This window comes from Rhodococcus sp. MSC1_016 (assembly GCF_023667485.2).
Lineage (GTDB): Bacteria > Actinomycetota > Actinomycetes > Mycobacteriales > Mycobacteriaceae > Rhodococcus_F > Rhodococcus_F oxybenzonivorans.
Window position 1 is genome coordinate 633,658 of record NZ_JAMOZI020000002.1, and the last position, 386,487, is coordinate 1,020,144.

A 386,487-nucleotide genomic window follows, 5' to 3' on the forward strand; every position below is an offset into this window, starting at 1 on the left:
TCAGCCTCCGTCTGTCTCGTCACGGCACCGCTTGTGCGGCCATCATGGCAGGTACCTTGCTGCTAACGATGAGCGCGCTCGCTCCGACATACGCCGCAAGTCAGCTCGTTAAGATTCCCCTGGACGTTGAGGCGGACACGGTCTCCACCGGTACTGCGCAACTGCTCGATGCGGCCGCTCTGACGAAGGGCAAGCTGGAGATCGATCCCACAGTACCGATCACTGTCAACCAACGGGTCACTGTCCAAGATCCGTCCGATTCAAATACCGTGACTCTGCAGTCTGCCGTGCAGATGACGCGGGATGACCGGAACGGACCACGCTCAGTGATCAATGCAAGCGTCGACCGAACTACCGTCGATAGGCGAACCGGTTACGCTGTTTCGGAGCCCTCTGGATCCATCCAGTCTTCGCTCGATAAGCCGGCGGAGCCAGTTGCTCACGAGGGACTCCAGTTTAAGTTCCCCTTCGACACAAAGAAGCTCTCCTACCCCTACTTTGATACGACCCTGCGCTCAAGTCGCGCCATCGACTTTGTGAAAGAGACCGAGATTAAGGGCCTCCCGGTCTACCAGTTTCACCAAAGGATCGAGCCGACCTCGATCGGGGGTGCTATCACACTTCCGGCTGTGAACTGGGGGAGAACCGGAACGGACTCGGTGTCCCTGAAGCGCTTCTACGGCGTCACTCGGGATCTCTGGGTCGAACCGGTTTCCGGTGCAATCGTTCAGGTACGACAGCATTACAACCAGTACTTTGGATCCGACATCGACGATCCGGACCCAGTCACCATCATTGATGTCACAACGATGCTCGACGAGCAAACCGTCGATGAACAGGTGGAACGAGCCGTCGCATACAAGCGCCTAATTCAATGGGGCACCGTCTATGGTCCCGGGATTGGTGCAGCAGCTGGGTTCTTGTTAGTCGCCGGCGGTGTCTACCTCGGTGCTATGTCATCCCAAAGAACGCCAGCTAAACAAAAACCATTGGAAGAGGTTACGGTCACTGAAGAGCCTGTCGGCGTGCGCGATCGGGTGAGCAGCGCCAATACGTGAGCTCTCGAAATCCAGGACGGCTGGCAGGTCCGCCGCCAGACTCGGTTCGGCCCCTCGAGGCATTGCGATGCGCCACGGACCAAGTAAGTCGATGCTGTAATCACGCTGGACACAACAGTCCACTCGGGTGACGAAACGATCATCGGCTGTCTCCACAAGCGAAGGACGCCAGTCCCGCGGTCCTGTGAGGATTTCGCTATGTGCCCGCCCTGCGCTGTGGTCGCGATCGTGGATGGGCCCCGATCAACCTCGAGCGCCGCTGTCTCGCAGCTAGTTCAACTCGTAGAAAGCCGCACGTGCGTAGGGCAGTGCTTCGGCGTATGCGCTGCGGACCTTGTCTTCGGTGCCGAGATAGGACATGTTGTCGTCGTAGGCTTCGCGGTCTTCGAAGTACGTACGGCCGCCGAAGTGGTCGGACAGCTGGATCGCCACGGCGTAGTCGACCGGGTTGCCGTTCTTTGCGGCGTCCCCCTGGCTTTCCGCACCTGCATAGAAGGTCTGGATTGCGTCCGTGACGGCTCCGGTGTCGAGGGCAGGTCGGTTGTCCCACTTCTGGCTCCATCCGAAGAGGTTCCGTCCTCCGGAGCCGGAGTGGTGGACCCGCCAAAACCCTTCAGCTCGTGAGGCGACGAGAGCCGCAATGATGGCGTTGTCAGGCGCCTTCCGCTCGTTGCCAAGAGCGATGATGCGGGTGACGGTTTCCTTCTGCTGTCCGTCGGCGGTGTCGTCGACGAAGGGATCGACGACCGGGTTAGTGGCGTCGATCGTGGGTGCCGGTTGTGATCCGGTGTCGTCGTTGGAGTTGCTGCCGCACCCCGCGATGACCGCGGTGGCGAGCACCATGGCCGTCAAAGCTGTAGTGACGCGGTACTTCAAGGTTCCCCCTCGCTCGTTCGGTTGCGTTCAGTAGGTGAGGCTATCGATCAACCATCGGCCGTCTGCTTCGGTAAGGGTGAGCCAAACTGTAATCTCGGGCTCGACGGGGTGGGGAGTGTCTCCGATGACCGCGGTTTGGGTTATTGTGGCCACCCTGTGAGCGGTAGTGTCGGTGTCGGGTGGGCAGCCGGAGCAACCGATGGCGACGTCGGCGATGACCCGGGCGTCGTCGTTGATCCATTGCTGCCATTGCAGGCTGGGTCCGCGCTCGTACGGGACATGGGAGGTAAGGCGCGCAGCCAGGGCCGGTGTGAACCATCGTGTCGCGCGGCGGAATCCGCTGGTGGGGCTCTCGTCGGTGGCAGGGGCCCAGGTGAAGGTGACGGTCATCGCCCGGCGGGCGACTTCCTCCGGCGATGTCGGTTCCGGTCGCTGAAATGCGCTGGTGCCCGTTTCCGGTGCAGGCGCAGGTGCCGGTGCGGTCGTGGTGCTTTGCGGTGTCGCGTTACCTGAGGGGTTGCCGTTGTCCTGGCAGGAGTAGAGCACTACCGCGACTGCGGCGATAATCACTATGAGCACGATCGAGGTTTTGCGTATGGTTCCTCTCCTCCTGGGTCACATACGGCGGGCGCGCATGTCTGCCATTACGGGTGCTTGTTTGACGACGTCACCGGTGGTGGGTGCGTGAACCATCTGCCCGTTGCCGGCGTAGATACCGACGTGGCCCGGACCGCTTGCCTCCCAGGATCCGAAAACGAGGTCCCCGGGCTTGGCCTGGGAGATCGGGATTTCAATGCCCACCTTCCATTGTTCCTCGGAGGTACGGGGAAGGATGGTCTTGCCCCCGGTGGCCCGGGCATAGGCGTACTGGGTCAGGCCAGAGCAGTCGAACCCGCCATCGGACGGACCACCCGCGCCGCCGCCGCCCCACACATACGGGGTGCCGAAGTACTGGCCGGCGGCCTCGACGACATTGCTGCCGCCGGCGGTGGGGGAGGGGACGAACTCGCCGCGGCCGCCAGGTTGCTCGAACTGGGGAATGTAGGAGAGGACTTTCTGCACGTATGGGCGGGTTTCGCTGGAATAGTCACCACCGGAGGGCATCCCACCGGCTCGCTTGATGGCACCCTCGCCGGCGTTGTAGCTGGCGATGTAGAGCGACAGCGGATCGCCCTTCACGGAGCCGTCGGCGATCCAGCTGTCGATCGATCGCGCGATCTCGCAGAAGTAGCGGCCCTGAGCCATGACCGCATCGCCGACGTCCGCTTGAGACACTCTGCCGTTGCCGTCGTCGTCGCGGCCGTACACGGCCCAGGTGCCATCCATGAACTGGGTGTAGCCTTTCGCTCCTGCGGGGCTGGTGACGGCGCGGAACCCGCTCTCGGCTTTGGTGTCCGCAGCGAGCAGTGCCGGGCTGATCTGGGGGCACAGCGATCCGCCCTTGCGGAACCATTCTTCGAATGCGGGTGGGACACTGCCGGGTTTGAGGTCGCCGCCGCCCGCGGTGCCGAAGCCTCTGCCGCAGTCGAGAGGAGTGGATGCGGCCATGAGAGCGATGGTCGATCCTGGTGAGCTCGAGTCCTGTCCGGATGGTGCAGGCGCGCCGCCGAGCTTGGTCATAGGGTCGATTGCGGTGCCGTCCTGCAGGCGGCCGCCTTCCCAGTATTCGAAGTGCAGGTGTGGCCCGGTCGATCCGCCGGCGTTACCGATGTCGGCGATGTGGTCTCCGGCCTTGACGCTCTGCCCGGGTTCGACGTGGATCCCGTTGGCGTACATGTGCCCGTAGACCGTGGAGACCGGCCGGCCGTCGACCACGGAGTCGATGATGACCCAGTTCTCGAAACCGACACCGGTACCTTCACCGCTCGAACCGGCGGCGACGACGAGGCCGTCGAGGGCGGCGTAGATCGGGATACCGACCGGGCCGGCGAAGTCAACACCGTTGTGCATCGCCCCCCATCGGGGTCCGAAACCGGAGGTGAACGTGGTGGTCCCCGGTGCGGTAGGTTGCTGGATCGGCCCGGACGGGATCAGCGCGGCCACCGGCGAATCATCGGGTGTGCTGTCTGCGCGCGTGCCCCCGGAATCGGAGTGGGCGGGCCGGCAAGGTTTGGGCAGATCGATGATCGCCCCGCCGGTGCAGGCGCTGGCCATCCCGATGGTGAATAACGCGGCGAGCGCAGCCGCGGTCAGACGCCGAGCGGTCATGCGATCGGGCCTGGCAGAGGTGTGTCGAGTTCGGGGATTGGGATGGCGCCGGGGACCGGCACGGGGGCGGGGATGGTGGCCCGCTGTGCGGGCGGAGCAGGCTCCGAGGGCAATAGGGGCTCGGGGGTGCGCTCCGGGCTCAGTGCGGTGGCGGGTGACGGCGTGGTGGTGGGCGTTGTGGTACGCGGGGTGGTGGGAGCCGCGTCCACGTCGTGGAGGTCGAGCGTTGCGAGGGGCGTGTCGACTTGCCAGCCGCCGTCGGTGTCGGTGACCGCGACGGTCAGGGTCCCGGCACTGGTGTCGATCTCCACGGTCGTTCCGGTAGTGCCGGTGCCTGACAGGGTGCGTGTCGGCCCGAGAATCGACACCTGAGCGGTGGGCCGGGCCGCGGCGAGGGTGTCATTGACGCGCTCGGGGCGGGCGACACGGCTGAGCGCGATCGCCCACTGAGTTGGTGATGCGGTGGTGTCGACGAACTCGTGTGCGTAATACATCGCCGCTGTTGCGGGACTACGACCGATCGAGCTGGCCGGCATCGACGCGACTTCAGCCTCGGTGACCTCCTTGTCTGCGGCGGTCTTGATGGCCACCGACGTGGTGTGGGTGTTCGCCGCGTTCGCGAGTGGCTCGGCCGTGTCGCCGGCTGTCCCGGTGACTGTGGTGACCATCAGGCGGGCTAGGTAGAGGATCGCGACCATAATCGCGATCCCGCTGGCGAGCCGGCCGGGACTGCGCAGAACCCAGCTACGAATCGCGGTGGTAATCGGGTTGACGGTTCTCACCAGCTCACTCCCAGCTCCCGATTCGGCCGGTCAAGCACTCCCGTCGACTGCTCCGCCGCGCTGTCCTCACGCAAACGAGCGCCGGGCAGATCGCTGCTCGCGGGCCCCGCCACCGCCGTGGCCGAGGCCGGTGCGGTCCGGGTGATCGACACCCACGGACGCTTATCCTTCTCAGTCGCTTCCGTTTCCTCACTCGGCCGGTAGATGGTGGTCGGTGCGATGACCGCGTCGGGTCCGCCGTCCCACCGGGTCGTGTCCTGATGGGTAACGAAGATCTCGCTGTCATCGGTGTCGAGGGCCTCGAAACCGTCGGTGAAACCCGTTGCGGGGGTGTGTTCGCGCAGGTCTGCGAGCCTGGTGTTTCCGTTTCCGCCGGCTGGGTCGGCGGTGAGGTCGATACCGGGGAGCCGGGTGCCGGGCCTGTCCTGGGACGATTTGCGCAGATCTACCATCGCTCGACGGTCACCGCTGCGTAGGCCGGCCAGCTGTGCTTGGCGGGCGCGGTCGCGGTAGTCGTCGGTGCGTGCGGCCGACAGTGCGCGTCCTTCTTGCCGGACGATCGGGGGCTTGTTGCCGCCGATCATGTCGGACCACTGCCGACCGGTCCCGTCGGCGGCGCGGCTGGTGCCAGCGCGGGCGAGTTCGAGGCTCTTCTCGGCCAGTCCCATGGCGGGGTTAGTGACCATCGAGCTGGCGGTGAGCAGTTTCTGCTTCCAGGAGCCGTGCCTGTGTCGGTCCATCGCACCGCCGATCATGCCGCGATGCGACTGGGTAATGGTCTGTGAGAGCCGTTTGAACGGGCGCAACAACATCCAGAAGACGATGGTGAGGATGACCAAAAACCACAGCCGCCAGGTTCCGTCGACCGCATCATTGCGGTACAGCTTGATCAAGATCAGCAGGTAGACCGACATCAGCACCGCAGCGGCTACCGCCCACAGGTAGATCCCACCGAGGATGCGTCCGACACGGATCAGAATCGATCCGGAGACGATGGCGAGCGGAACCCAGACGGGGGCGGTGATGATCGCCAGCCGGATCGCTAGCAGCGCCGAGAGTTTCAGCACCGAGGAACCGATCCACAAGAAGGAGGGCATCGAGGTCTTGACCATCGACAGGAACCCGGTCGAGACACGGCTGCTGTCTTTGCCTTGAAAGGTGTAGAACGAGAGCCCCTTGCTCTCCAACGGCTCGACGACCTCCCGCCGGAACTTCTCGGCCTTGGCCTCGTCGATCTCCTTCTGTGCCGCGCTGTCGGCCTTAATCCGTTCCTGCTCGTCGTAGGTGTAGGCGATCGACTCCCGCAGCCTCGGCCACAGATCATCGAGCGTCCGGCCGGATGCGTTTGACCCGAAGTATCCTCGCTGCACGTCCGGGATGATGATCCGGTCGGTGATCACCAACCGCGGGTCATCGGTCATGCCCGCAGAGTTAAAAATCTCGCCCTGAGTCTTCGTGATCAGCGCGCTGAACGTCTCGTCGGAGATCTGGATCGCCTTCGCTGGTGCACCGACCATCAACCCACCGATCGCCAGCGCGCCGGCACCAATCGCAAGCTGCCGAAACACCGCCGGGGCATCTGATCGCAGACCGCGGTAGAGGATGATCAGCCCGGCCGCGGCCACCCCCAGCCCGAGCCACGGCCCGTAGACGGTCGGCCGCAATGAGTCGGAGACCGCGAGCACGATCTCGTCGAACTGCGCGATCGCTCCCTGTCGCCCGGTCTCGCGGCCCTCTGTGGGGGTGTTGGCCTGCTCGTCGAGCCAGAACGCCGCGGCAGCGAACGATTGCCCGATCGTGAGGAAGGTATTTCCGATGTCGGTCTTGTTGCGCACCAGCGATACCCCGGTGATGTCTTCACCGCAACCGAGGTCGTAGATGTGCCACGTCAGACCTGCCCAGCCGTGGCCGCCGTACCCCGTGCCCGACAGCTGTGATTCTGTGGGCTTGTCCACCGATCCGGAGTCGAAGAACGCCGGCGCCGCCGAGTTCGGGGACTGCGGTGCCGGCACGTCCTTGCAGTTGAAGCCCGCGGCGTGGGCGTTGGCCTGCCCGCACAGGGCGCTGAGCCCGACCAGCATCATGACCGCGCACAGTTGGATGATCCGCTGCAGCAGGTGTGCGGGTGATCTGGTGGTGTGGGCGGTGACGGGCATCGAGAGGTCCTTCCCAAAGAGGGGGTCAGGCGGCGGTGGCCCGGGAGTTCAGTGCTTGCGCGACGTGGGCGATGTGAGTGAAGTTCGTCCAGTTCGCGCGCACCAACTCGATGTCGCCGCCGAGGCGGACGACGTAGGTGCGGGCCTCGTCGGCGCCGGTCTTCGCGGCGCGCTGTTTACGGGCCTTGTTCGCGCGCGGGTCGTAGGTGTCGTTGCGGCCCCCGCCGAGCTGGTTCGCCAGGATCGTCTCGTACCCTTCGCCTTCGTCGAGGCCGAGGAGTTTGAGTGCGTCGGAGATCGCCCGTTCGGACGAGCCGAGTCGGCCGATGATGATCTCGTCGGTCAGCTGTGATTGGTCCTGGTCGTCGGCGCCGTCCGCCAATCCGAGGAAATCGCCGGCAAGCTGGCTGCATACCAGTGCGCGGGTGCGGAACTTGCGGGTATCGCGACCGAGCCGGACGTAGAGAGTGCGCCCGGCCCCGGACTGCTTGAGGTACTTGTTCTCGTCCAGGAACAGCAGTTTCGGTAGTGAGCGCGGCTTGTCGTAGACCAGCCGGGTCGCCAACCACGCCGCGAGGTGGATCAGCGGCCCGGCCAGGCGTTGGCTGTCGGTGGCCGCACGTCCCTCGGCCTTGTCGTCGATCTGCAGGCCCGGCATGGTCAGGATCGTCAGGCGCTCGTCGAGGACCGAGTCGAACAGGTCGGCGGCGGCGTCGTCACCGGCGGTGGCCGACGGGAACAGCACCCGGGCATCGCGCAGCTGCGACATCGTGCGCAGCATCGGCCCGATCCGGCCCGCGGCGGTGCGCAGTCCTTCACCGATAACGGGGGTGTTCTTCGAGCCAGCGGTCTGGCCGCTAATCGTGCCGTGTGCGAACCCGTGGCCGTCGGTGTAGACCACACCGGCAGCGATGTGATCGATCGCGTCGAGGACCTTGCCCAGATGGTTGGTCGGCTGACCCCCCACCATCGCTGCTGCCATCCGGACCACACTCTTGGCATCCCGGTCGCTGCGGTCGTCGGCGTCGAGCATCGAAATCAGCACCCAGGACGCGAGCTGGACTCGCTCGGCATGGGCGGCACCGCGATCGTCCTCGTAGGCCGCTGCCGCGGCGGCTGCCGGGTCGGATTCGTGTGCGTACTCGGGATGGCCAGGGCGATAGATCTCGTCGGCCGGGTCCGGTTCGGACACGACCCGGTAGACGTTGAGGACGCCGGGCTTGGCACCGCGGCCGGTCAGCTCGTAGACGCGGGTGAACGGCTTGAGTTCGGGCAGATCGGCGAGGGCGCGCAGCGGACCGGACGGGTCGAGGATCACTCCGTGCGCGCCCAGGCGCAGCGCCTGATAGGTGATCATCCCAGCCAGATGGGTTTTGCCGGCTCCCTGGACGCCGACCAGGGGGGTCAGGCCGCCCTTGTCGAAGAAGTCGTGAGCGGCGAAGAGATTCCAGGCAACCGGGCGCACCGAGATCGACGCGGTTTCGCCGAGGATGATGCCCTCCTCGTCACCGATCCGGTCGGCCGCCGCGCCCATCCCCGCCGACATGGCCAGAACGCTCATCCTGCGCTTGTGGGCGGTGTTGGCGAGCTTCTCACCGGGCATGAACTCTTTGAGCAAGTGGTACTGGCCGTTCTCGACTTCGAGTTCGACATCCGGTGCGTACTGCTGCTGCAGCTTCGAGACACGGTCCCGCACCTGCTGAGGGGAGGAACCGGACACCGCGATCCGCCACCACCCCGATCCTCGGGTGGCCAGTGCCCCACCGTTCGACATCTCCGTCCGCAGGCGCCGGGACAACCCGTGCTGTGCCGCCAACTCATCGGGTGGGGTTTCGTCGTGCTCGACGGTGTAGTGCCGGTACTGCGCCTCGATCGCGTTGCGCTGCTTCTGTATCTCGCCGAGTGTCTCTTCTGGGGTGTGCAGGGCGATCCGCTCGGACCACTCCAAGGGCAACCCGAGCTGGTCGCCGAGCAGCTGCCACGGCATCCTCTGTTCCGGGATGGCCAGTGGTGCCATCCTCCCCACCGTCAGCACGGTCACGTAGGACCGGTAGGTGCGGCCCGCGATCGTGCCTTCGACGACAGTGTGTCCGGCGCCGGGCGTGTAGTGCATGTCCGTCAGGTTGCTCAGCGACAACAGATCGGGCAGACCCCACCCCGACGGTGCGCGTGCGGCGGCCGGTTCGGTCAACGGCATTCCTACAGCGGCGGAGCGGCGCAGCAGATAGTCGATCTGTCCGCTGTCGGCCGGCAGGGCTTCGACACCGGGGGAGAGCATTACGCGTTCGATCTCGGCAATGTGTTCGGCCGCGGCGTCCTGTTCGGCGCGCAGGACCTGCTCCGACCACTTCGACAGCCGCGGTCCCAATCCCTTCACCGCGGTGCACATGTCGGCCACCGCGACGATTGTCTGGGCGGTCATCGATCGACGGGGCAATTCAATGCCCCAGTATCGGCGCTTGCGGGTAGGGGCGGAATCAAGCAGCGCCACTTGCTGACCGATGAGGTACTCGTCCCACGCGAGAGCGCCTGGGACGTCGGGGAGTCGGTTCTCGGCGAGTCGCGCGTGTGCGCGTCCCCATTCCTTGACCGGCCAGGGCTCGCGGACGGTGCGCCGGTGGATACCGGCCACCCCTTTGCTGCGCAGTTCCGCCAGCACCAACGCTTCGTCCCGGATGAACCGCGACTGATCGGCAATCGCCCGCATGCTCCACGTGCCGGGCGATTGCACGAACCACAACGTGGCGGTGTCGTCGGTGATCGTGACGTTGCCCAGCACCGCCCGCAGCCGCCACTTGGACTGCTTCCGCAGCCGCGCCTTGCTCCCGCGATCCGCGGCGGCACTGGTCGAGTGCCCCTGCGGACCCGGTCGGGACTTCTTCCCGCGCCGTTTGCTGCCCCTGCGGCGGGCAGGTTGTGCGGCCACGTCCTCGTCGGAGCTGGCGACCGGGGAAAGGTCGGTGGGCAGTGCATCACCCAAGCTCGCTTGTGGTGCAGCGGTTGTGTGCGGGTCGGCGGTCTGCAGCCCGGCTTGGCGCGCCGCGCGTAACCATGACTCGGGCAGCACCGGCGGCAGTGCACCGGGCGGTGGGACGAGGTCGGCCGGGTCGAACCGGTTACCGGGATAGCTCATGACCTACCTGCTCGTAGTCGTAGGAAGTCGTGTGATCAGCGGCAGCGAGGGTGAGGCGAACCCGCGCGATCTGGTCGGGGATCGACACCCTCAGCGGCGCGTTCCGAAATTTCTTGTCGAGCTTGACCGCAGGGCGTGGGGAGGTGAGGTCGTTGATCGCGGACCGGGCCAGTGACCGGATGGTGCGTTCGTGGCCGAGCCCGTCGACGATCCGTTTCGTCCCGAGATAGGTCAACCCCAGCACCGCGGTGACGCTCCAGCCGCTCCACGGCACCGACAGCACCCCCATGACGAGGATGTACGACAGCAGCAGTAACAGCACACCGATACCCATCGCCTGCCATCTGATCGGCCTCGGGAACGCCCGCCCCGGAGGACCTAGCCAGTGCTGATCCACCCGGTACAGGTCGTCATCGGTTTCAATCACCGCTGTCCCCTCACCGGCGCTCGTTGATGGCGCGACCGATTGCGAACACGATGGCGGCAGCGATGATCACGCCGAAGATGATCGTCATGACGGACATGTGTTTGGGTTCCTCTCGAAAGTGTTGACTCCGTGCGGTTGTTCAGCTACCGGTCACGCACCGGGGACGATCAGCCGGATGATCCCGGTGCCCACGTTCATCGCCGCGTCGGGGTTCGCCGATAACCCGAACCACCCCAACGCGATCAGAGAAAGGCCGACGATCGTGATGACAGCAGACCAGGACGAGCGAATGGCCTTCGCAAGAAGCACAATCGCTCCCACGCCGAGGATCGGCGGGACCACCTGCTCGCGGAGGAATCCGCCCACCCCGGTGGTGTCGATCCCGTCCTGCGCCAGGTACGTCAGCTGTGACGCAGCCTCGAAAGTCTCGTGAAGCATGTTCTCTCCCAGAAGATTCACGACAACACCGAATGGTGACGGAACGAACAATGGCACAGGGTGGCTGCGGTGCACGAAGACCCCCGCACGCACTCGGGCGTGTCGCTGCGGGTCCGCTGAGGGTGGGGACGGTCGCTGGGAGGACCAGGGCTCCACCATCGGGGCACCCTCTCGGGGACGACTCTGGTGGAACGTGATTCACCCCATGTGGGGTAAGCGTCGACCGATTGCGGCATCGGTGATGCCTGCGCCCCACTCCCTTCGGGAGGCGCCTCCCCCCTACGGGGGGAGGCGAAGTTGCAAATAGCGCCACAGCCCGGTATTGGCGAGAGTGGGCCAAACACCACTTGGCAGAGGTCTTTTGAACTCCTCGTCCGGGTTGGTGTCACCGCGGTCGAGGACGCATCCGCGGGAGATGCGAGCGGGGCGACACGCCCGAGTGCGTGCGGGGGTCCTTGGTGAAACCTTTTGCGAGCGGATTCACTTGTGCGCATCAGCACGACGCCGATGTGCGACCGAGAAGGGTTTCTGCGATGCCGTCGAATGACCCTGTGGGCGAGTTCTTCCGGGATGTGTTCGGCTCGTCCGGTACCTCGTCTGCCTCCGGCGGACGCAGGCGTTCCGAACAGTCGGGGGAGGAGGGTGCGCGTTTCACCCCGTGGGTGGCCGTCGTCCTGGTCCTCGCTGTCGTCGTGTGGTGGATGCCGATCCTGCTGGTCTCCGCTCCGGTGGCCGAGCTGGGGCCGCGCGCGTCGCTCTGGTCACAGTGGCTCATCGACTTTCGGCCCCGACTCGCCGTCGCGGTCGCTCTCGTCGGTGCCGGGGACCTGATTCGGTTCCTGCGCCACCGGCAGCGGCGAATCCTGTCCGCGGTGGTACGGCAGACCACCGGTCACAACCCCGTACGGATCAGGCTCAGCGTGCGCACCGGGTGGCACAGCACCGCCTGGGCGGCGATCCGTCTGCCGCAGGGATCGGTCGTCGATGCGACCCGGCAGGAGCGTCTCAATTCGGCGGTCAATGCGTTGATCGTCGGGTCACCGCTGTGGCACCGCGTGCGCGCTGCGCTGCCGGCCCTCGCACCCACTCGACCCCTGCGACTCCTGCTTCGCAAGACACCGGCGCAGATCGACCGTGTCCCGGCGGGAGAACCTGCACCCGACAGTAATTCCCCCTCGACGTCGAAGGCGGATCAATGAACCGATTCCTCGGACCCACAGTCACCGACTGGAAGTACGTCACCGACTTCCGGGCCGACAAGAGCACCATCACGATCACCCGCCGACCGGTGCTCCCGGACACCCGCAGCCCACGGCACCGCATGCTCGCCGAACTGTTCTCCGACGGCAAGGCCCTGCGGGACGTGACGGTCTCAGTCGGCGCCTACGCCAACGACGGAACCGAAGCCTCGTACCGCATCCTCTACAAGCACACGCTGGCCACCGGCATGGAAGCCAACCGCGACAAGCTTTCCGAGGCTCTGCTCGCCGCCCTCGGTACGCACGAGTCAGGGCAGCTGTGGCGAGTCGATTGGAACCCGGAGCAGCCCATCATCACCCTCTCGCTCCGCAAACCACTCGAGAAGATGATCCTGCACTCGCTGCCGACACCGGCCATCGAGCTACCCGGGCCGAGGCTCGACAAGCACGGCATCGGACGTCAACAGATCGACTGGCCGAGTCGGGTCCCGAACAAGCCAGGACAGCGCCTGCACGTCCCGTACGCCTCGTGCGAGATCGGCTCCGACGTAGTCGACGCGTTCTGGAACGTCTCACACCGCTCGTCGGCACCACACATGCTGGTCGTCGGACCGACCGGCGGCGGCAAAACAGTCCTGCTGACCACGGTCATCACCGAACTGGTTCTCCGCGGTATCCCGGTCATCGGTGTCGACCCCAAACGCATCGAGCTGCACCAGTTCCTCGGCTACCCCGGTGTACCGGCAATCGTGTTCGAACCGCTGCGCGCGGCCAAACTGATCTACGCACTGTGGTGCGAGATGCACGCACGCACCAAATACATGCAGATCCAACGCATTGCGCCCGCGAATATGCCACTGCTGGTGGCAGTGCTCGACGAGTTCTTCATCCTGTCCGCCTCGTGGACTCAGATGGCCAAGAGCGGAACCGACGTGGAGAAGGACGTTCTGAAGTTCTGCAATCCACTGGGGCGGATCGGTGAACTGGTCGCGCTGGCCCGCTCGACAGGTATCCGCCTCGCCGTGGGTGTTCAGCGTCCCGATGCGCACCTCTTCGGACGCGATTCCGGTGGTGTGCGCGACAACTTCAAGACCCGCGCCTCGCTGGCCCGCCTCAGCAGCGACGGCGCCTACATGATGTGGGGAGACACCACCGTCGGACGCGACATCGATGCCGCCATCGCTGGCCGCGCCACCGTCACCGATCCCTCCGGTGACCCGGCACTCGCCCAAGTGTGGTTCACCCCCAGCGTGGACGCTCACCCCGCAGTACGCGCCGATATGTCCAACGAAGAACGCTGCGCCGTCGACAGTCTCCGCCCAGAGGTGGACACCCCGGTGTTCTGCTTCTCCGCCGAGTTGCCCGAGTTCGTCGCCGAAGAACAAGCTCTGATCGCCGCAATGGCCAACGACGTGCGCGACCCCATCGCGATCTCGAGCAGCATCAGCGCACCGAGTGCGGCCGACACCATCGCGGATGCGATCCCGGCCCGCTCCATCGAAGAGGGCATGCACATCGTCGTCGGACTCGACGACGACCCGGACCTGACCGGACTGGTCGCCTCGGTCGAAATCGCCCGCGAAGTCGACCGCACCAACGACGGCACCGTCACCGACGAAGGCAAGGTCATCGTCGGCATTGCCGTCGAGAGCGCCGGCCGCCGCCCTGAGGTGCTGTTCGTCGAGTACAGCGGCCTCGACACGGTCGTGCTCGTCGCACCGGAACTCCCCACCGCCACCTGACTTTCGCATCACCCACCACCGCTACCAGCGCAACAAGAAAGGTCCCACGATGGCAGTCCGGCAGATCGAACGAGCAGTCATCCTCGAGCCAGAGGACATCGAGGCCATGCACCGCCCGTTCATCAACAAAGGCAACTCCGACCCCGTCGTTCGAGCGTTCCGCGAAGCGTTGCGAGCCTCCACACCCGGGTGGCTCTCGGCCCTGGACTCGGAAAGCAAGACCGTCTCCCGCAGCCGACTCGACGAGCTCCTCACCGCGATCGGTCATCGACGGGACCTGGTGGGCGCACTTCCCAACGGCGAGGTCAAGACCGAGGCACTCGAGCAGCTCACCAGCCTCGATGAGCTGATCACCGAGATGCTCGCCCAGCTCGACGGCACCCCCTCCGGCACCGGGAGTCTGTGATGTCGGCCCCGCAGATGACCGTCGCCATCGACGACGGAGGACGCCACGCCACGGCGCATGTGCCGTCGCAGGCCGCGACGCTCAACCTGCGAGGCGACACCGAGCAAGACCTGATGACCGCCGTGTTCGCCCAGGCCCACGCCGAAGCACGAAGCAGCGGCCAAACGATCACCGTCGCGGTCAGCGGCGGCATCGACACCGCGCCGATGCGGCTCGAGGTCGACCCCGACCAGACCATCCGCCCCGCCCCAGAACAGACCCCGGGCCAGGGACCCGTGACACCCCACCGGGAACGGCCCCAGGGCCGCCCGGGCGGCGGCACCCCCGCCGTACGGATCCAGGCGGAGGGCATTGAGCCTTCCGATCCCGTGCGGTCGCCAGCGAGCGATCCGACACCCGAATCGGCAGCTGTGGCCGCCGAGGAGGAGGACGAACACGCTCGCACACCCGCCCGGCCGCCGCACCCGATGTCGGGGCTCACGGCCCCCGAAATCGCCCCCGGAGCGGGCGAACCCGCGCGTCTGGGAGTGCGAGGCCGGCTCAACGCCATGCTCGGGTTACGCCTCGCGCCCCAACCGCAGTCACCGGAGATGCGGCTGCGGGCCGCCGAGTCGGTGATCACCCGGACACTGCCGGATTTCTCCGTGATGACCGTCGCCAACCCGAAAGGAGGGGTCGGCAAGACGCCGATCGCCGTGGCTCTCACTCAGACCTTGGCCAACCTCCGCGGCGCCGGCACCGTGGTGTGCGCAGATCTCGGCGAGGTCGGAGGCAGTCTCGCAAAGCGGGTCGCCGTCCGTCCGCCGCACGACAACGACATCCCCGCATTGCTGGCCGCCCATCCCGACCCGCGCGCCCCCATCCGGCCCTCGGAACTTTCGCAGCACCTGACCCGTCAACCGTCGGGTGAAGACATCATCGTGGGACGCCGCGGCGGTGCCACGTCGGTTCTGGGCCGCAATGACGCGGCGCATCTGGCCGCGATTGTGGCCCAGCACCGCGACATCCTCGTCGCCGATACCGGCAACAATCCCCTCGCCGCGAGCTGGCAGTGGGCAGTCACGGCAGCCGACGCCGTCGTGATGCCGGTTCCGTTGCGTTGGGACGCCGCAGATGCCGCGGAAGAAATGATCACGGAGCTGGCGTCGACGGGCAACGATGTCCTGCAACGCACCATCGTCGTCATCACAACCGGCCCCGGAGACGCCCCGATGATCGAACACGACACTGTCGAGGCCCTCCGCGAACTGGGAGTGCCACTTGTGGCGCGCATGCCATTCGAGCCGCTGTTCGCTTCCGGGGAACGCCTGGCACTGTCCCGGCTCCAACCCCACACCCGGGCCGCGTTGACCCGACTGGCCGAAGAGGTCGTCAAGACGATCACCGGCCCCTGATTTCAGCCATCACCCACTCACCCTCGATTCGCATCTGTGGCCACTTCACGAAAGGCACACAATGAGCAACGTCACCGGCGGCAACCGCGCCGCCCACCACGCCCGAGGCCGACACCGCCATCACAGCGCCACCCAGTCCGCCACGGCGTTGGCTGTCATAACCGCTGCCCTGGCGTCCGGAATCGCCCTGTCCCCGTCCGCAATCGCCGACCCGATCCAAGGCGGCGTCACCGGTGACAGCAACCAGGAAGGCGTCACCGGCGGCGACACCATCAGCGCAACTGCCCGCACACCAGCACCCGAGCCCACCTACGTGCCCGAGACTCCGACGGAACCGGTGTACTGGGTCGAGCCGCCCGCCGCATACCAGAACATCGAATACCAGCCGCTCCCGAACTACGACTACGAGAACAATGCGTACGTCGAGCCAACGGACTACTACGTCGCACCAGTGCAGTTCGACCAGCTGCACCTGCCGACCCCGGTGGAGCCGACGAAGCCGTTCATCGCGCCCCGGGACACCCTTCGTCTGGGTGAGCTGCACATCAAGCAACCCAACTGGGTGTCCGACATGGACCGGGACCGCACGAACAACACGATGGCCGTTGTGCAGGCAGGGGTCTCGACGGGTTGGCGGTCGATCGGTGTGGAAACCTCGCGGGCCGACCGGATCGCCGCCGCGCAGGTCGGTGCCGGAGCAGCCGGAGCAGCGCTCGGCGCCCTCACCGCAAGCAGTGCGGCGGCCACCGCAGGCGCTCTGGTCGGTGGCACGATCGGCGGCCTCGCCGGAATGACCGCGGGCACCGTCTTCCTCCCCGGAATCGGGTGGGTGCCCGCCGGGATCGTCGGCACCGCCGCCGGGGCGGGAATCGGTGCCGCTGCAGCGGGCATCCCCGCCGCCGCAGCCGGAGCCCTGGTCGGCGGCGGAATCGCAGTGGCCGCGGTGACCCCGATCGCTGCCGGCGACAAGGGCGAACCGAAGGAGATCGACGTCCCGGACATCGACTCCGAAGCCGTGACCGCACAGACCGAGACGGTCCTCACCGACTGGGAGAACTCCGGCCCGATCGGACAGGCAGCCGCCTCCGCCGTGGAGGACACCGTCGAGTCCGCGCCCGCGATCGACCACCAGGCCCGCGACTTCGTCGCTGCACAGCCCGGCGGGCAGCAGATCATCGAGCAGGTCGACACCACCATGAACTCGTTCTTCAACGACGCCACGCCCGGCCTGGCCGCAAACCTGCTGTCGGGAGCCATCGGTGGCGGCATTCCGACCGCCAACTGACTCGGAAGGTGGGTGCACAACCATGACGAAGCCGAACATCGGCCGAAACCCTGCACGGCATCCAGCCGTACTCGACCTCCTCGGCAACACACCCACCGCCCACCACCCGCCGGGTGCCCGCACCAAGGCGCTCGGCGGCCCGGCCACACCACCGCCCACACGGCCGCCTCTCCCGTCCACGAACGGCCGCCGCCCGGGAAAGAAAGCGGTGGCCGGCATTGCGGCGGCCGCCGTCGCCGTTGCCGGTGCGGTGGCAATCAGCCACCTGCGCAACGAAGACAACGAAAACGCGCACACCCTTAGCCCCACCGTTGCAGTGGACGAGAACGGGCTGCCCATTCTCAACCTGCCCAAACCCGAACAGGCCGAGAAGGCTTCCGCGTCGGACGGGGACTGCCGGGCCGACCGCGGTGACCAGAAGAGCGGCGCCGGCGCGATCGCAGCATTCAATTTCGCCTACTACAGCCAACGCAGCGGCGAAGCCGCCCGAGCCCTCGCAACACCGAACACGTCGGTGCTACCAGGCCCCGAATTGCAGCGCGTCATCGACACGGTCCCGCTCGGTACCAGCTACTGCATCCGCACCATCGAACTCTCACACGGGGTCTACCTGGTCGATCTCTCCCTGATGCGGCCGGACCAGCCTCTCTCCCGCGGCACCCAGACCGTCACCACCCAAGAGATCGACGGGCGCTGGTATGTCGATGTCTTCACCTGAGTGTCCAGCTGGGAGGTGCGGTGCGGACTGCGCCGCCGACCCGGAAACGAAGACTTATTGCGTGCAGAGTGCTCGAACTATCGGGATGACCGCAACACCAGCGCCGCAACACTGGCGTTGCCCGCACGATGGTTCGAGCGGGCAAAGTCGACCGCGCAATAGTGCGCCAGTACGTCATCGTTTCGCCGCACCTGACCGCGGAACAGGGCCGTTGCGGAGAGAGCGGGCTTGCTAGCCAGGCCATGGGATCGCAAGCGTTGCGGCGCGGAAAGTGATGCCCCGGCCGCTGCTGCAACACCGCGCAACACCCTTATGAAGTGCCGCAACGCACATCCGCAACACCACAGGAAATACCAGCGGCGGCAACATGGTCCATCGCCTAGCCGGGACCCCGTGAAAGGAGACCCCGAGCATGAACGACCTCAGTATCCGAGCCGCGCAAGTCCAGCTCCGCGCCCTCATGGCGGCCCTCATCGTTGCGATCGCTATTGCAGTCGGCATCACCACAGGCGCCTTCGTGCTCCTTCGCCGTGCAACGTGACCTCGCGCTGCAGGCGGGTATCCCGCACCACCTCACCTGGATCTTCCCGGCCATCGTCGACGGCGCAATACTCGGCTCGACGATCGCGGTCGTTGCGTTGAGCAAAATCGGCGGCAGCGCAATCGGAAAAAGGTTCTTCCTCGGGCTCGCTGTGGTGGTGGTCTTCATCAATTTCTTCGGCAACGCAAACCATGCCTACCGTGCGGGGGAGGCCGCCGCGCGCAACGTTGCCGCCGGAATCGAACTGGGTTACACCCCGCTGTCACCGACCGGCGCATCGCTCATTGCAATCATTCCACCGTTGCTCGTGCTGGCCTTCACCCACGGCATCGGCATTCTCATCAAGGCCATCGGCACCGCCCACATGGAGTACAGCGCGGTCGTGCGAGACCCCCGACATCGTGAACAACAATGGGCGGGCGAGGACACCGGAACCGACTCTCGGAATTCTGCACCGAAGCCGAGGTCGGTCGACCGCAACGCCGGCCGCAATGCGCAACTCGTTGCCTCGACCGCTGCACCGGGCGTCGACGTTGCGTCGGCAGCCGAGTCGTCGGAACCCGACCGCGCCAGGGCCGCCGCTACGAGGCCAGACATGGACCGTGACGTTGCGGCTGCCCTGCAACCGAAGGAAACGGACCCTGCTGACCTCACCGGTGTTGCGGGACAGAGTGAGGAACACCAGAAGCGCAGTATCCGCAATGCACTGCACAGTCCCGCCGCCGCCGCACAAGAGATCAGCAATGCCCCGGATGACCCACCTCAGTCGTTCGTGCTGCCGGACGAGACCCAGACCATCGACAACCTCCTCGCCTTCATCGACGCCTGCGCCGACTTCGAACCGATAGTGAAGGAGACGGCCCGATTGCGGATCAGTGAGCAACGCAGCTACGCGGAAATCGCCACGCTCACGAACGCCAAGGCCGCTTCCACAGCAATGCGTCGCTTCGACAAGGTGGCGCAACGTGCGGTCGAGGAGGGATTCCGGACCCCGCCGCTGCCTGAAATCGACGACGCGACCGAGGGCCGCAAGGCCGCAACGCTCGACCAGCAGTACGCGTTTGCCGGGGCATTGCAATGACTCGAATTGGCGAGAGTGTCCACACGTGATTCCGTGCAGTCTGCAAGGCGTGGGAATGACCGACAAGGCGGACCTCAGACAAGAACGGTCATCGGTGGAAACAACACGCTCGGTCGCTCGAGCGCAATATCGGCAATGTCATGCACCACTCAGGCGAGCCGCGCAATGCAACGCTCGGCAGCGACAAAGCCGGCGGGGCAACACCGGCCAGCTCCGATGGCCACAGCGAGTTGCTGCAGGCTCGGCACCAGCTGCTCCAACAGTCGGGGCTACCCGCTGTTCGCGGACACGACCGGTGGGGGCCCCGTGTCCGGTGCAGTGGGTGAAGAGCACCCGGCATGACTCGGATCGGTCGACGAGAGCGTCGGGTCGGACAGGTAGCATCCTGCGCGCAGTCAATGGGTCCATTGCCCCGGAAAATGATCGGAATCGTTCGTCCATCAGGTTGTCGAGGTCCGGTCGACTACACGGGACGGCTATGGTCCGGGTTCGCCAGGGACCGATACCGCAAGAGACAAGGGAGGGGACCGTCGATGGCAATGGTCAGGAGCTCTACGAGGACTGCAAACGCCTGGCAGAGCGCCGGATTAGTCGCCGCGCTATGGATAAGCGGGACACTCGCCATCGCGGCATCAGCCCAAGCCGAACCTGCCGACCTACTCGCGCCGGGGACTGTGCTCTCCGAGCTACCCCTCGCCACCGCCGTGCTCCCAGCCGGCGCCGCCGACACCAGCACCCGAATCCGCTACTCGACACTGCGCACCGCCACCGACCCGGGCGAATCCACCGGATCGGTCTTCCTGCCACAGGGCACACCACCGGCCGGGGGGTGGCCGGTCGTGTCCTACGCCCACGGCAACGTTGGCATCGACGATGCCTGCGCCCCCTCGGTCACCGGGTCCACCGAGGTCGAACGCGCGTCCATCGAACAATGGCTGGCCGCCGGCTACGCGGTCGCGGCCACCGACTACGCCGGGATCGGCACCGACGGAGTCAATGCGTACACAGATGGCCCCGCAGCCGGCGCCAACGCCGTCGACATCGTCCGCGCGGCCCACCACATCTACGGCGACCAATTCAGCGACCGATGGATCGTGTCCGGCCTGTCCCAAGGCGGCCACGCCACCTACTTCGCCGCCCACCAGGCCACCGCCCGAAGCCCCGAACTCGACTTCCGCGGAGCAATCACCGTCGGCGCCCCCACCCACCTCGACCAGCTCCTTCCACTAGCTGGACCCAACTTTCCACCGGTGCCGAACGCGGGGATCGCCCACTACGTTCTCTACACCCTCGCCGGCCTCGACGACCAGCGACCGCAACTCGACATCCGCCGCCGTCTGACCCCAACCGGCGTCGAGCTCATAGAGAAGGCGAAGGTGACCTGCAACAGCGAGTTTGACGAGTATCTGCGCACAAACCCGGTCACCATCGCGGAGCTTTTCACCACCCCACTGGACAGCCCCGACCTGCGCGCAGTGCTCCAACACATGCAGCAGGCACCGACCAGCGGATTCGACCGCCCGATCAGAGTCGTGCACAGCCTTACCGACACCAAGGTGCCGATCCCACTGACCTGGGCGCAACTGAGTGAAATGCGTTCGAACGGCGTCGATACCGAGTACCAGCAGCTCTCCGATGTGGACCATTCCGCCAGCTTGACCGCCGCCATGCCGGAATCACTGGCCTTCGCTGCGCGGGTGCTGAGGTGAAGACACCCGGAACACATTGTCCAGTGCTGCGGGGGTTGAACCGCCGGCTTCTCTGGTTGCGCCCCGGTTAGCCTGATGTCAACGGTCGCTCGCGACACTTTGTGTCCCCATTCCGGCGATGACAAGAAGACACGCATAAGTTCCCACTCCTGGCTCGAGCGCCGTCCTACCGTGCCCGCCGGGGCCATACGACTGCAGTCCTGATCACGCCACTGCCGACACGCCCGACCGCGTGCGGGGGTCGTCGCTGGTAGAAGGACCACTACCTGACACTGACAGCCGGAAAACCCTCGGTTGCAGTGCGATAGGAGTCCGGAAGATGGCACGGTTCGCCAGAGGTGGGATCGCGGTGATCACCACCACCGCAGTCTTATCCGGGACCGCGCTCATCTCAGGTTCCGCGATCGCGCATGCCGACCCGGCCAGTTGCTCGTCGACGTTCAACCTGTTCATTCCCGGTACATGGGAGACCAATGAGCACGCCGACCCGAACCGGCCGGTGGGCATGCTGGCCCCCGTCGCGGAGGCGATCAAGGCGAAGAACGGCGCCCGAGCGCAGGTATACACGCTGCCGTACATGGCGCGCGCGTTCGATAACGGCCACACCTACGCTGACAGCAAAGCCGACGCGGTCAGCAAGGCCAACGCCGTGCTGAAGAACTACACCAACGAATGCCCGGACGCGAAGATCACCATCACCGGCTACTCCCAAGGTTCGGACGCTGCAGGTGATCTCGCGTCGGCAATCGGGAACGATAGAGGACCGGTCGACGCGGACCGGGTCCTCGGTGTGGCCTTGCTCGCCGATCCCGGCGCCGGTACGAAGGGCGCCGCGACGGTCGGGCCGAAGACCTCCGGGCAGGGGATCGCCGGTCCCAGGGAACAGGGCATGGGCAAGTTATCGGGGCGGGTCGCCTCGATCTGTGATCCGAAAGATCTGTACTGCTCGATCCAGAAGGGTGCCAACCCGTTCCTCGGATCGCTCGGATCGATCCTGTCGAAGACCCCAGGCGCCACCGATGCTGGAGATGGTAACGCGGCAGTCGCTACCGCGCTGACCTCGGATTTCGCCGATGCTGACCTGCCCGGTCTCGGCTCGAATCTGGACGTTCTCGGAAAGCAACTGCGCGGCATAGATTCCGGCGGCTTGGTCGATGTGAACCAGGTCGCCGACACTGCGACCTCGCTGTCGAATACCCTTCGACCACTGGCCGAGCTGCTCCAGTCCGGGGCCGCAAACAGTGCCGCCACCACGGGCCTTGCCGCAGCCCCGGCCGGCACGCCGGAAAATGCGGCCGCGCAGGTCCTCACCGCAGCCAGCCACGCGGACCTGACCGGTGCACTGGACTCGGTGGCCACAATCGTGAACACCGCGGCCAAGCTCTCGAATAGTGGCACCACCACGCTTCTCCCCACCGACCCGCAAATCTCGCAGCTCTCCACCACCGCCGCGTCACTCGGTAGTCAGATCGCGCCCGTCGCCGCCACCCCCGCAGATGCCCTGTCGACCGCATCGAGCGTGTTGTCGGTCCTCAAACCGACAGTCGTCGTCGAGCAGGCCCTTAACGTGGTCACCGGCATCACCGCCCTCGACATTCCGAAGATCCTGCACAACCTGATCGTGCTCCCACAGAAGATCGCCGCCGGCGATGTCCGCGGCGCGCGGGACGCCGCCCGAGAGCTGAACGTGCAGTTCGTGCCGCTGGTGAAGATGGCCGCCGGTGTCGACCTGAAGTGGGTCTCCCAAATACTCTCGATCATCCCAGACCCGACCGGCTACACCCAGATCGCAGCGCTGGTCACCAGCATTCTCGGCAACGTCGACGTGATCAAGCTGGCCAACATCGCCGGCCAGGCCCAGGAAATTGCCTGGGCCGCTGCGGACAAACTCTTCCCACCGCCCGGAGTGCTACCCGACCCCCTTGGTGCCGCGGCGCAGACCGCGGCGTTGATTCCCCTCGGACTCGAACTCGCCTCGGTGGCCGCGAACATGCTCACCGGCAAAGCCAGCAAGACCGACCCCGCGCTACTCGGGAAGCAGGCCAACTCGGTGGGTAACGCGATCACCACGCAAGCTCAAACCCTGGACCTGCACGGACTGTCCGGATCTGTGTCCACGATGGCGCGCTCGCAGGGGGCCGAGGATCTCGCCGCGGTCGTTAGTGAGGGCCTGAACGCGGCCAGCTTCTTCGCCTCCGGTGCCCACCAGAGCTACCAAACCCTGGTCGTCGACAACGCCGGCCGCAACGCCATCCAGTGGGTCTCCGATTGGCTGAACCTGCAGATCACCCGCGCCGTCTGACGACACGGCGGCGTCAGTCCACGAGCGCACGAGAAGAGGCACACGCGATGACAACCCACCGATCACACAACCCGTCCGCACGCTGGACCTGGTGCAGGCGCTGCAAACAACGCGGCTACTTCCTCAGATCCGACGCCAAGACAGTCCGTAAACGTCTCCACACCACCAGGGGTCTCGCAGTCTTTCCCTGCCCGTACAACAACGACCTGTATCACGTCGGCCAACGCCCTGCCGCGCTCAGTCGAGGCATCATCACCAGACGCCAATTACGCAGGCAGACAGGCCAAGACCCCACCTGACGAGGGTAGGTAACCGCCGCACGCGTGAAACGCCACGAACGGCGTAGGCGTTACCATCACCGACGACATGCTGACAACCTACGACCTGATGAGCCGAACCGCGTCGGGCACGGCGATCGACGCCGTAGTTGCCACCCCATGGGACGGTGTCGACCTCATCCCGGCCGACCAGGCACTCGCGAACATCGAATCGGATGGGGCCAACGACCTCATCTTCCGCCTCGACATCGCCTTCGAGGGCCTCGACCTCTCCGCCTACGACGCCGTCCTCTTCGACTGCCCACCATCACTCGGCAAACTCCTCTTCGCCGTCTTCTGTGCAGTCGACGGGGTCATCGCAGTCACAGAACCCACCATCGACAGCGTTCAAGGCGTCACCAAACTCTTCGAAACCGTCGAGAACGTCCAAAGGCGCCCCAACCCGAACCTGCAGATCGACAAGATCGTCCTGAGCCGACAGCGGGGGACAGGCGAGCACCGATTCCGAGAGAGCGAGCTGCGCGAGGTCTACGGCGACCTCGTCGCACGCACTACCATCCCGGAATACGCCACGCGGCAGGACGCCCACAGCGCCCGCACCCCTATCCACAAATTCACCGGCGGGAAGTCGCTGTCACTGCAACTCGCCTACACCGACCTTCTCAAGGAACTACCCATCAAGACCGCAGGAGCGACCGTATGAGCGTCCAACGTGAACCCGCTATCCGCAGGCCGGCACACCCGGCCGCAGATCTGCCGGAGCGCCCCCGGGTCGTTAAAACCCCCGCACCGGCCGCCGCCGACGAGCAGCCGACGCAACTCCCGACCGAATCAACCATCAGACCCGTCGCCGACGCACCCGTCACGCCGGTCAGGATTCCTGCACCCGAGGCGGCATCGACTGTCGAGAAGCTCAGCGAACAACACAACGTCCGGCTACGACCCTCGACCAAGGCCCGACTGACGCGCGGTGTCGACAAGCTGCGCTACGAGACCGGCGATCGGAGCATCACCATCTCATCGGTCACCGACGCGGCGCTGGTTGAGTATCTCACCAAGAATGGCTGCTAGTACCGCTAGCAGCTATAGCTAGCGTTGCTATGTTGCGTTGATTGCTTGACTACGCCCACCTGCTTCACATACGCCGCGCATCCACGCGAGAATCCGTGAACGCTGAAGATGGTCGCGTCGGCGCGCACCGACGGGACCTTCGACCCGGGCAGCGCAGCCGCATACGCGGAACGGTCGACCGAAACACGCAGCGGGGCCCGCCGGGAGTTGCACCTCCGTGTGGCGGGCCCCTCACCAGGAATCTGGAGGTTTCCCAGCTATGACAGACGATACAACTGAGGATGCAACACCGTTGCGGGCGAGCAAGCTCGCCTTGCTGGGTGTTGCAGTGATGACGCTGGTGATCGCGGCGTTGATGTTCACGTTGTCGTTCGATGCGCTACGGCAACTCGCGATCGAGATCGGTATACGGCCCAGCCGCGCATGGATGGCACCTGTTGCGATCGACGTTGCGCAGGCCGCTGCAACGGTCGGACTCGTTGAGCTGGGTATTACAGGGCAGCACCGGTCGGCCCGCAGATATTGCCAGACGCTGGCCTACGTGACGGTGTTCCTGAGCGTGGCCGGCAACGGGTACCACGCCTACCAACTGGCAGTCCGCAACGCGGCCCGCGTGGCAGCGGGGGAGGACCTGGGTTTCATTCCCCAGCCAGCTCCGATCGCGGCCGGGATCGCGATGATCTTCCCGCTGCTGTGGCTGGCCCTGTTGCACATGTTCACCCTCATGTTGCGCGCCATCCGGGAAGAGCGTGCACACCCGTTGCAGGCGCCTGCGGCGAATCGTGTCCCGGAGATCGAGCACGCAGGATCCGTCGCACCGGCAACCTCTGCGGTTGCACCCGAAGGCTCGCGTGCTCCGCAACACGGCGAAGCAACCGCTGAACTCGGCGCGACAGAATCCGAAACCGTCAACATCGTTGAGCCGCCCACGAAACAGGTCGAGCCGGTTGTGCCGCGGACCCGCAACGGGTGGCCACAAACCCACGAAGGGCTCACCCAGTTCCTCGAGGAATGCACCCTGCCCGATCCGGTGAAGGACGTTGCAGCAATGCTCGTGCGCGAACCGCACCTCAAGCAGGTCCAGGTTGCGCAACAGATCAACGTGGACCGATCCACGGTGTGCAGGCGCTGGAAGTCGTTCGTCGCCGCTGCAGAATACGAGGGCTTCTCCGTGCCGCCCCTGCCGCAGCCGTTCGACACCGAGGCCGACTACCAGCCTGCCCGTGAGCTGCTCCCCGCATAAAGAGTGGCTGTTGCACGCCCGGAGCGAGCGACGTCAACATTGGCGACCCCTCGCTCCGACCAGCAACGCAGTTGTCAGGTGATAAGCGGTGGCAACTCCGGTGGAGGCCCCTGGTCATCCGCGGGGAGGTTTGGCCCGCGCGAGGATGACGCAACATCCCGGCCCCTTCCGAGTCAAAAGACAGTGATCGCGGTGACCGTTGCGAGGCATGTCGCCCGGGACTGGATCGTCGAACAACTCCGTTTCCCTCGACGTGCACCTCGCACAACTGCCGTCATCGCCTGATCCAAGTCTCCGCAACAACACAGCCGGCCGTAACCGGCCTTTCAAATGTGATCCTCGATCCAACGAGCTCGTTGCACAGCCCAACGAGCTCGTTGCACAGCCCAACAAGCTCATTGCACAGCCGCGTTGGTGGCGCAGCATTACCGGACAACCCCACGAATCCCCACAACTGACAACCGAGCAGAGCGCAGAGCTTCAACAGCCCGCACATCGTTGCACTGGCCGTTGCGCGAGGAGGCGCCCGAATCCGCCTGGTTGCAGTGACGGAGGACGTTGTTGCACGCGTTGTTTCCCACCCTGCATGGGGGGCCTTGTTGCTCCGAGCGTTGTGCAGCACCTCAGTGTTGTAGCCCCGGTGTTGCATCGGTCCCCGCCGTTGCACAGAACCACAACGTTGCGCCGCGCATCACTAAATCCGTTGCACAGTTCGCCGACGCTGCAACGGCAGACCCGTCCTCAGCACTCCACGGCAGCCATGAGGCCGCAGCGGTCGAACCTGCGGATCGCGCTGACGTTGCGGATGCCGCGCAACCACCGAACCGAACCCGAATGACCTCACCAACGATGCAGCCCACACCGAGGAGCACGTTGCACGCAACGCGCTGGACGGACGCAACGCCGATGCGCTGACGGTCGGCGATGCGCCGGATGACTCGCAAGAGCCCTTCGTGTTGCAGGACGAGGCCCAGACCATCGAGAACCTCCTCGACTTCATCGACACCTGCGCCGACTTCGAGCCTGTCGTGAAAGAAACGGCCCGACTGCGAATCCTCGAACAGCACAGCGACACAGAGATCGCCACGCTCACGCGGGCCAAGGCCGCCAGCACCGCAATGCGCCGGTCCGACAAGGTCGCGCAACGCGCGGTCGACGCCGGGTTCAGGACGCCCCCGTTGCCGGAGCTCGAGGAGATGGCGGACGGACGCAATGCGGCAATACTCGATCCGCAGTACACATTGGTCGGGCACCCTGAACTTCGCACCCCCCCGCAGGCGTCGACGGCCAGTCCGTACTCTCCGCGGCTTGACTGGGAAGGCCGGAATCTCACCCACAAGAAGCCCCGAATACCCGCAACACTCAAGCGAGCGACTCTGACCGCAACGCTGGCAGACGTTGCAGACCAACGAGAAGGGTCGCAATGCAATGCAACGCTGGGGTGCGGAAACGCAACACCGACGGCCGCGAGGTGTGCAACGCAACGCGGCGCGCGTTCGGACGCAACGCACAATCGGTCTGTGAACCGGGTAGCGGACGCAACGCCATTGCACCGTCGTCGAGCATCTGCGCATTGCAGCCGGGCGGACGCCGCGTTGCATGCCATGCGGATGACTCATTCAGCTCACACGAGAACGGTGGAGGGGGCACATCCGTAGGCACGTAGATCCGGTGGCGAGATCCAGTGCGAAACCGTTGCTGCGGTTGCGCCGGGTGTCGGCGACGACCCCGTTGCCCCGGACTCCCCGTGACGGCCGGACCCTGTCGCGCTTCATCTCGACGGTGCTCGCCAATGCGTCCTCGTCCGTCAGCACTGTCGGCGCGGCACACTCCGGTCACCAGTTCCAGAGCCCGGACGGCATGCGGAGTGCAGACAGCCCGTACGGCCTTCGCGGTCGCCGGTCACCCCTTCGTCCTTACTGCCGTCGCCAGCGCTTGACGACGGGGGTGGCTGCGGTTGATCGCGCCATGAGCCGAGTACGGTGTCGGCAGATGCCATCGCGGCCGCGCAGGGGATCAGGCCGTGCGCCGGGCGTATCAGTCCGCGTGTCGACACGCGCGTTGAGTTGCTGACCGGTTGACGAACCCGAACCCATCTCGTGGACCTTGGTGGCGGGAGAGAGCAAGACGCCATTTCACTGACGTCAGTGCCCGAGCGTGAGCCGGTTGTCCATTCGTGTTCCCCCGAGCGGGTGGGCGCGGAAATGGCATCGTCAGCAACTGTGCGCCGAGAATTCCGCGACCGCGCCCGAGATTGCACGGAGGGTATAGCTAGCGCGGCGAGGCTAGCTAGCGTCGCTATGATTCGCGTGCGCAATGTGCCGCCCCCGTCGTGTGGTCCGTGTCTATCGTCCACGGCAGTCACGTCTCGTGGCGAGTGGGCAGTGGTGGAACCGGTCGACAGCACCGACGGAAGACTGCGTTCGGCGATGAGGGCCAAAGGATCAGCTACCCGCCAGGCATTGTGATAGTGCGAGGAGCGCGGTCCTGAGGCTGGGGGAGCGGACGTCCGCAGCCGCGAGCCGGGGTGCCCGAGGTCGACCTCACCGGCGAACGCGGACAAGCGACGGAATCGGTTCTCTAGCGCGTGGGAACGACCGGAGCTGCTTCAGACTGCGCCCGGATCGGTAAAATCTCAGGGACCTCCTGCCAGTAGCTTCTTCGTGTCGGAACAGATCCGACTCTCCCATTAGGTGGACGGGGCGATGCTGATGCCGTGCTCGGTGAGCACGGCACAGATCGGGTCGACCCCGAATTGAGAACGGTACGCGTCGATGTAGTCGACGATCACCGCAGTCGGCGGTCGACCTCCGCCGCCGCGAAAAACGCGCTCGCGGTCTTCAAAATCTCGTTTGCTCTCCGTAATTCGGATACTTCTCGGCGAAGTCTGGCGACCTCGGCCAACACGTCGGGTGCCGAAGACGATGCGCCGGGGGCCGGGCGGCTCTCCTCCCGCTCGATCCAGTTCCTCAGCGTCGCCGGTGCGATGCCGAGCAACTCGCCGACATGGCGACGGGCGGCGACCTTCGAGCCTCCGTGCTCGGCGATCCGGTCCCGATACATCCGGACGGCGCGTTCCTGGGTCTCGGCGTCGTACTTCTTCGGCGCAGGCATACCAGCATTCTCCTTGTTAGATCAGGAGTCTCCACCTCGTCCAGGACGGTTCAATCGGGTCTCCGGTCAACGCGAGTTCGAGGGCGATCTTGCGGGGAATTTGCTGCTGGAGCCGGATGGTCAGCGTCAGCCAACAGGCCGCGTTTGACCTCGGGCAAGCCCAGCTGCGCGGTTTCGTCGACCGCTGCCAAGTCCGAGACCAGTTCGGTGCCGCCGCCGAGGGCGAAACCGTTGACGGCGGCGATGGTCGGCTTACTCACCCAGTGCTGCACGTAGCGGGCAAAACCCCATTCCGGATGGCCCTCGGCATTGATGTCGTCACCGGCTGCGAGGGCTTTGAGGTCGGCGCCGGCGCAGAATGCGAGACCGGCGCCGCTCAGTACGATCGCGCCCGCACCGGGGGGCTTCGGCCTGCTCGAGAAGCGAGCCCACTGCGGACTTACAGGGCCGCGTTGACTGCATTGAGGGCGTTCGGCCTGTTCAAGGTGATGACCGCGACACCGTCACGGGTGTCGAGTAACGCTGCAGGTTCGCGAGACTATGGGGCGGACGTGGATCACCTTTCGAAGGGGTGGGGGTCGAGATCGGCCTGCCAGCACTAATCGAGCAGGATGACAGCCTTGCCGTCGATTTCTCCCCGGTCGAGGCGCTCGTATGCCTTGGGGAGGTCGTCGAAGCCGAAGCGGATTCCCATCTGCGGTTTCAGCACGCCGTCCGTGATCATGCGGTCGAGGGAGGCAGCTTGCTGCCTCATCAGGTTGCTGTCGAGGCCGAGGAACGCTCCGAACGCGACCCCAACGACGCTGATGTTTCTTAGCAGAAGACGGTTGACCTTGATCTCGGGGATCTTGCCGGCGGCGATGCCCACGACAAGGACCCGGCCTTCGGGGGCAAGGCCTCGGATTGCTTCGTCGAACAACCAGTCGCCGACCGGATCGAGCACGACATCCATACCCCCCGCCCATTGGTCATCTCCCGCAGCTTCGTCGCAAACCCCGGTTCGAGGACAATGGTTTCAGAAGCTCCCGCGGCTGCGGCGATACCCGCTCGTCGCGCGTCAGAGACGCCGGCGATGACGCGAGCGCCCAACCCTTTCGCGACCTGGAGGGCGGCGGTGCCGATCCCACCGGCGGCGCCCATGACAAGCACGGTTTCCCCTGCTTTGACACTGCCGCGGCGGGCGAGGGCGAAATGCACTGTGTGGTAGTTGACGACCATCGCGGCCGCGAACTCGAAGCTGACGGCATCCGGTATCGGCACGATGGAGCTGAGGGGGACCGCTACCTGCTCAGCGAAGCCGCCCTGCCACACGAACGCGGCCGCACGGTCCCCCGCCGTCCAGCCCGAACCGGCCGGTGCGCTGACCACGGTGCCAGCCACCTCGCATCCGGGGATCACCGGCAAAGTCGGCTTGTTCTGTTATTGCCCTTCGTCATCAGCAGGTCCGGGAAATTGACACCCACCGCCTCCACGCGCAGCAGCACTTCGTGATCGGTCGGTTGGGGTGTGTCGACATCTACAAGGGTCAGACCGTCCGGACCGATGTAGTCGTCGAGTCGGAAGGCTAGCATTTCGTCTCTCCTGATCGTTTGTCGCGGCGTGTAGCGGACGCAGTCAGCTCTGTTGTGCCTGCGGCGCTGCGTAGGCAAGGTAGATCGACTCGCCGACCATCGCCGGCCTGTCGTGGCCGCGGAGGTCGACGCGCACTGCGACCTTGTACTGAACGCCTCCGTCGGCGCGGACCTGCGTATCAACCAGCTGTGCTGCGAGGCGGATCTGCGCGCCGACCGGTACCGGGTTTGAGTCCGTAGTTGGTGCCCCGCACCTGGTCCGAAATCGTCAGCAGCTGCTCGAGCAGGCGAGGAGCCAACGACAAGGTGAGATAGCCGTGGGCGATGGTGGAACCGAACGGTCCCGTCGCGGTCCGGACCGGATCGACGTGAATCCACTGATGGTCGTCGGTGGCGTCGGCGAACTGATCGACCCGTTTCTGGTCGATGGTCAGCCAATCGGTTGCCCCCAGGTCACGAGGCCCCAAGGCGGCGAGCTCGGCCACGGTGGTCTCCAGCGCGGCAACGGAAGCTTCCTCCGCCGCGCCCGAACCGGACAGGTCGTTCGAGAAGAAGGTCATCACGCGTACCTGCGCAGTTCGGTCTTGGCGATAGTGCGTAGGTGGACCTCGTCGGGGCCGTCGAAGAGCCGCATGGAGCGGTGCCAGCCATACATGGCGGCGAGCGGAACGTCGTCGCTGACACCGGCTCCACCGTGCACCTGGATGGCACGATCGATGACCTCGAGTGCGACGCGGGGCACCGACACCTTCGCGGCGGAGACATACGGCGCCGCGGCCTTGTTGCCGTGCTCGTCGATTGTCTTCGCGGCGAGCTGGCACAGCAGACGTGCCTGGTCGATCGCGATGCGGGACTCGGCGATCTGCTGCTGTACGACGCCCTGCTCCGCGAGCGGCTTGCCGAACGCGATCCTCGACTTCGCGCGCACGGTCATCAATGCCAGCGCGCGCTCGGCCGCTCCGAGCGCCCGCATGCAGTGGTGGATGCGGCCAGGGCCCAGGCGGGCCTGGGCAATGGCGAAGCCCGCGCCCTCCTCGCCGAGTAGATTGCCGGCGGGGACGCGCACGTTGTCGTACACGACCTCGCAGTGACCGTGCTGGTCGTAACGCCCGAACACCGGCACGTCGCGCACGATGGTGACGCCGGGGGTGTCGATGGGGACGAGAATCATCGACTGTTGGCGGTGGGTCTCCGCTGTGGGATCGGTCTTGCCCATGACGATCAGGAGTGTGCAGCGCGGGTCTGCGGCGCCGCTGGTCCACCATTTGCGACCGTTGATGATGTAGTGGTCCCCGTCGCGTTCGATGCGGGTTTCGATGTTGGTGGCATCCGAGCTCGCCACCGCGATTTCGGTCATGGAGAACGCCGAGCGGATCTGCGCGTTCAGCAGCGGCTCGAGCCACCGAATCTTCTGTTCGTCGGTGCCGAACAGATGGAGCAGCTCCATGTTTCCTGTGTCCGGTGCCTGGCCGTTGGTCGCCTCAGGCGCCAGGTGCAGGCTCCAGCCGGTGATTTCGGCGAGGCCGGCGTAGTCGAGTTGGCCGATGCCGGATTCGGCGGGCAGGAACAGATTCCACAGACCGCGGGCCCGGGCCTTTTCCTTCAGCTCCTCCACCACCGGCGGCACGGTGTGGTCGTCCGGCCCCGCCTGTCGGCGGTAGTGCTCGTAGTCGTGCTCTGCGGGGAAAACGTGGCTGTGCATGAAGTCCACGAGCGTGTCGCGAAGTTCGAGCGCCTTGTCGGACGGTCGCAGGTCAAGTGAGGCGGTATCGACCTGCGGGGTGAGAGAAATCGTGGAAGGGGAAGTCATGGGACCCTCGTAGCGATGCGATGGATGGGAAGTGGGAGGACGTGCTTGGGAAAGTTCTGGTCAATTGTCGACGTTCCGGCTCTCGGAGATGTTCCGGCCACCGGAAAACGCAGCGACTCGCGGTAGCCAGCCAGCCGTAGCTTGACCGGAAGGACCTGAAGGAAGCGAAATAGTAATGGCCGATCACGATCATATAGTTGATGTTCATGCCCATCTGTTCCCGACTGGGCTGCCCGACCTCGGTGCTTATACCGGTGACCCCCGCTGGCCGACCCTGGTAATCGGCGATGAAAGTGGACGAATTATGTGCGGCGACAGTATTTTTCGAAAGGTCCAGCCACCTTTGTGGGACCTCTCGGCCCGATTGGCCGAACTTGATGCTGCGGGCGTGACCACTCAAGTGGTGTCGCCTATCCCGGTGACATTGACCTACTGGGCCGACTCCGATCCAGCGGTCCGCTTCGCCCGCGCTCTCAACGACGCTCTGGCGTCCGAGGTTGCTGCATCGCATGGGCGGCTTATCGGCCTGGGTACAGTGCCCCTCCAGGACGTGGGGGCGTCAATCGATGAACTTACCCGGATCATGACCGATCTCGGGCTGCGTGGCGTCGAAATAGGTACGATCATCGCCGGACGCGAGCTGGACGACCCACAGTTGCGGCCATTCTTCGCCGCGGCCCAGGCGCTCGGCGCGGTGCTGTTTGTCCACCCGATGGACGGCGGCACCGGCGTCATCCGTCGCGGTGGCCAACCCTACGACTTCGGGATTGGCATGCTTACCGATACCGCCGTTGCTGCAACCGGATTGGTGTTCGGCGGTGTGTTGGACGAGTTTCCCGATCTAAAAATCGTTCTGGCACATGGATGCGGCGCCTATCCGTGGACCTATCCCCGGCTGCGGATGGCTGCCCAACTCGGCGGCCACGGTGACGTTGAACGTCTCGACGAGCTCACCCGCAAACTGTGGGTGGACGCACTCGTGTTTGATCCGGCACATCTTAAGTTGCTGGTGCACCGCTTTGGGGCAGGACGCGTGATGGTGGGCACCGACCATCCCTTCGTGCCGGGCCAACTCGCCGGTGTCCCTGGCATCGTGCATGCCGCCGTAGCCTGTGGCGACATCACCGTCGCGGACGCCACCGCTATCCTCGGCGGGAACGCGATCGAGTTCCTTAAAGTCGGTGTGTCGGCCACCTAACGGATGAGTAACTCCTGTGGGTTGCGTGGACTGTGCATTTTCTCGGTCAACTTCTTCTGGTACCAGCTCAGGACCGTACATGTGTGGTAATTCATCGAGGTCCGGAGCGGTGGTGTTACTCCGTGATGCCGGCACGCGGCAACGTGGGCCCCACACCCTCCGGACGATGGTGACTCGAAAGCGACGACAATAGCTAGCGCATAATCTTCGTGTAACACTGGTGCGGTCCTGTTAGACCTCGCCTGCTTTCTCGTGGCGTACCGATACCCGGGCGATCATGTCCGCGTAGGGTTCGAGGAACTCGGGATCGGTGGCCTTGATGTCATCGCCCAGCACGTTCAAGCTGGGCACGGCGAACGCGGGGAGGATGAACGGTGTCGCTGACGCTCCTAGGATGAAGAACATCATGGATAGGTCCTCGACGCGCTCCAGATCACTCAGGCCCAGCATATCTTTGTAAAGTGCGGTGACCCGCCTGAGGTGGTCCTCCAGCCTTTTGGTGCGTTCGGTGCGGACCATGCCTTCCATGACCAGTAGCCGGAAGAACTGCGGGTAGCGGGCGTTGAACCGGACATATGCCTTGCGCAACGCCCGACCGCGTTCGGTGGCGGTGACGTCACGCAGCGCGAACGACAATGCCGTCATTTCCTCGACGTACGGCTGGAAAATAGTATCTACGACTTCGTTCCACAGGCTCTGCTTCGAGCCGAAGTGATACGCGACCAGGCCACGTTCGACGCCTGCGTGCCGCTCGATGTCGCGAATCGATACACCGTCGAAACTAGATGCTGCGAAGAGGGCGAGAGCGGAGACAACGAGTCGGTCGCGCGTCGATCCCGCCGGCTGCCGGTCATCAGAACCGCTCCGCACGACTACCTCTTTCAGTGTCTTCATATTTCCCCTGTCCAGCGTGGTTGTGTGGTCCGCTCCGCGCTATGGCCTTATAGCCTGCCGGTTCACTGCATCGCGCCGAGTTCTGCGGCACGAAGCTCGTCACCCGTCACTGCAACATTGCCGTCCAGCGACTGATCCACCGCCCAACAGGATAGCCAGCCGCATCGCCCTTCCGCGGTGCGGTACTCAGATACTTGCCTTAGAACGAACTGTACGCCGATTCGTTGTGTTTAGGTACAACATATGCAACCATAAAACTTGTCAGCCTACGAAAATGCCGTGGGGTTCATTTGCATCAAACTGATGCCTCGAATCGGAGTACGCATGATGACACTGACCACCCCCGCTCCCACCAGCTGTGAGGAGACACTCGGGAATGTCTCGTCGATCGCCAAGGCCGCACGAGTCCTGCGGGCTCTGGCCTCCCTGGGTGGCCGCGACACCGGCGTGACCCAGATAGCGGTGGCATCGGAGCTGCCCAAGAGCACGACGCACCGTATCCTCAGTGAGCTCATCAATGAGGGTTTGGTCGCCCATATCGGCCCCAAGTACCAGTTCGGTCCAGGGTGGTTCCTGTTGCAAGGTGTGTTGAGCTCATCGTCGTGGATGTCGTTGGTGGCGCAGGCACAAACTCCGCTTGCTCGACTGTTCGAACGGACCGGGGCGACGGTGCATCTAGCTGTCCTGCATGACGATCAGGTGCTGTACCTCGAGAAGCTCACAGCCTCAGGAGGGACGGCGGTGCCCACACGGGTCGGATCCCGTATGCCGGCGACATGTACCGCAGTCGGCAAAGCACTGCTGGCGCACAACACCGAAATGCTCAGATATGTGTTGGCCAAACCGTTGCCGGTGAGCGCGCGCGGTTCGATAACCGCACCCGGTCTGCTGCTGCGGCAGCTCGACAAGATTCGCCGGGACGGGGCCGCCTACGAGAATGAGGAATCGCACGCGGGTGTGCACTGTGTAGCGGCACCGATCTTCCAGGACGAGCGCGTGGTTGCAGCTGTTTCGGTGACTCGGGTCGGTGGGCAAGGACTTGAACCAACTGACGCCGACAGAGTACGCAGGACCGCTTTCGAGATCGGGTGCTGGCTCGAGGACTTTTAGGAAATTGCCTCGGATGCCGTTCAGTGACGTGGAACGCCACCGTGCCTCCGTGACTGCAAGACAGGACGATCGGTAATCGATCGTTAGCAAAGAGAGAAACGGAATGTACCCATGAGACCTATCGTGATCGTCGGAGGCTCGGTGGCCGGGATTCGCTGTGCGCAGTCCCTCCGAGGGCGGGGATACACCGGAGAGATCGTCGTGATCGAACGGGAGGAGTTCAGTCCCTACGATAAGCCTCCGCTTACGAAAGCCATGCTCGCCGAGGGCAGCCCGGCCGCGCCGCCCCCGCTACTGTCCCCGCAAGATCTTGCGGAGTTGGAAATCGATCTACGCCTCGGGACCACTGCCGTCGCGCAGGAGCTTGGAACTTCGACCGTCACACTCGACACCGGTGAGGTTCTCGAATACAGCAACCTCGTGATCGCTACTGGTCTGATACCGCGCACCTTGCCCAGTGCCCAGGACTTGCAGGGAGTATTCACGGTTCGTGGGGCAGCGGACTCGCTGGCACTCAAGCGGGAGCTCGAGACCTCCAAACGTGCCCTCGTTATCGGCGGTGGGTTCATAGGGGCGGAATTTGCCGCGGCCGCTAGGCTACGCGGCATCGCCGTCACCATCGTCGAGATGCAGGACCAGCCCCTCGCCCATCTGCTGGGGTCTACGGTCGGGGCCCGGTTCGCCGAGTTCCACCGCCGCCGCGGAACAGTAGTCCTCACCGACTCACTGGTCACAGGCTTCCTCGGCGAGGGGCGGGTGAGTGCGGTCGAACTCGCCGATGGGCGCACCCTGGACGCCGATACCGTTGTGATCGGTATCGGAGCCGTACCCGCTGTCGACTGGCTGAAATCTTCCGGCCTGCCACTGTCCGACGGCGTGAGCTGCGACCACGACCTACGCGTTGTCGGCACCAACAACGTCTACGCGGCCGGCGACATCGCGCGCTGGCCGCACGGCCTCTACAGCGAACACCTGCGTATCGAGCACTGGACGAACGCGAACGAGCACGGGGACCTGGTGGCGGCCGCCATCCTCGACCAGGATCGCCCCCAGGCCCAGGTGCCCTACGTGTGGTCCGACCAGTACGAGCGTCGCGTCCAGATCGTCGGGCGACCCAAGACCGGACGGCTGGCCACGTTGATCGGCGAGGACGACCCCGAGCAGTGGGCCGCGATCTACGCCGACGACGCCGGCGTTGTGGTCGGCGCTGTCGCCATGAGCAATCCACGCCTGATCATGAAGTGCCGGCGAGCTATTTCCCAACGCGCCACGCTTGAGACAGTCCTGTGATCGCTGTCCGACAAGAACCGGCGGAACATCCACACCTACATAGGGTTTCGGCGGATGTACCGTTCGCCGCGAACACCCACACCCCCACACAGGAGAACCGATGACCTTCGACCTGTCCCTGACGGACGAACAGACCGCAATCCAGGAACTCGTCTCGAGCCTGGCCCTCGAAGTCCTCGATCCGGCAGCACACGCCGCGGAGAAGGCACAGGCAATTCCGGAGAGTGTGCTGCGGACCTTGCATGCCACCGGACTGGTCGCCCCGGTCGACGTCGAGTACGGCGGCGGCGGTGTACCTGACGCTCTGTCGCAGCTGCTGGTGGCCGAGGGACTCGCCTACGGCGACGCTGCGATGACGGTATCGATGTTGTGGAACGGTTCGGCAGCCGTCATCATCGGCATTTGCGGGACCGAGGCGCAGCGCACGACCTACCTGCCGGCGTTTGCGTCGAACCCGCTGCACCGTGCGGGGCTCGCCCTCTACGAAGGGTACGGACGCGCACCCTCCGAGTACCAGACCACCATTGTCCGGGAGGGTGACGGGTATCGGGTGCGGGGACAGAAGGTCGCGGTTCAGCTGCCCTCCGACGGAGCTCCCCTGATCGTGGTAGGCGTCGACCCGACTACCCAGAGGCTGCGCGCCGCGATCATCGAACCGGGTGCGTACGAGGGGCAAGAACTGGGCCTACGGCCTTCAGGCACCCAGCTCGGTCTCGACGCAGTGCCGACCGTCAGTGCCGATATGGACGTACTGATCCCCGAAACCGCCATCCTCGGCAGCACTGACGCAGACCGCAGGTTACTCTCGACCTACACCTCGATCATCCGCCTGTGCGCGGCGGCAGCAGCTGTGGGATGCGCCCGCCGGGCAGTCGAGTACGCAGCGAAATACGCCACCGAACGAATCGCCTTCGAGCGACCGATCGCTTCATTCCAAGGCATCGCCTTCCTCATCGCGGACGCCCACATCAAGATTGAAGCGTCGTGGCTGCAGATCCGACAGACGCTGACCATGGTGACCCAACCAGCCACTGCAGACCCGGAACGGGCCGTGTCGCATGTGGTCGGCTACGCCTGTACAGCCGCATCCGAGGTCACTCGTGACTGTGTCCAGGTCCTCGGCGGCCACGGCTTCCTGACTGATCACCCCGTCGAGCGGTGGTATCGCGCCACCGCCAGCCTCGCCGCGCTGGATCTCGACCCCACCTGCCAGGCCTTCGCTCCGGCTCTCTGACGACTGAAAATAAGGAACGTTTCTGATGACACTGTCAACCCTGAGCCCCCAACTCAAGGAATACTCGACCGCATTGAAGGAATGGGGCTCCTCCGTCGCTTGGGGATACGCCCGCCAAACCGACACCGAGCACGCCCTCCCTGAGGACACCGACAAGATCCTCGAGACTGCACCAGTTCCCCTCGGACGGGATGAAGTGGTCGGCGATGCCTTCCCTGACTTTCCGGACGGCCCCGGTGCTCGGGACGCGGTCTGGTTCGAGGCGTGCGCCTACAGCGACATGTGGGTCTCGGAGGCACTCAACCGGGGTGTCGGTCATTTTGTAGTGAATGCGATCGGCACGCCGGATCAGAAAGCCCGGTGGTGGGATCCCATTATCGCCACCGGCGGCAAGACCGGTTTCGGCCTGTCCGAACCTGGTATCGGTTCCGATACCAGCCACCTATCAACCACCGCCGTCCGCGATGGTGATTCATGGGTGATCAACGGCAGCAAGATGTTCTGCAGTCTTGGGGCACTGGCCGAGTACATCGTGGTCTTCGCGCGAGTTGCCGGCGACACGACCAGCTCCGGTATTAAGGCGTTCGTCGTAGAGCGCGGGCACCCGGGCTTCACGGTGGTCAAAGCCAACGAGGACAAACTCGGGCTGCACTGCTGGACAACCTCACAGCTGGCCTTCGACGATGTGGTCGTCCCGCAGGAGCATTTGCTGGGTTGGCGCCCCGATACCGATACCGGCGCGATCGGTGGGCTAAACGCCGGACTAGCCGGCCTGAACGACAACCGTCCCAACGTATCCAACCAGTCGATCGGAGTTGCCTCGGCCGCTCTCGATGTGACGACCGCACTGCTGCGTGAACGTCGACTCGGTTTCGCGCCTCACAAGTGGTCGACGATCTCCGACGAGCTCGACCGGATGGCCTGGGCCCTCGATCGTGGCCGGCAGTTGAATATCGCAGCCCAATGGCTCAAAGACAACGGGATTCACAATCGCACCCAGGTGTCGGTCGCCAAGTCTTTCGGTCCGGTGAACGCCGACCGGGTTATCCGTCGCTGCATGCAACTCCTTGGCCCGGACGGTACATCCACGGAACTACTGCTGGAAAAGTGGTATCGCGACGTCAAAATCCTTGACATATTCGAGGGAACCGGGCAAATCATGCGCGTGCTAGTTGGCCGCAGCCTCATGGGGAGGTCAGCAGCATCGTCCTAGATCCTACTGCAGCGTGGCATAAGTAATTTGACAGTCGAGAGGGACTGGCACTCTGCGCATTTCCCTCGCATGGAGCAAGGGTTCCAAACTTTCAGGCTTCGGCTGTCCGGACATTGGAGGTGTGAATTCCCATGAACTCTCGTGAGTATCGCCAGTGGCGCCAACGGCGTCGCGCCGCCTCGCTCGGAGTCAACCGCAAACGCAAACATCCTGACTCCGAGGCGGAGCGCCTCATTGAGTTTGCCAGCATATGGGCACCTTTCGGGGGCGCCACCGAGGAGGAAATCTTTGTCCACTTCGGAATGACAATGCGCCGATTCATCGAGCGATTGCGGCAGGTCATTTCTGAATCGAACTGTGTCCAAGACGAGATACGCATTCTAGAGAGCGTATATCCGCACCCCACCGAGTCGGCCAGGAATTGGGTGTGACCGAATCTTCTAGTCGCTCGCGACAAGTTGACCGTCAAACTACTTGCACCACGGCGCCCTAGGGGAAGTAGTTTCCTGGATTCCCCTGGGAAGGTCCGGATTGCTCCTGCGCGAGGTTCGGTCATGCGCTGTTGCGCAGGGCCGAACCTCGCTGTACACCTACCCCATGTCGGTCCGCTAAAAACACGCCCTACGTCACTTCTCGAATAGTGGCGCCCTTTGTGATGGACTTGCTCAGGCACCCCTGCGTGATCCGAAAAGCTGCCTCGAGACGACTGTTCGCAGCACCTGCCCAGTGCCCTCGAAGATGTCGAGGATCTTGATGTCCCGATACCACTTTTCCAACAGCAGGTTCTCCGATGCCCCATCCGGACCGAGCAGCTGCATGCACCGCCGAATGACCCGGTCGGCGTTGGGTGGCCCCAAAGCCTTGGCCAGTGAGGCCTCGCGCCGATTGTCCACGTTAAGGTCGTCACGCACTGACTGAGCCCACATATTGACCACAGTGCACCGATCGAGCGTCTTCTGCATACGTTCCAGCTCATCTTCGATGAATCGCAGCCGCTGCGGGGTAAAGCCAAGACGCCGGGAACGAATCTCGCCGCGGGTTTCGTCCAGCGCGGCTTCCGCAATGCCTACCCCCATCGCCGACACATTTGGCCTGTTGTTATTTAGTCCTGCAAGGCCCGCATCCAGTCCGTTGGGGGCGTCTTCGACCCCGCTGCCCGCCGACCAACCAAGCATGTGATCCTCCGGGACTGCACAGTCCTCGAAAGTCAACTGTGTAGTAAGCCAGGACCGGAATCCGAGCTTGTCTTCAGCTGCCTTGACTACCGTTATTCCGGGCCAGTCACGCGGTACGACGAACGCCCGGATCGAGTCACGCCCGACCTGACGGTTCGTCAGAGCAAATACCAGCACGTACTCCGCGATGGCGCCTAAGCTGCAGAACATCTTAGTCCCATTGATAACCCATCGGTCCCCGTTTCGGGTCGCTGTCGTTGCGATTCGGCTCGTGTCCGAGCCGGCGCCAGGCTCGGACATCCCGAACGCTGTGCACGTGCCGTACTCGATGATCGGGTCGTACCAGCGTGCGATCTGTTCCGGTGTACCGATGGCGCGCACTACGTGGTGAGACAACCCACGAGCGAGGGCTTCGAAGAGCCAGATGTCACCGAATGCGATGCTCTGGTGCCACACGACGCCGCGGATTCCAGCACCGTCGGGAAAGTTAGGAAATTCGTTCCCGGCGAGAACATCACCACTCAGAGGAACAGGACAGGTGGCGAGCAGCTTGTTCGCATTCTTCGGCAGCGCGTGATTGGTGTCCGACTCTCGCGCATGCAATCGCCCAACCTGCTTAGACCAGGACCTGAGTTCGTTGACGTACGTAGCCAGCTCCGGGCTTAGTGTGAAGTCCACAGATGGTCCCTTCCTATGACTGGTGGGTATTGCGATCGTGTAGGAATCGTTTCCTCCAACGGAGGGGCCGTTCCAGAGGCCGGAACCTGGTCGTTTTTCTGCCCATTCGGGGTCCCCAGGGGCGCCCGGGTGTTCCCGATGACGAGGTGCACAGTTCGTGGCCTGAATACCGCTTGATCGACCCGACCGACCGTTTCGTGTGGCAACCGGGCGACATCACCCAATGCGACCCCTGGTTCCCATCCTGGATTCTCCAAATCGAATTTGCACACCACATTGCCGCCGGTGTTGGTGTTCAGCGCCGCGAATTCGACGTTCACTGTCGGCGGATGACCCCGCCCCTGCAAGATCTAGGGTCTCTTTCTCGGCTCATGAGCATGGGAGCTGCTCCAACCGCTCGACCGGGGCATCGCCGACGGGCAGACCAACGAGGCATCGCAGCTCGCCTGGTGATCTCCCAACGCGCTGCCTAGGTGGGCGTCGAGCGCATTTTCTCCATGCCGAGCTTCTCGTCACACGCACAGGGCACGACTGGATGACGGAGTAGAACCAGTCTTCTCTGAGTCACGTTCCTACTCATTGCTGCTGGAACTTCTTTCACCTCGCCTCTGGAACTTCAAGGGTTTCGAAACATCGAGACCTTATCGAGGCGCACGATCAGCGTTGTTCCACTCCGCAGAACTCTTGCCGGGGGAGGTGCATTCGGCGGTTGTAGTGTCTGCCGTCACATCATCGCCACGTGCCAGCGACTTCAGCTGGATATCAAGAACATCAGGAGAGTCCATGAGTCCAGCGAGTAAAATCCGTCAGAATCCATGGTTATATGTCATCACCGGCTTTCTGACCCTGTTGTTCGGTGTGAGTACCGTCAACGTCTTGATCAATATCCTTGGAAAACCGATGGCCGAGGAGTTTGGTTGGGCGCGGAGCGTCGTTACTAACGGTCTTTCCATCGAAACCGCAGTGGTAGGCGTTAGTATCCTTGTTCTGGGCGTTCTCATCGACCGTTACGGCCCAAGTGTGCCGTCTGTATGGATGGCCCTGCCGTTCGGTATCGGGATGATGTTGTTGTCCGTGGTGCCCAACAATCAGCTTGTCTTCTATCTCATCTGCATTTTGATCGGCTCCGGTGGGGGTGCCGTGGGCGCCGTGGCACATTCAGCTGTCGTTAGCGCGTGGTTTCAGGAGCGCCGTGGCATTGCCTTGGGTGTCCTTGTCGCTGGCCTCGGCGCATGCGGGGTGCTAATGCCCTATCTGGCTAACTGGGTGCTCGGAATTGCAGGTTGGCGAACGACCTATCTGGTCATTGGTGCTCTGTGTACGATCATCCCGGTCACGGTCTACGCGTTCATCACTCGGATGCCAAGCGAACACGATGCCGTACGTCTGGCCGCGCGTCGTGTAGGCCAGGTGGCCGGGGACTCTTTCGCCACAATTGCCCGAACGTACAAGCAGTTCTGGTTGCTCTCGGTTGCAATTCTTCTGGTGTCGTCGGCGACCTGGGGCCTGATGGCCCAGATCGTCCCCATGACCACCGATAAGGGTATCGAGCAGGGTACCGCGGTCTCTATTCTTGCGATGTTGAGTCTGTCCTCGATTGGTGCCCGTCTGGTGGTCGGCTATCTGCTGGATTACTTCCCGGCACGTTTCGTGGGTACGTTTATTTTTCTGCTGGCAGCGATCGGCGTGTTTCTCGTTATCGGGTCGTCGGCAACCGGCCTGATCTTTCTGGGAGCGATATTGATCGGTGTGGCCTTGGGTGCCGAAACCGATCTGGCTGCGTACATGGTGAGCCGGTACTTCCCCCAGCACTCCTATGGTCGCGTGGTGGCGTTTATCTACTTCATGTACTCCCTGGGTTCGTCGTTAGGCATCTTCCTGCTCGGCCAAATATTCAGTGCCACTGGCTCCTACAGTGCTGGCGTGCTGCCGATCATCGGGATGGTCGCAGCTTCCGTGGTCTGTCTGCTGCTAATGGGCCCGTACAAGTTCAGCCTCAACTACCGCGAGATTGGTGCCTCTACCCCGGTAGCGGAAGACAAGGAATCCCGGTCGCTGGCCGAATCGACTGCCACTCAGTCGGTCGCCCATCCCACCACCAAATCGAAGGGGCGATCGTGAGCCGTTCATTGCGTGTTGCCGTCGTGGGTGCCGGTCCGGCCGGCATCTACGCTCGTCCTCGCCACCTCGTTCTCGATGGCATACGGATCGAGCCCCCGTCGCCGATGTCCTCATGAAGTCCGATACCGCAGTCTCCGGACGCGGTGTCAGCATCGACCTCTTCGAGCGCATGCCCGCACACACCCCGACGAGAACGCCGTCACCGAGTTCCTCGAAGGCAAGCAGGTGCCGTACACGACGTGGCAGGACTGGCACCGCCGCGACGTGCACGAGCGCAGCCTCGGTGAACCCGAAAGCCGCGAGCGCATCAAGGTCGTCGAGTGCGCAGACATGCTCCGTGCGTCACGTCGAATGAGTATCGACGCCTAAGGTATAGGAACGTCGGTGTAGGGCATCGACGGCTCGGTATCTCTGGGTGAGGGGCGGTGACTTATGCTCGGATGAGCATGAGTCACCGCCCATTAAGTATCTGCCAATGCTGCATGATCATCACTACCGTTAGCGGCGGGACTTTACTGCACAACAGTCGTACTGATCAAATTGGGCCACGGCTCCGATATGGACTCACTGTTGCGGCGAACCAGGAGGTCTACAGGGTCGGGCAGGGGTAGGTCGATGTGTGGTGACAGCTGGCAATCGGAGCTGATAGGACACGGTTATTGGGGCAAGGACGGGATTGCTGCTCGCGTACCGCTGTCCGACCCGACGAGTCCCCAGCCGCACTGCAGCATCGTGCCGCCGGGAGTCATCAAGGCGAATTCCGGGTGCTGTCCGACGGCCCCCTCGAGCGCCACGAGGCCACCACTCATGCCGGGGCGCGTGGCGTACGAGAAGTCCGGTCGATAGCACCGCCATCCGCGTGAGAGCCGAGTAGGTGACGATGCGCGCGCCGGGCGGGGAGCTACACCACCGTGGTACGCGACGCGGACTGGCCGTTGCCTACCGGAGTCGGGGAGCGCCGAGCTGCGGCTGCCCGCAGCCACAGCTCGAATTTCTCTCGGAAGAAGCGGACCGGCCGGTGAACAGCAGCGGGCTGGTTCTGTCACCGCCGGGCGTGCGTGAGCCAGCGTCGCGCATCCTTTTCACTGTGGAGGCAGTGGATGTAGTGGCCGCACCAAGAGCTTGCAGGTCGGGATCCGCAGCCAGTAAGACGAGCTGATCTGATCTGTTCTGGACGTCCGAGTCGACGGATACAGGTGCTTGCGCAACGTCCGCGCCAGTACAGCTGAAACGCTCAGCTACAAGACCGTGAGCGTCTCGTCCGGTCTGGCAGGTCGGTGTCCAGTGTCGCGATCTCGATTGAACCCTTCATCGCGACCGTCGAATTATATTGTCACAACCTGCGCGTGACTCGCAGAACACCTTTCGCACAATAGATCGCCGCCATTGGCGAGGCGACTAGTGGCGTGCGCGCGATAGATCATTCCCGTATGGCCGCAGCGATCGCATATACCAAAGTGTGTGCGGGCCACTATGTGATCCGAAGTCGTCGACTCGCTGACTCGATCACGGGGACCGGTCCCTTGCTTTGTGTGCGTGTCCGCCTCCTATTGTCTGGCCACGTTCGAATCCCTCCCATATGTGCCTGGGCAAGTTCGAATTCGTTTCGCAGGTTGGGAGGTTCGACGAAAGGGTGGACGACGGTTGAGAACTGGTGCTGCTCACTTTTCGTGATTGATTCTGAATATGTCAGTGACTGAACAGTATTCGTTTGCGGTGTAGGTTGAATCCGGCTCGACTGTACATTCGTCGTTGAGCATCTTGATGCGGTTCACGTGGCCTTCGACGGCACCGGCTGTCAGCGGTCATGTAATTCCCCAGGTTGAGGGGTTTGCCCGTCACGTAATTCCGACTTGTATGAGTGTCAGCGGTTCTGATCGGGTCAGCTGCCCGTAACGTCCCGTAGCAGACCGGAAGGGCTGACTCGCGTAATTCCTGTCACCCGCCCGTTGGGTTGACCCTGGTGGGGTGTGTCCAACCCCTCCGGTCTGCGTTCGCGGAGTGACTGAAGAGAGGCGTGACCACAAGCTGCTGTGAGAGGTACTTGAAGTCGGATTGTCCTCCGCGGATTCCCCAATCCGAGCAGAGAAGGGAACCTCCTTCCATGATCGTCATCGGCATCGATCCCCACAAGTCCACCCACACCGCCACCGCGGTCGATCCGGCCACCAATTCCGACCTCGGCTCGATCCGCATCGACGCCACCCTCACCGGATACAGGACGCTGATCGCCTGGGCCAAGTCCTGGCCGCACCGCACCTGGGCGGTCGAGAACGCCTACGGTCTCGGACATCACCTCGCGCAGTGGCTTCTGGCACTCGGGGAGGTCGTCATCGACGTCCCGACCACCGCCACCGCCCGGGTGCGGGAACTCTCCCGCGGCGGCCGGCGGAAGAACGACCGCATCGACGCCGCCGCAGCCGCGTGTGTGGCCGTCCTGCAGGGCGACGCCAGCCCGGTCGACCCGGAGGGTCCGGCAGAGATTCTCGGATTGCTCGACGAACGACGAACAAATCTGTCCAACAGCAGAACTCGCAGCATGAATCAACTCCACGCGCTGCTTCGACAGCTGCTTGCCGGTGGTGCTCCGACCTCGCTGACCGCCGCTGCGGCGACCGCCCTGTTGCGGGGCTTCCGTGCCAAGAGTGCGGTCGATCGAACGCGGGTCGGGCTGTGTCGGGAACTCATCGCCGACATCCGCCGCCTGGACGACCAGCTCGCGGCGAACGAAAAGGAGATGGCCGAGACCCTCGACGAGCACGGCACCCGCCTGCGCGAGATCGATGGTATCGGTGCGGTGACCGCGGCCCGGCTGATCGGCCGCACCGGCCGGCCCGATCGCTTCCCGACCGCGGCGGCCTATGCGAACTACAATGGCTCGGCACCGGTGCAGATCGCCAGTGCCGACACCGACCGGCACCGACTTTCTCGTTACGGCGACCGGCAGCTCAACAGCGCGCTCTACACCGTCGCTGTGGTGCAGATCCGGATGCCCGCAAGCGCCGGGCGCGCCTATTACGACAAGAAAATCGCCGAGGGCAGAAAGCCAGCTGCAGCGAGGCGCGCCCTCAAACGTCACCTGTCCGATCATGTCTGGCGCATCATGCTGTCCGACGAAAAGCGTCGTCATCGACGAGAGGCGAATCAATCCGCCAGGGCTGCTTGACAAACAGAGAGGCACCCCACCCTGGGGCGTGTCGGCCGGGGTTCCGGCGCTGCTGCAGGTTCGCTCCTGACTGGGCCACCGACAACGGCCCGGGAAGGGGCCTGACGGTGGCAAGGAGAACGTGGACGATGATCGATCTGATGGAGTTGTTCCGGCATTGGCATGCCGGCCGGTCCCAGGTGCAGATCTCGACGGCCCTGGGGATCGACCGCAAGACGATCCGGAAATACCTGGCACCCGCGTTGGCGGCGGGGTTGGAGCCCGGCGAGGGCGGGAAGTTCGACGAGGCGCTATGGCGGGAGCTGATCTCGGGATGGTTTCCGGAGGTCGGCGACCCGGCGGCGCGGGCGGTGACGTGGCCGGCGATCGCCGCGCACCACGACTGGATCGACGGGCAGTTGAAGGCGTCGGTGACGGTAGCGACGATCGCGCAACGCCTGCGTGACGACCACGGTGTCGCGGTGTCCGAGTCAACGGTACGACGTTATGTGGCAGCGCAATTCGCCGAGGATGCGGCGGAGTCGAAGGTGACGGTGCCCCGGGGTGCGGTCCCGCCCGGCGATGAGGCACAGGTGGATTACGGCAAGCTCGGCATGTGGCGCGATCCGGCCACCGATCGTCGGGTGGCGGTGTGGGCGTTCGCGATGATCCTGACCTGCTCACGGATGCTGTTCGTCCAGCCGGTGCTGCGGATGGACCAGTCCTCGTGGTGCGCCTCGCACGTCGCGGCATTCGAGTTCTTCGGCGGTGTCCCCGCCCGGATGGTGTGCGACAACCTCAAAACCGGGGTTGACCGGCCGGACCTGTACGACCCGAAGTCAGGCAGCGCCTATGCCGAGCTCGCCGCGTTCTACGGGCTGTTGATCGACCCCGCCCGTGCCGGCAAACCCAAGGACAAACCGCGGATCGAGCGGCCGATGCCCTATATCCGCGACTCGTTCTTCAAGGGCCGCGAGTTCACCTCACTGGCGCAGATGCAGGACGCCGCCCTGGCCTGGTGCATCGACGTCTACGGCCGGCACCAGCACCGCGGCCTCGACGGCGCCCAACCTGCGGCGATCTTTGATGCCATCGAAAGGCACCGTCTCGCACCACTTCCACCGCGACCATTCGAACCGGTCCTCTATCGGGTCGGGAAGGTCGCCCCAGACTGCCACGTCAAGGCCGGCAAGGCCCTGTATTCGGTGCCCTGGCGGCTGATCGGCCAGCAGGTGTCGGTCCGCACCAGCGGCGACCTGGTGCAGATCTTCCACGCCGAGCAGGTGGTCGCCACCCACGTGCTGCACCTGTCGGGGCGGTCGACGAACCCCGAGCACTACCCGCCGCACAAGATCGCCTACACGCTGCAGACCGTGTCCTGGTGCCGGGCGCAGGCCGAGCAGATCGGTCCCGGTGCGGTCGCGGTGGTCGCCGAGTTATCCCAGGTCAACGCGTTGCACCGGCTGCGGGCGATTCAGGGCATCGTTCGGCTGCGGGACCGCTACGAGGATCGGCGGCTGGATGCGGCGTGCGCCCGTGCCCTCGAGGTCGGTGACCCCAGCTACCGCACCGTCAGGGGCATCCTCGCCGCCGGCACCGAGCACGACGGACAGCCTGCCCCGGCCGCCGCGCCGGCGCCGGCGTTCCTGCGCGGACCCGACGCCTTCGACGCCTTCGACGCCGAACGCACCGCCTGACCGCGACCCCGCCGCAAACTGTTCCTACAATCACGTTGAACCAGTGAGGTTCTGATGACCATTCATGATCCCAGCCTGCGGGCTGCGCTGAAGACGTTGAAGTTGACCGGGATGCTGGACACGCTCGCTGCCCGGCTCGCCCAGACCCGGGACGGGCAGCTCGGGCATCTCGAGTTCCTGCAAGTGCTGTGTGAGGACGAGATCGCCCGCCGGGAAACGGCGGCGCTGGCCCGTCGGTTGCGGCGGGCGAGGTTCGAGCAACAGGCTACCTTCGAGGACTTCGATTTCACCGCGAACCCGAAACTCCCGGCGGCGATGCTGCGGGATTTGGCCGCCCTGCGCTGGCTCGATGCCGGCGAGTCGGTCATTCTCTACGGACCCGTTGGAGTAGGCAAAACCCATGTGGCACAAGCGCTTGGCCATCATGTCGCCCGCCGTGGTGGGGACGTGCGGTTCGTCAAGTGCTCCCGCATGCTTGCCGATCTCGCCGGTGGCCATGCCGATCGCACGATCGGTCAGCGGATGCGAGAATACACCCGGCCGTTGGTGTTGATCATCGATGATTTCGCGATGCGCGAGCACACCACCACCCAGTCCGACGACCTCTACGACCTGGTCTCGGACCGGGCGATCACCGGCAAGCCCCTCATTTTGACCAGCAACCGCGCCCCGAAGGACTGGTACCCGCTATTCCCGAACCCGGTCGTCGCCGAGTCCCTCCTCGACCGGCTCATCAACACCAGCCATCAAACCCTCATGGACGGACCTTCCTACCGACCCCGAAAACGACCCGGACACCGCACCGCCAGCGCAACTTGATCCGCACCCCGCCCGCTCGGGTTACCCTCGACTCAGCACGCCCGAGCATGGGGAATTACGTGAAGGACACCCCTGGGGAATTACGTGACGGTCGACACACCGGCACTGTAGGGCACGGTCAGCCCGTTCCTGACCGCAGCGTGGTCGGTTTCGAGGCCGAGGCCGAGGACGAAGCGATGCAAGTGCGGGATGATCATGCCGAGACAGCAGACATCCACGAGTTCATCGTGCACCAAGGCGTTCAATGATCATCTCCGCAAACGAAGCGACATGTCCTGCGGTGGCTTCGAGGCGTCGACCACTGGCGAGGGCCTTGCTGCCGCCTGATCTGCTCGTCGGCGGTGAGCGTGTCTTCGATGACGCAATATCCATGAGGTTATTCGCCGCACGTCCGGCACTTCGGTGTGGACGGTGGTGCTGCCCCTATTCTGCGGAACGGGCGAAGGCAATCGCGGACGGAGTCGGGTGAACGAAGGGTTCGACCGGGCATGCGTGGAGAAGCGGCGACAATGCCGGCGGCATGCGTCGGAGCACGCCCTGCCCAGGCTTCGCTCGCCCAGGGATTACTGGTCCGAGGGAAGCCGCGCGGTATGGCCCGGTGCCCGCCCCACCGGTGTTGACGTGCACAGTGCAGATCCTAAACGACGCAGTCTGCGGTGACCGATCCTTACCACGTCCCTGCTCGGTGACCTGGTGGGCTGCGGTCGGGGTGAGTATGTTCTTGCCCCGCAGACGCCCGTACAGATGCTTGCATCTGCACGGGCGTAACTCTTCCGCCGCGGTCAGCCGACTGTGGCCTGTTTCTTCGGGCCCATTGGCCGCAGAATGAATGCACCGGCCTCGTACGGAACGTCAGTCCGAGTCATGCTTTGGTCTAGGGCAGAGGCACGCTTCCATACCTCCGCTGTGTCCTCGGCCTCTACCGTGTAAACGGCGTAATACGCATGGGGGGCTTTGCCGGAGGCGACTTGGTATCGTTGGGCGGCCTCGAAGCCGGGGATCGAGAGGACCTCCGCAAGGTGTACGTTGTCGTACCAGTCGTTGAACTCTTCCTCCTTACCTTTCGCGGGCGTGGTTTGCGCGATCATGAAGTACTTCATTTTTTACTCCAGAGTGTGTCGGGCTGGTTTGTGTGCGCCTGAGCGTCGGTAAAGTCCCGCCGCAGTCGCGTTTGGCATCTGGCGAATGGGATCGACTCCTCAATCGCCGTCTACCGCGCGCAGTTGCTTGAGAGCACGTTCGGCGTAGTCGAGGTGGGCGTCGAGCGGACCGAGTTCCATCCAGTAGGTGACTACTCCAATATGTGTGCCGCCCAGGCTCTTCCACCGCGACGCGGTGTCGTCCATCCCGGGCAGGAAGTTCGGCCGGTTACGTGGCCACCGACCTTGTCCCTTCCTTGCAGGCGGGATCATGACGAGCTCGCTTGGAAACTGGTCCAGATCCCGATCGAATTCTTCGAGCATCGTGCGGAGAACCAGTTGCCTTGGCTCGATCTCGTCGATCATGCCGGCGAAGGTAAAGCCATCGCCAATCCGAGCTCCGCGTCGCAGAGCGGCGTCGGCGTACCCGCCAGTCCAAATGGGAATCGGTCGGTCCGGCCGAGGATGGATCCCGGCCCGGTCGACCGTCTCGTCCCCGACGGACCCGGTGATGACCTCCTCGGACCATAGCTGACGCATCAGTTTGATCTGTTCGTCCATGCGCTTGCCCCGCCGGTCAAAGCGCTGGTTGAGTGCCTGATACTCGACCGGGTTCCAGCCGATTCCCGCGCCGATTCGTAGGCGATTCCCGGACAAGGTGGCCACGTTGGCGGCCTGCTTCGCTGCGAGCACGGTCTGGCGTTGTGGAAGGATGAGCACGCTTGTGGCGAACTCGATCGTGGAGCTGACCGCGGCCATGTAGGTAGTGAGGACGAACGGATCAAACCAGGCGTCGGTCTCGTTGTAGGGCCCCCACATCGGAGCGTCGCGATCATGAGGGGCGCCGAGGACATGGTCGCCGTGCAGGATGTAGTCGTATCCCATGGCCTCGACCGCCAGGGTGAATTCGCGTACCACCTCAGGGGTGGAGGGCAGCTCCGTGGACGGGAAGAAGATTCCCTTCTTCATAAAGATTCCCTTCTTCGTCACAAGATGAAGCTCACCTTGCCGTGCGGTCGTAGAGCCTCGAGGTCGAGCACAGATTTGCGGACGCGGAATTTCAGCTCGCCAGATTCCGTGCGGACCAACTGGTGCTGATAGCGACCGACGTAGACATCGGACACGCCGCTCCGGAACCGGTAGATGGCGAAGTTCGCGATGACGTCAACCGTATCGCCGGACGAAAATGCCCGGACGTTGGTGATGAGGCGACGGGTACGCGAATGCGGGTACTCGGCGTGAGCCGCGCGAGTCTGCAGAGAATTCACCCGCTGCTCTAGCAGGAATCGGTCATCCTGAACCAGGAACAGATCCGTGTTCGGATCGCCGTCGCGGTTTACCGTTGATGGGACCAGATACTGGCCTTCGGGCAAGAACAGGTCAAGCCACTCGTGCAGACGCCACTCGTCGAGAAGATCTGCGTCGCTGTAGAGGAACTGCTCGATCTCCGCGATCAACGCAAGGTCGACGGTACTGGTGGTCATGCTCATGCCCGGGACTCCATCGCTGTGTCGGTGCGGCGTCCGGTGAAGGTGCCGTCCAAGGGTTCGTGTGGTTCCGTGGGCAATACCTCGCCGGTTACGATCTCGTTCCACTTCCGCCACCAAGTGCGCATTTGGAATTCGTCCGTCGCTGCCGTCACCGGTTTGTGCATGCCGCGGGAGATGTCGGACCACGGGAGCTCCTCCGCGGAGGCGAAGGCTCGCTGGCAGCTTTCGAGTGCTTCGACGTCATCTGGTGTAGCTAGACCCCCGGGACCCCAGAAGGTGAGGAAGTTGTCCAGGCGTTGCTTGCGTAGCTCCGGAGTTTCGTCCGGGGGGACCAGCTGCCAGGAGGAGACCTCCATGTAGTCCGGCGCCACCGGATCGATCTTACGGATGATCACGCCCATGACGAGGTCGATGATGACGAGGTTGGGGAAGATGACCAGGTTGCGGGCGCCCCGGATGCGGTCCACCCAGGCGTCGCCGTAGGCCTCACGGAATGCGGCGAACCGCTGCTCGCGTTCGCGTTCGCCCTCATCGGATAAGGGACGACCGAAGAGGCCGGCGGTCGTGGCGGCGCCCGCGGTCACTGCGTGCCCGTTGCCGAGGTCGACCGCCCGGGTTTCGCCCAACGCTTTGGGGTCGAGGGACCCTCGGGCAGCCAGCACCATGGTCAGATAGCGCTGATGAGCCGAGGTCGTGTGGTAGGCGTCGTAGCTGTTCTCGACCAGCAACTTCCAGTTCGCTTTGACCGAGTACTCGTGGCTGCCGGGCAATACTTCCATACCAGCCAGGGACTGGTCGGCAACCAGATCGATGTACTCCGTCGCACCTGCCAAGTAAGTTCTGAGGTCAACGATGTCAGGATCAAAGCTCACGAACACGAAGCCCCGATAGGAATCCACGTGCGACGGTGCGGCGAGCCCCGGGCGAATGAAGTTCTCACCATAAGACGCGTCGTCGGGCACCGAGACGAGCTCGCCGCGGTTGCTAAAGCTCCATCCGTGATACATGCACGTCATGAACTTGCCGTTGCCCTGTGGTTCGCGACACAGGGTCGCACCGCGGTGCGGGCACGAGTTGATCCACACCTGGATCTCCCCCTGCGCGTCGCGGGAGAAGATCACTGGCCGGCCACCGACATTGCGGGTAAGGAAATCGTTGGGTTTGCGCAACTCGGTCTCATGGCCTAAGTACAGCCACGAATGGTTAAAAATCTTTCCGCGCTCCTCGGCGAAGACTTGCGGATCGACCATGGCCTTTCGGTTCACCCTGAATCGCGGTGTTGTCCGGTCATCATCTACGTATTCGGACACGGATACGCCTCCACTCTGTAGGACAGGCACCATGCGTGCCCGTTGCATCAGCTGCCAACGACGATCGCGGTTCATCGGCGCAGGCGCATCAAGATGTTCCGGCCGATGGAAAAACGGTGCCGCAGCTTTGCGGGACGTCGGATGGGTTCGCTTTGGCGTTTTCGCGAGAAGACGCCGGCTTCGTGCATGGCGTAGATGGTCTGGGAGCTCACGAGAACGAATTGCCGGAGGGGAACCCCATGAAAGATGTGGAATACGTCCGTAGCCGAGGTGCCTGAGCGCAAAATCCTGTCGACCGTCCACGAATATCGCAAGAAGAGCTACGAACATCACCGTCGACAGTGAAGGCCGGTAGTGACCGCCCCCGACGATCGGCTGCACACGTTCCGCATCTTGCGCATCGATTCGAATATCCTTCAGTTGCTGACCTTGAGGGAGATGATCGACGCCTGGCGGCCGAGGTCCACGCATCCTCACCACCAATGCGCGGAGGTGCGCTAAGGGTGGCACGCGAAACCCGTCCAGGGGCAGGTCGGGGGTTCGGAAATCGTGAGAACTCGGCCCGCTGGATACGCAGTTCCACTGTGCATTCACCCCAGCGGGCCGAAGCAGACTTCCTGCTGATTGCAGGGGCACCGTTGTAGAGCCGGATTACCTTCGACGGACAGCGGAGCGCCAAGAGAGTCCGGCGCAGGGTCAGTCGGATGTCAAGAGCGCGAGGCGAATGTCGGTTTTGAGTACTTTGCCCACTTTCGACCTCGGAAGGTCATACCAGACATGGATGTTCTTCGGTGTCTTGACACTTCCGACGAGCGCTTTGACGTGCGCGGTGATTTCGGCGACGTCCACTGTGGCACCCTCGGCGGGCTGCACCACCGCAACGACGCGCTCGCCCCACTTGTCGTCGGGGAGACCCACTACTGCTGCCTCGAGGACTGAGGGATGTTTCATCAGCGCCTGCTCGACCTCGACCGAATAGACATTGAAGCCTCCGGTGATGATCATGTCCTTGGCTCGGTCGACGATGAACAGATAGTTGTCCTCGTCGAGGTAGCCGATATCGCCGGTGTGGTGCCATCCGAACTTCGAGGCGTCGGCGGTGGCCTCCGGGTTCTTGTAGTAGCCCGTCATCACGAGGGGGCCGCGAACGACGATCTCGCCGGTTTCGCCCTGAGGAAGGAGCATGCCGTCCTTGCCCATGATTGCCACTGTCGTCAACGGTGTTGGGTGGCCGGCGGAGGCGAAGCGGGAGAGAGCTTTGGCATCCGATGCGTCGAAATGATCGCGGGGTGCCATGGTCGAGATCATCATCGGCGCCTCAGATTGGCCGAACAGCTGCGCCATGACGGGTCCGAAAGTGTCGATCGCTTCGCTCAGCCGGGTGGGTGAGATCGGCGCGGCGCCGTACCAGAAGCACTGAAGTGACGAGTAGTCCGTCGTGTGTGCTGTCGGGTCGGTCAGCGCCATGTAGATCAGGGTCGGCGGCAAGAATGTGTGAGTGACCCGATGTGATTCGATCAGCCTCAGGAACTGTGGCACATCCGGCTGGCGCATGATCACGATCCGCCCCCCGCGGGTCATGATCGGGAAGCAGAGCACCCCGGCGGCATGCGTGAGCGGAGCCATCGCGAGGTAGACCGGTGCGTCCTCGAACGGGTAGCTCATCAAGGTGAGCGCCGTCATGATGTCGATATTCGCCGCGCTCAGCTCCACCCCCTTGGGGGCGCCGGTGGTGCCACCGGTACCCACCAGCATCACCGTGCGCTCAGGCGTGACCGCGGCGCCGGGGTTCGTATCGGTTGGCGCCGCGGTGAGCCAGCTATGGAAGTCCACACCGAGTGTCGTCGTCGAGTCGAGGCAGACGTAGGTGGTCAGTTCCGGCAGATCCGCGGCGATCTTCTCGACCATGGGTGAGTACGTGGACTGAAAGATCAGACAACTGCAATCGAACAGCTCAAGTAGCTGCCGGTTCTCCGTCGCCTCGTTGCGCGGGTTGATCGGGCACCATATCGCGCCAGCCCTAGAGATGCCGAACACGGAGATAAAGGCGAGTGGATCGTTGCTAGACAGGATTGCCACTTTGTCACCGGGTCGAACTCCCGATGCTGCGAGGGCGCGAGCCACCTGGAAGGAGAAGTTCTGTACGTCGGCATACGTCAGTACTTCACCGTCGGTGACCAGGCAAGGGCGCGCCGGATCGATCGAGGCACCCTTGTCGAGATAGTCGATGAGGCTCATGACAATGCCTCGTGGCGGTGGGATCGGGGGGCGGTATCACGCACTAGCGGCGACCTTGCTGATCAGTCCGCGCGCGACACCGATCCGGTGGATCTGGCCGGTGCCTTCCACGATGTCGAGGAACTTGATGTCGCGGTACCACTTCTCCATGAGGTGCTCCTGCGACGATGCCTCCGGACCCATCATCTGCATCGCCCGGAACGTGACGGCCTCGAGAATCGGAAGCGCGTACCCCTTGGTGATGTGGGCGAAGGTCGCGTCGGCTTCACCGTGGTCGTGGATCCAACCGGCTCGCATGACAAGCGAACGGACTTTGCCGAGATTGTGTCGCATCTCTGCGACATCGTCGGCCAGCCTGTTGAGGCGTCGTGAGTTGTAGCCTTTGTCGTGCTCCTGCACCCAGTTCCACGCGTAATCGAGTGAGCCGCGGGCGATGCCGAGCCCCTGGGCCACGCAGTGTGGACGGGTACCGTTCATGATCGCCATGATCTGGCCGAAGTCGTTGCTGGGCAGCCGCCGGTCTTCGTCCACGCGCAGGTCGCGAAACTCGATCGTGGCCTGGGGGTACCACCGTTGACCCATCTTGTCCTCGGAGAACTTGATCGTGTGCAGCCCCTCATCCTTGCGTTCCACGATGAATGCGCGTAGCCCCTTCAGACCGCTACCGGGCTCGGTCTGCGCGAAGACCACCAGGTAGTCCGATGTGGAGCCGTGAGAGATGAACCGCTTCTGGCCATTGAGCACCCAGCCGTCACCGTCACGGACGGCGGTGGTTTTGATCTGGGACAGGTCTGAGCCACAGTGATCTTCGGTCATACAGATCGAGGTGAACTTGTACTCACCACGGACGGTGCCGTCGGCCCACCGTTCAATCTGCTCCGGCGAACCCAGCAGGCGAACCGCACGTTCGCCCAGGTTGTTACCTGGCAGACCCTGCCACCCCCAGCCGTCGCCATAGCACATCTCTTCCATCACCAGCAGTCCGAGAAGAGCGCCGCCACCCTCGAGCTTCTTCAGTAGGACCGGATCGTTGGTGTGCCCGGGCCCGGAGTAGCGGAAGTCCAACGGGCTGTGCCGGACCGGGCACTTGGCGAGCACCGCGTCCGTGTCGGCCGGGAACGCCCTGGTCTCGTCGGCCTCGCGGGCCCGTGGCCGGACCTCCGCTATCGTCCAGTCGTGGATTTCGCCCAGCAGTTGCCGGGTCTCGGGAGAAATCTGGGTAGAAAGCATTAGGCTCATCTCCTCCTGTCGGAATGAAAGTGGGGGTGGCTCAGTTGTTGCTCAACACGAGCGGGTTGAGCAAAGGATCGAAGTCGATGGCGGCAAGCAGCGCAGCGCTGCGGTAGATGCGCTCGACAGGATGATCGGTGATGACGCCATGCACGCCCATCAGTTCGATGCCCTCGCGTGAGGCATTGCGCACGAGATGGTTCGTTTGCGCTACGACTCGTGAGGTGATGAGCTCGCTGTCGTCGAGTCCCTCAGCCAGAGCGCTGAGGGCGTTGTCCCTCTGAGCCTTCGTGGATTCGATGTCCATGAACAAGTTCGCAAGGACAAATGCGACGCCCTGGAAACCGACCAGAGGCCGGCCGAAAGCGTTGCGCTGTACACCCCAGTCGGCCGCGTACCGCGTCGCGGACTCGGAGACACCGAGCACGAGCGAGGCCTGGGCGAGGCGGCACACGCTCAGGGCCTCGGCGATTGCGTCGACGCTCAGCGCCGCCTCAGGTCCGACGTGCAGGTTACTGATCTCCGCATAGGCAGCCGGGTTGACCGCCTGCAGTGAAAGCCAGCGCTCGTCATTTCCGCGGTAGCGGACCGCGGACAGGTCGTCCACCACGAAGGCTCGCAGACCACCCTCCTCATCGCGGGCGACGATGATGCCGAATTCGGCGGTACCCGCATTGGCCACAGCAGTCTTGATGCCGTTCAGGATCCAGCCGTCCTCGACCTTCCGGGCGGTGGTGTCCAGTTCCGACGGCGCGCGTCCGTAACCCTCGAAGAACAGCAGGCTCACCGGCAGTGTGGGGTCTGCCGCCAACCTGGGCAGATACCGATCTCGCTGTGTCGGCGTGCCGGAGGCCGCGATCAGCCATGCGACCTGGCGCGCAGTCAGCCAACCCAAGGTCAGAGCCGGATCGGCCCAGCCGAGCGCCTGGGCGGCCAGGCAAAACGCCAGCGGATCCTCTACGCCCGATGAGAATGCGTCGGAACCGGGCAATGACGGCAGGGACGCGAGGGTGTCCGCGAACTCGGCAGGGAGTCCACCGTCCTGCTCGGCCTTGGCCGCCAGGGGCCGGAGTCGGTCGACTGCGAGCTGCTGAAGATCGGCGCTGAGGCGCTCCTGTTCAGGATCAATAGTCATATCTATCAACGTCCATGTCCTTCCGGCGTAATTGGTATTGCGTCGACTATCGAGCAGTCGAGGTACTTGAGAGCGGACCCGTTCCATCCCACTGAACACCGGCCACGCCGACGCATGTGGCCTCCGTCACATGATTTGCCATTCGGGTGATGAGACTCGTACGCGTTCTGCGGAGCGGACCGCAACCTCCCAGCTCGGCCCGCCCGGCGCTACGTTCGGCGGTATGCAAAAAAATCAGAGCCGGTTGCTCTCGCACAGTGAGATGTCCTCCGGACCCGTGACTGGGCCCGATGGAGCCCCGGTGTATGTACACGACTTCGGAGGAAGCGGGTCCGGACTAGTGATGGCGCACGCCACTGGACTACACGGCGCAGTATGGGGTCCGCTGGCGCGCCGTCTGGACGGCTGGCACTGCCGGGCACTGGACCTCCGCGGTCACGGTGACTCGCCGGTGCCGGGCGATGACGACCTCCATTGGTCCGGATTCGGCCGAGACGTCCGAAGCGTGGTCGAGAGCGTGGGTGGACCGGTTGTCGGCGTCGGCCACTCCCTCGGCGGGGTGGCGATGCTGATGGCGGCCCTGGACGCCCCCGAGCTCTTCTCCGCCCTCGTGCTCTACGAGCCGGCGCTGCGTATGGAGACCGGTGCGCTCGACCCGGCGCTGGCGCAGATGCAGGCGTGGATGGTGAAGGGTGCCGCGAGCCGCCGCGCCCGCTTTTCCTCGCGTGCGGAGGCATTGTGCAACTACGCCGTCAAGCAACCGTTCGCCGACATTCAAGCAGAAACCCTGCACGCCTACGTGCAACACGGTTTCCGGGACACCGCCGACGGGGCCGTCGAACTGAAGTGTCTTCCCTCGGTCGAGGCCCAAATCTTCGCACGGACCCACGAGCATGACGCGGTTCGCAGTCTGCATGACCTCTCGTGTCCGGTCGTGATCGTGCGTGGTGAGGACACCGATCCGCAACAGGTCCGCAGCGCGGAGGGGCTAGCCGCCGTGCTGGCGCGTCCAGCCCGGATCTTGCCGGGCGCCGACCATTTCGGTCCGCTCGTTCAGCCGACAGCGTTCGCTGCGATCGTGCGTGACGCGGTTGGTGAGCTCGGATTGGCGACGCCGTCATAACTGTCCCGAAGTGTCGACGGACGGTGGGGGTTGTGTTTTCCGAAATGCTCCCCATCACCGTCCGCCACGGCTTTGGATACCGCAAACTATTTGAAGATCGCGAATACCTTGTTCGAATTGAGCACCTCGGTGTCGACGAACTCGCTCCACTCCAGTGTCATGCCCAGTTCGGACATGGCTCCCAGGAGGCAGAACCAGTTCAGCATCTCGTGTTGGCCGGAGGAGACTACATCGCGGGTGGTGGTGGCGTTCCAGGCGTCGTAGTCTTCGGCGACCATGGCGTCGTAGAGTGCGCGGTCGGCCTCGGTATCGGGGCGTAGATGCCAGTCCTTGTCGTGGAGGAACGCGTGCGACCAGCTGGACGACGCGACCAGCGCGACGCGCTTGCCGCTGGCCCGGACGGAACGCGCGACAGCGGCTCCCAGTTCGAAGCAGCGTTTGGGTGACGGGCCCGGGGGATCGAGATCCTCGCCGGCCTTGATGTCCGCGAATTTGGCGATGCCGCCCTTACGTGCGATGACATGCTCGCCGTAGCAGTTCACGGCGACAGGCACGATCGGGTATGGAAACTTCTGACCGAAATTCGCCCAGTCGAGGAAGACCTGGGTGTTGGCAAACGCGTGAGGGAAGTGGACACCCTTGCGCTGCTCGTAGGAGTAGGCGAGGTCTATGCCCTGCTCGCCGACGTCAGCCACCAACTGTTTGGCGAACGCGGGGTCCCCCTGCATCTGAAAAGTCAGGTCGAGGGAGTCCGCGCCCGGCGGCAGTGGCAGCTTCAGCATCTTGTTGACCGCGAACGCCTCGACTTCGGAGGTTTGGTATGCCAACACACAGAACGACGGGATGACCTCCTCACGGAAGTTCTCGTACTGGTCATCACCCCAGACGATGAGTAGGTCGGGATTGAACTCATCGAGAGCAGCCCGCGTTTTTTCGAGGCCGGCAAGGAGTTTCGCGCGGTGCTCACCGGCGGCCGCGGCGCCCTGATCGTTGGCCCACTCACGGCGTGCCTGCTCCGACCAGTTCGCCGGATTTTTGCGCTCGGCAGGGATATCCGGGTCCTTCAGGACCATCTTCATCAAGTTGGCCATGTGGGCGTCCTCGGTCGCCAACATGGGGTAGTGCGTAATGCCGATGCCAATTGCATCCGTCATCGGGGCCTCCTTGCGTGTGAGTAATACGTCATTAGAGGGCAATCGGGACGACGCCCAGTGCTGTTCAAAGGTTCGGAATGGCGTCGCGTTCGGACCCCAGGTCCGCGGGGACCGTGAATGTTCCGCCACGGCCGGGATGGGGCGGGAGGGGGCTGAACGTCGCCGGCCGCCGTTCAAGGAAGCTCATGAAGCCCTCGCGGAAGTCGCCGGCGCCGGTGGTGGCGATCAACACCTCGTCCGCGGCGCGGGCCAACGCGCTGGCGAAGTTGCCGTGACTGTCTTCCTGGAGCTGCCGCTTGATGGTCGCCATGGCCGTGGGTGCGCAGTTCGTCGCCGCATCGACCGCCCATTCCCGTGCGACAGCCATCAGATCCTCGGGGGCGACGGCCCGGTTCACCAGTCCCATCGTCGCGGCCTCTTCGGCGGTCACTGTCCGTCCGGACAGCAGAAGGTCACTGGCATGTCCCACGCCGACCAGCCGCGGTAAGGTCCACGACAAACCGCGCTCGGCCACACAACCGCGGCGGGGAAATGCTGCGGAGAGCTTCGCGCCGCGGGCTGCGAAACGAACGTCGCAGGAGATGGCCCACACCAGGCCACCACCCGCGCACGCCCCGTTGATTGCCGCTACGACGGGTTTGCGGACGCTGATCCCGAACTGCGCCATTGGGTGCGGAATCGATTCGGCCCACCCGCCGGCCTTGATGATGTCCTTGGCCATTGTCGCGTCACCGCCGACCGAGAAGCTGCGGCCGACACCGGTGATGATGATGGCCCGGACCTCGGGGTCATCATCTGCGCGGACTAGCAGTTCCTGAAAGCGCCGCTCCATGTCCAGGTTTTGGGCGTTGTGCGTCTCGGGCCGGTTGAGTGTGAGCGTTGCGACTCCGTCCTCCACCTCCCACAGCACTGTGTCACTGGCATCGTCGGTCCTGATCATGGGGGGGCCTTCCAGGTCGGTTGTAGGTGGCATGCCCCGAGTTCACACCGGCCAGCCGCCGCACTGTGTCCGCTTTTCCAGAGAGCGGAACGGTATCGAGCCGCGATCGGCCCGAGGCCGCAGTATCAGGCTGTCGATCAATGAAGAGGAGTGAGGCACGTGAAAGCCGAAGTGAAGGTGTCGAGGGTTGCCCTGGGAGACGTGGAGATCCACCTCAACGAGTCGGGTGACCCGCAGGCACCAGCGGTTCTCTTCCTGCACGGCTCGGGTCCTGGTGCGACGGGTGCCTCGAACTGGGAAGCTATCCTGTCCGATATGGGTGATGCCTACCACTGCCTCGCTCCCGATGTGCTGGGCTTCGGTAGCTCCACTCACCCGAATCCACCACCCGCCGGCCTCGGCCCGTTTACCCAGCTACGCATCGACACCATCGTTGCCCTGCTCGAGAAGCTGGGGATCGAGAAGGCGAGTGTCGTTGGCAACTCGATGGGCGGAATTTGGTCAATTGGTGCCGCGGTGCAATATCCCGAAGTCGTCGACAAGCTGGTTCTGATGGGGGCCGGCGGCGCACCGGCCGAGTTCCTCGGGCCCTCACTGCCCGGGCTGGTCAACTTCTACGAAGATCCGAGTCCTGCTGCGATGACGAAGCTGTTGACGGAGTTTCTCTACGAGCCCGCGATCCTCGGCGGAAGGCTTGAGGACATTGCGCGGGACAGGCTTCCGCAGGCGGTCCGCCCGGAGGTGGAGCGGTCGCATCGGGCGACGTTCGACCTCAGCAATCCCTGGCAGATCACCGAGGAACAACTGGCCGGGATCGAGCACGAGACCCTGCTCGTCCATGGGCGGGAAGACACCTTCGTCACGTTGGGAGGCGGTCTCTACTACTTCGAGCGCATCCCCAATGCACGTCTGTACGGAATCGGCAAATGCGGTCACTGGACACAGATCGAGCACCGCGAGCGCTTCGTTGCGGTACTTCGAGGCTTCCTTGAGGGGCGACTGTGAACTTTTCGCGCACCCCGAACAGTCCAGAGGAGCAGAGCGACCAACACAACACGAGGGGAGCGGTAGGCATGGCAAGTCGGGACTCGGCCGAGGTGAAGATCGGTGACTACGACTACTCGCGGTGGACGTTAACCGAGATTCTACGAACCAACCTGGCACAGCGACCGGGACGTATGGCGGTTCGCAGCGCCGAGGAGTCGTACACCTATCAGGAGTTGTGGGACGAGGCCTGTCGACTCGCCTTCGCGTTCCACGAGGCCGGCATCAAGGCTGGCGATCGTGTCTTGACCATGATGGACAACTCCGGCGAGTGGGCGATCTGCTTAGCGGCGCTGAATTTTGTTGGCGCGGTGGGGGTGCCGGTCAATGTGATGTATCGCGGTTCGATTCTCGCTCATGTTGTGCGTGACAGCCAGGCCACCGCCGCAGTCGTCGAGCACAGCTACCTGGAAACTCTCACCAGCTCCGATGACGGACTTCTCGGTACGTTGATCGTCCGCGGTGGCGAGAGGGGGGACGTGATCTCTACCGACCGCCCCACCCTGTCTTTCAGTGACCTGCGCGCCGGGCGCAAGTCACTCGAACCTGTCGCCACACACCCGTGGGATGGCGTTCTCGTGGGTTACACGTCGGGTACCACCGGAAACTCGAAAGGAGTCCTGATCACCCAGGCGCACCTGGTCAGCATGTCAGACCCCGACAGCATTCAGAAGATGACCAAGGGCGACGACGAGGTCGTCTATATCGCTACTCCCCTATTCCACGCGCTCGGTAGCGGAGCAGTGGTCGCAGCGTGGATCCTGGGCGGCGAGGCGCACATCGCGCCCCGTTTCTCGGCCAGTACGTTCATCGAGGACGCGACCAAGGTCGGTGCCACACACACATACCTGGTAGCGGCCATGGCCGATTTCCTCTTGCAGCAACCTCGCCGCGAAAGCGACGCGCAATGCTCGATCGTCACGGCCTACCTCAACCCGGTGCACTCGAAGCATCGCGAGTTCACCGAACGGTTCGGGATCGCGATTCGTTCCTCGTACGGTTCGACCGAGATCGGTGGTGCGATCGCTACCGGGGCTGACATCGAGGCGATCGAGCGGAGGTCTTGCGGTAAACCTCGTCCGGGTGTCACCATCCGATTGGTCGACGACAACGACTTGGAGATTCCGGTCGGACAGACCGGTGAATGCGTTGTCCGGCACCAATATCCGTGGACGCTGTGCGCCGAGTACATCGGAAATCCCGCGGCGACTGCGGCGGGATGGCGCAACGGCTGGTTCCACACCGGCGATCTGCTCCGCCAGGACGAAGACGGCTACTACTACTTCGTCGACCGGAAGAAGGACGCCATCCGCCGTCGCGGCGAGAATGTCTCGTCGGTGGAGGTGGAGCGCGAGGTCCTGGCGCATCCCGATGTCGTCGACTGTGCGGTGGTCGCGGTCGACCTTGCGGAGTTCGAGCAGGAGATCAAGGTCTTTGCGGTGTGCCGAACCGGGACGACTCTCTCAGAAGAGGTTCTAGCGGAGTTCCTGGCCGATCGGCTGCCACGTTTCGCGGTGCCGCGTTTCGTCCAGTTCATCGACGAGCTGCCCCGTACCCCCACCCAAAAGATACGCAAGCAGGAGTTACGGGCCCGAGCGAACGACGAGTGCTGGGACCGTGCGATCGGCCAGATCGTCGTCCCAAAATGAGGAGCGGAAATGCTGACCACATTGCCTGTCATCGAACCGACCACATCCCGCCTGCCCACTCCTAGTGGCGAACTGGACACGCGCGAGATCCAGCTTCTCGGTGAGCCACGGGGACTGGTTCTGCTGCTGTGTGCGGCGGGCCGGTTGTCCATCGACGCTTGCGAGACGATGAATGCGTTCGCAGAGCACGGCTACGCCACCGTCGCCGTCGACTTGGTGACCAATGGCGGCGAGGACGACAATGCGGTTGTCGAAAATCTCAGAGCGGTGGTCGACCGTGCGCTCGACGAGGGCTGGGAGCCGGAGCAGATCGGCTTGGTCGGCTACCGGGCCGGCGGCCATGCCGCCTTGCTGGGGGCCATGACAATGGAACTCGGCGCAGCCGTGAGTGTCTCGCCGACAGACATCGACACGATCAACCTGTCCAGCCAGAACGGGGACATGCGCACACCCTGGCTGGGCATGTTCGGCAACCACGATCCTTCGGTGTCACCAGCGCAAATTCTGACCCTACACGGGCAGCTGCGCAGTCTGCCGAACGCATTCGTGTCGGTCGTCTCCTACTCCGCCGGCTTCGACTTCTTCCGAGACTCCGGCGACCCGTCGGTGCACGCCGTCGCTTTCGACAGTTGGCAACGCACCGTCGAATGGCTGAATCTGCGGGTGGCCCCGCGGCTGACCCCACTGGCCCTGGCCTGGCGCGAGAAAACCAGCACTCAGGACCAGCAGCCGATCGCACAACCTGAACCCAAAGGAGATTTGCAATGAACCGATTGGCAGGCAAGGTGGCGATTGTCACCGGAACCAGTCCCAACATCGGCGGCACTTTAGCCAAGGGACTGGCTAAAGAAGGGGCGGCGGTCGTATGCACCGATATCGACCCCGAGGTCGCCAAACAATGCGCTGCGTCGATCCAAGCCGAGGGGGGCCTGGCAGTCGCCCACGCCGGAGACGTGACCGATCAGGCGCATGTTCACGAGGTTGTGCAGCAGACCGTGGCGAACTGGGGCAGGATCGACATTCTGGTCAACAACGCGGTCCAATTCAACGTCAAGGGTCTACTCGCCATGAGCATCGACGAATTCCGTCGGCAGACCGACATCATCTTGTCTGGGTCATTCCTTTTCACCCGAGCGGTCGCCGAGACGATGATCGAAAAGGGCGAGGGCGGAAGCATTATCAACGTGCTTTCCACGGCCGCGTGGCAGGGACAGCCGGGCAACGTCGGATACTGCACGGGCAAAAGCGGTCTGATCAACTTCACCCGATCCGTTGCAATGGAGCTCGCTGAATTCGGTATCCGCGTCAATGGATTCACCCCGACGGCGACAATGCCCACCGATCCCGATCTGCTACGCAATCTGGCCGAACCTGCCGCACCGAGCCAGTACCAGATGGACTTTTTTGCCGAGATGCCACTCAAACGCTTGCCAAGCCCAGAGGACTACGTACCTGCCGTGGTGTTCTTGGCCTCCGACGACTCCATGATGATGACCGGCACGAACATCACAGTCGACGGCGGAGCTACTGCGAAGTACTGGCCCTGGACACCGCACGGGAAGTCCTGATGATCCGGGCATGCTCGCGGGACGCGCTTAAGCCGGGCACTTCGATGACAGTCGACGTCGGGGGGAACTCAGTGGCCCTGTTCCGCACCGAAGCGGGAGAGTTTTTCGCCACCCAGGACTCGTGTACGCACGAACAGTGGTCGCTGGGCAGTGAAGGCGAGCTGGAAGGCGACGAGGTGGTGTGCCCGCTGCACATGGCCCGTTTTGACCTCCGCACCGGCAAAGCGCTGTGCTTCCCCGCCACGGTTGCCATGACGACCTACCCAGTGCATGTCAACGACAACGGCGACGTCTTCATCTCGCCTGAGTAATTTCGTGACTAATCACGATGACATCCGTCGCGAACATTGACGTGGGGAGCACGGCTGCGACCTGTTCACCCTGCAGCATCGCCCGGTTTGCGTCGATCGTGAGACCCTCACACTCGGCTACGCAGGCGTGTACTCGAAGTACGGTCGGTCTGATTCGGCGCACGCGCCGGACGGAACGCTGGGGCTTCGTGAGCACACCACTGATCACCCCGGTTGCGTCGAGAATTGACAATCTTGGTGTATGTCGCCGACGACTCTGAATCAGCGACTGTCGGCCGCGGGGACTATTGGTGTCCCGCCGTCGATGACAGCCTTGCCGACGGTCCCGACGACCGAGCCCAGTCGCAATCACTCCACCGCTACCTCAAGGCCATGTCGGCAGCGGAAGAGCAGATCGGCTCATGTGTGGCCGGGCCCGCTCCACCTGGCTGCCTGGCCTCCGGGTGGAAGAGGCCACCAGCATCGCGAGGCTGATGGCCTCCTCACCGAACGCGCCACCGACGGACTTTCGGTTGCCAGCATCGGCCTGGACTATGGGGCATGTAGTCCTCAGTCAAGAGGCGACGATCTGCCGACATGGTTCGACGAACGCATCGAAGCGACCTAAGGTTGGCCGGAATCAGCCGAGAGTGACCCCGGCAGAAGGCGGGGTGATTTGCTTGAGCTCTAGGTACGACTCGAGCCCCTCGCGACCATGCTCACGGCCAATACCGGAGGCCTTGTAACCGCCGAACGGGCCATTGAGATCGGCGCCGTACCCGTTGATGCCGACGGACCCGGTGCGGAGCCGACGCGCGACAGTCATCGCAGTGTCGTCGTCCATCGTCCACACGCTCCCCGCCAGGCCATAAGGGCTGTCATTCGCGATCGCGATCGCTTCGTCAAGGTCGTCGTACCCGATGACGGTGAGCACCGGACCGAAGATCTCCTCACGTGCGATCCGCATGCTGTTGACCGCGTCGACGAACAGCGTCGGCTTCACATACCAGCCGCGGTCGAGGTGTTCCGGAAGCCCGGGGCCCCCGACTGCGACCTTTGCGCCCTCGCTGATACCGACGTCGATGTACTCGGTCACGCGCTCCTGCTGCCGCTTCGAGACCAAGGGGCCAATCTCGGTGGCAGGATCGTTGGGGTCCCCCACGACAAGCTTTCGCATCATGTCGGCGATGGCGTCGATGTACTCGCTGGCGCGCGATTTCGGCACCAGGATGCGGGTCTGCGCTGCACAGATCTGTCCGTTATTCATCAAGCCGGCGATTTTGAGCCCAGCGGCGACGGCCGCTGGGTCGGCGTCGTCGAGGATGACAGCGGCTGACTTCCCGCCGAGTTCGAGACTGACACGCTTGATCTGCTCACCGCAGGTTGCACCGATGATGCGGCCTGCGGCCGTCGACCCGGTGAAGGCGACCTTGTCCACGTCAGAGTGTGCGACTAGATGGGCTCCTTCGGCACGGTCGGCGGGCACGATCGACACGACGCCTTCGGGAAACCCGACCTTCTCGACGACCTCCGCCAGGATGAGTGCGTCGAGTGCGGACTCGGGCGCCGGCTTGAGAACTACAGAGCAGCCAGTCAGGAGCGCACCCACGAGCTTGGGCATCGCCAGACCCTGGGGGAAGTTCCACGGGACGATGGCGGCGACGACGCCGACCGGCTCTCGCCGGACAACGATGTCACCTGCCATGGCGCTCGGCCGAGACTCCTCCCACTGGATTCCCTGGGCGAGTTGCACCATCGTCGCGATGATGGCCCAGGAAGCTGGGCCTTGAGCGAGATTGGAGAAGGTGATAGTCGAACCCATCTCCTTTGAGATCGTCTCCGAGATCTCAGGGATCCGCTCCTGATAGAGGTCCGCGAACACAGACACAAGCCGTATCCGCTCGGCCGGGTCGGTCTCGGCCCAAACGCCGGAATCAAACGAGGCCCTGGCTGCGGCGACAGCAGCGTCGATGTCCGCCACTGAGGCGAGGGTGACCTTCGCGATCGGCTCCTCGGAATGAGGGGAGAGTACATCTACTTCCCGGCCCCCCGCGAGGTCACCCAACGTCCTCCGATGAACAACTCGTTCTCATGCATGTGTCTGCTCTCCGACTGTCGAGGTAAAGGGGCTGTGGTCGAGGATCCGGAAAAAGCTTCTGTGACATCCGCGACAACGCACGAGGAAGTGAAACCCGTCAAATAGCGTTCTGCGGCCAGTCGTTCCACGCAACGGAAAAGATCCGTTCCGAGTGGCGGAACAATCGCGCTACTCGAAGCTGTGTCACCCGTCACACTCGTGCGGTACTCGACGAGAGAAGGGTTGCCATGACCAGCCAAGCCCGACCCCAGAATCAGGATCAAAGCCGAGACGGGAAAGCCGAAATTGCCTTCCGTCTCGGCGAGCCGGAGGTAGCGAAGCAGCCGGCGGCGTACTTCGCTGAACTGCGCGACCGATGTCCAGTCGCGCACACAGACGCGCACGGTGGCTTCTGGCTCCTGTCGCGATACGACGACGTACGTGAAGCTGCGATGAACGCATCCGTGGTCAGCAGTGCGAGCGGCGTCACGATTCCGCCGGCACCGAATCCGCCGTCGCTGTGTCTGGAACAGGACGAACCCGAGCATCGGGATTGGCGTCGCCAGATGCAGCCGTGGTTCTCCCCACAGCGAATCAGGAAGATGGAAGCCGCCGTACGGGCAATCGTCACCGAGTGCATCGACGAGGTCATCGACGATGGGCGCGCGGACCTGGCCGAAGCAATCGCAGCACCAGTTCCGGCCCTGGTCATTGGGTCGATTCTTGGCCTGCCAGAAGAGGACTGGCCGTTCTTCCGAGCGAAGAACAGTGAGTACTTCCGTCTAGGTGAGCAGGGTGACTACCAGGGTGCGATGGCTGCGGTGAACGAGCTCGTCGGCTATCTCTCCGGGCAGCTGGAGTCCCGCAAAGAAACCCCAACTGACGACCTGCTGACCGACATTCTCAACGTAAAGGTGGCCGACCGGCCCGTCAACGGCGAGGAGGCCATCTCACTGTCCTTTCTCCTGCTGGCAGCGGGTCACGAGACGACGGTGGGTGCACTCGGTGGAATGCTGTATCACGTGGCTCGAGACCGGCAGCTGCGTGACCACCTGATCACCGACCCGGACGCAATCAGTAAGGCAGTCGAGGAAGCGTTGCGTCTGGAGCCTCCCCTGCCGGGGCTGGGTCGAATGACTCGCGAACCGCTTACGGTCAACGGCACTGAGATCCCGGAGGCGGAGCGCGTCATGCTGCTGTTCGCGGCTGCCAACCGTGACCCCGACGTGTTCGACAACCCGGAAGATTTCCGACTCGACCGTGCCACCAACCACCACCTGGCGTTCGGATACGGCATCCACAGGTGTGTGGGCGCCCCCTTGGCGCGACTGGAGATGCAGATCGTGCTCGAGGAGGTGCTGCGCCGGATGCCAGGCCTGCACCTGCCGAATGAATCGGACGTGTCGGTGTCATACGCGTTCTCCCGCTCGTTCAGCAACCTCAAAGCTGCGTGGTGACGGCTCGTCCCCGGTAACGCGGACAGGAATGCGCCTCGAACAGACGTTAATCCTGAATCCCACGTCTTCAGCTGGTGATGTCGCCAGCACCTGCGTCGCCAAAGACGCGAGAAGTTGGACCAACCACGACCCCATGGAGGAACGAATGTTGAAAGACGTCGAAGCTGCGGTCCTGCGTGACCCCGAGGGCGCGTACACCATTGAGACCGTCACCCTGGACAACCCGGGCCCGCACCAGGTCGTCGTGGCGGTACGTGCCTCGGGCCTGTGCCACACCGACGCGCTGCCACGCATGACCGGGTTTCCCGTCCAGCCGCCTCTGGTGACCGGACACGAGGGCGCCGGAGTGGTCGAGTGGGTCGGTGCCGACGTCACCGACGTGGCGGTCGGGGACCACGTTGTGATGTCGTTTGCACACTGTGGGTCCTGCCCTGAATGCCAGTCAGGACACCCGGGATATTGCGCCAAGTTCGCGGAACTCAACCTGTTCGGACGTTCCATTTCTGGCGGAGTCGGCGCCACTGACTCGCAGGGTTCGCCCGTCGGAGCTAAGTGGTTCGGCCAATCGTCGTTCGCCACGAGGGCTGTGGTGGACGCCCGCAGCGTAGTCGTAGTAGACGACGACTTGGACCTAACCGTTCTGGCCCCTCTGGGATGTGGGGTGATCACCGGCGCCGGGAGCGTACTCAACACCATGCGGGTTTCCGCAGGCGCCTCGATCGCCATCTTCGGGGTGGGGCCGGTCGGTATGTCCGCGCTCATGGCCGCCAAGGCAGCTGGGGCCACCCGCATCATCGCGGTCGACCTTCACGAGTCCCGCCTCGACCTGGCGAAGGAACTGGGCGCCACCGACACTTTCGTAGGATCCGTCGACGACCTGGCCGACCAGATTCAGACTCTCAGCGGCGGGGGCACGAACTTCGCGTTCGACACCACCGGCGTCCCGTCGGTCATCTTGACTGCGCTCGCGTCACTACGATCCGGTGGCATGTGCGGCACCGTCGCGGTGCAACTGGGTGACCTCGTCCTCGGATCGGGGGCTATGGACGGGAAGGCGTTGGTCTCGATCATCGAGGGCGACTCTGTGCCAAGGACGTTCATTCCACAACTCATCGATATGTGGAAGGCCGGCGAGTTCCCGGTGGACCGTCTGATTCGACGCTTCGACTTCGCTGAACTCAACGAAGCAGAGAAGCTGTCAGGCGAGGGCGAGGTCATCAAGGCGGTTGTCGTCATGCCGTGAACACTCACTTGTTCCACGCATAGATAGGACTGACCCGGCTCCGGGCATGGATCCAGCGCCGCCGTCAACAAGCACTTTAGCCTCAATACCGTTCAGTTAGCGTCCACGGATGGTGCATAACGGTGACTGGGTAGGCTGCGGATGGTGTTGGTGGTGCGCGCGTTTGGCGGCCCATTTGAGGACTTTGCGTTTGACGACGCGGGGGTTGGCTCGGAGTCGGCGTGCCGGGTTGACGCGGCGCAGTAGTTTGGCGATGCCCTGATCCCACAGCCGGTTGACTGCAGTGTGGTTATGAGGGGGAAAAAGAACGGTGGGACAGCGATCGTCGGGTGATCCGCAGGGCGGCGATGAAGGACATCCGGTCGGGGTCGTGACGGCCGGCGGTTGCGGCGTCGCGCATCAGGGTGCGGATGGCGTAGTGGCAGCACAGGCGCCCCCAGATTTCCTGGCGGACCAACGGTGGGGATTTCGACCGCAGGACGGCGCGGGCGCCGCGTTGGTGGGTTTTGAGTTCGTCGAAGGTGTTCTCGATTTCCCAGCGCTGGGCGTAGGCGAGGGCGAGTTCTTCCGCGGGTGCGTCGGAGGGGTCGAGGATCGTGGTCAGCAGTCGGTACTGCTCCGGGTTTTCCCGTCCGTCGTCGAGGGTGTAGTCGATCACGCGCATCGTGAGCGGTGTGCGCTGCTGCCGATCCGTGCCGGAGGTCGGGACGATTTGTGCCAGCTAGTACTGCAACGACAGTTTGTGACTAACGGGACCGTTGTGGTAATTGATCTACGGTGCAGTCAGAGATGCTGGAGTGGTCGGCGGGGTTCGCCGCGTTCTGTGCGCGGTTCGCCCACCGGTTTTCGCGGGTGGAGTCGCGGCGGCGGATGGGCGCGTACATGCGGGGGCTGCTCGGTGAGGTCGAACGCAAGAATGGATGGACACTGGCGGAAGCGGCCGGTGATGCGGGCCCGGAGGGCATGCAGCGGCTGCTGAACTTCTACTCCTGGGACTGCGAGGGGCTCCGCGACGACGTGCGTGAGGTCGTGGTCGAGACGATCGGTGACGCCGACAAGGGCGTGTTGATCGTCGACGAGACAGGGTTTTTGAAGAAGGGCACCCGCTCGGCCGGGGTGGCCCGGCAGTATTCCGGCACGGCCGGGCGGATCGAGAACAGCCAGATCGGGGTGTTTCTCGCCTACGCCTCCGACCGGGGTCGGGCGCTGATCGATCGGGAGTTGTATCTACCGAAGGTCTGGACCGAGGACCGCGATCGCTGCCGGGCCGCCGGGATCGACGACGAGGTGGCCTTCGCAACGAAACCCGAACTGGCGCAGACGATGATCGAACGCGCCCTCGACGCCGGGATGCCGTTCGGATGGTTCACCGGCGACGAGGCCTACGGGCAGGTCGGCAAGCTCCGGCTTTGGCTCGAATCCCGCGGTGCGGCCCATGTTCTCGCCGTCCCGAAGTCGCAGATGGTGATCTCGATGGAGTTGCGCCAGCGCCGAGCCCACGCCGTGATCGCCGACCTGCCGACGACCGCGTGGCAGCGGATCAACTGCGGCGACGGCGCCCACGGACCCCGGGTCTACGACTGGGCCGTCGTCGACATCCGGCCACTGCGAGAACGCGGTCGCGGTCACTGGCTGCCGGCTCGACGGTCGATCACCGACCCCGACGAGATTGCCTACTACATCTGCTACGGCCCCGCCGACACCGAACCCGCCGAACTGGTCCGGGTGGCCGGCAGTCACTGGGCGATCGAGGAGTGCTTCCAGACCACCAAGAATGAGACCGGACTCGACCACTACCAGGTGCGCGGGTACCCGGCCTGGTACCGGCACATCACCTTGTCGATGGCCGCCGCCGCCTTCCTGACGATCCTGCGCCGCGGCGCTCAAAAAGGGGATCTTCAGCCGGTACCCGGGATCTAATACCATTGACAATCAACGAAATCCGGCGATTGTTCAACCGCATCGCCTGTCCGGTGCAACACGCCCTCGTCCATGTCTGGCACTGGTCGAACTGGCGTCGCGCCAGCCAGGCCAGAGCGCGCGCCAGCCACTACAAACGTCGACATCACAAACTGTCGTTGCAGTACTAGGATCCGTCGTCGAGGGTCTCGAGGGTCTCGAGGGTCTCGAGGGTCTCGAGGGTGTCGAGGTGAGAGGGTCGATGTGACCCTCCACAGCAGGTCGGCGCCGGTGGCGGCGGCCCGGGTCCACATGTCGAACCCGTAGAGGCCGAGGTCGGCGAGCAGCAGCATCCCGGGTTCGAGGGTGTCCATCAGATCGTGCGCCAGCTCCCGCTCGGAGGTGCGGCACGGTCCGATCGCGGCGTCGAATACCGCGTGGGTGCCGCATTCGGCGACCGCCACCAACCGTGCCTGCGGGAACGCGGACTTCTCGCCGCGGCTCGATGCCGGCCGCCCGAAGTGCTCGGCGTTTGGCCGGTGTGTCGGGCAGGTCGAGGCAGGTCCCGTCGAGGGCCACCAACCGGCGCCCCGCGAGCCAGGATCCGGGGGTATCGGTGTCGGCAAGAGGCCGTGCAACCCGGCGAAACAGCTCCCGCACCGGTTCGTATCCCAAACGTGAACGCGCCTGGAATATAGCCGATTTCGTCGGCGGCGACCAGGACTGCGACCAGCTCGACGACCACGACAAACCATCGGTGAGCTGCTCGAAGACCTCCTCGTAGGAGCCTTCCGAATTCAATGCCATGCCGATCGCGAAATACGCCGTCACGCGAGCGGTCAACGTCCGACTTCGCTGCTCCCGACGACCGCATTCCGCGATCACCTCATCGACCAAGGACGCGGGAAACACCCTGGTCAACAACCCCACCGACACCACATCCGACAACCGCCGATCCGAGACCGGCTTCACCCATCCACTCCGCGGCACACCTCATCATCGATCCACCGATCGGCTTTGTCAGAGCATGTATGTGTCGGTGCCGCAAGTCTGCGGCGGGTCCTGGCCATGGGCGAAGAGTCGCAACCAGAAGTCCTGCCATGGCCATCGTCCGTCCTCCACTGTCGCCGTCGACTAGGTTCTGTCTGCTAATTGCGCAGACGGTGCGTTGTGACTGTTGAGGCGAGGAGTACGCCACCGAGGTAAGTGATGGCGTACTTGTCATACCGAGTGGCTATACCGCGCCAGTGCTTGAGTCGATTGAAACCCCGCTCAACGGTGTTGCGGTGTCGGTAGAGCGCCGGGTCGAAGGCCGGTGGTCGCCCGCCTCGGGAACCTTTCTCCTTCCGTCGTGCAATCTGATCGGATCGTTCCGGAATCGTGTGCGAGATGCGCTTTTCCCGCAGGAAGTTTCGAGTCGAAGGATGGGAGTACGCCTTGTCTGCCAGCAACCGCATCGTGCCACCGTGCCGATCCGGATAGATCTCGAGCAGCGGCGCCAGCTGTGGGTTATCGCCGACCTGCCCGGCAGTCAGCAACAGGGCGACCGGAGCGCAGGTGCCGTCGATGAGGGCGTGGATCTTCGTCGTCCACCCGCCTCGGGACCGTCCCAGGGCGTGATCGGTGGGCTCGCCCGCAAACGTGTAATTCGACTCAGCCCCCTGTGGATCTGGGAGCTGGAGCACCCGCCGCATGCTGATGGGCACGCACGCTGGTCGAGTCGATCGAGACCAGAGCCGCCAACGCCTCATCGTCGACATCACGGACCGCATGCACGGCGCGGAACATTGCCTCGTAGGTTCCGTCGATCGACCAGCGCTTGTGTCGTTCCCAGATCGACTGCCAGGCACCGAACTCGTCGGGAATATCCCGCCATGGGGAACCGGTCCGGAACCGCCAGCAGATCGCCTCGAGTGTCACGCGGTGGTCGTTCCATGGCCGACCACGCCGCGGACACGACGTGGGCATCACTTCCGCGAGCACCTCCCACAAGTCATCGGAAATCACACCTGAACGAGTCACCTGTCCACCATGAACCATCTTCGCCTCGCGATTTAGCAGACACGCCCTAGACGGTTCCGCCGCGGCCAGCCAACGGAGATGTCCCCCTACCGGGATCGCCGCTACTAACCCGGATCACCCGCCACCATAGGGATACTGCTCCGCGCAGCTGACCATGGGACCGTACTGCTAGCCAAACAAAACGAAGAAGTCCTGGACCTGCAGAAGCAGGTCCAGGACTTCTTTTTTCTCGGGGAGGAGAAATCCCGCGAACCAGGACGATTCTGCGGGGTCTGCAATGCCAGTGATCGTCTCCTCTGTGGTGGATTCAGTCCTTGGGCGAGAGTGTCAGGACCGGCTTGTGCGGGCTGTCGGCTACGGCTCCACCGTCGATAGGAATGATCGCACCGGTGAGGAAGGGGGCTTCGTCACTGAGCAGGAACGCAACCAGCGCAGCGACCTCCTCCGGGCTACCGACACGACCTGTGGGGTTAGTAATCTGTGAGAACCCAGCCATGCCTGACTTGGGCTTGACACCGGAGGCGTTCTGCATGGGCGTGTCGATCAGTCCGGGTGCGACTGCATTTACCCTGATGCCCGTGCCAGCACCTTGGACTGCCGCACTCTTCACGAGCCCTAGAAGTGCGTGCTTGGTGGCCGAGTAAGTGGCAAGCATCGGAGCGCCACGCAGCCCGGCAATCGAGGAGGTCACCACAATCGACCCGCCAGAGCCGTGCCGGTTGAACTCGTTGAAGCCTGCCTGCAGCCCGACGAAGACGCCACGAAGATTGACCCGTAGGGTTTCATCGAAATCGGCGAGGCTGATTGTCTCCAGAGGCCCGGAAGGGCCAGAAACGCCCGCGTTCAGGTGCAACGCATCGAGGCGTCCGAACTCGCGCACCGCAGCCTCAAAGGCTGCTGCGGTATCCTCTGCGGAACCAACATCGGCCCCGATCGCCAGATGGCGTCCCGGAAGGGAGGCAATGACCTTCGAGACGCTCTCGTGGCTAAGGTCGATTGCGACGATGCTGGCGCCTTCGGCCGCGAGGCGGAACGCAGTAGCGGCACCGATACCGCTGGCGGCTCCGGTGACTAGCACTACCTTTCCTGCAAGCCCCTGCATTCCCATCAGTCCTCGTCCACACTGATGGCCATCACCGGACACACTGCAGCTGCTTTCCGGACCGCGGGGAAACGGTCGGGGGCGGGGTCCGGGGCCAGTACGATGGCAACCCCGTCGTTGTCCCGCTGGTCGAAGACATCTTCGGCCTCGAGAACACAGAGCCCTGCTCCGATGCAGGCGGACTCGTCGATACCAATCTTCATATCTGCCCCTTTCTCACCAAGTGACGGGCATGGAATGTAGCCCGTAGACGATCGCGTCATGTTTGAAGTCGAGCTCTGTGACCTCGGTGGCCAGCCGGAGGGTGGGAATACGCCGGATTAGGGTGCCGAGCGCGATCTGCAACTCGAGCCGGGCGAGGGTCTGCCCAATGCAACCGTGCGGCCCCCAGCCGAAGGCCAGATGCTGTGTCGGGGGACGATGGATGTCAAAGTTATCCGGCGCAGGGTACAACTCAGGCGATCTGTTGGCACCGTCGACCGACAGAATGAGTCCATCGCCGGCTTTGATCTGATGCCCGTCAAGCTCAATATCCTCAAGGGCGAAACGCCGCGGACCATTGTGGATAATCGAAAGATACCTGAGCAACTCCTCCACGGCAGCGGCCATCAATGCTGGGTCGTCGCTCTGGCGCAACTCATCGAGTTGATCCGGGTGCTGGAGCAGCAGGGCCGTCGACAACGAGATCATGTTGGCTGTTGTATCGTGCCCCGCGCTGAGGAGCAAACGTGCGATGATTGCTGCTTCACGAGGAGTGATCTGGCCTGTTGCAACATTCTTCGTCGCGAGATCGGAGAGGACATCTTCTCTCGGAGTCTTCTGTTTCTCCGCTATGAGCTCTTCCAGGTACTCGAAAAGCTCACCCTGTGCCTTGTTCACCGTCTCGGGGGGAGTGTCTTGGCGCATTAACTGACCAACAACAGTCTGGAAGCGGCCTTGCTCCCCTGGTGGCACGCCGAGTAGCAGACAGATCATCAGCGACGGGACTGGCAGGGCGAACGCGGACACAAGATCAACCGGCTTGGGGCCGCCGAGCATGTCGTCAATGAGTTGGTCTACCTGCGTTTGGATAGGTTCGCGCATCGCACGCACACGCTTGGCGACAAACCCCGCATTGACCATCCGACGCCCGCGGGCGTGCTCGGGGTCATCCTGGTTGACGAAGCTCTGGCCCTGATGAGCACGTTCTCGGAAGCCTGCGCTTTCATGGGGATAGTCGGGGCTATTGGTGTCATGGCTGACGCGGGGGTCAGCGAACAGCGTTCGAACATGGTCGTGCCGAGTGAATAACCAAGCGGTACGACCGTCCCAGAGGCTGACTTCCTTCGGCATTTGGTCCTCGTGACGCACACCGACCGGAGGGTCGAAGGGACATTTGGGCTCGCGAGCGAACGGATAGTTGGGCGGCGAGGCGGTATCAGCCTGTTGGCCGCCGGCGGCTGTCATGGACATTGATGAACTCCAATCGAATTAAGCAGAAGCCTTATCGTGAGGTAGTTCACATTCGTCGACACGCTTCGTTCCGGCAGGCGGAATTATTCCACCAGAACGAAGTTTCGAATCCGCGGAACGGTTCATCATGAAGATGATCAGCGACAGGGTTTTGGCGGTGACGGCACTAATCTTGAATTATCTTTACAAAGCTGCCAGCTTCGATACACATGCAGGATCTGAAGGGTGGCACGCCAGCATAGTGCGCAGAGGCCTAAGGGATCGCGGACCGTTCCGTAGCTGTCTCGATATCCCAGTGTTCGAAAGTTCTTCGTAGGTGCAATAGCGGGCTCGACACCCTGACCGGCCGGCTCGTCGACAACGCCGGGTTCTTCGCGGTCGAGAATGTCGACAAGCTCACTGACACAGCCCTGTACGAGCTGCTAAATCCAGTGGCGGCGGGGTAATCCGAACTCGGCACGCCGTTTGTTATCCGCCGACCACGCCCGCCGGCGCGTGAGAAGACTTGCCACCGCAAAGTCCCCCACAACAGCCGTGGCCACCATCGCAACGAGAAAAACAGTGGCAGAGACACCGGTCATCTCACTGTCGAACACCCTTGCGCCAACGACGAACAGGCAACACACCCCGTAGAACGCCACGAGCACCATCCAGGCGGCCCATGGAGAGGTTCTCCGCTCGTGCCCTGTCATTCCATCCCCGCGCCACAATTCGAAGCCGGTAGCTGGCCCCTCCCAGCATGAGAATCCCTAGCGCGACGGCTACAAAAGTCACCATGATCTGTCTCCTCCCTGACCAATGTCGGCCATTGGTCATCCCTACGACGGAACATAGCCGAAGGCACCCACACACTCGTGGCATGCCGATCGAGGATCGAACACACCGAACGGTGATCGCTTACCAGTGGCCGGATCTTTCAGGTCAGCTCAGAACACGGACCTTCCGGGCCGCGCGTAACCAGTCCGGGTACTCACCCAGAAGGGGTCAGTATCGACGGTTTCGAGTGCGCCGGCCACCCCGGCGAGGACGACGTCACCGGACTCGTGCTGATCCCGGCCGCCGCCCGGGCCCTGTCCATCCCGATCGTCGCCAGCGGCGGAATCGCCACCGGCGCAGGACTCGTCGCCGCCCTCGCGCTCGGCGCATCCGCCGTCAACATGGGCACCCGATTCATGGCGACCACCGAGGCGCCCATCCACCACAACGTCAAACAACAGATCGTCGACAACACCGAACGCGACACCGTCATCGTCTTCCGCGAGTTCCACAACTCCGCTCGCGTCGCCCGCAACTCGGTCTCCGAAGAAATCGCGACCCTCTCCCGTCAGCCGGATGCGACGTTCGACGACATCGCCCACCTGGCCAGCGGTGCCCGCGGCCGCGAACAGGTGTACCGCAACGGTGACGTCGACGGCGGCATGTGGTGGGCCAGCCAGGCCCAGGGCCTGATCCACGAGATCGGCAGCTGCGAGGAAGTGGTCGGCTCGATACTCACCGATGCACGACACATCATCACCCGAAAATTGCCCGACCAGATCGGCAACTGAAATACAGCGGTTCATCGAGGCAACCGGCAACCGGCATAATAGGGGTGCCCAAGGCAGTAGCCGCGGGAAGCGGTTCGTGTAGGAGGTCTCCGGGGCGTAAATACCCCTGTAGGTAGCCCCACCAGAGGTTTCCAGCCTTGCGCGCCCACCCACCCACGACGAACGCCCCTCAACGCTGAGGGGTGTTCTCGTGTTTTCGGACCCGCACGACCGCGAACCGGCGGGCGATCTTCACGCATGCTGCCGCCGAATGCAGGCCGCATCTACCAGGGTTGGTGCTTGACCAGGGTGCGGGTCGGCGGTCGGGGTGCTCATGTCGCGAGTTCGTGCAATGAAGAACCGTATTTTACTGTTGCTTTAACTGGTAATGCGGCGTAGACCGGAGGTACGGATCCACGACGGACCAAGGTCGGACCGGAAGAGAAGATTCCACCTCTCGGTTGTGGCGCCCAGCACGAGCTGTAGGCACCCACGCACAGCAAAGCCCCCACAGTGGGCTCAGCCGCGGTGGGCCTGCGTCAGGCGGGAAATGTCTCCTGACGCCGAGGCCACATTTTTACCGCGCAACCATGCACGCCTGGTAACCAGGTGGTTCGTGCTCGCGGGCGGGTCCCCTCTGGGTCAGGGGACCCGCCCGACGTGCGTATACGGAACGCCCAGGGTCCCGCTCCGTCATCGATCTCGAGCAGCACTCGGACCCGCCCGGACCCGAATGTGACGATGTGACCTCATGTGACCGGCTACGGGCACAACAGCGTTGACAGGCAATCGACTTCCCTCGGCGTGAATTCGCGGGCGGATCGGCTCGGGCGACGTAGGGTCGAAGTAGAGGCGTCGCCATACGCCTCCGGTTCGTTCTTTGCCGGTTTCATGCGCCCACCCGGGCCCGGGAACGCGGCGAGCGCCCCGCACTCACAAATTTCGAAGGGCGCAGCACATGACTTCCCTCGACCACGAAGACCTGGGTCGATTGATGGCCGACGTCGCCCGGGGTTGGGCGGTGTCGTCCGATCTCGACATCACTCTGCGGGGCATCACCGACACCGCGGTGTCGATGATTCCCGGCGCCGACAGCGCCGACATCTTGATGATCGCCGACCGTAAGAGGTTCGAATCGCACGCCGCGACCTCCGAGCTACCGGAACAGATGGACGCCCTACAGCAGCGTCTCGGTGAAGGCCCGTGTGTCGATGCCGCCCTCGATGCCCGGATGACCCGCAGCAATGACCTCACCGACGAACGCCGGTGGCCACGGTTCACCCGGCATGCACTCGACGCCGGAGTGCGCAGCACCCTGTCCTTCCAGCTCTACACCGGTAACCACACCTCCGGTGCCCTCAACCTGTTCGCCAAGACCCCGCACGCCTTCGACGAGGAATCGGTGCTGATCGGAGAAGTCCTGGCAGCTCATGCGGCCATCGCGATCGCCGCGGCCCGCACAGCAGAGCAACTGTTATCCGCGGTGGCCAGTAGAGACCTGATCGGGCAAGCCAAGGGCATGCTCATGGAACGGTTCCGGATCGACGCCACCCAGGCGTTCGCGATGCTCACCAAACTCTCCCAGGACTCGAACACACCACTGGCAGAGGTGGCGACGAAAATCGTCGACCTCGGCCCCGACCGACCCTGACGGCCGAATGGGCGATTCCGCGGCCTGCCGAATTCCGTACATCAGGCCAGCTCGTCGGCATAGTAACCTTGCTGAGGACCCCGACATGGGTCAGGTACCTGCCGGGACGGTTGTCGGTCGCGACAGGGTCGCTGCCGTGGATCGCCCATCACGTTGTCGCCTCCGAGCAGTCCCGGCAAGGGTCCAGGAAATGCAATGCCGTCGGGGAAGGTCAGTTGCTGCCGGAATCCTCGGGGCGGAATTCGAGGCGGCCGGTGATGATGTCCTGGGCGAGCACCGTGATCCTGCGGTGTTGTGCGAACGCCATCGCCCGCAGTCGGGCGAGGGCATCGGCGGGAGACACCCGCAGCTGCGCGGCCATCATTCCGGCTGCGACGTGCACATTGCCGCGCGGAACCAGGGCAGGATCCATCACTGTCGACGGATTACGCGAGGGATCGAGTTCCTCGACCACCGTCGGGCCGAGGACAGCGGCGTAGTCCGCAGCGGCCCGACAGTACCGGGCATCGAGCCGACCGGGCTGGGTGCGGTAGAGCTCGAGGACCCCGACACGGGCGCCGTCCCCCAACCGCAGTGGGAACGCGAAGACGGCGCGAATACCGAGGTCGACTATCTCGGGGACGAACATCGGCCACCGTGTCGTTACGGCGGGATCCGCCATCTCGGGGTGTAGTTCGGGCACCGACGAGCGGTACGCGGTCAGGCCGGGGCCCTCACCCAGGATGAACTGAAGTTCGTCGATCCGTTCGGCGGTGATGTCGGTGGCGTACACCAGGTCCCGGGTGGTGTCGGTGGCGAACACGGCGACGGCCGCGCCGGCGACGCCGACGACGTCCGAGCATTCCTGGCACTGGGTACGGGTGCGGGCGAGCAGGGCCACCGTGTGATCGTCGTCGGACCGAGCCGGGTCCCGTTCGTCGGTCATTGTGCCGACTTTCCCTGATGATGCGAGGTGCAAACACTCGCGGCGCACACCCCGACCCTGCGTTGCTCGTCGGACGGCGGCCGGCACGGGACTCCGGTGGCGCCGGCAGCCCAGGTCCGGTGCCGAAACCCTGGGTGATGCGCGGGCGTCACCGCAGCGATCCGCTTTCGGGACGAGCGCCGAGACCCGAGACCCTGGTGGGTGCACGCTGGCGAGCGAAGAAGCTGACTGTGACCTGCCGGCGCAGCACCGCCGACGGGCGCACCACATTCACGCGGCGTCGCAAACGGCCGAACGAGGGCCGCCCATCGGCCCCCAACGCCACAACCTCCCCGTCCAACACCACCCGGCGGCGGCACCGAAAGCGTCCGCCAAGGCCTCGACCAGTTCCGGATTCGACGACGTCACCACGTTCAGATTCCGCGACCCCAGAACCGGATCGCTCCGGCCACCGGCAGAGGCCAGCAGTCGGCAGCCGTCGTACTTGATCTCCGCCGCCCAGGATCCGCTGAATTCACCCTCGGGCGGTGCGGCCAGGGTCGCCAATATCGGGGCAAACAGCGGGGCAAACAGCCCCCGGTCAGCATGGCCCATTCGCCGATTGTCCGCCCTGACCCGCCGCCCCGCTGTGGTTCACCTCCTGCGCGGATTGAACCCAGTAGCTTTCTGACGCCGGGGCAGTAGTGTCTGCCTGGCTGTAACTAAGGCAGAAGGAGTTCAAGGTGGCGCGGAAAGTGGTCGTGGAGCAGGTCGACGACATCGACGGCAGTGTCATCGAGGCCGGCAAGGGCGAGCACATCACGTTCTCAGTGAACGGTGTCGACTACGAGATCGACCTCAAGACGAAGAACGCCCGCGAATTCCTCAAGACGATGGACTTCTACATCGACCATGCCACCAAGGTCGGGAGCCGCAAGCGTCGCCGGACCGCACAGGCCGGCTCGGCGCGATCCCGGTCGCAGGCCGGGGAGGTGCGGAAGTGGGCGGTTGCGAACGGCTACGAAGTTTCCGCACGCGGCCGGATCCCCGCCGACATCCAGGAAGCGTTCGACGCAGCGCACTGACCCAATTTCGACACGAGGCGGCCGCGCCGGCTCCGTTCTTGAACCGACGCGGCCTGAACACGACCGATACTCCGGAATACCGGGCACCCCTGATCCACGCCTTACCCCAGACGGTCCCGCTCGACACGAGGTGTCGACCTGAGGGTTCGGGCAGTGTGAATCGACGGAGCTGACGCAGGGCAGCAAGCCGGTCTCGACCCGTCCCTTCGAGGGCCTTGACGTGGGAAGCCGGGCTTCGTTACCTGCTCGGGCACGCTACGCACTGTAGGTCTGATCCGGCCAGGGTGACGGTGCCCGTCGAACACCGTCGCGTCTTTCAACGGCCCCGCGGCCGCCGATATTCTTCCGGTCCTCGCCGGGTCAGGCGGTGATGTCGAGGAGTGCTTGCCGCTGATTGGTGCCCAGCCCACCGATCCGGCGGGTGTCAGCGATCGACAGCTCCTCGAGGATTTGCGTTGCCCGCACCTTTCCGACGCCTGGCAGAGCTTTGACCAGGGCTGATACCTTGGTCTTCTTCACGATTTCGTCCGTCTCCGCCTTTGCGAGGACGCCGGCGATCGTGAGGTCACCGGCCTTTACCGCGGACAGTAGTTCGGTCCGCGCCTTCCGCGCTACCGCGGCCTTCTCCAGTGCTTGTGCACGCTGCTCGGGGGTCATGACGGGCAATGCCATATACGGGTCTCCTCGCTGCTCTCACCGCCCAGGAATGGGCGGGTTTGGGTTTATCGTGCCAGGTAGAACGCTGGCGCGGCGGGGAAGCGGAGGGCGACGCCAGCGGCGTGCGCTTCCCTCGTGCCCACCTCGACGAAGTGGCCGCTGAACTCAACGATCGACCCAGGAAAGTCCTCGGATGGGACATCCCGGCGGAACGACTCGCCACACTGATCGGCCCAGGCCATGGCATCTTCCGACGCCTTACCGAACCGACTTCGCTGGCGATCGGGTAGCGACGGCAACACCGCTTTGGCGGACGGACCCGTCGCGCTCGACGACGTTCACCCCCTTGTCGCGCAGCTCCCAGTACTCTGCGCTAGAACTGTATCGAGACATACACGAGGAATCGGGGGCACTGTGGCTCGTAAGAGGGTTGTCGAACTCGTTGACGACATCGACGGGACAGTGTTCGGCGACGAAGGTGAGAAGATCACCTTCGCGGTCAACGGTGTCGAGTATGAAATCGACCTGAAGGACGAGCACGCCAGCGAGTTCCACAGGAAGATCGGTTACTTCATCGAGCATGCCACCCGATCACTCGAATCGACGACTTCGTCCAGGTCTGCTCCAATGTCCGTAGGTGCTACGACGCGTGCGCAGTTCTCCGCCCGCTTGGACCCAGACTTGCTGCAGCAGGTGAAGATCGAAGTAGCCACCCGTGGGACGACTTTGCAGGAAGCGACGGCCGAAGCATTCAGGCTTTGGCTGTCCTCGAAGGTGACTACTCGTCCGCGAGGGGTGCGGCCACGCGCACTGGGGTAATAGCCCTCAACCATCCGCAACCGGAAACCGTGCGCGGAAGCACTCGAAGTGCCCGCCAAGCGGGCGCCCGGCGGGATGTATGACGATGATGCGTACGCGAACGAAATTTCACGATCAGCACTAGGCTTTACCAAACCATGCGTGTTGCGACGACCGCTGGAATCCGCCCCCCCCCCCGACGTCGGGGCACAACCATGTGCACGAGCGGAGGAAGAGCGGGGATGACGGAGTCGAGGCCAGGGCGGATCCCGGTGGGTGATCCCATCGCGCTGCGCTTCGATCCGGAGACCAAACACCGACTCGACGAGATGGCCGAGGGTATCGGCCCGCGCCGGTTCGGGGCGCTGGTCCGGGTCGCCTGCCGACGACTGGTCACCCAGCCCAAGGCGGTCTGCCACCGTCTCGAGGAAGCGCGGCGACTCTCGGCAGTCCGGTGGGCGATCCCGCTGGTCATGCTTACACTCAAACTGGAACCGGACACCGCGCAGAAGTTCACGGCGTTGGCCGCCCGGTACGACACCACGGTCAGCGCACTCATGCGGATTGCCCTGCACCGATTCCTTCAAACCCCAGGCCGCTACAAACATCCGATGCTCCGCGAGGCCGGGCGGACCGGACTGTCCGACAAGGTCGAGGTGATGGTCAACCCCTCAGCGAAGCAACAGGTCTGGCGCCTCGCCGGCCGGCACGGGGACAAGCTCAGCACCGCGCTTCTTCGGGTTGCTCTTCGCCGCTTACTCGATGAGCCCGGTGATCTCACCGCCGACCTGGAGGCCATCGCACCGTTGCGGGATCTTCGGCCCGAAATCTTCTCCGTAAGGGTCAATGTGCACTTCGACGCCCCGCTGCGGGACAGGCTCGACGCCTTGGCCGCACAGGTCGGGTCCGACCGTGCCGAGTTGATGCGTCTGGCCGCGCAGCGGATGCTCGACGCCCCCGGAATGATCGAACAGGCAGTGAACCGCGAGATCTTCCGCAGCGAGAAGAACAGGGCGCCTCTCATGGCCGGCCACGCCCGCCGCCAGGCGCGGCGCCGCACGCAGCCGGACTGATCAACCTGACCCTCCGCACCCACACGAACCGATCGACCACGGCTGCTGGCCAGTGTGTGGTGGCTGGGTTGCGTTGTGATGTATCCGCCTCCGGTGGTTACCCGGCCACCTGCGGTGTCCCCCGAAGTGAGCTGCGCTGAGCTGCGGCGGAGGAAGAAGAACGACGAGACTGTGTTCGGCGGTGAGAGAGAAAGCAGCAGTTACACGCCGGACATTGTCGAGGGCGAGATGTCGCGGGCGAGAACGCCGACGAGTTCTGTGCATCCTCAAGGCATTTCGAGGAGAGTGGGCGGTTCGGTGGTGCTCCGCCCTTTTCGTGGGCGTGTCCGCTCAGAGGTCCCATAGTGCGAGTAGCGCCGTGCGGAGGGTGGGGGAGCGGACGTAGTGGTCGGTCCGCAGCCGTGGCCCGGGGTGCCCGAGGTCGGTGAGGCTCTTCTCTGCGTCGGTGAGGGGCACGGGTGGCAGGTCGGTGCGGGTGCGTAGGAAGAACAACACCGCTCCGCCCGACCGTGGGATCCGCATCGGATCGGAGATCACCACGGCCGGCGGGTGGATCCACTCGTCGCCGGTGGAGACGAAGACAATTACGTCGCCGCGCCGGATGGTGCCGGGTGTGTCGAGGCGGAGCGACTCGAGTTGGTATTTCACCGCCGGGCCGCCGGCGGCGTTGTGTCGGCCCCGCTGGGTGTCGAGGACCTGTTGTTCGGTGTCGGTGGGTTCGTAATCGACGGCGTGTTTGACGAACATCCGGCGCACCGGTGTGGGCAGGAAGTCTGTTTCGGTGCGGACGCGGCCGGTGACCCCGGGCAGGGGGACGGCGCGGCCGATCTCCCACTCGAGGATCGCGTCGTCGAGGAACGCCTGATCGACCTCGGTGATCTCGTCGAGGCTGTCGATGAAGTTGCGGACACCGGCGACGATGTCGGGGTCGTCGGTGATGACCACGGCGTCGTCGGCGAGGGTGGAGTTTTCGGAGGCGTTCGCCGACCCGATCACCGCCCGGGTACTGGTGGCGATCACCTTGGCGTGCAGGGTCGGTGACGACAGCACCCGCACCCCCCGCTCGACGTAGTAGGTGAGGGCGGCGGGGGAGGTGGCGTGTGCCCGGATCGCGGCCTTGGAGGCGTTGACGACCAGCAGGTCCCCGGCGCGCAGCGGGAGCAGCTCGGGTGCGTCCTGGCCGAGGTAGCCGATCGCGGCGTATCGGCCGGCGCGGGTGCGGATGGCGCGGGTGATGTGTGGCCACGGGCTCGGCCCGTGGAAGGTGGTCCCCATACCGACAGACGGTAACCGGCGCGCCTTGGGTGTGGTGCCGGTCCCGGGCAACGCTCAAAGAAGCTCAAGGGGGGCACGGTCGGTCGGCGCTCCTCGGCGAGGTCGACGGTGGCGCGGGTGAGGGGCTGACGGCGGTCGCCCGGGGTGCAGCGATCCGGTCGAATCTCGGTTGCGGACAACGCGTCAGCGTCGGCTTCGGCCCCGACCGGCGGACCGGCGCTCGTACGCTTGTGAGCACCACGAGACGCGACCGGCGGGAGAAGGATCATGAGTTACGAAGCGATCTACGACGGGTCCGTTATCCGCTCGCCGATGCGGTCGCCGCTCACGGCCTCGAGGACGACATCCGGGGCATCTTCGCAGACAACGGTAACGGGGGATTCGTCGGTTTCGTCAGCCAGAACTCGACGGTTCGCCTGCTGATCACGCCGGCGACTCCGATCGCGATTCGGGGCAGCGACGAGCCGAACCCGACCGTCGTCCACCGCTGGTAACCCCGCCCCAGCAGATACCTCCGTGGGCCGCGCCGGTGTGTCCGCCCTATGGACGAGGGGTTGTCAGCGAGACTTTCGGCATCGACTGCCAAGTAGAAGGAGGGTACGGTGCCCAGCCTCATCTTCAATGGTGTCACCTACGGCATCAGCCAGACCCGATTCGAGGCCACCCGGGAGCTGCTCGCACGGTTCGCCGAGGGACACACCCTGGGAGTGACGATGTCGCTCACCCATGATGGCGCCCGGCACCACCTGTTCATCACCCCCGGGGTGCCCATCACGCTGGTGGAATGACGACTCCGCGGTGGTCGAGTCACGACGGTTTCCTGCGCTGATGTGCCCGGGCAGTGTCTCCGGCGTCGTCGCCACCAGCGCCCGTCGATGCCCCCGGCGCGGTGGTAGCACCCCGGTCAGATCCTGGGCCGCAACTCTGCGCGCAAACATGCCAGCGAAAATACCGGCAACAAGGCACGTAGTGGGTAGGGTGATGTCCGCGCACGTATACGGGTGGCACACCGAACACGAGTGGGTGGGGATGGCGAAGGTAGGAAATTCTCAAGGCGGCTCCCGCCGCCGCCCGACCGGGGGCGGACGCGGCGGCGCCGCCCGGTCGGCGAAGCGCGGTCTCGATGAGGGGGGCGTCTCGGGGTCGGGAACGGCGAGTGCGGAGTTGACGGCGAAGCTGGAGCCGCGGAAGGGGCCGACGAAGGTTCCGCTCAACACCCGGGTCCTGGTCTCGACGGAGGCCCGGTTGAACTGGCTGGTGAACCACCGTCAATCCACGGTGACCAACGTCGTGGACGTGGCCCTGCAGGAATTCTTCGACCGCTACCGTGTCCCACCGGCCGATCTCGACGGCCGGATCGCCGAGCAGGAGTCATGAGCTCCCCGTGGGAGCAAATTCCCCTCTTCACCCTGCCCGACACCACCCCGAAGGCGTCTCCCGAATCCGCCGAAAAAGGCGGTTCCCCCAACACCACCGATCAGGAGGGTGTCACCGATGAGGCGGGCCCGGAACCAGCGGCCGCCACCCACCCTGAATTCCACGAGCAGGTGGACGCTGAGCCGGACGAGCAGGGGGACGCTGAGTCGGACGAGCAGGTTGACGTTGCCGAAACTCCGACGGATACCGAATCTCCCGAGCTGGCCAGCGCTGAGGCCGAGGCCGATGGCGACGCGTTCGACCCGCCGGTGTGGGAGGCGCTGCCGGCGGGTGAGGCCGCGGATGGGCATGCGTTGATCGTGACCGCCGCCGGGACGTACACCCCGTCGGGGCGGGAGTTGACCGGTCCGGTCGATTCCCTCGAGAAGCTGGACAAGCTGATCCGGTGGGCTTCGCTGACCCCGTTGGGTGCACCCGCACAGATCTGGGTTGTCGGGTTGGCTGCGTGTGAGCTACTCGGGTGGGTCATCGATCCGGGCAGTGAGGACGACGTCGACGACATGGAAGCGTTGCGGACCCGCGCCGCCGCCGAGTTGACCGCCACCCTCCATGCCACCCTGCCACCGTTGCTCGATGCCGGGTGGGAGCTGCGCGGCGAACCGGGGCATGTGGTGCATCTGTCCCGCACGATCGGGAACTTCACCTCGATGGTCGATGTGGTGATCGAACCGTACGTGTGGACCTATTGGAACAAGGACTTCGGCTGGCACAACCGGGTCGGCGATATGGGTGTCCTCGGATCACCGGCCGCCGGCACCTATCTCCCGGACGACGACCTACCGGCCGCGCGGGAGTTGGGCCGCCGGCTGGCGTGGTGCGCCCAGCATCTCGGGGTGCTTCCCGGGCCGACACCGGCCCGCACCGGCGCCGCGATCATCGACAAGATCAAACGGGAACGCACCCGCAGCGGTAAGGGCATCGTCGTCACCACGCCGGGTCCGGTGCCGCCGCTCGACGGGCCGCCGCGCGGGGACCTCGAGCCCGCGGTCGGCTGGACCCGGGTCCCGGAGGCGGCTGATCTCGAGGATGCGTGCCGGTTGGTGTCGATCGACCAACGCGCCGCCTATTTGGCCTCCGCGGGGATGCTCGAACTCGGCTACGGGCAACCAAAGCACCTGACCGGTGGGGCGGCGGCCGCCGCAGCATCAGGGGAGAAGGGCGCCCCGTTCGGGTTGTGGCGGATCACGCTCCCTGCGGGGCAGACCTTGTCGCTGCCCGAGAAACTGCCTCTGCCGCATCCGCACATGCTCGCCGATCAGCCGGTGCAAACCTGGGTCACCACCGTCACCCTCGATGCCCTTCGGGAGCCGGTCGCGGATGGAGGGATCGGCGCCGATCTCGACGACCTCGACATCACCGAGGCCTGGGTGTACCCGCAGCAGGGGCGGGTGCTGGACAAATGGGCCAAGATCCTGCGCGAGGCCCGCAAAACCGCCGTCGACACCCAGGATGCGGCGATGAAGGGATTCATCGGGTCCTGCTACAAGGGATACATCGGGCGGATGGTCAACCCGGACATGTGGACCTCCACCCGCATGGTGCACCATCACCAGCCGTTGTGGCGGGCGTCGATCATCGCGCACTGCCGGTGGCGGGGCCGCCGCGTCGCGATGCGCATCGCCCGCGAACACCAGCGTTGGCCGGTCCGCACCGTCACCGACTCCTGGGTATACCTCCTCCCCGAAGAGGAGGACATCGCCGACGAAAGCGGCGCGCTGGGAAAGATGACGGTGGAAAAGGACGTGGCCCTCACCGACACCCTCCTAGCCTCCATGGCGTCGGCTGCGGATGTGCACGAGGTGAACCTGGCGATCAAGGCCGCCTTCACCGACCACGAGGACACCGCCGAAGACGAAGGGGAGGGGGTGCTCTGATGGCTTTGCATCTGCCGAAGCCGCGCACCAAGAAACCGGCCCAGCAGGCGGTCGGCCTCGACGGCCTCAAAGTCTCGGTGGCGAATGCCGCGACCAGCGGGGTGGAGAAGTCGAAGCAGGTCAAAACCGGGGGACTGGCCGGGCTGACCAGCAAGGTGACGGTCAAACAATTACGGAAGGAGCTCGGCAACGAGGGATTACGGCAGGCGGCGCTCGACGCCGGCCGCACCCCGCCCTCGGACCGCACACTGCGCCGGTGGGCGCAACAAGGCCGTATCCCGCACCCGGATGTTCTCGAGCGGGCGCAACGGCGGGCGGCGATCGAGCGCCTCGGCGGTATCGATGCGGTGGCCGCGAAGATCGGCAGGTCTCGCTCCGCGGTGTCCCGGTACCGGTCGGGGGAGACGAACGAACTGCGTGCCGACGCCAGCAAAAAACTCAAAAACGTCAAGGCGCAGGACATCATGGCCCGTGCCGGGGTGTTACGCCCCGATGGAACACCGAAGACCGCGGTCATCCGGGTCAAGGGTGGTGTGATGGTCCGCAACGGCGCCGACGAGGGCTACGACTACCGGGTCCGCACCCTGGACTTCGCGAACTCCGACACCCCGTTCAGCCCTGACGAGTCCCGCGAACTCGCGGCCGCCCTCGCCAATGATGATCATGCCCGGGTCGTCGCCTTGCTCGAACGGCACGCCACCCTCGACTACCCCGAGAACAAGGGCTTCGACAGATACAGCGACCAATTCGGCTTCCACTTCGACCACATCGACTCCGTCCACATCGACTGGATCTGATCACAGGGTTGAACCCTGGTCCCTCGCGTGTGTGGCATTGAGATTTGGGGGCATTCACGGAACAGGGTTGGGCCTGAGACCGGTTCAGGGGCTGATTCAGGCCCCGCGGGTTGTGTCCCCAGCCCGCGGGGCCGCCCTCATTGTTGCGGGATGCGTTCGTGGATGGTGATCAGGAGATGATCGAATCGTGCACGGAACGACTCGCTCGGGCTGCCGGCTTCGGACGCCAGTTCCTGCACGAGTTGGGTGGCGATGGCCCGGAGCTTGGTGTTGGTGTGTTGCGAGCGCCAGGTCAGCACGTCGAAGGCGCGGTCGGCGGAGATGCCGTAGCCGAGCATCAGCGCCCCTTTGGCTTGCTCGATGACCGCCCGCGTCTTGTCCAGCTCGTCGACCGCTTCGGTCACCGATTCCTGTAGATCCGTGCCGAGGGTGTCGGTGACGTCGATATAGAAACCTGAGGTGCCGATCACCGCATCGGTGTTATCGAGCAGGCGGTCTCCGACGACGATGAACTGACGGGTGAGGCCGGTGGTATCGATGATGCGGTGCCGGCTGCTCAACGGCTCCGCATCGGAAATCATTCGTTCGAGGATCTTCGCGACCTGCCGGTGGTCGTCCGGGTACTTGTGGGAGAGCAGCAGTTCCGTGGTGGTGGTGACGGCGCCCGGGGTGTATCCGTGCATCTGTGCAGGACTGGGACGACGATTGGGACGATCTCGCGCATTTCGCCGCCGTTGGATACCCCGCGTCCTTGGGCGGAACCCGACCTTCTTCCAAACTAACTGCGCCGGTGACGAATACGATACCGAAAGCGATGCAGCGCTGGTGTCGACGTTTGCGGATTTCACACTGGTCAACTCCGGTGGCCCATTCTGGACGAACATCCAAGTTTCGGGCGGGTTGGATCCGAGAGTCGTCGGGGTGGTCAAGGGCGATGCGGAGGACGGAAGCCGGAACTTCGTGTGCAGTGAATCGCGACTGATCAAGCTCGCGCGATCCGGGCCAAACGACTGGCCCGCGTGATCCGCAGAGCAGCGATGGCGGGAACTGGACACGCCCTCCGGCGGAACCGGAATCTCAGCGGGAAAATCCTGTGTGTCCGAGGGGATCGATGCCCAGTAGCCGATCGGCTTATGGGAAAGCGACCGGGCTGAGGATTCCGACAAGTTCGTGAGAATTGCGCACTGACGATGTTGAGAACCTGCAGTTCGGATGCGCAGAGGACTGACACCGAGCAGGGATCCTACATCCAGATTCCGTGTCGGTGGCGCGTCTGGTGGCCAAGCTTCTGTCCGGTGACAGCCAATCGTCCTTTTCGCCAATGAATCTTGCTTATCCAGGCACGTCTCGCCAGTGCAGTTTGCTCGGTTCGGGATCATCTCACCTGCGAGAGGGGCCCTGGCGGCCCGGGCGCTCTCGTCAAAAGCGTTGCCCACCTGGCTCGGTCGGCCTCACTGCGTTAATCAGGATGCCCGAGTAACCGACTGCTGAGAACGCCAGTTCAAGTAAGATCCAATGGCGAAATCCTCCGGGTCCCCGATCCAACAGCGGCGTTGACCAAGACCAGTTTCGCCACTCAAAGTTCCTTTACCCAGGTCAAGGCGCCGGCTTCAAGGGCGATTCGCTGGCACAGGACAGCTTCATGTCGGTAGGAATTCCTAATCAGACACGTTTCCCAGTTCCCTGTGCGCGCATTCGCGCAGCTTCGGGCTGCGACGCTCAGTACAGGGGGTCGTGGTGGATGTCATCAAAATCGATACCTTCGGCCATCAGCCGGTATTTGGTGGTGCGAACCATGGAGGGCGAGCCGACGACCTGAATATCGTGGTCGGTCCAGTCCGCGTACTCGGCGACGACGCGCCCGAGCTGCCCGGTGAGTCGGTCGTTCATCCCCGCCGGAAGGTCGGATGTTCCTCGAAACCACCAGGGGTTTTGATTGTTCTCGCTGACTGGAACGACGGTCAGCCAGGGACTTGTCCGTGACAGTGCCCACAGAAGGTCGAGGTCGTAGAGGTCATAGGGGTAGGTGCCACCGACGAACAGATGGGTCCGAGGGTGTTCGGAGAGGCGAGGTATGTTCATCAGCTGTGCCCGCAACGGAGCTATTCCGGTCCCCTCGGCGATCATCAGTCGATCCCAGTCGGGGTTTTGCCTCACACCGAGGCCGCCGAGCGGGGAACCGAGCAACCAGGTGTCACCGAGGCGGGTGTCTCCGATGATCGTCGGGCTCACCCAGCCACCGGATACCCGGCGGACATGGAATTCGACCATGCGGTCGGGACCGGGTGGGGTGGCGAACGAAAGGTAGCGCCACATTCGTGGACGGCCGGGAACCTGCACGCTGACGTACTGGCCGGGCGCGTAGGGCATGGGTTGGTCGAGTTCGAGCCGCACGATGGCGAGGTCATCGAGGACGCGACGATGGTCGAGCACCGTGCCTACCCAGGTCGGCGGTCCAGGCTCGCCGCGCGCGGCTTCCGTCATGGTGGTGACGATCAGCGCGACCGCACTGCGCCACGCGTGTTCGGTCTCGTCAGTCCACAGTTCAGGCCCGGCCACGCCCGCCAGTGCGGTGACCAGCGCTTGCCCCACGGCTTCATAGTGGTCATCGGTGATGTTGTACTTGCGGTGGTCACGTCCGAGCTGTGCGAGCAGTGGCAGGACGGCGTCCGGAGTGTCGAGCCGTTCGACGACGTACCCGACAGCTCGCATGAGTCGGTCGCGTTGTGAGCCCATGGCCGCCGGAAAGTACTGGCGGATCTCGGGGTGCGCGGCGAACAGGGTGGCATAGAAGGATCGTGCGAAAGCGTTCTCGCCCCCGAGAGCCGCACCAATGGATTTGAAGCTCGATTTGACCAGTGAAGTCGTCAGAAGATCCACGACAATTGTTGCCTTTGTCTTTGATTTTGTTCGATGCTGAGAACGGTGATCCGGTGACGATTCCCCTGCGGTGGTCTCGGGTTCGGGGTCCTCGGAGGGGCAGTGAGTGGCCGGCGCAGGGTTGGGTCGCGCTGGCGGACTGTGTTCAAGCCCGCATAGGGGCCGCGGGCACCACCCTGATTTTTTTCCGGGTGGCGCCCACGGAGTTCCTACCGAGTTGAACTCGGGCGTCCCGCGACCGAGTTGGTCACGGGAGTGGCGTCTCAGATCTTTTCGAGGATCTTGTTCGTCGCCGTGTTGTTCTTGAGAGCCTTCCATCCGATGATCGGCATCGCGACGGTGACGAGGACGCCGAAAACGTAAGCGGGTAGCAGTCCGATGGTCGAGAAGATGTTCTGCTTGCCGTGCTTGTTCGGGCCGAAACTCAGCGACCGGTTCTCGGTGAAGTTTGACGCGAAGTAGAACAGCACGTTCGCCCAACCGTCGGCGACGACGATCCATCCGAGACGTTTCGCGGTCTTGGCAGGCAGACCGGTGTGGGGCATGACCGACGCGGCCGCGATGACCATCATCCCGTTGAGTGCTGGGCCGGTGTGCGCGCGAGCCCATCCCTCGTCGGTTCCTGGTACATCGAACTTGACGATCTTACCCGGACGAACTTCCCACCCTCCGAGGAGTTTTGCCCACAGGACGAGCCCCGCGATCAGTGTGGAGAAGATCATCAAGATGCCGTGCCCAGCCATCTTTCTCTGCAGGGTTTCCATTACTTCCACCTCCATTTTTCGTGGTGTCCGGATCCGGACGTACGAGGTCGGGTCTCCCCGAGGTGACGCGGCGCCCACCGCTCAGGGCTCGATATGGTGCATTCGATCCGGCCTGGAATGCCCGACGGTTGTATCCCGACCACGGCTTCATCTGCGGGTCCGCGCAACTTGCGTTCGGTCACGGTGTCGGCGCTCTCTAGATGAAGAAGTCGTGAGTTGCCACCTCTTGTAAGCGACGCTAGTAGCTGCCGCGGCGGTGCAGCGCAGATCGCGAAAATCGGCGAGGCGCTGACACGATCGCTGCCTAACGAGTGCGGTGCCTGCGCTCGGACGGGTCGGACCCTGTCGGGCGGGGGCGTCGGGTGGACGTGGGGTTGCATCGCGATCACCTCGTTCCGACGGCCGGGCACCCGGCAGCTGGGCGGGCGACGAAGCTTGGGCGTGCCGCCGGATCGGGCCGGTCGAAGAGCCGGTGATAGGTGGGGGTCAGACTGGCTGACATCGGCGGGTTGATCCAGGACCAGTCGGTCGGGCAGGGGCGGCCCTCGCGGGCTTCGCGTTCGACGTGGTCGATGAACTGGGTGGCCACGGTGTGGTGATCGACCATGATGACCTTGGCGGTGCGGAAGCTATGGATGACGGCGCGGTTGAGCTCGACCAGGGCGCGGTCTTTCCACAGGGTGCGGGTCGAACTGGTGTCGAGTCCGAGTTCGGCGGCGATGGTGGGGAGCATGTTGTAGCGGTCTTGGTCGCAGAGGTTACGGGCACCGATCTCGGTGTTGACGTACCAACCACTGAACGGCGCGCACGGGTAGATCACTCCGCCTATGGACAGGTCCATGTTGGAGACAGCCGGAACGGCGTGCCATTTGAGACCCAGTTCGCCGAACCAGGGATAGTCGGGGTGGGTGATGTTCACTTCCAGCACAAGTTCGGGGGGCACCGGGAAGTAGCGAAGTGGTTCACCCGGTGTGGAGACCAGCAGCGGTAGAACGTCGAACGCAGTCCCGGATCCGCGCCAGCCGAGCCCGAGGGCTGTCTCGGTGATCTCCAGGTGGGCGGGGTCGCCGAGGATGTTGCCGTCGGCTTGCCGGTATCCGGCGTAGCGAATCAGTTGCGGACTGTGGATTCGGTAGTCGCGACCGTCTGCGCGGGGCGGTGGTCCGACTGTGATGACCGATTGCAGTGCTCCGCCGTTGGTCGCGATGCGCAGATGCTTCCAACAGGCGCTGGCGATTTCCTCCGCAGTGGTTGCGTGTCGAGCGTCGATCAACTTCAGTGTCCGCCAGTGCCGTCGGCCGACGCAGCGAGCATGGTTACGCCACGCGACCTTTGCCCCGATCAGTAGCTCCTCGGCGGTGTGGGTGTACGTTCCGGTCGCATACAACTCGTAGAGTGCCTGCCGCAATCGCGTGGCCGGCAGATGCGACAGTTCGGGCATCGCGAAGAACTCCCGGCACTCCCGAAGGCGCCGCTCGAAGCCGCCGTGATGGGTACCGGGCTCGGATTCAACCATTCTCGCTGCGAACACCATGGCGATTTCTCCTGTGCCGCGTCCGTCCCTCCAGCCGATGTTTCTGCGCGGGAGGAGGAGGGCGGCCTGTCCGATGATCAGAGTCCGAACGGGTGGGTCCTGCGGCGACGAGCAGCACTGGTGACCTTCTCGGTGCAGTACGCACGGAGATACTGCTTGGCGGGGAACTCGAGTTCGCTGCGGCTGTCGACCACGTTGAGGACACGACGGTAGAACATCTCAGGGGTGAGACCGAACTCGGGGAAGATGAGCTCCTCACCGCCCCCGTAGTTGCACCACCGCATGGTGTGCTCGAGCAGGGCCTGATCGTAGGGATCCATGTAATTCTCCGTCGTACTCCGGATGGCTATATTTATGAGGTGCTCCGCACAAGATGCGGTTCGTTTGTCGTGCTCCTCCGACGAGCACGAGGGATGCCTTACGTGCTCACCGTGCTGCTGGGGGCAACCGGTGAGCACCAGGGTGGCCAGGTTTTGGGGCTAACACCCCTTTGGGTCACTCGCCGATGACGGGTAGCAGCAGTGCGATTCGCAGTTTCGAGTCGATTTCCTGCCCAAGTGCGAGGGACTGGTCCAGCAGTGGGGAGAGGGCTTGCACCTTGGTGTCGGCGTCGGCGAGGGTGTGCACGATCTGCTCTGCCGGAACGGCGGCCGCGTTGGCCTGATCGGTTGCGGACGAACCGGCGTCGATGATGCCGACGAGCGGGGCGTCTGCGGCCTTCAGGGCATCCCCGAGCGCCTGTAATTGGGTTCCGAGTTCACCGAGCGTCTGGTCGGCGCGGGTCAGGGAATCGAGCACTCCGACCACTTCGGGCAAACCTTGGTTGATGGCAGCGTTGGCGGGAGGGAGCTCCTTCGCACCTGTCAACGCCTCGTTGGTAGTCTTGTCGACTGTTTTTGCCTGCACTACACCGTCTTTGAAGATGTCGTTGGTGATGGCGAGGTCGCGTGTGACGATCAAGATGCCACACAAGAGCGCGATGGTGAAGGCTGCGGTTATTGCCCAGGAGAGCCGAAACATCGTAATTGTTCTGCCTTTCACTCGTGCTGCGGCTTTTACCGGCCGGCGCGAGCGTTACGGGGTAGGAGTGGTTGCGACGCCGAGTGGGGGGAGGTTGAGAGAGTTGACCGGAGGACCGATTACTGCGAGCAGCGGGCCCATCTCTTGGACGTGCCGTGCTTCTTCCTCGACGTTCGCGAGAGTCGCGGCGATGGCGGTCGCCTTCGGTCCGAGGGTACCGAGGGTGCCTTCGATCGTGGTCAATCCGGTGTTGATCGCTTCGAGTTGGGTGGTGACCGAACCGACGGCCGTGGAGAGCCCCGCTACGGTGGGGCTGGCCTGATTAGCGCGACCGGTCACGTTGGCGACGAGATCCGGGAGGGGTCCGGCGATGGTGCTGACGTCACCGGTCGAGGAATTGAGTGTTTTCGCCTGCCCGGACAGTTCTCCCGCCTTGTTGGTGAGGCCCTCGAGGTCGTCGGCGAGCGGGCCGAGGGCCTGAATGTCTCCGGAGAGCTGGGCGTGCTTGGGCACGAGGATGGCGGTGAGGGTGTCGAATTGGCCGGCGGAGTCGATGACCTCGAGGCTGAGCTGGGACGGACGACCGAGCGGGTCGACGACGTCGTCGAGACCGGGAACGAATCCGTTGACCGCGCACAGCAGCACCACCGGGGCCACCCCGAGGCCGAGGACGACGCCGAGCCACGCCTTCTTGGTGAGCATTCAGTTGCCTCCCGGTGCAGGAATGAGGGCGTCTTGTGCGGGAATCAACGCCAGCTTGTTGGTCGTGCGGGTGAGTTCACTGTTGAGCTGGTTGACCAGGTCGATGGCGGTGGTGAGCTCGTTGTTGACATCGGACACTGTGGTGTTGGCGTCCGCGGAGATCTGGTGCAGGGACGCGGCCGAACCCTGCAGGGTGGTGGCCACGCCTTCGAGCTGTCCGGCGATCGCTGTGTCACCCTGACCGGCGGCGAGCAACGCCCGCGCGTCCGGCAGCAGCGCCGCGAGGTGGTCGACGTCGGTGGCGGTGGCCGTGTTGAGATCGGCCAGTACACCGGCGAGTTCGTCGAGTTGCTTGCGTGCGGTCGCCGGTGCGGTCAGGTCCGCCCGTTGCGCGAAGTAGTCGTTGGTGATCCGGAAGTTGTCCACGATGGTGCGTGCACTGTCCTGTACGAGTTGACCTTTCTGGATCGCCATCAGAACCAACGCGAACAACACGAGGGCCAGGACCGCAGCCAACCGGCCCATCCATTCGGTGGCCACAGTGAAACCATTCGATCCCGCTGCGGCGGTTGCCGGTACGTCCGGGCGCTGCGGCAGCGTGCCCTTGCGGTATGGCAGCGCTGATGCAGGAACATCGAAACGCTGGAGTCCGGCCAGGCCGCGGCGTGGATATGCCTCGTCCGGCAAGTCGGTGCCCATCTTCATGTCACGTCCAGTCATCAATCGGTTGTCGGTTCAAAGGAAGGAGGAAGGTTCGATCAGCCGGGCAGTGGCAGCATCTGGTTGATCGTCTGCGCCGCAGCGACCGACCCTTGCAGGTCGCTGACCAGGCCCTGCACGATGGCCAGCAGCTGCCGCCCCTGATCACCGAATGCTTGCGCGGATTCGACCAGCGGCAACACGGTGTTCTGAACTTCGCCGAGGATGCCCTGGATGTTCGTCAACTGCGCATTGGTCAGCTGCGCCCCCTCGGTGCTGCTGGCCAACATCTGCGCGGCCGGAGAAATGGCCTCGTCCAGCTTGACCAGCAGCGGGCCCAGGGCCGCAGTCGCGTCGAGGGCGGTCTGCGCGGTATGGGTGAGCTCGGTCAATTGCTGCAGTTGGTTGGTCAGCCGGTCGTTGACATCGACAATCGCCGAGGAAGCGGCGATGCTGGTCTCGTTGGCCCGCTGCTGGTTGTCGAGTCGAGTGTTGAGGTTGAACACCACGAACGCGAGCAGGCTGAGCACGCCTACCGCGACAATCGAGAGCACAAGTCGAGCCGGACCGCCGCGGCGTCCGAAGAAAATCACGGGTACATCTCCTACTTTCCGGACAAATCGTTGGCGGACTCTTCCGCGGACAGACGGGCACTGTGGACCTTCTCGGCGGTCGAGCGTGCGTCGGTGAGGATCGCGTCCAAGGTGGCCCGGTCGGCGGCGACGGCCGCAGTAGCGCCATCGGCCGCGGGCTGCAGCGAATTGATGTGCGCGGTCAACGTATCGAGAGAGGCGACCAGGTCGGTCACGTTCGCGCCGGCGTGATCCAAGGTGGCTTGGACGTCTCCGCTGATCTGCCCGATCAGTGTGTTCAGCTCTGCGGTCACCGTCGCGTCGGTGCTCAGCACACTCGCCAGCGAGGCTTCCATCTTCTCGAGCGAATCGAACGCGGCGAGGGTGACCTCTTCGTGCTCGACGATTTGGTTCAGGGCAGGGTTGTAGTTGCCCGCGGAAACCACCGCTTGGTCGAGCCGGTACGGCGTCGCCGTCAGATCGTGGATCCGCGGGTACAAGTAGAACGCACCGACCGGGATCAACGCGAGCACGAGCAGCCCGCGGGCGATGTTCATCTTCGTCGACGCCCGCGGCGGATCCGGTGCGAATGCCTCGGCGTCACCGACATACGGCAATTCGATGACATCGGTGCGCTCGTCGTCGAGGGCGTGACTTGCCGGACGTCCACGGCCTGAGAGCGCGGTCATGCGTCGACGACCGAGACCAACGCGATCGTGCGCAGCGCTGTCACGGTGTGGGTCAGCAGACCTTTGACGACGAGCTTGTGCTTGAGGATTTCCCCGAGAACGGACATACCGCGGCCGGTGAAGAATCCGACCGGCACCAGGCCACCGGCCTTCATCGGCAGCTGCGACACATCGAGAATCTGATCGACGGTCGCCATCACCGTGACGGCGGGTTTGCCGACGATGTCGTTGTACACCACGGCCTCGTCACTGCCGAAGATGATGGTGCAGGCGGTCTCTGTGTCGGTGCTGTAGATCGATACCGGCCGGGAGATGCGCCGCGCGAACTTCACGCGGGAGGGGAAGTTCTCGAGATTCTGCCCGAGCAGCATCCCGACAATACCGGCGACGCCGTTAGCGTCCTCGCCGTCGTACATCGTGACGGCGTAGCCCTTCTCGACGGTTGTCATGGGTCAAGGCCTTTCCAAGCATGGTGTTCGGTGAGGGGTCGGACCCGCGCGGGACTCGTTCCAGCGGGGACATGAGTCCCGCGCGAGGGGCTAACTGGTGTGAGCGAATTGACGGAGGTCGATTACACGTCCCAGTCGGTGGGGATTTGTCCCCAGGTGCGCAGGAACGCGTTGAGGGCGCCGGCGTTCTCGATCGCCGCGGACATCGGTCCCTTGGCGAACTTGATCAGGCCCTTCATCAGAAGCTTTCCGCCCTCTTCCTCACCGGCGGCCGCGGTCTGCCAGGTCTGGAAGCTGCCGTTGATGACCAGCCACAGCTCACTCTGGTCGAAGACGCGCGGTGACCAGGAGACGACCTTGCCCTCTTTGAACTCGAGGTGGCTGGCGACGTCGTCACGGCCGATCACGCCGAATTCCATCTTGTTGGTGAACGACGACGCGTCCTTGAATCCGGCGAGGACGTCCGGGTTCGCGTTGACAGCCTCGCGTGCGGCGTCACACCACTCCTGCGAGAAGAACTTCAGCTTGTCGGTCATATGGATCTCATCTCCTTTTCTGTTCGCCAGCCCGTGGTCGAGCTGGTCGCGGTGTAGGTCGTGGGCCGGGTCCGCGGCGGGATTCGGTGGTCTCCAAAGCCCTGCGGTGCATCCGCACAATTTCGCCGATGCTGTCAGCGGATCGAGCGGAACCTGTGCGGTGTCGTCGGCGAACTCATGCAGTCCGGGCGCTCATCCGCGGCACTCGTGTCACAGTCGCGGTGTAGAACACACACGTTCCGCGTTGTGACTGCACTCACATCTTGTGTCATTCGATGCAGTCAGGTCTTGTCATTCTGCGCCCAAATTGTGCGACGATTCCGAACACTCCCGTGGACCTCAGATCGCGTTCCTACCAGAATGAATGGCGTTCGCCGAAGCTTGTGGGCTGCGGGCTCGTCCCGTTCAGATAGGATCGGGGTCAGCCAACCATGCGAAGGTCAGGAGAAGGAAAAGGTTCTCCGTGCCAAAGCTGTTGCAGCAGAGGCCCATACCATCAGAACGATGAGGCTCGACGGTGCGAGGCTGCCGGTGTTCGCCTGGTGGAGCGCGTCGGTGAGGGCGCCGGCGGGCGTGAGTTCGACCAGGTTCTGCACCGTGGAAGAGGTGCCGGGCAGCATCGACATCGAGCACACTCCCAGCTGCACGAACCAGAGAATATTCGCCAGCGCCAGAACGATTTCGGCACGGAGACTGCCGCCGAGCAACAACCCGAGCGCGGCAAAAGCGGCGGTGCCGACGATGATCACCGCGGCAATGAGGAGCAATTCCAGCGGGTTCGGTCGCCAGCCAAGGACTGCCGCGATGGTGCCGAGCAGTAACGTTTGCAGGCCTACCACGATCACGACCGCGGCGCTCTTGCCGGTGATCATCGCCCATGTGGGGATGGCGTTGGCGCCGAGCCGTTTCAACGCTCCGTATCGACGGTCGAACCCGATAGCGATGGCTTGGCCGGTGAATCCGGTAGACATGATCGCCACCGTGAGAACGACCGGGAAAACCGTGTCGATGCGGGGGGCGGGCATGGTTCCGATCGGCAGGACTGTCAGTCCGATCAGGAAGGTGACGGGCAGCATCATCGTCAACAGCTGTTGTTCGCCGTTGCGGAGCAGCAGTGTTGCTTCGAGTCGGGTCAGGGCAGCGATCATGGCCGAAGCGGTGTTCCGCCGCGGTGTGGGGACGAAGGTGCCGGCGGTGAACATCGGGCCGGGGGAGAGGGTGCTCATCGGTAGCTCAACTCCCGCCCAGTCAGGTCGAGGAAGTATTCTTCGAGACTGCGTTGCTCGACCTGCAACTCGGTCATGAGCACGTTCATCCCAGCGCACCAGGTGGAGATGGTCGTCAACAGCTGCGGGCTCAGATGGCCTTCGACGAGGTAGGAGCCGGGTCCGGTTTCGTCGACCCGGTGGGTGCCCGCGAGAGTCGTCCGCAAGGTCGAAAGATCCAGGCCCGGTAGCGCAGTGAAACGTACCTGCTGTTCGGCTCCGCGGCGGACCAATTCGCCCGGGGATCCGGCGGCGACGATTCGTCCGTGGTCGAGAATGACAACCTCGTCGGCGAGAGCTTCCGCTTCGTCCATCAGATGGGTGGTGAGCACGACCGCGACACCGTCGCGACGAAGACTGTCGATCAATTCCCACACCACATGGCGCGCCTGCGGATCGAGTCCGGCTGTTGGTTCGTCCAGGAAGACCAACTCGGGCCGCCCGACGAGCGCACACGCCAACGACAGGCGTTGCTGTTGACCGCCCGAGAGACGTTTGAACGGTGTGCGGGTGGCGTCGGCCAACCCGAGGGTCTGCAGCAGCCATTCCGGGTCGAGCGGGTCGGCCGCGCAGGCCGCGACGACCCGGAGCATCTCACCGGTCCGTGCCCCCGGGTAGCCACCGCCACCTTGCAACATGATCCCGATGCGGGGACGGAGGGCATCGGAGTCGGTGCACGGGTTCAACCCGAGTACGGAGATTTCTCCCTCTTCCGGCGCAATGAACCCCTCGCACATCTCGATCGTGGTGGTCTTGCCCGCACCGTTGGGGCCGAGCAGGGCCAGGATCCGAGCGGGTGCGAGCTGCAAGTCCACCCCGCCCACCGCGGTGGTGTTCCCGAACCGCTTCACCACTCCCTTCAGCTGCAGACAGGGCTGGTCGGTGTGGGCGCGATAGGCGTTCATTGCTACTCCGGAGGGCAGAGGGAATCGTGGGGGTCGGCTGGTTGACCGCTGCAGGGCAGGGGTCAACCAGCCGATCGGTCTAGAGGACGATCGTGACGACCTTTTCCTCGGTGTTGGCGAGGATGCCGGCGTAGCCGAGTTCCCGGCCGATGCCGGAGGTCTTCATGCCGCCCCAGGGCAGTGCCGGGTCGATGGCGGCCCAGCCGTTGACCCACACCGCACCGGCACGCACCTGGCGGGCCAGGGTGTGAGCACGCGAGACGTCGCGGGTCCAGATGCTGGCCGCGAGACCGTACTGGGTGTCGTTGGCCAGGCGGATCGCCTCCTCCGGGTCATCGAACGCGATGACGGTACCGACGGGACCGAAGATCTCTTCCCGCGCGATGGTCATGTCGTTGTTGGCGTCGGCGAAGATCGTCGGCCGTACGAAGTACCCGGAGTGATCGGGTCGGGTACCGCCGGCGGCGACGCGGGCACCTTCCTTCTTGCCCTGTTCGATGTAGCTCAGGACGGTGTCCCGCTGCTTGGCGCTGACCAACGCACCGAGCGTGGTCGACGGGTCGAACGGATCTCCGAGAACCTGCGCGTTAGCGGCCCCGCTGAGCGCGTCGACGACGTCGTTGTAAAGGGAGCGGTGCACGAACACCCGGGTGCCGGCGGCACAGACCTCGCCCTGGTTGAAGAACAACCCCATGGCGGTGCCCTGCACGGCGGCCTCGACGTCGGCGTCATCGAGGATGATCTGTGGGGACTTGCCGCCGAGTTCGAGGGTGACGCGCTTGCATGTCGCCGCTGCCCGCTGCTGGATCAGGCGGCCGACCGCCGGGGAACCGGTGAAGCTGATCTTGTCGACGTCGGGATGTTCGACGAGCGCGTTGCCGGTGACGGCGCCGTTACCGGGCACGATGCTGACCACGCCCGCCGGCAGGCCGGCTTCCTCGAGGATCTTGCCCAGGTGCAGGATCGAGAGCGGGGCCTCTTCCGGCGGCTTGACGACGACGGTGTTGCCGCAGGCCAGCGCTGGGGCGAGCTTCCAGGCTGCGATCATCAGCGGGGTGTTCCAGGGAACGATCGCGCCGATGACCCCGACCGGTTCCCGAACGGTGAACGAATGGGTCGGCTTGCCGAAGTATCCGGCGGTAGGGATCGAGGATCCGGTGATCTTGTCGGCCCAGCCGGCGAAGTGCCGGAAGGTGGCGGCCGCGTTGGGGACGTCGAGCATTTTGGGCTGACCGACCGGCTTGCCGACGTCGAGCGCCTCAAGCGTGGCGAGGATGTCGATGTCGCGCTCGATCAGATCGGCGATCTTGTTCAGAATCTGTCCGCGCACAACCCCCGGGGTCGCGCCCCACTGGCCGCCCATCTGAGCTCGGGCTGCGCGGACGGCCGCGTTGATGTCGTCGGGGGTTCCGGCCGACACCTCCGCCAGGACCTGTTCGGTGGCGGGGTTGATGTTGGTGAAGACGCCGCCGTCGGAGGCCGGCTGCCAGTTGCCGTTGAGGAACAGTTGGGTCGGGGTCCCGGCGGGCAGCGGTGTGCCGACGCCGGGCAGGGTGTCTGCAGTGGTCATCGCGTGTTCTTTCTGGGTAGGTCGAGGGGCTGTGAAGCGGGACCCGAGTCGTCGGATCCGCTCAGTGAAGGTGGTCTCAGGCATTTGCCGATTCGATGGCGCGATCCTCGGCGTCGGTCTGCCGCAGGGCCTTGATACCGATGATGGCCAGTGCACCGATTGCCAGGACACCGAAGACGTAGGCCGGGGCCAGGGCGAGGATGCCGAAGATGTTGGTCTCACCGAGGCGGTTCGAGCCGAAGCTCAGGCCGCGGCTGGGGGCGAAGTTGCTGAAGAAGTAGAAACACACGTTGCCCCAGCCGTCGAGCACGATGATGTACCCGAGCTTCTTGGCGGTCTTGATCGGGAACGCCAGCTTGGGCAGGACCAGGCCGATGGCGATGACCATCATGCCGTTGAGTGCCGGCCCAACGTGCGCCTTTGCCCAGCCTTCGGCGGTTCCGGGGATGTTGAAGTTGATGATGTACCCCGGAACGATCTCGAAGCCGCCGACGAGGTTCATCCACAGGAACAACCCGAAGATCAGCGTGCTGAGGATCATCAGCACTCCGTGTCCGTAAATCTTCCGTTCGAGCGTTTTCATGGTTTCTCCGTGTATCTCAGGTTTTTTTGTGGGTAAAACGCGTCAGCGGCCGCCCGGGACTACTGACGTCAGCTCTCGCCGAGGGCCGGCTGGTGGTAGGTACTGGCGAAGAACATCAGCGGTGAGCCGTCCTCGGATTCACATCGGGCAACTCGCGCCAGGAACAGGGTGTGATCGTTGACGGTGATGGTGTCGATGACCTTGCATTCGAAGCGGGCGAGGCTGCCGAACAGAGTGGGCACGTTCTCGCCGGCGACGAACTGAGGATGCCAGTCGCTGTCGCGGGTGCCGCAGAAGTATCGGGAGTGTTCCTGCTGGGTCTTGCTCAGGACGCTTACCCCGTACCAGCCGCTCTTGCTGATCAGCTCGTGGGCGTAGCCGGGTTTGAGGGAGATCATCACGGTCGGCGGGTCGAGGCTGATCGAGGTGAAGCTGTTGATGGTAGCGCCGTGTACACCGCCTTCACCATCCTGCATGGTCACTACCGCGATGCCGGTCGCGAAGAGAGCGACCGAATTTCGGAATTGAGTCGAGTCGGCGGCGACCTCCGCCGGTGCGGGGAGAACTTCGGGCGCGGGGGGAGCTTCGGCCGCGCTGGTCATGACTGTGCTCCCGTCTGTGCGAAAGGGCGCTCGGTCTCCTCCGCGCCGGTCTCGTTCGCCTCGATCCAGGCGACCATGTTCTCCGGGCTCGAGAAGATGTCCCACTGCTTTTCGGGGTAGTTAAAGTTGTCCGTGAATCGGTCGGCGAGCTGGCGGTCCATCATCACGCGGCCGAGGAATTCGACGAAGTGGTTCGGCAGCTCTTTGAGGTTGCTGAGCATGAAGTTGGTCCAGCGGGTGGCGCCGAGAACGCGGCCGGCGCGGCGTGCGTCGACACGCTCGCAGAACAGCTCGTCGTACACCTCGTTGGCGGCGATCTCCTCGCCGAGTACGTGGGCGGCGTACGAAGCCATGTTGCCGCCCTGGCCGAGGACCGGGTCGACAGTGGCGTGAGCGTCGCCGAGCAGAACGGCGAGCTTGCCGTTGTCGAGCTTGACGTGTCCGTGCCGGACTGTGGGCGTGACACCACCCTGAAGGATGTCGAGGTGGCTGTTCGCCACGTCGAACTCCTTCTCGTCGAGGCGCTCGGCGGTGATCGGGTAGTGCTGCTTGAGCTTTTCGATCACCAGGTCGAGGAACGCTCGCGGGTCGTCTTCGTAGCGGGTGTGGGCGAGGACCTCGAGGTCGCTGCCGATGTGGTTCTCGAATACCAGGGCGGTGGCGTCGCCGCTGAAGGTCACCGTCGGGATCTCGATCATCTCGCCGGCGCCGGGGGAGATGCAGAAGGTCACGGCCCGGGTCTCGGCGGGCGCGATGCCCTTGAAGATGCCGACACAGAGCTGGCGCTGCGGTTCGGTGAACGGTGAGCTCTGCTCGTCGCGGGCGAACAGGGTGCCGAGTCCGCCCTTGCCGGTGCCGATGACGACCAAGTCGTAGTCGTCGGACAGGTCGGTGAGGTCTTCGACCCCGATCGGGCGGTATTCGATCTTTCCGCCTCGTTCTTCGAAGTCGCGCATCAGCTGCGGCTGCAGGATTCGGTAGTCAACCGCGCGGCTCGGCATGGCCAGGTCCCCGTAGGAACGGATCGGCATGCCGGGGATCCCGACGTAGTAGTAGTGACCGAAGTAGCCGTCGTTCGGCCAGTGGTCGATCCCGAGCGCGTTCTCACGGTCGATGGTCACCGAGTGGTGCGCCACCGTGTTGAGTAGCCGGATGTTCGCGTACTCCTCGGGGCGGCGATCCGTGAAAATCGTTGCATCGATGCCCTTCTCGTTCAAGTACAGACCGAGGTGCAGGCCGGCGGTGCCGGCTCCGACGATGGCGATTCGCTTGCTCATGGAAGGTCTCCTCCTGCTGACGCGTCGGACGCGTCGGTGTGTGTGACACGGGATTTCTGGGTGAGTCGATTGCGCTTGTTTCATGCGCTCAAGGGTGTCTGCACCCGATTACTGTGGTCGGTTGTGACCCGCATCACGAGTATGTACACGTCCGCACCGCCCAGTCATGCACTCGAGCGCACGGATAGTTGGAGAAAACCGCACGGGTTTGCGTACACGCGCAGCCCTCACTAGAAACTGGCGATCCGAGGCGCACCGCACTCGGGTATCTTTCCTCGGCGGCGGCACCAACCTGCCAAGATCTGGTGTGGAGCCGTCGGTTTCGACGTGTCGGTTGTAACTTGTCGGGCGCGTAGCCTGGGGTTTTGGAGGTGAAGAGACGATGCAGGAGTCACCGCAGGCGGCGGATGACGCCGCCGGTGAAGCGGAGGAACGCGAGGTCCGGGCGTTCGACGCCCACGACCGCGACGAGGCTCAGGCAGCGCTCGGCCGTACCTACTTTCCGCACCGGTTACACCAGCTCAGCGGCGGCGAGGGCATGGACATGTCCCTGCATCTGGTTCATCTCGGCCCGCTGACGGTCGGGCGGCTCTCCTACGGTGTCGAAGTCAGTCTCGATTTTGGCGAACTCGGCAACGCCTACAACGTCGCTATCCCGATCGCCGGCCGACACGACACGGAATCCGCCGGTCAAGAGCATACTTTCACCCCCGGTCAGGCGTGCATCTACCTCCCGCACCGGGCCACCAGGATCACCAGGTGGAGCGCGGACGGTGCCCAATACGGCATCAAATTCGATCGCGATTACCTCGAGGCCGAATTTCAGGAAATGGTCGGGCGGCCCGCACGTACGCCGGTGACCTTCGACCCGCTGCTCGATTTGACGAATCCGCAGGTCAACAGCTGGCTGGCGCTGGTGAGGACCCTGGTGTCGGACCTGGACACCGACCACAGCATGCTCTACTCGCCGCTCGTCTCCAGGCCCCTTGTCGAGGCTTTGACCAGGGGTTTGCTGGTGTCGGCGGTTCATGATCAGCGGGAGTTGCTCGATTCGCGGGTGCCGGCGGCCCGCCCGCGGACGGTCAAGGCGGCGCTCGATGCGATGCACGCTCATCCCGAGGAGCCTTGGACCGTGCGCACCCTCGCCGAGTTGGTCAGTGTCAGTGTGCGCACCCTGCAGGACGGATTCGCCCGGTATGTCGGAGCCGCGCCGTTGGCGTATCTGCGTGGCATCCGCCTCGAGCGCGCGCACGAGGACCTGGTCTCGGCGGAACCGGGATATATTTCGGTGTCGGATATCGCCTACCGCTGGGGTTTTCGGCATCTCGGCCGGTTCTCCGTCGAGTATCGCAAACGATACGGCCAATCCCCGTCGGTGACCTTGAGCAAGGCATGAGGTACCGCCAGATCAGCAGAGTGACAAAGTCTTTGCGCAGAATGGATAGTCTCTGCGCTCTGCGGACAATGCCCCATCCCTGACACGGCTATCGTTGCCGACAGAGGACAGAAACGCCCTGAGCATAAGCCGAAAACGTTGTTGCCGAAGGGGTGTGTCTGCCTCTGAGATTTTGCTTGCCACGTGAGCGACGAGCAACGACAGCCGCCGTACGGTGCCTGCCTGGCGCCGCGGACAGCTGGGAGTGAGGACAGATCCGTGAGTTCCCTGTATTCGTTCAATGACTTTCCCGCACAGGAGAAGTTCGGCGCGTGGCGGGAAATGGTATCCAACGCATTCGTGCCGCTCGATGCCGAGTCTCACGCCTCCGGCGTCTTCGATGGACACCTGTTGACCGAAGCGATCGGGGCACTGCAGGTCTCCGAGGTGACCGGAGGGCCGGTCGAGGTGCGTCGTAGCCCCGAGGCGATCCGCCGGTCCGATCCCGGGTATCTGAAATTGGGGATGCAGCTGCGCGGGTACTGCGTCCTGACCCAGGACGATCGTGAGGCGGCGCTGACCCCGGGAGATTTCAGCATCTACGACACCCGTCGCCCCTACCAAGTTGCGTTCGAACAGGACTTCGCGCAGTTGGTGGTGATGTTCCCGTCCGAGCTGATTCATCTGCGGCCGGACGCGTTGAGGGACATGACCGCTCGTCGTGTTTCCGGCCGCCGCGGCGTCGGTGGATTGGTGTCCAAGTTCTTGGTGGGTATCGCCGAGCAACTCCGCGGTGTCGAAGAGCTTGCCGCCAACCAGCAACTGTCGAATGGGGTTCTCAATCTGCTGGCAGCAGCACTTTCCGAGCAGCTCGGTTGCGAATCGAATGTGCCCCCGGAAACGCACCGGGCCGCCCTGGTGCTGCAGATCAAATCGTTCATCGACGCCCGGCTCTACGATCCCGAGCTCAGTTCGGCGCTGATTGCCCGCGCCCACAACATCTCACCTCGCTACCTGCAGAAGATGTTCGAGGGCGAAGGAACTACCGTCACCGAGTGGATCCGCCGCCGACGTCTCGAACACTGCCGCCGTGACCTGGTCGATCCTCGAAACAGTACGACACCGATCGCGACGGTCGCCGCCCAATGGGGCCTGCTCGACTCCTCGTATTTTTCCAAGTTGTTCAAAACCACCTACGGCATCTCACCGCGGGAATACCGGGCACAGGCCCTCGTCACCGGCCACGACAACGTTCCCCAGGGATGGGAGCGGAACTACGCGAGTTCGCCTGCAGGCTGACCGCCGCGCGCATACTGAAGTGGGTCGATCCAGGACGGTGACCCTAGGTGGCCGGACGATCTCCGGGGCACCGATGTTGTCGTAGTGGATCGATCGCCTACCTGTCTGTGCACGGCGATGGTCGAGGAGAGATGCGCTCACACCCTCAACAACGCCGCGGCCGCTGTCCGACGGTGCCCGGACGCTGCGCGGCGAGTGTTCTGCTCGTGCCGGATGCGACATCGGACGGGTGAGATGTCCTTACATCCCGGTGATCCCGAGCCGACCCAGGCGCAGGCGGGCCCGACGCTCGAGGACGAGTTCGCCGAGGCCGGGTTCGAGGACGCCCGTGAGATCGGCCGCGGCGGGTTCGGGGTCGTTTACCGGTGCCGGCAAACGGCTCTGCACCGCACCGTCGCCATCAAGGTGCTCTTCACCGAGGACACGGACCAGGATCATCGCGCGCGGTTCCTGCGCGAGCAACAGGCGATGGGCAGCTTGTCCGGGCACCCGAATATCGTCGACGTCCTGCAGACCGGGGTGACCTCCCGCGGCCGTCCCTACATCGTCATGCCGTATCATTCCGGCGCCTCACTCGACACCCGCATCCGTGAGCAGGGCCCACTTTCGGTCCGCGAGGTCCTGTCCATCGGTGTCAAACTCGCCGGGGCTTTGCACCTCGCGCACCGCGCGGGCATCGTGCACCGCGACGTCAAGCCCGCCAACATCCTGGTCACCGCTTACGGTGAGCCGCAACTGACCGACTTCGGCATCGCTCGGGTCACCGGAGGATTCGAAACCACCACCGGCACGGTTGCAGGTTCCCCCTCGTTCACCGCCCCCGATGTCCTCAAGGGAGAAACCCCCACTGTCACCTCGGACGTCTACAGTCTCGCGGTCACCCTCTATTGTCTGCTCACCGGCCACTCCCCGTTCGAACGCAGGCCCGGCGAACGGATCGTTGCTCAGTTCCTGCGTATCACTGGTGAAGCGATTCCCGACTTGCGCCCCACCGGAGTCCCGGACACTGTCTGCACCATCCTCGAGCAGGCGATGTCCCGCGATCCGACGGAGCGTCCCTCTACCGTCGCCGAATTCGCCCAGCGGATGCGCGACGTGCAGCGCCGGCTCGGTGTTCCCGTCGACGAGATGGCCCTACCTGAGGATCTCAGCGGACCACGCGAACCCATGCACACCAATGCCCCGGTGACGTTGCCGCGCCCACGAACCCCGACAGCGGTGGCACCACCGAGCGCCTCGACCAAATTTCGTCCGCCCACCCCGACTCGTGCCCTCGTGCCTCGGGCACGGCTGCTCGACCTCCTCCGAGCCGGCCAACGACGACGCCTCGTCCTCATTCACGCACCAGCCGGATTCGGCAAGAGCACCCTCGCAGCCCAATGGCGCGAACACTTGATCACAGCGGGCATCCCCGTGGCCTGGCTGAGTATCGACCACGACGACAACAACACAGTCTGGTTCCTCGCCCACCTGACCGAAGCCATCCGCACGGTGCGCCCTGCCCTGGCCCACGAACTCGGGCAAGCCCTCGAGGAACACGGCGACGACGCCGAACGGTACGTGCTCACCTCCCTGATCAACGAGATCCACCAGACCGGTGAACTGGTCGTGGTGATCATCGACGACTGGCACCGCATCACCGACCATGCCACCATCGAAGCGATCGACTTTCTTCTAACAAACAGCTGCCACCATCTGCAGGTCGTGGTGACCAGCCGCAGCCGGACCGGGCTACCGCTGAGCCGGCTGCGGGTGCTCGACGAACTGGTCGAAATCGATGGCACGGACCTCCGCTTCGACGACGACGAAGCCCGCTCCTTTCTCGTCGACCTGGGTGGTCTCACCCTGGCCGCCGACGACGTCATTCGGCTGCGTGCCTCCACCGACGGATGGGTCGCCGCCTTACAGCTCGCGTCCCTGTCGCTACGCGGCCGCGACAACCCCACCGAGCTGATCGGGCACCTGTCCGGTCGACACCGTGCGATCGGCGACTACCTGGTCGAGAACGTCCTCAACACCCTCGAACCGGACATCCTCGACTTCCTGCTGCGCAGTTCCGTCACCGAACGGCTGTGCGGGCCGCTCGCCGCCCGGTTGGCCGAGGTCCCCCGCGGGCAGGCCATGCTCGAGCAGGTCGAGGGACGCGACCTGTTCCTCCGCAGGCTCGACGACGACGGCGAATGGTTCCGATATCACCACCTGTTCGCCGACTTTCTGCGCCGTCGCCTCGAACGCGACCACCCTGACCTGGTCAGGCACCTGCATTTCGTGGCCTCACAATGGTTCGCTGAACACGCCATGCTCAGTGAAGCGGTCGACCACGCCCTGGCCGCCGGTGACCCCGAGACTGCGGCCGACCTCGTCGAAACTCATGGCATGCTGCTGATCGAGCACTCCCAGATGGCCACACTGCTGGGACTGACCGCGAAACTCGTCCCCGAGCAGGTACATACCCGTCCGCGCCTGCAGATCGCGGTGGCCTGGGCGCACGTCTTGCTGCACCACCCGCCCCATCCGATTCAGGACGCCCTTCGCGGTGCCGAATCCGCACTCGAACGCATACCTACCGCCGACGCGCCCGCCGACGCCGCCGATCTACTCGCTGAACTCTCCCTCGTTCGGGGGGTCAGTGAGTTGTTCGCCGATCATGTCGCCGACCTGGACAAACGAATCGCGGAATGCCTCACCCGACCCGACACACTACGCCCGTTCGTCGTCTCCGCGGCGGCCAACGTCGCCGCATATCAAGCCATCTACACCTTCGACTTCGCCGCCGCCCGCCGTTGGCAGGAGTGGGCCCGCCCCTACCACGAACGCACCACCGGGCCGTTCAGCGTGATGTACGGGGCATGTTTCACTGGCATCGCCGCCATGGAACAACTCGATACCAGCGCCGCACACGACGCCTTCCGCACCGCCCAGCAACTCGCCCGTCAGATCGGCGGCCGCTCCTCGCACGCGTTACGCCTTGCGGGCGCGATCCTCGCCGACCTGTTGTACGAACAGGGACATATCGGCGACGCCGAAAAGCTCCTCGACGAAAGCCACGAACTCGGATCCGAGGGTGGGGTAGTGGACTTCATGCTCGCCACGTACGGCACCGGCGCCCGCATCAAGTTGCTCCGCGGCGACCACCCCGCCGCCGAACAACGACTCCGCGAAGGCGCCGAGATCGCTGCGAACCTATCCCTGCCTCGACTGGCGGCCAGGATCGAGAACGAACGTATCCGCGCCGGCCTGATCACCGAACGCCACATCGGTGGGCACCGACCACCCACCGGTGTGGCGTCCGACGGTATCGCGGCAGTGACCGCCGAACTCGACACCGACTCGACCATTCGGCTCCTGCTCGCCGACCCCGGCGGCAGGGAGGAAGCCACTCAGGCGATCACGCTGTCCACCGAACTACTCGACCGTGCACGGCAATCAGTGCGGCCGCGTGCGGAACTGAGGACACGTCTACTCCTCGTCTGTGCGCTGCACGCGGCCGGTCGAACCGATGATGCCGTCAGCGAACTCGTTCCCGCGATCGTGACCTGTTCCGAGCACGGGCTCATCCGCCCACTGCTGGACGCAGGACCGGGAATCAATGAAGTCCTTGCTGATCTGGAAAGCACTGTGGACGCACACCCTTGGCCGCCCGGCTGGTCGGATGTGGCTGCCATCTACCTGACCAATCTGCCCCGCGGTAGGTGACCTCAGCTCTCAGCTGACCTGAGCGTTGTCCACTTCAGCTCGTGTGGACCCTATCGTGCGGCTGTCGCCGCGGAACTCGGCGATCACGTCGCCGTCGCGGCGGACGGTGACGTCGTAGATTCCGTTGCGGCCGAAGCGGGCTCGTTCGACGGCCTCGGCGACGAGGGTGTCACCGAGGCGGGTCGAGGACAGGAACCGGATGTCCGCGCGGGCGGCGACGGCGGGTTGGTCGTAACCGTTGCATGCCAGGGCGAACGCCGTGTCGGCGAGGGTGAACACGAACCCGCCGTGCGTGATGCCGTGCCCGTTCACCATGGTTGAGGTAACCGTCATCACCGCCACCGCGTGGCCGGGTGTGAGGTCTTCGATCGTGATGCCGAGGTCCTGTGATGCGGCATCCGAGGCAAACATCTCCCGGGCGATCCTGCATTGCCCTGACTCCAAGCTCGTCACTCGGACCCTTCCCGTATCTGTTGGTGAAAGTCGGCCGGACACCCTCTTGAACAGGGCAGGGGTCCGGCCGATGACTTATGCAGTGACGAACGACTGCTCTTCCTGGGTGTACATCGTCACCCCGCCACTGGCGAAGTTCGGCACGTCCTGGGCAGCGGACGCCATTTCCGCCGACGTCAAGGCCTGGTGCAGGGTCTCCGCATCGGGAAAGAACAGGCTCGCGACACCGTAGTACGGCGGCTTGTCGCCTTCCAAGGCGCTGCATTTGCCCCAGGTGAAGTCCACCAGCCCGGGAATCGCGCGGGCCAGCGGCATGTGGGTGTCGCGGTAGTAGCCGTCGAAGGCATCCGGGTCGTCGGGATGGCCGTAGCAGACCACAACTTTCACGCTCATGAGATTTTCCCTTCTTCGTTGTATCGCCGAGGGCGACGGTCTATTCGGTCTCGCCCTTGGCGACCAAGGTGAGAACGTCATACGTGGCGACGGGGTCGCCGTCCTGGTTGACGACGACCGCGTCCCACCGCACCTCGCCGTAATCGGCACTGCTACGCGGAGTGATCAGCTTCGCGGTGAGGGTCACGGTCAGGCTGTCGTCGGCCTTGACCGGGGTGAGGAACCGGAGGTTGTCGACTCCGAAGTTGGCGAGAACCGGCCCCGGGGCGGGGTCAACGAACAGACCGGCCGCGAGGGAGACCACCAGGTACCCGTGGGCGACGATGCCGCCGAAGAGCGGATTGGCGGCGGCCGCTTCGGGATCGGTGTGGGCGTAGAACGTGTCACCGGTGAACTCGGCGAAGTGGTCGATGTCGGCACGAGTGACCTGCCGGGGCCCGCCGACGATGTTGTCGCCGATCCGCAACTGAGCCAGGTTCTTCCGAAACGGGTGCACGCCGTCGTCGCAGCGCTGCGAGCCGGAAACCCACCGGTTGCCCACAGCTGTCACAATGTCGGGAGTGGCCTGGACTGCGGTGCGCTGCATGTGGTGGAGCACACCGCGGATGCCGCCGAGTTCCTCGCCGCCACCGGCACGGCCGGGGCCGCCGTGCACCAGCACCGGCAATGGGGAACCGTGTCCGGTCGATTCCTTGGCGTCGTCCCGGTTGAGGACGAGGACGCGGCCGTGGAACGGGGCCAGCCCGAGCACGATGTCGCGGGCGAGCGCTGTGTCGCGCGTGACAAGTGAGGCGACCAGGCTGCCCTGGCCGCGGGCGGCGAGGGCGATGGCCTCGGCGGTGCCGTCGTACCCGATCACGGTGCTCACGGGACCGAACGCCTCGATCTCGTGCGGCTCGGTGGCACCCTTGTCATCGCAGCGCAGCAGAATCGGCGGCAGGAACGCGCCCGACGCCACGTCCGCCCCGACGACCTCGAAATTCTCCGGATCGCCGACCACGATCTGCGCCGACTTGCTCAGGCCGCGCACCGATTTGAGGACCTCGTCACGCTGCTCGAGGCTCACCAGCGGGCCCATCGTGACGCCGTCGGCGGCTGGGTCACCGACCACGACGCGGGACAGGCGGGCCTCGACGGCCGCGACCACCTCGTTCATCACCGCGGACGGCACTAGAGCGCGGCGGATGGCGGTGCACTTCTGTCCGGCCTTGACCGTCATCTCGGTAGTGAGTTGCTTGACGAAGAGGTCGAATTCCTCGGTGCCGGGTTCGACGTCGGCGCCGAGGATCGACGCGTTGAGCGAATCGGCCTCGGCTGTGAAGTGCAGGCCCGTGCCGACAACACTCGGGTGCGAACGCAATAGAGCGGCGGTGTCAGCGGATCCGGTGAAGGACACCATGTCCTGGCCACCGAGCTGATCGAGCAACCCGTGGGGAGACCCGCACAGCAGCTGCACCGAACCCTCGGGCAGCAGACCGGATTCGATGATGCGCCGGAAGACGAGTTCGGTGAGATACGCGGTCTGTGCCGCTGGCTTCACGATCGACGGCACCCCGGCGATGAACGCGGGAGCGAGTTTCTCGAGGAAGCCCCACACGGGGAAGTTGAAGGCATTGATCTGAACCGCCACACCACGCCGGGAGGTGTAGATGTGCTGACCGAGGAAGGTGCCCTTCTTGCCGAGCGGTTCGAGGGAACCGTCGAGGTAGACGGTCTCGTCGGGCAGTTCGCGCCGGGCCTTGCTCGCATAACTGAGGAGGGTCCCGAAGCCGCCATCGATGTCGACCCCGGAATCGCGCTTGGTGGCACCCGTGGCGGTGGAGAGCGCGTAGAACTCGTCCTTGCCCTCGAGCAGCCGGAGGGCAAGTGCCTTCAGAGCGGCGGCACGTTCGTGGAACGTCAACGCCGCCAGCGCCGGCCCACCCACCTCACGGCCGTAGGTCACCATCTCGCCGAGGTCCAGGCCGGTCGAGGAGATCCGCGCCACTTCCGAACCGTCGACCGCACTCAGCAGCGGTGTGCCTTCGTCCGGCGCGGTATACCAGCGTCCGGCGGCATAGCTTTCCAACAGCTTACTCACGACAACTCCCATTCCCCCGTACGTTCGGTCGGTAATTAGGATTGCCGCAGTTCCCGTTCGTTGTCAAGACGCAGCGGGATTTCGGTGATCTTTCGGCGGCGATCGTCAGGTGGTGCGGCGCAGTCCGTCGAATGTCAGCGCCACGACGGCATCGGCGAGATCGCTCACCGACTCGCGCGAGCGGGGTCGGTACCACTCGATCAACGAGTTGACCATCCCGAACACCAGTCGGCTGCTCAGGGCGGGGTCGATCCCGGTCTTCAGGTCACCCTCTTCTGCCGCGGCGACGACCAAATCGCTGACGAAGGCGTCGAACTCGCGGCGCCGCGCCAGCGCCTGCCGCTCGACCTGGGTGTTTCCGCGAACGCGCAGTAGCAGAGTGACGTAGGGGAGTTCCGCGACGAGGACCTCGACACTGCGGCGCACCACGTATTCCAGGCGTTCGATGTACCGTCCCTCGGTTGCGGCGGGTTCGGTCGTGACAGCGAACAGGGCGTTGAGAGCTCGGCCCAGTGCCAGTTCGAGGAGTTCGGACTTGCCGGACACGTGGTGATAGATCGATGACTTCGTGATGCCCAGCTTTTTGGCGAGCACCTCCATGCTGGTGCCGTCGTAGCCCTTCTCGTTGAACACCTTGACCGCCACAGAAAGGAGCGAGTCGAGGTCGTATCCAGGACGACCGGGCATGCCGGTCCGGGTCCTCATGGGTGCAGTGGTCATCAGTCGATCCTTCTCGGGAAGTCATGTGGTCGCAATTCTACAACTAACTATTCGCAATCGTCCTTGCGTACCGACCGAAGGTTCGGTTATTAATGGAGTAGACCCCCGTGAAGGAGATGAGTGTGGCCGGAGTATTTCTGGTGGATGGTGCGCGTACCCCGCAGGGTCGTTACGGCGGAGCGCTGGCAGGTGTGCGCCCGGACGACCTTGCCGGTCTGGTGGTGGCCGAGGCCGCCCGCCGGGCCGGGATTCCGGGTGAGGCGGTCGACGAGGTGATCCTCGGTGCTGCGAACCAGGCCGGTGAGGACAACCGTGACGTTGCCCGGATGGCCGTGCTTCTCGCGGGCTTGCCCGACAGTGTGCCCGGTTACACGGTGAACCGGCTGTGCGCGAGCGGTCTGACCGCGGTTGCGTCCGCCGCGCACACCATCCACAGCGGCGAGGCCGACATCGTGATCGCCGGCGGCGTGGAATCGATGACCCGGGCGCCCTGGGTGATGGCCAAGCCCGGCACCCCGTGGGCACGACCGGGAGAGGTGGCGGACACCTCGCTGGGCTGGCGCTTCACGAACCCGCGGTTCACCGCTGCCGACCGCGACATTCCGGCTGGGGCGGTGCCGGAGGTCCGCAAGGTGACGTTGTCGATGGGGGAGACGGCCGAGGAGGTCGCCGCCCTCGAGGGCATCACCCGCGCCGAGAGCGACGCCTTCGCGCTACGCAGCCAGCAGCGGGCGATCGCGGCGATCGACGCGGGCCGGTTCGAGCGGGAGATCGTGCCCGTGCCGGTGCCCGACGGTGAACTGACCGCCGACGAAACCCCTCGGCGGGGAACCACTTTGGAGAAGCTCGGCAAGCTGAAGCCGGTGTTCCGCAGGGATGGCATCGTGACCGCCGGGGCGTCGTCGCCGCTGTCGGATGGCGCTGCGGCCCTGGTCGTCGCGAGCGAGGCGGCGGTGGAGAGGTACGGCCTGACCGTGCGCGGCCGCATCGTTACCAGCGCCAGCGCGGGCATCGCCCCCAACGTCATGGGTCTGGGTCCGGTCCCGGCCACCCGGAAGGCTCTCGCCCGTGCCCACTGGTCGATCTCGGACCTCGGCGCCGTCGAGCTGAACGAGGCCTTCGCCGCGCAGTCCCTCGGGGTGATCCGGCAGCTGAAGCTGGACGAGTCGATCGTCAACGCGGACGGCGGAGCCATCGCACTCGGCCACCCGCTGGGCTGTTCGGGTGCGCGGATCTTGCTGACGCTGCTCGGCCGGATGGAACGCGAAGGTGCCCGCCGTGGGCTGGCCACGCTGTGCGTCGGCGTGGGCCAGGGTGTCGCGATGCTGATCGAGGCGCCGTGAACACACTGAAGGTCGAGGACCGCGACGACCGCATGGTGGTGACACTGCACCGGCCCGCTCAGCGCAACGCGATCAACGCAGAGATGATCGGCGAACTGCACGAGGTGTGCGCGGCGTTGGAGGCGACACCGAAACCGCTCTTGCTGACCGGCGAGGGCGAGCACTTTGCCGGCGGCGCCGACATCGCCGAACTGCGCGAACGCGGTCGCGACGAGGCGTTCGCCGGCATCAACCGCAACTTGTTCGACCGCATCGCGAAGCTGCCGCTGCCCACCGTCGCCGCGGTCAGCGGGTACGCGCTCGGCGGCGGCGCCGAACTGTCATACGCGTGCGATATCCGCATCGCCACCGAGACCGCGGTCTTCGGGAACCCCGAGCCGGGACTGGGCATCATGGCCGCCGCGGGGGCCAGTTACCGGCTGCCCGAACTGGTGGGCACCTCCGTCGCCAAGCAGGTTCTCCTCGGCGGCCGGAACCTCGACGCCCAGGACGCGCTGCGCAGCGGACTCGTCATGAGTGTCGTCGCACCCGGTGAGCACATCGCTGCAGCGCACACGGTCATCGACCGCATCACCCGATCGGCCCCGCTGGCGCTCAAGCTCACGAAGATGATCGTCGACGCACCGGGTACGCACCCGTTCGCCGACGACATCGCGCAGGCGGTGCTGTTCGAGAGCCGCGACAAATATGACCGCATGACTGCCTTTCTGGAGAAGAACAAATGACGAGCACAGCACCGAAGAACGTCGGCGTGGTCGGCGGCGGCCGGATGGGCGCGGGCATCGCCCAGGTCTTCGCCACCCTCGGCTCCACCGTCACCATCGCCGAGAGCGGCGACCGGCAGGCGGCGCTGAAACGAGTGTCCGACGGGCTCGACCGCGCACACGAGCGCGGCAAGCTCGGCGACGCCGACCCCGTGACGATTCTCGGTCGGGTGTCCACGATGGCCGCCCCCGATGCGCTCCCGGCGGACCTGGATCTGGTGGTCGAGGCGGTGCCCGAACTGGTGGACCTCAAGCTGGGTGTCCTGGCGCTGGTCGAAAAGACGGTCGACCCGTCGACGGTGATCGCCAGCAATACCAGCTCCATCTCCATCGCCGAACTCGGCAGTGCCCTCAGCGACCCGGCCCGGTTGATCGGCATGCATTTCTTCAATCCGGTTCCGGCGTCGACGCTCGTCGAGATCGTCCGCGCCCCCACCACCGACGCCGACATCGTCGACAAGGTCCGCGGGTGGGTGTCCCAGCTCGGCAAGACCGAGGTGCTGGTCAACGATTCCCCGGGCTTCGCGACCAGCCGGCTCGGCGTGTGCCTCGGGCTCGAGGCGATCCGCATGCTCGAGGAGGGTGTGGCCGACGCCGAGTCCATCGACCGGGCCCTGGAATTGGGATACAAGCACCCGATGGGACCGCTGCGGTCGACCGACCTGGTCGGCCTCGATGTCCGGCTCGCGATCGCCGAACACCTCGCGAAGACACTCGGTGACCGGTTCACACCGCCCGCGCTGCTGCGGGAGAAGGTCGAGCGCGGCGAACTCGGCCGCAAGAGCGGCCGCGGCTTCTTCACCTGGTCCTGACGGACCATCCACACCACAACCAGCAGGAGGCGCCCATCATGAGCACCACCGACACCGCAACAACCAACGTCCCGGTGGTGGCATCGGCCGTCGACGCAGGCCTGGCCACCATCACGCTCCAACGACCCGCAGCATCCAACGCTCTCGACCAGGCAGCCAAGAAACAACTATTGACTGCCCTGCAGGCAGTGGCCGCCGATGACTCGGTGCGGGCCGTGCTCCTCGTCGCCGACGGCAAGAACTTCTGCGTCGGCCAGGACCTGGCCGAGCACGTCGCCGGGCTCGAGGCGGACCCTGCACATGCGATGGACACCGTCGGTGAGCACTACAACCCCTTGTTGACAGTCCTCTCTCGCATCCAGGTGCCCGTTGTGATCGCCATCAACGGGGCTTGCGTCGGTGCCGGACTCGGTATTGCCCTCGCGGGTGATATCCGCGTCGCCGGCGAGGGCGCCAAGTTCGCCACCGCATTTACCGGCATCGCGCTCGCGAGCGACTCCGGACTCAGCCACACCCTTGTCACGGCCCTGGGCCCCAGCCGGGCCACCGGGCTCATGCTCCTCGGCGACCGGTTCACCGCAACGCAGGCGCTCGACTGGGGCCTGGTCCACCGCGTCGTCCCCGACGCCGAACTTCGGGACACCGCGACCACGCTTGCCCGTCAACTAGCAGACGGACCCACCGCTGCTTATGCGCTGGTGAAGGCGCTGGTCTCGGCCTCCGCACCCGGGCTGGCCGAGGCTCTCGAACGCGAACGAGAGGCACAGGAGCGCCTCGGGCAATCGAGGGACCACCGTGCCGCCGTCGACGCCTTCCTGAACAAACAGACGCCGCTTTTCGAAGGACGCTGAAGCTTCGTGCGACCGACCTCGAACCCATTCGGGAATCACGTCGGGCAGGGGCCTGTGACCGGTCACCACCGCGCCACTTGCTGTCAGACCCATTCGACCCGCCATCCCCTCGGCCACGGAGGTTAGGACATATGACCACGTCACACGCACCAGAAGAACTCGAGCACCTGTTCGACAACACCATCACCGCCGACCAGAGAGTCGAGCCCCGCGACTGGATGCCCGACGGCTACCGCAAAACCCTAATCCGGCAGATCGCGCAGCACGCGCACTCGGAGATCATCGGCATGCAGCCGGAGGGCAACTGGCTCACCCGCGCACCGTCGCTGCGCCGCAAGGCGATCCTCATGGCGAAGGTCCAGGACGAGGCCGGACACGGCCTGTACCTGTACTCGGCGGCCGAGACGCTCGGCGCCGATCGCGCCGACCTCACCGAGAAGCTGATCGAAGGCAAGCAGAAGTACTCGTCGATCTTCAACTACCCAACGTTGACCTATGCCGACGTCGGCGTGATCGGCTGGCTCGTCGACGGCGCCGCGATCTGCAACCAAGTTCCGTTGTGCCGCAGCTCTTTCGGGCCCTATGCGCGGGCGATGATCCGGGTGTGCAAGGAGGAGTCGTTCCACCAGCGGCAGGGGTTCGAGCTGCTGATGACGATGATGCGCGGCACCGACGCCCAGCGTGAGATGGTGCAGGAGTCGGTGAACCGGTGGTGGTGGCCGGCGCTGATGATGTTCGGGCCGCCGGACGATCAGTCGCCGAACTCCGAGCAGTCCATGAAGTGGCGCATCAAGCGGCACACCAACGACGAACTCCGTCAGCGGTTCGTCGACATGTCCATCCCGCAGGCCGAGGTCCTCGGCGTGACGTTCCCGGATCCGGATCTGAAGTGGAACGCCGAGCGCGGCGCTCACGACTTCGGGGAGCCCGACTGGAGCGAGTTTATGCAGGTCGTCAAGGGTAACGGCGCATCGAGCGTCGAACGCATCGCGAACCGTAAGGCGGCGCACGAGAACGGGGCGTGGGTGCGCGAAGCCGCGACGGCCTTCGCCGGCCGCGAGAGCAGAAAGGAGAACGCATGATCCCCGAGGATTACACGGCAGAGGGCGGGCACGGCGCCGTCCCCACCGCCGACGTACCCACCGAACCGTCGTCGTCGAATGTCCGCGCCGATTGGCCGCTGTACGAGGTGTTCCTGCGTGGCAAGCGCGGACTCAACCACGTCCACGTCGGATCCCTGCACGCCGCCGACGACGAGATGGCTGTGCGGCACGCCCGCGACGTCTACACCCGCCGCAACGAGGGTGTGAGCATCTGGGTGGTGCGGTCGAGTTCGATCGTGGCGTCCAGCCCGTCGGAGAAGGACCCCTTCTTCGCGCCGAGCGGCGACAAGGTGTACCGGCACCCCACGTTCTACGAGATCCCCGACAACGTTCCCCACATGTGAGGCTGACGATGACCGACCACGACAATGCTTACGAAGGCCTCGTCGACGAAGACAGCCACGGCCAGTGGGCGTTCGGCACCAGCTTCGACGACCCCCTCGCGGGTGTCGACACCACGGTTCCGGAGGACGTCGACCTCTCCGCGCTGGCCGGCTACTGCCTGATGCTCGGTGACGATGCACTGATCAGCTCACAGCGACTCGCCGAATGGAGCACGCGCGCACCGGAACTCGAGGAGGAGGTAGCCCTCGCGAACGTCGGACTCGACCTGCTCGGTCAGGCGCGACTGCTGCTCGCCCGTGCGGCCGCGGCGGACGCGTCGGTCGTATCGTACATCTCGGAGACGAGCCCGATTCCCGCCGAGGACGCTCTCGCGTTCTTCCGGGACGAGAATCGGTTCCGCAACGTGCGGCTCGCCGAACTCGACAACGGCGACTTCGCTCAGACGATCACCCGACTGCTGGTGTTCTCGACGTGGCGTCTGGCGCTGTTCGATGACCTCCGCACGTCCCGGGACCCGGTCCTCGCGGCCGTCGCGGTGAAGGGCGTCAAGGAACTCACCTACCACCGTGACTACGCGGCCCGCTGGGCTGTGACGCTCGGCTGCGGCACGAAGGAGTCGAAGTCGCGGATGCTCGACGCCCTCGCCCGGGTGTGGCCGTACGTCGAGGAACTGTTCGTCCCGACCACCGAGGAGCTCGCGCTCGCAGCGGTGGGGGTGGGCGTCGACCCGCGAGACGTGCGCGAGGAATTCGACTCCGTGCTCGAGCAGGTGCTGCACGCCGCCGAGCTCACCGCCCCGGCCGGCCGGTCCGTCGGCACCGTCGGCGGCCGGGCAGGCCGGCAGGGATTGCACACCGAGGCGCTCGGACTGCTGCTCGCCGAGATGCAGAGCGTGGCCCGGGCGCATCCCGAAGGAGTGTGGTGACATGACCACCGCAGTGCGCAGCGACGCCCGCCGTATCGCCGGATCGGTCCTCGACCCGGAGATGCCGATGCTCACGCTCGCCGATCTCGGTGTGCTGCGTGAGGTTGAGGAATTCGCCGACGGGTCGGTGGTGGTGACGATCACCCCCACCTATTCCGGGTGCCCCGCGATGGCCACCATGCGCGACGACATCACGCACACCCTGCGCGGCGCCGGGTTCGGCAGCGTCGAGGTCAAGACCGTGCTGTCGCCGCCGTGGAGCACCGACTGGATCAGCGAGAACGGGCTGCGCAAGCTGCGGGAGAACGGCTACTCGACACCCGGGCCCGCACCGCAACGTACGTCGGGTCCGGTGCCGTTGACGCTCACTGCCAAGCCGCGGTCTGTGACGTGCCCGGTGTGTCACTCGGCGAACACCCGTCTGGACTCGGAATTCGGGGCGACGCTGTGCAAGGCGCTCTACCGGTGCCTGGACTGCCTCGAACCCTTCGATCACGTGAAGGAAATCTGACCATGACCACAGCAGTGACCAAGAACAGTACTGCGACAGCACGTAACCGGGCATTCCATACCCTCACCGTCGCCGACGCCGAATCCCTGTGCGACGACGCAGTTGCGGTCACATTCGACGTTCCGGCAGAGCTCGCCGACGAGTTCGCGTTCAGTCCCGGACAGTCGCTCACGCTGCGGCGGACGATCGACGGCGTCGAACACCGCCGCTCGTACTCGATCTGCGCGCCTGCCGGTTCCGCGCCGCGCGTCGGTGTGCGCGAGGTGTCCGACGGTCTGTTCTCCACCTGGCTCGTGCATCAGGTGCGCCCCGGTGATCGGATCGAGGTGCAGGGTCCGAGCGGAACGTTCGTCGCCGACCCCGCGGCAGGCGGTCGCCACGTGCTGATCGCCGCCGGATCGGGCATCACGCCGATGCTGTCGATCGCCGCGTCGATGCTCGCCAACCCAGAGGCCGAAGTCGTTCTCCTGTACGGAAACCGGCGCACCCGCTCGGTGATGTTCGCCGAGGAGATCGCCGACCTCAAGGACACGTACGGACCGCGCTTCGACATCATCCATGTCCTCTCCCGCGAGCCCCGCGAGGTCGAGCTGTTCACCGGCCGCCTCGACGCCGACCGGCTCCGGGCCATCTTCACCTCGATCGTGCCGATCGCCGACATCGACCACTTCTGGCTGTGCGGCCCATACGGTATGGTCACCGACTCCGAAACGGTGCTCGGTGAGCTGCAGATCGACAAGAGCCGCGTGCATCACGAACTGTTCTTCGTCGACGACGTGCCCCCGCCCATGGAAACCCACCGCGAGCCCGGCGTCACCGGGCCGGCCAGTGAGGTGACCCTGATCCTCGACGGCCGCTCCACCACCGCGACGTTGCCGCGGAACGAATCGATCCTCGACGCCGCCGAGCAGTACCGCTCGGACCTTCCGTTCGCCTGCAAGGGCGGCGTCTGCGGAACGTGCCGCGCCAAGATCACCGGCGGTGACGTGGACATGCGCCGCAACTACGCGCTCGAGGACTACGAGGTCGACTCCGGCTTCGTGCTGACCTGCCAGACCTTCCCGGTCAGCGACACCGTGACCGTCGATTTCGACGCCTGACCCCACCAGCCCGCACACCCCGGAGACTAAAATGACCAGTATCGCCACCCCCACCGACGACATCGAGTTCGCCACCCGCGACCGGATCTCATCGCTGCAACTCGAACGTCTGCAGTGGTCACTTCTCCACGCGTACAACAACGTTCCGCATTACCGGAAGGCGTTCGACGACGCCGGTGTGCATCCGAGTGACCTGAAAGACCTGTCCGATCTGGCGAAGTTCCCGTTCACGGCGAAAGCGGACCTGCGGGCGAACTACCCATTCAAGATGTTCGCGGTGCCGCAGGAGAAGGTCTCCCGCATCCACGCCTCGTCCGGGACCACCGGGCGGCCGACGGTCGTCGGGTACACCACGGGAGACCTGAACAACTGGGCCGACCTGATCGCGAGGAGCCTGCGGGCGGGTGGGGTGAAGCCGACGGACAAGGTGCACATCGCGTACGGGTACGGCCTGTTCACCGGTGGCCTCGGCGCGCACTACGGTGCGGAGCGGCTGGGCTGCACGGTGATCCCGATGTCCGGTGGCATGACCGACCGCCAGATCCAGCTGATCGAGGACTTCGAACCCGACGCGATCATGGTGACCCCGTCGTACATGCTCACGATCGTCGATGCGATGATCAACAAGGGCATCGATCCGTCCAAAACCTCCCTGCGGACCGGTGTGTTCGGGGCGGAGCCGTGGACCGAGGAAATGCGCACCGAACTCGAGAAGCAGCTGAACATGGACGCCGTGGACATCTACGGACTTTCCGAGGTGATGGGCCCGGGCGTGGCGATGGAATGCGTCGAGACCAAGGACGGCCTGCACATCTGGGAGGACCACTTCTACCCGGAAATAATCGACCCGGTCACCGGGGAGGTCCTGCCCGACGGCGAGGAGGGCGAACTGGTCTTCACCTCGCTGACCAAGGAAGCCATGCCGATCATCCGGTACCGCACCCGCGACCTCACCCGGCTGCTGCCGGGGACGGCGCGGTCGGTGCGGCGGATGCAGAAGGTCACCGGACGCACCGACGACATGATCATCCTGCGCGGGGTGAATCTGTTCCCCACCCAGATCGAAGAGCTGATCCTGACGGTGCCGGCGCTGGCGCCGCAGTTCCAGTGCGTCCTCGACCGCCCGGGCCGCATGGACGAGTTGACCGTGCGGGTGGAATCGCGTCCGGATGCCGCCACGGACGACCACATCTGCGCCGCAGCAGAACTGCAGAAACTGATCAAAAACCGCATCGGCGTCAGCGTGAAGGTCGACGTCACAGACCCCGGCGCACTCGAACGCTCCATCGGCAAAGCCCGACGTCTGATCGACAACCGAACCGCTTTGTGAGATGACCTCCGTGCTGCTGGCCGACAACGCCGAGGCGGCGTGGAAATACACGCCCTTCGAACCCTGGCAACACGCCGTCTCGGAAGCCTTCGTCCCCCTCGAAGTCAAGAGCATCGCCGCCGCCGACGCCACGCCGTTTCGCGGTTCTCTGCGCACCACCTCGCTGGGCAAACTTCAGTTCAGCGAGGTAGCCGGACGACAAGTCCACGTCCAACGCACGCCGCGGACGATCAAACGGTCCGACCCCGGCATGATCAAAGTCGGACTCCAACGTGCAGGCACCGGGATACTCGCCCAACACGATCGCGAAACTGTGCTCACTCCAGGAGATTTCGCGATCTACGACACGAGTACGCCCTACGACTTGCGCTTCACCGGCGACTTCAACATGTTGGTGTTGATGTTTCCCCGAGAATTGTTCCGCTTCGGAACCGCCGAGTTGCAAACCATGGCAGCACGCCGGATTCCTGGCTCCACCGGTGTGGGAACACTTGTTTCTCCCTTTCTGCGAAACCTCCACGGGACTGCGATGACCCAATCCGTCACCTCGTCTCGAGACCTCGAAGACGGGGTCATCAATCTGCTCGAATCCGCCCTGCATCCAGAAACGTTTACCTCCACCACCGCGGTGACAGAGCCGACCCTGCTCACACAGGCGAAAGGGTTCATCGAAACCCACCTCGGCGACATCGCGCTGGACACCACCATGGTGGCAACCCACCACCACGTCTCCACCCGCCACCTCCAGAAGACTTTCGAAGAAGACGGCGCCACGGTCGCCGGCTGGATCCGCAATAGACGCCTCGAAAGATGTCGCCGCGACCTCGCCGAACCGGCGCTGCGATCCGAGAATATCGGTACCGTCTGTGCCCGGTTCGGCCTCGTCAACTCCTCGCACTTCTCCAAACTGTTCAAGGAAACCTATGGGATGTCGCCACGCGCATTCCGCGAGGGGGAAGCTACCCCCCGATGACCGGAGGACTAACACCCCGACCCGTTCCAGGGGCATGCCACACATGCCCTGATTCATTCCCGTCGGCTCGAAAATCCAAGTAGCCGCACTGCTACGAAACTGGAATCCCCATGCCCACAATTCTCGTTCACGTCCTCATCGCACTTCTCAGCGTGGTGACAGGTCGACAACGTTTTTCGCCGCGAGCCCTGCTCCATCAAATCGTGTACCTGAGGGCCATCACATCGCAATGGGCCATCATGGCATACGCAGATCCCAACCATCCGAACTCCGAAGCCACACACTGATGCCGGCGCGATCCGCCGCTCTGCCAGAACCGGCGCATGCCATGCCTGAAACCACGGAAACAACCATGACCCGCACAACACTAATCGCCGTCACCGGCTCCACCGGGCAAATCGGCCGCCGCGTCGCCACTCGGCTCGCCGCCACCGGAACATCCCAGCGACTACTGGTGCGAGACACCACCTCGACCGATGCCGGCAGCTCTCTCACAGACAAATCGATTAGGTGGCATCCCGCCAGCGTGACGGAACCACCGCGACCCGACCGGTCCCGACACGCCGCACGCGACCGCAGCATCTTCACTCGTCAGTCCTTGGGCGATCCATCCCCAGAACGCGCGTTCGAGATCTCTGCGCACCGGTGGCCGGCCCGGTGAGCGCATCACCGCCCGACCCGTCAACGCTGCTGCCCATCCCGGTGGTCGTCCCATCGAAAAACCCGTCCATCCCTTGGGGTGTTGCGTCCACCGGTTGAACCCGGTCAGTACACCGCAGCAGCTTTCGTCGATGTATGCCGCCGTCATGGGATTCAGCAAAGTCGGGGACGGGTCGGGTCAAGTTACGATAACGCCCTCGCCGAGTCATTCTTCCAAGGACTCAAGAGGGAGTGGCTGCACGGACGGAGTTGGACGTCGAAGTCGCAGGCACGGCTGGACCTATTCGAGTGGCTCTCGTACTTCAATCGACGTCGCCGCCACTCGGCCCTCGGATACCTCACCCCAGTGGAGTTCGAACAACGACTGATCGCGTCGTCTACGCTGTCAGTCGCCGCATGAAATCCGGTGTCCACTCCCGAGGGGCAACCTCATTCGGTAGATCCCCCGGTGTGGCGGGCGGCGTTCGCACCGTGCTGATGGACACGGACCACTGTGGAATCGACCGATACGGCCCAGTCCAGGTTCCCGCCGGCGTCGGCCATCGCGATCAGAGCCGTCAGCACCCGATCCCAGGTTTCGTCTCCTGCGTAGCGGCGATGTCGCTTCCACACCGTCTTCCACGGCCCGAAATGCGTCGGGAGATCTCGCCAGGGCGACCCGGTCCGCAGTCGATACAGCATCCCCTCGACCACCACACGATTGTTCCGGAACTTCCGCCCCCGGAGCCCGTCGAAACTGGGCAACAGCAGCGCGAGCAACCCCCACTGCTTGTCCGTCAACACCTCAAACCGATCAACAACGTCTGCCACACCGAAGAGTCTGCAGCACAACACCACAAATCATTGGAAGACACACCCCTAGCGCCGTCGTTCCAGATATCACAGGGAAGCCAGCCACCACCCTGGCCCAACTCCTTGCTTAGGACTGCATTCTTCGCCCAATGCCAACGGCGCCCAGCCGTGCATAGCGCTTTTGAGCGCAGAAGGTTCAGAAGGGCACTGCACACGACACCGAATCGCAGAACGCCGTGCCGCCGACCTCTGAAACTGACAGGGTCGCCGTAGAGCGACGTTCTCCGGTGTACCGGTATAACGAAGGCCAAACGGACCCAAGTGACCGCAGAACGGCGCGCTAACTCGGCGTGTCGGCCAGATCCAGTTCAACCGTTATCCCGACAGTCCCTCCCGACAGTCCCGGCTTTGCACCCGACCGCCGCTCGTGTTAAGAATTTGTTGAGGTCGAAACCGTTTGCAGTGACATCAGCGAGGGCAGGTGTGGTGTTTGTGGTGAGTGCTTTCCGGGCGGCCATGTGCACCCGGGGATTGTTGAGGGATTCGACGCAGGTAAGAGTGCCTTCGCGGAACCGGTACACGGCGAATTTTCCGGAGCCCGGGTCGCCGTGGGGCACAGTCTGGTCGTCGGCACTACCGATTCCCGCGATCTGCAGTTTCATAGAGCCTTGATTGCTCCAAAACCAAGGTAGCGCACAGTATTCGGAGGGTGTCCCGGTGAGTGTGCGAGCCAGGGCGCGGGCTTGGTCGACTGCGTTCTGGACGGATTCGCGTCGGGTCGCAGCACCGGCGCGGGGGCAGGGGAAGCGAGCGCAGTCGCCGATGGCCCAGATGTGTTCATCGGCGGTGCGGAGGTGGGAATCGACGATGATGCCACGGTCAGTAGGTAGTCCGGCGGCGTGCGGTAGCTCGATATTGGGTTCGACGCCGATGCCGATCACGACCAAATCGGCGGGGTAGCGCGTGCCGTCGTGACCGACTGCGGCGCGTACCTGAGCTCCGTCGCCGTCGAGTGCGGTGATCGATTCGTCGAAGACCAGTCGGATGCCGGCTGCGGTGTGGGCATCCGCCACGCATCGTGACATCTCGGGGGAGAGGGCACGTGCCATCAGGCGAGTGCCGTGCTCGATGACGGTGACGGCGATGCCGCGGGATCGTGCGGCGGCGGCGAACTCGAGGCCGATGAACCCTCCACCGACGACGACCGCGTTGTGTGCCGTGGCGAGGGCTTCGTGCAGTCGTGCCGCGTCGTCTGCGGTGCGCAGATAATGCACGCCGGCGAGGTCGGTTCCCGGGACGGTGAGCTGCCGGTTGCGGGCACCGGTGGCCAGGACGAGGTCGGAGTAGCGCAGCGTGACACCGCTCGACAGGTTCACCGAACAGGTGGTGCGCTCGATACCGACTACCGGATTGGCCTTGATGAGTGTGATGTCGTGCTTGGTCAGCGCCTGCTCTGACTTCAACGGGAGCGGATCGGTCCGAGCCGTCTGGATCAGGAGGTCCTTCGACAGCGGAGGTCGTTGGTAGGGATACCCCTCCTCGGCACTGACCAGGGTGATTTTGTCGGTGAAGCCCTCGGTTCGAAGCGATTCGGCCATTTGAGTTCCGGCGTGGCCCGCGCCGACGATGACTACGTGCTCCATCCTCAGACCTGACTGTCGGGGAGGTCGACCTCGATGTCCTCGAGATCGGTGGTCATCTCGATTTGGCATCCGAGTCGAGAGCGTGTGCCATCGCGTTCGGCGGCGGTGCAGTCGAGCATTTCGTCCTCGTCCTCCCCGATTGGGGGGAGGACGTCGAGGTAGGGCTCGCGGACGTAGACGTGGCAGGTGGCGCACATCGCCTGTCCGCCGCATTCGCCGACGATGCCGGCGATGCCCTGTGTAACTGCGGCTCGCATCAGCGAGGTCCCTGGTTCCACGTCGAGGATGTCGCTCTGTCCGTCGGGGTGGTGGAAGGTGATCTTGGCCATCAGAGTGCCTTTCAGTTGTCCCAGGTGACGGGGAGAGTGGTTAGACCACGGAACACCCACCCGTCCCAGGTGGTGGGGCGCCGGTCATCGATACGGAGGGTGGGGAACCGCTCGAACAGCAATGGGACCGCGATCTGACCGATCGACGTCTTCGCGGCCCAGTGCCCGGCGCACAGGTGCACCCCGCTTCCGAATGCAAGATGGGTCTGTTTGGACCGGAAGATATCGAACACGGTGGGGTCCGCCGCGAAATGGGTTTCATCCCGGTTGGCGGAACCTACGACAACGCCGATTGGTGCCCGGGCGGGCAGGGAGACGCCGCCGAGGTCGACCGGGCGCGTGGTCTCGCGGGGATACATGCCAATCGGGGACAGCCACCGGGCGGTTTCGTCGAACACTGCCGGCCACAGAGCCTGATCGGCCAGAACGTGCCGGCGTTGGTCGGGGTGCCCGTCGAGCGCCCATACCATGTTGGTGACCATGTGTTGGGGCTCGTTCATGCCACCCGTGATGGTGAGTTTGACGTTCGCCGCCACTGTCTTTCGGGGTAGACCGCTGTTCACGAGAGCAGAGGTCATCGAGTCGTTTGGACTCTTTTCGTAGAGAGGGATCAGTTCGTCGAGCAAATCGTCGACTTCGGTGCGAGCGGTGTCGGCGGCGGCCCAGATGGCCGGGTCGTCGAGGAGGTTGCCGGTGCCCGCGATGAACGCATGCGACCACCGGCGCATCTGGTCGGGCTCGACACCAGGTAACCCGAGCAGGTCGATGAGATTCTGCGAGGCAAGCGGTGCGGCGTAGTCACGGTTGAGTTCGGCCACCTCCGGGCCCTTCGCGGCAAGGACGTCGAGGTAGGTGTGGGCGTTGCGTTCGAAGATCGACGCCCACACCTGCTTGATCGCCTTCGGGCGCAGGGTGGGATTGACGACTTGCCGTTCAGCGGCGTGCTCCGGGTCGTCTTTGCGCAGCATCGGATTCTCGCCCAATGCGCGGATCATCGTCGCGCCACTTCCGCTGACCTGGGCGCTGTATGTCTTCTGGTCGAGTTCGACGGCATGACAGTCGGCGTAGCAGGTGACGAGGTATTTCCCCAGGGCGGGAACCCAGGCGACTGGTGATTCGCGGCGTAGGCGGGTGTAGGTCGGATGCGGATCGAGCATCAATTCATGTGGGTCTACCCAGTCGGCCACCGGTGCGGCGACGCCCTCGGCAGCGACGGGTGAAATCTCCGCGGAGGTGTTCACTTCGTCGACTATCCCGCCCGAGGTATAGGGGCAGGTGCGGGGTGTTGACTGAACCGTCATGAGAACTCCTGGCGCTGTAACTGGCATCACATCTGTGTTATGAGTTATTCCACCTCACTCTTAACCTCTAGTAAAATGAGAAAAATCGTCAAACTTCCACGATTGGTTCGAAGATTCGATGCCTCGTTTCACGCTCCGTCAACTCGAGTTGTTCGCAGCGCTGCCTGATTACCCCACTGTCAGTGCTGCTGCCGCCGGCCTTCATATCTCCGAATCGGCTCTCTCGCATTCGATCAGCGAGCTGGAGAAGGTGGTCGGCGAGCAGCTGTGCGTGCGCCGGAAGGCTCGTGGGCTGCAGTTGACACCAGCCGGTGTGTTCTTCGCCCAACGCGCCAGGATTCTCCTCGCCGATGCGGACGAGCTGATCAGTGAGCTGTCCGCGCAGCGGGGCGAGTTGTCGGGGCCGGTGAAGATCGGCTGTTACAGCGGGTTCGCAGCCACCGTCTTGCCCCCCGTTCTGGATGGATTTGCCCGTGCTCACCCGAAGATCGACATTGGCGTCACGCTCGGCACCGATGATGAGCTCTGGCCGGCGTTATCGTCTGGGCTGCTCGACGTAGCCATCGTCTATGACATGTTCGTTCCCGAAGGCCTGCGCCATCGTCCGGTGTACCGGACGGAGGTTCTCGCGGTCTTGCCAGAAGGGCATCCGCAGGCGGGCGAAGGTGCTGTCGACCTCGCCGATCTCGCCGCCGAACCACTCGTGCTGCTCGATACCGCACCGAGCGCCAGCAACACGCTTCGGATGTTCACCGAGCGCGGACTGACGCCGAATATCGTTCTCCGCGTTCCTAATCTGGAACTAGTACGCGTACTGGTCGCTCGCGGCGTCGGTTACAGCCTGCAAATGTGGCGTCCGAACTACTCGGCGACGACCCTCGAGGGGTCCAGCGTGGTCATGAAGCAACTGCGGCCTCGAGCGGGCGCAACCTGCGTCATCGCCGCCTGGCCCGAACAGATGGTCCTGAGCGCTCGAACCACGGCTCTACTCGATTACCTCGAGACGAGCCTCGGGCGCCCCGAACCGGCCCCGATCGATCTGTCGGTCGGCCGGGATCGCGAGGTCGGGTGATGGTCAGTCGGAGAGAGCGCGGCAACTTGCCGGTTCAGCGCACCAATTTCGTGGGTCGAAGTCGGGAGTTACGGGCGGCTCGCGAACTGGTCGCGCAATCGCGCCTGACCACTCTGGTGGGACCCGGGGGCGTCGGTAAGACCCGGTTTGCGTTGGAGTTGGGGGCGGTCGTTCAGCGCTCCTTCGCCGACGGCGTGTGGTTCGTCGAACTCGAGGCGGTCAAAGAAACAGCGGCGGTACCCGAGGCCGTGGTTGCGGCGCTGCATCTGCGGGGGTCGAAACCTGATGCGCTCGAGGAGATAGCGGATGATCTTGCCCAGAAGGATCTTCTGCTGGTTCTGGACAACTGCGAGCACGTACTGACAGGTTGTCAGATCCTCGTCGACCGTCTCCTGCAACGCGCTCCCGGGTTGCGTGTCCTGGCGACCAGCCGGCAACCGTTGTCCGTCGCCGGTGAACATGTTGTGGCGATCGCACCGCTGTCGGTACCGGACCTGTCGCAACCACTATCTGCGGCCAGTGCCCGCGAGTTCGGGGCGGTCGCATTGCTCGATGCCCGCGCCTCGGCTACGAGTCCGCATTTCGAACTGACCGACGCCAATGTCGAGGCCGCGTCGCAGTTGTGTGCCCGCCTCGACGGGATTCCTCTGGCGATCGAACTGGCTTCGGCCCGGCTTCGGTCGCTGTCTCTCGAGCAACTACTGGAGAGGGTGGAGAACCGATTCGGCATGCTCACTGGTGGCGATCCGACAGTGTTGCCACGGCATCAGACCCTGCGGGCTCTTGTGGAGTGGAGTCACGAGCTGTGTTCCCCCGAAGAACAGCTGTTGTGGTCGCGGATTGCGGTGTTCGCCGGCGGCGCCGACCTTGAGGCGATCGAGAGTGTGTGCGCGGGTGACGACGTGAAGTTGCCGGTCACGACGGTCGTCAATCTGATCGACGGCCTGGTCGCAAAGTCCATCCTCCTACCCCAGCCGGGTGCAGGAGGCTTGCGCTACCGGGTGCTGGAGACGATCAGCCAGTTCGGGCACGAGAAACTTGTCGCATCCGGCACCGAGCCACTGTTTCGGGCACGGCACGCCGACTATTACCACCGGCTGACGCAGACGGCGGCGAGCCGCTTCTGGGGACCAGGGCAGCGGGCTTGGCTGGCTCAACTGCGCACCGAGTTGGCCAACCTCGAGTCCGCGTTCTCCTACCTGCTGAGTATGGTCAACGACCGCTGCCAGGAGGCGTTGTCGATGGCGTCCGCGTTGCGTTACTACTGGGTGACCGGGTTGTTCCTCAGACAGGGTCGCCGGTGGCTGGACAGCGCCTTGGCCGCGGGAACCACACCAACTCCCGAACGCGGCACCGCACTGTGGGTATGCGCCTGGGTAGCCCTGCTGCAGGGAGACAAATCCGGAGCGCGCGCTCGACTCGACGAGTGCGACGATTTCGCCGCTGCGACCGGCTCAGATGGTACAGCGGCACACTGCGCGACCTGGCGCGGAACGATGGAACTGTTCAGCGGTGACCTCCGCGCCGCTCACGGTCAATTCACGGCCGCGATCCGCGGTCATCAGGAGCACGCCGACACAGGTGGAGCACTATTCACCCTGTTCCAGCTGGGCATCACCTGCTCCTTGCTCGGCGAGCACGAGCAGGCGCAGTCCTATTGCGCCGAATCGCTGCGACTTAGTGCCACCGTCGAGGAGGGCTGGGCTCGCTCCTACGCACTGTGGGTGTTAGCACACGATGCCCTCGGCCGGGGGAAGTACGACGATGCGGCCACATTGGCACGGCAAAGCCTGGAACTGAAGTATCCGTTCGACGACGAGATCGGCATTGGTCTCGTCCTTGCGGTCTTGGCGGGTGCGGCCGAAGCGGCCGGTCGTCATCAGCACGCTGCGCGTCTGATCGGCATCGCCGACACCGTCTGGCGTTCGATCGGTACCTCGATCGACGCGTTCGGCCCTCAACTCGCCGCCACCCAATGGCAGAGCGCGGAGCACGTTGCTGCAGAACTGGGTAAGCATGCCTTCGACTGCCTGGTCGCCGAGGGCGTTGCCCTCCCCAGGGAGCGGGCACGCCAATTCGCCCTCGAGGCCGACGGCCCATCCGAGCGCCCGGAGACCAAAATTCAGGACGGACTGACCAACCGGGAACGCGAAGTTGCCTCCCTCGTCGCCCAGGGGATGAGCAATCGGGAGGTTGCGACCCGATTGGTGGTGTCCTCCCGGACTGTCGAAGCGCACGTCGACCACATCTTGAAGAAGCTGGGTTTCCGTTCCAGAACGGAGATCGCAGCGTGGGTCAGCGCGCAGCGCGACAGCTCCTGACAATAGCGTCGAGCCTGACATCTCGCGCTGAGCGACTGCGAGCGCGCAGTACGGATTACGTAGCTCGGTGAACTACGTAGAGACCTTCGTAGTTCTTCGGATTCTAAGAAAGTGCGCTTCGTCACACCATTGAACCCAGCACCAGATGAACGGTGCGTTCGTGTTGGGTTACAAGGAGGTAAGCGTGCGATCGATCGCAATCATCGGAGCCGGGCAGTCAGGTCTGCAGCTCGCATTCGGGCTACTGAGGGACGGTTTCGACGTGACCCTCTATTCGGACAAGACCCCCGAGGACTACCTCAAGGGACGACTTCCCTCCAGCAATGCACTGTTCGGTCGTGGTCTCGACCGTGAGCGAGAGCTGGACATCTGCTTCTGGGACGGTGACGAACCCGTCATCGACAAGACGTTCGTCAACGTCACCGACCCGGTAGGAAACCTGGTGGTCTCCGCCAATGGCCGTTTCGCCCGCAACGGGCAATCCGTCGACCAGCGGCTGAAATTCAGCACCTGGCTCGAGGCGTTCGCCGGGCGCGGCGGGCAGATCGTGTATCAGGCAGTTGATCTCGACGGACTCGAAAAGATCGCAGCGAGCCACGAACTGACGATCGTCTCCGCCGGCAAGGGCGAAATCACCAAACTCTTCGCGCTCGACCAGAGCAAGATGACCTACAACAAGCCGCAGCGCTCGATCGGCATGTGTTCCCTGGTAAACGTCGAGCACCCGTCCCCCAACGGGGTTGCCTACAACATCTACCCCGGGATCGGCGAAGTCTTCGGAATTCCGATGCTCACCGCTGCCGGACCAGCGGTCACCTGGGTGATGGAGGCAATCCCCGGTGGCCCGATGGACCGTTGGTCGCGGGCGACCGGGCCGGCTGAAATGCTTGCTCTTGCCCAACAGACCTTCGCGGAATACTTTCCCTGGGAAGTCGACCGGCACAAGAATGCCGAACTCGCCGACGAGAACGCCTACTTGTGCGGCGCCGTACCCCCGCTAGTCCGCAAGCCGATCGCGACGCTGCCATCCGGACGCAAGGTCGTGGGAATGGGTGACGTCGTCGTCCTGAACGACCCGTGCACCGGTCAGGGCGCCAACAACGCCAGCGCACACGCCGAGGTTATGTACGACCTGATCAAGGAGCAGGAAGACCGCCCCTTCGACGAGCCGTGGATGCAGCAGACCTTCGACCGGTTCTGGGAATACGCCCAGTGGCCGACCCTGTTCGCCAACACCATGCTCGCTCCGCCGACCGACCACGCCTACCACATCATCGGCGCTTGCGGGCAGTTCCCCGAGGTGGTCAACCGCTTCACGAATGCGTTCAACGATCCGCGCGACCTCCAGGGCTGGTTCTACGACCCGGAGGCGGCGCAGAGCTACATCGGCGCAGCAGCCGAACGACACGAGTTCCGCCAAGCAGGCCGCAACGACCTCGCCCACATTTAGGAAGTGATACCGATGACTGCCCACGTTGACGCCTGCGCTCCTCTGGACGACCTGACGGCCTACCGCCACACTCTTGGGGCATTCCCAACCGGCATCACGGTGATGACCGCTGCAGACGGTGAGCAGCGGGTCGGGGTGACCGCGAACTCCTTCGGTTCGGTCTCTCTCGAGCCCCCACTGATTCTCTGGAACCTCAAGACCTCCTCGCCGAGTCTTCCGACGTTCCGGAACTCCGGTCACTTCGCCGTCCACGTGTTGGCCTGGCATCAGGAAGAAATCTGCCGCCGTTTCGCAACGCCTCTGCCCGACAAGTTCGACGGCCTCGAGGTCTCGGACGGATTGGGGCAGGCACCGCTGCTGGAAGGCTGCGCGGCACGGCTCGAATGCGCCCTCGTCCACGAATTCATCACTGGCGACCACGTGGTTCTCATCGGTGAGGTGAAGCGGTACCAGAACCTGCACCGGGAACCACTCATCTTCTTCCGCGGCGCAACCCGCTGGTTCGACCAACCGCTCGTGTCCTGACCCGCGGGCACAACGCCATCTGAGAAAGGAACGCGCATATGCGCACCCAACTACACATCAATGGACAATGGCTGGACGGCGGTGCCGGGACCTTCCCGACCCACAACCCGGCGACCGGCAAGGTCATCGCGGAGGTCGCCGCCGCGAACACGACCGACGTCGACGCTGCCGTCACCGCCGCTGGCACTGCATTCACCTCGCCCGAATGGGCCGAGATGGCGCCGACTACCCGTGCCCGGTTGCTCTACCGACTCGCCGACCTGCTCGAGCAGTCCGGCGACGAACTCGCCAACCTGGAAACCACCGACCAGGGGCAACCGCTGTTCGTCAGCAGCGGAATTTCCGTACCTAACGCAGTCGAGCACTTCCGCTACTACGCCGGCTGGGTCACCAAAATCACCGGAATCACCGGACCGGTCTCGACCCCCGGCGTGGATTACCGCACTCGCCGTGAACCGCTCGGCGTCTGTGCTCTCATCACGCCGTGGAACTTCCCGCTTGCAATCCTGAGCTGGAAGCTCGCGCCCGCGCTCGCCACCGGCAACACGGTGGTGATCAAGCCGGCCGAACAGACACCACTGAGCACCCTGCGTCTGGCCGAACTTGCCCAGGAAGCGGGATTTCCTGCCGGTGTCATCAACGTCGTCACCGGCGGCCCCGATGTCGGCAAAGCACTCGTCGACCACCCGAACGTCGCGAAAATTTCCTTCACCGGTTCGACGGAGGTGGGACGTGCGATCGGCGCATCAGCAGGGCACGAGCTCAAACACGTGTCGCTGGAACTGGGCGGCAAGACTCCGAGCATCATCACCGCCGACGCCGATATCGCCGCCGCCGTCCAGGGCAACCTCATGGGCGGCCTGCTCAACTCCGGCCAAGTCTGCGCCGCGTACAGCCGGCTCTACGTCGACCGCTCACGTAACGACGAATTCGTGAACAAACTGGCCGAGGCCGCGGAAGCGATGACAATCGGCAAGGGCGAGGATCCCACGACCCAGATCGGCCCGCTGGTCTCAGCCGAGCAGCTCGAACGGGTCGATTCCTACGTCCAGATAGGCCGGAACGAAGGCGCCGAACTCGTCACCGGTGGATCACGTGCGGACGGTGAACTCGCCGACGGCTACTTCTACCGCCCAACGGTCTTCGCGCAGGTCGAACAGAACATGCGGATCGCGCGAGAGGAAATCTTCGGGCCCGTTCTCTCCGTGCTGCCCTACGACGATCCTGAGGAACTCGCAACCCTGGCCAACGATTCAGCGTACGGTCTCGCCGCCGTCATCTGGTCACGCGACATCGGCACCGCCAACAGGCTCGCCAACGCGGTCAAGGCCGGCACCGTCTACATCAACATGCCGCCGATGCTCGACGCCGCCGCCGCGTGGGGCGGAATGAAATCCTCCGGATCTGGTCGCGAAATGGGATGGGAAGCAATCCTCGCCTACACCGAAGTCAAGAGCATCTGGACCGCACTGACCTAGAGGTTCAGCCCAAGCAGTCAACGATCAGAAAGTCAATCGATGCACAAACTCGTTGTCCTCTACCCGGAACCGACGGATAAGGCTGCATTTCGCGACTATTACGAAACGACCCACCTTCCCCTCGCAGCGAAACTCCCCGGTCTGCGCGACCACCGCTACAGCTACGACGTACATGGCGTCGGCGGTGAGAGCCCGTACTTCGCGCTCTTCGAGGCCGCCTTCGACTCGGCCGCGGACATGCAGGCGGCACTCGAATCCGAACAGGGACAAGCTGTCGCAGCAGACGTACCCAACTATGCGACCGGCGGCGCCCAGATCATCCACTACATCCCCGAACCTGCCCTCGATCCACGGGACGTGGTTGTGCGCTACCTGGAGCGGTGGAGCAACCACGATGTCGACGGAATCGTGGACATGTTCGCCGATGACGGGGTCTACACCGACCCCTCCCTCGGCGGCCGTCAGATCACGAAGTCCGAACTGGGACAGTTCCTGGAAGACCTTTTCAAGGCCGCCCCGGACCTGACGCTGTCCATCTTGAGCGCCGTCGCCGACGGACCTCACACAGCCGTCGCGACCTGGAGGGCTGGCGGAACTGCGATCGGCCCGAATGCCACTTCTGAGGGGCGCCTCGACTTCTTCGGAGGCGATCATTTGACTCTCGACCCCGCGGGCAAGATCGTCTGGACGACCGCAATCTACGACCAGAACACGTTCCTGACGCAAGCGGGATACCTCTGATCTGTGTGCTTTCCAGAGGCGACCACCGCATTGCTGGGTGCCACACGACCCTGTGTCGGTAGCGCCTGACCCTCTCGCGTGGCAAACGCTTCTTTCGGCTGCAGTCGCACCATCCCATCAAACATCTCACCGACGCCGCCCGAGCCTGCGCACCCCTGCCGAACGGGTATCGAGAGATGATTTCGCACAACATAACCCAGGCGGAACTCCACTTCGGATACGCCCATCTCGTTCGTGCCGGTCGTGCCGGGAAGCGTGTGAACAGGGCGCTATCGAAAACGCCGGGACGTCCGAGGCGAACACGGCACGTGAACCAAGTGAGGGTGACCAGCCTTCACACCGAAATCGCAAAACGCAACTCACTGAGTAGCAGCGAAACCAGAAGGAGAACACCAATGGCCGACGCTCTGAAGTTTTTCTCGCAGGAATGGTGCGATGCCGCCCGCGAGGCGGTAAACGCGAACCCCGAGGTCTACAAGGGCTTCAAGGACGCGAACTCGTTCACGAACTCGATGGCCTTCCGCACAGTCGACGGTGGTCCAGTCACCACGATGGAATGGGACAAAGGAAAGCTGATCTCATGGTCACCGACCACCGAAATTGACGAGGACAGCCTCTGGGTCATCGTGGACGGTCCGATCAGCACCTGGCAGCAAGGCGCAGCCGGAGACGAGCTGGCGGGCAAGCTGCTGATGTCAGGAAAGATGAAATTGGCCAAAGGTCCGATGAGTGCTGCGGTCGAAAACGCCGGCGCCCTCAACAATTTCCTCCTGACCTGGGGCCAAGTGCCCACCAACTGGACGCACTGACCGGTCCGGCCAGTGGGCCGAGCGGGATGGCAGGCTTTCGGAGCCTTCCATCCCGCCGCTCGACACATCAATTCAATTGAAACCAAGGGCCATTCATATGATCTGCCCAGAACGGCGAACCACACATCATCGCGTCCTGGAGCTACCGCGCCGAGATGGCCGATTGACTGACAACCACAGGGACGAAGCTGCCAGCATTCGGCGAAATGCATAGCTGGGTCTCATATCCGCTGTCAGGAACAGCCAACCGATATAGCCCAGTGGCGGCCGGGTCACCCATCACAGACATCAACAGATGACGCGGCGTCCCCCACGTGCGCTGAAAGGACCCATTTCATGACCACTGTTGCACCTGCTCCCTACAAGGTGAGTCTCTTCGACGGCGAGGACGCTAACGGCGTCGCCGGTATTGTCGGGATGCTGCTCGGGCAGAATCTCGAGAACTTCCCCTCCCGCGTGAAGTTCGCGCGGCGCATCTCCCGGCCGGTATCGATCTACAGCACCGACACAGAGACCGCCTGCACCATCATCTTCGGCAGTGACGAGGCCGTGGTGTACAACGACATCGTCGGCAAACCCGCCGTCACGGTGATGGCGACCGTCGATCAGATTCTCGATGTGTCGCAGCTGCCGATGAAGGCCGGTGGCCTGGTGCCGGTCGGATTCTTCACCGGCCGCGGTATGTCCGTTCTCGGGGAAATCCTCAAGCACAAGCTCGTCGTCAAAGGTCTGCTGACCCACACCGTGACAGCGCTGCGCACGATCGCGTTGGTCTCGGTCGTCGACGCATGACCGCGCTCTCAGGCCGTGGACGTCCGGCAAGTCACGCCCTCGACGACGAGCGCACCGATGTCATCGAATTGCCGTATGTCGGTGACGCCGAGGCATTCGCACCGGATCCGCCGCGGGCGTCGACGAAGATGAACATCGCCCGCGGGCTGCTCGTGCTCGCGTTGATCCCGGTCGGTGCGTTCTACTTGTACCCGCGGATCCACGATCTGACGGCGACGCCGTACCGGCTCGACCAAGCGGTGGTTTCCGCGGGCAACTACAACCCTGCCCTGAACCAAATCGTCGAGCACGAAGAGGTCACCCTCGCCGCGTTCGATTCGCTCGAGAAGATGGAAGCCTCGCTGGCGAGTGTGCTGAGCACCGACGCGACGGTGACCGCAGAGCTGAACACACTGATCGGGCAGATCAGCGGAGACGTCCAAGCCACCTTGGATCACGCCGGCGCGAACGTGACCGACCTGGTCGCCTCTCTCGATACGTTGACCGCGCACATCAATTCGCTGCAGCCCGCGGCCGATGGCGCTACTGCGGCCGTCGCCGCCGACCGGGCCACCTTGGACGCGATCCTCACCGACGCACGCTCGACCGCCGAGAAGGTCCACAGTGCCCGTCTGTCCGCGGAAGAGTCCGCCAACGATTTGTCCGGAAAGTAGGAGATGTACCCGTGATTTTCTTCGGACGCCGCGGCGGTCCGGCTCGACTTGTGCTCTCGATTGTCGCGGTAGGCGTGCTCAGCCTGCTCGCGTTCGTGGTGTTCAACCTCAACACTCGACTCGACAACCAGCAGCGGGCCAACGAGACCAGCATCGCCGCTTCCTCGGCGATTGTCGATGTCAACGACCGGCTGACCAACCAACTGCAGCAATTGACCGAGCTCACCCATACCGCGCAGACCGCCCTCGACGCGACTGCGGCCCTGGGCCCGCTGCTGGTCAAGCTGGACGAGGCCATTTCTCCGGCCGCGCAGATGTTGGCCAGCAGCACCGAGGGGGCGCAGCTGACCAATGCGCAGTTGACGAACATCCAGGGCATCCTCGGCGAAGTTCAGAACACCGTGTTGCCGCTGGTCGAATCCGCGCAAGCATTCGGTGATCAGGGGCGGCAGCTGCTGGCCATCGTGCAGGGCCTGGTCAGCGACCTGCAAGGGTCGGTCGCTGCGGCGCAGACGATCAACCAGATGCTGCCACTGCCCGGCTGATCGAACCTTCCTCCTTCCTTTGAACCGACAACCGATTGATGACTGGACGTGACATGAAGATGGGCACCGACTTGCCGGACGAGGCATATCCACGCCGCGGCCTGGCCGGACTCCAGCGTTTCGATGTTCCTGCATCAGCGCTGCCATACCGCAAGGGCACGCTGCCGCAGCGCCCGGACGTACCGGCAACCGCCGCAGCGGGATCGAATGGTTTCACTGTGGCCACCGAATGGATGGGCCGGTTGGCTGCGGTCCTGGCCCTCGTGTTGTTCGCGTTGGTTCTGATGGCGATCCAGAAAGGTCAACTCGTACAGGACAGTGCACGCACCATCGTGGACAACTTCCGGATCACCAACGACTACTTCGCGCAACGGGCGGACCTGACCGCACCGGCGACCGCACGCAAGCAACTCGACGAACTCGCCGGTGTACTGGCCGATCTCAACACGGCCACCGCCACCGACGTCGACCACCTCGCGGCGCTGCTGCCGGACGCGCGGGCGTTGCTCGCCGCCGGTCAGGGTGACACAGCGATCGCCGGACAGCTCGAAGGCGTGGCCACCACCCTGCAGGGTTCGGCCGCGTCCCTGCACCAGATCTCCGCGGACGCCAACACCACAGTGTCCGATGTCAACAACGAGCTCACCACCGCCATCGACCTGGTCAACCAGCTCAACAGTGAACTCACCCGCACGACCAACAAGCTGGCGTTGATTCCCGCACAAGACGCCCTCATTCCTGCACCGGGAGGCAACTGAATGCTCACCAAGAAGGCGTGGCTCGGCGTCGTCCTCGGCCTCGGGGTGGCCCCGGCGGTGCTGCTGTGCGCGGTCAACGGATTCGTTCCCGGTCTCGACGACGTCGTCGACCCGCTCGGTCGTCCGTCCCAGCTCAGCCTCGAGGTCATCGACTCCGCCGGCCAATTCGACACCCTCACCGCCATCCTCGTGCCCAAGCACGCCCAGCTCTCCGGAGACATTCAGGCCCTCGGCCCGCTCGCCGACGACCTCGAGGGCCTCACCAACAAGGCGGGAGAACTGTCCGGGCAGGCGAAAACACTCAATTCCTCGACCGGTGACGTCAGCACCATCGCCGGACCCCTCCCGGATCTCGTCGCCAACGTGACCGGTCGCGCTAATCAGGCCAGCCCCACCGTAGCGGGGCTCTCCACGGCCGTCGGTTCGGTCACCACCCAACTCGAAGCGATCAACACCGGATTGACCACGATCGAAGGCACCCTCGGTACCCTCGGACCGAAGGCGACCGCCATCGCCGCGACTCTCGCGAACGTCGAGGAAGAAGCACGGCACGTCCAAGAGATGGGCCCGCTGCTCGCAGTAATCGGTCCTCCGGTCAACTCTCTCAACCTCCCCCCACTCGGCGTCGCAACCACTCCTACCCCGTAACGCTCGCGCCGGCCGGTAAAAGCCGCAGCACGAGTGAAAGGCAGAACAATTACGATGTTTCGGCTCTCCTGGGCAATAACCGCAGCCTTCACCATCGCGCTCTTGTGTGGCATCTTGATCGTCACACGCGACCTCGCCATCACCAACGACATCTTCAAAGACGGTGTAGTGCAGGCAAAAACAGTCGACAAGACTACCAACGAGGCGTTGACAGGTGCGAAGGAGCTCCCTCCCGCCAACGCTGCCATCAACCAAGGTTTGCCCGAAGTGGTCGGAGTGCTCGATTCCCTGACCCGCGCCGACCAGACGCTCGGTGAACTCGGAACCCAATTACAGGCGCTCGGGGATGCCCTGAAGGCCGCAGACGCCCCGCTCGTCGGCATCATCGACGCCGGTTCGTCCGCAACCGATCAGGCCAACGCGGCCGCCGTTCCGGCAGAGCAGATCGTGCACACCCTCGCCGACGCCGACACCAAGGTGCAAGCCCTCTCCCCACTGCTGGACCAGTCCCTCGCACTTGGGCAGGAAATCGACTCGAAACTGCGAATCGCACTGATACTGCCCGTCATCGGCGAGTAACCGGTCGGGTGGTCGGGAGATTGGAGGCTGCCGATGGACGAACGATCACACCACCACACTCAACGAACACGGTAATCAACTCGGCGTGTCCATTCTGCCGTATTCTCGGAAAGATTCTGCAATGAATCCTGCGTCTGTCTCCACCAGTTCCCTCGCCGCGACCGTATCGACCTCACTGGCAGAACCATCGACGAGCACCGACGGGCATCGACGGATGTTTCGGCGGCACAGAGTCCGCCGGCATCAGACCTGGCTGCGTCGGCAGGGGTACGTGCCGTTCACCGCGGAGGCGGAGGACTTCGCCGAGTTCGCCCGACGGTGGGCCCCCTACGGTGGGGCATCAGGGGAGGAAACGTTCTTGCGGTTTGGGATGAATACCTCCCGATTCAGCGAGCGGTTGTGGCAACTCGTCGGTGAGGGCCAGATCAGCAACGAAACAGCCGAGCAGTTTGCCGACGCCTACCCGGCACCGCCCGAGTGGCGGAACGGCAATCCCCGAGACGAGAGCGTAAGCGCGGTCCCGGTCGCCGACAACGGCAGCCGGTGAACTGGTGACAGTGAACCGTCCAGCACCCCGAGAACGAGCCGACGCGACTGATGCGCGGACACCACATGCTGCGGACTCAATGGCGGGTATCCAAATGGCCTCTGCGGTGGAAGGTCACAGTCGTCCTGAGCGTTCCTCTCGCAGTCGCGGTCACAACTGGATCCGAACATTTCCCGGAAACGGGAACCTTCACTGTCGGCCGCCCTCGATGCCGACGTCAACTGTCACTCCTTCGCCAACGCCTTCATCGTCGGACGGCCGACTGCGCTGCGGCACCCGAGGACAGCTTCTCCAAGAGTCCGATGAGCACGAGGCGCTCGGTTTCGGTGAGCGCATTCGTCCACTGCTGCTCGCGTTGGTTGTGGATGGTGTAGGTGCTGACGATCGCGTCGTGCCCGGCGTCGGTGAGGCTCAGCTGGACCGCTCGCCGGTCGGCGGCGGATGTTTCCTTCCTCAGCAGTCCGTCCCGCTCGAGGGTGTTGACCAGGGCGGACACCGCCGCGCGGCTCATGCCGGACAACTGGGCGACCCGTTTGGACTCGCAGGGGCCGGCGAGCCACAACACGAACATCACCCGGAAGCCGGGCCAGCTCCACCCGCTGGGCCGGTGCACGCTCGACTCGAGGTCGTACACCAGGGCGCTGGTCACCCGGTGGAGAGCGAGGACCAGGCGCATGGAGACGGGGTCGACCTCGGGCAGTTCCGCGGCCGTCTGCTTCACGGCGAAATCGACGAAGGACAGAAAGTCGAGTTCGTCGGCGGGCGGAGTTGTCGAGGTCATGGCTGTCACGATAGCGCCGATCCGCCGCGAAATGATCAAAGCTTTGCTTTTTCTGTGAGGACGGTTACATTGGACGGACCAGATGATCAATGCTTTGACTATTGAGGTGGTTTCCATGGCGACAACATCCTTCGCATCCTCGGCCGATCTGGGGGAGAAGGAACAGACCCTCGGAGTGCTGGCGGACGGCGTCTATGCGCTGACCGCCGAGGGTGATCCCAACATCGGCGCCATCGAGGGCGAGGACTTCGTCGTCTGCTTCGAGGCGCTCGCCACCCCGGTGGCCGCCCAGGACTGGCTGCGCAAGCTGCGCGAGCACACCGACAAGCCGGTCCGGTACCTGGTGCTCTCGCACTACCACGCCGTCCGCGTGCTCGGCGCGTCCGCGTTCGACGCCGAGACCATCGTCTCGCACGAGACCACCCGCGCCCTCATCGAGGAGCGTGGAAAGGAAGACTGGGCAAGCGAATTCGGACGCATGCCGCGGCTGGCAAAGGCCGCCGACTCGGTGCCCGGACTGACGTGGCCGACCCTGACGTTCGCCGACAAACTCACCATCGACCTCGGCGGAGGACGCGGCGACCTCGTGCTCCAGCACTTCGGCCGCGGACACACCGAAGGCGACATCACCGCGTGGCTGCCGAAGCACCGCATCCTCTTCGCCGGCGACCTCGTCGAGGCGCAGGCCGCGCTCTACACCGGCGACGCATTCCACCGCGACTGGTCCACCGGCACCCTCGACCGGATCAAGGCGCTCGGCGCGGAGGTCCTGATCGGCGGACGCGGCGCCGTCTCCCACGGGCGGGAGGCCGTCGACGCCGCCATCGAGCAGACCCGCCACTTCATCAAGGTCATGCTGGCCGAGGTCGGGGCCGTGCAGCAGCGCGGCGGCACCCTCAAGGAAGCGTTCGAGGCCACCCACGCTGCACTGAACGAGCAGTACGGGCACTGGCCGATCTTCGAACACTGCCTCCCGTTCGACGTCTCCCGCGTGTGGGACGAGCTGTCGGGCATCGAACGGCCCGTCATCTGGACCGCCGAGCGTGACCGCGAGGTCTGGGACCAGTTGCAGGGCTGAAGTCCGTCACCGTTTCACACTGACAAGGCGAGGATCATGGGAAGACGACACACCCGCGGCGGCACGGTCACCGTCGTGGGCAACGGCCCGGTGGGGCAGACGACGGCGTTGCTGCTGGCACGCTGGGGCATCCCGGTCACGTTGCTCGACGCACGGGCCGAACGCGACCCGATCGGATCGAAGGCGATCTGCCAGCAGCGGGACGTCCTCGAGGTGTGGGACGCGATCGGCGTCGGCAGGCAGCTGGCCAACGAGGGCGTGACGTGGGGGTGTGCCCGCACGTTCCACCGCGACCACGAACTGTTCGTGCAGACATTCGTCGACCGCGGCATCTCGTCGTTCCCGCCGTTCGTCAACATCTCCCAGGCACGAACCGAGGAACTGCTCGACGAGCGGATCGCGGCCACGTCGTCGATCGACGTCCGGTGGGGATACGAGGCCACGTCGGTGGATCAGGACCAGACCGGCGTGACCATCACCTGCCGCACCGGCTCCGGTGAGGAGACCGTCACCTCGGACTACGCGGTGGTGGCCGTGGGCTCGCGAGGCAGCGCGACCCGGCGGCAGCTGGGCGTCACGTTCGAAGGCCGTTCCTTCGACGACAAGTTCCTGATCTGCGACATCGCCGCCGACATCCCGGGCTGGGCCGACGAACGCCGCTTCTATTTCGACCCGGAGTGGAACCCGGGCAGGCAGGTGCTCATCCACCCGTGCCCGGACTCGACGTTCCGCATCGACTGGCAGGTGCCCGGCGAGTACGACCTCGAGGCCGAGGAGAAGTCGGGTGCACTGGACGCGCGGATCCGGAAGATCATCGGCGACACCGACTACCGGATCGTGTGGAAATCGGTGTACCGCTTCCACTCCCGGGTCGCGAATCGGATGCGCGTAGACCGGGTGCTACTGGCCGGCGACGCCGCGCACATCGTGTCGCCGTTCGGGGCACGCGGCCTGAATTCCGGTGTCGCCGACGCCGAGAACGCGGCGTGGAAGCTCGCATTCGTCCTGCGCGGTTGGGCCGACGAGTCGCTGCTCGAGACGTACCACACCGAGAGGCACGCGGCGGCCGTCGAGAACATCGCGGTCACCACGGCGACGATGGATTTCCTCGTCCCACAGTCGGAGGGCCAGCACCGGCACCGGCGCGAGGTGCTCGCCGCGGCGGTCACCGACCCGCAGGCGCGGGCGCAGGTTGACAGCGGTCGCCTCGCCGAGCCGTTCTGGTACATCGAATCACCCTTGACCACAATCGATCCGGAACGACCGTTCGCCGGCCGCCCCGAGCGTGGCTGCACCCCGGCCGCGGCACCGGGAATCCTCGTCCCCGACACCCCGGTGACGCTGCGCGGCGGTGCCGGCACCCGGCTCCGCGACATCGCCCGGCACGGAATCCTGCTTCTCTTGGGTGACGGCGTGGACGTCGACGAAATCCGCGCCGCCGCCCTCGACGCCGTGCACACCCCGATCCGCCTCATCCGGCTGTCGGAAATCGACACCACCGGAGTCCTCACTGCCGCATTGGACGCGAAACCCGGCGAAGTGTGGGTCATCCGCCCCGACGCCTACATCGCGGCGGTCACCGACACGGTCGACGAATTGGTCTCTGCGCTGCACCGAATCACCGAACCGGTCGTCGCCGCGATCACTTCCGTGCAAGCCGTTCCGGATCCGGATCCAGATCGAGTCGTCGCAGCAGCTGCACGTTGATGCGTCCATGATGGCCACGCGCCGGCCGTCACCCGATCCTCTGGTTGCGCGAATTCGCAACCGGTGGATGCGGTGGCGGTTGGTGCTGGAAATGAATAACGGGACACCGATGCTGCACCACGGCGGTTCGCTCCGTCACCATAGGAGCGGACACTGTGGGACTGCACCCCCGGGGCAGTGGCGGATGTCCGCTGTCAATCGAGTTGGCATACGCGACCTGCGGGAATGCTAACTATGTTGACGAGAATCGAGACGTTGACGGACAGCGTAGTTGGCATTTCCGTAGCGATTCGGCGGGTCCGCTACGAGCACCGAGTGGCGTTGACGTGCACAGAGGACGAAGCCGCCATCCAGTTTCACGAGACGAACCCGTGCCACAATGCCTGCAATTAAGCGCCAAACCGTAGTGTGTCGCACACCTTGTCAAAAATGCCAGTCAAGGGACAGCGGAGCCTTACCGCCGATGGTCGTATTCGCAGGCCATGCGAATAACCAACTTACTACTGGTAACCATGCATATTCGAGGCCTGCATATTCCCGCCCGACGGACCGCGTGCGCCCAGGTCGATCCGTCCCGATAGGCGCGTCCGGCGAAGTGTCCCGGTCACGGTTCCAGCCCCGCTGCGCGGCCGAGCATCTTCGCGATCGCGCCCGATCAGTAGGTAGCCTCCACGCTCACTCGGCGCGTGCTCCTCGCGGTGCAGGCTGTCGTCTAATCTGTCCCCAATGAGCTGGTGGACCCTGCAGAGGAGAGACGCAAGGTGAAGAGGCAGGGGCATTCCCGTGTGGAGGCGGGCAGTGCGCGGCTGCCCGAAGAGCGGCAGTTCAAATGCGTCCGCATTGGGGTGTGCGTTGCCGTAGTCCTGTTTACGCTCGCGTTCGTCGTGCTGACTGTGGTCAAGTCCTCACGAAGCCTGCAAGACATCACCTCGAACTGGTTCGTGGCCTGGGGCACTTGGGCGGGCGGGCTGGGTACGGCGGCGGCCTTCTTGATCGCCGCGTTCAGCATCTCGGTTGCTAGCGCGCATGCCCGGTTCGATCGCCGACAGGCGGCGGAGATCCGCGAGGACAACGACATGGCGCAGGCCCGGCTCTTGATCATCTACAAGGTTGAGGACGAGAACTCGACCTCGTCGTTGGCCACTTATCGGATCGAGAATCGAAGCAAAGACTTGTTCTTCGATGTCACCGTTCCGTACGTCGATTCACCTGACGGGTCGGACGCAGGCATCGAGCGCAGGACAGCTGATCTGGTCGCTCAGGACAACCGGCTCCACGAGTTCATCCCGACCGCTGAGCAATTGACCCCGTACCGCGACCACACCGACCATGAAGCGTGGTTCACCCTCGTCACCGTCCACACCAGTGACGCGAGCGGCATCAAGTTCGTCGTCGAGTACACCGATGCCCGTGGGCAGCGGTGGCGCCAGGAGCTCGGCGGTGAGATCAAGCGCGTCCACACAACCAAGGCCGTCCCTATTCGGCCGCCTGACAGATTTCAGCCTCCTCAGCAGATCAGTCGGTTGTCGGACGTGGAACTCTGGCGCATGGGTGGTGAGTTCATCGATGGTCTTGAGCCGCTGGAATCTGATGAAGAATTCCTGGAAGTCATCGAGGTGTCCAACGTCGCGCGTTGGAAGCGTATCGAGCGTATCGAGGACATTGTGGTGGAGCCCGGCGATGACGATGATCAAACCATCGATCGTGAAGTATCAGTGACGTTCAGCCCCACAGCCCCGCCCTTCTGGGCTGCCTACTTCCGCGGCAAGCTGGCCGAGTCTGGAGTGCGTTACGCCGGCGGAGGCTACCAATACACTCAGACCGATAGATTCCATTGCCCCCCGCAGGTCGATACGGCGGGACTAGGTTCTGTCTGCTAATTGCGCAGACGGTGCGTTGTGACTGTTGAGGCGAGGAGTACGCCACCGAGGTAAGTGATGGCGTACTTGTCATACCGAGTGGCTATACCGCGCCAGTGCTTGAGTCGATTGAAACCCCGCTCAACGGTGTTGCGGTGTCGGTAGAGCGCCGGGTCGAAGGCCGGTGGTCGCCCGCCTCGGGAACCTTTCTCCTTCCGTCGTGCAATCTGATCGGATCGTTCCGGAATCGTGTGCGAGATGCGCTTTTCCCGCAGGAAGTTTCGAGTCGAAGGATGGGAGTACGCCTTGTCTGCCAGCAACCGCATCGTGCCACCGTGCCGATCCGGATAGATCTCGAGCAGCGGCGCCAGCTGTGGGTTATCGCCGACCTGCCCGGCAGTCAGCAACAGGGCGACCGGAGCGCAGGTGCCGTCGATGAGGGCGTGGATCTTCGTCGTCCACCCGCCTCGGGACCGTCCCAGGGCGTGATCGGTGGGCTCGCCCGCAAACGTGTAATTCGACTCAGCCCCCTGTGGATCTGGGAGCTGGAGCACCCGCCGCATGCTGATGGGCACGCACGCTGGTCGAGTCGATCGAGACCAGAGCCGCCAACGCCTCATCGTCGACATCACGGACCGCATGCACGGCGCGGAACATTGCCTCGTAGGTTCCGTCGATCGACCAGCGCTTGTGTCGTTCCCAGATCGACTGCCAGGCACCGAACTCGTCGGGAATATCCCGCCATGGGGAACCGGTCCGGAACCGCCAGCAGATCGCCTCGAGTGTCACGCGGTGGTCGTTCCATGGCCGACCACGCCGCGGACACGACGTGGGCATCACTTCCGCGAGCACCTCCCACAAGTCATCGGAAATCACACCTGAACGAGTCACCTGTCCACCATGAACCATCTTCGCCTCGCGATTTAGCAGACACGCCCTAGGCGATCTCATCGACGCCGCGATTCACTATGCCAACGATCGCTTCGAGGAGAACGAACTCGCGGCAGCGCGCAGGGCGTTGGAGGCGCGACGAAATCGCACGAGTTCATCTACCTGATCTACCGCTGCCTCACCGCCGCCAAGTTGACGTAATATCAGTTACCGGCCAATCGAAATTCTCTGCGTATCAGCTGTTTTGACGCACATTTCTATCGAGGTGATCGTCGCGGGGCGCGGGGCGAGCCGCAGGCAGGGTCGGCCCTTCGCGGAGGTCGGTCTCCGATTCGATCGTTTCTGCGCACGGATGCGCCGGCCAAAGTCACGGGGTGTTCACGATGGGTTGTCGGGAACCACCCACAGGCCCGCGCCGGATCGTCGGCGGGTCGGGGATCAGTGCCCGGAGCCGGGCGGCGTCGTCGCGCAGTGCCTTCTGCAGGTGCGGTCGGACGTCCTCGGCGACGTCTGCTGGTAGTGGACAGCCTTGGTGTACGAGGTCGGCGGTGTTCTCGATGAGCCGGGCCGCTCGCATGAGGAGCGGCTCCGGCACCCGGACGTTGGGGGTGTCGCCGTCGTGGTCTCGGGTCAGGACGCCGAGAGTGGAGATCAGTGCCATCGCTGTTGCCGGCGCCGGGGTCCTTGTCTGCGACAGCGAGGGCGGCCGCCTCTACGAGGGCGGCGATCGTCGCACCGAGGGTGGGCAGGGGCATGGCGACCGTGCGGGGCAGTGTCAGCAGGTCGGCGCCGGGTGCCTCTTCCTTTATGTGCAGGGCCATTTCACGGGCGAGGGTGCGCAGTGTGTCGTGGTCGAAATACCGGCGGGCGGTGCGTTCGGTGATGTGCATCTGCTGTGCTACGGCAGCGACTCGGTCGGTGAGTAGGTATTCGAGTTGGTCGTTGGGGACGGTCAGACCTAGTCGTGCCAGTTCTTCACCGAGGGTGGACGCGGTCGTGCTCAGCCATGACGATGGTCGCGGTATCGAGGTCTCCTGATCTGAGGTTTCCACCACACCTGGTCTGTCTACCAGTTCGCCCACTGTGGCGGCGGTAGGTGAACGAAACGTGAGGCCGGACCCGGACGGACATGTCCGGCGGACCGACTCGAGCCCGAGTTACGGGTGCGCCTTGGGTCGACTGATCGGCCGAAGGGTCGCGCCGCCATCTGCACGTTTTCCGGTATATGGCCAAGGCCACAACGGATGTTGGTGACTGCAGAAGGGCGCTCAGCCGGTTTCCTTACTCGACCAGGGTTCTCAGCATAGTTCACTGACACGGGTTATCGACGCTCTTGACGTGGTAACTGTGCTGTTCAGGGGAGGGCCGTCGGAAGGAGGGATTCTCGACGGGCTGAGTGGTAGTTCTGAGTTCTCTGTCTAGGCGCAGGGGAAGAGTGCGGCGGCGGTGGCGGCGACCGCCCATTGTTGGGTGAATCTGTGGTGGATCTCGTCGAGTGCGGGGCGGAGCGGTTCGATCCGGCGGGTGACCAGTGCCTGGTCGTCGGTCGCGGCGACGGGGTGCCAGTAGACGCCGTCGGCGGTGACCGTGACCTCGGGGACCAGGGATTCGGGCGTCATGACCAGTCCTTTGACCGCGGCCCCCTGACGGGCGATCGGTCGGATCAGCTGGTCGCGGCGTGCGATGCCGAGCTGGTCGCAGAAGTCGTGCAGCGCGGTGATCGTTCCCGGACCCGGCGAGGCGATGGTGGCCGCGATCCGCACCCGGAAACCCAGATTCCGGGCCAGCCGGATGCCGGCGACCGCTCTGGCCCAGCTGCCGGCGCCGCGGTGCGAATCGTGCAGGCCGGGGGTGGCGGAGTCGAGACTGATCTGCAAGGCCAGACCCTCGCGGGGCAGCGACTCCAGTGCCCGCAGCCCTCGGCCCTTGAACACCATCGCGTTGGTCAGCACCGTCGTCGGCAGTGTGTTCATGCAGGTGCGCACGATCGAGTCGATGTCGGGAAGCAGAAAAGGTTCGCCTCCGGTCAGGTAGATCTCGCCGACCCCCCACTCCGCCGCTTCGGCGACCAGCCGGGTAATCCGGTCGAGGCCGAGTTCGCGGCGGGGGGCGTGCGGCGACGAGGACACGCAGCAGTAGTCGCAGGCGAGGTTGCAGTGAAAGTTGGTGTACAGCCACAGCCGTGCGCCCGGCATCCGGTCGGGACCGAGCGCCTCGCGCGGGTCGGGGGCGTGGCCGCGCCGCACGACCAGCGTCCCGATGTCGGCGGCATCGACGTCCTCCCGGACGATGGTGTTTCCGCTGTGGGCGCACCACCTGCGCGCCAGGACGAGATCCTCGGCGGACCCGATCGCGACCTCACCGGTACCCCCGTCGGGGAGTCCCGTCATCAGCCGCATCAGATCCAGGATCACCATCGCGGATCGACACCCTGTTCGCCGACCGCCGCGAACAGGCTCTTGTACCCGTCCAGGTGGGGACGCACCCAGCGCTGCAGTCCCTCGAGTTCGAGGATCTTGCGATGTGCGGGGATGTCCCAATCCATGTCGAGGAGGGTGTCGACCCACGGTGTGGAGCGCTCGGCGGGCAGGGTGTCCATGGCTGTGAACATGCAGTGGCAGTACTCGGGTGTCTGCCAGACCGCTTCGAGGGCGCCGGGCATCAGATCGTCCTTGCCCATCGCGTTCCAGGTGCCGATTCCGATCGCGGCGACGTCCGCTTCCCCGGCCAGTACCGCCGCCACCGCATCGAGTTCGCTGCGCCCGGTGTCGCCGTGTTTGCCGATGTCGCTGTCGAATCGGGTGATCGACAGCGCGGTGGTGGGCACTCCGGCCTGGGCGAGGTAGTGCAGCGGCAGGATCGCGGCGTGCGCGGAGTCGGCCGATCCCAGAGCGAGGCGTGTACCGGCAAACCCGCCCGGACCGGTGATGGAACTGCCGGGCGGGGCCACGAACACGGTGCTGAAGGTGGTGTCGGTGTCGCGTTGGGCCAGTGGTGTGGCGTGGCCGCCGGTTTGCATGACGGTGCGCACGTAGGCGAGGTTGGTGTTCCAGGCGATGTCGATGTGGCCGGCGATCAGTTCGTCGACTTGGCGGCCGTAGTTGGAGTAGAGCACGAAGTCCATCTCGGCGTCGGTGTCGCGGAAGTAGTCGCGGATTCCCTCCCAGATGGGTACCACGTTGGGGGTGTAGGCGACGGCACCGACGATCAGCGGTCTGGTCATTGCGCTCCCTCTCTAGAAGAGCGGCAGGCCGGCGACGGCCTTGCCGTAGAAGTCGTAGAGCACATCGGCGGTGGGGGCCATCACCGACCCGGCCCTCGCGTCGCGGAAGGCCCGTTCGATCGGAAGGTGTTTGGAGAAGGCGGCACCGCCGCACACCCGCATGGCCGTGTCGGTGATCGCCAGGGCGGCGTCGTTGGCCGACGCCTTGACGGCGAGGACGTTCAGCATTGTCGTCTCATCCGGTTCGCTGACGCTGCGCGCCGCGTGCGCGAGGAAGGCTTGCTGGGCGGCGAGGCTGATGCCCATCTTCGCGATCTGGGCGCGGATGGTCGGTAGCGCCGAGAGTGTTTCGTGCTGGTGCTCGAGGCGAGCGCTGCCGACATGCGAGAGGGCGGCGGTGTTGGCCGCGGCGGAAAGGCCGAGCGAGACAGCGGCGTTGCCGAGGTTGAACCAGGGCAGCACCGTATTCATCATCAGGCCGAAGCCCGCGCCCTGGTCGCCGAGCCGGTGCGCGAGCGGGATCGATGCGTCGATTGTCATCGGTGCCGATGCGTTGCCCCGCAGCCCCATCCCGATCCACGGGCCGGCCACCGTCAGGCCCGGCGCATCCTTGGCCATCGCATACAGGTCGACCTCGCCCGCGGCTCCGGAGGCCGAACCCGCCGAGACCACATAGACATCGGCGAAGCCGGCGGAGGTGACCCAGCTCTTGTCGGCCCGCATGGAGACGGTGTCACCGTTCGCGGAGGCGGACGAGACCGGCGCCCAGAAGTGGGAGCGGGAGCCCTTCTCGCTGAACGCCAGGGTGCCCAGCACGGCCCCCCTTGCCATGCCGGGGAGGAGGCCGGGCAATCCCGGTGGGGGCGCCTGCGCGAGGGTGACCGCGGCGGCGGCGTGCATCAGATAGATCATGGCGGTCGATCCGCACGCCGAGGCGAGCGCGGTGAGGACTTCGGTGAATTCCACCGGCCCGCAGCCCGAGCCGCCGACGTCCTCCGGCAACACCAATCCCAGCAGCCCGCTCTCGCGAAGTGCGGCCACCGCCTCGGCCGGAAACACCCCCTCGGTGTCCACCCGCTCGGCGTTCCGGCGGGCGATCTCGGTGACCTGGCCGACCGCTTCGTGGGGCATCTTTTGCTCCTCCATCAGAAGTGAGTTCGGGTGGCGAACGATTGACTTCGTGACGTGCGAGTTTCAGTATCGGGCGCGGCCGGTGAGCTTCGCGGTGGTTTGACCCAGACGCGAGTGGCCGAGCCACCGCCCGGTGGCAGCACTCACGAGCGCGGCACACAGGAACACCGCGGCACTGGTGTTCGTGCCGCCCAGCCACACGTCGGTGCGGCCGGACTGGATGTAGATGGTGGCGGCGGCCAGGAAAGCCAGAACGGCGGCGGCGAGGGCGAGGGCGCGGCGGCCGAGAGTGCCGCCGGCGAGCGCGCAGGCCGCCACGACGAGTACCGCCAGCGCGCCGGCAAGGTTGTAGGTGCCCAGTCCCACTTCCAGGTCTTCGTACCCCACTACACCGCCGAGCGAGGCCCACCGGTCGGTCTGGAACGAGGCGATCACCGCGGCGACGCCGAGCAGTGCCAAGATGATGCCCCAGGTCCGCAGCAGCGCCGCCGCGGCGCGGGGCCCGCTGCCCCGGTGGGCCTGGGCCCGTACCTCGTCGACGGCGAAGTATCGGGTCGACCAGGTGCACAGCAGGACGACATGGATGCCGATGAGCATGAAGTAGCTCCAGGGCCATTCGTTCGGTGCCTCGGCCACCGAGAAACAGATGGCCAGGGACTGCCCGATCCCCAGCAGTGCGGCGATCCGGACCAGTGTGCCGGTCAGCAGTAGCACCGCGAGCACGGTTTCCACCACCAGCGTCAGCCACGCGAACACCAGGAAATTCGGCAGCACCAGGTGCTCGACCAGCCAGCTGAACGGTGGGAACACCGGATGCTCGACCGCGGCACCGGTGAATCCGTACAACCCGCCGCCGCTGTCTCGGCCGAAGTCCGGCGGTGTCTTCCACGCGACGTTGTAGAGCCATTCCAGTCCCACCAGGACTCGCAGCCCGGTCAACGCTGCGCCGGACACTCGCGGTGAGGGCTCGGACTCCGACAGCAAGGGGCGAGGAGACGGGACGCGCCGGTTGCTTCTCACCATTAGAAGTGTGCGCGTCAGCTCATGCCCGGGTCCAGGGATTCCGGCTCCCGGTGGCATCGGTTGTTCCCGCGCTGATCGTGTCCGGGGTCGCATTGGTCATGGGGACGGTCGGCGCGTTGCACGAGGTCATGGAGCAACCGGTCAGCGTCGATGTGAACGGCGGAGTGGCCCTCGAGATCGGCGGTCACACCACGTGGTGCGCGCGGGGAGTCACGACGATCCGTGGCCATGTCCGGAACATCGGTGATGTTCCGGACATGGCCACGTTCGGACTTGGCAGGCTTGCGCCTTCACGGCCGCGAACGCCGCTTCGACACGGCGGCTCCACATCTCGAAGCACGTGCCAAGGACCTCGTCGAGGAACGCGTCCTTGCTGCCGAAGCGATAGTTGCTCGACGCCACGTTCGCGCCCGCCGCTCGGGCGAGATCGCGGGAGGACGTGTTCCCGTAGCCACGCTCCTGCACGCATTCGAGCGCACCGCGCAGCAGCTTGTCCCTGTTCCCAGTGCTCGACGGCACTTGCATGCCCGCATCCTGCATGCGCCGGGCTATCGTGGCGCGCTGTCGGTGGCGGGCGTTTCGATGGCCGGTGCCGGCGGGTTCGTCTTCGCCTTGCTCCTGGCGGACAGGGCGAGGGCGGGCACGATGCTCAGCGCGATCACCCCACCGGTGACGGCGAGGACGGTGTAGTCGGTGGCCGCGACGATCATTCCGGAGGTCAGACCGCCGCCGGCACCGGCGACGGCGATACACAGATCGACCGTGCCCTGAGTGCGGGCCCGCGTGGCCAGCGGAACTTCGTCGGTAATGATCGTGGTGCCGCTGACCAGTCCGAGGTTCCAGCCGAGGCCGAGCAGGCCGAGAGCTAAAGCAAGACCGGGCACCGACGAGGCGGGCACCATGGCCGCGGTGATCCCGGCGGCGAGCAGGGTGAGCGCGGCGGCGCCGGCGACCGGCCGGGGACCAAAGCGGTCGACGAGCAGCCCGGACAGCGGGGACGGGAGGTACATGGCCCCGACATGGACGGCGATGACCATCCCGGCGGCGCCGACGCTGTGGCTGTGGTGCTGCATGTGGATCGGGGTCATCGTCATGATCGCGACCATCACCAGCTGGGTCACCACCATCACCGTGGCCCCGAGCACCACCGCCGGGGACCAGGTCCGCGCCGCCACCGGGGCTGCGGCGGCCGGGACGGTCTCGTCGGCGGCGGTGTCGGCGGCCAGGCTCCGCGCCAGCAGCAGCGGGTCCGGGCGCAGCAGCACCCAGAGCACCAGCGCGGCGAGCGCGTAGGCGGCGGCGGAGAGCAGGAACGGCCCGGACAACGCCGGGATGCCCCACCGGGTGGCCAGATCTCCCATCACGGTCACCAGATTCGGGCCCACCACGGCACCGACGGTGGTGGCGACCAGCACCGTGCTCACCGCCCGGCCGCGGTGATGCGCGCTGGCCAGATCCGCTCCGGCGTACCGGGCTTGCAGGTTGGTCGCGGTGCCGGCGCCGTAGACGAACAGGGCGATGAACAGCAGGGCGATGTTGCCCAGGACGGCGGCGGCGACCACGCCGAGGCTGCCGAGGGCGCCGGCCGCGTACCCGAGGGCCAGGCCCGTCCGCCGGCCGAGGCGTTGCGAGATGCGTCCGACGGTGACCGCGGCCGCGGCGGAGCCGATGGTGAACATGGCGCTCGGCAGGCCGGCGAGGCTGGTGGTCTCGAGCATGTCCTGCGCGAGCAGCGCCCCGACCGTGATGCCGGCGGCGAGCCCGGCACCACTGAGTACCTGGGCGCCGACCAGGACCGCGAGCGTGCGGCGCTGCTGCGGGATCTGCTGCCAACTCATCGATCACCTCGGAGGGTTGGGGCCCGCACAGAATCGGCCGGGACAGGGGATTTCAGTGACGCGGGTGTGGGTCAGGTCAGGGAGTCGACCGGCAGGGCCGCCAGTCGCCACTCGAGCATGCCGTCGGCCAGCCGCGAGGCCTGCCGGCCGTGTTCGGTCAGCAGCCGGACCGCGTCGTGGGCGAGCACGCAGTAGGCGCCGCGGCAGTAGGCGACGATCTCCTGATCTTCGGGCAGCTCGGCGAGGTGATCGGCCAACTCGTCCAACGGAATCGACACCGCGCCGGGGATGTGCCCGGCCTGGTATTCCTCCCGGGGGCGCACGTCGAGCACCGTCACCTGCCCGGCCCGGGCCCGCTCGAGCAATTGGTCCTTGCTGACGTATTCGGTGTCGGCCGGGCCGAGATACGCGGTGCGGGCGGCCTCGACGTCGGGCAGGTGGTCGTGGGCGACCGTGCGGACCAGTGCGAACAGCTGCGCCACATCCACACCGGCGAGCCGGTAGAACACCTTGGTGCCCTCGCGCCGGGTGGCGACCAGATTGGCCTGCTTGAGGGTCTGCAGATGCGCGGACGCGGTCGTCAGCCCCAGCCCGGCGGCGCGGGCGAGGGAGTCGACGGTGCGCTCGCCCTGGGCGAGCAGATCGAGCAGTTCGAGTCGTTTGCCGCTGCCCAGGGCCTTGCCGACCCGGGCGAACTGGTCGAACAGTTCCGTCTTCGCGATCCGATCACCCATAGCATTCTCCAATCAACTTTGGAATAGTGTAGAACATGGATCGGGTGTTCCGCCGAGGACGCCCAGCGCAAGCCGAGGCAGGGAGTATGGCCATGGCCGGGATCGATCTGGTGCCGCTCGTCGACGAGGGGCTCGGCAACTCCGCGTATCTGGTGGATCTGGGGGACGGGCGGGCGTTGGTAGTCGACGTCAGCCGGGACCTACGCGCGGTGCATGCTGCGGCCGACAGCCGCGGGTTGACCGTCGCGTTCGCCGCCGACACCCACCTGCACGCCGACTTCCTCTCCGGCGCCCACCAACTCGGCGCCACCGGCGGGACGCGGGTGCTGGCCTCGGCCGCCGGGGACCGGGAGTTCCCGCACACCGGGCTGCGCGACGGCGACGAGGTGGACCTCGGCGGGTTGCGGCTGCGGGCGCTGATGACGCCCGGGCACACCCACGAACACCTGTGCTTCCTGCTCCTCGACGGTGAGAAGGAGGTCGGGGTATTCACCGGCGGCTCGCTGCTGGTCGGCTCCGCCGCGCGCACCGACCTGATCTCCCCGGAGCGCACCGAGGCCCTCACCCGCGCCCAGTACACCTCCCTGCAGCGGCTCGCCGCACTGCCCGGCCAGGTGGCGGTCTGGCCCACGCACGGTGCCGGTTCGTTCTGTTCGGCTCCGCCCGGCGCGGACCGCACCAGCACCATCGAACGCGAACGTGCCACCAACCCGTTGCTCGCCGCCGCCGACGAGGACACGTTCGTGCACCAGCTGCTGGGATCGCTGGGCAGCTATCCGCCGTACTTCCGCCGACTCGGGGAGATCAACCGGGTCGGCCCACCGCTCCTAGACCGGGAACCGGTGCTGCCGGCGCTGACCGTCGACACCGTCCGGACCCTGCTGGGCGAGGGCGCCGCCCTGATCGACGTCCGCCCGCTGACCCGGTTCGCCGCCGCCCACATTCCCGGCGCCCTCTCGATTCCGCTGCGGCCGGTGTTCGCCAGCTGGCTGGGCTGGCTCGCCCCCACCGACCGGCGACTGATCATCGTCCGCGACGACGACCAGGACGTGGACGAGATCGTCTGGCAGGGCTTGAAAATTGGGTACGACAACCTGATCGGCGAACTCGACGGCGGTCTCGCCGCCTGGACCGCCGCCGAACTCGAGGTGGCCACCACGGCGCTGACCGGCCCCGAAGGAGTCCGCAATGTGCGGGTCCTCGATATCCGGCAACGCCCCGAATACCTGGCCGGGCACCTGCCCGGCGCCGTCCACATCGAACTCGGCGCCCTCGCAGGCCGGGTCGACGACCTGCCCCGGGAGCCGACCGTGGTGATGTGCGGGCACGGCGAACGCGCGATGGGCGCCGCCAGCCTGCTCGAACGCGCCGGACACCGGAACCTCACGGTGCTCGACGGCGGTCCCGACGACTGGGCCGCCGCCACCGGCCGCACCCTCGAGACCGGCGGATGAGCACTACCGTGCCCCGGCCGCTCCGGCTCGGCCTGGGCGCCAACCTGGCCCAGTTCAGCCTGCTCGTCGCCGTCAACGCCCTCGTCGGTGGCATGGTCGGCCAACAGCAGACCGTGCTGCCACTACTGGCCGCGAACGAATTCGCCCTCACCGGCTACACCTTCATCTTCACCTACGTCGCCGCGTTCGGGATCACCAAGGCCGCCGCCAACTACCTCGCCGGAACCTTTTCGGACCGCTTCGGCCGCAAACCGGTGCTGCTGGTGGGCTGGCTGTTCGCCATCCCCGTCCCGTTGATGCTCATCACCGCTCCCAACTGGTGGTGGGTCGTCGCCGCGAACGTGCTGTTGGGCATCAACCAGGGCCTGACCTGGTCGACCACCGTGGTGATGAAGATCGACCTGGTCGGCCCCGCCCGCCGCGGCCTGGCGATGGGCCTGAACGAGGCCGCCGGCTACGGCGCCGTCGCGGTCAGCTCACTGCTGGCCGGCTACCTCGCCGAGCAGTACGGGCTACGGCCGGCCCCGTTCCTGCTCGGACTCGCCTACACCGCCCTCGCGCTGCTGCTGTCCGGGGTGTTCATCCACGAAACCCGCGACCACGCCCGCCTCGAGGCCACGCAGCACACCCCCCGCGCGGACGGTGCGCACGATCACCTGCACGCGGACCTGACCGACCGCCAGATCGCCATGGCCACGAGTTTCACCGAACCCGCCCTGTCCTCGGCGAGTCAGGCCGGCCTGGTCAACAACCTCAACTTCGGGCTCTCCTGGGGCCTGTTCCCGCTGCTGTTCGCCACCGCCGACCTCGGTGCCGGGCACATCGGACTGCTGTTCGCCCTCTATCCGGGCGTGTGGGGCGCCGGACAATTGGTCACCGGCGCCCTGTCGGACCGGATCGGCCGCAAGCACCTGATCACCACCGGAATGAGCCTGCAGGCCGCAGCGTTGGCGCTGATCGCCGCCTCCCACGGCCTTCTCGGGTGGGCAGCCGGGACGGTGCTGCTCGGGGCCGGCACCGCCATGGTCTACCCCACCCTGCTCGCCGTGATCGGCGACGTCGCCCACCCGGCCTGGCGCGGGCGCGCCGTCGGGATCTACCGGGTCTGGCGCGACAGCGGCTACGCCGTCGGCGCGATCTGCGGCGGCATCGTCGCCGACCTGATGGGCATGCACGCCGCGGTGTGGGGCGCAGCCGTCGTCAGCGCCGCCTCCGCCCTCGCCGTCGCAGTCCGCATGTACGAAACCCACCCCAAACCCATCCGCACGAACACGCCGCGCCCCCCGAGAAAATGAGCCCCATCACCGGGTTGCGAGGAGGTGCATTGCCTAGTTCGGCTGTGCCGGTTGGGCTTCCAGGCGCTGCTGGAGCAGGTTGCCCGGCATCTCTTTGCGGGCCTGTGGACGCACCGCCAGGGGCACGAGCAGCTTCCCGACCCCACGGCCTTTCGAAGTCGGCCGCGATCGTCAGCCGTGAGCGGTGTCCCGAGTCGAGCGGATCGACGGTCACCTCCACCACCGCACGGATCGGCCCGTCGACCCCGTGTACACCCCAGGCGCTGGGCGGATCGATATGCGTCAGTTCGGACGTGACCGGGCGCTCGGCGAACCCGATGCGACGTGTGGGGTGAGGCATTTCTCGCCGACCCGCGGGGTTCCGCCGCCGTCCATGTGGCCGCCGACCACACCCTCCTGCCACTGGGCGAAGCGGGTCGGGTCGGTGACGAAAGGCGAACACCTGCCCCGGTGGGCGGTCGACCTCTTTACTTGGTGGTGATCGGTGCCATCAGCGCTGCTCGGTGTCGACGGCGTCGCGGTAACGCTGCAGGTAGAGCGGCCACCCGGCGTCGTGTCCGACACCGTCGCGGACCGCTTCCCAACCCTCACCGTGGCGCTGCAGGTTACGGTGCTCGAGCTCGACCCGGGTGTGATCGGCGGATTCGGCGATGAACCGAACCTCCACCTCACTGGTCTTGGCCGGATCGGTCTCGATCTGCCAGTGCCCGTTGATGTCCCAACTGAACACCACCCGGTTCGGCGGCTCATAGGCGAGCACCCGCGCCCACCGGCATTGCGTGCCGTCCACCCCGCGGTCGTAGATGTGGCCGCCCACCCTCGGTTCGAACACGGTCTCGGCGATCGGGACCGCCATGATGTTGTGTTCCCGCGGCTTGATCGCATCGAATCGCTCGACGAACAGCGCGAACGCGCGCTCCAAACCTGCGTTCACCACGATCTGTTGTTGCACCGGTTCGGTGTGTGTCTGTGTCATGACCTCTCCTGCGGGTTGTTCGACCGCGTCCTTGAAGGCGGTCAGGGCCTGCGCCCAGAACCGGTCGAGCTGCGTGCGCAGCACGCTGATCCCGGCCGGGTCGAGGTGATAGATGCGGCGGGTGCCGACCGCCCGGTCGCTAACCAGCCCGGCGTCCTTGAGCACCTTCAAATGTTGCGAGACCGCCGGCCGGCTGATCGGCAGCTCGCGGGCGAGTTCACCGACCGCGCACGGGCCCTCGGCCAGGCGCTCGAGGATCGTGCGCCTCGTTCGATCAGCGAGCGCGCCCCATTCGTCTCCAGCTTGGTAAGTGTATACGAACGGTAAGTCTTCGCTTACGGAGCGTCGCTGTCAAGAGATGTCCAGCAAACCCGCTCAAGTCGGCAATGGACGTACACCCCGCGTGGGTGCCCATCGTTTGCGATCGGCGATCGATCGCCTTAGTGGTAGCGACCGGGCTGAGGTTCCGACAAGTTCGTCAGAATCACCCACTGACACGACGTTGAGAACCATAGGTCGGAAGCACCGAGAAGTGACACCGAGCCGTGGAACCTACACGCCTGTCGACATCCCAGGGCCGTAGGTCGTCAGGCAGCCCGGGTGGTGCCGTGGTGTGGGTAAGAATCTCTGACTGTAGAGGCGCCTGGCCGGTTCCGGCGTGGGATCGGGTTGCCGAAGCCCTCGCCGCCGACCTGGCCCGTGCGGACTTGACTCGATAGTCGGGTACGGGGTTGAGAATGGCGACATGCGAAGCAGTGAGGTCGCCGCTGTCACCGGGGTGAATGTTCAGACGCTGCGGTACTACGAGCACCGCGGCTTGTTGGCGCCGCCGCCGCGGTCGCCGGCCGGGTATCGGGCGTATTCGGCCGACGCCGTTGCGGTGGTCCGATTCGTCAAACGGGCTCAGGGGCACGGGTTCAGCCTTGATCAGATCGAGGATCTGTTGCATCTGGCCGAGGGTGGACCGGAGGACTGCGACACGGCCCGGGAACTCGCCGACGCCAAGCTGGCTCAATTGGCCGAGAAGATCGCCGACCTGCAACGCATGCAGCGGTCCCTCGCGGATCTCGTCGCTACATGCGAGCGGCCACGAACTGACCGGTGCTGCCCCCTCCTGCACACCCTGCACACCGAAGGAGATGACCGATGAGGCTGGAAATCCTGCACGTTCCAGGTTGCCCCAACGTGGCGTTGCTCGAGCAACGGCTCGAGAATGTTCTGGCAGATCAGCAGTCCGAGGTGGAGATCTCGCATCGGGTGATCGATGACCCGGCGGTCGCCGTCGACGCCGGCATGACCGGCTCACCCACCCTGCTCGTCGACGGCGCGGACCCGTTCGCAGTACCCGGGCTGGTGCCGAGTGTGTCCTGTCGGCTCTATCCCGCCGAGAGCGGCGGGGTCGGGGGCGCCCCGTCGGTGGCGGCGTTGCGGCAGGCGCTGCACGTGGCCGCGGCCGACACGGCGGGCGAGCCCGCCGACGGGCGGGGGCGACTGGTGCTCAGCGGGTGCTGCGGCGGAATCGCCGCTGGCTGGGTTGGGTGGGTGGCGCGATGCGGCGCGGCCGCAGACTCCGGCCGAGCGGGCGGTCCATCATGCGATTCTGCGGGCGTTCGCCGATCGTGGCGAAGCGTCCGAGGAAGCTGAGCTGGACGCGGTGGCAGCCGAATTCGGTGAGCCCGGTCGGCGGGTTCTGGACCGGTTGCATGTTGCGGACGTGATCCGGCTGGACCCGGCCGGGCGGATCACGTCGGCGTATCCGTTCTCCGCCTCGCCGACCCTACACCGGGCATCTATCGGGGGCGGGTCGACCGTCTACGCGATGTGCGCGGTCGACGCACTGGGGATATCTGCGATGCTCGCACCGAGGTGGTGATCGATTCGGCCGATCCGGTGACCGGTAAGCGGATCACCGTAACCGTGCACGAGGAAAGCGCCATCGCGACACCGACCACCGTGGTGGTGTTCGTCGGCGCGGCGGCCGGTCATGGACCTTCCGCGGACGCCTGCTGCACCACACTGAACTTTTTCGCCAGCGCCGCGACCGCCAAGTCCTGGATCGCCGAGCATCCACAGGTAGCCGGCACCGTCGTCGGCCTCGCCGAGGCGACTCGACTTGGGGCGGCAATTTTCGGCGGGGCGCTCACCACTTGAGGACGGGGGAAGAATGCTCAGCAGAGAGTGAGCTGGGCGCGGTGGAAGACGAAGTGCTTGCCTGGGTAGCGGTAGACCTGCCCGCGGTGCGTGACACGGGCAGGCGGGTGTCGATCAGCAATCCCGCTACCCCGGCCGTCACGCAGACCGCGGTCACCACCATCAGTGCCGGATTCGTTTGTCCGGTCAATGCGTCCCCGAGTAACACCACCGCGACCGTGCCCGGCAGAATCCCGACCATGGTGGCGGCGGTGTAGGGCAGCAGGCGCACCGCGGAGAGTCCGGAGCAGTAGTTGACCAGGGCGAACGGTGCCGGGGCGATGAGCCGCAGGGATCCGACCGCGAGCCATCCCCGCCGGGCCAACCGGGCATCGATGGCCTTGACTGCGGGGTGCGTCAGGCGCGCTTGTACGGCGGTGCGCCCGAGCGTGCGCACCAGCAGCAGCGCAAGCACGGCGCTGACCGTGGTGGCGGCGATCGTTACGGTGACTCCGGCGGCGGGGCCGAACAACAGCCCGGCGCTGAGGGTGAACACCGTGCGCGGCACCGGGGCGATCGTCAGCACCGCCTGGGTCAGGAAGAACACCACCACGAACGCCGGGCCCATCGACTCCGCCCAGCCGCGCACCGCGGAGATCGGGGGGCGGGGGACGAGGGCGGCGGCCACTGCCAGCGCGGCCAGCGCCGCCACGGTGGCGAGGACTCGGCGATCGTGCAGGATCGTGGGCACCCAGCGGGTCCCGCCGCTTTGGGTTCTGGCGGAGGTGTCGCCGGCGGAGAGGCTGGCATCGTCGCGCGGTGCCAGCTCACCGCCCGAACCGTCCACCACGGCGGTGTAGGCGGTGTGGGTGCGCGGCACCCAGGACGGTGGGGTCACGCCAGCGCGCTTCCGGCCACCCATTGATCCCAGGGCACACTCCAGTCACCGTTCTGCCACAACTCGAGCGGTGCCCCACCGGTGTTGCGGACTTCGACGATGTCGCCGGGAACGGAGAAGTCGTAGAACCATTGGGCGTGGGCTCGGCTGAGGTTCAGGCAGCCGTGGGAAACGTTGGTGTTGCCCTGCGCCCACACGGTGTCCTCGAGTTCGTGGAGGTAGATGCCGTCGTTGCTGATGCGGGTGGCGTAGTTGATCGTTTCCTTGTAGCCGAGCCTCGAATTGACCGGAAGCCCATAGGTCGAGGAATCCATGACCACCGGGTTGGCCTTGTCGATGACGGTGTAAATGCCGGGCTGGGTCCAGAAAGTCAGGGTTTGCCCGTTGATGGTTTCGCTGCCGCCCATGCCCATCGAGGTGGGCATGGTGCGCACGACTTCCCCGTTGTTGGTGACGGTGATCTGTTTGGTGATGTCGTCGGCGATGGAGATGTGGGCGTCGCCGATGGTGAACGAGGTGGCGGCATCCTCCTGGCCGAACAGTCCGCCGCCGAGGTCGACGCCGTAGACGTTGGCGCGGGCGGTGACCGTGGTGCCGGGGGTGTAGTAGTTCTGGGGCCGCCAGTGCACGTTCTGATCGTCGGCCCAGTGCCAGGATCCCTGCACCGGCGGGGTGGTTTCCACGGTCAGCGTTTTCTCGGCGGCGGCGCGGTCGGTGATCGGCTCGTCGAAGTGGGTGACGATGACGATTCCGATGCCGAAGGTGCCGCCGTCGGTGAGGAGGTTACCGCCCGAGGTCACGAAGGTCGGTTTGGTGAGGTTGCCCGGTCGCACGGTGGAGAAGGTGCTGGTCCGCTCGGTGCGGGTGCCGTCGTCGTGGAGTGCGGCGGCGGTGATGGTGTAGGTCTTGCCGTATCCCAGGGGGATTCCGGGTTTCCAGGCGATGCGGTCGGGGGTGAAGATGCCCTCGATGACTCTGCCTTCGTTGTTGGTCATCGTGACCGATTCGAGGGTCCCACCGGTCGTGTCGACCGACACCGGGTCCGCGGGGTTGACGGTGTCGGCTCCATCGGCGGGATCGATGGTGATCGTGGGGGCTGGCGGGGCGGCCGGATTCGCGTCGCCGCTCGGCGAGGATGATCCGGTTCCGGACGGGGCGCAGGCGGCCAGAACTGCGATCAGGATCGCCAGGGCGAGCAGGACCGGGGTCCGACGTGGCGGGCGAGTGTTCATGGGGTTCCTCCATACCGGCGAGGCGGCGGCGAAGCGGGGGCCGAAAAAAAGGGTGGGGTGCACGCTGTGCGTGCGTAGGGGGAGGAGGGTGGGACCGGGAAGGGCCGCGGTCCCACCCTCATCGGGTTAGTTCTGTTGCAGCAGTGCCTGCATGGTGGTGATCTCCGCCTGCTGGGCGGCGATGATGTCGGTAGCCATCTGCTTGGCCTCGGCGTTTTCTCCGTCGGCCAGCTCGGTCTGGGCCATCTCGATCGCACCGGTGTGGTGTTCGATCATCATGTTCAGCCAGGCGGTGTCGAAGTCGGCGCCGCTCTTACCGGCCAGATCGGTCATCTGCTCCGGTGTCATCATTCCGCTCATGCCGCCCTCGGCCGCGCCGCTCGGTCCGCCGTGGTTCATTCCGCTCATGCCGCCGCTGGCGTCGGTGGAGGGAACCGTCAGGCCCCGCTGCGCGAGCAGGGCGGTCATCTGCTCCATTTCCGGTCCTTGAGCTGCGGCAATGTTTTTGGCGAGGTCGAGTACCTGCGGATTGGTGGTGCGGCCTAGGGCCATGTTCGCCATCTCGACGGCCTGCGCGTGGTGGGGATACATCATTTGCAGGAACATCACGTCGGCGTCATTGAAGGCGACCGCACCCGTGGTGGTGGACGAGCTCGACGTGGTGCTCGCGGCGTTGTTCGACATTTGGCTCATGTCGTGGCCGCCGCCGCTGTTGTCGCTACAGCCGGCGAGGAGCAGGACTCCGGACACGGCGGCGGCGGACAGGGCGACACGGGCACGGGGGGAACGCAAAGACCACATGAATAGGACTCCTCGAAAAGTCGGTGTGTGAAAGGTGAAGCAGGCGTGCATGAGAGACGTCTGCATGGGTGACCCACCTGATGTGGGTCACCTGTCACACCCGCAACACCGACAGTTGCGCGAGGGTGGGAGTCGTCCACGGCGGCGCCCGGCCGGCGCGGTGACGCAGCAGGGCCCGCAGACCGGGGACCGTGGTCTGCCCGGTGGTGGCGGTGGCGTACCAGCGGGCCAGGACCAGCGCCGCGGCGATCGTCATCACGGACATGCACAGATGCAGGCCCGTGTGGTCGCTGCAGTCGGTGCCCTCACACCCGGTCCCGGCCAGCGCGACGGGAACATCCCCGAGGGCCACCGGCGCCGCGGTGCCGTCGTGCGCATGTGCCGGCGCACCGGAATGATGCCCCGATGCGGTGGGGTGCATGCCGGAGTGGTCGAGCAGCGGGGAGGAATGCATGAGGAGGACACCGAAGAGCACCGCGACGACAGCGGCCAGCCGCAGCAGGTGCTGCGGCGTCGGCGTCGTACCCAGCGCTTTCACAGCCATGATGTTACTGACCCGGTGTCGAGGTCGACGCGGTGAAGGGCACGACCGGGTCACGGTGTCGCCGGAGCCAGCGCCACCGGCCGGTTGCGGGCCGGGTGGTGTCCCGACCTGATGCGATCGCCCGCCGCTCATGTCCCGTCGGGTTCCGGGTAGAGGAATCTGCGGGTGACGAGATGTTTGGTGTCGGTGAGCGTTTCCTCGCTGATCCGGCCGGCGCCGTCGAGGGTCAGCAGCACAGTCATCCCGGCGGCCGGATAGCCGAGCGCCAACCGCACGGTCCCATCCTGGTGCGGCAACCGGACGGCCAGCGGGGCGGTGCCATCGGCGTACGGCTCCTGGGCCAGGAAGAAGTCGGCGGGAAGGTCGAGTCGCTGCGGCTCGGGCGCAGTGGTGGTGGTGTCGCTGGTCACCGACTCGTACACGGTCAGCTCGCCCTCGGCGCGGGTCGCGGCCACGGCGCGGGCCAGGTCGGCGCCGCCGGGTGAGGTGGGCCAGGGCACGAGCAGACTGACCGTGTCGCCCTGCCAGCCCGCCGCGGCCACACCGAGGGTGAGCACGTTGTCCCCACCCTGCCAGGTGGCCGGCGCGACGAAACATCCCGGCCCGCACCCGCGCAGGGCGAGCGTTCTGTCGTCGCCTTCCGCCGCGGCGATCCGCCCGGTGAGGGTGAAGTCCTGGCCCGGTTCGGGGGCGTAGTAGTCGCCGCGCCGCGGAGTGGACAACCGCACCACCAGTTGCCCGTCGCTGGCGGCGACCGACACCCCGACCTGCCCGGCGAGGGTTCCCAGCGGCAGGACCGGACCTACCGGCGGTGGGGGACCGGGTTGCTGGGAGTTGTCGGCCGGGGTGGTGGAGACCAGGGCGGCGCTGGCCGCCAGGACCGCGATCAACAGCGTGCTTTCGGCACGAATCCGATTCCGCACCGCGGGGAGCCGCTCCGGGGCGCGCAGCGACCACCGGGCCGCCAGTGCCACCGCGGCCGCGGCGGCGACCAGCACCAGTTTGATCACCAGCACCTGACCGTAGGCGGTGGACAGCAGGGCGGAGACCGGGATCAGTTGCAGGGCGGTGGCGGTGCCGGTGGCGGCGACGACCAGGAAGGTCCACACCGCCAGCCGGGTGTATCCCGCCAGCACCCACCGCACCGCGGCCCGCTCACTCCACCAGGCCAGCACCGCGCGGGCGGTGTGCAGCAGGGCGCCCACCCAGATCGCGGCGGCCGCCAGGTGGATGGCGGTCATCGCGCCGCCCCACCCGGGTGAGGCGATATTGGCGTGCGAGCGCACCCCTTCCGCGGCGATCACCAGCACCAGCGGCACCGCCGCCCACCCCCGCCGCCCGGTAGAGGCCAGCGCGGCGGCCACCACCAATCCGGCGGCCTCGGTGAGCAAAACCAGGCCTGGGCGTTGCTGCCACAGCACACTCACCGTGCCCGCGGATGCGGCCAGTGCCGCGCCAAGTCCGAGGACACCGGCCAACCCGAGGAGGGCGCCGGCCGGCACCGGGGACCGCAGCGCCGGTAGCGCCGGATCCTCTCGCCGGGCGGTGATGGTGACGCGTTCGGCGATCAGGCCACCGAACGCGAGGGCGAGCCCGAGGAACAGCAACCACCGCAACGCAGCATCACGCCAGGACGTCGACCCGCCGTCGCCCGCGCTTGCGGCGCCCGTCAGAGCGAGACCGACGGCGAACCGGAAGTCCTGCTCGACCAGATCACCGTCGGCGCCGGTCACCTGCCAGCGCACGGTGTAGGTGCCCGGTGTCAGCGCCTCGGCCGGGCGGGCGGTGAGCACACGCCCGTCCCGGGCGGTCTCGGCGACTCCCATCGGCACCGTTCGGTCGTCGCTGTCGGTGACGACGATCGCCGGCGCTCCGGGAGTGACCGGCTCGTTGAACATCAACGTGATCGTGGGTGGGGAGTCGGCGACCGCGGTGTCCGGTCCGGGGTCGGTGAACAGCAGGGTGGGATGGGCGCTGGCCGGCCCTGCCCCGGCGACCGTCATCGCGAGCGTGGCCAGCACCAGGGCGAGGCCGCGACGCAGAGGTCGGGCGGCGGTGGGCATGCCGGGTCAGTTCAGGGTGTAGAGCGCCTGCGAGGTGGCGGCGTAGGCGGTGTCGTAGTTGGCGGCGGTCAACGCATCGACGGTGCCGACCTGAGAGCGTTTTTCCCAGTTCTGTCCTTCGCGGCTGCGCCAGGCGTATCCGTCCTCGTCGATGCCCCACAGCGCATCCCCGGCGCCGGCGAGCATCGCCAGGCGTGGGGCGTTCGGTACGGGCGAGAACGTGCGGGCGGCGGTGGTGCTGTGTTCGAGACCAGCCGGAGTCACCGCCCACACCCCGCTGTCGTTGATCGCCAGTGCGCCGGCGACAAGTTCCGCGCCCGGGGTCCAGGTGGCGCCGCCGTCGGTCGAGACGCGCAGCCCATCGGTGCCGTCGTGGCCGACCAGGACCCGGCCGTCCGTGGTCAGGGTGTGGAAATCAACCTCCCCGGCCAGGGAGCGGTCCATCCAACTCACCCCCCGGTCGGTGCTGCTGCGCAGTCCCAGGGGGTTGGCGGCGAAACTGGAGGGCCCGGGGTGACCGGAGGCGTAGAGGTTGTCGGTGTTCGGGACGCCGGTCAACCCCATGAAGTCGTCATCGGAGGCGCCGACTCGGGAGGTGGCACCGGAGGCGTCGATGGCGAAGATACCCGTGTGCGTGCCGGCCAGCACGGTGCCGTCCTTACCCACGTGCAGTCCGTGCACATGGGACAGTTCGGGGTTGAAATCGACTGTCGGCACGGAGGTGTCGGGTTTCGTGGCCTCGTCGGCCCCGGAGGTGCAGCCGGTGAGCAGGAGCAGGGCAGCGGCGGCGGTGGGCAGCAGGGTGCGGGTGATCCGGTGGGCAGGCATCTTCAGGTCTCATTCTGTACGCGAGGAGAGGAACGGGGAAATCAGGGGCGCACCGACAGTGCATCTCGGATGTCGGTGTGACAGGGGTTTATTCGGTGTAGGACAGGGTGGTCATCATCCCGGCTTCGCCGTGATAGAGGTTGTGGCAGTGCACCAGCCACTGACCGGGGTTGTCCGCGTCGAGGTCGACCTCGACGCTCTGGTTCGGCAGCACCAGGGTGGTGTCCTTGCGGGGACCGGCGCCCTGGCCGTCGACGACCTGGAAGGTGTGCCCGTGCAGGTGCATGGGATGAAACATCATGGTCTGGTTGACGAACCGCAGCCGCACCCGCTGACCTTGGCTGATCTCGAGGGGGGTGTGCTCGCCGTAGGCGGCGCCGTTGATCGTCCACCGATACCCGGACATGTCCATCCCCAGCATCAGCTCGTGCACCCGGTCCGGGGCCCGGCGGTCGAGCCGAACATCCTCGCGGGCGCGCAGAGCCAGGCCGGTGATCGGGGGTGCGTCGAGCTCGGCAGGCCGCACACCCGGGTCGAGTCGCCCGCCGGCCCCGGTGCGGATCACCGCGAACCCCTGACCCTGCTTGCCCTCGGCGGAGGCGACGAGGGGGAAGACCCCGTCACCGAGGGTGACGATCGCATCGAACCGCTCACCCATGCCGATCAGCAGCGATGACCCGGTGACCGGCTGCACCGGATATCCGTCGCTGTGGGTGACGGTCAGCTGATGGCCACCGACGGCGAGGCGGAACGCGGTGTCCGCGCCGGCGTTGATGATCCGCAGCCGCACCCGCTGACCGGGGCGGGCCCGCACCGTGAACGGGTCGGCGCCGAGGGTGCCGTTGATCAGATAGTAGGGGTACTGCACGTCGCCGGTGTCGGCGCCGAGCGGGTTCCCCGGATCGACCGGTGCCCCCATCCCCATCCCGCTCATGCCGCCGTGGTCCATGCCGCTCATCATCGGCATCCCACCCCGGCGCAGGGCGTCGAGTTGCTGATCCGGGGTGCGTCCGGCGACCCCGTCGAGCCAGTCGTCGAGCACCAGAACGGCCTCGAGGTCGTAATCGGCGCCTTCGGCGGGGTCTTCCACGATGACCGGGGCGTAGAGGCCCCGGTCGAACTGCATCCCGACGTGGGGGTGGAGCCAGTGGGTGCCGGCGTCCGGGGCGAGGAACTCGTAGGTGAACGGGCTGCGGGAGGCGATGGCGGCCTGGGTCAACCCGGGCACCCCGTCCATGTCGTTGCGCAGCGCGAGGCCGTGCCAGTGGATGGTCGACTCGGCCGGTAGGTCGTTGCTCAGCTCGGCGCGGAGCAGATCCCCGCGTCGCAACCGGATTTCCCGGCCGGGGATCCGGTCGCCGTAGGCCCAGGTATCGACCTGCACACCACCCAGGTCGATCCGGGTCGGCCGAGCCTGCAGCGAGGCGCGGACCGTGTTCCCGGTCCCGATAGTGGCTCGGCGGACCTGCTCGGCCGCCCGCACCGCCGCCGAGTCGGGGCCGACAGGGGTGGGCACCGCTGCGGCGCCGCCGCCCCTGCTGCACGCGGCCGCCGTCGCCGCTACCCCCAGGCCGGCCAGCGCTAGAAAGTTCCGGCGCGACAGGCGGGCGGCGCCGGAAAACGACGGTTCGATCATGCACAACTCCTGTTCGGACGCAGCGGACGGCACGGGACACCTCGGCCGAGCACCACACCCAATCTACGTAGTTGCATAGTAGATGGGGTGGGGTGGGGGCCTGACCAGGGCGTAAACCCGGCGGCTAGCTCGCGGCCGGTACCTCGTCGGTCTCGGTCACCGCCGGTTCGGCCGGTGGCGGGTCGAGCCGGGCGGAGCGGTCGAGCAGGTACAGGGCGATGACACACACCGCCCCGACACCGGTCAACGCCACCCAGATCAGCGCACCCAGTTCCGCATCGCGCAGGATCCCGAAGACGGCACCGGTGCCCAGGTTGCCGAGCAGGATCCCCACGCCGACGACGGTGTTGTAGAAGCCGTAATGGGTGGCCACGAGCCGGCCGCCGGAGAGGGCGACGACCGTGTCCATCTCGAACGGAAACACCGCGGCGGTGCCGACCGCCAACAGGGCGGCGGTGAGCACCAGGGCGCCGGCGGCGGCCCACCCACCGGCGGTGGCCGGGCCCGGTAGCGCGATCAGCGGCAGGAACGCCAGCGCCATGATCGCCATGCCGACCACCAGGGACCGTCCCGAACCCCACCGGCGGGAGAACCAGGACGTGATCCGCAGCTGCCCGGCGATCGCCACCACCCCCGAGACCACGAACAGCGAGGTCACCAGGGCGGTGTCGGACCGGCCGTCGCCGACCACCACCGCCGCCTGCAGGGGCAGCGCCAGATAGATCTGGAACGAGAGCACGTAGGACCCGATCATCGCCAGCGCGAACAGCACGAAGGGCCGGTTGGCGACCACCACCCGCCAGTCCTCGAGGACCGACGTCTTGGCCGTGGGCGGTGCGGCCTTGTGCGCGGGCAGCGCCCAGATCTGCACGATCGTCAGCACGGCGAAGACCGCGGCCGCGGCCAGCGCGGTGACCCGGAAATCGAGGGTGGTCAGGGCGAGGCCGATCAACGGGCCCAGCAGAATCCCGGCCTGATAGAACACGTTGAACACCGCGAACGCCTCGACCCGCCGTGGCCCCGCGTCGGCGGCTAGATACGCCCGCACCGCCGGATTGAACAGCGCCCCGGCGAACCCGGTGGCCACCGAGGCGAGCAGGATCGCCGGCAGCGATTCCACGGCCGCGAGCAGCACGAACCCGGCGACCCGCAGCAGGCAGCCGGCGACGATCAGCGGTTTGTAGCCGAGGCGGTCGGCGAGGGTGCCGCCGAGCAGGAACATCCCCTGCTGGGAGAAGTTCCGCATACCCAGCACCAGCCCGACCGCCCACGCCGCCAGACCCAGGGGTCCGGCCAGGTACCCGGCCAGATACGGCATCAGCATGTAGAAGCCCACGTTGATGGAGAACTGGTTGACCATCAGCACCTGGGCGGGCCGGTCGAAGCTGCGGAACTGGGTCAGAAGGTTGTTCATGAAACGCTCTCTGTGGGATCGACCACGGTGGCGCACCGGGTCCAGGACTGCACGATCTGGTCGGTCGGGTGGTCGATGGTCGCCGGCTCGGTCGGCGGGTTCGCGTTCAGCAGGCCGTGCTCGGCGCAGTAGTCGTCGTTGTAGATGGTGTCGAAGTAGCGTTGCGGACCGTCGGGGAAGACCGCCGCGACCCGGGTGTCCGGTGGGCTGGTGCGGGCGATCCACCCGGCGGTCAACGCGACGGCGCCGACGCTCCAGCCGCCGCTGGCGTGGTGGGTGGCGGCCAGGGTGCGGCACGACCACACCGCCTCGTGCGGGGCCACCCAGTGCACCTCGTCGAACGCGGGATAGTCGATGTTGTCGGGATAGATGCTCGATCCGAGCCCGCGCATCAGCCGGGTACTGGCGGGTTGCCCGAAGATGGTCGATCCGACGGTGTCGACGCCGACCAGTTTCAGGTCGGGGTTGAACTGGCGCAGCACCCGGGCCACACCGGCGGAGTGCCCGCCGGTGCCCACCGAGCACACCAGCGTGTCGACGCGGCCGAGCTGGGCGATGAGTTCATGCGCGAGCGACTCGTACGCCTCGACATTGTCGGGGTTGGTGTATTGATCCGGGCACCACGACCCGGGATGGGCAGCCAGGAGTTCGGCGACCTTCTCGCGCCGGGCCTGCTGCCAGCCGCCGGTGGGATGGGGGGTGGTGACCAATTCGACGTGGGCGCCGTAGGCGGCGAGCATCCGGTGCACGATCGGTTCCAGACCAGGGTCGGTGACCAGGGTGACGGGATGGTGATGGGTGATCCCGGCCAACGCCAGGCCCAGGCCGAGGGTTCCGCTGGTGGATTCGATGATCGTTGCCCCGGGGGCGAGGTCACCGCGCGCCTTCGCCTTCTCGACCATGTGTAGGGCGGGGCGGTCTTTCATCCCGCCGGGATTGCTGCCTTCGAGTTTCGCCCAGAAGCCGCGGCCGGAATCGGCGAACGGTTCACCGATCCACAGCACGGGAGTGTTGCCGACCATGGTGCTCGGTTGCGGGCACCGGTGAGCGTCGGCCGGCAGCGGGGCGGCGGAGGAGGAGGGTGGAACGAGGGTGGCAGGAACAGCACTGTTCATGATGAAAAGAAATCCCTGTATGTGACTGCGACAAGAGCAGTGGGTGAGTGATGGGCAGCGCGAGCTGGGCCACGAGGGAAAGTCCTCAGATGGCCTGCGGGCTGCTGATCAGCACCTGTTGATACAGAGTTCGTTCAAGACGGTCCGGCCGGGCCGGATGGGGATGGGCACGTCCGGCGGGGCCCGCGGAGTGCGCGGCGCCGACAGCACCACCAGCACCACCGCCAGTGCCATCGCGACGACCGCGGCGATGGTCAGCGGGCGGAGCGGATTGTCGGCCCGGGGCATCGCGACGACGGTGTGCGCCTCGTGGGACACGTGGGTCGATCCGTCGTCGACGTGCGCGTGCCCGGGCGTGAGTTCATCGGCCGGAAGGGCTGACGAGGAGGAGACGTGGACGTCCTCGCCCTCGTGACCGTGCGCGAGGAAGATGCCGCACTGGGCGATCGTGTGCGCGAGCAGATACAGGACAGCGGCGACCGCAACTACCGTCCGCATACGCGGGGGGCGTATCGCAAGAGCCGTCACAATTTCCCGACTGTAGCAGCCATGACCTGGGCGTTGGTCCAGATAACTCGGGGATGTGGGTGCGCGGTGTTGATCCCCGCTGGTCACCAAGCCGCTGGGAGGCACCACATGTTTCCGGTCACCTCGAGTACGACCAGAATGATCGGGGCGGCGCTCAGTGCGGCGGCCACGGCCGCCGACAACACCCGCACCCGCATCTTCGCCGACCGCGGCGGTGGGGAGGCCAGTCGTCCGGCCCGGTCCAGGAGGGCGATGTTGCCTGCGCCGAGGGCGCCATCGGGGACCTGCGCCGGAGCGGACAACGCGATCAGACCGGTGAGCAGGGTCCGCGAGCCGTGCACGCGGGCGGCGGAGTCGTCGGCGCACATCTCCAGCAGGCGAGCCACCTCGATCGCGCCGGCGGTGAACACGGTGATCGGGGGCAGGGCGGCGGCCAGCACCCGCAGGACGGCGAGTATCTGCGCGTGATGCCCGGCCAGATGGGCCCGCTCGTGCGCAAGGACAGCCTGGACCTGCCGGTCGTCGAGGGCCGCGAGGGCGGCGGTGGTGATCACCACGGCGTGCGGGCGACCTGCGGCGCAGTAGGCGACGCGCTCGGCGTTGTCGATGACCACCGCATCGACGCCACGCACCCGGCGGCCGATCAGGCGGGCGCGGCGGGCGTGTCCGTGGGTGTGCATCCGCAGACGCACCAGACCCACAGCGAGTCGACCCCCGATCCACGCGGTGGCCGACACCACCGCCGCGGCGACCGTGACTCCCACCATCTCGAAGACGGTGTCGGCGCCACCGACCGTCTCCTGCAGGCGGGCCAGGCACGCCCCGATCATCGAGCCGCCGGGAAGAGTCCGGTACCGGAGCAGATCGGACACAACCAGCAGTGCGGCCATCGCCCACGAGAGCACCACGGCGGCGATCGCCGCAGTCCAGGCGAGCACGCCCAGTCGCGGGGCGAGGCCGCCATGGGTCAGGCGCCGCAGCACCGGGGGACCGGCAACGGCCACGATCCCACTGAACAGCAGGAAACACGCCGCTGCGCTCATCATCGGGCGGCGTCCTCGTCGGCGGCCATCCGCTGCAACGCCACCCGAAGACCGGCGGCCTCCTCCTCGCTCATCTGCTCGAAGAAGTGGGTCAAGACCACATCCGACCTGCCGCCGGAGTGGAAGGCCTCCCGCATCAACCGGGCGCTGTGCTCCTCCCGGGTCAGGGTGGGCCAGTACCGGAACGCCTTGCCGCTGCGCTCGCGCTCGAGCCAGCCCTTGCGGTGCAGGTTGTCCATCGTCGACATCACCGTGGTGTACGCAATCTCCCGGTCCCGGCTCATGTCGTCGAACACCTCACGGACCGTGGTCGGCCCGTTCTGGTCCCACAGCCGCTCCATCACTACCGCTTCGAGCTCGCCGAACCCGCGCACCCGCATGTGCCCTCCCACCGTTTTCGTCGCCCCAGCCTACGACTCCGGGGCCGTGTCTCGGGGCTTCGGTCTCGCCGCCCACCTGGGCGGGCGATAAAAGAACCCCTTGATCTACTATCTACGTACGTAGTACGTATATTGGGTCGGTACCGACACAGCTGAAGGGGAGCGGAACCGCGACATGAGTGACCCCGTACCGGTCGGCGTCCGTTGGGTTGTGCCGGTCCTCGCTGTCATCGGCGTGCTGATCGTCGCCCTCTGGCCACGGCACACCGGTAACGACCCCTCCATCTACGACCCGCCTATGCGCACCCTGCTCGCCCTCGGCGGGGGCCACCCGACCAGCGTCATCCCCTCCACCTTGATCCTGGACCGCGATTTCAAGGTCGCCGCGGCCTACCTGCGGGCCCTGCTCACCGAGGATCTACCGGTGATCGAACGAGTAGCGGCCGAATCATGAACCTGCTCGCTCAAGATGTCGGCACCAGTTTCCAGACTGCCGCCGCCACCGGACCCATGCTCCTGGCGCTCGGGGCCGCCGCCCTGGCCGGGCTGGTCTCCTTCGCCTCGCCGTGCTGCATTCCCCTCGTTCCGGGATACCTGTCCTACCTGGCCGGAATCGCCGGAGCCGAAACCTCCACCGACCGAGCTGGCGACACCCGGGTGAGAACCGCGGCCAGGATCCGGGTCACCGGCGCCGCCCTGCTGTTCGTCACCGGCTTCACGGTCGTCTTCGTCCTCGCCACCGCCTCGGTCTTCGGACTGATCAGCGTCCTGCAACTGAACCGAGAACTGCTCCAACGCCTCGGCGGCGTCATCACCATCGTCATGGGCTTGGCGTTCCTCGGACTGATCCCGGCACTGCAGAAGGACACCCGGCCCCGCCCCCGACGGGTAGGGCACCTCGCCGGCGCTCCACTGCTCGGGGCGGTCTTCGCGCTGGGCTGGACACCCTGCCTCGGGCCCACTCTCGCCGGCGTCCTGTCCGTCACTGCCGGAACCGAAGGCGCCACGGCCGCAAGGGGTGTGGTGCTGATCATCGCCTACTGCGCCGGCCTGGGAGTGCCGTTCATCCTGCTCGCCTTCGGATCGACCAGGGCCATGGCCGGGGCGGGCTGGTTGCGCGAGCATTCGCGGACCATCCAGATCGTCGGTGGGGTCGCCCTCATCGTGGTCGGGCTCGCTCTGCTGACCGGGGCGTGGGATTTGTTCATCGCCTGGCTTCGGGACGAGTTCGTCAGCAACGTCGTGCTACCGATCTGACTGATGTGTCTGATGTAAGCGGTGGGAAAGAAGAACATTATCGGCACTGAAGGGAAGGAAATGCACTAACGTTACGGCGTGTCGTCTTGACTTACTCGCGCCGCCTCGTTCGTTCGGTTGACCGTTCATTGTCGGAGCGTGAATTTCAGAAGGGACCGCGATGCGAGGCACAACAGGCGCTTTCGCCGCACGTAGGAGACTTGCCGCGCTGGTCGTCGGCGGATCGACCGCCACCGCCGCGCTCTTTCTCGCCGGTGCGCCGACCGCATCCGCCACCCACGTGTCCCCGCCGACGTCGTTCGCGGCCGCGGTCGCCAATGCCTTGACCATGACCGCGGATACCGCCGACCCGGACGTGGTCATCGTCGACCCCAGCCTCTGGCAGAAGGTGGCGAACATCGCCTCCACCAGCCTGCAGAACGCGCAGGCCAACGGATCCCTCGAGGACGCCCTGGCCACCCAGCAGATGCTCACGAGTTGCCTGGGAGCGTGGTCGGCACACGGGGAACCCGGCATCGGTGGTGCCCTGAGCGCCTGCACGAATGAACTCGACAGCATCGACGCGAGCATCGGCCCGAGATTGCTCGCTGCCCTCGAATACGACCCTCCCACCGGTGCGCCCCCGATGACCTCGGCGCAGCCGGACCTCTCCGAAACACCCACCGAACCGCCGGGTGAGAACGCCGCCCCGGTCGACGAATCCACGGCCACGGAGGATCCCGAGGCGCCCGGAGAAGCCAGCGCGCCTCCCGCGGCAACCGATTCCACCGCACCGCAGTACGAAACCTCCCCAGAGGGGCCCAGCACACCGGCCGGCGCGACCACTGCACCACAAGAGACCACGGTCGAGCCGATGACGCCGTCGCCGGAGGCACCGGCCTCGGGCGCCGCGGAACTGTCCCCCGAAACCGGCGCGGGCATCGGGACCGAGACCGAGGGCCACGACGAGACCGGTGTCCACGATGGCACCGAAACGCTCGATGGCACCGAATCTCTCGACGGAACTGAAACTCCTGACGGCACTGAAACCCTTGATGAGACTCGCCCCAGTGACGGGACGGATCCGCACGACGAGGAAGCTGGGGCGGCGCAGGACGGCCCGGCGCCGGCACCGCAACCGAAGACCTGGAATCGGCCTGGGAGCCGCGCGTTCGTTGCACCGTCGTCCGGCACGATCACCTCACCCTTCGGAGACGGGCGCGATCACGGCGGCATCGATATCGCCAACACGTTGGGCGCGCCGATCGTCGCGGTCGCTGACGGGGAGGTCATCAACGCCGGACCCGCCCAGGGGTACGGGCTGTGGGTGCGAATTCGGCACGACGACGGCACCATCACCACCTACGGCCACAACAACGACAACCTCGTCGAGGTCGGCCAGCGCGTGAAAGCCGGCCAGAAGATCGCCACCATCGGGAACCGGGGCAATTCGACCGGGCCGCACCTGCACTTCGAAGTCGAAACACCCGACGGGGACAAGACCGACCCCCTCGCATGGCTCACCAAACGAGGGGCATCGATCATCGGCCTGGACTGACGGCTCTATAGCCGGCTGCCCCAAGGTGGGTGAGCTACCGGGTCCCCGCCGCACGTCGGCTCCGATACCCGTACGGGGTGACTCCCCGTGGCTTGTACACCGCGAGCACGGTCGCGGCGAGCAACACCAGGACCGCGCCACTGGCGTGGACCACATGGGTCGGATTCCTCAGCGCGAGCACATCGGCATCGGACAGGGTCGTTTGCGCGGCGATGGCGGCGGAGTAATCGATGGACTGCGTGTACAGCCACAACACGGCCGAGGCGCCGACATTGAGCGCCAGTTTGAAGAGCACCCAATAGTGCCGGAGCAGGCCCCACGGGGTGCCCAGCGACGAGATGAGCCCGGTGACCAGCGATGCGAGACTGAGCGGGAGGATCACCGTCCAGACGAGAAGTTCCATCGCGGGATACAGGGCCCGCCCGGTCGGCGTTCCGAAGTTCATCAGCGCGGCGATGGCCAACGCCAGATACGTGAGTACCGCACCGAGCCAGCCGACCGAGGCGCAGATGTGCACGGTCCGCGCGAGCTTACGCAGCCCCGGCGACATGCTCACGCAGCGACCGTCCGCACTCCGAGACGATCACCGACAGAACCGCCACCGGCCTGCATAACGTCGACGTCCCCGCTGATCGCGGCAGAGCCGACGGTGGTCCCGGCGGACAGGTGGCGACCGGGACCGTGATTGCCGCCGCCGAACACCATCATCAGGATCACCAGCACGAGCAGGACGCCGACGACGATGCCGACGACCTTGACCCAGCGCGGCGTGGGTTCACGCCGGGGAGAAGAACCACGGTCCTCGTCGGAGCGGGGGGAACCGGCGTCGGGGGTGGGGTCAGTCATCGTGGGTCCTCCATCCGAGCAGCAGGAATTGCCGCCTACCGATTTTTACGATACACAACGTCACGCCTGAATCGCACTGTGTTGACTACGTCGGTGCGTACACTTGCGGGGTGCCGAAGCTGTGGAACGAGACGATCGAGGACCATCGCAAAGCGGTCCGCGAGGCGGTCATGGACGCCACCGCAACGCTGGTCGCCCACTACGGGCTCGCGGCGGTGACGATGTCCCGGATCGCCGAGGACACCGGTATCGGGCGGGCGACGCTGTACAAGTACTTCCCCGACGTCCAAGCGATCGTTCTTGCCTGGCACGAACGTCAGATCCTCCGTCACCTCGCGCAGCTCGCCGAGGTACGGGACCGCACCGCCGGCGGTGCCGCCGACCGGCTGCGGGCGGTGCTCGCGGCCTACGCCCTGATCCTCCACGACCACGAGCCCACCGTGGACACCGCCGCGCTGCATCGCGGTGAGCACGTCGGCCGGGCGCAGCACCAGCTCACCGGGTTCGTCACCGACCTGATCGCCGACGGTGCCCGCGCCGGCGAGATCAGAGACGACACCGCCGCCGAAGAGCTGGCGCGATATTGCCTGCACGCCCTGACCGCCGCCACCAGGTTGCCCACCCGGGAAGCGGTCCACCGGCTGGTGCAGGTCACCTTGGATGGGATGCGTCCGGCGCGCTGACCGAGCCCGGCCCGACCTGCCGGGGTGAACCGGTCTGCAGCACAGGGCGCTTCGCTGGAGAGCTCAGTGCTGTACGAGCCGGGCCGGGTCGAGGTCGATCCGCCGCAGAAGTTGCGCGTTGAGCGCGACGACGATGGTGGAGACCGACATCAGCACCGCCGCCACTGCCGGGGAGATGGCGACGCCGGCGAAGGCCAGCACACCGGCGGCCAGCGGGACGGCGATGATGTTGTAGCCGGTGGCCCACACCAGGTTCTGCCACATCTTGCGGTAACTGGCCCGCGAGAGGTCGATGATGGAGAGCACCGCGCGGGGGTCGTCGGCGGCAAGCACCACCCCGGCCGATTCGATCGCCACGTCGGTGCCCGCGCCGATCGCGACACCGACCTCGGCCCGCGCCAAGGCGGGGGCATCGTTGACACCGTCGCCGACCATCGCCACTTTGTGGCCGCGGGCCTGCAATTCGGCGACCTTCGCGTCCTTGTTCTCCGGGAGCACGTCCGCGAACACTTCGTCGATCCCCAGATCGGCGGCGACGGCGTCGGCGACCTGCCGGGCGTCGCCGGTGATCATGGCGACCTTGATTCCCCGCTGGTGCAGGGCGTCGATGGCCTGGCGGGACTCGTCCCGCACCTTGTCCTCGAGTGCGAGGGCGCCGACCACCTCGCCGCCGCGGACCACGTGCAGCACCGACGCGCCGCGGCCCACCCACGGCTGGGTTGCCGCGGCGACCTCGGGCGGGACGGTGACACCCAGGTCGGCGAGCATCGCCGGTCCACCGACCGACACGTCGGTGCCGTCGATGGTGGCGGTCACGCCGCGCCCGGGGAGGGACCGGAAGTCGGTGGCAGGGCTGCCCGCTGAAGCGGGGACCGTGGCTGCGGCGGCGGAGACGATGGCCCTGGCCACGGGGTGTTCGCTGTCGGCTTCGACGGCGGCGGCGAGGGTGAGGAGATCCTTTTCGGTGAGGGCCGCACTCGCGGCGAGTCCGGTGACGGCATGCTTGCCCTGGGTGAGGGTGCCGGTCTTGTCGAACAGGACCACATCGACGGTCCGCATCCGTTCCAGGGAGAGCCGATCCTTGACCAAAACTCCCGCCCTGGCGGCACGTTCGGTGGAGATGGCGATCACCAACGGGATGGCCAGGCCGAGGGCGTGGGGGCAGGCGATGACCAGGACCGTGACGGTGCGGACCACCGCCTCGTCGAGGTTGCCGATCAGCGTCCAGACCGCGAAGGTGATGATGCCGGCGAGGGTGGCGAAGTAGAACAGGAAGGCGGCGGCCCGGTCGGCGAGAGCCTGGGCGCGGGAGGAGGATTCCTGCGCGTCGGCCACCATCCGCTGGATGCCGGCCAGGGCGGTGTCCTCGCCGACGGCGGACACCTTCACCCGCAGGGCGCTGTCGGTGGCCACCGTGCCGGCGACCACGGTGTCGCCCACCGCCCGGGGGACGGGCTTGGATTCGCCGGTGATCATCGATTCGTCGACCTCGGCGACGCCGTCGGTGACGGTGCCGTCCGCCGGAACCCGGGCCCCGGCCCGCACCAAAACCAGATCACCGGTGGTCAGTTCGGAGATCGGGACCTCGGTGACGCCGTCGTCGGTGATCTTGTCGGCGGTGTCCGGCAGCAGCGCAGCGAGGGCCTCGAGTGCCCCGGAGGCCGATCCGAGGGCGCGCATCTCGAGCCAGTGCCCGAGCAGCATGATCACGATGAGAAGGGCCAGCTCCCACCAGAAGTCGAGATTGAACCCGCCGAGCTCGAGGGTGGTGATCCAGGAGGCGATGAAGGCCACCGAGATGGCCATGCCGATCAGCAGCATCATCCCGGGCTGGCGGGATTGCAGCTCGCTCCAGGCGCCGGTGAGGAAGGGCATGCCGCCGTAGAAGAAGATCACCGTGCCCAGGATCGGGGCGATCCACATCACGCCGGGAAACTCGGGCATGGAGTAGCCGAGGAGGTCGGCAACCATGTGGCTGAAGATCACCACCGGGATCGACAAGGCCAGGCTCACCCAGAACTTGCGGCGGAACACCTCCCCGTGGGCGCCGTGGCCTTTGTGTTTGTCCCGGCCACTACCGTGATCGTGTCCGCCGTGATCATGCCCGGCACCGTGGTGTTCGGCCGCCTGCTCCGCGTGATGCCGGTGATCACCGGCACTGACACCGGTCTCGGAATGCCCGCTCGGATGCGCCATCGTCAATCCTTCGTGGTCCTGGGGTCAGCTCGCCGGAGTGGCGAGGTGGTAACCGGCTTCCTCGACGGCGCCGCGGATCTGATCGAGCGGCAGCGGCGTGTCGGCGGTGACGGCGACCCGGGACTGGCCGCCGACCGTGAGGTCGATGTCGACGGCGCTCACCCTGTCGAGTTGTTCGATTTCCTCACGCACCGCTTTGACGCAGTGCTCGCAGGTCATCCCGGTGACCGCGTAGGTGTTGGTGGTGCTCACGAGAAGTCCTTTCCGCCCCACGACCGCGGGACGGAACGGGTCGTGGGGGCAGCCGCATATCGGTTCAGAGGGTCGACAGGATCTGTTCCATGGTGGTGATTTCCTGCTGCTGGGTGGTGATGATGTTCTGCGCCATCGCCTTCGCCTGCGCGTTCTGGCCGTCCTCCACCTCGGTCTCGGCCATGGTGATCGCACCCTTGTGGTGCTCGATCATCTGGGTGAGAAAGAGTTTGGCGGCATCGACGCCCTGAGCGTCGCGCAGGGCAGCCATGTCTTCGGCCGACATCATCCCCTCCATGTCCTCGCCGCCCTCCATCCCGGGCATGTCCATCCCCGTAGTGCCCGCCGGCGGTATCACCCCCGGTGCCTCGGGCATCTGCATCCCGGTGCCCATGGGCATGGACTCGGTCATGTTCATGCCGGTCGTCGTGGTCGCCGCGGTGCCTTCGCCCCACGCGGTCAGCCAGGCGTTGAGTTGCTCGATTTCCGGGCCCTGCGCGGCCTTGATCTGCTGCGCGAGGTCGACCACCCGCGGGTCGATCCCCTGCTTGGCGAGCAGCATGTCACTCATCTCGATCGCCTGGCTGTGGTGGGGAACCATCCCCTGCGCGAAGGCGATATCGGCGTCGTTGTGTTCGGCGGCACCGTTCTCCGCGCTGACCGAGGTGGTGACGGCGGCCGAGGTGGTGGTCGCGGCGCTCTCCTCGGTGCCGGAATCACCACATGCGGTCAGGGCCAGCAGCAGCGCCGCCGATGCGGCGCAGGCGGCGAGGGACTTGTTCATCGACAACAACCTTCTCTCTTCTTTTCGTCTTTTCGGCGGATGCGGTGACGCAGACGGGGTCAGTCGAGTGCGGCGAACAACTCGCGGCAGGCGTTCTCACACCGCCGGCACGCATCGGCGCAGACCGAGCAGTGCTCGTGCAGCGAGGCGTGCTCGGTGCACCGATCTCCGCACGACTTGCACGCGGTGACACAGGTTTCGAGGACCGCGGACGTGAGATCGGGGTCGAAGCCGGTGTGACGGGAGAGCACCCGCCCGGTGGCCTCGCAGATGTCGGCGCAGTCGAGGTTGGTGCGAATGCAGGCGGTCAGGTCGGCCACCGACGGCTCACTCGGACACGCATCCGCGCAGGCCGTGCACGTCTGCGCGCAGGAGGTACACGCCTCGATACAGGACAGAAGTTTCGCCTTGTCGATATGCCGCAGATCCTTCGGATAGCTCTCGAGCATTCTCTCGGCTGTGCTCACGATGACTCCCTTTTCGTGAAGGGGCATGTCGGCGGCGGACGCCGCTGACACAACGGCGGCCCCGCCACCATATACCCGTAAACCCGTACGGGTAAACAGTTGGTCGGGCCGCGGGGTGGGTGTCTCGTGGGTCAGAATGGGTGCATGAGTCACCCGTCCACCACCGAGGGGCACCCGGTCGATCCGGAGCGGGTGGCGCATGCCCGTGAGCGGTTGCTCAGCCGCGACGACGCCGCCCGGTTGAGCAGCATCCTGAGCCTGCTCGCCGACCCCACCCGGACCCGGGTGATCTACGCCCTCGACCTCGCCGAGGAACTGTGTGTGGGCGATATCGCCCTGACCCTCGACCTCGGCGAGGACGCTGTCGGGTACGCCCTGCGGATCCTGCGCACCGCCGGTATGGTCACCCGCCGCAAGGCGGGCCGCACCGTCTATTACCGTCTCGCGGACGGGTTTCCGGAACCGTTGCGGATGCATTGCCTGCGCCGCCTCGTCGAGATTTCCGACGAGAGCGCCGGGGTGGACGACGACGACTGACCCTCGGACGGTGCCGGGCGGTGCCTCAGGAGCGGACGAGCCGGGCGATCGCGTCGGTGGCCTCTTTGATCTTCGCGTCGGCTGCGGGACCGCCGGCGACGGCGGCGTCGACGACGCAGTGACTGATGTGGTCTTCGAGCAGTCCCATGGCCACGGCCTGCAGGGCCTTGGTCATCGCGGAGACCTGGGTGAGGATGTCGATGCAGTATTTGTCTTCCTCGACCATCCGCTGCAGTCCGCGGGCCTGGCCTTCGATGCGCTTGAGGCGCTTGAGGTAGGCGTCTTTTTCGGTGATGTAGCCGTGCGCGGCATGGTCATGGCCGTCGGTCTCGGCAGGTGCGTGGGTGGCCGCGGGAGTGGTGGCCATGGTGTCCTCCTGGAATCCGAGTGTCATGCCGAGCACACCCGATTATGCCCTCCCGGGGTATTCGGGGCGGGGTGTGGGCCCTCGACGCGGCGGCCGATCGCCGATGCGGCGCACATCACCGCGCACCGGGCCGCCGCCCGGGTCGCGGGGTGTCGGATGATCTGCACCAGGGTTGTTGTCACCGAGGACATGGCCGGTCTCCTTTCGGGGACTGCATGGGGTAAAAGGGTGTGGGGTGGGTGGGTGCCTGCACGCCCCGCCCACCCCACCTCCTGGGTGCGTTGCCTGCGGTTATCCGGTGAGGGACCGGAATCGGCGCAGTCGCAGGCTGTTGCTGACCACGAACACCGAGGAGAGCGCCATCGCTGCACCGGCGAGCATGGGGTTGAGCAGTCCGGCCGCGGCCAGGGGGAGGGCGGCGACGTTGTAGGCGAAGGCCCAGAAGAGGTTGCCCTTGATGGTGCCCAACGTCTTGCGGGCCAACCGGATTGCATCGGCGGCGGCGCGGAGGTCCCCGCGCACCAGGGTCAGGTCACTGGCCTCGATCGCGACGTCGGTGCCGGTGCCCATCGCCAGACCGAGGTCGGCCTGCGCCAGGGCGGCTGCGTCGTTGACACCGTCGCCGATCATCGCGACGACCTTGCCCTGGTCCTGCAGCCGTTTGACGACGTCCACCTTGTCGGCGGGCAGCACTTCGGCGATCACCTCGTCGATACCGACCTGGTCGGCGATCGCGCGGGCGGCGGCGGTGTTGTCGCCGGTGAGCATGATCGGCGTCAGGCCCAGCCTGCGCAGCTGTCCGATCGCCTCGGCCGAGGTGGCCTTGACGGCGTCGGCGACGACGAGCACGGCTCGGGCCTTACCGTCCCAGCCGACTGCGACGGCGGTCTTGCCCTCGGATTCGGCTGCGGTCATGGCCGCTTCGAGATCGGCGGGTAGGTGCTGTGCCCAGTCCGCGAGGAGCCGGGCCCGGCCGACGACCACCGCGTGCTCGTCGATCATGCCCTGCACTCCGAGGCCTTCGATATTGGTGAACTGCTCCACTTTCGGCAGGGCGCCGACCTTGTCGCGGGCGCCCTTGGCGATGGCCGCGGCGATCGGGTGCTCGGAGGAATCCTCGAGGGCGCCGGCCAGGCGCAGCACCTGCATGGTGTCTTCGCCGTCGGCGGTGATCACCTCGAGCAGGGTCATCTTGCCGGTGGTGACGGTGCCGGTCTTGTCGAGCACCACGGTGTCGACGCGGCGGGTCGATTCGAGGACCTCTGGCCCCTTGATCAGGATGCCGAGCTGGGCGCCGCGGCCGGTGCCGACCATCAGTGCGGTCGGGGTGGCCAGGCCGAGGGCGCAGGGGCAGGCGATGATCAGTACGGCGACGGCGGCGGTGAACGCGGCCGCGAGGCCGCCGCCGGTGCCGATCCAGAAACCCAGCGTGGCGACGGACAGGGCGATGACGATCGGGACGAAGATCCCAGAGATCTTGTCGGCCAACCGTTGCGCCTGCGCCTTACCGGTCTGGGCGTCTTCGACGAGTTTCGCCATCTGCGCGAGCTGGGTGTCGGACCCGATGCGGGTGGCACGCACGGTGATCCGGCCGCCGACGTTGACGGTGGCGCCCACGACCTGGTCGTCGGGTCCGACCTCGACGGGCACGGATTCGCCGGTCAGCATCGACGCATCCACCGCGGAAGAGCCGTCGGTGACGACACCGTCGGTGGCGATCTTCTCCCCGGGGCGAACGACGAACTCGTCACCGACGGCCAGTTGATCGACAGGGATGCGCTGCTCGACACCGCCGCGTAGCACCGAGACCTCTTTGGCGCCGAGTTCGAGCAGGGCCCGCAGGGCGGCACCGGCGCGCCGCTTGGAGCGGGCCTCGAAGTAGCGGCCGGCGAGGATGAAGGTGGTCACCCCGGCGGCGGCCTCGAGGTAGATGTTGCCGGCGCCGTCGGAGCGGGAGATGGTCAGCTCGAACGGGTGGGTCATGCCGGGCATACCGGCGGTGCCCCAGAACAGCGCATACAGTGACCAGCCCAGGGCGGCGAGGGTGCCCATCGAGATGAGGGTGTCCATCGTGGAGGTGCCGTGCCGCAGGTTGGTGAAGGCGGCCTTGTGGAACGGCCACGCCCCCCACACCACCACCGGGGCCGCGAGGGTGAGCGAAAGCCACTGCCAGTGGGTGAACTGCAGCGCCGGAACCATAGCCATCGCGATCACCGGCACACTGAGCACCAAGGACACGAGCAGGCGTTGACGCAGTGCGGCGGTCGGGTCCGGCTCCGCGGCGGGGCCGGCCGCGGTATCGGCGGCGGGCGGCGCCGGGACCTTGGCGGTGTAGCCGGCCTGCTCGACGGTGGCCACGAGATCCTCGGTCGACACAGCACCGACGTAGTTGACGCGGGCCTTCTCGGTGGCGTAGTTCACCGTGGCGGTGACGCCGTCGAGTTTGTTGAGCTTCTTCTCGATCCGGTTCGCGCACGAGGCGCAGGTCATGCCACCAATTTCGAGCTCGACCCGGCCGTCGGCGGTCGGGTGCTGCGTGACGGAATTCATCGTTCCTCCTCTCCGGTGGTGGTTTTCGTCAGTGTCCGTGCCCGGCGGGCATCGGCTCCGGGGCGGGGGGCACTGCGGCGCCGGAGCTCTGCCCGGCGGTCAGGGTGAATTCGGCGGTCCGCACCACTCCATCGTGCTGGAAGTCCAGGAACAGGCGGTAGTCGCCCGCGCTCGGGGTGGTGACATAGAAGTCGATGCCCGGACCTGGTGCGGTGACACCGTCACCGGGATGGCCGTCCGGGTGCACGTGCAGGTAGCCGAGGTCGGCGGCCCGCAGGGCCACCAGGTGACCGTACGCGCCGAGGTAGGGCTGCAGATCCGTCACCGGCTGCCCGCCGCGGGCCACCGACAGGGTGACCTTCGAGGCCTGACCCGGGGTGAGGGTGCCGTCGAGGGTGACGGTGTACCCGTCGACCACGGTGGCTGCGGCAACCGGGGGCAGGGGCTGCGGATCGTAGGAACCGGCGACCTGCAGGTCGGCGCCCAGGGTCACGCCGTCACCGCCGGCGGGGGTGAAGTCGGCGAACACCCGGTACGCCCCGGCGCGGGTCAGATCGAGCGGAACGGACCAAGTTCCGGCGGCGTCGAGTACCGGGTGCACGTGCTGGTATCCGGTCAGGTCGCGGCGCACCGCGATCAGATGTAGTTGCTTGTCGTGGCTCTCCACGTAGCGGGTGACGGGTGCTCCGTCGGCGCCCAGGATGCGGAACCGCAGTGGCACGTCAGCGCCGGCGGGAACCTGCGCCGTGTCCAATGCCAGGGTGTATCCGCTGTCGGTGACCATCAGTCCTCCAGGTGTTTGTTCGGCGACCGGTGCGCCCGTAATCGAACCGGGTCCGGCGTCGTGGGTTGAGGTGTCGTGTGTATCGGCCGGTGCGGGCACCTCGGGGCCGAAGGCGGCCCCGGCCCCGAGGGCGAGTGCGAAGACCGCGGCCAGGCCAACGGTGAAACCGGCGAACTTCGACGATGCGTTCATCGTGGGAATCTCCTGTCCGGGTCTGGGTGTCGGCCGGTCAGCCGGCGAGCTGGTAGCCGGCCTCGTCGACTGCCCGGGCGAGCGATGCCTTCTCGATCGGGGAGTCGGAGTCGATTACGACCCGGCCGCTGGCGAGGTCGACGTCTACGGCGGTCACGCCGGGGATGTTGCCGATCTCTTCACGGACCGAGGAAACGCAGTGCCCGCAGGTCATTCCGGTGACGGTGACGGTGGTGGTGCTCATCGATGTCCTTCTTTCTTCGATTCGTTCGCCAGGTGCGATCGGGGGTGCCGCGACCCATCTACAGACTTACCATACCCCCCTACGGTATGCAAGGCGTAAGGGTCAGGACCTGTGCTCCCCGGGTCTATACCCCCGGGGAGTGCCCGCGGGTGCTCGGTGGTGGCGTCGCCAGGAAACCGGGAGTGGGGTCGCCGCGCGAGCAAAGGGGCGCTGGTGCCGCGTCCGTGGGGGCCGGAGGATGCGATCGCGGCGCGAGACGCCCCCGTCGATCGTTCGCCAGGCGGTGTTGTCACGGCCCAGTCTGTTCGGGAACGGAATTCTCTCGGCGACTTCGGGACGACCGCCTCTTGCGCTTCGTACTATACCCCCCTATGGTACGGACATCGCTGAGGTTGCCGAGCGGCATCTAGGAGGATTGCGATGTGCACAGAAGAAGATAATTCGCCCGAAAGATCCGATCAGACCGCGATTTCCGCGGACGCCTGGGGTCGGGGGCTTCGATGTTGCGGGTAAGCGTGCCACCGCACTCGCCATCGTTCATCTCACAAATACCCCGTACCGGTAAGGAATTATTGTCATGTCTACTCAGGTTTCACCCACACGCAAGTGGTGGGCGCTGGCACTGATCGCCGCAGCCCAATTCATGGTCATCATGGACACTTCCATCATCGGCATCGCGCTACCGAAAATGCAGACCGACCTCGGTTTCTCCCAGGAGAACCTGACCTGGGTTTTCAACGCCTACGTCATCGCCTTCGGTGGACTGCTCCTGCTCGGCGGACGCCTGTCCGACCTGTGGGGCGCCAAACGCATCTTCGCCACCGGCTGGGTGGTTCTGCTCGCCGGATCGATTACCGCCGGCGCCGCCGGGAACGTCGGCACCGAACTGGCCGGACGCGCCATCCAGGGCGCCGGGGCCGCACTGATCGCACCCTCGGCACTGACGCTGCTGATGATGCTGTTCGGTTCCAACCAACAGGAATTGACCAAGGCCCTCGCCGTCTACGGTGCCGCCGCACCCGCCGGCGGTACCGCCGGTGTGTTCCTCGGCGGAATGATCACCGAATATCTCAGCTGGCCATGGGTGTTCTACATCAACATTCCCATCGCCCTGATCGCCCTCGCCGCGACACCGCTGCTGATGCCCAACGCCCCCGCCCGATCCGGATCGATCGACATTCTCGGCGCACTGACCGTCACCGCCGGACTGGCGCTCGCCGTCTACTCCATCGTCCGGGCTCCCGAGGTCGGCTGGGGCTCCGGTCAAACCTGGGGATACCTCACCGCGTCCGCGGTGCTGCTGGCCGCGTTCGTCCTGACCCAGTCCCGGCGCCGTGACCCCCTCATGCGCTTGGGAATCTTCGCCGCCCCCAACCTCGCCGCCGCGAACATCGCCCAGCTGCTGCTCGGTGCGGCGTGGATCCCGATGTGGTTCTTCCTGAACCTGTACCTGCAGCAGGTGTTGGGGTACAGCGCCTTCCCCGCCGGCGCAGCACTCCTCCCGATGACGACACTGATCATGCTCGGCATGATCGTCATCGCGCCGCGGGCTATGCAGCGGTTCGGAGCGAAACCGATGATCGTGACCGGTTTGATCGTTCTTGCGATCGGGCTGGGGTGGATGGCACTCGTCCGGCCCACCGGTAATTTCTGGGTCGACGTGCTTCCGGCTTCCCTCGTTGCCGCAGCGGGTATGTCGCTCGCCTTCATTCCCTCCCTCGGCACGGCGATCTCCGCCGCACGGCCCGAAGAGGGCGGATTGGCGTCGGGCATCGTCAACGTCAGCTACCAGGTCGGCTCGGCACTCGGCCTGGCAACCATGACCGCCGTCGCCGCCTCGTTCGGCGCCAACCAGATCGGTAACCTCCCGGAGTTGACGAACGGATTCTCAGCCGCGTTCCTCGGCGCCGCCGTCATCGCCCTGGCCGGGGCGGGAATCACCGCCGTATCGATGCGCACGGCCCAACCGGACACGGCCACGGAACCGGTCCTCGAGCAGCACTGACCACACGACCAGGGGGGTGGGAGTCGGCCAGGCCCGGCTCCCACCCAATGCTGATTCCACCCCTGCCGGCACCGTCTCAGGTCACGGTGATCGAGCGGGTGTGCCAGCCGGAGGCACCGTCCGGGATCGGTGGGGTGCGTTGTTCGGTTTGGGTGTTGCCGTCGAGGTCGGTGGCCCGGACCTGCAGGGTGTGCAGCCCCGGTGTGGCCTGCCACTGCCAGGTCCATTGCCGCCAGGTGTCGAGGGAGTACTGCGGGGCGAGGGCAGCGCTCTGCCAGGGACCGTTGTCGACCCGGAGTTCGACGGTGGCGATACCGCGGTGCTGGGCCCAGGCGGTCCCCGCGACGAGGACCGGTCCGGGGCTGGTGGGGGCGAACGCGGCGGGTACCTCGATCCGGGATGCGGTCTTGATCGGTGCACGTACCGCCCACCCGCGTTGGGTCCAGTAGGCCTGGGCCCGGTCGAAGCGGGTGATCTCCCAGTCCACCACCCATTTGGTGGCCGAGACGAAGCCGTACAGCCCCGGGACGACCTGCCGGACCGGGTATCCGTGCTCGAAGGGTAGCGGCTGGCCGTTCATCGCCACCGCGAGGATCGCGTCGCGCCCGTCCCGTAGCACCTCGAGTGGGGTTCCGGCGGTGTATCCATCCGAGCTGCGGGAGAGCAGCATGTCGGCGTCGGCGGCCACGCCGACCTCGTCGAGTATCTCGGCGATCGGATATCCGATCCAGGTGGCGTTCCCGGCGAGGTTGCCGCCGACCTCGTTGGACACACACGTCAGGGTGATCACCCGTTCGACGGGTTGCCGGGCGATCAGATCATCCCAGCCCAGGGTGATTTCGCGGTTCACCATGCCGTGGATACGCAGCTGCCATTGCTCGGTGGTCAGCTGCGGGACCTGCAGCGCGGTGTCGATGCGGTAGAAGTCCTGATTGGCGGTGACGAACGGGGTGGCGCCGCGAATACCGATGTCGGTGCCGGCAGGGATCCTCGGCGCCCGCTGCGCGGCCGGGACCGCCGGAACCGTGAAGTTGCGCCGGTCCGCGGCCGCCCCGACGATTCGCGCACCCAGATACCGTCCGGCCGCGGCGGCGGAGGCGGCCGCCGCCGCGGCTGCCGCGGCCCACAACAGGAAACTGCGGCGCGGCAGCGGGGAGTCCGCGGCAGCGGAATTCTCGGGAACGCGGGCGCGAGTGGTCAGTACCCGCAGGACGAGGATCCCGGCGATCAGACCGGCGACCGTAGGTACGGCGAAAATCCAGGTGGCACCGGGCCGGTGGGTGGCGGCATAGATTCCTAGACCGCCTAGGGCAACGAGGATGGCGCTGCCGTAGGGGGCGCGGGGTTGCTCGACCATGCCGGCGACCGCCGCGATCAGCATGATCAGCACGCTCATGCCGATGAACAGGGCGGGTTTGTCGTTGGTGCCGAAGGTGGTGATCGCGAACTCCCGCGCCCACGCCGGGCTGCGGTCGACCGTGGTCGCTCCCACCGCGAAGAACGGTGACGAGGCGGCGCCGACAAGGACCGCGACCAGCTCCCCGACCCCGAGCACCACGGCGGCGGCGATCACACCGGCCAGGGCCCGGGAAAACAGATGCCGTCGCCGGCTCGGCCGCTCGCCCACGGAGGGCCGTTCCCCGGTGCTGATACTCATGACAGTCGTCTCCTGTCGTCGTGTAACCGGGTATTCGGCGCCACACCGTGGTCCGGATGGGTGGATGAAGTCGACCGGCACCCTGCGGCCGCTGCAGCAACTCCGGCACGGCCGACTTCGGCCGCGGACCTGCCCGATGCGCGGGCGGCTGAAAATTATTCGTTGCCAACCCATCCGGGCGGGGGTACCGCACCGAATCCTCGATGACGGTTCAACAACGTGACGGCCCTGTCTGGGCCGTACGCCTGGGAAGTGGTGACTGCAACAATGATTACCTCACGTATGACAGCGGCGGCGAGCATGGCCGCGATCGCGGTGCTCGGCCTGTCGGCCTGCTCGTCCGACGATTCCGATTCCGCGCCCGAATCCGCCGGAACGTCGGCGCAGACCTCGGCGCAGACCTCGCCGGAGATGACGTCCTCGACGCCGATGTCGGCGGATCCGGCCGCGAACCTCGTCGGCCCGGGATGCGCGGGATACGCCGAGCAGGTGCCCACCGGGGCGGGATCGGTGGCCGGGATGGCGCAGGATCCGGTCGCCGTGGCCGCCTCCAACAACCCGATGCTCACCACCCTGACGCAGGCGGTCTCGGGACAGCTGAACCCGCAGGTCAACTTGGTCGATACCCTCAACGGTGGGCAGTTCACGGTCTTCGCGCCAGTCGACTCGGCGTTCGCGAAGATCGACCCGGCCACGATCGAAACCCTCAAAACCGATTCGGACACCCTGACGAAAATCCTCACCTACCATGTTGTCCCGGGCCAGCTCGCCCCCGATGAGGTCGACGGCCAGCATCCCACCGCCCAGGGCGCCTCACTCACCGTCACCGGGTCCGGTGACGACCTGAAGGTCAACGACGCCGCGGTGATCTGCGGCGGGGTGAAGACGGCCAACGCGACCGTGTACCTGATCGACACGGTAATGATGCCGCCGGCGCAATAATCCCGCCCGCACAACCTATTCGGCGCCTGTCCCTGACTGTCGGGTCTCTTCGTCAGGAGCGCCAGCCATCAGCCTCAGTGGGGCGGTGCCGAATACCGAACGGGTGCTGCCTCGACCCCCCCGACAGGGGCAGCACCACGATTCTGCCCGCTGCCCTCCGCGGTAGCGGGCAGAATCACCCCGGCGTCCTCGCAGCCCTCACAGACCCAGGAAAGAGCTGGCCTGGAGTAGGTTTCGTTGTCACAGGGGCGGCAGGTGCGGTGCTCCGGGGTATCGACCAGTCGGTCTCCGGCGGCCCCGCCGAGGACCTGCCCGGGGCCTCTGAAGGTGTGGTAGCCGATGAACGCCGAACTCGTGTCCATGGCGTACCCCTTCGCCCTCGACGCTCTCGACGACACCGACCGCAGCATCCTGCTCTGCGATCTCGGTGCCGCCGACGAGGACACCCGCACCGCCTTCGCCGACGAGGTCCGGCACATTCGGGAAACCCTCGCCGCCCTCAGCTGTGTCGGTGCCATCGAGCCCCCATCATGGATCCGCACCGAACTGCTGGCACGGATCCACACCCGCCCGCACCCGGTGGCACTGGGCCAGCGGTATCGGCGTCGCTGGCGGAGCACGCTCGCCGCAGCGGCCGCGGTCGGGTTGCTCGCCGGTGGGGCGGTCATCACCGGCACTCTCACCGACACAGCGCCCGGTGTCACAGAGCAGCAGATCCTGCGGGCGGCCGACCTGCAGGTGTCGACCGTCGTCACTGACCAGGGCGGTTCCGCGACCATCGGTTACTCACCGTCCGCGGACGCGGTCGTGGTGACCCTGCAGAATGTGCCTCCACCCGCCGCGGACTCGGTCTATCAGATGTGGTTGATCTCCGAGGCCGGGGCACCGCACTCGGCCGGGTTGTTCACCGGTGAGCAGATCAACCCGGTCACCACCATGACCGTCGACGACGTCGGAGCAATGTCGGCGCTGGCGTGGACCGTCGAGCCACCCGGTGGCTCCGCGGGGCCCACCACCCGGCCCTTCGTGACCCTGCACGTGAACTGATTCTCACCTCACCCGTCCTCGATTGCATGCTGCACGTCAACCCCTGTGCACCAGTCCAATCCGATCACGGTGTGCAAGAGCATTCCTCCGCCATCGGGCAGTGCGATGACACAGATCGACGAAAAGGTCGTCGCGCCGGGAATTTCCGAAAGAATCGGACCGACGGTCCCGGCCACCTCGGCGCCTGCGGCGGAGCCTTACCGTCGGTGGTCGTATTCGCAGGCCATGCGAATAACCAACTGACTAGTTGACATAGTATTCGTATTCGTTATCGGCGTATGAAATTGATTGGGGGAGCGGGCTTTTCACTAATCTGTCTTCGGTCTGAGCGTTCGTCGAGCAGGTTGCGCAGCGTGCGGTGATCGGAGAAATAGACTCCCAGGACCAGGCGACCGGAACGGCAAGCAGTTGCCGCCGTACGCGGCACCCGGTCGCGGTGGAGCTCCGTGGGCGCGGCCGGGGTTGTTCGGTGCCACGGCACGGTGATGCGCGATAGTGGCAGGGTTCGGACTCGGTACGCCCGATGAAAGGAGGTCTTCTGGTGTCATTGTCGCTGGCCGCGTTGGCGGATTTGGCCGAAGAAGAGGGCCAGGGCACGGTCGAGCTGTTTGCGCCGCGGGTGCGGTTCCGGAGTGTGGGCCACAGCGACCTCGACGCGTGTCTGGACTGGTTCGCCGAACTGGTGATGACGGTGGACATCGACGACGCCGACGACGTGGTCGTCGGTTCACTCGACTTCACGGTGATCCGTCTCGGCACGCAGGATCCGATCGCGTTGTGCCTGGACCAATTCGATGGTGATCACGAGATGCTGGCCGGGTTGTTCGACGGCAATCAACTCGCCGAGCAGGTCGAGGAACAGTTCGAGACCCTGACCGTTGTCACCGAGGCGGTCCTGATCCCGAATATCGCGTTCGTCACCGAACCGCTGCGGGGCCACGATCTGGGTCTGTGGCTGGTGACTGAGACGATTCATCGGATGCTGCCCACCGGGATGGTGCTGATGTGGCCCTACCCGGTGCTCGGCACCGACCCCGACCCGAACGCCGGCTTCGACTCGGATCCCGACGCGGACTCCGCGCAGATCACCGCGCTCGACAGCGCCATCGGCCGGCTGGCGGACCACTTCGGGCGGTGTGGGCTGACCCCGGTCGAGTCGGCGCCGTGGGCGCTGGGCATGTCGACTGCCTTCGAGGCGCTCCGCGTGGCACGGTCGGGGCTCGGTGTGGTCCGTGCCGCCGCGGTGTCGCTGACGCTCGAGCAGCTCCGGGCCGCGTCCCCGCCACCAGCACCGGACGAGTAACGAAACCGACGCGAAATTGTCCGCCGACCCCGGGGAGAGCCGATGCGCGCCCTTCGTTCCTCTGGACCGGTTGGGGTGCGCCATTGTGGTCGCGATCGGCGCCGAGGAGACAACGCCCCCGTCCACGCTCGCCGCAATACGGCGATGTGCTCTCACCTTCGGATGTGTGCGAGCGTCTCGGACGGTGGCGGATGAGGGCCTTGATAGAAAGAGGGTGTTGATACCGATGGTGAGCCTCGAGGGGGGCGTGTGCGTTTCAAAGATGAGCACCCAGAGTTGTTTCGCCAACTACATCCGACCCGCAATGTCGGGGTCGATTTCGATTCGATCCCGAACTCGTCCCAGGAGATGCTGTGGTGGCGATGCCCTGTCGGTCACGAGTGGCGCGATACACCGTTGCAACGGCGATCGCATGCGACGTGGAAGAAGGGGGACCCCCACGCCTGCCTGTACTGCATCGCCCCGGGTTGCATCGTGCACAGTTGCGGTCACCGCAGACTCCTGCCCAGCGAAACCACCTTTCGTGTGCTCGCCCACCCGTGCGACAAGTGCGAGGTCACAGAGCACACCCGCCTGATCCTCGGCGCGCTCGACGATTCGGCTGCGGCCGCGGTCCGCATCCTCGACGACAGCCCCCTCTACGCCCTGTTCTGCGGCACGGCGGCCGACACCGTCGACTGGTGGGAAGAGATTTTCCCGCTGGTGGAGGCATATTTCGTGCGGATGGTCAGCGTGTACGTCGCAATTGCGACTGTCGAGCATCGTTCCACTACGAGCTGTCCGACATCGACCGTGCTCGGCGCGTGCATGCTGCGCATCCTCGACGCGCTGCCGCAGGACTATCGGGAGGAGATGCACTCGGCCGTGCCGGAGGATGCCGGACAATTTCGTTCCACACATCTTCCCGGCCGGCACACTGCCGGGGTCGGATGGGCGCTGAAGAAGCTCGGCTTCGACATCCTCGACACAGCCCTACCGGACGATATCGAGCGGCGCGTGCAATTCGTCGAGCGACAACGCTTCTCCGCGACCGGTGAGTTCCCTCCGGTCAACCTCGCGCACAGGCACTATCCCGCCTTCATCCACCTTCCTCGGAACCGCGACAAAGGGGCAGTGTCTGAACTACGGGGATTCCGCCCGAAGCAGCTCCCACCACGGATAACGGCCCTACGGGTCACCCTCGACGAATCCTCACCCGCCGAGAGCGATGACCCCCTCGGCCGAACGCACGTCGGTTACGCTCCAGAGCTCACGCCGCAGGAATTGTGGGAGCGGGGACGCGGAGTGTGGAAGTTCCGGGCTGATCACGTCGCTGCATCAACGATCGTGCTCATGGTGCACGACAAGACAGTTGTGCTGGTGGCATCGATTACCGGACTGACCCTGCACCGCGGCGGCCTGGCCATTCTCGGTGAGCCAATGACCGATCACCCTCTCATCGGTAAGCCTGACCCGCTGCATACACCGAATCCCCTTGCTTACGGCGTCATCAAGCCGTGAGCGGACGCGACCACAGCACGACCGGTGTTCCGCAGTGAGGACTCGTGCAGTCGAGCTCTGATCGCGCGCCAATGAGCTCACGGGATCCAGGCACATCCGACCTGGGTAAAGGTCAACGGTCAGTGATGTCTCATGAACGTGTGTGTGGGGGGATCTGATCGGTCGGCCATCTCCGCGCAGACCGACGCTCACCGCAGTTCCCGTGCGATCGCTCGGGCCGCACGGCGAGCCTGCTTCGCCGCGAACCCGATCTGCGACGGCCTGGGCACGAACCCGATGAAACGCAACCTCTCGGCGGCCGGCTTTTCACCGGTGGCGTGTGGCCAACCTCGCTCGTCCAGTACGCCGAGGTGTCCGACCAGCTTTTCGAGTTCCTGGCGGAACCCCGTCGCGCAGACCATCGCCTCCGGGTCGATTCGCACACCGTCCACCAGCCACACGCTGTCCGCGTCGAGTGACTCGACTCCGCGAACGACCTCGATGGACCTGTCTCGGATCGCGGCGAGGAGTTCCTTGTCGACGATCGCCGGTGCCACGCCGAGGCGGGCGCTGCGGGCGAAGATCCCCTCGTCGGGGATCGGTAATCCGAACTCGCGCAGGTCGCCGATGCTCCTCTCCCGGCCGAACCGAGCGATTGCGTCCGCGATAGGGATCGGGGCATGGTAGAGCGGCGTCGCGATGAAGTCTCCCGGTATGCCACCAGGTCCCTGGCGGAGCATGATGTTCGGCGGCGTGCGAGCCGAAAGCCAAACCTTTGCCGCGCCTCCGGTGGCGAGGTCGTAGGCAATTTCCATGCCCGAGCAGCCCGCTCCCACCACGAGGACCCGTTTCCCGTTGTACTGCGCGGGATTCCGGTACTGCGAGGAATGAACCAGGCCGCCCCGCCAGTCCCCGCGTCCGGGCCAGTCCGGGACGAAGGGCTCATGATCGAAGCCGGTCGCGACCACCACCTCGGCAGCGTCGACCGAACCGGCAGCGGTGGTCAACCGCCAGTGCCCGTCCGTTAGGTCGAGCCGTTCCACCGGGCAGCCCAGGCGCAGCTCGATCCCGTCCGCACGTGCGTGCCGCTCGAGATGCTCGATCACCTGTTCCCGTGTGGGAAAGGTCGGTGTGCCCTTGGGGTAGGGGCGGTTCGGCAGGTGGGAGAACTGCCTGCCGGTGTTCAGTCGCAGCCGGTCATAACGAGAGTGCCACGACGAACCGACTTGGTCGGCTCGGTCGATCAGCACCGGGGTGATGCCACGGTCGGCGAGGGCCACCGCCGCCGCGACCCCGGAGGTGCCGGCACCGACGATTGCGACTTGATGCTCGCTCATCGTGTGCTCCTTGGGTGTTGTCTTGTTTTCATGCGGTTTCGGCGACGATGACGCTCATCGGGCCGGTGAGCGAGCGATGGTCGCGGTAGCGCCAGCCGGTGTCCTGCAGCCAGGCGATCCCTTCTCCGACGCTGTAGACGTCGCCGTGTTCGAGGAAGGCCGCGAATTCGCCCGCCATCAGGGCGGCCGCGACCGGCTGGGTGTGGGTGGGGTCGGTCCAGAAGTCGGCAATCAGCAGCGTGGTGCCGGGTGAGGCGACGTCGCGAATGCGTTGTAGCAGCGCACGATTCTGCTCCGGCGACCAGTAATGCACCAGGTTCGCGACCAGGAAGGCGTCGTATCCGGCGGGCAGCGGGTCGGCCATCGCGTCGCCGGCGCATACGTCGATTCGCCCCTCCAGCCCGACCGACGCGATGCGGTCCTGCGCGATCTGGGCAACCGCCGGCAGCTCGAACACGGTCGCGCTCAGTTGCGGGCAGTGGCGCGCCACCGCGATGGACCAGGAGCCGGTGCCGCCGCCGATGTCGAGGAGTCGATGACTGCCGGACAGATCGACCGTGTCCGGCAGGGCGAGCGAGGGGCCGGCCGAAAACGCCTCGATACCGATCGAGGCGATGGGTTGCAGGGCGGCGTCGAGGTCGAAGATCTGGCGTTTCGGCCCGCGGGCGAGTGCGCCGGCCAGGTCTTCCCACGCCGGGAAGCTGATCTTGTCCCAGAACCGCAGCAGCGGACGCAGGTCGGCGGGCGATCCGCCGGCGAGGAACGCGGCCGCCGTCTCGGTATTGACATACTGTTCGCCTCGGCGTTCGAGCATACCCAGCGCGACCATGGCGTCGGCGCTGATCCGGGTGGCTCGGGCAGTAAGCCCGGTGCGGGCGGCCAGGCCATGCAGGTCGGTGGGGCCCTCGCCCAACGCCTCGAACAAACCGAGTTCGCTGGCGGCGAAGAGGTGTTTGGCGGCCATGAACCCGGACGCCAGCTGCATGATCGGCTCCGGGTTAGGCAGGTCGTGGTCGGTTTCGGCGGAGGTAGGGGCTGTCATCGTCATGAAACCAGCGTCGTCGTTGTCGGTTCTCCCGTCATATCCCTCAATTCTGGGGAATTCACCCAGATTTCTGGGGGTGGGCAGCCCTGACCTGCTGCGATACACTGCGGGACATGGCGCAGAGCTTGCTGCCACCCGTCCGCGATCAAATCTCGCGTGCCGCCGCCGACCAGCTGGACTGGGTGGGGTACAGCGCGCGAATGAGTGAGGCCCTGCGCACGGTGATCCCACATGACCGCTGCTGCTGGCACACCGTCGACCCGGGCACCATCCTGTTCACCGGCAGCGTCAACCGGAACGTTGGGTGTTCCGGATCCTGGTTGGCGCACTACGAATACGAGGTCGAGGACGTCGATAAGTGGGCGTTTCTTGCGCACAGTGGCCGCCTGGCGGGTGCACTGAGTCTCGATACCCACGGAGATTTGTCCCGCAGTGCACGGCACCGTTCGCACGAGGCGTACGGAATCGGCGACGAGCTGCGGGTCTCCCTGGTGTCGGACGGGGTCTATTGGGGTGCAGCGGCATTCCTGCGCGATGCGGGCGCGCCGTGGTACACCGCCGAGCACGTCCGCGCAATCGCCGCGCTGGCGCCCGCGCTCGCGACCGGTCTGCGACGTTCGATGCTCCACGAGGTCGAGGCCGCCGTGACGACCGTGGACTACGGCCCCGGCGTGGTGGTCTTCGACGCCACGGGCAACCCGGAATCGGTCTCACCCGCCGCGGAACGCTGGATCGACGAAATTGTCGAGGTCCCGGCGCCGTCGACGCCGTTCGAATCGAAGGTCGTGCAGGCCATCGCGGCCCGGGCGCGGGCGATCGAACCGGGCACCGATCCGCTGGAACTTGCCGCGCGCTCGCGGGTACGCACGCGATCCGGCGCCTGGCTGTTGCTGTACGGGACCAGGCTTTCCGGCGTCGAAGACGGACGCACCGCCGTCATCATCCAACCCGCGACGCCGCAGGAGATCGCGCCCGTCATTGCCATGGCCTACGGACTGTCCCAACGCGAATGCCATCTCACTGCGCTGTGCATCCAAGGGCGATCGACACGGGAGATGGCGCACGCAATGTCGTTATCCATCTACACAATTCAAGACCACATGAAGTCGATCTTCGACAAGACCGGGGTGCGTAGCCGCGGGGAACTGGTGGGGCAGATATTCCTCGAGCACTACGCGCCACGCTGGGAGCTTGCGGCATCTCCGCCATCCGGATGGTGGGCGAAGGGCATCAACTGAATCCGCCGGACACGGCCAATGGCGCGCCAACCAAGAAGGTTCACCGCCCGAACCATCTCTCCTTCCACGACGCTGGCTCACCGACAGTGTGTCGTCGACCAGGAAGGTGCCCCTCGCACATTCTGTCACCGCCGCAGCGAACGGAGGTGGCCCCGATTCCCTCGGTTCGTCCTGCAAGCCCATCCCAATTCACACGACCAACAGCCGGCTCCGCGAGTCCGGAAAGGCAGCGCCATATAAAGCCGCGAAAATCAATTCCACTTATCGCCGTGAGCCGCAGAATGTGCTGGTCAGCGCGGTGTCGAAAACGATCTAATCTCGACAACTTTGCAGTCCCAGCCGGATCCATGGCTGCAACCCATGTGGCCATGTTCGCGCTGGCGCTGCGGCAACGCGATCGACGGGAAGCGCTTGGCCAGGTGCCGTGGATCGTCGTCGCCGCCTTCGGTTCGGTAAGCGCTTCGGCGTGCTCTGGGAGGAAACAACATCGGTATGCGTGCTGTCGATGCGAGAGCGACGAGGAGGGGGGCCCACCCGATCAAGGATCCGCCCATTAGCCAGCCCCTCGAAGCATCCTCGTCCTCCAGTTATCCGAACAGACCGATGTGCACCAGGATGAATCCCATGCGGACTAAGTTTCAGGACCAGCTCGATGCGCTGACCGACCGGTTGGCGTCGATGTGTCACCTGGCAGGCCAGGCGATCGAGGTGGCGACCGATGCCCTGGTGCGGGCGGACCTGCCCGCGGCTGAGCGGGTCTTCGACCTGAACGAGCAGATCGAGGCGTTGCGGGGGCCGTGCGAGGAGCAGGCGATGACGCTGCTGGCGTTGCAGGCTCCGGTCGCGCGGGATCTGCGGCAGGTCATCACCGGGGTGCACCTGGTGGCGGACCTGAGCCGGATGGGTGGGTTGGCTCAGCATGTGGCGGAAAGTGTGCGTCGCCGGTATCCGAATCACGTCACCTCTGGTGAGGCCGAACAACTCCTCGGGCGGATGGGCCGGTTGGCGGGTGGGTTGGCGGGCCTGGCCGAGCAGGTGCTCTGGACCCGAGATCCGGAGCTGGCCGCGGAACTGGATCGACGTGATGACGAGCTCGACAGTCTGCACCGTGAGCTGTTGGAGCTGATTCAGGATCCGGCCTGGACCGACAGCGTCACTGTCGCCGTCGACGTGACCTTGCTGGGCCGGTTTTACGAACGGTTCGGTGACCACACCGTGGTGGTCGGCCGCCGGGTGATCTTCCTGGTGACCGGAGAACCGATGGCGCAATAAGTTGTGCATCGGTGTCACGATCGGCGGGGGGAACTTCCGCCAGGCGGCGGTGTGCCGGTTCGCGTTCGGAAGCCGCCGGGTAGCTCACGACTGGAAATCCGTTCCGGGGCACCTGACTCGCTGGATAGCTATGCCTGGAAGCGGTATCCCATCCCTGCCTCGGTGATGAGGTGTCGGGGTTTGGAGGGGTCGTCCTCGAGTTTGCGGCGAAGCTGGGCGAGGTAGACGCGTAGGTAGTGGGTTTCGGTGGCGTATGCCGGACCCCATACCTCGCGGAGCAGTTCCTTCTGTCCGACGAGTTTGCCTTTGTTGCGGACGAGCATTTCGAGCATCCCCCATTCGGTGGGGGTCAGGTGTACCTCGGCGTCGCCGCGCCGGACGGTTTTGGCGGTGAGGTCGACGGTGAACGAGTCCGTTTGCACCACAGGCTCACTCGTGTCCACCGCCGTGGCACGGCGGGCGGCGGCCCGGACCCTGGCAAGGAATTCATCCATGCCGAAGGGTTTGGTGACGTAGTCGTCGGCGCCGGCGTCGAGGGCGTCGACCTTGTCGGCGGAGTCGGTGCGTGCGGACAGGACGATGACGGGCGCCGGACACCATCCCCGCAGTCCGGCGAGCACTTCGGTGCCGTCCAGGTCCGGGAGGCCGAGGTCGAGGACGATCACATCCGGCAGCTTTTCGGCCGCTGCGCTCAGCGCATCCGCCCCGGTGGCGGCGGTCACCACGTCGTACCCGCGCACGGTGAGGTTGATGCGCAGCGCACGCAGTATCTGTGGCTCGTCGTCGACGACGAGGATGCGTGTCATGCCTTTCCTTCCGCGCCGGCCAGGTCGACGACCATGGTGAGTCCACCTCCCGGTGTGTCCGTTGCGGAGATGCTGCCACCCATTGCCTCGACGAATCCCCGCACCACCGACAGGCCGAGTCCGACACCGCTGGTCGTGTCGCGGTCCCCCGACCTCTGGAACGGCTCGAACAACTGGTCCGCTTGTCCGCGTGGCACACCCGGGCCGGTGTCGGCGACCGTGAGGAGGGTGCGATCCCCGACGGTGGCGGCACCGACCCGGATCACCGAGTCCCCGCCGTAGCGCACGGCGTTGTCCACCAGATTCGCCACCACACGCTCGAGCAGGCCGGGGTCGGCGAGGGCCGTCACCGCGCCGACGTCGACCCGCACGCGTTCACGCACCCGCGTTCCGGTCCGCCCGCCGATGCCGAGGCCGACGAGGGCGCGGTGCACCACCTCGTCGAGGTATACCGGACGCAGTGTCGGTGTGACCACGCCGGCGGCGAGTCTCGAGGAGTCGAGCAGGTTGCCCACCAGGGCGGTGAGCGCGTCGGCGGATTCCTCGATGGTGGCGAGGAGTTCGGCGGTGTCCTCGGGCGAGAATGCGACGTCCTCGCTGCGCAGGCTCGACACCGCGGCCTTGACGGCGGCGAGGGGGGTGCGCAGGTCGTGGCTGACGGCGGACAACAGTGACCGTCGCAGCCGGTCCGCCTCGGCCAGTGCGCGCGCCGCACTGGCCTCGCGTGCGAGTTCGTCCTGCCGGAGGAGGCCGACGGCCTGGTTGGCGACGGCGAGGAGGACCCGGCGATCACGGGCGCGGACTTCTGGGCCGCGCAGGGCAAGTGCGTATTCGCCGTCGTGCACCTCGCACACGGTGTCGGCGTCGTCGATGCTGGGGGGCGGGTTCAGCCCCACCGAGCTGACCAGGGTCCCCGACCGGGACAGCAAGCCGGCCGATTCCTGTCCGTACGTTTCCCGGACCTTCCCGAGCAGTGTGTCGAGGTCGGCGCCGCGCAGCACGGAACCGGCGAACAGGGCGAGCAGTTCGGCTTCCTGTGAGGCGCGGCGGGCCTCGCGTGCCCGGGTGGCGGCGGCGTCGACGAGGGCTGCGGCGGCCACGGCGACGACGAGCAGGACCACCGTGATGATGAAGTTGTCCGGCTCGGCGATCGTGAAACTGTGCAGCGGTGGGGTGAAGAAATAGTTCAGGAGCAGGCCGGAGATCAGTGCGGACAGCGCGGCGGGCGCGACACCACCGAGCAGCGAGACGAGCAGGACGACGATGAAGAACAGGGCGCCTTCCCCACCGGTGTGGAACCAGTGGTCGACGAAGCTCATGGCCAGCGACGCGAGTGCGGGGACGAGAACGGCGGCAAGCCACGCCGTCAGCCGCCGCGGGCGGGAGCCCACCGGCGCGAGCCGCCACGGACGGTGCGCTTCTTCGTGGGTGACCAGGTGCACGTCGATCGACCCCGACTGCTGCACCACGGTGGCCCCGATGCCCTCGTCGATGATCCGTGCCCACCGTGACCGCCGTGATGTCCCGAGGACCAGTTGGGTGGCGTTCGCGGCACGCGCGAAGTCGAGGAGGGTGGTGGGTACGTCGTCGCCGACCACGCTGTGCAGGCTCGCACCGATGCTCGCGGTGAGGGTGCGTACCTTGCCCATCTCCGACGCCGACACCCCGGCGAGTCCGTCGCCGCGGACGACGTGCACGACGACGAGTTCGGCGCTCGACCGCGATGCGATCCGGCTCGCGCGTCGCACCAGGGTCTCCGATTCGGGGCCGCCGGTGACGGCGACGATTACTCGTTCCCGGGCTTCCCAGGTGTCGGTGATCTGGTTCTCCGCCCGGTATTTCGCCAGGGCGGCGTCGACCTGGTCGGCCACCCACAGCAACGCCAGCTCGCGCAGCGCGGTGAGGTTGCCGGTCCGGAAGTAGTTACCCAGGGCGGCGTCGACCTTCTCGGGGGCGTAGACGTTGCCGTGGGAGAGCCTGCGCCGCAGTGCTTCCGGGGTGATGTCGACCAGCTCGACCTGGGCCGCCGCGCGGACGATCTCGTCGGGCACGGTGTCCTGCTGCGCCACCCCGGTGATCTGCTGCACGACGTCGTTGAGGCTTTCCAGGTGCGCGATGTTGAGGGTGGAGAGCACGTCGATGCCGGCGGCGAGGAGTTGTTCGACGTCCTGCCAGCGTTTGGCGTTGACGCTGCCCGGGGTGTTGGTGTGGGCGAGTTCGTCGACGAGGACGAGTGCCGGCCGCCTTCGGAGCACTGCGTCGACGTCGAGTTCGCGGCCGATGGTTCCCCGGTACTCGATGAGCTTCGGCGGGGTCACTTCGAGGTCGGCGAGCTGGGCGGCGGTGCGGGTGCGGCCGTGGGTCTCCACGACCGCTGCCACCACGTCGCAGCCCCGCTCACGTCGGCGGTGCGCCTCACCGAGCATCGCGTAGGTCTTACCGACACCGGGCGCCGCGCCGAGGTAGATGCGCAGCTGCCCGCGTCCGCTGTCGCTGCTCTGCTGCGTGAGTCCGCGGTCGCTCATCCGCGGCCCGACGACCCGCCTACTGCCCGTCACGTCGTCATCATCCGCCAGCGGCGGGGGTGGTGCAGTAAGGTGCCGTCAACCCGAGCGCAAGGTTCAGGGTCAGGACGTTCACCCGCGGCTTCACTGCGCCACCCCGCATCGTGTCGAGGACCGCGCGGTGGGCGGCGGGAACTATCGTGCGGCCAGGGGCCGCACGGTGCTTGGGAGATCAAGAGGGCGGGTTTCCTTCTCTACAGCCAACGTTGGCGTTTGAACACCGTGTACAGGAGCACCGAGGTGATCAGCATCAGGGACAACGCGAGCGGGTACCCGCTCGCCCAGTGCAGTTCCGGCATGTGGTCGAAGTTCATCCCGTAGATCGTGCCGACCAAGGTGGGGGCGAACAGGATCGCGGCCCAGGCGGAGATCTTCTTGACCTCCTCGCTCTGCGCGAGACTGGCCTCGGTCAGTCGGTGCATCTCCTCGTTTTGCTGCTGACCCACCAGGGTGGCGTGCACGGTCAGCGCGGTCTGCAGGTGGGCCCGGAAGGAATCGGCTCGCTCACAGATACGGATCGTGTGGTCGTGCACATCGCGTAGACGGCGCTGCAGTTCGAGGTCGACGTGATACTTTTCCGAACCGCGTTGCAGCGCCTCGAGCATGCCCACCAGCGGGTGCGTGGCACGCTGAAACTCGATCACCTCGCTGGAGAGGGCGTAGATCCGGCGGGCGACGGACGCCTGGCCGGTGAACAGCTGATCCTCGATCTCGTCGATGTCGTTCTCGAGGCCGGCGATGACCGGTTCGTACTCGTCGACCACCTGATCCAAGATCGCGTACAGTACCGCCTCCGGGCCCAGGCGTAGCAGGCCCAGTTCCTGTTCCATGCGGTGGCGCACCTTCCCCAGATTCGGGGATTCCGCGTGCCGGATGGTGACGACGAAATCGGGTCCGACGAACACGTGCAGTTCCCCGAACTCGACCTTCTCGACGTCGTCGAGGTAGCGGGCCGGCCGGAGCACCACGAACAGGATGGTGTCGTAGCGTTCGAGTTTGGCGCGTTGATGGGCGGTGATGGCGTCCTCGACCGCCAGGTGGTGCAACGCGAACTCGTCGGCCACCGAGTCGATCTCGCCCCGGTCGGGGCGATACAGCCCGATCCAGGCCATCCCTTCCTTTTCCCGGAGCATCTCGTAGGTGCTGTCGAGGGTGTCGGGGGTCGCGGCCCGGATCCCGTCCACATACACCGCGTTGTCCACGATCGTCATGTCCACTCCTTGCCTGGCGACCGAAGCCGCCGCACCCTCCAACACATGCCCGCGTGTGCCGAGGTCGAGCGTAATTGGCGGCTGCTTCCGATATCCGGCCCGGCGGGACGAGATCGGGACCGTGCACGGTGTGGATCCTTCGCCGCTGGCACCGGTGCCACTTAGAGCGGGTGGTCCGTCGCCGACGGCCTGGCCGTGAGCGCGCCGCTGCGGATGTCGCCGGGGGCGGGCCTGGCCGCAGGGTCGGCGACGCGTTTGGCGGAATCGAGCAGCCAGGGCACGCTGGTGACCATTACCCCCGGCGTGAACAGCAGCCGGCCCTTCAACCGCAGGGCGCTCTGGTTGTGCAGCAGGTGTTCCCACCAATGCCCGACCACGTATTCGGGGATGTAGACGGTAATCACCTCACGGGGGCTGTCTCGGCGAATGGTTTTGATGTAGGTGATGATCGGCCGGGTGACCTCACGGTAGGGCGAGGCAAGCACCTTCAGGGGGACCGGCAGGTCGTGCTTGGACCATTCCTTCTGCAGGCGGGCGGTGTCGTCGCTCTGCACGGTGACCGCCTCGAGGGTGGTTGGCCTGGTGGCGCGGGCGTACGCGAGGGCCCGGGCGGCGGGTTTGTGTAGCTGGGAGATCAGCACGATGGCGTGCACCTGGGACGGCAGGTCGAAGCTGTTCTCGTCGAGGACGAGTGCGGCGGCGACCCGGTCGTAGTGCCGGCGGATGCCCTTCATCATCGCGAAGAGGATGGGCATCGCGATGACCACCAGGTAGGCACCCTGGGTGAACTTGGTGGCGGTCACGATGATCAGCACCAGCCCGGTGAGGGCACACCCCATCCCGTTGATGGTGCGCCGCAACCGGATGCGGTGCCGCTCCGCCCGGTCCGGTTCGGCGCGCAGGAGCCGGTTCCAGTGGCGCACCATCCCGGCCTGGCTGAGGGTGAAGGAGGTGAACACCCCGAGGATGTAGAGCTGGATCAGGTGGGTGACTGAGGCGTCGAACAGAACGATCAGGGTGCCGGCGGCCAGCGCGAGCAGCACGATGCCGTTGCTGAAGGCGAGCCGGTCGCCGCGGGTGTTGAGCTGACGGGGCAGGTAGCGGTCCCGGGCCAGGATCGAGGACAGCAGCGGGAACCCGTTGTAGGCGGTGTTCGCGGCCAGGATCAGGATCAGCACGGTGGCGGCCTGGATGTAGAAGAACCCGACATTGGTGGTCCCCCCGAACACCGCGGCGGCGATCTGCGCGATCACGGTGCGCTGCGGGTCGGTCTCGCAGTTTCCGCTGAATCCCACCAGATCGCAGGTGTGTTCGGCGACGCGGACCTTGCTGAGGATGGCCAGGGCGGTGATGCCGGAGAACATGACGATGGCGGTGGCGCCCATCGCGACCAGGGTTTTGGCGGCGTTGGCGCTTTTGGGTTTACGGAAGGCGGGGACCCCGTTGGAGATGGCTTCGACCCCGGTCAGCGCGGTGCAACCGGAGGAGAATGCGCGCAGCGCGAAGAAGATCAGCGCCAGCCCGGTCATGCCGGTGTGCTCGGCGGTGATCGAATAGCTCGCGCTTTCCGCGACCGGCGGGTCCCCGAAGGCCACCCGGACCAGTCCGGTGACGATCAGGACGAGGACACCGGCGATGAACCCGTAGGTGGGCACCGCGAACGCCTTCCCGGATTCGCGTACTCCGCGCAGGTTCATCGCGGTCAGCAGGATCACGAAGCCCACGGCCAGCGCCACTCGATGTTCATTTATCGAGGGGAAGGCGGAGATCAGGTTGTCGACACCGGCAGCCACCGAGACGGCGACGGTCATCACGTAGTCGACGAGCAGGGCAGCGGCAACGGTCAGCCCCGCGGACGGTCCGAGGTTGCGGTGCGCGACCTCGTAGGACCCGCCGCCGCTGGGGTAGGCGAAGACCACCTGCCGGTAGGACAGCACCACCACCGCCAGCAACACCACCACCCCAGCGGCCAGGTACGGGGTCAGGTACAAGAACGCTAGCCCGCCCAAGGACAGGATCAGCAGAATCTCCTGGGTGGCGTAGGCCACCGACGACAGCGGATCAGAGGCGAAGATCGGCAGCGCGAGTCGCTTGGACAGCAACTGCTCACCGAGACGTTCGTTGCGCAGCGCGCGGCCGAGAAGCAGGCGGCGCGCGGCGTGTACGGCTTTGGACACCGCCGAAGCCTAAGCGCCGTTTCGGGCCGCAACCGGTTCTCGGGCGTAAGGATTTCGCTAAAAAGCGCCGCTTCCCGCGCTGGTCGGCGCGCCGCCGCGCTCGGCCCACTGCAAGCCTGGATGGGGCATCAGGAGCGCTGCTGCAGCGGCCCGTCGGATCCTCAATCCCAATGCCCGTCGGCCGGTGCCTTCAACAGACGGTCCACCTCGCTGCCGGCCTCGTCGTACCCGGCGTCGGAGATTCGTTGCAGCTCACACAGGTCGCTGGCGGCGGCCGCGCGTCGGGTAAGCAGGAACCCTGCGCGCATGGATCCCTCGTCCAACAGCTCGCTCAGCTCCCCGAGGTCACCGGCCGCGTCGGCGAGGTCGGCCAGCCGGTCCACAGCGGTCTCGTTACCCCCATCGGCCAGTTCGCGCAGGGTCTCCCGATCGATATTCCTGTTTACCATGAGGCCAGTCTGCAACCCTGCCCCGGGGGAAAGGTCAAGTGGGACGATGGCCAGGTGATCACCATCGGGCAGCTGGCCGGGTACGTCGGAGTGTCGACCAAGACCATCCGCGTCTATCACGACAAGGGGCTGCTTCCCGAACCCGCCCGCGATGCGTCCGGCTACCGGCGGTACGGCGCGAATGACGCCATCGACCTGATCAAGATTCGGACGCTCGCCGAAGCCGGCGTTCCCTTGGCCCGTATCCGGGACCTGAGAGCAGCGACCCACGCAGAGTTCCAGCAGGCGCTGGCCGGAATCGACGACGAGCTCACCGCCCGCATCTGCGGCCTGCGGGCAACGCAAGGGCGCCTGCGTCAGCTCGCCACCGGGCAGCTGGCACCGCTGCCTACCGAGGTCGGTGCCCATCTCGAGCACCTGGCCGGCTGGGGATTCACCGGCCGTTGGGTGGATCTGCAACGCGACCTGTGGATCCTCGTGTTCGCCACCCACCCCGACCGTGCGACCGCCCTGTTTCACGACCAAGCCGAGATCCTTGCCGACCCGGCGCTGCGGCAGCTCTTCCTCGATTACGACCACGCGCACGACCTCGACGCCGATGATCCCCGCATCGACGACCTCGCCCGCCGGATCACTGCGGCGACCCGGGACCGCTACGGAGTGGACGAACTACCCGAGCTCGATGAAGCCTCCGAGATCCCCGCACTTATTCAGGGCACAGTCAACGCCTCGTCCCCGGCTTGGCAGCGGCTCGACACGCTCCTTCGCGCACAACGGGACGCGTGACTCGACGGGTACGGGAGCACGGACTTCGCTGCAGCGGAAGTCATTCAGCGCGCTCCACGAACTGCAGGGCAAGCATTTCCTGATGCGGCACTCGCTGTTGTGGAAGGGGTGTCGGGTGAGCTCGGATGCACCTGCCGTGGGTGCGCGGCCATTCTCCTCGCTGGCGGCAAGGTCTACACCATGGTCAGGCCGCCGCCGGGGGTGTCGGTGGCGGTGATCGTTCCGCCCCTGGCCTCGACGAGTCCGCGAACCACCGACAAGCCCAGTCCGATCCTGGTGGTGTTGTCCCGGTCTGCTGCACCGAGGTAAACCGGTGTGCTCGGTGGGCGCCGACCCCCGGCGACCGCCGAGGACACCGCGGAACTGCTGGTCACCGAGTCCGCCGGCCAGCTGACCGATCTGGTCGGCAACTTGCTCAACTTCCCCCGCCTGGCCTCCGGGGCCATCCCTGCAACCGGTGTAAGTTGACGCCATCGCCCACCAGGCATTCGCCGGCGGTCAGTCGGTCACCTGCCGGATGTAGAGCAGGATGTCGCCGGACTCGATTGCCTCCACCTCGGGGGTTCCGCTGCGCAGCAACTGTCCGTCGCGCACCACACCGAGGACGATGTCCGGCAGCTGCCGCGGTGACTCGCCGACCTCACCGGGTTCGACGGGGCGTTCGGCGATCGCGAAGCCGGTCTCCGGGGTGAGGAGATCCTCGATGATGTCCACCACGGTCGGGGTGATGGTGGCCGCGCCGAGCAGCCGGCCCGCGGTCTCCGAGGAGACGACCACGGTGTCGGCGCCGGACCGGCGCAACAGGTGAGCGTTGTCGGCTTCGCGTACCGAGGCAACGATCTTCACGGTGGGTGCTATCTCGCGGGCGGTGAGTGTCACCAGCACCGCGGTGTCGTCGCGGCTGGTGGCCACGATGATCGACGACGCGTGCTGCGTGCCTGCCAGCCGGAGGACGTCCGACTGCGTTGCCGACCCGTGCACCGTGACGAATCCCCGCTCGCTGGCGGTCTCGATGATCGTCGGGTCGGTATCGACGATCACGATGTTCGAGGGGTCGGCGCCGTCTCCGAGCATCGCGTCGACGGCGGCGCGGCCCTTGGTGCCGTAGCCGACGACGACGGTGTGATGGCGGGTGCGGTGCCGCCACCGCTGAATCTTGAAGCTCTGCCGGGAGTTCTCGGTCAGCGCCGCGAGCGTGGTGCCGACCAGGACGATGAGGAAGAAGATCCGCAGCGGGGTGACGATCAGGACGTTGACCAGCCGGGCCTGCGCGGTGATCGGGGTGATGTCGCCGTAGCCGGTGGTGGACAACGACACCGTCGCGTAGTAGAGGCAATCGAGCAGCGAGAGCGGGTTCTCTTGCAGGTCGCGGTAGCCGTCGCGGTCGAGGTACACGATCAGGACCACCGTAGCCAGGGCGGCGAGTGCGTAGCCGATCCGCCGGGTGATGGCCCGTCCGGGACTGCCGTGTAGTTGCGGTACCCGCAGGATCCCCACCAGCGCGAAATCGGGGCGTTCGGTGAGCACGTCGGATCGACGCAGCCGTGCGTGCAACCTGCCGGGCATCGCTAGATCACCTCGTTCTCGTCACCGTTTCGCAGAGCCTACGCGCCGACCCCCGGTCCGCCATGAGCACCTGACATCGATGTGCACCGGTGCCCGCGAGGCGGAGGCGGATCGGACGCGGGCCGAGGGAGTCAGGTCAGTTCGCTGAATCGTTCGGTGTCGCGCACCTGACCGGAGACGATGATGGTGTCGCCGGGTTCGATGACTGTGTCGGCGGTGGCGTAGGTGAAGCCTTCGCCGGGGCGTTTGATCGCAACGACGGTGACTCCGTAGGTGGAGCGGACGGTGGTTTCGCCGAGGCGCTTCCCGATGACTGTGGCGGGTGGGGTGGTTTTGACCATGGCGAAGCCGTCGTCGAATTCGATGTAGTCCATCATCCGGCCCCGCACCAGGTGCGCTACCCGCTTGCCCATGTCGTGCTCGGGGCGGACGACGTGCTGGACACCGATCTGGTGGAGGATCTTCGCGTGCGCGTTGCTGATCGCCTTCGCCCACACGTTCGGCACCGCCAGGTTGATCAACGCCGACGCGGTGAGCAGGCTGGCCTCGAGGTCGGAGCCGATCCCGACCACGGCCCGGTCGTAGTCGTGCACCGAGAGTTGGCGGAGTGATTCCTCGTCGGTGGTGTCGGCGACGGCGGCGTGGGTGAGCCGGTGTGAAATCTTCTGCACCACCGCCTCGCTGGAGTCGATGCCGAGCACTTCGGTTCCCTGGTCCATCAGTTCGAGGGCGAGGGACTTGCCGAATCGGCCCAATCCGAGCACCACCACGACGTCGGAGGACGGTTTCCTAGCCAATGAAGGGCCTTTCTTCGGGAAGTTCGTAGCGGCGATCGCGTTGCCGGGCGGCGAGCGCGCTGACCAGGGTGATGGAGCCGATCCGGCCCAAGTACATCAATCCGATCAGGATCAGTTGCCCCCAGACAGGTAGTTGCGCGGTGATGCCGGTGGACAGTCCCACCGTCGCGAACGCGGAAACCACCTCGAACAGCAGCACGTTCAGGTCGAAGGCGGTGCCCGCCAACAGGACGATGGTCGGAACCATCACCAGCGCGACGCCGATCAGCGCCACCGACAGGGCCTGGCGCTGCGCCCGCGGTGCGATCCGCCGGTCGAAGATGGTCACCGATCGATCGCCGCGCACCTCTGCGACGATCGCGAAGAGCAGCAACGCGAAGGTGGTGACCTTGATGCCACCCGCGGTGCCGCCGCTGCCACCACCGATGAACATCAGCACGTCCGTCACCAGCAGGGTCGCCGGATCCATCTGGGCATAGTCGACGCTGTTGAATCCGGCGGTGCGCGGCATGATGCCCTGGAACGCGGCGACGAGCAGCTTCGCCCCGAGATCGTGCTCGCGGAGGGTGTACCCCCACTCGAACAACAGCACCAGCGCCGGGCCGATCACCAACAGGATGGCGGTCACCGTGACGGTCAGCTTCGTGTGCAGGCTCCACCGGCGGGAGGTGCCGCGCACCCGGCGGCCGACCTCGAAGAGCACCGGAAATCCGATGCCGCCGAGGATCACCGCGGCCAGCAGCGGGACGCAGATCCAGGGGTCGTCGGCGAAGCCGATGATGTTGTCGCTGTAGAGCGCGAAGCCGGCGTTGTTGAACGCCGAGATCGCATGGAAGATCCCCAACCACACAGCCCGTCCGGGTGGTTCGTCGTAGCCGAGGGCGAACCTGATTGCCAGGCACAGCGCGGTGACGGTTTCGATGAGGATGCTGATTCGGATCACCCCGACGACGACGCTGCGTACGTCCCCGAGACCGGACGCGCGGACCTCGGCGGCGGCGTTGAGCCGGGCCCGCAGCCCGATCCGGTTGGCGAGCATCAGCCCGACCACCGAGGCCATCGTCATGATGCCGAAGCCACCGACCTGGATCAGCCCGAGGATGACCCCCTGCCCGAATCCGGACCAGTGGGTGGGGGTGTCGACCACGATCAGTCCGGTCAGGCACATCGCCGACGTCGCCGTGAACAGGGCCTCTACGAATCCGGTGTCCGCTCCCGGTTGGCTTGCCGCCGGAAGCAGGAGCAGCCCGGTTCCGAGCGTGATGGCGGCGGCGAAACCCAGGGCCACCACTCGGACCGGGGTGAGGGTCGCTCGTGCCGCTGCCCGCCGCAGCGGTGTGTTCGGCGACGCGCCGGTGCGAGAAGTCACGAACAGCAGGGTAGACCCGGGCGGCGCCGTCCTGGCGTTCAGTCCAAGGCTCTAGGTGCGGTCATGCGGAGCCGTTCTTCGGGTGACAGGATCAGTGGTATCGAGATCGGGAATTCGATGTGAGTGCCCGGATCGACATTTAGGGAGTATCGGCATGGCACAGGGCATTGTGAAGTGGTTCAACGGCGAGAAGGGCTTCGGTTTCATCGCACCCGACGACGGGACACCGGACGTCTTCGTGCACTACTCGGAAATCTCGGGCAGCGGCTTCAAGTCGCTCGATGAGAACCAGCGTGTGGAGTTCGAGGTGGGGCAGGGACAGAAGGGCCCGCAGGCCACGAATGTGCGGGCTGTCTAACTAGACTGCGGGACCGCACCCGGTGGGTGCGGTCCTCATTCGATCGCCGGATGAGGGTCTCGCATCGTCTCCGAAGCTCTCACCAACCCGGACAAGTGACCTCGTTCGCCCCGTGGCTGATCCTGCACACCGACGAACAACCCCCCACGATCGCAGAAGCGGTCGAACCGAACCTTGTCGTCTGGACCTCAATCGGGCCGTGGCGACCGCATGCACGGATCCGCTTCGACATCACGGGCCTACCACGCGGCGGCTCCACTCTGTCCTGGACATTGATCGTCGACGAACCGGTCCCGGACGGGGAAACGACCGTCCGCATGCGCAAGCGAGTGAACGAATTCATCAACGCGAACCTGCGTTTCACGTTCGGTCAGTAGGCGCCCCGATCAAGGATCCTGACATGACCCACCACTTCGCCGACCTCAAACACAATGTCTTCGCTCGCCACTCCAACCCGTGGAGTGCCTGGACTCGCTGGCTGAGTACCCCGCTTGTGCTCGTTCCTCTATGGACAGGCCGGTGGAGCCACGCCGCGATCGTCGGTGCCTGGATGGCCGCCAACCCCGTGATCTTCCCGAAACCGGCAGACGAGCAGGCCTGGTCCACCCGGGCGGTGCTGGGCGAAGAGCTTTGGATCACCGAGCGGCCCCGCGACACGGCGATGGTGGTAAACGCGGCGGCCACGCTGGCCGGCATCACCGCACTGATCGCCGCCCGGCGACGCCGCGCCGCACCGGCGGCCGGTGCCACCGTGGTGATGATGGCGCTGCTTCTGGTCTACTGGCGGCTCATGGCCGGCTACTACAGCCAGCACCGGGGCGCCGACACCGGCTGAGCGCCGAGTACGAGTCGGCTTCCGGTGGCCGTATCCGACATGGGCGATCCGGACGAGTCCTGGATGGTATGGGACGCCTGGCAGGTGTCCCCGCCGTTCTGGTGCACGGTCGCTACGACGTCTCGGGACCGTTGGACACGGTGTGGAACCTCGCGCGTCCTTGGCCGGATGCCCACCTCGTCGTGCTCGACGACGCCGGCCACGGTGGAACAGGGTTCGGCGCCGCACTGGTGCTTGGCTGCCTTGGATTCCTTCAGCAGCCAGACCTGAGTTTGTCGTATGAGGATTGAACATCGGTGTCGATCGCCGTTGGCTGACGGACCGGATGACAGCCGGTCTCTCACACCCCGGACTAGGAACTTGAGCGAGTGAAGTCTGTGAACTCCAGCGTGATTGAGGCCGCATGGTCAATCCCGATCTCTGGGTACGAGATTGTAAAGACGACCTCACTGGAGTCATCTGGTTTCGGGCTCAGGAAGTACGTTGCACCGGTTTCGAACTGGCGGCAGTAGCTCTTACCGCCGTACAGCCAGGGCGTCGTGGGGTCGTCATCCTCTGGTGCCTGAGGTGGGGTGCATTTTTAGGCCTCGAATGTCGGTGCGGACGACTTGGTCAGCGCACTTCGCGGTGGCCGCGGTCCTCGGCCGGGCGAGGCCGCCTTCGGCGTCCCCTGATTCGACCAGCTGCGCCGTGCCCCGCCCTGGAGAAAGATCACCGACTCGTCCAGGCCGAGTTCGTCCGACACCGCCAGCACCACCCCGGTCAACGACCGCGGCAGTCGTAGAACCTCGTTCTTTTGACCTGCTGGCCTTGGCGATCCAGATCGACGGCAGCCGGGGAACAACCCTTGGCGGCGCAAGCGCCGGCACAAGGCGATTTCGGCCTCACCGCCGCGACCGATCCTCGAGCTGGTCGACCGCGAGCTGGTCGCGCAGATCAACGCCGACCTGTTCGCGGCCCCCCATGCGCGGATGCTTCGAACCGCTTGGCAGAAGCCAAAATCCCACGGAGAAAAGGAAACACCCGGGTAGCTGTTACTTGCCCGGTGTTCTTCTCTCACCCTAGGGGGAGAACACCATGACCGAGACACCACCGAAACCGCCACCGCCGCACACGCGGAATTGGTTTACCTGAACCCGGTCGAGGCCGAGATCGAACCCAACCAGCGACTTCGTGACAGGCTTCGCATGGTCCAGGGCCAGGGGTGGGACAGATCACCGACGAAGTCGCGGCACCGCTGCGGAACCGGATGGCGTGCCGCAGAGTGACATCGTCAGCAAACGAGCGCCCAGACGCTCCGCGGCCGCAACCTCAAGGCGAGGATAGCTAGCCCCGCTACGATAGCTAGCAAATCAAATGGGGATACATGGTGGGCAACGCACGGCGCCCGTCCTGTGGCTCACCGGTATTGAACACCCCCGGCAGTCACTTCTCGTGGGGAGTGGGTAGGGGTGGAATCGGTCGAGGGCATCGAGAGCGACTGTGTTCGCCGTTGAGGGAGAAAGCAGCAGTTACACGCCAGAAATTGTCGAGGGCGAGAGATCGCGGAAGAGAACGCCGACGAGTTCTGTGCATCTCAACGCATTTCGAGGAGAGTGGGCGGGTCGATGGTCCTGATGCGCAGCTCATTTCGTGGCGTACCGCTCAGAGGTTCCACAGTGCGAGTAGCGCGGTCCGGAGGCTGGGGGAGCGGACGTAATGATCGGTCCGCAGCCGTGACCCAGGGTGCCCGAGGTCGCTGAGCGCCTTCTCGGCGTCGGTGAGAGGCGCAGGTTGCAGGTCGGTGCGGGTGCGCAGGAAGAACAACACCGCTCCACCCGACCGCGGGATCCGCATCGGATCGGAGATCACCACGGCCGGCGGGTGGATCCACTCGTCGTTCGCGGAGACGAAGACGATCACGTCGCCGCGCCGGATGGTGCCGCGTGTGTCGAGGCGGAGCGAGGTGAGTTGGTACTTCACCGCCGGGCCGCCGGCGGCGTTGTGCCGGCCCCGCTGGTTGTCGAGGACCTGTTGTTCGGTGTCGGTGGGTTGATAATCGACGGCGTGTTTGACGAACATCCGGCGCACCGGGGTGGGCAGGAAATCTGTGTCGGTGCGGACGCGGCCGGTGACGCCGGGCAGGGGGACGGCGCGGCCGATCTCCCACTCGAGGATCGCGTCGTCGAGGAACACCTGATCGACCTCGGTGATCTCGTCGAGGCTGTTAATGAACGTGCGGACACCGGTGACGATCTCGGGGTCGTCGGTGATGATCACGGCGTCGTCGGCGAGGGTGGAGTTCTCGGATGCGTTCGCCGACCCGATCACCGCCCGGGTGCTGGTGGCGATCACCTTGGCGTGCAGGGTCGGTGACGACAGCACCCGCACCCCCTTGTTCAGGTAGTAGGTGAGGGCGGCGGGGGAGGTGGCGTGCGCCCGGATAGCGGCCCTGGAGGCGTTGACGACCAACAGGTCCCCGGCGCGCAGCGGGAGCAGCTCGGGTGCGTCCTGGCCGAGGTAGCCGATCGCGGCGTATCGGGCGCCGCGGGTGCGGATGGCGCGGGTGATGTGCGGCCACGGGCTCGGCCCGTGGAAGGTGGTCCCCATACCCACAGACGGTAACCGGCGCGCCTTGGGTGTGGTGCCGGTCCTGGCAACGCTAAAAGAAGCTAAAAGGGGGGCGCCGCCGGTCCGTCGCTCCCGGCGCGCGTCGACAGTCGCGTGGAGCGGGCTGACCGCGGTCGCCCCAAGTGCAGCGATTCGACCGAGTCTTCGCTGAGGAAATGTGTCGGTACCGGCCACAACGGTCGGTCCAGCACTCTTACGCTGTGAGCACCACGACACCAGCGAGAGAAGGATCATGAGTTAAGAAGCGATCTACGACGGGTTCCGCTATCCGCTCGCCGACGCGGCCGCCGCGCACGGCCTCGAGGACGCTGTCAGAGGCATCTTCGAGAACACGATCCACCGGTCAGCAGAAGGAGGATAGGGTGCCCAGCCTCATCTTCAACGGCGTTACGTACGGCATCAGCCCCACCAGATTCGAGGCCACCCGTGAACTGCTCTCCCGCTTCGCCGAGGGACACACGATAGGAGTGGCCATGTCCCTCACCCACGGCGGCGCTCGACACCACCTGTACGTCACGCCCGGGGTGCCCATCACGCTGGTGGAGTGACGAGTCCGGCCGATCATCGACTCCGGTTTCGCGAGAAGGCGCGTGGTCCAGGGCCCGTGTGTGACTCCGCGTCTCGGATGCCTGCACACACCGTACCGATCTCTGCTCGCATGGATGCATGCAAGTTCGCGCGCGTAGATACGTGCAAGAAGGCACGTATTGGGTAGGATGACTGAAACCGAAGTAACACGGGCGGAGACGGGTGGGGTGGGTATGGCGAAGGTAGGAACTGCCGGGGGCGGTGCCCGTCGCCCGGCCGGGGGCGGACGTGGCGGTGCCGCCCGGTCGGGGAAGGAAGGTGCCGGTGCGGGGGGCGTTTCTGGGTCGGGAACGGCGAGTGCGGAGTTGACGGCGAAGCTGGAGCCGCGGAAGGGACCGGCGAAGGTTCCGCTCAACACCCGGGTCCTGGTCTCGACGGAGGCCCGGTTGAACTGGCTGGTGAACCACCGTCAATCCACGGTGACCAACGTCGTGGACGTGGCCCTGCAGGAATTCTTCGACCGCTACCGTGTCCCGCCGGCCGATCTCGACGGCCGGATCGCCGAGCAGGAGTCATGAGCTCCCCGTGGGAGCAAATTCCCCTCTTCACCCTGCCTGACACCACCCCGGCGACATCCCCCGAATCCCCCGATAATGACGGTTCCTCCAACGCACCCGATTCGGTGGGTGTCACCGATCAGGCGGTGGTTCCGGAACCCACCGTTGCCACCCACGCTGACTCACCCGAGCAGGGGGACGCTGAGTCGGACGAGCAGGTTGACGTCGCCGAAACTCCCACCAGCCCGGGGTCTCCCGAGCTGGTCAGCGCCGAGGCCGAGGCCGACGCGTCCGATCCGCCGGTGTGGGAGGCGCTGCCGGCTGGTGAGGCCGCGGATGGGCATGCGTTGATCGTGACGGCCGCCGGGACGTACACCCCTTCGGGGCGGGAGCTGACCGGCCCGGTCGATTGCCTCGAGAAGCTGGACAAGCTGATCCGGTGGGCCTCTTTGACCCCGTTGGGTGCACCCGCACAGATCTGGATCGTCGGGTTGGCGGCGTGTGAGCTACTCGGGTGGGTCATCGATCCGGGCAGTGAGGACGACGTCGACGACATGGAAGCGTTGCGGACCCGCGCCGCAGCCGAGTTGACCGCCACCCTCCATGCCACCCTCCCACCGTTGCTCGGTGCCGGGTGGGAGCTGCGCGGCGAACCCGGTCATGTGGTGCACCTGTCCCGCACGATCGGGAACTTCACCTCGATGGTCGATGTGGTGATCGAACCGTATGTGTGGACCTACTGGAACAAGGACTTCGGCTGGCACAACCGGGTCGGCGATATGGGTGTCCTCGGCTCACCCACTGCAGGAACCTATCTCCCCGACGACGACCTACCCGCGGCCCGGGAACTGGGCCGCCGGCTGGCATGGTGCGCCCAGCATCTCGGGGTGCTTCCCGGGCCGACCCCGGCCCGCACCGGCGCCGCGATCATCGACAAGATCAAACGAGAACGCACCCGCAGCGGTAAGGGCATCGTGGTCACCACCGCCGGTCCGGTGCCGCCGCTCGACGGCGCCCCCCGCGGGGACCTCGAGCCCGCGGTCGGCTGGACCCGGGTCCCGGAGGCGAGTGACCTAGACAATGCGGACCGGTTGGTGTCGATCGACCAACGCGCCGCCTATCTGGCCTCGGCCGGGATGCTCGAACTCGGCTACGGGCAACCGAAGCACCTGACCGGCGGTGCGGCCGCCGCAGCCTCAGGGGAGAAGGGCACCCCGTTCGGGTTGTGGCGGATCACGCTCCCTGCCGGGCAGACCTTGTCGCTGCCCGAGAAACTACCGTTGCCGCACCCGCACATGCTCGCCGATCAGCCGGTGCAGACCTGGGTCACCACCGTCACCCTCGATGCCCTCCGGGAGCCAGCCGCGGATGGTGGGATCGGCGCCGATCTCGACGACCTCGACATCACCGAGGCCTGGGTGTATCCGCAGCAGGGGCGGGTGCTGGACAAGTGGGCGAAAATCCTGCGCGAGGCCCGCAAAACCGCCGTCGACACCCGGGATGCGGCGATGAAGGGATTCATCGGGTCCTGCTACAAGGGGTACATCGGGCGGATGGTCAACCCGGACATGTGGACCGCAACAAGGATGCAGCATCACCACCAACCGTTGTGGCGGGCGTCGATCATCGCCCACTGCCGGTGGCGGGGCCGCCGCGTCGCGATGCGCATCGCCCGCGAACACCATCGGTGGCCTATTCGCACCGTCACCGACTCCTGGGTGTACCTGCTCCCCAACGGTCAAGACATTGCCGACGAAAGCGGGGCGCTGGGAAAGATGACGGTGGAAAAGGACGTGGCCCTCACCGACACCCTCCTAACCTCCATGGGGTCGGCTGCGGATGTGCACGAGGTGAACCTGGCGATCAAAACCGCCTTCACCGACCACGAGGACGAGGACACCGCCGACGAAGACGAAGACGAAGGGGCGGGGGTGCTCTGATGGCCCTGCATCTGCCGAAGCCGCGGACCAAGAAACCGGCCCAGCAGGCGGTCGGGCTCGACGGCCTGAAGGTGTCGGTCGCGAATGCCGCGACCAGTGGGGTGGAGAAGTCGAAGCAGGTCAAAACCGGGGGACTGGCCGGGCTGACCAGCAAGGTGACGGTCAAACAATTGCGGAAGGAGCTCGGCAACGAGGGTTTGCGCCAGGCGGCGATCGACGCCGGCCGCACCCCGCCGTCCGATCGCACGTTGCGCCGGTGGGCGCAACAGGGCCGTATCCCGCATGCGGATGTTCTCCGAGCGGGCGCAACGGCGGGCGGCGATCGAGCGCCTCGGCGGTATCGACGTGGTGGCGGCGAAGATCGGCAGGTCTCGCTCGGCGGTGTCCCGGTACCGGTCGGGGGAGACGAACGAACTGCGTGCCGACGCCAGCAAAAAACTCAAGACCGTGCGGGCCGAGGACATCATGGCCCGTGCCGGGGTGTTGCGCCCGGATGGAACACCGAAGACCGCGGTGATCCGGGTCAGGGGTGGGGTGATGGTCCGCAACGGTGCCGACGAGGGCTACGACTACCGGGTCCGTACCCTGGATTTCGCGAACTCCGACACCCCCTTCACCCCTGAGGAGTCCCGCGAACTCGCCGCCGCACTGGCCAATGATGATCATGCCCGGGTCGTGGCACTCCTCGAGCGGCACGCCACCCTCGACTATCCGGAGAACAAGGGCTTCGACAGATACAGCGACCAGTTCGGATTCCACTTCGACCACATCGACTCCGTCCACATCGACTGGATTTGATACGAAGGGGACTCATCTGGCTGTGGACGGTGGTTATCTGGCGCAGTAACCAAGCCCGCAGTGGCTCACCGCCGGGAGGCCGGTTGCGGACGAGGTCTCGTGGAGAAGCGCCCACAACCGCCCTTTTGATTCGTGTCAGACCGAGGCGAGTACCTCGTCGAGCAGGTCGGCGTAGCGCTCCTGCGCCGCGCGCCGACGGGTGGGCACGTGTTCGGTTGGGATCCGGTCGGCCGGGGCTTCGTATCGGCGCAGGATGAGCTTGGCCACGGTGTCGCGGTGCACCTCGTCCGGGCCGTCGTAGAGACGGGCCGCGCGGGCCGCCCGGTACATGAAGTCCAGGGGCAGATCCGAGCTGAACCCGAGGGAACCATGGGTCTGGATGGACCGGTCGATGATGTCGTGCAGAATCTTCGCGCCGAAGTACTTGATCATCGCGATTTCCTTGCGGGCGGCCTTGGTGCCCTGGGTGTCGATCACCCACGCGGCCTGCAATGTCATCAGGCGCAGGGCCTGCATTTCGGCGGCGGAGTCGGCGATCCAGTTGCGGATGGTCTGCTTGTCCCCGAGGACGCTGCCGTGCGCGAAGCGGTATGTGGCCCGTTCGCACATCATGTCGAAGGCCCGGTTGGACTGGCCGATCCACCGCATGCAGTGGTGGATACGGCCGGGCCCGAGCCGCTTCTGGGAAATCAGAAATCCGTCGCCGGGATTGCCGAGCAGGGCATCGGCACCGACTCGCACGTCGCGCAGCACAACCTCGCAGTGCGAGCCGTAGGTGTTCTCCCGAGGTGAGGGGTTCTCCATCGACGCGATGTCGCGCACCACGTCGAGGCCCGGTGCGTCGATCGGGATGATGAACTGCGATGCGCGGCGGTGCCGTTCGGCGTCGGGATCGGTGACGGCGACGACGATGAGGAAGTCGGCGGTCGACGCGTTACTGATGAACCACTTGTGCCCGTTGAGGACCCAGTTGTCGCCGTCTCGCACGGCGGTAGTCTGCAGGTTCGTCGGGTCTGCGCCGGCGTTGTCGGGTTCGGTCAGTGCGAAGGCCGAGTACTTCTCGCCCGCCAGGAGTGGGTCGAGCCAGCGGCGCTTCTGCTCGTCGGTGCCCACTGCGGCGAGGATTTCTGCGTTGCCGGAATCGGGTGCTTGGCAACCGAACACGAGTGGTCCGAGGGGGGAGGACCCGAGGATTTCGTGCATCAGGCCGAGCTTGACCTGGCCGTAGCCTTGACCGCCGAGTTCGGGGTCGAGGTGCGCAGCCCACAGTTGCTGGGCCTTGACCTTGTGCTGTAGTGGCGCGATGGCTTCGAGCAGCTGCGGCCAGGTCAGTTCGAGGGTTTCGAGCGGACGGATCTCGTCGCGCACGAATGCGGTCATCCAATCCAGCTTCTGCTGGAAGTCGGGCTCGGTGGAGAAGTCCCATGCCATGTTTCGTACCTCCGGTGTGGATCAGTGGGTCAGGGGTCAGTCGAGGAAACGTAGGGTGCGCTCGAACAGTTGGAGGGCGTACCGATGCAGCCGGTCGCCTACCTCGGTGGATGCCTGCCCGGAGCAGGCGCGGGCATAGGTGCCTTCGAGGATGATGCCGAGCTTGAAGCCGGCGAGAGCGGTGTACCAGTCGATGGCGCGCAGATCACGCTCGGTGTTCGCGGCATACCGGTCGAGCAGTTCCGCCCGGGTGGGCAGGCCGCCGGCTGCGGCGAGGCGGCTCTCCAGCAGGTCGGCGCCGCCGTCGAGGTCGGGCCACATCGCGAAGATCCATCCGAGATCGAGTAAGGGGTCGCCGATGGTGGCCATCTCCCAGTCGACGATCGCCGTGACCGTCGGTTCGGTGCGGTCGAACATGACGTTGGAGACGTGGTAGTCGCCGTGCAGGATGCCCGGTGTCCAATCGCGGGGGCGATTGTCGTCGAGCCACGAGGCGATCCGATCGACGCCGGGAAGCAGCACCGTGCGGTATCCGGGCAGGAGTGTGTACGACTCGAGTTCGCTGCTCCACCGCCCGACCTGGCGTTCGAGGAAGCCGTCCGGCCGGCCGAAGTCGGTCAGTCCGATGGCGGTGTGGTCGATCCGGCCGAGCTCGGTGAGGGCGTCGATCATTCCCAGGCCCATGCGGTGGCGGACCTTGGGGTCCGCTGCGTGGGCGGGGGAGAGGCGTTCGGCGGCGTTGTAGCCGTCCACAGAGTGCATCAGGTAGAACACCGCACCCAGTACGGCGGTGTCCTCGCTGCCGGCGACGAACGTCGGGTGAGGGACGGCGGTGCCGGACAGGGCCCGAAGCAGCGTCATCTCGCGGACCATCATGCGGTTCGAATGGGGGCGCAGGTGCTGCGGTCCGCGACGCAGGACATAGCGGGTCCCGGCGCGTTCGAAGCCGAGCATGATGTTCTGGGTTCCGCCTCCGATAGGAGAGACTGCGGTCAGATCGCCGGAGCCGAGTCCCTGCGCGTCCATCCAGTCCCGCAGTGCGGCGAGATCGACTCCGAGGAGGTCGCTGTCGGTGGTGTCGGTGGGCATAATTAGAACGTATCGGCCGTGTCCTGCGGCGGCACTGCAGTTTCCGCATGGCGTTGTGGATTCCTACAACGCTCTCTGGGTAGTGTCCGCGCTGGTCAGTGGGCTGCGAAGTCGAGAATTTGGAAGGCCAGGCGCGCGGAGAGCAACACGTCGAGGCTCGTCGGGTCCAGGCCGGTCAGTTCCTTGACCTTCCCCATTCGGTATCGCACCGTGTTCTCGTGCACGTCCAGTGCGACAGCGGCGCCTTGCACGCGTCCCTCGGCCGCGACGAAGGCGCGCCACGTCTCGAGGAGCAGTCCGTCGTCGGCGCCCTGGACCACGTGGACGTAGTCGTGGGCGAAGCGGACTGCTTCCTTGACGCGGCCCGAGCTGATGACCACGCGGAACAGTCCGAGTTCGGTGACGTCGAGGACGCCGTCGGACCACTCGAACGATCGCGCAATGTCGGCGACCTCGCGCATCTCGCGCGCGGCAGGCGGGAAGTCGGTGACGTCGCGGCACACTCCGGAGATGACGGTCGTGCCGGTCGCGAGGTGTGGCTGCAGCGAGGTTCGCACGTGTCCGACTCGTTCGCGGACGGTCCGGAGTTCCTCGGCGGAGCCGCCGGCGGGCAACGGTATGAGCACGATGATGCTGCCGGGCAGCTTCACCGCCGCCGGTTCCTCGATGCCCAGGATCTCTCGGAAGCGGCGAGTGACCAGCCGTTGCGCCGCGGAGGCGGTCATCCGCGGATTCGCCGAAAGACTGAACCGAACCAGCATGTGGGGATGGGTCAGATCGATGCCGAACTGCGGGCCGCGGCGCAGCAGGTGTTCCTTGTCGCGGGTGTTGCGCAGCAGGTCGGACAGGTAGTCATCGCGGGCCTGTCCTTGCGTCTCGATCTGCCGGCGTTCGGAGAGGATCTGCAGCGAGAGAACCGTCGCTCCGTGCTCGGCGAGGTTCGCATCCACGGTTTCGAGCGACCGGCCGACTTCGACGATACCGAGGTATCCGTTGGGTTGGCCTTCGATCACGAGACGGCACATCAGGTGCCGACGACCGAGCCCGACGGACAGGGTGGGCGGCACCACCGCGGACGGCCGCTCGGGGCTCAGCGCCGCGAGTTCGGCCTCGACCGACGGCATGCCGCGGATCTGATCGGAGATCACCGGGGGACGGTCGAGACCGAGTGTGGCGGGAGCAGCCCAGGCGAGCACCCGGAAATCCTCGTCGTAGAGCACGACGGGTTTGGCCGACAGTTCACTGAGCAGTGCCACCACGCTGTGGATGTCGGCGCCTTCGAGGACGGCATTGGTGAGCTTGCGGTGCACGTCGGCCAGGTACGCGAGCGTGTTGCGGCTGCGGGCAATTTCCGACGCCTGGTTGCGCAAGCGGACGTTGAGCATCGCTTGGCTGATGAACAGCGCGCTGAGCTGCGCGAACATCTCAGCGATCTCGATGTCTTCCTGGGTGTAGAGGTGCTCGCGGTCCTTGTTGTCGACGAAGAGCAGTCCGATGACCTCACCGTCGAACACCAGCGGGACGCCCAGCATTGCGTGCACCCGCCAGTGCTCCATAGTGCGCCGGTGTGGCCGCGGATCGTTGGTGACATCGTCGATGAGCACCGGTCGTCCGGTGTCGATGACCTCCCGGCTGAACCGGTCGCCGGCGACGCCCGACTCCTGTCGTTTGACGGCCTCGGTGATGTCTCCTTCGTCGGAGCAGTGACCTGCGGCGCCGCGGAAGCGGCCGTCAGGCTTCTTGAGGTAGAGCGACGAGCGTGACACCCCGATCACGCTGCAGAGTTTCACGCACACCGAGCGCAGCAGCTGTTCGAGGTCGGCATCGCCGATGGCCTCGCCGGTGATCTCGGCGAAGGCGGTGATGACATCGCGTTCGCGTGGTCGGCCGGTCGGGGACAGCGTCGCGTCGCCGGTAGCGCCGGGATGCGGAGTCATCGTCTCGGTACCCATGCTCCGCAGCACTGCCATGCTTTGTCCCTCATTTCCGCGGATGCAGTCGCTGTATCCCTACCCTGCCGCCTTTGTGGAATATCACAACGTACCGCCTTCTCAGGTAGCGATTACTGTCGGGAGGGCGGTATCGAGGTCGTGTCCCATGCGGTCCCGCTTCGCGCGCAGGTACCGCACGTTGTGGGCGGTGATCACGGTGGGGAGCGTGACGCGGCCGACGATGTCGATCGAATAACCCTCCAAACCGCCAAGTTTGCTCGGGTTGTTGGTGATCAGCCGCATCCGGCGGACGCCGAGGTCGGCGAGGATGCGTGCGCCGACACCGTAGCTTCGTGAGTCGTCGGGCAGCCCCAGTGCGCGGTTGGCATCGACGGTGTCGAGTCCCTGTTCCTGCAGTGAGTAGGCGCGGATTTTGTGAGCGAGTCCGATCCCACGCCCTTCGTGGCCCCGCAGGTATACCAGCACTCCGCATCCCTCGCGGGCGATCTCGGCGAGGGCTCGTTCGAGTTGGGCTCCGCAGTCGCAGCGCAGGGAGCCGAGGATGTCACCGGTGAGACATTCGCTGTGCACCCGCACCAGCACTCCGTCCGGTGTGCGTCCTGCGGCCGCGACGTCGCCCATCACCAGCGCGAGGTGGTCGGTCCCGTCGAGGACCGACCGGAACGCCACCGCCCGGAACTGACCGAATTCGGTGGGCATGGCCGATTCGGCGACGAGTTCGACGAATGGTTCGGTTGCGGTGCGGTAGCGGACCAGATCGGCGATGCGCAATATCGGTAGGTCGTGCTCGCGGGCGAACTCGATCAGGTCGGCGCCGCGGCGCATGGAGCCGTCCTCGGCGACGATCTCGCCGATCACTCCCACGTCACCGACACCGGCGAGCCGAAGCAGGTCGACGGTCGCCTCGGTATGGCCGGCGCGTGCCAGGACCCCGCCCTCGCGGGCGCGCAGCGGGAAGATGTGGCCGGGTCGGCGCAGGTCCGCGGGCACCGTCGTATCGGCGGCGAGAGCGCGCACCGTGGCGGCTCGGTCTGCGGCGCTGACGCCGGTGCCGGTGGAGACGTGGTCGACGGTGACGGTGAAGGCGGTGCCGTGTGCATCGGTGTTGCGTTCGACCATGAGCGGGAGGTCGAGTGCGTCGGCGCGGTGCGTCGTCATCGGCGCGCAGACGATGCCGGTGGTGTGCCGGACGATGAACGCCATCTGCTGGGTAGTGATCGACGCCGCGGCTGCGACGAGATCGCCTTCGTTCTCACGGTCGTCGTCGTCCACGACGACGACCATGCCGCCGGCGGCGAGGGTCTCGACCGCGAGTTCGACATCCTGGGCGGGGGTCCGTGGCATGGCGGCTACTCCTGTTCTGCGCTGTGGGTGCCGAAGGTGCGCAGGTGATATGTCAGCGGCGGGTGATCCACCCGATCGGCGTGCTCGACGCGCCCGAGAACGACGACGTGGTCACCGCCATCGACCAACTCGGCGGCACTGCATGCCACCCACCCGGGTACGCCGTCGATGCGGGGCACACCTGCGGACAGCGTCCATCCGATGCCGTCGAACTTGTCGGTGCCCTTGCGGGCGAAGGTCAGGGCCAGGTCGTCCTGACCACGGCCGAGGACGTTGATTCCGAACCTGCCGTGCTCACGTATCACCGCGAGCAGGTCGGAGCCGCGGTCGAGGGCGACCAGGACCATCGGAGGGTTCACCGACAGCGACGCGAAGGCGCTCACGGTGGTGCCGTGCGGGCGGGCACCGTCCAGTGCGGTCACCACCGTAACCGGGGTGCACACGCTGGCCATCACATCGCGGAATTCGATGGTGAAGTCTCGAGTGGCAGTGGAATTCATATTGTCCTCCGACGGGATGGGACAGGCGGTGCCCGGTGTGTGCCCGGGCACCGCCTGTGCTGGGGGTCAGGCGCTGGCCGGAACCGGTGCCTTCATCTTCTGGAGCTCGGGGACGACCTTCTCGCCGTAGAGTTTCAGTGCCTTTTCGGCCTGGTCGATCGGCATGCCACCGAACGCGAAGGCGGCGTTGGCGAAGAAGTCACCGATCTTCTCGTGCCGGGCCGCGTACTTCTCGACGATCTGTTCTGGCGTGCCGTACACGTTGGCCTCGACGTAGGCGTCGGCGGCGGCTTCCATGCCGGCTTCGCGGATCATGTCCGCGCCCACCTGGTAGGTCTCGTAGCCCTTCGTGTTCCGCCAGTGCTCGCCGGCGAAGTCGTAGTGCTTGATGACCGACAGGAAGTAGCGGGTGGTGTGCGCGTAGGCGAGTCGGCGTGCTTCCTCCTCGTCCTCGTGGCAGACCACGAAGTCCTGGATGACCGGCGGCAGCGGCTCGGTGCCCCAGCGCTCGCGGTAGAGGTCGCGCCACCGGGTGATCGTCTCGACGTGCTTGTCGAACTCGAACTGCATGAAGGTCATCATGCGCACGCCGAGATCGGCGATGACCGGTACCGAGTCGGGCGACATCGCGGCGCCGAACAGACGGTCGCGTCCCCACTCGTACGCCGGGTTCGGGGCGGGGCGGATCTCGACCCGCGACTGCGGGTAGAACTCCCCGTCGGGGTTGTCGACGACGCCGGTGCGCAGGCCCTCGATGGTCATCTTGGCGCCTTCGATGAAACGGCTCCGCGCCTCGTCCATCGGGATTGCAAACGCGTCGTATTCCATCTTGGCCAGGCCGCGGCCCATGCCGTACAGGGCGCGACCACCCGACATCATGTCGAGCATCGTCATCTTCTCGACAACGCGGACGGGGTTGTTCCACGGCAGGATCACGGCACCGGTACCGAGCTTGACCGTCGAGGTGCGTGCCGCGAGATACGACATGATCTGCATGTTGTCCGGACACATCGAGTAGTCGTCGAAGTGGTGCTCAGCGGACCAGACGGCGTTGAAACCGTACTTTTCCGCGGCGACGCCCATTTCGAGCTCGCGGACGAACACCTCCTGATCACTGACGTTTGCGTGGTAGTTCTGGAAGACGAGCAGCATTCCGACATCCATGGATGTATCTCCTTGCGTAAGAGGGTGAATGGGGGAGTGGTTCGGGATCAGAGGAATACGGCCCGCGTGTGTTCGGTATCGAGGAACTCCTTGACGGACTGAATGAGTCCGTCTCGGACCTCGAAGACGAAGTGGTAGAGGTTGTTGTAGACGCGGCCGTTATTCATCTCCGAGTACGACTCGGTTTCCACGGCGACACGGTCACCTTCGGCGGTCCACGCACGTGGGGTCAGGGCGATCGCGCCGGACTTGGTGTTGGCGGACAGGCCCGAGAGCATCTCGCGGAATTCCTGCTTGGTCTTGGCTCCGGAGATTCCCTCGATGCTGCCGGCAACCCACCAGGTGGCGGCGGGGGCGAGGTAGCCGAGAATCGCCTCGACGTTGCCGGTGGAGAAAACCTCCATGAATTCGGCGACGAGCTTCTTGTTGGCCGCTTCGAGGCTTCCAGTATTCGCGACACTGTCCATGTGAGCTCCTTGGAAAGAGGAAATTCGGACGAATCCTGCAGTATGGGAAGGACTTCCGATCTGCTGATGTCGAGAGTAGCCGGGCCGCTGTGGTGTGGGTCACGCCGTCTTTCGGGTCGTTGTAGGCCGCTACAACGGCTCGGAGATCAAGAGCGGGAGCTGAACGAGCTCATCAACCCGCCGTCGGTGGCCACGATGCTGCCAGTCATGTAGGTCGAATCCGCGACACCTACGATGACCTGCGCAATCTCTTCGGCACGGCCGGTACGGCCCATCGGGATCGCCCCGACAAGCCGCTCGCGCGCCCGTCCGGTCAACGCCGAGGTCATGTCGGTATCCACGACCCCGGGAATCACCAGATTCACCCGGATGCCCCGTGGGGCCAGCTCGACGGCCAGCACCTGCGTCAATCCGCTGAGCCCGGCCTTCGCCGCGCCGTAGGCGACATCTCCGGGAAAACCCCGGAAACCCACGACGGCACCGACATTGATGATCGACGCGCCGTCCTCCAGGCGCGGGACCACCGTGCGGGCGAGTTCGAACGCCCCGGTGAGGTTGGTGGCGAGCACCTCGTCCCAGTGCGCACGCGAAAGGTCCCCGATCCGGCCGCCGCGATGCACGCCGGCGGCGTTGACCACCACGCCGAGCGAACCGAACGTCTCGAACACCGTGTCCACAGCGAGCCTCAGGGCGGCAGCGTCACTGATATCGGTGGGGATCTCCACGACCCGCTCGGGGTGCGTCCACTGCTCGGTGGCAGGCTTGCGGGCGAACACTGCGACCCGGTCGCCGCGCGCAGTCGCGTTCTCGACGACGGCGCGACCGATGCCGCGGGATCCGCCGGTGACCAGCCAGGTCTTGGGTGTGCTCATCGGTTCAGGAATCCTGTCAGCTCGGCGAGGTAGCGATCGCGCTCCTCGAGGAACGGTGCGTGGCCACTGGAGGTGAACTCGACGACCTCGGCGCGGTGGTTTAGCGTGGGCACGGCTTCGGCGGCGGAGAAGGGGACGAACGCGTCGGCGCGGCCGTGCAGCAGCAGGATCGGTACCTCGAGCGAGGCGATTTCCTTGCGTAGATCCACCGTGGCCAGATCGCGCAGTGAATCGTCGCCACGTGGGCCCATCGCCATGAACATGTCCCAGATCGAATCGAGCACGGCCTCGCCGGGATTCTCGGCGCACACCGCGGCGGCGACCCCGCGGAAGGTTTCGGCGCGGTTGGCGGCAGCCGACGCCAGCACGGCTTCGACGTCGGCGACCGCACCACCGTGTGGCCAGTCGTCGGTCGCGGTGTACCGCGGGGAGGCACCACCGGTGAGCACCAGCGCCGAGGCCCGGTCGCCGAGCTGCGCGACCGCCGCGGTGGCGACGGCGCCACCGAGCGACCAGCCGTTGACCACCGGTCGATCGAGGCCGAGATGGTCGACGAGCCGGACGATGTCGGAGGCCAACGCTGCGATCGTGACGTCGTCGAAGTCCTTGTCGGAGCGGCCGCAGCACCGCAGATCGACGGTGACGACTTCGTTTCCGTTGGCAAGCAGCGCCGGGAGCGTGGTGTCCCAGGCGCGGGCGGTCGCGCCCCAGCCATGGACCAGGACGATCGGCCGACCTTCACCGCGGTGGTGTTCGAAGTAGATGCTGCGGTCGTTCTCGACGGGCAGAAATCCCATGGTGTCCTCCTGTGCGAGTAGGGAAGTGGGGTTGAGCAGATGAGAAGAGATGTGGGGCACCGGGTGGTCACGCAGGGCCCGGGGCACGACGGGTTCGCGGTCCCGGAAGCGGGGGATGATGTGTTCGGCGAACAGTTCGAGCGAGCGCATGACCTTTTCGTGCTCGAGTCCGCCGAAACGCATCCAGCAGATCAGGTGCTGCAGGCCGGTCTCGTCGTGCAGGGCGTCGATCTGCCGGATCAGCCCGTCGGGGTCACCCACGTAGACGACGCCGCCATCGCGCAGGCCCTCGACGGTCATTCCGCCGGCCTCGTCGGTCGCGGTGACCAACTCGGCGTACCGCTCGTACGTCGGCGGCACCTCCGGGCCCTGGGGAACCGCAGCCAAGGCCGCGTCGAAATACCAGGTCAACGCGTCGCGGGCATTCTCTACCGCGGTCTCCTCGGTATCTGCGAGGTGGATCTGCCAGTTCATCGGGAAATCGAGATCGAGGATGTCGCGGCCGTGATCGCGCAACCGGCGTTTCGCGTCGACGACGAACGCATTCAGTTCGGGCATCGTCATCAAGGTGGGGGTGACCAACATGTTATAGCCCTGGTCCGCGGCCAGGTCGAGGGTCTCGGGACTGATCGAGGCGATGTAGATCGGCGGGGTCGGGCGCTGCACCGGGGTGGGCCGGCAGTCGACGTTGTCGAGGTCGAAGTGCTTGCCATGAAAGGAGAACGGCTCGCCTACCGGCTTGCTCCACAGTCCTCGCACGATTTCGAGAGCTTCGACGAACACCTCTCGGCTCTCACCCTGTATATCGCCGACACCCATGTTGTGGAATTCCTGCGGCTGGTAACCACGTCCCACACCGAAATCGAGTCGCCCACCCGACAGCACGTCGACCATCGCGTAGTCCTCCGCGATGCGCACCGGCCAGTCGAAGGTCAGATTGCTCACCGCGATGCCGATACGCATCCGCTCGGTACGTTCGGCAATCGCCGCGGCGGCGACCTGCGGCGAGGGCATCGAACCGTAGTCGGTGCCGTGGTGCTCGGCCAACCACACCTCGTCGAAGCCGAGCCGCTCGGCGTAGGAGATCTGCTCGAGCATCTCCCGGTAGGCCCGCGCGAAATCGTGGTCCGGGCACTCCAGGACATAAAAGATCCCGAACTTCACGGTGTTCCTCCTCGTGACGGCGGATGCCCCTGGCCGGGCCGATGGGACCGACGCTAATGTGATCGGCGCCTCACGTAAGAGGACCCGCCGCAGACCCGTTGTGGGAATCCACAAACAGCTGGTTTGCGACCGCACGGCGCAGGCGTTTCTTGTCCAGTTTGCCCACACTGGTGCGGGGCAGGGACTCGACGATCTGGATGCGTTCGGGCAGCCACCACCGCGGGACAAGGGCAGCGAGGGAGTCCAGTACCCCAGCGGAATCGAGGGCGTGCCCGGTCTCGGGAGCCACGAACGCCAAGGGGCGTTCCTGCCACCGCTCGTGCGCAACCGCGACCACCGCTGCCTCCGCGACGTAGGGAATCGTCGTCAGGGCCTGCTCGAGCGCGAGCGAGCTGATCCATTCACCGCCGCTCTTGATCAGGTCTTTCACCCGATCGACGATGGTCAGGTAGCCCTCGGCGTCGATGGTCGCGATGTCGCCGGTCCGCAACCAGCCGTCGACGAACGCCTCGGGGTGCTCGTCGCGGAAGTAGCGTTCGGCCACCCACGGACCACGCATGAGGAGCTCACCGCTGTCCACGCCGTTGTGCGGAACTACAGCACCGTCGTCGTCGATAAGCTTCCACCGCAGCCCGGGCAGTAAGCGGCCTTGCCGGCGGATGTAGTCGTAACGCCGCCGCGGATCGCCGTCGGCCGAGCGGGGAGGGCGCGCGAAGGTGCCCATCGGAGACAACTCCGTCATGCCCCAGCCCTGATAGGCCCGCACCCCGAGATCCTCTTCGATGCTGCGGATCAGCTCCGGTGTCGGGGTCGAACCGCCGAGTACGAGCGCGCGCAGGCACGTGAGGTCGGAACCCGAGGCGAGCGCGTGACGGACCAGATCGACCGCCACGGTAGGCACCATCCCGGTGTACGTAACCCGCTCGTGCGCAAGGATCGCCACAATATCCGGTACAGCGGGGTGAGCTCCGGGGAGGACCTGGTTCGCTCCGGTCATCAACGCGGCGAACGGAATACCCCAAGCATTGGCGTGGAACATCGGCACGACATGGCAGACGGTGTCGCGCTCACCGATCGCGTGCCCGTCGACCAGGCACGCCGTGAACGTATGCAGGTACAACGCCCGATGCGAATATCCCACACCCTTCGGCGACCCTGTCGTCCCGGACGTGTAGCACAGTGCCGCGAGGTCGTTCTCGTCCCGAGGCACCGGCTCGGTGAGCGGGTGAGCCGAGGCGATCAATCCGTCCTGGCTCGGCAGCGCGGCACCGTCGCCGTCGGTGGTGATCACCGCCATGTCGGGTCGTCGCGCCCGCGCCGTGTCGAGAAGGGAAAGCAGCGAGGTGTCGGCGAAGACGATCCGGTCATCGGCGTGGTCGACGATGTAAGCGATCTCGTCGGGTTCGAGCCGCAGGTTGACGGTGTGGAGCACGGCCCCTGCAAGGGGGACGGCCAGATACAGCTCGAGATGGCGGTAGTGGTTCCATGCAAGGGTTGCGACGCGGTCGCCGGGCCGGACCCCGAGGTCGACCAGCGCCGCGGCCAGCCGGAAGACTCGGTCCGCGTAGTCGCCGTAGGTGTACTCGAAGGTCCTCTCGCCGTCCTGATATTGGGTGATCGTTTTCGCCGAAAACAGCTCCTGCGCTCGGAAGAGGAAGTCGGTGATCACCAGCGGACTGCTGGAACCGGGCGACGGTATTGGGGTCATCCGGAAACCTCCTGCCGGGCGGTCGCGACCGCGGCGCGGACCTGGGGAATCACTTTAGAGGTGAGCAGTTCGATGCGCGCCGAGCCGCTGTCGACCGGCTCGCCGGGCAGTTGCGCCCAGAAGTGCACGTCCTTGATCTGCGGGCGGGATGCCAGCAGCGCCGTGAGTTCGATAACGGCGGTGTCGACATCCCACAACGTGAAGGCGCCGGCGTCGAGGAGGTCCTGCGGTGTCGCGAAGGTGGGAGTGGATTCGGGCGGCCCGAAGGCCCCCATCTCGATATATCCGTTGATCTGGTACAGAGCGTGCTCACCGATGCGGGCCCATTCGCGCTCGGGGTCGTCGGCCACCACCGCCCACTGGCCGGCGTAGATGCGACCGTCGTCCCGCGACCGGCCGACGCGCTCGAGGGCATCGAGATACATCTCGTGGTGCGCATTCTGCGTGCTCAGATACCCGTCTGCGATCCGCGCGGCCCGCTCGATCGCAGGTTCGGCCATCGCGCCCACCAGAACGCGTGGGATGGATTCCGGTTGCGGAGTGACCGGGAGCGCTGGGAAGTCGAATCGTTTGCCGTGGAACTCGGCGGGTTCACCCGACCACGCGCGCCGGATCAGATCGATGCCTTCCTCGAGCAGGCTGGGCCGGTTGCGCAAAGCTCGACCGAAGGCGGCGAACTCCGGTTGCCAATAGCCCTGCCCCACACCGAGGTCGAAGCGACCACTCGTGAGCAGCGACAGTGTCGCGGAATCTTCGGCGAGCCGAATCGGGTTGTGCAGCGGGGAGACGATCAGGTTCGTGCCGATTCGCATCGATTCGGTCCGGGCTCCGATTGCGGCAGCCAGCACGAACGGCGACGGGGTATACCCATCTGTCATGAAATGGTGCTCGGTCAGCCACACCGACTCGATTCCGCGGCTCTCGGCCCACGCAATCTGCTCGAGACTCTGTGCGTAGAAGTCGGTGAAGGTACGCGGCCACCGCGCCGGATTGCGGAAGTCGTACCACAGGCCGAAAGTGCAATGCTGCTCGTCCACGGCGCATCTCCTCGATCTTGGTTACATCGGTTATGTCGTGGATCACAGAATGGCGTGCTCGCCCCGGCCGGAGAAGAGGTCGGAGCGAGCACGTTTGTCGGTGGGCACAAACTCCGTCAGAAGTTGCCCTTGGCCGCCCAGCCACCGTCCACCGGGTAGATCTCGCCGGTGAGGAAGCTGCCCTCGCGCATGAGGTACGCGACCATCGAGGCGATCTCGGACGGCTGACCCAGGCGCCGGACGATGTGGGCATTGGCGTTCGCTTCGCGCATCTCGTCGGTGATGTCCGCGAGGATCGGGGTGTCGATCGTGCCCGGACAGATGGCGTTGATGAGAATGTTCTTGTCTCCGTACTCGACCGCGGCCTGCTTCGTGAGGGAGATGACCCCGCCCTTCGCAGCCGAATAGGATGCGAGATTCGGCAGGCCACGGAGCGCCGCCATCGACGAGATGTTGACGATCCGTCCACCGCCGCGCTCGATCATGTTCGGAATCACCGCCTGCATGCCCAGCCACACGCCCTTGAGGTCGGTGCCGATGACGTGGTCCCACGCTTCTTCGGTGAGCCCGACGACACTGTCCTCGCTGAGCATATTGACCACACCCGCCACGTTGGCGAGCAGATCGACGCGGCCGTGTCGCTCGAGCACTTCGCGTCCGGTCTCCGCCCAGTTGCTCTTGATCCGCACGTCGAGCACGTGCGCCTCGGCCTTGCCGCCGGCGGTGACGATGGCATCCACCGTGCGCGCCGTGTCCTGGATGTCTGCTGCGATCACCGTCGCGCCCTCGGCAGCCAATCGTTTCGCGGTGGCCTCCCCGATGCCTTGTGCAGCACCGGTGACGATCGCAATCTTTCCGTTCAGTGACATCTCTGACTCTCTCTCATGTGGTGAGCAAACTTGCGCGAGCTGGTCGAGTTTCGCCGCGAAAACGTGAGTCACACGCGGTGCACCGCAAAGGGAAGGCCCAGTGGGTGACTCGGCACTGTGAACCCCGCCTGGCGGGGTAGCCCTCGTTCAGGTGCACGTGACTGGCAATGCCTAAAGCGCCACGATACGAAGCAGGCGTGTTCTAGGGCACATCTTTCTGTACGGCATTTGGAACAAATTACAATCAGGATTCCGCCAGGCACGGGAGCAGCGGAAGCGTGAGGCTGGTCTGCCGCAAGTCCTACGCCCAATAGGCCCGCCGTGATCGGCAGCCCGTCGTTCGACTACCCGCTGACGAGCCGGATGGACGAGAACGACACCATCTCGTCTTCGGTAAAGCTCTCGTGCCGTGGGAGAACGTCTTCGTGTACGGCGACGTCGACAAGACGCCCTTCTTCCTGTAGTCCGGATTCCTGCTGGACTACACCGGCAAAGATGCACCCGTCGCGCTGCGAAGCTCTACGTCACTGCCGGCCTGCCGATGAAGGCCCTCGACGCCACCGGAGCGGGCGGCTTCCGCAGCGTGCAGACCCGCGTGGACGATGTGATCGGCTGGCGAAACCTATTCTGGTCACGCACTGATTCGATGGTCCGTAATCCGGAGCCGTGAGCCGTGAGCCGTGAGCCGTGGGTGGGCGACACGGTCATCCCAGACCGAATACCGCCTGACCTAGATTTCGAACCAGCTCAGATGGGCGCGAGACGCACTACGACTTCGCCCTTCATCCCGTCCAACCCTGAGAACTGCCCTGAGAACGGAACACCATGCACGCCCTGATGGTCTCCTACGGCCAACCTACCGACCCCGAAGCCTTCCGCATACCGGCTCACATTGTCAGCACGGTGTCGTGATCCCCGCGGGCGACGGCTAAGGTGTCGGCGACATGTCCTCGCCGTGGTGGCGTCGTGTCGACCGTCTGCCTTTCGGTGCCGAAATCTCATCACGGAATATCGCCTGGCCGTGGAGCGCTACACTTGACATAGCTACGATACCCGTAGCGTATCTTAATGTGGGAGGTGCCTGAACAATGACGGCCCAAACAATGACGATCCGGAATTCGTGGTCGGGATGGTCGGCGATGTTCCTCGGTGTTGTCACGATGTCGGCGTCGTGGTGGGCGGACACCACGCCCGTTGGTGCGGGGCTCACCCTGGGATTCGGTGCGTTGGTGACTATCTATGCGGCGTGGTCGCTGATCGCGCGGGATCCCACGAAGGATCACTGGGCGCTGTCGGTGGTGGGGTTGGCGCTTTTCATCGCGCCGTGGGTCGGGTTGTTCGCCGGTGACGGTGCGGCCTGGACCGCGTGGATCTGCGGCGCGTTGATCATGCTGGTTGGCGGCGGCGCGTATCTGAGTGACGAGTCGGCCAACGTGACCGAACAGGTGCAGGTGCACAATCGTGCGAGCTACGAGGCGTCGATCCGATGAAGCCCGGTCTCGCGGCGGCCGGTCGTCGCGGGAACGCGAACGCTGTACACGGCAGGAGGGACATCGGTCGATGTCCCTCCTGCCGTGTGCCTCAGGGACGCCGACGACGACGGTCGACTGCGCCAGGACCGCTGCCTTTGACCGATTGGTTGACTGCGTTACGAGGAACAAGAACGGTCCATGGGGAGTGATGGTGCGTCGAGGTTCGCGAAACAGCGACGTTAATTTCAGCCGCGTCCAGGTGAATCACGAACCTATCGTCGAGCAAACGTCTTTGCTGGTCCCGCAGGGTGGTTCGACGAATTCCATGCCGAAGCATCAACATTGTGTCGGAGGAGTTCTCCCGCCGTTGCAAGACATTTCGATCGAACGCGTCTTCGCCCTGCTGCAGGAGCCGGCCCGTCGTCGATCAGGGGCCGTCGCAACGCAGTCGGCAAACCTGGAGTGCTGCGCCCCGGCCGAGCGCTCCGTCAATCATCGTGATCGACAAGGGTGGTCTGCTCGCGGAGTGCCGGTTTGGTCGGCGGACTCGATGAACGTGACCTTTGGGGTGCGGTATTTCGGGGAGTGTTTCCTGGGGTGGACTGCCGCCACCGGTGATTTCGGTTCGGGGAGGGGTGCGGGCGGCGCGTCGGCTACCTGATGCGGGACCGTGGCCGTTCCAAAAACGATCCATACAGCGGAAATCGACCCCGGTGGTGCATCTGAAGATCGATCCGGTCGCCCGATTCGGAGTGAGGGATTGGGTGCCAGTGCTCATCGGGTGAAACTGGTGTTCTCGGACGAGCTTTCGTTGCCAGAAACTGTGTGGCCGACTGTCGACGGATTGCGGAGTGCTATTGGTGATTGCGGCGGACGTATTCCGGAGGAGTCACAGTTGCGCTGAGTCGGCGAGGGGGTTACCTCGACCGCCGTCTCGGCGGTCGAGGTAACCGAAGAGTTGCTCAGGCGTCCTTGTGACGGCTGGCTGCTTCCCGTCCTGCCAGATAGCCGAAGACGAGCCCGAGGGAGATGGTCCCGCCGGCGCCTCCGTAGAAGCCCTTCGTGGGTGCGCCACCGGAATTGCCGGCGGCGTACAGGCCCGCGATGATGTTGCCTTCGGTGTCGAGCGCGCGCCCGGCTGCGTCGGTCTTCGGGCCGCCCACGGTGCCGAGCGCGCTGGCCTCGACCTCGAGCGCGTAGTACGGGGCGGTGTCGACCGGTGCCAGCACGCTCGACTTCGGGCTGTTCAGCACGGGCCGGATGATCTTCGCCAGGGGCCCGACCACGAGGGAACGGACACGTTCGGGGTCGTTTTTCCTCGCTACCCGCCCGGCGAGTTTGCTCACGATCGGACCGATCGCCGCGGCGATGCCCTTGCGGGCCTTGGCGGTGGCGGCGGGGAACCGGGCGTCGGGCGAGTTCTTACCCAGCCGGGGAGAGTAGGCGCCGAAGTAGCGGTCGAACAGCGTGTCACCGCGGTGGAACTGCGGGTCACGCGCTCGTGCTGCCTCGGGATTGAACCGGTCGACCGTGCGGAGCAGCCCCGCCTCGTCGACCCCGATCTTGCTCGCCAGCTCCGACAGGGTGCCGGCACGGTGGAGGTAGCCGGGCACCTCGCCGCCCGGCGTGACGCCGAAGATTCCGTATTTCGTCCAGTAGTTGTGGTCGAAGATCAGCCACGCCGTGGCGTTCGGCATGGTGCCGGTCTCCGGGTCGACCTCGCGCATGATCTGTCCGAATTGGTCGTAGGGCAGGGCCTCGTTGGCGAAGCGTTCGCCCTTGTTGTTGACCATGATGCTGTGTGGCAGCGCGCGTTCGCCCAAGAACACCCGCGCGAGTGGGCGGCCTTCGAGCTCCTCGCCGGGCAGCTGCACCCCGGGCATCCACCAGGCGTCCTCCATGCCGGTCAGATCGGCGCCCACTTCCTGGGCCAGCTGCACCGCGATGCCGTCATGGCCCTTGGGGGAGACCTGCACGCCGAAGGGTGCGTCGAGGTAGGCGGTGGTGATGTCGGTCGAGCTCTCGAAGCCGCCGCTGGCCAGCAGGACGCCCCTGGTGGCGCGCACCGTGTGCTCGACACCGTCCGACCGGACGACGATCCCGTGCACCCCCGACCCGTCCATGATCAGCCGGGTCGCGGGCGTCTCGACGCGTACGTCGACACCGTTGCGCAGGCCCGCCTCGAGCAGCGCTCCGACCAATGCCGGTCCGGCGAGCCAGACGTCGTCGATGCCGATCCCACCCAGTAGCCAGAACGGCAGCGGGTTCTTGGCCATGCCCGTCGTCAGGGCCGGTCGCACGAACTTCGCATCCTTCCCCAGTCCCTCCGGGGAGTACGGGCCGGGAAACAGTGCCCGACCGACGGACGCACCGTCGATGTCGGATCGGTAGTCCGGCCAGATCGTCGGGATCCACCCGAAACGGGTGTGCTCTTCGATGAACCGGGCGACGTGCGGTCCGGTTTCCAGGAATTTCTCCACCAGATCGTGGTCGAGGATCTGGTCGCGGCCCTGGCCGTAGATGTACCGTCGGGCCTGGTCCAGGTCGTCGTTCACCTTCAAAGCCTTGGTCGAGAAGCCGTGGTTCGGGATCCAGGCGGCACCCGCCGAGATCCCGGTGGCGCCCCCGACGATCTCGCGGGACTCGACCACGAGGACTCGTGCGCCTTCCTTGGCGGCGGTCAGTGCCGCCATCAGGCCGGCGCCGCCGGACCCGACGATCGCCACGTCCACCTCCTGGGGGATTCCCAGCTGGGCTACGGTTCCGATGGAACCACTGTGCTGAGTCGAACTGTTAACCATGATGTCCTTCCGTACAAACAGTTTTCGGTCACAACCCTGCTGAATCAGCAGGATGCAACGCCCTATGTAATTGAACGATCAACTATATTTGCGTTTTGCTCTCCTCTAGACATTGCATTGAGAAGGCTGCCGGCCCCGGGCGGTTCCTGGGAGAAGGCGCCGTGCCTGCTCCGTGCCGCCCAGGTGCTGAGGACTCGCAAGCCGCGCATCGACCGATCGCCCCTGCTTGGGGCGAATGGACTGGGCGAGGATCCGCCTGTGTCGATCCTGCGAAAAGATCGACACCCTCGATCGAGCAACATTCGTCATGGCGGTCGCTCGGTTCAGTCGCATCTGTCGCACATAACGTACTGTGCCCGAGTAGGTTTCGAGGAACGCGACGTTACCGGGTCTCAGTGGGGTGCGGAGAGGGTGGATTCCGGGCAGCGGGTTCGTCCGGTGCGGGCCGGGTCGAGTCGAACATGGCCTCGATGTGGGACTTGATGTCGAGGGTGCTCATCGACCCGCCGTAGGCGACGGACCCATAGAGGGTGTGGGTGGGCGTTCTCGGCAGATTCATTGCTGGGATTCCTTTGTGGGTGGGTGGGATCGGTTGCGGCCGACATCCGTGCACGCTCGGTCAGATCATTCGGGCAGCCAGAATGACGGCTGCGAACATCAGTAACGCGGTCAGGGCTCCGGTGGTCACGGAGTGGGCCACGACTGCCGTGAATGTCGCGGTCGGCGCCGCCGCGGCGACCGCGATCAGCGGCACCATCGGGGACCACGGGTCATGGCCGCTGGGGTCGTGCGTGCTCGCTGTGAACGACCGATGTGCTCGTTCGGGTGCCGATGTAGGTGTCATCTCGTGCTTCCTCCTGTGAAAGCGGAGTCGCTCGTGGCGTCACACCGGCTGGGAGTCGCACCACACCGTAACGCTACGATACGATAAGCGTAGCGAATGTTTCTGAAGGTTCGCTGAGCGTCTTTCCCGACCTCATCCGGGCGGCGGGAAACGCCCGGCCGGGCCGAGTGAAGCAGGACCACGACCGAGAGGACGCGACAACAATGCCCACGACAGAGGGTCCATCGCCGCAGGCTCCGACCTATGCGCTGCGCGGACAACGCAGCATTGCCCGGATCATCGCGGCCACCCTTGACCTGCTGCGCACCCAGGGCCCGCAACGGGTCACCATCGACGCGGTGTCCGCACGCTCGGGTGTCGCGAAGACCACCATCTACCGGCACTACCAGGACCGGGCGCAGATGTTGCGGGCGGCGCTGGCGGCGGCCGTGGACGAGGACGCCCCCCGCATTCCGGAGGAGTTGCCGATTCGGCAGCAACTGCTGTGGATGTTCGACGACACCCGCCGGGTCCTCGAGGAACAAGCCGGTATGGGGACGATCGCGGCGATCCTGACCGATCAGGACCCCGAGTTCACCGACCTGTTCCGCGCCGTCACCGCCGCCCGCCGCCGCACCATGATCGATGTTCTCGCCGCCGGTATCGCCGCCGGTGCCCTACCGGCGGACCTCGACACCGATCAGACCATCAACATCATCATCGGCTCCTACCTCGCCGCGGCGCTGCGTCACGGCACCGTCGCCGGCGACTGGGCCGACCGACTCCTGCGGACCCTGTGGCCTGACCTGACCGAGTAGGGATCACCGTTCACCTCAGCCCGCGGCCGCACTAGAGCATGACCCGGCAGGCGGTTCGGCACGCATTAGGAGCGAACTGTGTGTCGCGGGCATTACGTTCCCGGCCCATTCATACGCCACTGTGCCGGAGGACATTTCCGATCACCGTGCGGGCCTGGCGAGAAGCTGTCGTGGGCACTGCACGGACGACACCGACCACCGCGCCTGCGGCCTGGGCCCACGCGGTGAATGTTGCCCGGTGATTGGGGTCTGCGGATCGGCCACCGCGTTCACAGGCGTCAAGCCAAAGCCGGTGGAAGGTATTGGGTGAGAGAACGGTATGGCCGCTGTCTGCGATGCGTTCCGCGGGCGTCTGGTCGCTCTAACCCTGCTCTAACCCAGATAGGCACAGTGTCCACGGATCAGGGTGGCTTGGACCGCGTCGGCGGAGGGTGCGGCGAGTACGTCGGCGAGGGGGGCGCATAGGACCGGGTCGTCCGCGGGAGTGAGGTAGCGCGCCAATGACTGTGCGGCGGTGATGCATTCACTGCTCCGCACGATTGCCCCGGTCGGGGCGCGGCGGGTTACGGCGGCGGTGATCGCCGCCCAGGGGTCGACGGGGCTGCAGGGGGCGTCGCTGGACAATGCGACTGGTACGCCAGCGTCGATCAGCGACCGGCAGCGGTACAGATCGGGTAGGTCTCGCTCGTCGACGTCGCGGAGGTAGTCGTCGCCGCGGTCGGCGAGAAAGCCGGGCTGGGTGACCACGGTGAGTCCGCGCCGGTGGAGGTCGTCGATCGTCTCGGCGGGGATGATCGCGCCGTGCTCGATGCGGTCGCCGGGGATGGTCCCGACCTCATCGAGCACCGCCAGCAGGATCAGCAGCGCCTCGCGGGTGACGCAGTGCACGGCGACCGCCCGGCCTCGGTCGTGGACTTGACGGATCCGGGCGGCCAGGTCGTCGAGGTCCGGGAGCCCGGAGTCGGCGAGGATGATTTTGTACGGACCGACGGTCAGACGTGCTGGAGGAGAGAATGTTTCGAGATCCACGGGTGCGCCGAGCAGGTGCACTCGTTGGGGCAGGCTGCCGTCCGCGATCGATGCCTCGATCGCGGAACGGGAGTGTGGGGTCAGGTCGGGGGTGGCGTCGGTGACTCCGGTGACCCCCATCCGGGTGAGGGTGGCGCCGATGGTGTTCAGGCGCAGCGGCCGGGACGGGGGGAGACGGTCGCGCAGCCAGGTGTCGGCGCGCCACACTCGCCCGGTCGGCCGGCCGTCTGGTGCGCGTTCGACACCGGGATGAGATGCCTCGTTGAGACGTGCGGCGAGTACGGCCGCGCTGTTGAGTGCCCACATCGCGCCGCTGCGGTGCTGAATGCGGACCGGCCGGGCCGCGTGGAGGTGGTCGAGGGTGTCGGCGTCGAGATGGCCTGCGACGGTTTCGATGTAGCCGACGCCGCGAACCCACCCGTTGTCGTCGCCCGGTGCGCGTCCGAGCGCGTCCGTGAGGGCAGCGGGGTCGTGGACGTGCGGTGGCCCGCATCGCACCGAGAGGGCGTCGGCGGCCATTGCGTGCAGGTGCAGGTGGTGATCGTGCAGGCCGGGGATGAGGGCGCCGCTGTCGGCGTTCATCACCGCGGCAGTCGACGGCGCGACCAGGTTCGGCCCGACTGCTGTGATCCGGCCGCTGGCGATTGCCACGTCGAGTCCGGGAACGCCGTCGACCTCAGCGTCGCGAATCAGGAGGTCGGTCACAGCGCCGCGATCCTCAGCGAGGCCAGCACGGCGGCGGTGTCCGCGCCGGACGGGACGGGGCTTCCGGCCGGTGTGCGGGGTCGCGGCTCGGCGATCGGCACGACACCCGACGCGGTGTCGACCACCCAGCCGTTGCCGCGTCGGAAGGGGTGCGGCACAGGCTGGTCGGTGAGGGTGGCGGCGACGAGGTCCGACATCGACGGGTCCCAGAGCCGTCCCGACCGGTCGGCGGGTGCGGACATCGCGAGGGCCGCGGCGGTGATCCCGGTGAGCGGGTCGGCGATAGCGTCCCCGACGAACAGCGGTGTGCCGTCGGAATCGGATGCGACGAGTCCGGCGGTGGCGGCGAGATCGTCACCGAAACCGATACGGTTCGACGATCGTCCCGCCGCGGTGATCGACACCCAGGTGGCCCCGCGGGCGACGATGGCGGCCGCGTCGAGCCCGAACCGGGTCAGGGCACGGGGGCGGGAGGCCTCGATGACGATGTCGGCGGCGTCGACGAGCGCCGCCAGCGCCCGTCGTTCGCCGATGGTCGTGGGGTCGAGGACCACCGATTCGTGACCGCCGTGCAGAAGGTGGTAGAAGTCGGGGTTGCCGCGCCGGGCGCCGTCGGGGCGGTCGGGGGTTTCGACCTTCACCACCCGCGCGCCGGCGAGTCCGAGCAGATGGGCGCACAGCGGGCCGGCCCACAGGGCGCTGAAGTCGACGACGAGGAGCCCGCCGACAGGCCGGGGATACAGCGGCACCGGAACGGGCGGGGGTGTGCTTGCCCGGGACACGGGACCGGCGGCGACACCGAGCAGTTCCGCGCGATCGGCCAGCTCGGCGCCGGTGTGGGTGCGGAGCCAGTCGGCAACGACCGGCCAGGGGTCGTTCTCGTCGACAGCCTCGCTGACTAACGCCCCCAGCAGGGTGGGGTCGTCGGCGCGGGCGCAGGACACGGCCGCCCACCCGTCGGCGGTCGGCAGCAGCCGGCAGCTGCCGCCCACCGACACCTGACCGTGGCGCTTACATCCGGTGAAGGCCGCACGCTCCGCGAGCAACCGGGCACCATCGACGTCGACACGCCGACTGCCGAGGGCACTGACGTCGGAGATCCACGACGACATTGCGCGCGCGAGTGTGGCGGCCCGGCCCGGTGGTACGACCGGCGGCCCCTCTGGGCGGCCGGTGAGGGCGACGACTCCGCTTTCGGCCCAGTCCCGCACCGGATCCGGCGCCGGGCGCGCAAGCGGGGGAGGGGAGGACACCGGTCAATCCTATGCTGGCACGCTGTATCCCGTGGATACCGCACACCCCGTCATCAGCCCGCACGACCTCGCCGACGGTGCCGCCGATACACCGCTGCTCACCGAAGGTGCGGTCGTCGACACTCCGATGCTCGTCGTGGATCTCGACACCGCGGTCGATGCGGCGACCGCGGCCCGCGCCCGAGAGCGGGCGCTGCACTCCGACCGGTTGCTGGTCGGGGTGCGCCGCACCCCTGGGCCGGTGCCGGAGGCGGTCGCGGATCTGGTGGCCGGTCTCGACACCACGATTATCGCCGACGCCGCTCCGGTCGACCGTCGGCTGGTCGGCGCCCGAGATCCGGACGCGGCGGTCGTCGAACTGTCCGACGCGGTGGCGGCCAATGTGCACGCCGCGATCGTCCTTGGGCAGGTGCTGCGGCTGTCGGAGGGTCTGCCGGTGCCGGAGGCGATCGACGTCGAGTCGCTGGCCTACTCCACCCTGCTCGGCACCCCGGGTTTCCGGCGCTGGCTCGAGCAACGGGGTCCTCGCCCGCTGCCGCCGCCGGCACCGCAGGACCCGGTGCTGATGCGCCGCGAGGCCGAGCGGCTACACATCACCCTGAATCGGCCCGAGCGGCGCAACGCGTACGGCGCCGAGGTGCGGGATGGCCTCGTCGAGGCGTTGCGGCTGGCAATACTGGACGACACGATCACGGCGATCGTCCTCGACGGGTCCGGGCCGGTGTTTTCCGCGGGCGGCGACCTGGACGAGTTCGGTACCACCCCGGACCTCGCGACCGCGCATTTGATCCGTACCCGCGCCGGCGCGGCCCGACTGGTTTCGCAGTTGGCCGACCGTATGGAGGTCCGGGTGCATGGCAGCTGTGTCGGAGCTGGCATCGAGGTGCCGGCGTTCGCGGGCCGGATCGTGGCAGCGCCGGGCACGGTGTTCCGGTTGCCGGAGGTGTCGATGGGATTGATCCCGGGGGCGGGCGGGACGGTGGGCGTGCCTCGGCGGATCGGGCGGTGGCGGGCGTTCTGGCTGTGCGCGACGGGTGCCGCCCTCGACGCCGGCACCGCGCTGGCGTGGGGCCTTGTGGATGAGATCAGCCCGGGTCGGTGATACGCGTGTGCTGTACGCCTTCGAGGAGGGGTTCATCCACCGGCGCGGCGGTCTCGGCAGCGCTGTTGGCGCGCAATCAGTGACGTCTTCAAGATGGGTTGCAAAACATCATGATAATCTCCGATGTGATGTCCAGCACGTCCGCGTTCTAGGGTGCCGCGCGCACCGCGAATCGGTGGTGTGTAGGTCCGGTACTCCACGAGGATGGCGCGATGGTCGTACGTAGTGAAGGGATGCGCAAGCGCGAAACGCGCAAGCGCGAGACGAACGGTGACCGCCCGATTCCGATTGCGGCTGGTGGATCCTCGCTGCTTAGGCCGCTCAAGGCCGCTGAAGTCATCGCACGGAACATTGTCGGTGACATCCGTGCTCAGAACCTCCGGCCGGGCGATGGGCTGCCGTCGGAAGCGGCGATGCTCACGCAGTACGGTGTGAGCCGAGAATCGTTGAGGGAAGGACTGCGCCTACTCGAGGTGCAGGGAATGATCGCGATTCGACGAGGTCCCGGGGGCGGGCCCGTGGTCGGTTCTGTGGGTGCGGCGCACCTCGGGCGGGTCTCGGCGTTGTTCTTTCACATGTCGGGTGCCACTTACCAGGAACTCTTCGAGGCGTGGGTGTGGGGACAGGGGGTACTGGCCGAGCGTGCGGCTCGGAATCCGGACGTCGACATGCGCGCCGCGACCATGGCCCCCTTCATGGACGGGCACCATCACGAATCCGAAGATGTCCTCGAGGGCTATCTCGAGGAGCATGCTGGGTTTCACGGGGCCGTTGCCTCGTTGGTTCGCAATCGGGTCCTCGAGTTGAGTCTCGAATCCTACGGCCAGATCGTTGCGCACCACGTCGCGATGGTCGACGACCCACGCGCACTCCGGAACGTTCTCGTCGACGATCACCACAAGATTGCCCGGGCAGTTGCTGCTGGGCAGCCCAAACGTTCCCGAGATCTCATGGAAGAGCACCTGCGTGGCGTGGTCGACTACTGCCGCGATCGCCTGGGAGGATCGCTCGATTCTCCGATCGAGTGGTTGTGAGCTGACGCCGAACTGGCTACGCGCGCAACCGGCGCGCCTGAACTGAGCAGGTACACCGAATGCCGACTTCATGGTGGAGGCCGGCGTGTTTCGGCCGCGCTTGACATGCCGGGGAAACTCATCTGACCGGTATCAGTCGTACCCGAAGCGATTCGGGAGGCTTTGCACGATCTGCGGGCATTTTTGTCCTGTCCGCTCTTCGTTGATCGGCGAGTCTCGAGCGACTCGAGTTCGCGCTGTTGTTTTGCCGGGGTCTCGACGCATTCCTTACGCTGTGGGCGGAGATATCGAAAGTGCTGGTCAAGCCGACTTTGTCAAGCCGTCGAGGTCGCACAGCGCAAATAGGGACACCCCTTGACATCGGAGTTCCTCATGAGCAATATGGATCTCACGTTGTCCGGGATGTGACTGGATTAACGAGACCCTACGAAGCGGGGCTCGTCGGCTTGCTGCGATGCGCTCTCGACATCTCTTCTTCTGCTTGGCGCCGCCAGTTGTTTTGAGTACCTGGCGTAACCGCCGAGACAGCTGCCCTAGGAGGCAATCAAGTGACACGGCTGGATGGCAAGATCGCGTTCATCACTGGTGCTGCTCGCGGACAGGGGCGTACCCACGCCGTCCGGCTTGCGCAGGAAGGCGCCGACATCGTCGCGGTCGATCTGTGCAGGCAGCAGGCCAATCTCGACTACACGTCCGGCACCCCCGAGGACCTCGAGGAGACGGTGCGGCTGGTCGAAAAGGAAGGCCGCCGGATCATCGCGCGTGCCGCCGATGTGCGGGACCAGGCGTCCTTGGATGTGGTTGTCGACGAGGCGCTCCGTGAGTTCGGCGGAATCGACATTCTCGTCTCCAACGCCGGCATCTCGAATCAGGGATCGGTCGTCGGGCTCACCGACCAGCAGTGGGAAGACATTCTCGGCACCAACCTCGTCGGAGCCTGGCATTCGTGCCGAGCCGTGCTGCCCTCGATGATCGAGCGCGGAGCGGGGGGATCGGTCATCTTCGTCAGCTCCACGGTCGGGTTGCGCGGCGCGCCCGGGCAGGCGCACTACAGCGCGTCCAAGCACGGCATGCAGGGGCTGATGCTGTCGCTGGCGAACGAGGTGGGTCAACACAACATCCGGGTGAACTCGGTCAATCCCGGCGCCGTCAACACCGAAATGGCGATCAACGAGAGCCTGCTGAAGATGTTCCTTCCCGATATCGAGAACCCAACTCCCGCGGATGCGGCAGACCTTTTCAGCAACCTCACGCTTCTCCCGATCCCGTGGGTAGAGCCCGAGGATGTGAGCAACGCCGTGCTGTGGCTTGCCTCGGACGAAGCCCGTTTCGTCACCGGCGCAGCGATTCCCGTCGATGGCGGACAACTCGCACGCGCCTGAAGGTGCCGGAAGACATCGATTGGAGTCGAAATGACGAACAAGGTAGCGATAGATCAGGACTTCTGCCAGGCGCACGGTAGGTGCTACGCGCTGTTTCCTGATTTGTTCGAACCCGACGACGAGGGCCGCGCTCAGGTGAAGAACGACGGTGTGGTGCCGGCGTCGAGCTCGGTAGACGAGATTCTGGCCGTGTGTCCCGAAGCCGCAATTACCACCGTGTGAGAGACAGGATTTGGAAATGACAGAACAGTTGCAGTCGGAGACGGCCACGGCCGGTAGATGCCCCGTCGATATGTGGTCGGCGGAATTCAACGACAATTTCTGGCCCGAGATCAATCGCATGCAGAAACTCGACGAGCTCAGCGTCCATACGCAGGGCGATACCCCCTGCTACGTGGCCACCCGCTACGAAGATGTCTTCAAGATCCTGCGTGACTGGAAACGCTTCTCCTCCGAAGGGGGCGTCGCGATTCTCGGCCACGACAACCGGGCGGCACCGCCGAAGAATGAGGGCCGGTTCCTCCCCGAGGACCTCGATCCGCCGGCGCAGACGGATTGGCGGAAGATCTTGAACCCGGAACTGACGGAAGAGAAGATGAAAGTCTTCGCGCCGTCGATCACCGCGGAGATCGATAGGCTCCTGGACGCGGGGATCGAGCGTGGCCGGTTCAGCGTGATGGAAGACTTCCTGCGCCCGCTGCAGCTCCGCGCGGTCTTCAGTAATCTGCTCCAGCTCGAGGGCGACCAAATCGACGACTGGATGCAATGGGCACACGATATCTTCGTCGGTGAGACGGCGGAGGCGTCGGAGAATGCATTCGCCAGCCTCTACGCCGCCATCGAAGCCCTGGTGAAGGCGCGTATGGCCGATCCGATCGAGGACGACCTGGTCAGCCTCGTGTGCCAGGTCGAGGAGATCGACGGCCGCGAGCCCACCCTGTCCGAGCGCATCGCCGTGGTACTCCCGCTGTCGATTGCCGGTCTGGAATCGACCGGCACCATTCTCGGCGGCATCGTTCATCACCTCGCCACTCATCCCGATGACCTGGCCGAATTGGTGGAGAATCCGCACCTGGTTCCCCACGCAGTCGAAGAAGGCCTGCGCATGTTCGCGAATGTCACGGCACTGCAGCGGACCACCACGTGCCCCGTTACGGTCGGCCAGACCGAGCTCGACGCGGGCGCCAAGGTATGGACCTCGTACAACGGGGCCAACCGCGACGAGACGAAGTTTCCCAACCCGCACCAGTGGGACCTGCACCGCAAGGAGAAGAACCACATCGCCTTCAGCATCGGGCCCCACCGGTGCCTCGGATCCAACTTCGCGCGCGTGATGATGACTCTGGTACTCGAGCGGATCATTGCCAAAATGCCGAAGTTCACCTTGGTGGAGGGGCAGAGAATCGGATACCACTCGATGCCCACCCGCGGAATTCACGAGCTCGACATCGAAGTGCTCACGAACTGACGACCCCACCCACCCTCGCATCTCACGCTCACCTAAAAGGACTGATTACTCATGACCAACCCGGCTCCGGAAGAACTGTTGGCGCAGGCCCACAAGGTCGTCGATGCGTGGAACAACCTCGACCTCGACGCGCTCCACGACCTGGTCGACGAGAACATCGTGGTGGTGCACCAGAATCGTGGCGTCGCCGCAACCGGGCGCGATCTGATGATCGAGACGGTGAAACAGATGAAGCAGGTCTTTCCCGACCGCTCGATCGGTGAAACCACCCGGTGGGCGGTGACCGGTAACTCGGTCCTGCGGGAGACCACGTGGCAGGGCACCGCGACAGCGGACGTTCCCGGGTTCGGTAAGGCCGGCGAGCACTGCAAGCTCAACGTGCTGTCGATCATGACGTTCGAGAACGGTCGCTTGACCGAGTGGTGTGACTACGGATAACTCGCTGCGCTCCCTCGAAGCGGGTTCGTTCCGCTTCGAGGGAATCGGCACCCTTCACAAATGTTTGGGAAGTGAACATGAACCTCGATCTACGCGTCGTCGAACGACGCCCGGTCGCCGACGGCATCGTCGAACTGGCACTCGAAGCCGCCGGCGGTGACGCACTTCCGCGCTGGGAGCCCGGATCTCACATCGATCTTCACGTGGGCAACGGATTGATTCGCCAGTATTCGCTGACCGGCTTTGCAGTGACCGATAACCGGTGGGTCATTTCGGTGCTGCGGGAGCCGAACAGCCGCGGCGGATCGGTGTTCGTTCACGACTCGCTCGAAGAGCAGGCGTCGGTCACGGTCAGCACGCCGCGCAATCATTTCGCTCTCGCCGAGGGAGTTGCGGTTCAGTTCGTGGCCGGTGGCATCGGCATCACCCCCCTCATCCCCATGATCATGCAGCTCGAACGTGAAGGCCGGGACTGGAAGCTGTTCTACGCCGGACGATCGCGGGCCAGCATGGCCTACCTCGACGAGTTGGCCAAGTTCGGCGATCGCGTCCAGATCTGGCCGGACGACGAACGGGGGATGCCCGACATCGACGGGCTCGTCGCCGCCACAGATCCGCAGACCATCATCTACTCCTGCGGTCCGGAAGGGCTGCTGGCCAAGTTGGAAGACCTCTGCACGGTCGGGCCGGTGAAACGAACTCTGCGCACTGAGCGGTTCGTGGCAAAAGAGGTCGAACTTGACGGACCCGAGCATGACATCGACGTCGAGTTCGCACAGTCCGGTATCACGGTCACCGTTCCCGCCGATCGCACGATCCTGTCCGTGGCCGAGGAGAACGGAATCGACATACTCTCCTCGTGCAACGAGGGAACCTGCGGAACCTGTGAAACTGCGGTCCTCGAGGGCATTCCGGACCACCGGGATTCGGTGTTGACCGACGATGAGCGTGCATGCGGTCAGACCATGATGCTGTGTGTGTCACGCGCGCGCTCGGTCTCACTGCGTCTCGACGCGTAATACATCCGTTCGTGCGGACGTCGGTAGTGGCGCTCATCCCGCAGTCGCGCAGCGGACAGAACCGAAGGAGAGCTGTGTCGTGATGAGAGAGAGCGGAAGCCAGGGTGTGCTGGCCGGGCAGTACGTGCTTGTGACCGGTGCCAGCGAAGGCATTGGGCTCGGCATTGCGAAGGGAATGGTGGAAGCCGGGGCGAGTGTGATGATCGCGGCCCGTCGGCGACCACAGCTCGAGCTCGCTCGTAAGGAACTGCAGGAGCTCGCGTCGCCGGGGCAGCAGGTCGAGATTGCGGAAGTAGACATCCGCGACCCCGAATCGGTCGGCGCGATGTTCGCACTGGCAGACCGCACCTTCCCTACGCTCAACATCTTCGTCGCCAACGCGGGCAGTGGATCGATGGTCCCGTTCCTGGAGATGACGGAGGAGGTGTGGACCAACACGATCGACTTGAACCTCACGGGCACCTTCCGCTGCTGTCACCAGGCCGCGACGCGGATGGCGGCACGTGAGGACAAGAGCGAGAATGCGGCGATCCTCGTGTTGTCGTCGGTCCGCGCACTGGGGACGCGGCCAGCGACGATTCACTACGCGACCACCAAGGCGGGACTCAATCAGTTTGTGCGCGTGGCAGCCTATGAGCTGGCCGAGCACGGCGTACGGGTCAACGCTCTCTCACCCGGCATCACCGCAACCCCGATGGCGCTGGAGCGGAACCCGGAGATCTTCGAGAGGATGGCCGCGACAGTTCCGTTGGGTCGAGCCGGCAGCGTCGAAGACATGGCCGCGGCCGCGGTGTTCGTGTGCAGTCCGAGCGCAAAGTTCATCACCGGCACCAACCAGATCGTCGACGGCGGAGAGTCGCTGTACTGATCACCGGAGCTTCCTAGCCGGGGCCGGGTGCTTTCGCAGCATAATTTTTCGGAGGTTGTATGACCCTGTCAGAGTTTCGTGAACAGGCCCGCACATGGTTGCGCGAGAACGTCGGCGCCGTCGCGGGCACTACGGAGCGGGACCCGTTCGATGTGGCGGTGTTCCATTCACTGCCGTTCGAGGCGGAACAGGCGTTGCTCGAGGAGCACAAGAGGTGGCAGCGCATCAAGTTCGACGCCGGCTACGGTGCTATCGACTGGCCGGTCGAGGACGGCGGCGCCGGATTGAGCGTCGAGCACGCCGATGTATTCGCGAGGGAGGAGTCGGCGCTGTTGCCGTTGGCGCCACACGAGCTGTTCTCGGTCACGATGCACTTGATCGCCCCGACCATCCGCATCCTCGGGACGCCCAAACAGAAGAAGACCTTTCTGCCCTCGATGCTCTGCGGTGAACTCCTTGCCTGCCAGTTGTTCTCCGAGCCCGGGGCCGGCTCCGACCTCGCCTCCCTCGGCACTCGCGCCGTCCGAGACGGTGACGGGTGGGTGATCAACGGGCAGAAGGTGTGGACCTCGGGCGCGCAATTCGCCGAGTGGGGTGAACTCATCGCCCGCACCGATCCCGATGTACCGAAACACGCGGGAATGACCGCGTTCCTGGTGCCGCTCGACGCACCGGGTGTGGAAGTACGCCAGATCCGGCAAATGTCCGGAGGTACCAGTTTCAACGAGGTCTTCTTCACCGACGTCCGTGTCCCGGACCGTCTGCGGCTGGGCGAGGTGGGGGCGGGCTGGAATGTCGCGTTGACGACGCTGGCATTCGAACGCGGAGGAAGCTCGAACACAGCGGGAGTCGGCGGACAATTCAGCCAGCTCGTTGCCTCCGCACGCGCTGCCGGACAGATCGGTGATCCACAGATTCGGCAGCAACTGGCCCAGGTCTACCTTCGCCAGACACTGGCCGAGATCGACCTCCTCCGCGATCGCCAGGCACGCCAGGCGGGAGGCGCTCCCGGCGCGGTGGGATCGGTCCGCAAGGTGCAGTGGGTGGACAAGCTGAAGTTGGTGTCCGACACCGCCACTGCAATATTGGGACGCACGCTCCTCGCCGACACGGGGCGACCGGGAACCTACGGGTGGAACGAGCACGTTCTCGGGGCGCCCGGTTACCGCATTGCGGGCGGCTCCGACGAGATCCAGCGCAACATCATCGCCGAACGACTGCTGGGGCTTCCCGCAGAAGCGCGGGCCGACAAGGGCATGTCGTGGCGTGAATCGACGTCACGCTCGAGCGCCTGAACGAATCGAGGAACCATGAGTACCGATCGACACAATCTGTCCGGCAAAGTAGTCCTGATCACCGGCGGAAGCAGGGGCCTGGGAGCCTCGATGGCCTGGGCGTTCGCCGAAGAGGGCGCGCACGTCGTGATCGCGAGCCGTAAGGTCGAGCCGTGCCGGGAGCTCGCTGCGGACATCGAGGCCAAGACCGGGGTCAAGGCGCTCGGCGTGGCAGCACACGTGGGTGACTGGGCTACGCTGCCGACCCTGATCGACGAGGTGTACTCGACCTTCGGGAAGTTGGACGTGCTGGTCAACAATGCCGGCATCGCACCGCTGTATCCGAGTATCGAAGCCGTGAGCGAAGAGCTGTTCGACAAGATCGTCGACGTGAACCTCAAGGGTCCGTTCCGGCTGAGCGCCCTCGTCGCGGCGCGAATGGCCGAAGCGGGCGGCGGATCGATCATCAACATCAGTAGCAACGCATCCGAGCGGCCGGCCCCGGCCTACATTCCGTACGGCGCAGCCAAGGCCGGTCTCAACTCGCTGACGAAGGGTTTCGCCTCCGCCTACGGACCTGGGGTCCGAGTCAACTGCGTGATGGCCGGCTCCTTCTTCACCGACATCAGCAAGGGCTGGGACATGGACGACTTTGACGATCTCGCGGGAGCCTGGCCGATCTCGCGTGGTGGCAGGCCGGAGGAAATTGTCGGAGCGGTGCTGTACTTCGCCGGCGACTCCTCGAGTTACACCACGGGGACGATCCTGCCTGTCGACGGTGGCCGAATGGCCGTCGGATAATTCGTTGTCGGGCCCCTGGCAAGTTCGCCTCTACTTGATTGACAGGTAAGGACTTTCAGCGCCGATCCCTGCAAACCCCGCGTGTGAATTTCCCTATGTGTGGGGTTCGCGGCTCGTGCGGGTATTTCCCCATGAGCACTCTTGCCAATATTCCTCATGATAATTATGCTCGGTGCACGGGAGCGACCCGAGGCACACGAACGTCCGGTGAGTGAGCTGCCCGGTTGATACCCCGACAAACGACGAGGATGGGAGGCACGCGGTGACGGCACTAGAGCACACGCGGCCAATGCAGACACAGCTGGACAGTGGGCGGCGCCTGCCCCAACAGCGCACCGGACCGCTCGCCGGTGTGCGAATCGCGGACTTCTGCTGGATGGGCGTTGGTGCTGTCGCGACGCGCCTGCTGGCAGACTTCGGCGCCGAGGTCATCAAGATCGAGGCACGTGATCGACTGGACATGCCCAGGCGCTTGCCGATCTACAAGAACGAACTGCGTTCGTACGGTGACGAAGATCCGAATCCGGATCCGAACAAGGGTGGGCTGTTCAACAACTACAGCCGCAACAAGCTCGGCATCACCGTGAACATGAAGAGCGAACGCGGCCAGCAGTTGGTGCGGCAGCTCATCGGCGCCAGTTCGGTTGTGACCGAGAACTTTGCCCCCGGTGTCATGGAGAAGTGGGGACTGACCTACGACGATCTGCGGGAGATCAACCCCGAGGTCATCTTCGCGCGGATGAGCGGATTCGGGCACAGCGGACCACACCACCGATTCAAGAGTTACGGCCCAGTGATCCAAGCGGTGTGCGGATTGTCCTTCATCTCCGGTCTGCCGGACCGGGAACCGTCCGGTTGGGGACTGTCCTACATGGACAACCAAGCCGCGTACTATAATTCGGCGGCACTGCTGATGGCAATTATGCAACGCAACGCCACCGGCAAAGGGCAGGAAATCGACGTTTCTGCCGTCGAGGCCGGCATCAATCTGATCGGACCGGACCTGCTCGACGTGTCCGTGAACAAGGCCACGACCCGCAGACCCGGATACCCGAACGGGAACCGCCTCAACCATCCCCATGCGGCCCCGCACGGGGTCTATCCAGCAGCGGGCGAGGACAAATGGCTCGCGATCGCGGTGTTCGACGATGCGGACTGGTCCCGGTTCGTGACCGCACTCGGAAACCCCGAATGGGCGTCATCACCGGAGTTCGCGGATCAATCCTCGCGTTTCACCCACCAGGACAAGCTCGACGAGCACATCTCCCGCTGGTCCGCTAGTCGGCCCGCACACGAGTCGATGGAGTTGCTGCAGACCGCCGGTGTGGCCGCCGGTGCCGTGCGGAACTCGCAAGACCTCACCGAATCGGACCCCCAAATCGACCTACACGGCACCTTCTTCGAGTTGGATCACCCGGTCATCGGAGTGGCGAAATTCGAAGGTTCACCCATGCAATTTTCTCGCACCGTCCAAGACAATTGGCGCAGCGCACCCCTGCTCGGGGAAGACAATCAGTATGTCTTCGGCGACATCCTCGGACTCGGCGAGGACGAAATTGCGACGCTTACCGCAGAGGGCGTGATCTGATGGAACTCGCATACAGTGGACTGGTCGTCGTCGAGCTCGCTGACGATCCGGCCGGCGAATATACCGGCAAGCTACTTGCCGATCAGGGCGCCGACGTCATCAAGGTCGAGCCCCTCGACGGTGCGGCCAGCCGACATATCGGGCCCTACGCGGGTGGCAATGTCGATCCGGACAACAGCCTGAACTTTTGGACCTACAACACGTCGAAGCGTTCGGTCACCGTCGATACCGGTTGCGAGGAGGGACGCGCTGCACTCGCGCATCTCATCGCCGGCGCGGACATCCTTCTGACCACCGGCCGGCCCGTCGATCTGGCGGCGCAGGAATTGGATCTCGAACGGCTGTGCGCGGAGCATCCTCGGCTGATTGCCTTGTCGGTCTCGCCGTTCGGATTGACCGGCCCGTGGGCGAACTACCGCAGTTCCGATCTGGTCGGGCTCGCGATGGGCGGGCTACTCACCACCTGCGGGTACGACGACCATTCCATTCCGCCGATCCGGCCCGGCGGAAATCAGGGCTACATGACCGCCGCGAGCTTCGCGCTGTGCGGACTTCTTCTTGCACTCATCGAGCGCCAGAACACCGGACAGGGACAGGTGGTCGACGTGTCCATGCACGAATCGATCGCGGTCACGGGGGAGTTGGCAAACCCCTACTGGTTCTACCCGAAGGCACTGGTGCAGAGGCAGACCTGCCGCCACGCCCAACCGGAACCGACGCAGCCGGCGTTGTTCCAGTGCGCGGACGGGGTGTGGGTGTACTTCGCTCTCATCCTCGCTGACCAGCATGCGTGGAAGGCACTGACCTCGTGGATGGAATCGGCTGGCGTCGCGGCGGACCTCGTCGACGACGAGTACCTGTCGCTGGCGTATCGGCAGCAGAATTTTTCGCACATCCAGGAACTGCTCGAGGTCTTCTTCCTCATTCAGGATTCGGGAACGATCTACCGTGAGGGTCAGGGGCGCGGTCTGCCGATCGGGCCTCTGCGGGCCCCGGAAGAGTTGTTCGACGACGAGCACCTCGCCGAACGCGGGTTCTTCGTCCCCGTGAAGATGCACGACGGATCCAGTGTCCTCTTTCCTGGTACCCCGTACCGATTCTCCGGTGGTGACGGCGGGCCGAGCCGTCCGCCGCGCCTCGGCGAGCACACAGACGAGGTCCTGACACATGACTGATCGATGGCAACGCGACGTCTGCGCAATCGCGGGAGTCGGGCAGAGCGCCTTCTCGAAGAACTCCGGTGTGAGCGTGACTGCTCTCGCGGCGGACGCGGCGCTCGCTGCGCTGGCAGACGCAGGCATAGATCCTGCCGAGGTCGACGGCATCGTTCGCAACGACATGGATCTCGTGTCCTGTGCGGCTCTCGGTGATGCGATCGGCGCACGCAATCTGACCTACTACGGTGAGGCGGGTCCCGGTGGGGCGGGTCCGTGCGCGATGGTGGCACAGGCCGTCGCCGCGATCATGAGTGGACAGGCGGACACCGTGGTGGTCTTCCGCTCCCTCAACGGCCGCTCCGGCAACCGGTTCGGACTCTCTGCCGAGCTGGATCCCGTCATCGGCGGCGCCGAGTCGTTCACGGAGTTCTTCGGCCCGTACGGGCTGCTCTCTCCCGGCATGTTCTTTGCGCTCATCGCCCAGCAGTACATGAACGAGACCGGGCTGACATCAGAGCAACTCGCGAACATCGCACTTGTCGCGCGCAAACACGCCAACAACAATCCGACGGCGCAGATGCACCACCGTCCGATGTCCTTGGACGATTATATGAATTCGCGCATGCTCTCCACACCATTGCGCCTGTTCGACTATTGTCTCGAGACCGATGGTGCCGCCGCGGTTGTCGTCACCACCACCGAACGGGCGAGAGACCTGCGGCAACCCCCCGCCGTGATCCGTGCGGCAGCCATGGCAAGTGGGCCTCGGCCGCAACCGGGGCAGATGTACCCGGCGTTGATGCGCGAGGATCCACTGTCGATGCCGTCACGGCAGTGCGCGCAGACGCTCTATGCGCGTGCAGGTCTCGGGCCTGAGGACGTCGACTCCGCACAGCTCTACGATTGCTTCTCCATCACTGCGCTGCTGCAGATCGAAGATTACGGCTTCTGCGCCCGCGGGGAGGCCGGCACCTTCATCGAGGCCGGTGCACTCGAAGTCGGCGGGGCGATACCGTTCAACACGAGTGGAGGTCATATGTCCGAGGGCTACATCCACGGAATGAACCATGTCGTCGAAGGTGTTCGGCAGATCCGCGGACAGTCGTCGAACCAAGTGCAGGGGGCGTCGGTGTCCCTCGTGACCTCGGCCCCACCGCCGTCGACCGCCGCGCTGATCCTGGTGTCGGCATGAGCGCCCGGCTGGCACCGCGGGTCGACGACCCGGCGACTCGCGGTTTCTTCGCGTTGGCGGCGGAAGGGAAACTGGGTGTCCTGACCTGCACGGACTGCGGGACCCGGATCCATCTGCCCAGGCCCCGGTGCGTGGGTTGCGGCGGAGCCGAACTCGGATGGTCCGCCGTCACCGGCCGCGGCCGGGCAAGGTCGTGGACCGTTGTCGAACACCAGGTCCACCCGCTCTTTCCCGCGCCGTACACCGTGGTCCTGATCGACGTCCACGGTGAACAGCACGTCCGGATGATCGGCCATCTACCTGGCAGGGTGGACGTCGACGAGAACACCGAATTCGTCATCGAATTCGAGGATCTCGGACCAGATCGTGATGGCAACGCCAGGGTGCTTCCCAAATGGACCATCGCGAAGGAACTCGTAGCGGACACCCGTGCCAGCTGACCTGGTACAGCCCGCTACCACACCCAACCCAGGCGGGAGTTCGAGCGGCATCTCCACTGCTACATGCGCGGTGGATTTGCAACTGGCAACCGAAGTGGCAGAACGCGGGCGTTAGGTTTCGGATTCGCCGTTGAATAGGCGCACCGATACTGCTCAACCACCGCGCATGCCGCCTCGCCGCAGTGCGGGCATTCGGGATTTCCGATGGCCTGCTCAGGCCGGAACGCCGCTGATGGAACGGCCGATCTCCCGCAGAGTCCATGGAATTTAGGCACATCTATAGGCAATACCGGTCCATGACGGCTGGTCGGCCGCAAATGGCTTCCATTTCTTGTGGCCGGGAAAAGTGGTATTGCTTTATTTCCTCATGATGAATATGCTCGGTGTGTCGCGAGTGACGTGAGGCACATGTCTGGTCGGTGAGGTACCTGACCGCGACCGCGCGAAAAAATCGGAGGTACGTCGTGACTGCTGTCGAGCACATGCGGTTCTTCGGCGGGAGCCTCGGAACAGACGAGTCAGGAGTTCGAGAATGACGCCGACGCAGGCATCGTTGCCGGCTAGATCGATCGATAGCGAGGTGCTTCGGATCGATGGTCAGGGTGTGGTTTTACTCGGCGGGCGGTGCGGTGATTGTGGGACCGTCACTTTTCCGGTGCAGGCTTCGTGTCCGCGATGCAGCGGTGATTCGATGGTCAGCGTCCCGCTTCCGTCGGCCGGAACGTTGTGGTCGTACACCGTGCAGTCGTTCCGGCCGAAACACCCGTTCCTCGGTCCGGATGACTTCGTCCCGTTCGGTGTCGGATATGTCGACCTGGGCCCGGTCATCGTGGAGGCCCGGTTGACGATCAATGAGCCGGACCAACTCGAGATCGGCGATTCGATGATATTGACCACGATGGTCAACCACCGTGACGCCGACGGCTGCGAGGTCCTGACCTACGCGTTCGGCCCCGGCGGCGATAAGGAGACGAAATGAAGGTCGCGATCGTTGGAGTAGGGATTCACCGTTTCGGGCGGACCGAGGGAGTGAGCGGCCGTGCCCAGGCCGTCTACGCCGCGCGGGCGGCGCTCGAGGATGCGGGTGTCGAATGGTCCGATATTCAATTCGCCTACGGTGGTAGCGATTCCGCCGGAAACGCCGACACCCTCGTCTCCGAGCTGGGGCTGACCGGTCTGCCGTTCATCAACGTCTCCAATGGTTGCGCGACGGGCGGTAGCGCGTTGACGTCCGCGGTGAACACGATCGCGTCGGGCAAGCACGACCTGGGGATCGCTGTCGGGTTCGACAAGCATCCCAAGGGTGCCTTCAACGCCGATCCCAAGGCGAATGGGCTGGGGCAGTGGTACGGCGAGACTGGGATGATGGTGACTACTCAGTTCTTCGCGATGAAGATTCAGCGGTACATGGCCGAACACGGTATCGGTGAGCACACCCTCGCACAGGTCGCGGTGAAGGCGTTCGGTAACGGGTCCCTGGCTCCTCATGCGTGGCGCCGGACTCCGATGACCGAGGAACAAGTCTTGTCGTCGACGATGATCAGTCACCCGTTGACACAGTTCATGTTCTGCTCTCCCGCAGAGGGGGCCGTAGCGCTGATCCTTGCGCGTGCTGACCAGGCGAAGAAGTACACCGATACCCCGGTATTCCTCGAGGCCGCCGAGCTGCGTTCACGTCAGTTCGGCTCGTTCGAGGTGTTCAGTCCGTGGGTCTCACCCGAACGCGCGGACGGCCCCACGGTGACAGCGGCGCGAGCGGCCTTCGAGGCTGCCGGCGTGGACCCGGCCGATATCGGCGTCGCGCAGATCCAGGACACCGAATCGGGTGCCGAAATCATGCATATGGCCGAGACCGGACTCTGCAAGCACGGAGAGCAGCAGGCGCTGATCGCGGCGGGTGAGACCGCCATCGGTGGGCGGATCCCGATCAATACCGACGGAGGGTGCATCGCCAACGGTGAACCGATCGGTGCGACCGGGCTTCGGCAGGTGTACGAGAACGTGGTGCAGTTGCGCGGCGCTGCCGGTGCCCGGCAGGTACCGGGTGATCCGAAGCTGGCCTTCAGCCACGTCTACGGAGCGCCGGGCATCAGCGCGTGCACCGTGTTGTCCCGCTAGTCCACTACGAACTTTTCTCTGTCACTACGTATTTCTAGGAGCATGCGATGAGCTGGGACTTCGAAACCGATCCCGAATTCCAGGCGCAGTTGGAGTGGGTAGAGGACTTCGTGCGCACCGAGGTCGAACCCCTCGATCGGTTGATCGAGCACGCCTGGGACGTGACGGATCCGAAGCGTAACCAGCTCATCCGCCCGCTGCAGCAGCAGGTACGTGAGCGGAACCTGTGGGCCTGCCATCTCACACCTGATCTCGGCGGCCGAGGCTACGGACAGCTCAAGCTTGCCCTTCTCAACGAAATCCTCGGGCGAACCCACAGTGGTCCGGTGGTCTTCGGCTGCCAGGCGCCGGACTCAGGTAACGCGGAGGTGCTGGCGCACTTCGGCAGCGCCGATCTCAAGAAGCGCTACATGGAGCCGCTGATCGACGGTGCCATCATGTCCGCCTACTCGATGACCGAGCCCGCCGGTGGCTCCGACCCGACGGGATTCATCACTCGTGCGGTACGAGACGGCGACGAGTACATCATCAACGGAGAGAAGTGGTTCTCGTCGCACGCCCGATTCGCGACCTTCCTCATCGTCATGGCGGTCACCGACCCGGAAGCCGCCCCGCACAAGCGAGCATCGATGTTCCTCGTACCGATCGACACCCCGGGTGTGGAGATCGTCCGCAACGTCGGTGTGTCCGGCCACGAGGACCACGAGGCCACTCACGCCTACATGCGGTACACGGACGTGCGGATTCCCGTCGGTAACCGCCTCGGGGACGACGGCCAGGGCTTCGAGGTGGCGCAGACCCGACTCGGAGGAGGCCGTATCCACCACGCGATGCGGACCGTGGGCCTGGTGAAGGCGTCGTTGGACATGATGCTCGAGCGAGCGGTGTCCCGCCATACACGCGGCCAACGGCTGGCGGACCTGCAAATGGTGCAGGCAATGATCGCCGAGTCGTGGATTCAGTTGCAACAGTTCCGGCTTCTGGTGCTGCAGACCGCGTGGAAGATCGACAAGTACAACGACTACAAGAGGGTCCTGGTCGACATCTCGGCGGTCAAGGCCGCAATGCCCAGGGTTCTTCTCGACGTGACCTCACGCGCCGCCCAGATCCACGGATCACTGGGCATTTCGACGGAGTTGCCGTTCGGGCGCTGGATCCTGGAGAGCTACCACATGGGGCTCGCCGACGGTGCCACCGAGTTGCACCTGCAGACCGTGGCAAAGCAACTGCTGCGCACTGCAACCCCGGCCCCGGGCCTGTTCCCGACCCGTCATCTTCCAGCCCTGGAGGCGGCGGCTCAGGAAAAGTATGCGCATCTCGAGCTGGCGAGACTGCTATGAGCACCGAGGTCAACAACGATCAGGCTGAGCTCGCACCGGTTCGTGCCGGCGAGATGCTCGACTGGGACAGACTCGAACGGTATCTGCGCGAGCATTTACCGGACCTCGAGGGTGACTTCTCGGTTCTTCAGTTCCCCCGCGGCTCAGCGAACCTGACGTATCAGGTCACGTTCGGTGAGCGACAATTGGTGGTTCGCCGACCACCCTTCGGGACGATCGCCGCAGGTGCCCACGACATGGCTCGCGAGTACAAGGTGCTCTCACAGCTGCACACAGAATTTCCCCGCGCGCCGCGCGCTCTCCTGCACTGCGCCGACGAGTCGGTCATCGGCGCGGAGTTCTTCGTCAACGAGTACCGCGAGGGCGTCGTCGTCTGGGACCGGGTACCTGACTCGATGTCCGGCTTCGACGACGCCGGCGCACGTATCGGGCTGGCAGTAATCGATGCCCTCGCCGACTTGCACGCGGTGGATCCGGACAAGGCGGGGCTGTCCGACCTGGGCCGACCCGACGGCTATCTCGAACGGCAACTCCGCGGTTGGCAAAAACGCTGGGCAGCGGTGGAACCGGAGGTCGACTCGCCGGAGACCACGGCCGTCATGCGGGAGGTCGCCATCCGGCTCGTGAAGGGGAAGCCGCGAAGCCAGCGCAGTGGAATCGTGCACAACGACTACAAAATCGACAACTGCCAATTCCGGCCGGGCGACCCGGACCGCGTCACGGCGGTGTTCGATTGGGACATGGCGACCACCGGTGACACACTGTCGGATCTGGGTACGTTGCTGAACTACTGGCCGGACCGCACACTCGATCCCGACTCGGATGCGGCCTTCATCGCGGTTCCGGGAATGCACGGACTCGGCCTGCCGCCCCGTGCCGCTGTGATCGACCGATACGCCAGCAGCAGCAGTCTCGATCTGTCGGACATCACTTGGTACGAGGCCCTCGGATGCTGGAAGACAGCGGTCATTCTCCAACAGCTCTACGCCCGCTTCGTTCGCGGTCAGACCGCCGATGCCCGGATGGGGCAGCGAGGCGCACTGATTCCGCCGCTCGCCCGTCGCGCCCTCGGGTTGCTGACCTGATATCGACTTTCGCGATGTACATCACTGAGGAGTAGGTAATGAAAACTGGTGCCAAAATGCGCAGCGCGGTCTGCAGCACCGAAGTCATGGTCATTCGCGCCGGCAGCGGAGACGTCACCTTGTGCTGCGGTGGTGTACCGATGCTGGCAGCGGACGAGTCGACACAAGCTGCCGGCGTCCCGGAGGCCGGCTTCGACGCGGGCACCGTGATGGGAAAAAGGTACATCGACACGGAGTCCGGTGTGGAAGTCCTTTGCGTCAAGCCGGGTGCCGGCTCCGTATCGGCCGGTGACCGGACCCTCGAGTTGTCCGTGCCCAAGGCCCTTCCCTCCTCGGACTGATTGGTACGACCATGAATATTTCGATGCTGTTGGAAATGGCCGCCGACGCCGACGGTGACCGAATCGCCGTCGGTACCCGACGCGACGGACTGACCTACCGCGAACTACTCGAACTGAGCCGTCGTTACGGCTCCCAGATCAGCAGACTCGACGCGCAGGCGTTGGCGTACCTCGACCTGAACTCGCCGACATGCGTGGCGCTGCTGTTCGGATGCAGCTACGCAGGTGTGCCGTTCGCACCCATCAACTACCGCTGGACCGATCAGCAGGTCGGCCGCGCGCTCGAACGGCTCGCGCCGGTCGCGGTGGTTGCCGGCGCCGACTTCACCGCCCGAGTCGAGGCCGGCAGCAGCGTCACCGTGCTCGATCTGTCTACCCCGGACACCGCAGCAGACGACGCAGTCGTGGCACGCAACGAGCACTCACCAGCGGTGCTGCTGTTCACCAGCGGTACCAGTGGCGATCCGAAAGCTGCGGTTCTGCGAAGCACCAATCTTGTGCCATACGTGGTCAGTACAGTGGAATTCTTCAATGCCGGTCCCGAGGAAGCGATTCTCGTGTCGGTCCCGCCCTACCACATCGCCTCGGTGAGTTCAGCGCTCACATCGGTGTATTCCGGACGTCGTATCGTCCAGCTTCCCGCGTTCGACCCGGAATCCTGGGTGAACCTCGCCGCGGAAGAGGCCATCACGCACGCCATGGTGGTCCCGACGATGCTGAACCGGATTCTCGAGGTGCTCGAACGCCGCGGTCGGAGACTCGACGCGCTCCGCCACCTGTCATACGGCGGTGGCCGGATGCCCATCGAGACGGTCGAGCGCGCGCTCGCACTGCTCCCCGGAGTAGATCTGGTCAACGCCTACGGACTCACCGAGACCAGCTCAACTATCGCGGTCCTGGGACCCGAAGACCACCGGATCGCCGCGGCCAGCACGGATCCGTCAGTTCGCGCGCGGCTGGGGTCCGTAGGCCGGCCGATCCCGTCGATCGAACTCGAAGTGCGCTCCGATGATGGATCAGCGTTACCGTCCGGTGCGGTGGGCGAAGTCTGGGTGCGCGGCGAACAGGTCTCGGGTGAGTACCTTTCGCATTCGGCAGTGGGGGAGGGCGGTTGGTACCCCACCCGCGATCATGGTCACCTCGACGTCGACGGATACCTCTTTCTGCACGGACGCGCTGACGATGTGATCGTCCGCGGGGGCGAGAACATCGCGCCGGCGGAGATCGAGGACTGTTTGCGCAGCCATGAGGCCGTGGCCGACGTCGCCGTTGTCGGTGTGCCGGACGCGGAGTGGGGTGAGCGGGTCGAAGCTGTGGTGGTGCTCGCTGCCGGCGCAGCGGCCGGGATGGAGGAGCTGCAGGAATTGGTCCGCGTGACCCTGCGCTCGACTCGTGTTCCCACTCAAATCCACTACCGCGACGAGTTGCCCTACAACGAGCTCGGCAAGCTGTTGCGCCGTGAGGTTCGAACCGAGCTGGCCGCACTGCTCGAAGGTGCGACGGCATGATCCTCGAACACTCCGAGGCCACCGAAGATCGGATCATGCTTCGCGAATCGATCATCGCGATGGTCCGCAAGGTCAATCCGTCCGAGAGTCTTCTGGAACGGGCCGAGGCGGCGTCGGCGGGTGGCGCCGACACGGAGTTGTGGTCGGCCCTCAGTGGAGAATTCGCTGCGCCAGCCCTGGCCGTTCCCGAGGCTTTGGGCGGGGTGGGGGCTACCGTCGCGGAGTCCGCTGTGATCCTGGAGGAACTCGGAGCGGCGTTAGCGACTGTGCCCTACCTGAGTACCTTCGTTGCCACCGAAGTTCTTCTTGCGGCACCAGGGTGTGCTGTCTCGGACAAGTGGGTTCCCCGGCTTGCCGCGGGAGAGGCCACCGCCACCGTGATCTTTGATCCGGTCCTCATCGGTGACCACGCATTCGCCGAGCAGTCCGCTCCGTTCGCTGCACAACAGACGCCCGACGGGCACACGCTGTCGGGAACAAGCGACTTCGTGATCGACGGCGCAACAGCGGATCTCATTCTGATACCGGTCCGGGACGCTGCGGGGTGCACACTCTTCGCCGTCGAAAGCAAACACCTGCGACGGGACTCCATGCATACACTCGATCCCACCCGTCCGCTGGCCGTGATCACGGCCGACGATGCCCCTGCAGAGGTGGTCGGTGTGGTGGGCGACGCCGGACAGTTGATGGCCCATGCCCGCGATCTCGCGTTGCTGGCGATCGGATGCGAACAGCTGGGACAGGCGAAGTTCGTTCTGAATATGGCTGTCGAATACGCACGTGAACGCAGACAGTTCGGAAGGCCCATTGGTTCCTTCCAAGCAATCAAACATAAGCTCGCAGAGGTCGCTGTCGCCGTGCAGAGCGCCGAGTCTGCAGTCGAGCACGGTATCTGGGCGGCCGCGAAGGGCAGCGCCGCCGAGCTGTCGCGCGCGGCCGCAATGGTGGCGATGGCATGCGCTCCCGCAGCAGTTCTCGCTGCGGGCGAGTGTATTCAGGTCCACGGCGGTATCGGATTCACCTGGGAGCACCCTGCCCATTTCTATTATCGGCGGGCGCTGAGCAGTCAGGGGTTGCTGGGCACGCCGCAGCATCACGCCGAGCGCCTTTTCGAACTCGCACTGAGCTAAAAGCATGAGGGACGAACACCCAGACGCCTCATGCGGAGCACGAAAGGAATGCCAGTGACCTCACTTGGATTGTGCGCGTTCGGCATGAACGGTCGCGAACTGCTGGAGTTGGCGATATCAGCGGACCAACTGGGATTCGATGCGCTATGGCTCGGTGAACATATTCTCCATCCGACCGGGTATGGCAGTGATCACCCGACCGACGGGACCCAGGCACACAGGCACCATGCCGGCCCAATCGTGGCCACGAACACCGAATTGATCGACCCTTGGGTGGTGCATGCGGCGATCGCGGCGTCGACGACGCGTATCCGACTGGGCACCGCCGTGTACCTGGCCCCACTGCGCCATCCCTTGCTCACCGCGCGCACCACCATCACCGTCCAGGAACTGAGCGCGGGCCGAGTATTACTCGGCGTCGGTGCAGGATGGTTGAAGGAAGAATTCACTGCCCTCGAACAGCCGTACACGACGCGGATGTCGCGAACAGAGGAGTGCATCGAGGTGCTCAGAGCGGCGTGGTCCGGCGAACCGTTCGTGCACAATGGCAAGCACTTCGACATCGGCTCCGTACAAGTGCATCCGCGGCAGGTGGACATCCCCGTCATACTGGGAGGAAACGGACCCAAGGCGCTCGACCGCGCCGCGAGGCTGGGAGACGGATGGTTCACGTCAGGCACGCCGTCGTTCGAGGGATCGCTGGAACTGGTCACGGAAATAACACGGTGCCGTGAAAAGTACCGAAAAACGAATAAGTTCGATTGCTTCGTTCGTGTCGACGCAACGAAAGTATCCGAGCTACAGCGGTACCACGATCACGGCATGACCAACCTGGTCGTGTGGGCGGACACGCTCTGGAAGGGCGCCACAATCGAAGAGCGGCGCGCCAATCTCGCGAGGGCAGCCGACGATCTGGGTGTGCTCCGGGAGTGTCAGGTAACCGGTTGAACTGGAATTGGTCGGCGTACCGCGCGGAGCGGGGCAGGCACCGGTGAGACTGATCGGCGGTCGAGTGCGCCGCCCCCGGATGCGTCTGGCCTGCGGAGTTTCGGGAGGCGTGCCCGGTGTTTCGCGGTGTCCCGATTGACCCATGGCCCTCGGGTCATCGATGTGTCCCTACGCGCAGTCCCGGCAGATCAGCTGCGCGGGGTCGGCGAGGCGGGTGCGGTGGTGGACGAGGAAGCAACTGGTGCAGGTGAATTCGTCGGCCTGCTTGGGGATGACGCGGACGGTGAGTTCTTCGCCGGACAGGTCGGCGCCGGGCAGTTCGAAGGATTCGGCTGTGTCGGTGTCCTCGACGTCCACGACGGGGGACTGGGTGTCTTTGCGGCTGGCGGTCAGCTGTTCGAGGGGAGGTGTCCGCCTCGTCGGATTCGGTGACTCTGGGGGCGTCGTAATCGGTGGCCATGGCTGTGTCGTCCTCATGCTCTGGGTGTTCGGACTCGCCAGGATAGGAGAGGTGCGGTGGGCACGATGCAACCGGGCGGCTGCCGCTCGATCCTAAGCGGACGTGGATCGTGCTCCGTCGGTTCGGTTCGGTGGCCGCAGGGTTGTCCCGTTGTCGCTTGCTGTCAACGAAATTGGCTTGTATCGGGGTCGGGACAGGTGGCAGCGCTAGATCTTTACGTGGCTGGCTGGCTGGCTGGTGCGGTGATCGGTCGATCTGGATGTCGACGCATACGCAGCGGCCAGGGCGGGAATCTACAGGTGCGCCAGCATGGGGAACAGGGCGATCGCGGAGACGGTGATCCCCGCGGCGCCGGCAACGACGCCCAGTAGGGCCCGCAACGATGCCGCCTCGTCGTCGGCCACCGCGGACCGTGAGGTGGCGACGGCGCCGCAGACCACCGCGGCCACTCCCAGAAGGAAGCCGAGCCCGACCACCCAGAACGACGCAACGGACAGGAGTCCTAGGGCGATCGACACGGCGGGCAACCGCGAGCAATGCTGCGTCCGTTTTTTGTTGCCGTCGACGGAGGAACACAGGCGGGGAACGGCGACTGTCATGGTCCTCCTTCAAGCGGTGACGAGTGGGTCGGCGGGCGGGCGCGCGTGTCCGCTGCACCAGAGCGGGGGTGTCGTCGGGACTGTTCGATCCACGAACTCGCGCGGCGTTGTCGAGGCTGCTGAACAAGGCTCCGTGCTCAGAGTGCAGGGGTCTTTGCGGCTCGGTCGAGGTCTCCGGCTTGTGACCTGGACCTCATCGACAATCTAGCACTCGCGCCAGAAGAGTGCTAACTCTTTTTGCTAAGTAATTACCCCGGGCATTATTGCAGCCGATCCGGTGCGGGGCGTGCCGGCCTACGTTCTGCACGGGGTCGGGGTGTCCGGATCGACGTCCGGTGATCCGGCTCGATACCCCGGCGCGTCAATCGAGTCGGCTTCGAAGGGCTGCCGCCCCCGAATGCCGGTAGGGTCGGCGTCGGCGAGGGGGCGGACGGTGTCGGACCGCTAGGGGTGACCTGTAGCGGTATGATTCAAAATGAATCAGGAGGTCCGTGGTTGTGGACACCCTCGACCACAAGGCTGTCGCGGCACTTGATGCGGCGGCCGCACGGCGCCGGGTCGCCGACCTCGATGTTCTGCGGGCGGTGGCCGAGGCGAATGCCGCCCACATCACCCAGCGGGTGATCCATGAGCGCATCGGAATCTCGCAACCGACGATTCATCGGATGCTGCGCACGGTGCTGGAAAATCCGGCTCTTCTCGATCGAACACCGACCGAGGTCATCGACCGCCGCACCGCAGGCCAGATCAGCGACGACGAGATGATGCAGGTTCTGCTGGACTGGCACTTCACCTTCGGCCGGGTCCCGGTCAGCGGCGGCATCTCGGCGGATGCATACGTGCCCGGCAGTTGGGACGAGATCGAACGCGCCTACTACCGAGGCCTGCTGCACGACGACGAGGTCGGCCGGCTGGTGGAACGAAACAAGGACGCCCTCGAGCAGGCGGCGCGGTCTGCGTGAACGCCGCGGATCCGCTGCGTAGCAAGGGTCGCCGCGCAGTTGCCGCTGGTTCCTTGCCTCGTGCCCGCTGTGCACCAAGTCCGACGTCAGCACCATGAATGGGTGTGCGGCATCCCCGATACGGCTGTTCTCTGAGGGCGCTCGGTTGGTATCGCGCGGAGTCGTTCCGGTGGTCGTCGTCGGGGTGGGCGTGGCGCCGTGATGTCTGCCGGGCGGGTGGCTAGGGTCGGTGAGGTGACCGGGAGCGAGCGGGTCGTGATGTTCGACCTCGACGGTGGGCTGGCGGACCTATCGGAATTCGCCGACCATTTGACCGTCGGCGTTTCGGGTGGGAACCGCCGGCAGGCGTGGCAGCGGTTCTTCGAGCACGTCGGGCAGGCCGCGGTTATCGAACGGGGTCGGGATGTGATGGAGGCGGTGGCCGGTCTTGGGTTCGTGGTGGTGTATTCCACGACCAGGCCCGTTTCGTCTGCGGAGCGGACTCGGATGTGGCTGAGCGAGAACGGGTTTTCCGGATGGTCGAGCCCTGTTGTGTCGGGCTCGTGACGATTACCGTTCCGGGGTCGAGGTCAAGGCGGGTCATTGCCGGGCGGTGGGTCGGTGGTTGTCGTCGTTCGTCGATGACGAACCGGAAATCGTGGACGCTTCTGCGGTCCCGCGGGGTGCGGGCGCACTCGTTCGACGTCTTGTCCGGGCTGCGGGTGCGGGAGCTACGGGCCACGCTGACCGCCGGGACCGGCGGGAGGCCGACCGGCCACAAGATGCACCAACCGCGCAGGCAGGGCCAAAGGGGTGCGCGGCACCGCAGGCACGGCACGGTGACACAGGGAGCCGACTGAGCCGATCCTGCGGACTGGGAGGGTGGACCGGCACGGCTAAGCGGCAGCCCGAGGGCTGCGGCGCTGCCGCCGTGCTGTGCCGGGCCTCGGCAGCGCGGCGGTGGCCGGAGGCCCGGCAGCTGAGCTGTTGTGGCGGACTTTCCGGGGCCGACCCACCTGTGCCGACCAATGAAGTAGACGATCTCCGGGTGGTCGCTGCCGTTGATAGCAAGGGGATCGCTGCCGCGAAACTCAGTCGCTCTCGCATCACTGTCCACCGGGTGGCGCGTCGACGATCGACGCACCGCACGCCCGGTCGATGACGCCGCTATTTCCGCCAGATCGCCGGGCGGAACCGTCCCTACCGGCGCCCGGGTGCGGCGGAAGCCGGAAACGAGCCGCCACCGTCGGTGCTGACGGCATGTACGTGGAGTACGATTACTGATACGTACTTCACGTATCGGAGGTGTGGAATGGCGGAGAATCGGACACGGCGGATGGTGATCAAGGCGCCGGCCGCGAAGAGCGGGGGTGGGCCGCGGGTGGTTGCCGGGCGTGGTCACCGGCTGAGCGCCGACCACCCCATCGGTGGGGGCCGTGGTGTGGAGGTGGCGGGCGAGTTCGTGGAGTACGTGACCCGGAATGCGCCGCGAGGCGAGTGGGCGCTGATCGCGAAGCTGATTCTCGATGAGGCGTTCGCCGACCCGGTGGGGACTCGTGCCGGGGACCTGGCGGGGGCGGCGGCCGAGCGGCGGCAGTCGTTGCTCGAGCAGGTGGCCACTCTCAAGGCCGGGGAGGCCGGCCGGGTGTTGGCCCCGCGGGCGCGGGAATCGCGGACCCTGGTGAAGAAGTTGCGGGATGAGGGTGTGTTGCTCGGTTTGCCGTTGGGGCGCCGTCCCGATTATCACTATCCGGCGTTTCAGTTCGATACGGTGCACCACCGGGTGTGGCCGATCGTGGCGTACGCGAACAGCAGGTTGGGGGCTGCCGAGGATCCGTGGGGGGTCACGTCCTGGTGGCGGACCCCTTCCGACATCCTCGACGGCCGAACCCCGTTGCAGGAGCTCGAGGACGGCGATCTGACCGAGATCGCCGTCGACAACATGATCAGCGCGGCCGAGCGGGGAATGTAGGAGGGTGGGGGCTACAACGGCAATCCGGCGAACATCGACATCATCGCGGCGGGGACACCGGTGTGGCGGGTGCACTGGACATCCTCGTCATATCCTCCGAATGCGTTCAACAGCAGCAACATCGCGCCCTGGGTCGATGCCCGCACCCTCGATACCCGCACGACCGCGATTCCGGTGCAGGGGCGGTTCGAGCCGGTCCACGACCCGGCCGTGTGCCCGGGTGGGGCCGCGCTGGGCGGGTACCTGTATCTGGGGCTGTCCGTGGGCGCGGTGGTCGCCGAAGGGATTCTGCGTGGCCAGGACATCCCACCGGATCTGATCATCCGCAAGCGGCTGCTGGCCGGCAAGTCGTTGGCGCAACTGGTGCTGGACGAGGACGTCGACATCGCAGTCCTGGACGGGCAGCGGAACCTGATCCGGCTCGGCCAGGACGCCTCCCTGACGGCGTGCACCTGGCGGGATTACGGGCAGACTCGCCGGACCGCAACCAATATTCTGACCAACACCCCGGCGGCGCAGGGCCTTCGCTACGAGTGCCGGCACGGCCGAAACGAACTCGCGCTCATGCTGATCGACGGACGAACGACACCGGCGCTGACGGTGGTGCGCTCGGCACCACTCGACACCGACGGGTGGGCACGGGATGCGGTGACTGCCTCGCTCCTCGATGATTTCACTCTGACGTTGGGATAGTCGGCGCGGAAGATCCCGCAATAGGGCGGCGTGGGCGATTCTGGGCACCGAGGGGGAGGCGCTGACTGACCGCCCTTCTGAGGGCGGTGGACCCGGATCGGGACCTGGTTCGGCGATCCGGACCCGCTCGTCCCCGGGATGGCCCGCCTGGGCCCTGGAAACCGCCCTCTGGGCGCTGCATGGCATCGGCCGGGATGAAGGCGAAAAAGCTGATGACCCGCACCCCCGGGCTGTATCCGATCTTCGGACTCGGTCGCTAGTGAGGTCCTGGGTACCGAGCGGGCGCACGTGAACCCGGTCCGGGAGGCCATTCGCGTCGACGAGGTGGCGTTACATCACGGGTTGCTGTCGATCCGAAAGGAGGCCGGCCTTCCCAGAGGAAATCTCCGCGCTCCGCGTGTTCGATGTGATCGCGTGGATGCGCCGGGTAGGCGACGGCGGCCGCCTCCAGGATCCACTGGGCTTCGTCGCCGCGGCGGCGGCAAGTTCTCCGACGATGCGGTCAGCATCGGTTGTTGCCGGCGGCGAAGCGTCTTTACGGGCTCATCGGCCTTGTCCCGCAGCCCCTCCGACCGGCCCGAGCACGCCGTCACCCCCACCCGGGCATTGCTCACCGCCCGGCTTTCGCCGAGGCCGCGGTTCTGCGGCGATGCGGATCGTGGAACCGACCCGACGCATCCCCTGCGACAACGACACCAACCAGGTGAGGCAGCAACGCCCCCACGCCCTCGAAATCACACGCCGACGATCCTCACCGCCGCAGGTCAGCGCACCGTGGCGACACGCCCAACGCCTTCACGAAAAGTGCGCCAGATCCAATTTCAGCGAGCGCCTTCATGATGCCGAGTTCGGCCATCGTCTCGGACAGCTCACTGAGCGCCGCGAGGCATTCCTCACACCGATCACCAGTCAGCGCCGCGACGATCGCGCTCCCGTCGACCTACTCCTGGGCGTATGACATAAAATAGCGCCTTTGCAGGGGTGCCTGCCTTGTCGTAGGGGGTAGTCGCCTCGTCAGAAATAGACTTCTTGCAATTCATGAATCGATCCGCTGTCTCCCTCGAGTTCGACGAGAGACCCGTCCCGTAAGACGTACATCCGATCACAGACGCTTGCGAGGGTCTGGATGTTTTGGTCAACGACAAGCACACCCTCGCCGCTCTCGCGGGTAAGCCCCACCAACGCTTGCAGAGCTTCGCTGGTGGCCTTGGGGGATAGCCCCAGGCTGAGTTCGTCTACCATCAAGATGGAAGGCTTGGCGGCAAGTCCCCGGGCTATCGCGAGCATCTGTTGCTGGCCGCCACTCAAGAACCCGGCGGGGCGCTGCAATAGTGGTCTGAGTGCAGGGAATCGGCTCAGGATTTGATCTAGGTTTTCGTTGGTCAATTTGTGCCCGATCGCCAAGGCGCCGACCTGCAGGTTCTCTAGCACAGACAGTGATCCGACGACGCCCCTACCCTCGGGCACGTGGATCAATCCAGCCCTGGCTGCGTCCACCGGTGACGGCGGAACGGTGACCGCGTCAAGGTTGACCAGGCCATCACCGCGACCGATCATTCCGGACAGGGCTCGAAGCAACGTCGTCTTCCCCGCACCATTTCGGCCCGTAAGCCCCACGAGTTCCCCTCGGGAGACCCGCAGGGAGATCTTGTCGAGGACGCACGCCGGCCCGTATCCTACGGTCAGATCGGTCACTGCCAGCCCCTGCGACGACGTATCTGTGCGAGATATTGTCAGCTGCAATGCCTCCGAGTATGGCAGAGCGCTATCAGCCGGTTCGACCGACGAGTAGCGAGATGGTTCCCCCGCCGTGGAACCACCTGCACCCTCCCGGTGCAGCACTTCGGCAGGCTTGCCGACGAACGCTTCCAGTACCCGCTCGTCGGATGTGACCTGGTCTGGCTGACCGGAGGCCAGTACCGTTCCCCCGTCCAGTACGGTGACCGTATCGGCCACCCGCCGAACAAAGGCGACATGGTGCGCGACAAGTAAGACCGTTACGCGTCCATTGGCACGAAGTTTGAGTATCGCGTCTTCAACAATGTGGATCTCCTGTTCTCCCAGTCCGGCAGTGGGCTCGTCGAGGAGCAGGATCGTCGGCTCTGCCACGAATGATCTAGCCAGGTCGACCAGTTTCCGGTCAGCTAGCGAGATTTCATCGGCTCGCTTGTTCCAGGTGGATTCTGCAACCCCGACCAGGCGCAGAGCCCCTTCGCACCTTGCTCGAGTATCGGCGTCTGCTTTCCGCCCGAGAGTAGGGCGTAGCAGATCCACGAGCAACCAGCGCCGTTGCTGGCTCAAGAGTCCAAGTGCGACGTTCTCGACAGCGGACAAATCGTCGACGAGCGACGGATTCTGGAAGGTCCGCCCTACTCCAACACCACGAATTTCCGGTGGCGACAGCTTGGTAGTTGCAAGGCCATTGACTCGGATCTCTCCACTCGTCGGTCGGAGTAGACCGGTGATGGCGTTGATCAGCGTCGTCTTACCAGCACCGTTTGGTCCGATCAAGGCATGGATCTGTCCTTGGGTCACGGTGATGTCGACTCCACTCAGTGCATGTACGCCATCGAAAGCGACACTCACGTCGGCAATCTCCATTGCGGCCGCAGTCGCTGCCACGTCGCATTCGTCGGCAAACGTCCGGCCAGAGTCCAGCTCTGCGAGATCGCCCTCCGGTGAGGTCTCGCAGGCTTCCATGCTTCCGGACTCGCCTCCCGTGCCAGTCAACGTTCGCGGACGACTTGGTAGCCGCTTCGTGGTCGCACCGCCCCACCTGGACAGGGCTCCCAGGATTCCCGCCGGAGCCAGCACAACAAAGACAAGAAAAGTGATGCTCGCGTACAGAGCCTGGTTCTCCGGAGCGCCTTGAAAGATGGAGGGTAGTGCCGCAAAAAAGAGTGCACCGAGCAATGGTCCCAATAATGTTCCCTGTCCTCCCACGACAACCATCGCCACCAGGGTGATAGATACCGCGGCGGAAAATGAATCTGGTGTGATGACGGTAAGTGCCTGGGCAATGACGACCCCGGCCAACGCTGCACCCAGGCCTGTGAAGACAAAGGCGGTCCACTTGGCTTGCTTGATCCTGACCCCGAGTAGGGACGCGACCTGCTCGCTCGACCGCACTAGCCGAAGTTCGTGACCGCGTCTTCCGCCGCCGAAATTTGAGGAGGAAAGCAGAACGACAGCGAGAAAGCCGAACGCGAGGTAATACAAGCCGACGCCGTTGCCGAAATCGACACCAAGAACGTACAGATCGGGCACGAGTAGACCAGATTGGCTGCCGGTGAGACTGACGAACGCACTTGACTGCAGACCTGCCGACACCACAAATGCCAGAAAGAAGGTGACAACGGCGGAACCGAAGTGTGAAAGTTGGACCACCGCGAGTCCGATAATTCCGCATGCAATCAAGGTAAGTCCTACGCAAATGGTAAGCGCAATTATGGGAGACAGCCCGGCGGTTCTCGCCACGGTCCAGGCATACGCGGCGATTGCAACTAGAGCCCCATGTCCGAACGAAAGTTCGCCAAGATATCCCTGCCAGAGGTTCATTCCGACAGCTACTGCGCCCCAGGCCATGCCGAGTATCAGGACGTACTGCCAGGAGGCGTCGCGGACGATCATCCCGAGGGCTGCAAGCGTTACAAGCGCCGTAGCCACGCCCGAATACCGTCGTAATACGGCTGTCGGTAACTGTCGCTGCACCGAGTGCTCAAACACGATGTACTCTCCGCTCTCCAAAAATTCCCTGTGGGCGAATGACGAGGACGGCAATCAGCGCCGCGAAGATGACGAGGTTGGCCGCGTCGGGTCCGAAGTAGGTTGCGACTACATTGCTCAGAAGACCAGCGCAGATCCCGCCGACAACCGCCCCAGTCAGGCTGGTGAGCCCAAAAGCGATCGCCGCTGTAAAAGCGTAGAGTAAGTAGCCTTCGAGCATAAAGGTCGAGACGTAGACACGGTTGGCGGATAAAAGGCTCACGATCGCGGCCAAGAAACTACTGATTCCCCAGGCGATCGCAAATAATCGATCGCTACGAACACCGAGTAGCCGGACCGTTTCGCGGGACTCGGCCATGGCGCGTGTGAGCAAACCGGCTCGGGTATATCGAAAAAAGAGACTGAAGCAGCCAAGGAGAACCCCTGCAACGGCGAACGTCTGTATCAGTGAATAGTTGATTTGGATCCCAAAGAGGCTGAAGCCGCCAGAGCTGAGAAGTTGAGGAAATTGGAATGGCTGACCGGCGCCCCTGAACCGGTCTACGAAAGCTGCTAATACCAGCGAGAGGGCGAGCGTCCTGATGATCACATTAGTTTTACCCGCACTCGGCTTGGGGCGGATGACGCCGTAGAATGTAAGAACACCCAACAAGGTGCTGAACAACAATCCGACGATGATGGCCACGCCAACTGGGACGCCGTACTCGACCATGACAGTCAAGGCCACGAAGGCGGCGGCGGTTCCCATCATTCCCTGGGCGAAGTTCACGGTGGCAGTCGCCTTGTACAACACAACCATCGCAAAGGATAGGAGTCCGTAGAGCATTCCGACGGTGACGCCGCTCAGGACCGTTTCCAGGAACAGACCCATGACACTCTCCTATATTTGGTGGGTGAGCCTCACGGCAGAACCGGTACGTTGACGGTCTCGGCTGCCTGGTATTGACCGTCCTTGACAGTGACTGTGGGCAGTGAAGTCAGACCCATGTGCGATTCTCGAGAGAAGGTCACGGGGGGGATCAGGGGACTCACCTGACGGTCCTGCATGGAGGCAAGTGCCGTGACCAGGCTCTCGCTGGTTGGGTCAGGTCCCGCGAGTTCGAGTCCCGCGACCACGGCCTGCGCGATCGCGCAACCGAACGTCGTCACTGTGTCGATCTGTGAGTCCGGGTAGTACTTTCGTACCGCTTGCAGGCAATCGACTGCGCTCGGGTCCGTGGGTGGCTTGGTGATAGCGAGGCTGAAGAGAAGTTCGTGTGCGCTCCGCGGTGTTCCCTGCAGGAAGGTCTCACCGGGAAGCGAGGTCGTACCGAGGATCGCCCTTCTCGGGAGCTGGTCCTTGCCGGCGAGGTAATTTACGATCTTGGTGGTCTCAGCGGGAGCGGAGGTGAAGACAACATAATCCGGCTTCGCCTCGGCGACTTGGAGTGCGACGGGGGTCACGTCGGCCCCGAACGGCACGATTGCCGTGCCGAGGAATGAGCCACCGCCATTTTGGACTGCAGCCTCGACCTTCGCCAGTATCGGATCATTCTGGTCGGACACCGTGCGGACAAGGAAAACGCTTCCTGGTCCGGTCTTCTCGTACGCTGCGGACACCAGAGCGTGTGCCTGGTCAGGGAAGGTGGGAACCATCGCGAAGGCCTGTGGGACTACTGCGTTGACGAAGGCCGGACTCGACTTCGCAGGGAAGAGAAGGGGAACGCCTGCCTTGTCCAGGACCGGGACGATCGCATCGATCGAGCCCGAACCAGAGCCGCCGACAATCGCTATGTTTCCGTCTGTGACCAGCTTCCGCACGTTCTGCACCGCGCGGGCCACATCGAGGCCGTCATCGAGCAGTGTCAGTTCGATCTTCTTCCCGTCCACGCCGCCGGCATCGTTGACTGCCCGAAAGATCGCCTGCTGCCCTTCGCTCAGGGCCTTGCCGTAGCCCCCGGCCGGTCCACTGATTCCACTCGTCTCACCGAGTTTGATGACATCGCCTCGTGATCCGGCGTTACTTGCTGCCCCGCAGCCGGCGAGTGTCAGTGCTAGAGCAGCGGTGGTAAGCCCGCAAGCAAGTCTGCTGATGTGAGAGGACGTGAGCATGACACAACCTTCCGTGTTCGCATTCCCGACGGAATGGCAAAGCTGTCGTTGTCGAAGGACCCCCGCGCCGTATGCAGACCGGGGGTGGATAGCTCGAGGGGTCGACGATCCCCGATCAGGGTGATCAGCGCCCCTGGATGAGGGTACGTAGTTGCCGATCAGGGAATCGGGCAATTCATTCTGCGAGATCAGGCTGTTCTTGTATGATCCGCGCGAATATGGGCTGAAAATTGAACCATCCAGCGCTCTGATCGTAGAGTGCGGCTACCTCTCGAGCAGTCTCCGCGGGAATGGAGTCCGGCTGCCCGGCGGCTAGGGCGAGAAGCTGTGCCTGGCACGAGCGTTCGAGTGCGATGAACCACCACGCGGCCTCGTCGACCGTCGCGCCGACCGTCAGGATGCCATGATTCTTGAGGATCGCGGCGCGATTCGCACCCAAATTGGCTGCGAGGGAGCGACCTTCGCTGTCGTCCAGCACGACGCCGTTGTACTGCTGAAAGACGGAGTGCCTCTCGTAGAAGGCGCATGCATCCTGGGTGATCGGATCCAACTTTCGACCGAACGCGGACCACGTCTTTCCATGCAGAGAGTGGCTGTGCGCGACGCCTACGACATCAGGTCTGGCGTCGTGCACACTGGAATGTATCGTGATTGCTGCTGGATTGACGGGGGCTGTGCCCTCGACCAAGTTTCCCTCCGCATCGATTAGACATAGATCAGATGCGCGGATCTGGCTGAAGGACATACCCCAGGGATTGACCCATAGGTGGTCGAGGTATTCGGGGTCGCGGGCGGTGATATGCCCGGTAACTCCGTCGTCGAGGCCGAACCTACTGAAAATCCTGAAGGCTGCGGCCAGGCGAATCTTCCTATGATTTCTCTCCTCGTCAAGCGAAAGAAATGTGGGCGGAGTTGGCAGGTCGAGAGTATGCATTATCGGCTACTCCAGGGGAAGGTAATCGGCGTCGTAGATGGCCTTGATGACGGTTAATGCCGGGAAATGAGCGATGAATCGATTAGTGCCGAGGGGGGGAGCGGGTGTTGGTAGAGAGCACTCGCATTCCGGAAACAGAGCTTCTCGATCGTGTCGCGGGGTAGTGATTTCATGTCTCGACTGAAGAGTTCTTGCGAATCAGGCCACGAGGAGTCGGCATGCGGGTAGTCGGTCTCGACCATAACTTTCTCGGCGCCGATGATGTCGAGCATCCGGAATGCCGCTGGATCCTCTATCGACGTAAACCAAAAGTTTCGTCGCAGGATGTCGACTGGGTCCGGGTCTGACGTGCTCCATGTCTCCGAGCTGGCAGCCTGCCGGTACGAACGCGTGAGTCGCTCGATGATCATCGGCACCCATGAGACGCCGGATTCGGACAGTACGATCTTCAGCTTCGGAAAACGCAGTGGGATCCGGGAGAAGATCCAATCAACCACTGCCTGTATGGAGTTCAACGGGAAGAGTGCGACTGTGACATCTGCAGGGGATGCCGCACTCGGTTGGCAGATCGATCCCGAGGACCCCACGTGCAAGTTGACTACGGTCTCGGTCTCTTCGCATGCGCGAAAGAAGGGGTCCCAGTACTCGGAGTAGAGGGAGGGGAGCCCCAATCCCTCGGGGTTCTCCGAGAATGTTACCGACTGGAATCCGCGTTCCTTGTTGTTCCTGATCTCCAGTGCGGCTATCTCAGGGTCAAGGAGCCACGGCAATTGGCATGAGATGAATCTGTCGGGATACGCGCCGCACCATTCCTCGAGCATCCAGTCGTTGTAGGCCCGAACGGAGGCGAGACCGACCTCGCGATCACGCATTCCGCTCAACCGTTTGCCGGCGAATCCCCAGACGAAGGATGGAAAGTTGAGAGATGCGTATACCCCGTTGAGGTCCATATCTTTGACTCGTGAATGAACGTCCCACACACCGGTCCGGAAGTCTTGGTACTTTTGAGGCGCCAGGCTCCATTCTTCGATGGGCCTTCCGACTGCTCCGCACATTGTGAGGCGCATGGGGATTCGGTCGTCCTCAATGTGCCAATACGGGATGCCCTCCTGGTCGGGGACAACTGCTGGTACAAGGTCGCGATACCGCGAACTTGTACGACTGGTGAAGATATCGGCGGGCTCGAGAACATGATCGTCCACTGAGATGAGAGGGCACCATAATTCCCGAGGGCCGGGGTCTGGTAGAAATGTCGGCTCTGACCGAACGAGCCCTCTTCCCTGACTTTCGACATCCGGGTTGTGGATATCAAGCGCCATTACTGACTCCATTCGGTCGACATATCGCTCGGAGATACTTTGGACCAGTTTTCTCATTCGTTTGGGCAGTGCGGAGTGTGAACCCCATCACGTTGCCCTAACGATTGGAAGGTATACGACCGTCGTAAGGCTGTCAACGGATTCTGTTGTTCACGAGGGCATTCGGGTCGGCGGCAAACTTCGAGGCGCAGGGAGCACCAGGGCGCGCGTGCGACCTGACTACCTGAATTTTTCTGCAGCGCGACCGGTGACGGGCCGCCCGGCATCGTGGTGACCCGGGTGGGTCGCGGGATGAGTGGCTGCGGGTCTTCTTCTGTCTCGGGGTGTCCGACGAGAACGCTGGGCCTGGGCGACTCGCCCGGGCGCCGCCAAGGTCGGCCGGAACCATCCGGCGCGGGGTCATGTCGGTCTGGGGAGATCTCATTCCGAACTGACACCGGTCCGATTCGGCGGTGGTGCATGCAGCAATGCGACGGCATGTGATGCGTTCAAAATGTACACAGTCGTCGTAGGCGCTTGTTCGTGATGGTGCACCGATGACGTGGGGCCTCGGGATCGGCGTTGGGGCATCCGGCCGTCTTGTCACTGAAATCTGCGCGATCAAGCAGTGGAAACCGATGGTGTCACCGACCGTGTCCTGGAGCCAAGGCGCGGCGTCCCGTGCATGGCGGGGCGTCGCGTGTAGGTGTTGGTTTGTTGAACGGGTGCGAGATGCGGCCGCTGCAACAGGAGGGGCGTGTGCGCGAGTCGCGATACGAGGCCATTGACCTTCCGTTCGGAAGGAGATAGATTTCACACATCTGAGCTCGGTTCGGTGATCGCCACCGATGACCGAGATAGTCGCGCCGTACGGTGCATGGTTTGAACGCGTCAGCGAGGAGTGGTGACCCCTATGGACTGCAGTTCCGTCGGCACCGAGCAACTATCGAATGTGATCATCCGGTTTGCCGGAGACTCCGGCGACGGCATCCAGCTGACCGGTGACAGATTCACGGGGGAGACGGCCTTCTTCGGAAACGATCTGGCTACCCTGCGGGACTTCCCTGCCGAGATTCGGGCACCGTCCGGAACGCTCGCAGGCGTGTCGTCATTCCAGGTGCACTTCGCGGACCACGGCATCCATACGGCCGGGGATGCGCCGGATGTCCTGGTGGCGATGAATCCCGCGGCACTGAAAGCGAATATCGGAGACCTCGAGGCCGGGGCCGAGATCATCGTCGACAGCGACCAGTTCAAGCGACGCACTCTGAAAAGGGTCGGATACGGCACCAACCCGCTCGAGGACGGCTCATTGGAGAGCTATCGCGTGCATGCCATTCCGCTTTCCTCGATCACGGTGGAGGCGCTACGCGGGTTCCCCATCAGCAACAAGGATGCCGAACGCGCAAAGAACATGTTCGCGCTCGGCCTGCTCTGCTGGATGTACGACCGTCCTACCGACTCGACCGTCGAGTACTTGCGCCGCAGGTTCGGCAAGCGTGCGGAGATCGCCGACGCCAACGTGGCCGCGTTCCAGGCGGGATATGCGTTCGGCGATACGACTGAAACCTTCGCAACCCGGTACGAGGTTCGTCCGGCCCATATGCCGGATGGTCGCTACCGCAACGTGTCTGGAAACCTTGCCCTCTGTTATGGGCTTCTCGCGGGAACTCAGACGGCAGGTATCCCGTTGTTCCTCGGCGCCTATCCCATCACGCCGGCGTCCGACCTGCTGCATGAACTTGCTCGCCACCAGGCGCAGGGGGTGCGCACATTTCAGGCCGAGGACGAGATCTCGGGGATCGCGGCAGCGATCGGCGCCTCGTTCGGTGGACATCTGGGGGTGACCTCCACGAGCGGTCCCGGCATGTCCCTCAAGGCCGAGGCTCTCGGTCTGGCGATTGCTCTGGAGTTGCCGCTGGTGGTGTGCAATGTTCAGAGGGCGGGCCCGTCGACTGGGATGCCGACGAAGACCGAGCAGGCGGATCTGCTGCAGGCGATGTTCGGTCGCAACGGCGAATCGCCCGTCCCGATTCTGGCTCCGCGCTCGCCGTCGGACTGCTTCGGGATCGCGTACGAGGCCGTCCGGATCGCGACGAAGTACCGAACGCCGGTCGTGATCCTCTCGGATGCACATCTGGCGAACGGATCGGAGCCGTGGCGGTTGCCCGACCTGAACCATCTCCCCGACATCCGAGTTGGATTTGCTACGGAGCCGAACCGCGGCGGCGAGTTCTGGCCGTATCTGAGGGACCCGGAGACCCTGGCAAGGCCGTGGACGGTGCCGGGCACGCCCGGTCTCGAGCACCGCATCGGCGGGCTGGAGAAGCTTGACGGCCGGGGAACCATCTCCTCGGATCCGGACAATCACGAGGCGATGGTGCGGGTCCGCGCGGCCAAGATCGCGGGCGTCGCGGCGGATATGCCATCTCTCGAGGTTGATGACCCGGGTGATCGGGCGGAGGTCCTCGTGCTCGGTTGGGGATCGACCTTCGGTGCGATTTCCTCCGCCGTGCGTGATGTTCGCGAACGCGGTGGCCACGTCGCGCAGGCCCATCTGCGCCACCTGAATCCTTTTCCGGCCAATACCGGCGACGCCCTGGCCCGCTACCGCACGGTGCTCGTCCCGGAACTCAATCTCGGTCAGCTCCGCATTCTGATCAAAGCCGCTTTTGACGTCCACGCCGTCGGATACAACCGCGTCCGCGGCCTGCCGTTCAGCTCGGCGGAACTCGCCGCGCAGATCGAGGAGCTGATCTGACATGCTCGAAAACCCTGTCCTGTTCGACAACCCTATCCGGTCGCCGACTCCGATGTCGGGCCTGGGTTTGGTTCCCGCCACCACCAGAACACTGACGTCCGAGGACTTCAAGACTGATCAGGAGGCGCGCTGGTGTCCCGGGTGCGGGGACTACGCGATTCTGGCGGCCGTTCAGGGATTACTGCCCGACCTCGGGCTGGCCCGCGAGAACATGGTCTTCATCTCGGGGATCGGTTGCTCGTCGAGGTTCCCTTACTACCTCAACACCTACGGGATGCACTCCATTCACGGTCGCGCCCCGGCCATCGCGACGGGTCTGGCGGTATCGCGCCCGGATCTGTCCGTGTGGGTCGTCACCGGGGACGGCGATGCCCTGTCCATCGGCGGAAACCATTTGATTCACGCACTTCGGCGGAACGTGAATCTGAAGATTCTGCTGTTCAACAACCAGATCTACGGCCTGACCAAAGGCCAGTACTCGCCGACCAGCGAGGCGGGCAAGGTCACCAAATCGTCGCCGGCCGGATCGGTGGACCGGCCCCTCAATCCGATATCTCTGGCATTGGGTGCTGAGGCGACCTTCGTCGCGCGCACACTCGACTCCGACCGCACCCATCTCACCGGTGTCCTACGGGCGGCCGCGCAGCACCGTGGAACGGCGCTGGTGGAGATCTTGCAGAACTGCAACATCTTCAACGACGGCGCCTTCGACCCGCTGAAGAATCCCGACACCCGGGGTGAGACCACCATCCGGCTGCAGCACGGCGAACCGATGGTGTTCGGGACCACGACCAGAAGGGGCCTGCGAGCCGGCACGCGCGGCGGGTTGGAAGTCGTGGCGCTCGATGACGTGGATTCCGGCTCAGTGTTGGTTCACGATGTCCACGAGCACGATTCGTCGCTTGCCTTCATGCTTTCGCGCCTGGCGGACCGGCCCGACGGCGTCACTCCGCTCGGTATCTTCCGGGATGTGACCCGTCCCGCCTACGACGATCTGGTCAACGAACAGATTGTCGAGGCAGGGGCCCAGGGCCGCGCACCCGATCTGTCCACGGTGATCGCGGGAAACGACACGTGGTTGGTGGGTCCGCAGCAGGACTAGGTCGCGGCCTGAGGGTCATTGTGATCGACCGTCGGGTGAATCAGATATCTGCAAACACTAGCTAGGGAGCAAGAATTGATTATCGATCAGGTAGGCGTCGTCGGTGGCGGCCTCATGGGAACCGGCATCGCGCGCGTCTGCGCGCTCGCTGGGGCCGACGTTGTGATCTGCGAGGCAGATTCGGACAAGGCAGACGCGGCACGGGCGAGGACCGAGAGCTCGCTCCGCCGTGCGGCGGCGGGCGGCAAGATCACCGACGGCGACTGCACCGGGGCGCTGTCCCGGCTCCGTTACACGGGCACGCTCGAGGAACTCGAGGACCGCGAGCTGGTCATCGAGGCCATCGTCGAGGACGAGACCGTGAAGCGCGAATTGTTCGCCGCGCTCGACAAGGTGGTGACCAGCCCCACCGCCGTCCTCGCCTCCAATACCTCCTCCATCTCGATCACCAAGTTGGCGGCGGCGACCACGCGCCCCGAACGTGTCGTCGGGTTGCACTTCTTCAATCCGGTGCCCGCGCTGCGCCTCGTCGAGCTCATCCCCACGCTGCACACGGAGGCGGCGACGATCGACCGTGTCGAGCGCTTCGCCACCGATGACCTGCAGAAGTTGGTGATCCGCTCCCAGGACCGGGCAGGGTTCGTCGTGAACGCGCTGCTGACGCCGTATCTACTCTCCGCCGTCCGGATGCTCGAGGCAGGCTTCGCCTCCGCCGCCGACATCGACCAGGGCATGGTGGAGGGCTGCGCTCACCCGATCGGGCCGCTGTCGCTCGCCGACTTCGTCGGCCTCGACATTCTGCTGGCGGCCTCGAACTCGATGTATGAGGAGTTCCGGGACCCGCAGTTCGCGCCGCCGCCGCTGCTACTGCGCATGGTCGAGTCCGGGCTCCTCGGCGAAAAGACCGGACGCGGCTTCTTCACCTACGCGCAATGACCGGACCCGAAGGAACGCCCATGCCCGAGAACACCCCACCCCTGAGTGTGGCACCGGACGTGCGGTGGTCGCTGCCCGATGCGACCGACGCCGGTACCGCGGTCACGGTGGCCCCCAACCTGATGTGGTCGTTGCGTCGAGCGGCGGGGCTGCACGGCGCCTCGGTCTCGGTGGTCGACGGCGACGTCCGGCTCAGTTACCCCGAGCTGTTGTCCTGGTGCGATCGCCTGGCGTCGGGATTGGCGCGGCGCGGGGCGGGGCGGGGCGACCGGATCGCGATCCTCGGGGCCAACAGCGCGGCGTATCTGGCCGCCTATTTCGGGGTGCCGGCAGCAGGCTACGTCCTGGTCCCGCTCAATGCGCGGCTCGCGGATGCGGAACTGCTGAAGGTGGTGCAGGACTGCGAGCCGGCGATCCTGGTCGCGGACCCGGCGCATCAGGCCCGCGCGGAAGCGCTTGCCAGGTCCGCCGGAACCGGTGCGATCGGTTTCGAGGAACTGCTCGCGCACCCGGCCGACGAGGGCGTCGCGGACCGCGATCCGGAGCCGAGCTCGACCGATCTGGCAGCGATCTTCTATACCGGCGGCACGACCGGACGCGCCAAGGGTGCCATGCTCACCCACGGCAACCTCGCTGCGAACGCGCTGCACATGATCGCCGGGCTCGGTTACGCGGTCGACGACGTCTATCTGCACTGCTCGCCGATGTTCCACCTCGGCGACGGGATGTCGACCTACCCGATGACCTGGGCCGGGGGACGACATGTGGTGATTCCCCGTTTCGATCCGGAGTCCGTGGTGGGCGCCATCGAGACCGAACGGGTCACCTGCACCTTCCTGGTACCGACCATGCTCACCCTGTTGCTCGAGTATCTCGACAGGATTGACCGAGTCCCCGACCTCTCATCGCTGCGACTCGTGGTGCATGGGGGCGCGCCCATTTCGCCCGCCCTGCTCGACCGGGCCATCGCGCGGCTGGGCTGCTCCTTCACCCAGTCGTATGGCATGACCGAGGCGGGACCGATTCTGAGCTTCCTGCCGAATGAAGACCGTCTGCTCGGCAGCGAGGTCCTTCGCTCCGCCGGCCGCCCCGTCGTGGGCGTCGAGGTGCGGGTGGTCCGGCCGGACGGCACCGACTGTGAGGTCGGCGAGATCGGCGAGATCGTCGGCCGCGGACCGAACTTCGCCGTCGGCTACTGGCGGCAACCCGAGGTCACCCGGGAACGGTTCCGGGACGGCTGGTATTGGTCGGGGGACCTGGCGTACCGCGACGAGAACTTGTACCTCTACATCGTCGGCCGGGCCGGGGACGCCATCATCAGCGGCGGCGAGAACGTCTACGCCGCCGAGGTCGAGGCCGCGCTCGCCCAGCACGGCGACGTCGTCGAGGCCGCGGTGATCGCCGTTCCGTCACCGCAATGGGGCGAACAGGTGCACGCCGCGGTGGTGATCCGCCCGGGTTCGGCGACGACCGAGGCCGACCTGGACCGGCACTGTCGCGAGCTGATCGCCGGCTACAAGATCCCCCGCTCCTACGAATTTCACACCCAGCTGCCTCGCACTGGGCCCGGCAAGATCGACAAATTGGCGCTGCGTCGTCCGCACTGGGTAGCGCACGAAAGGGATGTGTCATGACCAGTTCGAACAAGAGGCAGGAACGAGTCGCGCTCGTCACGGGTGCCTCCCGCGGAATCGGAGCCGCGTCCGCGCTGCGCCTGGCCGCACAGGGATACAGCATCGCGGTGAACTTCGCCAGGTCCAAGCCCGACGCCGAGGCGATCGTGAAGCAGATCATTGCGAACGGCGGCAAAGCCGTCGCTATCCAGGCGGATGTCTCGGAGGAGGGTGCGGGGGAGGACCTCGTCCGCGAAACCGATAGTCGGCTGGGCCCGCCGCTGGTGGTGGTCAACAACGCCGGGGTGCAGCGTTCCCGGGCGATGATCAAACAGACCCCGGACGAGTTCGATCAAATGCTCGACACCAATGTCCGCGGGGCCTGGTCGGTGACCCGGGCGGCGCTGCCCCACATGTACGACGCCGGTTGGGGGCGCGTGGTGTTCATCAGCTCGGTGCTCGGCGCGACCGGCGGCCCCGGCGACAGTGGGTACGGCGCCTCGAAGGGTGCCTTGCTGGCGATGTCGAAGAGCTTGGCGTTCGAGGTGTCACGTCGGGGTATCACCTCGAACGCGGTGCTGCCGGGGACGATCCTCACCGACATCGTCGGTGACGTCGATCCGGCGGTGCTCGAGGCCAACATCGCGGCGATTGCGGCGCGCCGTGGGGGAGAACCCAATGAGGTTGCTGCCGTGGTCGCGTTCCTCTGTTCGGAGGACGCCTCCTACGTGAGCGGTGCCGAGATTGCGGTTCACGGCGGCGGCTGGGTCACCCTGCCCCCATCAAAATGAGCTTTCTGACAGTGGTATTCGAACAGCGGAGGTAAGCGCAATGCAGTATGGACTTGGCCTGTATACCGGGCAGGTACCGCCGGGTGAGGACATCACCTTTCGGGACGAGTACGCCCGGATCATCGAGCAGGCGAAGCTGGCCGAAGCGGTCGGTCTCGATTCGATCTGGCTGAGCGAACATCACGGGGCGGCCGACGGCTACCTGCCCTCGGTGCTGCCTCTCGCGTCGGCGATCCTCGCCTGCACCACCCGGCTGGTCGTGGGGACCGCGGTCCTCCTCGCGCCCTTCCACGACCCGCTCCGCCTCGCCGAGGACGTCGCGGTCCTCGACCAGATGTCCGGCGGGCGTTTCATCCTTGGCATGGGAACGGGATGGCGGCGCAGCGAGTTCCGGGCCTTCGGCGCCAACCCGGCCACTCGGGGCCGGGCGCTCGAGGAGACCGTCGAGGTCCTGCGGCGCGCGTGGCAGGGTGAGCGATTCACCTTCGACGGGCGGGTGCACCAGATCGGCAGCGCGATCGTCCGACCACAGCCGTTCACCCCGGGCGGCCCGCCCATATGGTTGGGAGGCACCGGCCCGCGGGCACTCGCCCGCGCCGGGCGACTGGGCGACGGCTACTTCGGGGTGTGCGCTCCCTTCGACGCCATCATGTCGACCTATTCCCGCGTGCTCGAATCGGCACCCGACGAGCGACGGAACTCATTTTCGTTCGGTCAACTGCGATCGGGATTCATCGCCGACGATCCGGAACTCGGCTGGAAGATCGCCGGGAAAGGGATGACCTACACCCAGGATGTGCACGCCCGCTGGGCCGCCGAGGAGGCCGGTGATCCGGTCGCGCCGGATGCCAACCTCACACCGGAAGGGGCCGTGCGTCAGTACAATCTCATCGGCACCGTAGACGAGGTCACCGACGCCCTGCGGCCCTACGAACAGCGCTTCGCCGGCCGAACCGACTCGCACCTGTGCTTCCGCCTCTATCACCCCTACATGCCGCACGACGCGGTGCTCGACGCCATCCAGACGTTCGGTAGGCTAACCGTGCCCGGCCTGCGTGCCACGGCGGAAGGCCAACCGCCGCCGCGGTAAGCGTGGGCCACGCCTACCTGCCGGAGGGGAAAGACGATGCCACCCAAGCGCTCCGCCGAGCGGCACGCCGAAGTTCTGGACGCCGCCATCGAGCTGATCCGCCAGAAAGGCATCGACGGCACCAGCCTGCAGGACATCGCCGACGCCGTCGGCATCAAGAAAGGCAGCCTGAACACCTATTTCGCTTCCAAGGAAGAGCTGGTCGAGCTGATCCAGGCGCGCTTCACCGAGGTCGCGGATCACGAGCTCGTCAAGATTGCCGAGCGCAGCGACCTGGCGCCGGATCAGCGGCTTCGCGAGCTGCTCTACTTCCACGCCGAGCACTGCACCCTGCGTATATCGTCCCCCGTGCTGGTCGGCTTCATGCAGCTGTGGACCTCGCCATCCTCGCCGGACGGTCGTCATCAGCCCGCGGTGGTGCGTGAGTATCAGCGGACCTTCGTTGAGGTCGTCGCGGAGTGCTCACGCAAGCGCATCTTCCGTAAGGTCGATCCGGAGCTCACGGTGAACGGGCTCATGGGCAGCATGAGCTGGTGTGCATTCTGGTACCACGAGGACCAGCACGGACCGCTGCGGCCGCTGGTCGACAAGATTATCGACATGGCCTTCGACGGACTACGCACTCGACCGCGGGCTTCCGGCGGAGCGAAGGAGCGGGCGGCGAACTGACGCCCGCTCCTTCCCGCGCACTGCCTGTCAGCGCTTGGACAGCCGGGCCCCGGCGTCGAGGCGGATGACCTCTCCGTTGAGCATTTCGTTGGCGACGATCGCGCACGCGAGCTCGGCGAATTCTGCCGGCTTGCCCAGGCGCGGCGGGTAGGCGACCGACGAGGTCAGTTGATCCTGCAACGCCGCGGGCAGGTCCGTGGTCAGCGTGGTCTCGAACGCTCCGGGTGCGATTGTGGCGCACCGGATCCCGTACTGTGCCAGTTCCCTCGCCGCCGGCAGTGTCATGCCGATGACACCTGATTTGGACGCGGCGTAGGCCAGTTGACCCTGTTGCCCCTCGTATGCGGCGATGCTCGCGGTGGTGACGATTACGCCACTCTCACCGCCATCGGGACGTTCGTTCATGCTCATTCGCCATGCCGCCGCGCGCAGGACGTGGAACGTGCCGAGTAGGTTCACCTCGATCACAGCTGCGAACCGAGCGGGATCGACCGGTCCGTCCTTGCCGATCAGGCGGAATCCGCCGGCGATTCCCGCGCAGTGCACGACGATGTCCACCCGGCCGAACGCCGATACCGCCGCGTCGAAGGCCGCGTCGACCTCGGCGGCCGAGCCGACGTCCGCGGTGAGCGGAAGCCAGGTGTCGGTGGCCTCGCCCCGCGGGGCCGTCAGGTCGAGAGCCGCGACTCGGGCGCCGCGCTGTGACAGCAGGTGCGCGGTGGCTAGGCCCAACCCCGCACCGGCGCCGGTGACCACGGCTACTGCTCCGGAAATCTGCATTGTTACCTCCTGTGTGTGATCGGACCCGCCTTCACGGTGTGGTGCGGGCCACGAATAAATGTCGATGTGATCCGGGTCTTGCTTTCCTCCACGAGACCGCGTTACCCTTCCGAGTGACAGGATAACAGTTCAGCCCCCTGGATGCAGCCAGCTCTTCGCCCGAAGGGCTTGGCCCCGAGGCTGATTCAGCCCGCCCAACTGTGAGGCGTGGACGAGTGGAGGATCCGCATGCTGTCGCATGAAGACAACGAACTCCTGACCCGAGTAGAGGGTGCAGCGCCGATGGGCGCGTACCTCCGCGAGTACTGGACGCCCGCGGTCCGCTCGGAGCGGTTGGTCGCCGACGGCGCGCCCGTGCAGGTGAGACTGTTCGGTGAGAATTTCGTGGCCTTCCGAGCCACGAATGGACAAGTGGGCTTTCTGGACGAGGCGTGTCCGCACCGAGGGGCCTCGCTGGCACTGGCCCGAAACGAGGACTGCGCCCTGCGGTGCATCTATCACGGCTGGAAGATCGACGTCACGGGCACGGTCGTGGAGGTGCCGTCCGAGCCCGCGGAGCGCCTGGCGGACATGGCCGACAAGATTGCGGTCGGCAAGTACCCCGCACGCGAGGCCGGCGGGGTGGTCTGGGTGTATCTCGGAGCGCACGACGATCCGCCGCCGTTTCCCCGGTTCCCGTTCGTCGATGTCCCCGCGGATCACGTCCGCGCCCTGGCAGCGGAGACGAATTGCAACTGGCTGCAGGCGGTGGAGGGCACGCTGGACTCCTCGCACGTGTCGATCCTTCACCAGTCGTGGTTGGGTCAGAGCAGCGGCAGCCTGGGCGAGACGGCGGAAGACTCGGCGCCGCGCTACGAATCCGATGACACCGGCTACGGCATCCGCTTCGCCGCCATCCGACACGCGGGCGCGGACCGGATGCACGTGCGGGTCACCGAATTCGTCATGCCGTGGACGGCGTACATCCCGACCGGAGACGAGGACCGGATCGCGATCATCGGGACACCGATCGACGACGAACACTCGCGGCAATGGTTCATCCGGTGGAATGATGACCATCCGCTCACCGAGGACACCGATACCCACTTCTGGTACCGCGACCTGACGGGAGCGCCGGACGACTTCGCCGAGCTGGTCCGCGGCAAGCAGAGCTGGGGTCAAGACCGGGCCCTCATGGCCGCGGGGCACTTCTCCGGCTTCACCAACCTGGTCCTCGAGGACGTCGCGATCCAGGAGAGCCAGGGCCCGATTGTCGACCGCAGCCGGGAGAAGCTGGGCACCAGCGACATCGCGGTAGTCAAGACCCGCCGAATGCTGCTGAACTCCGTTCGCACACATGAGAAGAACGCGGAGGTGTTCGGGCAGGCAGATCCGCTCGACCGCCCGGGCACCGCCGGTGTCGCGATGACTCTCGACACCGGTGACGACTGGCGCACCGCGGCGACCGGTGAGGCGCGCTATGTCTAGCGCCACCGGTGTCGACTTCGCGGACTGGCAGGCGATCCGCGAGCTGACCGCAACCTACAACCGGTGCTTCGACAACTCAGATGCGACCGAGTGGGCCGGAACCTTCCTGCAATCGGGGCGCCTGGAAGTCGCGGGCGAAGGCGTCACTTACACCGGGCACACCGAGCTCGCTCAGTTCTGCCGGTCCCGTGGATGGGGCATCCTGCACATGACCCTCGATCCCGAGGTGACCGTCGACGGCGATCGCGCCGAGCAACGCTGCAACCTGCTGATGTTCCGCCGCTACCCGACCCAGGAACAGCCCACACTCATGGCGACCGGTCGCTACACGGACAACCTGGTCCGCACCCCCGACGGATGGCGCTTCGGCCTCAGGGTCGTTCAGTTGGACACGCGCCTCGGGGCGAGTAAGGAGCAGTCGCGATGAGATCTGACACTCGTGGCATTGACGTGAGAGCGGGCGAAGCCGACTCAGTGGCCGACGTCGTGGTGTTCGGCTCCGGCGCAGCGGGTCTCGCAGCTGCGGTAACCGCCGCCGCGGCAGGATGCACCGTGCAGCTATTCGAGAAGGCCGGCACCGTGGGTGGGACGACCGCGAAATCGGGTGGCGTCTACTGGATTCCCGGTAACCACCTGATGGACGAACGCGGCATCGACGATCCCGAGGACCGTGCCATTCGATACATGGCCCGAGTCAGTGCCCCCGACCGCTACCGCCCCGACGATGCCCTGCTCGGGCTGACTAAATGGGAACACGACCTCATCAGCGGCTACTACGGGCTCGCATCCGAAGCGGTCGAGTTCCTCGGCGGCATCGGCGCGTTGCGCTCCACGATCGAGATGGCACTGCGGTTCCCGGACTACCACATGGGCCTGCCGGAACAGGGCGGGGTGTATGGCCGGGCCCTGTGCCCCGCCGACGACGAGGGCCGGCCGACCGGTGGTGCCGATCTTGTCGCGCAGTTGACCGCGGCCGCGCGGCGGCTGGGCGTCCGGGTCGCGACGCGTCAGGCGTTCACCGACCTGCTCGTCGACGGCGGTCGGGTGGTCGGTGCGGTCGTCCGCGATCTCGAGAACGCCCGTGACCGCGAGGTCCGGGCACGACTCGGTGTGGTGCTCGCGGTCGGGGGCTTCACCCACGACCCGAGGCGCAGGGAACAGCACCTGCCCGCGCGGGTCTGGGGCGGGTGCGCAGCCCCGGCGAATACCGGTGACGCGCTCGGCGCCCTCGACTCCCTCGGGATCCCGCTGCACAACATGGAGTGTGCATGGTGGGACCAGGTCGCGATCGAGCACACTCACCAGGGCTCCACCGAGACGCGAGCCGGAATGTGGGTGGCCCCAGGCGATTCGTCGCTGATCGTGGATCTCGCGGGGCACCGCGTCGGTAACGAGAAGCTGTTCTACAGTGATCGGGCCAAAATCCACCTCGGTGAAGGTGCACCGGAGCTGTTGGTGCTGCTCTTCGACAGCCGAACCGAGCAACTGTTCTCCACCGAACAGTTCGCCTACCCGCTCGCGCTGCCGGGGGAATCCACCTCGCACCTCGTCTCGGGCGATAGCTGGGAACAGTTGTGCGCGGGGCTCGACAGCCGATTGCACTCACTACGATCCGTGACCGGTGGCGCGCGATTGAGAAGTGACTTCCGATCAAACCTCGCAGCGACCATCGCGCGGTTCAACGACTTGGCGGCCGCGGGCGTCGATGCAGACCACGGTCGTGGTGTAGAGCCGATCGAAAGGTTCTTCACCGGTGAACCGCGTGCCGGGGGTGGACCCAACCCGGTGATGGCGCCCCTGCACGAGGCGGGGCCGTACCACGCGGTGCTGATCGGGCTCGGGACCCTTGACACCAAGGGCGGGCCGCGCACCACGACCACCGGCCAGGTGCTCGACGAAAACAGTGACCCGGTTCCCGGCCTGTACGCGGTGGGAAACTGCGCCGCATCGCCGTCCAACGACGGTTACTGGGCGGCCGGCGCGACCATCGGCCCGGCCCTGGCGTTCGGATACGGCGCCGGCAGGCACCTCACGACGCAACGCCCCATCGGAACATATGCACACGAGCAGGGAGTGACATCGTGACCTTCGTCATCGGGGCCCCGTGCGTGGACGTCATGGACCGATCCTGCCTGCAGGAATGCCCGGTCGACTGCATATATGAGGGCGAACGCAAGCTGTACATCAACCCCGCCGAATGCATCGACTGCGGTGCCTGCGAGCCGGCCTGCCCGGTGGAGGCGATCGCCTCCGACCGGGACGACGACGAGGACTTCGAACCTTTCGTCGCCGACGCAATCGAGTTCTTCCAGACCGTGCTACCAGGCCGCGACGAACCCATCGGCTCTCCCGGCGGGGCCCGGAGTCTTGGACCCGTTGCAGCGGACAGCAGCTACGTCCGCGCGATGCCGCGAGCCGGCTCCGACCACTGACCGCAACACCGACCTCGAGCGAACACGAAACAAGGAGACACGACATGACCAAGGTGACAGTCGTCAGCGCGCACGGCATGGACTGGGTATGGCGCACGGGCGGAACAATTCTCAAGTACGTGCAGGCCGGGGCGGACGTGACCGTCGTGTGCCTGTCGATGGGGGAGCGAGGTGAGTCCGCGTCGGCGTGGGCTGAGCCCGGCCAGACGGCCGAGAAGGTCCGAGCGCTCCGCCTGGGAGAGGCGGAGAAGGCCGCGGCCGTGGCCGGTGTGGAACTACGCACCTATGACTGGGGCGACTACCCGATGGTCATCGACGACGATCGCCGCCTCGAAATGGTTCGGCTGCTCCGCGAACTTCGACCCGATGTCGTACTCACCCACGGCCGACGAGACCCCAACAACCCCGATCACGTCGCGACGGCCGACCTGGTCGAGGCTGCCGCGATCTGGTCACGTGCACACGGACGCCTGCCGGAGCTCCCCCGTTTCGTTGTCGGCCAAATCCACGGCTATGAACCGGAATTCCCCGAGTTCTGCGATTTCAAGCCGGACACCTACATCGACATCAGCGACGTCGCCGAGCAGAAGCTCGAGATGATGCGCTGCTCGCAGGTGCAGGAGTTCATGATCGACGTCTACGAGCAGCGGGCCCGGTACCGGGCGATCATGGCCGGGCTGCTACTGGGCAGGCAGGTCACCCACGCGGAGGCATTCGAAAGCTTCCTGCCCGCGGCCGGGGACCTGTTCCGATGACCAACCATCTGATCAGCCCGTCCATTCTCGACCACGTGGACCGGCGCGCGGGCCCGCTGTCGGCGGAGTTCGCCGATCTTGGGGTCGCGACCGTCCACGAGTCGCAGGGGCGCAGTGGGCTCATGGATCCGGCGATCAAGCCGCTGGTGGAGGGGTCCCGGGTCGCCGGCCCCGCCGTCACGTGCCTGAACCAGCCCGGTGACAACCTGATGCTGTTGGCCGCTTTGGACCTGTGCCAGGAGGGGGACGTGCTGGTCGTCGCCAATCTGGCGCCGTCGACGGCCGGGATGGTCGGCGAGATCATCGCGAGCATCCTGATTGCTCGCGGGGCGGCCGGGCTCGTCGTGGACGCCGGGATTCGCGATGTCCGCGAGCTGCGCCGGCTGCCGCTGCCGGTGTGGGCGAAAACGATCTCTGCCACCGGCACCACCAAGGGCGGCCCGGGCTGGGTGAACACCCCCGTCGTGGCCGGCGGCACCACGGTGCGGCCGGGCGATGTGGTCGTCGCCGACGACGACGGTGTCGTGGTCGTTCCTCTCGAATCGGCCGAGGAGGTCCTCGAGCGTGGCCGCGCCAGGGTCGAACGAGAGGCGCTGCTGCTCGAGGACATTGCCGCCGGCCGATGGCCGGGTCTCTCGCCCGAGTTACGGGATCAGCTGCGCATACTCGGTGTCCACCGGGTGCCCGGGCCGCAGTAGATCGCTTCTGTTCGTTCGTCCAATCGAGAGGTTTCCCATGCGTCTGTGTTCCTTCCTGTCCGAAGGTGTGCCCCACGTCGGTGTGGTTCGCGTCGATGATTCGGTCATCGACGTGACCAGGTTGGCGGAACTGCGCAGCGATGACCTGCCGCGCACGATGGCCGGATGGGTCGAACTCGGCATCGACGGGATCGACATGCTCGGACAGATCTGCGCCCGGGACGGATCGGACCATGTCGCCGGCGATGTCGGCGCGCTCACACTGGTCGCCCCGATGGGCCGCCTTCCGCGAAACGTCATCTGCGTCGGAGTCAACTACCGCGAGCACATCGAGGAGTCCGAGCGTGCCGTCGGCGAGATCGACGTGCCCGACGCGCCGGTGTATTTCACCAAGGACGTGCGCAGCGTCTGCGGCCCCTTCGACGCCATCGCCTGGGACGAGCGGGTGAGCACGCAGCTGGACTGGGAGGTCGAGTTGGCGGTGATCATCGGACGAGCCGGTCGCAACATTGCAGTGCCAGATGCGTTGAATCACGTCTTCGGGTACGCGGTGCTCAACGACGTCAGCGCCCGGGATGTGCAGCTGTCGCGGAATCAGTGGTGGAAGGGCAAGAGCATCGAAGGGTCGTCACCGTTCGGACCGTTCATCGTCACCCGAGACGAGATCCCCGATCCTCAGGATCTCGAGCTGAGGTGCTGGGTGGACGGCGTCGAGAAGCAGCGGTCCCGGACCAACCTGATGATTCACGACGTCGCCACGCTCATCTCGGACCTGAGCAGGACGTTGACACTCGAACCCGGGGACGTCATCAGCACCGGCACCCCGGCCGGGGTCGGCCTGGCCAGCACACCCCAGCAGTGGCTACGCCCCGGATCCCTTCTGGAAAGCGAGATCACGGGGCTCGGCCGCCAGAACAACCGCATCATCGACACTGGAGCATGAGGACACATGGCAAACCTTGTAGGAGTTTACGGTACTTCCCACAGCCCCGCGCTGATCGCACCGGTCTCCGACTGGCCCGCGCTCGAGCCGAACATCCCGCGTCCGTCTCTGGATCATCTGGTCGGCAACGTGCGCGACCATTGGGACGAGCACCAGGCGCGCTTCGACAGCGCGACACAGCAACTACGCGCCTCGATCCTGGCGGCGGAGCCCGATGTGCTGCTCATCGTGGGTAGTGATCAGGGCGAGAACTTCGGTCCGCGATCCGCGCCGGTGTTCGAGATGTTCCTCGCCGACCATCTCGACGCCAGCGCCGCCAACCGGCGAGACGAGGGCCCCGACCAGTTCCGGGTGTCCATGCCGATCGCCCGCGACCTCGGCCTGGGTATTCTGAAGAACCTGTGTGACAACGGGTTCGATGTGGCACACACATCGGAGACCTCGGACGACTACGGTATCGGACACGCGGTCACTTGGCCGATGCGGTTCCTCGACCTCGCCGAATCCGGGCTCGCGCTGTTGCCCATCGTGACCAACGTGTGGAACCCGCCCAATGTGCCGAGCGTGCGCCGGTGTGTGGCATTCGGCCAGGCGCTGCGCGCGGCGATCAACGCCGACCCGTCGCCGGCGAGGGTCGCGGTACTGGCCTCGGGTGGCCTGAGCCACCTGGTGCTGGACGAGGAATTGGACTCGCGAGTGCTGGCTGCCATGCAATCGAGTGACCTCGAGACCTGGCGCAAGATCGAGGACGACGAACTCCGCCTGGCCCACGAGAAACACGGCCTGCCGCTGCGCCTCAACGGAACGGCGGAGATCACCGACTGGATCATCGCCGACGCCTGCGCCGACACCCCCGCGGAGATCATCGACTACGTACCGGCCTATCGCACCGAATCCGGCTACGGCGTCGGCATGTGCTTCGCTCGATGGGGCCTCCCAGCCTGATCCACATCCCCTTCAGGGCACCCGGAGAAATCATGTATGCCGCATCTCCCGACGAGGACGTCGAGCTAGCGCGGACCGTCAGACGATTCACGCAGACGGTGGTGAAGCCGCGCACGATCGAAATAGACCGCCAAAACAAGTACCCGGATGACGTCTTCAAGGCCCTGCTCGGGGCGGACCTGCTCGGACTGGCGACACCGGAAGAATTCGGCGGGTCCGGCGCCGGAACCGGGGGCCTGACGATTGCCATCGAGGAGTCGCGAAGTACTCCAACACCGTTGCCCTGATGCTGCTGCTCACCCGACTGCCTGCCCTGCCCATTCTCATCGGCGGGTCCGAGGAGCAGCAAGGCCGCGGTGCCCCTGCTGTCGATGGCGAAGCTGATGGCGGCCGAGACCGCCGTCAAAGTCTCCGGCATCGCGGTCCAACTGCTCGGCGCCCGCCGGATACATCAAGGACCACCCGGTGGAGATGTATTACCGCGATGCCAAGCAGCTGATCATCGTCGAGGGAGCAAGCCAGATCCAAAAGAATTTCCTCGCCCAGGCGGTCTTCGACCGAACCCTGTGGTGGGACTAGCCACACACCGAACTAGAAGGGAATCACCATGTCACTGAACGGATATCATGGATCGGACGAGGACATCCTCCTCTCGATCGAGGACCGGATCGCCTGGATCACGTTCAACCGGCCGGAGACGTTGAACGCGTTCGGCCCCGCCCAGTTCCACCGTCTCGCCGACCTGCTCGACGGCCTCTCGGTCAACCCCGAGGTCGGCGTGGTGGTATTGACCGGCAGCGGCCGCGCCTTCTCGGCCGGCGGGGACGTGCGGGAGTTCACGAAGAAGGGCCTGGTTGACACGGGGGTGTACGCCCTGCGAGCTATGACGTCGATTCGATCCTGCCGCAAGCCCGTGATCGCGATGGTCAACGGGATCGCAGTCGGCGGCGGCAACGAGCTGGTCATCGCCGCCGACCTGGCGATCGCCGCGCGCAGTGCGCGCCTGGGTCAGGCCGGCACGATGATCGGGGCGTGCCCCGTCCTCGGCGGGACGAACGTTCTGCCGCTGCAGATCGGCGAGAAGAGGGCGAAGCAGATCGTCTTCTTCAGCGAGAAGGTCCCGGCGCAGCAGGCGTTCGAGTGGGGGTGGGTCAACGCGGTCGTCGACGATGCCGACCTGAAGTCGACCACACGCGAATGGGCCGAGCGGCTGCTCGCGCTGCATCCCCAGGCGCTTCAGATCGCCAAGGCCGGCAGCAACGTCTGGTGGAACTACTCCTACGACACCATGGTCAACGGCCTCGACATGATCGCCATGGGGGTGCCGGCCGAATCGGTCGACGAGGGACGCGACGCGTTCATGGAGAAGCGTCCGGCCGACTACTCGAAGTGGCGCTGAGACGTGCGCCGTTCTCTGTCACAGCCGTCGATCTCACTCGCGGATTGACCTGCCATGACTGTTGACACGTCCCTCGAGGACATCGTCGCCGACGCTGGCGGGACCGAACTCCCCGCTGACGAGAGGAGTGTGTGGTGCGCAAAATCATCACGATGACGGTGACCCGAACCGAGCGAATCGGCCCACACATGGTCCGGATATTCGCGGGAGGATCCGGCTTCGACGACTTCACCCCTCATGGTTCCACCGACGCCTACGTGAAGCTGGTCTTCTTCAAACCCGGTGTCGCGTATCCGGATACGGTCGATCTCGACACCATTCGGGCCTGCTGTGCGCCCGAGGATCACCCGGTCCTGCGTACCTGCACGATCCGGTCGGTGGACGACGACAGGCGGGAGGTCGCGATCGACTTCGTCGTTCATGGTGCGGAGGGCGTAGCCGGACCATGGGCGGACACCGTCGCCGCCGGGGAGACCCTGCGGTTCATCGGCCCCGGCGGCGGATACTCGCCGAATCCCGAGGCCGACTGGCACTGCTCGTCGGCGACGAGTCCGCTCTACCGGCGATTGCCGCCGCAGTCGAGGCGCTCCCCGACGACGCGACCGCGCAGGTGTTCGTCGAGGTCGCGGGGCCGCACGACGAGGTGGACTTCGAGACCTCGGCCCGCGTGGACGTGCACTGGGTCCACCGGGGGACCCCGCCCGATCGTGCCCCCGACCACGTGGTGGGTGACCGCGCGCCGCTGATCGCCGCCGTCCGCGGCGCGCGGTGGCTGCCTGGGCAGGTCCAGGCCTCCATGCACGGCGAGGCCAGGACCGTGATGGCGAACCTGAGGCCGTACCTGCGCACGGAGCGCGCCGTCGACCCGAGGTGGCTGTCCATCTCGGGGTACTGGCGGCGCGGCCGTACCGAGGAGGGCTTCCGCGCCGAGAAGCGGGAACACGTCACGACCGAGAGGTGAGCCGGGACGGCCGGGCGCGGGTGCTGAGCGTGGCCACAACAAGGAGATGACATGACAACACACGCCGAACACAGGCCTCCGACAACGGTGCTGAACCGGATCTCGACGCTCCTCGACGCCTTCGACGGCCGCGGTCAGCTCACGCTGAACGAGGTCGCCGAGTACACCGGCCTTCCGCGCTCGTCAGCACATCGGATGCTCGTCAGCCTGGTCAAGCTGCGGTGGGTGCGTCGCGACGGGCACAGATACGAGCTCGGCGTGCGCCTGGTCGAGCTGGGTTCGCTCGCCGTGCACCAAGCCGGCCTGCACCGCGTCGCCCTCCCGAGCCTGCACGAACTGCACCGGATGACCGGGCATGTCGTACACCTCGCCGTGCTCGACGGGCCGGACATTGTGTGCCTGGAGAAGATCGGGGGGCGCGCGGCCGCCGTGATACCGACCCGCGTCGGCGGGCGGTTGCCCGCGCACTGCACGGGACTCGGCAAGGCACTCCTGAGCAATGCGCACCCGTCCCAACTGGACCGTGTCGGCGGTCCGATGCTGACGGGCAGTACCGAGAACTCGATCCCCTCGCGCGGGCGATTGCACCGAGAGATCGCCGAGATTCGAAGGTCCGGAGTCGCGTACGACCGCCAGGAGATGGTCATCGGGTACGGCTGCATCGCCGCACCCGTCCGAGTTCCCGGGGCGGGCGCCTCCGCGATCTCGGTCTGCGGGCCCGTCTCCCAGATCTGCGCCGACCCCAGGCTCGCCGACCATGTGCGGTTCACCGCGCTCGTCATCGCGCGCGCACTGACGGACGCGAGCCGCCACTCGGCCTGACGACGCCGCCACTAGGCCTGACGACGCCGCCACTCGGCCTGACCACGGCGCTACGGCGGGCGCGCGGCCGCTCGTTTCCGGCGCGAGCGCGTGATTCTGGCCGCTAGGGATCCACCCACGTACGGTGCCAACGCGAAATCGCCGAGCGCGTCCGCCAGGAAGGTACTCGGGATCGGCGGCCACTCCGGACGCCATCGACCGCCGTTCAGCTTGCCCTGAACGGCCTCGAGGATTTGGGGCGACCTGGGGCCCGCCACCCAGGAGTCGGATGAGCCCAGGTCGAGCGCAGGTCGCGGCAGCCGGCACCAGGACGGCCTCGGGCTCCGGGGTGCGGTCCGCTGACGACAGGTAGGCAGCCAGCAGGAGCCGTCCTTGGAGCAGCGCGCGCGGTCGGTTCGAACGCCGCATGACCGGTGATCGTGCAGAAGAGCGTCGCGCCGAGGCGGTAGACGTCCGACGCCGGCGTGGGGGATCGCCCCTTGAAGACCTCCGGGGCGGTGTACGCCGGTGATCCGATGACCGCCGGTGGAGGCCTCGAAGCCGCCCGCGATGCGGGCGATGCCGAAGTCCGTCAGTTGCGGGTCGCCGTAGTCCGTGAGCAGGATGTTCGCCGGCTTCATGTCGCGGTGGAGGGTGCCGAGTCGGTGCGCAGTCTCGAGCGCGCCGGCCACCTTCACCCCGAGGCGGAGGGCTTCGCCCCACGCGAACGGGCCCGACCGGCGGATTCGCACCTCCAGGGAGTCGTGTTCGTGATACTCCATCACGATGTACGGCCGCCCGGTCGGGGCGGCGCCGACCTGGAGGATGTGGACGATGTTCGGGTGCCCGGACCCGCGGCCCATCGCGCGCTGTTCGCGAAGGAACCGTTCGAGGTTCTCCGGGTCCGGATCGGAGGCGAGGTCCTTGATCGCGACGGTGCGATCGAGGGAGATCTGCCGGCAGCGGTAGACGACGTCGAAGCCGCCGCGGCCGATCTCCTCCGCCCTCTCGAACCCGGCGGCGGCCAACTCCGCCGCGGATGCTCGGCGTCAGATCATGTTGTGTCGCAGACGGATCGGATTCGATCATCGACGGCTCTCAATCGCGCACATTGTGATTGAGTCATCAGACGAGCGCCGAAAGGGGGCTCGCGGGATCGTCGCCGGCCAGGAGAGCCGAGATACCGGGTATCCGGTTCTGTTGCCGGGCGCGCGAGTGGTGTGGCGGCCGGTCGGCGGGGTTCTGCTTTCAGATCGATGATGCGTTCAGCTCTGTGGGATTTCACGGAATCAACCATTGACCTTCCGATCGGAAGGCTTTACTGTCTACGTAACGCCCAATGTGGCACACGACACAATCACCGGCTTCTGGCCGCCCATCCCAATTCTGGGGGAGCAATGGACATCAGCAACAGCAACTACGACAACCGTTACGTCGCCACTCTTGATGATCCTGAGGAGTTTCACAGCGACATGCGGGCCAAGTGTCCCGTCCAGCACAGCGAAAACCACGGCGGCTTCTGGGCGCTGACTCGTTATGAGGAGGTCGAGGCGGCGACTCGGGACACGGCACGGTTCTCGTCCCTCCCCACCATCACATTGCCATCGGTCGGTGCGCCGCGGCCGTTCATTCCCATGGAGTCGGACCCGCCGGAGCACTCGAAGTATCGGTCGCTGCTCAATGTCGTGTTCAGCGCGCGCAGGATCGCCGAGCTCGAGGGTGAGATCCGCAAGCACGCCGTGGAACTGATCGAACGGTTCGCCGCGGCGGGCGAGGCGAATCTGGCGCGGGACCTGGCCTTCCCGCTGACCTCACGGGTGATCACCTGGCTGCTCGGAATTCCCGACGAGGACGTATCCCGTTTCAGTGCTTGGTCGCTGGGATTGGTCTCGGTCACCTCACCGGAGGAAGGGATGGCGTTGCAGATGGAAATCCGCGACTACTACGTTCGGCTGATTGCGGACCGCCGGGAGAACCCGACCAAAGACCTCGCCAGCCACCTGCTCGCGTCGACCATCGACGACCGTCCGGTCACCGAGGAGGAGGCGCTCGACATCTACCTGTCCCTGACCGGGGCGGGCGGCGAAACAACCGCCGCTGCGGCCAACCACATCTTCACCCTGATCGACCGTCACCCCGATCTGCGGTCGCAGCTGCAGGCGCGGCCCGAGTTGCTGCCCACCGCGATCGAAGAGTTCCTGCGCTACGTCACACCGGTCCCGGGCTTCGCCCGCACGACCACCTGTGAGGTCGAGGTAGCAGGGACAGTGATCCCGGAGGGCGAGCGGGTGTGGATGTCCTGGCTCTCGGCAAACCATGACGACGCCGCCTTCGAGGAACCAGCCATGATCGTCCTGGACCGAAAGCCGAACCGGCACCTCGCGTTCGGTGCGGGTGTGCACCGCTGCCCGGGAGCGCCGCTGGCCCGGCTCGAGCTCTCCATCATGGTCGACGAGGTCCTCCGCAGGATCCCGGACTACCGAGTGGTCGACCCGGCCGCGGTGCGGATATCGGAGGGGCAGACGCGAGTCATCGGCTCACTTCCGATTGTCTTCACCCCTCAACAGTAAACGAACACAGCGTTATTCGGACGCTTCCCACACATCACACCACGTGCAGGAGATACACATGAGAGCTGCAGTCAGCCGCGGAGTCGGTCAGATCGAGATCGAGGAGCTGCCGGAGCCCAGCCCACAGGCGGGCGAGGTGAGGGTCCGCCTGGTGAGTTCGGGGATCTGCCACACCGATGTCTCGGTGCTGGCCGGACACCTGCCCTCGCCGCGACCGATCGTCCTCGGACACGAAGGCGCAGGTGTTATCGACGAGCTCGGTCCGGGGGTAGACGGCCTCACCGTCGGCGATCACGTGATCTGCTCGATCATCACCTCCTGCCACGCGTGCTTCCAGTGCCTGCGCGGAGAGTACGCACTCTGCGAACGCGCGGTCGGCTTTTCAGGAGCAATGCTTGATGGCACCACCAGACTCCGGTCCGGTGATGACGACGTGCACACCCTCTTTTGTCAGGGTTCCTTCGCCGAATACGCGGTCGTGCCGGCATCGGCGACGGTAAAGGTTCGACAAGACGCGCCGCTCGACAAGCTTGCTGGGCTCGGGTGTGCCTGGTCGACAGGTTTGGGGGCAGCCATCGTCCGCGCGGAGGTCAGACCGGGAAGCAGTGTTGTCGTGATCGGCGCCGGTGGTGTCGGACTCGCGGCAATGATGGGTGCTCGGGCGATGGGGGCCACGTCGGTGATTGCGGTCGACATCGCCGCCCGCAAGCTCGACCGTGCCGTGGATCTGGGCCTGGCATCGCACACGATTACGGCATCCGGATCGGACGCGGTGGACGCGATCCGTGACCTCACCGGCGGCAGGGGCGCCGACTACGGGTTCGACGCGGTGGGGGCACAGGGCACCCTGGAGACCGCGCTGCAGTCCGTCCGTCCCGGTGGACTGGCGGTTGCGATCGGCGTGATGGACGCATCGGTGACCGCCACCTTCGACCTGTTCGGGTTCCTGATGCAAAAGCGGCTGACCGGTACCTACGCCGGGTCGATCCTCCCGCAGCGGGACATACCCGCCTTCGTCGACCTCTACATGGACGGCCGGCTGCCGCTGGATTCGGTCATCGACGCCACCTTCGCACTGGACGAGGTCCCCAAGGCCCTCGACCAGTTGGCCGCGAACGAAATCACCAAGGGAGTGGTGCTGCTGTGAGCGCACTGGATATGCAGATGTATGTCGACGGCCGGTGGCATGCGGGAAGTGACGGCGAGCGGATCCCGGTCATCAATCCGGCACGGACAAGTGAGATCGTCGGGTCGATACCGGACGGAACCGCAATCGACATCGATGTCGCGGTAACCGCCGCGAAGCGGGCCCAACTCGAGTGGGCGCGCCTTCCCCTCGCCGAGCGGGCGGCGATGGTAGCCGAGGCCGGCGCACAGCTGGCGGCGACCGACCCCTCGGCTCCGGAGACGCTGACCCGGGAGATGGGCAAGATTCTCGCGGAGTCGGTGATGGACTTCCAGTCCCCACCCTGGGCGTGGTCGCACTACCTCAACGATCTCGACGCGCTGGACCGTGTCCTCACCGACCGCCGATGCGATGACACCGGCCGACTCGAGGTCCGCCGCCGTCCGGTCGGCGTCGTCGGGGCGATCGTCCCCTGGAACTGGCCGATCACACTGCTGGGCGTCAAGCTCGGCCCGGCATTGCTCGCGGGCAACACGATCGTCGCCGTACCCTCCCCGTTCGCGTCACTGGGCGTGCTCAAGGCCATCGAGGCGATCGGCGCAGTGCTGCCCCCCGGCGTCGTCAACGTCGTCACCGGCACCGGCGAGCGCGTCGGTGCCGCGCTGAGCGCGCATCCCGACGTCGCAATGATCGCCTTCACCGGCGGACTCGAGGCAGGTCGAGCGGTCGCCCAGGCCCTCGGATCACGTTTGCGCAGAGGCGTGTTCGAACTGGGCGGCAACGATCCCGCCGTACTGCTCGACGACGTGAAGGTCGACGACGACCTGATCCGCACATTGGTGGCCGCGTTCACCGTGACCTCCGGTCAGGTCTGCTTCGCGGTGAAGCGGCTGTATGTACACGACAGCCTGCTCGAGGAGGTCACCGCCAAGCTCGGTGATGCCCTGCAGGACGTGGTCGTCGGCGACGGACTCGATCCCGAGGTGACGATGGGTCCCTTGGCCAACGAGCGCCAGTTCAAGCGGTTCACCGCGATGCTCGCGGAGGCCGAAGCCTCCGGTGCGAAGGTGCAGTCATTCGGCCGCGCGAGGGACCAGGGTTCGTGGAGCGGCGGGTACTTCCACCTGCCCTCCTTGGTCACGCAGGTGCGCGCCGAGGAGCGAATCGTCGCCGACGAGCAGTTCGGACCCGCCCTACCGATCGTAGGCTTCCACTCTGACAGTGAGGCCATCTCTCTCGTCAACGGGACACCGTACGGGTTGACCTCCAGCATCTGGACCACCGACCCGAGCCGAGCCTGGGCAATGGCCGGACACATCGACGCGGGCGTCACGTTCATCAACAAACACGGCATGGCCGCATTCGACCCCGGTGCCCCCTTCGGCGGGGTGAAGGACAGCGGCTACGGCCGTGAGATGGGGACCGAAGGTCTGCTCGAGTACACCTGGACACACCAAATCAACGATCGCCAGATCCTCGGGTAGTCACGCCAGACCGGTCCGACCGCGCCGCGGGCGAGGGCGTCCACATCGTGGTGCCACGATGTGGACGCACCAGACCACGACGCCAATTTAAAAAGAGCAACGACGAACAATTGTGAACGGGATGAATTCGCATGACAAACGCTGGCCTCGACGCTGATCTGCAGCGCGTGTATGAGCTGCTTGTGCAACAGGTGACGTGGGAGGCGGAGGATGTCGTCTCGATCCGGCTGGTCGATCCGAGTGGCGCGGAGCTCCCGGCCTGGACCCCGGGTGCGCATCTGGACCTGATCCTCCCCTCGGGGAAGATGCGCCAATATTCGCTGTGCGGGGACCCCGCTGACTGCGCGGCGTACACCGTCGCGGTGCTGCGGGACCAGCACGGCCGCGGCGGATCGCGCGAGATCCACGACACCGCATTGGTGGGGCGGTCGCTGTCCGTGCGGGGACCGCGCAACCACTTCGGCCTCGTCGACGCCCCCTCCTACCTGTTCCTGGCCGGGGGAATCGGAATCACTCCGATCCTCGCCATGGCGCGCGAGGTCAGTCGCCGCGGCGTTCCCTGGACCCTGATCTACGGCGGACGCAACGAGACGTCGATGGCCTTCCTCGACGACCTGGACAAACTCGGCACGGGGAACATCGAGGTCGTCCCCCAGGACCTGCACGGGATGCTCGACCTCGATACCGTGCTCGGCCGTGCGCCAAGCGATTCCGCGATCTACTGCTGTGGGCCCGAGGGCCTGATTCGAGCGGTCGAGGAGCATGCAGCCACGCGGTTCGCGCCGGATGCTCTGCACGTGGAGCGTTTCGGTGCGTCATCGAGCACCCCACGCGGCGGCGACGCAAGCCAGACGGAAACGGGCGGCAACAGCTTCGAGGTCGAGCTGCGCCGCACCGGCACGGTGCTGACCGTGCCAACTGATCGCACGCTGATCGATGTTGTGCGCGATGCGATCCCGGACTTCCTCTCGGACTGCGAAGAGGGTTACTGCGGGGCCTGTGAAGTGCGCGTCCTCGAAGGCGAGCCGGAGCATCACGATCAGCTACTCACCGACCAGGAGCGCGCGTGCGGTGACCGGATGATCGTCTGCGTGGGGCGTTCGAAGTCTCCGCGACTGGTTCTCGACCTCTAGTACCCGCGCCCGAAGTCTTCTCGCGATCAACGGACTTCGAGGACGAGGCACCAGCCGGCATCACCAAACAGATTGGACTCTCAGGGTGGAACCCATCACCTTCCCCGACGTCGCAGTCCCCCTGCGGGCGGCCGATGCCTTCCGCTACGACGCCACCGCCACCGCCCCTGCCCACTCGCGGGTACGCCCGCTCGATCAGTTGATCGCAGACGAGGTCGTCTCGGGTGCCTCGATCCACTTCCCGTGGCTCTCCACGCGCGCCTATGCCGCACTGTTCGAGGTGATCCGGCAAGCCCGCTCCGGCCGCCTCCGCGGGCTGACGGTCATCTCCGCGTCGCTGCGCGCGGAGGTCGGGCTGCTAGTCGCCTCGGGCGGCGTGGACAAGCTCATCACCTCGTTCGCCGCGACCACCTATCCGGCGGTGCGCCCCAACCCTATTCTTGCCCAGGCGATGAAGGACGGATCGCTTGCCGTTGAGGAATGGTCCATCCTGGCACTGATCCAGCGGGTCCTCGCCGGCGCGCTCGGGTGGCCATTCGTGCCGGCAGGGACGATGGACGGAACGGACCTGCCAGCCGGCGCGTGGGACGGCGGTACGACCCGAATCGTGGATCCGTTCGACGGCACGGAATGCTCGGTCATGCCGGCGTTGCGCCCGGACGTGTCGCTGATCCACTGCCCGGTCGCCGACTGGGAGGGCAACGGCATCCTGTTCCCGCCGTTCGCGGAGGACGTCCACACCGTCTACGCCTCTCGCAGGGGCGTGATCCTCACCGCCGACCACATCGTGTCCCCGCCGGACCTGCGCCGCTGGGCCGGGCACGTGCGGGTACCCGCGGCCCGCGTGCTCGGTGTCGCCCACATACCGTTCGGCGCACACCCGGCGGCGTCACCGGTCCCGGTCCGGGTGGAGGGGGTCGCGGGCTACGGGGAGGACTATCAGTTCCTCACCGAACTGGGGCGTCTGCGGACGAGGGAGGACGCGGAGGTGTTCAGTCGCCGCTGGATCGACGAACCCGCACGCGGGGCGTACCTGAGCGGGCTGGGCCGTGAGCGGATCGAGCACCTCCTCGCGATGGACCTGGACGAGTCCTGGAAGATCGACGAACTTGACGCCGAACCGGAGTCACCCCGGGCCGGGTCGGTGACCCTGGGCGAGCGCCTGGCGGTCTCGGGAGCCCGCGCGATGGGGCAGATGACCCAGGCGTCGGGTGTTCGGACGGTGGTCGCCGGAGCGGGACTCTCACACCTCGCCGCGGCTCTCGGAAGGGCCACCCTGCTCGACAGCGAGCGCGTCGTGGACCTCGTCTTCGAGAGTGGGGTTCTCGGTTACGTGCCCAGACCCCATGACGCCACGCTCTCCAACACCCGGAACCTGCCCACCGCCCGCCACCTCAGCAGCACTCTCGAGGTGCTCGGCATGCTGCTGCCGTCGACGGTCGACACGACGATCGCCGTGCTCTCGGCGGGCGTCCTCGACAGCAGAGGCAACGCGAACAGCAACCGGACCCCGTCCGGCGACTTTCTGGTCGGTGGCGGGGGCAGCACCGATATCGCATCACGCGTCCCGACGATCGCCGTCGTGGCCGCCGACCGGCGAAAGTTCGTAGACGCTGCGGAGTTCGTGAGCTACCACGGCGCGAAGCTCGCCGTCATCGCGACGGACATCGGTCACCTCAGGAAACAGGACGATGTTTACGTTCTCGCTGCCTGGTTTACCGACATGGCGGCGGGACCCGACGACGCGCTCGCGCGCATCCGGGAGGCAACCGGGTGGGACGTCCAGCTCGCCGAAGACGTTCGTCCGTTGGCTGCACCGACCCCCGAGGAACTCGACTACCTCAGGGCGATCGACCCGGACGGCAATTTACTCGGGCGACGGCCCACACCGGACCTCTCGGGAGCTGCGAAATGAACGCTGAAGACAGGCAACTCATCCAGTTCGCCGCGAACTGGGCGCCATTCGGCGGTGCGCCTCCGGGGGAGATCTTCGTGACTTTCGGTATGTCCGTCGACAGGTACCAGAGCCGGCTCGACCATATCCTCCACACGCGCGAGGGTGACTGGTTCGCCGATCGCGTCATGAAGGACGGGGGTGCCCGCGTGAATCCGGAAACACTGGGGTTGGCTGAATATCCACTACGCCACCTCCGGTTGGGGTAGTGACGAGTTCCCCGGGTACACAAGATTACTGGACTCGAAGGGTCCCAGCCGGTGATGTGCTGTCGTTGATTTGGGTGTCAGGGCTGGGTGAGCTCTGGTGGGATCTGTGTCCAGAGGGTGCGGTATCGGTGGGGTGTGCGGGCGTTGTGGGCGACGCGAATCCAGCGTGTGTTCTCCGGTGACCGGCGGAATCGCAGCGATCGTGGTGGAGTGGTCGTCGGGGTTCTGTGGTGCCAGTGCAGGGTGGTGAGGAGCACCGGTTGGGGGAAGATCACTCGGACACCGAAAACCACGCCCTGCCCCGATCCAGGTCGACGCACTCGCAGTCGACTTTACCGCTCGCACGGATGGAAGATTCAGGACCGCCGCGGGCTCTCCGATACCCGCCGTCGAGAACCGTCGATCACAACTTCACCCGAACCGACGTCGACGCCACCACAATTACTCGACATCGACATCGCACAGTCGGGGACTGTCGCGCCACTGAGTGTGGATTTGCTGCACCTGGTCCCCGCCGACGGCACCGTGCCGGCCGACTGCTCCGGCGGCGTTCCGATCGCGGAGGTGTTCGTACAGTTCGGGTCGCTACTGGACCTGTCGGTGCTTATGCTCGATCCCGGAGTTTCGCCGAGCGAAGAGGTGCATCACTATGGCCCGAAATAGCGGCAACCGGCAGGTTATTGGGCCAGAGTTGACGGTCGGTGTCCGGGGTGCTGTCCGCCGGAGCACCGAGGCCGACGTTACCGGTGCGATCATCGAGGACTACGCGGCACTGACCGACTGCGGCGGTCGCGGCACGAGTGGGCACCGGTGCATCGGTGGGCGATCGTGCTCGACGATGGGCGACTGGTCTTCGCCGACACCGAAGACCTGACCATCGATCCGAGTTCCCACCGTTCCACCCCGGACCAGGAGCGCGATCGGCCGTGCGCAATTCCGGCCGACATCGGGAAGAGTGATCGGCGGCCGAGCACGCCGCCCGCGGAGGCGTCCGGCCTGAGGAGTTCCGGGAGGCGCGCCCGGTGTTGCGCGGCCTCCCTGATCGACCCATGGCCCCCCGGGTCATCGGTATGTCCTTAGGCGCAGTCCCGGCAGATCAGCTGCGCAGCATCGGCGAGTCGGGTGCGGTGGTGGACGGGGAAGCAACTGCTACAGGTGAATTCGTCGGCCTGTTCGGGATGACGCGGACGGTGAGTTCTTCGCCGGACAGGTCGGCGCCGGGCAGTTCGAAGGACTCGGCGGTGTCGATGTCCACGACGGGGGACTGGGTGTCTTTCCGGCTGGCGGTCAGTTGTTCGAGGGAGGTGTCCGTCTCGTCGGATTCGGTGACTCTGGGGGCGTCGTAGTCGGTGGCCATAGTTGTTCTACCTCATGCTCTGGGTGTAACGGACCCGTCAGGTTAGAGGATTCGGTTCCCGCGACACCCGCCCGGGGGCGGTGGGAACACGATTCGATGGGATGAATGGGATTGTGCTCGCTAGTTGTGTCCGTGCGACCTACCGAGATCGCGGAGCTTATCGGAAAGGCGATTTGGTCGGTTGCCCGTCCACATGGTGGGGACGCGGGAGGGAGGATGGATCCTGACGGGTGTTGCAGGAGCCTGTTGTTGTCCCTTCGACGACTCCACCGACCGAAGTCGGGGGTCCGGTCGGTGGAGTCGTCACGAATGTCGTTCCTGCCACGCTGGTTGTTACAGGATGTGCCGTCAGGGATCGGCCGAACTTCGGCTGGGCGGCGGGGTTATCGATCTTTTTGTCCGCGTCGAGGGTGCCGTCGCGGAGCGCCCCTTTGACGGCGCACAATCCTTTTCCAGGTTGATGATCGCGGGTTACCGCGACTCGGGGACGAGAAGCAATCTGATCGGTTGTACCCCTCAGCTGCGTCTTGGATGAAACGGTTCGTCGGCGTCGGTGCCACTGTTCGATGGGTCGTCGCCTGTGATTGTCGGTTCGCCGGCGTGGGGCGGTGTCATATGCCCGGTTCTCGACTCTGGCTTGGGATTCGGGTCACCGGTTGCATGGGCGGGCGAGCGGAGCCCGCCGGTCGGGCAGTAGATGCGTGGGTTGGTGACGTGGGCGACGAGACCGCCTCCGGCGCGCAGCGGTAGCGACTGGGCCCTGACACGCGCGCGACCAGTCCGGGGTGGGGTGGTCAGTGACCCGACCGGCACGATTACGGGAGTAGTCGGTTCGGTGTTGCTGGGTTATCTCGGCGGCATGTCGAATTGTGTCCACTCTTGTTCCCACTGGCGCAACCGGTTACGGGCCAGCAGTGTGTGTGCGAGGACGGTGGGAAGCAGGACGGCGCCGGCGGCTGATGCCCATACTCCGACTGCGGCGCTCACGGCGAGCACGGTGTTGTCGCGGCTGCTGGGGATGGGGCCGGTGAGGTTACCGTCGGCGTCGACACTGATGGTGATCGTCTGACCCGACTTGGCGGGCCCCTCGGTGGGCACTGGTGCGGTGCGCTGCCCGTCCGCGGTGGACCAGCGGGCTCGGGCGGTGTCCTGGGTGCCGGCGGCGGAGCGAACCGGGACTTCCAGGGTGTCGGGTGCGGGGTGGGTGTCCTCGAGTAGAACGGCCGACACCTGATGCACGCCGGCGCGCAGTGCCTGGGTCTGGTGTTCGAGCCGGGTATGTGTCGCGGTTCCGAACGCGGCGGCGACGGGGATCGCCAACAGAATCAGTATTGCGGCGAGTAACACCACGGTGGCCTCGAGGCGGTCACTTCGGCGCATCAGGTGGTTCCGGCTCCACGGACCCAGCCGCCACCACCGGATCGGTGTGGCCGGCGCCGGCGCCGATTCCTCGGGGCGCATTTCGTTCACCCCCAGCAAGGGTCGTTTCTCTTGCTTTGATTGTGCGACGAAAGTGGGGTGCTGTCGCCTACACCGTGTTCTGGGGGATTGAGAACTGCGGGGATCGCAGGCCTGTCGCTGCGTCGACACCCATAGGTCGAGTTCCCCATCGCCCACCTCCGTGAGGTCGTCGTGGTTCCGCGCCGGTCGTCGACCCTCTCGAGGAGTGCGACGAGCTTCTCGGCGCTGGTGAGGTCGGTGTCGGAGTCTGTTGTCGAGGAAGGTGTCCTTCGTGCTGAAGGCCTGGGCGTCGAGGTGGTTCCGCAGCGAAGCTGGACAGGGGAGTGCAACTCGGATGTGGGTGCTCTCGGAGGGGAGGTGACCACGGTTGGGGATCGCCGGGGAATCTGATTTTGGTCTCGGCGCGGGTGGGGACTGCATCCGCGGAAGGCTCAGCGTTCGGACATCACTCGGCAGGCCCGATGGGTGGGGACCGTCCCCGGTGGTACGCGGTAGACGGGTGATGTGGGATGACTTCCCACGACGCGATTCGACGGTGGGTCGCGCAGCAGATGTGCCTGGACCTCGAGACCGCCGATCCGGCCGTCCTGGCTTACCTCGACGAGGTGACGGCGGTGGCCGAGGCGGGATATGTGCGGTCCCTTCTCGAGTTCGGGAGTTACTGTCCCTTGGTCGGTTGATCCCGGTGTCGATTTCGTGGATGGCGAGGCAGAGATGGATGCCGCCGGCGGCGATGGCTGTCCGGCTGACGTACTGTCCCTTTGCCGGAGCGTTCGCCGTGCCTGCGTCGATATCACCCGGCCATTTCACGATGCTCTCGCACGCCCGGCGCTGGCTCGGGGGGCCGACTGCTGGGTGTTCGGAGGTGAGAGGGCACTGCCGGGGAGCTGGGAGATCGGAGTGCACCCAGCGCGCCCCGATCCGATGAGGAACCCACGATCGCCACCGTGGCGGCGAGGATCAGGACGAGCGCACAGGGTGTCATCGTGCGGGGATGGTTCGATCGATCCGCTCAGGAGGATTGCTTCGCCGGAGGAGCGCGATTATCGGATGGGAACTGAGGAGCGCTGTCCGCTCGTTGACGGAGGCACGTTCACCAGTTCCGGTCGCGGAGCGGGGCAGGCGCCGTACCGATGGACCGCGGAGGAGTGGTCACGGTGGCGTTCCTTCGGATCTGCTGTGTTCGTCGCTGCGGGTGTGTTGGGGCGGTGACGAGCTGTTCGGCGGGTACGCCGTGTGTGGTGGGCGCGCTCATTTTCGGACATGCCGCCCCAGATGCCGTAAGTCTCGGCGGCGGTGAGGGCGTGGGCGCGGCAGTCGGCGAGCACGGGGCAGGCTTGGCAGATTTGTTTGGCGGCGCGCTCACGTTGGCTCCGGATCGAGCGGCGTTCGCCGTCGGGGGAGAAGAAGATTTCGGTGTCGGCGCCGCGGCAGGAGGCGTGGTGCTGCCAGTCCGGGTTGATGCGGTGGTGCGAATGATCAGGCACTACGGGATAAGTCGCTTTCGGAGTCGAGCGGTGAAACGATTCGCCGGCAAGAGCGGGCACGCACTGGTGCGAATGGTGGGATCGCGCCGAACGCTGACGGTCTGCACAGTCGATCGATGCGGGTGTGTGGTTGGTGTGGCCTCCTTGAAACAGCGTTCGCGAAAACCGTGGTACGGCAATACTTCACGAACGCATCACGGTTCACTTCGGCGCTGAGGAGTCCGTCAGGCAGTGACTGCTGTAGTCGCTGCGGCGCCTCATCCGCAGCCGAAGCGGGGTGAGTGTTGCGTTGATGCCTTGTCTCGACATCGGTGGTCTGGAAGACGTCCGGGTGTCCGGAGGTTTCCACACACCGTTCCTCGTCTCGTGAGCGAGTCAACCGGTGTGATTGCGATGCTATCGGCCCTCTGGTGGACGGTTGAGAAGAATCGCTCGGAAGTAACTGGCATCACATCGGCAGTCTCGGGCGTCGCGAGCTGACGTCAGCGCCCGGCTGACGTCGGCGAACGGGCTGCGCGGCTGATTCGACACCTTGGTATCCGATTGTGTGGCCGGTCCGCCTACCGTCAGAAGCTCGCCGAAGGCCCGAGGAAGCTGCGGGTACATGCACGGTTCTCCGGTGGGCGCGGTCCGAAGCTATCCCTAGTGCCTTCGCCGGTGTGGGCGTGGCACCAGCATGTCTGCCGGCCGTGTGATTAGGGTCGGGGAGGTGACCGGGAACGAGCGGGTGGTGATGTTCGACCTCGACGGCGGGCTGGCGGACCTGTCAGAATTTGCTGAATATTTGACCGTCGGTGATGCGGGTGGGAACCGTCGGCAGGCGTGGCAGCGGTTCTTCGAGCACGTCGGGCAGGCCGCGGTTATCGAGCCGGGCCGAGATCTGGTGGAGGCGGTGGCCGCGCTGGGGTTCGTGGTGGTGTATTCCACGACCAGGCCGGTTTCGTCCGCGGCGCAGACCCGGATATGGCTGAGCAGGAACGGATTTCCCTCTGGTCGGGCGTTGTTGTGCCGGTCTCGTGAGGATTACCGTTCCGCGGTCGAGGTCAAGGCCGGCCATTGCCGGGCCGTGGGGCGGTGGTTGTCGGCGTTCGTCGACGACGAACCGGAAACCGTGGACGCGCTGCGGTTCCGCGGGGTGCGGGCGCACTCGTTCGGCGAGTTGTCCGGGCTGCGGGTGCGGGAGTTGCGGGCCATGCTGACCGCCGGGACCGGCGGGAGGTCGACCGGCCACACGATGCGTCGGCCACGCGGTCAGGGACACCGCGATGCGCCGCACCGCAGGCGCGGCGCGGTGACGTAGGGAGCGGACTGAGCCGGTTCCCCGGACTGGGATGGGCCGTCGCCGGAACGATCGAGGGCGGTGCTGACGCTGTCCGCCCGTATCGCCGGCTTTCGCGGTCCGGCGGGTCGCCGGGGCCGCGCTGAGCTGTTGTCCGCCCTGTACTGCCTGGATCTGGGGTTGAAGGTTGCTTACAGGGGAGGTGCGGGTTATGCCGATCGTGACCGGACCCGTGCGTGGTGTCGTGATACCAGGAGAAATTCCTCGATAGCGGAGGCGACCGAGGCGGCCCACCTGCCTCAACATCCAGACCGTGTAGTCCCGGCGGTTGCGGTGGGCGTTGCTCGACTGGGTCACCGTGTGTGATTGTGGGGTAAGTGTTTGCGGGGTGGTCAGTGACGGTCGCCGTCGTCGACTCAGTAGCTGAAGGTGTATCTGCTGATGCCGGGTGAATCGGTGGTCAGGATGGTCTGTAGGGACAGATCGGACCAGGTGTGGACGCCTTGGGCCCGCAACTGAGCGACGGCCTGCGCCTGCGCGTCCTCTGCGGCGGAGCCGGCCGGCAACTCCAGTGACAGGCGTTCGATTCCCACCGGAACACAGTAAGCCAGCAGCACGGCCCGTATTCTTCCCCCCGTCCCCGGGGGCGGGGCGGCCTCGGCGAGTGTGACGAAGGAGGAGATCGGGCCGTGCGGACCGGATATCGGTGTTGGTGGTCCTCAATGGTGTCCCGAGCGCTCTCGATCATTGTTGGCAGGCAGTCCAATCCGCTTCCTTGATCGTGCGCGCAGCGGATGCCAGCGCGAGACTGGACGGACACGATCGGAGCGACGGGCCACGGGCGACGCGCTTCGTGGTCGCAGGGACTTGCGACGGTGGGGTCGAGGACAATCCGGAAGCGGCGGCGATGGCCGGGTTGGCGGGTGGGACAGCCAGCCGCAGCCCCCACCTAGGTATCAGCTGGGGGGCGTTACACGGTCAACTCGCTCGTAATGGCGAGCGGCGCATCAGTGATCGTGGTGAGCGGGGAGTGTTCATGTCCAGCGAGTGTGATCCAGGCCATGGCACATTTTTTCACCCACCCGAATTACCGACCGGTAAGTGCGATTCCGCGAGTTGGCTGCTGGATACATGATGATTCGGTGACACTGCCGAGTCCGGGGTCGGGGTGCGCCTGCGGCGGAGTCGGCGATGGCGGAACCGTCGTTTCTGCGTCGCCGGAGCCGGGTCTGGGGAATCCGGCATCCGTTGACGAATAAAAGACTTGGGGGTAATTCTGCTGTGCCGCAATCTCTTTGCCGTCTTCGGAGCTGTTCACGCGGTCGACGGTTCCGGGAAGGTTCGAACACCCCTGTGTGAGGTGAGGCACGGTAGTTTCTGTGGGGGGAGTCGGGCGTCGGGAATGGGTGGTTGCGACGTTGACGTCGAACCTGAACCGTCCAGGCCGCGATTCGGGTATGGGTGTCGGTACTTCGGCCGATGTGCAGGTGCCGACATCGGTTCACTGTGTGGTGCATTGTCACCGACGGTGCCATGGAGAAATCTTGCACGTTGAGGGAAGAGAAGTGTTGTGATGGCACGGACTACGGCAAATTTGGGCGCTGCATGTGCTGCATGCGCTGCATGTGTTGCGTGTGAGTGTGGTGGGCACCGTTCTCTACGCCGGGTTGGTCATCGGGGTGGTTGTGGTGGCGGTGTGGAAGTTCCCGATGCCGGGCGTGTAGGCCCGCAGGCGGGTGTGGCCGGCCGGCGGCCGGTGGTGGAATCCCGCTACCTCGTTCGGGTATCACCGGGCGCAGTTCGGTCACACGCGAGGGGGGTGGTGCCCGCGGGTTCGGGTAATCGCTTCATCGAGGTGCGGTGCCCACGCCGGGCACCCTGGCCGGTGGGAAAGGACGAGCGAAGTTCGGGACGGGTCTGGGCGCGTTGATCGGTCTACTGGTGGTGGCGCTGGTGGTGGTTCCGCTCTCGTTCGCTGTGGCGGTACGTGCGGATGCGACGACCCGACGCCTTATCGGGTCGCGGGCGCCCGAGGAGAACCGGGGTGGATTGCTCGCGGTGGCGGAGGAGGTGGTCGGTGTGATCGGTGGCGGCAGCGGGCGACGCGGGCATGGCTGATCTGCGGCGGCGCCTCGCTGCTCGCGGTGCTGGTCGTGGGTGTGCTGATCTGTATCGGGTAAGGCCCGCGACGTCCGCTCGCGTACAGGGCCGGTCGGTGCATGTGCTCGATCTCGGGTGTTCGGCGAGCGAAGAGGTGCACCACCATGGCCGGAAACAGCGGCAAGCGGCCGGTCGATGGCCCGGAGTTGACGATCGGTGTCCGGGTATTGGTCCACGGGAGCGCCGAGGCCGACCTCACCGGTGAGGTGGTCGAGGATTACGCGGCAGTGACCGACCCGGGCGGTGGTGGGCACGAGTGGGCGCCGGTGCATCGGTGGGCGGTCGCGCTCGACGACCGGCGGCTGGTTTTTGCCCACACCGAAGACCTGACCATCGATCCGGGCTTTTCTCGCTCCGCCCCGGAACCGAACCCACACCCGGATTTGGATTCGGATTCGGCCACCCGGCCGGCATCGGGCAGAGTGATCGGCGGCAGAGCATGCCGCCCGCGGATGCGTTCGACCTGAGAAGTTTCGGGAAGGCGTGGCGCCCGGTGATTCGCAGGGTCTCGATCTATCCCGAGGCCCATTCGTATAGGCGGGTGGGGGTCGGGTTGTCGCTGCGTGAGCGTGGGGTGACCTGCGTAAACGGTGGCGGGACCCGTACACTGTGGGCACCGACCGCAGCGGTAGTCGGCCTGAAGTAATGAGGGAGCGAGAGATGACCGTCGTCAACATGAAGGTCACCCGGCAGAAGCTCATGCAGACCGCGATCCTGAACAAGGTCGAGCGCGAGCATCTGCCCCTCGACACCGTCCGCGTTCGCCGCAGTCTGCAGAGTGTCCGCGAGCATGTGAGTCGCAGCCCGTATTTCGCCGACTTCCTGGATCGGTGGGAACGAATCGTCGAGGACAACGACGTCGAGACCCTTCGTCGGATCGTGGAGTCGGACGACGAGACTGGGAGCGAGATGCGCAACCTTTCCCCGCTGCACGTGCTGCTGACCGAGGATGAACGCATGAAGGTCCTCGATGATCTGCGTGAGCTCGTCCTGAAGTGAACCGCGAGGAGCTCGAGCAGGTCATCAAGGCGGCCTGCGCGAACCTCGACGAGGGTCAGGTGATTGTCTTCGGCTCCCAGTCGATCCTCGGGACCTACGACGAAACGGAGTTGCCGGAGTACGCGACGTTGTCGCGTGAGGTCGATGTGTTTCCGCGGAGCGGCATCGACGCTCCGGCGTCGCCGGCAGTGGTGGAGAAGATCCTCATGCTCAACGGACACCTCGGTGAAGGCTCGCCGTTTCATGAGTCTTTCGGCGTGTACGTCGAGGGGATCCACAAGGACGTGGTGGTCCTGCCGAAGCAATGGGACAACCGGCTGGTCGCGGTGAAGGTCGAGGACGGGTCGGAATACGGGCGCACGGGCTTTTGTCTCGATCCGGTCGACCTGTGTGTGTCCAAGGCCATTGCTGGTCGTGAGAAGGACCGCGTGTTCGTGGCGGCTCTCGTGGAGGACGGGATCGTCACTGCCACTCAGATTCTGGGCCGCATCGACGATTACGGGATCGAGTGGCCCGACAGCTACGACGCTGACAAGGATGTGGCACTCGGTCGGGCCCGGAACTGGCTTGCCGGCCTCGAGAAATTCGACGACGGCCGCGGCTGATCGGGACGAAGCCGCGCCGGACCAAGTCTGAACGCAGACCGCGGGGCGACCGTGATCGGCCTGCACCACCTCCTGTCGGCGGGGGTCCCAGCGGGGGCGCCGCGGTCGATCCTCGACGGGAAAGCAGAGGCACTGAACGCCCTTGTGACGGCGATAGCCACGGATCGGGGCCTTGGGTGGACGAACTGGACCCGCTGACCCCTGGGTGGCCCGCCTGGGGCCTGGAAACGGCCCTGTGGGCGCTGCATGGGATCGCCGGGATGAAGGCGACGAACCTGATCGCCCGCACACGTCCCCGGCTGTTTCCGATCTGCGGTTTCGGTGGTCAGTCAGGTCCTGGGCACCGTGCGGGCTCCTCTGAATCCGGTTCGGGAGGCCCTTCGCGCCGACGGCGGAGCGTGGCATCGCCGGTTGCTGGTCGATCCGGGAGGAGGCCGGCCTTCCTGAGGAGCTCTCGGCCTTGCGGGTGTTCGATGTGATCGCGTGGATGGACGGGGAAGAACCGGGGCCTCGGAGAGCGCCCTGAAACTGGGAAGATGATAGGTCCCGGTGCTGTCTTCGGCAGGTGCGCGAGGATGATGGGTATGCGGATGAAGTTTCACGAGCAGCTCGACGAGCTGACAGACGGTCTGGCGTCGATGTGTCGGCTGGCCGGGGAGGCGGTCCAGGCGGCGACCGAGGCTCTGGTGCTCGCTGACCTGCCGCTGGCGGAGCGGGTGTTCGACCTGAACGAACAGATCGAGGTGTTGCGCGGTCCGTGTGAGGACTTGGCGATGGCGCTGTTGGCGTTGCAGGGCCCGGTGGCGCGTGATCTCCGTCAGGTTGTCACCGGTGTGCACCTTGTGGCGGATCTGAGCCGGATGGGCGGGCTGGTGCAGCATGTGGCCGAAAGTGTCCGCCGGCGTCATCCCGAGCACGTCGCTTCCGGTGCGGCGGAGGAGTTGCTCTCCGAGATGGGGCGGGTGGCGGCCGAGTTGGCCGGCCTCGCCGAACGGGTCCTGCGCACGCACGATCCCGAACTGGCCGCCGAGATCGGTAGACGCGACGACGAGCTCGACGATCTGCACCGGCGGTTGCTCACCCTGATCGAGGATCCGGCCTGGACCGGCAGCATCCCGGCCGCGGTCGATGTGACCTTGTTGGGGCGTTTCTATGAGCGCTTCGGTGACCATGCCGTCGTGGTCGGGCGCCGGGTGATTTTCCTCGTCACCGGGGAACAGATGGCCTCGTAGGTCGTCACCGTCACGGGCCGCATCGCCACCGATCCGAGGGTGGAATTCGCCCTGCCGTTGGTGTGCGCGTTCGTGCCGATGGCGGCGTTAGGGGCATGGTTCTTCATGACGATGGAGCTGTTCTTCACCCCGACTGAACCTGCTATTCGGGTTGTTCGAGGGCGTCGGTGATGCGTTCGTGGACCGGAGGTTTCGAGGTTCTGGCCGGCGGTGCGGGCGGCAGCATGGGCGCGGGTGTTTATGTCGGCTGGGCCGGATGGGGATGCGGTGGCGGGGCCTGGGGTGGGTTGCTGGTTCAGGTCGTGCTGGAGGTGCTCACACATCTCGTTGATGCGCAGAGATGCAAGCTCGGTGAGGATCTTCGGTACTGGTAGTGCCTGAGCAAGGCCGTTTGGCGCCGGCTGTCCTCGAGGGCCTTCGTCGTTCTCGCCGGTGATTGGGATGTGCCCGGCGACCGGGGCGGAGCCGCCGGTGCGCTGACACCCCCGAGCCTGCTCGTGGGTGCCGGGGCGGTGACACGCCGCGAGGGGGAGTTGGTGATGGACTGCTCGACATCGCAAGGAGCCCTGTGATCTTCGCGGTGGGTTGGTGGGCCGTGGTGGCCGGTTGTCGGGGGCGGGTGGTTTCGCCCGTGAGGTGAGCATCGGGTGAGGCGCCGGCTAACAGCGGACGGGATCGGTGTCGTCTACCCGCGGGTGTATCTGGTCATCGCTTTTGCTCTCGTTGGAGCGACGAGGGGCGGCGCACAGTGTTCCTCGTGGCCCAGCGAGGGTGGCGGCTTGCACGCACCTGAGCAGGCCCTGTGTCACGAACAGAGAGGTGTTCCATGAGTTGGCCCAGGGCGCCCTCGTCACAGGCGGGGGAGGATGTCCATCCACACGCGCAGTGGTGGCCGTCCGATGGCGGGTACGTCGACGAATACGAGGGAGCGCTGCGGCGAGGTCCAGTCGCGCATGTCGAGTGTCGAGCAGCCGGGGGTCGGTTCGAAGCCGCTGGTGCACAGCACGCTCACCCCGGGCTCAAGTGGGGTCAGAACGCGGGTTCCCGGCACGTCGGGGTTCCAGAAGCCGGGGTCCTGCGGACCGAGCACGTCGTTGACGAACACGAGGGAGCCGCGAGGAATCGGCGGGGCGGCGGGGTCGGCGCCAGCGGGGGCTGAGCCGATCAGAACCGTGGCAGCGGCCAGAGCGAGGGCGGCGCCGGTACGCCGTCCGGAGGGGATCGGCGGGGCCATGTCGGACTCCTTGGTCTGCGAATGTGCGGAAAGCGTGTCCTCACGTTAGTCGTTGTCCCACGTCGAGCTGCCGCTTCGGGTGACTGATCGGGAATCGAAGATTCTGACGTAATCAGGAGCAGGTCAGGCGGTTCGCACTAACCCATTCAATGGTGGTCCTTCGGTGTGCTCCGGCCCGGCTCATCGTCACGGCCGCGGGGACCCGGCTTTACCCAACACAAATGTTGGGTAGGATGGGTGTATGGCGACGGTCAAGGCACGAGACGAGGCAGTGACGGCGGCTGCGGCGAAGAAGGCCGCGGGGCGTGCGGCGCGGGCAAGTGGTCACGGGGGCAGGTCACCGCGGGTGGCCGCCGATGATCCGTTGTCGGCGGAGCGGGTGCGCTACCTGACCGGCGCGTTCGGTGGCACGCAGCTGGCGGCGATCGTCGGGGTGAACCGGTCGCAGCCCTCGCGGTGGATCAAGGGTGTGGAGCGGCCGGGCCCGGCCGCGGCGCCGTTGTTGATCGACCTCGAGCACGTCCTGGCCCGCGCCCGCCTGGTCTGGGGGGAGACGGCCGCTCACACGTGGCTCGAGAGTGCCAACGCGTATCTCGACGGGGCGCGGCCGCTCGATGTGCTGCAGCTTTCCGGGCCTGCTCCGGTGCTCGAAGCGTTGGATGCGCAGGCGTGGGGCGGGGCCGCCTGAGTGCTGGTCTACCGCATCTTCCCGTACTTGCCCGCGGCGGCACCGGGGCAGCCGGGGCACCCGTTGTATGAGCATCGGCCGCAGCGCGGCGGCCGGATCGATCACCCGGATTATCACGTCTGGTACCTCTCCCGACTGGCGGAGGCGGCCTGCGGAGAAAGCTTCGGGAACCTCGCCCGTTGGGAGGCGTCGATGCTGGAGTTCCCGCTACTCCCTGGTTCGCGGCGCGCACTGGGGGTGTTCGAGTTGCCCGATGATCTGCGGATCCTCGATCTGGACGATCCGGCCCAGTTGGTGCGGTTGGGATTGCGCCCGACCCAGGTGGTGACCCGGAATCTGACCATCACCCAGGGGTGGGGGCATCGGATCTGGTCGGAGACCGAACCCCACACGGGGGATCGGGCGTGGCAGGCGGTGTCGTGGTGGTCGTATCACCGCCCGCAGTGGTCGGTGCTGGCCTCCTGGCTGCGACCCGCACTGGTGCGGGTCGAACCCCTGGACCTGGAGCATCCTGCGATCCTCGACTCGGCGAAAGCCTTGCAGCGCATAGTGATATGACTGTCACTGGGTCCCGGTCGTTGACGCGCGCTGCCGCCTGGGAGACGAACTCGGCCCGCGCTGACGCATCGATCACCGGTAGCTGCGCACCCCGGCCGCACCAGGGTGGGAACGCGAGATCGCACGCTAGGTCATCGGGGTGGAATGTCGAACTGTTTCCACTCCCTGTGCCAGTGCCGTAACTGGCTTCGGTTGCAGTCTGTTCGAGTGCCGCGGAGAGAACAATGGCGCCCGCCACGGGTGCTCGATACTGTGCATGTGGCGGCCACGGTGTTTCCGGCTGCCTGGGATGGGCCGGTGAGGTTGCCGTCCGCGTCGATGCTGATGGTGATGATCTGGCCGGCCTTTGCGGGCCGGTGGGCGCGGCGGCGGTGCGCTCCCCAAGGTCTGTGGGCCCGCGGGCTTGCACGGTGTTCTGGCTGCCGGCGGGTCGAAGCGAGTACGTGACAGTGTCGTTCACGGCAAAAGCCCGCTGACCCCAGCCGCCGCCGCATTGTTGTTGATACGTGTTGATACGTCGGGACCACGGCATGAGACCACGCCCCTGCACGGGCCCGGCGGGCCACGCCGCACAGTCGGTGGCCGCTCCTCGACCCTAGGTGATACCGACTCCACCGGCGGTTTGTCGAGCATCCCCCGTTCGACGTCAACGTCGATGATCGACCTCCGCCGTGTGCCTTACGACGACCGACTTGCAGCCATCGACGCCGGGGCCACCGCAAGGCCGGCCAGCGTTTTCGGCGGGGTCGACTGTCCGGTGCGCGGAGCGACTCTTTCGCGCGCACCAGGACGGCCAGGCGGCGCTGGACCCTTCGGAGCAACCGTGTGTCTCAGGCGCGCCAGTATGGTCGCCCGATTCGGTGAGGTGTGCAGCGCAATTGCGTTTCCGAACAAGCCGCGCGGGTATCCCGTTCGCAGGACGAGGAGGTCTGAGGAATGCCTGTTTGGGGATGGATCTTGATCGCGGTTATCGTCGTGATCGCCGTGGTCGCGGTCATCGTTGCGCGCTTGGCCAGCAGCCGTCAGCGGACGGAACGGCTGAGGGGACGCTTTGGTCCCGAGTACGAGCGGACTGTCGGAGAGGTCGGCAACCTAGACGCCGCGGAAGACGAGCTCGCCGCGCGCGAACGAAAGCGGGAGAAGCTCGATATCGTCGCGTTGCCGCCCGAGGCGCGAGCGAGGTACGCCGACTCGTGGCGGACGGTGCAGATCGAGTTCGTCGACAATCCATCCGGTGCGGTCGGGGCGGCAGACCGGCTCGTGATCCAGGTCATGCGCGAGCGTGGTTACCCGATCGACGACTTCGATCAGCGGGCGGCCGACATTTCGGTGGATCACCCCAAGGTCGTCGAGAACTACCGAAGGGCGCACAGCATTTATCTGGCGCAGGAGCGGGGCGACGTCGGTACCGAGGATCAGCGTGAGGCGTTCGTGCACTATCGGGCGCTATTCGAGCAGTTGCTCGAAACGGATGAGAACAAAGACAAGCCGAAGGAGACGCGCGCATGACCACCCCAGATCAGCAACCCGAGAGCGCCAGCCCGACCGGGCGGGTGGAATCACCGACGACGGCGCCCGGCACTTCGGGTGAGGGAACCGCATCGGGTGAGGGAACCGCATCGCGGGCCGAAACAACCGAATCGCCGACCGAAGCTCCAAGATCTGCAGCCGAGAGCACCCAGCGGTCCACTGACACCTCTAGTTCTCCGGTTGGGGACCAGCGGTCGACTGATGAGCCCGTCCGCTCGACGGAAAATGCCCAACCGTCCGCTGAGGAGACCGAATCAGCGTCTGATCAGACACTTTTTGGTGAGGACGAGTTGTCGGTCCTCCGCTCGCGTTGGGACGAGGTTCAGTCGGGCTTCGTCGATGATCCCAGAGAGTGTGTTCACAAGGCCGATGGCCTCGTGTCGGACGTCGTCGACCGGATCACCACCGGATTCTCGGAGACCCGTTCCCGGCTCGAGGAGCAGTGGGCTCGGGGCGAAGAGGGCTCGACGGAGGATCTTCGTCTCGCGCTTAAGCGGTACCGCGAGTTTTTCCAGCGGCTGCTCGCACTCTGAGGAGGACAGAGCCAGGACAACGGGCTGCGGAGTTACCCCGGAACCACTGCATCCTGCCGCAGCTGGCGTTCTCGGTCACCGAATCGCTCGGACACCGTCCTCGACGGGCCGATGCCGATAGCGGAGCAGTGCGCGCGACCCACCTCGTGGAGTGGGTCCGAGTGTGGCAGGCCGCCAACCGCGACCCTGTACGCCTGCGGGCGGTGCGGCTTTCGGGACCAATGCTTATCTCAGGGTCGTCGCCACAGGTCCACACCGTGAACGAACGACCTCGGTCGCGTGGGTTGCTGCCTCTGCCCCTTGTGGCGAACTGTCGCCGGTGTCGCGCTGAGGGCCGCGGCGCCGATACACAGCAGGGCCGGGAAATTATCCCGAAAGGTGTAGTCATGATCGGTGTTGTGTTCGACTTTCCTGCAGGTATCGGGAGCGTGACGTTCTGGCCGTGGACGTGGTGGAACTCGTTCGCGACCTGGTGGAATCAGTCCTAGTGGAGTTGGTGATGATCGGACTGTTGCCGGACCTCTTCTTGGCGAATCCACTCGAGGAGGGCGTATGGCCGTTGATCCTCGAGTGGAACAACTTCGTCCGATGGTGGAACCCGCTCTGAAATCCGGCCAAACCGCGTCGCATGGAGACTGTCGAGCACGCCGCGTCGAGGGTACGACTGTCCGATCGAGCTCCGACGTCGGCGGGGTGCTGCGGTTCAACGGTGCTCGGTGATCACACCGACCTCCCGGGCCTTCCAGCCTCGACCCCCCGACCTGTCATCGCCACGTCGCGCCGACGCCACCGACTGCGGTGACGTGTCACCTTTCTGCGGCGCGCTCATTGTCATGTCATGTCCTGATGCGAAAACAGAAGTGGCACTGCATAGGTATAGGGCGGATATATTGCGTTGCTGTGCCATTCAATCGATATATACGAGCGCGTGTACTGAAAGGCGAGCACGCCAACGGTTTCCGCGAGACGCTCGAGTAGGCTCCGGCAAGGACGACGACCAAAGAGATTCGTGAGTGGGCGATCGGAGAGGGCCGTGAAGTGTCGCCCCGTGGTCGGATTTCGGCCGAGATCGAGCGAGCCTTCCATGACGCTCAGGCAGAAACGGCGCCGGCGAGGAAGGTAGCCGCAAAATCCTCGGCCGCGCAGAAGTCGGTCGCGAAGAAGACGGTCGCGAAGAAGACGGTCGCGAAGAAGACGGCCGCGGAGAAGATAGTCGCCAAGAAGGCGCCGGCGAAGGGCGCGGCGGCGGTCGGCAAGGCTCCGGCGAGGACGACGACCAAAGAGATTCGTGAGTGGGCGAGCGGAGAGGGCCGTGAAGTGTCGCCCCGCGGTCGGATTTCGGCCGAGATTGAACGAGCCTTCCATGACGCTCAGGCAAAGGAGGTTCAGGCAGGAGCGGTGCCGGCGAAGAAGACGGCTGTGAAGAAGGTAGTCGCGGGGAAGGCTCCGGTGGAGACGTCGGTCGGTCGTGAAGAAGTCGGTCGCGAATGGGGCGGGCAACGAAGGCGGCCGCTGTGGAGTCGGTGGCGAAGGCGGCGGCCGCAGAGAAGATGGTCGCGAGGAAGGCTCCGGCGAAGACGTCGGTCGCGAAGACGTCGGTCGCGAAGACGTCGGTCGCGAAGACGTCGGTCGCGAAGTCGGCGGCTGTGGAGTCGGCTGCGGAAGCGACGGCCGTGAAGAAGGCTCCGGTGACGGGAGCGGCGGGCACCGCTCCGGCGAAGGCGACGACCATGGAGATTCGTGAGTGGGCAATCGGGGAGGGCCGGAAAGTGTCCTTCCGCGGCCGGATTTCGGCCGCGATTGTGCGAGCATTCCATGAGGCTGCGGCAAAGTTGCCGCTACCGCTCGGTTGAAACGGGGGGGTCCGCTGATGAGCGTGACCGACCGACTCCTGTTGCCGCGGTGTGCCGTCTCGGGTGATCCCGTGTTCGGCACCGTGGAGGTCACCATCGAGGAGCTTGCTGAGCTGCTCGAACGCCAAGTCCCTCCCCGTGGCCAGGATGTTGCGCTGCACTGAGGCCGCCTTTCGTGTGTGTCGAGCGGTGCGCTCTGATGACCGCCCGCTCAGGGCGGGATGAGGCCGTGGGCGGTCGAACCGCAGCAGACCTCGAGTGTGGACTCGCCATGTTCGCCTATATACGCGGACGACTTTGTGCGTCGGAGGGTTATGGACTTCCGCATCCCGACGACTGCGCTCGATGAGGCTTCCGATGAGCTGAGCAGTGTCGAATGATCTCGTGCGATCCGACGTGATTAACGGCGGTCTGGCACCCCGAGGTGTGGTAATCGTGATGGAGCCACCTGTGGGCAGGGCTCGGTGGTGGGTGGTGTGGGTCAGGTGGGATGACGACCGCAAATGCGTTGGTCGCGTTTCGTTCATAGATGCGCCCGCATGAGAGCAGGGTGATCGCGGAGAGGGTGATTCCCGCGGTCCCTAGTAGGGCCCGCGACGATGCCGCCTCGTTGTTGGCTACCACGGAGTAGCCAGAAGAGGGCTGCGATAGGAGTGGTCGCCGATCCAGAGTGAGGTCGTTGGTGCCCGGCATGCTCGTGCACCGTGCTTCGAACTGCCTGGTCGAGCCGTGCCCTTTCTCCCGGGTCAGGCCTCGTACCAGGTGTCCAGTAGATCGAGAACCGTACCGGGCGGGTGTCGCGTCGATCCACCGCGCCTGCCACGCACGGCAGAATGGGGCTCTCCCAGGCGCGAACGTCGACGGTCAATGTTCCGACGCGCCCGTCCCGGACCAGCGAGCCGCAGGCGTTGGTTCGCTGCGTCCCCATGCCACGGGAAGTTGGAGGGATCGCCGGGATAGATGTGTGATTTCTCAGTGGTCGTTTTAGGGCGTGACCAGCAAGGTAAGGATCTGTGCAGGCTTTCTTAAGCGGCCCTCGGGATGCTATTGCCAGGCGATCGCCCTAACGAGTACAACCTTCCAGCCGGTCCCAAGACCAGCGCCAGAACCCCAAGGATGATTGATGGACCGTAAGACGTCGAGTTCCCACAAGCCTGCGACACACGTTGACAGCCTAGGAGTGGTGGCCAAGAGAATCGCCGCTGGTGCTGCACTGGCGGGGGCTGCCCTGGCATCGACCCTCACGTTCAGCGCGCCGGCTCAGGCGCTCGGGACCGGTCCGGAAGCGATCTCGACGGGGTCGCCGTGTTCCGTGCAGGGCGATCTGGAGGGGGCTTTCACGGCGTCGTCGCAGATGCCTGGCTATCTGAAATGCGTTCTTCCAGATGTCGAGGCCTGGATCGATCATCAGTACTTGAACATGCCGCACCCCGCCTCCTACCAGTTCGTTCCGCAAGGTGTCAGCGGAACCGCCCCGTCGGGATGTGCGTTCGACGAGACTTCCTTGGCGTACTGCTTCGGCGATCAGACCGTTTACCTCGGTGAGTCGGCGGTGTGGAAGCTGTACCGGGGAACCGGGGACGCGGCGCCCGTGCTTGTCGTCGCGCACGAGGTGACACATCACTTCCAGAACTACATCGGTGTTGCACGCGCGACGACGGCGAACGAGCAGATCCGGTATGAGAATCAGGCCGATTGCGGTGCGGGGGCTTTCATGGCCTATGCCCGCCAGCAAGGGTTGGTCGACGGAAACGACGATGTCCGCGAGTTGGCCTCTGCACTCGTCGACGTCGGCGAGCCGGAGGGCCCACACCAATCCCATGGCACCGTCGAACAGCGCGTGAGGTCGTTCTATCTCGCGTATTCGAGTCCCCTGCGGCTGCCGATGGCCGAGTGTGTCCCCTTCGTGCCCGAGAGGCCGATCATCGGCGCCGTCTAGTCGCGCTGCGCCGCGTGGGCAGGCGGAGCCGGCGCATAATCGGGACACACCGCGAATGGACGATCGCGGGGTCGGCGATTGCGGTACGACCGTGAGCTTGTCCCCTCGGTGGCACGGCTCCAGCGAATTCTGAATCGTAGGTTTGTTGGGCGGCGAGACGATTCAACAGCGCTGCCACGTGACCACGCGGCTGTTTGATGGTCATCCGGTGGGTGGGTGGGATCTAATCTCAGCGGGACTGTCGCCGCGGTTCGGCGGCGTCACTAGATGCCTTACCGGGGCCGAGTCTTCCGCACCCATCGTGGATGATCCCGCAGCAGATGCTCGTATTCGGCCGCGGTGCAGTGGATGTGGGCCAATGTGTCGGCCGTGGTGGGATGTCGACTCGGATCAGGGGACGGGAGCGGTTGCCGGTTCCGTCCCTCCGTTCGGCGGGATGGGTGGCGGCGGATCGGTGTGGTGGTTTCGGTGGTTCAGCGCGGTGCTGGCCGTGGTCAGGAAGGTGTCGACGCCGCGTTGTTCCTCGGGGCTCAATGCCTCGTAAACCCCGTTGAGGTGTTCGCCGAGGTCACGGTAGACCGCAGCGACGATCCGCTCGCCGTATTCGGTGAGGCTCACCAGGCGTTTACGCCGGTCGGTGGGATGCTGGGCGCGGTCGGCGTAACCAGCGCGCTCGATGCGGTCGACCAGTTCGGTGGCCGAGGCGCTGGTGATGGAGAGTTCTGCGGCGAGTTCACTGGCGGTGAGGGGGCCGTGGACATAGAGATGGCCGAGGGCCACCACTTCCCTTTCGCCCATGCTGGCGTGCTCGCGGGTGGAATCGGTTCGGTACCGCTCGATGGCGTGAACGAAGTCGCGGGCTGCCAAAGCTAACTGCATCTCGGTCTCCATGTACCCAGGTTACCGTGTGTTACGGATACCTTGTGTCTAGGTGGCCGAGCTATTAACGTGGGTGTCGACGCTTTAGGTACATCCGCGAACGCAGCCACCCACCGGACGATGGGCGGATCGGACGGCATGGAAACTCTCGGTCACAGCAGATCGGTGGTTCCGAGAACGAGGGAGCCCGCTATGGGGGAGTCCGTGGAACCGGGGAGGGTCGGCGAGCACTTCGGGCACTACCGCCTAGACAAACTGCTCGGCCGGGGCGGGATGGGAGAGGTGTACGAAGCGTACGACGAGGACAAGGACCGCGTTGTCGCGTTGAAGTTGCTCCTCAAGGGTCTCGCGGAGGACTCCACGTATCGGAAGCGATTTAAACGTGAATCTCATGCAGCCGCGCGGCTTCAGGAGCCGCACGTGATTCCGATCCACGATTACGGTGAGATTGACGGCATACTGTTCATCGATATGCGGCTGGTCAAGGGAGAGCACCTCGGCAAGCTGATCGCACAGCACGGGATTCTGCCGCCGGCGCGGGCCGTCAACATCATCGGCCAGACTGCCTCCGCTCTCGATGCGGCTCACGCCGATGGGCTCATCCATCGTGACATCACGCCCGGGAACATCCTCGTAGCACGAGACGACTTCGCCTATCTCGTCGACTTCGGTATCACGAAAGAGGCGGGGGCGGAGTCTATAACCATGACCGACACCATGATTGGAACACTCGCGTACATGGCGCCCGAACGATTCGCCGAGGACGCCGCCACCCCTTCCGTGGACATCTACTCCCTCACCTGTGTTCTGCACCAGTGCCTGACCGGGTCTCAGCCGTACCCCGCTGGCAGTGTGCCAGTCGCGGTGAATCACCACCTCAATTCACGAATTCCCCGCCCCAGCAGCATTCGTCCCGGGGTGCCCGCCGCATTCGATCCCGTCGTACGCCGGGGCATGGCGAAGAGGCCGGAGGAGCGCTACCGCAGCGCCGGTGAACTCGCCGCCGCGGCGCATGCAGCCCTGACAGCCCCCGTTCGCATCCACGGCCGGGAGCCAACCCTTCGTGCCGGACCGCCGATACCTCGATCATTGCTCGGCAACCCACCGGCGGCTCCATGGCCGAGCCTGCGGCAGCCGGATCAGGCGATGGCGCAGCCGACTCAACCGGACATCGTCGACCCGTCGGGTGGTGAGAGGCCGCCGTCCTTCCTACCTCCGGGTGGCCCGCCACCGGGTGGGCCGCCGCCGATGGGGCCGCCACGGGGTGGCCCGCCGCCGCCTGTGCCGCCACCGAGGGGCACAGCCCGGCCGGTCGGTGCGCGCGGCAAGCGGTTGAGATACTCGGCGGCAACGCTTCTCGTCGTCGCCATACTGGGCGGGTTCTGGTTCTTCACCGCGGGGAGCGGAGACGGTGAAGGCCAGGGTGGAGGCACCACTACGACCACGACCGCATCCAAAACTGCATCCGCGACCAAACCCACGACCAAACCTACGACCCCGCCGTCCACGACCGCACCCGCGATTCAAATGCCCGGGCCCGCCTCGCCCGTAACAGTATTGTTCGGCCGCTTGCCCCAGGGATACGGTCCGGCGAACTGCAACCCCGGCGACTTCTACGAACCGGCGATAGCAGGCGTGGACTGCCGCGCCTACCCCGCTCCCGGCGGCCCGACCAGCGCGCGTATGTACCTCTACGGGAATGTCACTGCCGTGGAAACCTCCCTCCGAGAGGTTGCGACGGACCGGGCTCATTCCCCGCTTGCCTGTCCCGGTGGCGGGCAGGATCCGGCCGACTGGTACCGGCCCAACGACCCGACGAAGACCGCCGTCGGCCAGTACGTCTGTGCGCAATCCGAGGGCCATCCCCGCATCATCTGGACGAACGAGCATGAACAGACCATGGGCATCGCGGACGGGCCAGACATGCGCGCACTATTCGTGTGGTGGGAGCAGAACAGATGAATTCGTCAAACCCATTGACTCCGCTCGCCCATCACACCGGTTCCGGCGGTGCTCGGTCATGACACCGAAATCAACGCCGCGACCGATGCTCGAGTTCGGGGTGCTCGGGCCCCTAGAAATGACCATCGACGGCACACCGCGACCTCTCGGCGGCTCCAAGCAACGCGCTGTGCTCGCGATGCTCGTGATCAACCGCAATCGTGCCGTGTCCGCGGATGCACTCGCCTCTGCCGCCTGGAATGATCGCCCACCAGCAGAGACACGCGGAAACATCCAGGTCCTCATCTCCCACCTCCGAAAACTGTTGAAGGCAGTGGAGATCGACGCCCGCGAGATCATTGCCACCGCACCACCCGGCTACCGGTTGTGCGCGGCCGAGCAGCAATGCGATGTGGACCGCTTCCACGCCCGGAAGCGGTGTGGTTTCGACGCCGCCGCAGGTCGCCGCTTCGCCGAGGCAAGCACCCAGTTCTCACAGGCCCTCCAGGAATGGCGGGGGGAGGTACTCGATGATCTGCGAGGCCTGCGATTCGCCGACGCTTTCGCGACCGCCCTTCACGAAGAGAGGATCGTGACCATCACCGCACGCGCCGAATCCGAACTCGCGTGCGGTCGCACCGAGGCGGTCGTCTCCGACCTCACCCCACTGCTCGAGTCGAACCCGCTCAGAGAGCCGCTGTGGGCACAACTCATCGCTGCCCTCTATCTCGAGGGCAGACAGTCCGATGCTCTCGAACACTGTCGGCGACTACGTTGCACCCTCGCCGACGAACTCGGTATCGATCCCAGCCCTCCGCTCCAGGAACTCGAAGCGCGGATACTGCGGCAAGAACCTCTCCAAGTGCAGCATCAGGCGGCGGCGACCGCTGCGGTAGCGATGACCATCGTCGACGCTCACACGCGTGCGGATCGAGGACATCTGCGAGACGAAACGGGTGAGATCTTCAGCATCGACGGGGGTGCGCTACGAATCGGCCGGATGAACGACAACGACCTGGTGCTCGAAGACGAGAGGGTCAGTCGTCACCACGCCGTGATCGTCGACACCGGTGCGTCCTACCTGATCCGAGACCTGAAGTCCTCCAACGGGATCTATGTGGCGGGCACCCGCATCACCAACAGTGTCCCACTGTCCCACGGTGACTCGATCCGAATCGGTGGCACCGAGTTTACCTTCGAGAGGTCGGGCTGAGCAGCACCCTTTCCGGCCACGGGCACCATCGACGAACCAGCGGGACGATCGCGCCCGTCAGAAAGTGCACGGAACGAAGCTGTGCGGCACAAACGCACAGACCTTCGTCGCGCAGCGAGTGCCCACCTCGGTGTTAAGGCCACTGCATCAGGACGCGATATCGGCGAGCTGGTCACATACCCGAGCGGGCACCTCTCCTCCCGTGGGCGAGCCTTTGGGGGAGAGGTTGGTACAGGCCGCGTCGCGTCCAGTGAGCGTCGTTGTTACGGCGTGCGCCTACCGCGGGCAAGACGGCGTCCCAGTCGACGAAGCATGGCGTTCCACCTCCTTCCCACATTCGCGAATCACACGGAGTCGCCTCACCATGTCCGCGACTCGGTCGGTCGCGGGCTGCTAATGCGCTGTGAGAGAAGAATGCCGGATGCCGCTTACAAACTCCTGACACCTTCCTTATCCACCGCATCCTCCCAGGGCAGCGGTCGGCAGGGTCGAGGAAGTCGGCACAGTGGCTGTGCCCTACCGCGGTGCCGACAGGCCGGCGCGGTCGGCACGATGTGTGATGTAGCCCCAGCTACCGATGAGTGCCGAGGTGCTTCCCCTATGTACATAAGGGTGGGCTACCGAGATTGTCGTGTTTCGGGGGATCAGAGGTCTCGACTCCCAGACGATCGGTGATGTGTTGTGTCGGCGCGTCGGCCGAACCCCCAAGTTTTCCGTACCCGCGGTGGTGCCCAGACAGTGAGGATTGCGGCGCAACCGACCCAGAATCCGATCTCCTCGACGCTGTCCGGCGAAGCGGCCGATAGGGTCGTGACCAGAGAATATGCAAGTATAACGGCAAGCAGCCCCGACCAAGCCCACAGCAATCGCTTACCCAGCCGTCCGTCCTCGGCATGAGCCTCCTGGATCGGTGTTACCAGACCGAGTACCGCGACGCCGATCCAACCCACCGGTACGGATCCGGCGACTTTCCCCCCAAGAAGGATGACGCATCCGACACCGAGGACCGCGGCGCACAACCGGGCCACACGGACGTCCGCGAAAGGAAGCAGATGACGATCGGTTCTGTGGAACGACAACAAGGTGGTCAGTATTGCGTCGAGTACCCACAGCCCCCAATGCGCGACGGAAAGGCACGCGAACAGCACCGCCCATATCCAGAACGGCAGCCACGACTCATGGGTGTCTGCATGCAAGGTATCGAACAGACTTCGATACAACGAGTTCCGACGCTTCACCGTCTCGACGAGGGCATCCCGCGCGGCATCCATGGTCGGGTCGAGGCGCAGCGCTTCACGAAACGCGGCATACGCGCGCTCGGGCTTCTCAGTTGCGCGGACCGCGAACCCGTAAACGAGGTGGGCGAACGGGCTTTCCGGCTCCAACCGGATTGCCTGTTCCGCCCAGGCCAGAGCGCCTGGCACGTCCCGTGCGTCGGTGAGCGCGAGCGACATCAGGCTGAGCAATTCGCTGTTCTCGGGATCGTGCGTGAGTCCCTCGCGGATGGCGGCCATCGCCCAGGCCAATTCCCGACGTGCGAGGTGCACGCGTGCAATCAGGATCCAGATCGACGAGACGGTCGGATCGATCGTCGTCGCAGCGAGTGCCGCGTGCAGCGCCTCCTCGTTGTTTCCGGCGTAGTAAAACATCCGGCCGGCAACGTAATGCGGATACCACCAGTCGGGTGCGAGACGAACGGACTCGCGTGCTTCGCTCACCGACTCCGCCGACCGATCGAGCCCGGCAAGCACAACCGCCAGAACGGCGTGCGCTTCAGCATGTTGGGGTTCGTCCGCCAGCGCGCGGCGCAGTTCCCGTTCGGCGTCGAGATGCCGGCGGACGGCCAACAGGATTCGGGCACGCTCGACGGCGACCTGCGCGCCCCAGCGGCCGGGAGAAGAACCCCGGCCTCGTTCATCGGACATCGCGCAGCCAGGGCAGCAGTTCGTCCCAGACACCGCTCTCGTTGGCATGGAGCACATAATTGCGCGCGGTCAGAAGCCATTCCCGCACCGCCGTCGGTGTGACAGTGCGAATTACCCTGAGTAGATCCTCCGTGGTGAGCGGTAGTGGGTATCCGGCGTGGATCGAATCGACAAGCTTGCTCTCGATGGCTTGGTCGAGGACGCCTTTGAGGTCGGCTCCGACAAATCCCTCGGAGGCCGCTGCCAGGGTGTCCAGGTCCAGCCGAGTCGTCGGTTTGCCGCGACACAAGATCTCGAGAATCGCGGCGCGTGCTCGCGTGTCAGGTGGCGGCACAAAAACCATCTCGCCGAAGCGTCCCGGTCGACGGAATGCGGTGTCGACGTACCAGGGTGCATTGGTGGCGGCGAGAACGAGTATCCCCTCATTTGCTCGGTCATCGACGCCGTCGAGTTCCGCGAGGAACTGGTTGATGATGTGGCGGCTGTGCCCACGCATGTCCGACCGACGTGACGCGAGCGCGTCCACTTCGTCGAAGAACAGCACACACGGAGTGCGGCGTCGGGCCATCTGAAAGATGCTGTGCAGGTTGCGTTCACTCGAACCAACCCACATGTCCAAGATATCGGCGAGTCCGACGTCGATGAAGTCGGCGCCGAGCTCACCCGCAGTGGCCCGCGCGAGATGGGTCTTTCCCGACCCCGGCGGACCATAGAGCAGCAGGCCCCCGCCGGCCTTCTTTCCGTATGCGGCGAACAGCTCCGGTTTCTGAAAGGGAAGCAACAGCTTCATCCGCAGCGTGTTTTTTACCGCCTCCATCCCGGCGACGTCAATGAAGGTGACGTCAGAACGCTGCGCATCGACTATCGGTTCTGCCGGGCCATCGTCCTGTGCGACGGCGCCCCCTACACGCACCCGCTGTGGGCCATCCGGAGGAGTGTGCACCGCGGTCGGTGGGGTGTCGGGAGCGCCCACTCGCGCGGCGAGGTCGGGATCAGCGAGTGAGGGGTCCTCGTTGACGGCGTGTTGGTAGTGGGCTGCTGCAGCCGCGATGTCACCGTCGCCGAGAAGCGCCATTGCGGCCACGATCCCTGCCCGTGCCGGCGGCCTGGGTTCGGCGGGAAGCGATTCGAGTGCGATCAGTGCGGCACCGCTTTTCCCCTGCCGAACAAACGATTCCGCAATCCCGATGATGACGTCCCGGTTTCCCGGGGCCAGGAGCAGGGCCGCTTGATACGCCGCTTCCGCTTCGGTGGGATGCCCTGCCGCAAGCAGGGCATCGGCGAGGAGTCGTCGCAGTGGGAAGTTGCCCGGCGACAGCCGGGCTGCCTCCCGCATCGCGTCGAGTGCGCTACTGTCGCCCATGCTTGACTCTCATTCACTGCGCGCAGGCCCCCGAAACCCGCCGCCCGATTCTGTACACACATGTGTGTCGTAGGCTACCCGCCCGAGCGAGCCCCGCCGGAGAGATCGCGAACGCTAGCGGTCATCTCCCTGGCGGAGGCCGATCGCCCACCTGGTGTGAGTCGAAATGCCTGGTGAATTCAACTGGTCGAGTGGCTGACCCGATGTCGGGCCGGTAGTGCGCACCCGATTAAGCTGGTCGATGACGCGCATGTTCATCCCAGCCGACGAGCGAGACCCAGGCCCTCTGACCCGAATCTGGATCCAGGTCAGACTCGGGGCCCGGAGTCCGCTCGCCGACGCTAGTACTTACCCACCTCTCTTACCCCGGGCGAGGCGGCGTCCGAGACGTCGAAGCATGGTCTTCACCTCCTCTGAATAGGCGTTCTGTGATAGGTGTCGGGCGTGCGGGTCCGGATTATGTGCCATTGGCTGCCTTCACTGACGGCAACAGCGGCCACCGTGCCGTGCCCTGTTACCCGCCACGCCTGTTGCCGCGGGTGAGGCGGCGTCCGAGACGTTGAAGCATGGTCTTCACCTCCTCGCGAGTGACGGGCAGCGACGTAAGCGTCGTGGCCAGGGTCCGGGCTTTGCGTTTCAATCGATCTCTACGCCGTTGCCGATGAAAGGAAGTGTTCCGCCCCACGCCTATGAAGTGCTGAACGAATCCTTAAGGCCCGGGTAGGTGACGGGAAGTCTGTCCCGGAATGGGCATTGCGTATCAGCGCGTCGCGGTATCGCTGTGGCGGCCGGACCACGGGGTCGGGCGGTCGAGTTCGCTGACTGAGCCGTTCTCAGCAGGAGCTGGGTCAAAACTAGCCCGGATGTGCACGAAAGAGCTACGAGCCTCGACAACGAAAAACCGACCGGCAAGTGGCCTTCTGGGGTCGAAACAGACGCGTCGTCCGACTTGGTGTTTCTCGCCATGGTTCTTCTGTCGACTCAAGGGGCGCGTTAAGCACCCTTCGAACTGCGGGTTGCAACACCACGACGATGCAGGTTCGATCGGAACTAGCGGAGTGGGCGCTGATCGGCGACGAACCTCGAGCGCTCACAGGACCAAGTCGCTCACTCACCCGGCACACCGCTAAACGAGCATCCCGGCACGCAGCCCGGAGTGGAACGATTGACACGCTTCGTGGCGGGAGAACATGCTCGATACACGGTCTTTCAAACTGGGGATCGCACGAGGTGGCCTCAATGGTGCAGTTCGCCGACACCGTTTCTTGGCGGATCAGTAAGCGCGGGCTGGTGCTTTCCAACCCCGACGGTGACCCGTACCTGCTCGATCACGCCCACGCGAACCGTCTTCCCGAACTTCTCGCCGCCCACCCCACCGCCGCCGATCTCACCCGGCAGCTGGGCGACGACGCGCAGGCCCAACTCCTCGTGCACGACATGCTCGATGCTGGCCTCCTGCGTGACCCGGCCGCCCCCGGCAGCGGACCGGCACCGGCCGCACAGGTGCCGCCGAAACGGGTGATCCTCACCCGCTCCGGCCTAGAGATCACCGGTATCGCGCACCAGGCCCGAATTGTTCACCGCATCCTGTTCCCGTTCCTGTCTACGATCTACGGACGCTTCCTGGTGGTCGCGATAGTCGCCACGGGACTGGTATCGCTGCTGATCGGTCGCCCGGACGTCCCGCAGGTCAGTTCCCGGCCCTGGATCGATGCCACCCTCGGATTAATGATCGGGCTCGCTTGCGCCGCCGCCCACGAGATGGGGCATGCCGTTGCCCTCGTGCACTATGGGCGCACTCCCGGCCGCGCCGGGTGCGGATTCTATTGGGGTGCCCTGTGTTTCTATGTCGATTCTTCTTCCGGGGTCACCCTTCCCCGGCGCGCCCGGATCATCCAGGCGTTGGCCGGGCTCGCGGTCGATGCGGTCACTGTCAGCATTCTTGCGTTCGTCGCTCAGGCCAGTTCCACCACTCTGTTCATTGCCGTGTGCTGGCGGATGGCGATCACCGGAATGCTGAACATGGCCGACAACGGGCTGCCGATCCTGCAGGTCGACGGCCAGATCGCGTTAGCTGATTACCTCGACGAACCCGACCTGGCGATCCGTGCCCGCGCCGCACTCGGCGAGACACTCCGGCGGAAACCGAAATCCCCGATCACCGCCCAACCGTCCTGGCTGCCCTGGTACGGGGCGTTCAGCCTGGTAGGTGGTATCAGTCTTTTGGTTGCGGGTGCGGTCGTGTGGTGGTGGGTCATCGGTGACCTTCTGCGCGCCTTGTTCACCGGGAATCCCGCAGAGATCTTGATCGGCGTCTACCTTGTCGGGCCGTTCCTGCTCGGTCTTCTCTTCAGCATCGTCGGCCTCGTCATCGAAGTCGCTGCCCAGAACGACTAGGGAGGGGGCCTGCTGAACCTTCGAGCATCGGGAGAGCTGCGCCTATCGATTCTCCCACCCGGCTGTAGCTTTCGGGCCGACGAAGGCCATCGATCATGAAGGGATCTTCCTACATGTTCATGCTGGGTTCCAGGTCTCCCGAACCTGATTGGTGTATCGGGCGGGGCTGTCAGGCGTTACTCCGAACGTTTCTGTTGAACGGATCTCTCGCGTCTGCTGCTCCGTCGTCTGCACGTAGCACGTCAGTGGGGCAGATACGTCATGATGACGCCGCTGGTCGGCGTAGTACCTTCGCCGGGTCGGCGCACCACCGAGAATAATCGGACTGCTTCTTGACGTTTCCGTGCCGCCGGCCTGGGGGCGTCCGGGACGATTCGAGCGTCGTGTGCGGCTACCGGCTTGGATGGCGTGCTCGATGAAGAATCCAATCTCCTGAGGAACTTGCTGGCGTATCTGTCTTTCGTAGTCCACCCGTTGACGGAAAGGGTGATGCTTCTGGCCTTCTCGCGGAGGAAGGTTTCGTCGATGTCGTCGACCGATGCGACAAACACCTTTGTGTGCCCAGACGTCCTTGAGCCCTCACGTCTTCTCGATACAGCAGGTTGAACTCTGCTGGCGCGGACCGCCGACCGGTGGAACCAACCCGGGGAACACCATGTCTACAGGGCGCCTGGAGCGCGGGTGCGGGCAAAGGCCGCGTCGGCGCTATCGGGTGTGCACGGCAGCTCCGCCCCCGAAACCCAGCCCACCGCACAATGCAATGGAAGGCAGGGACGGAGGTACCTCCGGTCCCCACGCGCGATAGCTCTGGTATGGCCATCCGCCGAGGGGCAGGCATCCCATTTCCACCTGGTGCGTGTTCACCGTCCCGGGGTCGCACGTCGACATGGCGCCGATGAGGAAGCTTTGCATTGCGCACCCGCTCGGGACGGTCGGCGTGGCGTGTGCGGGCGCCGCGGTCAGGGACAGGGCCGCAGCCGCCGTGGATGCGATGAAGGTGATGCGCAGAAACCGAGACATGAGTCCTCCGGTGGTGCGGGCCCCGACCCACCGCCCATTCTCGCAGGTCACCTCCAGCTACCGCGGCCTCTCCGACGAACGCGTCTCACCACTGACCGTGGCTGTGGGCCCGCGCCCGGTCTCGCGGCTCGCGTCGCAACCGCGAAACCCCGCGCCCCTTCGGAGCAGTAGCGCATTAACCGTACGCAGGGGTGACACTCATTGCTTCCCCGTTCGGGGTGGGGCTGTAACACACCGGTCGATCTATACGACGTTCCTGCGGACAACCTTCCTGAGAACGGATCGACCGACATGAATCCTCCTGCCGGCTGGCACCCCGATCCCCACGACCCTGCCCTCGATCGGTACTGGGACGGTCATCAGTGGACGGGGCACACCCACCCCAGGGGCAGTGACGCCAGGACTCAGCTTTTCGCCGCTGCCGGCACCGGCACTCCGAACGACAATGGAACCGGGCGCCGAAGCTGGCCATGGCTCCTCGGCGTGGTCGCCCTCGGTGCTGGTGTCGTGATCGCCGCGGCGGCGGCAGCCGGGGAGGACCAGCGGCCGGACTCGGCCACCGTCGTTGCTACCGTGACCAGCTCAGTTACTCCGACGACCACGACGACGCACCCTGTGACCACGTCCGAGGCGTCGCCGACAACGACCTCCCTTGCTCCGGTGCCGATAGAGCCGCAGGTGGCTGAGACCACGACCGAGGTGTACGTGCCGACGACGCAAGCCGGGACGGTCCCACCCGGCCCGACTCGATCGCTCGAGTACTCGTGCAGCGATGCGGCCTGGCGCGAAGCGATGGGCTCGGAAGGTGACGCCCTCTGCGGATCCACCTGGACACCGCGCACCCAGTCTCAGCCCACGATGCAGTACACACCGCCGCCGGTCACCACTCGTGACCAGTCGTCCGCCGGCACGGTGCATCCGGGTTCTTACTGCAGCACTCCGGGTGCGGCGGGGGTAACCATCAAGGGCACCCCGATGGTGTGCGCCCGCGGCTCCGACGGTGAGGACCGCTGGCGGTCGGCGAACTGAACCAACTTCTGGATTTCCGGCGTTCGTTCCCTCGGGAATGACCTCTCGAGGCGGTGTTTCCGCCTAGCCAGTGGTCCTGATTGATCTACCGGTACGCGATGCCCCTTGAGGGTGCCTGGACCCGTGTGGCAGAGCGTTCACCCCACCTGGTGAGCGGATGGTCAGCTGTCGGTTGCCGGCCCGGGGAGAGGGGTCTGGGAGTCGTGGGGGTGTCGAACGTCCCGGATGACGTCGGCGAGGTCGGCCGCTGTCGGCAGGGCGGGCCGGACGTCGGCGGGCAGGGACCGGTGTGTGGTGTAGGTGCTGACGGCGAGCGGGGAGTCCAGACCGCGAAGGGCGTATTCGACGACGATGTCGTCGCGGTCGGCGGCGAGGAGGATGCCGATGGTGGTGCCGTCGCCGTGCTCGGGTTTGCGGAGCAGGTCATCGACGGCGTTGACGTAGAAGTTGAGCTTGCCGATGTGTTCGGGCTCGGCGTGGCCGATCTTGAGCTCGAAGACGACGAAGCGGCGCAGGCCCAGGTGGAAGAACAGCAGATCGAGGTAGAAGTCGGAGTTGCCGACGGTGAGCTTGTACTGGCGTCCGACGAAGGAAAAACCACCACCGAGCTCGGTGAGGAAATGGGTGAGTCGGCCGATGAGGGCATCTTCGAGGTCGCGTTCGCTGTAACCGGCGTCGAGGCCGAGGAAGTCGAGGTTGTACGGATCCTGCAGGATCTCGTGGGCGAGGTCGGATTCGTGCGCCGGCAGCGTGGTGGGGAAATTGTTCGGTGCGGCACCCACCCGCAGATGCCGATCCGAACTGATGTGATGGACGAGTGTCGCGCGGGACCAGCCGTGATGGGCGGCCTGGCCGGCGTACCAGTCGCGGACACTGGGGTCGGGGAGACGGTCGAGGAGGACGAGGATGTGTCCCCACGGCAATTGCGCAGCAGCCTGTTCTCGGTACTTCCGACCACTGATCCATGTTTTTACCTGGGAGAATGCGTGCGTTGGTGGTCTTGCGCACGTGCATCCTGCGCAGGTCAGTCGTCGGGGTCGTGGCCGAGGATGCGAAGCAGATCGCGAACGGCCAGGTGCAGTTCCCAGTAGCCGTGCTCGTAGAAGGGTGCGGTCATCTCGGCTGGTTGCGTGGAGTCGAACGCGGCCAGAAGCTGCAGGATCTCAACAATGCGGGCGGCGTCGGTGGAGGAAGGAACCACCGCCGACCTCGACATCGGCGGGTGCGCTGCGCGATCGCGGGCGTCAGAGTTGTCAGTCATCATGCCTCCTCACGCGGGGAGAGAGTGTGACTGTTGAGTCGCCGCGTGAGATCGGTGTTGAGCCGACGGACGGCGTCGAGTTCCTCGTCCCGTTCGGCCAGGGCGACGGTGAGCTGCCACACCTGGTCCGAAAGCTCGGCGATGCGCCGGCCGGCGGGTGGGTCAACGTCCCGGGCAAGCCGGGCCAGCTCCGGGAGACCGGCCTCGACGTGCTCGCCGGTGACTTCTCCCAGCCTTCGCTCGAGCGCCCTAACCTGTTGGCGCAGGCGTTGGTTCGCGGCTCTGGTGTTCGCAAGATCGGCTTGCGCCGTGGCCGCGGTGACGCGCCCGTCCCGGTCACTGCGCTGGTCCCGGGAGTCGGTGATGCGCCGCATTTGCTCCCGGTAGTAGCTAACAGGTCCGCTGCCGAAAACTTCGTCGCAAATCGCGCATGGCCGGCCTTCGTGCCGGTAGAGGAACGTCTCTGTAGTTCCGGCGTTCCGGGCGATGCTGGCCGCGGACTCGGGAAGTCCGCGGGTTACGCAGGTATCCACGGCGGCCCGGACGGCGTGATGTTTGGCCTCGCTTTGGGTGTGCCGCTGGCGGCGCATGCCCGCGGTGCGGTCGTCGCTCGACGGTGTCATCGAACCCTCCCCGTCGGCGGCACGCTGGTGGCCGAACGCAGCCGCTGGAAGGAGGTGGGGAACACACTAGGCTCATCGACCGACACGACCCCGAGTAGCTGCAGCGGCACGGCCTGCGTGGTGCCGGCCCGGGCGGTGCGCACCTGGGCGACCGCGGCCTCGACCTCAGCGCGCTCCTGGGCGGTCAGGGAGCTGAGTTCGTCCTGGCAGCGTCGGATCAGGAACCGCACCCGTTCGATCTCCTCGTCGGCGGGCATGGCGTTTTGCCGTGCCCACGGTTCGAGCTCCTCGCGCGCCGCGGTGAGGCGTTCTCTCGACATCAGCAACTGGGATAGGTATTCGGAGAGTTCGGGAAGATACGAGGGATCGGTCCGAAAATGCGAGCAGCCAAGGCATCGCAGCCGGTAGGGGCAGCTGTGTCCGCCGGCTTGGACGTTGGTGGGCTCGACGCACATTCCGAAGGGAACCGCGACGGACCCGACCTCTGAACGAAGGCCTTCCTCGGCCTCGAGCACCCGCAGGCCGGCGGCGACGAGCGAGCCCGTGTTCGACAGTTGTAGTCGGCTCAGCCGGGTCACCGCCCCGCGGCGTCGTTCCTGCGTCATCCGGTAGTAGATCTGTGTGGTGGTGGGTTTGCCATGCCCCATCAGGTCCTGGAGCACCTCCAAGGCCGTGCCCGCGTCGGCGTGGTCCTGCGCCCAGGTGTGCCTCAGCGCGTAGGGGTGGACCTTGTTCCGCGGGAAGTCATGTGAGCCCTCACTGTCGGCTGCTCGTCCGTCCTCGTGGCTGTCGGGTGCCCGCAACTCAGGCAGCTCCTCGACCCAGTCCCGCAGCTTCACCGCAACCTGCCAGGTGGCGACGGCACGCACCCCGTCCGGGTTGCGGTGCGGCGCCGGGAACAGTGGCAGACGGCTGGGATCCGTGCTCTGATGCGCTGCCAGCACGAGATGTTGCTGGTCCTCGACGACGGCTGCGATGTCGCCGCTGATCGGCAGGCGGTAGCCGACGATCCCCACCTTCGGCATGTTATGCACGAGCACCGGATACCTGCGCTCGACGCCCTTTTCGTCGCGGTGAACGTTGTAGTCCAAGCATCCCTCCAGCGGCAATCCGGTCAGCTCGCCGGGCCGCCGCCCGGTGCCGAGCGCGAGCGTGAACCAATTGACCGCCCACTTTCCGCCCCGGGCTTCCAGCCGAGCCAGGGCAGCGGGCGCGAGCAGTTGGCGGACAACGGACCGCGGCAGGGCCCTGCTCGGTTCGTCTGGGCCGCGCAGCGACCGTGCAGGCAGGTCGTCGCGGAGCACCGCAAAGGATTCAGGTAATCCCTGGCGGGACGCGGCCGTGTGAAGGCCCCAACTGCGGGTGTCCTCGAGGACGCGAGCCAGGTAGCGCACTGCGCGCTGCTGGCCCTTCACGGTAAGCAGGCCACCCTCCCGTAGCTGCCCGAGACGGATCAAATGTGCTGTTATGTCGTTGCGAGACAATCTATCCGGAAAGTCACCACGATCACTCCGTTCATTGAGCGTCGACGACAGTAGTGCCAGCGACAAGACCACATCGTCGATGTAGGACGTGCTGACCTGCCGCAGTCCTGCCCGCAGAACCCATTCCTTCGCGGCGTCGAGCAGCCATCGCTGCGTGATGTCCGTTGCTCCTCGGCCGGCGCGATCCGCACGGCCTCGAAAGCGCGCCCTCCTTATCCCATCGGCGTAGCCGAAGACGCGCAGATCCCAGACGTCGAGCGGGTATTGCGCCTCGATCGCATCGGAGAACGGATGATCCTGCAGATCAGCAGTTTCGGATGCAACGGAGGTCATTGCCACGCCTCGGCCGTCAGTCGCTCGGTTAACCGGTCGACCGCGTCGCGCCTGCGGTCGGCATTGACGTGGATATACGGCTCGGCCGAGGCCGGACTGGCCCAGCCCAGCAGTGTCTGCAGTTCATCGCGTGTGGTGCCCGAGGCGAGGTGCTCGGAGGCTGCGAAATGGCGGAGCATATGCGGGTGGATGTGCCGTAGTCCGGCGGCACCTGCGAGGCGTTCGAAGGTCTTGTGGAGGTTGCGAGCCGACATGGCGTTCCCGCGTGTCGGCCCGCTGAGCGCGACGACGAGCATGTCATTGTCTGCCGCCTCCCGGCACCGCTCGCGTTCGTCGGTGTACCGGTCATAGAGAGCCAGCAGGATGGCCGGCACGGGCACGGTGAAGTCGAAGCCGGCCTTCGACCAGGCGCGGTTCGGGTTCCGCCGTCGGACGATGTGCATATGTTCGCCCGGGATCCGGCAGAGTTGCTCGGTGCCGGGGATCGACAGCCCGAGACGGGAGGCGTCCGGGACGAGATGCAGGTCTTGCCTGCGCAACCCGAGAGCCTGCCCCACCCGCAGCCCCGTCAGTGCGAGCAGCATGATCAGGAACCGGTCGCGTGCGGTGGTCGCCGACCGTAGGAGTTCGGTCACCTCGGCCGCGGTGGCCTGGTCCGGTGCACTGGCCCGGCGCGGCTCCCGTCCCCGGTGTCGTACCCGCGGCCCGTTCCGGGCACCGAACCCGTTCTCGTTGGGCATCTCGAACAGCATGTCGAGCACGGCGCGTGGTAGAGCACCTTCCGCCACGGCGAAACGGTAGAACTCTCGGACCGCGACCAGAATGCGGTTGATGCGCCCAACTCTGCGCGGCCGTCCAGCACATGGCCCCGAAGTGAGGGGCGCCGTGGACAGGTACGCCTGGAACAGATGTAGGTCGTGCGCGGCGCTGGGCAGATCGCGGCCGGTACGTTCGACCCAGCCGAGGAAGAGGGCCAGCGAACTCGCGTACTGCGCGCTCGTAGTCTCCGCATGGGCGCGACCGAAGAACCGGACCTCGAGCCACCTCGATACGAGTGCGTGCGGCACGTACTCGTCGTCGACGACGGCGTAGTAGCTTCCGATGCTCGGGGTGTCGATGCGCAACCGTTGGTAGCCCACAGGGTTCACGGTAGGAGCATGCGCCAGCGGTACCGAGAACCTCGTGGGCGTGTCGCCAGACGGCGCTTTCCGCACGTGGTCGTGATTGCTCAGGAGGTACCGAGAACAGGGTGCTGCGCAATTGAGTCGGGGTATGCGGTGGCAAGGGTTCGCATGTAGACCAGATTGCGTTGCGACAGTCCTCGCATGCCGGGGAACTCGGTGCGCAGGTCGTCGGCGAGCCGGGCAATGACCCGGGCCCCCCACCCTTCCTCGCTCTGCCGAGCGCGGATCAGCTTCCCGATCTTCCAATACAAGATGATCAGTTCGGTGTTGACCTTGCGAGCAGCATGGACACGGGCGGTGCGGACCTGGGACTTGATGTCCTCGAGCAATGCGCCGTACCCGGCGGGCTCGATTTCTTCTGCTCGACTCATCGTCGCCAATCTTCTCCCATCCGACCGACCGACGGTGCAGCCGGGCGTGCAGACATACATCCGGTCTTCGGTATCGAGCTCGGAGGCACCGGCTGGTCGGCGCTCCTCGAGACGAGGAAAGACGCGGTAAATGGGCAGGCCGAGGGTGTTCGGTCGAGGAAGTGCAAGTCAGTGCGTTTTCAGGCGTCTGTCCGGTTGAAGGATGGATGAGGTGCCTACGCGGTGACTCGCGACCCGCCCGAACGCGTGTAGAGAGGACAAAACGCGGTGAACCGCAGGTTAAGGGTCGGATAGGCGAACCCCGCCAGCGCTGGGGGTTCGCTGGCAGGGTTCTCGACGCCGACGGTGAGGTTGTGCGGGGTGGTGTCGGCGTGAATGACACGACACCACGGCAGGGGACAAGCAGCAAGAGACTCGCTCTGCATTGGGTGGCCGAACAATCTCACACCAGAAAAATGGAGAATTGCAAGACGGGGAGCCCGCCCATGTGTATCGCGATGACAGCGGGCGGGACCGCCGCTGACCCCGTGGGATCTGCATCGGCCCCGCACTCTCAGGGTAGCTACCACCTACCGGCCGGGGATCTTCCCCTCGTGCTGGTCGCAGAAGGCGCCGATTGCAATGCCTGCGAGCTGGCCGGCCTGCTCTGGTGTCCATCCAGGGTTGCTCTCGAGCAGTCCCGCTCCTGTGGCGACGAACGTCTTCCCCTCATCGAGCGATGCGCACACGTAAATGGCCTGGAGGTAGAGATAGTCGTTCCCGTACTCATTCGGGAAGTCGAGTCGATTGAGTGCGGCGATGAAGATGGGAGCCCCCGCGCTGTCGATCGAGATCGCCTTGGTCGTTGTCGTACGCACCACTGGTGGGACATAGGCTGCTGGCGGCCGAGAACGGGTCGTCGTTGTTGTCGCGGCCGCCGTCGTGGCGGTCGTGGTTTCCGTAGTCGTTTCGCGCGAACTCGACGCGGTCGAAGTTTCATCGTTCGCAGCGAAAGCGCTGAACCCGATAAACGCGACGGCAACCGCGGCTAAGGCCCCTGCCGCAACCAGGTTGTTTCGCTTCCGCACCTTCGGATCGATTGGCGGCGGCGGATCTTTCGGACCCTCTTGGATCGCTCGCGGCTTGGTTGCAGACGTCCACTGACTCCCATCCCACCAGCGAAGTTGAGGTCTTCCCTCAGGGTCGGGATGCCATCCTGCTGGGGGTGCTGGGGTCGTCATGCGGGTGTCAAACCAGACGTTCGGGACATGACTTGGTGCTCCTTCAGATAGCGGGTGAGGTCGGGTAGTCACCTACCTGGTAGTGCGCTTTCGAATTGCGGGCAGTAGCCCGCGACCGCCGCTCCCACGATGAATGATGCGTCGGCGAGGTCGTACGCGCCGTTGCTGCCGATGGTCACCCCGGCGACTTCGTCGGCGTAATTCGCACCCCTACCGAAGTCGTTGCACACGCCCTGGGCGAGGTCGACGATTGCCACTTTGCTGGAGTATCGAATCCCCTCGGCGTCGAGAACCTCGACCAGCGTGGCGTCGACAGTTTGATGCGTCGCGCTTGTGCGCGCCGGTGTAGTGAGCGGGACAACCGGTGTCGACACCGGGGATGTTGTCCGAGAAATGATTACAGATGAGACCGTGGTCCGTGCCGCACTGCTGGCCGGAGCGTTCGCGCTCTTGTCATCCTCGGCGTCGCCCCGGGCGTAAAGAGTGACTGCGAGTGCGAGTGCGACAACGGCTGCGATCGCAAGAGCAAATTTCCCTTTCGATCCCTTCGCGCGCTGCTCAGTCGTCGCCGCGACGGTTCGCTGCTCCGTGAACTTCTCTCCATCCCAGTAGTGCTCGATCTCGGGGTTGGAGGGAAGTGGGAACCAGCCAGGCCCGTCTGGTGTTGCCGTGCGGGGTAGGGCTTTGGTGGCAGAGGTCCATTGCTTGCCATCCCACCAGCGCAGGTGCGGCTTGCCGTCCGGGTCGGGGTTCCATCCAACCGGAGGCGTCGGTGTCGTCACCTGCGCATCAAACCAGACGAACTGGACGTGCGGTATAGGTCGCGTGACTGTATCGGCTATTAACAAGCAAACGCCACACAAAGGGGCTGGCCGACGGGTCTAATGTCCGGATGTGACTCAACGACACCACGACTGGCTCGCTGAAATCGGTTCAGAGATGGAAGCTGCCTACAAGCGGGATGCGTTCTAAGATCCGCAACCGACCACAGCGCATCCACGAAGTACCCCGGGACACTGCTCATGAGCAGGCGCTGTCCCGCGGGTGGCACGGCCGCCTCGCCTGGCACGCCGACCCCGCATCGCTCGGCGGACGGTTCACCCCACCCACCGCGATCGACGGACTGCTTCGACGACGCCCCGATGTCGAAGTGCGCCGACGCAACGTCCAGGCCCTCGTCGCGGCGGCGCACGGCCGGGAGGGTGTGACGGTATGGAACTCGAGCTGTTCCGTCGCTTCGTTGCCGGAGGCTTCGAAACAGTCGAGTGGATCGTTGTCCAGGCTGCCACCATTAGCGGTGTGGACAGCGCACACAACCAGCTTTTCGCACGCCGACACGCCGACCGCGGGCGGGAGATGTGCTCAATCGAGCGTGACGCTCGACAGCTCACGTGGAAGTGTCAGAAAGAAGGCAATCGCTTTCGCAGCTGGTGGTCACTTCGTCTGAACCCATTGCTCAAGGCGTTCTGGGGTGATGCGCTTGGTGAACCGTAGTGCCTTGCCGGCGTTGAGATCGACAGCAATCTTCCGCAGGTCTTCCGGCCCAGTGCCTCCCCAACCGTTCCGCATTGCTTCCACCATCAGTCCGTCCGGCTCTAGGGTGACGCCGTGGTCGCGGAGATATGTCAACGTCTGCACGGCACCCGATCGCTCCCGGTTGTCTAGAAGTCCCTGATTGACCACTGCGATCCCGGAGAGTCCGTTCACGGCTGCCTTGAGCGGCGCTGATGCCTCGGGAATCCGCGCGATCTCCTCTCCGCCAAGATGCTCAACGTCGAAGGCGGTGATCCATGGGGCGTGGCTGGGCGCGCTCTCGGCGTACCTCACCGGACCATGGGCCTGCACAACAACGATGCCTCCGACTCCCGCGCTACGCTCGACCTCGAGCACCTCGGATAGGTTGAGACAGAACCCGATGACAATCCCTCGTGGCGGTCCGTGTAGGCGGGATTTGGAGGACGAGGAAGTAATCGGGATGCCAAGCCCCTCAATCCACTCGTTGTCCCGGACAGAGCTGCTGTCTGGCACATGGATCGTGGCGTTCCCCGCCGCCCAATCCAGGGCAGTTTGGACTGCTCGACGAAGGGGCACATGGGCTTCGATGTAGGCACGACGCATGGGTCTGACGCTAGCGCACCCCGTTCGGTCTGATCCGTGTAAGCGATCGGGGGGGTTTCTCATGTGTCGCGGGCTCAGCTTCGTGTCGTGCGTAGATCACCGTTAATCGTGGCAGTCGCAGGGACGGCATCGGAGGTGTCGATCCGCCCGGTCATGATCTCGAACTCGCGTGGTTCGTGAAGGTCGGCCGGCACCAGGTGGAGATCGTCCGGGTGGTGATAGACCGCCTGTCGGGCGTTAGTGATCGATGCTTGGTTGAACATTGTGGCGAGGTTCGTGGTGCCCTCGATGCTGCGGTCGAATCGCCCGGTTGCAATGAGGGGACCGCCTTTTCATCGATCAAGTTGGTCGATTCGTCCATGATCAGTCCGGTGTCTCGCGACACCGGGAGAATGATCGCCGCTGCCGTCGCGAGGCCGAGGCCTGCGTTGGGATGTGCGCTGGGGTGCGGCAGCAGGCTAACTGGAGTGTCACATGTCAGCAGGTACTTGCGACGAAACCGCACCAGTGTCCATTGCCGGCCAATGTAGTAGTAGGGCATGACATCCGCAAGGGTATCGATCATCATTCTGATTGCGCCTCCGAGATGGTTGCCGCCGAGAGCCCGTCGGGCTGAGCGAAGAATGTCCACATCTCGTCGGCCTGTGCATCCGAGACCTCCACCCCTCGGGCACGCGCGTCCGCCCTCAAGTTGTCGCGCCCACGATCTATGGAGGCAGCGACCCGCCCGATTGCGGTGGCGATCTGGCCGAGCCTGTGACGAGAATCGGGGCCGCGCATGTGCTGAAATGCCACGAGCGCCGCGAGCGCCTCACGGTCGCGTGCGTCGAGCGGCCAGCCGTCTCGGTTCCGAATCTTCTCGAAAACGCGAGCGGCGGGGCCTTCGATCTGCTCACTGATGAACGTCTCCACAGCGTCCGGCTGGCCAGTGGCGGTGTCAATGTTGTAGAAGTTCTTGATCACCGATGCGTCCTTGGTCGGTTGGACGGTTCGTACATCGCAGGGCAGCCGAACAAGCCCGATCCGTCCGCCGTGGTTTGCGAAACCATTGAGATAGAACTTGGGCACAGTGTGGTGGCGGCGCGCGATCTGTGGCATCCACAGTATGCTAAGCGCCAGTGCAGCGATGTCGAAGGACAGTTTCCGCAAAAGCTCGTCACGCTTGGCGAAGGCGGTGTCGCGACGGTGTTGGACCTATCGGGAACGCCCAGTTTGGGGAGGGCGGAGCGGAGGCATAGATGCGTTGCTCGGAAACTGTCATTAAGCGATGTGCGCCGACGAACCATGCATAGTCAAGTTCCAAATCGGCCCGTGCAGGCAACCGTGTCAAGGGGACCTGCATGCTATCCCATGAGTGCCGTGAACGGCTGTGGCGTGAGGGCGCGCTCGTTTTCGCGCCCGATAGGGCCTGACCCCTCGCTTCTTGAAGGGTCAGGCTTCCGATCTTCACCTGATCGGGGCCGAACGAAGTCGCTCAGCGGTGGGCCTGATGGGTGATGTCAAGCAAGGGTTCTGTCATCCGTGACGTCTGTTCGGCTTGTCGTTGAGGGTGTGGTGAAGGAACTGTCCCCGGGACTGTCCGGGGCTGGTGAAGGCTTCCCAGACGTCGGGTGTGCATGCTTCGTAATACCATTCGATCCCGTTGGGAAACCGGACGTAGATGGTTTCGGTGTCAGGGTTGTAGGCTTCGGCGACGATTCGTTTCGAGTCGACAGGTTGCCAGTCCAGCTGCATTACGTTGCTGCTCCTTCGGTTTCGGTTACGTTGTACATTCCACGCCACCGGGCAAGTGCGGACGAGAGATCCGGTGCGGTGGGGTCTTTGCGCCAAGACTCGAGCGTCGGGTCTTCGGCTAGCGGGAGTGGATCGGGGCGATCGATGATAGTGCGTACTGGTAGTACGAGTGCTTCGCCGGCGACGATTGCCTCGCCTGTTCGAAGTGAGGGGAGGGTTTCGGCAAGTCCTGCGACGCTGTCGGGTAGAGCGTGTCTGATCTTTGCCTGGTCGGAGCTGTTGCTGAGCCGGAGTGCGATTAGTGTCCCGCATTGAGACAGTGCGGTATCGGGGAGTTCGGACGGGCGTTGGGTTACGAGGAGCAGGCCGATGCCGTACTTGCGTCCTTCGCGTGCGATGCGGTTGGCGGCCGCTCGTGCCATGGGTGCGGCTGAGTCGTTGAGATAACGGTGCGCTTCTTCCAGCACGATCAGTACGGGTCGGGCCCGACCGATTCCAGGTTCGTCTGCTGCTGTGCGGATTGCCGTTTCGAACAGCAGGTGGAGAATGACCCCAATCGCGAGTTCGGCGCTGTTCGATGGGACACCGCTGAAATCGAGCACCGACGTGGGTTTGGACAGCCCGAGCCATTGCTGCATGCACATCGCGAGCGGATCGTCTCCGACGAAGGTTCCTTCTGGTTCACGGAGAAAGGCCAGGCGGGGATCCTGCAGTCCGATGCGGAGAAGTTCGGGGATGCTGCCATGAACTCCGTAGTTGGGGTTCTGGTGCGGTGACTTCCCTCCAGGGCCGTAATGTTCGAACGTCGCGGGTCTCAAGGTGGATGCGTCACCGGGATCGGTGACGCACGCGGTGGCGGGATCGTTTTTGACATGTCGTGTTTCGCGGTTCTCGAAGTCCAGGTCGTACCACACCTGTCTGATATCGAAAGGGATCGGTGTGTCCGCGGTGACGGTTTCTGGGGCGAGACTGAGCCAGCTGCACTTCTCGGCGAAGATTTTCCGGGCGTCGGTGACCAGTGAGCCGAATGTTTTGGCAGTGGTCGCTCCCGGGGTCGTGTCAGTAAAGGCGGCAAGGATGCTTGCCGCCGGCAGTGCCCAGTAGGGAACCTGCAGTTGGCTATCCCCAGTTCCGAGGACGGAACGGACTGACGCCTGATCTCCGAGTGCGCGTGAGTACTCGCCGTGGGTGTCGATGACGACGATGTTCGCGGACGACCAACCACCACTGCCGAGACTCTGCAGGATCGACGCGACAGCGCTCGTCTTGCCGGCACCAGTTGAACCGACTATCGCGGAGTGGCGCATGACGAACTTCTCGGCGTCGAGTGCCACCGGGACCCGGCCCGAGGCAGACACGTGCCCGATCCGCACATATCGGTCACTAGGAGTCGGGAAGATGGTCGCCAACTCCTCGATCAGGGCAAAGTGGACGGGGTCGTCGAGGCCAGGATAGGTGCCGACACCACGCTGAAAACGACCAGTGCCTCGGTCGATTTCACCCAAGAGTTGCACCTGAAGCCACCGTTCCCCGGAATGGAGCGTCTCGGTCGGAGGCTGTGCGCCCGCGAGCTCGGCAATCCCGACCAGGGTCACCGTCGCAATGAGGTCGACGATGCCCTGTGGAATCCGAACGAGCGATCCAATCTGCCCGATCGTTTGCAGTTGGCCCCGGAACACGGGAGCGACCCCGGCGAGGTTGCGATCGAGCTCGACCGTCACCTGCGATCCGAGCACGTGTCGCACCCGGCCGATATGAGTGGGTCCGTGGTCAGCCATCACTATCCCTGGAGTCGGTTCGGTTCGCCGGAATCGGTTGTTCGCTCGCCGACGGTGTGGTTGTGGCCCGCGCCAAGAACTGGGCCAACGATCGGAAGTCACCGAGCGCGACAGAGTTGCCCTTCCAGATATCGGCCGGCAGATCGTCGGCGTCGGCGGGGATGCTCCATGGTGCGCGGATCCCACCAAGGATCGCCTCGGATTGGGTGACGACCTGCAGGTTGGGTGTCTTGGTCGCGTGGGCAGCGAGTTCGTCGGGAATCGTGTCGAAGCAGAACGCGATCACCTCCGAACGTGGGCGGCGTGTGGTGGCGTCGAAGAAGAGTTCGTTCAGGTGTGCGTCCGACCATGAGTAGCCGGTGACCAGGGTCAACGACTCGGGTTCGTTCAGTGCTCGTCGTAGGCGATCCTGCAGCACGACGAACGGAACACGTCGGGACTCTTCGTATTTGGTATCAGAGGGGTAGATCGCCGCGGGGGTGCCGCCGGGAACAGGGTGGCCGAGTCGGACCACGTCCGAATCTGACCGTGCCCAGTTCAGTGACCCGTGGAGTTTCCACAGGCGCGCGAAGAAACGGGGGATGTAGTCGTCGCTCGATGGCGATGCTTCGACCAGATCGCTGCGGAAACGTGCGCGGAGGGAGCCGACGAATCCATCGAAGTAGGGCACTCCCGCACTGTCCAATGCTTGTTCGAGCAGGAGGTCGTAGTTGACGGTGAAGATTTCAATCGGGCGTGTGTAGTCGGCGCGTGCAACCCAGGCCGCGAACAGTTGTACCGGATCGAGATTGCTGTCGCTTTCTGCGATTTCAGACACGATCACCTCACAGATGCTGCTGTCGAGGTCCTTCGCGGATTGCGCATCGAGACCGTCAACTCGGTCGGTGCCTTCGACGATGGCGGCGATACGGCGGAGACGACTCAGTGCCTGCTCGAGGTCCCGGTCGGTGATGAGGTTGTCGAAGTGAGTCTTGTTCCCTTTTTCCAACTTGCTCGAGATAGCTCTCTGCAACGCGGCAACATCGGGTAACCCGCATGCTTTCGAGGTGCCGGCACCGAGGAAGGCTGATACGTGGCGTGATCGTGTCGCAAGCCTTCCGCTGAGACCTCGCGCGAATGTGAGCACATCATGATCGGGCATAAGTTCCTCATTTCACTGTTTTTCATTTGGCGCGCAGGCGCCGTTACAGGCAGTCGCCAGGCGCGTTCTCGTACGTGCTGCTCCGGAGGCAGACCCGATTGGTGACGGTGGCGCCGCTTTCGTATCTATTCGTCGAAGGTCGCGGTGAGCTCGTCGAAGCGGGCGTGGACGGCGTCGAACGCTTCTACGACGCGTCGGTCGTCCGCCCGGGCGGTGCGGGACAGTAGTTCAAGCTCTTTGCCGACCTTCTTCAACGCCTCGAGGAGTGAGTGGCTGAGGTATCCGCCGTACGGGGAGATGCCGACCAGTGCTGCGCTCATCCTAAGTGCCTCGTCGACTGATCCCGTGTGGAGCTGAGCAACGATCTCGAGTGCGTCCATCCCGATGTTGGCGTCTGGGGAGCTATCGATACCACGCCATTCAGGAAGACGCAGGAGGATCTCCTGGAACTGACCGGTTTCGTAGAGTTCGTTGATCCGGACGTTCGTTGTGGCGGCGCGTGATGCGTGATCGGGGTCGCGGTCCACGACATCTTTGAGCTGAGATCGAATTCGTCGAAGGTCTGTCGACTGTTGGTACTCCACAGTTCGATTAAGCATGTTGAACATGTCACCGGCCGCCACATACGCGGCATTGCGGATGCTCGACTGTTCATCTCGTTCTCCGCCGAAAATCGCAGGAAGTATGGCGGCTGAAAACGCAGTGAGCAGCTCGCTCGGCGCCTCGGCAAATGAGAGGTCCGTGATCATGTTGCTCAGCACCAAAATGGTGACACCACGAGCGGCACTTTCAGATCCATACTGTGCGAGGGCAGCGCTTGCGGATTTGCCCAGTTCGAGGGCGCGATCGAAACGCCTGCGACTTGCATGGCAGGCGCTGAGCTCGGCCTGAAGTAGGGCTTTGGTGTAGGTGTAGCTGCGTGCGTGCTGCTCCGAGAAGGACGATAGGGGTTCTCGCTCGTCGACAAGTTCGAGTAGTGCCTCTGCATGGAGTCGCAACTGCTCGGTTGCGAAGAACTCACCGTCGCCGCGTAGCTGGCCGATCCACCCGTACAGGAAACACATGAGAACTCCAGCCTGAGCCTGAAGCTGGCCCGGCGGAAGGTCCTCGAGGTATGAGCGTTGGAGAATGTCGTGAACCAACGGATGCACCGCAATGGTTTCGCTGGTGGGCGCACTCGTACCATGCTCGTCGTTCAGAACCCGCCGTGCGATCGATTGACTTCGGAGGGCGGTTATGACTCCACGCCTTAGCGCAGGCTCTACCGCGGCCGGCTTTGGCGGGGACGCGGGATCGACGCGCATTACTTCGGCAGTCGCAGGCAGCATCATGTTCAACGGCAACAGCTCTGGCGCCAGGAGCGAGCCGACATACAAAACGGCAGCTGCTGAGCGTCCATGGTCGGTCGGGCCACCCCTGGTGAGACTTCGCACCGCGTGTTGTACTGCCTTGAATGCCGTGCGGTGGAAGCCAGGCGGAATCGAGTAGCTGTCGTCGAGCGCAGCAAGATCAGAGAAGTACTGTGGAGCAAGTTCCGCCAAAGTCCCCTCGGTATTCTTGAAATAGACACCAGCCATGCTCACCGCAATCGGAACACATCCCAGAAGTGACACAATATCGACTACCGCGTCCATTACCGAAGGATCATCCTCGGGACGAACTCCGGCGTAAGACGCGAAGCAATCAACTGCTTCGGCCTTGGTGAACTCCCCGACTGCAACTATTTCCGCCGAAGGCCACCAGTTCAAGCTGTTGTTGGTAGTCAGAAGCACCAAGCCCCGACCGCGTGAGGGTACGTACGTCTCGATGTCAGCTCGGTTCTGGATGCCGTCGAACACGAGTAGCCAAGGACCACGGTGTCGTCCAAGTAGCCCGGTAAATACCGGTCCAGCAGCTTCGCTCGGTGAGAGGGTTCCCTGAGTGAGCTGCTGAATGAGGTCCGTGACCTGCGATTCGATGAAAGAGACATCACGGCAATCGATCCAGCAAATGAACTCGTATGCGACCGAGTCGAGGTGGCAGTAGTCCGAAGCAATGACTGACTTACCCGTGCCCGTATGCCCAGTCAGTACAATTCGACGCGGGGTGGCGATACCGTCGTCCGGGAATTGGCTGCGGATCCGGTCGAGGTACGACAAGCGCGGGATGGTCGAGATGTAATTCGGAATGCCAGCTATTGGTAGCCCCCAATCGAACCCACCGGCAACGTGGGCAATGCGTCCATCTGGCATAGCAAGTACCTCTAGCGCATCGAGTGCAGTGATCCGGTTCGGGTCGTTGCCCGCTGCGGCCTCGAAGATGTGGTCCAGCACGATCGACACCAACAAAGACGCGGACACCTGGCCCTGGCTGAGCGCACGGTCCTTCCGGAACTCTCGAATCAAGCCCGCAATCGAGTCCCGCACCTGACCAGGAGACCGGGAATCGACAACGATCAGAGGTGGCTCACTGGTCCCGGCTGGGCCATCTGGCCAGGTATACGTGGTGATATCGCCGTGCTGGTCCTTGGGTAGTACTTCTTTAGCGAGTTGGGGAGAGAGGGGTTTGTTCGTGAAGACGATGTGATTGTCTGCGCGATGTGTGATAAGCCGTTGCAGGATTCCTCTCGCGCTCGCTGGTTGCAGTGGATTGGTCGCAGGATCGAGGGAGGATTTGACCTGATAGTTGCGGGCAACTTCGTCATCAGTCTCGATGGCAAAATCGACGATGTCGTCCTCGGTGCCATCGACGGTGATGGCAAGTGGCTCGACGATTAGCGTCGTTCTGGCGATCATTTCCGGGTGATCGCGCAGGTAGAGCAGGAACTGTTCTACCGTTGCCATGTACTGGTACTTGAGGCCGAAGGCCGCTACGGTTCCTCCTCCAGAGGTCATCGGGTCCCCACAGATTCGGTGTTTGCACGGCGGACTGGCAGAAGCGCGGAAGACAACTGCCGCGACGTCGATGGTCCCGAGGAATTTTCCTCCGCCGTCTGTGCTTGGGTAGCTACGATCCACCGCTGTCGATTTCCGCATCGAAGCCGTGGTCCACGGGCGGGATGGGAATTCCAATCAGCCGATGGTGCCGGCCGCCGGTGCGTGCCTGATGGTTGCTGGCCGTCGTCTGTGGAGTACTTGTCCATCGATAAGTCCTTCGAATCCAGGGGATGCAAGATGAAGGACGTGAGCAGCTGATCGTTTGCTCTAGATCCCCCGGATGATAGATACCAGACGAACCGGATGTAACAGATACTTGGGTCGATTTCCCGAGGAAATAGCTGCTGGATGAGAACGAAGACGATGGCCACGTACCGGCGAACAGGTGGAAGAACGTCAGCCATCCTCCAGTACGAAACCCAGGCGTGTCGTATGAACAGGCGTGTCGTTGGCCGCCAGGCTGAGCGAGCAGGAAGGGATGGAACGGCTAGCGGCGTGGAGCTATCTCGCTCGACTGCTCGACTAGTGCGAGGTCCACGACCATGAAGGTTCTGCTGCGTCCTGACAGGGAGAGGCAGCGAGTGTGCCGCAGATCTTTTTCGCGTGGTTTCACTGGCCGAGCGATCGACGCAACTGGCTCAGTGCGCGGAGATCGGTGGGGCAGACCCGCACACATCTGACCGAGACGACCGAATTTCGCCGCGCCCTGACCGACCTCCGCCCGTGCAGGTACCGCGCCCGAGTCGGGATCGAAATGGGGGACGCGACCACGCAGGATGCCGGTGGCAAGGCCCGACGAAGCGGGCGGAACCGCCTATGACGTCCTCTCTAGGTGGACCCATAGAGGTTCTGGGCCGAGGTTCGCGACAATGGCCATCCTCGGAACCTGTTCACTGAACCGCTGTGACCACACGAGATCCTGGGCTGCAGGCGGATTCATGGCTGCGTGAATGTAGTCGGGTAGATCGCGGTGCAGGCTCTTCTCACGGTCTACGAACACGTCGAGTAGTTGCGCTGGGGTATCTCGGTACTGCGCGACAGCGCCCTTATCAGTCGCCATTCGAGAATGAGCCTCGAGTCTCAGCCTTATAGATGTGAGGAGTTCGTGAGTCGAGGCAACATCGCCAACATGGCTTCTGTGGATTGGGACGAACAGCTCCGACCACGGAACCGAGGCCTCCAGGTAGCGCGGAACGTACGAACGCTTCTTTCGGTTCGACGAGGTGTGAAGCCGTTTAACAATGTACGTGGAGGTGACAGAGCAACCCCAGACTTCTCGATCGGACGCCGCGATCTGGGCGAGGTCGTGCAGTCTGATGCTCTTGTTGATCGCGCGGTCGGCTTCGGTTCGCAAGCTGGCATCGGGCCAGCCGTTGGAGAACACGTGGAACGGATACTCGGTCTTCGACGAATCACAGCTGTTGATCAGCGTGTTGTACTGGAAGTCTCCGTCTTCCCGTCCGGGATGATCCAACTCCCGATAAACGGTCCCGTGTACCCGTTTCGCCTGGATTTTCAGGCAAAGCCATCCTTCCTCGCGTGCGCCGATCCACCACTCCCAGTCGGCCCCGGACCGCTTTTCCTCGTACTGGGTGAACTTGTGGACATAAAGATCGCTGTGGCTGAGGTGCAGCTGAAACAGGTTGTGCTCCGTGATCGATTAGCAGCGGCTCATCCAGGTGCTGCGGCGCGTAGCGACCGCCCCCGCCCCGTCACCCCGGTTCGGTTTCCGGTCGGCGGCGCCTGAGGGGTGAGAGGGTGCGGGGTATGACATTGCGGCTGCCGACGACCCTCGTGACGGACTCGGATACTGCGGCGGTCGCGGCGCTGACGAAGTATTACGGCCGCCCGTACCTGGGCGACGGCGCCTACGTCGGGGCGCATTTCGACTCCTGGTCCAGCACCGGGGACCGGGCGGGGGAGGCGGATCGGTTCACCGCGGACGATCTGGTCGCGGTGACGTTCCTGTCGGTGCAGGTCCCCCCGAGGACGGCGCGGGCGATCCTGCACACCCAGGCGGAGGCGCTGAACGCCCTTCTGACGGCGATAGGCCCGGATCGGGACCTGGTCGACGAACCGGACCCGCTGGCCCCGGGGTGGCCCGCCTGGGACCTGGAAACGGCCCTGTGGGCGCTGCCGGGGATCGGCCAGACGAAGGCGACGAAGCTGATTGCCCGCAAACGCCCCCGGCTGTACCCGATCTGGGACTCCGTCGTCAGCCAGGTCCTGGGCACCGAGCGAGCACATCTGAACCCGGTCCGGGATGCGCTCCGCGCCGACGACGGAGCGTTGCACCGCCGGTTGCTGTCGATCCGGAAGGAGGCCGGCCTCCCCGAAAAGATCTCCGCCCTGCGCGTCTTCGATGTCATTGCGTGGATGGACGGCAAAAACCGCGGCCTGGGCGAGCGCTCTGACCTGGGAAGATGACACGTCCCAGGGTGAATCCTCATCGGCGGGTTCGACGATGGACGGTATGGACGAGGCGCCACTCGCGGGATCGGGAAAGGGGCTGCGGATTTCGCTGGGCATTATTGCGGGTCTGCTGGTGGGGTTTCTTTGCTATGTGCCGACCGTGATCTTGCGGCAGCACTACTTCGATGTTCCGCGACCCCGGGTGTATCCGCACGGGTCGTTCACCTCGTTCGGGTCGGATCTGCCGCCGCTCGGCTATTGGGTGAGCTGGGCGGGGCCGGCTCTGTTGGTTGTGGTGTTCGGGTTGGTGACGGTTCCGTGGCGTTCTGTTCGGCAGTTCACGGTTCCGTTTGTGTTGGCGTTTATGCCGATCGCCGCGCTGGTGGCGTGGTTTGTGATCGGGATGGACCTGTTTTTCACCCCGGACTGAGCTTTGCCGGTGCGTCGCGTGCGGTGCGGGGTTTGTTGTTGGGGGTGCATTGATGGTCCGCACGGCTGGGTGTATGTGGAGGGCCGGGAGGATCGGCCCCGGGTGGATCCGGCGCTGTTGGAAGCCGGGCGGGGGTAGTCACCCGAACACAGCCCTGCACGGCCCGTACCCGAACGCGTGGGGTGCGGGCCGTGCTTGTGTGGGTGGGTGGTGTGGGTTGTGAGCTGGGGTGATGGCAGGATCGAGTGTGTCGGTCATGATTACGCCTTCCCGCCACGCAAAGCTCGGCGTGCCGGCTTGCCTCAGCTCAACCGATTACCTGAGTCCCCCTCGGATGTCACATTAGGCGCAGAGGCCTTGCAGTCCGGTGGTGCGGTCGTCCGCGGAAACAAATTGGGCTCATGTCCGAGTGCAGAAGTTGCTCGGGCTGAGACGGCGGTTTACGTTTTGGGCGAAGTGATCCTCGAGGACAAGCCCTCTTACACCGATCGCGTGACAGACCCGGCTGCGTCGACCTGTACTCGCGTGGCCCTCGACCGGGCGGTCAGGTGCTCGCCGCGACAGATGCGACGGAAGCCAGTAGGTCGGCGAGTTCGCGTGGTCGGGTGGCGAAGGGGGAATGTCCACCGACCATGGTCCGCACATCGAAGCGGGAGTCGGGGGTGGCGGCATCGGCTTCGGTGATCATGAGGTCCTGGGCGCCGAGCGGGAGGGCCTGGTCGTCGGTGAGTCGGATGTAGGTGCGGGGGATGCGGCCCCAGCGGAGGGGCGTGAGGGGCACCGGTTCGGCGAGGATCGCCAGCGGGAGGTCTGGGTGGAGGAATCTCCGCCAACTGTCAGAGGTCTCAGCAGGTAGGTCGTTGAGGAACGAATGTTGGATGGTCGCGACGTGGTCGGGGTCGGGGGAGAGTGGGTTGATGCGGATGGCGCCGAGTTCGGCGGGGTCGCCGATGGGTGGGATGGTGACGGCGCCATTGTTGGCGTCGGAGTTGATGTAGTCGAAGAAGCGTGGGCGGGCGGCAGGGACGAACGCGGACAGGTAGACGAGGTGGTCGACCAGTTCGGGGTGCTGTTCGGATGCGAGGGATGCCGGTCCGCCGCCAGCGCTGTGCGCGACGAGCAGCACCCGGCTGTGGAAGCGGCGGACGCGGACGAGTGTATCGGTGATTGTGGCGGCGGCGTCCTGCATCGTCAGCCCCGCGAGCGCGGACTTCTCGGTTGTCAGTCCTGGTTGGCCGGGGGAGAGGTAGCCGGAGGGGTGCGGCGCGTCCAGGCCGTGGCCGGGGAGATCGACTGCGACTGTCGCGACGCCGTGCCCGGCGAGGTGCCGTTGGGTCGCGGCCCAGTGCAGCGAGGAGTGCCAGGCGCCGTGTACGAGGACGGCCAATGCGTCGGGTCGGTGTTCTGCGGTCATGGCGGTCTTTCGGTGGTGGGAGGGGTTATGTTTCGGCGCGGGTCCAGTGCGCGCGAAGTAGGTCGGCGAGTTCGGCGGGGCGTTCCTCGGGTACGTAGTGTCCGCATTCCTCGATCCACGCCGAGGTAACGGTGGCGAACGAATCCTCGACGCTGTCGAGCCAGCCGAGTCCGACGCCCTGCCGGGCCCCTACGACGAGAGCCGGTGCCCCAGAGCGTCCTTCGGTGGCGATGCGCCGGTTGTCCTCGATGTCGGTGGGCAGTGCGCGGTAGTGCTCCATCGCGCCGCGGACGCCGCCGGGCGCCCGGAACGCCGTCACATACTCCTGGAAGGCGTCGTCGACAGCATCGGCCACGACGACGCCGATGGAGTCGCGGTGGAAGATCCAGCGCAGGTAGACGTCCTCTCTGCCCGTGAGCAGGGCCTCGGGGAGGTCCGGCAGCATGTTGAAGCCGAAGTGCCAGGAGCCACCAGTGAACGGGTTGCCGGAGGCCAGGCTGTTCCCGAGGCCGGGGACGCCGGCTTCGACGAACACTACAGACTGGATAGCGTCGGGGGCGATCCGTGCGAGCGGCAGCAGCGCCTGCCCGCCGACGTCGTGTCCGACGGCGTGGTATTTGTCGTGCCCGAGGGTGTGCATCAGCTCGTGCACGGTGGCGGCGACGGTCATCTTGTCGTAGCCGGTATGCGGTCGCGAGCTGGCGCCGAATCCGGGGAGGTCCGGAACCACCACGGTGGCATGGTCTTTCAGTAGCGGCACCACCGTCCGCCAGGCGGCGCCGGTCTGTGGCCACCCGTGCAGGAGGAGGACAGCAGGACCGGTCCCGGTCTCGCGGTGCGCGATGACGTGGCCGTTGACGCGGCTGCGCCTGAGGCGTCCTGATGGCGGATCCAACGGTGTGTTCATGGGTCGACTCTGCCCGACTCGGCGCGCGGCGGTGACGGTTACCTTCCCACTCAACGGAAATAGTGCGTACGTGGTCGGCTCGGGTGCCGCATAGCGTCGCCCGCACCAGACTTCGAGATATAGGAGCGCGATGATCGAGCAGATGCGGGTGCTGAGTTTTACCCATTTCGTCCAGGGGCCGGCGGCGACGCAGTATCTGGCGGATCTCGGCGCCGACGTGATTACCGTCGAACCGTTGTCCGGTGCGTGGGAACGCCGCGAGGGCAGCGGCGGCATCCACCTAGACGGGCGCAGCGTGACGTTCCTGTCGGTCAACCGGAACAAACGGTCCGTGGCGATCGACCTGAAGCATCCCGATGCCGCGACGGCACTGGAGCCGCTGGTCGCGTCGGCGGACGTCCTGCTGGAGAACTATCGTGGCGGAGCGTTGGAGCGGCTGGGGCTCGGCTACGAGGCGGTGCGGAAGATCAACTCGCGCATCATCTATGCGTCGGCGACGGGGTGGGGTTCGCGCGGACCGATGGCCAACCGGCCGGGGGTGGACCTGCTCGTGCAGGCCCGCACCGGCCTCGCGTCGGCGACAGGGACCCCGGGCGATCCGCACGCCGCCGGCACGCCCGTGGTCGACCACCACGGTGCGGCGCTGCTGGCGATGGGTGTGCTCGCCGCGTACGCGCGTCGGCTCACCACCGGCGAGGGCACCCGGGTGGAGGCAAGTCTGCTCGCTGCGGGCCTGGATTTGCAGGCGGAGTCGTTCGCGTTGTACCACTCGGGTGGGCGTCGGCGGGAGGACCTCGACCGGCACGATGCGTTGGCGTGCTGGTCGATCGACGCACCCTACGGCATCTACCGGCTCGCCGACGGGGCCAGCGTCGCCCTCGCGATCAGCGGAGCGATGGACGGCCTCGGTGCTGCGCTGGGTTCGGACGAGCTCGAGGCGTTCGACGCGGCCGCGCGCCGGTCCCGGCGGCAGGAGTACACCGAACTGCTCGTCGGCGTGCTGGGGGCGTTGACGTATCAGGAGGTCGAGCAGCGCCTCGCGCCGGCCGGGTTCTGGTTCGAGCGGGTCGCCGACTACGACGACGTGCTCACCGACCCGCAGGTCGTCGCCGAAGACCTGGTCGCCCGGATGCCGGTCGGCGACACCCACGCCCGGGTTCTGCGGCATCCCGTCCGCTATAACGGCGCGCGGCCGTCGGTGACGCGTCAACCCGCGGAGCTCGGCGGCCACACCCGGGAGGTGCTGCGCGAGGTGGGGCTCGCCGAGGACCGCATCGATGCGTTGTTCGCCTCCGGTGCCGTCGCGGAACCGCAGACGGCGAAGGTGGACTCGTGAAGGCACTGATCGCTCCCCGACTCGGCGGGCCGGACGTCCTGGAGGTCGCGGATCTTCCGGACCCGTCGGCACCCGGCGCAGGGGAGGTGGTGGTGGCCGTCAGCCATGTGGGGCTGAACTTCCACGACACGCTGGTGGTGTCGGGCAGTCACGTCGTGCGCCCGGAGCCGCCGTTCTCGCCGGGCAGCGAGTACGCGGGGACGGTGGTCGCGGTCGGATCGGGGGTGTCCTCGCCGGCTGTCGGGGATCGCGTCGCCGGGAACGAGGAGTATGGCTGCGCACGCGAATTCGTGACGGCGCGCGCCGACCGGGTGACCGTGATTCCCGCCGACGTGTCGTCGCTCGACGCGGCGACGGTGCTGGTGACGTATGCGACGGCGTTCCACGCGTTGGTGCAACGGGCGGGTGTCCGCCCCGGGGAGACGGTCGTCGTCCTCGGCGCCGCCGGCGGGGTGGGCTCTGCCGCGGTCGATGTCGCGGACCTGCTGGGTGCCCGGGTCCTCGCCGGGGCGTCCACCGCGGAGCGTGCCCGGTCCGCGGCGGGACGCGGAGCTTCGGCCGTGTTCGACTACAGCGGCGACGCCAAGCAGCGGATCAAGGATCTTACCGACGGCCACGGCGCCGACGTGGTGTTCGACCCGGTGGGTGGGGCGCTGACGGGCTCGGCGGTCCGGGCGCTGGGCTGGGGTGGTCGGCTGCTCGTGGTCGGTTTCGCCTCCGGCGAGATTCCCACCGTGAAACTCAATCTTCCCCTCGTCAAGGGTGCCTCGCTGGTCGGGGTGTTCTTCGGGGAGTTCGTGCGCCGCGACCGGCGCCGGCACGAGCAGAACCTCACAACGATCTTTCGGTGGAGCTCCGCGGGGAAGCTGCGACCGCACGTGCATGACGTGCGGCCTCTCGAAGAGGGGGCGGGCGCCTACGCGGCGCTGGCAGGCGGCGCCGCGACCGGGAAAATCGTCTTGACGGTGGGGCAATGACCGGCACGGCCGGGTTCGGGGGCCGCCGCGACGCCGTCGCGCTGGCGGTGTTGATGGTCGGGACGCTGCTCGCGCCGCTGAACTCGTCGATGGTGGCGGTCGCACTGTATCCGGTACAGCAGGATCTGGACGCGTCGCTCGGTGAGGTGACGTGGATGGTGACGTCCTTCTACCTCGTGGCGTGCGTTGCGCAGCCGGTGATGGGACGGGTCGCCGACGTGACGGGTCCGCGGTCCCTGTTCGTCGGCGGGATGCTGCTCGCGTCGGCGGCGTCCGCCGCCGCGCCGTTCGTCACGGACGTGTGGGCGCTGGTGGTGTGCCGGTGCCTGCTCGCGGTGGGTGTCTCCACGTCGTTCTCGTGCGCGCTCGTCCTGGTCCGCGCCCGCGGCGGAAGCGGACAGCTCGGCCGAATCGCCGTCGTCAACACCACCGCCGGCGCGGTCGGCCCGGTGCTGGGTGGCCTGCTCACCGACTGGGCGGGGTGGCCGGGGATCTTCTGGGTGAACCTGCCGCTCACCGTGGGCGCGCTGCTCGTCGCGGCGCGGCTGCTGCCCGGCCGGGCACGCGACCCCCGCGCCGATGCGGTGCCCGCTGCGGGGGTCGACGTGATCGGGGTGTTGTTCTTCGCGGCCGGGATGCTCGCCCTGCTGCGTGTCATGCTCACCCTGCCCCGGGCCGACACCGTGAGCGTGGCGGTCGCGGCCGTCACGCTCACGGTGTTCGTGGTGTGGGAGACGCGGTGCCGCGCACCGTTCGTCGACGTGTCAGCGCTGTGGTCGCAGCGCGGTCTGGTCCCGGTGCTGGCGATCTTCGTGCTGTTCAACCTGACCTATTACAGCGCGTTCTACGGCCTGCCCCAGTGGTTCCAGGGCACCCTCGGCCTGGACGCAGCCGAGGCGGGGCTGCTGGTGCTACCGATCGCGGCGACGAGCGTCGTTGCAACGGTGGCCGGTGCGCGGGCGTTGCGGGTGTCCTCTCCCGAGCAGCTCGCCTGCGTAAGCGCGCTGCTGCTCCTGTTCGGGGTCGCCGTCCTGCTCGCATTCGACGCGTCCACCCCGCGGCTCGTCGTCGTGCTGGCCGGCGTCCTACTCGGAGTCCCGTACGGGCTGGGAAATCTCGTAATGCAGCACCAGATGTACGAACGGGCACCGGCAGGGCTCACCGGTCTGGTCGGGGGGCTTTTCCAGTCGGCCCGGTACACGGGGGCGATTCTTGCGGTGGGTCTCGTCGGGGCCTGCGCCCCGTCGGACCCGTCGGCGGCCGCGGATCTCACCACCTTCACCCTGGCGATGACTGTCGTCGCCGTCCTCGTCGCGGTGGCGGTGGTCGCGGATGCGGTCCTCGCCCGCAGGCGGGTGGCGGCGATACGCTGGGCTGCGCCTCCCCGGACCGTCACCGGTTCGCGCGCGGACTGACGCCCGGGCACCACTCGAGGAGATTTCCATGTCTGAACCCGCTGCGGCACCCACGTCCCTGACATCCCGGTCGGTGTCGAGCCGAGTATTCGCGTTGCTCAACGCGTTCACCCCGGAGCAGCCGGCGCTGCGGCTGGTCGACCTCCGCGACGTCACCGGGCTTCCGGTCTCCACCGTCCACCGGATCGCGATGGAGCTGGTAGAACTGGGCGCGCTGAAGAAGGACGCGGAAGGTGTCTACCGGATCGGGCTGCGCATCTGGGAGCTGGGTTCACTGTGCCCACAGCCGCGTACCCTCCGCGACATCTCCCTGCCCTACATGCAGGACCTGTACGAGGCCACCGGCGAGAACGTGCACCTCGCCGTCCTCGACGGTGGTGAGGTGCTCTACCTGGAACGGGTGTGGGGTCGCCGCTCCGTGAATGTGGTGACGCACGTGGGCGGCCGATCCCCGTTGCACGCCACCGGCGTTGGCAAGATGCTGCTCAGTCACGCCTCGCGCGACTTTCAGGAACAGGTACTCACCGCCGGGCTGAAGCGATACACCCCACACACCGTCGTCATGCCGGGACTGTTGATGCGGACGCTGCAGACCGTGCGGGTTACCGGCATAGCCCGGTGTGTGGAGGAACTGTCCCTCGGCACCATGTCGATCGCCGCGCCGATCTTCGACGGCGACCGCACCCTCGCCGCGGCCCTGTCCGTCGTCTTGCACACCGGCGCGAAGAAGCTTGCGACGGTGGAGCCCGCCCTGAAGATGGCGGCGATGTCGATCTCGCGGGAACTCGCGCGGGCTTACGACTCCGAGGTCACCATGCCAACGGGTAGGCGGTCCCCAACCAGTCCGTGACCGTGCCGGCGAGGACTGTGGCCGTGGCCTGCGGCCCAAGGCCTGCGGCGAGGACGCCGGCGACGGGGTCGAGGTCGGCCAGGTCGAACGGGTAGTCGGTGCCCACCACGACGTGGTCGGCGCCGACGTCGGCGACGAGCGCCCGCAGCAGCGCCGGTGAGAACGTCGCCGAGTCGTAGTAGAGGCGGCGTAGGTAAGTGCTGGGCGGGTGGGGTGTCGTCCGGGCCACCGCCTTGCGGGTCCAGCCGAGGTCGAGGCGTCCGGTCAGCGACGGGACGCAGCCGCCGCCGTGGGCGAGCGCGATCCGCATCGGATGGCGTTCGAGTACCCCGCCGAGGACGAGCCGCGACACCGCGACCGCAGTATCCATCGGGAACCCTGCGAGCTGCGGCAGCCAGTAGTCGTGCAGACGCGCGCCGCCGGGAACGCTGTTCGGGTGCAGGAACACCGGCACCTGCCGCTCGGAGAGCAGGGCCCACAGGTCCTCGTGGACGGTGTCGTCGGTTTCCCGGCCCAGCCCACGGGAACCGATCGCGACACCGGCGCAGCCTAGTTCGTCGAGGCAGCGGCGGGCGACGTCAACGGCCCGCGCGGTGCCGAGAGGCACGAGGCCCAGCGCGGCGAGGCGGGTGGGGGCGTGCGCGATCAGCTCGGCCAGTGCGTGGTTGCCGTGGTCAGCGATGCGTAGCGCGAGGTCCTCGTCGTCGGCGTCGGCGCTGGTCACGAACGGGGGCAGGGACACCAGCTGGTGGGAGACGCCCATCGCGTCCATGTCGGTCAGGCGTTGGATGACGTCGAACTGCGCACGTGGCAACGGGATCGGCGCGCCATCCGCGACGCCCGACACCGAGGACGCGATCCGCACGATCCCGTCGTCGAGGGCGGACAGGTCGGCGACGCCTTCATCGGCGAGGAAGTCGAGTAGTCCGAGAGGCAGCGCATGGGCGTGGACGTCGACGACGCGTTGGTTCATATGAGGCTCCGCAGGTGACGGCGGTCGATGCGGCCCATCCACGTGCGCGGGATGTCGTCGACCTCGACGAGCCGCTCCAGGGTGAGCCCGGATGCCGCGAGCGGTCCGCGGATCGAATCGGTGTCCGCGGCGGAGGTGGTCACCGCGACGACGGCGCCGTCCGCGTGTCCGGGCAGCAGGGCGACGGATGCGGTGTGCAGGCGTTGTTCGAGGGGACCGGGACATATAACCGCCGGCCGGTGGGCGAGGACGTCCTCGATGCGTCCGTCGTGGATGGCGTACCCGTCGACGACGTGGCAGATGTCGCCGGTCCGCAGCCAGTCGCCGGCGAACGGCGAGCGGACGGTGTCGGGGAAGGCGTAGCCGGACATCACCGTCGCCGACCGCACCCACAGTTCGCCGGGCTGCCCGGCGAGCACGTCGTTGCCGTCGAGGTCGACGATGCGCCAGTCGGTGCCGGGGAACGGGCGCCCGAGTGCGCCGGCGCGGTGCGGGAGCAGATGGTCCTCGGGGAGGCTGATCGCGATGGTCTTCGGCACTTCGACCTGGCCGTAGACGCCGCAGAGCACGGGCCCGGCCCAGCGGTGGACACGATCGATCTCGTCGTGGGTGAGGACGTCACCGCTGTACACAACGAGCGTCGGTGGCGCCGCAGGCGGTTCGGGGTCGGCGAGGAGAGCACGCAGCGTGGGTGGCATGGCCAGCAGCACCGCGCCCGGGTACGCGTCGAGGACGCCGGGCAGCGTGTCGTCCGGCCCTGGCAGCACTACGGTTCCGCCGTGCATCAGCGTGGGCAGCACCATGTTCCCGAACCCGCCCGAGACGGCCTCCGCGCAGACGACGGTCGGCCGCGCAGGCCAAGGAATCGCGTCCGCGCACGCTTCCGCGACCGCGGCCATGGCGGCGCCGCTGAGGTCGACACCCTTCGGTGTCCCGCCAGTGCCGGAGGTCAACGCCAGCCGGACGATGCGGTGGGCGTCGGCCTCGTACGGTGCGAGCGCCGTGGTGGGCTGCAGGACGTCGGCGAGCGACACCACCCGGGCCCCCGGCACCACCCACGGGCCGTCGGTAACGACGAGGGAGGGCGCCACTTCGGTGACGCGCCGCGACAGTTCGCCGGCGGGCAGTGACGGGGGGATCGAGCATGACCGCACCCCGGCCACGGCGCACGCCGCGGCGAGAACCCACTGCCACCAATCGTTCCCGCGGATCTGCAGCAGCGTTTCGCCGGGGCGAAGTCCTAGTTCGCTCAGCCGCGCCGCCACCGAGATCACGTGCTCGTACGCCTGCGCGTAGGTGAGCGTGAGATCGCCCTGCCGCAGCGCCGTCAGGTCGGGGGTGCGGTCCAGGGTGTCGAGGACCAGCCGGCCGAACCCGACCGGCGGTGCCGGCGTCACAGGCGCTCGTCCGGCATCACGGTGCCGCACGCCGAGCAGGTGCGCGCCTCCACGTTCCCGTAGAACCGTTCGTAGGCGCCCGCGACGGGGTCGGTCCGGTAGTCGTCGACGTGCACCGCCTCCTCGTGGAGGAACTCGTCGCAGGACGGGCAGAACCAGCGGAACCGGTCCAGTTCGCCGTCGCGGCGGAGCCGTTCAATGACCAGGACGAACGAGTCCGGTGCGAAGCGGGGCGAGTGCGCGATCCCGGTCGGGGTGAAGATGCAGGCCCCTTCGGGGATCACGGCGATGCTCGAGCCACCTTCGGGTTTGCGGTAGTGCAGGTTCATCGTGCCGCGGATCATGTACATGACCTCGTCGCTGGGATTGAGGTGGAACTCGCTGCGGTATTCGCGGCCACGAGCGACGAAGGCGAGTGATTCGCTCTCCTGCCACAGCACCGCGACCCGCCGGCCCGAGTCCTGCAGTTCTTTGGCGGCGTTCTCGAGGTCGACGATGGGCATCTGACTGGGGTGCATCATTTCTCCTGTGTTACTGGGCGATTTGTGCGCGATCGTCGTGGACTACCGCACCGTCGACGACGGTGAGGTGGACGGTGGTGTCGCGCAGGTCCTCCGGGGAACACGTGAGCGGATCACGGTCGAGCACGACCGCGTCGGCGAGCATGCCCTCGGCGAGGCGGCCCGTGTGGGCGCTCTCGCCGGTGTGCGCCGCACCGGATTCGGTGTACAGCGCGAACGCCTCGGCCCGCGTGACGCGTTGGGCCGTTCCGATGTCGGCGCCCGCCTCGTCGCGACGTTCGCTCATCGCATACATGTTCGTGAAGGGGTCGAGGTCGTTGACCGGATGATCGGTACCTGCGCTGACACGGCGGATGCCGAGCGCGTCGATCCAGTCGCGGAACGGCACCGCCCGGCTGGTTGTCTCGGCGCCGAAATGACCTCGAATGGTGGGGGTGTTGCGCCACAGGAACGGCACCTGCGCGGCGACGACCACCCCGGTGTCGGCGGCGCGGGTGATCTGGTCGGGTGTCATGAGGCTGGCGTGGATGAGTACGTCGGGTGCCCGTCCGGTGTCGCCGCCGCCCAACATATCCAGCGCCAGGTCGATGGCGGCGTCGCCGACGACGTGCACACCGACGGGGAGCCCCTGGGCGTGCGCGGCCTCGATCCGGGACCGCAGCGTCTCGGGGTGCGTGACGCACACGCCGCGGTACCCGGGGCGTGACGGGTAGTCGGTGCGCGTGTAGGCGCTACCGAGGGTCATGCCGCCGTCGACCTGCAGTTTGACGCCGCGCACCGACAGCCACCTGTCCCGTTCGGTAGGTACGTCTTTCAGCAGCCGCGACCACTCGTCCTCCGGGACATCGGGATTCAGCGCGCCGGAGGGCATCACCATCGCTGCCACCCGCACGGTGGACAGCCCGCCGTCGGCCAACGTCCGCAGCAGGCCCAGGTCGCGCGGGGTGGTCGCGCCCGACACGACGGAAGTGATGCCGTGCCGGTTCAGGGAGCGCATGGCGGTGAGCAGCTGATCGGAGCGTTCCTCGTCGCCCCACTCGGGGACAATGGTGAGGAGGAAGTCGAGGCCCGCGCGGTCGAATCGGCCGTCATGCCCGCGTGGGTCGAGACCGGCAGCGTGCAGTGCCGCCGTGCTCGCCGTCGCGCCGTGCGCTTCGGGCAGCAGCACCGGCCGTCCCCCCGCGGCGGCGTCGAGCTCCGCCCTGGTCGGCGCGCGCCGCTCCCGCAGCTGCAGAAGCGGATTCCACACCTGGCCGCGAATCCACTCGTGCTCCGGGCGTCCGCGGGCGAATTCCGCGATCGCGTGCAGCGCGTCGTCGACGGTGCCGGCGTTCGCCAAGGCGACGGTGTAGGCCTCCATCGAGGCGTCCTCGAAGTGGCAGTGGGAGTCGATCAGTCCCGGGGCGATCACCCCGCCGGGCACGTGGACGGTGCGGGCACCGCTCGGAAGCTGCCGCCGGACGTCGGCTTCCGCACCGACCGCGACGATCCGACCGTCGACAACGCCCAGCGCGTCGGCACCGGGAAGTCCGCCGACGACAGCCGCGCCGACGAGGAGGAGGGGTTGTGCCGCCATGGTCATCAGTCCCCGGCGACCGCGGCGATGCACTCGACCTCCACCTGTACACCGGTGCGGTGCGGGGTCGCGATAATGGTGGTGCGGGCCGGGAAGTGCGGGTTGCTTCCGAAGAATTCGCGGTAGACGCCATTGAAGGCGGGGAAGCTCTCCCGGTCGCGCACGTAGCAGGTGCACTTGAGGATGGTGTCCTTCCGCCCGCCTGCGGCCTCCACGACAGCGATCAGGTTGGTCAGCGTCTGACGGACCTGCGCCTCGAACTCGTCGGAGACGATCGTCCGGGACTCCGGATCCAACGGTCCCGTTCCCGAACAGTAGATGGTGCCGTTGTGGACGATCGCCTGTGACAGCGGCGCCGCAGTCCCGGCGGAGAATCCGACGATGGGTGCATCGGTGGTTGTGACGGATCGAATGGTGCTCATAGGTACTCCTCGTTTCTGTCGACGTGCGGTCGTTGCCGTCAGTGTTCGTCGATCTCCATGACGACGGCTTTCGGCTCCGTGAAGAACTCCCGGCTGTAGCTTCCCCCTTCGCGGCCGACTCCGGAATTCTTGGCGCCGCCGAACGGGGCGCGCAGGTCCCGGACGAAGAAGCAGTTCGTCCAGACGGTACCCACTCGCAGGGCGCGGGAGACGCGGTGCGCCCGCGACAGGTCGCGGGTGAACATCATCGCGTTGAGGCCGTACGGGGTGTCGTTGGCGAGGTCCACCGCTTCCCTCTCGTCGGTAAAGGGGAGGACGACGACGACGGGCCCGAAGATTTCCTCCTGCGTGACGCGGGCGTGTTGAGGGGCGCCGACGACGACGGTCGGCGGGACGCTCCAGCCATCGGGGGAGCCGCTGGTGAGTAACTGACCGCCCTCCTGCTCGGCGATGTCGAGGTAGCCGACGACCTTGTCGAAGTGTTCCCGGGACGACAGCGGCCCGATCTGGGTGTCGGGGTGCTTGGGGTCGCCGGCGCGGAGCGCGGCGGCCGCGGCGGTGAACCTGGCAAGGAACTCGTCGAGGATGCTCTCCTGCACGTACAGCCGGCTGCCCGCCAGGCACACCTGACCGCTGTTGGTGTAGATAGCCTTGATCGACCAGTCGACGGCCTGAGTGAGGTCGGCGTCCGCGAACACGATATTCGCGCCCTTCCCGCCGAGTTCGAGGCTGACCGGTGTCAGGTTCTGGGCGGCGGCGCGGGAGATGGCGCGGCCGGTGCCGGATTCGCCGGTAAAGGTGATGCGGTCGACGAGCGGCGACGCGGTCAGGGCTTCGCCGACCGAGCGGGGGCCGTAGCCGTGCACCACGTTCAGGACGCCGGGCGGCACCCCGGCCTCGAGCGCGAGCCGCGCCAGGATGGTGGCGGACACCGGAGACTGTTCGGCGGGCTTGAGCACCACCGTGTTCCCCCACGCCAATGCGGGCGCAACCTTCCACGTTTCCATCATGAGCGGAAAGTTCCACGGGGCGATCGCGGCGACCACCCCGGCCGGGTCGTACTGGGTGTAGGCGTGGTGTCCGGTGGGCATCGGGAACATCTCCGCCGGCGTGAGCCGTGCGTGGTCGGCGAAGAACCGGAAGTTCTGCGCGGATCGCGGGACGTCGTGCCCGCGGGTCTCGGCGATCGGTTTGCCCATGTCGGTGGTATCGGCGAGGGCGAGTTCGTCGCCGCGCTCCTCGATCAGGTCGGCGAGCCGGTGCAGGATCCGTCCCCGCTCGACGTGCCCGAGGCGGGGCCAGGGTCCCTCGTCGAACGCACGCCGGGCCGCGTCGACGGCCCGGTGAGCGTCTGGGGCCGATCCGAGTGCGACGGTTGCCCATGGGGCGCGTTCCCAAGGGTCGATCGACTCGAATGTGACCCCGTCGAGGGACGGGACCTCTTCGCCGTCGATGACGTGTCCGAACGACTCCACTGTTACTCCTCTGGACGGAATTGTGTCGGCGTCCACTCTCGTCAACGGGTCGTGGACGGCCAACGAGCCCTTTCCGGCTGATGGGAACGCGGCCGCGTCACGCCCGCTGTCCCGGTGAGTGGAAACCGGTTGTCGCGGTGCGTATTGCGGTTGCCGCAGTCTCGGAGGTGACCCGACAAGGAGGATGATGTGAGTACGAATGCCCTGCAGCTCGTCCGGGAGCTGCGCGCCGCCGAGGATGCGGCGCAGCCGTTTCCCCGGCCGAGTGAGCGAGTCGGCGTGGATCTGGCCACTGCCTACGAGATTCAACGCCTGCGCCTGGCCCCGCAGCCCGACAGCGGCGGCGGCACGGGGGTGGGCGGCCATCTCGTCGTCCGCTCGTGCGGCGACGGGGAGTGGGTGACCGGCCGGCTGAACCCCGGGCGCCTGGTGGCCAGCGGCGCCGTTCCCGTCCCGGCCGCCGGTACGGTGACGGTGGAGCCGGCGGTCGCGCTGGTGGTGGGGCGGACGCTGCGCGGCCCCCACACTGGAGCCGCGGACGTCCAGGGTGTGCTGACTCAGGTGCGCGGCGCTCTGGTGGTGCGCGTGGACCGGTACGGCAGTGATTCGGTGATCGACGAGGTGTCCGACAACCTCGGCGCGCACGCGGTGGCGGTGTCGGCGCGGTCCGTGGCCCTGGGCGATCTCGACCTGGGAGTGCTCGGATACACCGTGCACGCGGCAGGTGCGCTGCAGGCGACGGGGGCGGTGGCGTCCGCAGCCGGGTGGGTGAACGCCACTATCTCCCTGCTCGATCGCCTCGCCGCCTCGGGTGAGGAGCTACGGCCGGGAAGCGTTCTGGTGGTCGGATCCCTCGCTCCGGCCCTGCCCGTTGCCGCCGCGGTCACGGTCACCGCGACGTTCGCCCGAATCGGGGCGTTGACCGCCCACCTGTCACCGGAGAGCTGAGGAGTTACTCATGACCACCTGGACAATTGCGTCGGCGGTGCACGTGCTGCTGGATGCGGAAAACCGTCGTCAGGATATCGACCCGCTCAGCGACTCATGGGCGGACTTCACCCTGGAAACCGCCTATGAAGTGCAGGACGAGACGCTCGCCCGTCGGTTGATGCGCGGCGAGCACATCACGGGAGTGAAGCTGGGGCTGACCTCGCGGGCCAAGCAGTTCCGCATGGGAGTCGACACGCCGCTGACCGCGTGGCTCACCGACGCCATGGTGCTGCCGACCGGGGATCAGGTGCCGTTGGGGCGCCTCATCCATCCGCGTGTGGAGCCGGAGATCGTCTTCGTGATGGGGGAGGAGCTGCGTGGTCCCGGTGTCACGGCGGGCCGGGCGCTCGCCGCGGTGCACAGCGTCCAGGCGGGCCTCGAGGTGATCGACAGCCGCTACCGCGACTTCCGGTTCACCCTCCCCGACGTCGTCGCCGACAACGCATCGTCCGGCTTCGTCGTCACCGGCAGCATCGCGCTGTCGCCGCAGGATCTCGACTTGGCACTGGAGGCGTGTGTGCTCGAGGTCGACGGGCAGGTGGTGCACACGGCGACCGGTGCCGCGGTGCAGGGCCATCCCGCAGAGTCGCTGGCGTTGGCGGCGAATTCTCTCGCCGCCAGAGGTGTTGCGATTCAGCCGGGTTGGCTGGTCTTCACCGGCGGCATGACGGACGCGGTGCCGATCCGAGAGTATGGGCACGTCACGGCGTCCTTCACATCGCTGGGCACCCTCGCCCTCGGGGCGCACGCCGACTGACCCGCCTCCCGCGGTGACCGGGGGCGAGGTGTGCATCCGCCCGCCCCGCCCCCGGTGCCCCGTCCGCCGGACGGTCAGTCCCGCCGGACGGTCCGCGCCCACGCGGCCCGGTGCGCGGCGAACGACGGCGACGCCACCGCCCGCACCTGCGCGTCGATCTCGCACTCGATCTGGTCCTCGAGCGTACGGGTGACGCTTCCCGCCACCAGTGCCTTCGTCCCGCGGACGGCGTCGACCGGCGCCGCAGCGAGGGCGACGGCCATCTCCCACGCCCTCGCGTCCGGATCGTCCGCCACGTGGTGCAGCAGTCCGATCCGCAGTGCCTCCTCGGCACCGACGCGGCGGCCGGTCATCGCGATCTCCTTCGCCCGCGCCGCGCCGGCGGCCTCCGCCAGCAGCCACGACGCCCCGAAGTCCGGCACCAGCGCCATTGACACGAACGGTGCCGCGAAGAACGCGGACGGCGAGCCGATCCGGACATCACAAGCGAGGGCGAGCGCGGCACCCGCCCCGACGGCCGCGCCGCCGATCGCGGCGATCGTCGGTTTCGGCGACTGCACCAGCCGCGTCGACGTCGAGAACTCGCGCCGCATCCGGGCGCGGGCGGAATCGGCCGATTCGCCTTCCATATCCTTCAGCGCGTCGAGGTCGCCTCCGGCGCAGAATGCGCCGCCACGGCCGGTGAGCAGCAGGACACGGACGTCGTCGTCGGCGGTGGCGGCGTCCACAAGCTGCGCCAGCCCGTCGAGGAGCGGCCGGTGCAGCGCGTTGCGCCGGTGCGGCCGGTCGAACGCAAGGACCGCGACGCCGTTGTCCACCGTCACCGTCAGACCGTCGATCGTGGGCAGGTTCGCGTGCGTGAATGTTGTCATGTGCTCAGCATCGACGCGAATCACGCTGCGCCCCAGTACACGTTGCCGCAGGATGGGAACGGACGCTGGAGTGATCCCCGGCGCAGATGGTGATGTTGGATATCCCTCACCGACAGATCGGAGCATCGTGAATTCACGCGCTGAATCCCTTTCCCTCCCCGGGCAGCTGGCCGGCCGCACCGCGATCGTGACGGGCGCTGCGTCCGGGATCGGCCGCGCCACCGCGGACCTATTCGTTCGCCGCGGCGCCCGAGTGCTGGCCGTCGACCTGCACGCCGACGGGTTGGCGGACCTCGCCGAGCAGATCGCCGAGCGCGACCGCCTGCAGACGGTCACCGTTGACCTCACCGCGGAGGACGCACCGGACCGTGTCGTGCAGAGCTGCCTCGAGCGGTTCGGCCGACCCGACGCACTCGCGAACATCGCGGGCAAGGCGGGAGACGGTCCTCTCGAGGACACCTCCGACTTCGACCTGGACTTCTACCTCCGCGTCAACCTGGGCACGGCGTTCCGGCTAAGCCGGGCCGTGGTGCCGCACTTCGGGGAGGACGGCGGCGCAATCGTCAACACATCCTCCACCTTCGCGTTGGTGGGGGTGCGGGGGTCGGCGCCATACTCCGCGGCGAAGGGCGCAGTGACGAGCGTGACCCGCCAGCTGGCCGCCGACCTCGGGCGCCGGAACATCCGGGTCAACGCCGTCGCACCGGGACTGGTGGCGACCCCGGCGACGCAGGCGAAGATCGATGCGGGCGTGTTCGACGACGCGGTGACCCGGTCGCGTCCGCTGCCACGGGTGGGGGTGCCTGCCGACATCGCGAACGTCGTCGCGTTCTTGACCTCCGACGACGCCGCGTTCATCACCGGCGTGACGGTGCCGGTGTGCGGGGGATGGAGCACCACCCGGTTCCGGGACTGACGTTCGGGCGTAGCCATTTGGGCGGCCGCCGCGACACCTTCCACCAGTGTCGCGGCGGCCCGCCTTCTGTGCAGGAAAGGGCGCAGCGTGCCCGGGCATGGGTGGACGCCCGACCGGTGATCCGATCGGGCGTCCACCCTCTCATGGCGTCAGCTGGAGGTGCCGCACTGCCTACGTTCCGCGCTGCCTGCGTTCGGTGACGGTCTCACCGCCGGAACACCACAGGTGCGGCGGAACCGGCCGGACGATGACCTTAACTGTGTCCGCGGGGACGCCGAGCGCCTGCACGGTGGCGTCGTGGAGGGCGGCCTGCAGCCGACGGATGGTGTCTGGGTCGCGGCCCTCGAGCAGCGACACGTCGATGATGGGCATCGCGGGTTATCTCTCCTGCAACGTCGGTTCGGGAACGGGCGCGGTGTCGCCCTTGATCGTCACCGCCGCCAGGTCCACGCCGTGGGTCTCGGGAAGCGTGAAGTACAGGACGAGCACGCCGAGTCCCATCGCGATCACCGGATACCAAAGGGCAGTGGTGAAGCTGCCCACCTCGGCACCGATCGCGACCATCGTCGCGGGCAGGAGACCGCCGAAGAAGCAGACGCCCAGCTGGTACGGCAGCGACAGCGCGGTGGCGCGGATGCGGGTGGGGAACACCTCGACCATCGTGACGGACGCGGGGCCCTGCGCCATCTGCGCGAATAGCACCAGGAACAGCAGCAGCCCCATGACGGCGAGGATCCGCGCGTCGAACAGGTCGCCGACGCCCTCGATGAGAATCGCCTGCGTAGACCCGTCGATCGGGTATCCTGCCGCCGTCAGCACTCCGAGGAGATCGTCCTCGAACGTGGGGGAGGCGGTGACGGTGGTGTCGCCGACGGTAACGGTGGTGGGACCGCCCGCGGTATCCACGCGGTCGAACAGCACCGAATTGCTCTGCAGCGCCTCGCGGGCTACGTCGCAGTCGGACGTGAACGCCGCCGTCCCGGCGGGGTTGAACTGGAACGAGCATGTCGACGGGTCCGCGGCCAACGTCACCGACGTCTGGTCCTGGGCGCGCGCCAACTCCGGGTTGGCGGTGCTGTTGATCGAGTCCACCAGCGGGAACATCAGGACCGCCGCCAGGCCGAGGCCCGCGAAGATGACGGGCCGACGCCCCACCCGATCCGACAGCCGACACGCGCCGATGCACAGGAAGAACCCGGCGAGCATCACCACCAGGTACATCGCGTTGACGGTGAACGAGTCGATGCCGAGGTTCGTCTTCATCACCGTCAACATGTACACCGTCGACACGTAGCCGATGAACGCCTGCGCAGACGCCATGATGAACACGATGACGATCATCCGGACCCGGGCCCTACTTGAGAAGGCCTCCCGCAGAGGGGCTTTCGCGGTTCCGTTGTTCGCCTTCATCTGCTGGAACAGCGGGCTCTCGTGCAGGCTCGCGCGAATCCACACAGACAACGCCAACGGCACCACGGCGATAAGGAACGGGATCCGCCAGCCCCACTCGTTGTAGCTTCCCGTACCCACGATGCCCTCGACGACGAGCTGTACCGCCACCGACAGACTGAACGCCAGCGCGGTGGTGCCCGTCAGCCACCCCACGAAGTAGCCGCGAGCGCGTGGCGGCGCGTACTCCGACACATACGTGACAGCGGCGCCGAACTCACCGCTGACAGCCAAGCCCTGCAGGATGCGGCACGTCACCAACAGGATCGGTGCCAAAATGCCGATCTGCTCCGACGTCGGCAGCAGACCCACCGCCACCGTCGACACACCCATCAGGATCAATGTGATCAGGAAGACCACCTTCCGGCCTACCTGGTCCGTCAACCGCGCAAACACCACCGCACCGAGCGGCCTCACGATGAATCCCGCAGCGAACGTCAGCAACGCGAACACCGTCTGAGCGGACTCGCTGTATTCGCCGAAGAACTTGCTCCCGATTACGGGGACCAACGCCCCATACAGGAAGAAGTCGTACCACTCGAACGCCGTGCCGATGGCTGACGCGCCAACGACCTTCCGTTCCTGTCTGTTCATCTGGTCCCCTTAGGTCTGTTGCAGCGATCACAATCTGCGAGGACTCGACGCTAAGACGGTGGTGGGCGTTCGTGACCCTGTCCGTTTCCATCGGGTGGGAAGGGGGCGGATTGAATTCGTCATCGACTCGACCCAGTCGAGGGCAAGATCGTAGGCTGACATGCAAAGTAGCATCCGCTGATGGTGCCGGGGTGATCTTCTATCACGCATCCAATCAGCCGCTCTCGCTCTCGCGACGGGACATCAAGTGGGGTCGCGGTGGGCGGGATGAGCGAGAATCCGCCGCCTGGATTCTGGACGATCACGACGCGATGGACCGGTTCGAAACCGCCCGGCTGAGATCGTCACCCGCCTCGGCTACGGCATCCTGGCCCGCAGCCGTGCGGAAGCCGAGCTTCCAGATCGCGTAATACTTCTAAGGACATGGCGTTATCCTCAGCTTTGACGAACCGGCAACTCGAAGTCCTTCGCTGGATCGGCGACGGCTGCCCTGAACACCGCTGGCCCGACTATAGCTACAAGACAACTGCTCTGGCCCTGCAGAACCGTCGCCTTGTCACGGTGTCGAAGAGGAACGGCTGGAATGCCACCATCGAACCGGCCGGCCGTTACTACCTGGACCACGATCTCTATCCTGACGGCCACTTCCGCGCACCGAAGCGACGCTCCCGGGAGCAACGAACTCCTGCTGGTGCGCCGGACAAAGCGACGCCTTCGCGATCGTCAACCGGGCGCATCATGGTGTCGCCACAACACCTTATGGACAAACTCGTCCCGGACAGTCCCATCGAGATAGCAGCACCCACCGCCGACGAGCGTGCTGCATGGCGACGGACCATCCACGCGGCCTTGAGTTCCGGCCTTATCCCTACGGGCCAGGGAAAATGTTACTGGGTGAGTAGTTGTGCGGATCACATCCCGGAGTAGAACCCGGCGGGGCAACCCCTCGGGACGTGCGCAGTGCCCCGGCCGCACCGGCGTTGGGCAAGAAAATTGCACATTCGGTGATATTATTGTGCCATGAAGATGGGTGATGCTGCCGTTGCGGTGGCGGAGTTCGGTGCCGAGCAATGGGGACTGATCACCTCGGCGCAGGCCCGGGCGCTGGGTGTCACCGCCGTGCAGATGAAACGGCTCGCGGACCGCGGCGCCCTCGAGCGTGTGCATCACGGGATCTACCGCATGACCCGACTCCCGTTCGACCCCCGCCAGGACCTGCGTGTGGCGTGGGTCGCGCTCGACCTGAACACCCCCGCGTGGGAGCGTCTGTCCCAGCCTTTCCCCGGGGGCGTCGTCTCCCACCGCAGCGCCGCGCAACTGCATGAGCTCGGCGACCTCGACGCTGACGTCGCCGAGCTGATCTGTTCGCGTCGGGTCCGGCTGAGCCTGCCCGACGTGCGCATCCACACCGGGACGGTCGATATCGACGACTGGACCGTCGTCGACGGACTCCCGGTCACCACGGCCCGCCGAACGATCGCCGACCTCGCCGCCGGGGGAATCGACGGCGGACACCTCGCCGGCATCGTCCGCGACGCCCTCGCCCGCGAACTCGTCTCCATTTCGGAAGTCGCGAAGACGCTCGCCTCGTTCGCCTTCGACTACGGCCATGTCCTCGGCGACGGCGGCGCCTTCCTCGACGCCCTGATCGCCCAGGCTGGGATCTCCGAGAACACCCTCGGACTCGCCGACGCCTACCGGAGAAGCAAAGAAGGCGCCCTCACCGATCGCCTTGCCGCCGTCCACCGGCCGGGGCTTGGCCTGGCCGACCACCTCGAGTCGACAAGCGCTGCCCGCCTCATCTCGGATCTCTACCGCGATGACCGGGTGCTGCCCTTCGCGATCGCCGCCTCCACCGGCCAGTTCGGCAAGCTGCTGAAACTGACCAACGACGCACTCGTCGCGGACGCCCTGAAAGGACTCGCGGTCGCACAACTGGCACCGCTCAGCGAACAGATCCACGCCGTCGCCGCGGCCTCCCCCGGCACATCCGCGATGGAGGTCGCCCGCCCGTCGATCCGGCAGAACCTGCCGATACCGGATACCGAGGCGACCCGGGACTCGGTGGCGACCGAGATCGAACCCGCCGCCCGGCAAGCCACCGCGAACATCACCGCACGCCGGCCCGGCGAACCGGAGCCGACTACCGGCACCGACGACGCGACCCCGAACGCGGCGGACGACGACACCGCCACCTTCCCGCAGACCGATCCCGACTCAGGTGAGAATCCCTAGATGCCCACGCCATCCCCCGGCCAGCTCCGCGCCTCGATCCAACAACGGCTGAAGAATCAATCCGCGATCAGCGGGCAACCGCTGCAACAACTCCGGCGCAAGTACGTCATGACACGCTTCCTGACCAGAGTGTTCGACGCCGACCCCGACGGGTGGGTACTCAAGGGCGGCACCGGGATGATGGTGCGCCTCCCACAGGCCCGCTACAGCAAGGACGTCGACCTCATGTCCACCGAGTTCACCCACATCGAGGACGCCATCGACAAACTCCGAGAGATCCTCCGGCATGAGGTCGACGCATTCGCGTACACGATCTCACGCAAAGAGAACCTCTCTGATGACAAGGGTGCGCGAATCAGCGTGCAGGTACGACTCGGGACAACGGCGTTCGACACCTTTCCCATCGACATCGTCACCCACCGAGGACTGATCGGGCCGATCGAGATCCACCCGATCCCGCAAGTGATCGACCTGGGGGACACCGCACAATCCGTCCGGGTACGCGTCTACCCGATCGCCGACCAGATCGCCGACAAACTCTGCGCCATGTACGAATACCACCTGCGCACCGGCCAGCCGCCCCCTGGTGATACCTCCAGCCGATACCGCGATCTCGTCGACCTCCTCCTCATCAGCGAGAACCTGCCGGTACCTCTGGGCCAGGCCGTGGACGCGCTCGAGAACCAGCGCCTGCTACGAAACGCGATGGAGCTTCCCTCCGAATTGAGAGCGCCGGGCCCTGATTGGCACGACAACTGGTCTGCGCAGGCCAAGGACAGTCCGTTGCCTGATTCCCTGCACGAGCTGGACACTGCGCTGACCGCAGCCGCAGCCTGCTACAACAGCATCCTCGCCGGAATACCGTCAACGAGCCGGGCCGCCACGTGGGATCACATGGGCCAGCAATGGGTAGACCACTGAACCTTCCCTACCTTCCCTCGAACGAAAAATGAGCCAGGCGCAGACCTTCTCGAGGCAGGACAGTCGCCGCTCCATCTGATGTCACGAGCGACCGACAGATCCAGTGCCGTCCGCGGCGCAATTGTGGAACCGGTAGCGATGGCAGATTGTGATGGACGCGCCGATGCTCGCGTCCACGCCGGTGCCGGCAGCAGGGGCAAAATTGGTACATGAGTGCCCCAGCAAAGAAACTCACGCAGACTCAGCACACACGCGGTCCCCGCCGGTCGAGGAAAAGACGCGGCGCACCGGTCGTTCGGACTCCCCAAGAATACCGCCGGCGCCTGCGGTCGGGGGCGGAGGCGATCGTGATCGATGCCCATCCTGACCTCTGGTTCGACCTCGGGCGCATCCCGGGCGGAGTCGCGGTCAAGCTGATCGGACAATCGTGCGCCGGCATCACGGGCGGCGCCGTCGCGGCCGCCGGCCGCTGCTTTCTTCAGGTGTCGAACGAGGCGCGAGTGACCGCCTACGAGTACGCCCACGTCGAGGCCTTCGATGCCAGTACCGTCGATGCCCGCGGGAAGAGTCAGATCGTGGGAACCGATCATTCCAGGATCCGCGCCGAGGACAGCGCTATTGTCTTCGCGCACTGCCAGTGTCACGTCCAGGCATTCGGTGAGAGCATCATCGCCGCGACGGATGGCGCCACCGTGCGGTTGGACGGGGCCGCTCATGTACGGGCAAGCGCCGGGGTGTGTGTCACCGGTCCGGCTGCGCCGGCGAACCTGACTTTCGAACCGCATCCGATCAGCCGTCTCGCCGGTCACCTGAACCTCTGAGCCGAACATCGAACGCCGATCGGTTGCGTCCAGGAATAGATCGGATCCGGACCAGTTCATGATCGATCGGCGGTGACCGAACTGGCCCACCCGGTTTCGGTTGCGGTGCACGGTCGGCGGCAACGCACCGAGGGACGTTCGGGAGGGGTCGCGGCGATGTTGGTTGTCCCTGTGGCGTAGCCAAGCGCAGCCCCCGCCAACGATGGAAATCAGCTGGCGGGTGCGCTACACGGACAATCTGCACATCAGTGACGAGCAGCGCATCACTGATTTTCGTGAGTCGGCGCCGGGAAGTCCAGGGACTGTGATCCATGCCGTTGCACAAATATCGACACCCCCGAATTGTTGACCGTTGAGTGTACTGTCGACGCTCCCACGCAGGCGTAGGTTGGTCACTTCGGGAGGGGCGCACCATGTGTCGAGGGGTCGGTAGATGCGTCCCTCGGAAGTATCGGTGTTCTCAGGCGCAGTCCCTGCAGATCCGCTGCTCGCCATCGGCGAGGCGACTGCGGTGGTGGACCAGGAAGCAACTGGTGCAGGTGAATTCGTCGGCCTGTTTCGGGATGACGCGGACGGTGAATTCTTCGCCGGACAGGTCGGCGCCGGGCAGCTCGAAGGATTCGGCGGTGTCGGTGTCCTCGACGTCCACGACGGGGGACTGGGTGTCTTTCCTGCTGGCGGTCAGCTGTTCGAGAGACGTATCCGTCTCGTCGGAGTCGGTGACTCTGGGTGCGTCGTAGTCGGTGGCCATGGCTGTTTACCTCATGCTCTGCGTGTTCGGACCCGCCAGGCTAGAGGGTCCGGTGGCGCGACCGCCGCCCGGGGTCACGCGGTTCTGTGGTTGGTGTACACCGGACGAATGGCATCAGTAGCAGTACTGGTACCACGGGCGACCAGCACGATGGCGGCCACGTCAAGGTCGCTTCGGTGCCTCGGGTGGTGCACCGTTCTCGGCGGTCCAGTCGGTCGCGTCGCACGTGTGTGATAGTTCGGCGTCAGTGCGACGTACTGACCGGCGAGGACTCGATGGGATGTCGGAGTGCGGCCGCGGTCATTGTGAGCGACGATGTCCTCTGCGAGCGCGGCTTGCCAGTCCGGCACCCGCCGGGCGGCCCACTGCCGCCACCATGCGCCGCCGTAGGAGCCGGCGAGTGCGCCGGTGGTTGCGATGATCAGGGCCGACGCGGTGTCGGCCCGGTCGCGGTGGGCCAGTGCCGCCGCTCCCGCACCACGTGCGGCGACTCGTCCGGCGAGCGCGGGCGGGGCGAGGCGCGAGCGAAGGTTCGGGTTCTTGTCGGCGATGAGTTCGCCGCCGACGAGCACGGTCGCGTCGAGGAGCCGGGTTCGGTGTGTGGTGCCCGGTCGGCTCGAGAGGAGTGCCGCCGCGATGCCGGTGGAACTGCGCAGGCCGCTGGCCACCCGATCACTGCCGACCGGGTGGTGCTCGACCGTTCCGCCGCCGGGTCCCTTCTGTGCCGCCCTGCTGCCGAGTCTTGTTGCCGTAGCGCGGTGGTGACGGTGGCGCCGTAGGCCAGCCAGGTGCGGCACGAGGTCGCTGCGCCAGTCCTGGGCGGCCGGCTGCCGCGGATCGCTGATGCCGCGCAGGGCGATCGGGATGTCGGTGGCCGCCATCGCGGCGAGACCGATCCCGACCGTTCCCGCGGTCGGGGTCAGGTGGGCGCCGGCCCGGCGGGTAAGGGAGGCGGCCACGCCGAGTCCGACACCGACGGCGATCCCGCCGAGCGCCCCGAACGCCGACCGCCGGGCCGCGAGCGCGTCACCGCGTCCCGGTATCGCGACGCCCGACGCGGACTCGACCGTCTCCTCCGGGACGGTGCTCGCGGGGCGGCCCCGGATCGCCATGTCCAGGTAGGTGACGGCATTGAGCGTCGTGGTGCCCGCCGCACTGGCGACGATGCCGGTGGTGACAGCGTTCATCGACATGCCTCTCGCGTGATCCGACTACGGGGTCGCCCCTCTCGGCGGCATCCCCGCTGGCGTGCCCGGCAAACTCGGCCGGGGGATGGACGCGGTCGACGTGTGCAGGATGAGACCGTGAGCGACCGAACCGCAGCAGATCTCGAGCGGGAACTCGCCATGCTCGCCTACGCACGCGACCGTCTCCGGGCTTCGGAGGGCGAAGGCTTCCGTGTCCCGACCACCGCGGTCGACCAGGTTCTCGATGAACTCAACAGCCTCGAACGACCGCCGTGGGATCCGAACTGATTCCATCCAGCGGAACCCGAGGTAGTCGTCACGGTGTTGATCACCGGATCGGTGGCCACCGCGGCGGAGTCGCCGGCGTTGGTATGAACGCCGTCAGCGGGGCTCCCGGAAGGGACCCCCACCGCGTGCACTCGGTCCCTACTCCTGCGGTGTGTGCGGTATCCGTCGAGCAAGCTTGTTCGGTGCGGTGAGCCATACCGGATGAGAGCCGACGGTGCCGGTGCTGGATGGCGGCAGGGAGTGCGAGTGATGTATTAGGTGTCGCCTAATCTCGTCGGTAGCGTGTGCTACACGAATACTAAGATCGAACGAATATTCGAAACGATGGGCGAATGGACTATGGCCAAGAAGGCGCCGAAGCCAGAGATGGCGGAGGGATTGGCGAATGCGCGGGCAGTAAGTGCTTCGCTGGTGAGCATCGGTTATGAGGGTCGCAGCATCGACGAACTCGTCAGTCGGCTCAAGCTCGAGAACGTCCAAGTGCTCGTCGATGTTCGCTTGACGCCACTTTCTCGTAAGCCCGGCTTGTCGAAAACACGTCTGGCCGAGACGCTCAGGGCCGCGGGGATCGAGTACGTCCATCATCGTGCGTTGGGTAATCCGAAGGACAACCGTGACAGCTTCCGCGCCGGCGTATCAGAGAGCCGCGACCGCTTCCGGGAGGTGCTAGGCACCGAGGAAGCGACGAATGCGCTCGCCCACCTTGTTGAACTCATGGACGGTGGTGTCTTAGCGTTGTTGTGCTTCGAACGGGACCATGCGACGTGCCACCGCGAACTAGTGGTCGAGTACTTGGAGAAGACAGTCCCCGGCGTGTCAGTAGTCCACATTTAGAAGAGAACGAGATTCTCGGACCTCTTCTCCGCCTTGGGGTACCACGTGCCAAGAATCGAAAAGGTGTGTCGCCGCTGGTGCTGGTTGCCGATGTAGAAGTGCAGGTCGACCGAGGGATCGCACATCATCGACTCCCACTTCTCGCGGATCTGCTCTAGTGCGGCGAGGTCACCACTTTCCCTGCGCCATTTTCGCCCTGCCTGACCGAGCTCCCAGTCGATCACCTTTTGGGAGTGTGTTGGACAGCCCTTGGTTGCGCAGCGGTAGTGATACCGCACCGTGTACGGCATCGGTTCCAGGGGACGGAGCGTCTCGCCGAACAGCTTCGGTTGGCTCGCTTGGTCGATTTTCGCCATCTGCTCGCGAGTCCAGGGCTTTCCGGGCTCGACGATAACCTCGAGGATTTCTGGTTGGATTAGGCCCAACGATGGTGATGGTTCACTCATCTTGACCGCCTTGTTGGCTGCTATGAGCTCGCACGTTGTCGTTTCACCAACGAGATTTTGCAGCAAATTGCGCCGATGCGGCCACACCCCTTTCGCCGCTATACGCCCCAGCGATTGGATCGACTCTTGATTGGGGCGAAATGACTCTACTCGGGGGTCCGCTGATCCGTGCTTCCGAACGTCTAGGAGGACTCGCTCGTACTTTCCGAACTGGTACTCCTCGCCCATGTTCCGGAAGCGAACGGGATAGAGGCGGATCCACTGAGGGTTGCCCTGATCCAGGCGTACACCCGCAACGCAGACGGTTTCCTCGTACTTCGCCGACGGGCTGGGGTATGTCTTGACCGTGATCAGTACCTCGGCGGCTTCGAACCCTGGCTTTGTCGTCATGCTCCCCAGCCCCTGGACATCACCGAGTCTACGGTTGTCCGAGGCGCCTCGGCGTCACCGCCTTCAGTTCCCTCAGTGAGGAATCCTCGCCTGCGTTGAGCTCCGCTCGCGTGCTCCGGGCGGGGGGTCATCCGCGCTGGAGTCCTCGGAGCACCTGCGGTCCAGGGAAGTTCCGGTCGACGCAACCGGAGATCGTGCTTGTCGCTTGCGAATTGTGTGGCCTTACCAGTGCCGACGTAGATACACGCGAGAGATGGTGCCGACGGTGCGAAAAGGGTCCGCTTCACTCGCGCATCACACCAGACCTGCTCCCCAATTGGTATCGATCGGCTGAATGTATCTCTGAGTATCACGAAAATGATCGAACTCGGCTTGGGCACCTATTTCTTCAGTTATGGACGGTCGACGGGCGCGACGCTCGGAATGAAATCCGCAGGCCGAGTGACTGCAACAATGACGACGCTCAGGCGCCACGCCTACTGAGCCTGTCGAAAACCGCCTTGCACAACGTCGCTGACAACGATCCGAAGCGGCATGGCACCCAGGGACTCTGGCCACACTGCAACGCCTTACCGGCCTAAAGGCCATGACACCTCGAACTCGCCTGAGGTGTGTTAGCAACGTGGTAGGCCTCGCCTTGGCCGACAAGTACATCGATATCAGTTGCATTCAGCCCTTTCGCTGGCTACCGGTTTCGCATGTGGGCGCTGTACTCGCCACGAACCTGGTCGAAGTACGTGTCAGGTAGCGATGCCAGATAACTCACGGCGCCGCCTGACCAGACGTGGGCGGCACCGTTGCTGTGCTTCCAGGCGTACTTCGTGTTGCTCCGGAGATCCTCCTTCCAGCACACCGCCTGGTAATCGTATTGGTTCAGCGATCGACCTGTGCGGCGTGCGTTCACCTTTAAAAGCAGCTCCTTCATGCTGTACGGATGGGTTTGGTTAGGATCAGTCTTCTTCAAGACGACCTGACCATCTGCTGTCGGGGACACAGCCACCAAGAGATCCGCGCTTTCTAATTTTTTCACTGACTGCAGATGGATGTCGTACACGGTCGCGACGCGAGCGAGGTCGCTGCCCGCTGCCTCTGCCTCGTCCATGTAGCCGCGTAGTTCATCGATGAATTCTTGAACCTCGCTCACTACTGTCGCGCTCGTGTCGACGCGCATGAAATGCACAGCGTCGGCGGGAGCAGTTGCGCCAAGGGGGAGGAGCTGCCAGGTCATCGAGTCCGCGAGGTCTTTGTTGAATCTCGCCACCATGAAATCGCGATAGTTGAGAACGTTCTGCTGCAAAAAGGGATAGATCACGGCACCGAGCCCCTTTGCGTTGTAGAGGTGAATCGCACGGTCGCGATACTCGGAGAGCGCTTTGATGTTCGCCGAGATAGCAGGCCCGTCGATCCCCGTTGGCCAGAGGTTCTGGGCGGAAACTCGGCCAAGTGCGTCGTCGAGCGTAATAGACCGGTATCGCTCACCACGCTTCTTCTGGTAGAAGATCGACCGATGCGATTTGCGAAGTGTCGCCTTCAGCGCAAGTTCCCACGCGTTGACGACGAGCATGACGGTGATCTCGTCCCGGTATGTCATCTGAGGTTTGTTGTAGACCTCGACGGCCGAGAGCATCGCAGCGAGTGAATTGTCGACCAGACGTCTGATCGACACATATGGTGCCCCCACGGGGTTCCCTTCTTCCTAATGGGCCAGTCGATCAGCGTCGCGACCGGTCTGTC

At 65.4% G+C, this 386,487-nt stretch carries 354 protein-coding genes, 30 pseudogenes and 1 other annotated feature (1 of these 385 only partly in view); of the genes and pseudogenes, 203 read left to right on the forward strand and 181 right to left on the reverse strand.

Annotated elements, in window-relative coordinates:
• A protein-coding gene (locus tag L1080_RS35255) for a PorA family protein (protein ID WP_250774631.1) crosses the window boundary here: on the forward strand, positions 1–1,058 show its 3' portion. Its footprint begins 7 nt before the window's first position; the window shows 1,058 of its 1,065 coding nt (coding positions 8–1,065); its start codon lies off the left edge, out of view; the stop codon is at positions 1,056–1,058.
• Positions 1,059–1,328: 270 nt separating this feature from the next.
• Here L1080_RS35255 and L1080_RS35260 read toward each other — a convergent pair whose 3' ends face one another.
• The 8 genes from L1080_RS35260 to L1080_RS35295 all read right to left on the reverse strand — a co-directional run bounded on the left by L1080_RS35260 (position 1,329) and on the right by L1080_RS35295 (position 11,078).
• Positions 1,329–1,934, reverse strand: coding sequence for a hypothetical protein (locus tag L1080_RS35260; protein WP_250774633.1), 606 nt, complete (start codon positions 1,932–1,934; stop codon positions 1,329–1,331).
• A 27-nt stretch (positions 1,935–1,961) separates the two neighbouring features.
• The gene (locus L1080_RS35265; RefSeq protein WP_250774635.1) at positions 1,962–2,504 is read right to left on the reverse strand and encodes a hypothetical protein; all 543 of its coding nucleotides are present in this window, start codon (positions 2,502–2,504) and stop codon (positions 1,962–1,964) included.
• A gap of 45 nt (positions 2,505–2,549) precedes the next feature.
• Positions 2,550–4,142, reverse strand: coding sequence for an NlpC/P60 family protein (locus tag L1080_RS35270; protein WP_250774637.1), 1,593 nt, complete (start codon positions 4,140–4,142; stop codon positions 2,550–2,552).
• Positions 4,139–4,924, reverse strand: a complete 786-nt coding sequence (locus L1080_RS35275) for a hypothetical protein (protein WP_250774639.1) — start codon at positions 4,922–4,924, stop codon at positions 4,139–4,141. The genes L1080_RS35270 and L1080_RS35275 overlap by 4 nt, the downstream gene beginning before the upstream one ends.
• A complete protein-coding gene (locus L1080_RS35280; protein WP_250774641.1) occupies positions 4,921–7,080 on the reverse strand; it encodes a DUF3397 domain-containing protein in 2,160 nt (719 codons plus the stop codon). Before L1080_RS35280 ends, L1080_RS35275 begins: the two co-directional genes overlap by 4 nt.
• 25 nt (positions 7,081–7,105) lie before the next feature.
• Positions 7,106–10,213, reverse strand: a complete 3,108-nt coding sequence (locus tag L1080_RS35285; protein ID WP_250774643.1) for an ATP-binding protein — start codon at positions 10,211–10,213, stop codon at positions 7,106–7,108.
• Positions 10,197–10,640 carry a hypothetical protein gene (locus tag L1080_RS35290; RefSeq protein ID WP_250774645.1) on the reverse strand — a complete coding sequence of 148 codons (444 nt, stop codon included), beginning with the start codon at positions 10,638–10,640 and terminating at the stop codon, positions 10,197–10,199. The genes L1080_RS35285 and L1080_RS35290 overlap by 17 nt, the downstream gene beginning before the upstream one ends.
• Positions 10,641–10,790: 150 nt before the next feature.
• Complete coding sequence (locus L1080_RS35295) at positions 10,791–11,078, reverse strand: hypothetical protein (RefSeq protein WP_159928818.1); 288 nt, start codon at positions 11,076–11,078, stop codon at positions 10,791–10,793.
• Positions 11,079–11,611: 533 nt separating this feature from the next.
• Here L1080_RS35295 and L1080_RS35300 point away from each other — a divergent pair.
• The 13 genes and pseudogenes from L1080_RS35300 (at position 11,612) to L1080_RS35360 (ending at position 27,705) form a co-directional block, all read left to right on the forward strand.
• Complete coding sequence (locus tag L1080_RS35300) at positions 11,612–12,277, forward strand: hypothetical protein (protein ID WP_250774647.1); 666 nt, start codon at positions 11,612–11,614, stop codon at positions 12,275–12,277.
• Complete coding sequence (locus tag L1080_RS35305; protein ID WP_250774649.1) at positions 12,274–14,019, forward strand: FtsK/SpoIIIE domain-containing protein; 1,746 nt, start codon at positions 12,274–12,276, stop codon at positions 14,017–14,019. The genes L1080_RS35300 and L1080_RS35305 overlap by 4 nt, the downstream gene beginning before the upstream one ends.
• A 49-nt stretch (positions 14,020–14,068) precedes the next feature.
• Entirely contained in the window at positions 14,069–14,425 is a 357-nt protein-coding gene (locus tag L1080_RS35310; RefSeq protein ID WP_250774651.1) for a hypothetical protein, read from the forward strand.
• Positions 14,425–15,819 carry a ParA family protein gene (locus tag L1080_RS35315; protein WP_250774653.1) on the forward strand — a complete coding sequence of 465 codons (1,395 nt, stop codon included), beginning with the start codon at positions 14,425–14,427 and terminating at the stop codon, positions 15,817–15,819. The genes L1080_RS35310 and L1080_RS35315 overlap by 1 nt, the downstream gene beginning before the upstream one ends.
• Before the next feature lie 61 nt (positions 15,820–15,880).
• Positions 15,881–17,104, forward strand: coding sequence for an insoluble domain protein (locus L1080_RS35320; RefSeq protein WP_250774655.1), 1,224 nt, complete (start codon positions 15,881–15,883; stop codon positions 17,102–17,104).
• A 22-nt stretch (positions 17,105–17,126) separates the two neighbouring features.
• The gene (locus L1080_RS35325) at positions 17,127–17,822 is read left to right on the forward strand and encodes a hypothetical protein (protein WP_250774657.1); all 696 of its coding nucleotides are present in this window, start codon (positions 17,127–17,129) and stop codon (positions 17,820–17,822) included.
• Between the two features lie 412 nt (positions 17,823–18,234).
• Positions 18,235–19,444: pseudogene (locus L1080_RS35330) on the forward strand (DUF2637 domain-containing protein).
• A 533-nt stretch (positions 19,445–19,977) separates the two neighbouring features.
• Positions 19,978–21,153: an alpha/beta hydrolase family protein gene (locus L1080_RS35335; protein ID WP_250774659.1), complete on the forward strand. Its 1,176-nt coding sequence runs from the start codon at positions 19,978–19,980 to the stop codon at positions 21,151–21,153.
• Positions 21,154–21,472: 319 nt separating this feature from the next.
• Positions 21,473–23,455 (forward strand): cutinase family protein, encoded by a 1,983-nt coding sequence (locus L1080_RS35340; protein WP_250774661.1) that lies wholly within the window; start codon positions 21,473–21,475, stop codon positions 23,453–23,455.
• A gap of 366 nt (positions 23,456–23,821) precedes the next feature.
• On the forward strand, positions 23,822–24,436 hold the full coding sequence (locus L1080_RS35345) for a ParA family protein (protein ID WP_250774663.1): 615 nt from the start codon (positions 23,822–23,824) through the stop codon (positions 24,434–24,436).
• Positions 24,433–24,804: a hypothetical protein gene (locus tag L1080_RS35350; protein ID WP_250774665.1), complete on the forward strand. Its 372-nt coding sequence runs from the start codon at positions 24,433–24,435 to the stop codon at positions 24,802–24,804. The genes L1080_RS35345 and L1080_RS35350 overlap by 4 nt, the downstream gene beginning before the upstream one ends.
• A 259-nt stretch (positions 24,805–25,063) precedes the next feature.
• Positions 25,064–26,047 (forward strand): DUF2637 domain-containing protein, encoded by a 984-nt coding sequence (locus L1080_RS35355; protein WP_250774667.1) that lies wholly within the window; start codon positions 25,064–25,066, stop codon positions 26,045–26,047.
• Positions 26,048–27,000: 953 nt separating this feature from the next.
• Positions 27,001–27,705, forward strand: coding sequence for a hypothetical protein (locus L1080_RS35360; RefSeq protein ID WP_308202187.1), 705 nt, complete (start codon positions 27,001–27,003; stop codon positions 27,703–27,705).
• A 1,034-nt stretch (positions 27,706–28,739) separates the two neighbouring features.
• Here the strand turns inward: L1080_RS35360 and L1080_RS35365 are convergent.
• The 7 genes and pseudogenes from L1080_RS35365 to L1080_RS35395 form a co-directional block, all read right to left on the reverse strand.
• Positions 28,740–29,161 (reverse strand): annotated as a pseudogene (locus tag L1080_RS35365) (IS3 family transposase); the annotation flags it as partial.
• Positions 28,746–28,877 (reverse strand) — a sequence feature (AL1L pseudoknot). (Overlaps the previous pseudogene by 132 nt.)
• Before the next feature lie 52 nt (positions 29,162–29,213).
• A pseudogene (locus tag L1080_RS35370) lies at positions 29,214–29,651 on the reverse strand (enoyl-CoA hydratase-related protein); the annotation flags it as partial.
• Between the two features lie 108 nt (positions 29,652–29,759).
• A complete protein-coding gene (locus L1080_RS35375) occupies positions 29,760–30,113 on the reverse strand; it encodes a zinc-binding dehydrogenase (protein ID WP_250774668.1) in 354 nt (117 codons plus the stop codon).
• A gap of 56 nt (positions 30,114–30,169) precedes the next feature.
• A pseudogene (locus L1080_RS35380) lies at positions 30,170–30,559 on the reverse strand (NADPH:quinone oxidoreductase family protein); the annotation flags it as partial.
• Positions 30,556–30,732: a hypothetical protein gene (locus L1080_RS35385; RefSeq protein ID WP_250774671.1), complete on the reverse strand. Its 177-nt coding sequence runs from the start codon at positions 30,730–30,732 to the stop codon at positions 30,556–30,558. The gene L1080_RS35385 and the pseudogene L1080_RS35380, both read right to left, overlap by 4 nt.
• Before the next feature lie 43 nt (positions 30,733–30,775).
• Positions 30,776–31,229 (reverse strand): annotated as a pseudogene (locus L1080_RS35390) (MaoC family dehydratase).
• Positions 31,230–31,291: 62 nt separating this feature from the next.
• The gene (locus tag L1080_RS35395) at positions 31,292–32,542 is read right to left on the reverse strand and encodes an acyl-CoA dehydrogenase family protein (RefSeq protein ID WP_250774674.1); all 1,251 of its coding nucleotides are present in this window, start codon (positions 32,540–32,542) and stop codon (positions 31,292–31,294) included.
• Positions 32,543–32,717: 175 nt separating this feature from the next.
• Between L1080_RS35395 and L1080_RS35400 the strand changes: the two genes are divergently transcribed.
• Positions 32,718–33,740, forward strand: coding sequence for an amidohydrolase family protein (locus L1080_RS35400; RefSeq protein ID WP_250774676.1), 1,023 nt, complete (start codon positions 32,718–32,720; stop codon positions 33,738–33,740).
• A 231-nt stretch (positions 33,741–33,971) separates the two neighbouring features.
• Here the strand turns inward: L1080_RS35400 and L1080_RS35405 are convergent, their stop codons facing one another.
• Positions 33,972–34,634, reverse strand: coding sequence for a TetR/AcrR family transcriptional regulator (locus L1080_RS35405; RefSeq protein WP_250774678.1), 663 nt, complete (start codon positions 34,632–34,634; stop codon positions 33,972–33,974).
• A gap of 324 nt (positions 34,635–34,958) precedes the next feature.
• Between L1080_RS35405 and L1080_RS35410 the strand changes: the two genes are divergently transcribed.
• From L1080_RS35410 to L1080_RS35430, 5 genes are all read left to right on the forward strand, one after another.
• The gene (locus L1080_RS35410; RefSeq protein ID WP_250774680.1) at positions 34,959–35,744 is read left to right on the forward strand and encodes an IclR family transcriptional regulator; all 786 of its coding nucleotides are present in this window, start codon (positions 34,959–34,961) and stop codon (positions 35,742–35,744) included.
• Between the two features lie 111 nt (positions 35,745–35,855).
• Positions 35,856–37,034: an NAD(P)/FAD-dependent oxidoreductase gene (locus L1080_RS35415; protein ID WP_250774682.1), complete on the forward strand. Its 1,179-nt coding sequence runs from the start codon at positions 35,856–35,858 to the stop codon at positions 37,032–37,034.
• Positions 37,035–37,134: 100 nt separating this feature from the next.
• On the forward strand, positions 37,135–38,268 hold the full coding sequence (locus tag L1080_RS35420; RefSeq protein WP_250774684.1) for an acyl-CoA dehydrogenase family protein: 1,134 nt from the start codon (positions 37,135–37,137) through the stop codon (positions 38,266–38,268).
• Positions 38,269–38,341: 73 nt separating this feature from the next.
• Positions 38,342–39,481 (forward strand): acyl-CoA dehydrogenase family protein, encoded by a 1,140-nt coding sequence (locus L1080_RS35425; RefSeq protein WP_250774686.1) that lies wholly within the window; start codon positions 38,342–38,344, stop codon positions 39,479–39,481.
• Between the two features lie 131 nt (positions 39,482–39,612).
• Entirely contained in the window at positions 39,613–39,912 is a 300-nt protein-coding gene (locus L1080_RS35430; protein WP_250774687.1) for a hypothetical protein, read from the forward strand.
• A 234-nt stretch (positions 39,913–40,146) separates the two neighbouring features.
• On the opposite strand, the gene L1080_RS35435 is transcribed toward L1080_RS35430, so the two are convergent.
• Positions 40,147–41,334 (reverse strand): acyl-CoA dehydrogenase family protein, encoded by a 1,188-nt coding sequence (locus L1080_RS35435; protein ID WP_250774688.1) that lies wholly within the window; start codon positions 41,332–41,334, stop codon positions 40,147–40,149.
• 783 nt (positions 41,335–42,117) lie between these two features.
• Here L1080_RS35435 and L1080_RS35440 point away from each other — a divergent pair.
• The 6 genes and pseudogenes from L1080_RS35440 to istB all read left to right on the forward strand — a co-directional run bounded on the left by L1080_RS35440 (position 42,118) and on the right by istB (position 49,116).
• Entirely contained in the window at positions 42,118–43,455 is a 1,338-nt protein-coding gene (locus L1080_RS35440) for an MFS transporter (protein WP_250774689.1), read from the forward strand.
• A pseudogene (locus L1080_RS35445) lies at positions 43,449–43,633 on the forward strand (hypothetical protein); the annotation flags it as partial. The gene L1080_RS35440 and the pseudogene L1080_RS35445, both read left to right, overlap by 7 nt.
• 5 nt (positions 43,634–43,638) lie before the next feature.
• Positions 43,639–43,824: pseudogene (locus L1080_RS35450) on the forward strand (pyridine nucleotide-disulfide oxidoreductase); the annotation flags it as partial.
• Between the two features lie 1,735 nt (positions 43,825–45,559).
• Positions 45,560–46,621 (forward strand): IS110 family RNA-guided transposase, encoded by a 1,062-nt coding sequence (locus L1080_RS35455; RefSeq protein WP_250774697.1) that lies wholly within the window; start codon positions 45,560–45,562, stop codon positions 46,619–46,621.
• Positions 46,622–46,749: 128 nt separating this feature from the next.
• Positions 46,750–48,297 (forward strand): IS21 family transposase, encoded by a 1,548-nt coding sequence (gene istA / locus L1080_RS35460; RefSeq protein WP_250774699.1) that lies wholly within the window; start codon positions 46,750–46,752, stop codon positions 48,295–48,297.
• 54 nt (positions 48,298–48,351) lie between these two features.
• Positions 48,352–49,116 carry an IS21-like element helper ATPase IstB gene (gene istB / locus L1080_RS35465; protein ID WP_250774708.1) on the forward strand — a complete coding sequence of 255 codons (765 nt, stop codon included), beginning with the start codon at positions 48,352–48,354 and terminating at the stop codon, positions 49,114–49,116.
• 782 nt (positions 49,117–49,898) lie between these two features.
• Here the strand turns inward: istB and L1080_RS35470 are convergent.
• From L1080_RS35470 to L1080_RS35500, 7 genes are all read right to left on the reverse strand, one after another.
• A complete protein-coding gene (locus L1080_RS35470; RefSeq protein WP_250774710.1) occupies positions 49,899–50,216 on the reverse strand; it encodes a DUF4286 family protein in 318 nt (105 codons plus the stop codon).
• A 99-nt stretch (positions 50,217–50,315) separates the two neighbouring features.
• Positions 50,316–51,224: a TIGR03619 family F420-dependent LLM class oxidoreductase gene (locus L1080_RS35475; protein WP_250774712.1), complete on the reverse strand. Its 909-nt coding sequence runs from the start codon at positions 51,222–51,224 to the stop codon at positions 50,316–50,318.
• Positions 51,225–51,241: 17 nt separating this feature from the next.
• The gene (locus tag L1080_RS35480; RefSeq protein WP_250774723.1) at positions 51,242–51,745 is read right to left on the reverse strand and encodes an aromatic-ring-hydroxylating dioxygenase subunit beta; all 504 of its coding nucleotides are present in this window, start codon (positions 51,743–51,745) and stop codon (positions 51,242–51,244) included.
• Positions 51,742–53,436, reverse strand: coding sequence for an aromatic ring-hydroxylating oxygenase subunit alpha (locus L1080_RS35485; protein ID WP_250774726.1), 1,695 nt, complete (start codon positions 53,434–53,436; stop codon positions 51,742–51,744). The genes L1080_RS35480 and L1080_RS35485 overlap by 4 nt, the downstream gene beginning before the upstream one ends.
• A 315-nt stretch (positions 53,437–53,751) precedes the next feature.
• On the reverse strand, positions 53,752–55,293 hold the full coding sequence (locus tag L1080_RS35490) for an AMP-binding protein (RefSeq protein ID WP_250774728.1): 1,542 nt from the start codon (positions 55,291–55,293) through the stop codon (positions 53,752–53,754).
• A gap of 36 nt (positions 55,294–55,329) precedes the next feature.
• Positions 55,330–56,523 carry an acyl-CoA dehydrogenase family protein gene (locus L1080_RS35495; RefSeq protein WP_250774730.1) on the reverse strand — a complete coding sequence of 398 codons (1,194 nt, stop codon included), beginning with the start codon at positions 56,521–56,523 and terminating at the stop codon, positions 55,330–55,332.
• A 40-nt stretch (positions 56,524–56,563) separates the two neighbouring features.
• A complete protein-coding gene (locus tag L1080_RS35500; protein ID WP_250774733.1) occupies positions 56,564–57,658 on the reverse strand; it encodes an acyl-CoA dehydrogenase family protein in 1,095 nt (364 codons plus the stop codon).
• A 343-nt stretch (positions 57,659–58,001) separates the two neighbouring features.
• Between L1080_RS35500 and L1080_RS35505 the strand changes: the two genes are divergently transcribed.
• Positions 58,002–58,781, forward strand: coding sequence for an alpha/beta fold hydrolase (locus tag L1080_RS35505; RefSeq protein ID WP_250774742.1), 780 nt, complete (start codon positions 58,002–58,004; stop codon positions 58,779–58,781).
• Between the two features lie 86 nt (positions 58,782–58,867).
• Here L1080_RS35505 and L1080_RS35510 read toward each other — a convergent pair whose 3' ends face one another.
• Together L1080_RS35510 and L1080_RS35515 are read right to left on the reverse strand one after the other, a co-directional pair.
• Positions 58,868–59,935, reverse strand: a complete 1,068-nt coding sequence (locus L1080_RS35510; RefSeq protein WP_250774744.1) for a DODA-type extradiol aromatic ring-opening family dioxygenase — start codon at positions 59,933–59,935, stop codon at positions 58,868–58,870.
• 64 nt (positions 59,936–59,999) lie between these two features.
• Entirely contained in the window at positions 60,000–60,875 is an 876-nt protein-coding gene (locus L1080_RS35515; protein WP_250774746.1) for an enoyl-CoA hydratase-related protein, read from the reverse strand.
• 159 nt (positions 60,876–61,034) lie between these two features.
• Here L1080_RS35515 and L1080_RS35520 point away from each other — a divergent pair, with 159 nt between their 5' ends.
• The 6 genes and pseudogenes from L1080_RS35520 to L1080_RS35545 all read left to right on the forward strand — a co-directional run.
• Entirely contained in the window at positions 61,035–61,880 is an 846-nt protein-coding gene (locus tag L1080_RS35520; protein ID WP_250774748.1) for an alpha/beta fold hydrolase, read from the forward strand.
• 68 nt (positions 61,881–61,948) lie between these two features.
• Positions 61,949–63,568, forward strand: coding sequence for an AMP-binding protein (locus L1080_RS35525; protein WP_250774750.1), 1,620 nt, complete (start codon positions 61,949–61,951; stop codon positions 63,566–63,568).
• A 9-nt stretch (positions 63,569–63,577) separates the two neighbouring features.
• Positions 63,578–64,336, forward strand: a complete 759-nt coding sequence (locus L1080_RS35530) for a dienelactone hydrolase family protein (RefSeq protein WP_250774775.1) — start codon at positions 63,578–63,580, stop codon at positions 64,334–64,336.
• On the forward strand, positions 64,333–65,136 hold the full coding sequence (locus L1080_RS35535; protein ID WP_250774783.1) for an SDR family NAD(P)-dependent oxidoreductase: 804 nt from the start codon (positions 64,333–64,335) through the stop codon (positions 65,134–65,136). Before L1080_RS35530 ends, L1080_RS35535 begins: the two co-directional genes overlap by 4 nt.
• Entirely contained in the window at positions 65,136–65,447 is a 312-nt protein-coding gene (locus tag L1080_RS35540; protein WP_284708545.1) for a non-heme iron oxygenase ferredoxin subunit, read from the forward strand. The genes L1080_RS35535 and L1080_RS35540 overlap by 1 nt, the downstream gene beginning before the upstream one ends.
• 46 nt (positions 65,448–65,493) lie before the next feature.
• A pseudogene (locus tag L1080_RS35545) lies at positions 65,494–65,595 on the forward strand (4-hydroxy-2-oxovalerate aldolase); the annotation flags it as partial.
• 471 nt (positions 65,596–66,066) lie between these two features.
• Here L1080_RS35545 and L1080_RS35550 read toward each other — a convergent pair.
• Positions 66,067–67,491: an aldehyde dehydrogenase gene (locus L1080_RS35550; RefSeq protein ID WP_250774788.1), complete on the reverse strand. Its 1,425-nt coding sequence runs from the start codon at positions 67,489–67,491 to the stop codon at positions 66,067–66,069.
• A 260-nt stretch (positions 67,492–67,751) separates the two neighbouring features.
• Here L1080_RS35550 and L1080_RS35555 point away from each other — a divergent pair, with 260 nt between their 5' ends.
• Together L1080_RS35555 and L1080_RS35560 are read left to right on the forward strand one after the other, a co-directional pair.
• On the forward strand, positions 67,752–68,960 hold the full coding sequence (locus L1080_RS35555; protein ID WP_250774790.1) for a cytochrome P450: 1,209 nt from the start codon (positions 67,752–67,754) through the stop codon (positions 68,958–68,960).
• 145 nt (positions 68,961–69,105) lie between these two features.
• Positions 69,106–70,203, forward strand: coding sequence for an NAD(P)-dependent alcohol dehydrogenase (locus tag L1080_RS35560; protein WP_250774792.1), 1,098 nt, complete (start codon positions 69,106–69,108; stop codon positions 70,201–70,203).
• A gap of 289 nt (positions 70,204–70,492) precedes the next feature.
• On the opposite strand, the pseudogene L1080_RS35565 reads toward L1080_RS35560, so the two are convergent.
• A pseudogene (locus tag L1080_RS35565) lies at positions 70,493–70,876 on the reverse strand (transposase); the annotation flags it as partial.
• 104 nt (positions 70,877–70,980) lie between these two features.
• Between L1080_RS35565 and L1080_RS35570 the strand changes: the two are divergent.
• Positions 70,981–72,123, forward strand: a complete 1,143-nt coding sequence (locus L1080_RS35570) for an IS701 family transposase (protein WP_250774800.1) — start codon at positions 70,981–70,983, stop codon at positions 72,121–72,123.
• Positions 72,124–72,326: 203 nt separating this feature from the next.
• Here the strand turns inward: L1080_RS35570 and L1080_RS35575 are convergent.
• The 5 genes and pseudogenes from L1080_RS35575 to L1080_RS35595 all read right to left on the reverse strand — a co-directional run.
• Positions 72,327–73,092, reverse strand: a pseudogene (locus L1080_RS35575) (IS4 family transposase); the annotation flags it as partial.
• A gap of 158 nt (positions 73,093–73,250) precedes the next feature.
• Positions 73,251–74,124 (reverse strand): annotated as a pseudogene (locus tag L1080_RS35580) (IS5 family transposase).
• 307 nt (positions 74,125–74,431) lie between these two features.
• A complete protein-coding gene (locus tag L1080_RS35585) occupies positions 74,432–75,232 on the reverse strand; it encodes an SDR family NAD(P)-dependent oxidoreductase (RefSeq protein WP_250777867.1) in 801 nt (266 codons plus the stop codon).
• On the reverse strand, positions 75,232–75,429 hold the full coding sequence (locus L1080_RS35590) for a ferredoxin (RefSeq protein WP_250777870.1): 198 nt from the start codon (positions 75,427–75,429) through the stop codon (positions 75,232–75,234). The genes L1080_RS35585 and L1080_RS35590 overlap by 1 nt, the downstream gene beginning before the upstream one ends.
• A 13-nt stretch (positions 75,430–75,442) precedes the next feature.
• Complete coding sequence (locus L1080_RS35595) at positions 75,443–76,678, reverse strand: cytochrome P450 (protein ID WP_250777880.1); 1,236 nt, start codon at positions 76,676–76,678, stop codon at positions 75,443–75,445.
• A 338-nt stretch (positions 76,679–77,016) separates the two neighbouring features.
• Between L1080_RS35595 and L1080_RS35600 the strand changes: the two genes are divergently transcribed.
• The 3 genes and pseudogenes from L1080_RS35600 to L1080_RS35610 all read left to right on the forward strand — a co-directional run bounded on the left by L1080_RS35600 (position 77,017) and on the right by L1080_RS35610 (position 79,855).
• Complete coding sequence (locus tag L1080_RS35600) at positions 77,017–77,124, forward strand: VWA domain-containing protein (protein ID WP_250777946.1); 108 nt, start codon at positions 77,017–77,019, stop codon at positions 77,122–77,124.
• A gap of 531 nt (positions 77,125–77,655) precedes the next feature.
• Positions 77,656–78,225: pseudogene (locus L1080_RS35605) on the forward strand (NAD(P)H-dependent flavin oxidoreductase); the annotation flags it as partial.
• Positions 78,226–79,162: 937 nt separating this feature from the next.
• Positions 79,163–79,855, forward strand: coding sequence for a GAF and ANTAR domain-containing protein (locus L1080_RS35610; RefSeq protein ID WP_250777883.1), 693 nt, complete (start codon positions 79,163–79,165; stop codon positions 79,853–79,855).
• Positions 79,856–80,066: 211 nt separating this feature from the next.
• Here L1080_RS35610 and L1080_RS35615 read toward each other — a convergent pair whose 3' ends face one another.
• Together L1080_RS35615 and L1080_RS35620 are read right to left on the reverse strand one after the other, a co-directional pair.
• A complete protein-coding gene (locus L1080_RS35615; RefSeq protein WP_250777885.1) occupies positions 80,067–80,780 on the reverse strand; it encodes a GAF domain-containing protein in 714 nt (237 codons plus the stop codon).
• 270 nt (positions 80,781–81,050) lie between these two features.
• Positions 81,051–81,374 carry a DNA ligase-like domain-containing protein gene (locus tag L1080_RS35620; protein ID WP_250777887.1) on the reverse strand — a complete coding sequence of 108 codons (324 nt, stop codon included), beginning with the start codon at positions 81,372–81,374 and terminating at the stop codon, positions 81,051–81,053.
• Positions 81,375–81,502: 128 nt separating this feature from the next.
• Here L1080_RS35620 and L1080_RS35625 point away from each other — a divergent pair, with 128 nt between their 5' ends.
• Complete coding sequence (locus L1080_RS35625; protein ID WP_250777899.1) at positions 81,503–81,844, forward strand: histone-like nucleoid-structuring protein Lsr2; 342 nt, start codon at positions 81,503–81,505, stop codon at positions 81,842–81,844.
• 360 nt (positions 81,845–82,204) lie between these two features.
• On the opposite strand, the gene mihF is transcribed toward L1080_RS35625, so the two are convergent.
• The gene (gene mihF, locus L1080_RS35630; RefSeq protein ID WP_250777901.1) at positions 82,205–82,516 is read right to left on the reverse strand and encodes an integration host factor, actinobacterial type; all 312 of its coding nucleotides are present in this window, start codon (positions 82,514–82,516) and stop codon (positions 82,205–82,207) included.
• On the opposite strand from mihF, the gene L1080_RS35635 reads away from it, so the two are divergent.
• From L1080_RS35635 to L1080_RS35645, 3 genes are all read left to right on the forward strand, one after another.
• Entirely contained in the window at positions 82,510–82,791 is a 282-nt protein-coding gene (locus tag L1080_RS35635) for a hypothetical protein (RefSeq protein WP_250777903.1), read from the forward strand. The two genes, mihF and L1080_RS35635, sit on opposite strands and share 7 nt — an antisense overlap.
• A gap of 124 nt (positions 82,792–82,915) precedes the next feature.
• Positions 82,916–83,320, forward strand: coding sequence for an Lsr2 dimerization domain-containing protein (locus tag L1080_RS35640; RefSeq protein ID WP_250777905.1), 405 nt, complete (start codon positions 82,916–82,918; stop codon positions 83,318–83,320).
• A 221-nt stretch (positions 83,321–83,541) separates the two neighbouring features.
• Positions 83,542–84,372, forward strand: coding sequence for a ribbon-helix-helix domain-containing protein (locus L1080_RS35645; RefSeq protein WP_250777907.1), 831 nt, complete (start codon positions 83,542–83,544; stop codon positions 84,370–84,372).
• A 330-nt stretch (positions 84,373–84,702) separates the two neighbouring features.
• Here the strand turns inward: L1080_RS35645 and L1080_RS35650 are convergent, their stop codons facing one another.
• Positions 84,703–85,647 (reverse strand): phospholipase D family protein, encoded by a 945-nt coding sequence (locus L1080_RS35650; protein WP_250777909.1) that lies wholly within the window; start codon positions 85,645–85,647, stop codon positions 84,703–84,705.
• Between the two features lie 230 nt (positions 85,648–85,877).
• Here L1080_RS35650 and L1080_RS35655 point away from each other — a divergent pair, with 230 nt between their 5' ends.
• From L1080_RS35655 to L1080_RS35675, 5 genes are all read left to right on the forward strand, one after another.
• On the forward strand, positions 85,878–86,141 hold the full coding sequence (locus tag L1080_RS35655) for a hypothetical protein (RefSeq protein WP_250777911.1): 264 nt from the start codon (positions 85,878–85,880) through the stop codon (positions 86,139–86,141).
• 108 nt (positions 86,142–86,249) lie between these two features.
• On the forward strand, positions 86,250–86,435 hold the full coding sequence (locus tag L1080_RS35660; RefSeq protein WP_159927832.1) for a hypothetical protein: 186 nt from the start codon (positions 86,250–86,252) through the stop codon (positions 86,433–86,435).
• A 193-nt stretch (positions 86,436–86,628) separates the two neighbouring features.
• Positions 86,629–87,024 (forward strand): hypothetical protein, encoded by a 396-nt coding sequence (locus L1080_RS35665; RefSeq protein WP_250777913.1) that lies wholly within the window; start codon positions 86,629–86,631, stop codon positions 87,022–87,024.
• On the forward strand, positions 87,021–88,958 hold the full coding sequence (locus L1080_RS35670; RefSeq protein WP_250777922.1) for an ICP22 family protein: 1,938 nt from the start codon (positions 87,021–87,023) through the stop codon (positions 88,956–88,958). The genes L1080_RS35665 and L1080_RS35670 overlap by 4 nt, the downstream gene beginning before the upstream one ends.
• Positions 88,958–89,755, forward strand: a complete 798-nt coding sequence (locus tag L1080_RS35675) for a hypothetical protein (RefSeq protein WP_250777924.1) — start codon at positions 88,958–88,960, stop codon at positions 89,753–89,755. Before L1080_RS35670 ends, L1080_RS35675 begins: the two co-directional genes overlap by 1 nt.
• A gap of 137 nt (positions 89,756–89,892) precedes the next feature.
• On the opposite strand, the gene L1080_RS35680 is transcribed toward L1080_RS35675, so the two are convergent.
• From L1080_RS35680 to styA, 18 genes are all read right to left on the reverse strand, one after another.
• The gene (locus tag L1080_RS35680; RefSeq protein ID WP_250777948.1) at positions 89,893–90,495 is read right to left on the reverse strand and encodes an ANTAR domain-containing protein; all 603 of its coding nucleotides are present in this window, start codon (positions 90,493–90,495) and stop codon (positions 89,893–89,895) included.
• Positions 90,496–91,474: 979 nt separating this feature from the next.
• The gene (locus L1080_RS35685) at positions 91,475–92,635 is read right to left on the reverse strand and encodes a globin domain-containing protein (protein ID WP_250777938.1); all 1,161 of its coding nucleotides are present in this window, start codon (positions 92,633–92,635) and stop codon (positions 91,475–91,477) included.
• Between the two features lie 263 nt (positions 92,636–92,898).
• Positions 92,899–93,399 (reverse strand): styrene-oxide isomerase StyC, encoded by a 501-nt coding sequence (gene styC / locus L1080_RS35690; RefSeq protein WP_250777940.1) that lies wholly within the window; start codon positions 93,397–93,399, stop codon positions 92,899–92,901.
• Positions 93,400–93,784: 385 nt separating this feature from the next.
• Positions 93,785–94,915 carry a nitric oxide synthase oxygenase gene (locus L1080_RS35695; protein WP_250777942.1) on the reverse strand — a complete coding sequence of 377 codons (1,131 nt, stop codon included), beginning with the start codon at positions 94,913–94,915 and terminating at the stop codon, positions 93,785–93,787.
• Positions 94,916–95,010: 95 nt separating this feature from the next.
• Positions 95,011–95,253, reverse strand: coding sequence for a hypothetical protein (locus L1080_RS35700; protein ID WP_250777944.1), 243 nt, complete (start codon positions 95,251–95,253; stop codon positions 95,011–95,013).
• 175 nt (positions 95,254–95,428) lie between these two features.
• Positions 95,429–95,953 carry a hypothetical protein gene (locus tag L1080_RS35705; RefSeq protein WP_459032535.1) on the reverse strand — a complete coding sequence of 175 codons (525 nt, stop codon included), beginning with the start codon at positions 95,951–95,953 and terminating at the stop codon, positions 95,429–95,431.
• A gap of 54 nt (positions 95,954–96,007) precedes the next feature.
• Positions 96,008–96,655 (reverse strand): hypothetical protein, encoded by a 648-nt coding sequence (locus tag L1080_RS35710; RefSeq protein ID WP_459032537.1) that lies wholly within the window; start codon positions 96,653–96,655, stop codon positions 96,008–96,010.
• On the reverse strand, positions 96,656–97,360 hold the full coding sequence (locus tag L1080_RS35715; RefSeq protein WP_250778077.1) for a hypothetical protein: 705 nt from the start codon (positions 97,358–97,360) through the stop codon (positions 96,656–96,658).
• A gap of 53 nt (positions 97,361–97,413) precedes the next feature.
• A complete protein-coding gene (locus L1080_RS35720; protein ID WP_250778071.1) occupies positions 97,414–97,947 on the reverse strand; it encodes a hypothetical protein in 534 nt (177 codons plus the stop codon).
• 11 nt (positions 97,948–97,958) lie between these two features.
• Complete coding sequence (locus tag L1080_RS35725; protein WP_250778069.1) at positions 97,959–98,615, reverse strand: hypothetical protein; 657 nt, start codon at positions 98,613–98,615, stop codon at positions 97,959–97,961.
• Complete coding sequence (locus L1080_RS35730) at positions 98,612–99,064, reverse strand: hypothetical protein (protein ID WP_064080099.1); 453 nt, start codon at positions 99,062–99,064, stop codon at positions 98,612–98,614. The genes L1080_RS35725 and L1080_RS35730 overlap by 4 nt, the downstream gene beginning before the upstream one ends.
• 122 nt (positions 99,065–99,186) lie before the next feature.
• Positions 99,187–99,600: a hypothetical protein gene (locus tag L1080_RS35735; protein ID WP_073359527.1), complete on the reverse strand. Its 414-nt coding sequence runs from the start codon at positions 99,598–99,600 to the stop codon at positions 99,187–99,189.
• Between the two features lie 440 nt (positions 99,601–100,040).
• Positions 100,041–100,826: an ABC transporter permease gene (locus tag L1080_RS35740; RefSeq protein ID WP_250777687.1), complete on the reverse strand. Its 786-nt coding sequence runs from the start codon at positions 100,824–100,826 to the stop codon at positions 100,041–100,043.
• Entirely contained in the window at positions 100,823–101,770 is a 948-nt protein-coding gene (locus L1080_RS35745) for an ABC transporter ATP-binding protein (RefSeq protein WP_250777685.1), read from the reverse strand. The genes L1080_RS35740 and L1080_RS35745 overlap by 4 nt, the downstream gene beginning before the upstream one ends.
• Before the next feature lie 79 nt (positions 101,771–101,849).
• A complete protein-coding gene (gene styD / locus L1080_RS35750) occupies positions 101,850–103,340 on the reverse strand; it encodes a phenylacetaldehyde dehydrogenase StyD (RefSeq protein WP_250777683.1) in 1,491 nt (496 codons plus the stop codon).
• Positions 103,341–103,416: 76 nt separating this feature from the next.
• Positions 103,417–103,923, reverse strand: coding sequence for a styrene-oxide isomerase StyC (gene styC / locus L1080_RS35755; protein ID WP_250777681.1), 507 nt, complete (start codon positions 103,921–103,923; stop codon positions 103,417–103,419).
• A 68-nt stretch (positions 103,924–103,991) separates the two neighbouring features.
• The gene (styB, locus tag L1080_RS35760) at positions 103,992–104,525 is read right to left on the reverse strand and encodes a styrene monooxygenase NADH-dependent flavin reductase subunit StyB (RefSeq protein ID WP_250777678.1); all 534 of its coding nucleotides are present in this window, start codon (positions 104,523–104,525) and stop codon (positions 103,992–103,994) included.
• Positions 104,522–105,802, reverse strand: coding sequence for a styrene monooxygenase subunit StyA (styA, locus tag L1080_RS35765; RefSeq protein WP_250777675.1), 1,281 nt, complete (start codon positions 105,800–105,802; stop codon positions 104,522–104,524). The genes styB and styA overlap by 4 nt, the downstream gene beginning before the upstream one ends.
• 382 nt (positions 105,803–106,184) lie before the next feature.
• Between styA and L1080_RS35770 the strand changes: the two genes are divergently transcribed.
• From L1080_RS35770 to L1080_RS35780, 3 genes are all read left to right on the forward strand, one after another.
• A complete protein-coding gene (locus L1080_RS35770; protein WP_250777672.1) occupies positions 106,185–107,198 on the forward strand; it encodes an AraC family transcriptional regulator in 1,014 nt (337 codons plus the stop codon).
• 258 nt (positions 107,199–107,456) lie between these two features.
• Positions 107,457–108,476 carry an AraC-like ligand-binding domain-containing protein gene (locus L1080_RS35775; RefSeq protein ID WP_250777669.1) on the forward strand — a complete coding sequence of 340 codons (1,020 nt, stop codon included), beginning with the start codon at positions 107,457–107,459 and terminating at the stop codon, positions 108,474–108,476.
• Between the two features lie 234 nt (positions 108,477–108,710).
• On the forward strand, positions 108,711–112,172 hold the full coding sequence (locus tag L1080_RS35780; protein WP_250777667.1) for a serine/threonine-protein kinase: 3,462 nt from the start codon (positions 108,711–108,713) through the stop codon (positions 112,170–112,172).
• Positions 112,173–112,181: 9 nt separating this feature from the next.
• On the opposite strand, the gene paaI is transcribed toward L1080_RS35780, so the two are convergent.
• The 4 genes from paaI to L1080_RS35800 form a co-directional block, all read right to left on the reverse strand.
• The gene (paaI, locus tag L1080_RS35785) at positions 112,182–112,583 is read right to left on the reverse strand and encodes a hydroxyphenylacetyl-CoA thioesterase PaaI (protein ID WP_284709013.1); all 402 of its coding nucleotides are present in this window, start codon (positions 112,581–112,583) and stop codon (positions 112,182–112,184) included.
• Positions 112,584–112,700: 117 nt separating this feature from the next.
• Positions 112,701–113,018: an EthD family reductase gene (locus tag L1080_RS35790; RefSeq protein ID WP_250777645.1), complete on the reverse strand. Its 318-nt coding sequence runs from the start codon at positions 113,016–113,018 to the stop codon at positions 112,701–112,703.
• A gap of 40 nt (positions 113,019–113,058) precedes the next feature.
• A complete protein-coding gene (gene paaZ / locus L1080_RS35795; protein ID WP_250777642.1) occupies positions 113,059–115,098 on the reverse strand; it encodes a phenylacetic acid degradation bifunctional protein PaaZ in 2,040 nt (679 codons plus the stop codon).
• Positions 115,099–115,203: 105 nt separating this feature from the next.
• Positions 115,204–115,818: a TetR/AcrR family transcriptional regulator gene (locus L1080_RS35800; protein ID WP_250777626.1), complete on the reverse strand. Its 615-nt coding sequence runs from the start codon at positions 115,816–115,818 to the stop codon at positions 115,204–115,206.
• 122 nt (positions 115,819–115,940) lie between these two features.
• Here L1080_RS35800 and L1080_RS35805 point away from each other — a divergent pair, with 122 nt between their 5' ends.
• The 11 genes from L1080_RS35805 (at position 115,941) to L1080_RS35855 (ending at position 125,875) form a co-directional block, all read left to right on the forward strand.
• Positions 115,941–117,161: a thiolase family protein gene (locus L1080_RS35805; RefSeq protein ID WP_250777693.1), complete on the forward strand. Its 1,221-nt coding sequence runs from the start codon at positions 115,941–115,943 to the stop codon at positions 117,159–117,161.
• The gene (locus L1080_RS35810; protein WP_250777623.1) at positions 117,158–117,886 is read left to right on the forward strand and encodes an enoyl-CoA hydratase/isomerase family protein; all 729 of its coding nucleotides are present in this window, start codon (positions 117,158–117,160) and stop codon (positions 117,884–117,886) included. Before L1080_RS35805 ends, L1080_RS35810 begins: the two co-directional genes overlap by 4 nt.
• A complete protein-coding gene (locus tag L1080_RS35815) occupies positions 117,883–118,737 on the forward strand; it encodes a 3-hydroxyacyl-CoA dehydrogenase family protein (RefSeq protein WP_250777620.1) in 855 nt (284 codons plus the stop codon). The genes L1080_RS35810 and L1080_RS35815 overlap by 4 nt, the downstream gene beginning before the upstream one ends.
• Before the next feature lie 38 nt (positions 118,738–118,775).
• A complete protein-coding gene (locus L1080_RS35820) occupies positions 118,776–119,588 on the forward strand; it encodes an enoyl-CoA hydratase/isomerase family protein (protein WP_250777617.1) in 813 nt (270 codons plus the stop codon).
• A gap of 131 nt (positions 119,589–119,719) precedes the next feature.
• Positions 119,720–120,670 (forward strand): 1,2-phenylacetyl-CoA epoxidase subunit PaaA, encoded by a 951-nt coding sequence (gene paaA / locus L1080_RS35825; RefSeq protein WP_250777615.1) that lies wholly within the window; start codon positions 119,720–119,722, stop codon positions 120,668–120,670.
• Positions 120,667–121,035, forward strand: a complete 369-nt coding sequence (paaB, locus tag L1080_RS35830) for a 1,2-phenylacetyl-CoA epoxidase subunit PaaB (protein ID WP_250777613.1) — start codon at positions 120,667–120,669, stop codon at positions 121,033–121,035. The genes paaA and paaB overlap by 4 nt, the downstream gene beginning before the upstream one ends.
• 8 nt (positions 121,036–121,043) lie before the next feature.
• Positions 121,044–121,961, forward strand: coding sequence for a 1,2-phenylacetyl-CoA epoxidase subunit PaaC (gene paaC / locus L1080_RS35835; protein WP_250777610.1), 918 nt, complete (start codon positions 121,044–121,046; stop codon positions 121,959–121,961).
• A gap of 1 nt (position 121,962) precedes the next feature.
• Positions 121,963–122,472: a 1,2-phenylacetyl-CoA epoxidase subunit PaaD gene (paaD, locus tag L1080_RS35840; protein ID WP_250777608.1), complete on the forward strand. Its 510-nt coding sequence runs from the start codon at positions 121,963–121,965 to the stop codon at positions 122,470–122,472.
• Positions 122,473–122,474: 2 nt separating this feature from the next.
• Positions 122,475–123,572 carry a 1,2-phenylacetyl-CoA epoxidase subunit PaaE gene (paaE, locus tag L1080_RS35845; protein ID WP_250777606.1) on the forward strand — a complete coding sequence of 366 codons (1,098 nt, stop codon included), beginning with the start codon at positions 122,475–122,477 and terminating at the stop codon, positions 123,570–123,572.
• A 31-nt stretch (positions 123,573–123,603) separates the two neighbouring features.
• The gene (gene paaK, locus L1080_RS35850) at positions 123,604–124,902 is read left to right on the forward strand and encodes a phenylacetate--CoA ligase PaaK (protein WP_250777592.1); all 1,299 of its coding nucleotides are present in this window, start codon (positions 123,604–123,606) and stop codon (positions 124,900–124,902) included.
• A 1-nt stretch (position 124,903) separates the two neighbouring features.
• Entirely contained in the window at positions 124,904–125,875 is a 972-nt protein-coding gene (locus L1080_RS35855) for an AraC-like ligand-binding domain-containing protein (RefSeq protein WP_250777589.1), read from the forward strand.
• 505 nt (positions 125,876–126,380) lie between these two features.
• On the opposite strand, the pseudogene L1080_RS35860 reads toward L1080_RS35855, so the two are convergent.
• A pseudogene (locus L1080_RS35860) lies at positions 126,381–126,590 on the reverse strand (IS30 family transposase); the annotation flags it as partial.
• A 48-nt stretch (positions 126,591–126,638) separates the two neighbouring features.
• Here L1080_RS35860 and L1080_RS35865 point away from each other — a divergent pair.
• Positions 126,639–126,935: pseudogene (locus tag L1080_RS35865) on the forward strand (integrase core domain-containing protein); the annotation flags it as partial.
• A 29-nt stretch (positions 126,936–126,964) separates the two neighbouring features.
• Here L1080_RS35865 and L1080_RS35870 read toward each other — a convergent pair.
• From L1080_RS35870 to L1080_RS35885, 4 genes are all read right to left on the reverse strand, one after another.
• On the reverse strand, positions 126,965–127,345 hold the full coding sequence (locus L1080_RS35870) for an IS5 family transposase (protein ID WP_250777586.1): 381 nt from the start codon (positions 127,343–127,345) through the stop codon (positions 126,965–126,967).
• Positions 127,346–127,695: 350 nt separating this feature from the next.
• On the reverse strand, positions 127,696–128,970 hold the full coding sequence (locus L1080_RS35875) for an NAD(P)/FAD-dependent oxidoreductase (protein ID WP_250777581.1): 1,275 nt from the start codon (positions 128,968–128,970) through the stop codon (positions 127,696–127,698).
• A 2-nt stretch (positions 128,971–128,972) separates the two neighbouring features.
• Complete coding sequence (locus L1080_RS35880) at positions 128,973–129,299, reverse strand: 2Fe-2S iron-sulfur cluster-binding protein (protein ID WP_250777579.1); 327 nt, start codon at positions 129,297–129,299, stop codon at positions 128,973–128,975.
• A gap of 11 nt (positions 129,300–129,310) precedes the next feature.
• Positions 129,311–130,600 carry a cytochrome P450 gene (locus tag L1080_RS35885; RefSeq protein ID WP_250777577.1) on the reverse strand — a complete coding sequence of 430 codons (1,290 nt, stop codon included), beginning with the start codon at positions 130,598–130,600 and terminating at the stop codon, positions 129,311–129,313.
• A gap of 118 nt (positions 130,601–130,718) precedes the next feature.
• Here L1080_RS35885 and L1080_RS35890 point away from each other — a divergent pair, with 118 nt between their 5' ends.
• The 14 genes from L1080_RS35890 (at position 130,719) to L1080_RS35955 (ending at position 143,518) form a co-directional block, all read left to right on the forward strand.
• On the forward strand, positions 130,719–131,672 hold the full coding sequence (locus L1080_RS35890) for a LysR family transcriptional regulator (protein ID WP_250777562.1): 954 nt from the start codon (positions 130,719–130,721) through the stop codon (positions 131,670–131,672).
• Positions 131,672–133,993 carry an ATP-binding protein gene (locus L1080_RS35895; protein ID WP_250777560.1) on the forward strand — a complete coding sequence of 774 codons (2,322 nt, stop codon included), beginning with the start codon at positions 131,672–131,674 and terminating at the stop codon, positions 133,991–133,993. The genes L1080_RS35890 and L1080_RS35895 overlap by 1 nt, the downstream gene beginning before the upstream one ends.
• A 184-nt stretch (positions 133,994–134,177) precedes the next feature.
• The gene (locus tag L1080_RS35900) at positions 134,178–135,443 is read left to right on the forward strand and encodes a styrene monooxygenase/indole monooxygenase family protein (protein ID WP_250777557.1); all 1,266 of its coding nucleotides are present in this window, start codon (positions 134,178–134,180) and stop codon (positions 135,441–135,443) included.
• A gap of 12 nt (positions 135,444–135,455) precedes the next feature.
• A complete protein-coding gene (locus tag L1080_RS35905) occupies positions 135,456–135,968 on the forward strand; it encodes a flavin reductase family protein (RefSeq protein WP_250777554.1) in 513 nt (170 codons plus the stop codon).
• A 38-nt stretch (positions 135,969–136,006) separates the two neighbouring features.
• Positions 136,007–137,446: an aldehyde dehydrogenase family protein gene (locus L1080_RS35910; protein WP_250777550.1), complete on the forward strand. Its 1,440-nt coding sequence runs from the start codon at positions 136,007–136,009 to the stop codon at positions 137,444–137,446.
• A 39-nt stretch (positions 137,447–137,485) separates the two neighbouring features.
• Complete coding sequence (locus tag L1080_RS35915) at positions 137,486–138,187, forward strand: EthD family reductase (protein WP_308202221.1); 702 nt, start codon at positions 137,486–137,488, stop codon at positions 138,185–138,187.
• A gap of 395 nt (positions 138,188–138,582) precedes the next feature.
• Positions 138,583–138,996: a hypothetical protein gene (locus tag L1080_RS35920; RefSeq protein WP_250777689.1), complete on the forward strand. Its 414-nt coding sequence runs from the start codon at positions 138,583–138,585 to the stop codon at positions 138,994–138,996.
• Positions 138,997–139,332: 336 nt separating this feature from the next.
• On the forward strand, positions 139,333–139,788 hold the full coding sequence (locus L1080_RS35925) for a hypothetical protein (protein WP_459032551.1): 456 nt from the start codon (positions 139,333–139,335) through the stop codon (positions 139,786–139,788).
• On the forward strand, positions 139,785–140,441 hold the full coding sequence (locus L1080_RS35930; RefSeq protein ID WP_250778069.1) for a hypothetical protein: 657 nt from the start codon (positions 139,785–139,787) through the stop codon (positions 140,439–140,441). The genes L1080_RS35925 and L1080_RS35930 overlap by 4 nt, the downstream gene beginning before the upstream one ends.
• Before the next feature lie 11 nt (positions 140,442–140,452).
• A complete protein-coding gene (locus tag L1080_RS35935; protein ID WP_250778071.1) occupies positions 140,453–140,986 on the forward strand; it encodes a hypothetical protein in 534 nt (177 codons plus the stop codon).
• A 53-nt stretch (positions 140,987–141,039) separates the two neighbouring features.
• The gene (locus L1080_RS35940) at positions 141,040–141,744 is read left to right on the forward strand and encodes a hypothetical protein (protein ID WP_250778077.1); all 705 of its coding nucleotides are present in this window, start codon (positions 141,040–141,042) and stop codon (positions 141,742–141,744) included.
• Positions 141,745–142,392 (forward strand): hypothetical protein, encoded by a 648-nt coding sequence (locus L1080_RS35945; RefSeq protein WP_459032553.1) that lies wholly within the window; start codon positions 141,745–141,747, stop codon positions 142,390–142,392.
• A gap of 54 nt (positions 142,393–142,446) precedes the next feature.
• On the forward strand, positions 142,447–142,971 hold the full coding sequence (locus tag L1080_RS35950; RefSeq protein WP_459032555.1) for a hypothetical protein: 525 nt from the start codon (positions 142,447–142,449) through the stop codon (positions 142,969–142,971).
• Positions 142,972–143,092: 121 nt separating this feature from the next.
• Positions 143,093–143,518: a hypothetical protein gene (locus L1080_RS35955; protein ID WP_250778021.1), complete on the forward strand. Its 426-nt coding sequence runs from the start codon at positions 143,093–143,095 to the stop codon at positions 143,516–143,518.
• A 244-nt stretch (positions 143,519–143,762) separates the two neighbouring features.
• On the opposite strand, the gene L1080_RS35960 is transcribed toward L1080_RS35955, so the two are convergent.
• Positions 143,763–144,299 carry a MarR family winged helix-turn-helix transcriptional regulator gene (locus L1080_RS35960; RefSeq protein WP_250778023.1) on the reverse strand — a complete coding sequence of 179 codons (537 nt, stop codon included), beginning with the start codon at positions 144,297–144,299 and terminating at the stop codon, positions 143,763–143,765.
• 115 nt (positions 144,300–144,414) lie between these two features.
• Here L1080_RS35960 and L1080_RS35965 point away from each other — a divergent pair, with 115 nt between their 5' ends.
• The 3 genes from L1080_RS35965 to L1080_RS35975 all read left to right on the forward strand — a co-directional run bounded on the left by L1080_RS35965 (position 144,415) and on the right by L1080_RS35975 (position 148,964).
• A complete protein-coding gene (locus L1080_RS35965; RefSeq protein WP_250778025.1) occupies positions 144,415–145,377 on the forward strand; it encodes an MBL fold metallo-hydrolase in 963 nt (320 codons plus the stop codon).
• A 36-nt stretch (positions 145,378–145,413) separates the two neighbouring features.
• Positions 145,414–147,084 (forward strand): FAD-dependent monooxygenase, encoded by a 1,671-nt coding sequence (locus L1080_RS35970; protein WP_250778034.1) that lies wholly within the window; start codon positions 145,414–145,416, stop codon positions 147,082–147,084.
• 761 nt (positions 147,085–147,845) lie between these two features.
• Entirely contained in the window at positions 147,846–148,964 is a 1,119-nt protein-coding gene (locus tag L1080_RS35975) for a hypothetical protein (protein WP_250778036.1), read from the forward strand.
• Here the strand turns inward: L1080_RS35975 and L1080_RS35980 are convergent.
• Both L1080_RS35980 and L1080_RS35985 read right to left on the reverse strand, forming a co-directional pair.
• Positions 148,961–149,834, reverse strand: a pseudogene (locus L1080_RS35980) (IS5 family transposase). The gene L1080_RS35975 and the pseudogene L1080_RS35980 sit on opposite strands and share 4 nt — an antisense overlap.
• 367 nt (positions 149,835–150,201) lie before the next feature.
• A complete protein-coding gene (locus tag L1080_RS35985) occupies positions 150,202–150,495 on the reverse strand; it encodes a hypothetical protein (RefSeq protein WP_250773517.1) in 294 nt (97 codons plus the stop codon).
• Between L1080_RS35985 and L1080_RS35990 the strand changes: the two genes are divergently transcribed.
• Positions 150,479–150,760 (forward strand): hypothetical protein, encoded by a 282-nt coding sequence (locus L1080_RS35990; protein WP_250773519.1) that lies wholly within the window; start codon positions 150,479–150,481, stop codon positions 150,758–150,760. The two genes, L1080_RS35985 and L1080_RS35990, sit on opposite strands and share 17 nt — an antisense overlap.
• A 492-nt stretch (positions 150,761–151,252) precedes the next feature.
• On the opposite strand, the gene L1080_RS35995 is transcribed toward L1080_RS35990, so the two are convergent.
• The 7 genes and pseudogenes from L1080_RS35995 to L1080_RS36025 form a co-directional block, all read right to left on the reverse strand.
• Positions 151,253–152,251: an Rv1681 family radical SAM protein gene (locus L1080_RS35995; RefSeq protein WP_250773521.1), complete on the reverse strand. Its 999-nt coding sequence runs from the start codon at positions 152,249–152,251 to the stop codon at positions 151,253–151,255.
• Entirely contained in the window at positions 152,245–153,057 is an 813-nt protein-coding gene (locus L1080_RS36000) for an Rv1680 family SBP-like protein (RefSeq protein WP_250773523.1), read from the reverse strand. The genes L1080_RS35995 and L1080_RS36000 overlap by 7 nt, the downstream gene beginning before the upstream one ends.
• Before the next feature lie 12 nt (positions 153,058–153,069).
• Positions 153,070–154,188, reverse strand: a complete 1,119-nt coding sequence (fadE16, locus tag L1080_RS36005; protein ID WP_250773526.1) for an Rv1679 family acyl-CoA dehydrogenase — start codon at positions 154,186–154,188, stop codon at positions 153,070–153,072.
• Positions 154,189–154,251: 63 nt separating this feature from the next.
• Positions 154,252–155,208, reverse strand: a complete 957-nt coding sequence (locus tag L1080_RS36010) for an Rv1678 family membrane protein (RefSeq protein WP_374434587.1) — start codon at positions 155,206–155,208, stop codon at positions 154,252–154,254.
• 288 nt (positions 155,209–155,496) lie between these two features.
• Positions 155,497–155,736, reverse strand: a pseudogene (locus L1080_RS36015) (TetR/AcrR family transcriptional regulator); the annotation flags it as partial.
• Positions 155,737–155,759: 23 nt separating this feature from the next.
• The gene (locus L1080_RS36020) at positions 155,760–157,049 is read right to left on the reverse strand and encodes an MFS transporter (RefSeq protein WP_250773528.1); all 1,290 of its coding nucleotides are present in this window, start codon (positions 157,047–157,049) and stop codon (positions 155,760–155,762) included.
• Between the two features lie 71 nt (positions 157,050–157,120).
• Positions 157,121–157,783, reverse strand: a complete 663-nt coding sequence (locus tag L1080_RS36025) for an ArsR/SmtB family transcription factor (RefSeq protein ID WP_250773530.1) — start codon at positions 157,781–157,783, stop codon at positions 157,121–157,123.
• A gap of 92 nt (positions 157,784–157,875) precedes the next feature.
• On the opposite strand from L1080_RS36025, the gene L1080_RS36030 reads away from it, so the two are divergent.
• Together L1080_RS36030 and L1080_RS36035 are read left to right on the forward strand one after the other, a co-directional pair.
• Positions 157,876–159,237 carry an MBL fold metallo-hydrolase gene (locus L1080_RS36030; protein ID WP_250773532.1) on the forward strand — a complete coding sequence of 454 codons (1,362 nt, stop codon included), beginning with the start codon at positions 157,876–157,878 and terminating at the stop codon, positions 159,235–159,237.
• Positions 159,234–160,532, forward strand: coding sequence for an MFS transporter (locus L1080_RS36035; protein WP_250773533.1), 1,299 nt, complete (start codon positions 159,234–159,236; stop codon positions 160,530–160,532). The genes L1080_RS36030 and L1080_RS36035 overlap by 4 nt, the downstream gene beginning before the upstream one ends.
• A 490-nt stretch (positions 160,533–161,022) precedes the next feature.
• Here L1080_RS36035 and L1080_RS36040 read toward each other — a convergent pair whose 3' ends face one another.
• A complete protein-coding gene (locus L1080_RS36040; RefSeq protein WP_250773898.1) occupies positions 161,023–161,508 on the reverse strand; it encodes an SRPBCC family protein in 486 nt (161 codons plus the stop codon).
• A gap of 18 nt (positions 161,509–161,526) precedes the next feature.
• A pseudogene (locus L1080_RS36045) lies at positions 161,527–161,820 on the reverse strand (ArsR/SmtB family transcription factor); the annotation flags it as partial.
• 433 nt (positions 161,821–162,253) lie between these two features.
• On the opposite strand from L1080_RS36045, the gene L1080_RS36050 reads away from it, so the two are divergent.
• The 4 genes from L1080_RS36050 to merB (L1080_RS36065) are packed head-to-tail and all read left to right on the forward strand — an operon-like array spanning position 162,254 to position 163,659.
• Positions 162,254–162,658, forward strand: coding sequence for a MerR family transcriptional regulator (locus L1080_RS36050; RefSeq protein WP_250773535.1), 405 nt, complete (start codon positions 162,254–162,256; stop codon positions 162,656–162,658).
• The gene (locus L1080_RS36055; protein ID WP_250773537.1) at positions 162,655–163,152 is read left to right on the forward strand and encodes a hypothetical protein; all 498 of its coding nucleotides are present in this window, start codon (positions 162,655–162,657) and stop codon (positions 163,150–163,152) included. The genes L1080_RS36050 and L1080_RS36055 overlap by 4 nt, the downstream gene beginning before the upstream one ends.
• A gap of 10 nt (positions 163,153–163,162) precedes the next feature.
• Positions 163,163–163,381 carry an organomercurial lyase gene (gene merB, locus L1080_RS36060; protein WP_374434592.1) on the forward strand — a complete coding sequence of 73 codons (219 nt, stop codon included), beginning with the start codon at positions 163,163–163,165 and terminating at the stop codon, positions 163,379–163,381.
• Positions 163,378–163,659, forward strand: coding sequence for an organomercurial lyase (gene merB, locus L1080_RS36065; RefSeq protein WP_374434595.1), 282 nt, complete (start codon positions 163,378–163,380; stop codon positions 163,657–163,659). Before merB (L1080_RS36060) ends, merB (L1080_RS36065) begins: the two co-directional genes overlap by 4 nt.
• On the opposite strand, the gene L1080_RS36070 is transcribed toward merB (L1080_RS36065), so the two are convergent.
• From L1080_RS36070 to L1080_RS36125, 12 genes are all read right to left on the reverse strand, one after another.
• On the reverse strand, positions 163,649–164,389 hold the full coding sequence (locus L1080_RS36070) for a TVP38/TMEM64 family protein (protein ID WP_250773900.1): 741 nt from the start codon (positions 164,387–164,389) through the stop codon (positions 163,649–163,651). The genes merB (L1080_RS36065) and L1080_RS36070 overlap by 11 nt on opposite strands.
• A gap of 143 nt (positions 164,390–164,532) precedes the next feature.
• The gene (locus tag L1080_RS36075) at positions 164,533–165,768 is read right to left on the reverse strand and encodes a L,D-transpeptidase (protein ID WP_250773539.1); all 1,236 of its coding nucleotides are present in this window, start codon (positions 165,766–165,768) and stop codon (positions 164,533–164,535) included.
• Between the two features lie 126 nt (positions 165,769–165,894).
• Positions 165,895–166,569 (reverse strand): DUF305 domain-containing protein, encoded by a 675-nt coding sequence (locus tag L1080_RS36080; protein ID WP_250773541.1) that lies wholly within the window; start codon positions 166,567–166,569, stop codon positions 165,895–165,897.
• Positions 166,570–166,663: 94 nt separating this feature from the next.
• Positions 166,664–167,113 carry a DUF6153 family protein gene (locus L1080_RS36085; protein WP_250773544.1) on the reverse strand — a complete coding sequence of 150 codons (450 nt, stop codon included), beginning with the start codon at positions 167,111–167,113 and terminating at the stop codon, positions 166,664–166,666.
• A gap of 128 nt (positions 167,114–167,241) precedes the next feature.
• Positions 167,242–169,176, reverse strand: a complete 1,935-nt coding sequence (locus L1080_RS36090; protein ID WP_250773546.1) for a copper resistance CopC/CopD family protein — start codon at positions 169,174–169,176, stop codon at positions 167,242–167,244.
• A gap of 6 nt (positions 169,177–169,182) precedes the next feature.
• Positions 169,183–170,004 carry a F510_1955 family glycosylhydrolase gene (locus tag L1080_RS36095; protein WP_250773548.1) on the reverse strand — a complete coding sequence of 274 codons (822 nt, stop codon included), beginning with the start codon at positions 170,002–170,004 and terminating at the stop codon, positions 169,183–169,185.
• Between the two features lie 88 nt (positions 170,005–170,092).
• A complete protein-coding gene (locus L1080_RS36100) occupies positions 170,093–171,640 on the reverse strand; it encodes a multicopper oxidase family protein (RefSeq protein WP_250773550.1) in 1,548 nt (515 codons plus the stop codon).
• 124 nt (positions 171,641–171,764) lie between these two features.
• Positions 171,765–173,054 (reverse strand): MFS transporter, encoded by a 1,290-nt coding sequence (locus L1080_RS36105; protein ID WP_250773552.1) that lies wholly within the window; start codon positions 173,052–173,054, stop codon positions 171,765–171,767.
• On the reverse strand, positions 173,051–174,169 hold the full coding sequence (locus L1080_RS36110) for a PLP-dependent cysteine synthase family protein (protein WP_208964086.1): 1,119 nt from the start codon (positions 174,167–174,169) through the stop codon (positions 173,051–173,053). Before L1080_RS36110 ends, L1080_RS36105 begins: the two co-directional genes overlap by 4 nt.
• Before the next feature lie 108 nt (positions 174,170–174,277).
• Positions 174,278–174,667: a putative copper homeostasis (lipo)protein LpqS gene (gene lpqS, locus L1080_RS36115; RefSeq protein WP_208964087.1), complete on the reverse strand. Its 390-nt coding sequence runs from the start codon at positions 174,665–174,667 to the stop codon at positions 174,278–174,280.
• 113 nt (positions 174,668–174,780) lie between these two features.
• Positions 174,781–175,743: a M56 family metallopeptidase gene (locus L1080_RS36120; protein ID WP_250773554.1), complete on the reverse strand. Its 963-nt coding sequence runs from the start codon at positions 175,741–175,743 to the stop codon at positions 174,781–174,783.
• Positions 175,740–176,120: a BlaI/MecI/CopY family transcriptional regulator gene (locus L1080_RS36125; RefSeq protein ID WP_250773556.1), complete on the reverse strand. Its 381-nt coding sequence runs from the start codon at positions 176,118–176,120 to the stop codon at positions 175,740–175,742. The genes L1080_RS36120 and L1080_RS36125 overlap by 4 nt, the downstream gene beginning before the upstream one ends.
• A 277-nt stretch (positions 176,121–176,397) precedes the next feature.
• Here L1080_RS36125 and L1080_RS36130 point away from each other — a divergent pair.
• From L1080_RS36130 to L1080_RS36140, 3 genes and pseudogenes are all read left to right on the forward strand, one after another.
• Positions 176,398–176,574, forward strand: a pseudogene (locus L1080_RS36130) (TlpA family protein disulfide reductase); the annotation flags it as partial.
• Complete coding sequence (locus L1080_RS36135; RefSeq protein ID WP_250773558.1) at positions 176,571–177,377, forward strand: cytochrome c biogenesis CcdA family protein; 807 nt, start codon at positions 176,571–176,573, stop codon at positions 177,375–177,377. The pseudogene L1080_RS36130 and the gene L1080_RS36135, both read left to right, overlap by 4 nt.
• A 160-nt stretch (positions 177,378–177,537) precedes the next feature.
• A complete protein-coding gene (locus tag L1080_RS36140; RefSeq protein ID WP_250773560.1) occupies positions 177,538–178,914 on the forward strand; it encodes a M23 family metallopeptidase in 1,377 nt (458 codons plus the stop codon).
• A gap of 34 nt (positions 178,915–178,948) precedes the next feature.
• On the opposite strand, the gene L1080_RS36145 is transcribed toward L1080_RS36140, so the two are convergent.
• Both L1080_RS36145 and L1080_RS36150 read right to left on the reverse strand, forming a co-directional pair.
• Positions 178,949–179,464 (reverse strand): DUF2269 domain-containing protein, encoded by a 516-nt coding sequence (locus L1080_RS36145; protein ID WP_250773904.1) that lies wholly within the window; start codon positions 179,462–179,464, stop codon positions 178,949–178,951.
• A gap of 2 nt (positions 179,465–179,466) precedes the next feature.
• On the reverse strand, positions 179,467–179,760 hold the full coding sequence (locus L1080_RS36150) for a hypothetical protein (protein WP_250773561.1): 294 nt from the start codon (positions 179,758–179,760) through the stop codon (positions 179,467–179,469).
• Positions 179,761–179,870: 110 nt separating this feature from the next.
• On the opposite strand from L1080_RS36150, the gene L1080_RS36155 reads away from it, so the two are divergent.
• Positions 179,871–180,443 carry a TetR/AcrR family transcriptional regulator gene (locus tag L1080_RS36155; protein ID WP_250773563.1) on the forward strand — a complete coding sequence of 191 codons (573 nt, stop codon included), beginning with the start codon at positions 179,871–179,873 and terminating at the stop codon, positions 180,441–180,443.
• 63 nt (positions 180,444–180,506) lie between these two features.
• Here the strand turns inward: L1080_RS36155 and L1080_RS36160 are convergent, their stop codons facing one another.
• The 4 genes from L1080_RS36160 to L1080_RS36175 form a co-directional block, all read right to left on the reverse strand.
• A complete protein-coding gene (locus L1080_RS36160) occupies positions 180,507–182,639 on the reverse strand; it encodes a copper-translocating P-type ATPase (RefSeq protein WP_250773565.1) in 2,133 nt (710 codons plus the stop codon).
• Between the two features lie 24 nt (positions 182,640–182,663).
• Positions 182,664–182,891: a heavy-metal-associated domain-containing protein gene (locus L1080_RS36165; RefSeq protein ID WP_250773567.1), complete on the reverse strand. Its 228-nt coding sequence runs from the start codon at positions 182,889–182,891 to the stop codon at positions 182,664–182,666.
• 64 nt (positions 182,892–182,955) lie between these two features.
• A complete protein-coding gene (locus tag L1080_RS36170) occupies positions 182,956–183,675 on the reverse strand; it encodes a DUF305 domain-containing protein (protein WP_250773569.1) in 720 nt (239 codons plus the stop codon).
• A 59-nt stretch (positions 183,676–183,734) separates the two neighbouring features.
• Positions 183,735–184,142, reverse strand: a complete 408-nt coding sequence (locus L1080_RS36175; protein WP_250773571.1) for a four-helix bundle copper-binding protein — start codon at positions 184,140–184,142, stop codon at positions 183,735–183,737.
• A gap of 144 nt (positions 184,143–184,286) precedes the next feature.
• Here L1080_RS36175 and L1080_RS36180 point away from each other — a divergent pair, with 144 nt between their 5' ends.
• Entirely contained in the window at positions 184,287–184,679 is a 393-nt protein-coding gene (locus L1080_RS36180) for an ArsR/SmtB family transcription factor (protein WP_250773573.1), read from the forward strand.
• 25 nt (positions 184,680–184,704) lie between these two features.
• On the opposite strand, the gene L1080_RS36185 is transcribed toward L1080_RS36180, so the two are convergent.
• The 5 genes from L1080_RS36185 to L1080_RS36205 form a co-directional block, all read right to left on the reverse strand.
• A complete protein-coding gene (locus L1080_RS36185; protein WP_250773907.1) occupies positions 184,705–185,046 on the reverse strand; it encodes a metal-sensitive transcriptional regulator in 342 nt (113 codons plus the stop codon).
• 23 nt (positions 185,047–185,069) lie between these two features.
• The gene (locus tag L1080_RS36190; RefSeq protein WP_459032569.1) at positions 185,070–185,237 is read right to left on the reverse strand and encodes a hypothetical protein; all 168 of its coding nucleotides are present in this window, start codon (positions 185,235–185,237) and stop codon (positions 185,070–185,072) included.
• 100 nt (positions 185,238–185,337) lie between these two features.
• Positions 185,338–187,596 (reverse strand): heavy metal translocating P-type ATPase, encoded by a 2,259-nt coding sequence (locus L1080_RS36195; RefSeq protein ID WP_250773576.1) that lies wholly within the window; start codon positions 187,594–187,596, stop codon positions 185,338–185,340.
• Positions 187,597–187,624: 28 nt separating this feature from the next.
• Positions 187,625–188,572 (reverse strand): hypothetical protein, encoded by a 948-nt coding sequence (locus tag L1080_RS36200; RefSeq protein WP_250773578.1) that lies wholly within the window; start codon positions 188,570–188,572, stop codon positions 187,625–187,627.
• A 37-nt stretch (positions 188,573–188,609) separates the two neighbouring features.
• A complete protein-coding gene (locus L1080_RS36205; protein WP_159924667.1) occupies positions 188,610–188,816 on the reverse strand; it encodes a heavy-metal-associated domain-containing protein in 207 nt (68 codons plus the stop codon).
• A gap of 577 nt (positions 188,817–189,393) precedes the next feature.
• Between L1080_RS36205 and L1080_RS36210 the strand changes: the two genes are divergently transcribed.
• Positions 189,394–190,821, forward strand: a complete 1,428-nt coding sequence (locus tag L1080_RS36210; protein WP_250773580.1) for an MFS transporter — start codon at positions 189,394–189,396, stop codon at positions 190,819–190,821.
• 76 nt (positions 190,822–190,897) lie between these two features.
• Here L1080_RS36210 and L1080_RS36215 read toward each other — a convergent pair whose 3' ends face one another.
• A complete protein-coding gene (locus L1080_RS36215) occupies positions 190,898–192,478 on the reverse strand; it encodes a molybdopterin-dependent oxidoreductase (RefSeq protein WP_250773582.1) in 1,581 nt (526 codons plus the stop codon).
• Between the two features lie 267 nt (positions 192,479–192,745).
• Between L1080_RS36215 and L1080_RS36220 the strand changes: the two genes are divergently transcribed.
• The 4 genes from L1080_RS36220 (at position 192,746) to L1080_RS36235 (ending at position 197,270) form a co-directional block, all read left to right on the forward strand.
• On the forward strand, positions 192,746–193,420 hold the full coding sequence (locus L1080_RS36220; protein WP_250773584.1) for a fasciclin domain-containing protein: 675 nt from the start codon (positions 192,746–192,748) through the stop codon (positions 193,418–193,420).
• A 339-nt stretch (positions 193,421–193,759) separates the two neighbouring features.
• On the forward strand, positions 193,760–194,467 hold the full coding sequence (locus tag L1080_RS36225) for an anti-sigma factor (RefSeq protein WP_250773592.1): 708 nt from the start codon (positions 193,760–193,762) through the stop codon (positions 194,465–194,467).
• Positions 194,468–195,008: 541 nt separating this feature from the next.
• A complete protein-coding gene (locus L1080_RS36230) occupies positions 195,009–195,770 on the forward strand; it encodes a hypothetical protein (protein WP_250773594.1) in 762 nt (253 codons plus the stop codon).
• A gap of 249 nt (positions 195,771–196,019) precedes the next feature.
• Positions 196,020–197,270, forward strand: coding sequence for a zinc-ribbon domain-containing protein (locus L1080_RS36235; RefSeq protein ID WP_250773596.1), 1,251 nt, complete (start codon positions 196,020–196,022; stop codon positions 197,268–197,270).
• Between the two features lie 188 nt (positions 197,271–197,458).
• Here the strand turns inward: L1080_RS36235 and L1080_RS36240 are convergent, their stop codons facing one another.
• Both L1080_RS36240 and L1080_RS36245 read right to left on the reverse strand, forming a co-directional pair.
• Complete coding sequence (locus L1080_RS36240; protein WP_250773598.1) at positions 197,459–198,586, reverse strand: flavin-containing monooxygenase; 1,128 nt, start codon at positions 198,584–198,586, stop codon at positions 197,459–197,461.
• A gap of 28 nt (positions 198,587–198,614) precedes the next feature.
• On the reverse strand, positions 198,615–199,634 hold the full coding sequence (locus L1080_RS36245) for an acetylserotonin O-methyltransferase (RefSeq protein WP_250773600.1): 1,020 nt from the start codon (positions 199,632–199,634) through the stop codon (positions 198,615–198,617).
• 110 nt (positions 199,635–199,744) lie between these two features.
• On the opposite strand from L1080_RS36245, the gene L1080_RS36250 reads away from it, so the two are divergent.
• The 3 genes and pseudogenes from L1080_RS36250 (at position 199,745) to phoU (L1080_RS36260) (ending at position 202,141) form a co-directional block, all read left to right on the forward strand.
• Positions 199,745–200,869, forward strand: a complete 1,125-nt coding sequence (locus tag L1080_RS36250) for a helix-turn-helix transcriptional regulator (protein WP_250773602.1) — start codon at positions 199,745–199,747, stop codon at positions 200,867–200,869.
• A 333-nt stretch (positions 200,870–201,202) separates the two neighbouring features.
• A pseudogene (locus L1080_RS36255) lies at positions 201,203–201,327 on the forward strand (DUF3703 domain-containing protein); the annotation flags it as partial.
• A 166-nt stretch (positions 201,328–201,493) separates the two neighbouring features.
• Positions 201,494–202,141 carry a phosphate signaling complex protein PhoU gene (gene phoU / locus L1080_RS36260; RefSeq protein WP_250773604.1) on the forward strand — a complete coding sequence of 216 codons (648 nt, stop codon included), beginning with the start codon at positions 201,494–201,496 and terminating at the stop codon, positions 202,139–202,141.
• 128 nt (positions 202,142–202,269) lie between these two features.
• Here phoU (L1080_RS36260) and L1080_RS36265 read toward each other — a convergent pair whose 3' ends face one another.
• The 5 genes from L1080_RS36265 to L1080_RS36285 form a co-directional block, all read right to left on the reverse strand.
• A complete protein-coding gene (locus tag L1080_RS36265; RefSeq protein ID WP_250773606.1) occupies positions 202,270–202,947 on the reverse strand; it encodes a response regulator in 678 nt (225 codons plus the stop codon).
• The gene (locus L1080_RS36270; protein ID WP_250773909.1) at positions 202,944–205,472 is read right to left on the reverse strand and encodes a sensor histidine kinase; all 2,529 of its coding nucleotides are present in this window, start codon (positions 205,470–205,472) and stop codon (positions 202,944–202,946) included. The genes L1080_RS36265 and L1080_RS36270 overlap by 4 nt, the downstream gene beginning before the upstream one ends.
• A gap of 233 nt (positions 205,473–205,705) precedes the next feature.
• A complete protein-coding gene (locus L1080_RS36275; RefSeq protein ID WP_250773608.1) occupies positions 205,706–206,722 on the reverse strand; it encodes a magnesium and cobalt transport protein CorA in 1,017 nt (338 codons plus the stop codon).
• A gap of 161 nt (positions 206,723–206,883) precedes the next feature.
• Positions 206,884–208,899, reverse strand: a complete 2,016-nt coding sequence (locus L1080_RS36280; RefSeq protein ID WP_250773610.1) for an APC family permease — start codon at positions 208,897–208,899, stop codon at positions 206,884–206,886.
• A 161-nt stretch (positions 208,900–209,060) separates the two neighbouring features.
• A complete protein-coding gene (locus L1080_RS36285) occupies positions 209,061–209,348 on the reverse strand; it encodes a hypothetical protein (protein WP_250773612.1) in 288 nt (95 codons plus the stop codon).
• A gap of 54 nt (positions 209,349–209,402) precedes the next feature.
• Between L1080_RS36285 and L1080_RS36290 the strand changes: the two genes are divergently transcribed.
• Positions 209,403–210,134: a MerR family transcriptional regulator gene (locus tag L1080_RS36290; protein ID WP_250773614.1), complete on the forward strand. Its 732-nt coding sequence runs from the start codon at positions 209,403–209,405 to the stop codon at positions 210,132–210,134.
• A 173-nt stretch (positions 210,135–210,307) separates the two neighbouring features.
• Here the strand turns inward: L1080_RS36290 and L1080_RS36295 are convergent.
• From L1080_RS36295 to L1080_RS36310, 4 genes and pseudogenes are all read right to left on the reverse strand, one after another.
• A pseudogene (locus tag L1080_RS36295) lies at positions 210,308–210,427 on the reverse strand (sensor histidine kinase); the annotation flags it as partial.
• Between the two features lie 205 nt (positions 210,428–210,632).
• A complete protein-coding gene (locus L1080_RS36300) occupies positions 210,633–211,700 on the reverse strand; it encodes a potassium channel family protein (protein WP_250773618.1) in 1,068 nt (355 codons plus the stop codon).
• Between the two features lie 131 nt (positions 211,701–211,831).
• Positions 211,832–212,497: a potassium channel family protein gene (locus L1080_RS36305; protein WP_250773619.1), complete on the reverse strand. Its 666-nt coding sequence runs from the start codon at positions 212,495–212,497 to the stop codon at positions 211,832–211,834.
• Positions 212,490–213,866: a TrkH family potassium uptake protein gene (locus L1080_RS36310; RefSeq protein WP_250773621.1), complete on the reverse strand. Its 1,377-nt coding sequence runs from the start codon at positions 213,864–213,866 to the stop codon at positions 212,490–212,492. The genes L1080_RS36305 and L1080_RS36310 overlap by 8 nt, the downstream gene beginning before the upstream one ends.
• Positions 213,867–214,020: 154 nt before the next feature.
• On the opposite strand from L1080_RS36310, the gene L1080_RS36315 reads away from it, so the two are divergent.
• The 4 genes from L1080_RS36315 to L1080_RS36330 all read left to right on the forward strand — a co-directional run bounded on the left by L1080_RS36315 (position 214,021) and on the right by L1080_RS36330 (position 215,349).
• Positions 214,021–214,224 (forward strand): cold-shock protein, encoded by a 204-nt coding sequence (locus L1080_RS36315; RefSeq protein ID WP_073365012.1) that lies wholly within the window; start codon positions 214,021–214,023, stop codon positions 214,222–214,224.
• 95 nt (positions 214,225–214,319) lie between these two features.
• Complete coding sequence (locus L1080_RS36320) at positions 214,320–214,601, forward strand: hypothetical protein (RefSeq protein WP_250773623.1); 282 nt, start codon at positions 214,320–214,322, stop codon at positions 214,599–214,601.
• 23 nt (positions 214,602–214,624) lie between these two features.
• The gene (locus tag L1080_RS36325) at positions 214,625–215,059 is read left to right on the forward strand and encodes a DUF6653 family protein (RefSeq protein ID WP_250773625.1); all 435 of its coding nucleotides are present in this window, start codon (positions 214,625–214,627) and stop codon (positions 215,057–215,059) included.
• 68 nt (positions 215,060–215,127) lie between these two features.
• Complete coding sequence (locus tag L1080_RS36330; protein ID WP_374434623.1) at positions 215,128–215,349, forward strand: hypothetical protein; 222 nt, start codon at positions 215,128–215,130, stop codon at positions 215,347–215,349.
• Positions 215,350–216,703: 1,354 nt separating this feature from the next.
• Here the strand turns inward: L1080_RS36330 and L1080_RS36335 are convergent.
• The gene (locus L1080_RS36335; protein WP_250773627.1) at positions 216,704–217,648 is read right to left on the reverse strand and encodes a phospholipase D family protein; all 945 of its coding nucleotides are present in this window, start codon (positions 217,646–217,648) and stop codon (positions 216,704–216,706) included.
• Between the two features lie 383 nt (positions 217,649–218,031).
• Here L1080_RS36335 and L1080_RS36340 point away from each other — a divergent pair, with 383 nt between their 5' ends.
• The 4 genes and pseudogenes from L1080_RS36340 to L1080_RS36355 all read left to right on the forward strand — a co-directional run bounded on the left by L1080_RS36340 (position 218,032) and on the right by L1080_RS36355 (position 221,492).
• Positions 218,032–218,217: a hypothetical protein gene (locus tag L1080_RS36340; RefSeq protein ID WP_250773630.1), complete on the forward strand. Its 186-nt coding sequence runs from the start codon at positions 218,032–218,034 to the stop codon at positions 218,215–218,217.
• 168 nt (positions 218,218–218,385) lie between these two features.
• Positions 218,386–218,775: a hypothetical protein gene (locus tag L1080_RS36345; protein WP_250773633.1), complete on the forward strand. Its 390-nt coding sequence runs from the start codon at positions 218,386–218,388 to the stop codon at positions 218,773–218,775.
• A complete protein-coding gene (locus L1080_RS36350) occupies positions 218,772–220,694 on the forward strand; it encodes a hypothetical protein (protein ID WP_250773635.1) in 1,923 nt (640 codons plus the stop codon). Before L1080_RS36345 ends, L1080_RS36350 begins: the two co-directional genes overlap by 4 nt.
• Positions 220,694–221,492: pseudogene (locus tag L1080_RS36355) on the forward strand (hypothetical protein). The gene L1080_RS36350 and the pseudogene L1080_RS36355 overlap by 1 nt, the downstream one beginning before the upstream one ends.
• Positions 221,493–221,627: 135 nt before the next feature.
• On the opposite strand, the gene L1080_RS36360 reads toward L1080_RS36355, so the two are convergent.
• The 12 genes from L1080_RS36360 to L1080_RS36415 form a co-directional block, all read right to left on the reverse strand.
• Complete coding sequence (locus L1080_RS36360) at positions 221,628–222,923, reverse strand: acyl-CoA dehydrogenase family protein (protein ID WP_250773638.1); 1,296 nt, start codon at positions 222,921–222,923, stop codon at positions 221,628–221,630.
• Positions 222,924–222,959: 36 nt separating this feature from the next.
• Positions 222,960–224,012 carry a phosphotransferase family protein gene (locus L1080_RS36365; RefSeq protein WP_250773640.1) on the reverse strand — a complete coding sequence of 351 codons (1,053 nt, stop codon included), beginning with the start codon at positions 224,010–224,012 and terminating at the stop codon, positions 222,960–222,962.
• A 95-nt stretch (positions 224,013–224,107) separates the two neighbouring features.
• Entirely contained in the window at positions 224,108–225,982 is a 1,875-nt protein-coding gene (locus L1080_RS36370) for a helix-turn-helix domain-containing protein (protein WP_250773643.1), read from the reverse strand.
• An 81-nt stretch (positions 225,983–226,063) separates the two neighbouring features.
• On the reverse strand, positions 226,064–227,308 hold the full coding sequence (locus L1080_RS36375) for a bifunctional 3,4-dihydroxy-2-butanone-4-phosphate synthase/GTP cyclohydrolase II (protein ID WP_250773645.1): 1,245 nt from the start codon (positions 227,306–227,308) through the stop codon (positions 226,064–226,066).
• A 5-nt stretch (positions 227,309–227,313) separates the two neighbouring features.
• A complete protein-coding gene (locus L1080_RS36380; protein ID WP_250773647.1) occupies positions 227,314–227,808 on the reverse strand; it encodes a flavin reductase family protein in 495 nt (164 codons plus the stop codon).
• A gap of 66 nt (positions 227,809–227,874) precedes the next feature.
• Positions 227,875–228,972, reverse strand: a complete 1,098-nt coding sequence (locus L1080_RS36385; RefSeq protein ID WP_250773649.1) for an LLM class flavin-dependent oxidoreductase — start codon at positions 228,970–228,972, stop codon at positions 227,875–227,877.
• A gap of 47 nt (positions 228,973–229,019) precedes the next feature.
• Positions 229,020–229,439: a nuclear transport factor 2 family protein gene (locus L1080_RS36390; RefSeq protein ID WP_250773652.1), complete on the reverse strand. Its 420-nt coding sequence runs from the start codon at positions 229,437–229,439 to the stop codon at positions 229,020–229,022.
• A gap of 146 nt (positions 229,440–229,585) precedes the next feature.
• Complete coding sequence (locus tag L1080_RS36395; protein WP_250773654.1) at positions 229,586–230,311, reverse strand: SDR family NAD(P)-dependent oxidoreductase; 726 nt, start codon at positions 230,309–230,311, stop codon at positions 229,586–229,588.
• The gene (locus L1080_RS36400) at positions 230,308–232,272 is read right to left on the reverse strand and encodes an LLM class flavin-dependent oxidoreductase (protein WP_250773656.1); all 1,965 of its coding nucleotides are present in this window, start codon (positions 232,270–232,272) and stop codon (positions 230,308–230,310) included. Before L1080_RS36400 ends, L1080_RS36395 begins: the two co-directional genes overlap by 4 nt.
• A gap of 70 nt (positions 232,273–232,342) precedes the next feature.
• On the reverse strand, positions 232,343–233,980 hold the full coding sequence (locus L1080_RS36405; protein WP_250773658.1) for a long-chain-fatty-acid--CoA ligase: 1,638 nt from the start codon (positions 233,978–233,980) through the stop codon (positions 232,343–232,345).
• The gene (locus tag L1080_RS36410; protein ID WP_250773660.1) at positions 233,977–235,017 is read right to left on the reverse strand and encodes an LLM class flavin-dependent oxidoreductase; all 1,041 of its coding nucleotides are present in this window, start codon (positions 235,015–235,017) and stop codon (positions 233,977–233,979) included. Before L1080_RS36410 ends, L1080_RS36405 begins: the two co-directional genes overlap by 4 nt.
• Before the next feature lie 116 nt (positions 235,018–235,133).
• The gene (locus tag L1080_RS36415) at positions 235,134–235,886 is read right to left on the reverse strand and encodes an SDR family NAD(P)-dependent oxidoreductase (protein WP_250773663.1); all 753 of its coding nucleotides are present in this window, start codon (positions 235,884–235,886) and stop codon (positions 235,134–235,136) included.
• Between the two features lie 278 nt (positions 235,887–236,164).
• On the opposite strand from L1080_RS36415, the pseudogene L1080_RS36420 reads away from it, so the two are divergent.
• Together L1080_RS36420 and L1080_RS36425 are read left to right on the forward strand one after the other, a co-directional pair.
• A pseudogene (locus tag L1080_RS36420) lies at positions 236,165–236,547 on the forward strand (4-hydroxyphenylacetate 3-hydroxylase N-terminal domain-containing protein); the annotation flags it as partial.
• Between the two features lie 427 nt (positions 236,548–236,974).
• Entirely contained in the window at positions 236,975–237,376 is a 402-nt protein-coding gene (locus L1080_RS36425) for an SPW repeat domain-containing protein (RefSeq protein WP_308202177.1), read from the forward strand.
• Positions 237,377–238,320: 944 nt separating this feature from the next.
• Here the strand turns inward: L1080_RS36425 and L1080_RS36430 are convergent.
• The 3 genes from L1080_RS36430 to L1080_RS36440 form a co-directional block, all read right to left on the reverse strand.
• Entirely contained in the window at positions 238,321–240,159 is a 1,839-nt protein-coding gene (locus L1080_RS36430) for an FAD-dependent oxidoreductase (protein WP_250773665.1), read from the reverse strand.
• A 382-nt stretch (positions 240,160–240,541) separates the two neighbouring features.
• Complete coding sequence (locus L1080_RS36435) at positions 240,542–240,718, reverse strand: hypothetical protein (protein ID WP_250773668.1); 177 nt, start codon at positions 240,716–240,718, stop codon at positions 240,542–240,544.
• Positions 240,719–240,778: 60 nt separating this feature from the next.
• On the reverse strand, positions 240,779–241,003 hold the full coding sequence (locus tag L1080_RS36440; protein WP_250773670.1) for a hypothetical protein: 225 nt from the start codon (positions 241,001–241,003) through the stop codon (positions 240,779–240,781).
• 203 nt (positions 241,004–241,206) lie between these two features.
• On the opposite strand from L1080_RS36440, the gene L1080_RS36445 reads away from it, so the two are divergent.
• Positions 241,207–241,800, forward strand: coding sequence for a TetR/AcrR family transcriptional regulator (locus tag L1080_RS36445; protein WP_250773672.1), 594 nt, complete (start codon positions 241,207–241,209; stop codon positions 241,798–241,800).
• A 372-nt stretch (positions 241,801–242,172) separates the two neighbouring features.
• On the opposite strand, the gene L1080_RS36450 is transcribed toward L1080_RS36445, so the two are convergent.
• Together L1080_RS36450 and L1080_RS36455 are read right to left on the reverse strand one after the other, a co-directional pair.
• Positions 242,173–243,534 (reverse strand): amidohydrolase family protein, encoded by a 1,362-nt coding sequence (locus tag L1080_RS36450; RefSeq protein ID WP_250773674.1) that lies wholly within the window; start codon positions 243,532–243,534, stop codon positions 242,173–242,175.
• Positions 243,531–244,787, reverse strand: coding sequence for a CoA transferase (locus L1080_RS36455; protein ID WP_250773676.1), 1,257 nt, complete (start codon positions 244,785–244,787; stop codon positions 243,531–243,533). Before L1080_RS36455 ends, L1080_RS36450 begins: the two co-directional genes overlap by 4 nt.
• 31 nt (positions 244,788–244,818) lie before the next feature.
• On the opposite strand from L1080_RS36455, the gene L1080_RS36460 reads away from it, so the two are divergent.
• The 23 genes and pseudogenes from L1080_RS36460 (at position 244,819) to L1080_RS36570 (ending at position 267,020) form a co-directional block, all read left to right on the forward strand.
• Positions 244,819–245,889: an enoyl-CoA hydratase/isomerase family protein gene (locus L1080_RS36460; RefSeq protein ID WP_250773679.1), complete on the forward strand. Its 1,071-nt coding sequence runs from the start codon at positions 244,819–244,821 to the stop codon at positions 245,887–245,889.
• 212 nt (positions 245,890–246,101) lie between these two features.
• Positions 246,102–246,923, forward strand: coding sequence for a FadR/GntR family transcriptional regulator (locus L1080_RS36465; protein ID WP_250773695.1), 822 nt, complete (start codon positions 246,102–246,104; stop codon positions 246,921–246,923).
• Between the two features lie 548 nt (positions 246,924–247,471).
• Positions 247,472–248,305: a mycofactocin-coupled SDR family oxidoreductase gene (locus L1080_RS36470; RefSeq protein ID WP_250773697.1), complete on the forward strand. Its 834-nt coding sequence runs from the start codon at positions 247,472–247,474 to the stop codon at positions 248,303–248,305.
• 30 nt (positions 248,306–248,335) lie between these two features.
• Complete coding sequence (locus tag L1080_RS36475; RefSeq protein ID WP_250773699.1) at positions 248,336–248,527, forward strand: ferredoxin; 192 nt, start codon at positions 248,336–248,338, stop codon at positions 248,525–248,527.
• 16 nt (positions 248,528–248,543) lie between these two features.
• Complete coding sequence (locus L1080_RS36480; RefSeq protein WP_250773707.1) at positions 248,544–249,773, forward strand: cytochrome P450; 1,230 nt, start codon at positions 248,544–248,546, stop codon at positions 249,771–249,773.
• 51 nt (positions 249,774–249,824) lie between these two features.
• The gene (locus L1080_RS36485) at positions 249,825–250,211 is read left to right on the forward strand and encodes an ester cyclase (protein ID WP_250773709.1); all 387 of its coding nucleotides are present in this window, start codon (positions 249,825–249,827) and stop codon (positions 250,209–250,211) included.
• 77 nt (positions 250,212–250,288) lie between these two features.
• The gene (locus tag L1080_RS36490) at positions 250,289–251,230 is read left to right on the forward strand and encodes a PDR/VanB family oxidoreductase (protein WP_250773710.1); all 942 of its coding nucleotides are present in this window, start codon (positions 250,289–250,291) and stop codon (positions 251,228–251,230) included.
• 82 nt (positions 251,231–251,312) lie between these two features.
• A complete protein-coding gene (locus L1080_RS36495; protein ID WP_250773712.1) occupies positions 251,313–252,098 on the forward strand; it encodes an SDR family NAD(P)-dependent oxidoreductase in 786 nt (261 codons plus the stop codon).
• 59 nt (positions 252,099–252,157) lie between these two features.
• On the forward strand, positions 252,158–253,393 hold the full coding sequence (locus L1080_RS36500) for an acyl-CoA dehydrogenase family protein (RefSeq protein WP_250773714.1): 1,236 nt from the start codon (positions 252,158–252,160) through the stop codon (positions 253,391–253,393).
• A gap of 15 nt (positions 253,394–253,408) precedes the next feature.
• Positions 253,409–254,173 carry an SDR family NAD(P)-dependent oxidoreductase gene (locus L1080_RS36505; RefSeq protein ID WP_250773716.1) on the forward strand — a complete coding sequence of 255 codons (765 nt, stop codon included), beginning with the start codon at positions 253,409–253,411 and terminating at the stop codon, positions 254,171–254,173.
• Positions 254,174–254,462: 289 nt separating this feature from the next.
• The gene (locus L1080_RS36510; RefSeq protein WP_250773718.1) at positions 254,463–255,761 is read left to right on the forward strand and encodes a CaiB/BaiF CoA transferase family protein; all 1,299 of its coding nucleotides are present in this window, start codon (positions 254,463–254,465) and stop codon (positions 255,759–255,761) included.
• Positions 255,761–256,936, forward strand: a complete 1,176-nt coding sequence (locus L1080_RS36515; RefSeq protein ID WP_250773721.1) for a CaiB/BaiF CoA transferase family protein — start codon at positions 255,761–255,763, stop codon at positions 256,934–256,936. The genes L1080_RS36510 and L1080_RS36515 overlap by 1 nt, the downstream gene beginning before the upstream one ends.
• Complete coding sequence (locus L1080_RS36520; protein WP_250773724.1) at positions 256,929–258,110, forward strand: thiolase C-terminal domain-containing protein; 1,182 nt, start codon at positions 256,929–256,931, stop codon at positions 258,108–258,110. Before L1080_RS36515 ends, L1080_RS36520 begins: the two co-directional genes overlap by 8 nt.
• Positions 258,107–258,550 (forward strand): Zn-ribbon domain-containing OB-fold protein, encoded by a 444-nt coding sequence (locus tag L1080_RS36525; RefSeq protein WP_250773725.1) that lies wholly within the window; start codon positions 258,107–258,109, stop codon positions 258,548–258,550. Before L1080_RS36520 ends, L1080_RS36525 begins: the two co-directional genes overlap by 4 nt.
• Before the next feature lie 532 nt (positions 258,551–259,082).
• Positions 259,083–259,232: pseudogene (locus L1080_RS36530) on the forward strand (zinc ribbon domain-containing protein); the annotation flags it as partial.
• Positions 259,233–259,241: 9 nt separating this feature from the next.
• On the forward strand, positions 259,242–259,529 hold the full coding sequence (locus L1080_RS36535) for a Zn-ribbon domain-containing OB-fold protein (RefSeq protein WP_250773913.1): 288 nt from the start codon (positions 259,242–259,244) through the stop codon (positions 259,527–259,529).
• A complete protein-coding gene (locus L1080_RS36540; protein WP_250773726.1) occupies positions 259,526–260,668 on the forward strand; it encodes a thiolase family protein in 1,143 nt (380 codons plus the stop codon). The genes L1080_RS36535 and L1080_RS36540 overlap by 4 nt, the downstream gene beginning before the upstream one ends.
• A 47-nt stretch (positions 260,669–260,715) precedes the next feature.
• Positions 260,716–262,008 (forward strand): acyl-CoA dehydrogenase family protein, encoded by a 1,293-nt coding sequence (locus L1080_RS36545; RefSeq protein WP_250773727.1) that lies wholly within the window; start codon positions 260,716–260,718, stop codon positions 262,006–262,008.
• Positions 262,005–263,093 carry a phosphotransferase family protein gene (locus tag L1080_RS36550; protein ID WP_250773729.1) on the forward strand — a complete coding sequence of 363 codons (1,089 nt, stop codon included), beginning with the start codon at positions 262,005–262,007 and terminating at the stop codon, positions 263,091–263,093. Before L1080_RS36545 ends, L1080_RS36550 begins: the two co-directional genes overlap by 4 nt.
• Positions 263,094–263,131: 38 nt before the next feature.
• Positions 263,132–263,434 (forward strand): hypothetical protein, encoded by a 303-nt coding sequence (locus tag L1080_RS36555; RefSeq protein WP_250773731.1) that lies wholly within the window; start codon positions 263,132–263,134, stop codon positions 263,432–263,434.
• Between the two features lie 11 nt (positions 263,435–263,445).
• Positions 263,446–264,942 (forward strand): class I adenylate-forming enzyme family protein, encoded by a 1,497-nt coding sequence (locus L1080_RS36560; RefSeq protein WP_250773734.1) that lies wholly within the window; start codon positions 263,446–263,448, stop codon positions 264,940–264,942.
• On the forward strand, positions 264,939–266,072 hold the full coding sequence (locus L1080_RS36565) for an acyl-CoA dehydrogenase family protein (protein WP_250773735.1): 1,134 nt from the start codon (positions 264,939–264,941) through the stop codon (positions 266,070–266,072). The genes L1080_RS36560 and L1080_RS36565 overlap by 4 nt, the downstream gene beginning before the upstream one ends.
• 54 nt (positions 266,073–266,126) lie before the next feature.
• Positions 266,127–267,020 (forward strand): TIGR03619 family F420-dependent LLM class oxidoreductase, encoded by an 894-nt coding sequence (locus L1080_RS36570; RefSeq protein WP_250773738.1) that lies wholly within the window; start codon positions 266,127–266,129, stop codon positions 267,018–267,020.
• Positions 267,021–267,188: 168 nt separating this feature from the next.
• Here the strand turns inward: L1080_RS36570 and L1080_RS36575 are convergent.
• Positions 267,189–267,480 (reverse strand): annotated as a pseudogene (locus L1080_RS36575) (DUF4193 domain-containing protein).
• A gap of 293 nt (positions 267,481–267,773) precedes the next feature.
• The gene (locus tag L1080_RS36580; protein ID WP_250773740.1) at positions 267,774–268,079 is read right to left on the reverse strand and encodes a hypothetical protein; all 306 of its coding nucleotides are present in this window, start codon (positions 268,077–268,079) and stop codon (positions 267,774–267,776) included.
• A gap of 491 nt (positions 268,080–268,570) precedes the next feature.
• Here L1080_RS36580 and L1080_RS36585 point away from each other — a divergent pair, with 491 nt between their 5' ends.
• From L1080_RS36585 to L1080_RS36605, 5 genes are all read left to right on the forward strand, one after another.
• Positions 268,571–269,041 carry a helix-turn-helix domain-containing protein gene (locus tag L1080_RS36585; protein WP_250773742.1) on the forward strand — a complete coding sequence of 157 codons (471 nt, stop codon included), beginning with the start codon at positions 268,571–268,573 and terminating at the stop codon, positions 269,039–269,041.
• A gap of 234 nt (positions 269,042–269,275) precedes the next feature.
• A complete protein-coding gene (locus tag L1080_RS36590) occupies positions 269,276–269,587 on the forward strand; it encodes an HAD family hydrolase (RefSeq protein ID WP_250773744.1) in 312 nt (103 codons plus the stop codon).
• 74 nt (positions 269,588–269,661) lie between these two features.
• Positions 269,662–269,880 carry a hypothetical protein gene (locus L1080_RS36595; protein ID WP_250773746.1) on the forward strand — a complete coding sequence of 73 codons (219 nt, stop codon included), beginning with the start codon at positions 269,662–269,664 and terminating at the stop codon, positions 269,878–269,880.
• Positions 269,881–270,332: 452 nt separating this feature from the next.
• Entirely contained in the window at positions 270,333–270,992 is a 660-nt protein-coding gene (locus tag L1080_RS36600; RefSeq protein ID WP_250773749.1) for a hypothetical protein, read from the forward strand.
• A 69-nt stretch (positions 270,993–271,061) separates the two neighbouring features.
• Positions 271,062–271,685: a hypothetical protein gene (locus tag L1080_RS36605; protein ID WP_250773751.1), complete on the forward strand. Its 624-nt coding sequence runs from the start codon at positions 271,062–271,064 to the stop codon at positions 271,683–271,685.
• Between the two features lie 1,014 nt (positions 271,686–272,699).
• Here L1080_RS36605 and L1080_RS36610 read toward each other — a convergent pair.
• The 5 genes from L1080_RS36610 to L1080_RS36630 all read right to left on the reverse strand — a co-directional run bounded on the left by L1080_RS36610 (position 272,700) and on the right by L1080_RS36630 (position 279,755).
• Positions 272,700–275,351 (reverse strand): ATP-binding cassette domain-containing protein, encoded by a 2,652-nt coding sequence (locus L1080_RS36610; RefSeq protein WP_250773753.1) that lies wholly within the window; start codon positions 275,349–275,351, stop codon positions 272,700–272,702.
• Positions 275,352–275,403: 52 nt separating this feature from the next.
• Positions 275,404–276,282, reverse strand: a complete 879-nt coding sequence (locus L1080_RS36615; RefSeq protein WP_208963889.1) for a branched-chain amino acid ABC transporter permease — start codon at positions 276,280–276,282, stop codon at positions 275,404–275,406.
• A 29-nt stretch (positions 276,283–276,311) separates the two neighbouring features.
• Positions 276,312–277,502 (reverse strand): ABC transporter substrate-binding protein, encoded by a 1,191-nt coding sequence (locus L1080_RS36620; RefSeq protein WP_208963888.1) that lies wholly within the window; start codon positions 277,500–277,502, stop codon positions 276,312–276,314.
• A 175-nt stretch (positions 277,503–277,677) separates the two neighbouring features.
• Positions 277,678–278,436, reverse strand: coding sequence for a class II aldolase/adducin family protein (locus L1080_RS36625; RefSeq protein ID WP_250773755.1), 759 nt, complete (start codon positions 278,434–278,436; stop codon positions 277,678–277,680).
• A gap of 53 nt (positions 278,437–278,489) precedes the next feature.
• Complete coding sequence (locus tag L1080_RS36630) at positions 278,490–279,755, reverse strand: amidohydrolase family protein (protein WP_250773757.1); 1,266 nt, start codon at positions 279,753–279,755, stop codon at positions 278,490–278,492.
• Positions 279,756–280,647: 892 nt separating this feature from the next.
• Between L1080_RS36630 and L1080_RS36635 the strand changes: the two genes are divergently transcribed.
• The 7 genes from L1080_RS36635 to L1080_RS36665 all read left to right on the forward strand — a co-directional run bounded on the left by L1080_RS36635 (position 280,648) and on the right by L1080_RS36665 (position 288,696).
• Positions 280,648–282,495 (forward strand): 2-oxoacid:acceptor oxidoreductase subunit alpha, encoded by a 1,848-nt coding sequence (locus tag L1080_RS36635; RefSeq protein ID WP_250773759.1) that lies wholly within the window; start codon positions 280,648–280,650, stop codon positions 282,493–282,495.
• A 52-nt stretch (positions 282,496–282,547) separates the two neighbouring features.
• Entirely contained in the window at positions 282,548–283,597 is a 1,050-nt protein-coding gene (locus tag L1080_RS36640) for a 2-oxoacid:ferredoxin oxidoreductase subunit beta (RefSeq protein ID WP_308202178.1), read from the forward strand.
• A 75-nt stretch (positions 283,598–283,672) separates the two neighbouring features.
• On the forward strand, positions 283,673–284,533 hold the full coding sequence (locus L1080_RS36645) for a 3-hydroxybutyryl-CoA dehydrogenase (RefSeq protein WP_284708385.1): 861 nt from the start codon (positions 283,673–283,675) through the stop codon (positions 284,531–284,533).
• A 20-nt stretch (positions 284,534–284,553) separates the two neighbouring features.
• Positions 284,554–286,167 (forward strand): class I adenylate-forming enzyme family protein, encoded by a 1,614-nt coding sequence (locus tag L1080_RS36650; protein WP_208963884.1) that lies wholly within the window; start codon positions 284,554–284,556, stop codon positions 286,165–286,167.
• Positions 286,164–286,937 carry an SDR family NAD(P)-dependent oxidoreductase gene (locus L1080_RS36655; protein ID WP_250773766.1) on the forward strand — a complete coding sequence of 258 codons (774 nt, stop codon included), beginning with the start codon at positions 286,164–286,166 and terminating at the stop codon, positions 286,935–286,937. Before L1080_RS36650 ends, L1080_RS36655 begins: the two co-directional genes overlap by 4 nt.
• Positions 286,938–286,977: 40 nt before the next feature.
• Positions 286,978–288,027, forward strand: coding sequence for an LLM class flavin-dependent oxidoreductase (locus L1080_RS36660; protein ID WP_250773774.1), 1,050 nt, complete (start codon positions 286,978–286,980; stop codon positions 288,025–288,027).
• 36 nt (positions 288,028–288,063) lie between these two features.
• Positions 288,064–288,696, forward strand: a complete 633-nt coding sequence (locus tag L1080_RS36665) for a TetR/AcrR family transcriptional regulator (protein WP_250773776.1) — start codon at positions 288,064–288,066, stop codon at positions 288,694–288,696.
• 27 nt (positions 288,697–288,723) lie between these two features.
• Here L1080_RS36665 and L1080_RS36670 read toward each other — a convergent pair whose 3' ends face one another.
• Positions 288,724–289,476, reverse strand: a complete 753-nt coding sequence (locus L1080_RS36670) for an SDR family NAD(P)-dependent oxidoreductase (RefSeq protein ID WP_250773778.1) — start codon at positions 289,474–289,476, stop codon at positions 288,724–288,726.
• A gap of 228 nt (positions 289,477–289,704) precedes the next feature.
• Here L1080_RS36670 and L1080_RS36675 point away from each other — a divergent pair, with 228 nt between their 5' ends.
• From L1080_RS36675 to L1080_RS36735, 13 genes and pseudogenes are all read left to right on the forward strand, one after another.
• Positions 289,705–290,943: a Rieske 2Fe-2S domain-containing protein gene (locus tag L1080_RS36675; protein WP_250773780.1), complete on the forward strand. Its 1,239-nt coding sequence runs from the start codon at positions 289,705–289,707 to the stop codon at positions 290,941–290,943.
• Positions 290,936–291,370: a nuclear transport factor 2 family protein gene (locus L1080_RS36680; protein ID WP_250773782.1), complete on the forward strand. Its 435-nt coding sequence runs from the start codon at positions 290,936–290,938 to the stop codon at positions 291,368–291,370. The genes L1080_RS36675 and L1080_RS36680 overlap by 8 nt, the downstream gene beginning before the upstream one ends.
• Positions 291,367–293,028, forward strand: coding sequence for an FAD-dependent oxidoreductase (locus L1080_RS36685; RefSeq protein WP_250773784.1), 1,662 nt, complete (start codon positions 291,367–291,369; stop codon positions 293,026–293,028). Before L1080_RS36680 ends, L1080_RS36685 begins: the two co-directional genes overlap by 4 nt.
• Complete coding sequence (gene fdxA, locus L1080_RS36690) at positions 293,025–293,375, forward strand: ferredoxin (RefSeq protein WP_250773786.1); 351 nt, start codon at positions 293,025–293,027, stop codon at positions 293,373–293,375. Before L1080_RS36685 ends, fdxA begins: the two co-directional genes overlap by 4 nt.
• A 44-nt stretch (positions 293,376–293,419) precedes the next feature.
• Entirely contained in the window at positions 293,420–294,130 is a 711-nt protein-coding gene (locus L1080_RS36695; RefSeq protein ID WP_250773788.1) for a PIG-L deacetylase family protein, read from the forward strand.
• A complete protein-coding gene (locus L1080_RS36700; RefSeq protein WP_208963874.1) occupies positions 294,127–294,828 on the forward strand; it encodes a 4-carboxy-4-hydroxy-2-oxoadipate aldolase/oxaloacetate decarboxylase in 702 nt (233 codons plus the stop codon). The genes L1080_RS36695 and L1080_RS36700 overlap by 4 nt, the downstream gene beginning before the upstream one ends.
• A 37-nt stretch (positions 294,829–294,865) precedes the next feature.
• Positions 294,866–295,771 carry a fumarylacetoacetate hydrolase family protein gene (locus L1080_RS36705; RefSeq protein ID WP_250773790.1) on the forward strand — a complete coding sequence of 302 codons (906 nt, stop codon included), beginning with the start codon at positions 294,866–294,868 and terminating at the stop codon, positions 295,769–295,771.
• A gap of 6 nt (positions 295,772–295,777) precedes the next feature.
• The gene (locus L1080_RS36710) at positions 295,778–296,716 is read left to right on the forward strand and encodes a DODA-type extradiol aromatic ring-opening family dioxygenase (protein ID WP_250773792.1); all 939 of its coding nucleotides are present in this window, start codon (positions 295,778–295,780) and stop codon (positions 296,714–296,716) included.
• A 32-nt stretch (positions 296,717–296,748) separates the two neighbouring features.
• Positions 296,749–297,003, forward strand: coding sequence for an acyl-CoA dehydrogenase family protein (locus L1080_RS36715; RefSeq protein WP_250773794.1), 255 nt, complete (start codon positions 296,749–296,751; stop codon positions 297,001–297,003).
• 163 nt (positions 297,004–297,166) lie between these two features.
• Positions 297,167–297,295, forward strand: coding sequence for an acyl-CoA dehydrogenase family protein (locus L1080_RS36720; RefSeq protein ID WP_280123338.1), 129 nt, complete (start codon positions 297,167–297,169; stop codon positions 297,293–297,295).
• Positions 297,296–297,323: 28 nt separating this feature from the next.
• Entirely contained in the window at positions 297,324–298,115 is a 792-nt protein-coding gene (locus L1080_RS36725) for an enoyl-CoA hydratase/isomerase family protein (RefSeq protein ID WP_147437036.1), read from the forward strand.
• A gap of 131 nt (positions 298,116–298,246) precedes the next feature.
• A pseudogene (locus L1080_RS36730) lies at positions 298,247–299,076 on the forward strand (siderophore-interacting protein).
• A 51-nt stretch (positions 299,077–299,127) separates the two neighbouring features.
• A complete protein-coding gene (locus L1080_RS36735) occupies positions 299,128–299,898 on the forward strand; it encodes an IclR family transcriptional regulator (protein WP_250773796.1) in 771 nt (256 codons plus the stop codon).
• Between the two features lie 316 nt (positions 299,899–300,214).
• Here L1080_RS36735 and L1080_RS36740 read toward each other — a convergent pair.
• A pseudogene (locus L1080_RS36740) lies at positions 300,215–300,966 on the reverse strand (serine/threonine-protein kinase); the annotation flags it as partial.
• A gap of 308 nt (positions 300,967–301,274) precedes the next feature.
• On the opposite strand from L1080_RS36740, the gene L1080_RS36745 reads away from it, so the two are divergent.
• From L1080_RS36745 to L1080_RS36775, 7 genes are all read left to right on the forward strand, one after another.
• Entirely contained in the window at positions 301,275–302,447 is a 1,173-nt protein-coding gene (locus tag L1080_RS36745) for a cytochrome P450 (RefSeq protein WP_250773798.1), read from the forward strand.
• Positions 302,448–302,505: 58 nt separating this feature from the next.
• Complete coding sequence (locus L1080_RS36750; RefSeq protein ID WP_250773800.1) at positions 302,506–303,594, forward strand: zinc-binding dehydrogenase; 1,089 nt, start codon at positions 302,506–302,508, stop codon at positions 303,592–303,594.
• On the forward strand, positions 303,591–305,057 hold the full coding sequence (locus L1080_RS36755) for an aldehyde dehydrogenase family protein (protein ID WP_250773808.1): 1,467 nt from the start codon (positions 303,591–303,593) through the stop codon (positions 305,055–305,057). Before L1080_RS36750 ends, L1080_RS36755 begins: the two co-directional genes overlap by 4 nt.
• Before the next feature lie 131 nt (positions 305,058–305,188).
• Positions 305,189–306,190 (forward strand): PDR/VanB family oxidoreductase, encoded by a 1,002-nt coding sequence (locus L1080_RS36760; RefSeq protein ID WP_250773810.1) that lies wholly within the window; start codon positions 305,189–305,191, stop codon positions 306,188–306,190.
• Positions 306,191–306,275: 85 nt separating this feature from the next.
• The gene (locus L1080_RS36765) at positions 306,276–308,105 is read left to right on the forward strand and encodes a CoA-transferase (RefSeq protein ID WP_250773812.1); all 1,830 of its coding nucleotides are present in this window, start codon (positions 306,276–306,278) and stop codon (positions 308,103–308,105) included.
• Positions 308,102–308,353, forward strand: a complete 252-nt coding sequence (locus L1080_RS36770; protein ID WP_250773814.1) for a hypothetical protein — start codon at positions 308,102–308,104, stop codon at positions 308,351–308,353. Before L1080_RS36765 ends, L1080_RS36770 begins: the two co-directional genes overlap by 4 nt.
• Positions 308,354–309,002: 649 nt before the next feature.
• Positions 309,003–309,227 (forward strand): hypothetical protein, encoded by a 225-nt coding sequence (locus L1080_RS36775; RefSeq protein ID WP_250773816.1) that lies wholly within the window; start codon positions 309,003–309,005, stop codon positions 309,225–309,227.
• Positions 309,228–309,429: 202 nt separating this feature from the next.
• Here L1080_RS36775 and L1080_RS36780 read toward each other — a convergent pair.
• Both L1080_RS36780 and L1080_RS36785 read right to left on the reverse strand, forming a co-directional pair.
• Positions 309,430–309,710, reverse strand: a pseudogene (locus L1080_RS36780) (DUF4193 domain-containing protein).
• A gap of 846 nt (positions 309,711–310,556) precedes the next feature.
• Positions 310,557–311,171, reverse strand: coding sequence for an Rv1733c family protein (locus tag L1080_RS36785; protein ID WP_250773916.1), 615 nt, complete (start codon positions 311,169–311,171; stop codon positions 310,557–310,559).
• 509 nt (positions 311,172–311,680) lie between these two features.
• Here L1080_RS36785 and L1080_RS36790 point away from each other — a divergent pair.
• A complete protein-coding gene (locus L1080_RS36790) occupies positions 311,681–311,851 on the forward strand; it encodes a hypothetical protein (protein WP_208963860.1) in 171 nt (56 codons plus the stop codon).
• 363 nt (positions 311,852–312,214) lie between these two features.
• Here L1080_RS36790 and L1080_RS36795 read toward each other — a convergent pair whose 3' ends face one another.
• Positions 312,215–312,658 (reverse strand): WhiB family transcriptional regulator, encoded by a 444-nt coding sequence (locus tag L1080_RS36795; RefSeq protein ID WP_208963859.1) that lies wholly within the window; start codon positions 312,656–312,658, stop codon positions 312,215–312,217.
• Positions 312,659–313,367: 709 nt separating this feature from the next.
• Between L1080_RS36795 and L1080_RS36800 the strand changes: the two genes are divergently transcribed.
• A complete protein-coding gene (locus L1080_RS36800) occupies positions 313,368–313,958 on the forward strand; it encodes an HAD family acid phosphatase (RefSeq protein ID WP_244461468.1) in 591 nt (196 codons plus the stop codon).
• A 395-nt stretch (positions 313,959–314,353) separates the two neighbouring features.
• On the opposite strand, the gene L1080_RS36805 is transcribed toward L1080_RS36800, so the two are convergent.
• Complete coding sequence (locus tag L1080_RS36805; RefSeq protein ID WP_250773818.1) at positions 314,354–314,530, reverse strand: hypothetical protein; 177 nt, start codon at positions 314,528–314,530, stop codon at positions 314,354–314,356.
• A gap of 1,285 nt (positions 314,531–315,815) precedes the next feature.
• Here L1080_RS36805 and L1080_RS36810 point away from each other — a divergent pair.
• From L1080_RS36810 to L1080_RS36840, 7 genes and pseudogenes are all read left to right on the forward strand, one after another.
• A pseudogene (locus L1080_RS36810) lies at positions 315,816–316,117 on the forward strand (hypothetical protein).
• An 84-nt stretch (positions 316,118–316,201) separates the two neighbouring features.
• Positions 316,202–316,564: a hypothetical protein gene (locus L1080_RS36815; RefSeq protein ID WP_250773820.1), complete on the forward strand. Its 363-nt coding sequence runs from the start codon at positions 316,202–316,204 to the stop codon at positions 316,562–316,564.
• A gap of 193 nt (positions 316,565–316,757) precedes the next feature.
• Positions 316,758–317,096: a hypothetical protein gene (locus L1080_RS36820; protein ID WP_250773822.1), complete on the forward strand. Its 339-nt coding sequence runs from the start codon at positions 316,758–316,760 to the stop codon at positions 317,094–317,096.
• Entirely contained in the window at positions 317,093–317,701 is a 609-nt protein-coding gene (locus L1080_RS36825; RefSeq protein WP_250773825.1) for a DUF6036 family nucleotidyltransferase, read from the forward strand. Before L1080_RS36820 ends, L1080_RS36825 begins: the two co-directional genes overlap by 4 nt.
• A gap of 421 nt (positions 317,702–318,122) precedes the next feature.
• Positions 318,123–318,227: a DUF6308 family protein gene (locus L1080_RS36830; protein WP_250773918.1), complete on the forward strand. Its 105-nt coding sequence runs from the start codon at positions 318,123–318,125 to the stop codon at positions 318,225–318,227.
• 58 nt (positions 318,228–318,285) lie between these two features.
• On the forward strand, positions 318,286–318,933 hold the full coding sequence (gene phoU / locus L1080_RS36835; RefSeq protein WP_250773827.1) for a phosphate signaling complex protein PhoU: 648 nt from the start codon (positions 318,286–318,288) through the stop codon (positions 318,931–318,933).
• A gap of 170 nt (positions 318,934–319,103) precedes the next feature.
• Positions 319,104–319,307, forward strand: a complete 204-nt coding sequence (locus L1080_RS36840) for a hypothetical protein (protein WP_250773836.1) — start codon at positions 319,104–319,106, stop codon at positions 319,305–319,307.
• A gap of 476 nt (positions 319,308–319,783) precedes the next feature.
• Here L1080_RS36840 and L1080_RS36845 read toward each other — a convergent pair whose 3' ends face one another.
• Positions 319,784–320,167: a hypothetical protein gene (locus tag L1080_RS36845; RefSeq protein WP_250773838.1), complete on the reverse strand. Its 384-nt coding sequence runs from the start codon at positions 320,165–320,167 to the stop codon at positions 319,784–319,786.
• A 241-nt stretch (positions 320,168–320,408) separates the two neighbouring features.
• Here L1080_RS36845 and L1080_RS36850 point away from each other — a divergent pair, with 241 nt between their 5' ends.
• The 5 genes from L1080_RS36850 (at position 320,409) to L1080_RS36870 (ending at position 324,083) form a co-directional block, all read left to right on the forward strand.
• On the forward strand, positions 320,409–320,855 hold the full coding sequence (locus L1080_RS36850; protein ID WP_250773840.1) for an antitoxin Xre/MbcA/ParS toxin-binding domain-containing protein: 447 nt from the start codon (positions 320,409–320,411) through the stop codon (positions 320,853–320,855).
• A complete protein-coding gene (locus L1080_RS36855; protein WP_250773842.1) occupies positions 320,856–321,413 on the forward strand; it encodes an RES domain-containing protein in 558 nt (185 codons plus the stop codon).
• A 936-nt stretch (positions 321,414–322,349) separates the two neighbouring features.
• Positions 322,350–322,922 carry a hypothetical protein gene (locus tag L1080_RS36860; RefSeq protein ID WP_250773844.1) on the forward strand — a complete coding sequence of 191 codons (573 nt, stop codon included), beginning with the start codon at positions 322,350–322,352 and terminating at the stop codon, positions 322,920–322,922.
• Positions 322,919–323,476, forward strand: a complete 558-nt coding sequence (locus L1080_RS36865; protein ID WP_250773846.1) for a hypothetical protein — start codon at positions 322,919–322,921, stop codon at positions 323,474–323,476. The genes L1080_RS36860 and L1080_RS36865 overlap by 4 nt, the downstream gene beginning before the upstream one ends.
• Positions 323,477–323,918: 442 nt before the next feature.
• Positions 323,919–324,083: a hypothetical protein gene (locus tag L1080_RS36870; protein ID WP_250773848.1), complete on the forward strand. Its 165-nt coding sequence runs from the start codon at positions 323,919–323,921 to the stop codon at positions 324,081–324,083.
• 484 nt (positions 324,084–324,567) lie between these two features.
• Here L1080_RS36870 and L1080_RS36875 read toward each other — a convergent pair whose 3' ends face one another.
• Complete coding sequence (locus tag L1080_RS36875; RefSeq protein ID WP_284708388.1) at positions 324,568–324,756, reverse strand: hypothetical protein; 189 nt, start codon at positions 324,754–324,756, stop codon at positions 324,568–324,570.
• Positions 324,757–324,963: 207 nt separating this feature from the next.
• On the opposite strand from L1080_RS36875, the gene L1080_RS36880 reads away from it, so the two are divergent.
• The 3 genes from L1080_RS36880 to L1080_RS36890 all read left to right on the forward strand — a co-directional run bounded on the left by L1080_RS36880 (position 324,964) and on the right by L1080_RS36890 (position 327,268).
• The gene (locus tag L1080_RS36880) at positions 324,964–325,329 is read left to right on the forward strand and encodes an Lsr2 family DNA-binding protein (protein ID WP_250773850.1); all 366 of its coding nucleotides are present in this window, start codon (positions 324,964–324,966) and stop codon (positions 325,327–325,329) included.
• Positions 325,330–325,346: 17 nt separating this feature from the next.
• Positions 325,347–325,493, forward strand: a complete 147-nt coding sequence (locus tag L1080_RS36885) for a hypothetical protein (protein ID WP_250773853.1) — start codon at positions 325,347–325,349, stop codon at positions 325,491–325,493.
• Between the two features lie 1,019 nt (positions 325,494–326,512).
• Positions 326,513–327,268 carry a neutral zinc metallopeptidase gene (locus L1080_RS36890; protein ID WP_250773855.1) on the forward strand — a complete coding sequence of 252 codons (756 nt, stop codon included), beginning with the start codon at positions 326,513–326,515 and terminating at the stop codon, positions 327,266–327,268.
• A 390-nt stretch (positions 327,269–327,658) separates the two neighbouring features.
• Here the strand turns inward: L1080_RS36890 and L1080_RS36895 are convergent, their stop codons facing one another.
• Positions 327,659–328,147: a MarR family winged helix-turn-helix transcriptional regulator gene (locus tag L1080_RS36895; RefSeq protein WP_250773858.1), complete on the reverse strand. Its 489-nt coding sequence runs from the start codon at positions 328,145–328,147 to the stop codon at positions 327,659–327,661.
• 192 nt (positions 328,148–328,339) lie between these two features.
• Between L1080_RS36895 and L1080_RS36900 the strand changes: the two genes are divergently transcribed.
• Together L1080_RS36900 and L1080_RS36905 are read left to right on the forward strand one after the other, a co-directional pair.
• Positions 328,340–330,109 carry a serine/threonine-protein kinase gene (locus L1080_RS36900; protein ID WP_250773867.1) on the forward strand — a complete coding sequence of 590 codons (1,770 nt, stop codon included), beginning with the start codon at positions 328,340–328,342 and terminating at the stop codon, positions 330,107–330,109.
• A gap of 58 nt (positions 330,110–330,167) precedes the next feature.
• Positions 330,168–331,301 (forward strand): BTAD domain-containing putative transcriptional regulator, encoded by a 1,134-nt coding sequence (locus tag L1080_RS36905; RefSeq protein ID WP_250773877.1) that lies wholly within the window; start codon positions 330,168–330,170, stop codon positions 331,299–331,301.
• A gap of 644 nt (positions 331,302–331,945) precedes the next feature.
• On the opposite strand, the gene L1080_RS36910 is transcribed toward L1080_RS36905, so the two are convergent.
• Complete coding sequence (locus L1080_RS36910) at positions 331,946–333,226, reverse strand: tetratricopeptide repeat protein (protein ID WP_250773879.1); 1,281 nt, start codon at positions 333,224–333,226, stop codon at positions 331,946–331,948.
• On the reverse strand, positions 333,216–334,589 hold the full coding sequence (locus L1080_RS36915; protein WP_250773880.1) for an ATP-binding protein: 1,374 nt from the start codon (positions 334,587–334,589) through the stop codon (positions 333,216–333,218). The genes L1080_RS36910 and L1080_RS36915 overlap by 11 nt, the downstream gene beginning before the upstream one ends.
• Positions 334,590–335,828: 1,239 nt before the next feature.
• Here L1080_RS36915 and L1080_RS36920 point away from each other — a divergent pair.
• Positions 335,829–336,986, forward strand: coding sequence for a hypothetical protein (locus L1080_RS36920; protein ID WP_250773881.1), 1,158 nt, complete (start codon positions 335,829–335,831; stop codon positions 336,984–336,986).
• A 705-nt stretch (positions 336,987–337,691) separates the two neighbouring features.
• Here L1080_RS36920 and L1080_RS36925 read toward each other — a convergent pair.
• Positions 337,692–338,006: a hypothetical protein gene (locus tag L1080_RS36925; RefSeq protein ID WP_250773882.1), complete on the reverse strand. Its 315-nt coding sequence runs from the start codon at positions 338,004–338,006 to the stop codon at positions 337,692–337,694.
• A gap of 291 nt (positions 338,007–338,297) precedes the next feature.
• On the opposite strand from L1080_RS36925, the gene L1080_RS36930 reads away from it, so the two are divergent.
• Positions 338,298–339,035 (forward strand): DUF2510 domain-containing protein, encoded by a 738-nt coding sequence (locus tag L1080_RS36930; protein ID WP_250773884.1) that lies wholly within the window; start codon positions 338,298–338,300, stop codon positions 339,033–339,035.
• 161 nt (positions 339,036–339,196) lie between these two features.
• On the opposite strand, the gene L1080_RS36935 is transcribed toward L1080_RS36930, so the two are convergent.
• The 18 genes and pseudogenes from L1080_RS36935 to L1080_RS37020 form a co-directional block, all read right to left on the reverse strand.
• Positions 339,197–340,123 (reverse strand): PDDEXK nuclease domain-containing protein, encoded by a 927-nt coding sequence (locus L1080_RS36935; protein WP_459032640.1) that lies wholly within the window; start codon positions 340,121–340,123, stop codon positions 339,197–339,199.
• A complete protein-coding gene (locus L1080_RS36940) occupies positions 340,060–340,296 on the reverse strand; it encodes a hypothetical protein (protein WP_250778058.1) in 237 nt (78 codons plus the stop codon). The genes L1080_RS36935 and L1080_RS36940 overlap by 64 nt, the downstream gene beginning before the upstream one ends.
• Positions 340,296–340,919 (reverse strand): hypothetical protein, encoded by a 624-nt coding sequence (locus L1080_RS36945; protein ID WP_250778060.1) that lies wholly within the window; start codon positions 340,917–340,919, stop codon positions 340,296–340,298. Before L1080_RS36945 ends, L1080_RS36940 begins: the two co-directional genes overlap by 1 nt.
• Positions 340,916–342,736 carry a tyrosine-type recombinase/integrase gene (locus L1080_RS36950; RefSeq protein ID WP_459032611.1) on the reverse strand — a complete coding sequence of 607 codons (1,821 nt, stop codon included), beginning with the start codon at positions 342,734–342,736 and terminating at the stop codon, positions 340,916–340,918. Before L1080_RS36950 ends, L1080_RS36945 begins: the two co-directional genes overlap by 4 nt.
• On the reverse strand, positions 342,733–343,884 hold the full coding sequence (locus L1080_RS36955) for a tyrosine-type recombinase/integrase (protein ID WP_459032613.1): 1,152 nt from the start codon (positions 343,882–343,884) through the stop codon (positions 342,733–342,735). Before L1080_RS36955 ends, L1080_RS36950 begins: the two co-directional genes overlap by 4 nt.
• 80 nt (positions 343,885–343,964) lie before the next feature.
• Positions 343,965–344,291 carry a DUF1016 N-terminal domain-containing protein gene (locus L1080_RS36960; RefSeq protein WP_250777268.1) on the reverse strand — a complete coding sequence of 109 codons (327 nt, stop codon included), beginning with the start codon at positions 344,289–344,291 and terminating at the stop codon, positions 343,965–343,967.
• A gap of 569 nt (positions 344,292–344,860) precedes the next feature.
• A complete protein-coding gene (locus L1080_RS36965; protein ID WP_250777269.1) occupies positions 344,861–345,148 on the reverse strand; it encodes a DUF732 domain-containing protein in 288 nt (95 codons plus the stop codon).
• A gap of 267 nt (positions 345,149–345,415) precedes the next feature.
• Positions 345,416–345,511, reverse strand: a pseudogene (locus L1080_RS36970) (DUF2510 domain-containing protein); the annotation flags it as partial.
• A gap of 68 nt (positions 345,512–345,579) precedes the next feature.
• The gene (locus L1080_RS36975) at positions 345,580–346,293 is read right to left on the reverse strand and encodes a DUF2510 domain-containing protein (RefSeq protein WP_250777270.1); all 714 of its coding nucleotides are present in this window, start codon (positions 346,291–346,293) and stop codon (positions 345,580–345,582) included.
• Positions 346,294–346,945: 652 nt separating this feature from the next.
• Complete coding sequence (locus tag L1080_RS36980; protein WP_250777271.1) at positions 346,946–347,629, reverse strand: hypothetical protein; 684 nt, start codon at positions 347,627–347,629, stop codon at positions 346,946–346,948.
• Positions 347,630–347,703: 74 nt separating this feature from the next.
• On the reverse strand, positions 347,704–347,892 hold the full coding sequence (locus L1080_RS36985; protein WP_250777272.1) for a hypothetical protein: 189 nt from the start codon (positions 347,890–347,892) through the stop codon (positions 347,704–347,706).
• 101 nt (positions 347,893–347,993) lie between these two features.
• Positions 347,994–348,197 (reverse strand): annotated as a pseudogene (locus tag L1080_RS36990) (DUF4238 domain-containing protein); the annotation flags it as partial.
• Positions 348,194–348,727: a DUF4238 domain-containing protein gene (locus L1080_RS36995; protein WP_250777273.1), complete on the reverse strand. Its 534-nt coding sequence runs from the start codon at positions 348,725–348,727 to the stop codon at positions 348,194–348,196. The pseudogene L1080_RS36990 and the gene L1080_RS36995, both read right to left, overlap by 4 nt.
• A 417-nt stretch (positions 348,728–349,144) precedes the next feature.
• Positions 349,145–349,363 carry a KTSC domain-containing protein gene (locus tag L1080_RS37000; RefSeq protein WP_250777274.1) on the reverse strand — a complete coding sequence of 73 codons (219 nt, stop codon included), beginning with the start codon at positions 349,361–349,363 and terminating at the stop codon, positions 349,145–349,147.
• Positions 349,363–351,141: an ATP-binding protein gene (locus L1080_RS37005; protein ID WP_250777275.1), complete on the reverse strand. Its 1,779-nt coding sequence runs from the start codon at positions 351,139–351,141 to the stop codon at positions 349,363–349,365. Before L1080_RS37005 ends, L1080_RS37000 begins: the two co-directional genes overlap by 1 nt.
• Positions 351,134–352,282 carry an SIR2 family protein gene (locus L1080_RS37010; protein WP_250777276.1) on the reverse strand — a complete coding sequence of 383 codons (1,149 nt, stop codon included), beginning with the start codon at positions 352,280–352,282 and terminating at the stop codon, positions 351,134–351,136. The genes L1080_RS37005 and L1080_RS37010 overlap by 8 nt, the downstream gene beginning before the upstream one ends.
• A 125-nt stretch (positions 352,283–352,407) precedes the next feature.
• Positions 352,408–355,155, reverse strand: coding sequence for a hypothetical protein (locus tag L1080_RS37015; RefSeq protein WP_250777277.1), 2,748 nt, complete (start codon positions 355,153–355,155; stop codon positions 352,408–352,410).
• 856 nt (positions 355,156–356,011) lie between these two features.
• Positions 356,012–356,854 carry a DUF6615 family protein gene (locus L1080_RS37020; RefSeq protein ID WP_374436153.1) on the reverse strand — a complete coding sequence of 281 codons (843 nt, stop codon included), beginning with the start codon at positions 356,852–356,854 and terminating at the stop codon, positions 356,012–356,014.
• A gap of 110 nt (positions 356,855–356,964) precedes the next feature.
• On the opposite strand from L1080_RS37020, the gene L1080_RS37025 reads away from it, so the two are divergent.
• The gene (locus L1080_RS37025) at positions 356,965–357,624 is read left to right on the forward strand and encodes a DUF6308 family protein (RefSeq protein ID WP_250777278.1); all 660 of its coding nucleotides are present in this window, start codon (positions 356,965–356,967) and stop codon (positions 357,622–357,624) included.
• A gap of 46 nt (positions 357,625–357,670) precedes the next feature.
• Entirely contained in the window at positions 357,671–358,039 is a 369-nt protein-coding gene (locus L1080_RS37030; protein WP_250777279.1) for a hypothetical protein, read from the forward strand.
• A gap of 544 nt (positions 358,040–358,583) precedes the next feature.
• Here the strand turns inward: L1080_RS37030 and L1080_RS37035 are convergent.
• Both L1080_RS37035 and L1080_RS37040 read right to left on the reverse strand, forming a co-directional pair.
• A complete protein-coding gene (locus L1080_RS37035) occupies positions 358,584–359,453 on the reverse strand; it encodes an alpha/beta hydrolase (protein WP_250777280.1) in 870 nt (289 codons plus the stop codon).
• Between the two features lie 25 nt (positions 359,454–359,478).
• A complete protein-coding gene (locus L1080_RS37040) occupies positions 359,479–360,360 on the reverse strand; it encodes an alpha/beta fold hydrolase (RefSeq protein WP_250777281.1) in 882 nt (293 codons plus the stop codon).
• A 130-nt stretch (positions 360,361–360,490) separates the two neighbouring features.
• On the opposite strand from L1080_RS37040, the gene L1080_RS37045 reads away from it, so the two are divergent.
• From L1080_RS37045 to L1080_RS37060, 4 genes are read left to right on the forward strand one after another with little or no spacing between them, the layout of a single operon-like run.
• Positions 360,491–361,696: a CaiB/BaiF CoA transferase family protein gene (locus L1080_RS37045; protein ID WP_250777282.1), complete on the forward strand. Its 1,206-nt coding sequence runs from the start codon at positions 360,491–360,493 to the stop codon at positions 361,694–361,696.
• Positions 361,693–362,673 carry an NADPH:quinone oxidoreductase family protein gene (locus tag L1080_RS37050; protein ID WP_250777283.1) on the forward strand — a complete coding sequence of 327 codons (981 nt, stop codon included), beginning with the start codon at positions 361,693–361,695 and terminating at the stop codon, positions 362,671–362,673. Before L1080_RS37045 ends, L1080_RS37050 begins: the two co-directional genes overlap by 4 nt.
• Entirely contained in the window at positions 362,670–364,088 is a 1,419-nt protein-coding gene (locus L1080_RS37055) for an MFS transporter (RefSeq protein ID WP_250777284.1), read from the forward strand. The genes L1080_RS37050 and L1080_RS37055 overlap by 4 nt, the downstream gene beginning before the upstream one ends.
• Before the next feature lie 28 nt (positions 364,089–364,116).
• On the forward strand, positions 364,117–364,938 hold the full coding sequence (locus tag L1080_RS37060) for an IclR family transcriptional regulator (RefSeq protein WP_250777285.1): 822 nt from the start codon (positions 364,117–364,119) through the stop codon (positions 364,936–364,938).
• Here L1080_RS37060 and L1080_RS37065 read toward each other — a convergent pair.
• The 6 genes from L1080_RS37065 to L1080_RS37090 are packed head-to-tail and all read right to left on the reverse strand — an operon-like array spanning position 364,898 to position 371,302.
• Positions 364,898–365,911, reverse strand: a complete 1,014-nt coding sequence (locus L1080_RS37065; RefSeq protein ID WP_250777286.1) for an amidohydrolase family protein — start codon at positions 365,909–365,911, stop codon at positions 364,898–364,900. The two genes, L1080_RS37060 and L1080_RS37065, sit on opposite strands and share 41 nt — an antisense overlap.
• A complete protein-coding gene (locus L1080_RS37070) occupies positions 365,908–367,308 on the reverse strand; it encodes a class I adenylate-forming enzyme family protein (RefSeq protein ID WP_250777287.1) in 1,401 nt (466 codons plus the stop codon). Before L1080_RS37070 ends, L1080_RS37065 begins: the two co-directional genes overlap by 4 nt.
• A complete protein-coding gene (locus L1080_RS37075) occupies positions 367,305–367,826 on the reverse strand; it encodes a 3-hydroxyanthranilate 3,4-dioxygenase (RefSeq protein WP_250777288.1) in 522 nt (173 codons plus the stop codon). Before L1080_RS37075 ends, L1080_RS37070 begins: the two co-directional genes overlap by 4 nt.
• A gap of 13 nt (positions 367,827–367,839) precedes the next feature.
• Positions 367,840–369,405, reverse strand: coding sequence for an amidohydrolase (locus tag L1080_RS37080; protein WP_250777289.1), 1,566 nt, complete (start codon positions 369,403–369,405; stop codon positions 367,840–367,842).
• 5 nt (positions 369,406–369,410) lie between these two features.
• Entirely contained in the window at positions 369,411–369,827 is a 417-nt protein-coding gene (locus tag L1080_RS37085; protein ID WP_250777290.1) for a RidA family protein, read from the reverse strand.
• 38 nt (positions 369,828–369,865) lie between these two features.
• On the reverse strand, positions 369,866–371,302 hold the full coding sequence (locus tag L1080_RS37090; protein WP_250777291.1) for an aldehyde dehydrogenase: 1,437 nt from the start codon (positions 371,300–371,302) through the stop codon (positions 369,866–369,868).
• A 189-nt stretch (positions 371,303–371,491) separates the two neighbouring features.
• Between L1080_RS37090 and L1080_RS37095 the strand changes: the two genes are divergently transcribed.
• Positions 371,492–372,250 carry a hypothetical protein gene (locus tag L1080_RS37095; RefSeq protein ID WP_250777292.1) on the forward strand — a complete coding sequence of 253 codons (759 nt, stop codon included), beginning with the start codon at positions 371,492–371,494 and terminating at the stop codon, positions 372,248–372,250.
• A gap of 10 nt (positions 372,251–372,260) precedes the next feature.
• A complete protein-coding gene (locus L1080_RS37100; RefSeq protein ID WP_250777293.1) occupies positions 372,261–373,049 on the forward strand; it encodes a 2-keto-4-pentenoate hydratase in 789 nt (262 codons plus the stop codon).
• Between the two features lie 74 nt (positions 373,050–373,123).
• On the opposite strand, the gene L1080_RS37105 is transcribed toward L1080_RS37100, so the two are convergent.
• Positions 373,124–373,921: an enoyl-CoA hydratase/isomerase family protein gene (locus L1080_RS37105; protein ID WP_250777294.1), complete on the reverse strand. Its 798-nt coding sequence runs from the start codon at positions 373,919–373,921 to the stop codon at positions 373,124–373,126.
• A gap of 127 nt (positions 373,922–374,048) precedes the next feature.
• Here L1080_RS37105 and L1080_RS37110 point away from each other — a divergent pair, with 127 nt between their 5' ends.
• On the forward strand, positions 374,049–374,837 hold the full coding sequence (locus L1080_RS37110; protein WP_250777295.1) for an SDR family NAD(P)-dependent oxidoreductase: 789 nt from the start codon (positions 374,049–374,051) through the stop codon (positions 374,835–374,837).
• Positions 374,838–375,008: 171 nt separating this feature from the next.
• Here the strand turns inward: L1080_RS37110 and L1080_RS37115 are convergent, their stop codons facing one another.
• Entirely contained in the window at positions 375,009–375,209 is a 201-nt protein-coding gene (locus L1080_RS37115) for a tautomerase family protein (protein ID WP_250777296.1), read from the reverse strand.
• Between the two features lie 6 nt (positions 375,210–375,215).
• Positions 375,216–376,880 carry an MFS transporter gene (locus L1080_RS37120; RefSeq protein ID WP_250777297.1) on the reverse strand — a complete coding sequence of 555 codons (1,665 nt, stop codon included), beginning with the start codon at positions 376,878–376,880 and terminating at the stop codon, positions 375,216–375,218.
• Positions 376,881–377,303: 423 nt separating this feature from the next.
• On the opposite strand from L1080_RS37120, the gene L1080_RS37125 reads away from it, so the two are divergent.
• From L1080_RS37125 to L1080_RS37140, 4 genes are all read left to right on the forward strand, one after another.
• On the forward strand, positions 377,304–377,807 hold the full coding sequence (locus L1080_RS37125) for a hypothetical protein (protein ID WP_250777298.1): 504 nt from the start codon (positions 377,304–377,306) through the stop codon (positions 377,805–377,807).
• Between the two features lie 93 nt (positions 377,808–377,900).
• Positions 377,901–379,115 carry a type IV toxin-antitoxin system AbiEi family antitoxin domain-containing protein gene (locus tag L1080_RS37130; protein ID WP_284709002.1) on the forward strand — a complete coding sequence of 405 codons (1,215 nt, stop codon included), beginning with the start codon at positions 377,901–377,903 and terminating at the stop codon, positions 379,113–379,115.
• A complete protein-coding gene (locus L1080_RS37135; RefSeq protein ID WP_250777299.1) occupies positions 379,116–380,036 on the forward strand; it encodes a nucleotidyl transferase AbiEii/AbiGii toxin family protein in 921 nt (306 codons plus the stop codon).
• Between the two features lie 347 nt (positions 380,037–380,383).
• Entirely contained in the window at positions 380,384–380,857 is a 474-nt protein-coding gene (locus L1080_RS37140) for a hypothetical protein (RefSeq protein WP_250777300.1), read from the forward strand.
• A gap of 460 nt (positions 380,858–381,317) precedes the next feature.
• On the opposite strand, the gene L1080_RS37145 is transcribed toward L1080_RS37140, so the two are convergent.
• The gene (locus tag L1080_RS37145) at positions 381,318–381,608 is read right to left on the reverse strand and encodes a DUF4193 domain-containing protein (protein WP_250777301.1); all 291 of its coding nucleotides are present in this window, start codon (positions 381,606–381,608) and stop codon (positions 381,318–381,320) included.
• Positions 381,609–381,682: 74 nt separating this feature from the next.
• Positions 381,683–382,795 carry a hypothetical protein gene (locus L1080_RS37150; RefSeq protein WP_250777302.1) on the reverse strand — a complete coding sequence of 371 codons (1,113 nt, stop codon included), beginning with the start codon at positions 382,793–382,795 and terminating at the stop codon, positions 381,683–381,685.
• A 117-nt stretch (positions 382,796–382,912) separates the two neighbouring features.
• Here L1080_RS37150 and L1080_RS37155 point away from each other — a divergent pair, with 117 nt between their 5' ends.
• Entirely contained in the window at positions 382,913–383,083 is a 171-nt protein-coding gene (locus tag L1080_RS37155) for a hypothetical protein (RefSeq protein ID WP_250777303.1), read from the forward strand.
• Positions 383,084–383,407: 324 nt separating this feature from the next.
• Complete coding sequence (locus L1080_RS37160; RefSeq protein ID WP_250777311.1) at positions 383,408–383,917, forward strand: DUF488 domain-containing protein; 510 nt, start codon at positions 383,408–383,410, stop codon at positions 383,915–383,917.
• Here L1080_RS37160 and L1080_RS37165 read toward each other — a convergent pair.
• Both L1080_RS37165 and L1080_RS37170 read right to left on the reverse strand, forming a co-directional pair.
• Complete coding sequence (locus L1080_RS37165; protein WP_250777320.1) at positions 383,914–384,753, reverse strand: hypothetical protein; 840 nt, start codon at positions 384,751–384,753, stop codon at positions 383,914–383,916. The genes L1080_RS37160 and L1080_RS37165 overlap by 4 nt on opposite strands.
• Positions 384,754–385,438: 685 nt before the next feature.
• Positions 385,439–386,434 carry a DUF3644 domain-containing protein gene (locus L1080_RS37170; RefSeq protein WP_374436148.1) on the reverse strand — a complete coding sequence of 332 codons (996 nt, stop codon included), beginning with the start codon at positions 386,432–386,434 and terminating at the stop codon, positions 385,439–385,441.
• Positions 386,435–386,487: the final 53 nt, after the last annotated feature.

Bases quoted from the DNA above. Each gene is read 5' to 3' on its own strand.
- L1080_RS35270 (WP_250774637.1), bottom strand. From the start codon at position 4,142: ATGACCGCTCGGCGTCTGACCGCGGCTGCGCTCGCCGCGTTATTCACC.
- L1080_RS35280 (WP_250774641.1), bottom strand. From the start codon at position 7,080: ATGCCCGTCACCGCCCACACCACCAGATCACCCGCACACCTGCTGCAG.
- L1080_RS35285 (WP_250774643.1), bottom strand. From the start codon at position 10,213: ATGAGCTATCCCGGTAACCGGTTCGACCCGGCCGACCTCGTCCCACCG.
- L1080_RS35295 (WP_159928818.1), bottom strand. From the start codon at position 11,078: ATGCTTCACGAGACTTTCGAGGCTGCGTCACAGCTGACGTACCTGGCG.
- L1080_RS35300 (WP_250774647.1), top strand. From the start codon at position 11,612: ATGCCGTCGAATGACCCTGTGGGCGAGTTCTTCCGGGATGTGTTCGGC.
- L1080_RS35305 (WP_250774649.1), top strand. From the start codon at position 12,274: ATGAACCGATTCCTCGGACCCACAGTCACCGACTGGAAGTACGTCACC.
- L1080_RS35310 (WP_250774651.1), top strand. From the start codon at position 14,069: ATGGCAGTCCGGCAGATCGAACGAGCAGTCATCCTCGAGCCAGAGGAC.
- L1080_RS35315 (WP_250774653.1), top strand. From the start codon at position 14,425: ATGTCGGCCCCGCAGATGACCGTCGCCATCGACGACGGAGGACGCCAC.
- L1080_RS35320 (WP_250774655.1), top strand. From the start codon at position 15,881: ATGAGCAACGTCACCGGCGGCAACCGCGCCGCCCACCACGCCCGAGGC.
- L1080_RS35325 (WP_250774657.1), top strand. From the start codon at position 17,127: ATGACGAAGCCGAACATCGGCCGAAACCCTGCACGGCATCCAGCCGTA.
- L1080_RS35335 (WP_250774659.1), top strand. From the start codon at position 19,978: ATGGCAATGGTCAGGAGCTCTACGAGGACTGCAAACGCCTGGCAGAGC.
- L1080_RS35340 (WP_250774661.1), top strand. From the start codon at position 21,473: ATGGCACGGTTCGCCAGAGGTGGGATCGCGGTGATCACCACCACCGCA.
- L1080_RS35345 (WP_250774663.1), top strand. From the start codon at position 23,822: ATGCTGACAACCTACGACCTGATGAGCCGAACCGCGTCGGGCACGGCG.
- L1080_RS35350 (WP_250774665.1), top strand. From the start codon at position 24,433: ATGAGCGTCCAACGTGAACCCGCTATCCGCAGGCCGGCACACCCGGCC.
- L1080_RS35355 (WP_250774667.1), top strand. From the start codon at position 25,064: ATGACAGACGATACAACTGAGGATGCAACACCGTTGCGGGCGAGCAAG.
- L1080_RS35375 (WP_250774668.1), bottom strand. From the start codon at position 30,113: ATGGATGTCGTGCTCGATCCGGTCGGCGACTGGTTGTTCGACGAAGCA.
- L1080_RS35385 (WP_250774671.1), bottom strand. From the start codon at position 30,732: ATGCTAGCCTTCCGACTCGACGACTACATCGGTCCGGACGGTCTGACC.
- L1080_RS35395 (WP_250774674.1), bottom strand. From the start codon at position 32,542: ATGACTTCCCCTTCCACGATTTCTCTCACCCCGCAGGTCGATACCGCC.
- L1080_RS35400 (WP_250774676.1), top strand. From the start codon at position 32,718: ATGGCCGATCACGATCATATAGTTGATGTTCATGCCCATCTGTTCCCG.
- L1080_RS35405 (WP_250774678.1), bottom strand. From the start codon at position 34,634: ATGAAGACACTGAAAGAGGTAGTCGTGCGGAGCGGTTCTGATGACCGG.
- L1080_RS35410 (WP_250774680.1), top strand. From the start codon at position 34,959: ATGATGACACTGACCACCCCCGCTCCCACCAGCTGTGAGGAGACACTC.
- L1080_RS35415 (WP_250774682.1), top strand. From the start codon at position 35,856: ATGAGACCTATCGTGATCGTCGGAGGCTCGGTGGCCGGGATTCGCTGT.
- L1080_RS35420 (WP_250774684.1), top strand. From the start codon at position 37,135: ATGACCTTCGACCTGTCCCTGACGGACGAACAGACCGCAATCCAGGAA.
- L1080_RS35430 (WP_250774687.1), top strand. From the start codon at position 39,613: ATGAACTCTCGTGAGTATCGCCAGTGGCGCCAACGGCGTCGCGCCGCC.
- L1080_RS35440 (WP_250774689.1), top strand. From the start codon at position 42,118: ATGAGTCCAGCGAGTAAAATCCGTCAGAATCCATGGTTATATGTCATC.
- L1080_RS35455 (WP_250774697.1), top strand. From the start codon at position 45,560: ATGATCGTCATCGGCATCGATCCCCACAAGTCCACCCACACCGCCACC.
- istA (WP_250774699.1), top strand. From the start codon at position 46,750: ATGATCGATCTGATGGAGTTGTTCCGGCATTGGCATGCCGGCCGGTCC.
- istB (WP_250774708.1), top strand. From the start codon at position 48,352: ATGACCATTCATGATCCCAGCCTGCGGGCTGCGCTGAAGACGTTGAAG.
- L1080_RS35470 (WP_250774710.1), bottom strand. From the start codon at position 50,216: ATGAAGTACTTCATGATCGCGCAAACCACGCCCGCGAAAGGTAAGGAG.
- L1080_RS35475 (WP_250774712.1), bottom strand. From the start codon at position 51,224: ATGAAGAAGGGAATCTTCTTCCCGTCCACGGAGCTGCCCTCCACCCCT.
- L1080_RS35480 (WP_250774723.1), bottom strand. From the start codon at position 51,745: ATGAGCATGACCACCAGTACCGTCGACCTTGCGTTGATCGCGGAGATC.
- L1080_RS35490 (WP_250774728.1), bottom strand. From the start codon at position 55,293: ATGAGCCTCATCGACTATCTCGACAAGGGTGCCTCGATCGATCCGGCG.
- L1080_RS35495 (WP_250774730.1), bottom strand. From the start codon at position 56,523: ATGCTTTCTACCCAGATTTCTCCCGAGACCCGGCAACTGCTGGGCGAA.
- L1080_RS35500 (WP_250774733.1), bottom strand. From the start codon at position 57,658: ATGACTATTGATCCTGAACAGGAGCGCCTCAGCGCCGATCTTCAGCAG.
- L1080_RS35505 (WP_250774742.1), top strand. From the start codon at position 58,002: ATGGCGCACGCCACTGGACTACACGGCGCAGTATGGGGTCCGCTGGCG.
- L1080_RS35510 (WP_250774744.1), bottom strand. From the start codon at position 59,935: ATGACGGATGCAATTGGCATCGGCATTACGCACTACCCCATGTTGGCG.
- L1080_RS35515 (WP_250774746.1), bottom strand. From the start codon at position 60,875: ATGATCAGGACCGACGATGCCAGTGACACAGTGCTGTGGGAGGTGGAG.
- L1080_RS35525 (WP_250774750.1), top strand. From the start codon at position 61,949: ATGGCAAGTCGGGACTCGGCCGAGGTGAAGATCGGTGACTACGACTAC.
- L1080_RS35530 (WP_250774775.1), top strand. From the start codon at position 63,578: ATGCTGACCACATTGCCTGTCATCGAACCGACCACATCCCGCCTGCCC.
- L1080_RS35535 (WP_250774783.1), top strand. From the start codon at position 64,333: ATGAACCGATTGGCAGGCAAGGTGGCGATTGTCACCGGAACCAGTCCC.
- L1080_RS35540 (WP_284708545.1), top strand. From the start codon at position 65,136: ATGATCCGGGCATGCTCGCGGGACGCGCTTAAGCCGGGCACTTCGATG.
- L1080_RS35555 (WP_250774790.1), top strand. From the start codon at position 67,752: ATGACCAGCCAAGCCCGACCCCAGAATCAGGATCAAAGCCGAGACGGG.
- L1080_RS35560 (WP_250774792.1), top strand. From the start codon at position 69,106: ATGTTGAAAGACGTCGAAGCTGCGGTCCTGCGTGACCCCGAGGGCGCG.
- L1080_RS35585 (WP_250777867.1), bottom strand. From the start codon at position 75,232: ATGGGAATGCAGGGGCTTGCAGGAAAGGTAGTGCTAGTCACCGGAGCC.
- L1080_RS35590 (WP_250777870.1), bottom strand. From the start codon at position 75,429: ATGAAGATTGGTATCGACGAGTCCGCCTGCATCGGAGCAGGGCTCTGT.
- L1080_RS35595 (WP_250777880.1), bottom strand. From the start codon at position 76,678: ATGTCCATGACAGCCGCCGGCGGCCAACAGGCTGATACCGCCTCGCCG.
- L1080_RS35610 (WP_250777883.1), top strand. From the start codon at position 79,163: ATGACTTCCCTCGACCACGAAGACCTGGGTCGATTGATGGCCGACGTC.
- L1080_RS35615 (WP_250777885.1), bottom strand. From the start codon at position 80,780: ATGACCGACGAACGGGACCCGGCTCGGTCCGACGACGATCACACGGTG.
- L1080_RS35620 (WP_250777887.1), bottom strand. From the start codon at position 81,374: ATGGGCCATGCTGACCGGGGGCTGTTTGCCCCGCTGTTTGCCCCGATA.
- L1080_RS35635 (WP_250777903.1), top strand. From the start codon at position 82,510: ATGCCATATACGGGTCTCCTCGCTGCTCTCACCGCCCAGGAATGGGCG.
- mihF (WP_250777901.1), bottom strand. From the start codon at position 82,516: ATGGCATTGCCCGTCATGACCCCCGAGCAGCGTGCACAAGCACTGGAG.
- L1080_RS35645 (WP_250777907.1), top strand. From the start codon at position 83,542: ATGACGGAGTCGAGGCCAGGGCGGATCCCGGTGGGTGATCCCATCGCG.
- L1080_RS35650 (WP_250777909.1), bottom strand. From the start codon at position 85,647: ATGGGGACCACCTTCCACGGGCCGAGCCCGTGGCCACACATCACCCGC.
- L1080_RS35665 (WP_250777913.1), top strand. From the start codon at position 86,629: ATGTCCGCGCACGTATACGGGTGGCACACCGAACACGAGTGGGTGGGG.
- L1080_RS35670 (WP_250777922.1), top strand. From the start codon at position 87,021: ATGAGCTCCCCGTGGGAGCAAATTCCCCTCTTCACCCTGCCCGACACC.
- L1080_RS35675 (WP_250777924.1), top strand. From the start codon at position 88,958: ATGGCTTTGCATCTGCCGAAGCCGCGCACCAAGAAACCGGCCCAGCAG.
- styC (WP_250777940.1), bottom strand. From the start codon at position 93,399: ATGGAAACCCTGCAGAGAAAGATGGCTGGGCACGGCATCTTGATGATC.
- L1080_RS35695 (WP_250777942.1), bottom strand. From the start codon at position 94,915: ATGGTTGAATCCGAGCCCGGTACCCATCACGGCGGCTTCGAGCGGCGC.
- L1080_RS35700 (WP_250777944.1), bottom strand. From the start codon at position 95,253: ATGGATCCCTACGATCAGGCCCTGCTCGAGCACACCATGCGGTGGTGC.
- L1080_RS35705 (WP_459032535.1), bottom strand. From the start codon at position 95,953: ATGTTTCGGCTCTCCTGGGCAATAACCGCAGCCTTCACCATCGCGCTC.
- L1080_RS35710 (WP_459032537.1), bottom strand. From the start codon at position 96,655: ATGCTCACCAAGAAGGCGTGGCTCGGCGTCGTCCTCGGCCTCGGGGTG.
- L1080_RS35715 (WP_250778077.1), bottom strand. From the start codon at position 97,360: ATGAAGATGGGCACCGACTTGCCGGACGAGGCATATCCACGCCGCGGC.
- L1080_RS35725 (WP_250778069.1), bottom strand. From the start codon at position 98,615: ATGACCGCGCTCTCAGGCCGTGGACGTCCGGCAAGTCACGCCCTCGAC.
- L1080_RS35730 (WP_064080099.1), bottom strand. From the start codon at position 99,064: ATGACAACCGTCGAGAAGGGCTACGCCGTCACGATGTACGACGGCGAG.
- L1080_RS35735 (WP_073359527.1), bottom strand. From the start codon at position 99,600: ATGACCGACAAGCTGAAGTTCTTCTCGCAGGAGTGGTGTGACGCCGCA.
- L1080_RS35740 (WP_250777687.1), bottom strand. From the start codon at position 100,826: ATGAGCACCCTCTCCCCCGGCCCGATGTTCACCGCCGGCACCTTCGTC.
- L1080_RS35745 (WP_250777685.1), bottom strand. From the start codon at position 101,770: ATGAACGCCTATCGCGCCCACACCGACCAGCCCTGTCTGCAGCTGAAG.
- styD (WP_250777683.1), bottom strand. From the start codon at position 103,340: ATGACCACTGCAGACACCCTGCCCGGCGTCGGCACACCGCTGCCCGCC.
- styC (WP_250777681.1), bottom strand. From the start codon at position 103,923: ATGAAAACGCTCGAACGGAAGATTTACGGACACGGAGTGCTGATGATC.
- styB (WP_250777678.1), bottom strand. From the start codon at position 104,525: ATGACCAGCGCGGCCGAAGCTCCCCCCGCGCCCGAAGTTCTCCCCGCA.
- styA (WP_250777675.1), bottom strand. From the start codon at position 105,802: ATGAGCAAGCGAATCGCCATCGTCGGAGCCGGCACCGCCGGCCTGCAC.
- L1080_RS35770 (WP_250777672.1), top strand. From the start codon at position 106,185: ATGCAGGAGTCACCGCAGGCGGCGGATGACGCCGCCGGTGAAGCGGAG.
- L1080_RS35780 (WP_250777667.1), top strand. From the start codon at position 108,711: ATGTCCTTACATCCCGGTGATCCCGAGCCGACCCAGGCGCAGGCGGGC.
- paaI (WP_284709013.1), bottom strand. From the start codon at position 112,583: ATGTTTGCCTCGGATGCCGCATCACAGGACCTCGGCATCACGATCGAA.
- L1080_RS35790 (WP_250777645.1), bottom strand. From the start codon at position 113,018: ATGAGCGTGAAAGTTGTGGTCTGCTACGGCCATCCCGACGACCCGGAT.
- L1080_RS35800 (WP_250777626.1), bottom strand. From the start codon at position 115,818: ATGACCACTGCACCCATGAGGACCCGGACCGGCATGCCCGGTCGTCCT.
- L1080_RS35815 (WP_250777620.1), top strand. From the start codon at position 117,883: ATGACGAGCACAGCACCGAAGAACGTCGGCGTGGTCGGCGGCGGCCGG.
- L1080_RS35820 (WP_250777617.1), top strand. From the start codon at position 118,776: ATGAGCACCACCGACACCGCAACAACCAACGTCCCGGTGGTGGCATCG.
- paaA (WP_250777615.1), top strand. From the start codon at position 119,720: ATGACCACGTCACACGCACCAGAAGAACTCGAGCACCTGTTCGACAAC.
- paaB (WP_250777613.1), top strand. From the start codon at position 120,667: ATGATCCCCGAGGATTACACGGCAGAGGGCGGGCACGGCGCCGTCCCC.
- paaC (WP_250777610.1), top strand. From the start codon at position 121,044: ATGACCGACCACGACAATGCTTACGAAGGCCTCGTCGACGAAGACAGC.
- paaD (WP_250777608.1), top strand. From the start codon at position 121,963: ATGACCACCGCAGTGCGCAGCGACGCCCGCCGTATCGCCGGATCGGTC.
- paaE (WP_250777606.1), top strand. From the start codon at position 122,475: ATGACCACAGCAGTGACCAAGAACAGTACTGCGACAGCACGTAACCGG.
- paaK (WP_250777592.1), top strand. From the start codon at position 123,604: ATGACCAGTATCGCCACCCCCACCGACGACATCGAGTTCGCCACCCGC.
- L1080_RS35855 (WP_250777589.1), top strand. From the start codon at position 124,904: ATGACCTCCGTGCTGCTGGCCGACAACGCCGAGGCGGCGTGGAAATAC.
- L1080_RS35875 (WP_250777581.1), bottom strand. From the start codon at position 128,970: ATGGAGCACGTAGTCATCGTCGGCGCGGGCCACGCCGGAACTCAAATG.
- L1080_RS35880 (WP_250777579.1), bottom strand. From the start codon at position 129,299: ATGGCCAAGATCACCTTCCACCACCCCGACGGACAGAGCGACATCCTC.
- L1080_RS35885 (WP_250777577.1), bottom strand. From the start codon at position 130,600: ATGACGGTTCAGTCAACACCCCGCACCTGCCCCTATACCTCGGGCGGG.
- L1080_RS35890 (WP_250777562.1), top strand. From the start codon at position 130,719: ATGCCTCGTTTCACGCTCCGTCAACTCGAGTTGTTCGCAGCGCTGCCT.
- L1080_RS35895 (WP_250777560.1), top strand. From the start codon at position 131,672: ATGGTCAGTCGGAGAGAGCGCGGCAACTTGCCGGTTCAGCGCACCAAT.
- L1080_RS35905 (WP_250777554.1), top strand. From the start codon at position 135,456: ATGACTGCCCACGTTGACGCCTGCGCTCCTCTGGACGACCTGACGGCC.
- L1080_RS35910 (WP_250777550.1), top strand. From the start codon at position 136,007: ATGCGCACCCAACTACACATCAATGGACAATGGCTGGACGGCGGTGCC.
- L1080_RS35915 (WP_308202221.1), top strand. From the start codon at position 137,486: ATGCACAAACTCGTTGTCCTCTACCCGGAACCGACGGATAAGGCTGCA.
- L1080_RS35920 (WP_250777689.1), top strand. From the start codon at position 138,583: ATGGCCGACGCTCTGAAGTTTTTCTCGCAGGAATGGTGCGATGCCGCC.
- L1080_RS35925 (WP_459032551.1), top strand. From the start codon at position 139,333: ATGACCACTGTTGCACCTGCTCCCTACAAGGTGAGTCTCTTCGACGGC.
- L1080_RS35930 (WP_250778069.1), top strand. From the start codon at position 139,785: ATGACCGCGCTCTCAGGCCGTGGACGTCCGGCAAGTCACGCCCTCGAC.
- L1080_RS35940 (WP_250778077.1), top strand. From the start codon at position 141,040: ATGAAGATGGGCACCGACTTGCCGGACGAGGCATATCCACGCCGCGGC.
- L1080_RS35945 (WP_459032553.1), top strand. From the start codon at position 141,745: ATGCTCACCAAGAAGGCGTGGCTCGGCGTCGTCCTCGGCCTCGGGGTG.
- L1080_RS35950 (WP_459032555.1), top strand. From the start codon at position 142,447: ATGTTTCGGCTCTCCTGGGCAATAACCGCAGCCTTCACCATCGCGCTC.
- L1080_RS35955 (WP_250778021.1), top strand. From the start codon at position 143,093: ATGAATCCTGCGTCTGTCTCCACCAGTTCCCTCGCCGCGACCGTATCG.
- L1080_RS35960 (WP_250778023.1), bottom strand. From the start codon at position 144,299: ATGACCTCGACAACTCCGCCCGCCGACGAACTCGACTTTCTGTCCTTC.
- L1080_RS35965 (WP_250778025.1), top strand. From the start codon at position 144,415: ATGGCGACAACATCCTTCGCATCCTCGGCCGATCTGGGGGAGAAGGAA.
- L1080_RS35970 (WP_250778034.1), top strand. From the start codon at position 145,414: ATGGGAAGACGACACACCCGCGGCGGCACGGTCACCGTCGTGGGCAAC.
- L1080_RS35985 (WP_250773517.1), bottom strand. From the start codon at position 150,495: ATGGCACTGATCTCCACTCTCGGCGTCCTGACCCGAGACCACGACGGC.
- L1080_RS35995 (WP_250773521.1), bottom strand. From the start codon at position 152,251: ATGGTGATCCTGGATCTGATGCGGCTGATGACGGGACTCCCCGACGGG.
- L1080_RS36000 (WP_250773523.1), bottom strand. From the start codon at position 153,057: ATGACCAGACCGCTGATCGTCGGTGCCGTCGCCTACACCCCCAACGTG.
- fadE16 (WP_250773526.1), bottom strand. From the start codon at position 154,188: ATGCCCCACGAAGCGGTCGGCCAGGTCACCGAGATCGCCCGCCGGAAC.
- L1080_RS36020 (WP_250773528.1), bottom strand. From the start codon at position 157,049: ATGAGTTGGCAGCAGATCCCGCAGCAGCGCCGCACGCTCGCGGTCCTG.
- L1080_RS36025 (WP_250773530.1), bottom strand. From the start codon at position 157,783: ATGGGTGATCGGATCGCGAAGACGGAACTGTTCGACCAGTTCGCCCGG.
- L1080_RS36030 (WP_250773532.1), top strand. From the start codon at position 157,876: ATGGCCGGGATCGATCTGGTGCCGCTCGTCGACGAGGGGCTCGGCAAC.
- L1080_RS36035 (WP_250773533.1), top strand. From the start codon at position 159,234: ATGAGCACTACCGTGCCCCGGCCGCTCCGGCTCGGCCTGGGCGCCAAC.
- L1080_RS36040 (WP_250773898.1), bottom strand. From the start codon at position 161,508: ATGACACAGACACACACCGAACCGGTGCAACAACAGATCGTGGTGAAC.
- L1080_RS36050 (WP_250773535.1), top strand. From the start codon at position 162,254: ATGCGAAGCAGTGAGGTCGCCGCTGTCACCGGGGTGAATGTTCAGACG.
- L1080_RS36055 (WP_250773537.1), top strand. From the start codon at position 162,655: ATGAGGCTGGAAATCCTGCACGTTCCAGGTTGCCCCAACGTGGCGTTG.
- L1080_RS36075 (WP_250773539.1), bottom strand. From the start codon at position 165,768: ATGAACACTCGCCCGCCACGTCGGACCCCGGTCCTGCTCGCCCTGGCG.
- L1080_RS36080 (WP_250773541.1), bottom strand. From the start codon at position 166,569: ATGTGGTCTTTGCGTTCCCCCCGTGCCCGTGTCGCCCTGTCCGCCGCC.
- L1080_RS36085 (WP_250773544.1), bottom strand. From the start codon at position 167,113: ATGGCTGTGAAAGCGCTGGGTACGACGCCGACGCCGCAGCACCTGCTG.
- L1080_RS36090 (WP_250773546.1), bottom strand. From the start codon at position 169,176: ATGCCCACCGCCGCCCGACCTCTGCGTCGCGGCCTCGCCCTGGTGCTG.
- L1080_RS36095 (WP_250773548.1), bottom strand. From the start codon at position 170,004: ATGCCTGCCCACCGGATCACCCGCACCCTGCTGCCCACCGCCGCCGCT.
- L1080_RS36100 (WP_250773550.1), bottom strand. From the start codon at position 171,640: ATGATCGAACCGTCGTTTTCCGGCGCCGCCCGCCTGTCGCGCCGGAAC.
- L1080_RS36105 (WP_250773552.1), bottom strand. From the start codon at position 173,054: ATGAACAACCTTCTGACCCAGTTCCGCAGCTTCGACCGGCCCGCCCAG.
- L1080_RS36110 (WP_208964086.1), bottom strand. From the start codon at position 174,169: ATGAACAGTGCTGTTCCTGCCACCCTCGTTCCACCCTCCTCCTCCGCC.
- lpqS (WP_208964087.1), bottom strand. From the start codon at position 174,667: ATGCGGACGGTAGTTGCGGTCGCCGCTGTCCTGTATCTGCTCGCGCAC.
- L1080_RS36120 (WP_250773554.1), bottom strand. From the start codon at position 175,743: ATGATGAGCGCAGCGGCGTGTTTCCTGCTGTTCAGTGGGATCGTGGCC.
- L1080_RS36125 (WP_250773556.1), bottom strand. From the start codon at position 176,120: ATGCGGGTGCGCGGGTTCGGCGAGCTCGAAGCGGTAGTGATGGAGCGG.
- L1080_RS36135 (WP_250773558.1), top strand. From the start codon at position 176,571: ATGAACCTGCTCGCTCAAGATGTCGGCACCAGTTTCCAGACTGCCGCC.
- L1080_RS36140 (WP_250773560.1), top strand. From the start codon at position 177,538: ATGCGAGGCACAACAGGCGCTTTCGCCGCACGTAGGAGACTTGCCGCG.
- L1080_RS36145 (WP_250773904.1), bottom strand. From the start codon at position 179,464: ATGTCGCCGGGGCTGCGTAAGCTCGCGCGGACCGTGCACATCTGCGCC.
- L1080_RS36150 (WP_250773561.1), bottom strand. From the start codon at position 179,760: ATGACTGACCCCACCCCCGACGCCGGTTCCCCCCGCTCCGACGAGGAC.
- L1080_RS36160 (WP_250773565.1), bottom strand. From the start codon at position 182,639: ATGGCGCATCCGAGCGGGCATTCCGAGACCGGTGTCAGTGCCGGTGAT.
- L1080_RS36170 (WP_250773569.1), bottom strand. From the start codon at position 183,675: ATGAACAAGTCCCTCGCCGCCTGCGCCGCATCGGCGGCGCTGCTGCTG.
- L1080_RS36180 (WP_250773573.1), top strand. From the start codon at position 184,287: ATGAGTCACCCGTCCACCACCGAGGGGCACCCGGTCGATCCGGAGCGG.
- L1080_RS36185 (WP_250773907.1), bottom strand. From the start codon at position 185,046: ATGGCCACCACTCCCGCGGCCACCCACGCACCTGCCGAGACCGACGGC.
- L1080_RS36190 (WP_459032569.1), bottom strand. From the start codon at position 185,237: ATGTCCTCGGTGACAACAACCCTGGTGCAGATCATCCGACACCCCGCG.
- L1080_RS36195 (WP_250773576.1), bottom strand. From the start codon at position 187,596: ATGAATTCCGTCACGCAGCACCCGACCGCCGACGGCCGGGTCGAGCTC.
- L1080_RS36200 (WP_250773578.1), bottom strand. From the start codon at position 188,572: ATGAACGCATCGTCGAAGTTCGCCGGTTTCACCGTTGGCCTGGCCGCG.
- L1080_RS36205 (WP_159924667.1), bottom strand. From the start codon at position 188,816: ATGAGCACCACCACCGTCACCGTCACCGGAATGACCTGCGGGCACTGC.
- L1080_RS36210 (WP_250773580.1), top strand. From the start codon at position 189,394: ATGTCTACTCAGGTTTCACCCACACGCAAGTGGTGGGCGCTGGCACTG.
- L1080_RS36215 (WP_250773582.1), bottom strand. From the start codon at position 192,478: ATGAGTATCAGCACCGGGGAACGGCCCTCCGTGGGCGAGCGGCCGAGC.
- L1080_RS36220 (WP_250773584.1), top strand. From the start codon at position 192,746: ATGATTACCTCACGTATGACAGCGGCGGCGAGCATGGCCGCGATCGCG.
- L1080_RS36225 (WP_250773592.1), top strand. From the start codon at position 193,760: ATGAACGCCGAACTCGTGTCCATGGCGTACCCCTTCGCCCTCGACGCT.
- L1080_RS36240 (WP_250773598.1), bottom strand. From the start codon at position 198,586: ATGAGCGAGCATCAAGTCGCAATCGTCGGTGCCGGCACCTCCGGGGTC.
- L1080_RS36245 (WP_250773600.1), bottom strand. From the start codon at position 199,634: ATGACGATGACAGCCCCTACCTCCGCCGAAACCGACCACGACCTGCCT.
- L1080_RS36250 (WP_250773602.1), top strand. From the start codon at position 199,745: ATGGCGCAGAGCTTGCTGCCACCCGTCCGCGATCAAATCTCGCGTGCC.
- phoU (WP_250773604.1), top strand. From the start codon at position 201,494: ATGCGGACTAAGTTTCAGGACCAGCTCGATGCGCTGACCGACCGGTTG.
- L1080_RS36265 (WP_250773606.1), bottom strand. From the start codon at position 202,947: ATGACACGCATCCTCGTCGTCGACGACGAGCCACAGATACTGCGTGCG.
- L1080_RS36270 (WP_250773909.1), bottom strand. From the start codon at position 205,472: ATGAGCGACCGCGGACTCACGCAGCAGAGCAGCGACAGCGGACGCGGG.
- L1080_RS36275 (WP_250773608.1), bottom strand. From the start codon at position 206,722: ATGACGATCGTGGACAACGCGGTGTATGTGGACGGGATCCGGGCCGCG.
- L1080_RS36285 (WP_250773612.1), bottom strand. From the start codon at position 209,348: ATGGTAAACAGGAATATCGATCGGGAGACCCTGCGCGAACTGGCCGAT.
- L1080_RS36300 (WP_250773618.1), bottom strand. From the start codon at position 211,700: ATGCCCGGCAGGTTGCACGCACGGCTGCGTCGATCCGACGTGCTCACC.
- L1080_RS36315 (WP_073365012.1), top strand. From the start codon at position 214,021: ATGGCACAGGGCATTGTGAAGTGGTTCAACGGCGAGAAGGGCTTCGGT.
- L1080_RS36325 (WP_250773625.1), top strand. From the start codon at position 214,625: ATGACCCACCACTTCGCCGACCTCAAACACAATGTCTTCGCTCGCCAC.
- L1080_RS36330 (WP_374434623.1), top strand. From the start codon at position 215,128: ATGGGACGCCTGGCAGGTGTCCCCGCCGTTCTGGTGCACGGTCGCTAC.
- L1080_RS36335 (WP_250773627.1), bottom strand. From the start codon at position 217,648: ATGGGGACCACCTTCCACGGGCCGAGCCCGTGGCCGCACATCACCCGC.
- L1080_RS36345 (WP_250773633.1), top strand. From the start codon at position 218,386: ATGACTGAAACCGAAGTAACACGGGCGGAGACGGGTGGGGTGGGTATG.
- L1080_RS36350 (WP_250773635.1), top strand. From the start codon at position 218,772: ATGAGCTCCCCGTGGGAGCAAATTCCCCTCTTCACCCTGCCTGACACC.
- L1080_RS36360 (WP_250773638.1), bottom strand. From the start codon at position 222,923: ATGGCATGGGACTTCTCCACCGAGCCCGACTTCCAGCAGAAGCTGGAT.
- L1080_RS36365 (WP_250773640.1), bottom strand. From the start codon at position 224,012: ATGCCCACCGACACCACCGACAGCGACCTCCTCGGAGTCGATCTCGCC.
- L1080_RS36370 (WP_250773643.1), bottom strand. From the start codon at position 225,982: ATGGCAGTGCTGCGGAGCATGGGTACCGAGACGATGACTCCGCATCCC.
- L1080_RS36375 (WP_250773645.1), bottom strand. From the start codon at position 227,308: ATGCCACGGACCCCCGCCCAGGATGTCGAACTCGCGGTCGAGACCCTC.
- L1080_RS36380 (WP_250773647.1), bottom strand. From the start codon at position 227,808: ATGAATTCCACTGCCACTCGAGACTTCACCATCGAATTCCGCGATGTG.
- L1080_RS36385 (WP_250773649.1), bottom strand. From the start codon at position 228,972: ATGGATGTCGGAATGCTGCTCGTCTTCCAGAACTACCACGCAAACGTC.
- L1080_RS36390 (WP_250773652.1), bottom strand. From the start codon at position 229,439: ATGGACAGTGTCGCGAATACTGGAAGCCTCGAAGCGGCCAACAAGAAG.
- L1080_RS36395 (WP_250773654.1), bottom strand. From the start codon at position 230,311: ATGAGCACACCCAAGACCTGGCTGGTCACCGGCGGATCCCGCGGCATC.
- L1080_RS36405 (WP_250773658.1), bottom strand. From the start codon at position 233,980: ATGACCCCAATACCGTCGCCCGGTTCCAGCAGTCCGCTGGTGATCACC.
- L1080_RS36415 (WP_250773663.1), bottom strand. From the start codon at position 235,886: ATGTCACTGAACGGAAAGATTGCGATCGTCACCGGTGCTGCACAAGGC.
- L1080_RS36425 (WP_308202177.1), top strand. From the start codon at position 236,975: ATGACGGCCCAAACAATGACGATCCGGAATTCGTGGTCGGGATGGTCG.
- L1080_RS36430 (WP_250773665.1), bottom strand. From the start codon at position 240,159: ATGGTTAACAGTTCGACTCAGCACAGTGGTTCCATCGGAACCGTAGCC.
- L1080_RS36435 (WP_250773668.1), bottom strand. From the start codon at position 240,718: ATGAATCTGCCGAGAACGCCCACCCACACCCTCTATGGGTCCGTCGCC.
- L1080_RS36440 (WP_250773670.1), bottom strand. From the start codon at position 241,003: ATGACACCTACATCGGCACCCGAACGAGCACATCGGTCGTTCACAGCG.
- L1080_RS36445 (WP_250773672.1), top strand. From the start codon at position 241,207: ATGCCCACGACAGAGGGTCCATCGCCGCAGGCTCCGACCTATGCGCTG.
- L1080_RS36465 (WP_250773695.1), top strand. From the start codon at position 246,102: ATGGTCGTACGTAGTGAAGGGATGCGCAAGCGCGAAACGCGCAAGCGC.
- L1080_RS36475 (WP_250773699.1), top strand. From the start codon at position 248,336: ATGACGAACAAGGTAGCGATAGATCAGGACTTCTGCCAGGCGCACGGT.
- L1080_RS36480 (WP_250773707.1), top strand. From the start codon at position 248,544: ATGACAGAACAGTTGCAGTCGGAGACGGCCACGGCCGGTAGATGCCCC.
- L1080_RS36485 (WP_250773709.1), top strand. From the start codon at position 249,825: ATGACCAACCCGGCTCCGGAAGAACTGTTGGCGCAGGCCCACAAGGTC.
- L1080_RS36490 (WP_250773710.1), top strand. From the start codon at position 250,289: ATGAACCTCGATCTACGCGTCGTCGAACGACGCCCGGTCGCCGACGGC.
- L1080_RS36495 (WP_250773712.1), top strand. From the start codon at position 251,313: ATGAGAGAGAGCGGAAGCCAGGGTGTGCTGGCCGGGCAGTACGTGCTT.
- L1080_RS36500 (WP_250773714.1), top strand. From the start codon at position 252,158: ATGACCCTGTCAGAGTTTCGTGAACAGGCCCGCACATGGTTGCGCGAG.
- L1080_RS36505 (WP_250773716.1), top strand. From the start codon at position 253,409: ATGAGTACCGATCGACACAATCTGTCCGGCAAAGTAGTCCTGATCACC.
- L1080_RS36510 (WP_250773718.1), top strand. From the start codon at position 254,463: ATGCAGACACAGCTGGACAGTGGGCGGCGCCTGCCCCAACAGCGCACC.
- L1080_RS36515 (WP_250773721.1), top strand. From the start codon at position 255,761: ATGGAACTCGCATACAGTGGACTGGTCGTCGTCGAGCTCGCTGACGAT.
- L1080_RS36520 (WP_250773724.1), top strand. From the start codon at position 256,929: ATGACTGATCGATGGCAACGCGACGTCTGCGCAATCGCGGGAGTCGGG.
- L1080_RS36525 (WP_250773725.1), top strand. From the start codon at position 258,107: ATGAGCGCCCGGCTGGCACCGCGGGTCGACGACCCGGCGACTCGCGGT.
- L1080_RS36535 (WP_250773913.1), top strand. From the start codon at position 259,242: ATGGTCAGCGTCCCGCTTCCGTCGGCCGGAACGTTGTGGTCGTACACC.
- L1080_RS36540 (WP_250773726.1), top strand. From the start codon at position 259,526: ATGAAGGTCGCGATCGTTGGAGTAGGGATTCACCGTTTCGGGCGGACC.
- L1080_RS36545 (WP_250773727.1), top strand. From the start codon at position 260,716: ATGAGCTGGGACTTCGAAACCGATCCCGAATTCCAGGCGCAGTTGGAG.
- L1080_RS36550 (WP_250773729.1), top strand. From the start codon at position 262,005: ATGAGCACCGAGGTCAACAACGATCAGGCTGAGCTCGCACCGGTTCGT.
- L1080_RS36555 (WP_250773731.1), top strand. From the start codon at position 263,132: ATGAAAACTGGTGCCAAAATGCGCAGCGCGGTCTGCAGCACCGAAGTC.
- L1080_RS36560 (WP_250773734.1), top strand. From the start codon at position 263,446: ATGAATATTTCGATGCTGTTGGAAATGGCCGCCGACGCCGACGGTGAC.
- L1080_RS36565 (WP_250773735.1), top strand. From the start codon at position 264,939: ATGATCCTCGAACACTCCGAGGCCACCGAAGATCGGATCATGCTTCGC.
- L1080_RS36580 (WP_250773740.1), bottom strand. From the start codon at position 268,079: ATGACAGTCGCCGTTCCCCGCCTGTGTTCCTCCGTCGACGGCAACAAA.
- L1080_RS36595 (WP_250773746.1), top strand. From the start codon at position 269,662: ATGACGAACCGGAAATCGTGGACGCTTCTGCGGTCCCGCGGGGTGCGG.
- L1080_RS36600 (WP_250773749.1), top strand. From the start codon at position 270,333: ATGGCGGAGAATCGGACACGGCGGATGGTGATCAAGGCGCCGGCCGCG.
- L1080_RS36615 (WP_208963889.1), bottom strand. From the start codon at position 276,282: ATGGGTCTGTTCCTGGAAACGGTCCTGAGCGGCGTCACCGTCGGAATG.
- L1080_RS36620 (WP_208963888.1), bottom strand. From the start codon at position 277,502: ATGCTCACGTCCTCTCACATCAGCAGACTTGCTTGCGGGCTTACCACC.
- L1080_RS36625 (WP_250773755.1), bottom strand. From the start codon at position 278,436: ATGCATACTCTCGACCTGCCAACTCCGCCCACATTTCTTTCGCTTGAC.
- L1080_RS36630 (WP_250773757.1), bottom strand. From the start codon at position 279,755: ATGGCGCTTGATATCCACAACCCGGATGTCGAAAGTCAGGGAAGAGGG.
- L1080_RS36635 (WP_250773759.1), top strand. From the start codon at position 280,648: ATGGACTGCAGTTCCGTCGGCACCGAGCAACTATCGAATGTGATCATC.
- L1080_RS36640 (WP_308202178.1), top strand. From the start codon at position 282,548: ATGTCGGGCCTGGGTTTGGTTCCCGCCACCACCAGAACACTGACGTCC.
- L1080_RS36650 (WP_208963884.1), top strand. From the start codon at position 284,554: ATGCCCGAGAACACCCCACCCCTGAGTGTGGCACCGGACGTGCGGTGG.
- L1080_RS36655 (WP_250773766.1), top strand. From the start codon at position 286,164: ATGACCAGTTCGAACAAGAGGCAGGAACGAGTCGCGCTCGTCACGGGT.
- L1080_RS36660 (WP_250773774.1), top strand. From the start codon at position 286,978: ATGCAGTATGGACTTGGCCTGTATACCGGGCAGGTACCGCCGGGTGAG.
- L1080_RS36665 (WP_250773776.1), top strand. From the start codon at position 288,064: ATGCCACCCAAGCGCTCCGCCGAGCGGCACGCCGAAGTTCTGGACGCC.
- L1080_RS36670 (WP_250773778.1), bottom strand. From the start codon at position 289,476: ATGCAGATTTCCGGAGCAGTAGCCGTGGTCACCGGCGCCGGTGCGGGG.
- L1080_RS36675 (WP_250773780.1), top strand. From the start codon at position 289,705: ATGCTGTCGCATGAAGACAACGAACTCCTGACCCGAGTAGAGGGTGCA.
- L1080_RS36680 (WP_250773782.1), top strand. From the start codon at position 290,936: ATGTCTAGCGCCACCGGTGTCGACTTCGCGGACTGGCAGGCGATCCGC.
- L1080_RS36685 (WP_250773784.1), top strand. From the start codon at position 291,367: ATGAGATCTGACACTCGTGGCATTGACGTGAGAGCGGGCGAAGCCGAC.
- L1080_RS36695 (WP_250773788.1), top strand. From the start codon at position 293,420: ATGACCAAGGTGACAGTCGTCAGCGCGCACGGCATGGACTGGGTATGG.
- L1080_RS36700 (WP_208963874.1), top strand. From the start codon at position 294,127: ATGACCAACCATCTGATCAGCCCGTCCATTCTCGACCACGTGGACCGG.
- L1080_RS36705 (WP_250773790.1), top strand. From the start codon at position 294,866: ATGCGTCTGTGTTCCTTCCTGTCCGAAGGTGTGCCCCACGTCGGTGTG.
- L1080_RS36710 (WP_250773792.1), top strand. From the start codon at position 295,778: ATGGCAAACCTTGTAGGAGTTTACGGTACTTCCCACAGCCCCGCGCTG.
- L1080_RS36715 (WP_250773794.1), top strand. From the start codon at position 296,749: ATGTATGCCGCATCTCCCGACGAGGACGTCGAGCTAGCGCGGACCGTC.
- L1080_RS36725 (WP_147437036.1), top strand. From the start codon at position 297,324: ATGTCACTGAACGGATATCATGGATCGGACGAGGACATCCTCCTCTCG.
- L1080_RS36735 (WP_250773796.1), top strand. From the start codon at position 299,128: ATGACAACACACGCCGAACACAGGCCTCCGACAACGGTGCTGAACCGG.
- L1080_RS36745 (WP_250773798.1), top strand. From the start codon at position 301,275: ATGGACATCAGCAACAGCAACTACGACAACCGTTACGTCGCCACTCTT.
- L1080_RS36750 (WP_250773800.1), top strand. From the start codon at position 302,506: ATGAGAGCTGCAGTCAGCCGCGGAGTCGGTCAGATCGAGATCGAGGAG.
- L1080_RS36760 (WP_250773810.1), top strand. From the start codon at position 305,189: ATGACAAACGCTGGCCTCGACGCTGATCTGCAGCGCGTGTATGAGCTG.
- L1080_RS36770 (WP_250773814.1), top strand. From the start codon at position 308,102: ATGAACGCTGAAGACAGGCAACTCATCCAGTTCGCCGCGAACTGGGCG.
- L1080_RS36775 (WP_250773816.1), top strand. From the start codon at position 309,003: ATGGCCCGAAATAGCGGCAACCGGCAGGTTATTGGGCCAGAGTTGACG.
- L1080_RS36785 (WP_250773916.1), bottom strand. From the start codon at position 311,171: ATGCGCCCCGAGGAATCGGCGCCGGCGCCGGCCACACCGATCCGGTGG.
- L1080_RS36790 (WP_208963860.1), top strand. From the start codon at position 311,681: ATGACTTCCCACGACGCGATTCGACGGTGGGTCGCGCAGCAGATGTGC.
- L1080_RS36815 (WP_250773820.1), top strand. From the start codon at position 316,202: ATGGCCGGAAACAGCGGCAAGCGGCCGGTCGATGGCCCGGAGTTGACG.
- L1080_RS36820 (WP_250773822.1), top strand. From the start codon at position 316,758: ATGACCGTCGTCAACATGAAGGTCACCCGGCAGAAGCTCATGCAGACC.
- phoU (WP_250773827.1), top strand. From the start codon at position 318,286: ATGCGGATGAAGTTTCACGAGCAGCTCGACGAGCTGACAGACGGTCTG.
- L1080_RS36840 (WP_250773836.1), top strand. From the start codon at position 319,104: ATGCGTTCGTGGACCGGAGGTTTCGAGGTTCTGGCCGGCGGTGCGGGC.
- L1080_RS36845 (WP_250773838.1), bottom strand. From the start codon at position 320,167: ATGGCCCCGCCGATCCCCTCCGGACGGCGTACCGGCGCCGCCCTCGCT.
- L1080_RS36850 (WP_250773840.1), top strand. From the start codon at position 320,409: ATGGCGACGGTCAAGGCACGAGACGAGGCAGTGACGGCGGCTGCGGCG.
- L1080_RS36860 (WP_250773844.1), top strand. From the start codon at position 322,350: ATGCCTGTTTGGGGATGGATCTTGATCGCGGTTATCGTCGTGATCGCC.
- L1080_RS36865 (WP_250773846.1), top strand. From the start codon at position 322,919: ATGACCACCCCAGATCAGCAACCCGAGAGCGCCAGCCCGACCGGGCGG.
- L1080_RS36880 (WP_250773850.1), top strand. From the start codon at position 324,964: ATGGGGCGGGCAACGAAGGCGGCCGCTGTGGAGTCGGTGGCGAAGGCG.
- L1080_RS36885 (WP_250773853.1), top strand. From the start codon at position 325,347: ATGAGCGTGACCGACCGACTCCTGTTGCCGCGGTGTGCCGTCTCGGGT.
- L1080_RS36895 (WP_250773858.1), bottom strand. From the start codon at position 328,147: ATGCAGTTAGCTTTGGCAGCCCGCGACTTCGTTCACGCCATCGAGCGG.
- L1080_RS36900 (WP_250773867.1), top strand. From the start codon at position 328,340: ATGGGGGAGTCCGTGGAACCGGGGAGGGTCGGCGAGCACTTCGGGCAC.
- L1080_RS36905 (WP_250773877.1), top strand. From the start codon at position 330,168: ATGACACCGAAATCAACGCCGCGACCGATGCTCGAGTTCGGGGTGCTC.
- L1080_RS36910 (WP_250773879.1), bottom strand. From the start codon at position 333,226: ATGTCCGATGAACGAGGCCGGGGTTCTTCTCCCGGCCGCTGGGGCGCG.
- L1080_RS36915 (WP_250773880.1), bottom strand. From the start codon at position 334,589: ATGGGCGACAGTAGCGCACTCGACGCGATGCGGGAGGCAGCCCGGCTG.
- L1080_RS36920 (WP_250773881.1), top strand. From the start codon at position 335,829: ATGGTGCAGTTCGCCGACACCGTTTCTTGGCGGATCAGTAAGCGCGGG.
- L1080_RS36925 (WP_250773882.1), bottom strand. From the start codon at position 338,006: ATGTCTCGGTTTCTGCGCATCACCTTCATCGCATCCACGGCGGCTGCG.
- L1080_RS36930 (WP_250773884.1), top strand. From the start codon at position 338,298: ATGAATCCTCCTGCCGGCTGGCACCCCGATCCCCACGACCCTGCCCTC.
- L1080_RS36940 (WP_250778058.1), bottom strand. From the start codon at position 340,296: ATGACTGACAACTCTGACGCCCGCGATCGCGCAGCGCACCCGCCGATG.
- L1080_RS36945 (WP_250778060.1), bottom strand. From the start codon at position 340,919: ATGACACCGTCGAGCGACGACCGCACCGCGGGCATGCGCCGCCAGCGG.
- L1080_RS36950 (WP_459032611.1), bottom strand. From the start codon at position 342,736: ATGACCTCCGTTGCATCCGAAACTGCTGATCTGCAGGATCATCCGTTC.
- L1080_RS36960 (WP_250777268.1), bottom strand. From the start codon at position 344,291: ATGAGTCGAGCAGAAGAAATCGAGCCCGCCGGGTACGGCGCATTGCTC.
- L1080_RS36980 (WP_250777271.1), bottom strand. From the start codon at position 347,629: ATGCGTCGTGCCTACATCGAAGCCCATGTGCCCCTTCGTCGAGCAGTC.
- L1080_RS36985 (WP_250777272.1), bottom strand. From the start codon at position 347,892: ATGTTCAACCAAGCATCGATCACTAACGCCCGACAGGCGGTCTATCAC.
- L1080_RS36995 (WP_250777273.1), bottom strand. From the start codon at position 348,727: ATGCCACAGATCGCGCGCCGCCACCACACTGTGCCCAAGTTCTATCTC.
- L1080_RS37000 (WP_250777274.1), bottom strand. From the start codon at position 349,363: ATGCAGCTGGACTGGCAACCTGTCGACTCGAAACGAATCGTCGCCGAA.
- L1080_RS37005 (WP_250777275.1), bottom strand. From the start codon at position 351,141: ATGGCTGACCACGGACCCACTCATATCGGCCGGGTGCGACACGTGCTC.
- L1080_RS37010 (WP_250777276.1), bottom strand. From the start codon at position 352,282: ATGCCCGATCATGATGTGCTCACATTCGCGCGAGGTCTCAGCGGAAGG.
- L1080_RS37015 (WP_250777277.1), bottom strand. From the start codon at position 355,155: ATGACCTCTGGAGGAGGAACCGTAGCGGCCTTCGGCCTCAAGTACCAG.
- L1080_RS37025 (WP_250777278.1), top strand. From the start codon at position 356,965: ATGACATTGCGGCTGCCGACGACCCTCGTGACGGACTCGGATACTGCG.
- L1080_RS37030 (WP_250777279.1), top strand. From the start codon at position 357,671: ATGGACGAGGCGCCACTCGCGGGATCGGGAAAGGGGCTGCGGATTTCG.
- L1080_RS37035 (WP_250777280.1), bottom strand. From the start codon at position 359,453: ATGACCGCAGAACACCGACCCGACGCATTGGCCGTCCTCGTACACGGC.
- L1080_RS37040 (WP_250777281.1), bottom strand. From the start codon at position 360,360: ATGAACACACCGTTGGATCCGCCATCAGGACGCCTCAGGCGCAGCCGC.
- L1080_RS37045 (WP_250777282.1), top strand. From the start codon at position 360,491: ATGATCGAGCAGATGCGGGTGCTGAGTTTTACCCATTTCGTCCAGGGG.
- L1080_RS37055 (WP_250777284.1), top strand. From the start codon at position 362,670: ATGACCGGCACGGCCGGGTTCGGGGGCCGCCGCGACGCCGTCGCGCTG.
- L1080_RS37060 (WP_250777285.1), top strand. From the start codon at position 364,117: ATGTCTGAACCCGCTGCGGCACCCACGTCCCTGACATCCCGGTCGGTG.
- L1080_RS37065 (WP_250777286.1), bottom strand. From the start codon at position 365,911: ATGAACCAACGCGTCGTCGACGTCCACGCCCATGCGCTGCCTCTCGGA.
- L1080_RS37075 (WP_250777288.1), bottom strand. From the start codon at position 367,826: ATGCACCCCAGTCAGATGCCCATCGTCGACCTCGAGAACGCCGCCAAA.
- L1080_RS37080 (WP_250777289.1), bottom strand. From the start codon at position 369,405: ATGGCGGCACAACCCCTCCTCCTCGTCGGCGCGGCTGTCGTCGGCGGA.
- L1080_RS37085 (WP_250777290.1), bottom strand. From the start codon at position 369,827: ATGAGCACCATTCGATCCGTCACAACCACCGATGCACCCATCGTCGGA.
- L1080_RS37100 (WP_250777293.1), top strand. From the start codon at position 372,261: ATGACCACCTGGACAATTGCGTCGGCGGTGCACGTGCTGCTGGATGCG.
- L1080_RS37105 (WP_250777294.1), bottom strand. From the start codon at position 373,921: ATGACAACATTCACGCACGCGAACCTGCCCACGATCGACGGTCTGACG.
- L1080_RS37115 (WP_250777296.1), bottom strand. From the start codon at position 375,209: ATGCCCATCATCGACGTGTCGCTGCTCGAGGGCCGCGACCCAGACACC.
- L1080_RS37120 (WP_250777297.1), bottom strand. From the start codon at position 376,880: ATGAACAGACAGGAACGGAAGGTCGTTGGCGCGTCAGCCATCGGCACG.
- L1080_RS37125 (WP_250777298.1), top strand. From the start codon at position 377,304: ATGGCGTTATCCTCAGCTTTGACGAACCGGCAACTCGAAGTCCTTCGC.
- L1080_RS37130 (WP_284709002.1), top strand. From the start codon at position 377,901: ATGAAGATGGGTGATGCTGCCGTTGCGGTGGCGGAGTTCGGTGCCGAG.
- L1080_RS37135 (WP_250777299.1), top strand. From the start codon at position 379,116: ATGCCCACGCCATCCCCCGGCCAGCTCCGCGCCTCGATCCAACAACGG.
- L1080_RS37145 (WP_250777301.1), bottom strand. From the start codon at position 381,608: ATGGCCACCGACTACGACGCACCCAGAGTCACCGACTCCGACGAGACG.
- L1080_RS37150 (WP_250777302.1), bottom strand. From the start codon at position 382,795: ATGAACGCTGTCACCACCGGCATCGTCGCCAGTGCGGCGGGCACCACG.
- L1080_RS37160 (WP_250777311.1), top strand. From the start codon at position 383,408: ATGGGCGAATGGACTATGGCCAAGAAGGCGCCGAAGCCAGAGATGGCG.
- L1080_RS37165 (WP_250777320.1), bottom strand. From the start codon at position 384,753: ATGACGACAAAGCCAGGGTTCGAAGCCGCCGAGGTACTGATCACGGTC.